Raw genomic sequence first — 444776 nt, forward strand, 5'->3', positions numbered from 1 at the left:
CGACGAGCGACCCTTCGGCGCCCTCCCGGAGGCCGTAGCCGTCGACCCCGAACACCTCGGCGTTCGCGTCCGTCAGCATCTCCCACAGCCGGGACACGTCGCCCCGCCCCGCCATGTGGGCGTAGTGGAGGAGGACGAACGCGGCGTCGAGGGGGTCGGCCTGGCCGTAGTGGTACCACGGGTCGAGCACCGAGTCGTGACCGAGGCCGACGGTGACCCCCGCCGCGTGCAGTTCGTCGATGCGGGTGTGGCCGCGCCGCCGCGGGTAGTCGTCGTAGCTCCCCTGGAGGACCGAGTTGTCGGGCGGGTTCGTTACGACGCTCACCCCGCTCTCGGCCAAGAGCGAGATCAGTTTGTCCGCGTAGGCGTTGTTGTAGGAGTGCATCGCGGTCGTGTGACTCGCCGTCGTGCGCTCGCCGATGTCCCGCTTGAGCGCCTCGCTCGCCAGCACCTCGGTGAACCGCGAGCCGGGGTCGTCCGTCTCGTCGATGTGGAGGTCGAGGGGTAGGTCGTGGGATTCGGCCAGATCACAGACCGTCCGGACGCTCTCGACGCCGTCCTCGCGGGTGTGTTCGTTGTGTGGGATGGCACCGATCACGTCGACGCCCATCTCGACGGCCTCCCGGAGCAGGTCCTCGTTGCCCTCGGCGGTGAAGACGCCGTCCTGCGGGAAGGCGACGACCTGGAGGTCGACGAGATCGGACACCCGGTCGCGCAGTTCGAGCAACGCTTCGACGGTCGTCAGCGACGGCTCGGTCGTGTCCGCGTGGGTGCGGATCCGCGTCACGCCGTTGGCGGCGTACCACTTCACGGTCCGGGTCGCCCGCTCGACGATGTCCGCGACGGTGATGTCCTCCTTGTAGGCCGCCCAGACGTCGATGCCCTCGGCGAGCGTCCCGCTCTCGTTCCACGACGGGTCGCCGGCGGTCCCCGTCGCGTCGAGGTGGACGTGCGGTTCGATCAGCGGCGGCGTCACCAGACGCCCGTCGGCGTCGTACCGGCGGTCGGCCGGAAACGACGACGGGTCCCCTTCGCCCGCCGAGACGATCCGGTCGATGCGCCCCTCGCGGATCTCGACGTCGACGACCGCGCCGTCCAGCCGTCGACCACCCGTGACGATGTACTCGGACATACCGGGGCGACGACCAGCCGACACATATTCCTTGGCACTCCGTTTTCGAACGAACGTGTGCCTGTTTGCCAAAATTTATCTACAATACCTGTGCGACAACGGGTAATGGCAACCGAAGACGAATCATCGGCGTGGCGTACGTTCGTGTTCGGGGACGAGGACCTCCCCGATCCGGACTACCCGATCGATCACGTTCCGCGGGACGAACGCAAAGGACTGGTGAGCATCTCGGCGGTGCTGCTCGGCTTCGTCTTCTTCGCCGGGACCCTCTGGTCGGGCGCCGAGGTGGGTGCGGCCATGGGCTTCGGCCCGATGCTCACCGCGACCGCCGTCGGCTACGCCATCCTCGGCGTCTACGTCGCGGCGCTGTGTGGCATCGCCGCCAAGGCGGGCCTGACGACCGTCCTCCTCGCCCGGTACAGCTTCGGCCGCTGGGGCGCGAAGTTCGCCGACCTCCTGCTCGGCGGGACGCAGGTCGGCTGGTTCGGCGTCACCATCCCCATGGTCGCCATCCCGACGGCGACCTTCTTCGGCCTCGACTCGCCGACGTTCACGCTCGCGCTCATCGTGATCTGGGGAGTCCTCCACCTCGCGACGGCGTACTTCGGCTACGAGGGGATGGAGAAACTCTCCCTGGTCGCCGTCCCCATCCTCGTGGTCGTCGGCCTGCTTTCGGTGTTCATCGCCGTCGGCGACGCCGGGGGGATCGGCGGCCTGTTCGGCGGCGGGAGCGGGGAGATGGGCTTTGCCGCCGCGGTCACAATCGTCGTCGGGACGTTCATCAGCGGCGGGACCCAGGCGCCCAACTGGGCGCGGTTCGCGTCCTCGACCCGCGTCGGCTTCTGGGCCGGCCTCGTCGCCTTCCTCCTCGGCAACGGCTTCCTCTTTCTCTCGGGCGCCGTCGGCGGTGCCGTCTACGACGTGACCCCCGCCGGCGACCTCTACGAGGTGCTCGCCGCCCAGGGGCTGGCCGCCATCGGCCTGATCGCGCTCGTGCTCAACATCTGGACCACGAACGACAACGCCGCCTACGCCTTCGGCGTCGCCGGGAGCGAGGCCTTCGAGTTCGACCGCAAGCGGCCGTTCGTGCTGGCGGGCGGGACGATCGGCATCCTGCTCGCGCTGGCCGGCGCCGACAGCCTGCTCATCCCCTGGCTGTCGACGCTCGGACAGTACGTTCCGCCCCTCGGGGGGGTCATCATCGCCGACTTCCTCCTCTGTTGGCGACTGCGCATCCCCCGCATGGACGACGTCGAGTTCGCCGGGGTGCGCTGGATCGCGGTCCTCGCCTACGTTGTCGGCATCCTCGTCGCGGCCCTCACTGCGGGCCAGGTCGTCCCCGGCGTGGCCGCCCCGCAGGTGCTCCCCGGCCCCGGCGGCGCGGCGCTCAACGGTCTGGTCGCCGCCTTCGTCGTACACACCGTGGCCTACTACCTGCTCGAAGGGACCGGCGTCCTCGACGGCCACGACGTCGACTCCGGAGCCGAGCGGCTCTAGTCGATTTCCTCGACGCGTTTGCCCGTCTCCTGGGGGATCACCCGACGGTCGGCGTCGACCCACTCGCGGTCGAGTTCCGCGCCGTCGAACAGGCGGTCGAGGAAGACCGCCAGCGCGGCCACCTCCGAGTGGGGCTGGTTCGTCACGCCGACGTTCCAGTCGGCGCGGTCGTACACCTCGAAGTCGACCTTTCCGGCGCCGACGACGATCAACAGCGGTTCGCTCCGGTGTCGTTCTCGGATCGTCGGCGTCACCGCCTCGACCGGTTCGCCGTACATCGTCAGGTGAACGACCGACCCCTCCCACTCCCGGAGGATCGGTCGGTAGGCGTCGGTCACCGTCACGTCGAAGGGACCGCCGAAGCGGTCGGTGATGTCGGCGACCGTCTCCCGGGCCTGTGACGTGTCGCCGACGAGGACCGCCCGGTCGGCGCCGAGCGCCCGCGCCGTCAGGGCGACGTGTGTCGTCATGCGGTCGTCGCGGCCGGGCCGGTGGCCCAGTCGCAACACGACCACCTCGGGGGTATCTTGCATATCCGACGGGTGGGTGTCGAGGGGGTAACGGCTTTCGAAACGGCCGGATCGGAACGCACTTGCCCGCCCCCCGGCCATGGGCCGGTATGGATCTCACCGACCGGCGAGTGGTGATCACCGGCGGGGCGGGGCTCATCGGCTCGCACCTCGCGGCGCGACTCGCGCCCGACAACGAGGTGGTCGTCGCCGACGACCTCTCGAAGGGCGAGGTCGACCGCGTCCCCGACGCCGCCGACCTGGTCGTCACGGACGTGACCGACCCGGACGACGTCGCCGACGTCGTCACCGCCGACGTGGACGTCGTCTTCCACCTGGCGGCTTACACGGACACGAACTACGGGGAGCCCCGGCGACTCTTCGAGGAGAACACGGAGATGACCTACACGCTACTGGAACGCGCCGCCGAGGTGGGCGTCGAGGGCTTCGTCTTCACCTCCTCTTCGACGGTCTACGGCGAGGCGCCGCGACCGACGCCCGAGGATTACGCCCCCCTCGAACCGATCAGCGTCTACGGCGCGAGCAAACTCGCCGACGAGGGGCTGGTCTCGACGTACGCCCACTCCCACGACCTCCAGTCGTGGACCTTCCGCTTTGCTAACATCGTCGGCCCGCACCAGCGCGGGACCGTCATCCCCGACTTCGTCGAGAAGCTCCGCGACGACCCCGACGCCCTCACCATCCTCGGCGACGGCCGACAGGAGAAGTCCTACCTCCACGTCGAGGACTGCGTCGACGCCATCGTCCACGTCGTCGAACACGCGGACGCCGACCTGAACACCTACAACCTCGGCTCCCGGACCACCACCTCGGTGAACCGCATCGCCGACGTCGTGAGCGATGAGATGGGCCTCGACCCGACCTACGAGTACACGGGCGGGGACCGCGGCTGGACCGGCGACGTCCCGAAGATGCGCCTCTCCATCGAGAAGTTGGCCGCGCTCGGGTGGGAGCCGCCGGCGTCGAGCGACGAGGCGGTCCGCCGTGCGGCCCGCCAACTGGTCGACGAGATGACCTGACGACGCCGGAGAGACACGCCTTTACTCGCCGGGATCGAAGGACGGGCGTGCAGCTCGTGGGCTACGACGCGGCCGACGCGGGCCTTCTGGTGAGCGACGGCGACGCCCCGTCCGCCGACGCGGCGACCACGACGACCGACGACGCCGCGACCGCGCCCGTCGAGTACGTCGCCCTCGACCCGGGGACCGAGCTCGACTACCGCCTCGGCGACCGCCACTGTGCCGGCGTCGTCGTCGACGACGGCCACCGGCCCTGTGACGACCCTGCCGTACCGTACTGTTCGGCCCACACGTCGACGTGGGTCTGTGCCCGGTGTACGGGCACCTGTCTCAAAGACGAGATGGACTGTTTCGACGATCACGCCGTCTACTTGGCGGCCTTCGCCCCGGACACGTTCAAGGTCGGCGTCACGAAGGAGTGGCGGTTGGAGACGCGCCTCCGCGAACAGGGGGCCGACCGGGGCGCCCACCTCCGGACGGTCGAGAACGGCCGGATCGCCCGGGAAATCGAGGCGGGGCTGGCCGACGAGATCCCGGATCGGGTGCGGGTCCCCGAGAAGCGGGCGGGCCTCGGCCGAACGGTCGACGAGGCGGCGTGGCAGACGTTGCTCGCCGACTTCGATCCCCTCGAGACCGTCGCGTTCGACTACGGTCTCGACCTCGACGAGCGCCCGGTCGCGGAGACGGTGGCGACGGGGCGGGTCCGCGGGACCAAGGGCCGGCTACTGGTGTTGGATCACGGGGGAAGCACCTACGCGGTGGATCTGCGGGATCTGGTCGGCTACGAGGTGACCGACGGCGGCACCGACCGCCGACTCCAGTCGAGTCTCGGCGCGTTCGGGTGAGCGGCCCGCTAGTCGTCGCGCATGTCCGGCGGCAGGAGGTTCGGGATGCCGTCCTCGATCGGGTACTCCTCGCCCGTGACGGTCCCGATCAGGCGGCCCTCGATGATCTCCTCGCCGTCGCGCTCGTCCACCTCGAGTTCCAGTTCGCTCTTGTCGAGCGGATCACAGAGGATCTCCATCAGGGATTCCTTCATCACCCGGGGGGAGGCGGTCGGCCGGTAAAAATCCACGGGTACGCGGCATCGCGTCCCGGTCGATAGGCGGGGACCCCCGCACGGAGGATTACCGGTCGAAGATCACCGGATCGTCGACGACAGCGAACGCCGCCCGGTCGCCGACTGAGAGTGGCGAGTCGACGTCGTGGGACGACGCCTGGAGTTCGAGCCCGACAGTCGAATCGGGATCCGGAGCGATAGGGGCGAGCCGGTACTCAACGGAGTCGCCCTGGAAGGTCCGCTCACGAACCTCCGCGGCGAACCCGCCGTCGACGTCCGCCGCGGTGTCGGGGTCGTCGTCTACCCATTCGATCGTCTCGGGACGGACCGATGCGGTCACGCCTCCGTCCGTATCGGTCGCGACCGGCACTGACATCCACTCGCCGACCGTCAGCGTCGGGGGCGAGTCGCCCGCCGCCTCCGACGGATCGATCCGTCCTTCGAGGAGGGTGGTGTCGCCTACGAACTCCGCGACGAACGGTGACACCGGGTTTCGATACACCTCCTCGGGCGTTCCTACCTGTACGATCTCTCCGGCCCGCATCACACCGATTCGGTCCGATATCGCCATCGCGAGTTCCTGGTCGTGTGTGACATACAGAAACGAGCCGTCGACAGCATCGTTGAGCCTGCGCAGTTCCGACTGCATCTGTTTTCGAAGCTTGCGGTCCAGGCTAGACAACGGTTCGTCGAGGAGCAACACCGACGGCTCGTTCACGAGCGCGCGTGCGAGGGCGATGCGTTGTCGCTGCCCGCCCGAGAGGTCCGCCGGTGGCCGGTCGCCGTAGCCGTCGAGATCGACGAGCGAGAGCATCTCCTCGACCCGCCGATCGGCCTCGGTCGGGGTCACGGCGTCGTCCTTTTCGAGACCATAACGGACGTTTTCCGCGACGGTCATATGCGGGAACAGGGCGTGGTGTTGGAAGACCAGATTGGTGTCTCGGCGCTCCGGTGGAACGTCCGTACTGTCGCTCCCGTCGATGCGGACGACTCCGTCCGTCGGTTCCTCGAAGCCACTCACGAGGCGGAGCGTCGTCGTCTTTCCACATCCGGACGGCCCGACCAAGGTAAAGAGTTCGCCACGTTCGACCTCCATGGTCACGTTCTCGACGGCGGTCGTGTCGCCGTAGAGCTTCCGAACGTCGTCGAGTTCGACGAGGACGTCGCTCGTTTCCTCCGTGACTTCCTCCGTGGCTACTCCCATCACCCCCGGTCGGACCGAGATTCGTATATGGCCGGCGTAAGCGACCAATATTGCCTGTTTCCGTAACGTCGAAACTGGACGGATTCCAGCTATTTCGGTCCGTTCGACCCCATTCCGGCGGGAATCGTCTCCAGCCTCCCCGTCGTATGTACCCCACCGTACTGCACGTTTCCGGCGACTTATGCGTCTCAGGAAGATGTATTCGAGACGAACATGAACGACGAATCCACGCTCGATCATGCTGGCCGTCGGTCGTTTCTGGCGACCGCGGGGGCGGCGGCGACGGCCGCCGCCGCGGGCTGCATCGGCGGCGGGAGCGGCTCGTCGACGCCCACGATCAACGTCATCACCTGGGAGCACTACGCGCGTGACGACGTCGTGGCGGCCGTAGAGAACTCGCTCGACGTGGAACTCGAAATCACGCGGTCGACGTCCTCGGCGGACATGTTCTCCGGGTGGCAGTCCGGTCAGGACGAACAGTACGACATCGCCGTCCCGAACAACAACTACGTTCCACGGTTCGCGGATGCCGGCCTCGTCGAGCCCGCACCGCTCGACGAACTGGAGCACTACGCCGACGTCTACGAGAAGTTCAAGCAGTTCACCACCGGACAACTCGCTGTCGATGGGACGCCGTACGGCGTCCCGATCAGATTCGGGTTCTACGGCTACGGCTACGACTCGCGGGACGTACCCGATCACGAGGAGTCGTGGAGCGTCCTCTTCGAGGGCATCGATGGAGTCGACCTGGGTGGAAAGATCGCACTCTACGACAACCACTTCAAGGCGATGACCGCCGCTGCCCTCCACCACGGGTTCGGCGACGCGTTCGAGGGCGACCGCATTACGCTCTCGGAGTCACAGGTCCGACGGGTGAAAGAGACGCTGATCGAACAAAAGCAAACGTTGCTCTCCGGTTATATCGCCGGCGACGCGTCGTTCGTGAAGGGGATTCGGAAGGGTGATTTTCACCTCGGCCACTCGGGCCGTATGAACATCACGAACATGTGGGTGGACGGCCACGACTGGGTGAACATGGCCACGCCGACGGAGGGATCCATGTCGTGGTTCGAGGCCGCAGTCGTCTCGAAACAGTCCGATCACCCCGAACTCGCCTGGCGGATCATCGACGAGTACATCGCCCCGGGGACCGGCGCGACGCTCGCGAGAGAGGGGCATGCACCGAGCGTCAACCCCAAGACCTCGGAGAACCTCTCCGAGCGCCGGAACGAGCTGTACGGCTCCATCGACCCGAGCCGGCTCGACGGGATGATCCCGTTCAAAGCCGTGGAAAACGAGGACGCCTGGCGCTCCGCCTGGGAAGAGATCAAGGCGGCCTGAGATGGCCGATACCGACACGGACGCGCCCGTCGTCGGGATCGACCGGATACGGACCCGACGGATCGGGCGGCTGTTGTCCTCGCGACGGGGGCGGTACGCGGCCATGCTCGTGCCGAGCGGCGGACTACTCGCGGCGTTGTTGCTCGCGCCGCTGTCGTTCATGGTCGCCGTCTCGTTCGCCCGGATCGACAGCGCCTACGAAATCGTCTGGGAACCGTCCGTCGCGAACTACACCGCGTTGTTCGATGCAACGCCGTTCTGGACGACCCCCTTCGCCCGGTCGCTGTTCCTTTCGATCGGTATCGCGGCGGCCACGACCCTCGTCTGTCTGATAACGGCGTATCCGGTGGCGTACGCACTGGCCCGCCGGGAACGCGGCCGGCACATCGTCGTGTTTCTGGTGCTGGTGCCGTTTTTCACCATGTATCTCGTCCGCGTCTACTCGTGGTACCTCCTGTTCGGCGAGGGCGGGATCCTCAACGACATCGCGGCGGCCCTCGGATTCGGATCGATCGGCCTGTTCGAGTTCGGCGTCCCTGCCATCGTCGTCGGACTTGCCCACGCACAGTTCCCGTACATGCTGTTGACGCTGTACGCCGGCATCGACGCGGTGGATTTCGACCTCGTGGACGCCGCCAGGGATCTGGGGGCGTCTCGCGTCGCGGCGTTCCGGGACGTTCTGTGGCCCCTGACCCTCCCCAACGTCGTCGCCGGTTCGCTGTTCGTGTTCGTCCCGGCCCTCGGGGCGTTCGTCGCCCCACAGTTTCTCAGCGGTTCGACCGTCCTGATGGTCGGCCAACTCATCGCGGGGCGTGTCGACTCCTACAATATCGCCAGCGCTAGCGCCGCCGCGGCGTTCGTCGTCACCGTCGTCGTCGTGGCGTTCGCGGCCGCGGTGCGGTACGCGGACACGGGCGCCACTGCCGGAGGTGAGCGGTAGATGGTGGCGACCACAGGGCGTGACCGGCTGCTGTCGCGGGCACTCTCCGGATGGACCGTGCTCGTGCTCGCCTTCCTCTGGATCCCGCTCGTGTTCATCGTCGCGCTATCGGTCGCGGAGAACGCCTCGACGCTGTTCCCGTTCGAGGGGGTCACACTGGCACACTACCGCGCGACGCTCGGCGACGAAGAACTGCTCCGAAGCGTCGCCAACAGTTTCACCGTCGCCACGCTGGCCGCCGTCGTCGCTACCCTCACCGGCGTCCCGGGGAGCGTCGCGCTCGTTCGGTACGACTTCCCGCTAGCCGACGTGTTTCGGGTCGGTGTCGTCCTCCCGATGGTCGTTCCGGGCGTCATCCTCGGTATCGGTCTACTCATGTACTTTCGGAGCGTCCTCGGCGTGACCCCCGGGTTCGTTCCGACGGTACTCACTCACGCGGTCTATGGGTTACCGTTCGTCGTCCTGCTCGTGTCGGCGCGTCTCGCCGCCTTCGACGAGAGCCTCGAGGAGGCCGCCCGTGACCTCGGCGCGTCACCCCTCGAAGCGTTCTGGGACGTAACGCTCCCACAGGTGGTATCGGCCGTCGCGGCGGGGTTTCTCTTCGCGTGGATCCGATCCTTCGAGGAGTTCGTCCGTGCGTACTTCGTCTCCGGAACGATGGATGTGCTCACCACCTCGATGTACGCGATGCTGGCCTACGGAACCGCGCCGAAACTCAACGTCATCGCGACGCTGGTCCTGTTCGTTCTCGCGCTCGTCCTCGCCGTCGCGATGAACGTCGGCGACGTGGTCGCCGCGGTTACCGCGGGGGAGTAGCCCGACGGGGACGCCGTCACTCCCGCCAGATGGCGGTCACGGCACGATCCTCCGCTTCGACGGTGTCGTAGACGAACCCCCGGTCGTCGAGGCGCGGGAACAGGTGCTGAGGCACCCGGTCGTTCACCTGCACCAGTACCCCCTCCTCGTCGAGGTCGGAGAGAGTCTCGAGCGTTCGCTTCAGGGGTTGTGGCGGCGGCAGGTCGCGCACGTCGAGCACCTCGTGGTCACCGGTCGGCGGGGCGTCCGTCTCGGCCAACAGCGATTCGACGCCTGACATACATCGAGGTTGGGAGAGTACCCGCCAGACGTTTGCCCCGAACACGTTCGACACACAGATCACCGTGCCCGGGGTTCTTGGGGAAGGCAAGAGGAACACCACCATGGAGACAGTCAGCGTTTCGCGGACGATATCGGGCCCCGAGTCGGCGGTCCGTGACGCGATCCTCGACGTCGAGCCCTTCATGCTCTCGGCCGGGTTCGACGAGGTGACCGTCGACGGCGACGAGATTCACCTCGTCAACCGGGTGGGCATCGCCCAGCTCGAGTTGGCGCTCCGACGGATCGAGGAACCGGACGCGGTCCTGGCCTACGAACAGGCCGAGGGCATCTTCGAGTCGATGCGGACCGTCTACCGGATCGAGGACGCCGGCGAGGCGGGCGTCCGGGTCGAGGCGGAGACCGACTTCTCGCTCGACGTGGCGCTCGTCGGCGACCTTCTCGACGCGACGGTCATCAAGCGACAGCGGCGCCGCGAACTCGACGCGCAGTTCGACCACCTCGAATCGCTGTTCGCCTGATACCGTCTATTGTAAGTCATGACCGGTGGTTCGCCGGACCGTCTTGGCGAACCACCGGTACACTGTGACGAGACGCCGTACGAGACGGCTCGGGCAGGGAGTTGAAATAGGACGACCGGGTACACGGGGTATGGCGAAGTACTCCACGGGGTCCGGCGGCGGCGGCGACGACGGCGACGCCTGCGAACTCTGCGGTCGCGAGACGTCGTCGCTCGAACGGGCGACGGTCGCAGGCGCGAAGTTGCTCGTCTGTTCCGAGTGTGCGCCACACGGTGACACCGGCGGGCGTGGCTCCGATTCCGGCTCCGGCTCCGACTCCGCGTCCGGGTCCTCGGGGTCGCGCACCGACGCCGACGAACCCAACCGCCGGAAGCGCGCCGCCCGGAACACCGCGCGCGTCTACGACGCCGCCCGCAGCAACACGAAGCGCTGGGAGGAGGAGGGGACCGACTACGAGTCCGACCGGCTCCCCTACCTCGTCACGAACTACGGCGACCGGATCGAGAGCGCACGACAGGACGCCGGCCTCACGGTCGAGGAACTCGCCGCCGAACTCGACGCCGACGAGGCGGACGTCCGCGCGCTGGAGGAAGGGCGGGCGACGCGCGCCGGCGTCGGCGGCTCCCTCGTCCGCGCCGTCGAGGAGCGGTTCGGGATCGACGTCGTCGACGAGTGAGGCGGATCGGTGGCTCCGTCGAACCCCGCTGTCCGGCACGACCGGGGTGCGGGATACAGCGGAGTCGTCTACCGGTGAGTTAGCTCACTTCGGTCAGTCGTCCTATCTCACTCCTCGGGATCGCCGAGTTCTCTCGCTTCCAGTTCCCGGTCGAGGAAGGCCCCGATGACCACGAACAGGAACAGGATCGTGATCGCCGTCCCGGCGATACCGACGATCACCACGGTGCCGACGGCCATTCCCTCGGCGCCACTGATCCTCTCGGTCCACGCCAGTCGCATCAGGCCGACGGTCCCAAGAGCGACGAGGACGACGCCGATGGCTCCGACGGACCCGAACTTGGCGGCACGATCCAGGTCCATACCGCGGCTTCATGTCGCCGGATGAAAACCTCTTCGTCGAGCAACCGGCCGACGTATGCGCCTTGGATTCAGCACGACCGCTGGAACCAATCACCGACCGAGGATTGACACGGAGACGGACCGGCCGCGAGCCGAACGGATTTATGCGTCGGGCGTCCGACCCCCGCCCATGCAGACGCGCGCTCCTGCCGACCCCGACGTACGGGAGTTCGAGGCGACCGTCACGGCCGCGGCGGGCGGCGAGGTGGTCCTCGACCGGACGTACTTCTACGCCGAGAGCGGCGGCCAGCCCGCCGACCGCGGCACGCTCGCGGGCGTCCCCGTGGTCGACGTCCAGACCGGCGACGACGGCGTAGTACATCACCTCGCCGAGGATCCGGACCTGTCGCCCGGGGACGAGGTGGTCGGCGTGATCGACGACGAGTTCCGGACGTACTGTATGCGTGCGCACACGGCGAGCCACCTCCTCTACGGCGCCGGCCGGCGACTCCTCGACGACCTCGGCTACGGCGGGTTCGACATCGACGCCGAGAAGGTCCGCGTCGACCTCGCGACGACGACCGACGTCGACGACGCGGTGCTGGTGGAACTCGAACGGCTCACCAACCGCGCGGTGTGGGACTCCCGCCCCGTCTCCTGGGAGGAGGTCCCGGTCGAGGAGGCCCGCGCCCGCGACGAGGTGGCGTTCAACACCAAGACCGAAGAGGGCGTGATGAGCGACGCCGACACGGTCCGTCTCGTCGAGGTCGAGGGCTGGGACGTGGCCGCCTGTGGCGGAACGCACGTGGCGAACACTCGCGAGATCGGGCCGATCGAAGTCCTCGACCGGTCGAACCCGGGGGAGGGGCTCACCCGCGTCGAGTTCGCGGTGGGGCCCGGGGCGATCGACCGCCGGGCGACCGTCCGCCGGGCGGCCCTCGACGCCGCCCGCGACCTCGATACGAACGTCACCGACCTCGACGAGGCGGTCGCGTCCCTGCGGGCGGAGCGCGACGACCTCGAAGCGGCGGTACGGACGTACAAATCGGCGGTGCTCGACGCGCGGCTGGCCGATCTGCCGACGGCCGAGCGCGACGGGGCGGTCTGGCGGATCGGCACCGTCGCCGACTTCGACCCCAACGAGGTCGGCGAGGCGGCGAAGGAACGCGTCGGGGACGACGTCGACGCCCTCGCGGTCGTGGGCGAGGGATCGGCCCCGTACGTGGTCGTCGCGACGACCGGCGAGGTGGACGCCGGCGACGTCGTCGACGGGGTGACCGAGCGGTTCGGCGGCGGCGGTGGCGGCGGGCCGACGTTCGCGCAGGGCGGCGGCCTCGACGCCGACCCCGCCGACGTCGTCGCGGCCCTGCGGGGCGGTTAACGGCGTCCGCAGGCGACGGCGAGGAGGGCGAGGATAGCGAACAGAGCGGGGAACGCGCCGAATCCGGGGCTGGTCCCCGTCGTCGTGGCCGGCGTCCCGGTCGCGGTGGGATCCGTCCCCGCCGTCTCCGTCACGCTGGGCGTCGCCGTCCCGCCGTCGCCGATCGCTTCGACCTGCACCTCGTTCGATCGGACGCCGTCCTTGCTGACGTACAGCGTGTGCGTGCCGGGGTCGGCGATCCGCACCGTGACCTCGCCGTTCCCGTCGGTGGTGCCGACCCGTTCCCCGTCGAGGAAGACCGCCGCCACCGCCGCGCCGTCGCCGTACGCGTTGGTCGCCCGGAGGACCGTCCGTTCCCCCGCCACCACCCGTTCGTTGACGGCTTCGAGCGTGATCGATCGCGTGCGCGTGAGGTCGACCGTGACGGTTTCGGCCGTCTCGTCGACCGTCACCTCGCGCTCGACGGTGCGGTAACCGTCGCGGGTCACCCGCAGGGTGTACTCGGTGTTGACCGGGGCGGTCACGGTGACGTTCCCGGTCCGGTTCGTCCGGTCGGTGGCGACGTCGCCGAGGCTGACGGTCGCCCCGGAGACGGAACGCGGTGGATCGAAGTAGGGATCGGCGACGCGGACGGTCACGGGCGCGGAGCCGCGTCGCAGCGCCACCCGGTTCGTGATCGACCCCTCGATATCGATGGACTTGCGCCGGACGTAGTAGCCGGGCTTCCTGACGACGATGGTGTACGTTCCCGCCTGGAGGTCGTCGGACTCGAAGACGCCGTCCGGGCCGGTCGTCCCCGTCTCGTAGGTCAACCCGCCCCGCTCGATGCGCACCGACGCGTCGGCGACCGAGCCGTCGTCGTCGTTCACTTCCAGACGGACCGAACTCCGGCGGTACACGACGATTTCGACCTCGCGCTCGCTCGCGGACTCGACGACGTACGGCGAGTTCCGGACGTATCGCGGGTGCGTGACGGCGATTTCGACCTCGGCGTCGGCGGGGACGTCCACGAACGCCTTGCCGTTGGCGGCGGTCGTTGCCGTCGTCGACCCGTCCGACCACGTCGCGTCGAGGTCGGCGTCGCCGACGGGGTCGCCGTCGGCGTCGCGGACGGTGACGGTGAGCGTTGCCGTATCGCTCGACTGGGCGGCGACCGGAGCCGCGGGGGCCACGAGCAGAAGCAGGGTGACACACAGCACCGTGGGGGGGCGGAACATGAATAGATGTAGACCGTCCGACAGTAAATAACTCGCGGCCGGCGCGCCGGCAGCGGTCAGCGCCCGTCGTCGCCGGTCTCGGCTCAGCAGCGACCCCCATCACAGACGATGCGATCGATCTCCGCGTTCCCGTCGCGGACCGGTTCCCCGTCGTCGACGAGGTGCGTGTCGCCCACGGGACGGGCGGGATTGCCCACGACCGTCGTGTCGGGGTCGACCGGTTCGACGACGACCGCGGCGCCGCCGACGGTCGCCCCCCGACCGATCTCCACGGGCCCGAGGACGGTCGCGTTGGCTCCGAGCATCACGTCGTCGCCGACGGTCGGGTGGCGCTTGCCGTCGACCGGCCGGCGGTTCCCGAGCGTGACCCCGTGGTACATGAGGACGTCGTCGCCGACCTCGGCGGTCGAACCGATCACCACGCCTATGCCGTGATCGATCACGACGCGACGACCGATCTCCGCGGCGGGGTGGATCTCGACTCCCGTAATCAGCCGGGCGAACTGCGAGAGCAGGCGCGCGAGGACGGGGTGGTCGCTCGTCCAACACAGGTGGGCGATCCGGTAGATCCACAGCGCGTGGAGGCCGGGATAGCAGGTGAGGAGGACGAGGCGGTTCCCGGCCGCCGGGTCGCGCTCGCGGATCGCCGCGAGGTCCTCGCTGACGCGGCGGCGGGCGGCGGCGAGGAGGTTACGCATACGTACGAGACCGCCCGCGGTCGCCCGTAGCGACCGGCGGACGCGTTGCCGCGTGGGCCGGGAAGCGGGCGGACGGTTCCGTCGGTCGGCGGGGCGTGAGACACGGACAGGGACAGCACCTCGCGAGCGGGAGAGTGCGCTCGAAGGCGATCCGCTGGCCGTGGTGACCGACGGTCGTCGGCATAAATATCGGTACTCGATACGCCCACAAAAGAGTTCTGACGAAGGTCATCGCCACCGGACGGTCCGACCGAAGCCCCCATTATCGGGGGCGACGTACGCGGAGGCGTGAGCATCCGCATCGACGACCACGACGCCATCGTCTACGACCTCGACGGGACGCTCGTCAGGTTGGCGGTCAACTGGAAGGCCGCCGCCGAGGAGGCGACGGCGGCGTTCGCCGAGGCGGGCGTCGACGCCGACGCGGACCTCTGGTCCCTGCTCGAAACCGCGCCCGAACACGGCCTGGCGGACGAACTGGAGTCGATCCTCGCGGCCCACGAGCGCCGTGGCGCCAAGCGGTCCATCCGCCTCCCGCTCGCCGACCGCCTCCCCCACCGGGACCGACCGGTCGGCGTCTGTTCGCTCAACGCCGAGTCGGCCTGTCGGCTGGCGCTGGACCGGCACGACCTGTCCGCCCACGTCGGCGTCGTCGTCGGGCGGGATTCGGTGGCGACACACAAGCCCGATCCGACGCCGTTGCTGGCGACGGTCGACCGGTTGGGGGCCGATCCCGAGCGGACGCTGTTCGTCGGCGACTCCGAGCGCGACGCCCTGACCGCCGAGCGTGCGGGCGTCGCCTTCGCGTGGGCCGACGCCGTGGCCGACAGCGTCCCCGCCGAGCGGTAGGCCGGACGGCGGCGTGGACCCACGTAGTTTTTATTACCCCGGTGTGTAGTGCCCGCTACCAGTGACCCGCGGGCAAGTGCGGCAGCGGCCGCACGCGGGGACCAGCGACCGACGTGCTGTAAGACGCCGGGGCCGGTGGCCCCCGAGGACGGGATTTGCGTGAGCGGTCCGCCACGTCCGTGGCATTTCAATGCTAACCATGGAAATCGAAATCGCAACGATCGGCGGTTACGAGGAAGTCGGGCGGCAGATGACTGCCGTCCGCGCCGGTGACGACGTCGTCGTCTTCGACATGGGTCTGAACCTCTCGCAGGTGCTGATCCACGACAACGTCGAAACCGAACAGATGCACAGTCTCGATCTGATCGACATGGGCGCCATCCCGGACGACCGGGTGATGAGCGACCTCGAGGGCGACGTCCAGGCCATCGTTCCGACCCACGGCCACCTGGATCACATCGGCGCCATCTCGAAACTCGCCCACCGCTACGACGCCCCCGTCGTCGCGACGCCCTTCACCATCGAACTGGTGAAACAACAGGTCGAGGGCGAGAACAAGTTCAACGTCGACAACGACCTGGTCAAGATGGACGCCGGCGAGACCATGTCCATCGGCGACTCCGGCTCCGTCGAGCTGGAGTTCGTGAACGTGACCCACTCGATCATCGACGCGATCAACCCCGTCCTCCACACGCCGGAGGGCGCGGTGGTCTACGGGCTGGACAAGCGGATGGATCACACGCCCGTCATCGGCGATCCGATCGACATGAAGCGGTTCCGCGAGATCGGTCGCGAGGGCGAGGGCGTCCTCTGTTACATCGAGGACTGCACCAACGCCGGGTCGAAGGGCCGCACGCCGAGCGAGTCCGTCGCCCGGAAACACCTCCGCGACGTGATGTACTCGGTCGAGGATTACGACGGGGGTATCGTCGCCACGACGTTCAGCTCCCACATCGCCCGCGTCACCAGCCTCGTCGAGTTCGCGAAGGACATCGGACGCCAGCCCGTCCTGCTCGGGCGCTCGATGGAGAAGTACTCGGGCACCGCCGAGCGCTTGGACTTCGTCGACTTCCCGGACGACCTGGGGATGTACGGCCACCGGAAGTCCGTCGACCGCACGTTCAAGCGGATCATGAAGGAAGGCAAGGAGAACTACCTGCCGATCGTGACGGGCCACCAGGGCGAGCCGCGGGCGATGCTCACCCGGATGGGTCGCGGCGAGACCCCCTACGAACTCGAAGACGGCGACAAGGTGTTGTTCTCGGCCCGCGTCATTCCGGAGCCGACCAACGAGGGCCAGCGCTACCAGTCCGAGCGTCTGCTCCGCATGCAGGGCGCCCGCATCTACGACGACATCCACGTCTCCGGCCACCTCCGTCAGGAGGGCCACTACGAGATGCTCGACGCCCTCCAGCCCCAGCACGTCATCCCCGCACACCAGGACCTCGAAGGGTTCGCCCCCTACGTCGACCTGTGTGAGAGTCAGGGCTACGACCTGGGCCGTGACCTGCACGTCACGCGAAACGGCAACATGATCCAACTGGTGGAATGACGGCCGACTCGACGGAAGAGCGGGTGCTCGCCGCGGTCCGCGAGCGCCGCGAGCAGGTCAACACGGCCATCGACGAGGACCTTCCCCTCGTGGAACCCGAACGGCTCTGGGAGGCCTCGCGGTACCTGCTGAAGGCCGGCGGGAAGCGACTCCGACCGACGGTGTCGCTGCTGGTCGCCGAGGCCATCGCGGACGTGCCCCCGCTCTCCGTCGACTACCGGCAGTTCCCCGCACTCGACGGCGACGACGTCGACGTGATGGCCGGCGCCCTGAGCCTGGAGGTCATCCAGTCCTTTACGCTCATTCACGACGACATCATGGACGACGACACGCTCCGCCGTGGCGTGCCGGCCGTCCACGAGGCCTACGACGTCGATACCGCCATCCTGGCGGGCGATACGCTCTACTCGACGGCCTTCGAGATCATGGCCGAGACGGGGGCCGCCCCCGAGAACGGTCTGGAGGCGATGCGGATGCTCGCGAACACCTGTACGCGCATCTGCGAGGGCCAGGCCCTCGACGTCGAGTTCGAACACCGGACCGAGGTGCTCCCGGAGGAGTATCTGGAGATGGTCGAGTCCAAGACCGCCGTACTGTACGGGGACGCGGCCGCGACGCCGGCGATCCTGCTCGACGCCGAGGACGACGTCGTCGACGCGCTCTACGACTACGGCATCCACTCGGGCACCGCGTTCCAGATCCAGGACGACGTCCTCGACCTGACGGTGCCCTCGGAGCGCCTCGGCAAGCAGCGCGGCTCGGACCTCGTCGAGAACAAGGAGACCCTGATCACGCTCCACGCCCGGCAACAGGGCGTCGACGTGGACGGACTGGTCGACGCCGAGGACGCCGACGCGCTCACCGACGAGGCCGTCGAGTCGGCGGTCGAGACGCTGAACGAGGTGGGCAGCATCGAGTACGCCCGTGAGAAGGCCCGCTCGCTCGTCGAGCAAAGCAAGGCCGACCTCGATGCCCTCCCAGACAACGAGGCTCGATCGCTCCTCGAGGATCTCGCCGAGTACCTCATCTCGCGGGGCTACTGAGACCCCCTTCTCTCTCACCCCACGACCACGTAGGCGACGGTGTAGGCCAGCCACGCGACCGTGATCGCCGACAGCCCGGTCAGGCCGGCGACGACCCAGTCGGGCGGTTCCACGGTCGGCCCGTCGGCGGTACCGACGAGACGTACCCGCGGTAGGGCGCCGACGAGGCCGACCCCGAGCACCGAGAACACGAACGGGTAGGAGAGGTCGAGCGTCGGCGCCGGAATGAGGAGGACCGTCGCCGCGTAGCCCGCACCGAGGCTCGCCCGCCGGGAGACGACCGTCCGGGGCCGGAGTCCCGTCGCGGCCCCGGCGACGGCGACGGCCGCCCAGACCGTCGCGAGTTCGACGCCGAAGGCGGCGAGGAGGTGGAGCGTCGGGTCGGCGGCGAGGACGAGACGCTCGGCCACGAGCGCCGTGTCGAGGGGGTAGAGCATCGCCGGCGGTTCGCCGGTGACGAGGTCACCGAACGGGTGGGTGACGAGGCCGACCAGCCCCACCGCGAACACCGTCGGCGGGGCGTGATCGGTGTATCGGCGGGCGAGCACCCCGAGGGCCATCGCACCGATGACGAACGGGACGGTGACGACGGCGCCGAGCGGGCCGCTCACGGACCAGGCGAGGACGACGACGCCGGCGGCGAGGGCGAACGCACCGAGGCGAGTGTCCCGACGGGCGGGGCCTGCGAGCGCCGCGACGAGGGCGACCGGCGGGGCAAGTATCAGCGAGTGGGTGACCGCACGGTGGACGAGGTTCCCCGTCGACCAGAACGCGGTCGCGAGGCTCAGGGCGTCGCCGCTCGCGGCGGCCGCGACGCCCACGAGGGCGTACGCGATGTCGACGTCGGGGAGCGCGGCGAAGGCCCCCGCCAGCAGACCGACGGCGAGGACCCGTTCCGCGGTCCAGCCCCGCCGGACCGCGCCGCCCGCGACGATGGCGAACGCGACGGCGGCGTGACCCACGAACATACCACGATTTCACACGGAACGGACATAAAGCACGCGGGCGGGATGACAACGGGGCGCACGGAATCGCCGGTCTCAGACCCGCTCGCGGTCGACTTTCGTCCAACGGGCCTCGATGTCGGCGTTCCCACGGACGACGGTGTCGCCGTCGACGTCGAAGCGGGTCTTCCGGAGTTCGATGGACCGGACGATTCCCTCCATGTCGCCGACGCGGACGGTGTCGCCGGCCTCGAAGTCGGGGTCGCGGAGGAGGTAGATGCCGGCGACGGCGTCGGCGATCATGTCGCTCGTGGCGTAGGAGACGCCGAGGGCGACGAAGCCAGCGGCGGTGCCGAGCGACGCGGCGATGCCCTCCAGTCCCACCACCGAGAGCGTCGAGAGGCCGACGCCGAACCAGAGGAAGACGGCGACGACCGTCGTCAGGAACTGTCGGTAGACGGGCGACTGCCCGCGCATCGTCCGCGCGAGGACGGCATTCAGGACCGTGAGGACGAGTTTGACGAGGAGGACCGCCAGGACGAGAAAGACCACGCCCGTGATGACGGTCGGAAGGGTGTCGACGAGTCGCTCGGCGAACTCGACGAGCGCCCGTCCGACGAGGTCGGACTGGAGTGCGAACTCGGCCATACCCTACCGCGTGGTCGCCGGGGACGTAAAAGTGCGGCGCGGCTACGCCGCCGTTCCGACGCGGTCGACGACTTCGTAGTCCTCGCCCGCGTCTTCGACGCCGATGACCGCCCACTCGTAGTCGGGATCGAGTCCGGCGAGTCGGTCGCGGAGGTCCCCTGCGGCCTCCATCCACGTGACGAAACAGCGGAGGCGATACTCGGATCGCCCGCCGTCCGCGCGCAAGCGTCGCGGCGAGGACGCCTCGTCGGCGTCGAGTGCAGTCACGTGGACGGTCCGCCATTTCCGCTCGGCCCGGAGATCGGTCCCGTCGCCGTCGACGGAGTAGCCGAGGCGACGGAAGATCCGCCGGGCCTCTTCGACGGGTGGCATGGTAACAGGGGCCATGTACGAGCCACTACGGCGGGTCGGATGATAAGTGTTGTCACGGCGAGGGATCACTCGTGAGCGGCGTCCCAGCGGTCCGGTTTCCGGAGGTTGCCACAGGCGTTGCACTCGATGCGCCCCATGGTGTCCATGGCGGTGTCGAAGGCGTCGCAGTTGCCACAGAGGTAGCCCCACCGGCGGTCGCAGTCGGGGGAACAGTAGGCGACGAAGAACGGACCGTGGGTGCCGCGGTCGGGGGCCGTCCGGTCGACGTAGACGGTTACGTCGTCGGGCGCCGAACGGGTCGCGAGCGACGACCCGGGCTCAGGTTCGGAAGGACTCCCCACAGCCACACTCCGAGACGACGTTCGGGTTCTCGACGTGGAATCCCTCGGCCTGGAGGCCGGCCTCGTAATCGAGGACGGACCCGCCGATGTAGTCGGCGCTCGCCGGATCGACGAACACGCGCAGGTCGTTGGACTCGACCACCATGTCGTCCTCTTCGGGTTCGTCGTCGAACCGCATTCCGTAGGAGAGGCCCGCACAGCCGCCCTGCTGGACGAACAGTCGCAGGCCACCGACGTCCAGATCCATCCCCTCGCGATCCATCAGTTCGAGGGCTTGCGTGGCGGCTTCGGGGGTGATCTTCACCACACCGTCGCTCGCCCCGCTCGCGTGCTCCGTGCTCATGAACGCCTATACACCGTCGAACGTGTTAACACTGACGGGAAGACGTAATCATTCCTCGTTACGTTCGCCGCGATCCGTCCGGACGATCCGGACGGCCCGTCGACACGCAGCCCCGAGCGGGTAGCCGACGGCGACGACGGCGACGCTCCCGACGGCGGCCACGCCGGCCGCGACGGCGACGGCATCGGGCAGGGAGACGACCCGCTCGCCGCCGTACGTGGACACGACGGTGCCGTAGCGCGTGACGGCGACGCCGAAGACGGGGCCGGCGACCAGGAGGCCCGTGGGGACCAGCCCCGCCCTCGCGGCGGCACCGGCGGCGGCCAGCCCGACGAGCAGGGCCGCGCCGACGAAGACGACGATTCGGGGATCCGTGCCGGTCCACGTGCCGACGAGCCACCGTTCGAGCGGGCGGTAACCGGTCGTCGACGCGACGGCGCCCGCGGTCAGGGCCGCGAGGACCGGCGTGATCCCGACGAGGATCACGGAGACGGCTGCTCGACGACCGAGGACGAGCGCCGCGAGCGGACCGCGGACGACCCGTGCGACGGGCGCACGGAGGGCAGCGAGGCGGTGGAGTCCCGAACGGGTCAGGCCGAGGGCCGCCACGAGTCCCGTGACGAGGGCGGCGAGGAGCCAGCGAAACCCGGCGGAGAGGCGTTCGAGCGACGAGCGGGTTCGACTCAGGGCGGTCGGAACGGCGTTGGAGGGACGCATCGTCGGCCCCTTCGCGGCCCCGGGTACTCAACGTTGTGGACTACTCGAACCGGCGGCGGACGCTGTCGGCGTGGCCGTGGAGGCCCTCGGCCTCGGCGAGAGTGGTGATCGTCCCCGAGAGGGCGTCGAGGGAGTCCCGGTCGAGTCGTTGGACGGTCGTCGAGCGCAGGAACGTCTCGACCGAGAGGCCGCCGAAGCGTTTCGCGCCGCCGCCGGTGGGGAGGACGTGGTTGGTGCCGGAGGCGTAGTCGCCGGCGGCGACGGGGGTGTACGGGCCGAGGAAGACGCTCCCGGCGCTGTCGATCCGGTCGAGCAGTTCCTCGTCGTCCTCGGCCTGGATCGAGAGGTGTTCGGCGGCGTACTCCTCGGCGAAGAGGACGGCCTCCGACATCGAACGGGCGAGGAAGACGCCGCTGGCGTCGTTCGCGAGCGCCGCCTCGACCGTCTCCGCCCGTGCCATCCCCGGTGCCCGGGCGTCGAGTTCGTCGGCGGTTGCCGCCGCGAGGTCGGGGTCGTCCGTCACGGCGACGACCGAGGCGTGGTCGTCGTGTTCGGCCTGGGCCAACAGGTCGGCGGCGACGTAGGCCGGATCGGCCGTCCCGTCGGCGAGGACGAGCACCTCGCTCGGGCCGGCGAGGAAGTCGATGTCGACGTCACCCCGGACCTCGGCTTTGGCGGCGGTCACCCAGCGGTTGCCCGGGCCGACCACCTTCTGGACGGGTGTCACCGTCTCGGTCCCGTAGGCCATGGCGGCGACGCCCTGCGCGCCGCCGACGCTGTAGACGGCATCCGCACCCGCCTCGTGGATGGCCGCGAGCGTCGCCGGGTTCAGCTCCTCGGCCGGCGGCGTCGCCACCACGACGTGATCCACCCCCGCCACCTTCGCGGGGACGACCCCCATCAGCGCGCTGGAGGGGTAGGCGGCCGCGCCGCCGGGGACGTAGACACCGACCCGTTCGAGCGGACGGAACCGCCGCCCGAGTTCGCGGCCGTCGAAGTCCTCGCGCCAGTCGTCGGGGCGCTGGCGCTCGTGGAACGCCCGGACGTTGTCCGCGGCCTCACGGATCGCCGCCAGGACGTCCGGATCGACGTCCTCGTGGGCGGCCGCCGCGGCGTCGGTCACGTCCAGGTTGCCGACCTCGACGCCGTCGAACTCGCGACAGAACTCCCGAACGGCCACGTCGCCCTCGTCGCGGACGCGGTCCACGATCCCACGGACGTCGTCGCGGACGCCCTCGACCCCCGCGTCGCGGTCGAACAGCGCCGCCCGCTCCGCGGGGCCGAGCCCCTCGATTTCGCGTACTTCCATACCGACACGTTGCGCGGGCGGGCGAAAAGGGATTCCGGTTCCCGGGGCGGAACCAGTCGGTCCCGGGCAGTCACTCGGGCGGGTTGTAGGAGTGGCCGACGACGAACGCGACGGCGTTCAGGGTGAGCAACCCCGCGAACGCGAGGCGGTGGCCGGTCACCGTCCCCGTCGCCAGCAACGGGAGGTACGTCAGGGGGAGCAGCGTCGCCAGCCAGAAGGCGACGAAACGGATGGGCAGGGCCGCGTACGTGAGGGCCGAACGGAGGGTATCCTGGAGGGCCGGGGTCGGTTCGGCGGCGGTGCCGTCGAGGGGCCTGGATTCGGGCGTGGACATGGTGACTGGCTCCACTCATCGCTTGTCCCCCCACCCCCATATAGGGGGCAAATCGTTGCGGTGTCTTCGTGTCGTTTCGCTCGATTAACGCGACCGAACGGTCGGTTCGGATCGTTTTACAACGGCCGCAAAAACGTTTAGAAAATTCACGAAGCTCCGAGAGCGGTTTAGACGCGTCGGGCCCCGATCGCCCCGCTCGACCGGCCACCGTCCCCCGGACGTAACCGAAACCGGTCACATCACCGCCGAATCGTACTATATATCAGTTTCTCGATGCTTCTTTCCCCGTCGAGCGGGAAGGCGGGGACGATGTCGTTGGCTAGTTGGCGCGGAACGCGGTTCGGTGTCGCCTGGGGCGAGGTGACGGGGGCCGTCGGGGACACCGTCACCGTCCTCCCCATCGTCGTCGCCGTCGCGGCGCTCACCGACCTCTCGCTTGGTCGGCTCCTCCTCGGGTTCGCGCTCTTTCAGGTCGTGTGGGGACTCTACTACGGCTATCCGATATCCGTCGAGCCGATGAAGGCGCTCGCGGCCCTGGTGATCGCCGGTGGCCTCTCGGGTGGGGAGTACGTCGCCGCGGGACTGCTCGCCGGCGTGACGCTCCTCCTGGTCGGGACGACGGGGACGCTGGACCGGCTGGCGCCCTACGTCGGGGAACCGGTCGTCCGGGGCATCCAGGTCGGGGTGGCGCTCGTCCTCCTCCGGACGGGCGTGACGACGGGGCTCGGGGCCCCGCGACTCGCCGCGCTCTCCGTGGTCGTCGCCCTGGCCGCCGTCGCGCTGGGCTACCGGAACGCCGCCGCCCTGGCGGTCCTCGCGATGGGGGGCGTCGTCGCCGCGGGCGCCGCCGGGACCGTCACGCCCCGGCTCCCGACCCCCGTGCTCCTCGATCCGTCGACGCTCGTCGTCTCCCGGAACGCCGTCGGCGCGACCCTCGGCCAGCTTGCCATGACCGTCGGCAACGCCGCCGTCGCCACCGCCCTGCTCGTCGACGAATACTTCGACGCCGACACCTCGCCCGACGACCTCTCGACGAGCATGGGCGTGATGAACCTGCTGGCGATGCCGCTGGGGGCGATGCCCATGTGTCACGGGAGCGGCGGCGTGGCCGGCAAGTACGCCTTCGGCGCCCGGACCGCCACCTCGAACCTCGTCCTCGGCGGGTGCTACCTCCTGCTCGCCGTCGTCGCCGTCGACCTCGTGGCCGCGTTCCCGATGGCCGTCCTCGGCGTCGTCCTCGTCCTCGTCGCGGTGGAGCTCGGCCGGGCCGGCGCCGACACCGAGGATCCGCTCCTGACCGGCGCCATCGGCGTCCTCGCGCTCCTGACGAACGTCGGCGTCGCCTTCCTCGCCGGCCTCGTCGGCTACCACGCCCTCGCCCGACTCCGCTAGAAGCCCGCGGCGCTCCCGTCCTTGCGGGGCTCGGTCGCCCCCGAGATGACGCCGTCGGCGACCCGCGTGATCTGGCCGCCGCCGAACTCCGAGGCCGGCTTCACCACCACGTCGTGGCCCCGACGGGCGAGTTTCGGGAGCAGTCCCGAGGGGAAGCGGTCCTCGACGGCCAGCGACCCGTCTTCGAGGTAGCGCCAGCGCGGGGCGTCGAGCGCCGCCTGGAGCGGCATGTCGTAATCGAGGAGGTTCGCGAGCACTTGGAGGTGGCCCTGTGGCTGCATGTACCCGCCCATGACGCCGAAGGCCGCCCAGTCGTCGCGGTCGAACCGGACGAGCCCGGGAATAAGCGTGTGGAAGGGTCGCTTGCCGGGTTCGATCCGGTTCGGATGGTCGGGGTCCAGCGAGAACGAACTCCCACGGTTCTGAAGCGTGATGCCCGTTCCGGGGACGACGACGCCGCTCCCGAAGTGGCCGAAGATGGAGTTGATGAAGGAGACGACGTTGCCCGCCTCGTCGGCGACCGTCAGGAGGACGGTGTCGCCGTCGCCCGGGGCGCCGGGTCCGCCGACCGTGACGGAGCCCGCCCGCTCGCCGACCGTCGCCGCCCGCTCGGCGGCGTAGGACTTCGATCCCAGCGGCGGCACGTCCTCGAACGCGGGGTCGGTGATGTAGTGGTGGCCGTCGTGGAACGCCCGCTTCAGCGACTCGGCGAAGTAATGGACCCGGTCGGCGGCGTCGTAGTCGTGGGCGCCGGCGTCCAGTTCCTCGGCGACGTTCAGCGCCTCGAGCGCGACCAACCCCTGGTTGTTCGGCGGGAGTTCGTACACCTCCGCGCCGCGGTAGGTCGTCGAGACGGGATCGACGTACTCCGGTTCGAAGCCCGCGAGGTCGTCGGCCGTCAGCAGGCCGCCCCGCTCGCGCACCGTCCCGGCGATACGCTCGGCGAGCGGTCCCTCGTAGAGGGCGCCGGCTCCCTCGGCCGCGAGGGTGCGGAGCGTCGACCCGAGGTCCGGAAGCCTCACCACTTCGCCCGCCTCGGGCGCCCGCCCCTCGATCAGGTACTCCTTGCGGGCGTCGTCCCGGGTGAACAGCGTCTCGGCGACCGTCCACATATCGGCGATCACCTCGCTGACCGGGAAGCCCTCGGTCGCGTAGTCGATGGCCGGCTGGAGCGCCCGCGACAGCGACAGGGTGCCGTGGTCGTCGAGCAGCGTCTCCCACCCGCGGACGGTGCCGGGGACGGTGACTGCGAGTGGACCGTCCGCCGGCATCGACGCCGCGTCGGGGTCGGTTCCCGTCCGCTCGGCCACGCGTTCGCGGACGGTCCCGACGGTCGCCGCGGCGGGCGCCCCGCCGCAGGCGCGGAAGGCACCCACCTCGCCGTCGGCGGTGCGGTAGAGCGCGAACGCGTCGCCCCCGATGCCCGTGCTCATGGGCTCCACGACGTTCAGCGCCGCGGCCGTCGTCACCGCCGCGTCGAAGGCGTTGCCCCCCCCACGGAGGGCCGCGACGCCCGCCTGCGTGGCGAGTGGCTGGCTCGTCGCCACCAGCCCGTCCTGTGCGTACACCGTCGACCGCCGCGAGTCGAAGCGATCGAGGTCCGGTTTTTCGTCCATGGCGACTATCCCCGGAGGGAACACAAAAGTCGTTGGGTATGGGGCCAGTATAACCGTAAGAACGGGACGGGAGTTGCGATATCGTCGGCCGTTCGTGTAGTCAAAACAGTCGGATCCGCGGAACCGTTCGATCCGTCCGCTCGGACCGGGGTTGGGACTCGACGGTCGACGCGTCGTGAAAAACTCGGTCGTCGGGGCCTCCGGTCGCCGTCGACCGGGACCGACCAACGGCGGCTTCGTACGGATTATTGTAACTGTTCACCGGTGGTTCGCCGGACTGTCCTGGCGAACCTCCGGTCATGACTTACAATAAACAGTCTCAGTCGATGTGGCCTTCGCGGCGCAGCTGGTCGGCGTCCTTCCCGGAGTAGCGCCACTCGATGTTCGCCTTCTCGTCCTGCCAGTCCCACGGCTCGACGAGGACCACGTCGCCCTCGTTGATCCAAGTGCGGTACTTCATGCGGCCGGGGATGCGCCCCATCCGGTTCTCGCCGTCCTCACAGCGGACGCGAACGTGATTCCCGCCGTTGTGCTCCGTTACCACGGCGAACAACTCGTCGTCGTCGGGCATTCGGAGGTTCCGACGCCCTGTCTCTTCGCTCATACGATCACTTCGCGGCCCGCACGGTTAAGTCATCGGAGACGCCCGGTAACGTTTCGCACGCGATACCCCTACGCTTACGTCGCCGGCGGCGCACCTCCGACCGATGCGTGCCGCTGCATTCACCGAACTGATCGGACCGGACGGCGTGAGCGTCATCGAACGGGAGTCCCCCGAACCGGATCGGGGCGAGGCGACCGTCGACGTCGACGCCTGCTCGATCAACCACCACGACCTCTGGATCCTGAACGGTGCGTCGGCGATGGTCGATCCGACGGACCTCCCCTTCGTCAGCGGACTCGACGTGGTGGGGACGGTTCGCGAGGTGGGCGATGACGTCACCGCCGTCGCCCCCGGCGACCGGGTCGTGCTCTGTCCGAACGAGACGTGTGGGCACTGTCGGTTCTGCCGGGAGGGCCCGGAGAACCTCTGTGCGTCCTACTCGCTGTACCACGGGGGGCTCGCGGAGACGGCCCGCGTCGAGGCGTCACGCCTGATCCCCCTCCCGGACGACGTGGACGCGACGACGGCGGCGGCGCTCCCCACGGCGTATCTGACCGCCTACCACATGCTCCGGCGGGCGGAGCTGGAGCCCGGCGACCTCCTTTTCGTCCCCGGCGCGACCGGCGGCGTCGGCGTCGCCGCCGTCCAGTTGGCCGACGTGCTCGGCGTCCGGAGCATCGGGACCTCCTCCTCGGCGTCGAAACTGGAGACCGTCGCGGAGCTGGGCGCCGATCACACGATCCAGGGCACCGATCCCGACGACCTCCGGTCGGCCGTCGAGTCCATCGGCGCGCCCGACGCCGTCCTCAACCACCTCGGCGGCGAGTACACCGACCTCGGCATGGGAGTGATGCGCCGCGGAGGACGGATGATCGTCTGTGGCCGGACCGCCGGCCCGACCTCCGAAATCGACATCGCGGACCTATTCCGGGGACACAAGCGGATCGTCGGGAGCACGATGGGGACGCAGGCGGACCTCGAACGGCTGGTCGACCTCGTCGCCGTGGGTGACCTGTCGCCGCGGATCGACCGCACCTTCCCGCTCGACGCTACCGACGAGGCCTTCCGGACCATGGCCGAGCGCGACACGGTCGGCAAACTCGTCGTGATGCCGGGCGAGTAACGCCCGGTCAGTCGCCGCGGGACCCCATCGTCTCGGTGAAGCGGTTGGTCCCCTCGTCGGTGCCGGCGATGACGAGTTCGTCGCCCTCCCGGATCCGGAACTCGGGACCGAGGTCGGTCACCACCTCGCCGTCCCGCTCGACGCCCACGACCGTACACCCGGTTCGCGCGCGGACGTCCGCCTCGCCGAGCGTCCGCCCGACGAGACCGGGGGCGTGGGTCCGGATCACCTCCACCTGCTTGTCGAGCGAGATCACTTCCTCGTCCTCCAGGATCGTGGAGGCGAGCATCCGGCCGCTGACCGTCGCCAGCGAGAGGACGTAGTCGGCGCCGGCGCGGTACATCTTCTGGACGTTCTCGGTCTCCTCGGCGCGGGCGATCAGCTCGATCGACGGGTTCAGGTCGCGCGCGACGAGGATAGCGAACTCGGTGAGCGTGTCGTCGGGGAGCGCGAGGATGACCGTGTGGGCGTCCTCGATACCCGCCCGCGCCAGGGCGTCGGGATCGGTCGCGTCGCCGACCACGTCGACCGACGGGTCCTCCACGTGGTCCATGACAACGTGTGAGACGTCCGCTCCGGTGAGCGCGTCGGAGATGGTCCGCCCGACCTCGCCGTGACCGACGACGACCGTCCGCCCCCGGCGGAACGAGCGCACGGCCGACAGGGTCATGTCCTTCAGTCGCTCGATCTGTCGCTCGCGACCGCTGACCAGCAACACGGTGCCGCCGTCGAGGACGGCGTCGGGATCCGGCGGGCTCTCGAACTCGCCGCGGAACCACGCCCCGATGACGTTCGCCCCCGCTCGCTCGCGGATGCCGCTCTCGGCGATGGTGCGGCCGACGAGTTCGCTCCCGCGGTGGATCGGAAGCTCCGCCACCTCGAAGTCCTCGCCGACCTCGATGGCCTCGCCGAGTTCCGTCGAGACTCCCGTCGTCACCTTGGCGGCGAGGCCCTCGCCCAGCAGCGCCCGGGGCGAGAGCACGTCGTCGGCGCCGGCGAGGCGGTGGTACCGCTCCCGCTCGGGGTCGTCGACGACGCTCACCGTCCGGACGTCCTCCGCCACCTCCTTCGCAGTCAGGACGATGCTGGTGTTCACTGGGTCGGTGTCGTCGGCGACGAGGGCTCGAGCCGCGGGGAGGCGGGCGGCCTCCAGGCTATCGACGGACTGGGGATCCGCGTGGATCACGTCGTACCCCTCCTCGTAGCGGTCCCGGGCGCGCTCGCGGTCGGGTTCGAGGATCAGGTAGTCGACGTTCCACGAGTCGAGTTCGTCGACTAGGGTCTCGCCCCGCGGCGTGAGCGTACAGACGACGACGTGGTCGGTGAGGTCCTCCTCGGCGGCCGCGGGCACCGTCGTCGACATGGCCTCCTCGAACAGCGGGAAGACGAGCACCGGGAGCGCGAGAAAGATGAGGACCACGCCGGTCAGATCCATCACGATGACCAAGAGGTTCATCGCGGCGCTCGACCACGGGGCGTCGGAGCCGTACCCCGTGGTCGTGAACGTCTCCACGACGACCTGGAGCGCGTGCAGAAAGCCGATCGGCGAGCCCTCGAAGAGACTCATCCCGGCGTCGTAGGCCGCCGCGTAGCCGAGCATCACCCCCACCAAGATGACCACGTAGATCAGCGTCCGGCGCTGCCAGGTGTCCATACCTCAGTCTGGACCGTCCGTGGAATAAACCGTCCGCTCCGTTCCGGCGGTCCGCCCCCGCCCGACGCGTCGCCGAAGGAGGAGAACGACCCCCGCGCCCGCCACGACGAGGCCGCCCGCGACGCCGAACGTCCACAGGTATCCCCTCGCGGCCAGCCACCCGCCGGCGACGCTCCCGACGCCGCCCGCGAACGTCGAGAGGGCGCTGTACACCCCGAGAGCCTCCCCGCGGACGATCGGTGGCGAGAGTCGCGTGACGAGCGTCCCGGCCGAGACGGCGACGACGGCCCACGCGAAGCCGACGGCGACGAACAGGGCGACGGTCGGCGCCAACGCCCCGCCGGTCACCACGAGGGCCGGGAACGCGACGCCCCTGACCGCCAGAGCGCTCACGTGGACCAGCGTCACGTCGTACCGCGCCGTGAGCGTCGCGGCGACGCCGAAGAAGGCGGCCGCGGCGACGTTCAAGGCGAGATAGAGGCCGAAGACGCCGGAGTCGCCGACGCCGACGCCCGCGAGGTAGGCGGGGAGGGGAGCGAAGAAGGCCCCGAACCCCGCGAACGCGAGCGCGACGGCCAGGAAGAAGACGGCGAGGTCGGGGGTGAACCGGCGCACGAACCGTCGGGGATGGAGGCCGCGGACGTCCATCCGACGGGGGGTGAAGGGGAAACTCGCGCCGCGGACCCCGAACGGCCGCGCGGCACGGAGCGCGCGGCGCAGGCGGCGGGGTGCCGGGGCGGCGCCGGGGCGGTCCGGGTCGGAGTCGGCGGGGAGCGACCCGACGGCGACGAGACCCCCGACGCCCGCGCTGGCCCCACAGACCAGACAGACGGCACGTTGGGCGGCGATCGCCGACCAGCCGAGCCGATCGCCGGCGAGGACGACCACGAACCCGACGAGCAGGCCGAGCGCCCACCCGACCCCCTGGACCTCGTTGAGGCGGGCGATCCGGTCGCTCCACGCCGACTCCGGCGTGTCGACGACGGCGAGGAGGGTGAGGACCGGCACCGCGGCGGCGAAGGCGAGCCAGACGGCCGCGTTCGCGACGACGACGGCGGCGATGGAGTCGAGCAGGGGAACGGCCGTCAGGGCCACGGCGACGGTGCCGACCGCCGCGAGGACGTACCGCCGCCGGCGACCGGTACGGTCGGCGAGCCACCCGACCCCGAGGGCTCCGGGCGTGCCGGCCGCCGCGGCCACCGCCGCCAGGACCCCGAGCGTCGCCGGCCCGCCGCCCAACTCCACGACGTACAGCGGGACGATGAGCGACGCGCCGCCGAGGCCCAGCGAGGCCAACCCCCAGGCGTAGAGCCACCGATCGGACACGTCCGGCCACTCTCCTCCTCGGCACTTATACTGGCGGGTGCCCGGAAACGGGATGGGTTTTTGCCCTTCCCGGCCGACCACCCGGGCGGTGCTCGGTCCCACGCTCGCAGTCGGCCTGGCGCTCGTCTCGACGGCCGTCATCTGGACGGGGAGCGAGCGGCTCGAATCGTCGGCGGGGCGGCTCAGCCGCCACTACGGGCTGCCGGTCGCCGTCCACGGCGCCGTCGTCGTCGCCGTCGGGTCGAGCTTTCCGGAGCTCAGCTCCGTCGTCATCAGCACGCTCGTCCACGGCGAGTTCTCGCTCGGCGTCGGCGCCATCGTCGGCAGCGCCATCTTCAACCTGCTCGTGATCCCCGCGGTGTCCGCCCTCGCGAGCGAGGAGTTGGAGACGACCCGCGACATCGTCCACAAGGACGCCCAGTTCTACATCATCAGCGTCCTCGTCCTCTTTCTCACGTTCGCCCTCGGCGCGACGTACGTGCCCGGCGGGACGAACGAGGCGGCCATCCTCACGCCCACGCTCGCGGTCCTCCCCCTGCTCACCTACGGCGTCTACGTCTTCCTCCAGTATCAGGACACGCGCGAGCATACGGCCGCCCCGCCGTCGGACGTCGCGGTGCGCCGCGAGTGGGGGTGGCTCGTCGTCGCCCTCGTGCTCATCGCCGTCGGCGTCGAGGGCATCGTCCGTGCCGTCCTCGCGCTCGGTGCCCTCTTCGACACCCCCTCCTTCCTCTGGGGGGTCACCGTCATCGCCGCCGCGACCAGCCTGCCCGACGCCTTCGTCAGCGTCCGCGCGGCCAAGGAAGACGACAGCATCACCAGCCTCACGAACGTCCTCGGGAGCAACACGTTCAACCTCCTCGTCGCCATCCCGGTGGGGGTCCTGCTGGCCGGATCCGCGACCATCGACTTCCTGGTCGCCGTCCCCATGCTCGGGTTCCTGGCGTTCGTGACGCTCGTGTTCGTCGTCCTCACCCGGACGCACCTCGAACTGACCGACCCCGAGGCGTACGCGCTGCTCGGGCTCTATCTCCTCTTCCTCGCGTGGATGATCCTAGAGACGCTCGGCGTCATCGAGGGCGTGCGGGGGATCTGACCGCGCCCCACCGGATCAGCGCTTTTGCGGTTCGCGGGGATCCGCCCGCCGGCCGAACAGCTTCTCGCGGAGGCTCCGACCCGTCGCGCGCTCGGCCAACAACACCGAACAGTCGAGTTCGTCGACGACGTCGAGCTTGAGCGAGTCGGTGACCAGCCGGGGGAGCAGTCCCCGTTCGACCGCGCCGAGTACGACCAGCGAGTGATCGGCCGCCCTCTTCGCGATGGCCCGCTCGACGTCGCCGGAGGTGTCGACGACCACGTCGGCGTCGTCGAGGCCGTGATCGGTGGCCCACCGTTGCAGGAACTCCTCGCCGGCCGTGCGGTCCTCGGGGCCGTCGACGACGTGGAGGAGCGTACTCGACGCGTCGGCGGTCGAACCGAGCGCCCGGGCCACTTCGGCCCCGAGCGCGCAGTCCGGGGAGTCGACGGTCGGCAGGAGGAGCCGTGAGGTGTCGAGGTCCCGGTCCCGCAGGGCCAGGAAGTCACAGGGCGGCGCACCGCGCAGGTCCGTCAGCGACCGTCCGCCGCGGCCGGTCGTCCACGGGCGGCTGTCGTCCCAGCCGATCATCAGGAGGTCGGCGTTCTCCCGTTCGGCCACGTCGAATATCTCGTCGAACGATCGATGCGAGACGATGGTCGACGTCTCCACGGCGACGTCGTGGTCCCGAATCGTCTCCCGAACCCCGTCGAGGAGTTCGTCGGACTCCTCGATGATCCGGCGGTGTTGTCCGGCGCCGTACCCGCCGGTCCGCTGGTCGGGCATCTGCACCACGTGGACCGGGTGAACCACCGCGGACTCCCTGGCGCTGGCGACGAGGCAGGCGAGTTCGATCAGCCGCCGCTCGGTCCGTGGGTTCGCTATCGGGACGATCACCCGATAGGGACCGTCGCTGTCCTCGACTTGCTCGCCGGTGTTGACGAGGGGGACGTACGCCCGCCCGGCGAGGCCGCCGAACAGCCACTCGCGTGGGGAGAGCTGGCGTTTCGCGCCCTCGAACCGGGCGGATTTCAGGCGGTGTTCGGTGGTCTGGAAGTAGTTGACGACGGTCACCAGCAGGACGCCGCCGAGGGTGTTGCCGAGCAACACCGGCAGCGCGAACTCGGTGATGCCGACGACGACCGGGAGGTCGTCGACGAGGATCAGATAGACCATCTCGGTGTAGGAGACGACGATGTGAAAGAGGTTGCCGAGCGGCACCGCGAGGAAGGCGAGATACACGACGACGATCCGCGAGACGGTGTCGCGGGCGGCGTACTCGACCCACACGACGCCGGCGACGATCAGGCCGGCGAAGGCGGCCTTGACGAACAGCGTCGCGGGTGCCGTCTCGACGCCCTTGCGCCCGAGTTCGACGGCCGTCGCCGCCGTCGACGGCGAGAAGACGCCTCCCCACGCCAGCGCGGCGGCACCGAGGGTCCCCCCGGCGAAGTTGCCCGCGAGGACGACGATCCAGTTGCGCAACAGCGCCGGGACGCTCACCAGCCGTTCGAGCGTCAGCGCCACCGGCGGGAGCGTGTTCTCCGTGTACAGCTGGTAGCCGCCGATGATGATGTAGATGAACCCAAGCGGGTACAGCATCGCGCTCAGCACCGGGTGGCCGTCGGTCGACGCCGTCAACGACGCGTACAGCAGGAAGGTGATCGTGATGGCGAAGCCGGCGGCCAGCCCCGAGAAGAACAGTTCGCGGCTCCCCGCGGTGATCTCCTCGTCGGCCGCCGCGACGATGCGCTGGAACACCTCGTCCGTCGAGAACCGATCGCGCACCACCTCCCCGACGGCCGGCGCGCCGCTCCGTGACCGCTCGACGGCCTCCCGCACCGACTCCTCAGGATCCGGCGGCTCGTCCGAACTCATACCGCAACCGACCGGTCGAGGGAACTAATGGTTTGATACACTCGGACGGCAGCCGGGTCCCGTGGATATAAGCCGCCGAGACGGTATACCGCCGGTATGTCCTCGGGCGACGGCACGACGACCCCGCTGGCACCTTACCCCTCGACGCTCGGGCATCCGCTGACACACACCGTCGGCGCGATGCGCGACGTCTTCGGCTTCCGGAACCGGGCGATGGCCGACCGTGACTTCGTCCGGGTCAAACTCCTCGGTCCCGGCGACGTCTACCACCTCGGTCACCCCGACCACTTCGAGTACGTCCTCCTGAGCGGCCGCGACGACTTCCGCAAGTCCGACGACTTCCGTATCGCCTTCGACGAGGGCCTCGTCGCCGCCGAGGGGGAGACCTGGCGCCGCCAGCGCGAGGTGTTACAGCCCCTGTTCGCCCGTGATCGGCTCCTCGACCACGCCGACGGGATGGTCGCGCAGGTCAGGCGTCGGTGTCGGCGCTGGGAACCCGGGAGTCGGATCGACCTCGCCGCGGAGACGAGCCAGTTGAGCCTCGACGTGCTCTTCTCGACGCTGTTCGGGCGCGAACTCTCCATCGACGGGGACGAGGCGATCCGGACGGCCGCCGACCGCCTGCAGGACTGGTTCGCCCCCACCTCCTACCCGCTTCCCCGATGGGTGCCGACGCCCGCACGGCGGCGGTTCCGGCGCGGGAAGGAACGCCTCCACGCCGTCGCCGACGACCTGCTCGCGGCAGCGGCCACGGATCCACCGGCCGATCCGTCGGCTGCCGACGACCTCCTCTCCTTGCTCGTCGCCCTCCGCGAATCGGGGGCGACACCCGAGGGCGTCCTAGACGACGACTCACTCGGGGACCAGGTGGTGACGATGATCTTCGCCGGTCACGACACCACCTCGACGGCCATCGCCTTCGCCTTCTACGCGCTGGCCACCAACCCCGAGGTCCGGGCGCGGTTCCACGACGAGGTCGACGCCCTCGACGGGCCGCCGACGGTCGACGACCTGGACGCCCTCGACGTGACCGAACGGGTCGTGACCGAGACGCTCCGCAAGTATCCGCCGGTGTACACCATCCCCCGCGAGGCGGCGACGGACGTGACCCTGGACGGCTACCGCATCCCCGAGGGCGCGGCGACGTGGCTCACCGTCGATCAGATCCACCGCGACTCCCGGTTCTACGACGACCCCGAGACCTTCCGCCCGGCGCGCTGGGCGACCGACCTCCGCGAGCGCCTGCCGGACTTCGCGTACGCCCCCTTCGGCGGCGGCCCGCGCCGCTGTATCGGCCGTCAGTTCGCCCTGCTGGAGGCGACGCTCGCCCTCGCGACGATCGGTCGCGAGTACGACCTCGTCTGGCCCGGCGATCCCGACGCGGAGCCGCCGCTCGTCGGCGCCATGACGGCGCGCATGGTACCCGGCACGGAGTTCGTCGTCGAGCGGCGGTAAGTGGAGGAAAAGTGCCCACGGCAGCGGGGACCGGGGTCGCTGAGGCGGTCAGGGAGCCCGCCGTCGGCTCACTCCTCGACGACGACAGTGCCCTCCATCCCCGCCGCCTCGTGCGGGATGCAGAAATAGCCGTGTTCGCCGGCCGTCTCGAAGGTGTGGACGTAGGACTGGCCGGAGGCGACGTAGCCCTGACCGTTCTCCCAGCCCTCGCGGGCAGCCTCCTCGGAGTCGAAATCGCCGGAGGCCCAGTAGCTCGCCCCCTCGGGGAGGCCGTCGCCGTACGCGGTGACGCTGTGGGGTTCGCCGCCGGCGTGGCTCCACGCCACCGTGTCGCCGACGGAGACGGTGAGTTCCGCGGGCTCGAAGGCGACGGCGGTCATGTCGACCACGTGGTCGGCATCGTCGGGGACGCCCTCGACGACGTTGGGGCCGCCCTCGAAGTCGCCGGAGTCGCCGCCGTGACCGCCCTCGCCGCCTCCGCCGCCGGCGGAGATCTCGGGCGCGTCGCCGACGGCGCCGGCGACCGCGAAGCCGGCGTTGCGGGTCGCCTGCGCGAACCGTTCGCCGGCCGCGTCGACGCCCTCGCCGCTCTCGAGCGCCGAGACGTAGTCCGAGAGCGCGGACTCGAAGGTCTCGTAGGTCTCGTGGTCCCCCTCTTCGAGGGCCTCGTGGACGCGGGCGTTCTCGAAGGTGGCGAACACGTCGCCCACGAGGGGGGCGGCGTTCACGTCGCCGCCGCCCTCACCGCGCTCGACGACGGCGTAGACGGCCGCGGTCGCCTCGTCGGCGAAGGTCGTCGCGGCGTCGGAGGCGTCGGCCTCTCCCGTCGTCGCCGAGCGGACGGCCCCGAGGGCCTCCTCGAAGGAGTGGTATCGCTCCTCGCTGGCCGCCTCGACGGCCTCGTGGAAGCCGTTGGCGCCGGCCTCGAAGTACTCGAAGGCCTCGCTCGCAACCGTCTCGGCGCGGTCGGTCGCGCCGAGCGTCGCGAGGACGCCCGCGTCGCCGGCGCGGCCGGTCATGTACGTCGCCGCGGCCGCGCTGGCGACGGGCGTCGACCCCGCGCTGGCCTCGAACTCGACGAGGGCGTCGGTCGCCCCCGCGAGGTGGGTGTCGACGGCCTCGTCGTCGCCGCCGCGGAAGGCCTCGGGGAGCGCCGTCAGGTGCTCCTCCTCGAAGGTGTGATAGAGCTCCTCGCTGGTCTCCTCCAGCGTCTCGTGGAAGTCGGCCTCGTTCTCCTCGAAGCGGGCGAAGAGGTCCTCCGCGACCGTCGCGGCTGCCTCGCCCTCGCCCCGGTGGTAGCGTTCGCGGGCGTCGCCGAGGCGGGCGCGGAAGTACCCGGATTCGAGCACCGGCGCGGCGTCGCCGGCGAGGGCCTCGATCCCCGTCGTGAGGCCGTCGTGGGTCGTCGCCGCCGCGTCCGCGACCCCGGCGTCGTCGCCGTTCTCGATGGCCTCGATCAGGGCTTCGAGCCCGTCGTGTTCGAACTGCTCGTAGGCGTCCTCGCTGGCCTCCTCCAAGGCCTCGTGGGCGCGGGCACCCTCGAAGTGCTGGAAGACGGACTGGGCGGCGGCCGCCGCCGCTTCGGGCTCGCCGGCCTCGTAGAGCCACACGGCGTCACGGACCCGAGCGCGGTAGCCGTTCAGGCCGGCGGCGTGGGCGAGGCCGAGACCCCGACCGCCGAGCCCGGCGGCCATCTCGGCGTCGAAGCCGACGGCGCCCATCAGCGAGAGGTGGCCGACCCCCGCGACCCCCTCGGGGACGAGTTCGTACGCGGCGTCGACGACGCCCTGTGACGCCGAGAGCGCCGCCTCGTGGACGGCGTCGGCGTCGCCCTCCTGGGCGGCCGAAACGGCGTCCTCCAGCCCGCCCTCGAAGGCCTCGTAATACTCCTCGCCGGCCGATTCGATGGTGTCGTGGACCGCCGCCTCCTCGAAGTCGGCGAGCGTTGCTTCCCCGACCGTCGCCGCCGCGTCGGTCAGACCGGCGGTCGCGAGGGCGTCGACGTTCCGGACGCGGGACGCGAACACGAACAGGGAGAACACCCCGACCGCGGCGTCGCCGGTCCGCTCGCGCTGGGCGGACAGCAGGTCCTCGCCCGCGCCGTCGAGGGCGCCGATGGCCTCGTCGGCGTTCCCCGCCTCGAACGCCGAGCGGCCGTCGCCGAGGCTCCCCTCGAAGGACTCGTAGGCCTCCTCGCTCGTCGATTCGAGGCCCTCGTGGGCGCCGTACTCGCCGCCGGCGTTCTCGAACCGGGCGAACACGTCGCCGACGAGTCGCGCGGCCGCGGCGTGGTTGTCGGTGCGACCGAGCGCCACCGCGTCGTGGAGTCGCGCCCGCATGACGTTCCACTCCGCCGCGAGCGCCGTGTCGGCCGAGACCGCAGCGGTCGGCGTCTCGGTCGCGGTGGGTTCGGCGGTGTCCGTCGCGGTGGGTTCGGCAGTGTCCGTCGCCGTCGGTTCGGCCGCGTCGGTTCCGCTCTCGCCGCCACAGCCGGCCAATCCGGCACCGAGGGCGACGCCGGTCGCCTGCAGTATCCGTCTTCTCGTGTGTCGCATAGATTTTAGGCTAGCCTAAAAACACAAAAGCCCGTCGGTTTTTCGGTCAACCTAAAAATTTCGTGGCGGACGCCTCCCCCTCGCGGGTGGGGAGTCGGTAGGAGCGATGGGGGACGCGGCCGACAGTATTTAGGCCAACCTAAAAACGTGTCGAAGCGTCAGTCGTCGCGGAGGAACCGGTCGAACGCGGAGCGGAAGGCGGCGTCCTCCTCGGTCGCCTGTTCCCACTCCACGAGCCCCCGTTCCTCGCGGGTGCCATCGATGGTGTTGTCGAGGAAGAAGGCCACGAGGCCGCCGACGGCCATGCCGGTGGATCCGATGACGTAGATCGTATCGGCGACGGCGCGGGCGCCGAGCACCGGGCCGAGGACGGCGACCCCACGCATCCCCTCGCGGAACGCCGCGGCGCTGCCGACGTTGCCCATGTACGCGGGGACGGCGAGGCCGGTGAAAAGCGCGATGCCGACGACGAAGACGTTTCGCGAGGAGTCCAGGTCGACGTACTCCAGGTTCGAGAGGCCGACCGCGACGATCTGTCCGAACATGGCGACGTAGAGACCGCCGACGATAGGGTCGGGGATGGTCGCGATCAACTGGCCGAAGTAGCCGACGAAGCCGACCACGAGCATCACCGCGGCGCCGATCTGGACGACGTAACGCGAGGCGACGCCGGTCAGGCCGATGGCGCCGATGTTCTCGGAGTAGGAAGTCGACCCCCCGGTTCCCATGAGGCCGGCGAAGACGTTCATGATCCCCTCCATCCCGATGCCGTGGTTGATCCGCTCCTTGCTCGGCGCACCGACCCCCGAGAGCCGCGCGACGGCGTGGTAGTCGCCGAACGACTCCAGCATCGACGCCGCGACGCCCGCGAGCATGCCGATGACGAACGCGGTTTCGATCTGGGGGGTTCCCCACTGGAGCGGGTAGATCGGCATCAGCGCTGGCGCCGACGCGACCGAGGCGAGGTCGACGTAGCCCGACGTCTCCGGGGCGTAGAACCCGACCACCGAGAGGACGGCGGCGATCACCCACGCGACCACGACGCCGAGCAGGACGGGGAACAGCTGGAACGCTCGTGAGGCGTCGCCGAGGTACTGCGAGAACAGGACGATCAGGCCGAGGGTCAGCCCCAGCAGCCACCAGTTGCCCGACGCGGCCGTCACCTGGGGTGCGTTGAACAGCGCCAGACCGATCAGGGCGATGGTCGGCGCGATGATGACCGGCGAGATGTACGACCGCAGGCGGCCGAGCAGGCCGAGGTAGCCGACGGCGATCTCGACGACCGCCGCGACGACGATGGCCCCCTGCAACTGGAGGAGGGCGGCCTCCCACGCCGGCCCCGCGGGATCGCTCGCCTGCACCACGCCGATGACCGCGAGCGCCGGCGCGAGCATCGAGAATGGCGCCCCCTGAACGATCGGATAGCGGTTGCCGAAGGTCGTCTGTGCCAGGGTCGCGATCCCCGAGACGACGAAGAAGGTGCCGACGAACCGCGGGACGACCGCGTCCGGCATCCCCAGCGCCCCCGCGAGGATCAGCGGCACCGCGACGTTCGCCCCGACCATCGTCAGGTAATGCTGGACCCCGAGCAGGAGCGACGTCGGAATCGGCGGCCTGTCCTCGATACCGTACTCCACGAACCCGGAGCGACCGTCGGAGTCGCTCATGGTACCGGCTCACCCGAACCCATACGGCGCACTCTCTCGTCGGGGCGTTAAAATCGACCGGAACCGGCCGAAAGGGTAAGGACGGGGGCGACCCACCACCCGAGCGATGGACGAGGGGGTCGCCACCGAGGACGCAGCCGGGGAACCGACCGCAGCACCGGACGCGGAGCGGTACTGTTACGCCGGCGAGGCGGTCGTCGCCGCGACGCCGCTCGGCGCCGGCTGGGCGGCCGTCACCAGCCACCGGCTGATCGCGTACAACCCCGCGGCCGACGGCCGGCGGTTCGAGACGGTCGACCGGCCAAACGTCGCGGGGATCGACGTCGACGCCGCGGGCGACCGGCGGCTCCTCGGGTGGGCGGTGCGGGCCCTCCTCTATGGGCTGGCCGCCGTCGCCGGCGGCGCCGCCCTCCGCGCGATGGACCTCGGCGAGACGCTGTCGATGGATCCCGGGACGACCGGCGCGGCCCCCGTCGGGAGCGTCCTCGCGGTGACCGACGCCCTGGCCTCGGCGCTCGTGACGCTCACGGCGCTGCTGTTGCTCGGCGGCCTGGCCCTGTTCGTCGGCGGTCTCGCCCTGCTGGCCCGGTACCTTCGGACGCGCCGGTCGGCGCTCGTGATCGAGCGGTTCGGCGACGAACCGGTTCGACTGGCCGTGCCCCGAACCGACGGCGAACGGGCGGTACGGGCGCTGTCCGGGGCGCTCGACGAGCGGTAGCCCGCCCGACGAAGATATATCCCTCGTGGCCGCGTACCGACCGTCGATGGAAGTCAGGCGGTTCCTCCGCGGCCGGATCGACGACGACCGCCTCGACCGTGTGATGACGGCGGTCGCCGAGCGGTACGGTCACGAGGACCCGTCGGTCCGGTATCTCGACGCCGACAACTGGCTCTCGACGCCCGTCGTCCTCGACGAGGAGCTCTTCGTGAAGGTGATCTCCCGACAGAACTCCATCGTCCACGCGCTCATCACCACCGGCCGGAACATCGGCGTCTTCTCCGCGGGGACCGAGGGCTTCTTCGAGCATTTCGGGACCCCGTACCAGATGGCCACCCACGAACTCGAGGCGACCGAACGGATGCGCGACATCGGACTGAACGCGCCGGAACCGCTCGAAGCGCTCGAGGTGGCCGACCTCGGGGTCGTCGTCCTCGAATATCTCCCCGAGTTCCGGCCGCTGGACGACCTCGAACCGGAACAGGCGCGTGACCTCGCTCCCGACCTGTTCGCCGCGCTGCGGACGCTGCACGACCACGGCCTCGCCCACGGCGACCTCCGGGCCGAGAACGTCCTCGTCCTCGACGACGAACTCTACTTCATCGACGCGACCAACGTCGGCGCCGAGGGGCGAACGGACGCCCGCGCGTACGACGTGGCCTGTGGACTCGCGGCCCTCGAACCGCTCGTCGGCGCGGGGGCGACAGTCGACGCCGCGGCGACGGCCTACGCCACCGACGAACTGGTCGCCGCCCTGGACTTCCTCGATTTCGTCAACATCCGCCCGGATCACGACTGCGACGCCGCGGCGCTCAAAGGCGAAGTCGAGAAGCGAGCCGCGTGATACGGTTCGTCGTAAGCCATTACCGGCGGTTCGCCGAGACAGTCCGGTGAACCGCCGGGAGACAGTTGCGACGATCCGTATGAAAGGGTGGACGAGAGGGGGCGGAAGACGGGACGTCGAGTCGCTCCTGCCGGGCGAGGGGAGCGACCCGACCGGGGCGAGCGACGACGTGGTGGATGTTGTTGCCGAGTCTCGACGAGAAAAGCGTCGATGCGTCGGCGCTCACCGATAGCGCCCTCTCGGTGATAAAGCCTCCGGCAACGGCAGCGGTCGCTGGGATCGGGACATGGGCCCCGCTGCCGTCGGTCTCAGTCCCAGTCCCGCCGGTCGCGCAGCGCCGGAAACTCCTCACGGACCGCGTCGATCCGGTCGGGATCGAGGTCGGCGACGACGAGGGTCGCCTCGTCGCCGGCGCTCGCGATCGTCGTCCCCCAGGGATCGTAGACGGTCGACCGGCCGAGGAGGGTCGCGTCCTCGAACGTCGCGGCGCCGTTGGCCGCCGCCACGTACGTGAGGTTCTCGACGGCGCGGGCCCGCGCCAGCGTCCGCCAGTGTTCCACTCGGGGATAAGGCCAGGCGCTCGGCACGCAGACGAGCGTCGCCCCGCGGTCCGCGAGCCGGCGGTACAGCTCCGGGAATCGCAGGTCGTAACACGTCGACATGCCGACGGTGAAGCCCTCGAAGTCGACCGTCGAGAGCGACTCGCCGGGCGTGAGCAGGCGCGTCTCGGCCGACTCGTACCCGAAGAGGTGGTGTTTGCGGTAGACCGCCCGACGGCGGCCCTCGCGGTCGTAGAAGACGCAGGTGTTGGCGAGCCCCTCGGACGCGGGCGTCTCGGCGCCGGCCGCCGCGCTCTCGGCGAGGTCCTCGACGTGGCTCCCCGCTAGGAGGCCGACGCCGTGGTCGGCGGCGGCGTCGGCGAGACGGGCGAAAGTGGGGCCGTCGAGCCCCTCCGCGGTGCGGGCGTAGGCGTCGAAGGCGAAGTAGCCGACGGTGAACAGTTCGGGGAGGACGACCAGGTCGGCGCCGCGGGCGGCGGCGTCGCCGACGGCTTCGACCGCCCGGTCGACGTTCCCGTCGACGTCGCCGGCGGTCTGGTCGAGTTGGGCCAGTGCCACCCGCATCTCAGGCCGGCAACCCCAGTTCGCGTCTGAGCGCCGCCTCGAGGTTGTCGAGTTCGGTGTCGAGGCGCTTCTTGAAGAAGCGTTCCACGCCGGGGAGTCGCCCGTCGACGACGAACTCGTTGTGGAGGCGGGAGCCCGTGTCGGTTTCCTCGATGCGGTGCTCGCCGGTGACTCGGAGGACCGAAGAGCGGCCGACGAACTTCACGTACCGGGGTTCGTCCCGTTCGACGTCCTCGGTCTCGACGGTCGCGGTACGGTCGACTAGGGGAAGATCGAGGTCGATCTCCCAGGTGGCGCGGTTCCCGTCGACCTCGTAGTCGTGGACGACGCTGATCGCACCGGCCCGCATACCGGGATCGGAGATGAACTCCCAGACCCGTTCCCCCGGTGCCTCGAACTCGAACGTCCGACGGACGCGTACGGTCACGGGCTGAACTCCCCCCGTACGCTAAAAAATCCGAGGGTCACCCCTGCGTGACGCGCCACGTCGTCGACCGGGCGCGCCCCCACTTCTCGATTTCGACGTCCTCGGACTTCTCGGCCAGTCTGGGGAGTCGAGAGCCCACCTGTTTGGCCGTCAGCCCGATGGCGTCGGCGATGTTCTTCGCGCGGAAGTAGCGCTCACCCCGAGAGACGCTGTCGTGGAGGTACGCGAGGATTCGCCGTTCCTCTTCGGTCAGAGAGGTCATCGTTCACTCGCGGTAGGGGATTCAGCGTCTTAACTCTTTCAAGCCCGACCGGTCAGGCGTACGCCTGGATCGACACGACCGCGAGGAGGGCCGCCACGATGCCCAAGGCGAACCCCCAGGCCTTGGTCAACTGCCCGGGTGCGGCCAGCATCGCCAGCGCACCGCCGACCGCGACGATCGAGAACAGCACGCCGAACCCGACTCCCCTGTCCGTCACCGCGGCGTCGTGTGCCATACCGGCACCTGCCGCGGGTTGCACTTAGCTCATTCGGCTCCGGCCGCGGAACCGCACGGATGATATAAGACGACGCGGGGCCGTACGGCCGGTATGGACTTCAGCCTCTCCGCCGAGCAGGCCCAGATGCGCGACATGGTAGCCGACTTCGTCGACGAGGAGGTCGTCCCCGTCGCGGGCGATATCGACGAGGCCGACGAGTTCCCGGCCGACCTCGTCTCGCAGATGGCCGAGCTCGGACTCATGGGGATGCCCTTCGACGAGGCTTACGGGGGCGCCGGGCTCGACTATCACGCCTACGCCGCGTGTCTCGCGGAGATCAGCCGCGGGAGCGGGGGCCTCGGAACCATCGTCGCGGCCCACACCAGCCTCGCGGGCGGGATGCTCGACGCCTTCGGCACCGACGACCAGAAGGAGCGGTTCCTGACGCCGCTGAACGAGGGTACCGACGTCGGGGCGTTCGCGCTCTCGGAGGCGGGCGCCGGGAGCGACGTGCCGGCGATGGAGACGACGGCCGTCCGCGAGGGGAACGAGTACGTCGTCGACGGCGAGAAACTCTGGATCTCGAACGGGTCGGTCGCCGACACGGTGATCCTGTTTGCGAAGACCGACCCCGAGGCGGGCCGGCATGGCATCTCGTCGTTCGTCGTCCGCCCCGAGGAGGACCCGGGCTTTCACGTCGAGGGAACCGAACACAAACTGGGCGACAAGGGCTGTCCGACGGCGGAACTGCGCTTCTCGGACCTGCGGTTCCCGGCCGACCGCCGCCTGGGCGCCGAGGGCGACGGGTTCGTCCAGGCGCTGGAGACGCTCAACGCGGGCCGGATCACCATCGCGGCCCGGGGCGTCGGCATCGCCCGAGCGGCTCTGAACGAGGCCGTCGCGTACGCGAACGAGCGCGAGCAGTTCGGTCAGCCCATCGGCGACTTCCAGTCGATCGGCCACAAACTCGCGGACATGGACACGAAAGTGGAGACCGCTCGACTCCTGATGCACCGGGCGGCCGACCGGAAGATGCGCGGCGAGCGGTTCGTCAAGGCGGCCGCGCAGGCCAAACTCCACGCCAGCGAGGTGAGTCGCGAGGTGGCCAACGAGGCGATCCAGATCCACGGGGGGTACGGCTACACGAAGGACTTCCCGGTCGAGCGGTTCTACCGCGACGCCAAACTCAACGAGATATACGAGGGGACCAGCGAGGTGTTGCGCAACACCATCGCCGACGAGGTTCGCTGACCGACCGCAAGGTTCGACAGGCCGGAGTCCAAGGGGAGACCATGACCGAAGACGACGGCGACGGTGTCACCGCCCGCTACTACGAGGCAGGCGGCGAGCGGGTTCTCACTTTCGAACGCGACGGGCGAACGGCCGCCCTCGCACAGAACAGCGAGGGGTACGCCATGGTGACGGTGCGTCCCGACCCGGACGGCGACGAACTGGAGCGGTACTACGGGTTCGACATGGCCCTCGATCACGCGGCGGAACGGCTCGGCGTCCACGTCGCGGACCTCCCGGTGCCCGACGAGGCGGCAGACATGGGGATGTAGGCGACCGGCTGGTCAGCCGGTCCAGTAGAACCGCGGCCCGAGCGTGAGGTAGGCGAGCGCCAGAAACAGGAGCGCGAAGGCGAACACCTCCCCGGGCCGGCCCCGGAGGAGGATGGCGAGTCCCTGGACGACGCCCATCACGATGGCGTCCTGCGGGTGGAGGTCGGGGTACGTGATCTGTGTCACCATGAGCCCCGCGAGGACGCCGGAGAGGGCGACGAGCAGGAGGGGGCCGACGAAGCCCGCGAGGACGCCCGCCGAGAGGATGGTCGCCGCGAGCGTCGAGGGTGTCCCCTTCGTCTTCGAGGCGTCGCTGTCGTAGGCGGTATAGAGGCCGAGTCGAGTGACGGCCATGGCGACGTAGACGGCCGGCAGGAGGAGCCCCAGCGCGTAGAGGAGGGGTCGGTCGGCGAGCGTCCACGCATCGGCCGCCCGCGACGCGATCAACATGGCCGGCGCGACGCCGAAGGAGGCCACGTCGGCCAGCGAGTCGAGGTAGGGTCCGGCGGGGGTCCCCCCGCGCTTCCGCGCGACGACGCCGTCGAGGCCGTCGGCGACGGCCGCCAGGAGGACGATGCGGGCCGCGAGCGGGGCGTTCGTCGTCGCGACGAACGCAGCCAGGAAGCCGAGCATCGCGTTGCCGACCGTCACGGCGTCGGCCAACCCCAGACGCCCGACGAACCGCGGTTGCATAGCTCCAACCTCTGTGACCGAGGATTTACGTCTTTATATCGTCGGATTCGACCGCCGAACCAGTCCGCATTTATTCGTCGCCCCCCGAGCGGGAGGTATGCACAGGCGTCGACTCCTCGCGACGCTCGGAACGGGACTCGCCGTCGGGAGCGCCGGCTGTGCCGGCGTCGTCGGCGGCGACGTCGAGGGCGACGTGGGCATGACCGCGGAGGCGTTCCGACCCACGACCATCACCGTCTCGGTCGGCGAGGAGGTGGTCTGGTACAACAACAGCGCCCGCGCCCACTCGGTCACCGCCTACGACGACGGCATCCCCGAGGGCGCGGAGTTCTTCGCCACGGGCGGGTACGACTCCACGAGCGCCGCCCGGGAGGGGTGGTACGAGATGAACGGCGTACTCGAAAGCGGGGAGACGTTCGCCCACACCTTCGAGACGCCCGGCCAGTTCAACTACTTCTGCATCCCCCACGAACGGGCGGGCATGGTCGGCCAGGTCGTCGTCGAGGAGTGATCACGCGGCCGGCAGTTCGAGGTCGACGGTGGTTCCGTCGTCGCCGGTGTCGACCGCGACCCGACCGTTCGACACCCGGACGATCCAGTTCGTGAGCCACAGCCCCAGCCCGGTGCTGTGGGTGAGCTGTGTCTCCGCCCCCGCCTCGAGGACGCGCCGCTCCACCGGCGGGAGCCCGGGACCGTCGTCGGCGATCCGGAGGACGGCCTGCCCGCCTGTGTCGGCCATCGAGAGGTCCACGCACACCCGCGGAACGGGGGCGTCGTTGTGTGCGACCGCGTTCTCGAGGACGTTGTCGACGGCGTGTGGGAGGAGTTGGTCGGCACGAACGGGAGCACCGTCCGGAAGCGTCGTCCGGACCTCACAGTCGGGGTAGGTCCGCCGCAGTTCCGCGAGTCGGTCCCGCACTACGTCGACCAGGTCCAGCCGGACCGCCTCCGTCCGATCCGCGTCGGCCACCCGCTCGATCAACCGGCCCGCGTCGCTCAACTCGGCGAGGTCGTCGAGGCGACGCCGGGCCACGTCGAGGCTCCGTCGCGCCGCCTCGTCGTCGAGACGTGCCGCCGCCCGGTCGACGTGCCCCCGGGCGACGTTCACGTCGTTCCGGACGTTGTGACGCAAGACGCGGTTGAGGACGGCGAGCCGCTGTCGGCGCCCCCGCCGCTCCGTCACGTCGAGGACGACGAACGCCGCGCCGTCGCCCCTCTCGTGGATCGGGGCGGCCCACACACGCGTATCGAGGAGCGCACCGTCCGGTCGCCGGTGACGGGTGTCCTGGCCGACGATCCGCTCGCCCCGCCGCAATCGGTCGAGGAGGGCGTCGAACCCCTCGTCCGACGCGTCGGCCCAGGTCACGCCGAACGAGCGACCGAGGACGGCCGAGCGATCCCGGCCGAAGGTGCGCTCGGCCGCCGGGTTCCAGAGCCGGACTCGCCCCTCGCCGTCGACGGCACAGATCGCCACGGGCGCCGCGTCGATCACCGTCGAGAACCGGTCCACCAGATCCTCGACGGCCGCGGTGAGCACGGCCACCTGCTCCTCGCCGTCGAGTTCCCGGTCCAAGGCGTCGAGCAACTCCGCGAAGACGGTCCGGGAGAGTCGCTCCCGGTCCGCCGCGACCTCGTCGCGGGCGGCGGCGTAGGCGTCGACCACGGCCCGCTCCACCGCCTCGTGCCCGCGGTCGGTCAGCGCCCGAAAGACGGCACCGGCGATCTGATCCGTCGACTCGTCCATTTTAGGTTTGCCTAAAAAATGCCCGGTGATAAGCGTTCGGCTCCGCGGCGACGGCGGGGGCCGACGACCGTCGTCGCTCGGATCGGTCGGCAGGTCCCCTCATCCCCCGGCCGATCCGTCGTCCCGTTCCCGCCGCACGACCACGACGGGCCCCACCGACTGGGCGGCCACCTGCGCGGACGCGTCGCCGAAGAGGAAGGAGCGCAGCGACGGTTCGCTCTCGCCCATGACGACGGCGTGGTGGTCGACGGCCGCCGTCGCGATGGTCCGGATCGGGGACTCGGAGACGGTGACCTCGCTCGTGATAGCGGCGGCCGGAACGCCGCTTTCCCGGAGGTGAGCGGCGGCGTCGCTCAACAGCGACCGGCCGGCCGCCGTCTCCGCCTCGCCGTCGGCGACGTGGAGGAGGGTCACCGCGATGTTTCGGTCGCCGATCAGGGTAGCGACGAACTCCGTGACCCGCGAGGCGTCCACCTCCCCGCTGAGGGGGACGAGCAGACGTTCGACGTCGGGGGCCGGATTCGGAACGAGGATCGCGTCACAGCCAGTCTCGTCGGCGACGCGGTCGAGGGTCTGCTCCTCGTCGTGTGTGAATACGAGTCGCGTCTCGGCGATACCCCCGGCCTCGTGGAACGCGGCCGCGAGTTCGCCGAGTTTGGTCTGGGCCTGCGTCTCGAACTGGAGGCGAGCCTGTCCCGGCGGCGTCTGTTCGGGCAGGACGTGATAGCCGAGGACGACGACCGGCAGGGTCGTCAGCACGTCGACGACGGATTCGGGGATCGTCTCGCCCGCGAGGACTTCGACCGGGACGAGCACCGTCCAGTTGGGTTCGGACATCACAGTACCCCCCGTAACGTCACGTCGCGAGCGTAATAGTAGTACCAGCCGGCCGACAGCAGCATGATCGCGAGGCCGATGAGCTGTGACGTCGGCTGCATGAACCCGATGAGGGCGAAACTCGCCAGCGCGCCGAGCACGGGAACGACGGGGTAGCCCGGAACGCGGAAGTCGGGGTCGTACCACGCCGGTTCGTCCCGGCGGAGCGCGATCAGCGCGATACACATCAGCCCGTACATGACGAGATGGAGAAAGGAGGCCACCTCGGCGAGCACCGCCACCTCCCCGAGCAGGACGAGCACGAGGATCGGTCCGCCCGCCATCCCGAGGGCGACGTGGGGCGTCCCGTATTCGAGGTTGATGCGGCTCGCAAAGCGTGGCACCAGCGCGTCCTTGCTGACCGCGTAGATGGCACGCGAGGTGCTCAGGATCGAGGCGTTCGCGCTCGACACCGTCGCGAGGAGCCCGCCGAAGAGGATGGCGAAGGCGCCGAGCGACCCGAGGAAGCTCTCCGCGACGGTGACCATCGCCGTCTCACCGAGCGTCGCGAGTCGTTCGCTCCCGAACGCGCTGACCGCGACGAAGATGGTCGCCACGTACAACACCCCGACGATCAGCACCGATCCGACCATGGCCAGCGGGAGGTTCCGCCCCGGGTCCTTGATTTCGCCCGCGACGGTCGCCACCTGGGCGAACCCGAGATACGACGTGAACACGAGCGCTGCGGTCGTCAGGACCGAGAAGGCACCCTTCGAGAGGAACGACTCGCCGATCGGTTCCGGCTCCCCGACCAGGCCGAAAATCGACAGCCCGCCGAACACGAGGAAGGCGACGATGATCGCCAGGAGGACGCCGACCACGCCGTTCTGTAGCTTCGCCGCGTTCTCCGTCCCGGTCACGTTCAAGACCGTCAGGAACACGCCGAACAGCAACGCCAGCGGGACGACGACGTCGAAGCCCCCGAGTACGACCCCCAGCCTGACGAGGACGGCCTCGGCGTAGAACCCGAAGCCGACGAGGTAGAAGGCGGACGCGAACACCAGCCCGAACCACAGCGAGAGGCCGACGACGGCGCCGAACAGCGACCCCATCCCGCGGGAGATGAAGTAGTACCCGCCCCCGCTTCGCGGCATCGCGGTCGCCAGCTCCGAGGTCGGCAGCGCGACGAGGAGCGCGATCACGGCACCGATGGCGAACGAGCCCGCGGCCGCCGGGCCCGCCCGTCCGGCGGCGATGCCGGGGAACACGAAGATGCCGGCGCCGATCATCGTTCCGACGCCGATGGAGATGCCCCCGGTCAAGCCGATGGTCCGTTCGAGTTCCGTCCGCTCGTCGACGACGGTCACCTCGTCGGCCGTCTCCGGCCGTTCCACGGCCGGCCGTTCGCCGTCTCGGTTCGTCGCCTCGGTTGGTGGGGGCGCCGACCTGTCCGGGGTATCGACCATGTCCGTGGGGTTCGACGGCCCGACGCTTATGTCTGTCGAGTGATACGTAACCGGGCCGCCGACGACCGACGTCGCGTGGCCCCCGGCCGACCGGCTCAGGCGTCGCCGTCCGCCTCCAGATTGAGCGCCGCGACGAGTCGGGCCGTGATGACCTGTTCGACGATGGCGATCAGTCCCTCGTCGTCGTCCGCGTAGTCGGCGAAGATCCCGAGCGGGACCTCGCCGCCGGCCATCTCCCGGTGGCCGCCGGCGCTGCCCACGTCGTCGAACGCCTCGGTGAGCACGTCGCCGATGTGGACGCGCGTGTCCGTCGAGCGGGCGCTCAAGTGGATGCTCCCGTCGACGACGCCGAAGACGACCGCCGTCTCGACTCCCTCTAGGGTGGCGAGATAGTCCGCCGCCTGCGGTAGCGCGTCCCGCTCGCTCGTCCGGCCGACGTGGGAGATGAGCACCGCCCCCCGGACCGATCGGTTGGCTATCGCCTGGGCGATTGCGTCGACGGTCGCGCTGGTGACCGAGGGCGTCGAGAGCTGGCGCAGCAGGTTCAGATCCGCCGCCTCGTGGAGGAACCCGGCCGCGGCGTACTCCGCGTCGGTCGCGCCGCGGAGGAAGCCGAGCGTCTCACGACGGATCGCGAACAGCAACGCGGTCGCCAGCGTGGCGTCGAGTTCGAGGTCGAACGCCCGTACGTACTCGGTGAGGATCGTCGCCGTCGCGCCGATCGACTCCCGGTGGTCGACGAAGCGGGCCTCGATCCCCTCCGCGGGGTGGTGATCGAAGACGACGTCGATCGGCGTCCCCTCGGGGACGCGGTTGTTCCCGCCGGGGACGGCGTGATCGACGAACGCGAGCAGGGACCCCTCCGGGCGGTCGTGGACGCTCGTCGGGTCGAACTCCCGGAGGTCGATGTCGAGGAGGTTGATGAACGCGCGGTTCTGCTGGTGTGAGATGTCGCCGCTGTAGAGGATGCGACGCTCGTCGATCCCGACGGCCGCGGCGATCCGACCGAGCGCCAGCGCGCTCGCGAGGCAGTCCGGATCCGGGTTGTTGTGACAGACGATCGTGAGCTCCTCGGCCGGCGTCAAGACCTCCCGCAGCGCCTGGACGTCAGTCATAGCCCTACTTGGTCCCCGACCGGCACAAGCGTACTGACCGGCTCAGACCTCGTCGACGACCTCCTCGGCGAAGCGCGTCATCTCGCGTCGCGGATCCGATCCCTGGAGGCTGACGACGGCGTGATCGAGGCCGAACCCGGCCAGTCGTCGGAAGTAGTCCCGGAACCAGTCGACGCCGGCGCGATAGCCCAGATGGAGGGGTTCCGGCTCCGCATCCGGATCGTCCGCGAGGGCGACCCGGACCGCGATCACGAACGGCTTCTCGCCGGCGAGCCCGCGCCACCGGTCCAGATACGTCCGGAGCGTGTCCTCGGGGAGGTGATAGAAGATCCAGCCGTCGCCGTGTTCGGCGATCCACTCGACCGACTGGCGGGCGTGGCCCGTCGGCAGGAGCGGGAGCGTTTCGGTGGTCGGCTTCGGCAACACGTCCAAGTCCCCGCCGAGTTCGCCCCACGGCCCGTCGAGGGTGGGATACTCCTCGCGCCAGAGCGTCCGGATCGCGTCGATCCGCTCGCGGACCGCCACCGCCCGCTCGTCGGGGTCGACGTCGAAGGCCGGATACTCCGGGTCGCGGTCGCCGGAGGCGACGCCGAGGACGAGCCGCCCGCCCGAGAGTCGGTCGACGGACGCCGCGGCCTTCGCGACGTGGATCGGGTGGCGCAAGGGGAGGACGACACTCGAGGTTCCGAGAGCGATGTCGTCGGTGTGGGCCGCCGCGTGCGAGAGCAGGGGCCACGTGTCGAACGCGCCGCCGGCGTCCCCGAACCGCGGCCAGTACGTCGGGACGTCCCGCGCCCAGAGGCCGTCGAAGCCGACCGACTCGGCGTGACTCGCGAGGCGTGTCTCCGCCGCGACGTCCGGCGTCGACTCGCGGACGCCGGTGAGCGGGAACCCGATCCCGAACGAGAGGCCCTCGGAGCCGAACAGTCGCCGGTAGCCGGCGTTCGCGTGTGCCAACTCGGTCATCGGGGGTCCTTGTCGCTGGACACACATCCGTACTCGGGTCGCGTCGCGGCCGCGAAAAGGGTCGTCGGGTGTCGATCAGTCCTCGTCGACGGCGACGTCTTCCTCGTCGACGTCGACGGCGGCCTCCTCCTCGGCGGCGACCTCTTCGGGTCGCGCTTCGAGGGTGAGCTTCTGGACCTCGACCCGCCGGAGCGGGTAGATGGTCTTGGCCTCGCCGTAGACGGCCGAGGAGAGACGCCCCTCGACACAGCTCTCGACGAAGGACTCGAAGTCACGTTCGTCGGCGGCCTCCTCGACGAGGTCGATCATGACCCGCCGGATGGCCTTCTCCTGACTGCGGTCGGCCTTCTTCGTCGTGAACGCGACGGGCTGGACGCGGACGCGGTAGTCGTCCGTCGTCAGCACCGTCACGGTCGCGTCGATCTTCGAGGCGCCGCGGCGCACCAGACTCCGCAGGTAGTCCCGCGTGAGTTCGTGCTGGACGAACTCCGCGTACGCGGAGTCCGACCCCACGTCCGTGATCTTGAACGTGAGTTTGGTGTTGTTCGCCCCCGAGTCGCCGGTGAGGTCGCCGAGGGTCGTCTCGATCGTTCGTCCGATGATCTTCTCCGGTTCGTCGGCGAGCGTCTGGCCGAGTTCCTCCCGGTCGTACTGCTCCGGGGCGAAAACCGTATACCAGCGCTTGCCACGTTGCTGCTTGGGTACTGAGCGTTCACTCATGGTTGTGTCTGTGTTCGCGTGCCGTTCGTGCGACGGTCTCCGCGACCGTCAGGTTCACCACGTAGTCGTCCAGGGTCGACCCCAGACCGCCAGCGGTCTCGCGTTCGACGACCGTGCGGACGACGTCGTCCGCCACGCGCGTCGTCATCGACGGCGTGTTGTCCGGCCGGAGTGCGGCCGCCACCGTCGACGCGTCGTCGTGTGTCGTCGCGACGTCGGCGCGTCTCATAGCGCCCCCCTGAACGCCGCGATGAACCTCGATACCTCCGCTTCGAACGCCTCCGCGTTCGCGTCGTCGAACCGCGCCGTCGCCCACCGGGAGCCACCGGCGCTCCGCCCGTCCGCGTCGACTTCCCGAACCGCCTCGGCCATCGCCGCCCCGAGGGCTTCGTCGGTCGTGCCCGCGGCCGCAGCCGAGTCGTCGGCCACGACCAGTACGACGGGTTCCGGCGACTCGAAGTCCCGACAGAGTCGGGCGACCGTCCCGAGCCGACCTGGACCGTCGTCCGCGACGCGCGCGACGAAGACGCCGTCGTACCGGCCCGTCGTCGCGTCCGACAGCGTCCCGTGGACCGCCCGGGCGTGCGTCCGCCAGGCGTCGAGGACGGCCGACCGCGCCGTCTCGGCGTCGCGGATGGCGAGGGCGACACCGGTCCCCGGCCGCTCGCGTGCGACCGCGTCGAGGGCGTCGCCGAACCCCGCGACGGTCGCGAACCGGCCCTCCGGGGTCGCGTACGGGTGCAGAACCCGTTCGACGGCCGCCGCGGCCCGCGACGACGACGCCGAGGCCTCGATGGCCAGCCACGACGCCAGTCGCCGCCGGTCCGGTTCGTCGGGCTCCGCCGGCACGCCGAGGTCCGCGAGCGCCGCCTGCGCCCCGTCGGGATCCCCCGAATGCGGGCTGCGGACGAGCGTCGAGTGGGCGAGGCCGTCGACCGGATCGGTCGTCGGCACCGCCAGCCCCGGACGCCGGTCGATCGCCGACCGCGCCGTGGCCGCGTCGAGCAGCGACGGCGCGTCGCCGACCGGGCGACCGGCCGCGGTCACGCCGGCGAGCGCGAGGATCGGATCTGGATCGACGCCGAGTTCCCGGACCGCCGCCGCGGCCGCGACGCTCGTCGGCCGGTCGTCGCCGACGAGGGCGACGTCGCCACCCGTCACACCGAGCGCGAGGGTGAGGTCGTCGCCGTCGGCCGGGAGCGGGTCGGGCACCGGATCGACGCGCACCTGGAAGGGCGTCGATCGCTCCCTGAACGCCCGCGCGAGGACGCCGCTGGCGGCCAGCGCGTCGCCGGTCGCGGCCGCGACGACCCGAACGAACGGGGCGTCGCGGATCGCGGCGGCCACGTCGCCAGCATCGGCGTCCTCGACGGTCGCGGGCGCGGTAGACATACTATTCCTCGAGCAGTTCGACGGCGACCTCGTAGCTGTACGTGAAGTCCTCGTCGAGCGCGTCGCCGCGGTAGTAGTTCACCAGACGGCGGATCTTCGACTCCGTGTTCTGGAGCGCGCGCTTGTTTTGGTGGTCCTGGGGGTTCGCTTCCATGTGCTCGCGCAGGCGGATGGCCCGCTCCATCAGGTTGTGGAGATCCTCCGGAAGCTCCGGCTCGGCGTCGTGCTCCTCGAGGATCTCGGTGAGCTTCTTCCCCGTCGCCAGCTTCACGTCGGGGATCGGCGTACCCTTCACGCCCTCGTCGCGCAGCTTCATCCCGATGACGCTCGGGTCGTGACCCTGCTCGGCGAGTTCGACCACGCGCTCTTCGATGTCCGCTTCGTCTACGTCGCTCCACTCCGGGGGTTCGTCTGCCACCGGCTTGTCCGAACCGGACGAGCCACGGCGGCGGGTGTGCATTCGTGCCATAGATGGATTGGAACCGCACAGACCGCAGAAGCGTATCCGTGACCGACAGCTGTCGGTCACAACACTCCCGCAATCCCAAGCCCGAAGGCGAGTCGGATTTGCGGTCGCGCCGTTCCCACCCGAATCAACGCGGTCCAGCACTAAACCGTTTCGAATCCGCGAGTTCGGCCCCGTGGGACGGCGACACGTCCGGAAACCGATCCGAAGGCCTTATTATGTGGACCGCGGTACGGTTCGATGCGACGCGGGCTCGTAGATCAGGGGTAGATCACTCCCTTGGCATGGGAGAGGCCCCGGGTTCAAATCCCGGCGAGTCCATTTCCTTTCGCTCACTTCGTTCGCTTCAGTCAATGGACTCGCCTGAGTCCCCCTCGCTCCCTGCGGTCGCTCGCGGGACTCCCGGCGAGTCCTTGTGTTTGGTGTTTCTATCGTTCCTGGGATAGAATCCTAGTCTCCGAAGTGTAGGTGAAGACAGCTTAGCGATTAGTCTGATCGCTTCGGCTCGTTAGCCCGCTCCAAGTCTTAGTGACGAACGAATCCTACGAGGTCGAGAAGGACGCACACGCCTACGTGGTGGCCGTCGAGGACGTGGGTGGAGTGATTGTACTCCGAGAGTGCGAATGCCCTGCTGACCGTTTCAGGGACGACTACGACTGCAAGCACAAGGTCGCGCTGGCAACGATTGGCGGGCAGGTAGTGATGGAAGCGGCGGCAGCCTTCTCTGAGAAACGACTGGCATCGAAGTTTCCGGAAAACGACCATGTGAGAGCAAAGATCAGACAAACGCTTCAGCGACTGCGTGATAGGGGGGAAGTCGACTTTCTGGACGAAAATGGGGCCTACCGAATCAACGACTTGGACCTCAACGCCGAACTCGACCGTGAGAGTTCGGAAGCCGACAAGTCACGTACACCGGACCCCGATTCGGAACCGCAACTGACCGAAGATGAGGAACGTTTCACGGAAACTCGCCGTCGGGCACGCGATTCCGATTTCATCGAGGCTGTTAGAGAAGCGTACAATCAGACCTGCGTAGTCTGTGGCAGTAGCCGAGAGACTCCCGACGGACAGCCCGAAGTCGAGGCCGCACACATCTATCCGAAATCAGCGGGTGGCGCGGACGACGTGCGAAACGGCGTCGCTCTGTGCCGCCTCCACCATTGGGCGTTCGATACCGGCTGGCTCGCGTTTACTGACGACCACGAGATTCTGGTGAAGGATGTCCCCGAACGCGAAGGGTACTACGAGTTCAAGCAGTTAGAGGGGAACTCGCTGGTTCTTCCCGAGGAGGGTGGCGTGGAACCTCACCCGACGTATCTACAAGAACACCGCGAACTGCACGGGTTTTGACCGCCGCTACGTGTCATCCGAGAACTCCCGCTCGGCGTCCTCCGTTTGCACGCTGTAGCGTCCGCAGAGTACCCCGCGCGTCGGACGGTCCCGCGTCACCGAACCCCGTCGGAGCGTATGGCGGGCGTGACGACGGACGCTTCGGGGCAGTATCGCCTTCCCCGACGGTCGGTCTCCGGGCCGGGGACCACGGGGACCGCCGTCGAAATCGAGCGCCAGGGGCGCCCCGAGTCCACGCGCCGACGCCGGCGGAACGGACGACCGAGGTGACGCGACCTCACCCGCTCCGTAGCGCGATGAGGATCTGGAACAGGCCCGAGACGGCGGCAAGTGAGAGACTGATGAACTGTCCGGCCCGTGGATACCCACCCTTCGCGAGGAAGAACCCGATCGCGGCCCCTCCGACGAGTACGAGCCCGCTGATAGCGAGGAGTTCGTCGGGATCAAGCGTCACACGTCACGCCGCAGCAGGTCATCGATCGAGAGCGTGGCACGACCGAGGAAGAACGACCCCGCACCGACGCCGATCAGGAGGGCGACGTTCGTCCACAGTCGGTCGCTCACCACCCCGACGATCGAGAGCGTGGTCGCGACGAGAAACACGAACGTCGCGAGCGCGAGCCCGTACTGTACCGTTTCGTCCATGTATGCACCTTATCGTAGAGAGGAATAAAACCAGGCCCCACACCGGACATCGTGCCGGCCACGAAGTCCCAGTCGCGGGACGCGGCTGCCGTCCGGTCGTGTTCGAACGTCGTCGCACAGCCGTTCGCACGCAGTCCGACGATCGGGAGGCGGACGGTGTCGGGGGCTCCGGTGATCGGGGCGAACGAGTGCATCGCAACCCACCACCGTGTCGTATGCGGCCGTTGCAGCGTGGGAAACGCTGCTGCGCCGTTCAACCTCCTCCGTGGGTAATGGGGCTGTATGAGCCACGCAGTGCAGGCCCTCTATCCGGCCTTACTCGCAACGATAGACGTCGTGATCGGCGCGGGATTCCTCTATGCGAGGGGACTCTCCCCGGTGGGGCTGTTTATGACGGCGCTTGGAGCCGTCGTCGTCTGTCACGTCGTATACGACGCGGTGAATCGGGTCGACACCACGGTGAGGGCGGCGGGTGGATCACGGGAACGGGTACACTGACGGTCCATTGGCCCTGCGAGGGGTCACGGCGTGCTCCCCGCCCATCGTCGCCCTGCGCGTGATGCGGTGGAACCAGGGTGCCAGGGGGCACGAGATCGAGGGTCGCGCTCGCGTGTCGACTCCGGGACGGGTCGCACGCCGGCCTATTGTGACGCGCGCACGCGCGCGCGACAGCCATAAGTATACTCGTCCCTTCGATGACGTATGAGCCAGCGTGACGGGATGGCGGGGTCGGACACGCCGGACTACGCAGAAATCGACGTCGCCGTGCTCGTGGTCGGCGCCGGTGCCGCCGGCGCCCGTACGGCGATCGAACTGGCGGAACGCGGGGTCGACGACGTGCTCGTCCTCGGGAAGCGGAGTCACGGTGACGCCCACACCACGTGGGCCCGTGGCGGCATCAACGGGGCCCTCGGAGCGCGGGACCCGGAGGACGACTGGACGATCCACGCCGCGGACACCCTCAAGGAGGGTCACTTCGTCAACGACCCCGGGAAGGTCGAGGCCGTCGCCAAGCAGATGCCCGAGCGGCTTCGGGAACTCGACGAGTGGGGGATGGACTACTCACGGACGGACGACGGTGAGATCGACCAGCGGTACTTCGGTGCGCAGTCGTTCCGTCGTACCGCGTTCGCCGGCGACCACACCGGCGAGTCGCTGCTGGACACGCTGATCGATCGGGCGCAGGCGCTCGGCATCCCGTATCGCGAGGACGTGATGATAACAAAACTCGTCGCCGACGGCGACCGGGTCCACGGTGCCGTCGGGTTCGACATGGACACCGGCGAGTTCCTCCTATTCAACGCGGGGCAGGTCGTCCTCGCGGCCGGGGGGTACGCGGCGATATACGGCCGCCACACCTCGCGGGACGACGAGAACAACGGCGACGGCCCGGCGCTGGCCTACGACGCCGGCGCCGAGCTGATGGACATGGAGTTCGTGCAGTTCCATCCGACCGGGATGGCGGTCGACGAATCCGACCCCGAGTGGGAGCCCTGGAGCGGCCGGCTCGTCACCGAGGCCGTTCGAGGCGAGGGTGGACGGCTCTACAACACCGACGGCGAACGGTTCATGGAGCGGTACTCGCCGGAGCAGATGGAGTTGGACGCCCGGGACGTGGTCGCTCGCGCCATCACCCAGGAGGTCGCCGAGGGGCGGGGCACGGCGAACGGTGGCGTCTATCTCGACATCTCCCACCGCGAAGCGGCGTTCATCCGGGAGCGACTCCCCCGGATGTACGAGCGGTTTCAGGACCTCGGGGTCGATCTGGCCACGGATCCCGTCGAAGTCGCCCCGACTGCCCACTACGGCATGGGTGGTGTCGCCGTCGACGCCCACGGCGAGACGGATATCCGGGGACTGTTCGCGATCGGGGAGACGATGGCCGGGGTGCACGGCGCGAACCGACTGGGGGGCAACTCGCTTGCGGAAACCGTCGCATACGGGGTCCTCGCCGGCAAGCGGATCGCCGATCGCGTCGACGGGCCAGGATCGGTGCCCGAAACCTGCATCGAGAGGGTCGTCGAACCACAGCTGGCCGACCTCGATCGACTGGCCGACAGCGAGGGGGAGCACGACGTCGACGTCGTGTTCGAGGAACTGCAGACCCTCACGTGGGAACACGCTGGGCTCCTCCGCGACGGGGAGTCGCTGGCGACCGGCCTGGACGCGTTAGAGGAGCTTCGGCGGAAGGCCGGCGACATGCGAATCGGCCCGATCACGAGCCGCTCCTTCGAGCGCGCCATCGACATCGGCTTCATGCTGACGGCCGCCGAGGCCGTGCTTCGGGGGGCCGACGAACGAACCGAGTCACGCGGCGCCCACTACCGGACGGACTACCCCGAGACCGACGACACGTGGCAGCGCAACGTCCACTACCGGCGGGCGGCGCTCGGCGGGATGACGACCCACGTGGAGCCTACCGGCACGCCGAGCGAGGCGGTGCGGGCAGCACTCGACGAAGGGCACGAACTCGAATACCACCAACTCGAGTGAGCGCCGCGACTCGGGAACCCCTCACGCCTCGGTCGCGTTCCCCTCGGGTGCCGCCTCGTAGACCACCTGGACCGACGTCCTGACCGTCACCGGCCCGGATTCGATATCGGTCGGGGGAGCGGCGGTGGGGGCGGGCGTCTCGGTGGCGTATGCCCCGTCCTCGACGGAGCGGGGGGCGCCGCCCCGGGTCGTCCGGATCACGTTCACGCCGGTGACGGTGAGGTTCGCGTCGGCGGCGAGCGCGCGGGCCTTCGCGCGGGCGTCGGTCATCGCGGCGCTCCGGGCCCGCCGTTCGAGTTCGCGTCGCCGATCGGTCGAGAGCGTGAAGCTGATATCGTCGACCGCGGTGGCGCCGTTGGCGACGGCGGTGTCGACGACGTCGCCGACGCGGTCCGGATCGGTGACGGTGACCTCGAAGTCGTGCATGGCCCGATACTGGATGCGGGGTTCGGCGTCCTCCTCGCGCGGGCGACGGCGGTCCTGCCGGATGTCGTACCGTTGTGTGGTGATCCGGTCCTCGGCGACGCCGGCGTCCGTGAGCGCGGTTCGCATCCGCGAGACGTTCCGGGCGAGGCGCTGGCGGGCGGTCGCCGCGTCGTCGCCCGTCGCGACGACGGATACGTCGACGACGGCCTGGTTCGGGGCGGCGTCGGCGCTGCCGCTCCCGACGACGTGAATAGTGCTGTCCGACTCCGACGTCGCGGGCGTATCGGGGGTCGTCGAGGACGACGACCCGGCCGAACAGCCGGCGATCAGGAGCAGGGCGGCGAGCCCCACGGCGACGAGTGTGCGTCGGTGCATCGTGGTCCGACCTCCGGCGGGCACCGACAAAGGTGTCCGGGAGACACAAAGGGCCGTTTGAGATACCACTGGGGATCGGTAGATCGGGACGGGCTCGGGGTCCGTACGGAGGTCCCCAGACGGGTCGGTCAGTGTCCCGGACGACGTGTGCGTCACGGCCGACGCCCTGCTCGGTCGGGTGTTCGCGAACCTACTCGACAACGCCGTCGAACACCACGACGGCCAACGGCCGCGGATAACTGTCGGGGCGGACCCCGACGGCGATACCGTCCGTGTGCGCGTACAGGACGACGGCCCTGGGATTCCGGAACGGCAGCGCGAGCGGCTGTTCGAGCAGGGGGGAACGCGAACCCACGGGCTCGGGCTCTACCTCGTTCGGACGCTCGTCGAGCGTTACGGTGGGTCGGTCGAACTCGCCGAGACCGGTCCCGAGGGGACGACGTTCGTCGTCGAACTCCCGGTGTATCGTGGCGACGATACGGCCGACGCGGACACGGACCGCGTGGTGAGTTCCGAGACTGCCGATGCCGAAGACCCTCTCCGGGATCGGTGGTCGCCGTGACGGGGTGGGGGATTTTTGCCCGTTCCCGCCGATGACCCAGCCATGACCCACGAACTCGTCGATTACCGCGACGTCGACCCGGTCGGTGGCGGCCTCCACTTCCTGCGTGACGCCCTCGACTGTGCGAACCTCGGGGTGTCGGTACTCGACGTCGAGGCCGGCTGGAGCGGGAAACCCCACGACCACGCCGACGACGGTCAGGAGGAGGTGTACGTCCTCGTCGAGGGGGTGGCGACGGTCACCGTCGGGGACGAGACGGTGTCGATGTCCGCCGGCGACGCCCTGCGCGTCGACCCGGCGGCGACCCGACGGATCGACGCCGAGGAGGCGTCGCTGTTCGTCGTCGCGGGCGCACCCTAGAGACGGGCGTCCAGGTCGACCAGCGCCGCCTCGTCCTCCACCTCGGCGTCGACGAGGTGTCGTCGGCTGATCGACCGCGGGCGCTTCGCGCGCCGACGGCCGAGCCAGCGCCACCCGAGGTTTCGCAGTTGCCGACGCTGTGCGCGGTCCAGTTTGGATCGGGGAGTGTCGCTCGTATCGCTCATGGCTCGGTCGTCCGGACCGTCGTCGTCTGTCGATCCGGACGGGATGTCGCTCACTGTGGTCCCGACCGACTTCAATCTGTGGGCCGCTGTCACGGTCGCCGACGGAGACGTCAGGTGCCCGCCGCTCGCTTCAGGATCTGTGGTGTGACGATCAGATCGAGCGCCGCGATCAGGTACGCGACGAGTTGCACCGTCCCGTCGAGGAAGGCGTACGCGACGAAGGCGACCACCAACGCACCGCTCGCACCGATACCGTATCTTACCGCAGGGCTCGAAAACGGGTTCCCCTGTGCCATGTTACGGTCGGCGGGCTGGATCGATCAAAGGTGTTGTGTCGTGTTTCCGGGACGGAGACGGTGCCCGTAACTCCGTTTCGAGCGGCCACGCGCCGCCGGTCGTCGCCGGCCGCTACTGAAGCGCCCGGAGGTTCGCAACGGCGAACGGCACCAGCATCTCCGCGGGGGAGAGGCCGCCGTGCATCCCCACCTCGTCGGGGTCGTCCCCCCCGAACCACACGCTCTCAGTCCGGGGGACACAGACCAGGTCGGGCGCGCTCCGCTCGAACGCGGGAGTGGGTTCGGCTGGCCCGAACAGGCCCCGTGTCCCGTACTCCGATCGGGTGAACGTCAGACAGTCGACGCGCCGTTCGAGGACGCGCCGTACGTCCTCGACCCTGCCGTCGCGGAGGTGAAACTGCAGCTGGCGGGGACTCCCCACCGGCGGGATCCGTGTGCCGTCCGCGGTTTCGGCGAGGGCGCTTCGCACGACGTCGTTTCCGGACAGGTCGACGTGGCCGTCGGTGTCGAGGTGGCCGTGATCGGCCGTCACGACTACGAGCGTCTCACCGGCACGCGCGGGGTCGACGCGACGAAGTTCCCGATGCAGGGACGTCAGGATCGACTCGAGTCGCGACGTCGTCGGGTCGGCCCGCGGGCCCACCTCGTGGGAGAGTGCGTCGATCTGTGGGAGGTACGCGAACAGGTACTGGCGCCCTTCGCGTTCGAGTTCGGTCCGTACGGCGCCCGCCAGGTCGTCGACCGATCGGTAGCCGACGTACGTGTCGGCGCCGGCGGCGTATCCGCCGGGCTCCGGGTCGTCGAACGCGGCGGGTCTGAACAGAACCGTTCGCAGGTCCGACGGCATCCGTCCGTAGAGCGACTCGACGCCGTAGAGGGCCTTCGGGGCCGGCGGGGCCTCGGGTGCGACCGCCCGCACTGGGTCTCCCGTCTCGGTCAGGTACGGGAGCGTCTGGACGCGTCCGACGCCGGCGACGTGCTGCCACCACCCGAGCAGCCCGTGTTCCACGGGGTATCGACCGCCGTGGAGGGACGGGAGCGCGGCCGCCGTCTCGGAAGGGAACGCGGCAGTTAGGGGCGTCACGGTTCCGTGACGCTCGAACCGTTCGAGCAGATCCGTCCGGCGACGGTCGTCGTCGACGACGCGACACCAACCGTCGTAGCCGAACCCGTCGATCAGCACGAACAGGACGGTGGTCACCTCCGCGTGGTCGACGTCGCGGTAAGTGTCCGCCGGTAGCGTCGGGATCCCGGCGGGGGCCGCATCGAGGACGGAGAGACACGTTCCGGGAGCGCCGACGACGCAGTAGTCGCCGTACGCGGGGGTGAGGTATCCGGCCCGCTCGGCATCGTCGCGGAGCGTACGGGCGACGTGGTCTCGCCTCATCGTCGATCGGTTCGGCCCCGTGAGGGATAAATCGTCGACGACCGTCCGGGCCGCGTGTGCCGGCGACCGAGACGCCGTGGTCTCGGGCGCTCCTCGACACGTTTGGCCGGTTCCACCCTCGTGGAGCGTGGAAGGCACCGTTCGAGCTGTCGACACGATCGGAGCACTTTGTACGCATTTTCGGTACGAATTCGAAATGCCGTCGATATATTCCGAGGTATGTTAATATATTATACGCAGGAACCGTGAAAGAGTAGCACTAGATTTAAGACATTACCACGGAACGGGTCGGTATGCTCGAAGTGGAGAACCTGACGAAATTTTACGGGGATCTACTGGCCGTCAATGATCTCTCGTTCAAAATCGAGGAGGGGGAGTTCGGCACGTTGCTCGGCCCCAGCGGCTGTGGGAAGAGTACGACCCTGCGCACCATCGCCGGACTCGTCGAACCGACCGAGGGGGGGATCTACCTCCGCGGTGACGACGTGACGGGGCAACCGCCCAACGAGCGAAACATCGGGCTGGTGTTCCAGGACTCCGCGACGTTCCCCCACATGACCGTCGAGGAGAACATCGAATACGGTCTCAAGATGAACGGGTTCGGCCCCGACGAGCGGGAGGAGCAGATCACGAAGTACCTCGACCTCGTTCAGATCTCCGAGTACCGGGATCACCGACCCACGGAACTCAGCGGCGGTCAGGAACGGCGCGTGTCGATCGCGCGGGCACTCGCGTACGAACCCGACATCCTCCTCCTCGACGAGCCGCTGACCGGACTCGACCGCGTGCTGCGCCAGGACCTCCGCAACGAGATCAAGCAGATTCAACGCGAGGTCGAAGTCACCACGCTGTACGTCACGCACGACCAGGAGGAAGCGCTCTCGATGTCCGACAAGATCCTCGTCCTCGACGACGGCGAGAAACAACAGGAAGGGTCGCCCACGGAGATATACGACGACCCCTCGAACCGGTTCGTCGCGAACTTCGTCGGGAAGTCGACGCGGCTTCCCGGAACGGTCACGTCCCGCGATCCGCCACGGATCGACACCGAGGTGGGGCGGGTTCCGACCGACGCGGCGTCGCTCGACTCCTTCGACGTCGGCGAGGACGTCGAGGTGTTCCTCCGGCCGGAGGACCTCAGCCTCGACCCCGACGCCGGCGACGAGGCGTTGCAGGGTGCCGTCACGAACGTCGAGTACCTGGGCACGTACAGCGAGGCACTGATCGACATCGGTGAGGGGATCCAGGCCGTGCTCCACACGAGCACGTCCGCGAACATCGCCATCGGCGACGAGGTCGCCCTCACGTTCGACCCGTCCAACGTGATCGTCCTCGAAGCATGATCGTCGAAGGCATTCCCCTCCCGAAGTTCGTCGAGCGTAACGTGTCGTCGCGCTCGCTGGCCGCGTTCGGGCTGGGGTTCCTCACCGTCTTCTACATCGTCCCCATCGTCTTCCTCTACTGGAACAGCCTGAACTTCGGGGACGGCGGGCTCTTCAGCAACTACGCACGGGCGTTCAGCGACATCTACCTCGTGACCCTCGCGCGGTCGTTCTACTACGGCGTTCTCACCACCGTCGTGACCCTCACGCTCGGGTACATCCTCGCGTACTACATCGCCTTTCGGTCCGCGCGCGAGAAGCTGTTGCTCGGACTGGTCGTCCTGCCGCTCTGGATCGCGTACGTGATCCGCTATCTCGGGATTCAGCTGCTCCTGTTCCCGTCGAGCCCGGTCGTCCAACTGATCGGAACCGACTTGGGCATCCTGTTTTCCACCAGAGGGGTGATCCTGGGTCTCACCACCGTCTTCCTGCCGTTCGCGATCCTGCCGATCTACCACGCGCTCAAATCCATCGACGAGGACCTCGTCGACGCGTCCCGCGTGCTCGGGGCGACCCAACTGCGGACCGTCCGCTCGGTGATCCTCCCGCTGAGCCTTTCGGGCGTGGTCGCCGGGGGGATCATCGTGTTCATCCTCGCGACCGGGTCGTTCCTGGCCCCGGCGATGCTCGGCGGCCCGAAAGACACGATGATCGCGAACGTCATCGAGCAGTCGTACTCCCAGACGTTCGACCTCGGTCTCGCGTCGAGTCTGGCCGTCATCTACACCACCATCCTGCTCGTCTTGCTCATGGTGTTCAACAGCTACGTCAACCTCGGGGAGGTGTTGGGTGAACTATGAACCGCACCAGTCGGTTCAGGTTCGGCTACCTCCCGGTCGCGGCGATCGTGTACGCGCTGTTGCTCGTGCCCGTGATCCTCATCATCATCACGTCGCTGACGACGTCGTCGGTGCCGACCATCCCGACGGACGGGCTGAGTCTGGAGTGGTACGTCGAACTGGCGGGAGACGATCAGATCATCAGCGCGCTCGTCGTCAGTACCGTCGTGGCGGTCTCTTCGGCGATCATCTCGGGGCTCATCGGAACGATCACCGCGTTCGGGTTCGTCCGCAGCGACTTCCCGTATAAGCAGACGGTCTCGACGGTGCTCCTGCTCCCGCTGATGATCTCGCCGGTCATCACCGGACTGGCCATCGTCCAGTACGCGGGGATGATCCGACTGCCGGGGGACTACCCCGCACTGATCCTCGGACACGTCGTGCTCACGCTCCCGTACGTGTTCCTCATCATCCGCGCACGACTCGTCACGTTCGACGAGACGCTCGAACAGGCGTCGCTGATCATGGGTGCCAACCGGTTGGAGACGACCCTCAACGTGACGCTCCCCATCATCGCGCCGAGCGTCTTCACCGGCGGGCTGATCGCTTTCGTCGTCTCCTTCGGCGAGTTCACCGCGACCCAGTTCCTCATCTCGCCCGGCACCACGACCGTGCCGGTCATCATCTACACGGAGCTGCGAACCGGGCTGACGCCGACGATCAGCGCCCTCGCGACGGTGCTCGCGGTGATCATGCTGGTCGCCGCGATCCTCGGCGAAGTCAGCGGCGGCGACGCCTGACTCCCCCCGGACATTTATATCTCGGAGCGTTCGAGTTCGCCGCGTCGACGATGCAAGAACGACGAATTCCCGAGAAGCGCGGCGCCGCGTTCGAAGTGGCGGCAGGAGAGACGTTCGACGTGACCGACGTCGAGGGCCAACAGGTGGCCGACCTGGTCGCGTTCGCCGCCGAGGACCCCACCGAGCGGTTCTCGACGAAGTACACGTACCGCCGGAGCGGACGGATCAGCGTGACCGAGGGGGACACCCTGTACACGACCGAGGGAGAACCGATCCTCTCCATCACGGCCGACGACTGCGGCGACCACGACCTCCTGTACGGCCCGTGCAACGAGTGGATCCTCGCGGACTACTACGGCCAGTCGGGGGGCAACGGCTGCCGCGAAAACCTCGCGGAGGCCGTCGAACCGCTGGGCGTCGATCCGGCTCTCGTCCTCGAGACGCTGAACGTCTTCATGCGAGCCGAGATCAGCGACGGACATATCGACATCCAAGAACCGCAGTCGACGCCGGGAGACACCGTCCGGTTCCGTGCGGAGCGGGACTGCTACGTCGCGGTGTCCGCGTGTGCGGGCGAGTCGACGGTCAACGCCGGCGAGACCGGCCCCATCGACGTCGCCGTTCCCGACGGGACGGACCTGCACACGAACTGGTAACGTCAGCGGCGCCGCCTCGGACCCCCCGCCCGCGGTCCGTCCAGTACCGACGGCGTAGGTTTATTAGGTGGACACGGAAACACGTTCACATGGACGATCATCTGGTTGAAACTTATCGGTCGTCGACTCCGAACTCCCGGAATCTGTACGAACGCGCGGCAGCGGTGATGCCAGGTGGCGACACGCGCTCGGTCACCTACCACGACCCGTATCCGTCGTTCGTCGAGTCGGGGTCCGGCTGTCGGCTCCGGACCGAGGACGGCGAGACGCTGCTCGATTTCCTCAACAACTACACGCAGTCCGTCCTCGGTCACGCGCCGCCGGCGGTCGTCGAGGCGGTCACGGAACGGTTCGAACGGGGCAACGGGTTCGGCGCGCCCACGGAGGAGGCCGTGACGCTGGCCGAACGCCTCGTGGATCGAGTCCCCTCGATCGAGCGGGTCCGGTTCGCGAACTCCGGGACCGAGGCGACGATGAACGCCATCCGCGGCGCGATGGCCCACACCGGCAGGGAGACCATCCTGAAGGTCGATGGGGGCTACCACGGCACCCACGACACGGTCGAAGTCGCCGTCGACGCCGCGGGCCGGGAACACCGCGGCATCCCGCGGGACGTCGAGAACCGCGTGCTGACGACGCCGTTCAACGATTCCGAGGCGCTCAAAGAGGTCTTCGCGACGGCCGGCGACGACCTTGCGTGTTTCATCCTCGAACCGCTCATGGGCGTGGCCGGCGGGCTTCCCGCCGACGAGTCGTTCCTCCGCACTGCGCGCGACCTCACCGAGGATCACGGGGTCCCCCTCGTCTTCGACGAGGTGATGACGTTCCGGCTCGCGTACGGCGGCGCCCAGGAGCGCTACGGCGTCACGCCGGATCTGACGGCACTGGGGAAGTTCATCGGCGGCGGTCTCCCCGTCGGAGCCTTCGGCGGACGGGCGGACATCATGTCCGCCTTCCACCCGGCGGAGGGAGTCGCAGACCACTCCGGGACGTTCAACGCGAACCCGGCGACGATGGCCGGGGGTATCGCGACCCTCGACGCGCTCGACGAGGCGGCCATCGCGGAGCTGAACCGGCTCGGCGAGCGGTTGCGTGCCGGGGTCGGGGAGGTCGCCGCCGACCACGACCGGCCGCTGCAGGTGACCGGTGACGGGTCGATGTTCCAGCTCCACCTCACGGACGGGACGGTGACCGACTGGGCGTCCTCGGCCGCCGGGACCGACGCCTTCGAGGACCTCTTTCTCGCCATGCGGAACCGCGGCGTCTTCATGGCGCCGCGCGGCATGGGGAACCTCTCGACGCCGATGGCGGAGGGAGAGATCGACACGTTCCTCGAAACGCTCGATACCGCCCTCGACGACCTCTCGGAGGCATCGTCGTGACCGTTCGCCGCTCGCATCCGCATCGTGACGCCGCTTTACGGACCGACCTCGGGTGACCTCGATGGGGGAAGAACTCCACCGTCGACGGGCCGCGGGTGTTCCGCCGGGGCCGCCGCCGGCGGAGCGTGCCCGCCGACTGCGAACCCTCCGCGAGGCGCTCCGGGACCGCGGGCTCGACGGGGCCGTCGTCTACGGGAGCGGCCCGACACATCCCGACGCAGTCCGGTATCTCTCGGGATACGTTCACCCGTTCCCGCGGGCCCGCTCGCTGCTCGTCGTCCCCGCCTCGGGGCCGACGGTCCTGGTGATCGACCGCGAGTGGCACCGCGAGGCCGCGCGGGCCATAACGTGGGTCGACGGCGTGCGGGCGGTGCCGGAACGCGATCACGATGCGCTGTCGGCGGCGGTCGAGGCCGCGCTCGCGGACTGTGGGCTGACCGACGGTCGGCTCGGGGTCGTCGACGGCGACCTCCCGGCGGCGGTGCTGGAGGCCGTCTCGACCGCCGGTTCGGGGGTGGACACCGCCTTCGTCCCGGAACTCTGGTGGGACCTCGTCGCCGCCCCGACGGACCACGACGTCCGCGGCATCCGAAGCGCGGCCGAGGCCGCCGACGCGGGTCTCGCGGCGCTCGCGTCGGCCTGTCGGCCCGGCCGGTCGGAGCGCGAGGTGTGTTTCGACGTCCTCGCCGAACTGGCGGCGGCGGGCGCGGAGTTCCGACACGGGGCCGCCGTCTCGACACACGTCGACGTGGGGGCGTACGCGCGCTCCGAGAGCAACCTCCAACCGTTCGTCCACACGGAGACGCCGCTCGACCGGGGGGAGATGTTCTGGGTCGACCTCATCGTCTGTCGCGACGGCTACTACGTCGACTGCGACCGAACCGTCGCCATCGGCGAACCGAGCGCGGCCCAGCGGACCATCTACGAGGCGTGCGAGGCCATGTACGAGGCGATGATCGAGGCGGTCGAACCGGGCGTGACCGGGCGGGCGGTTTGGCGCGCGGGCCACGACGTCGCGGCCGAGTACGGCTACGAGGACCGACTCAACGGCGTGTATCTGGGTCACACCACCGGATCGACGGTTTCGGTACCGCCGTTCGTGGCACCCGACGAGACGAGGACGCTCGCGGCGGGACAGTTCCTCAACGTCGAACCGGCGATCCACGTCCCGGGGACGGGGTCGGCGTGTATCGAGAACACGCTGTTCGTCGGGAGCGAGGGGACGACCGTCCTCAACGACGCGCCGACGGACCTGATCGTCGCGTGATCCTTCATGATCGACCGTTCATTCACATGTCACTGAATAGCTAATCACTCCAAAGGTTTTTCACAATATCTGATAACGGTTGGATCATGTTCGGTGATAGCTCACAGCGGTCAAGGACGCCGGTCGATCGACGATCAGTATTGAAAACCCTCGGAGGGGGTATCGCGGCCACGGGACTCGCAGGGTGTCTCGGCGGCGGCGGCGGTGGGAGCACGGACACGCTCCGCTATCTCGGGTGGGGTGGCAACACCCAGGACGCCGCGGCGACGGCCTTCGAATACTGGACCGAGGAGAGCGGCGTCGAGGTCGAGCACCAGTCGGCGGGCGGCGACTCGGAGTTCCTCTCGATCATCCGGGAGAACCCCGGCGAGATCGACCTCTTCATGCCCACCTCGTTCGGCGTGTACACCGCTCGACAGGAGGACCTGTTGGCCGACATCAACTACGACGACCTGCCGAACTACCAGGAGAACATCCAGCAGGACTGGGCCGACCGTCCGTACATCGACGGCGACGCCGTCTTCCGTGACGCCCTCACGCAGGGATACGCGTACAACACGGAGGAGACCGACCGCGAGATGTCGACGTGGGACGACATCAAGGCCGACGAGTTCGAGGATTCCCTCGGGCTACGGGACCAGGCTACCTCCCGCGTGACGAACGCCGCGGCCTCCCTCGGCATGAACATCAACGACGTTCCCGGCAACTCGGACGCGGTCGAGCAGGTCCGCCAGGAACTCGGCGAACAGCACGAGAACACCTTCGGCTACTGGGGAGCCGGCGCCGAGAGCATCCGGTGGCTCCGCGAGGGGACCGCGACCGTCGCGGAGACGTGGGGTGGCCGCACCCGTGCGCTCCAAGAGGAGGGCTACGAGGAGATCGAGTACGTCATCCCCGAGGGCGGGACGTCGACCATCACCGAGGACTGGGCCATCCCGGCCTCCAGCGAGAATCAGGACCTCGTCCACGACCTCCTCAACCACGTCTTCCAGCGCGACATCATCGTCGAACTGTCGGACAACGTCGGCTACCCGGTCCCCGTCCAGGACCCGCCGGAGGTCATCCGTAACCTCCCGGACTACACCGAGAGCCCCGACGACCTGATGTGGGTCGACTGGGGCACCGTCGATCCGGCCGTCTCGGACTGGCAGCAGCTGTTCCAGGAAGTCAAGCAGGGCTGATCGACGCCGGCCGTCGTCGGCCGGTGGTCGAACACTCTTCTTCCGACGGACGATCGGCACAGCCACCGCTCCGACGGGTGGAATCCGCTCCGGACCGAGAAACGCCGTCCGTGGACCGTCGGAGACGAACGCGGGAGTCGACGCCTACTCCTCCATCGCGGCGTCGGAGATCTCGAGTGCCTCGTCCAGCGCGGCGACGGCCTCGTCGACGTCGTCCTCGGTGATCGTCAACGGCGGCGTGACCACGATGGTGTTGACCGACGTGTAGAAGTAAACGTCGTTGTCGAGCGCGTGAGCACCCACCTCGTCGAGGACGGTCGTCCGCCCCGACACCTTGTCGCTTCGCTCCTCGAACGGCACGCGCTTCTCCTCGCTCCGCGTGAGTTCGAGCCCTTGGTGGAGGCCGATCCCCCGCCGCTCCCCGACGCTCGGATGTCGCTCGGCCAGCGATTCGAGCTCGGATTTCAGGTACGCGCCCATCTCGCGTGCGTTCTCGAGCAGCCCCTCCTCCTCGTAGGTCTCGATAGCCGCCGCGCCAGCCGCACAGGCGACCGGGTGGCCGGCGAACGTGTGGCCCTGGTTGAGGAGGTTGTCCTCGAAGTGTTCCGCGATCTCCTCGGAGACCGTCGTCGCGGCCAGCGGCTGATACGACCCGGTCAGACCCTTCGCCATCGTGATGATGTCCGGTTCCGCGTCGTACAGCCCCGAAGCGAACCACTCGCCGGTTCGGCCGAAGCCGGTCATCACCTCGTCACAGATCAACAGTGCCCCGTGGTCGTGGGCGATCTCCTGGAGCCGGGGCAGGTAGTCGTCCGGCGGAGTCAACACGCCGTTCGACCCGACGAGCGGCTCGACGAGCACCCCCGCGACCGTGTCGCCCTCCAGTTCCAGCATCTCGTCGATGTACTCCAGGCTCTGTTCGGGGTCGAGGCTCGACCCGTAGGCGTACGGATCCGGGCCCTTGACCATCCCGGGAACCTCCGGCTGGATCTCCGGTCCCTGCGCCACCCTCCGTGGGTCCCCGGAGGCCGACAGCGAGGCCGCGGTCGCACCGTGGTACGACCGGTACCGCGAGAGGATCTTGTGTTTGCCCGTGTACGCTCTGGCCATCTTCATCGCTACCTCGTTGGCCTCGGTGCCGCTGGTCGAGTAGAAGGTCTTTTTCAGCGACCCCGGCGTGATCTCGGCCAGTTTCTCCGAGAGGCGAGCCCGCGGCTCCGTCGACCAGCCGGGATTGACGTACGGTACCTCGCGGATCTGTTCGTCGACGGCGTCGGCGATGCGGTCGGCGTCGTACCCGAGACTCGTACAGACGTACTGGCTGCTGAAATCCAGAATCGAATCGCCGTCGGCCGTGACGATCCGCGGCCCCTCGGTGTCGACGATCTCCGTCGGGTCGAAGTCTCGCTGGCGTGTCCACGTCCCGAGCGTGTACTCGCGGTCGAGACGCTCGATTTCGTTCCGCTCAGTATCCTGACTTGCCATGGTCGGACATCGTAAGGACACAACATGAATGTTTTGGAGGATATTCTAAATCAATTATGTCCGGCACCATCTATCCCGGGTTTGTGCGGATATTTGAGAAAATATTTTACGTGCTTTCGTGGGACGGAGCCGGGGTACTCGAGCGCCCACGGACCCGCTACGCGTCGCTGACGTTCACGCGTCTCGGCGGTGTTACCGTCGATCCGGGTGGGACTACGGACGGATGGAACCGAAAGATGAGTGCTCCGACAGGGATTCGAACCACGGTCGCGGCGAAGCCGCTCCCTGATTCGAATCCATCATACGCTTCTCGCTCGAAAAACTCGCTGCGATGCTCCGACAGGGATTCGAACCACGGTCGCGGCGAAGCCGCTCCCTGATTCGAATCCTTCCTGCGCTTCTCGCTCGAAAAACTCGCTGCGATGCTCCGACAGGGATTCGAACCACGGTCACGGCGAAGCCGCTCCCTGATTCGAATCCATCATACGCTTCTCGCTCGAAAAACTCGCTGCGATGCTCCGACAGGGATTCGAACCCTGGTCATTGCCGTGAGAGGGCAATATGATTGGCCGGACTACACCATCGGAGCGGACGTCGCCTACCGGTCGTCGTCGCCGTCGCGTCGTCGACATCAGGAGCGAGGAACCGGCCAAATATAAACTCTGTTCTTTCGATCGGACAGCCCCATCCGGGGGGAGGCCGTCTTCGATCGGATCCGGACCGCCGACCGGTCCATACGGCTGAACGCTGTTTTGTATTTCGACCATAATTCGGATAAATAAATAAGTATCTCGAATTCCATTGGAATTTTGTAGACGACTCGTCGCGACGACCGGTAAATATAAGTCCCGGTGCGGTGCTTGTGTATCCTGATGTCACGGGACATGGGAGACGCTAGCAAGAACAGGAGTTCCGACACGACGACCAACCGCCGACGGTTTCTGAAATCGGTGACGGTGAGCGCCGGGGCAGTCTCGCTCGGTGGCTGTGCTGGACAGGTCGGAAGCGGCGGCGGCGGCGAAGGGCCGATCCGGATCGGGACGCTCTACGACAACAGCGGTCCGCTCGGCTTCGTCGGGAAGGGGAAAGACGCCGCGACCGAGATGTGGCTCGAACAGCAGGATTACGAACTGCTCGGGCGGGAGGTGGAGTGGATCGACTACAACCCGGGCGGCGACAACACGGAGTACAAGAACCTGACGCGGAAGCTGATCCAGCAGGACGACGTCGACATGATCCTCGGTGCGCTGCTCAGTTCGAACCGGGAGGCCCTTCGGCCCATCGTCGACGAGAACAAGCAGTTGTTCAGTTACAACGACTGGTACGAGGGCGGCGTCTGTGACGAGTTCATGGTCATCAACACGACGCTCACCTCCCAGCAGCGGCCGCTGATCGACTTCATGGTCGAGAACTTCGGCTCCGACTACTACGCGCTCGTCGCGGACTACAACTACGGGCGCGTCAGCAACCGGTACGCCCGGCACTACGCCGGGGAGAACGGCGCGGAGCCGGTCAACGAGGAGTTCATCCCGCTCGAAACCTCCGAGTTCGGGTCGACGATCAACCGAATCCGGGAGGAGGACCCCGACTGGATCCTCAGCCTGCTGGTCGGCTCGGCGCAGTACTCCTTCTTCAAGCAGGCGGAGTCCTCCGGGCTGGACCTGCCGTACGGGTCGCTCGCCAACATCGCGGGCACGTACGAACACGTCAGCTTCGATCCCCCGGTGATGGCCGACACCTACTCCTGTTTCAGCTACTTCCAGGAGATTCCCACGGAGACGAACCGCGAGTTCGTCGAGGCCTTCCAGGAGCGCAACCCGGCGTACACGAAAGAGGAGGGCGGCTACGTCTTCCTCTCGATCGCGGACGCGTGGAACGCGATCCGGTTCTACTGGAACGCCGTCGAGCAGGCGGGGACGGTGGATCAGGAGGCCGTCCTCGCGGAGTACGAGAACGGACTCGAGATGGACTCCCCGAAGGGTCCGGTGACCTTCAACGGCGAGACCCACCACGCGACACAGAACATGTGGCTCGCGAAGGTCAACGACGACCACAGCATCAGCTTCCTCGATATGGACGGCAACGAGACCGAGGAACCGATCGCCGAGAACGTCGAAACCAGCGAGTGGTTCCGAAACCAGTGTAACCTCGTCGAAAACAGCTCGTGGGACGAGCCACAGACGGACTACTTGACACCCGACGAAGGTGATCTTTCCTGATGGCCGCTGCCGAAGCGATCCTCCGGTTCCTGGTGTTGTTGCTGAGCTTCTTCGGCACGCTCGCACTCGCCGGCATCGGCTTAGCCGTCATCTTCGGCATCATGGGCATCATCAACTTCGCCCACGGCGAGTTCATCATGATCGGCGCGTACTCGACGTCGATCGCGTACGGCGCGGGACTGCCGCTGGCCGGCGCCATCCTCGTCGGCGGCCTCTCGACCGGCCTGTTCGGCCTCGTCGTCGAACGACTGTTGATCCGTCACATGTACGACCGCCTGATCGATACCCTGGTCGCGACGTGGGGGTTGAGCCTCATCCTGATCCAGGTGGTCCAGATCCAGTTCGGCGGCTCGTTCGGCAGCATCCCGATACCGTTCGGGACGTTCCAGTACGGGAGCTTCAGCGCCTCGATGTACAAGATCGCACTGGGACTGACCGCGCTGGGGCTGTTCGCCGCGACCTACGCCGTCTTCACGCGCACGTCCTACGGGCTGCAGGCGCGGGCGGCGATGCAGAACAAGGAGATGGCACGGAGCCTGGGTGTCGACACCGGTCGCATCTACATGCTCACGTTCGTCTTCGGGTCGGTGCTCTCGGGCATCGCCGGGGGGCTGTTCGCCCCCCTGACCGTGCTGACGCCGACCATGGGCAGCGGGTACATCGTCGAGGCGTTCGTGACCGTCATCGTCGGCGGGACGAACGTCCTGGTCGGCACCTTCGGCGCCGCGCTCTCGCTCGGCCTGATCCAGACGCCCGCCTCGCAGCTCTTCGGAACGCTCGGCGGCCGTGTCGCGCTCCTCGTTACGACTATCCTCATCATCCGCGTCCTGCCCGAGGGCATCTCGGGGGTGGTCGCGCGTGACTGATCCGGGGCGGATCGAACGACTCCGGGACCTCCTCGAGGGGCAGAACACCCTGGGCAACTCGACGCGCTTCTGGTACGGGTTCGTCCTGGTCGTGGCGTTCGTCTTCGCGTACCCGCTCCTCACCAACCCCTTCGTGCTGAAGGTGAACACGGATTACTTCGTCTGGATGATCCTCGCGCTCAGCCTCGCCGTCGTGTGGGGGTATACCGGGATCTTCAACTTCGGACAGACGGCCTTCTTCGGCATCGGTGCGTACACCTTCGGTATCGTCGGCATCACGTTGATCGAGGTGACCGGCGGGACGAACGTCGCCATCCTCGCGGCCGTCGTGGTGACCGTGGTCGCGAGCGCGCTCCTCGGATACTTCATGTTCTACGGGGAGATCAGGGGACTCTACGTGGCGATTCTCACCCTCGCGGTGGCGCTGACTCTGAACCTGTTGCTCGTGCGGACGACGAACACGACGATCGGTGCGGCGGAAATCGGCGGCAACAACGGGATCACCGGGATTCCAAGCCTCACGCTGGGCGCCGGTCCCTTTTCCACCACGCTCGGGATCACGGCGCAGTATTACCTCGTCGCGGTCCTCCTCGTCGCGACGTATCTCGGACTCCGGATCCTCCTCAACTCCTACTACGGCTACGTCCTCCTTGCGATCCGGGAGGACGAGGACCGGACGCGGATGCTGGGGTACGACGTCCGGAAGTTGAAGCTGATCGCGTTCTCCCTGACCGCGGGACTCGCCGGCTTCTCCGGTGCTTTACACGCCGCGTGGGGCAACTTCATCGATCCGACGGTCATGGGGCTGACCGCCGCGTCGGTGCCGATCATCTGGGTCACGGTCGGGGGGCGCAACACCCTCATCGGCCCGCTGGTGGCCGCGTACGCCCTCCAGTCCATCTCGACGCGGCTGTCGACCGTCGGGAGCGGCTACACGAACATCTTCCTCGGTGCAGTGTTCGTCCTGGCCGTCCTGTTCTTCCCCGACGGCTTGGTGCCCGCCGTGGTGAATCGGTGGCAGGAACGAACCGGCGGCGGTCGCGACATCGATCCCGCCGGCACGACGGAGGCCGAAACATGACTGCACGACAGGACGACGACGGAGCGATCCTCCGGACCGACGGATTGACGAAGCGCTTCGGCGGCCTCACGGCCGTCGACGACGTCTCCTTTAGCCTGCCCGCCGGCGAGATCCGGTGTCTCATCGGTCCGAACGGCGCGGGCAAGAGTACCTTCCTGAAACTGGTGACCGGAACCCACCACCCGACCGAAGGAACCGTCCACTTCGACGGCGAGGACGTCACCGATCTGAAACCGCACGTGCGCGTCCGGCGGGGGATGAGCCTCAAGTTCCAGCGGATCAGCACGTATCGGGAGCTGACGGTCGAGCAGAACCTCCGTGTGGCGACCCAGCGGATCCACGACGGCCCGGAGGCGACGCGGCGGATCGACGAGTTGCTCGACACCATCGGCCTCTCCGCCCACCGGCAGGCGATCGCTGGGAGCCTCTCGCACGGCGACCAGCAGTGGTTGGAGATCGCGATGGCGATGGCGACCGACCCCAAACTGCTCCTCCTCGACGAACCCACCGCGGGCATGACCATCGAGGAGACACGGGAGACGGGCGAACTGATCCAGGATCTCGTCGAGGAGGGGATGTCGATCCTGGTGGTCGAACACGACATCAACCTGGTCAGACAGATCGCCGACCGCGTCACCGTACTCAACCAGGGATCGGTCCTCATGGAGGGAGCGGTCGCGGAGGTAACCGGCAACGAGGACGTCAAACGCGTCTACCTCGGCAAGCAGGCGGAGGGAACGGCATGAGCCTGCTCGAACTCGATGAGGTGAACGCGGGGTACGGCCGGACGCCCGTGCTTCACGACATCTCGATGGAGATCCGCGAGGGCGAAGTCGTCTCCCTCATCGGACGCAACGGGGCCGGGAAGTCGACGCTGATGAAGACGATCATCGGGTTGTTGACGCCGACGAGCGGCGATCTGCTCTTCAAGGGTGAATCCATCGTCGACGACCCGGCGGAGCGTCGCGCCCGCCGGGGGATCGGATACGTGCCCCAGGACAAGGAGATATTCCCGCGCCTGACGGTACACGAGAACCTCAAGGTCGGCCGCTTCGTCAACGAGGCCAACGACCGGAGTCTCTTCGAGGAGATGTACGACTACTTCCCGATCCTGGACGAGCGCCGAAACCAGAAGGCGGGCACGATGAGCGGGGGCGAACAGCAGATGTTGGCCATCGCTCGGGCGCTCGTCGGCGCCCCCGACCTCCTCCTGCTCGACGAACCCTCCGAGGGCGTCCAGCCGACCATCATCGAGGAGATCAGCGACATCGTCGGGGAGATCAACCGGGACATGGGGACGACGGTCTTTTTCGTCGAGCAGAACCTCGATTTCACGATCAACACCACCGAGCGGTGTTACGTGATCGACACCGGCGAACTGGTCAACGAACTCCCCCCGGACGAACTCCGCGGCTCGGAGGTCGTCCAACAGCACATCACGGTGTGAGATGACCGGCGACACCTATCCGAACGTCCACCGGCCGTCGCCCGAACGGGTCGCGGCCATCGCCGACGACCTCGGCCTGGAACTGAACGACGAGGAACTGGCCGACTACCTCGCGGTCCTCGACGGCGCGCTCGACGACGTCCGGCGCGTGATGGAGCTTCCCTCGCCCGAGTTCCCGATCCACCGACGGACCCACACCGACCGACCGCCGGGGCACGCGCCGTCCGGCGAGGACGATCCCTTCAACGTCTGGATCACGCGGTGTACGGTCGAGGGCGACGACGACGGCCCGCTCGCGGGACGGACGGTCGGCCTGAAGGACAACATCGCCCTCGCGGCGTACCCGATGACTTGCGGCTCGCGGGTGCTCCGCGATTACGTCCCCCGGATCGACGCGACGGTCGTCACCCGTCTGTTGGACGCCGGCGCGACCGTCACCGGGAAGCTGAACATGGAGGCGTTCGCGTGGTCGGGCTCCAGCGACATCTCCGATTACGGGACCGTCCCCAACCCGCACGATCCGGCGCGACTGGCCGGCGGCTCCTCCAGCGGGAGCGGGGCGGCCGTCGCCCTCGGCGAGTGCGACGTCGCCCTCGGCGGCGACCAGGGCGGCTCGATCCGCATCCCCGCTTCGTGGTGTGGCGTGGTCGGACTCAAACCCACGACCGGACTCGTCCCCTACACCGGCATCTTCCCGCTCGATCCGACGATCGATCACGTCGGCCCGATGGCTCGGAGCGTCGAGGACGTCGCCCTCGCGACCGAGGTACTCGCCGGCGAGGACGTCCAGAACGGTGTGCGGATGGACGCCCGGCAGCCGCGCGGCGTCTCGGCGGCGCCGTACGCCGACGCCCTCGACGAGGGGGTCGAGGACCTGACCATCGGCGTCCTCGAAGAGGGGTTCGACTGGCCGGCGGGCGACCCCCGAATCGACGAGACAGTCCGTGGCGTGATCGACGACCTCGCCGCCCGCGGGACCACGGTCGAGTCGGTGAGCGTCGACTTCCACCGCGAGATCCTCACGCTGCTGACGCCGCTGGAGATCCAGGGCGGCACCCGGACGATGGAGGAGGGTGGCGTCGGCACCCACCACACCGGCTGGTACTGGACGGACCTCGTCGACGCCGTCGAGTCCCGGACGCGGTCGCGGACCGACGAACTGCCCCCGACGGCCAAGGGGTCGCTGCTCGTCGGGACCTATCTCGCCGAGACGTACGGTATCGAGTTCTACGCGAAGGCGAAGAACCTCGTCCTCGAACTCGAACGGCAGCTGACGGCACATCTCGATCGCTGTGACGCGCTCGTGATGCCGACGATTCCGATGCTCCCCTTCGAACGCGACGACTCGCTGAGCCGCACCGAGCGCCTCGGCCGGATCGTCGAGAACCACCGCAACACCGCGACGTTCGATCACACCCACCACCCCGCGCTGACGGTGCCGTGTGGCAGCGTCGACGGCCTCCCGGTCGGGCTACAGGTCGTCGGCAGCCACTTCGACGAGGCGACCCTCTTTACCGTCGGCGCGGCGGTCGAACGGCTGACCGAGTCGCCGACCCTGCCGGTGTCGCCGCCCGCGCCCGACGCGGCGGACGGGTAGTTCCCGGTCGGCGACGGCCGTCGGCCGCCCACGCTGCCGCCGGCCCGAGACTAAAGAGTCTCGGGGACGACGAGTCGGACGACCATGAGTCTCGAAGACAGCGCGACGGTCGTGACGGGAGCGAGCTCCGGCATCGGCGAGGCGACGGCCCACGAGTTGGCGGGCCGCGGGGCACGGGTTGCCCTCGCCGCGCGGAGCGAGGACCGACTGGCGGCCATCGCCGACGACCTCGAACGGGAGTACGGCGCGGAGACCCTCGTCGTCCCGACGGACGTCCGCGACGAGGCGGCCGTCGAGGAGCTGATCGAGACGGCCGTCGACGCCTTCGGCGGGCTGGACGTCCTCGTCAACAACGCGGGACTCGGCCGGGGCGGCGAGGTGGCTGACCTCTCGACCGAGGACTACCGGGCGATGATGGACACGAACGTCGACGGCGTCTTCTTCGCGACGCGGGCCGCTTTGCCGCATCTCGAAGCGACGGACGGCAACCTGATCTTCGTGGGCAGTTTCGCCGGCCAGTACCCCCGCCCGGGGAACCCGGTGTACGCCGCGACGAAGTGGTGGGTGCGCGGGTTCGCCCACGGGGTCGAGGGACAGGCCGGGCCGGACGGCGTCGGCGTCACCGTCGTCAACCCAACCGAGGTCCGGACGGAGTTCGGCGCCGATGAGGGCGACAGCTTCGCCGAACGGTTCGAGCCGGGCGAGGTGAGCGAACCCGAGGAGATCGCCGACGCCATCGGCTTCGCCGCCGCCCAGGACCACTCGACGGTCCACGAGATCGACGTCTACCGACGGGACAAGTTCGAGGGTTGGTAGGAGCGGTCACGGGGAATCCGGCGCCGCGATACCGGCCTCGGGGAGTACGCGCTTGAGCCGCTGGATCCGGCGGGCCGCGGCCTGCCGTGTCGGGTAGGCGTCCCCGCTCGTCGCGAGGACGGCACCGTCGTCGTGGAGACGCCAGCGGAACTCGCCGGCGTCGGTCTCGACGATCCGAAAGGTCGGTCCGGTCATGTGTCGGGGAGAGCCGCCACGGTCAAACGCCTCCCCTCATCCTACGAGAGCTGTCTGGACCACCAGCGGAGCCACTCCGACAGCGGGCCCCGCATCCCGTCGACGTGGACCCGGACGGTCCCGTCGAGGTGCCAGCGAGCGTACTCCGACTCCGAATCCATCCGGAGCGGGACGTCGACGGTCACGTCCTCGAAGGTGCACTCCAGGTCCTCCTCGCGGTCGATGGCGGTGTCGAGCACTTCGTCGACGACGTCGAGCCACGTCTGTTCGTCCGCCGTCTCGGCCGGGAGATCACCGGACGTATCCTTCGACATTACCTACGTGTGGTAGCGGCGACGGCTTGTATCTTCGCCTCGAGTCGCCCGCGACGGCGCTCGGCGTCGGGCCGTCACTCCGCGTCGGGGATGCCCCGTTCGGTCATCCGTGCGGGATCGAGGATGCGGTCGGCCGCGTCCGGCGATAGATACCCCTTCTCGACGACGACCGAGCGAACGGTCCGTCCCTCCTCGATGGCCGTCGTCGCCACCTCGGCAGTCCGCTCGTGGCCGATGTGTGGGCTCAGTGCCGTCGCGAGCGCGATACCGCGCTCGACCTGTCGGGCGCACCGCTCCCGGTCGACGTCGAGGCGTGCCACGAACGACTCCGCGAACGTCTCGGCCGCGCCGGCCAGGGATTCGATCGACTCCAGAAGCCGCGTCGCCAGGACTGGCTTGTAGAGGTTGATCTCGAGTTCGCCGGCGGCTGCGCCGACGGCGACGGTCGTGTCGTTGCCCAGGACGGCGACGTAGACCTGATTGACGGCCTCGGCGACGACCGGATTGATCTTTCCGGGCGTGATGGAGGAGCCGGGCTGGTTTTTGGGCTGTTCGATCTCTCCGAGGCCGGCCCTGGGCCCCGACGCGAGCAGGCGCAGGTCGTTGGCGATCTTGTGGAGCGACCCGGCGAGCGTCCGGAGCGCACCGTGGGCCTCGCTCACGGCGTCGTGGGCGGCCTGTGCGGCGAAGTGATCGTCGGCCTCGCGGAACGGGATGCCGGTCTCCTCGGCGATGTACGCGATGGCCCGCGCCGGGAACCCCTCGGGGCAGTTCATCCCCGTCCCGACCTGGTGGCCGCCGAGGGGCAGGGCAGCCATCCCCTCGAAGGCCGTCTCGACCCGCTCGATGCCGGCTTCGATCTGTGCGACGTAGCCCGAGAACTCCTGACCGAGCCGGATCGGAAGGGCGTCCTGGAGGTGCGTGCGACCGGTTTTGACCACGTCGTCGAACGCGTCGCGTTTCGCCGCCAGTTCCGCCCGCAACGTCCCGAGTGCGGGCCGCAACTCGCCGTCAGCGGCGACACGGGCGGCGACGTGCATCGCCGTCGGGATCACGTCGTTCGAGGACTGGCCGAAGTTGACGTGGTCGTTCGGGTGGACCGTCGCCTCGCCGTCGAGCAGTTCGGTCGCCCGCGTGGCGATCACCTCGTTCGCGTTCATGTTGGTCGAGGTGCCCGATCCGGTCTGGAAGACGCCCACCGGGAACTGGTCGTCGTGGCGGCCGTGGGCCACCTCGTCGGCGGCGACGACGATGGCCGCGGCCACCTCCGCGGACAGGTGCCCGAGGTCGCGGTTCGCCAGCGCAGCGGCCTTCTTGACCGTGCCGAGCGCCCCGACGAACCGGCGACCGAACGAGCGGCCCCCGATCCCGACGTTCTCGATCGCTCGCTGCGTGTGTGCGCCCCAGTACGCGTCCGCCGGCACGGTCAGTTCACCGAGTTCGTCGCTGACCGTCCGCCCGTTCCCGTCGGTCATGCGACGTGGTATCACGCCCGGACACAAAACGTCTACTTGGAACCGATACGTCGCCGCCCGACGACGGTCACTCCGCAGTCAGCAACGCCGTCACCTCCGCCATGGAGTCGGCGACGGCGTGGGGCTCCCCGTCGAACCGCGGCCATGGCGAACCGGTCCGGTCGAGCCAGATACCCTGCATGCCGGCGTTGGTACACCCCACGATGTCGCCCCATCCGGCACCGACGTGCACCACCCGCTCGATGGGGACGCCGAGTTCGTCGGCCGCGGCCTCGTAGATCCGCGGGGCCGGTTTGAACGTGCCGACCGTCGCGGCGCTGATCGTCGTTTCGACGAACGCCTCGGTGTCGGTCGTCTCCACGAGCGACTCCAGGAGCGACGGGTTCCCGTTCGAGAGTATCGCGATCCGGTAGCCCGCCGACGAGAGCGTCGCCATCCCCGACCGGACGTCGTCGAACGGGTCGAGGTCGTAGTAGACGTCCGTCATGTCCCGAAGTTCCGGCTCGGAGACGTCGATCCCGCGGGCGTCGAGCAGGTACGCCAGCGCGTCGCGGTGGAGGTCGTAGTAGGTCGGATCGACGTCCACGTGGGCGGCGACGGTCGCGAACTGCACCGCGAGGGAGTGCCACTCCGCGGCGACGGCCGCCGGGTCGTCGACGTACTCCTCGAGGACGCGCCCCGCCGACCGCGGATCGACGAGCGTGCTGTACGAGTCGAAGGTGACGACGTCGGCCCGCTCGTTATCGATGGCCATAGGCCGATAGTGCGGGACGGGCCGCTAAACGCTATCGGCGCTCCCGTGTCGATCGGTCCACACCGTCGGGCTCACTCGTCCTCGACGAGGTTCTCGCGCATCCCCTCGGAGAGGGTGGCGACCGTCCGGGGAGCGGTCTTGAGTTCGTCCATGACGAAGCGGGAGGACGTTTCGTCGACGCCCTCGACGGCGACCATCTTCTCGATGAGTCGGTTCATCTGCGAGCGGTTCTGGACCCGCGAGATGGCGACGAAATCGACGTCGCCCATCGTGTAGTACAGCTGTTCGACGCCGTCGATGTCGGCCAGATCCGTGCCGACGTGTTCGGAGTACCCGGGTTCGTGGACGACTGACACCTCGGTGATGGCGACCATGTTGAGTCCGAGCGACGTCGGATCGACGTCGGCCGTGACGCCGTCGATGACCCCCGCCTCCTTGAGTTTGTTCAGCCGGTAGTGGATCGCCGAGTTCGACAGCCCGAGTTCCGCCGACAGCTCCTTCAGACTCACGTCGAAGTCCTCGTCGACACACTCCAGCAATCGAAGGTCGGTCTCGTCCAAGTCGTCCGGCCCTTCCCACTCGTCCGGGTACGATTCCGACATGGCCGCAATTGTATTTCTACGTATACTAATATTTTCCGAATTTTTCGGTGGGTGTGCCGGAAAGATTCGAATATATTTCGAACCGTCTACGTGAGGGGGGCGGACGTCGTCGGGACGCTCAGGCGGGGTAGTCGTCGTGCCACGGTCGGTGTCGTTCGACGGCCGCACTGGCGGCGAGGACCGTCGCGTCGTCGAACCGCGGGCCGGCGACCTGCATCCCGACGGGGAGCCCGTCGACGAGGCCGGCGGGCACCGACGCCGCCGGGTGGCCGCTGAGGTTGTACGGTTGGGTCAGCACCCAGCCACGGAGCGGTTCCACCTCGACGCCGTCGATGGTCTCCGGTTCCTCCCCGTGACGGAACGGCGTCGTCGCGAGCGTGGCCGACACCAGGAGGTCGTAGTCGGCGAAACAGTCCTGCAACGCGTCGAAGACGTCCGTCCGGACGGCGTCGGCGCGTTTGTACTCCCGGGTGGTCGGCGCGTCGGCGTCCATGATCAAGTCGACGAGGTACGGCCGGAGGCGGTCCCGGTCGTCGCCGTAGGGGTCGAACCCCTCCGCTTCGAGCGAGTCGAACAGCGACTGCCAGCGGACGCGAGCCATCGTGTAGTACGCCTCGAGGACGTCCTCGTGGTCGTGATCGAACGCGGGGTCGACGGTATCGACCGTCGCGCCCGCGGCCTCGAACGCCGAGACGGCGTCCGCCACCGTCTCGCGGACCGCCGGCTCGACGGGGTAGATCCCCAGCCCCGGACTGAACGCGACCGAGAGGTCGTCGATCCGCCGGTCGACCGCGCTCCGGTAGTCGTCCGCCGCCGGCACCGAGAACGGATCGCGGGGGTGGACGCCCGCCATCACGTCCAGCGCGAGCGCCGCGTCCTCGACCGTCCGCGCGAGCGGGCCGTTGTGAGTGAACGGCGTGTGACTGGCGAAGCCGTTCGGGCGGTCGACGTTCGGGACCAGCCCGTAGGTCGGCTTGAGCCCGTAGACCCCACAGAAACTGGCGGGGATGCGGATCGAGCCGCCGGCGTCCGATCCCGGTGCCAGCGGGACGAGGTGATCGGCGAGCGCGGCCGCGGCGCCGCCCGAGGAGCCGCCGGAGACCCGCTCTGGGTCGAACGGGGTCGACGTCCGGCCGGCGACGCGGTTGTCGGTCGTCGTCCCCAGCCCGAACTCGGGCGTGTTCGTCTTGCCCACGACGACGGCGCCGGCCTCCCGGAGCCGTTCGACGAACGGCGAGTCGGCGTCGGCGACGTGGTCCTCGTAGAGCAGCGATCCCGACGTGGTCCGGACGCCGGCCACGTCGTCGAGGTCCTTGATCGCGACCGGGACGCCGTGGAGCGGCCCGAGCGGTTCGCCCGCCTCGATGGCCGCTGCCGCGTCGGCGGCCGACTCCCGCGCGAGTTCGTCCGTGACCGTGACGAAGGCGTTGGTCCGGTCGCCACGGTCGTGGATCCGTTCGAGGTACGCGTCGGCGACGTCGACGGGGGAGAGGGTTCCCTCCCGGACCCGCCTGGCGATACTGCTAGCCGACAGCCGAGTCGGATCGGTTCCCATGCCACCCCACACCGAGCGAACGGTGATAAAACAGGGTGTCGGGTGGGATCCCCGTCGGCGACCCCGACGATTAATGTCGCGGCGCTCGGTACGTGCTCGCATGCCAACACCGGAGCGGGCCATCGCGGAGTTCGTCTCGACGGTGACCTACGGGGACCTCCCGGCGTCGGTCGTCGATACCGTCACCCGGGCGTTCGTCGACACGGTCGGCGTGACGCTCGCTGGCTCCGTCGCGGACGCGGGGCGACGGGCGGCGGCGGCGACGGGCGTCGATCCGGACGAGGCCGCCCTCGGGGAGCGTCTCGGCGTCGACGCCGACGCGGCCACCGAGGGCGCGTTCAGGGTCGGCACCGCCGGGCACGCGCTCGACTACGACGACATGTCGCGAGCGATGGACGGCCACCCGAGCGTGACGCTCGTCCCGCCGCTGTTGACGCTCGCCCGCGAGGCCGACGCGAGCGGGCGCGACCTGATCACGGCCTACGTCGCAGGGTTCGAGGCGGCCTGTGCGCTCGCGGCGCCGATAACGCCGGGCCACTACGAGGCCGGCTGGCACGCGACGGCGACGCTCGGGACGTTCGGCGCGACGGCCGCGGCGGCGAACCTGCTGGACATGGACGCCGAGACCACGGAGCGGGCGCTCAACGCCGCGGCGTCGATGCCCGCCGGGCTGAAACGCAACTTCGGATCGGCCCTCAAACCGGCTCACGCCGGTCTCTGCTCGCGGTCCGGCGTCACTGCCGCCCGGATGGCCGAGAGCGGGTTCACCGCGGACGGGACGGCCATCAGCGGCGACGGGGGGTTCTGGGACCTCTACGGCGCGGGCGAGCGGGGCGCGTTCGACGTCGGCGACGGCCTCCGCCTCGAATCGAACGGGATCGACCGCAAGTCGTACCCCTGCTGTTATTTCACGCACACGGCCATCGCCGCGACCCGGTCGCTCGTGGAGGGGGGTGTCGATCCGTCGGCCGTCGAACGCGTCGACGTGACGGCCTCGGCGGCCGCGGCCGACGCGCTTCGGTATCCCGACCCCGAAACGGCCACGGAGAGCAAGTTCTCGATGGAACACGCCGTCGCGTGTGCGCTCGTCCGCGACCGGGTCGGTCTCGACGCGTTCGAGGCGGCGGCCCTCGAGGACCCCACGGTGAGTGCGCTCCGCGAGCGCGTCGACTTCGCCGCCGACCCCGACCGGCCGTACGACTCCTACGGCACGACGGTCGAGATCATCACCCGGACGGACACCGTCGTCGGCCGCCGGGACCATCCGCCGGGCGCCCACGAGGAGCCGCTGTCGGAGGCGACCCTGCGGACGAAGTTCGATGAGTGTGCGGGGCGGGTCCTGCCCTCAGGCCGGGTCGACGACCTCCACGACCTGCTCTCCGCGCTGCCGGAGCGGGACGACGTGGCCGGGGCGCTGACCGCCGTCTAGCGACCCACAGCAGTTTTACTTCCGGGTGGCCTGTGGTTGCGGACGATGGTATCAATCGACACGGTACCGCTCAGCGACGAGCAGCGGCTCGTTCGCGACTCGATCCGCGAGATCTGCGACGACTTCGACGACGAGTACTGGCGCGAGTGCGACCGGGCCGCCGAGTATCCACACGAGTTCGCCGAGACGCTCGCCGACAACGACTGGTTCGGCGCGCTCGTCCCGACCGAGTACGGCGGCGCGGGCATGTCGACGGCGGAGACGGTCGTGATGATGGAGGAAATCGCCGCCAGCGGCGGCGGGTTCGGCGCCGCACAGGCGGTCCACGGCGCCATCTACAACTCCGTGCCGCTCGTCGAGTACGGCAGCGAGCGCATGAAAGCGGAATTGCTGCCGAAGGTAGCCGACGGGAGCGTCTCGATCCAGGCGTTCGGGCTGACCGAACCGAACGCGGGGTCGGACTCGACGGCCATCGAGACCCGCGCGGAGCGCGACGGCGACGAGTACGTCATCACCGGGCAGAAGGTCTGGACCTCGCGTGTCGACGTCAGCGACTACCTGGTGTTGATGGCCCGGACGACGCCCCGGGCGGACGTCGAGAAGCGGACCCACGGGATCACGATGTTCCTCGTCGACGTGGCGGAGGCCCGGGCGCAGGGAGCCATCGAGCTCGACCGGATCGACAAGACCGCGAGCCGGTTCGTCCACTCCTACGAGGTCTGGTTAGAGGACCTGCGCGTGCCGGCGGAGGCGGTCATCGGGGAGGTCGGCGAGGGCTTCTACCAGATGCTCGACGGCCTCAACGAGGAGCGCCTGGTCATCGCCGCCGAATGCGTCGGTCTCGGCGAGGCGGCACTCGACAAGGGCGTCGCGTACGCGAACGAGCGCGAGGTGTTCGACCGGGCGGTCGGGAAGAACCAGGCGATCCAGCACCCCCTGGCCGAGGCGTACGCGCGCCTGCTGGCGGCCAAGCAGGTCGTGTACGCCGCCGCCGACGCCGCCGACGGTGGGAGCGACCGGAGCGACCTGGGCGCTCGCGCCAACGTCGCGAAGTACCTCGCCGCCGACGCCGCCTTCGAGGCCGCCGACGCCGCCGTCCAGACACACGGCGGGTTCGGCGTCGCCCGGGAGTACGACGTCGAGCGGTATCTGCGCGAGGCGCGCCTGGCTCGACTCGTCCCGGTGACACAGGAACTGGCGCTCAACTACATCGGGGAGAACGTCCTCGGGCTCCCCCGTTCCTACTGACAACCCATGACCGACACGAACGACGCGGACGAGCGGGACAGCAACGGGACGGACAGACGCCTCGTCGCCGGGTGGCAGGGGCGCTACTACGAGGATTTCACCGTCGGCGACGTGTACAAACACCCGTACGGGCGGACCGTGACCGAGACGGACAACGTCTGGTTCACGAACGTGACGATGAACGCCAACCCGATGCACTTCAACGAGGCGTACGCCGCCGAGACGGAGTTCGGCGAACGCCTCGTCGACGGCACCTTCGTCATCGCGCTCGCCGTCGGGATGAGCGTCGTCGACGTCTCCGCGAACGCGACGGCGAACCTCGGGTACGACGAGGTCCGTCACCACGCGCCCGTCTTCCACGGGGACACGCTGTTCGCCGAGTCCGAGGTCCTGGACAAACGCGAGAGCGACTCCCGCGACCACGTCGGCATCGTCACGACCGAACTCCGGGCGTACAACCAGCACGACGAGAAGGTGCTGTCGCTGGAGCGGACGCCCATGGTCCTGAAGCGGGAACACGCGGCACCCTCGGCCGCGCGCCCGACGGGGTGGCCCGAGGGCGTGGGAACTCAGCCCGAGGACCTGGAATGACGCCCGGGTCGGTGACGGATCGATTCGTCGGCGACCTGCCGGTCACCGACGCCGAGGGCGCGGCGGCGCTGGTCGCGGACGACGCGACCGTGTTGACGAGCGGGTTCGGCAGCGTCGGGTATCCGAAGGCCGTCCCGTTGGCCATGGCCGAGGCCGACCGCGACCGCTCGCTGACGGTGGTCTCGGGGGGGACCGTCGGCGACGAAATCGACACCGACCTCCTGGAGACCGGGGCCATCGACCGGCGGTTCCCGTACCAGGGGACGCGGGCGGCACGCGACGCGGTCAACGAGGGATCGGTCGCCTACGGGGACCGCCACGTCGGCGGCGTCGCCGACGAGGTGTCGTTCGGTCTGCTGGCCGATGCCGACGTGGCGGTCGTCGAGGCCGTCGCCGTCGGCGAGGACTGGCTCGTCCCGTCGACGTCGGTCGGCCAGACGCCCGCGTTCGTCGAGGCCGCACCGCGACTGATCGTCGAGGTCAACCGCGCACAGCCGCTCGAACTCGCCCGGTTCCACGACGTCTACCGGCCGTCCGCCCCGCCCGACCGCGACCCGATCCCGTTGTCGGCGCCCGACGGTCGGATCGGCGACCCGTTCGTCCCCTTCGATCCCGAGCGACTGGTCGCCGTCGTCGAGACCGACCGCCCCGACTCGCCGTACGAGTTCCGCGACCCGACCGACGACGACCTGGCCATCGCTCGCCACCTCGCCGACTTCCTCGCCGACGAGGTGACGCGGAACCCGGTGCTCGCGGAGTCGGTGAACCTCCAGTTCGGCGTCGGGAGCCTCGGCAACGCCCTGATGGGCGAACTGTCCGGGCTCGACGTCGGGGATCGGACGCTCGGCTACTTCGGGGAGGTGATCCAGGACGGCCTGCTTGACCTCGCGGACCGGGGGCATCTCGCGTACGCGAGCGCAACCTCGCTGGCGCTGTCGCGCGACGGGCAGCGCCGCCTGTTCGATGATCTCGACCGGTACGCGACGGAGTTCGTGCTCCGGCCGACCGACGTCTCGAACAGCCCGGCGCTCGTCGACCGGTTCGGCGTCGTCGCGGTCAACAGCGCCCTCGAGGTCGACGTCTACGGTCACGCCAACTCGACGCACGTCGACGGCTCGCGGGTCATCAACGGCGTGGGTGGCAGCGGCGACTTCACCCGCAACGCCCTCGTGTCCGTCCTCGCGCTCCCATCGACCGCGAGCGACGGGGCGGTCTCCCGCGTCGTTCCGATGGTCCCTCACGTCGACCACACGGAACACGACGTCGACGTGATCGTCACCGAACACGGCGTCGCCGACCTCCGGGGGCTGTCGCCCCGGGAGCGCGCCGCGGCCGTCGTCGAGCGCTGTGCCGACCCCTCGGTCCGGCCGGCGCTCGAGGCGTACCTCGACCGCGCCGACGAGGGTGGGGGCCACGAGCCACACGACCTCGATACCGCCTTCGACTGGCGCTGACCGCGCCGTCGATCCGCCATCCTGCCGAACAGTTACGTGTCCGGCCGCCGTCGCTGGGCGCATGCCGTATCTCGCGCTCGATACGACGGCGGAGCCGTCGGCCGACGACCGGCGGGCGTGCACCGAGGCACTGACCGACCGCTACGTCGAGGAGATGGCCACGACCCCGGGGCACATCGCCGTGGCGATCCGCGAACATCCGCCGAGCGCCATGTCGCTCGGCCGGGCCGAGGAGGGACCGATCGCGGTCCTGGACGCCGACGTCCGTCGGGGGCGGTCGTTCGAGCGCCGCCGGTCGTTCGGCCTCGCGGTCGTCGACTGGCTCGAGGAGGCGTGGGGAGTCCCGCGGCCGAACGTGAAAGTCGCGTTCACCCAGCACGACGGCGAGGAACTCATGGGCGCCGACCGCGTCGGCGGCGAGTGGTCGCCCGACGAGGCGTGAGACGGGCGCGAGTGACCCCGACCGTCCGGTGTGGGGGGTCGCCGCCGCGGTAGCACGCCCGAGGCGGCGACGGACATATCCGTGATCCGGGCAACGGGATGGGGTATGGTACTCGACATCGACCGGGACCGATTCGTGGAGACGATGAAACGACAGGCCGAGATCGGCGCGAACGAGAACGGGGGCCTGGATCGGTTGACGCTGACCGACGCCGACCGCGAGGTCCGCGACTGGTTCCGCGACCAACTCGACGCGCTCGACCTCGACGTGAGGGTCGACGAGATGGGAAACACCTTCGGACGCCGACCGGGGGCGAGCGACGACGGCGCTGTCCTGCTGGGCTCTCACCTCGATTCACAGCCGAACGGCGGCATCTACGACGGCCCGCTGGGGGTCGTCGCCGCCCTGGAGTTCCTCCGGACGCTCGAGGACGAGGGCATCGAGACGGAGCGCCCGGTCGAAATCGTCAACTGGACCAACGAGGAGGGCTCCCGGTTCCAGCCGGCGATGATGGCCAGCGAGGTGTGGGCGGGGAAGACGTCGGTCGAGGCGGCCTACGAGACCACCGACGGCGACGGCGTCCGGTTCGTGGACGCCCTCGAACGCATCGGCTACCGGGGCGACACGCCCGCCGAACCGCAAGGGCCGTACGACTCCTACCTCGAACTCCACGTCGAACAGGGGCCGTTCCTCGAACGCGGCGGCCACGACGTCGGCGTCGTCACCGGCATCGTGGGGCTCCAGTGGGGGGAGATCACCTTCCACGGCGAGGCCAACCACACGGGGACGACGCCGATGCAGTACCGCAACGACGCGCTCGTCGCCGCGAGCGACGTGATCACGGGGATCCGCCGTCTGCCGGGGACGCTCGGCGACCGAACCGTCGCGACGACGGGCGACATCGACGTCGAGCCCGGGTCGATCAACATCATCCCCGAGGAGGTCCGGTTCACGTTCGACGTCCGTGACCCCGACGACGACGTGATCGCCGAGGGGTTAGAGCGGATCAAAGCCGAGATGCGCGCCGCCGCCGAGCGCGAGGGCGTCGACTGGGAGTACGAGGAGCGCATGTCCGCCGCGAGCGTCGACTTCGCCGACCGGTGCGTGTCGGCCGTCCGCGAGGCGGCCGCCGACCTCTCGTACGACGCCCGCGAGATGGTCAGCGGCGCGGGACACGACGCCACCCACGCCGCCAGCGTCTGTGACACCGCGATGGTGTTCGCGGTCAGCGAGGGTGGGAAGAGCCACACGCCGGACGAGTACACCAGTTGGGACGACTGCCACGCCGCGGCCGAAACCTACGCGAACGCGGCGCTCCGTCTCGCCGGCGTCGCCGACGGGAGTGAGTCGGCGTGAGCGACGACTCGGAGCGGATGCGCGAGGTCGCGGACCGCCTCGGGTTCGAGCCGCCGGCCGAGGTGGTCGAGTGGTGTCTCGACACGGCGCGGTCGCTCCGCGAGACGGCCGACGAACTCGACGAAGCCGGGACCGTGGCGGTGACGACGGATCCCGACGTGGAGCCGAGCGACGAGCGGGGGGCGTTCCTCGCCACGTACGACGAGCCGCGACGCGAGTCGGAGACCGGGCCGCTGGCCGGGGCAACGGTCGCGGTCAAGGACAACATCGCCGCCGCGGGGCTGCCCATGACCTGTGGCTCGGACCGAGTTTCGGCGACCCCCGAATCGGACGCGGCCGTCGTCGAACGCCTCCTCGACGCCGGCGGGGCGCTGGTCGGCAAGACCAACATGGACGCGTTCGCCCTCGGGCCGAGCGGCGAGTTCAGCGACTACGGCCGGGTCGAGAACCCCGTCGCGGCCGACAGGGTTCCCGGCGGCACCTCCTCCGGGAGCGGCGTCGCCGTCGCGGACGGCCGGGTCGACGCGGCTCTGGGGACCGACACCGGCGGCTCGATCCGGATTCCGGCGGCGTGCTGTGGCGTCGTCGGCATCAAGCCCACGCATGGCTACGTCCCGCGCCACGGGTTCGTCTCGTTCGGCCCGTCGCTGGACACCATCGGTCCGCTAGCACGCGACGTCGACACCGCGGCCCGGGCGCTGGCGGCGGTGGGCGGCGCGGACCACCGTGATCCGACCTCGGCGGGCGACCCGCCGGCCGATCCGACCGACCCACTCGACCGGGACGGAAACGTGACCGTCGGGATGCCCGAACCCTTCTTCGAGGCGAGCGACGACGCGGTGGCCGAGGCCGTCCGCTCGGCCGTCGACACCGCGGACGTCCGGGCGACGCCGGTTTCCCTGTCCCTCGGCGCCGTCGAGGCGGCGTACTTCCTGATCGGCGCGACGGAGTTCATCTGGTACGTCGACCAGGACGGCACCGTGCGCGGCCAGGGGCCCGACTACTCGACGGCGGTGCGGGCGTTCGTCGCGGCGAGCAAGGAGACCGACCTCGGCGACCACATCACGAAGCGGGTGCTCCCCTCGGCGTATCTCGACGCCGAAACGGACGGCGACGTCTATCGACGGGCGCGGCGGGAGGCCATCGCGTTCGAACGGCGCGTCGACGCGGCGCTGGCCGACGTGGACGCGCTAGTCGTCCCCACGATACGGACCCTCCCGCCCGAATACGGGCGGATGGAGTCCATAGACGACATGCTGACGCTGCTCGGCAACACCGCACCGTTCAACCTCTCGCGACACCCGGCGACGTCCGTCCCGGTCGATGCGGTCGACGGTCTCCCCGTCAGCGCGCAGGTCGTCGGCCCGCGGTTCGAGGATTTCACCACGCTGTCGATAGCCGGGCGCCTCGCGAGGTAGGACCCGACGGACCGACCGCCGGTCACGAGGCGCCGATGGCGCCCGCCGGATGCCGAAGCCATACTAGGACATAATATTATTCGACGATTGGTTCGAACGTTGAAACAGCGTCAGATATATATGTGTGAAAACTGACTCACCTTCTATGTCAGAGGGTGACTCCCACGGCAACGAACGAGACGATCGATCGGTAACCGTCCCGCGTCGTCGGATGCTCGGAACGCTCGGCGCCGCGGGCCTCGGAATCGTCGCCGGTTGTAGCGGCGGCGGTGGCGGTGGCGGCGACGGCGGCGACGGCGGCGACGGCGGTGACGGCGGTGACGGCGGTGATGGCGGTGACGGCACCACCACGACCACGGCGTCCTCGTCGTCGTCGGAGCCGATCACGATCGGGGCCAGCGCGGCGCTGACCGGCAAGTACTCCCTCGAAGGGACCACGATGCGGGAGGGGTACCAGGCGTGGATCCAGGACGTGAACGAGAACGGCGGCCCCCTCGGGGACGAACCCGGGCTCCTCGGTCGCGACGTGGAACTCGTCACGTACGACGACCAGTCCGACCCGTCCCGGGCGGTCAACCTCTACCAGCGTCTGATCAACCAAGACGAGGTCGACGTGCTCATGGGGCCGTACTCCAGTGCGGTGTCGACGTCGGTCATCCCGATCATCGAGCAGAACCAGAAGGCCTGTGTGATGCCGATGATGTCCGACACGAGCGTCCTCTCCGAGCGTGACGTCAGTTACATCACGCAGGCGATCGCCCCATCGGGGACGTACGTGAAGGGTGCGATCGACATCGCGGCCTCGAACGGCGCCGAGAACCTCGCGGTGGTCTACGAGGACTCGGCGTTCCCGACGAGCGTCGCGGAGGGGCACATCCCGTACGCCGAAGAGCAGGGCCTGGAGGTCGTCCACAATGAGGCCTACCCCAAGGACATCAACGACTACACCCCGATCATGAACAAGGTCCAGTCGGCGGGGGCGGACATCGTCATCGGCGGCGGTTACACGCCCGACGCGGTCGGACTGACGAACGCCGCCCAGTCGATCGGCTTCAGCCCGGGCATCTTCGGGTGGGTCGTCGGCTCGCAGGTCCCCGGCTACTACGAGTCGGTCGGCGGGGCCGCACACGGGGTCACCGGCGACCTCTTCTGGGCGCCGTGGTTCGAGGTGCCGCACAACGAGGCGTTCACAGACTCGTTCATGAGTGTCCACAGCGGCAAGTACGAGTCGACGAGCGACATCGACTACCACTCGGCCGGTGGCTACGCGGGCATGATGGTCATGGCCGAGGCGATCCGCACGGTCGGCGAACTCGACCAGGCCGCCATCGCCGAGCAGCTCCACGAACTGGAGCTCGGCATCCCGTTCGCGAACGGGGTGTACGAGGTCGACGACCAGGGGATCCAGGTCGGACAGGCGCCGAGCCTCGGCCAGTGGCAGGAAGCCGAGGACGGACTGGAGCGTGAGGCCGTCTGGCCCGACGAGTACGCCACCGCGGAGCCGGTCTACCCGCACCCCGGCTGGTAACGAAGCATCGGCGGTCGTCGGCGTACCGCCCACGGTCGGTACGGCCGGTTCGTACCCCCTCCACAACCGCTCTCCACACACATACGACATCGACAACAATGGCATTACACGAACTACTCATCGAGTTGGTCGTCTTGGGGATCTTCCTCGGGGCGTTCTACGGGCTCGCGGCGCTGGGATTGAGTCTCGTATTCGGCGTGCAGAACGTCATCAACCTCGCACACGGCGAGTTCCTGATGATCGGGGCGTATCTCACCTTCTTCGGGTGGTCGCTGTTCGACCTCCATCCGTTGATCAGCATCATCCTGGTCGTCCCGGTGACGTTCGTCATCGGGGTGGCCATCCAGTGGGGACTGCTCGAGCGGATCGACCTGAGCAACGAACTCACGACGCTGATCTTCACCTTCGGCCTCGCGTTGACGATCAGGGGACTGGCGACGTACTCGATAAACACGTCGTACCAGGCGGTCTCGTTCCTGAGCGAATCGGTCACCGTCGGTCCGGCCTCGTTCTCGCTGAACCGACCGTTCGCGTTCGTGCTGTCGGTCGTCTCGGCGGCCCTGTTCTTCGCGTTCCTCAAGTACACCGACTGGGGGAAGGCGATCCGGGCCACCTCACAGAACGCGGACATCGCACGCGCCTGTGGCATCCGGACCAAGCGGGTCAGGATGGTGACGTTCGGCCTCGGCGCGTCGCTGGCGGGTATCGCCGGCGGCATCGCCGGCATCCTCTATACGATCTTCCCCGCGATGGGCCTCGAGTACCTGCTCCGTGCGTTCGTGGTCGTCGTGGTCGGCGGCCTCGGGAGTCTGATCGGGGCGCTCGTCGCGGGCATCGGGTTCGGGATCGTGGAGTCGTTCGGGACCTTCTACGCCACGCCGACCATCGCCTCGCTGTTGGCGTTCGTGGTGTTGATCCTGACGCTGCTCGTCCGCCCGCAGGGACTGTTCGGCCGCGTGGATACGGAGGACTGATACCATGGGAACCATCGAACTCCCCGACGGAGCCACGTCACTCGGCGGACGTATCGAAGACACCCTCGACTCGCTGTCGGTCGTCCACCGGGCGGTCGCCCTGGCGGTAGTGGTCGGCGCCCTGTTGACGCTCCCGCAGTTCCTGAACAACTACCTCGTCCAGGTGCTGTTCATCATCTTCCTGTTCATCACCCTCGGGTTCGGCTGGAACATCCTCTCGGGGTTCACCGGCTACATCAACTTCGGATACGCCGGGTTCGTCGGACTCGGTGCGTACGTGACCGTCATCACCATCGTCGACTTCGGACTGCCGTGGTTCGCCGCGCTCCTGCTCGCGGGGCTGGTGACCGCCGTCTTCGGGACGATCATCAGCGCGCCGATCCTCCGGCTGGACGGCGCGTACTTCGCCATCGCGATGCTGTCGCTGGCGACGGCGGGCCGGCTCGCGATGTCGACCGAGTACCTCTCGGGGATCACCCGCGGCGGGTCCGGGATCTCGTTTTTCCCGGCGCTGTCGTACACCGAACAGTACTACCTGGCGGTGGTGCTGGCGGTCGGGGCGGGCTATTTCACCTACCGGCTGGCCAACTCCCCGCTCGGGCTTCGGCTGCTCGCCATCCGGGAGGACGAACTCCTCGCGTCGGCGTTGGGCGTCAAGGCGACGCGTGAGAAACTGCTCGCGATGTTCGTCCACTCCATGATCGCCGGCATCGCGGGCGGACTCCTCGCCTTCAACCTCTCGTATATCGACCCACAGACCGTGTTCGACATCCGGTACACCGAGTTGCCGATCGTGATGGTGCTGTTCGGCTCGCCGGGGACCGTCCTCGGCCCGATCCTCGGCGGCGTCGCCTTCATCATCGTCTCGGAGCTGCTGTGGTCGTCGTTCCCGACGCTCCACCAGTTCTTCTTCGGGCTCGCCATCATGTTCGTGGTGATCTTCCTGCCGCGTGGGCTGGTCGAGCGACTCAAGGACAAGGGCCTGCTCCCCCGACGGAGGTCATTATGAGCGGCGATTCGATCCTCGAAATCGAGTCGATCCGCAAGGAGTACGGCAGCCTCGTCGCCGTCGACGACGTCTCGTTCGACGTCGAGCGGGGCCAGATCCTCGGCCTGATCGGTCCCAACGGGGCGGGGAAGTCGACGCTGTTCGACCTCATCACCGGCGTTCAGACCCCCGACGGCGGGACCGTCAACTACGACGGGCAGGACATCACCGGCAACTCGCTCGAACGGAACGTCGAACTCGGCCTCGTGCGGACGTTCCAGCAGACCCGCGTCCTCGGACAGATGACGGTCCGGGAGAACCTGCTCGTGGCGAGTCAGCTGTCGGACCAGCCCCGCGAGCGCGCCGACGAACTCCTCGACGTGATCGAACTCACCGAAAAGAGCGACATCCTGGCCGAGGGGCTCTCGTTCGGCCAGCAGAAGCTCATCAGCATCTCACAGGCGCTGATGCTCGATCCGGAGATCATCCTGCTCGACGAACCGCTCGCTGGCGTCAACCCGACCATGGAGAACAAGATCCTCGATCTGATCCACGAGATGCACGACGAGGGAACGACGTTCGTCTTCGTCGAACACGACATGGACGTCATCATGTCCGAGTGTGAGGACATCGTCGTCATGAACTCCGGACGACTGCTCACCCGAGGACCACCGAAGCAGATCCAGAACGACGACAGAGTCATCGAGGCGTACTTCGGAGGTGAGGGGGCGTGAGCGCCGACCCGATCCTCGACGCCGAGGACATCACCAGCGGCTACGGCAACAACGAGATCGTTCACGGGGTCGACCTCCACGTCGCGGACGGCGAATCGGTCTGTATCATCGGGCCGAACGGCGCCGGGAAATCGACCGTCCTGAAGACGCTGACCGGCTACATCCCCTGCTGGTCGGGGACCATCCGCTTCAACGGCGAGGACGTAACCGACGCCGAGACGGAGGACCTCATCGAACGGGGCATCAGCATCGTCCCACAGGGGGCGTCGACGTTCCCGGAGATGACCGTCAGCGAACACCTCGATATGGGCGCCTGGCTCCTCGACGACGACGCGAAACAGGAGAGCCTCGAGTTCGTCTACGACCTGTTCCCGCGGATCGAGGAGCGACTGGGCCAGAAGATCAAGACGATGAGCGGCGGCGAACAGCAGATGGTCTCCATCGCACGGGCGCTGATGATCGATCCGGACCTGCTGGTCCTCGACGAGCCGTCGCTGGGGCTGGCTCCCAACCTCGTCGACGAGGTGTTCGACCTCATCAACAGGGTCCAGGCCGCCGACGTGAGCATCCTGATGGTCGAACAGAACGCCGCGAAGGCCCTCGACAACACCGACCGCGGCTACGTCATCGAGATGGGTAACGTGGAGTACGTCGACGTGAGTGACAAGCTCGCGGACGATCCGGAAGTCAAACAGCTGTACCTCGGAGGCTGACCGATGAGCACACACAGCGATCGGCTCGAACGCATCGTCTCGGAACTCGTCGCCCGCGAGTCGGAGAACCCGCCGGGCAACGAGGCCGCCGTCGCGGAGTTCGTCCACGAGTGGTTCGCCGACCGGGGTATCGACGCCGACCTCGTAACGCGGCCGGACCCGGACCGCCCGCAGGTCGCCGCCCGGGTCGGCGACGGGGAGCCGACGGTCGTCCTCAACGGCCACATCGACGTCGTCCCCGCCGGCGACCGCTCGAAGTGGACACACGACCCCTACGGCGCCGCGGTGGTTGACGGAACCCTCTACGGACGCGGGAGCGCCGACATGAAGACGGGCGTGGCGCTCGGGATGTTGGCGACTGCGGACTTCGCGTCGGCCTTCGACGGCGGCAAGGTCGACGGGAGCGTCGTCTTCCACGCCGCGATGGGCGAGGAGACCGCCGAACCGGGGACGAAGACGCTCCTCGAATCCGGATACGACGGGGATTACGGCGTCGTCCTCGAACCGACGGGGATGCGCACCGCGACCAGCGAGAAGGGGCTGGCGTGGTACGAGATCACCGTCGCGGGCGACCCATCCCACGCGAGCCGTCCCGACCAGGGCGACAACGCCATCGCGAACGCGCGGCCCGTCCTGGACGCACTCGACGCGTACGACACACGGGTCCGCGAGCGCCGTCACGACCTGCTCGGCCCGGCGTACGCGACGACGACGTGTCTCGAAACGGGGGTGAAGGAGAACGTCGTCCCCGGGAGCGCGACGATCACCGTCGACAGACGCCTGCTGCCGTCCGAGGACGTGACCGACATCGACGCGGAGGTCGACGCCCTGCTCGACGATGTCGAGTCCGAGCACGGCGTCCGGACGGACTGGGAACGGACCCGGACCTACGAACCGGCAGAGATCCCGGTCGACAACCCGCTCGCGTCGGTCTTCCGCGAGCAGTCCGCCGAGATTGCGGGCGTCCCGGACGATCCGTGGGGGATCGAGGCCTCGACCGACGTGCGCAACTTCGTCAACGACGCCGGAACGCCGGCGATCACGTGGGGTCCCGGGGACCTCGATCAGGCACACACCGTCGACGAGTGTATCGACCTCGCGCACGCGACGACGGCGCTCGACGTGCTCGAAGCGTCGCTCACCGAACTCTTCGAGGCGGACGGGTAGGCGACGACCTCGCGCCGACCGTCACGACTAACCGAGGTGGGGCCGACCGCCCGGTATGCATCCGACGGTCGAATCCTTCATCGAGCGGGCACGGGACCGACACGGGATCGAGGTCGAGGTCCACGAGTTCCCGGACGGAACGCAGACCGCGGCGGCGGCCGCGACGGCCGTCGACTGTGCGGTCGGCCAGATCGTCAAGAGCATCGTCATGCAGGTGGGCGACCGGCCCGTCCTCGTCCTGACCAGCGGCGCCAACCGCGTCGACGAGGGGGCACTGGCCGCGGAGTTCGACGCCGATCCCGACCGGGTCCGGTCCGCCGACGCCGCGACGGTCAAGGCGGCGACCGGGTGGAGTATCGGCGGCGTCCCCCCGTTCTGTCACGACACCGACCTCCCGACGCTGGCCGACCCCGCATTCGAGGCGTACGACACCCTCTGGGCCGCGGCCGGAACGCCGGAGACGGTGTTCCCGCTCCCGCGGGCGACGCTCGTCGACGCCGCCGAGCCGCGGTTCGTCGACGTCTACGAGTGAGGGCCATCCGTCGGCGCGACGAGCCGCCGAGCCACGGCCGGTGACGGCACCGCTCATCCCAAGCGATTTGACCGGGCCCACCCGAACGTCTACCGATGTCGACTCCCGAACCCCGCCCCTCGCCGGGGCTCCTCGATCTGTTCGAACGCCGGGGCCTGAACGCCGCCCTCGGATGGGCGTTCGTCGGGATCCTTCTCGTCTCCGCGGGCGTCGCGGTCGGCGGCGGTCGCCCGCTCTGGGCGGGGTTCACCCTCGCCCTCGCCGCCCTCGCCGTCGCGCCGGCGGTCGCCCGCCGCCGCGTCGACGCGATGGTTCCGTGGGAGGTGCTGGCGCTCGCATCCGTCCCGGCACTGGGTCGCCTGCTCGTCGTCGGTCGGACCGTCGGCGGCGTGACGCTCACGGGGCGGATCACGACGTACGTCGCCGTCGCGGCCGCCGCGCTCATCATCGCGGTCGAACTCGACGTGTTCACGCCGGTGCGGATGACCCACTCCTTCGCGGTGCTTTTCGTGGTCGTCGCCACCGTCGCCACCGCAGGAGTCTGGGCCGAGGCGCGGTGGCTCTCCGATACGCTGCTCGGGACGAGCGTCCTGCTCGACGGGCGGGACGAACACGTCATCGAGACGGCGCTCATGTGGGACTTCGTGGCCGCGACGGTCGCCGGCGTCGTCGCCGGCGTGGTCTTCGAGTATTACTTCCGGCGCTTCGCCGACGCCACGCCCCGCTATCCGACCGATGCGGGTGGTGAGGACTGATGCGTCTGCGCGACTATCTGGGGCTGAGCGAACGTCGGCAACGACAGCTCTCGCGGGCCATGCAGTTGACCCTCGTCGGGTTCGTCGGCGTCGGACTCTACGACGGCAATCCGGGCATCGTCGTCAATGCGGTCATCGGCCTCGGCGTGACCCACTTACCCGCGATACTCGAACGCGATTATCAGATCCCGATGGATCCCGCCCTGACCCTCTGGATCACCGTGGCCGTCTTCCTCCACTCGCTCGGGACCGCCGGGCTGCCGGGAGCGAGCGTCAACCTCTATCGCAGCGTCTGGTGGTGGGACCACCTCACCCACACGCTGTCGTCCTCCATCGTCGCCGCGGCGGGCTACGCGACCGCCCGCGCCATCGAACTCCACTCGGACGACGTCTCGCTCCCCGAGCGGTTCATGTTCGTGTTCATCCTGCTTTTCGTCCTCGCCTTCGGCGTGTTCTGGGAGGTCATCGAGTTCGGCGTCGCGGGCGTCGCCTCGCTATCGGGCACCCAGAGCGTCCTCACGCAGTACGGTCTCGACGACACGATGCTCGACCTGCTGTTCGACACGCTCGGCGGAATCATCGTCGCGGTGTGGGGGACGGCCCACCTGACTGATCTGGTGGGCGTGCTCTCCGCACGCTTCGAGAACACGGACGCCTAGCGCTCGTCGAGGGCCTGGGCGACCGAGACGGCGGCGAAGAGCCCCGACGCGAGGACCGCGTAGCCCAGTCCGGGCACCGCAGCGAAGGGTGGGACCCCGGCGGCGGCCAGCGCCACCGGGACCGTGACGGCGGCGGCGACGACGAGATACCGTCGCCACCAGTCGCCCCGCTCCCGATCGGTGACGGCATCGAGGTACGCGAGACAGGCCTCGGCGCCGTCGGCGAGCGCAACCCGTCCCGCCCGCCGGTCGTAGTCGACGATGTCCCGGTCGGCGAGTTTCGGGAGGTGCATCTGGTAGAGCGCCGTCTGGACCCGCTTGCGCTGTTTGTACGTGACCTCGTCGGGCGCGCAATCGTTCTCGATGGCGGCGACGTGTTCGCTCAGCTCCCGCAGGTCGACCGGCCCCTCGCGGTCACGCAGGTAGTTGATGACCTCGCGACGCCGCTCGTTTCGCAACATCGAGAACAGCGCGTCCCGGGAGAGTCGGTCGGGTTCGGCGGGGCGGAGTTGTGGCGCCATGGCTCACCAGGCCCACACCGTCCTCTCGGCCGTCGGTCCACGCTCCCCTCGATCCATGGTCCGAAGCGTGCACTCCGACGGCATAGTGTTACCTCCTGCGCCCACGCCACGTTCCCGCACGCGGTCGCCCAGCCCCACCCGGCGTACGCACGCCGTGGAAACGGTGGGGTCGATGACGCACGCCGTGAGCGAACGAAGAGTTATGTCCGTGGGGCAGGGACCCCCAACGGACTCATGTCGGGTGACTCATCGGCGGCGCTCTGGGAGACCGTGGCTCGGCGCGCCGACCTGCTCGACGAACTCCGTGAGGGGCCACGGGAGAAGCGGGCGCTGGTGTCGGCCCTGTCGGTCTCGCGGTCGACGGTCGACCGCGCGGTGGCCGAACTCTCGGAACTCGGTCTCGTCACCGACGCCAACGGCGAGGTCGGGTCGACCGCCACCGGCGACCTCGTCGCAGTGCTCTACCGCGACGCCGCGTCGAGCGCCGACGAACTCCTGCGGCTGGCGCCGTATCTGGACGCCCTCGACGAACCGCTTCGCCCGCCGCCCGCTTTCTTCGGCGAGACGACCATCGTGACCGTCGAGGACGACACACACGCACCCGGGGAACGGCTGATCGACGCGTTCCTGACGGCCGATCGGTGTCGGCTCGTCCGCGGGACGATCAGGCCGGCCTTCGCCGCCGAGGTCCGCGAACGGATGTTCGACGGCTCGCTCGAACTCGAGGTGGCGTTCTGTCCGGACTCCGTCGAAGTCCTGCGCTCGTACCACGGCGTCGACCTCGAACGGGTGCTCGACCTGCCACACGTCACGGTCCGAGCGTACCCCGAGCCGCTCCACTCGGGACTGTACCTGTTCGAAACCGACGGCGAGCGGAGCGTTCGACTGTCGATCCACGACCGAACGACCGACCGCGTTCGCGTCCTGCTCGGCACCGACCGCCCCGCCGCGGTAGCCTGGGCCGAGCGCACCCTCCGCGAGGTGTACGAGCGGTCGTCGCCGGTCGCGACGGAGCCGCCGTGATCGACCACAACCGACTCCCGTCACCGTCGACTATCGCCGCCGATGGTCGACCGTTCCCTCCGAACCGTCCTGTGTGTCCTCGTCGGCGTCGTCGTCGGCGCCGTCCTCGGCCCCCTTTTACCGGACCCGACCGGCCTCCTCGCGGCGGCACTGGCCGTCGTCGTCGCCGTCGCCGTCGGCGGCGTGCTCCGTCGGTCCGACTGGCTTCGGGACGTGGATTTAAGGTGTCGCTGAGCGAACGTCTCCGTGGAGCGACCGACCAATGGTTTTCAAGAAGATCACGCTGATCGGCCGGAGTCCGGACAGTTTCGACGACGCCGTCGACGACGCCATCGACCGCGCGACGGATACGCTCGACCGCGTCAAGTGGCTGGAGGTGGAAGAACTCGGGGTGGAGATCGCGGGCGTCGAGAACCGCGAGTATCAGGCCGAAGTCGAGGTGGCGTTCGAACTCGAGGAGTGATACGGGTTGTTGTAAGTCAGTACCGGTGGTTCGCCGGACCGTGGCGGCGAACCGCGGGTGAACAGTCACAATCCGTATGAGTCGCCCACGGGGCCGTCGCTGCCCCCGACCCGACCGGCGCCCAGTTGGCCGGATAGAACAGGTTAAAACCGTCCGGTGAGCTTGTTGGGTTCATGACGCTGGTTGTCGTCCCGGTACGGTATCCGCTCAGCAATCACTCCCGGGCGACGCTCGCGGAGGCCATCCGGATCGCCGAGGACCGCGACGCCGACCTCACGGTGATGCACGTCGACCTCTACCAGGAGAGCGGCGAGGTGACGCGGACGGATCTGAAAGGCTCCGTGGAATCGGAGTTCGGGCGCGTCGCCCGGGCCCGCTACGTGGTGCGCCGGGGCTTTCTCGTCGAGGAGACGATCCTCGACGAGGTGGCGGCCGAGAGCGCGGACGTGGTGGTCATCGGCTCGAAGCAGGTCGGGCGGTTGCGACGCGCCGTCGCTCGGTTCCTCGACGAACCCGACATCGACGAGTTCCTGCGGGAGGAACTCGACTGCGAGGTTATCACGGTCGGCGGGTAGTCACTCCGGGGTCGAGCCCGATCCGTTCGGGTCGGCCACGCCCTCCGCCTCCGCGGTCCGGGTCGCCGGGGCGTCGTCGCGGTCGGGCGTCGGTCGGGAGCCGTCCTCGACGGCCACGCGTGCCCGACCACTGGTCTCGTCGAACAGCAGGTGTTGGTGGGGGTAGGCGATCTCGACGTCGACGTCGTCGAGGTTCTCACGGATGTGCTCGCGGACGGTCGATTCGATCCGCGGGATCTTGTAGGGGGTCCGCACCCAGAACCGGAGGACGAGCCTGACGCCGCTGTCGGCGTAGTCGCCGATCATGCAGGTCGGCTTCGCCGGGTAGCGCGCGCTGCCGATGCGGATGTCCGGGCCGCCTTCGATCACGCCCTCGCAGTTGCGGGCGGCCCGCTCCATGAGGCTGCGGGCGGTGTCGATGTCCCCCTCGTAGGTGACGAGGAGGGGGATCGAGAGCCGCGTCCGCTCGTCCTCGGCGGAGAAGTTGGTCACGTCCCGCTCGCGCATCTGGGCGTTCGGCACCACGAGGAAGGTGTTGTCGAGCGTGAGGATCTTCGTATACCGGATCGTGATGTCGTCGACGAACCCACGTCGGCCGTCCTCGAGTTCGATCATGTCGCCGATTTCGTAGGGGTTGTCCGCCAGCACGAACAGGCCGGTGATGACGCTCCCGACGATGGGCGCGAGGACGATACCGAGGACCGCCGAGAAGACGGTCACCGAGAGGACGATGTCGCCGATGCCGAGACCGACCATGCTCGCCGCGATCAGGGTCGCGGCCATCACCGTCGAGACGCGCAACAGCCCGAGGACCGTCTGGGCGACGCTCTGTCGCTGAAACCGGCGGGCGACCGGGCGGCCGAGCAGGCGGACGAGGAACTTCGAGAGGACGACCCCGGCGGCGACGACCAGGGCGGCGACGGCCGCCCGCACGACGCCGAACCCCCACAGCCACCGTAGCCACTCCACGGACCCGATCGGTGGTGCCGTCGCCAGCGTGCCCGCCCCGACGTCCATGTTCGTCACTCGCCGTCCCCGAAAAAAAAGCGTTTCCACGGCGGGGATCGCTCGATCACAAGCCTCTATACCGTGCCCGTTCCACCCCGTATCGGAATGGATCGACGTACGCGCGATTACCTCTCGGGGCGGTTCGGCGACTACTACCGGAGCGCCGAGCCGTCGCTCCCGCCCGCGCCTGAGCGCCGGGAGTGGGGACATATCCCCTGGACGAGCGGGTCGACCACGATGGTCCGCCACCGGTCGATCTACGACCTCGGCGACGTCGCCGACTTCCTCCAGCGCGAGGCGCCACGGCACGTCTACTTCTCGGCCGCGCGCTACGACGACCCCGGCGCGGGGTCGATGGACGGGAAGGGGTGGCAGGGCGCGGATCTCGTCTTCGACCTCGACGCCGATCACCTCCCGAGCGTCGACCCCGAGACGGCGACGTACGCCGAGATGCTCGCGGCCTGCAAGGACGCGCTCCGTCGGCTACTCGACCTGCTGGAGACGGACTTCGGGTTCGAGGACGTGACCGTCGTCTTCTCGGGCGGCCGCGGCTATCACGTCCACGTCCGCGACGAGGGGGTCGCCGACCTCGACTCGGCGGCGCGGCGCGAGGTGGTCGACTACATCCGCGCCGTCGACCTCGACGTCGAGGGGCTGGTGCGGACGCGGGCCGTCGGCGGGGCGACGCGACGGGAACTCCGCACCGAGGGTGGGTGGGGCCGGCGCACCCACCGCCGCCTGCAGTCCTTCGTCACGGAGCTCCGAGAGCTCCCCGACGACGAGGCGACCGATCGACTCACCGCGTTCGACGGCATCGGCGAGGGCCGGGCCGAGACGCTCCTCGACGCCTTCGTCGACAACGAGCGCGCGGTCGACCGGGGGAACGTCGAGGCCGGCGGCCCGGGGGCCAGACGGCTGGTCGAGGCACTCGCCGAGGAGACGGTCGCCGCCGAGACGGCGCCGATCGACGAACCGGTGACGACCGACACCCGCCGCCTGATTCGCCTGCCCGGGACGCTCCACGGCGGGAGCGGCCTGGTGGTCCGACGGCTCGACCGCGACGAGATCGACGGGTTCGACCCCCTGGTCGACGCCGTCCCCGAGCGGTTCACCCGGCGGTCCGTGCGGGTCGCGGTGACCGAACCGGGGACCCTCGAACTCGACGGCGACACGTTTACGGTGGACGCAGGAGAGCAATCGGTACCGGAGTGTGTCGGCGTGTTCCTGATGACACGCGGCCGGGCCCGGAAGGTGAAAGAATGAAGGTCGAGGAACTGCGCACGGTTCAGCGCACCGAACGGCAGAAAGACAGCCTCCAACACCTTCGGGACTCGTTCTATCGGGACGTCGCGGACTACGTCGCCGAGCGCAAGGCCGAACGCGAACGCGTCGCCGCGGCGGCCGACGACCCCTTCTCCTCGCCCGAGGTGAGCCGCCTCACGGACGAAATCGAGACGGCCGAGGAGGTCGTCGAGAGCATCTACGAGCGCCGGATCGGCAAGATCGTCAAGCGCGCGACCTTCGCCGCCGCCGGCATGGCCACCGAGGACGAGGGCCTCACGACCGAGGAGCGCGACCTCTTCGAGGATCTGGTCGCCCGCATCGAGGACAACCGGGAGACCGTCCTCGAGACGCTCGCCGGCGAGTCGCCGGCGGACGCCGAGGGTGCGGACGCGACGCCCGTGTCGGCGCCGGATCCGGAGACGACCGAGGCCACGACGTCGACCGACGACCGACCGCCGGCGGACGTCGACGCCGCCGCGTCCGACCCGTCGCCGCCGTCCCCCGACCCGTCCGACGATGCGGAGGCGCCCCCCGACCCGTCCGACGATGCGGAGGCGCCCCCCGCACCGGACGACATCCTCGCGGAGGCGATGGGCGGGGAGGGGACCGGGTCCGCCGAGGCCGAACCCGAACCGACACCGTCGCCCCCGACCGCGGATCCCGAGCCGGAGGCGCCCGCCCCCGACGACTCGCCGGCCCCGGACGGCGGCGAGACGGGGACCGAGCGCACGACCCTGCGGATCACCAGCGACGTGGGCGAGATATTCGGCGTCGACGAACGGGAGTACGACCTCGCGAGCGAGGACGTGGTGACGCTGCCGACGCCGAACGCCGAACCCCTCCTGAACCGCGACGCCGCCGAGCGACTCGACGACTAGGTGGCGTCGCGAGCATTCGCCGAGGCCGCTCAGCCGTCTCCGTCCCCCGGGAACAGTCGATAGCCCACGAGTCCGACGACTACCATCCCGCCGACGGCACCGAGGATCGGTAGGCCGGGGAACGGCGGGATGGTGTTGTTCTCGGCCGCGCCGTCGTCCGCGGCGACCGCCGCGGACTCCCCCGCACCGGCGTTCCCCGTCCCGGCGTCGGCGCCCGTGGCGCTCCCCCGAGTTCGCGCGCCGTCGAGGTCGAGTCGGATTCGTTCGCCGGCGTCGACGGGACCGTCACTGACGAGCATGGGAATCGGTGCGTCGCCGACGCGGAGGTTCTCGGAGTGATCGATGGCGTTCGGGTCGTACCCCTGGACGACGACGGTGAGCGACCCGGTGGCCCGCCTCGGCGCCGTCTCGACCACGGGACCCGTGAGGTCGTAGGCGACGCCGACTCGTGTGACGCCGTTCGCGGGGACGGAGACGTTGAGTTCGACGCCGGCATCCGTCCGTCGGTACTCGGCCTCCTCACCCGCGACCATCCCGGCGTAGGGCGTGGCGTTCGTCGGCATGTGGAGTTCGACGAGGCCGACGAACGGGCGGTCGGTCGGGTTCCGGAGGGTTACCGTCTCGATTACGCTCGGGGCGCTCGATTCGTTCCCCGGTGGCACCACCTGCAGGACGTGGGGGTTCCGGCTGTCGTTGGCGACGCTCAGGCGCGCCGCGTCGGTGATCGGCGGCCGCGCGACGATCGTCGTCCCGTTCTCGGCAGCGCTCGCCGTCCGGCGGTAGGGAACCCCGTCGACGGTTGCCCGAAGCCGGTACGTCTCGTTTTCTTCCACTGGGCCGACGGAGAACTCGCCGTCGTCGCCGGTCTCGACCCGTGTCACGACGAACCCGCTGTCGTCGGTTACCTGGACCGCGACGCCGGACAGCGGCGAGCCGTCGTCGTCGACCACGCGGCCGTCGACCGATCCCGAGAGGTGAATCGTCGCCCGCGTCGTGTTCCGGAGTACCTCGTAGTGGGTCGTCCCTTCGTACGAGACCCGGACGGCGTATTGGGGGGCGTCGGCAACGTCGACCGAGAACGACGACCCGCTGACCGTCGTTCGCGCGGGGTCACCGGCGCGTTGCAGCGACTCGGTCACGGGAACGACGGTCACCTGTGCTCCGTCCGCGGTGTCGCCGTCGACGGTGACGGTGCCGGACACCGACGTCGTGGCCGTGGCGGTCGGAACGGCGGCGAGACAGCCGAGAACGACGAGGAGCGTGAGGATGCGTTTCATATCAGTCTGCGACCTCCGGATTCGCGTCGCGATTCGTGTCGGGGGCGGCGGCGTCGGTCACCGCGCCGTAGCGGGGATCGAACAGGGCGACGAGACTCATACCGAGCATCAGCAGGACGATAGCGAGGCGCATCAGCGTGACGAAGGGGATGCGTTTGACCGTTATCGAGGCGGTGCCATCACTGACACCCGCGATGACGTAGGTGTCTGAGACGAGGCCGCGGTCGACGATGACGTCCCTGACCTGCATTCCGCCCTGCTCGGGGTAGCGTCGCTGGCCAGCGATTCCCGAGGCACGGAGCCGGTCGCCGTCGTACACCGCGAGCGACACGCCCTCCACGACGACGCGTGTCGGGACGACGCTCTCGGGGGGATCGGCCACCGGACCGACCGTCTCCGGGCCGACGAGGACGACGGCGTCCGCACTCGGCACGAAGTTCCACATCAGTTGGCCGCGTGCGACGACGCGCTGTCCGGGGGCCACCGAGGCGTTGATCTCGGTGTCGGGGAGGCCGAGCCAGACGCTCGACCCGTCGAGTTGGACGACCGTCGCTCGCGGTCCGTCGCGCACGTCCGTCACCGTCCCGTGCACCGTCTGGACGGAGCCGTTCAACGAGGCGCCCCGCCGGACCACCTGATCGGTCGAGAGGGCGTAGGTCTCCACCGAGGGGTCCTGCGGGAATTCGGTTCGGGAGTGTTCGAGGATACGGACCGAGTAGTCGGCACCCTGAATCGGCTGCCGGGAGGTGTCCATCGACCCGTCGCCGACGCCGGTCGCCATCACGGATGCCTGTCCCGCGAAGAGGTACATGAACGGAAGCGAGAGGACGAGCAGGGCGGCCCCGACGTGGATGAAGGTGATCCCCGTCTGCTTCAGCTTCGCGTTTCGGGACGTCGTTGCCAGGATTCGGCCACCGGTGCGTTTCACCGTGCCCAGAATGGCGTAGGCGACCGGGGGCAGCACCGACAGAGCACTCGACGAGCCGACGACCCGGTAGACGACGGCGTCGTCGGGACGGGTCGTCGCCAACTGCCACGTCTCGGACGGGGCTACGACTGCGCCGACGAACGTCGCGGCGGTGAACACGCCGAGGCCGACGAGCGCCCGTCGATCCCCCTCGTGATCGTAGTCCATGTAGAATCCGAGAAGCAGCAGAATGCCGAGGACGAGTGGGTAACTCCAGAGATTGTAGTAGCGTGCTTCGACCGAGACTTCGAGTCCGGTGATGGCCTTCCGGAGGAGCGGGAAGGAGAGCCCCCACAGCGAGACGAACGTGAGCAGGCCGAAGCCGAGGACGGCGAGGTGGAGGAGGTTCGAGCGACGCAGCCAGCGGCGGCCCGTCGCGTCGGAGTCGGTGTCGTCCGTCTCGCGCAGCCAGTACACCACCGGCGCGACGATGCCGAGCGCGACGGTCAGCGCCATGAGGACGAGGAAGGCCGCCCCGATACCGCCGTCGGCGAAGGAGTGGACGCTGCGGAAGACGCCGCTCCGGACGACGGACGTGGTGTACACCGCGAGCGCGAACACCGTCGCGGTCATCGCGGGGGCGAGGACGCGATACCGTCCCGTCGGCTCGTAAGCGGTGACGGCGTGCAGCGTCGCGGTGAGAAAGAGCCACGGGATCAGAATCGCCGTCTCGACGGGGTCCCACGCCCAGATTCCACCCCAGCCGAGGACGGTGTACGACCAGAGACCGCCGAGCGCGACGGCGCCGGTCAGGAACAGCCAACTCAGACGGAGCCAGCGGGTGACGCTCCCGTGCCACGTCGGAAAGACCCCGCCGTTGCCCCGGAACAGCGAGACGAAGTGGGCGGCACCGATGGCGAACGGCATCGCCAGCAGGGCGTACGCCGTGAACATCACCGGCGGATGGATAGCCATGTACGGATCGACGAGCAGGGGATTCAGCCCCTGCCCGGACGTCGGCACGAACCCAGGCGGGGCGCCGGGGAACTGTGACCGAATCGACGCGAACGGGCTCTGGGCCAACAACATCCCGGTAAAGTACGCGACGAGGCCGAGCGTGAGCGCGTGGATCAGTTTCGCGTGACGGTCGGGAATGCCCCGTACTGCGCCGGCCACCATGGCGACGATCGAGACGATGGCCGCCCACAGTAACACCGAGCCCTCGTTGGCGGCGTAGACGCCGGTCACTCGATAGAGGACGGGGAGGTAGGACGCCGTGTTCTCCCAGACGTAGGCGTTCGAGTAGTCGGTGACGACGAACTGATACGTGAGCTGCACCAGCGCCGCCACCAGCAACACGGCGGCCGCGGGGGTGAGTTTCGAGACGGCGTCGAGATACGCGTCGTCGTCGACGAGGTAGGCGCGGGCGAGGATGACGGCCGCCGACGCCGACGCGCCGAAGGCCAGCCAGAGGAGGACTGACCCGACGTTCATTGGGACTCACCCGTCGCGTATCGTTGCTTGCCAGCTTCGAGGTACGAGAGGAAATCCTCGGTACCGGCGTAGCCGTTGATCCGGACGAGCACCTCGCCCTCCGGAGTGATAATGACGTGCTGTGGGGGGTAGTTGACGTTGTACTCCCGCTGGAGGCGCGAGGCAGACTCCCCGTCGTCGTCCATGTTCACCGCCACCTTCACGAAGTCCTCTAGCTCCGACTGCACCGTCGGATCGGAGTACACCTTCTGGTTGTAATCCTCACAGTACGTACACCAAGTCGTCCAGAAGTAGACGATGACTGGCCTCCCTTCGGACGCGGCGGTTTGCTCCGCGGCCGTCATGTTCGTCTGCCAGCGTGTGTCCCCGTGATACGAGTAGTTCTCGTCGCTCAGTGTCGGTGCCGCGTGCATCGAAAAATACCCAATACTAAGCAAGACCACGAAGAAGGCGAGTGTCATCGCCTTTCGAGGCTTCATTGGTGACTCCCAGTAACTGCTTCCCCCAGTAAAACCTACTGTCTCGTCACTCCCGCCGCGTTCGTCGAAGACATGAGAGTGCTTTAGCAGCCAGAATACTCATTTTAGGCCGTCCAAAATTTTCGCTCCCGAGTCGCCGATCCCTCGACGCCGGTGTGTGATCGTGGGCACGAACCCACGCGGTCGAAAGGTATCTATTCGCGGGTCGACGTCGATGACCGCGGAGAAAGTTTTAACCATGTGTGCAGGGATACCGGAATACTGCGCAACAGCGGAGGATATGAATACAGAGATATGATAGGAACTTTGGAACAGCCGACGGAGTTCGCATGAGCCAGGGCGAATCGAACGTCTGGCTCAAGCCTGGGTTGCTCCTGGTCGGGACGGTAATCGGCGCCGTCGTCGTCGTCTTCGCGCTCAACGGTGTCCTCGCGTACCTCGGCATGGATGCCGTAGGTCCCGAGGGACCACAGGCGGAGGCGCCGGCGACGCCGCAAGCCAACGCCAGCGGTAACGGCGAGAGCGCCGTCTCGGCGGGCGAGGGAGGCGTCCGGAAGCTTCCGGGAACGTGGCCCGGAGAGAAGTGGTACAGCGAGGACCTGCGCGAGCAGGAGTTCGACTACAAGGATCCGACGGCTGGCGAGGAGGTGCAGTTCCAGCCCAAGCAGATGAACAACTCGACGCTTCCGGACAACGAGCATCGTGCCGAACTCATCCGGGAGGGGCGTCGGCTGTTCGCGAACACGTCGAACGAGATGCCCGAAAACGTCGGGAACGACCTGTCGTGTGCGAACTGCCACGGCGGCGGTGCCCTCCCGACGACGACCGGAATGGTCGGCCAGGACATCGACATGATTCCGCTGGTCGGCACTGCCGCGGGCTACCCCGAGTGGACGGGTCGCACCCAGCGGATGCGCGACATGCGCCAGCGCATCATGGGTTGTTTCCTCCGGAGTATGAACTCGCCCGGCTCCGAAGAGGGCGTGCCGGAGTACGACAGCCGCGAGATGCAGGCCATGGAGTCGTACATGGTCTGGCTGAACAAGGGGACCCCGAGTCAGCGGACGCCGTACTGGCGTCACATCGAGAAGCCGGAGGGTGACGAGAAGGTGCCGGTGTCCGAGGTCAACCCGGTCCGCGGGGCCGAACTCTACCTCGAGAACTGTGCGTCCTGTCACGGTGCGGACGGACAGGGTATCGAGGGGCAGTACCCGCCGCTGTGGGGCGAGGGGTCCTACAACGACGGGGCCGGCATGGGTCGGATGTACACCTCCGCCGGCTTCATCCGCGAGGCGATGCCCTACGGTGCCGGACACACGTTCTCCAACTGGGAGGACGTCCAGGACGTGGCCGGGTTCATGAACGCCCACAAGCGTCCGCACCTGCCGCGCCAGCCGAAGGACTGGGCGGCGGCCGGTGCGCCGGACGAGGGCATCTACTACAACCGCACGCAGCAGCGTCTCGGCTACGAGATGAACCCGATGACGAAGAAGCTGATGCTCGCGGGCATGCCCATCGACGACACGGAAGTCACCGAGGAGATGATCCCGGAGGACACGAGTCGGTACGACCAGCCGCTCCGCAACGAGTCGGTCGACGGCTCGTGGCAGACCACCTGGATCCGAACCTACGAGGACGTCGGTAACGAGACGGCGACGAACGAGACGGCGACGAACGAGACGGCGACGAACGAGACGGCGACGAATCAGTCGGCCATCACCGCGCAAGGTGCGGTCACGTCGGCGATGGAAGCCGACGGCGACGCACGGACGGCGGACTGACGCCTTCGGCACCCCCCACACGACCCTGACCGAATGATTGAGACACCCTCCACGGTTGCGGTTTTTCTTGCGGGAGTGCTGACCATCCTGACTCCGTGCTGTCTCCCGATGATTCCCGTCCTCGTCGTCGGTGCGAACGGCCATCGGCTCCGACCGGTTCTCATCGTCGCGGGGAGCACGCTGACGTTCACCGTACTCGGGGTGGTGACCGGCTCCGTCGGTTCGATCACGCCGGAGACGATCCGCGCGCCCTTTGCCGTCCTCATGCTCGCGTTCGGGATAGTGCTCGCCGACGACGACGTCAACGACATCTACTCCCGATACGCCTCTCGACTCGCTAGCCGGGCGACGGGCCTCACCGGTCGGGTCGACGAACGGCGCCACCCGCTCGCGAACGCCTTCGTGGTCGGCCTGTTGCTCGGCGTCATCTGGCTGCCCTGCGTCGGCCCGGTTCTCGGTGGCGTCCTCGCCTACGTGGGGACGACGGCAACCGTCGCCAGCGGTGCCGCGCTCCTGTTTACCTACGGTGTCGGCTTCTCCCTCCCCTTGCTCGGCGTCGCCTACCTCGGCCGGTCGGGCGGGAATCGACTCCTCGAATACGGACGCGGCGACGGCTTCCGCACCGCTACCGGGTACGCGTTCGTCCTGCTCGGTCTGGCGGTGCTGTTCGACATCGACAAGCTCGCGCTCGCCTCGGTAACCGACATGCTCTGAAACAATGACTCCTGACGAACACGAACGGAATCGGCCACGCTCGAATCGCTTCAGTGCCGCACACGTCGTGGGGCGAATCACGGGGGTGCTCCATCGGGTGACGCGGAGTCGAACCGTGAAGTGGGGGAGCCTGCTCTTCGGGGTGCTCTCTTTCACCCTCGTGTTCGGGACCGCTTCGAAGACGATGTACGGCATCGAACACGGTGGAAACCTCCTCGCGTACTGGCACATTGCGCTCGCGTGGGTCGCCGCGTCGGCGCTGGGAACGACGTTCATCGGGAGCGTCCTCTACCTCCGCTATCGGGGACGTTTCTGGAGTCGGCTGGCACACAGCGCCGGCGAACTCGGGTTTCTGTTCGCGACGGTGACGCTCGTCCTCGGGAGCGCGTGGGGCAAGGTCATCTGGAACTCCTGGTGGGAGTGGACCGACGTCCGCCTCGTGACCTTCCTCATCGTGTGGTTCATCTACGCGGGGTATCTCGTGGTGTCGTCGTCGACGGACCCGGAGACGGGCGACCGATACGCTGCGGTGTACGGCGTCATCGGGTTCGTCACCGTCCCCATCTCGTATGCCTCCACCCGACTGTGGACGCCGACGTTCCACGAGACCACCATCGGGAACCCGCAGGTCAGCGCGAACATCGATCCCACGACGCTGCTCGTGACCGTCGTCGCGGCGACGTTCCTGTACGTCTATCTCCTGGGACTCCGCATCCAGGTGCACGAAGTCGAAGACCGAATCCGTGGACTCGACCGCTCACGGAGGTGATACGCATGGAACCACTCCTCCTGTTCGGCTACACGACCCTGTTCGTCGCGCTGTTCGGCTACACGGCGTACCTCCAGCGCCGGCTGACGAGACTCGAACGCCGCCTGAACGACGCCCGGTAGGCCGACGCCGATCACTCTTCGACGACGAACTCGAACGTTGCGAGCCCGGCCAGCAACAGGACCCCGGAGTAGAGACAGAGGAGGCGGAGCCAGGTGCCCGTCCGGGCACCCGTCGTGAGCGCTGCGGTGAGTTCGACGCCCGCGAGCAACACGGGGACGACGAGCGGAACGAGCAACAGCGGCAGGGCGAGTTCGTCGAGTCCGGAGCGGAAGGTAAGCGTGGCGACGACGACGCCCACGGCGGCGAAGCCGACGGCGGCGACGGCGACGACGCCGACCAGCGCGACCACCGTCCGAGGCGTCGGGGCGTAGTCGAGCAGGACCGTCGTCGCCCCGAGTGTCACCACGTTCACCGCGAAGACGAACAGCGACGTACTCGCCACCTTCCCGAGGTAGACGGCCGAGCGATCCACCGGGGCGAGCAGCATCCCATCGAGCGCGCCGTTCCGATCCTCGAGGGCCGCCGTCTTCGTCACGCCGAGGGTCCCGCCGAAGACGAACGCGATCCAGAGGGCCCCGCGCCCGAGGACCGCCGGGTTCCGGAACGTCTTGACGAAACTGAACGCGAAGGCGAGGACGACGAGCAAGGCAAAGACCGCCATCGTCGTCGTGACGCTTTTCGTCCGGCTCTCGAGCAGGAGGTCCTTCCTGACGATCCGGTAGATCGTGGCGAGAAACCGCCGCATCAGCGTCCCTCCGCCCCGTCGTCGACGCCGATTGCGGCGTGATACGCCGATTCGAAGGCTGTCGCCGAGGAGCCGTCCAGATCGACGTCCGTCTCCAGGCGACCGCGGTCGACGACGAGCGCGCGGTCACACCGGTCGAAGCCGCGGTCGAGGTCGTGAGTCGTCAACACGACGGTTCGGTCGCCGAAGGTGTCGAGGACGGCCGCGAGGTCGGCCACCGACCGCTGATCGAGTCCGGTGTACGGTTCGTCCAACAGGAGGACGTCGGGACGGTGGAGGAGTGCCCGCGCGAGCGACAGTCGTTTGCGGAGACCGTGTGAGAACTCGGCCGGTCGCCGGCTCGCCCGCCCGGCCAGGTTCACCGTTTCGAGCACCGACTCGCAGCGTCGCGCCGCGTCGTCGATGTCGTGGAGAGCGGCGTGAAAGCGGAGGTTCTCGCGGGCCGTGAGGTCGTCGTACAGCATCGACTCGTGGGTCACGACGCCGATCGTACGGTAGACGGTGTGGTCGTCCGGCGTGAGCGCCGATCCGCCGAGACAGATCGTTCCGGCCGTGGGCCGAACCAGACCCGCGAGCATCCGCAACAGCGTGGTCTTGCCGGCGCCGTTCGGGCCGAACAGGCCGACGGTCTCCCCCGCGTCCACCGCGAAGGAGACGTCGTCGACGGCGGTCACCCGGCCGTAGGTCTTCGTCACGCCGTCGACGCGAATCGTGGCCGCCGTTGCCCGCCCCGTTCGGGGCGCTGAGGTCATCGAGTCTCTGACGGCCGTTCGGAGCCCTCGTGGGCACGGACCGAGAGCTGTTTGGCGACGACTCTGTCTCCCTCGACCCGACCTTTGGCCACGACGATGCGGTTCTCCGCCATCGTGTCCGGAAGCGTGCCCTCGTAGACGACTCGCATCGAGTGGTTGCCGTCGACTACCTCGAACGTCGCCGTCCGTCCCTCGGTCTCGAGGTCGTCGACGGATCCCTCGAGGTTCACCCACTCCCCGTTGTAGTTCTTCTCGGAGAGTTGTGTCGGGCTGACGAACGCAGCCGAGGCGTTCATGCTCGTCGCTCCGAGCACACCCAGGAGGACCAGAACCCCCACAGTCGTGACCAAGAGCTTGTTCTTCCGTCGCACTGGTCCAGCATCGTGGGCGCCCGTTATTCATTGTGTCGGATCTCCACCACCGCTGACTGGTGGAGTTGTGGGATCGACGGTCACGACCGTCCGTCGTTCGGCCCTCGCCCCGATCGGGTGGATCGGGGCCACAGATACTTGTCGACCGCCTCCCAACCCCGCCCATGTCGGCTCGTGGGGTCCGCGCTGTCGGGACGGTGGTCGTCGTCGCACTGCTCGTCGTCGCGGGCGTGACACCCGCGCTCGCGACGGCCGATCGGACCACCGCGACCGATGGGTGGCGACCGGCCGTCGACGCGTCGCCGTCGGACGGGACGCTCACACAGCAGGACGGCGCGACGCTCGGGGAGCGAATCGTCGCCTCGCGCAACGACGAGCCCGGGAGCGTGACGCTCACCTTCGAGTACCGGATTCCGGACTCGGTGTCGGGGCTCCGGGTCGGCGTGCCGGTGCTCTCGCTGCCGGGAATCACCGTCGGGGAGACCGACGGGTTCGAGCACGCGACGGGCACTCGGTTCGAGTGGGACACCGAGACCGAGCGGCCGAGCGTCTCGCTCCGGCTGGCCGTCGGCGACACGCTCGGCGACGGCGTCCGCGGGGTCGAACGCGACGACTGGGCGCTCGTCTCCCAGCCGAGCACCCGCGTGCAGGTCCGCGCCGCGGAGCGACCGACGCGAACGACGACCTTCGCGGTCGACGACGCGGAGCCGGGGTACGCGAGCAGTCACCTCGCCTACCTCGGCCCGCACGACCGCCGGAACGTGACCGTCGCCGACGAGAACGCGACGTTCGTCCTCGGTGCCGACGCCGACACCGAACGGGCCACGGCCTTCCTGCGCACCGCGAACGAGCGCTTCGATTTCGGCGTCCGCCACGACCGGATCACGGTGTTCGTCCTGCCCGTCAGCGACGAGAACACCACGAACGTCGACGCCGCAACCGTCGACACGGCGTTCTGGGTCGGCGAGTCGGGCCTCCGACTGGGGGACACGGGCGGGGTGTTCACCCACGAGTACGTCCACACGCGGCTGGGGACGGTGGGGACCGGCGACGCGACGTGGCTGACCGAGGCGAGCGCGGAGTATTACGGCCACCTGTTCGCCCTCAACGACGGCGTCGGGAACTACGAGTCCTTCCGGGCGGGGCTCCGGGCCGAGGAGTACGCTCCCGAACGACAGTCGGTGACCCTGACCGATCCGGAGACCTGGCGGGGGACCACCGCCCACTACGACAAGGGCGCGCACGTCCTCGCCGCACTGGACGCGGAGATCAGACGCCGCACCGACGGGGAGCGGACGCTCCGTGACGTGTTCGCGGGGCGCTCGGAGCCCTTCGCCGACTACCGAAGCTTCCGGGAGGCCGTGATCGAGGTGGCCGGCGACGAGTCGCTCGGGCCGTGGCTGGATCGGTACGTCACCACCGACGCGCTGCCGCCGCTGCCCGAGAACCCGCGGTACTACGTGGCCGACCCGGACCTCGATCCGGACGGTGACGGAACCCCGAGCGGCACGGAGGTTGACCGCGGGCGACACCCGTTCGTCGCGGGCGCGGGGCCGGACGGCGCCGTCGCCACCGAGGCGGAGCCGACGACGGCCGAGAACGAAACCGGGACCGAGAGCGAACGCGAAACGGGGACGGACCGAACCGGAACGGAGGGGTCGGCGCCCGGATTCGGTGCGGGTGCGGGCGCCGCTGCGCTGGCGCTCGTCGCGGCACTCGGCGCCCTGCGTCGACGGCGGGCGTGATCAGACGCGACGGAGTCCCTCGCCGAGCCCGGTCGCCTCGCCACACTCCGGACACTCGTAGGTCCAGCCGTCCTTCGTGGCGCGCCCCTCCGGGAACTCGGCGTCGCACGTTCGGCAGACGAGGAGATCACGGCGAGCGGAGACGTGCATCTGCGGCATACGCTGAGCATCGACAGCATCCACTATGAACGTGTCGCTTCGGTTCCATACACGGGCGGTTCCGGCCGAACGTGGCGTCTTTCCGCCGTCGTCACGGAGATTCGGTCACGTCGGCGTCCCGAGACGCGCCGGTCACTCGTCGTCGCCGCTCAGGATCCCCCGGTGGGTCATCCGCTCGGGGTCGAGCACCTCGTCGGCCTCCGCCTCCGTGAGATACCCCTTCCCGACGGCCACCTCGCGGACGGTCTTGCCCTCCTTCAGCGCCGCTTTCGCGACCTCCGAAGCCTTGTCGTAGCCGATGGCGGGGTTGAGCGCCGTCGCGAGCGCCATCGAGCGCTCGACGGCCTCGGCACACTGTTCCTCGTTGGCCTCCAGTTTCGCCACGAACTTCTCGGCGAACGTCTCGGCGGCGTTCGAGAGCAGGGACGCCGACTGCAGGAAGTTGTGAGCGATCACCGGCTTGTAGAGGTTGAGGTCGATCTGGCCGCCGGCGGCGCCCGCGGAGACGGCGGCGTCGTTGCCGACGACCTGCGTGTGGACCTGGTTGACCGCCTCGGCGACGACCGGGTTGATCTTTCCGGGCATGATGGAACTCCCGGGCTGGTTCTCCGGCTGTTCGATCTCGCCCAGACCGTTGCGGGGTCCGGAGGCGAGGAGTCGCAGGTCGTTGGCCACCTTGTTCATCGAGCCCGCGACCGTCCGGAGCGCGCCGTGGGCCTCGCCCATCGCGTCGTGGGCGGCCTGTGCCTCGAAGTGGTCGTCGGCCTCGCGGAAGTCGAGGCCCGTCTCCTCGGCGATGTACGCGGCCGCCCGTTCCGGGAACTCGGGGTGGGTGTTCAGCCCCGTGCCCGTCGCCGTCCCGCCGAGGGCGAGTTCGGCGAGGCGCGGGGCCACCGACTCACAGCGCTCGATCCCCTTCTCGATCTGCGTGCGGTAGCCGCCGAACTCCTGGCCCAGGCGGACCGGCGTGGCGTCCTGCAGGTGGGTGCGGCCGGTCTTGACGACGCCGTCGAACGCCGCGGCCTTCTCGTCGAGGGCGGCGGCGAGCGTCTCGAGGGCCGGGATCAGGTCCTTCTCGACCGCCTCCAGGGCGGCGACGTGCATCGCCGTCGGGATCACGTCGTTCGAGGACTGGCCGAAGTTGACGTGGTCGTTCGGGTGGACGATCCGGTCGCCCACCTCGCTGCCCATCAGCTCCGCCGCACGGTTGGCGATCACCTCGTTGGCGTTCATGTTCGAGGAGGTGCCGGATCCCGTCTGGAAGACGTCGACCGGGAACTGGTCGTCGTGGTCGCCGGCGATGACTTCGTCGGCCGCCGCGACGATGGCGTCGGCGACGTCCGCCTCGAGGAGGTCCAGGTCGCGGTTGGCCCGCGCCGCGGACTTCTTGACGATGCCGAGCGCCCGGACGAACCGCCGACCGAAGCGGGCGTCGCTGATCGGGAAGTTCTCGACCGCACGTTGGGTCTGGGCCCCCCAGTAGGCGTCCGCAGGCACGCGAATCTCGCCGAGGCTGTCCCGTTCGACGCGGAAGTCGGACTCGTCGCTCATGCGCGAGCGAACGGGAGCCGCCGCGTAAAAGTTACCGTTACGCCTCGTGTTCCTCGTACGCCTCCGGCGTGTACGTCTTCATCTCTAGGGCGTGGATGTCGGTCGTCATGTACCCCTCCAGCGCGTCGTAGACGAGTTCGTGTTGCTGGACGAGCGGGAGGCCCTCGAAGGCCGGTGAGACGATTACGGCGGCGAAGTGGGCGTCCTCGTGGTCCTCGTCGGGTACCCGCGGCTTCGTGACCGTCGCCTCCGCGTCCTCGATGCCCTCCTCGATGAGTCGTTCGACCTCGGCGGTGTCCATACGCCATTCCGGGGACCGTCGCACAAAACTGCTGGGTGTGAGGCGACGAGGCGAATACTCTCCACACACTCCGCGGTCGAATCCATCGTCTGACAAAAGTATAATATCCCCCGGCGAGTGGTCGTAGGGTATGGTAAAGAGTACGGTGCGGTTTCCCGAATCGGTGGTCGGGGAAATCGAAACGCTCGTCGAGGAGGACCGATTCGAGAGCAAATCGGAGTTCTACCGCTTCTCGACGGATTACGTGTTGAACCAGGTCCTCGACGATTACGAACCCGAGACCATCGACTACGCGGAGATCAAATCGGAGGTGATGCCGGAGGCGGAACGCGAACTCCGAAGCGACGCCGACACGGACCACCCGCCCTTCCTCGAATCCGTCTCGTTCGTCCGTCGGCTGGCGCTCCGCGGGAAGTTCAACGACGCGGAGGACTTCATCGACCACCAGTACGCCGCCGGCGACCGGCACGCCATCCTCCTCGAGGAACTGCTCCGCCTGTATCGGGGCGACGTGACGGCCGACGCGCCGGCCGAACCGCCGGCCGAACCGTCGGAACGCGACCGTCAGCCCGTCGAACGGGACCGGTGATCGCGACGCCACATGCGCCCCGTCGACGCCGTTCGAAGCCGAAGCTGTATCCGCTGTGATGCGCAGTTCGTGGAGCGATCGGGAACCGTCACCCGGATCCGCTGGACGTACCGAAACCGGGGGAGCGCGGTGGACGGGACGCTCGTCGACGGAACGGTCGTGAACCGGTCGCGGGACCGGACCTGCATCCGCTGTGCGTCGAGTTTCACCGAACGTCCGGGGGAAATTTCGCGACTCTGTCCCAGGTGCGAGTCGGACCACGTCGGTCCGGACCGAAGCGGATCGTCGGAACGGTACTGAGCGGCGCCGTTCGACCGAACCGCGTCGCCCGTGGGAGCGACCCGCCTCCCGCCTACATCGACGGCCCGACGCGGTTGATCGCGAACTTCGTGAGGCCGTGGCGCTCGGTCGCCGTCCGCCCGCCGTCGGCGACGCGCCGGAGTTCGTCGAGCAGTCCGTCGGGGGTCGTCGACCGCGCGTCGACGTCGACGTCGTCCGGGAGGATCCGCGCCGTCTCGCCGTCGCCCGTCACCTTGAGCACCGGAACGATGGGGTGCCCGCTCGGGATACCCTCGGCGGTGACGTGAACGACGACCGAGGCGCCGGCGGCCGCGAGCGCCGTCGTCGCCTCCTCGAAGCGGGAGGGTGTGTCGACGACCGCGAGCCCCTCGTCGACCGTCACCCGGTCGCCGTACTGGACGAACTCCTCGACCGGCGCCGATCCCCACGAGCCGACCACCTCGTCGAAGGGGAGTTCGGCCGCCCGGCGGACCAGTCCGCGGACGTTCCCCGGTTCGTCGGCGGTCCGCTCGGCCGCGGCGCGCAGTCGCTCCGCGACCGGGTCGCTGGCCGCGCGGTCGGCCGCCGCCTCGGCGTGGGGAGCGAGCCGTTCGGTGCCGGCGACGGCGACTGTCGCCCCGGCGTCGCGGAGCGCGTCGACCGTCTCGCCCACGACGGGGTCGGCAACGTCGCGGGTCGACGCCGCGAGGTCCGACCCGACGACGCCGACGGTGAGGTCGCCGAGCGACGCCTCGCTCCGGTCGGCGGCGGCCGCCGCGGCGAGGTCCCGCGTCGCCTCGGTGCCCGCCTCGATGCAGGCGTCGGAGCCGCCGACCTCCTGGATCGATAGTTCGCGGACCGGGACGCCGTGGTCCGCGACGGCCTCGGCGAACGGCCCGCTCTGGAGGTGTTCACACCCCAGCCCGACGACCGTCGCACCCGCGAGGTTGGGGTTCCGGGTGACGTTCAGCAGCGTCCGCTCGGTCTGATCGTGGTCGGCGCCGATCTGTGCACAGCCGTGGTCGTGGGGCGCACAGACGGCCCCGTCGACGGCGTCGGCAATGCGCTGGGCGACGATGTGCGAACAGATCACCGAGGGCACGACGAGAACCCGATTGCGAACGCCGACGCCCTCGTCCCGGACGTAGGCCGCAAGCGGCGCCGACGACGGGTCGGCCGCGTCGTCTGAGCGCGTGGGCGCCGACATCAGGCCACCTCCCCCTCGGCCTCGGCGACGTCGCCGCGCCCGCGCCGGCTCTCGGCGTTGTGCGTGTGGACCCACTCGCCCGGCGCGATGGCCTCGGTCGCCTGACCGATGACCTCGTCGTACTTGACGACGGCGTCGCCGGGCTCGAACGCGACCAGGGCCACCTTGTGCCCGAACGGGACGTCCTCGACGACTTCGATCCGTTCGCCGTCGTACGGAATCGTCGTACCGGCCGTCAGGTCGTCGATGGCCGTGACCACGTTGTCCTCGGCGGCCATGTGGAGGCCACACCCCCCGAGCACTTCGCCTTTCATACCCCACCCCGCAGTTCCGCGAGTTCGTTGGGCTGGAGTTCGTTGATCGCGAACTCCTCGAGGCGGCGACGCTCGGCGGCCGTCCGCTCGCCGCTCGCGACCGACTGGAGGGTCTCGTAGATGCGGTCGCCCACGTCGTCGAGCGACTCGCCGTCGAGGACCGTGCTCGCGTCGACGTCCATGTTGTTCGCGAGGCGCTCGGCCGTCTTCGGGTTCCCGGTCACCTTGATGACCGGCGCGATGGGGTTGCCGGTCGTCGAGCCGCGACCGGTCGTGAAGGCGACGACCTGGGCGCCCCCGGCCACCTTGCCGACGACGCTCTCGACGTCGTAGCCCGGCGTGTCCATCAGGACCAGTCCGCCGCCGACCGGAAGCTCCTCGGCGTAGTCGACGATGCCGCGGACCGGCGTCGTCCCGCCCTTGGTGATCGCTCCGAGGCTCTTCTCCTCGATGGTCGTCAGGCCGCCCTCCTGGTTGCCGGGGGTGGGCTGGGCCCCACGGAGGTCGACGCCCATCAGTTCCGCCGCCGACTCCCGTCGGTCGACGCGTTCGAGGAGCCGTTCCCGGACCGACTCGTCGACACAGCGCTCCGCGAGGATGTGCTCGGCGCCGATGAACTCGGGGGTCTCCGAGAACGTCGCGGTGCCGCCGTCCTCGACGAGGCGGTCGCAGGCGACGCCGACCGCCGGGTTCGCGGCGATGCCGCTGGTCGCGTCCGAGCCGCCACACTCGACGCCGAACCGGAGTTCGCTCACGTCACACTCGACGCGCCGGCAGTCGCCGATCTCGCTCCACAGGTCGCCGGCAGCCTCGGTCCCGGCCTCGACGGCGGCGGTGGTCCCGCCGGCCTCCCTGACCGAGAGCGTCTCGACCGGCCGCCCGGCGGCGGCGACGCCGTCCGCGATCTCGTCGGCGTCGATCCGCTCGGTGCCGAAGCCGACGACGAGCGCCGCGCCCACGTTGGGGTTTCGCCCCACGCCCGTGAGCGTGCGCTCGATCTGCTCCCTGGCGGCCGCGGGCGGATCCCGCCCCATCTGGTGTGGGGTAGACCGGACGTTCTCCCCCGCGCGGTCGGCGATCTCGTCGGCGATGGCCGACGCCGCGATCGATACCGGCAACACCGCGACGTAGTTCCTGACGCCTGCAGGGCCGTCTGACCGTCGGTAGCCCTCGAAAGTCGACATACCTTCGGCTCACCCGCTGTGGACTAAAGGGTTTCCACCGCCGAATCGACGGCCGAACGTCGAACGGACGCCGTCCGAACCTACTGCTGATAGCGCCGCTCGTCGTCGCGGTCGAGGCCCGCGTGCCCGCTCGCATCCTCGTACGTGTCCTCCAGTTCGCCGTACAGGTACTCGTCGTAGGTCACGTCGTAGGCCCGCCGGAGGTGGAAATCGAGGTTGCCGGTGTCGACCGTCGAGCGGTAGAGGGCGTGGATCGCCCGCCGGACGAGTTCGCCCTCGTTCGGCGAATCGAAGACCGCCGAGAGCATCGCGAGTTCGTTGCGGGTCTCCCGGTCCAGCTCGACGGTGACGTCGTCGCCGATGGCGCTGTATGCGTCCCGTACGTCCGCGTTGAGTCGGTCGAGGCTCATACGCCGGCAAGGTCGGGGCGCCGAATACGGCTTTCGGCTTTGCGGTCCGGGGCTCGGGCCGAGCCCCGAGGTGGTTCACGCGAAGGGGTTCTCGAGCTCCGAGACGCAGGGGAACTGATCGGCGTCGTCCGCGGGCTGTGATCCCTGTGGCCACTGGGGTTCGAGGTCGGCGTCCGGGGGGTAGTGGAGGTTACCGTCGCCGTCCCAGCCCCAGCCCTCGTCCTCGAGGAGCTGTCTGGCCGCCTCCACGTTCGCGCTCGGCGACTCCGCGATCCGTGTGAGGTTGTCGTCTCCCGGATACCAGGGATGGCTGCTCGTGAACGGGTCGGCGTACATCGTCGCCTCGGAGTCCCCGTACAGCGACGTCTGGTTGATGTTGTCGCGGTCGATCATCTGGGAGAACGCCATCCGGAATTCGCGGAACTTGCTGGGACCGAACTGACACTGCGGGGAGATGAAGTACGGCGTGAACCCCTGTGTCGTGATGACCCGTGCGGAGTCGCCCATGTCGCTTTTGATTCGGTCGGCCAGCGAGGGAGTCGTCGTCAGGAGGACGTTCAACTCGTTGTTGGTGAACGCGCGGTACGCCGATTGACTGCTGTCGAACACCTGGAACACCAGATCACCCTCGGGATCGAACTTGGGATGGTCCGAGAACGGCTCCATTCCCATCAGTTGACCCTGCTCGAACGACGTGATCTGGTACGGACCCGACCCGACCCAGGGGTCGTCGAAGTCCGTGGGGTTCTCCTCGGCCCCAGCCTCCTGCCACGCGTCCTTCGACAGGATGCCCCACGACGGGATCAGCACCGTCTCCATCGTCGGCGTCGGGCCCTCCATGTTGAACCGGACCGTCGAGTCGTCGACCACCTCGATGGATTCGTATCCGGGATCCGTCGCCCAGGGGTACGCGCCGCTTCGTGCCTGTTCGGCCAGGAACTCGAACGTCCACTTGACGTCCTCGGCGGTGATCTGGTCCCCGTTGTGGAAGGTGGCGTCACGAAGCGTGAACGTGAGCTGCTGGCCGTCGTCGGACACTTCGTAACTCTCGGCGAGGCAGGTCACCAACTCGAAGTTCTCGTTGTACATCAACAGCGGCGAGTACACCGTGTTGGAGAAGCCGTATATGGGGCTCGCACCGGTCGCCTGCTGGTAGATCGTGGTGTCCAGCCAGATGGCGGGGACGTTCGTCACGAGGCTGTCGTTGTCGCCGGTCGGCGACGACTTGATGAGCGGGATGATACCGGTCTCCATCAGCCCCATCTCACCGACCCCGGCCACGTCGATGGTGTCCGTTCGCATGGCCCCGTACTGCATTCGGACCACGGTCGGGATGATCCCGACGTCCTCCGAGAGGATACTGTGTGCCTGGTTGACGAGTTCCTGTCGCTCCTCGCGGGAGCCGGCGGTGAGATGTTGGTTCGCGTACTCGGAGTACTCGCAGTTGGCGTAGTTCGACGGGTTCCAGTTCGAGTTCTGCCCCGCCGCGTGGATGTGATATTTGAGGGTCAGCTCCCGCGGATCCAGACGCGCCGGTCGGAGCTCGTAGCCGCCGTACGAGAAGTGCCACTCCCGGGTGTCCTGGCTTTCGCCGTTGATCCCGGCCGAGAGCGACGTCGGGTTGAGCTCCAACTCCACGCCGAGGTCCTGAATGTCGTTCTGAATGATCGACGTCGCGTCCTCGAAGAAGTTGGTCAGCGGCCCTTCGTCGGACCAGTAGTTGAAGATTATCGACGGCACGCGTTCGCCCAGGTCGGCGCTACCGCCGCCGCCGTCGCCACTGCCGCCACCGCCGCCGTCGCCGCCGTCGCCGCCGTCGCCGCCGTCACCGCCGGATCCGCCACAGCCCGCGAGGGTCATACCCGAGGCGACGCCGAGCGCCTGTAGCATCTTTCTTCGACCGATGGTGTCGTCTGTCATACCATCCAAACCGACTGTCGAATGGTGGATAAGCGTTCACCCAAATATATGGAATTAGTAACAGATAGGATATATAATCACAGAAGTGCGGAATAACGTCGGCTTCAGTTGGACGTCCGACCACGGAGTGGAGCAACGACCTGTTGATTCGGTTGGCATCGGCGATGGGTCGGCCCCGTCCGAGTGCGTACCGTTCCGGCGGACGACGGGCCGATCTCCCCCGGATCTGGTGGGTGCAGATCGATATCGGACATCGAACGAATAAATCGCGTCTCCGAATACGATTGTTTTCTTTTGTCCACATTTGACTCGTGCTAAGGGTAATTGATCCGCAAAAAATCAACTGTTTGGTCACCGAATCGATATCGATAAATACCCCAGACACCAGGAACGGTTGATGTGGGAGATACTGATCGCCGTTAGACACACCGGATGTCCGATCTCCGATACGACCGCCCACAGCCCGGACGTGCATCTGCAAAACCTCGCACGAACACGGAGGTCGGACGAGGGGGACGGCAAACGCCTGTTGAGGGTTCGAAGCGACAGGGCCGACGCGATCGAGGAGTTCGTAAGCCGGTTCGGCGACCACGACCGGTCGATCATGATCGACACGTTCGGTCAGCAGAGTCAGACGCGGTACATCACGACTCACATCGAATACGACGAGGACAATCCGAGCATCTCGACGCTGGTTCAGCGAAACCAGTTCTATCATCGGGGCGTGGTTCCGGTGAGCAGGGGCATCGAACACTGGATCGTCTATACCGACGAGTTCGACGACGTGACACGGCTGATCGACGACGTCGAGGCCAACGACAACTCGATAGAGAAATACCGGATTCGCGAGATCGGGAACGGGGAGCCGATAGAGTCCTTCGAGTACTCGACGGTCCTGTCGAAGCTGACGACGAAACAACAGTCGGTCTTCGAGACGGCGCTCGAATCGGGATATTATTCGGACGACGAGAAGACCACCCTCGAGGACCTCGCCGAGGAGATCGGCCTCCACCAGACGACGGTGTGGGAGCATCTCAGCAAGGCGGAGAACACGATCCTGACCGAGGTCGGTACGCGACTGTTCGCCGACGACGACGACGGTCGGTCGCCCCAACTCATCAATACGTAGGCGTTCCGGGGAACGGGATCCCACGACACACGTCCCGTCCGTGGCGAACGGCCTATCGCTCGTCGGCTTCGGCGTCCGGTGCGGTCACTCCTCGCTTTTGATCGCGACACGCGGGTCGATGACGCTGTACAGGATGTCGATTACGTAGTTCCCGATGATGACCCAGACCGCGGCGACGATGAACACGAACTGGACGACCGGATAGTCCCGGGCGAGAACCGAATCCACGAGGAGTTTTCCGATCCCCGGCCAGTTGAAGACGACCTCCACGAGCACCATCCCGCCCAGCGCACGCGTCATGGAGACCGGATAGAGGGTGATGACGGGGAGCGAGGCGTGCTTGATCAGCTTCTTGAACTTGAGCGACCGGTTGAGACCGGTGATGCGGTGGTAGTACAGGAAGTCCTGTCCGAGGGTCTCGACCACGTTAGTTCGCATGATGAGCGAGGGTAGCGTGATGAAGAAGGTCATCACCGTCACGAACGGCAGGAAGTAATGCATCCAGAAGTCGGCCGTGCCGAACATCGCGTAGAAGGGTTGGCCGCTCAGCGCTCGGGTCGTCTCGGTGGAGAGCATCCCGGAAGACGGGAAGACGTCGAACTGCGAGGCGAATATCGTCAGCAGGATGATCCCGGAGAGAAAGACCGGCACCGTCTTGAACGTTGAGACGACGACGATGCCGTACTTCTCGAAGCGCGTTCCGCGGTTGTTCCCCATCGCGGCGCCGAGCACGCCGCCGACGAGATACGAGACCGTCACCGCCGGCGCGATCAGGATGAACGAGTTCAGCATACGCGGGCGGACGAGTTCCCACACGTTCGTCCCGTAGACGAACGACTGGCCGACGTCGGCCGACAGCATGTTGCGGATGTAGTTCAGATACTGTACGTGGAGGGGTTGGTTGAGCCCCCACTTCCGTTCGAGCACCGCGATCTGTTCGGGACCGAGTCCCTGCTGGAGCATGATGCTCGAGTAGCTCCCGGGCATGAACCGGAAGAACAGAAAGAGCGCCGAGGCGACGAGATAGATGAGTACGGCTGTGATGGCGGTTCGCTTGAGAATGTATTTTGCTTGACTCATTGGGTTGAACCTTCCGTTCGTGGATGGGCCGGTCGCTCGGCGTCGCGCCCGCGGGGACGTTCAGTCATCGACCTGTGCCGGGGTGGGATCCATCGAGCTATCATGGTCGTCGTGATCGTAGTAGAGGTGACACGCGACGCGGTGTTCGTCCGCGTCGGGGTCGACGAACCGCGGTTTCTGGTCACAGATCTCCATTCGCTCCGGACATCGATCCTTGAACCGACACCCCACGGGCATATCGACCGGATCGCCCGGCTCGCCGCGAAGCTCCGTGTGCTCCCGGTCGTGGAGCGGGTCCGGGACCGGAATCGCCTTGATGAGCGCCTGCGTGTACGGATGCTTCGGGTCCCCGACGATATCCTTCGTGTCCGCGCGCTCGACGACCCGTCCGAGGTACATCACGTTGACACGGTCACAGACGTAGGAGACCGTCGAGAGGTCGTGGGAGACGTACACCATCGACACGCCGAGGTTCGTCGACAGGTCGTCGAGTAGTTCGAGGACTGCGGCCTGGGTGGAGACGTCCAACATCGAGACCGGCTCGTCGGCCAGGATGACGTCGGGCTCGGTGATGAGCGCCCGTGCGATCGAGACGCGCTGTTTCTCCCCGCCGGAGAGCTGATGCTGGTAGCGATCCAGATACTGCTCCGGCGGGTCGAGTTCCACCCGTTCCAGGGTCCGTCGGATGCGTTCCTCCTTGTCGTCGAACCCGTGGATCGCGAGGGGTTCTCTCAGCACGTTCCTGACCGTGAATTTCGGATTGAGCGAGTTGAAGGGGTCCTGAAAGATGATCCGAACGCGTCGCCGGAACTCCTTCCAGTCATCCTTGTCGAACGAGGCCGTGGATCGCCCATCGAAGACAAGTTCCCCGCCCGTCGGTTCGTACAGACCGATCAGCGTCCGCAACAGCGTACTCTTTCCACAGCCGCTCTCGCCGATCACCCCCTGGACCTGGTTCTCCGAGAGGGACAGCGAGACGTCGTCGACGGCACGGATCTTCGGACTCTCCCGCCGCAGGAGCTGGTTCGTGACCTTCTCGCGGAGACCCGACGCCGCGTCGAAATGCTTGCTGAGGTTTCGGAGCTCGAGGACCGGGTCGTCGGCACTCATGGTTCGCCCTCGTTGGTTCCCTGTGGCGTCGTGGGGTGCTCGTCACGCCGTTCCGAGCGGTATCGTTCCCGCTTTTGGAGTTCGTCGGCCGCGAGCTCGGTCATCTCCGAACTGCGGATACACGCCACGCGGTGGGTCGGATCGTCCTCGACCGATTCTTGCGGCGGTGCGCCCGCACGACACTCCTCGACGCTCCAGGGGCACCGGTCGGCGAACGTGCAGTGATCGACCGCCGCTCGCAACTGGGGTGGTGTCCCCTCGATGACACTCAACTCGCTGTCTGGATCGCGGATGTCCGGGAACGCCTGCTGGAGGAGGATCGTGTAGGGGTGCCGGGGTTCGAGAAAGATATCCACCGTCTCGCCGGTCTCCGCGACCTGGCCCCCGTGCATCACTGCGATCGATTGGCAGTTCTCGAACACGACGGAGATGTCGTGGGTGATCAGCAGCATGCTGATGTCCCAATCGTCGCGCAACTCGTTGAGATGCTTGAGGATCTGGTCCTGCATGATCACGTCGAGCGCCGTCGTCGGCTCGTCCGCGATGATCAGCGACGGTTTCAACAGGAGCGACATCGCGATGAGGGCCCGCTGTTGCATCCCGCCGGAGAACTGGTGGGGGTAGTCGTGGATGCGACTCTCGGGCAACCCGACGACCTCGAAGAGTTCCTCGAAGTGATCGAGCACCTCCGTTTCGGTCATCGACGTGTGGGCCTGGGCGATCTGAACCGCCTGGTCGCTCACGCGGGTGAGCGGATCGAGGCTGTTCATCGACGCCTGTGGGATGAGCGCGACCTCCTCCCACCGAACGGATCCGTTGAACTCCGCCTCGGAGTAGTCCTGAACCTCCTCGCCGTGGATCTTGATCGTCCCCGAAGTGATCTCACCGTTCTCGTCCAGACCGCCGATGATCGACTTCGCGATCGTGCTCTTCCCACAGCCGCTCTCCCCGACCAACCCGAAGTACTCGTTTTCGTCGATGGAAAACGACGCGTCCGTGACGGCGTGGACGTCGCCTTCGCCCTCTTCGGTTCGGTACGTGATCGTCAGGTCTTCGATTTCGAGAACTGGTTCCGTCATGATGTTAGCCGAGTTCCGCGTCTTGCCCACCCGTCGCTTCGTAGCCTCGTCCGATGAGATACACCGAGAGCACCGTTATCGAGATCATGGCTCCCGGGGAGAGCGTCCACCACCACGCCTCCGAGGCCAACCCGGAGTCGTAGGCGTTCCGTATCATCGTCCCCCACGCCGGGAGGAACGGATCGGTCATCCCCAGAAACGCGAGTCCCGCCTGCTTGAGGATCGCGAGGCCGATACCCATCGCGAAAAACAGGGCGGCCATACTCGCGACGTTGGGGATGATGTGTTTCGCGATGATGCGTGGCGTACTCGCACCGCTCGTCTTGGCCGCCATGATGTACTGTCGCTCCTTGAGCTGGAGCACCTGTGATCGGAGGATGCGGGCGATGGCCCGCCACAGGATGAGTCCGATCACCAGAATGGCCGTATAGAACCCCGTCTCGAAGAAAGTCAACAGGACGATCGCGAACGGAATGAAGGGAATGCCGTAGACGAAGTCGGTGAATCGCATCAGCGCGCTCTCGACCACACCCCCGACGTACCCGGCGGTGATGCCGACCGTGGCACCGATGGTGAGCATGGTTCCGCCACCGAGGAGGCCGATGATCACCGTGGGACGTGCTCCGTAGAGGACCCGCGAGAGGACGTCCTTGCCGCGCTCCGTGGTCCCCAACGGATGTGACACCGAGGGAGATTCGAGTCGTTCCAGCTCCCCGCTTTCGTCGTACTGCTGGGCGTCGTAGTCGTACGGGGCCACCATCGGACCGAAGATACCCAGAAGCAGGACGAACACCGCGAGGAAAAACGCCACCTTCGTGATCCGTTCCGAGAGGAGTTCCCCGATCCCGGCACGAAAGTTCCGCACCAGGTAGTGATCGCGTACCTTCCGTAGGGAGCTCGATCGGCCCAATCGGCGCAGCGAGTCGACGTACTTCATATCGGAGATCCCTCGCCTCGTTCGGGGAGATATTGGGAGGCCATCTCGTGGTAACCGAGCCCAGAGAGTACATTAACGATTGGCCCCAGTATATTGGATCGCACGCCGGGACGCCATCGGGCCGGCACTCGCCGTCGAGGAGGCGGACGGCGCTCGGGGTTCGGTTCGCGCTCCGAGCCGCCGTCCCGGTGTCTCAAGGCCCGTCGGTCACGACCGGAGTCGGCGGACGACCCCGCGGTTTCCCGTGATCGTCGCCACCCCGAGTGGAACGCTCCGAGGCTCACCCGTCGGCGATGATCTCCAGCTCGGAGCGAAACGCCGCCCGGTTGTCGATCCCGACGATCCGCGAGTCCGGCCGCCCGTCGGCACAGAAGATCACCGTCGGCACGACGGCGACCTGATAGCGGTCCCCGACAGCCGCGTGGCAGTCCTCGCTACAGACGGCCGCCAGTGCGACGTCGTCGGGGATCGCGCCGTTCGCTCGCAACGTCTCGAACGTCGTCCGGACCGAATCACAGGGATCACAGTCGTATCCCCAGAAGTAGAGGACTGCGGTCGGATTGCTGGCGAGGAACGCACCGACCTCCTCACCGCGGAGGGCGGTGAACCCCTCCGGAGCCCCGTCCGTGGCGGGGGGACGTTCGACCCGCCTCACCGCGATGGCCGCGGCGGCCGTCGCATCCGTCGACAGGTCGGTCATCCGGCCGATCGCCGATGCGGTCGCGAGGAGGTGACGCTCCGCAGTCTCGGCGTCCGTGTCGGATTCCACGCCGGCACAGGCCGCCACGAGTTGCTCGTCGATCGGATCGTTCCCTGCCGCCAGCTCCGTCCGGACGGCGCTGCGCCGTTCGTGAAAGGGCTCCGTCAGTTCGATCGAACCGCCGTCGTCCTCGACGATTCCCGATCTTCGAAGCGCACCCAACAGTCTCTCTGGTTCCATGAACGTTATTCGAAATTTCGTTCGTATATGTAAATCTTTCCCGCATTCGTGTGGCTGATTCCGGTAGTCGAATGACCGGGCCGTTCGTCGACGGTGTCTCGGAGGGAGGAACCAGCACGCCTAAGCGACCGCACCGCCACCGTCCGACGATGAGCGAGGACGTCGTCCCCGCGGACAGTGAGCTGGAGGCCGTCCGCTCGGCGCTCGTCGAGTGGTACGAGACGGACCACCGCGAGTTCCCCTGGCGGCGGACGACCGATCCCTACGAGATCCTCGTCTCCGAGGTGATGAGCCAGCAGACCCAACTCGACCGCGTCGTCGACGCCTGGGCGGCCTTCCTCGATCGCTGGCCGACCGTCGACGACTTGGCGTCCGCCGACCGGAGCGAGGTGGTCGCGTTCTGGTCCGACCAGCGGCTGGGCTACAACAACCGCGCGCGGTACCTTCACGAGGCGGCCGGACAGATCGTCGACGAGTTCGACGGCGAGTGGCCCGAGCGCCCCGCGGATCTTGAGGCGCTGATGGGTGTCGGCCCCTACACGGCCAACGCCGTGGCGAGTTTCGCGTTCGACGCCGGCGACGCCGTCGTCGACACCAACGTCAAGCGGGTGCTCTACCGCGCGTTCGGTGTCGAGGACGACGACGAAGAGTTCGATCGGGTCGCGAGCGAACTGATGCCCGCCGGCGAGTCACGGGTCTGGAACAACGCCATCATGGAACTCGGCGGCGTCGCCTGCGGGAAGACGCCGAAGTGCGACGCGGCCGGCTGTCCCTGGCGGCGCTGGTGTCACGCCTACGAGACGGGGGATTTCACCGCGCCCGACGTGCCGACACAGCCGAGTTTCGAGGGGAGCCGACGGCAGAAACGCGGCCGGGTCGTCGCGGCCCTCTCGGATCGCGAGGCGATGCCGCTGGACGAACTCGGCCCGAAGGTGCGCGTCGACTACGCGCCCGACGGCGAACACGGCCGGGAGTGGCTCCGGGAGTTGCTCGCCGACCTCGACGACGACGGCCTCGTCGCGGTCGAGCGGCGGGACGGCGAGGAAGTCGCCCGACTCCGGGAGTGACACTGCCGTCCCCCGACCCCCGAACCGGCGGACGTCCCCGAGGCACCGACACGTAACCTCGACCGGATGCGCGGGCAGACGCCCAAGGGCGTGACGGTCGACCCCGCGACGGAACCGCGCTCGACCTGTGTCGACGCACCGACCGTGCCACGCCGAATCTCACCGCTCGGGCGAGGGGTAGTTCCCCCGACCGACCTCGGTGGTTCCGTTGGCGGCCGTCCAACCGTCCTGCGGTCCGCTGGCGTCGAACCCCACCCGGTCCGTGTAACTGTTCCCGGTCCATCCCCCGGCGAACCACTCGTTCGCCCCCACGACCACGACGCTTCCGGAGACGGTCGCGTTCCGGTCCGTGTCGTAAGAGAGGTACACCGGGGCGTCGTATGCGAAACAGGTCGCCTGGTCCCGGTCCGGCAACGAACACGTCGTCAACGCCCGTGTCACCGCACCGTCCTCGTAGAACGTCGGCGCTTGCCCGACGGGCGTCCGGGTCTCGATCGGGTAGGGAGCCGATCGGGTGACGCTCACGCTCACCGTTCGCCGGGTACGTCGCACGTGGTCGGGGTTCGAGGGATCGTACTCGGCCTCGCTGATCTCCTCGATCCGGCCCACGCCGTCGGTCTCGACGTGGCGGTAGTAGCGCGTCTCGACGGGGAACTCCGCCGCGGTGAGTTCCAGCATCGGTCCGTATTGCGTCTCGACGACCGTCGCGTCGAAAACGCCCTCGACCGTGCCGTTCGGCGCGACGACGTCCGCGTCGTACGTCGCCTCACCGTCCGTCTGCGGGACGGGAACACGGATCGTCACGTCTTCCAGCGTCGCCGTGGCATCGACACCCACACTGTAGTCGTAGCGACTGGTGTAGCTGTCGGGGGTCAGCCCGAGGAACGAGCAGCCGGCGGTGAGGGTGAGAGCGGCGAGCAGGAGCGCGAGGACGAACCGTCGGGACATGGCGAGTGAGTGGTGGTCGTCGGTGACGGGCGGGCAAAACGGTACCGGGGCGGGCACACCGGCGAGTAGCCGCGAGACAGCGACCCGAAGCCGGGCCGAGGGGAACGCACTTCACCCCGGCCGCCGACCACCGATCCGATGACGGTCTTCCTGGACGATATCGACCGCTGGGACGGCGAGTCGTACGGCACCTACGAGGTCACCGAGGCCGAGATCCTCGAGTTCGCCGAGCGATACGATCCGCAGTGGTTCCACACCGACCCCGACCGTGCGGCCGGCTCCATGTACGGGAACCTGATCGCCAGCGGGTGGCACACCGGCGCGATGTCGATGCGGCTGTTCGTCGACGGCTTCCTCGCCGAGACGGCGACCGTCGGCGCGAAGGGGTTGGATCGACTCCGCTGGCCCGCGCCGGTGGTCCCGGGGGACGAACTCACGGTCCACTCGTCGATCCACGGCGTCGACGAGGAGACCGACGAGTACGGGGTGGTCCGCTGGGGCGTCGAAACGACCGCCGGGACGAAGACGGTCCTCGCCATCGAGGCGCTCGTTCTCGTCTCGAAGGCGTAGTCTCGGGTTCCCCGCGACGACGACCGGAGCCCTCGAATCGGCGGCGGTACGGGCCCGCCACCCGGCCGGTCACCACCGATCGGGTTCGTCGTACTCCGCGAGGAGTTCCCGTCGGTGACGCAACTGACCGCTCGCGCGCCGCAACACCCCAAGCAGCGTGTGGATCTCCCGATCCGTGGGATGCGCACGGCCGACCAGTCGCCGAACCAGCCGCTGGGTCTTGTCGCGTTTGACCTCCTTGTAGCCGCTCTCGTCCAGGAACTCCGCGACGAAGTCGTGGAACCGCTCGACGTCGGACTCGTCGGCCCGCTCGCGCTCCACGTCCGGAAGCTGGGTCTCCTCGACGGTCAGCTCCCGGAGTTCGTAGAGGAGGATCGTCGCCGCCTGTCCGAGGTTCAGGACGGGGTACTCCGAACTCGCCGGGATCGAACACACCTCGTCGAGGCGTCCGAGTTCCTCGTTGTCCAGGCCGCGGCCCTCGCGGCCGAACACCAGCGCGGTCGGCGCGTCGACGGTCCGCAGGCTCTCGGCGAGTTCCCGCGGCGTCTTGAACGGGAACCGAACGTGTCGGCGGCTGTCCTCGCCGGTGATCGCCGTACAGCCGACGGTGTGGTACCGCTCGACCACCTCGTCGAGGGTCATCTCCTCGGCGTTCGGGAGCACGTCCTCGCGGGCGTGGCCGGCGAACCCGTACGCCTCCCCGTCCGGGTCGAGTTCCGGCGGGTTCACCAGTTTCAGCTCCGTCAGCCCGAAGTTCTTCATCGCGCGGGCGATGGTGCCGACGTTCCCCGGCGTCTCGGCGTCGACGACCACCACCACCGGTCGCCGTCGACTCATCGCGACGGGTAATCGGCGCCGAGGTCGACGTCGTCGAGGTCGAGGTCCGCGTCGTCCGCGTCGCCGTCGGCATCGTCCTCGCGCAGGTCGATCTTCCGGCCGTCGAACTCCTCGTTGAGCCGTCGGTTGATCTCCTCGGGATCGGGGGGCGAGGGGAGAGCCTCGCTGTCGGTCTCGACGTGTTCGAGGCCGCCGTAGCCATCGGGCGCCCGCCCGCCGCCGTGGAACCACTCGTGGAACTCGTCGCGGAAGGTCGGCTCGCCGCGGTGGGTCTTCCCGCCGGCCTCCCGGTACCAGTAGAGGAAGTCGGCCTCGTGGTCCGCACAGAGGAGGACCTCCTCGCCGGGTTCGCCGTAGACGATGGCCGCGGGGGTACACCGCGAGACGTTCTCCTCGCCGTGGACCAGATAGCAGGCGTCACAGGGCTCGTCGACGAGTCGGGTGAGTCGGACGAGCCGGTCGCGGGTGTCCGGCGGCATCTCGTCGAGGGGTTTGAACTCCCCCTCGTCGGTGAACACGTCGGACTCCTCGAAGCGCCAGCCGCGAAGCCCGATACTGACCTTTGCCATCGGTCGGGGGTAGCGCTCCGGGAAATAAAAAGAGCGCGTCTCGGTGGTCCGACCGGTCCGCATATGGTGATCGGGTCCCGAGGGGGCCCATGCGAAACGTGGACGCCGCGGGCCTCGGCATCGGCGACGACTACCCACCGCGACTCATGGGCGTGTTGAACGTCAGCCGGGAGTCGCCCTACGAGCCGAGCGTCTTCGACGACGCCAGCGAGGCGGCCGCGTACGTCGACGAGGAACTCATCGACGAGGGGGCGGACATCGTCGACGTCGGGCTCGAATCCGCGAACAAGCGCTTCGAGGTGCTCTCCGCCGAGGAGGAACTCGACCGCCTCGACACCGCCGTCGACGCCATGGAGAGCGTCTCCGGCGACGCCGTCTTCTCCATCGAGACGCGCTACCACGAGGTGGCGGAGGCGGCCCTCGACGCCGGCTTCGACATGGTGAACGACATCTGTGGCTTCGCCGACCCCGCGATGCCACGGGTCTGTGCCGAACGCGACGTGGCGGTCGTGAAGATGGCCAGCCCGCCGGATCTGGAACGCCCGGGGGCCGTCGAGTCGGTCGACGACATCTACGACGCCCTGCGACGGGAGGGGCTCACCGACAAGACGGTCGTCGACCCCGCGTTCGGCGGCTGGAGCGAGGAGAAGACGCTCGAAGACGACCGCCAGACGTTCCACCGACTCCGGGAGTTCCGCGCCCTCGACCGTCCGATCCTCGTCTCGATCAACCGCAAGAACTTTCTCCGTGACCTCGCCGGCCGTTCGACCGAGGAAGCGCTGCCCGTGAGCCTCGCCGCCACCGCGATGGCCGTCGAGCGCGGCGCCCACGTCATCCGCACCCACGACGTCGCCGAGACACGCGACGCCGCGGTCGTGGGCGACGCCTTCGCCCGGGACCGGGTCCGGGCGACCGACGGCGACGTGACCGTCGAAGAACTCGACGTGACGACCGATCGGGAGCTCCGGCGACACCTCGACCGTCTCGACGCCGACGGAACGGACGCCCGGCGGGGGACGGTCCGGGTCTTCGAACTCGGGGGGCTCTCCCCGGCCGAGCGCGACGCCCTGACGTCCGCCGCGACGGGGACCGGTGCCGCCGTCGCCGGGTCTCCGGACGACGACCATCGGCTCCTCGTCGGGACACGGGCGGACCTCGCGGCCGTCGTCGACGCCGCGACCGGCCGGACGGCGGCGCTGGACCGGGCGCTCGACGCCGTCGGCGCCGCTTCGGACTAAGAGAAAGCTTATGCCACACGATTCGAAAACGGGACCGTGGAAGCCGGGACGACACGCAGGTAGGGGTACTTGGTGTCGATCCGGCTACTGTGACCTTATTATCTAATGGACTACCGGACGTGGATCCCGGTCTACGAGCGTATCCTCGCGGACTTCGGCTACTCTCGCGTGGCCGACGAACGGGCGCGGGACACGCTCGCGACGCTCGTCGAGCCCTTCGACGAGTCACGGTTCGACCCCGTGGCGGGTGCGACCGTCGCCGTCGCCGGTGCGGGACCGTCGCTCGTCGAAGAGTCGGGCGTCGCGGCCGACGCCGACCTGGTGTTCGCCGCCTCCACCGCCGCGAAGACGCTCCGCGAGAACGGCATCGACGTGGACCTGATGGTGACCGACCTCGACAAGACGCCCGCCACCGCCCGTACCCTGACCCGCGGGGGCGTCCCCGTGGCGGTCCACGCCCACGGCGACAACGTCCCCGCGGTGGAGGAGTGGGTGCCACGTCTCGATGGCGACCACGTCGTCCCGACCACCCAGGCCGAACCCCGCGGGCCGGTTGCGAACTACGGCGGCTTCACCGACGGCGACCGGGCCGCCTTCCTCGCGGACGCCTTCGGCGCCGCGAGACTGCGGTTTCCGGGCTGGGACTTCGACGATCCGTCCCTCGACGCGACGAAACGCCGGAAACTGATCTGGGCCGAGCGATTGCTCGCCTGGCTGGAGCGCCGGCGCGACGAGCGGTTCGCCGTCCTCGACGGCCGCCGGGACGACGTCGAACTCCCGTGACCGCCCAGCGGGCCGAACCCAAACCCACTAACCCGCGCCCGTCGAAGAGCCGTCGATGACTCCGCTGGAGCGGTACGAATCGCTCGTCGACGACGCCACGGCCTTCCGGGCAGCCTGCGACCGGCCGCTGCCCGCCGTCGTCCGCGTCAACACGATCAAGACCACCGTCGACCGGGTGCTCGAAGCCCTCGACGCCGAGGGCATCGCCCACGAGCGGACCGACTGGCACCCGGGCGTGCTCCGCCTGCCCGAGGACTCCCCGGGGCGGAACTGGCCCCACGCTCACGGCTGGATCCACGGCCAGGAGGAGGTGTCGAACCTCCCGGCGCTGGTGCTGGATCCCGATCCCGGCGACCGGGTGTGGGACGCCTGTGCCGCCCCCGGGAGCAAGACCACGCAGTTGGCGGCGCTGATGGACGACCGTGGGCTCCTCGTCGGCAACGACAACAACCTCGGTCGGCTCTCCGCGCTCCGTCACAACGCCGAGCGCCTCGGGGTGACGAACCTCGTGGTCACGAACCGAGACGCGCGGAACTTCTCGCTGAAGCCGCTGGGGGAGGATTCCGGACACCCGAACGCCGTCGACGCCTTCGATCGCGCCCTCGTCGACGCCCCCTGTTCCTGCGAGGGGACGATCCGCAAGAACCCCGACGCCTTCGACACCTGGTCGCTGGATCACGTCCACAGCGTCGCCGGCGTCCAGAAGGGCATCCTCCGGCGGGCCGTACAGGCGACCCGTCCCGGCGGAACCGTCGTCTACTCCACCTGCACCTTCGCCCCCGAAGAGAACGAGGCGGTGCTGGATCACGTCCTCGCCGCCGAGGAGTGCCGACTCGTCGACCTCGACGCCCCGCTCGACGGCGTCCCCGGGGTCACCGAGTGGGAGGGCGAGTCGTACGATCCGAGCGTCGAGAAGGCGCTCCGGATCTACCCGCACCACAACGACACGGGCGGGTTCTTCTGTGCGAAGCTGGAGGTGGGCGGATGACGAACGACGGCCAGCGGTTCGACCGCCTGCCCGCGACGGCCGCCGAGCGGGAGGTGGCCGGGCGGGCGAGTCGCGCCGAGGTGATCGACTGGTGGGTGGACCGGTTCGGCATCGACCGCGAGGCGTTCGCGGACTACACCTTCTGGGAGAAGGGCGCGGGAAAGATCTGGATCTTCGCCGCCGACCTGCCCACCCCCGTCGACGCCGAGGGCGTCGGCATGACGTTCCTGCGGACGCGCCAGGAACACTGGAAGCCGACGACCAACGCAGTCCAGCGGTTCGGCGGCGCGGCGACGCGGAACGTGATCGAACTCGACGCCGACGGGGCGCGGACCTTCCTCGCCGGCGAGGACCTCGACCCCGAGTGGGACGGCGACTGGGGCTACCTGATCGTCGCCCACCGGATCGCCGGCGAGCGCGAACCCATCGGCGTCGGCCTCTACGTCCACGACGAGTTGCGGTCGGTGATCCCGAAAGGGCGGCGAGCGTCGGTCTCGCCGCCGGAATAGGGGCGGCGAGCGTCGGTCTCGCCGCCGGAATAGGGGCGGCGAGCGTCGCTGCCGGCGCGGGAGTGAACGGTCGCGCGACCGGGGTCGGTTACGTCTCGGGCGTGGCGGGCGCGGACCGGTCGCGCTCGGCCGCCCGCTCGACCCGGGGACTCTCGGGGGAGACACCGTCGAAGAGGTCGATCTTCCCGGGCGGGAGTCGAACGAGGAGGGAGTCGCCCTGTTCGACCGGGAGGTCGGGGTCGACCTCGGCCAGGAACTCGGCGCCGCCGAGGTCGATGTGGACGATCTGGACGTTCCCCATCAACTCGACCACGTCGACGACCGCCTCGAACGTGTAGTCGTCGGGCGAATCGACGATCTGGACGCTCTCGGGTCGGATGCCGAGGGTGAGCGGGTCGACCGTCGCGGCGTCGGCGAGTTCGTCGGGGATGCGGACCGACACGTCGCCGACGTCGGCGTCGAACGTCCCGGACGCGAGCGACCCCGTGAGCAGGTTCATGCTCGGACTCCCGATGAACTCGGCGACGAAGCGGTTGGCCGGCCGCTGGTACACCTCCTTCGGCGGCGCGAGCTGCTGGATCTTCCCCTCGTTCATCACCGCGACGCGGTCGCCCATCGTCATCGCCTCCTCCTGGTTGTGCGTGACGTGGACCATGGTGACGCCGAGTTCCTGCTGGAGGCGAACCACCTCCGTCCGCATCTCCTTTCGGAGCTTCGCGTCCAGGTTCGCCAGCGGCTCGTCCATGAGGAACGCCTGCGGGTCGCGGACGAGCGCCCGGCCGAGCGCGACTCGCTGTTGCTGGCCGCCCGAGAGGTTCGCGGGCTTCCGGTCGAGCAGTTCCGTGATGTCGAGCATGCCCGCGGCCTCCTCGACGCGTTCCGCCGCCTCCGCGTCGGGCACGTCGCGGGCCTCCAGTGGGAACGAGATGTTCCCCGGACGGTCCGGTGGGGGTAGAGCGCGAAGGACTGGAACACCATCGCGATGTCGCGGTTCTGTGGCTGGACGTCGTTGACGCGGATGCCGTCGATCAGGACGTCGCCGCTGGTCGGGGCTTCGAGTCCGGCGATCATCCGGAGCGTCGTCGACTTCCCGGATCCCGAGGGGCCGACGAGGACGACGAGTTCGCCGTCTTCGATGGTCAGCGACACGTCGTCGACGGCGACGATGTCGTCGCCGAACTCCTTGCGTACCGTATCGAGTTCGATCGTAGTCATGGGTTGTGAGGTGGATGGGAGGGGACGCGGTCGAGCGCGGTCCGTCGGTCGTTCGGGTGCTGGGGAGCCGTCGGCGCGGCGGTCATCCTTTCACCGCCCCGAGGGTGAGCCCGCGGACGAGTCGTTTCTGCATCAAAAGCGAGATGACGATGATCGGGATCATGGCGAGCACCGACAGCGCGGCGACCTGGTTCCAGAGGGTCGCGTGCCCGCCGACGAGCGACGGGATGATCACCGGGTAGGTCTGGGCGGCGTTGCGCGTGAACACGAGCGCGAACTGGAACTCGTTCCACGAGAAGATCCAGACCAGGAGCGTCGTCGTGACGATACCCGGCGAGACGAGGGGGAGCGACACCTTGAAGAACGCTTCGAGCCGCGAGTAGCCGTCCATGATCGCCGCCTCCTCGACGGCCTGGGGGATGTCCTGGAAGAAACTCCGCATCAACCAGACCACCAGCGGGACGTTGAACGTCAGGTACAGCAGCATCATCGTCGGATACGTGTCGATCATGCCGACCTGCCGAAACATGAAAAACAGCGGCAGGATCGGCGCGATGGGGGGGAACATCCGAAGCGAGAGGATCCAGAAGGCCAGATGTTTGCCCCCGACCTTACCCGGATTGCGGGCGTAGGCGTACCCCGCGGGCACGCCGATGAGCATCGCGAGAGCCGTCGCGCCGACGCTGACGATGACGCTGTTCACGAGTACCGACGATCCCGCACCGGTGAGGATATCGACGTACGGCGAGACGGTGAACGTCTCGGGGACGAACGTCGGCGGGAACGTCTGGGTCTCGGGGGCCGGCTTGAACGACGTGTTCACCGTCCAGTACAGCGGGAACAGCGTCGCCACGAGGATGACGCTGACGAAGGAGGTGACGCCGATGGTGCGGAAGGCACCCCGGAGCGAGACGGGTTCCTCGGTCGCGCCGGCCAGTCGGTGGCGGGTCCACTCGACGACGCTCATACGACGCGATCACCCCCTTCGCCCCGTTCGAGCACGGAGAGGAACACGTTCGCGAGGACGACAGCGAACAGCAGGAGGAGCCAACTCATCGCCGTCGCCTTCCCCATCGAGAACGAGTTGAACCCGAGCAGGTAGTTGTAGTACGTGGCCAGTTCCGAGGAGGTACCGGGGCCGCCGCCGGTCATGACGAACATCTTGTCGAAGAACTTGAACGCGTCCATCGCCCGTAGCAGGATGGCGATGGCGATGACGCCTTTCATCTGCGGGAGCGTGACGTGACGGAAGGTGAACCAGCGGTCGGCGCCGTCGATCCGCGCGGCCTCGTAGAGGTCCTCGCTGATCGACAGGCGGCCGGTATAGAGGATGAGGATCATAAAGGGCGTCCACTGCCAGATGTCGGCGATGAGGATGCTGTTCAGCGACATCGCCGTCGACGACAGCCACGCCGGTTGGCCGACGCCGGCCGCCGCCAGCAGGTAGTTGATGGGGCCGAAGGACTCCTGAAAGAGGAGCCGCCAGATGAGCCCCGCGACGATGGGCGCCATCATCATCGGGAGCAAGAGGAGCGTGAACAGTACGGTCGTCACGCGGCCACGGGTGTAGTTCGCCATGAACAGCGCGACGGCGAACCCGAGGGTGAACTCGATGGCGACGCCGAGGCCGACGTAGTAGGCCGTGTTGCCGATGGTGGTCCAGAACCGGTCGCTCGTCAGCAGGTCGGCGTAGTTCGCCAGGCCGACGAACGCGCCGTTGCGCGTCGCGATGGAGAGATTGAGGTCGGTGAAACTGGTCCACAGCGACCAGAGCATCGGGAAGATGACCAGCGCGAGCAGGATGAGCAGCGCCGGAATCGCGAACCAGTATTCGAGGTGTTCGTTTCGGACGTAGCTACTGATGCCGGTCGAACGGTGTGCCTGCGTATCGTCGGTGGATGATGCCATCGGTGAGTTACCTCCGTCGTCCGTGCGCCCACCCGGACCGGGAGGGCCGTCCGGGGGGGACCGGGGGCGCTCGGCGAACTACCATCGCCTCACTCCCAGATACCCGCGTTCTGCCACGCTTCGATGACGTTGCTGTAATACTCCTGTTGCTGTTCGCGGCCCAGGTCCTCGACGATGCTCTCCCACTCGCTCTCGACGTTCTCGAGGGTCTCCTCGACGCCGGTCTCGCCGCTGACGAACCGCGAAATCTCGATGTCGAGGGCGTTGATGTAGTCCTGCGAGCCCGGCCAGTACGGCACGGGGTACCCCTGTTCGAGCGTCGCCTGCACGGCCGACGTGTACTGCTCCGCGCTCTCCATGTCACCGAAGGCGACGGACTCCTGTGGGGCGTCCCGGTAGGGATTCTCCTGGGTGAACGGCTCGGGGTCGGAGAGCTGTGAGCTGCGGAACGGGTCCTCGCCACAGCCGGGGTCGGAGACCATGTGCGTGCTGTACTCCGGCAGCGTGAACGTCTGTGCGAAGCGGTAGGCGGCGAGTTTCTGCTCGTCGCTGACCCCCGACGGAACGCCGAGGACGCGGCCGACCGGCATCGCGCTGGCGGCACGACCGTCCTCCCATCCGGGGACGGCCGCGCCGCCCCACTTGCCGCGGGTGGCCTCCGAGGCGGCCGCCTTCTTCGGGACGTCGGTCCACTGGACGACCATCGCCACGTTGCCGCCGGTGAACGCGTCCCGAAGCTCGGGGTAGCCGTAACTGGCCGTGTCGTCGGGGGCGTACTGGATCGTCTCCCGCCAGGATTCCAGGGCGCGTCGCCCCGCCTCGGTGTTGATCTGTGGGTTCATGTCCTCGTCGAAGTACTTCCCGCCCAGGCCGCCGAAGCGGGTGAGGAACCAGCCGTAGGCGAACCCGCGCTTGCCGAAGGTCGCGACGCCGTGGTCGATGTCGTCGGTCTCCTCGGTGAAATAGCGCGCCACCTCGTTGAACTCGGCCCAGGTCTCGGGCACCTCGATGTCGTGTTGCTCGAAGAGGTCCCGGCGGTAGACGAGCATCAACACGTCGCCGTCGATGGGGAGCGCGTACGTGTTGCCACCCCACTGGGTGTACATCTGCCGGAACGGTTTGAGCATGTCGTCGAACTGCGGGTCCCAGCCCTCGATCTCCATCATGTCGTCCAGCGGCTGGAGGTGGCCGTTGGCCGCGAACGTCCCCAGATACTGGGGATAGAAGCTCACGAGGTCGAACGCCCCGGAGTTGCTCGTGAACTCCGTCATCAGGTTCGAGAACAGGTTGGTGAACCCGAAGCCGTTGATTTCGCCGAGCTCGACGCCAGTGTCCTCCTGAATTGAGTCGCTGAACCACTGGAAGGGGTTGGTGTTGTGCCCCTCGTCGATGGCGAGGGAGATTGACGCCCCGTCGACCGCCGCGTCGGGGTCGTCCGGGATTCCCATCTCGCCGTCGCCACCGCCACCGCCGCCGATACAGCCGGACAGGCCGGCCGCCGCGGCGGCGCTCGCCGCGCTCATCCCGTGGACGAACCGTCGTCGGCTGATTCCGTCGGTTTGGTTGTGAGAGTCACTCATGCCGTCCTTGACGATTACGACGATTAGTAATAAAAATTGCCGGTGGTTTCGGGGGCTGAGATCCCGTTTCCGTCCCCCGAGTTCCGTCTGCGCGTCAGTACATGACGATGCCCGCCGTGACGTTGAGGTCCTGGCCGGTCACCCGTCGGGTGCGCTCGGAACACAGGACGAGGACCGCGTCGGCGACGTCCCCGGCGGTGACGAACTCGTCCATCGGCGAAGCCGACCGGAACTCGGCTTCCACCTCCGCGACGGGGCGGTCCTGCGAGGCGGCCTGTGCCTCGATGACGGCGTCGAGCCGTGGCCCCGCGACGCTCCCCGGACAGACGGCGTTGACGTTGACGTCGTGGTCGGCGAGTTCGACCGCTAGCGTCCGGGTGAAGCCGATGACCCCCATCTTCGAGGTGGTGTACGGCGTCCGATCTTCGAGGGGCCGTTTCCCGCTCATCGACGAGACGTTGACGACGCGCCCGCCCCCGCGCTTGAGGTGGGGGATCGCCGCCGACGTGGTGTTGAACAGGCTCCCGAGGTTCACCGAGAGCGTCGACATGAACTCCTCGTGGGTGATCTCCTCGCAGGGTTTCGTGGGCCCCGCGATGCCCACGTTGTTGACGACGATATCGAGGCCACCGAAGGCGTCGGCCGCCGCCTCGACGAACGAGGCGGCGGCGTCCGGGTCGCTCGCGTCGGCCTCGTGGGTGAGTAGGTCGCCGTCGGTTCCGTCGAGCGCGTCCGCCGCCTCGGCGAGGGCGTCCGCATCGATGTCGTTGATGGCGACGTCGACCCCGGCGTCGAGGAGCGCCTCGGCGATCCGTCGCCCGATACCCCGCCCGGCACCAGTCACGACTGCCGACTCCCCGACGAGGGAGAGGTCAGTGGCTGACATGGCGAGAGGTGTGGGCGTTCGCCGTCTTAGCTGTACTGGTCGGGTGGACGACACGAGGTGTCGGTCGGGGCCGACCGATCGCCAGGGACGATAACCTGCCCCGAATTTCATTACAGACGGCGCCGTTGGGGAAGACGATGCAGTTCGATTGGATGGTTCAATGTTACCCGGGAGTGGGCGTCCACCGCGACGCGCCGCTGCTGGAGGACCTCGACAGGGAGACGACCATGGCCGGCGTCGACGCCGTCGAGGCCGCCGGCCTCGAAGGGCTGTGGGCACCCGATCACTTCATGCTCGGGCCGAAACACCAGGAGTACGAGGTTTGGACGCTGCTCTCCGCGCTCGCCGAGCGGACCGACGACATGGAACTCGGACCGCTGGTCGGCTCGGTCACCTACCGCAATCCCGCCCTGCTGGCGAAGATGGCTACGACGGTGGACATCCTCTCCGAGGGGAACCTCCGACTCGGGCTCGGCGCCGGGTGGCACGACGAGGAACACCGCGCCTACGACTTCGACTACCCGGACATCGAGCAGCGCATCGAGATGCTCGACGAGACCATCCGCGTGGCGAAGGCGATGTTCACCGAGGACGAACCGACCTTCCACGGGGACCACTACCACATCGAGGACGCCTACAACGAGCCGAAACCCGTTCAGGACCCGCATCCGCCCATCGTCGTCGGTGGCGCCGGGCCGAAACTGCTCCGCGTGGCCGCCCGCCACGCCGACGAGTGGAACGTCGAGATCAGCGGCCGTGCCCGGGGACCGCCCATCGAGTTCAAGGTCGAGAAGTTCGACGAGTACCTCGAGGAGGCGGGGCGTGATCCCGCCGACGTCGAACGGTCGTGGCTCGCACACGTCCTCGTCAGGGAGGACGAGGACGAACTCCAGCGACTCTGCGACGAGATCTTCCCGCTCCCGTGGGGCGAGGAGGACGACATCGACGAGAACCTCTCGAACGCCCAGGAAGCACGGGAGAAAGGCGACTTCCTCATCGGTACGCCCGCCGAGGTGATCGAGGGGATCGAATCCATCCGCGAACTCGGCTTCGAGCGGCTCCAGCTCATGTTCCTGGATTTCCCCGACACGCGCGGCATCGAGCTGTTCGGCGACGAGGTCCGTCCGGCGCTCCAGTGACCGGGGGTCCGTCCGAAGGTCTATGTGGTGACCGGTCGCTCACACGGGTATGAGCGAGTGGATCGACCTCACACAGACGCTCGCGGAGGACAGCCCGACGCTCCCGCCCCTGCACCCGAAACCGGAGTTCGAGGACTACGCGACCCTCGACGAGGACGACTACAACTCCACGCTCCTGCATCTGGAGACCCACTGTGGGACGCACATGGACGCACCGACGCATTTCCTCTCGAAAGAGGAGTATCGCACCATCGACGAGGTGACCGTCGACGAGATGGTCACCGAGGGCGTGATCTGTGATTTCAGCCACAAGGAACCCGGAAGCGGCGTCTCCCGCGAGGAGCTGGCCGAACAGGCCGAGCGGTACGACCTCTCGGCGGGCGACTACCTCATCTTCGACTGCGGGATGGCGCCGGCGGATACGGACCACTACCTCCGGAACTTCGTCTACCCCGAGGCGGAGGCCGCGGAGTACATGGTCGAACGGGACATCGCGTGTTTCGCCATCGACGCGCTGTCGGCGGACAAACCGGGCGCCGAACTCGCGGAACACCACGTCCACTACACGCTCCTCCCCGAGGACATCCTGATCATCGAGGGGGTCGCCAACCTCGAAGCGGTGAGCGCCGGTCGGTACGACGTCATCGCGACGCCGATTCCCTACGACAACCGCGACGGCTCACAGGTCCGGCTGCTGGTCCGGCCACAGGAGTGACCTGGGTCGGTACGACGGTCGGCCGCGTCGGCTCAGCGTTCGAACGCCCCGCTGATGAGGTCAGCGACCCGCCCGCGGTCGGAGAGCCGGTCGTTCCGGGCCACGGTGATCCCGGAGGTGATCGGATCGGCGACGTGTGGGATCGTCCGACCGTTCGATATCGCGGTATGTGATGTACGGCGGGGTCACGCGGCGGCAGGGCGGTCGAACAATGTAAAGTACCTTTGCTGCGGAGATACCGGTATGAGCGACGTAGACGACGTCGACCGAGCGATCCTGTACGCGCTCCAGGAGGACGCCCGAAACACCTCCTCGGGGGACATCGCGGAGCGGACCGGCACCTCCGACAGCACCGTCCGCAAGCGGCTCAAACGCCTCGAATCGGAGGATATCATCAAGGGGTACAGCGCCGAGGTGGACTACCAGCGGTCGGGCTACCCGCTCCGGATGTTGCTGTTCTGTACCGCGTCGATCCCCGAACGCGGCGAACGCATCCCCGAGATACTCGACATCGACGGAGTCGTGTCGGTCCAAGAACTCGTCACCGGCGACCGAAACCTCCTGGTGACCGTCGTCGGCGAGTCGGACGACGACATCACGCCAATCGCACAGGAACTCCTCGAGATGGGGCTGACGGTGGCCGACGAAGTGCTCGTCCGGAGCCACCAGACGACGCCATTCGGGGAGTTCGACACGGAGGACGGGGACGACTGATACGGATCGTTGGCGCGGTCGACCGCGCTATTTCCGTCCACCACGGCCGAGCGTCCGTCCCCCTCACTCGATCTCCAACTGCCCGCTCCCGGTACCGTTCCGGTCGCCGCTCTCGTCCCATTCGAGTTCGAACTCGATGCTCAACTCCCCGGGGCCGTCCGCCGGTCCTTCACGTTCGGCTTTGACCTCGAAGGTGGGTCGGGCTGGCGGCTCCATCGTCACGGATTCCGACCCGGCTCTGAGCGTGATCGCGTCCCCGCGTTCGAGCTTGTCGGCGACGCTGCGGAGGTACGATGCGATCCCGTCTCGGGTCTGGGTGCTCTCGGATTCGAACAGGACTTCTTCGGGCATATGGGAACGGTAGGCGCCCCGTGCCGATAAACGAACCTCCGACCGCGACGGATGTATCCTCCCGATAAACATAATGTTCTTTAATACGTTATTTTGGAACGTATTGGGAATATAGATAGATTTAATAGACGTTCTGTTCGTATTAGTGGGTAGAGACGACCGGCGAGTGAACAGGGCGGACCGGAACGGTCCGTGCGGTGGCCGGTCGGAGACGCAAACGATGACAGGACAAACCGAGACGACGGTGGGGGCGTTGCCGACGGCGACGAACGGGAACTCGCGCGTGCCGGTCGCGCTGACGCGACTCGTGTGGCTCCTGTGGCTGGCGAGTGTCGGCGTGCTGGCCGGCCAGCTCCGTGGCGGCGAGCCTTGGGGCCTCGCGGATCTGGTCATCGTCGACGGGTTGACCGCGGTGATGTGGGTGGCGGCCACTTTCTTCAGTGGCGTCGTCCACAGCTACTCGCGGCGCTACATGGCCGGAGGCCGGGCCGTCGATCGGTTCTTCGGGCGCGTGTTCGGCTTCACGCTGCTCGTGATGACCCTGGTCGCGGCCGACCACCTCGCCCTGTTCGGGGCCGCGTGGCTCGCGATGGGGCTGGTGATGGCCGACCTGATCGGCCACGTCGAGGGGTGGCCACAGGCACGTGCCGCGGGGTCGCTCGCCCGCCGGAACTTCCTCGCGAGCAGCGGGGCGCTCGCGGCCGCGCTCGGCACGCTGTGGTGGCACACCGGGGCGACGACGGTGTCGGGCCTCGCGTCGACGGTCGGGAACGCGTCGCCGGCGGTCCTGTCCCTCGCCGCGGGGGCGCTCCTGCTCGCGGCGGCGATCCAATCGGCGCTCGTTCCCTTCCACACGTGGCTGCTCTCGTCGATGACGGCTCCCACGCCGGCCTCGGCGCTGATGCACGCCGGCTTCGTCAACGCCGGCGGCGTCCTGCTGGTCCGGTTCGCCCCCGTCGTCACCGCGGAGGGCGCCGTCATGCTCGGACTCGTGGCCCTCGGCGCGGCGAGCGCGATCCTCGGAAAGCTCCTGAAGACCGTCCGGACGGACGTCAAGGGCAAGCTCGGGTGTTCGACCGTCGGACAGATGGGCTTCATGCTCATGCAGGCGGGGCTCGGCTTTTTCGGGGCCGCGATCACCCACCTCGTCCTGCACGGCTGTTACAAGGCCTACCGCTTTCTCGGCTCCGGCGAGGGGATCGAACGCGAGTCGCCGACGAAGCGGACGGCGCGTGGGTCGACCGGGGCCGCGGGCGTCGCGGTGATCGCCGGCACTGCGCTCGCTGGGGGCGTCCTCTTCGGGACGCTCACCGGCAAGGGGATGGGAGCGGACGGCGGTCTCCTGTTGACGCTGCTGGTCGTCCTGACGGTCATGCATGCGGCCCGCGACCTGGTCGCCGACGGGTCGCTTCCGTCGGCGGTCCGGTACGGTGCCGTCCCGGCGGTCGCCCTGCCGGCCATCGCCGTCTACGCCGCCGTCTACGGCCTGATAGAGGGGCTCTTGGCCGGCCTACCGGCGGTCGGCCAGCCGACGGCGCTGACGCCGGTCCACGGCCTCGTCGCCGCCGCGTTCGTCCTGGCGTATCTCGGCGTCGAGACCGGGGCCTACCGGCACAGCCGGCGCCTCTACGTGGCGCTGTTGAACGCGACGCAACCGCCGACCGCGACCCAACTGACGAGCACGGAGGAGTACGATGAGTACTGAACCCGCGATCCGCGACAGCATCGACACGGCGGCCGAGGCGGTCGGCTCGGTCTGGCCGCTGCACTCGTTCGTGACCGCCAACCCGCTCGCCGGGTTCGAGGACCGGCCGTTCCACGAGGCCGTCGCGGACGCCGAGCGGACCCTCGGCGGCGACGGCTACCCGAGCGCCGACGTGTTCCGCCGCGCGTGGGAGGACGGTCGGATCGACGACGACGTGTTGCGCGCGGAGCTCGCCGCCCACGGGTACGACGCCGACCCCGCCGCGACGCTCGAACGCATGGAGCGTGCGGACGCGGACGCCCCGAACGAGACCACCGCCGACGACCGCGTCGATGCGGTCCTGACGAAGTGGCTGTCTGTCTTCCTCGACGAGGGACGGGCGAAGTGGCCCATGCCGGACCGCGACCGTGGGTTCTACGCGGCGTTCCGGAGCGTCGCCCGGTACGACGGCGAAATTCCCGACGCCGAGGCCGTCGCCGCGCTTCCCGACGACCCGGTCGACGCCATCCGCGACCGCCTCGACGAGTACCCCGTCGGCCGGTGGCAGGACGTCTTCGAGTTCCACCTGACGGCGCTCCCGGGCTGGACGGGGCTCCTCAAGCGGCGGGCCGAGGCGGACGGCGCCTGGCAGTCGGCGTACCCGATCACGCTCCCGGGGTATCTGGCGGTCCGTCTGACGCTCGCGGACCTGTTCGACGCGCCCCTCGTACCCGACGAGGCCCCCGACGACGGCGACGGCGCCGCCGACACTACGGGCGACGACGTCCCGCTCGCCGAGGTCTGGCTGACGGCCTGGGAGGCGACCTACCGCTCGGAACTCGTCGACCCGCTCACGGACGCGAGCGAGGCGGCCGCGGACGCCGACGACGACGGCCGCCCGGACGCACAACTGGTCTTCTGTATCGACACGCGCTCGGAGGTCATCCGCCGGCACGTCGAGCGCGCGGGCGACTACGAGACCCACGGCTACGCCGGCTTCTTCGGGATCCCGATGCGCTACGAGGGCTACGACGCCGACGTATCCGTGGACGCCTGTCCGCCCATCGTCGACGCGCAACACCGCATCGCGGACCGCCCCCCCGCGGACCCCGACGGCGACCGGGGCACACACGACCGGTGGCACGCCGTCCGCGAGGCCGGCGCGTCGGTCGTCGAACGCCTCGGCGCCAACGCCGCGACCGCCTTCAGCTTCGTCGAGAGCGCGGGCGTGGGGTACGGCTCGGCGCTGGCCGCCCGGACGCTCGTCCCCGAGCGCGTCGGCGGCCTGCTCGACGCCGTCGGCCGCCGCGTGCCCGACGCCCACGAGTTCTGCGAGCCGACGGTCGAGTACAACCCCGACTCCGTCAACGACCTCCGTGAGGGCCTCACGCTCGACGAACGGGTCGAGTACGCGGCGACGGCCTTCGAACTCATGGGATGGGAGCGGTTCGGCCGCGTGGTCGCCTTCGTCGGTCACGCCAGTCACACGACGAACAACCCGTTCGATTCGAGCCTGGACTGCGGTGCCTGCGCCGGCAACCCCGGCGGGCCGAACGCCCGCGTCCTCGCACGGATCTGTAACGACGAGGCGGTCAGGGCGGCACTCCGGGAGCGCGGGGTGGACGTCCCCGACGACACCGTCTTCGTCGCGGGCGAGCACGACACGACCACCGACGGGATCGAGTTGTACGACGGCGACGTCCCCGAGAGTCACGCGGCGGACCTCGAACGGCTCCGTGCCGACCTCGAAACCGCCCGGGCCGGGGCGGCCGCCGAGCGTGTCGACGAGGACGACCCCGACGCGGCCGTCCGCGAGACCGAGCGGCGCGCCGCCGACTGGGCGGAGACGCGCCCGGAGTGGGGGCTGGCCGGCAACGCGGGCTTCGTCGTCGGCCCCCGGGCGCTTACCGACGGCCTCGACCTGGACGGCCGGGCGTTCCTCCACTCCTACGACTGGACGACCGATCCGGACGGCGACGCCCTCGAAGCCATCGTGACCGGACCGATGGTCGTCACCCAGTGGATCAACGCCCAGTACTACTTCGCGACGGTCGACAACCCCGTCTACGGGAGCGGGTCGAAGGTGACCCACAACCCCGTCGGGAACGTCGGCGTCTACCAGGGCAACGGCGGCGACCTGATGACCGGCCTTCCGCTCCAGTCCGTGATGAGCGCGGCCGACGAGCCGTACCACCAACCGGTCCGGCTCTCGACGGTGATCCACGCGCCGGTCGAGCGCGTGACCCAGGTGCTCGCGGACCACGACGCGGTGACCGGCCTGCTCGATGGCGGCTGGCTCTCCGTGACCGTCGTCGACCCCGAACAGGACCACCGGGCGTTCCACTACGCGGGCGACCTCGAGTGGACGCCGGCCTCCGAGCGGACGGCCGAGACGGCGCCACGCCGCGTGGCCCCGACGACTCGGTCGTAGCCCGTCTATCCCTTCTCGCGGATCGTCCCGCCGCTCAGTCCGTCCCAGGCCACCTCGTACCCCAGTCGCGAGAGGACGGCACTGGTCTCGGAGAGCCCGTACTCGGCCAGTCGCTCCTCGGCAGTATCGAGGGTCTCACCGGCGTCGAGCGCGTCGTCGAGGGCGGACAACACGTCCGGGCGGACCAGCGTCCGGCCGACCCGTTCGTGCTCGGGGAAGGCGACGGTGTCGAGGGCGTCCTCGCCGACGCCGTGGGTCGCCGCGAGGTCGGCGAGGGTGACGACGTCCGCGTCCGGGCGGAGTTCGTCCGGCAGGGCGGCCCGTGTCTCCGCGACGAGGTCGGCCTCGTAGCGCCGGAGGGCGTCGACCACATCCTTCACCCGGACGGTGCCAGCGTAGGTGATCGTGCGGTGGTCCCGGGCCTCGATCTCGTCGCTGACGCCGAGGCTCTCGTCGACCGCGACCAGCAACTCGACGTCCTCGACGTCCGCGAGTTGGCCGAGTTTCTTCTCGACGTACTCGGGGGTCCAGAAGCCCATGATCTCGAAGAAGACGCGGAAGTCGGCGAAGCGGTAGTCGAAGGCGAAATCCGGGATCATCACGCGCGTCCCGACCGCCAGGGGTTCGGGTTCGCGAACGAGGTCCCAGTCGAGATCGAGCGCGGTAAAGCGGGCGGCGAAGTCGGCCTCGACGCCGCTGTCGTAGGTCGGCTCGGCGATGGGGTCGACACCGGGAACGCCGACGTCGTCGTCGGTGAGGACGAGTTCGCGCTCGGTGCCGCGGTCGTCTATCGTCGCCGTCAGCCGCCAGTCGGCCGTCTTCGCCACCGACCGCAACAATCGGGCGAAGGCCGTGCCGTACCGTCGGGTCCGCCGGAAGAGGTGGTCGGGGCCGGTCACCACCACCTCCCGGCCCGCATCCGTCCGGTGGATCTCGTACATCAACCCCAGGCGCTTGACCGCCGAGACCAGCGCCTTGGGGTCCGAACTCCGGACGCGAACCTCGACGGCGTCGAACAGCGCGGTCTGGGCCAGCGACAGGTCGTACTGGTCGAGGAGCGCGTCGGGCGTCCACCGGGGGTCGAAGTCGGCGAGCACCTGCCGAACCTCGCGGTCGGCGTACAGCGAGTCGGCGACTGCCGCCGGGTCGACCCCGAGCCGGCCGGCGGCGCGGTCGAGCGCCCGGTCCCGGTCGGCCTCGGTGACGACGCCCACCGTCTCGGCGGCTTCGAAAGCGATCCGGCGAGCCCGTTCGGGGGGCACCGCCGCCCGCGTCTCGAAGGTCGCGTCCCGCTCGCACAGTGACGCGAACCCGCGGACCAGTTTGAAATCGTCGGCCTCGCCCTCCAGATCCGCGAGCGCCGCGTCGAGGGCCGACCCTGGCTCCCCCACGTGGTCGGCGAAGGTCCCGAGAACGCGCGCGGCCAGTGGCCGGTCGGCGCGGTCCGCGAACTGCGGGCGGTAGCCGCCGCCGGCCCGCGACACCCGGAGCAGGTCCTTCCGGAGCACGCGCCCACCTCGTCGTTCCGTGGATAAAATCCCGCCGACGGGCGGGCGCGAGGACAACGCTCTTGTCGCTCGCCGGGGTCGATCCGGTATGGACAGGCGTCGCGCCCTCGCGTTTCTCGGACTCGCCCTCTCCGCCGGGTGTGCCACGCCCGGCGCGACCGGTCCGCGAACCCCGCCGACGCCGGGCGGGGAGTCCCCCGGGACCGGCGGCGACGGGGAACTGAGCATCAGCGATCAGGACTTCGAGGAGGCCGACGACGGCCACCTGCGGGTGCTGGCGACGGTGCGGAACCCGGCGGGGACGGAGCGAACCCGGACGCTCGTCGTCGCCGTCACCGTCGGGGAGTCGACGACCGAGCGGCGCCGCGAGGTGACGGTCCCCGCCGACGGGGAGCGGGAGATCGCCGTCGAGTTCGAGGACGTCGCCTACGACGACTTCGTGGGCGACGGCTCGCTGCAGTCGCGGCTGGAGTGATCACCGCCGCCGCTCGGCCACCCGCTCCTCGGCCGTCTCGGCGCTCACCACCTCGTAGCAGACGGCCGTCCGGCCGTCGGCCTTCGGGCGGAGCACCCGCCCGAGGCGCTGGGTGAACTCGCGTTCGCTCCCGCTGCCCGAGAGGATCACCCCGACGCTCGCGTCGGGCACGTCGACGCCCTCGTCGAGGACGTTCGCGGCCACGACGCGGGTGTAGGTTCCCTCGCGGAACCGGTCGAGGATCGCCCGCCGCTCGCTCGCCCCCGTCTCGGCGGTGATCGCCGGACAGAGGAAGCGCTCGGAGAGCCGGTAGACGAGGTCGGTGTGGGCGGTGAAGACGATGGTGCGCGCGTCCGGGTGGCGCGCGAAGATCCGCTCCAGCGCGTCGACTTTCGCCGCCGAGTTCATCATGATCTCCCGGGCCTCCTGTTTGGCCAGCAGCGCCTCCCGGGCTCGCGGATCGCTCCCGGACCGCTTGACCAGTTCGCGGTAGTCGCTCCCGCTGGACAGCGAGAGGTTCGAGGTCTTGAGGTAGTCGACGAAGGTGCCCTGGGCGTCCTCGTAGGCCTCGCGTTCGGCGGGCGTCAGTTCGACCTCGACCCGCCGGAGTTCGTAGTCCGCGAGGTGGTCGCCGGCCAGGTCGTCGACCGAGCGGTCGTAGACGACGGGGCCGACGAGGTCCGCGACGACCTCGTGGGCCCCGTCCGGACGCTCGAAGGTGGCGGTCAGGCCCAGGCGGGCGGGCGCCGGAAGCAGGCGGGCGATGTCGCGGTAGCCCTCGCCGCCGAGGTGGTGGACCTCGTCGAAGACCACGAACCCGAACCGGTCGCCGACCTCGTCGGCACGGAGGTACGCGGAGTCGTAGGTGGCGACTGTCAGGGATTCGAGGCGTTGCTCGCCGCCGCCGAGTTGGCCGACCGGCACCGAGAACTCGGTTTCGAGTTCGCGGCGCCACTGGTGGAGAAGGTCGACCGTCGGCACGACCACGAGCGTCGGCGTCGACAGGTCGGCCATCGCCCTGATCGCGACGACGGTCTTGCCGCTCCCGGTCGGGAGTTCGAGGATCCCCCGCCGGTCGGCGTCCGCCCACGCCGCGAGCGCCGCGGACTGGTAGTCCCGGAGGTCGTACGTCGTCGACAGATCGAGCGTCGGGAGGTCGAACACCCGATCCTCGTAGTCGATTCCGGCCGCGTCGAGGGCGTCGCGGAGGGCGGCGTACCGGTGGGCCGGCGCCCGGAGGGTCCCGCTCCGGTCGTCGAACTCGACGGGGAGGGCGTCGGCGGCCACGGGGTCGAGGTCGCCGTCGAGCCGAATCGTTCCGTCGGCGAACCGGGCGACGAGGGTCACGGTCGACCTTCGAGGGGTGGAAATATATGCCCTCCGCACCCCCCATCACACATGGCATCAGACGACCTCGACGCGGAGGTGGCGGCCTTCCTCGACGCCGCCGAACGCGTCTACGACGAGTACGACGACGGCTACGTCGACGCCGACAGCGCGCTCTCACAGTTGGGCGATCACGTCTCGACCCTGCGCGACGCCTACGAGGACGACCCGGAGTGAGCGGTCGGGACGGCCCAATAGCCCTCATAGCAACCCCTTTTTCGCCCGACGACGGACCGTCACCTGCGCGACCACCTGCCTCACGGAGGACGACCGCCGCCGGATCGGGGAGTTCGCGGAGCGATCGGCGTGGAATCGCAGTCCAGAGCTGCTGTGTCCGGGCGAGAACTCGGACTCCGGCGTCGGGGACGCACACGAGTGAGTCGCCGGCCGGGTGTCCCCCGGTGACGCGGCAGGGCCCGGATCGGCCGAAAAACGGGAACACCTATGCCGGACGGGACCCGGAACGAGGGTATGACCGAGTTCTCCCCACGCGTCGAGTCGATATCCATCAGCGGCATCCGCGAGGTGTTCGAGGCGGCCGGCGAGGACGCGATCAACCTCGGCCTCGGCCAGCCGGACTTCCCGGCGCCGGACCACGCCCGCGCGGCGGCCGTCGAAGCCATCGAGGCCGGAAAGGCCGACGCCTACACGGGTAACAAGGGGATCCGCCCGCTCCGGGAGGCCATCGCCGCCAAGCACGAACGCGATCAGGGGGTGGCCGTCGACCCGGACGACGTCATCGCGACCGCGGGGGGAAGCGAGGCGCTCCACCTCGCGCTGGAGGCCCACGTCGACGCCGGCCAGGAAGTGCTCATCCCCGATCCGGGGTTCGTCTCCTACGACGCGCTGACGAAACTCGCGGGCGGCGAGCCGGTGCCGGTTCCCCTGCGCGACGACCTGACGTTGGATCCCGCCGCCGTCGAGGACGCCATCACCGACGACACCGCGATGTTCGTCGTCAACAGCCCCGGCAACCCGACCGGCGCGGTGTCGCCCGCGGAAGACGTCCGGGAGTTCGCCCGCATCGCCGACGAACACGACGTGGTCTGTCTCTCCGACGAGGTGTACGAACACTTCGTCTTCGACGGCGACCACCACTCGCCGCTCGCCTACGCCGACACCGACAACGTGGTCGTCGTCAACGGCTGTTCGAAGACCTACTCGATGACCGGGTGGCGACTCGGCTGGGTCACCGCCTCCACCCGCCGGATCGAGCGGATGCTCCGCGTCCACCAGTACATCCAGGCCTGCGCGTCGGCGCCGGCGCAGTACGCCGCCGAGGCGGCGCTCTCCGGCCCACAGGACGTCGTGAGCGAGATGCGCGACACCTTCCGGGAGCGGCGCGACCTCCTGCTCGACCGGTTCGAGGCGATGGGCGTCGAGGTGCCGACCCCGAAGGGCGCCTTCTACGCCATGCCGAAGGTGCCGGAGGGGTTCGTCGACGCCTGCATCGAACGGGACGTGATCGTCGTCCCCGGCGACGCCTTCGGCGCGAACGGCGCGGGCCACGCCCGCATCTCCTACGCCAACGACGCCGAGGTGCTCCGCGAGGCGCTCGACGTGATGGCCGACGTGGTGGCGAACCTACGCTGAACGGCCGCGAACCGACCGTTCGCCGTCCCGTCGAGTCCCCGCACCGACGAATGCCGGTAGATAAACTCGAATAAACTGGCGACCGTAGTGTCAACGGCAGATTAAACTAGCCACGCGACGTGAGTTTATTCACCCGCTGACGGCTCGATCCTCCCCATCCTGGTTGGATGACGCGAGCGCACCGTGCGCTCGCCCGTACGACGACTGCCCGTCTCAGTTCGCGGTGCTGACGATTTTGATCACGTCCCCCTCCGAGAGTTCGTGGTCCTCGCCGATCCGCCGGTCGGAGCGCGCGTCGACCGCGTGGAGGTAGCCCTCGCCGATATCGGTGTGGATGGCGTAGGCGAGGTCCGGCGGGGTCGCCCCCCGCGGGAGCAGGACGGCGTCCGGAAGGACGTTGCCGGCGCCGTCTGTCCACCGCGTCTCGTTTTGCACGGGGAAGACGGTGATCCGGTCGAGCAAGTCGTAGACGGCGGCGTCGATGGCGGCCTGTACCCCGGTGCCGCCGTGTTCCGCCATCACCTCACGGATGCGTTCGAGCCCCTCGCGCTGGGCGTCGCTCACGTCGCCGACCACCTCGAAGTCGGGGTCGCCGGGGTCGTAGTCGACGGCGTCCGCGTCGCTCGCGGTCCGGAGGGCGAGTTCGCCCTCGGCCGTCGCCGGGATCACCGGCTTGTCGGTGGCGCGCAGCCGCTCGAGATTCTCCGCAGGCGCGACGTCGGCCTTGTTGGCGACGACCACCAGCGGCTTGGTGCGGGCGCGGACCTCGCGTGCGAGCGCGGCCCGGTGCTCGTCGGTCCACTGGATCGGGTCCTCGGGGTAGTCGAGCGCCCGGAGGCTTCCGGCCACGTCCGCCACCGTCGCCCCGAAACCGGTGAGCATGTCGGTGAGGACCTCGTCGATGTCGAAGTCGGGCGAGCGGGACTTGCGCTCGACGCCCTCCCAGTTGCGGTCGACGATGCCCGCGAGCCACTGGTCCATCTCGCGTTCGACGAAGTCGACCTCCTCGACGGGGTCGTAGGTGCCGACCTCGACGGGTTCGCCCTCGGCGTTCGTCCCGCCCGAGGCGTCGACCACGTTGAGGATGGCGTCGGCGTCCGTGAGTTCGTCGAGGAACTGGTTGCCCAGCCCCTTCCCCTCGTGGGCGCCGGGGACGAGACCGGCCACGTCGAAGAGTTCGACGGGCACGTAGCGCTTGCCGTCGCGACAGCGCTCGCTGCCACAGCGCTCGTCGCGGTCGAGACAGGGGCAGTCGGTGCGGGCGTGGGTCACCCCGCGGTTGGCGTCGATGGTCGTGAAGGGGTAGTTCCCCACGTCCACCTCCGCGCGGGTGGCGGCCTGATAGAACGTGGACTTGCCCGCGTTGGGCTTGCCCGCGAGCGCGAGAGAGCGCATACCGGACGGTGGCGGGTCGAGGGGAATTTAGTTTCGGTCGGGTCGCACCACCGGCACGGGGCTGATCGTTCCGTTCGGCTCCGTGCTCGGCGCCCGGGATCCGAGATAGGGCTCGAGCGTGGTAGAAATCTTTACCCAGTAGCGGATTCTATCGAACGGTATGGCAACCTCGGTGAAGATGGACGACGATACCAAGGCCCGTCTCGAACGGTTACAGGCCGAGATCCGGCTGCAAACGGGGAGACGGGTCACCCAGCAGGAACTGCTGGCGCGACTCGTCGCGGAGGCAATCGAGTCCAAGGCCGACCTCGTCGACTCGTTCCGCGAGGAGCGCGTGCCCCTCGCCGACGCCGAGCGGGAGGCGTTTCACGAGGGGATGGTCTCCTCCGGCGTCACGACGAGCGAGGAGGACATCGACGACGTGCTGTACGGATGAGCGTCCTCGTCGACACGGGCGTGTTCTTCGCGCATCACGATACGGATGCGGAGCGTCACGGGGCAGCCGTCGATGCGTTCGACGACCTGCTCGACGGGGTCTACGGCCAACCGTACACGAACGACTACGTCTTCGACGAAACCGTGACACTCACACGGGCCCGAACGGGATCGTTCGAGGCGGCGGACACCGTCGCCAAGCGAATCCTCGGCGAGGGATCGTTTCCACAGGTCGTCGAGATGCGACACGTCGAACCGGACGACGTTCGGGCGTCGCTCGCGGTCTTTCGTCGGTACGACGATCACGACTTGAGTTTCACCGACGCGACCGTCGTCGCGCAGTGTGAGTCGCGGGGTATCGACGCCGTGCTGAGCTTCGACACGGGTTTCGACGGACTCGTCGATCGTATCGAACCGGGAGGTTGACCTCCTCCCACGGCTGAAGCCGTGGGATTCCCCGAAGGGGAGTTCAAGGTTGCGCGTTTCCTCGGCCCTCAAGTACGCTTTCGCGTGGGGCGTTCGACGGTGGCCGTTCGGTTACGACCCCGAACGTGCTTTCCAGCGCGTACAGCCCGGCCAAACGGGCCTTCCCACCCGGACGCGCCGGGCGCTTCGACGGCCCGAATACCGGTTCGGGCCTCCACGGTCGGGTATTCAGCCAACTGGGTACCACGGGTCGCGTCACCTCGCGTGTTACGCCGTGGACTGGGTTCGGCTTTCTTACCCGGCGGGCTGTGGACGCGAAGCGTCCGTTGGGGTCGAAGACCCCGTGCCACAACCGGGGAACGCCGTCACAACACAGTACGGGAGGGCCAAACTTAACGATTCGGGACACAACTCCCGGCTGGCTGGTGGGCCGTGGATTGTCCCCCCACCGTGTCGGCTTCATCCCACGGCTAAAGCCGTGGGCTTTCGCCTCGAACAACTGTAACGACGTGACGGGGCGGTCCACCGGCCCCGGTTCACTCGATTTCCCGTTCCGCCTCCGGCCGAACGATCCGCATCTCGCCGCGCGAGCGGATCGCCCCATCGACGACGGCGTCCTCGTGGAGTTCGAGGTCGGTACAGGAGACGTCGCCGAGGACGCGCACGTCGGGGTCGAGCCGGACCGTCCCGCCGCGGGTCGTCACGTCGCCGTGGATGCGGGTCCCCTCGGCGACGGTCACGTCGCCGCGGGCGCGCAGGCTGCCGAAGACGTTGTTGTCGGCGCCGACGTCGATGGACTCCGCGCGGAGGTTGCCGTGGAGGCGGCAGTCGTCGCCGACGCGGGCGGGCGTCGAGACCTGCCAAGCGTCGTCCGAGACTTCGCTCCCGCGGGGGATCACCAGCGGATCCTCGGGGGCATCCCCCGAGAGCGCCTCCGCGATCTCCTCGGCGGCGCCCTGTTCGCCCACCCGGAGCAACTGCGAGAGGACGATGAAGTAGAAGACGAGCGTCGGGACGGGGTTCCGGATGACGATCCAGCCGTTGGCCTCGAACCCCTCGTCGATCTCCACGTCGTCGCCGATGTCGAGGTCGCCCGAGACCATGAGCTGACCGCCGACGTGGACGCGCTCGCCGAGGTAGGCGTCGTCGCCGACGAGGACGTTACCGGCCACGTCACACCACATGTCGAGCCGACAGTTCCCCTCGGCTTCGATGTCGCCGCCGAAGCGGGCCCGCTCGCCGGCGACCACGTTCCGCCCGCGGACGCCGAACTCGACGGTGCTCTGACCGCCGACGATCACGTCGCCGTCGGTCACGAGGTCGTGCTCCTCGACGGTGGTCCCGTCGGGGATCTCGAGCGCGTCGAGCGGATCCCTCCCGAGTGACACGCGCGTGACTACAGGCTTCTCGTATTAAAACGGCCGTCAGACGGCCGTCCGACGCGGAGACAGGCAGGGTTTTGAGTCCCGACCGATTACCCCCGTCCATGACCACGCTCTCCTTCGACGACGGCGGCGTCGACGTCGTCTACGAGGGAACCGAGTTCCGACTGGAGAAGGCGCTGATCGAGGACGCCGTCGGGAAGACCTACCCCGACGTGACCGACCACGAGGTGCTGAAGATGGTGGAGAAAGAGCCGTCGCTGACGGGCGAACCGCGGCGGATCGGCGACATCGTGAACCAGTAGCGATCGAACGTCATTGCACAGCCCATCACACGCAGCCCTGCGATCGGCTGTGTGAACCGTTTCAATCGCTACTGGAGGTGTCGACGCGCTCGACCGTCTCGGAGGTGGGGTCGAGACGGCGGTCGAACCGCTCGGCGAACCCGACACGCAGGATGGACTTGGCGATGGCGGCGCCGCCCCGGAACGGGTCGAGTTTCGTCTCGCCCGCCCGCTCGTCGTAGTCGATGGGCACCTCGGTCACGCGGTAGCCCCGGGCGACGGGCCGCATCAGCAGTTCCGCCGACAGGCCCGTGTTCTCCGTCCACTCGATCCGGTGGAGGAGGTCGCGGCGGTAGGCGCGCATCCCCGTCGTCACGTCGTGGAGGCGCCGACCGAGGATGAGACTGGCGAGCCCCGCGAACGCGCGGTTGCCCAGGCGGTTCAGCGCCGGCATCGTCTCCGGACGGGGCGAGATGCGGTCGCCGCTGACCACGTCGTAGCCCTCGTTGATCCGGTCGAGGAAGTCCGGCAGTCGCTCCATCGGGTAGGTGTCGTCGCAGTCGGTGGTGACCACCACCGGTCGATCCGGCGTCAGCACCGCCTCGCGCACGGCGACGCCGTACCCCCGTGGCTCCTGTTCGATCACGCGAGCGCCCATGCCGCGGGCGATCTCGGGCGTCCGATCGCTCGATCCGTCGACACAGACGACCTCCGCCCGGCCGTCCGTGACGCGGTCGATGTCCGCCAGCACGCTCCCGATCGCCTCCTCCTCGTTGTAGGTCCCCATGACGACGGCCACGTCGTCGAAGGTGTAGTCGCTCATACGCCTACCTACGGACGTCCGCACTTGAACGTTTAGGTTTGCCTAAAACGTCGCGGCGTCGGGGCAGACGGTCTCGTGGAGGCGAGCGGTCACGTGGTCGGCGAGGCGTTCGAGGTTCTCGGTGTCCTCGCGGTTGTAGGAGACCAGTTCGTCGAGGGCGGCCTCGTCGCCGCGTTCGTACTCGCGCCAGAGGCGGACGGCGTCCTCCCCGGAGAGGTCCGGACGGTCGCGGTCGATGCCGACCTCGCTCTCGATGCGCTTGAGACCGCCAGTCAGGTCCAGACGACGACAGGGGTACATGAGATCGAAGTGGGGCGCCTCGATGGAGAGGTCGAAGGACTCCTCGAGGAAGGGGACGTCGAAGCGGGCGCCGTTGAACGAGACGAGAAGCGGCGCGTCGGCGAACCGCTCGCGGAGCGCCGAGGCGGTGAGGTCGTCGCCGCGGACGAGCGTCTCGACGTCGCCGCCGCGGTAACAGCTCACGGTCGTCACGTCGTTGCGGGCGGCGTCGAGGCCGGTGGTCTCGATGTCGAAAAAGAGGGCGTCGTCCCGGAAGTTCTCGTAGAGGCGCCAGCGCTCGCCGGAGGGGAACGACTCGTCGAAAAAGCGGGCGTCGCCGCGGCGGAGGTGGTCGGTCGCCACGTCGACGAAGGACTCGATGCGTTCGGCCGTCTTCGGGCCGACGACGGAGCCGTCGAACGCCTCCCAGTGGGTGATTCCCGCCTCCCAGAGGCGGCGCTCGGTCGTCTCACCCACGCCACGGATCGGGATGAAGCTGTTCTCGATGCGCACGCGTGGTACTGTCGCGTCGGGCGTCAAAAACCTCGCGCCACGCGGTCAGTAGGCGAAGGGCGACGCCGACCCGGGCGGCGTCCAGCCCTCGCCTTTCAGCTGGACGTACGCGCGCGAGCCGATGGCGACGGCGACGAGGCTCGTGACCGCGCTGACGACGAGGCTGACCGCGACGGTGACCAGTTCCGGCGCGCCGACGAACCCGAGGACGATTCCCGGAATCCCGCTGATCAGTCCGATGATGAAGAGGACGACCAGCAGGAGGAACACGCTGAGCCGTTCGCCGGCGGTCAGCGCCCAGCCGTCACGCAGCGCGTCGACCACGCCCTTGTCCTCGACGATCACCTCGAACTCGACGAAGTAGAGGGCGACCGCGAGGTAGATCCCGGGGAGGATCAGGAAGATCAGGCCGACGAAGGTCGCGATACCGACGACGACGCTGACGACGAGGGCGTTCAGCACGACCCATCCGAACCGCCGGCTCAGGTCCTCGGGGAACCGGTCCCGGGCGCCGCTCACGAACGTCCGGATGGTGACGACCCCGACGGCCTGCGCGAGGACGACCTGAGCCAGAAAGAGGACGAGGGCGACGGCCACCCCCACGTCGAGGGCGAGCGGCGAGGCGCCACCCGTCCCGGGACCCATGCCACCGGCCGGGACCCCGCCCGTTCCGGGGTTGGCGGCCGGGACCGCGTCGCGGACCCAGTCCTGAAACGCCGCGCCGAGCGTCTGGGACGTGATCGTCGAGAGTGCGCCGACGGCGAGGTAGGCCACGAAGAGGATCGCGGCCACGCGCGTCGGGAGTCGGGAGAGTCCGTCCTCGATGGCAGCGGGGATGTCCAATGTCATGGAGACGTGTGTACGAGTCGTGTCACCCGTTATAAAGGTGCGGTCCCGAAGCGACGCGAGGCGGTGCGGTCGACGGGGTCGTCACCGGCGGACGTGTACGGGCGCGTCGGCGACCATCACGACGACGTCCGACTCCGGATCCCGGAGCGAGAGTTCCCCCGACGCGCACTCGTCGGCGGGGAGGACGGGCGCCTCGGGGATGCCGTAGTCCGCGGGGTCGTGAAACCGGGCCGCGATCACCCACTCCCGCGCCAGCATACGCCCGTCGCTCATGGCCGCAGCCGACGTTCGAGCGACTCGCCGGCCCGGAGGTGCGTCGGCGTTCGCCCGTACCGGACCGCCAGCAGTTCGGCGACGATGCTGTGAGCGATCTGGTACGGCGTGCCGCCGCCGAGGTCGAGCCCGACGGGAGTGTAGAGGCGCTGGAGCGCCGCCTCGGACGGCTCGCGCCCCTCCTCGCGCCACTCGGCGGCGATCTCCTCGAAGCGCTCGGCCGGTCCCATCAGTCCCACGTACGGGACGTCACTCTCCAGGAGTTCGCCGACCGCGATGGCGTCGTCGACGAAGTTGTGCGTCATCACGACGGCGTACGTGTCCGAGTCGAGGTCGAGTTTCGAGCGGATCTGCGCGGGGGAGAGCGACCGGACGGTGTGGGCGGCGGGGAAGCGCTCGTCCGTCGCGTCGGCACCCCGGAAGCCCGCGACGGTGACCCGGAAGTCGGCCCGGCGGGCGAGTTCGGTGACCGGCCGGACGTCGTGGCCGGTCCCGAAGACGACGAGGTCGGCGGGGGGCGTGACGTGGTCGACGAACACCGCGATCCGTCCGTCCGGTCGCGGACACTCGACCGTCTTCGAGTCGCCGGCACGGCGGCACTCGCGGGCGGCCGCCGCGAGGTCGTCGCCGAACCACTCGGGGGGATCGGCGGGCGTCGGATCGTCGCCGACGGCGACCGTACGCGCCCCGACCGGGGCCGCGGAGTGATCGGCGTCGACGACGGTGTAGACGAGCGACTCCCGCCCCTCGTCGTACGCGTCGAGTGCAGGGCGGAGCGACCCGTCGAGCGGTTCGAGCAACACGTCGATGACGCCGTTGCAGCCGACGCCGAGTCCCCACACGTCGTCGTCGCCCGTCAGGTCGAACTGCTCGACGCGGGGACGTCCATCCGCACGGACCTCCGCCGCGAGGTCGAGCATCACGTCCTCCAGACAGCCGGCGGTGATGCTCCCCAGACCGGTGTCGCCGGCCACCAGCATCTTCGCGCCCGGTCCACGGTACGCGCTCCCCTCGACGCCGACGATGGTCGCGAGGATCGGGGTCCCCTCGGCGTCGATACCGCGGCGGATCGACGCCATCACGTCCGCCTCGGGTGCGCTCCACTCGTCGTCCGGCACGAGGTCGTCAGCGCTCACGGCGGCTCCCTCCTGATCCCCGGTTCGGCGCCGGAAGACGTGGTCGATCGTCGGTCGATGCGGTCGTCGGTGTGGTGTGTGGTGGTGTCATCGGTCGGTTCGTCGCCAGTCGTGTTCGTAGCCGACTGGCCGCTGTCGGTGTCGAAGCTGTCGTGCCAGATCGAACAGGTCGGCCGGTTCCGCGAACGCGAACACCCCGTCGACGTGTGGACGAGCCGTCACCATCCCCCGGCACGTCGGCTCGTAGGCCGTCGAGGCCGCGAGCGGGTTGAGCCAGAACACGCGCCGCGCCCGGCGGTCGAGCCACGTCATCCCGTCCTCCAGACTGGAGAGGTCCCCGGTTTCGAGGCCGTCGCTGACGACGAGGACGACCGTCTCGCGGTCGACGGCGTCCGGAGCGTGGTCACGGATCGTCGTCAGCGCGTGCCCGATGCGGGTGCCACCGCCCCACGCGGCTTCGAGCCGGTCGAACTCCCGGAGCGTCGCGTCGGGCGACTCGGCCCGCAACGCCGCCGTCACCTCGGTCACGTCGGTGTCGAAGAGGAAGGTGCGGACGGTGCGCCACTCGTCGGTCAGCGCGCGGAGCACGCACACCAGGAACTCGCGGTCGACCGTATCGAGGACCGACCGGCTCACGTCGACGAGGACCAGTCCACGGACGGCGTCGGATCGTCGTGCCAGCCGTGGCACCTCCATCACCACGCCCCCGGTGGCGTGTGTCCGTCGCATCGCCCGGCGCACGTCCGGTCGGCCGTCGGACGCCGACGCCCGTCGGCGGCCGGGCAGGCTGGCCAGCGCGTCGGTGAGCGCCCGCACCGCCGGCGTCGGATCGGCGATGGCGCTCGCGCCCAGCGACTCGGTGTCGACGCGAGCCGACGATCCGGTCGGGCTGTACCGGGCGCGCGTCGCCGCGTCGTCCTCCCGGACGGGTGCGTCCACGTCACCGAGCCGCCGGGACGCGACCGACTGCGGGCCGTCGCCCCCGGCCGCGTCGTCGGTCTCGCGGTCGACGGCGTCGTCGCCGGCCACGTCCGACGCGAACCCCCCGTCCAGCGACGCGGTGTCGACGCCGCCCGGCCGGTCGTCGGTCGCGTCCGTGACCCGGCGCCAGAACCGATCGAAGAGGCGGTCGAACGTCGCCACGTCCCCGGGGCGGGAGACGAGCGCCGCACGGAGCGCCGTCCGCGCCCTGCTCCGGTCGTCGAGACCGACGGCGGCGAGCGCCTCGGCGGCGACGAGCGACCCGTCGGCCGGCACCTCGACGCCCTCGGTCCGGAGGGCGCCGACGAAGCGGACCAGCGCGGACCGGACGCGCACGGTGGGATCGGAGGGGGGAAGATCGTCGCCGGCGTCGGGGTCGGGATCCGGGGGCACGTCGATCACTCGTGGGGCGTCTCGGCCGCGGCGAGGAGGGCCGACATGGTTTCGTCGTCGATCCGTTCGACGTCCTCGGCCTCCTTCAGGAGACAGCCGAGGGTGGTCCGGACGTCGGTCTCCGTGAGAGGGCGGTCGTCGTCAGCGGGGGCCTCACCGTCGTCGCCGTCGACCGCCACGCCGTCGAGCGCGGTGAGCGCCCGCGCCCAGTCGAGCGTCTCGGCGACGCCCGGGGGTTTCAGGAGCGACTCCTGCCGGAGGCGTTCGGTGACGCCACAGACCGCGGCGACGACGGCGTCGTCCAGTTCCGGCACCTTCCGCCGGACGATGGCCCGCTCTTTCTCGAACGACGGCGGTTCGACGTGGAGGTACAGACAGCGACGCTTGAGCGCGTCGCTCAGTCCACGCGTCCGGTTGGACGTGATGACGACGACGGGCGGCGTGTCGGCGGCGACCGTCCCCAGTTCGGGGATCGACACCTGGAAATCCGAGAGCACCTCCAGCAACAGCGCTTCGAACTCCTCGTCGGCCCGGTCGACCTCGTCGATCAACAGCACGGGCGGGCGCTCGCCGTCGTGGCGGAGGGCACGGAGGAGCGGCCGCTCCAGCAGGTACTCCTCGGTGAACACCGACCCCTCGTCGCCCTCCCGGCCGGACTGCACCGCGAGCAGTTGCTTGGTGTAGTTCCACTCGTACAGGGCGCTCTCGGCCGCCAGCCCCTCGTAACACTGGAGCCGAACGAGGTCGGTGTCGAAGCCCTCGGCCAGCACCTTGGCGAGTTCCGTCTTGCCGGCGCCGGGTTCCCCCTCGACGAGGAGCGGGCGACCGAGTTTCAGCGCGAGCAACACCGTCGTCGTGATCTCGTCCTCGGCGACGTAGTCGCTAGCGTCGAACAGCGACTGCAGTCGCTCGCTCGTCAGCGTCTCGAAGTCGTCGTGGATGGCGTCCGTCATGGGGGCGGCCCGGGGTTACGGCGGCCCGGCGACGAGGCCGGTCCCCGTCGCCGCGTCCTCGATCGCTCGTTCGACGTAGGTTTCGAGCAACTGCGCCCGGAACTCGGCCGACGCCTGGAGGTCGTCCATCATCATCATCTCCTCGAGGTCCTCGGTCGCGTTCGCGGCGGCCGCGGCGACCGTCTCCTCGTCCGGGTTCGTCCCCGCGAGGGCGTCCTCGACGGGATCGAGGCGGACGCCGTGGTCCATGATCCCGTTGGCGGCGACGCCGACGTCCTCGACGAGACCGGCGTCGACCGTCAGCGAGACGGCGACGCCGACCATGGCGTACCCCGAGGACGGACTCGGCTTCTTCGCGTACGCGCCGGCCGCTTCGGGACGGGCCGGGAACTCGACGCGCGTGAGGAGTTCGTCCTCGCCGACGTCGGTGGCGTACATCCCGAGGAAGAAGTCGTCGGCGTCGACCCGGCGTTCGCCGTCGGGACCCTGCACGACCATCGTCGCGTCGGCCGCCAACGCCGCCGCCGGCAGGTCCGAGGCGGGGTCGGCGTGGGCGAGGTTCCCGCCGACGGTGCCACGGTTGCGCACCTGTACGTCGCCGACCGCGTGGGCCGCCTCCGCGAACACTTCGACGTTCTCCCGCACCGCGTCGGACTCGTCGATCGTCGCGTAGTTCGTGAGGCCGCCGATCGAGACGGTTCCGCCCCCGTGGTCGATCCCGCGCATGGCGTCGATGCGACCGATGTCGACGAGGAGGTCGGGACTCGCCAGCCCCGACTTCATCGTCGGCAGGAGGCTGTGACCGCCGGCGAGGACCTCCGCCTCGGGGTTCTCGGTCAGCAGGTCGATCGCTTCCTCGACCGTCTCCGGCCGTTCGTAGTCGAACTCGTCGGGGAACATCAGTTCTCACCCCCGTCGGTCGCGGCGTTGGCGGCGCGCCACACTTTCTCCGCTTTCAGCGGCATGTCGATGTGCTCGACGTCGAGCGCGTCACAGACGGCGTTGACGACCGCCTGCGGCGCGGCGATGGTGCCGGCCTCGCCGACGCCCTTGACGCCCAGTGGATTCACCGGGCTCGGCGTACAGGTGGAGTCCGTCTCCATCTCGGGGACGTGTTCGGCCTTCGGGACGGTGTAATCCTGCATCGATCCCGTCACGAGTTGGCCGTTGTCGTCGTATTCGGCCCCCTCGTAGAGCGCCTGACCGATCCCCTGAGCGACGCCGCCGTGGATCTGTCCCTCGACGATCTTTGGGTTGATCTGGTTGCCCACGTCGTCGACGGCGACGTAGCGTTCGATCTCGATCTCCCCGGTGGCGGGATCCACCTCGACGACCGCGGCGTGGAGACCGAACGGGAACACGAAGTTGTCCGGATCGTAGAACGAGGTCGCCTCCAGACCGGGCTCCATGTCGTCGGGCATGTCGTGGGCGAGATACGCCTGCGTGGCGATTTCGGTGATGTGCATGGAGCGGTCCGGTGCGCCGGCGACCTGGAAGTCGCCGCCCTCGAACTCGACGTCCTCGGGGGCGGCCTCGAGCTGGTGGGCCGCGATCCGTTTCGCCTTCTCGACGAGCTTCCGGGAGCTCTTCACGAGCGCGCTGCCGCCGACGGCGGCGCTCCGGCTTCCGTAGGTCCCCATCCCCTGTGGGATCTCGTCGGTGTCGCCCTCGACGACCTCCACGTCGTCGTAGTCGACGCCGAGTTCGTTGGCGACGATCTGGGCGTAGGTGGTGTCGTGTCCCTGACCGTGGCCGGAGGTGCCACAGTAGGCGGTCACCTTCCCGGACGGGTGGAACCGCACGAGCCCGCTCTCCCACAGGCCGGCCTGGGCGCCGAGTTGGCCGGCCAGTTCCGAGGGGGCCAGCCCGCAGGCCTCGATGTACGCCGAGAGGCCGACGCCGACGTACTTGCCGTCCTCGCGCGCCTCCCGCTGTCGCTCGCGGAGGGCGTCGTAGTCGAGGATGTCGAGGGCCCGGTCGAGGGTCTTCTCGTAGTCGCCGCTGTCGTACTCGACGGCGACTTCGGTCTGGTAGGGGAACTCCCCGACGAAGTTGCGTCGTCGGAACTCGGCGGGATCCATCCCCACCTCCTTGGCGGCGAGGTGGACCATCCGCTCGACGACGAAGGAGGCCTCGGGGCGACCGGCGCCACGGTAGGCGTCGACCGGCGGGACGTTCGTAAAGGCCCCGGTGACCGAGCAGTGAATCGCCGGGATGTCGTACTGCCCGGACAGGAGCGTGCCGTACAGGTAGGTCGGCACCGCGGGCGCGAACGTCGAGAGGTAGGCGCCGAGGTTGGCGTCCGTGTCGACCCGGAACCCGAGGATGTCGCCGTCCGCGGAGAGCGCCATCTCGGCGTGGGTGTCGTGGCCGCGCCCCTGGGCGTCGGTGAGGTACGTCTCGGTGCGGGTAGCCGTCCACTTCACCGGACGCTCGTGGCGCTTGGCCGCCAGCGCGACCAGCGCCTCGTCGGCGTAGTGGTGGATCTTGCTCCCGAAGCCGCCACCCACGTCGGGTGCACGGACCTGCAGTTTGTGTTCGGGGTGGTCGATGACCCCGGACATGAGCAGGCGGTGCAGGTGGGGGTTCTGGGAGGTCATGTGGACCGCCAGTTCGTCGTTCGAGGGGTTGTACTCCGCCACGGCGGCCCGTGGCTCCATGGCGTTCGGGATCAGGAGCTGATTCTCCAGATCGAGGTCGACGACGTGATCGGCGTCCGCGAAGGCGGCGTCGGTCTTTTCGGCGTCACCGATCTCCCAGTCGAAGGCGACGTTGTCGCCGGCGTCGTCGTGCACGACGGGCGCGTCGTCGTCGAGCGCCTCGTCCGGGTCGACCACCGCGCCGAGGCGGTCGTAATCCACGTCGATCCGGTCGACGGCGTCGTGGGCGACGTAGCGCTCCTCGGCGACGACGACTGCGAGGGCGTCGCCCTGATAGCGGACACGCTCCTCGGCGAGGATCGGGTGGTCGACCTGTTCGAGCGAGTCGAGCAGCCAGCCGGTCGGGAGGCTGCCGGGCACGTCGAGGTCGGCGGCGGTGAACACCTCGATGACGCCGTCCATCGCCTCGGCCTCGCTCGTGTCGATACCCTCGATGCGGGCGTGGGCGTGCTGGCTCCGCTTGATGGTCATGTGGACCATCCCCGGCAGTTCGATGTCGTCGGTGTACTCGGCGTCGCCGGTCAGAAGCGCCGGATCCTCGCGGCGCTCGATGGCCGAGCCGAGGATGTCCGCGGCGTCGACGTCGTCGGGGTCGATGGACTGGACGCCCGAACCGGATTCGGATTCGGATTCGGCACCCATCCTCAGTCACCCCCTCCATCGGCCACCGCGGGCCGTTCCTGCATCTTCTCGGCCGCGTTCTCCACCGCGCGGACGATGTTCTGATACCCCGTACACCGACAGAGGTTGCCTTCGAGTGCCTCTCGGATCTCCTCCTCGCTCGGATCCGGATTCCGCTCCAACAGTTCGGTCGCGGTCATCATCATCCCGGGCGTACAGTAGCCACACTGCAGGCCGTGTTCCTCCTGGAACCCCTGCTGGATGGGGTGGAACTCGCCGTCGTCGGCGAGGCCCTCGACGGTAGTCACCTCGGCGCCGTCGGCCTGGACCGCGAGGAGGGTACAGGACTTGACGGCCTCGCCGTCGAGGTGGACCGTACACGCCCCGCACATGCTGCTCTCACAGCCCACGTTCGGGCCGGTGTAGTCGAGTTCGTCCCGAAGGACGTTGATCAGCAGGGTGCGTGGCTCGACGCTCAGTTCGTGTTCGGTGCCGTTTACCGTGAGTGAAATCTCGCGTGCCATCGTCAGATGTAGTTGCTGATGCGGTCGCGGAGACCGGACGATTCGTCGCCGACGTCGCTCAACTCCTTCTGTACCTGTTTGAAGAACCGACCGACGACGCGGTTGGCGACCGGGTTGATGACGCGTTGGCCCATCTGGGCGACGCGGCCGAACACGTCGGCCTCGGTCCACCACTCCACGTCGACGCCGTTCTCCGTCTCGACGAGTGTCATCCCCGAATCCATCTCGAACGAGGAGTCGCTCGCGCTCCCCTGTCCGGAGGCGTCCATCTCCGGGAACTCCCGCCGGTCGATGGTCACCACCGTCTCGAACCGCGGCTTGACGCTCCCGACGCCGACCTGCACGAGGGCGGCGTAATGCCCCCCCTCGACGAGGCCCCGTTCGGCCACGTCCTCGGGGTCGGCCTCGGGGAGCGTCGGCGGGTTCTCCTCGTCGGCGGCCGCCTCCTCGAGGGCCTCGAAGTCCACGTCGTCGGGGTCGTCGACCTCGACGAGGAACTGACACCCCGGGAGCGCGTTCTCGATCATCACCGGATCCGACAGGGCGAGCCACACCTCCTCGGTCGTCACGTCGTCCAGACCGAACGTCCCGTCGAACTCCATCTATCGGGTCACCCCGTTCGACGCATCGACGTTAAGTGATCGTGCCATCATTGGGAAACTACTGTGGAAGTAACCATAACAACCAACATAATAAAGATTATGAGTGAAATAGAAACCGTATTCAGTTATCCCACGCTAGCGATTCAGGCTAGAGACGGGAAGATCGAGCGAACGAGCGAGCGATCGGACCACAGCGAACCGAATTCGGTTTCTGTCGTTACCGAATTCGACAACAGGCGGGGTGGAGGGACGTGAGCGACGAACCCGGCCGGGCGGCCGTGGCGGCCATCGCCGCGGGCCTCCGGGAAACGGTCGTGTGCGACACGGGGACGGTCCCGCTCGACGCGATCGACGGACGCAGGCTCGCGGAGCCGGTCGTCGCGTCGGCACCGCTCCCGGCCCACGACTACGCGACGATGGACGGGTTCGCCGTCGCCACGGGGGACGGACTCCCGCTGTCGATCCGTGGACGGGATATCGGGCCGGACGACGATCAGAGCGGCCACGAACCCGGAACGGCGACCCCGATAGCCACCGGCGCGCCGTTGCCCCGCGGTGCCGACGCCGTCGTTCCCGAGGAAGACGCACGCGTCGTCGACGGGACGCTCCGCGGGCCGCGTGCCGGGGCGGGGAGCCACGTGATCGGCCGCGGGAGCCACGTCGGTGCCGGCGAGACGGTGCTCGCACGCGGAACCGTGCTGTCGGCGCGCAACGCGGCCCTCCTCCGTGATCTGGGACGGGAACGCGTCGTGGTCGAGCGGCCCCTTTCGGTCGGGGTCGTCGCGACCGGCGACGAGGTGGCGGCCGACGTCCAGCCGGACCGGGACTCGGAGGCGGTCGCCGGTCTCGTCCGTCGGTGGGGACACGAGGCGACGATCGAACGTCCGATCCCCGACGATCCGGCGGTGCTTCGCGAGCGACTGGCCGCCCTCGCGGCCGACCACGACGTCCTCGTCACCTCCGGCGGGACGAGCGTCGGATCCGGGGATCACACCGTCGACGCACTGGCTGACCTCGGGACGGTCGTCCAGCGGGGGATCGCCCTCCGACCCGGTCGACCAGTGGCGTGCGTCCGCCTCGACGAGTACGACGCCGTCGGGGTCGCGCTCCCCGGCAAACCGGTCGCGGCCTACGTCGCCACCGTCGCCGTCGTGGCCCCCCTCGTCGGCGGGGAGCGCTCCCACGTCTGGCGAACCGCCACGGCCGCCTGCGATCTGGCGCTCCCCGAGGCCCCGATCGAGTACGCGCTGCCGGTCGTGGTCGAAGACGGAACCGCGATCCCCGTCGGCTCGCCGGCGTCGGACGTCTCCCTGTACGACGACCGCTATCGCCCCGGTCGGGTCGCCGCCTGCCCGCGCGTCCTCGGCGCGGACGGGATCGTGTTCCGCACCGAACCGCTGGCCGCGGGCGAGCGACTCCGGTGGACGCCCTTCGCGGCGCTGGAGGCGCTGTGACCGGATCGTTGCCCGTCCGCTCGCCGCCCTTCCGGCCGACGCGGACGGCGAGTGTCGCCGGCGTCGTCCTCGCGGCGGGGACGAGCTCCCGGTACGGAACGGCGAACAAACTCCTCGCACGGATCGACGGCGATCCGGTCGTCGCTCGCGCGCTCCGTCCCTACCTCGATGCCGGTCTCGACCCGGTGGTCGTCGTCGTCGGTTACGATCACGAACGCGTGCGCGACGCCCTCCCCGGCGGGGTCACCGTCGTCCACAACCCGGAGTACGCGGACGGCCAGGCGTCGTCGGTGCGGACGGGGATCGACGCCGTCACGGGGACCGCCGACGCCGCCGTCGTCGGTCTCGGCGACATGCCGTTCCTCCGGACGGAGACGGTCCGACTCCTCGGTCGCGCGTTCCGTGCGGGCGCTGGCGATCCGCTCGCGGCGGCGGTCGACGGGGAGCGCGGCAACCCGGTCTGTTTCGGCGAGCGGTGGTTCGCCGATCTGCGTGCGGTGGATGGCGACGTCGGCGGTCGCGACCTGTTGCTCTCGGCACCCGACGCCGCGCTCGTCGAGACCGGCGATCCCGGGGTCCGACGCGACGTCGATCGGCCGGAGGACCTACGGTCGCCGTGAGGAACCGGGCGGACGTCGGGACGCGGGGGAACCGCGGTGGAAGGAGGGCCGAAGATCCCGACGCGGACGCGCGGAACGCCCGCGCCCGGCGCCGTGGTCAGTCCCCGGCGACGGAGCCGTCGGCGGCCGCGTCGTCGGTGGTGACGGTCACGCCGATGCCGTCGCCGTCGAGGCCGACGGTGACGGCGTCGAGGGTCGCTTCGAAGACGGTTCGGTGGTGGCCGTCCGCGTCGTACGACAGCCACGAGTCCACCAGTCCGGCGTCCTCGAGGCGGTCCAGTCGGCGGTAGATCGTGGCCCGGGACGCATCACACGCCTCGACCAGGCCACGTGCGGGCCGGGGGTCGGCGTGGAGCGCTTCGAGGATGGCGCGACTGTAATCGTCCTCGAGCAGCGCCAACACCTCGTCGGTTCGATCGGTGTCCTGTTGCTCGTCCGGAGTCGGGGGCGGCGTGTACGACGTCATCGGTCTCGGTTCAACCCTCTCGTGCCACCCACCCAATCCTGCTGTCTACGGACGTCGCCCCCGTCCACGACCGGGGCTATATGTATAGTGTCACGGCGCGTCGGCGTCGCCGAACAGCAGGGAGAACGTCTTCCGCTCGGCGAGACGCAGGTGTTTGTTGAACGTCGGCTGGGTGATGCCGAGCCGTTCGGCGACCGCGCTCCCGTCGCTCTCGCGGGGCCACTCGAAGTATCCCGCCGCGAGCGCCGTCGTCAGCGACTCCCGCTGGCGGTCGGTGAGTCGTTCGGTCACCCGGTCGCGGAGTTCCTCCGGCGTCCGGTCCTGGCGGCGGTGTTGCCGCTTCGCGGCCAGTTCGACCGCGGGGGCGAGTTCGCGGAGACGGTCGGCGAACGAGCGGAGGTCGGCCTGGGCCGACACCTCGACGGCGATGGTCGTGCCCTCGGGAGTCGCCACCGCCCGCCGGAGGACGGCGCCGTACTCCGCCAGCGGCGACCCGAACCAGGTGTCGGTGCGGGCCTCGACGAGCGTCGAGTCGGCGTCGTCGGTCACGACCGAGGTCGATCCCGGGAGGGTGCGGTCGGCCACCGGTCGGGCGGCGTCGGCGTCGGTCCCGAAGGTGTAAAAGACGCTCACACCGCCGTCGCGTGCGACGGTCCGTTCGTGTCGCACCCGGCAGTCGGCCGCACGGGCGGCCCGGGCGAACGGCAGGCTCACGGCGTCGCCGCCGTCGCCCCGGAAGACGAGTTCGACCGTCTCGTCGGACTCCAGTGCGCGCCGCCGCTGGATGGCGGCGAGGGCGTACCCGACGGAGGTCCCGAGTTGATCGAGGACGTTCCGCACCCGCTCGCCGAAGGCGTTCGGCGAGGACGCACCCACCACGAGGACGCCGTGCGTGATGCCGTCGTAGATCAACGGGACGGCACAGACCGACTGGACGCCGTCGGCGAGCGCCGCCCGGCGCCAGTCGGCGCTCGGCCCGTCGGTGACCACCGAATCGGTGACCTGCACCGCGTCGGATCGCCAGGCGCGAACGGCGGGATGGGGGTCGGGGCCGGCGTCCGCCGTCGAGGGGGCCGTCCCGCCGGCCACGGCCGCCGGTTCGGCGCCGGCGGCGACCCGGGGCGTGAGTCGGTCGGCGCCGACCTCGACCCCGCCGATCCAGGCGCGCTCGTAGGGCCCAGTGTCGGCGAGGCGGTCACACACCGCGCGTTCGACCTCCGAGGCGCCCGAGGCGTCGGTGATCGCCGCCTCGACCTGCTGGGTGAGGGTGGCGATGCGGTCCAGCCGTTCGGCGCGTTCGGTCTGGGTGCGGAGCCGCTCCTCCTGTGCGGCGAGGCGACGCTTGCCCCGCAGGTGGTTGAGCGCGGCGTCGAGGGTCGCCGCCAGGACGTGTGCGGCCTGAATCGTGTCCGAGTCGAGCGAGCGGTCCGGGTTCCCGACCAGGAGGACGCCGTGGTTGCCGAGGGCGAGCGCCCGCCAGTCGGCGAGGCCGGCGACGTCGGGGGCGTCCGACGGCGTGACCACCGTCCCGGTGGCGAACGCGTCCCAGAGCGGCCCCCCGTCGGCGTCGACGACCCGTTCGCGGAGCCCCTCGGGGACGCGCCCCGCACACACTTCGGGCCGGAGGACACCCTCGTCGTCGTCGTAGAGGAAGGCACAGACGGCGGACAGATCGAGCGTCTCGGTCGCCGCCTCGACGGCCATCCGGGCGGCCTCCACCGGCCGGTCGGCGGTCGCGAGGTCCTCGGTCGCGGCGTTGAACGACGCCATCCGTCGCTCGCGGGCCTTCCGCTCGGTCACGTCGCGGCTGACGATCACGATTCTGGGCGGTTCGGCCGTCCAGTCGGTGGGGTAGAAATCGGAGTGGACCCACCGGATTTCGCCATCCGGCCGCTCGATCCGGTACTCGCGAGCGTAGCTGTCCGCGGCCGACCCCGAGGCGACGTCACGCTGGATCCGGTCGATGAACGCGCGATAGCCCGTCTCGTCGTCCTCGTGGAGCGTCCCGAAGAAGCCGTCCGGATACCGCTCGTGGAGGGTCGAGAGCGGCTGCCCCCAGATCTCCTCGTAGCCGGAACTCAGGAAGTCGGGGTTCGGGGACGCGTGATCGAGTTCGTCGACCCGCCCGAGGTAGACCGCCTCGTCGATGCGGTCGAGGATGGCCCGCAGTCGTCGCTCCGTGCGTCGGCGCTCGGTCACGTCACGCGAGATGGTGAGCAGTCGTTCCTCGCCGTTGATGGCCGTCGGGGTGGCGGTGACGTCGAGCCAGCGGATCTCGTCGTCGGCCGTCTCGAGTGCCCACTCCAGTTCCCGCGTCTCGTCGGCGGCAGTGATCTCCCGGATCAGTTCGGCGGCCCGCTCGGCGGTGTACCCTTCGTCGTCCGCGGTGACCGTCTCCAAGCCGCTCCCGAGGATCGTCTCCCGGTCGTAGCCGGTCAGGTCGCACATCGCGTCGTTGGTCGCGACGATGGTCGCCGTCTCGGGGTCGTAGACGTTGATCACGTCGGTGACGCCGTTGAAGATCTGTTCGTACTCGCGTCGGCGTCGCTTGCGCTCGGTCACGTCGCGACCGATGGCCAGATATCGCGTCTCGCCACCGATCCGTGCAGTCGTCGCGTTGATCTCCAGCCACCGCCGCTCGCCGTCCCGGGTCTCGACTTGCCACTCGACTTGCCTCGACTCGCCGGACTCGACGACCGACTCGATGATCTCCTTGCCGCGTTCCTCGGTGAACCCCTCGCCTTCGACGCTGATCGCCGTCGCCCCCAGGTCGAGTAACTCCGTCTTCTCGTAGCCCAGGAGAGCACACAGGCTCTCGTTGGCGTCGATCATCTCGCCCGATTCGGGGTCGTGAACCGAGATGGTGTCGTTGACGCCGTCGAAGATCTGCTCGTACTCGCGTTCGCGGCGCCGGCGCTCGGTCACGTCCCGGAAGTTGACCATCGTCGCCGGCTCCCCGCCGTGCTGGATGCGGGAGACGACCAGTTCGAGCGTCCGCACGTCGCCGTCGGCGGTCTCCACCTGGACGTCGTACCGGTCGGGCGGCGATTCGCCGGCGACGCGGCGCCGGTACCGATCCCGGACCAGCTCCCGGCTCTCCGGGGTGAACACCTCGTGGAAGGGACCCTCGAGGAGCGTCTCCCGGTCGTAGCCGGTGATCTCCGCGAACCGCTCGTTGACGAACGTGAACTCCCCGTCCTGGACGACGACGACGCCGTCCGAACTCTGCTCGACCAGCGTCGAGTACTTCTCGCGTTCCTCGGCCGCGGCCCGCTCGTGTTCGCAGTCCACGAGCGCGGCGAGGCGAGTCGCCAGCAGGTCGGGGTCGTCGGTGACGAGTCGGCGGGGGAGCGCGGCGGCGGCCCCGGCCGACAGCGCTGCCGTCGTCCGGTCGTACTCGTCGTCCACCAGCACGACCGTGGGGACGGTGGCAGCGGCGGCGGCGGCGCCGTCGACACCGGGTGCCCCGTCGTCCACGAGGAGGCAGTCGGCATCCGTGGCCGCGTCCGCACCGACGACCGCAGGAGGGAGGGTCTCGACGCGTATCGGAGACTCGGCGGCGTCGACTCCCGATCGGAACGCCGCGGCCGTGTCGTCGGTGCCGACGACGGCGACGGTGATCGATCCGGAGCGGAGCGATGACATGACTCACACACCCGGCCCGACGCCCAAAAACGTTCGTCCGATGGCCGTTCACGCCGTTCTCTCACGGGCTGAGACAGGGGGAGACCCCGAACCGGTACGGTGGTTCGACGGCGACCCCGTCGCCCGGACGACCACCGCCGATATGTAGGAGCGGGTCGAAAGGGCTCCATGGCGCCATCGCACGTCCTCGTTCCGCTGGACGGATCACCGCTGGCGGACGAGGCACTCGAGCGGGCGCTCGAACTCTTCGACTGTCGGGTGACAGTCCTGAACGTGGTGACACCGATCGACGAGTCGATGAGCGAGAGTGGGATTCTCGAGCCCGACGAGGACCGGCGCGAGGGCGCGCATGAGCGCGCCGAGCGGGTCGTCGAACGAGCGAGACGTCGAGCCGCCGACGCCGATCGGACGGTGGAGACGGCCGTGGTGACCGGGGACCCGGCGGAGGCCATCCTCGAATACGTCGCGGACAACGACGTCGACCACGTCGTGATGGGCGGACACGGCGGTGAGCGAAGCGGTATCGCTCGCCGGTTGCTCGGAACCGTGTCGACGAGGGTCGTCGGCGAGGCCCCCGCGACCGTGACCGTCGTCCGCTGACCGCGCTCACCCGCCGAGCATCGCGGCCAGGACCCGATAGAGCCCGAACCCGATCGCGATGGAGGCCGCGAGCGTGACGAGCCAGAATACGAGGGTCACGCCGATCTTCCGGCGGGAGACGCCCGCCGAGCCGCCGGCGAGTCCGCCGCCGATGACCCCGGAGATGATGATGTTGTTGAACGAGATGGGGATCCCCAGTGCGATGGCCAGTTGGGCGATGATGAACCCGGGAACCAGCGCGGCGATGGAGCGTCTGCCCCCGAGCTGTGCGTACTCGCGGGACGTGGCTTGGAGCAGCTTCGGCGCACCCATCCACGCGCCGACGAGGATGCCGGTGGCGCCGAGCGACAGCAGGACGATGCCGGGCAACCCGAGCTCGGCGCCGTAGAGATTCTCGAGCGGACCGGTCGCCAGTCCGACCTGGCTGCCGCCGCTGGAGAAGGCGACGACGCTCCCGAGGAGGACGAGGAACGTCCGGATGCCGTCCTCGACGGACGCCCGGGTCCGCCGACGGACGAACCGGAACCCCGCCGCGGCGACCGCCAGCGTCACGAGGACCGCCAGGGTGTCGACCCCGAGGACCGTCGGCGTCTCGACCCGTCGCGCGAGGAACCCCGCGACGGAACTCTGGCCCGCGTCGGGCGGCGAGGGAACGACCCCGAGTTGGACGTTGGCGACGATGCCGCCGACGACTGCCGCGAGCAACGGGACGCTCACGGTCTCCGGGATGTCGTCACGCCTGAGGAGGGTAGCGGAGAGGTAGGCGAGCCCCCCCGAGACGGGAGGAACGAGCGCCCAGAAGAGCACGATGCGGCGGTAGGTGTCGACGGCGGGGTCGCCGCCGAGCGAGAGTCCGACGCCGACCATCGCCCCGGTCGTCGCGAACGCCGCGGGGACCGGATACCCGGAGTAGACGCCGAAGGCCATGAACCCGGTCGCGGTCAACAGACCGGCCGTCGCCGCCAGCGACGTGATCTGCACGCCGTCGATCAGCCCCGCCCCGACCGTCTCGGAGATCCCCCCACCCTGAGTGAGCGCGCCGAGGGCGGCGAGGATGCCGATGAGGAAGGCCGCCCGCATCGTCGAGATGGCGTTGGCACCGATCGCCGGGGCGAAGGGCGGCGAGTTGCTGTTGGCGCCGAGCGCCCACGCCGTGGCGAAGCTGGTGAGCGTCGCCAGCGCGACGAGCGCCCAGAAGAGGACTCCCGCCACGCTCAGCGGCCTCCACGGACGGGAGTACGAGCCATGGTCGGGCGTTCGGCGGACGGGTGCATTAAACTTCGTCCGGCGGCGGGACCGGCGCTCACAGGACGAGGGCGAAGAGGAGATACGAGCCGACGACCGACAGCGACGGCGTGAGGATCCAGAGCACGACGATCCGGGTCGTCGCCGCCGGGTCGAACAGGCTCTCCTCGGTCAGTTCCTCGATATCCTCCTCGCCGATCGGCGTGACCGACGGGGACGCGCCGTGGCGGCCCTCGGAGGGGGGTCCCTCGCCCGACGCGAGTTGTCCCACGGTCGGCCCCACCGGTTCCTCCCCCTGGGTCGACGGGGCGGCGAGGGCGTCGGTGGTGAGCTTCGACCCGGATCCGGTCTCGGAGGGGGGCGTAGCGAGTTCCGCGAGCGTGGCGGCACGACTCGCCCGTCCCCACCCCAGGCCGATGATACAGCAGGTGGTGCTCACCGCGAGACTGGCCGGGATCCCGTAATACGAGAGGACGGTGATGATCGTCGCACCGACGGTGGAGACGATGAGCGCCGCCAGGATGGGTAGGTCCGTGATGCCGTCGCCGATGGTCTCGAGGGTGCGCCTGGCGATGGTGAACCCGCCGAGGCTGATGGCGGCGACGGCGAGGAGTACGCCCTGGTCGACGGTGACGGCGCCGTTGCCGACGAGGGGTGCGACCGCGTTCGCCGCGTTCGAGGCGCCCGCGCTGAACCCCATGTAACAGGCGATTCCGAGCACGAGCGCCGAGCCGAAGAGATCACGCGGATCCGCGTTCGCGTTGAATCGGACGGACGGAAACCGGCCCGACCGGTCGACCTGTATCAACTGTCGTTCGAGACGCGTAAACGACAGTCTGGCTTCGAGTTGGGGGTAGACGTACCGACCGAGGAGGGTACCGATCCCGAGTCCGACGACCGGGGCGACGATCCACGCGGAGACGATGGTAAACATCAGCGCCTCGTTGAGCGATCCCGTCGCGAGCCCGAGGCCGACGATCGCCCCCACGGCGGTCATCGAGGTCGAGGCGGGGACGCCGTAGATGTTCGAAACCAGTAGCGACGCTCCAGTGAAAAACAGGACGCCGACACCGGCCACGGGCGTGAACTGTGCGGCGGGCACGATGCCCCCGCTCATCGTCGCGATGACGTTGCGGCCGACGGTCCAAGCCCCCAGGAGCGCGAACACGCTGAAGAGCGTTGCCGCGGTCGCCTTCCGGACCAGCTTGCTCCCGACGGCCGGCCCGAACGCGACACCCGTCGACGAGCCACCGATGTTGAACCCCACGAACGCGGCGACGACGATGCCAACGACGACGAGTACCGAGACCATCGTTCTGCACACACCGTTTCGGTTGGAGATATAATGGCTTGTTCATCGCCGTGAGAGTTCCGCTCCGACGTTCCACGACTCGCGGCAGCACCGCCATTCTGTATAGCGTGATATGGTTTATCATCTGGGGAAACGTCCGCGGTCGGACGGTTTATGCGAACCGCGACCCGATCGGGGGACATGTGTGGGCGGTACACCCTGTTCACGCCGGCGGAAGAACTGGCGGACAGGTTCGACGTGGACGTGGAGTGGGAGCCGCGGTACAACTGCGCCCCGGGGCAGGCCTTGCCGGTCGTGACGCCCGGGGCCGATCGGATGCGGACCCAACAGTGGGGGCTGATCCCCTCGTGGGCCGACGAGGCCTCGACGGATCTGATCAACGCGCGCGCGGAAACCATCACCGAGAAGCCGAGTTTCGCGGACGCGTTCGAACGGCGGCGGTGTCTGGTTCCGGCCGACGGGTTCTACGAGTGGGTGGATCGCTCGGCGGGCAAGCGCCCGTATCGCGTCGCCTTCGAGGACGACCGGCCGTTCGCGATGGCTGGAATCTGGTCGCGCTGGGAGCCGCCGTCCCGGCAGACCGGCCTCGGCGAGTTCGGCACGGGCGACGTCTCGGCCGATCCGGACCCGGTGGAGTCCTTCGCCGTCGTAACGACTGAGCCGAACGAACTCGTGAGCGACCTCCACCACCGCATGGCGGTGATCCTGGATCGGGAGGCCGAGTCGACGTGGCTCCACGGATCCGTCGAGGAGGCGGCGGCGCTCCTCGAGCCGTACCCGGCCGCGGAGATGGAGACCCACCCCGTCTCCCAGCGCGTGAACGATCCGCGGAACGACGCGCCGGACCTGATCGAACCGGCCGAGGCGTAGGGAGACCGAGAAATATTGTATTTGTGAATTTGGTACTATACTCGCGGGAATATTGGACCTAGTATCACAAATAACCTAGTTTCCCCGGCGTAAGATTGGTCCCACAGAACCAAATAAAGGCCCTTATCTCGGTGAGTGGGACTACTTTGAAGTCCCCGGCCATACAGGGGGTGGTATGGGCAACACTGACAGCGTCGCGGTGAAGACGTACGTGCCTCCCTACCAGAAGGATCGCTGGCGCGAACACGCGGACCGGCTGGGGATGAGTCAGAGCGAGTTCGTCCGGACGATGGTCCAAGCCGGACGCCGGGACTTCGAGGTGCCCGACCCGGCCGAACCCGAGGAAACCGGTGAAGACGTGAGTTCGGGGCTCGAACCCCGGGTGAAAGACGCCCTCGACGGGGAGGACGGCCGTTCGTGGGACGAGCTCCTGGGCGCGGTCACCGAGGACATCGAGGACCGCCTCGAGGAGACCCTCTCGGACCTGCAGGAGCGAAACGTCGTCCAGTACAGCGGACGGGCGGGTGGCTACCGTCTGGTGGAGGACCCGTGAGCGACGGCGAGGATCCCGTCGGGTACTTCCTACAGGACATGACCTACCACGGGAAGACCGACCGCACGCGTGCGGCCTACGAACGCGTCCTGCGGGACTTCGAGACGTTCCTCGCCGACGAGCGCGGCGTTGGGCCCGCCGCGGCCGAACATCGGGACTGTATGGCGTGGATTCACCGGTTGCGCGGCACCGTCGCGGGGAGTACCGTCGCGACCTACGCGGCCTACCTCCACCGCTTTTATGCTTACATGACGCAGGTAGGGACCTTCGACGACAACCCGATGACCCTCGTCGTCGAGGAGATGGACGAGCGGATCAACACCGACCCGACGCGCCGCGAGATCTCCGTCCCCGAGATGCGGACCTTCCTCGCCGACATCGCCCACCCGCTCGACCGCGCGCTCGTGGTGACGATGCTCAAAACCGGCGTCCGTGTCGGCGAACTCTGTAACCTGGACCTGCGGGATCTCTCGATCCCGGAGACCCGCGAGACACTCGACGTCTCCGTCCGTCCACAACTCGACGGGCGGGGCGACGCGCTGTTCGTCGCCGCCGACCGCTCCGTGGGCGACGTCACCGAGGGCGAACGCCGGACGGCGGCCAACAAACGCAAGCGTGCGACGGTGATCCCCGTCGACGACGAACTCCGCCGGACGCTCGTTCGCTGGCTGGCCGTCCGTCCCGATCCCGTCTCCCGGGCTGATCCCCTGTTCGTGGGCACCGGCGACAGCTGGGGGCGCCGGGTGACCCCACACGTCGTCCACCACGTCGTCGAGACCCACGCGAGCGAACACGGCTGGCACCGCGACGGCGGCGGCGCCGAGGAGAACGTCACCCCGCACTACTTCCGGCACTTCTTCACCACCCACCTCCGGGACCGCACCGGTGACCGGGGCATCGTCAAGTACCTCCGCGGGGACGTCGCCAGCGACGTCATCGACACCTACACCCACGACTGGGGGGACCGCGTCCGTCGGACGTACGAAGGGAACATCTACGAGTTGACGTGAGCTGCCCGGAGGGGAGAGTCCATAAATCCCATGTCGCGATACCAAATCCGTACCGCGGCTCACGGTCGACGGGGAGGCCCGCTCAGCCCAGATACGCGACGTCGACGCGATGGGGGCCCTCGTCGGTTGGCAAATCGACGGCGTCGACGAGGGCGTCCCGAACGTCGTCTCGCCACGCCGCGACGGCCGCGGTGTGTCGGTCGTGGTGGCGTTCGGTGGTGTACCGGCCCGCCTCGCGGAGGCGGTCCGCCGTCTCGTCCGGGTGGGGGTAGGCCGGCGGGTCGTCGACGAACGTCGACGGATCGAGGTGGAGAGCCCCGGTATCGTCGGCAGCGCCGGGCCGATGGATGCGGGCGCGCATGCGCCCGGAGAAAGGTGGGGTAACCCGGAGGACGGTGTGGCGGTCGCTTCGCCAGTTGGTTTCGAGGGCCGCCACTACGTCCTCGACGGTCACCGCGAGCACCGTGATGGCCGTCGGATCGGCGGCGGCCGCGTCGTCGTCCGCCATCGGCCGTCCGTAGGGACCGCCGGAGGAAAACGTCTCGGCTACTGTACCGGTGTGCGGCGCAACGTGCCGCCACAGTCGGGACACGTCGCTCGGTAGGAGATGGGGCTCACGCGTTCGTTACACGACTCACACTCGAACGGCGACCCTTCCGTCATCACGAGACCGTACGAGATTGCCCATGTTAAACCTTACCACGAACTGTGAGCGGAGCGACATCGACGGCTACCCGTCGAGTCCCATGCCGGTGATCTCGAAGCGGGCGCCGCCGTCGGCGCTCTCGGTCACGTCGACCGTCCACCCGTGGGCCTCGGCGATCTCGCGGACGATATCGAGGCCGAAGCCGGTCCCGTCCACACTCGTCGAGTAGCCCGCCTCGAAGACGTCGTCGTGGTCGTCCTCGTGGATCCCGGGACCGTCGTCGGCGACGTAGAGACCGTCCCCGACTCGCCCGACCGTGATCGTCACCCCGTCGGCCTCCGATCGGGTGTCCGTGGAACCGTGTTCCACGCTGTCGCCGGACTCCGTCCGGTTGCTCGTGGAACCGTGTTCGACGCTGTCGCCGGACTCCGTCCGGTTGCCCGTCGAACCGTGTTCGACGCTGTTCCGAAACAGGTTCTCGAACAGCTGCGCTAGTCGCGCGGGGTCGGCCTCGACGGTCCCCGAGACGTCCACGCGAAGTTGGCTCGCCGGCGCCGGGACGTTCTCCCAGGCCGATCGAACGGACGTGTCGAGGGCCACCGTCTCCAGTTCGTCGACCGACCGGCCGTCGCGGGCGAGCGCCAGCAGGTCGTCGACGAGTTCCTCCATCCGATCGAGCGCGTCGACCGCCTCCTCGACGTGTTCGGTCGAGACGTCGGTCCCCTCGCGCAGTCCCATCTCGTGGGAGAGCCGTCCCTTCGCGACGTTCAGCGGGTTCCGGAGGTCGTGGGAGACGATGCTGGCGAAGCGTTCGAGGCGCTCGTTCTGTCGTTTCAGCAGGCGCTCCTGTCGGTGGCGCTCCATCGCGTAGCGGATGGCCCGTTCGAGCAGGGCGCCGTCGAGGTTGTCCTTGAGGAGGTAATCCTGCGCCCCGGCCTCGATGGCCCGGAGCGCCGTCTCGTCGTCGGAGAGGCCGGTCAACACCACGACCGGCACCGACTGGAGTTCCTCGGCCTCGATACGGTCTTTGAGTCGTTCTAGCGTCTCGATGCCTTGGCTGTCGGCGAGGCCGAGATCCAGCAAGACGAGGTCGAACGCCGACTCGGCCAGCCGATCGACGGCCGCGGGGAGGCTGTCGACGTGTGTCAGGTTCGGCGGGTCGAAGACGCTGCTGGTGTCGACCCGGAGGTGGTGGCGGATCAGCCGTGCGTCGCCCTCGTTGTCCTCGACGAGGAGGACGTCCAACCCGTTCGCCGGCTCGCTCGACATCTCACTCGGGCGGAAGTTTGACCACCTGCAGCCAGAACTCCTCGAGGGTGCCGACGACGTCGATAAAGCCGTCGAAGTCGACGGGTTTGGTCAGGTAGGCGTTCGCGTGGTGTTCGTAGGATTTGATCACGTCCTCCTCGGCCTCCGAACTCGTCAGGACGACCACCGGAATGCGCCGGAGGTCCTCGCTCTTTTTCACCTCCGCGAGCACCTCTCTCCCGTCCTTCCGGGGCATGTTCAAATCGAGCAAGACGAGATCCGGCCGTGGCGTGTCGGTGTACGGCTCCTCGCCCCGGAGGAACTGCATCGTCTCGACGCCGTCGGTGACGACGTGGAGATTGTTCGCCAGTCGACCCTTCTCCAGGGCCTTCCGCGTCAGCTTGACGTCGCCGGGGTTGTCCTCCGCCAGGAGGATTTCCACGGGCTCGCGTTCCGACATGGTCACTCCATTCGACCGCTGTGTGTTGACTGTTGGGGCGGGCGCGTGGGGAACTCGACGTGGAACGTCGTTCCCTCACCTTCCTCGGATTCGATCCAGATATCCCCCCCGTGGCGGTCGACGATCCGTCGGCAGATGGCGAGGCCGATGCCCGTCCCCTCGTCGTCCCGGCTGGACTGCTCGAAGAGTTCGAACACGCGGTCCTGCTGGTCCGCCGGGATGCCCGGACCGTCGTCGGCGACGGAGAACACGACCGAATCCTCGCGTTCCTCGCCCGCGACGTGGACCGTCGGCGGGTCGTCGCCGTCGTCGCCGTGTTCGATGGCGTTGTCGATCAGGTTCTGGAAGAGCTGGCCGAGCTGGTTCGCGTCGGCGACGACCGACGGCAGGTCGCCGTACGTGACGGTCGCGTCCCGTTCCTCGATCAGGAGTTCGAGGTCCCGCAACACCCGTTCGAGGGCCGCCTCGGGATCGGTCTCCTCGAACTTCTTGCCTTTCGTGTGGACCCGGGAGTACTGCAGGAGGTCGTCGATCATGGCCTGCATCCGCTGGGCACCGTCGACCGCGAACTCGATGTACTCGTCGGCCTCCTCGTCGAGTTCGCTCCCGTACTCCGAGTCGAGCAGGTCGACGTAGCTGGAGACCATCCGCAGCGGCTCCTGGAGGTCGTGGGAGGCGACGTAGGCGAACTGCTGGAGCTGTTCGTTGGAGCGTTCGAGCTGCTGGACGGTCCGTTCGAGTTCCGCCTCCGTCTCCCTGATCTCGGTCACGTCCTGGAAGATGGCGTAACTCCGCGACTCCGCCACCTGTTCGACGCCGAACGGCACCAGCTCGACCACGAAGTGTTTCGTCCCGTCCTCGGTCCGGAGCGTCGTCTCCGCCGTGAACCGCTCGTGGTCGTCCGTATGCGTCCGGAACGCCCGGACGGTCCCGTCATCCAGTTGCGGGAGCGCCGTCCCCAGCCCCTGGCCCTCAACCGAGCCAAACAGGGACTCGAAGCTCGGGTTCGCCGACTCGGCGACGAGGCGGTCGCCGTGTCGACGGAGCGAGACGATCCCCGAAGGATCGTTCTCGAACAGGGCTTGGAAGCGCTCCTTCTCGCGTCGGGTCCGATCCCGCTCCCGCCGGACGCTGGCGGTCCGTTGCCCGACGATCAGCCCCGCCACGGTGCCGACCACCGCCGTCTGTAACACGATGATGACGGGTTTTACCTCGTTTTGCACGACCTGGATGCCGACGACCCAGGCCGTCAACCCCCCCATCATCAGGACGCCCGCCACCGTCCACTTCGTCACGGTCCCCACGAACGCGTCGTCGTACGACCCGCGGCGGAGCCGATGGATCGAGTAGTACAACCCCAGGACGAGCACGAACGGGAGGGCGTTCTCGACGGCCGTCGACGCGAGGCTGTTGCCCTGCACCTGCCAGTCCTCGTAGACGTCGAACAGCAACACGCCGGTCAGTATCGCTCCGATCCCGGACAGCAGTGCAAGGGAGATCCGTCGGTTCGGTGGCATCCGGTCGACACTGCCGAGGCGCGCACTTAGTCCTTTGTCGCTCCCGTTTTCACGGCTGGTAATCACGGGGATGCGTATTTGATTCCGGCGCCCATAGGATACCCGAACGATGGCGAACCGACTGCGATTCACCGCGACCGCATGAGCGCGACCGACACGTTTCGGCTGTTACACGTCGACGACGATCCGGCGGTGCTGGATCTCACGTCGTCGTTCCTCGATCGAGAGCTCGGCTGGGAGGTCACGACGCTGACCGAAACGTCGCCCGAGGCGGCGCTCTCGCGGGTCGCCGACGACGCCGACGCCGACGTCGACTGTATCATCAGCGATTACGACATGCCCGCGATGGACGGGCTGGCCTTCTTCGAGGCCGTCCGCGAGCACGGGATCACGACGCCCTTTATCCTCTATACGGGCAAGGGGAGCGAGGAGATCGCCAGCCGGGCGCTCAACGCCGGCGTCACCGGCTACTTCCAGAAGGGTGGACCCGACCAGCAGCGCCGCCTCGCCAACCGCGTCGAACAGGTCCTCGACGACCGCCGGACGCAGGCCGTCGCCGACCGCTACTCGACGGTGATCGAGGCCCTCGGCTACCCCGTCTACGTCGTCGACGCGGACGGACGGTTCGAGTTCGTCAACGAGTCCTTCGCGGAGCTGACTGGCTACGATCGGGAGACGATCATCGGCAGTCTACCCTCGCTCATCAAGGACGATGCGGCCGTCGAGCGGGCCGAATCGGAACTCGGGGGGATCCTCTCGGCGGACGGCCCCGACAGCAGTCAGTTCGAGGTCGACATCGTCCCGAAGGAGGGCGACCCGATCCGGTGTCGCGACCACATGGCCGCCCTGCCCTACGACGGCGAGTGTTTCGAGGGGAGCGTCGGCATCCTCCGCGACGTCTCGGCGGAGCGCCGGCGACGCCGCGAACTCGACTACAGGACCCGCGCCATGGACGAGGCGCCGACGGGCATCACGATGACCGACCCCTCGCGGGCGGACAACCCGATGATCTACGTCAACGACGCGTTCGTCGAGATGACGGGCTACGACCGCGAGGCGGCCCTCGACCGCAACTGCCGGTTCCTCCAGGGGCCGGACACCGACTCGGAGCCCGTCGAGACGCTGAACGAGGCCATCGAGGCCGGCGAACCCGCGACGGTCACCCTCCGGAACTACCGGAGGGATGGCGAACCGTTCTGGAACCGGGTGAGCATCGCCCCGCTCCGGGACGACGACGGCGAGGTGGCCCGCTGGGTCGGCTTCCAGGAGGACGTGACCGAGTACCGCCGGTACCGTCGCCGTCTCGAACGGCAGAACGAGCGCCTCGAACGCTTCGCTGGCGTGCTCTCCCACGACCTCCGGAACCCGCTGACGGTGGCGGCGGGGGAACTCGAACTCGCCAAGTGTGCGACCGAGGCCGGCCACGAACACCTCGACGCGGTCGCCGACGCCCACGCCCGGATCGAGGCGCTGATCGACGACCTCCTCACGCTGGCCCGGGACACCGACGGCGACATGGATCGGGAGGCCCTGTCGCTGCCGACGATGGTTACGCGGTGCTGGTCCGACATCGAGACGCGGGACGCGACGCTCCGGGTCGAGACCGAGCGGACCGTCAACGCCGAGTCGCGCCGGTTCCGGCGACTCCTGACGAACCTCCTCGGCAACGCGGTGGAACACGGCGGCGACGACGTCGTCGTCACCGTGGGCGAGACGGACGGCGGCTTCTACGTCGCCGACGACGGCCCCGGAATCCCCGAATCCGAACGGGATCGGATCTTCGAGGCGGGCTACTCCACGGACGAGGGTGGGACGGGTTTCGGCCTCGAAATCGTCCGCGAGTTCGTCGACGTCCACGGGTGGACGGTCGACGTGACCGAGAGCGCCGACGGCGGCGCCCGCTTCGACGTGCGGGGCGTGGACGCCACCTGATCAGTCCTCGACCGCCCGTGCCACGAACGCGTCGATAGCCCCGCTCTCGGCGTGGAGGTGACAGTAGGTGCCGAGCGTCCGGTGTTCGACCAGGCCGTCCCGCTCGTCGTCGATGCCGGATCCCCGGACGACGTCGAATGCGAAGCGGGCGTCGTCGTCGACGGTCGCGCTGGAGTAGTGGAACTCGTGGCCCCGCCGCCGGTCGCCGGCCGCGGCGGTCAGGGTGTCCCGCCGTGCCCGCAACTCGACGTGATCGAGCGCCTGATACCGGTCGTGCATCCGGACGTCGGCGGGCAGGACGCCGGCCATGGCGTGGCGCTCCCCCTCGGTCGTGGTCAGCGACTCGGCGAGGGCCATGAGCCCCCCGCACTCCCCGAGGACGGCGGTGCCCTCGGCCGCCGCCGCCGCGAGGGCGTCCGTCGTCGGACTCGCTTCGAGGTCGGCGGCGTGGAGCTCCGGGTACCCCCCCGGCAGGTAGACCCCGTCGCAGGCGGGCAGGTCGTCGCCCGCGAGCGGCGAAAAGGTGACGACCGTCGCCCGGTCGCGCAGGCGCTCGACCGTCGCCGGGTAGACGAAGCCGAAGGCGGCGTCGCGGGCGACAGCGATCCGTGCCCCGGTCGGACCGCCGACCGGGGCGGGAGCGGCCCGCGGCGGCGTCCGCGCCAGGTCCAGCAGCCGATCCGTCCGGATGCCCGCCGCGGCGGCGTCGAGGGCGTCACCGTCCAGGGGCGCCTCCGCGCCCATGTGGAGCCCGAGGTGTCGCTCCGGAATCTCCAGGTCCTCGCGGGGCGGGATCCGGCCGAGGTAGGCCAAGTCGTCGGGCAGGGCCTCCCGGATCCCCGACTCGTGGCGGCCGCCGTGGGCACGCTGGGCGATCACGCCGACGACGTCGACGTCCCGGCCCGCGTGGGTGGCGTACTCGCGGAAGCCGTGGGCCGTCGCGGCGACGCTCTCCATGCCCGCCTTCGCGTCGACGACGAGCACCACCGGCAAATCGAGAGCCTCGGCGACCATCGCCGTGCTCGACCGGTCGCCGTCGTAGAGGCCCATCACCCCCTCAACGACGCAGACGTCCCCGTCGCCGCGCGCGTAGTTGCGGCGCAGACCCTCGCGACCTTCGAGCCACAGGTCGAGGGTCCGGGAGGGGGTGTCCGTCACAGCCTCGTGGTGGCTCGGATCGATGAAGTCGGGTCCGGCCTTCGCCGGCTGGACGTCGTAGCCGTCGGCCGCCAGGGCACGGAGGACCGCGAGGGTCGCGACGGTCTTGCCGACGCCCGACTTCGTGCCGCCGAGGACGACTCCTTTCATGGGTCGGCCCGCACGACGAGCACGGAGAGGTCGGAGTACGGTGTCGACTCGCGGTCGCCCCCGCCCGCCGATCCGCGGAGGTCGCCGAGTGTCGTCCGTGTCACCCGCTCCTCCGGGTGTGTCAGGTGTTCGAACACGAGCGCGTCGAGCGCGGGATCGGTGCCCGACTCGACGAGCAGGTCGGCGACGTCGCCGGGCATCCAGTCGAACGGCCGCGGGAGCACGAGCAGGTGTCGGTCGCCGACGGCGTCGACGAGGCGGTCGAGATCCGGGTCGAGGTCGCCGCTCTTGTGGAGGGTGACGAACGCGGCGTCCTCCATCGGCGTCCGTGCCCGACTCGCGGCGACCTGGAGCGACGAGATTCCCGGCACCACGGTCACGGGCGCATCGACGGCCCGTTCGACCTTGCCGAGGAACTGGTAGCCCGAGTGGTTCGGATCGCCCATCAGGACGGCCGTCCCGTGGTCGCCGGCGGCCACGCGGTCCGCGAACACCGACAGCGTCGCCGCCTCGTCGGCGTAGCCACAGGTGAGCAGATCGGCCTCGGTCCCGTCGGCGACGAAGTCGACGACCGTCTCGAAGCCGACGACGACGTCCGCCTCGCGGATCGCCCGCGCGCCCCGGCGGGTGAGGTAGTCCGGGTTGCCGGGACCGATCCCGACGGCGTGAACCGGGTCGTCGAGGGCGTCGGGGTCCGGCTCCGGCGTCGCGGCGGCGACCGCCGCCGGGTCCGGGCCGGCGTCGAGGTCGTAGTCCTCACTCATCGCCGGGGAGTGTCACGTCGCCCTCGCGGACGTCGCGGGCGACGTGGATCAGTTCGTTCACGAGCGCCGCGCCGAGGCCGCTCCCGCCGCGGGTGCCGACGTTCGTGACGGCGGGGACCCCGTGCTCCGCGGCGACAGAGCGCACCCGCTTGCGGCTGTCGGCCGCCTTGACGAACCCCACGGGCGTCGCGACGACGACGGCCGGCCGGGTGCCGTCCTCGATGCAGTCACAGAGCGCCAGGGCGCCGGTGGGGGCGTTGCCGACGACGGCGATGGCGCCGTCGTAGACCCCCTCGCGGTCGAGTTCGAGGACCGAGGCCGCCGTCCGGGTCATCCCCGTCTCGGCGGCCAGTTCCGTCCCGTTGCCGATGGCCTTCCGCACCCGACAGTCGTGACCCCGCCCCGTGATCCCCGACTTGACCATCGTGATGTCCGTCACGATGGGCCGCTCGTCGAGGACGGCCCTGGCGCCCGCGACCACGGGGTCGTTCTGGAACCGCATGAGATGCTGGAAGTCCGGGGAGCCGGTCGAGTGGACCGCCTTCGCCCGCAGCCGGTCGTTCAGCGTCTCCGTGGGGACGAACGAACGGACGATGTCCATGCTCGTCTCCGCGATATCCATCGCTTGCTCCGTCGTCGCGCCGAGGTCGGCGTAGTCGTCGTCAGTCATGGGTGATGGCCTCGTTTCGGTCGGTCGTCTCGGCCTCCAGGTCGCCCTCGACCGAGAGGTTGATGTCGCGCAGTCGGTCCGCCACCTCGGGGGCGGCGTCCCACAGGTCGCGGCCGATCGCCTCGAGCAGCGTCGCGGTGATGCTCTCCAGCGCCCACGGGTTCACGTCCCGCATCCACTCCCGTCGATCCTCGTCGAACGCGTAGGCGTCCGCCAGGTCGGCCCAGAGCGCGTCGCTCACGACGCCGGTCGTCGCGTCCCAGCCGAGGGCCACGTCGACGGTCGTCGAGAGGTCGCCCGCGCCCTTGTAGCCGTGTTCCTCCATGCTGTCGAGCCAGTCGGGGTTGAGCACGCGGGCCCGCATCGTCTTGCGCACCTTCTCCTCGTTGGTGTAGACGTCGACGTTGTCGGGGTCGCTAGAGTCGCCGACGTAGGAGGCCGGCTCCTCGCCCGCGATCTCCGAGACGGCGGTGATGAACCCGCCGTGGAAGGCGTACCAGTCCGAACTGTCGAACTCGTCCTGTTCGGCCGTGTCCTCGATTTTCACCGTCGCCTCGACGGAGCCGAGTCGCCGCTCGAAGCTGTCCTGGGCCTCGGAGACCCGGCCGCGGGAGCCGAGGGCGTACCCGCCCCACTGGACGTAGACGTCCGCGAGATCCGAGCGGTCGTCCCACTCGCCCTCGTCGACGGCCTTGTTCGTCCCGGCGCCGTAGCCGCCGGGTTTCGTCGTGAAGACGCGCCGTCTCGCCAGGTCGTCGGCCTCGTCTTCGTCCACGCCCTCGGCTTCGAGGTCGCCCGCCTCCTCCTCGACGTGTTTCTTGACGTAGTTCCTGTCGTGGGGTTCGTCGAGTTCGACGACGGCGTCCACCGCGTCGTGGACGACGCTCGCGGCCTGCGGGAAGGCGTCCCGGAAGAGGCCGGAGACCCGCGTCGTCACGTCGACGCGAGGGCGCCCGAGCTCCTCCAGCGGGATCGGTTCGACGTCGTCGACGCGGCCGGCGTCGGTCCAGGTCGGCTCGACGCCCATCAGCGCGAGCACCTGTGCGACCGTCTCGCCGCGGGTCCGCACCGTCGGCGTCCCCCACGCGACGACGCCCACCTCCTCGGGGTACTCGTCGTGTTCGGCGTGGTGGCGTTCGAGGGTCCCCGTCGCCACCTCCTTGCCCACCTGCCAGGCGCTCCTGGCCGGCACCTTCCGTGGGTCGAGCGTGTAGAAGTTCCGCCCCGTCGGCAGCAGGTCGACGCCGCCGCGGGTCGGGGCGCCGCTGCCGCCCGGGGGGACGTACCCGCCGGCCAGGGCGTCCGCCGTCCGGGGGATCTCGGCTTCGGCGCCCCGGACCCGTGGCGCGGCCACGTCACGGATGAACGACAGCGCCTCGCGCAGGTCGTCGTGGGCGCCCCGCTTGGCACGGGCGTCGCCCAGCGGGTCGATATCCACGACCAAGAGGTTCATGTTCACCTCGTCGTCGGGGTCGGCCGTCGCCTCCGACTCCGGCACGTCGAAGTCGTTGGCTGCAAGCGTCCCGACGAGGTCGAGGCTGGTTTCGTACACCTCGTCGGCCGCCTCCGAAAGGGTCATGCCCAGCCGTTCGTCGTACGCGCCCGGTTCGTCGAGCATCCGCCCGTAGTCGACGCCGAGGACGCCCGCGACGCTCTCGCGGAGGCTGGGTCCGCCGGGGTTCTCCAGGCGCGTGAGCGCGACGAGGTACTCGACGAGCCGGTCGTCCTCCGGGGGTTCACCCATCGTGTGCAGCCCCATCCGGATCTGGGTCGTCTTCACGTCGGTGAGGTACTCGTGGACCCGCTCGACCAGTTCGTCGACCGAGAGGTCGTCGCCGGCGACCGCCCCCTCGGCCAGCGTGGAGCCGGCCGCGTCCGGACCGCGGACGTCGGCTCGGTCGTCGATCCCGCCGGCGATCCCGAGTTCTACCGCGAGGTCGAGGTCGTCCACCTTCTCGCGCAGGAGGGTTTCGAGGTGCTCGCCGTCGTCGCTGCGGGCGTCCTCCATCCCGGCCTCGCGGTACTGGTCGGCCAGCTCCTCGAGTTCCGCGAGTTCGTCGTAGGTCCCGGCGTTGCTCATCACCGGCGTCAGGTAGTCGACGACCGCCGCGTAGGAGCGGCGCTTGGCCTGTGTCCCCTCGCCCGGGTTGTTGACGATGTAGGGGTAGACGTTCGGCAGGTCGTCGATCAGCCTATCCGGCGCGCTCGCCCCGTTCAGGCCGACGGTCTTGCCGGGGAGCCACTCCAGGCTCCCGTGGGTGCCGAGGTGGACGACGGCGTCGGCGTCGTACGCCTCGCGCAGCCACGCGTAGAAGGCGAAGTAGTCGTGTGGCGGCTGGAGGTCCGAGTCGTGGTAGACCTTCGAGGGGTCCATCCCGAACCCGCGGGGCGGCTGGACGGTCACGAGGACGTTCCCGTACTCGACGCCGGGGATGGCGAAGGGCCGGTCGGGAGGGTCGCCCCACTCCTCGATGACGTTCTCCCGAAACCGTTCGTCGGCGGTCGCGAACCACTCGGCGTACCGCTCGGGCGAGACGGTGTCGACGCTCAGCTCCCGGACGTCTTCCGGGGCGACCCACCGCGAATCGAGGGTCAACTGGGCGGTGAGCCGGTCGATGAGTTCCGCGCCGTCGGTCGGCGGGTCCTCGACGGCGTAGCCCCGCGCGTCGAGTTCGTCGAGCAGGTTGACGGTGCTCTCGGGGCTGTCGAGGCCGAAGGCAGTCCCGATGCCGTCGTCGCTCGGCGGGTAGTTGTGGAGGACGACCGCCACCGATTTCTCGTCGTTGGGGACGTCTCGGAGCCGCGCCCAGTTGACCGCCAGCCGGGAGACGTGGTCGATCCGGTCGTCGATGGGGAAATGTTGTTTCGGGGCGCTCCCGATGCCCGCCTCGTCGTCCATGCGCTCCTTGCCGCTGATCGGGTGGGTGATGACGTTGCCGTCGAACTCGGGGAGTGCGACCGACAGCGCGAGTTCGAAGCCCATCACGCCCGTGTCGCTCGCCTCGTAGCGCGACCGGGAGCGCATGGTCGTGATGGCCTGCAACACGGGGACGCCCAGTTCCGTGAGGAAGACGTCCTCGGCGCCCTCGCCCTCGTCGCTCGCTGCCCGTCCACGTTCGCTCATCGACAGCGAGAACATGAACGAACTCACGACGGCGTCGACCACGGGGCCGTCGTCGTCGCTGAACCAGTTGCGCGCGACCCACTCCGCGTTCTCCTGGCCCGCCTCGTCGCTCGCCGGGTTGCAAAAGGCGGGGAGGACGTTCGCTCCCAGTTCCTCCAACTTTCGGACGAGCGCATCAACGTACCGCGTGTTCGCGTGCGTCCAGTGGGACTCGTAGAACCAGACGCCGACGGTGGGCTTGCCCTCGTCGTGTGTCGCCAGGAGCTCCTCGTACTCGATCCCGGGGTGATCGGGGTGGTAGACGCCCTCGGTCGGGAGGTCGACCGGGTCGTCGTACGCGACGTCGACGTCGTCGTAGGTGGCGGCGAGGAACCGACAGCAGTTGGCGAGGTTCACCACGCCGCCGCCGTCGAGATACTCGTACACACGGTCCCGGTCGTCCGCAGTAACGGTCGTGTCCTCGAACGCGAAGGCGTCGCCCGTCGCCTTGACGATCAGCGGGACGCCCGCGTCCCGAAGTCGCTCGACGGCGTGGTCGTAGCCCGGCATGCTCCCCTCCGAGCCGTGCAACCAGAGCACCACGGCGGTCGCGGACTCGACCTCGTCGACGAACGCGTCGGTATCGGTCCCGTCGTCGAGGTCGCTCTCGGAGCGGACCACGAGGTCGACGTCGTCGAGACGTCCAGCCGCCCGCTGGACCGCTCCCAATTCGTTCTCGGTCGCCGTGTACAGCCCGATCGTCGGCATGAGTTGATAAAGCGTTATTGCGGTACTACAAGTAAACTTTCGTATTCACATGGAGCGTCGCCACACACCGTTCCCGGCCATCGTCGGGCAGGAGGAGTTGAAGCGGGCGTTGCTGACCGTCACGGCGAACGACGCGCTCGACGGCCTGCTGGTCCGCGGGGAGAAGGGGACGGCCAAGTCCACGGCCGTCCGGGCGCTGGTCGACTTGTTGCCCGAGCAGCGCGCGGTCGCGGACTGTCCGTACAGCTGTCCGCCGGCCGACCCGGACAGGCAGTGTGCGTCGTGTCGGGAGCGGGCCGACCCGCCGGTCGAGACGCGGTCGGTCCCGTTGGTGACCCTCCCGCTCGGCGCGACCCGCGAGCGCGTGGTCGGGACGCTGTCGGTGGCCGACGCCTTGGACGGCGACGCCGCGTTCGACCCCGGCCTCCTCGCCCGCGCCAACCGGGGGATCCTCTACGTCGACGAGGTGAACCTCCTCGACGACCACCTGGTGGACGTCCTCCTCGACGCGGCCGCGAGCGGCGTCAACCGGGTCGAGCGCGACGGCGTGAGTCGGACCCACCCCGCGGAGTTCACGCTCGTCGGGACGATGAACCCCGAGGAGGGCGACCTCCGCCCACAGCTCCGCGACCGGTTCGCCCTCCAGGCGACGGTCACGGGCTGTGAGGCCGTCGACGACCGGGTCGAGGTCATCGACCGCGCCCTCGACCGGGACGCCGACCCCGAGACGTTCGCCGCCGCGTACGACGACGAGACCGACACCCTCCGCGAGCGACTGCGCGACGCGCGACGACGCGTCGGCGACGTGACCCTCCCCGAGGAGTTCAAAACCGACATCGCCGAACTGTGCCGCGACGCGGGCGTCGACGGCCACCGGGCCGACATCGCCACCGCCCGCACCGCGCGAACGCTCGCGGCGCTCGACGGCCGGGCGAAGGTGCTCCGCTCGGACGTCCGCGAGGCGGCGGCGTTCGCGCTCCCCCACCGTCTCCGGCGCCGTCCCTTCGACGACGAACCCGACCCCGACGACGTCCTCGACGACCACTTCGACGGCGATGGCGACGGCGATGGCGACGAAAACGGCGAGGGTGACGCAGACGGCGACGAAAACGGCGAGGGTGACGCAGACGGCGACGAAAACGGCGAGGGTGACGCCGACACCGGCGGGGCGGACGACGGGTCGAGCGGGGACGGGCCCGGCCGCGAGGGGGACGCCGAGGGCGACGGCCCGACCCGGGAGTCGGCGCCGTCGAGCGCCGAGGGGTCGGGACCGGCTGGCGGCGGTGGCGAGGGCGGCGGCGACGGATCCGACGGCGACGGCGGAAGCGACGGCGACGGCGGAAGCGACGGCGACGCGGAGGACGAGGCGACGCCGCTGGTCCCCGGTCAGCGGCGGGCCGAGGTGGGCGACGCCGAGCGCCCGCCCGCCGACGACGTGACGGCGTCGACGAGCGACGGGAGCGGGTCCCGCGCCCGGACCGACGCCGCCGCGGGGTCGCGTGGCTCGCGGGTGCGGACCGAGCGCGCGGGCCCGGGCGACGACGTGGACGCGGCGGCGTCGGTCCGGGCCGCCGCGGCCGCGGGACGGGCCGACGTGGGCGAGGACGACCTACGGCGGTCCGTCCGGCGCGGGAGTGCGGGGACGCTCGTCGTCTTCGTCGTCGACGCGAGCGCGTCGATGCGCCCGGCGATGCGCGAGGCCAAGGGGACGGTCATGGCGCTCCTGCGCGACGCCTACGAGCGGCGGGACGAGGTGGCGTTCGTCGCCGTCGCCGGTGACGAGGCGGAGGTGTTGCTCCCGCCGACGGACAGCGTCACGCTCGCGGCCCGCCACCTGAAGGAGTTGCCGACCGGCGACCGGACGCCCCTCCCGGACGGACTCGACACGGCGACCCGACTCGTGACGCGATCCGACGCGGACGCCGGACTCGTCGTCGTCGTGACCGACGGGCGCGCGAACGTCGCCGAGGGGAGCCCCACGGCGGCGACCCGCGCCGCGGCCCGCCGGCTGGCGGAAAGCGACGCGTCGGTCGTCCTCGTCGACGCCGCCGAACGTCGTCCGGGTGGGGGCGGAGAGTCTTCGGCCCCCGTCGACGCCGGCGGCGGAACGGGCGTGACGGGAATCATCGAGGAGGAGACCGGCGGGCGACGGATTCCCCTGTCGGACCTCACCGCCGACGTCGTCGCCGACGCCGCGGCGTCGGTCGAGCGGGACTAACGGACCCGCCACGCGTGCAGGCGGTGGGTCCCGTGCGTGACGCCCTCGTCGTGATACTCGACGGGTTCCTCGACGACGGCGAGGGCGTCGTCACCGAGCGCCACGGCCGCGGCGACGCCCGGCAGCGACCGTGAATCGAGGTGGCCCCGGGTCGCGTCGAGGAGGTGGACCGCGTGGGTGTCGGCCGACCGCTCCCGGAAGTGCTGTGCCGAGGGGACGGCGACGAACGACCCGTTGGCCGCGACGCCGCGGGCGAACCCGCCGACGTCGTGGGTCCAGGCGACGTCGCCGCCGTCGACGGCGACGGCCGTATGTTCCCGCGGGTGGCGGGCGTCCGGGTCGCGGGTCGACGCGGCGTAGGTGTTGCCCGTCACGAAGACGGCGGTTCCGTCGGCGACGGCGACGTGGTTCGGGTAGGCGTAGACCGTGTCGCCGTCGACCGACCGCTCGCTCGCCAGGTCGACCCGCCACCGCTCGCCGCCGTCGAAATCGAGCAGGTAGCCGTGTTTGTCGCCGTGGCTCGCGACGGCGATGCCGTCGTCGACGACGGCCACGTCGCCGACGCGGCGGTCACCCTCGGTTCCGGGGTCCCAGTTGGCGAGGAGGGCCCCCGAATCGGCGTCGAGGACGACCAGACCGTACACGTGGTCGGCCGTACAGCGGTTGTACGCGACGACGACGCGCCCGTCGCCGACGTCCACGGCGATGGGCGAGGCGTGGGCGGCGTAGCGCCACTGGACGCCGCCGTCGGGGTCGACCCCGAGGACGACGCTCGACCACGTCCGGTCGTCGCCGTCACGGTCGTACCGCCGGGCGGCGACGACGGCCGTGTCGTCGATCACGGCCGCGTCGACCACGTACGGTTGGAAGAGGAGCGACTCCCGAGTCGCCGTCCCGACGTCCGCCGCGGTGGCGTAGCGCCACCGGACCTCGCCCGTGGCCGGCGACAGCGCGGCGACGCGGCCGTCGGGGCCGCGTTCGCCGACGACGAGCGTATCCGCCGTCGCCGCCAGCGACACGGCGTACCGCTCGTCGGCCGTCGACTGGTCGCCCGGGCCCGCCCAGCCCTCCAAGGGCGTCGCGTCGGGGCGGTGCGCGGCCACGCGTCCGTCGGCCCCGCCCGCGAAGAGACGGTCGTCGGCGATAGCCGCCCCGGAGCGCGCCCGGTTGTGGCGGCTCCCCGCAGGGGACAGGTCGCCCAGCGACCGCCGCGCCGGGTCGACGAGTTCGGGCATCACTCCTCCGTCGGGAACGTCTCGTGGAGCGTGTGGTGGGCCTCGCCGAGGTCGTCGAGCACGGCGTCGGTCCGCTCACGGAGCCGGCGCACGGTGCGTTCGGCGTCGCGGACGGCGACGACCCGTCCCCGGAGGTAGGCCCCGTCTGGGTCGGTGGCGTCGGCCGCCATCGCCTCCTCTTCGAGGTCGATCAGGGCCGCTTCGAGGTGGCGCTGTATCTCGTCGAGCGTCTCGGCCGCGGCCAGCGCCGCGATGGGGCCGCCGGCCTCCAGTTCGTCGCCGATTTCGGCCTCGGCGTGCTGTTTGACGCTCTCGTCGACGGTACCGGTCATGTTCATCAGTGCGAGTCGAAGCGCTTCGAGTTCTGCGCAAGCCATTATAGCGTTTGGTGGACGAGTTCGGAGACGATGCGGTCCCGGTCGAGGTGGGACGAGACGATGCGGTCGGTGTCGTCGGCGGTGACGCCGCCGTACCAGACGCCGTCGGGGTAAACGGCGACCATCGGGCCGTCCCCGCACTGTCCGAGACAGGAGGTGCGGGTGATCCGGGCGTCGCAGTCTTCGGCGTCGCGGACGCCCTGCCGGAGTCCCTCGATGACCGCCGCCGATCCGCTCTCGGCACACGTCTGGTTGGTGCAGACCGCCACGTGCTTTTCGGGCGCGTCGTGGACGTGCGGGTCGTCGCCGACGTCCTCACGGTCGGCGTGTTCCGCCTGATGGACGAGCGAGCGCAGCATGGCGCGTGCCCCGCCCTGGTCCTCCTCGTAGCCCGAGAGTTCGACCTTGTACTTGCAGGTGTCACAGGACATCTCGACGCTGTCCGAGCGGGCCGCCCGCCAGCGGTCGACGAGGACGTCGACGACCCGGTCGTCGACCCCGAGCGGGGCGCCCGCGCCCGCGGCGACGTAGGGGTACTCGTCGTCGAAGGACTCGGCCGTGTCGACGATGCGCCCCGTCAGCGTCCCGTCGCCGAGCATGTACGGGACGACGACCACCGCGTCGGGGCGGCTCTTCGTGACGGTGTGGAGCGTCTCGTCGAGGAGCGGCGACGTCACGCCGATGAACGAGGCCTCGACGCGGTCGAACTCGCGGCCCTCGTAGAGGAGCCGCGCGAGTTTGTGCACGTCGGCGTTCGAGTCCGGATCGCTCGACCCGCGGGCACAGACGACGACGGCCACGTCGTCCTCGGTCCGATCGACACCGAGATCGGCCTCGACGGCGCGGACGCGGTCGTCGAGCAGGTCCACGAGCGACGGGTGGACGCCCAGATGCGAGCCGTAGTGGATCGTCAGGTCGTCGTGTCGGGCCCGCGCCGTCTGGACGGCAAGCGGCACGTCGTTTTTGACGTGGCTCGCGCCGAACAGCGACAGCGGGACGACGGTCAGCGTCCGGCAGGCGGGCGCGAGCGTCTCGATGGCCTCCCCGATGGGCGGGTCGGCGAGTTCGAGGTAGGCCGCGTCGACCGGCAGGTCGAGTTCGGCCTCCAGGTCCGCCGCCAGCGTGCGCACCTGCTCGTTCGACTTCTCGCGGCGGGAGCCGTGGCCGACGAGCAGGACCGCGTCGTCGTCGAGCGGCTGCTCGTCGATCATCCCTCCACCTGCTCCAGGCTCCGGAGCAACTTGCGCCGCCGCGTCGGCGCGAACAGCTCGCTCGCCTCGCTCCCCTCGTACACCCAGCGGCCGAACGGGCCGGCGGCCGCGTCGTCGATCCCGAACCAGTAGCCGCCGGAGGACGTCTCCCCGATGTCGTCGGCCGGGGCGTCGACCGGGCAGTCCGCGAGGTGCCCCTGGACCGCCTCCAGCAGCGTCCGGTCGTCGTGGACGAAGGAGATGCCCACGGTCCCCGAGGAGGACTTGAAACAGACCGTCCCGCAGCTCTCCAGGAGTCCCCGGAGGAGTTGCCGGTGGGCGTCCGCGAGGGCGTCGAAGCGGTAGCCGCCCCGCTCGTCGCCCGTCGGGAGGCCGAAGGCGGCGCTCCCGCGTGCGGCCACGTCGCCGGCGACGGTGACGCGGTACTCGTCCTCGGTCCGGGTGATCGACGTATCGTGGGCGTACTCGCGTTCCGTCCGGCGGTGGTCGACGTCGCCGCCGCCCGCGATTACGACGAGGCGGTCGGCACAGCCCTCGTCCGGCGCCCGGACGGTGAGGCCGTCCGCCCGGACGTCGCCGTCGCCGGCGACGTGGCCCCAGAAGTAGGCCGTCTCCGGGTGACACTCGAGCAGGTCGGCGGGTGCCTCGGCGGTCATGGTTCCTCCCGGACGGTGATGGCGTCGGGCGGGCAGGCCCGCGCGGCGAGGGTCGCGTCCTCGACGTCGCCGTCGAAGGTGGCGATCACGCGCTCGCCCGCCCGCTCGACGTCGACCACGCCCTCGGCCGTCGGATCGACCGTCGCGAGGCCGGCGTCGTCCTCGACGAAGCGGTCGTCGCGGACGAGACAGGCGAAGATGCCGTCGCAGGCCTCCCGATCGAGTTCGACGCGGAACATCTCAGTACTCGTATTTCCGCTCGTAGCCACGCGGCGTCACCATCCGACCGTCCCAGACGTAGGTCTCGTCGTTGCCGACCAGGAGCGTCGTCGTCATGTCGACGAGGTCGGACTCGCCGAGTTCCGGGAGGTCGCGCAGTTCCACGATTTCGGTCTCCTCGTCCTCGCGGCCCGCGGCGTGGACGATCCCCACCGGCGTCTCGGGGTCGCGGTGTTCGAGGAGGATCTCACAACACTTCTGGTAGTTCTCCCGGCGCTTGCGGCTCCAGGGGTTGTATATCGCGATCGTGAACCCCTCCTTGGCGGCCGCGTGCAGGCGGGACTCGATGGTCGGCATCGGCGTCAGGTGATCGGAGAGGCTGATGCTGACGGTGTCGTTGACGAGGGGGGCGCCCAGACGGGCCGCACACGACTGGGCGGCCGGCACCCCGGGCACCACCTCGAAGTCGACGGCGCTCGCCGATCCACCCTTGGATTCGAGGATCTCGAGCGCGAGGCCGCCGAGCGCGTAGACGTTCGGGTCGCCGCTCCCCACGATGGCCACCTCGTTGCCGGCGAGCGCCCGGTCGACCGCCTCCTCGGTTCGCGACACCTCGCCGCACATCGGCGTCGAGTAGACGTCCTCTGCACCCTCGACGACGTCGTCGGGGAGGAGGTCGACGTACGTCGTGTAGCCGACGATATGCTCGACGCCACGGAGCGCCTCCGTCGCCCGGGCGGTCATCCCGCTCGCCTCGCCGGGGCCCAGGCCGACGGCGACGAGTCGGCCGGGGTCGGCGTCGAAGTCGTCGGCCGTCGCCGTGACGTTCTCGTCGGTCGTCTCCGACTTCGACCCGCCGCACTTCGACTCCGACGTCTCCGATTTCGACCCGCCGCACTTCGACTCCGACGTCTCCGATTTCGACCCGCCGCACTTCGACTCCGACGTGTCGGTCGCCGCCGCGTCGGTATCGGTCGTCGCGCCACACCTCGATCCGTCGTTCGCGTTGGTCTCGCTCATGGTTAGAAGTCCTCGACGTCACGCCCGCCGCGCGGGGTGACGAGGTACGTTTCGTGGTCGTTGCGCCAGGTGTCGGTCTCGTGGGTGCCGACGAGGATGGACGTGCCCATGCCGCCGACGTCTTCCTCGTGGGCCGCCGCCTCGCCGAGCGTCGTGACGGTGAACGCCTCCCCGTCGACGTTCCGGCCGGCGTCGCCCCGGCCGGCGTCGTTGAAGATGCCGACCGGCACGTCGTCGGCCCGCTCCTCGCGGAGGATCCCGATCGCCCGCTCGTAGTTCCGCCAGCAGTTGTAGAGGACGACGACGAAATCGCTGATCGCGGCCGCGCGGAGTTTCTCCTCGATCTCGTCCCAGCCGCGCCACTTGTCGGACAGCGACACGGTACAGAAGTCGTTCGAGAGGGGCGCGCCCATCATCGCCGCGCCGCCGAGCGCCGCGGTCACGCCGGGGACGATCTCGATCGGGACGTCCGTGGCGTCGTCGGCGTCGGCCATCGTGAAGACGAGGTCGGACTTGCCGTAGACGTTCGGGTCGCCCCCGGAGACGTTGGCGACGTCCTCGCCGTCCCGGACGCGCTCGAAGGCTTCGCGGGTGAGTTCGACCTGCTGTCCCATCGACGAGCGGACGACCTCGGGCTCAGCCTCGCCGCCCTCGCCCTCGGGCGGGAGCGTCCCGTCCTGCCGGAGGAACTCCTGGTAGAGGTTCGAGGCGATGACACAGTCGGCGCCGGTGATGACCTCGCGCGCCCGCTGGGTCATGTGGGCGGGCAGCCCCGGCCCGATGCCGACGACGTAGAGGGTGCCGTGATCGGTCATCGGCCCACCGCCACGGTGACCGCATCGTCGTGTCGCCGCTTCTCGACGAGGAGTTCGTGGTCGCGGCCGGCCGCGATGGCGCTCGCCTCCGCGATGCCCGGCCAGCCGATCAGCTCCTTCGACTTGGAGGGGGTCGGCCCCTCGAAGGCCTCCAGGGTCTCCTTGTCGAGGGAGGCCACTCCGACGCCGAACTCCCGTGCGGCCTCGATCAGGCCGGGTTCGTCCTCCTTGCGGGTCGCCGTCGCGACGAACTCGACGTCGTCGGGCGTCAGGTCCGCCTCGTCGAGAGCCGCGCGCCAGGCGGTCAGGAACTGTTCGGCGTCGGCGCCGGAGACGCTGCCGGTGCCGAGGACGACGCCCGCCTCCGTGTTCCGCTTGAGGACGGTCACGTCGTCGCCGACGAGGACCGCCCGCGGCCCGTCGAGGCGGGCGACCGGTCCCAGGTTCTCGTCGAGGACGGCGAGGTTCGTCGCCACCGTCGAGTCGCCGTTGACGACGTGGGTGTCGAGGGCCTTCGCGCGGCTCTCGACGCCCTGCTTGCCCGCCGCCTCCGACGCCGTCGTCATCGCGGGCACGGCGCCGAGGCCCGCGAGGTCGTTCGCTACCTGGTTCGCGCCGTGGTGGCCGCCGGTGAGCGGGATGGCCCACGTCAGCTCCTCGTCGACGACGACCACCGCGGGGTCGTCCCACTTGTCGTCGAGCAGGGGTGCGGTCTTGCGCATGGCGATGCCGCTGGCCATCAGGCCGACGAAGCAGTCGTACTCGCCCCAGTGCTCCGCGAAGACGTCGCCGTGGTACTCGAGGATGTCGATGCGGTCGTAGTCGGCCGCGAGGCCGGCTTCGATCTCCTCGGCCGTGTCGAGTTTGCGCTCGAAGCTGACGATCGCGATCTCGTCGGCGACCTCCCCGTCGCTGTCCGGGGTGCTACAGCCGTCGTCCGTCGTGTCGGTAGTGCTCTCAGTCATGGTTCGTGTCGCTCTCGGTGTCGCTGTCGTCGTCGTTCGCCCAGTCGCCGTACAGGTACGACCGCTCGTACCCGGCGCCGGTTGCCGCCTCGCCGATTATCACTAGCGCCGAGGCGCGGTAGCCCGCCGCCTCGACCTGCTCGCCGATGGTTCCGATGGTGCCCCGGATCACGTCCTCGTCGGGCCAGGAGGCGTGGTAGACGACCGCGACGGGCGTCTCGGGATCGTGGCCGTCGTCGAGCAGGCGGTCCATCGTGTCGCTGACGGCGTGGGTCCCCAGGTAGATGCACGTCGTCACGTCGCCGAAGCCGACGAAGTCGCTGATGTGGTCCTCCTCGGCCGAGAGGGTCTTGCCCTGTGGCCGGGTGAAGGCGACGTGGTTGGCCACCTCGTTGAGCGTCAACTGCGTCCCGAGGGTCGCGCTGGCGGCGAAGGCGGAGGTGACGCCGGGCACGAAGTAGGACGGGACACCCTCGTCGTCGAGGGCGTCCATCTGCTCCAGGGCGGCGCCGTAGACGGCGGGGTCGCCGCTGTGCAGGCGCACGACCGTCCGCCCGGCCTCGTAGGCCTCGGCCATCAGCGGGACCAACTCTTCGAGGTCCTTGCCGACGCTGTTGACCTGCTCCGCGTCGTCGCAGTACGCCTCCAGCAGTTCGCTGTTGACCAGCGAGCCGGCGTGCACGACGAGGTCCGCGTCCTCGACGAGGCGCTTCCCGGTGACGGTGAGCAGCCCCGGGTCGCCGGGGCCGGCGCCGATAAAGGGGACGCCCTCGCGGACGTCGCCGGCGGTGTGATCGTTTCTCACGCCGACCCCTCCCGCTCGCCGTCCTCGAAGGCGGCGGTCGCCAGGTCGCGCTCCAGCCCCCGCCGTTCGGCGTACGCGAGCGTGTAGTAGTCGCGCTCGGCCACCTCCGTCGGGTCGCTCGTGACGGTGGTCTCCCCCTGTTCCATGAACAGGCGGCGACCGTAGCGGACGTCGTAGCCGGCGTCGACGAGTCCCTCGTGGGTGGCCACCGCGTCGGTGACCTTGAACAGGATCATCCGATCGGGGCCGGTCGGCGCCGCGCCGTCGGCGGCCTCCCGGAGCGAGAGGCCGGTCCCGGCCTCGATCTCGACGCCGAGCGCCGTCGCGAAGGCCGTCACGGCGCTGACGCCCGGCACCACCGCCACGTCCACGTCGGGGTGGAAGGCCGACAGCGTCCGCCGGAGGTGTCCGAACGTCGAGTAGACGTTCGGGTCGCCGAGGGTGACGAAGGCGACGTCCTCGTCGGCCGCCGTCTCGGCGACGGCGTCGGCGGCCGTCCGCCACGCCCGCCGGAGTTTCTCGGGGTCGCGGGTCATCGGGAAGTCGAGGTCGCCGAGCTTGGAGTCGGGAACGTACTCGCGGGCGACCGACCGCGAGAGGCGGCCGGGCGAGTGAACGGTCGACGCGGATTCGAGGACCCGCTTGCCGCGGACGGTGATCAGGTCGGCCTCGCCGGGGCCGAGGCCGACGCCGTAGACGGTCACGCGAGACCGCCCCCGTCGCGGCGCCCGACGACGACGTAGACGGGGTTGTCCGCCCGGAAGCTCGTCGCGCCGGCGAGTTCGTAGCCGTGGTTCACCTGGATCTGGAGGACCTCCGAGAGGAGGTCCCGGTCGCGGAAGGCGTCGACGGCACGGCCCGCCACCTCGACGCGGGAGACGTTCATCACCACCCGGTCGACGCCCGTCTCCACGGCGTGATCGAGGACGGCCTCGAAGTTCCGACTCCCACCGAGGAACATGGCGTCCGCGTCGTCCGGAAGCCCCGCCGGCGCCTCCGCCTCGCGAAGCGACACCTCGGCGTCGTACTCGTTGGCGGCGAGGTTCTTCCGGGTCACCTCCAGCCGGTCGGGCTTTCGCTCGACGGCCGTCACCCGGCCGGCGCGACGGGCCGCCTCCACGGTGACCGCGCCGGTACAGGAGCCGACGTCGACGAAGTGATCCGTGGGCTGCAAGTCCAACTTCCGGAGCGTCACTCCACGTATCTCCGCTTTCGTCGGCCCGGCCTTCGCGTCGTGCGGAAGCGCTACCTGAGGCATCACCACCACAATTTCGGGCCCGGATGAAAACAATTTTGCTTGTCCTACAAAAAGCGGGGTTTCACTCCACGCGGCGACTCAGGCCGGTTCGAACTCGTCGAGGACGGCGGCGACGTCGTCGCGGATCGAGACCACGTCGCCGACGACGGTGGTCGCGGGGGGCGTGATCGCGGAGTCCTCGGCGTCGTCGACGATGGTCTCGAGGGAGCCCCGGACGACGCGCTGGTCGTCCCAGGCGGCCTTCTGGACGAGGGCGACGGGGACGTCGCCGTCGACGCCGTGCGACCGGAGGGCGGTGACGTTGCGCTCCAGCGTCCGGACGCCCATGAGGATGACGAGCGTCGACCCGTTCCGGATCTCGTCGGCGAGCGCGGCCCAGTCGAGCGTACTCGCGCCCTTGTCCGGCGTCTCGTGGCCCGTGATGACCGTGAAGCGGGAGGAGACGTCGCGGTGGGTGAGCGGGATGCCGGCCAGTCCGGGGGCGGCGATCACGCTGGAGACGCCCGGCACGATCTCGAACCCGACGTCGCGGTCGGCGAGGTACTGGGCCTCCTCGCCGCCGCGGCCGAAGACGAACGGGTCGCCGCCCTTCAGGCGGACGACGGCGTCGCCGGCGGCCGCGCGGTCGGCCAGTCGCTCGTTGATCTCCGCCTGTGGCGTCTTCCGGTCGGCCCGCTTGCCGACGTCGACGACCTCGACCGCGCCGGGGATGCGGTGAACCAGCGTATCACGGGTGAGGGCGTCGTGAAACACCACGTCAGCGGTCTCGATGAGCCGCCGCGCCCGGACGGTGAGCAGGTCCGGATCGCCCGGCCCCGCGCCGACCAGATACACCTGGCCCGCCGTCGCCCGCGACCGCTCCGGGATCGACGTCTCGCGGTCGAAGGGCTGGCGGATCGTCTCGTCGTCGGCGTCCCGGGGGCGTCCCGGCGGTCCGTTCCCCGTTCCCGGTCCCCGAGCGGTGTCCTCTTCCATCGGTGGATAAGCGCTGATTGCAGTAACTTCAATCTACTTGTGTTTCTGGCGGAAGGGAGGTTTTTCCAAAGTGCAGTTTCGTTATCGCAAGCGGTATTGTTTTTACACGGGAGGTAGTCGGCACCGACGGGAAGTGATCTCGACTTGCACATCATGGAGGGATTCCTGCCACCGGTTTGGGCGGTCGTCTGGACGGTCCTCGCACTCCCGTTCGTGGTGTACGGCGCGCGGCGGACGCTGTCGGCCGTTCGGACCGATCCCCGCACCAAGGCGCTGGTCGCGGTGTGTGCGGCGTTCGTGTTCGTCCTCTCGGCGCTCAAACTCCCCTCGGTGGCGGGGAGTTCCTCGCATCCGACCGGGACGGGCCTCATCGTCGTGCTGTTCGGCCCCGCCGTCACCGCCTTCGTCTCGGTCGTGGTCCTCCTCTACCAGGCGCTCCTCCTCGCCCACGGGGGCGTGACGACCCTCGGTGCCAACGTCCTCTCGATGGGGGTCGTCGGCCCCTTCGTCGGGTGGACGGCGTACCGGCTCGTCCGGCCGCGACTGTCGCTCGAACGGTCCACCTTCGTCGCCGCGGCGGTCACCGACTGGACGACGTATCTCGTCACCTCGTTCCAACTCGGGCTGGCCTTTCCCGCGGGGGCGGACCCCGGCGGCGTCCTCGCGTCGGCGCTCGACTTCGCGGCGGTGTTCACCGTCACACAGCTCCCCATCGGCGTGCTCGAGGGCCTCCTCGCGGCGGCGATGGTGGGCTACCTGTGCCGTCTCGACACGCTCGACGGGAGCCGGGTGGGGGTGGCGTCGTGAGACGCAGCCTGCTGCTCGGCGTCGCCGTCGCCGCCGTGGTCTTCCTCCTCGCGACGGCCGGCGGCGACCTCGCGGGAACCGACGGGCAGGCCGTTGCCGAAATCGAGGAGCGGTCCCCGACGTACGACCGGTGGGCGACGCCCGCCTGGGCGCCCGACGCGACGGGCGAGGCCCTCCTCTTCGCTCTCCAGGGGGGCGTTGGCGCGGTCCTGCTCGGACGGTACCTCGACCGGTTGCGAGCGAGTGATGGGGATGCACCGGACGCTTGAGGACGTCCAGGTGACCGCCACGCCCGTCGTCGAGGGGCCGCTACGGGTGTACTTCGTCCTCGTCGCGCTCCTGCTCACCGCGACGACGACGCGACCGGCCGTCTACGCCGTCGCCACCGTCGCCTTCGCCTGTCTGTCGATCCACGCCGCGGGGCGGGCCTACGTCGCGCTCCTCCGGTATCCCCTCGCCTTCCTGGTGCCGAGCCTGCTGGTCGTCGCCGTCGTCACCCCCGGCGCGCCGGTTCTGGACCTGCCGGCCGTGACCATCACCGACCGCGGCCTCGCCGTCGCGGCGCGGACGGGCCTGCGCGCGGTGGCGTCGCTCTCCGTGCTCTCCTTTCTGGCGCTGACGACGACGGTCCCCGAACTGGTCGCTGCCCTCGACGACCTCCGCTTGCCGTCGGCGGTGATCGAACTTCTCCTGCTCGTCTACCGCGGCATCCAGGTCCTCGTCGAGCGGTCGGCACGGCTCCACACGGCCGCCCGCCTCCGCGGTGGGTTCGACTCGCGGCGCGCCCTGTTTCGCACGACGAAACTCGTCGGCGCCTCGCTGCTGGTGGGATCGATCGACCGGGCGGAGGCGTTCGAACGCGCCATGGCGTCGCGCAACTACGCCGGCCGGATGCCGGTCCCCGAGTACGAGAGCGGAGGGTACGCCGTCGTCGGTGTCGTACTCGTCGCCCTCGTCGCGGCGAGGTGGGTCGCGTGATCGAAACGGTCGACCTCCACTTCGGCTACGGCGACCGGACGGTCCTCCGCGGGGTGGAGTTCACCGCCCCGACGGCGGCGGTGACCGTCCTCCTCGGGCGCAACGGGGCCGGCAAGTCGAGCCTGCTGAAGCAGTTCAACGGCCTGCTCGAACCCGACCGCGGCCACGTCGTCGTCGGCGGCGAGCGCGTCGCCTACGACGCCGCTTCGCTCCGCTCGCTCCGTCGCCGGGTCGGGTTCGTCTTCCAGCGACCCGACGACCAACTCGTCGCCCCGACGGTCGGCGAGGACGTCGCCTTCGGCCCGGCCAACCGCGACGGCGACGCGGGGACCGAGGCCCGCGTCGAGCGGGCGCTCTCCCGGGTCGGCCTCGACGGCTACGAGGACCGGCTCTGTAGCCGGCTGAGCAACGGCGAGCGAAAGCGGGTCGCGCTCGCGGGCGTGTTGGCGATGGATCCCGACTACCTCGTCCTCGACGAACCGACCGCGGGACTCGACGGGCCGGGCACGCGCGCCCTCGTCGACCTGATCCGTGGCCTGGCCGACGAGGGCCTCACGTTCGTCGTCTCCACGCATTACCCGGGCTTCGCCGCGGCCGTCGGCGACCGCTTCGGCGTCCTCGACGAGGGGCGGATCGCGTACCACGGTCGATCGCTCGACGGCGTCGACCCCGAGCGGTTCGGCCTCCGGCGGTTCGAGGTGGGTGACGTGACCGATCGCGGTCGGAAATGAGTAATCACCCGAGCCAACGTTACTGGGAATCGACCCGGTTATTTAACCGTCCGAAGTTACACCTCCCGAACGAGAGGCGGCCGGTGTCGGCGGGCCCGGGTTGGATGACTGCCACCGACATGCCATGCCGATCAGGAACGCTCTCCCGCCCACGAAAGCGTCGTCGTCGTCTCTCGGATCCTCCGTACACCCCCGACAGCGGTCGCTCCGCCGGGTGCGCTGGTACCGGCCGTCCACGGCGGGTTTTCCACGGCGCCCGGTTTCGGGACGCGGCCCCGGCGACGGCGCGTGGACGTGTCGCGGGACCACCCCGTCCGTCGGCAGGGTTTTCAACACGACGGGACGAACCCTCGTAGACGTCACACTTCCATGATCGACGTGTCCATCGAGAGCGTAGAGACGGTGGGTCTATCGGCACCGCTGGAAGACCGGTTCGGATACGCACAGGAGTGGGTGGACCGCCGTTCGGCGGTCCTCGTCAAGGTCGAAGCGGACGACGGGACGGTCGGATGGGGGGAGTGCTGGGGCCCGGTGGCTGGAACGCGGGAGACAGTCGAGGACGTCCTGGCACCGACCGTTCTCGGCGAGGATCCGCTGCACGTGGAACGCCTCTACGATCACCTCTACGATGCCGGTCGGGCGACGTACCAGACGGTCGTCCCACTGCCCGCGATCAGCGGGCTGGACATCGCACTCTGGGACCTCAAGGGAAAGCTGCTGGACGAACCCGTCTCCGTGCTCTTGGGCGGCCGCGAACGCGGGGACGTCCGCGCGTACGCCACCGGTCACTACTTCAGGGATACCGACGACCTCTCGGTTCAATACGACGAGATAGCCGACGAAGCGGCGGCGAACGCGGAGGAGTTGGGCGCGTTGAAACTGAAGACCGGTCTCTCGCTTCTCGGATACGGGCCCGACGAGGATATCGAACTCGTGCGAACCGTCCGGGAGCGGGTCGGTGACGACGTGACGATGATGGTGGACGCCAACTACGCCTACACACGGCGCGAAGCACGGAGGGTGGGACGGGCGCTGGACCAACTGGGAGTCCAGTGGTTCGAAGAGCCCGTTGCACCGGAAGATATCGAAGGCTACGCCGCCCTTCGGGCCGACCTGGACGTACCGATCGCGGGAGGCGAATGTCACACGCCGACCGACTTCACTCGGCTGTTCGACGTCCACGGCGTGGACGTCGCACAACCCGACGTCTGCATCGTCGGGGGACTCACCCCCGGACGGCGCATCGTAACCCGAGCCCAAGAACACGGGATCGACGTCGTGCCACACGCGTGGGGGACGCCGGTCGGACTGGCAGCCAGCCTCCACCTCATCGCGACGGTCGATGGCCGACCGTGGTTGGAGTACGATCGCTCGCCGAACCCGATCCGCGACGCCCTCGCCGGTCCCGGTATGGCGCCGGACGACGGAACGGTACCGATTCCGTCCACTCCCGGTCTCGGCGTGGAGGTCGACCTCGATGCGGTGGCCGACTACCGGATAGACGGCTGAAACCGACGACGCGACTTCCGAGGCGCCGTATCGGAAGCGCATTTACAACCCGGGTGTCTAAGACCCGTATATGAGTGACGAATCCGGAGGTGTCGCCTGGTTCCGAGACGTCGACCCGGGCGACGTGGACGCGGCCCGCGAGACCATCGAAGGCGGGAGTGCGGACGAACCGAACGACTGGCCCGCCCGCGCCGTCGAAGAGGGTTTCGCCGCCGACCGAGACGAGTATTACGAGCGCCTGCACGAAGCGACGGTACACGCGACTCGGGAGGCCGTCCGCGAGCGCGAGCGGGCCGACGACCGACAGTTGATCCACTGTGTCCGGGCGATGGACGACGCCGAGCGGACGGCGAACGAACTCGCGGAGCGGGTCGCCGAGTGGGCGGGCGCGCTGTTCGACGACGCCCAGCCGGGCGTCGACGGCGCCCGATCGATCGCCGGACACGACGCCGAGACGGCGGCGGAGCGTCGCGCCGTCTCCCTCGCCGAGCGGGTGGTCGACCTGGCTGACGAGGCCGACGACTTACGCGCGTACATCGAGCGGGCGGCGCCGGCGGTGGCGCCCAACCTGACCCGGATGGCCGGGCCGGTGCTCGCCGCGCGGTTGATCGCCCTCGCGGGCGGCCTCGGTTCCCTCGCGAAGAAGCCCTCGGGAACGGTCCAGGTGCTCGGCGCCGAGGACGCGCTGTTCGCCCACCTCTCCGGACGGGCACCGTCCCCGAAACACGGCGTCATCTTCACCCACGACTACGTCCGGAACACCCGGCCCGAGGACCGCGGATCGGCCGCCCGTGCGCTGGCGGGGAAACTCACCATCGCGGCGCGGATCGACCACTACGCAGGCGACCTCCGGCCGTCGCTCCACGAGGAACTCGACGAGCGCATCGCGACCATCCGCGCGAGGGCCGACCGATGAGCCTCCCCGACGGCGTCGAGCGGCGCCGGGTCGACGGCCGGGAGCGCCTCGCCACCCGCGGGGAGCCGGTGTACGGCGAGCCGACGGACGGCCCGTGGCGCCTGTGGGACGCCGGTCGGTCGAAACTCGGCGCGACCCTGGAACTGGGCCTCGACACCGGCCTGACCGGCGGGGAGAGCGTCCTCTATCTCGGCGCCGCGAGCGGGACGACGGTCAGCCACGTCGCCGACTTCGCGGGACCGACCTACGCCGTCGAGTTCGCGCCCCGACCCGCCCGCGACCTGGTCGATGTGGCGGCCTCCCGCCCCAACCTGTTTCCGCTGTTGAAGGACGCCCGCCGGCCCGAGACGTACGCCCACGTGGTCGAGTCGGATCTCGACGCCCTCGTCCAGGACGTGGCGACCCGCGGCCAGGCCCGCGTCGCGGCCCGCAACCGGCGCTTTCTGGCCCCGGACGGGCGACTCCTCGCGGCGATCAAGGCCCGAAGCGAGGACGTGACCCGCGACCCCGCATCCGTCTTCGAGGACGTCCTCGCCGACCTGCGGGCGCACTACGAGATCCTGGAGACGGCTCGGCTCGACCGGCACCACGACGACCACCTCGTCGTCGTCGCCAGTCCACGGGAGGAGTAGACGCCGACGGCGGCGTCGGGACCACGACCGATCGACCCCGATCGGAGTCCGATTCGGCGGGACGCGACGACGGTCGGCGACGTCGGCCGTGCACACTGTGATAATACGGTTATACCACCAATATATATCACGGTGGCTTCGGTAGGTGAGTCCGTACGATGGCGTTCAGCGACCGACTGCTCGAGGCGGGTGACCACCTCTGGGAGGCACAGAAGGAGCATCCGTTCGTCGTGGAACTCGCGGAGGGAACCTTGGACGAATCGGCGTTCCAGTACTGGATCGAACAGGACTATCGCTATCTCCTCGACTACGCTCGACTGTTCGCCATCGCCGGGGCGAAGGCGCGCGACGAGGGGACGATGACGGACCTCCTGAGCGTCGCCCACAGCACGCTCAGTCACGAGATGGAGCTACACCGGGAGTTCGCCGCCGACTACGGGGTGTCACGGGAGGACCTTGAGGGCGTTCGGAAGGCTCCGACCTGCGAAGCGTACACGAACTTCCTGATTCGGACGGCATACGAGGGGTCGCTCGCGGAGATCAGTGCAGCACTGTTCCCGTGTGGACAGGGCTTCCTCGATATCGGGGAACACACGGCGGAACTCGCGACGGAGGAACACCGATACACGCCGTGGATCGAGACGTACACCAGCGACGAGTTCCGCGACGTCGTCGGCCTGATGCGGGGTTTCGTCGACCGGTGTGGTGAACGGTATCCGGGCGAGCACGACGCCATGCGCGAGGCGTTCCTGACCAGTGCCCGCCTCGAATACCGATTCTGGGAGATGGCCTACACACGGGAGGACTGGGGAGTCTAACCGCGTTCGCGACCGGACCCAGCGAGCACCGGACCCGCAGACTACGGCGGGACGAGGATCCGTCGATGGCGAGTGCGAACCCTCGCCGATCGGGTCGAGTAACGGCGATGCACACGTCCGCGAAGTTGAAGCGTCCGGAGCATCTAGATGGTGTGCCGCGTCACGGGCACGGTGCCCCGGGAGTTTCCCCCCCTCCCGGACGCGGCTGTTTTTCCGTTAGGCCGGCGTCGCCTCTTCGATCAGGTCGGCGACGTACTGGTCCTCCCACTCGCGGCGTGCCTCGAGTTCCCGGCGCCCCCGGCGCGTCAGCGTATAGTAGTTGGTGCGGCGGTCCCGCTGGCCCTTGTCGATGAGTCCCTTCTCGACGAGCGTGTCGAGATTCGGATACAGTCGGCCGTGGTGAATCTCGCTCTCGTAGTAATCCTCGAGTTCCTCCTTGATCGCGAGTCCGTGTGGTTCGTCGAGTCCGGCGATCACGTACAGGAGATCTCGCTGGAAACCGGTCAAGTCGTGCATCGTCGCCCTATATTTATCTCTCGATACTTATATGTCTTCCGCGGTGGGACACGAAAAGTTCCGTTCGGGCGAATGACCGTCGAAATCGCCCGTGAGCCCGATTCGTGGACGGTGGCCGAGGATTCCGAGGGCTCGGAACGACGGTGGAATCCGACGACGTCACCGTCCGCTGATACTGGTATCGGGCCCTCTCGTCGGCACCCACCGGCCGTCGTTGAGCGGTCGGGGACCGAAGACGATTCCGTTGCCTGCGCGACGGTGACGAGCGGCCACGTCGGCTGGCACCGGGTCCGGCCGTCCTCCGGCGACGTCTCGGGAGACTTACAGTAGTTCGGAACACGGCCGTCGCCGCGTTCGATCGGCGTCCACGACTTATTTAATCGACCGCCTCGAACGACGCGTCGATGGATCTCGGCTCGCGGGACGCGTTCGAGCGGATGGGCACGCTCGGCATCGAAGAGGAGTTCTACATCGTCGACGAGGCGGGGCGACCGACCGCCGGCATCGACGACCTGGTCTACGGGAGCGACCCGCCCGAACCCCTCGTCGACCGCCTCGATCACGAGTTGTTCCAGTTCACCATCGAGACCCAGACGCCGCTGATCGAGCGACCGGACGACGCGGCCGACGCGCTGGGGACGGTCCGGACGGCGCTGGTCGACCACGCCGCCGACCACGGCTACCGGATCGCCGCGGCCGGCCTCCACCCGACGGCGAAGTGGCGCGAACTCGATCACGCCACCAAGGAGCGGTACCGCGCCCAACTCGACCGCATCCAGTACCCACAGCACCGCAACACGACCGCGGGCCTCCACGTCCACGTCGGCGTCGACGACGCGGACAAGGCGACCTGGATCGCCAACCGCCTCCGGTGGTACCTGCCACCCATCCTCGCGCTGTCGGCGAACTCGCCGTTCTGGAACGGCTTCGACACCGGACTGGCCTCGGCCCGGGCGAAGGTGTTCGAGAACCTCCCGAACACGGGCATCCCCACCGCGTTCGAGGATTTCGAGGCCTACCGACGGTTCGAGCGGCGGATGGTCGAGACGGGGTCGATCAACGACCGCGGCGAGCTCTGGTACGACGTGCGTCCGCACACGGGCCACGGCACCGTGGAGGTGCGGACACCCGACGCCCAGGCCGACCCGGATCGGGTCCTCGCCATCGCCGAGTACGTCCACGCGCTGGTCCTCGACCTAGCCGACCGGTACGACGACGGGGAGACGCTCCCCTCGCTCCGCCGCGAGTTCCTCGACGAGAACAAGTGGCGCGCCATGCGCTACGGCCACGACGCCGACTTCGTCGAACGCTCGGGCGAGGACACCGTCTCGCTCGACGCGTTCGTCGACCGGGAGTGCGACCGCCTCGGCGTCGACGGCCTCCACGACCTGCTCGACGCGCCCAGCGGCGCGGCCAGCCAGCGCCGCCTCAACCGCGAGGAGGGGCCCGAGGCGCTCCGTGAGTCCCTGTTGCTCGCCTGAGCGCAGCAAGCCTTTTGGTCGCCGGGTTCTGACCTTCGTTAGAGAACACATGTCAGAAGAGAACGGCTCCGAACGGCTCGACGCGGACGCGGAGGCGACCGACGACGACGTGTCGCCTCGGGAGCGCCTGGAGGCCGAGGCGGACCGCGCGGTCACGGAGTTCGACGAGGGCGTCGTCGACCTGCTGGCGTGGATCCTCGACACGGAGACGCGCGCGCGGATCTACGTCTACCTCAGGCAGCATCCCGGATCGACGAGCGACGAAGTCGCGGATGGGACCGGTCTCTACCCGAGTACGGTCCGGGAGGCCCTGGCACAGCTCCACGAGGAGGGGACCGTCGAGCGCCACAAGCGCGAGAGCGCGGGCGCCGGCAACAACCCCTACGAGTACGAGGCCATCGCGCCGAGCACGCTCGTCCAGGGGGCCGTCGGCCAGGTGCAAGAGCAGTTGAACGCCGTGTTCAACCTGGAGCGAGGATCGGACGGGGAGTCGAACGACGCCGGCGACGCCGACCCCGTCCGAATCACCGTCGAGGACGCCGACGAGTAACACCGCCGGACTGCGGTCGGGGACGGCCGGATCCCACGAGTCGACCCGTTTAAGTCTCGCCGAGTCGTGGGCCCGGACATGCAGGTCGCGCTTGGCGGGACGTTCGACCCGGTGCACGACGGACACCGTGCCCTGTTCGACCGTGCGTTCGAACTCGGCGACGTCACTGTCGGCCTCACGAGCGACGCCCTCGCCGCCGAGACGCGGAAGGTCCCCCGGCGCGTGCGCCCCTTCGAGGACCGGCGTGCGGACGTCGACGCCGAACTCGACGCCCTCGCCGCGGCGTACGACCACACCTACCGGATCCGACGCCTCGAGGAACCCACCGGCATCGCCACCGAACCGGGATTCGACGCCATCGTCGTCTCGCCGGAGACCCGGAGCGGCGCCGAGCGCATCAACGAGATCAGGGAGGCCCGCGGGCTCGCCCCACTCCGGATCGAAGTGGTCGATCACGTCCCCGCCGAGGACGGCGAGCGCATCTCCTCGACGCGAATCGTCCGCGGCGAGATCGACCGCCACGGCAACCTCACGCCCGAGCGCACCCCCGAGACCGACTGACCCTCGACGTCCTTCCGCCCGCTACGTGTCACCACTCCGGAGGACGAAACCCCGAGTCGGCAAGCAACTCCTTCCACCGCGTCTGAACGCTCAGTCGCGTCACGTCCATCGCCGCCGCGACCGATCCCTGCGAGCGCTCCTCGCCGGCGATCAATGCGCCGGCGTAGAGGCTGGCGGCCGCGACGGCGGGCTTCGAGCGCTCCTCGTCGGGGACGTTCGAGAGGAAGAGATCGACCGCGTTGGACCGCGCCTCGGTGTCGAGGTCCAGCCCGTCGGCCGCCCGCGTCAGTCGGGCCACCCACTCCTCGTTGTCCACGCGGTCCCGCGCGCGATACATGAGTTACCCTTCGCCGTCCGGCTACTTAATCTTCGAGGCGACAGCTTCTTACCCCGCTCGGCGGCAAGTCGGTGATGCGCGCGGGTAGCCAAGCCAGGAAAAGGCGCAGCGCTTAGGACGCTGTCCCGTAGGGGTCCGCCGGTTCGAATCCGGTCCCGCGCAGTGAGGAGCGAAGCGACGAACGAGCAGGAGCGGTTTGAACCCTAGAAACCGAGCGAAGCGAGGTTTCGTCCGGTTCGAATCCGGTCCCGCGCATGAGCGGACGAAGTGAGCGAAGAGCAGGAACGGATTCGAAGCAGGGAACGGAGCAATGCGGAGTGACCGTGGTTCGAATCCGGTCTCGCGCACTTCTGGGCTTGAACGAACGAGCAGCACGAATCACGCCGACGGAGAGTCACCGTCGTCCACCAGAGACGAGATGACGAGTCGCTTGATTCCACGCCGAAGGAGACCACTGGCTGCAGGTTGTGAGATATCCAGATCAGCGGCGACCTCGCCGAGGGTTACGTCCCGTGGTTCTTCGAAATATCCCGTTTCGAGTGCCACGAGGAGTGCTTCGCGTTGGCTATCGGTCAATCCGGCGTCGGTCGTTCCCAAACTAGCGTATTCGTTCACACGCAGTAGATCGATATCGACGTCATGCTGTTGTGCATACTCCCAGAGGGGAACCAGATCGGATCGGTCGGGCATCCACACCGTTAGGACCCAAGCGCGTCCGTCGTTTTCCATGTCGAGGATGACACCGTTCGCAGCCGAGATGACCGGTGAGAGAACCTTCGCGTCGTCGGTATACTCGAAGCTATAGATCGCCTCGTCGTCCCTGGTTTCGATGACTCGTTCGAATTCGCCAATAGTACTGTCGTGCCGTAATCCGTCTTCGAACCGGCAGAAATCGGATGATTCTATGTGATAGAAGAATCTCCCCGACGTCGGGTCGGTTCCCGCCTCCGACACCGACGTGACCTTCGAACTTCGATCGTGAGTGACTGTCTCCGTGAGGACGATATCGGGATGCTCGACTCGGACGACCGCTTTGATATCGGTCATTGTTCCATCGCGTGGTATTTGTGGTTCCGCGGTTACGGTCTTTCAGACGGCCGATCGGTACCGACGTTGTCGTGCGTGCTACTGGAACTGTAACGGTGGCCGTGTGGTGGCTTAACTGAGTCGGTCGCGAGCTCCGAAGAGGGGGTGCCGTTCGTTTTTTCACGTCACGACCGGCTCGGAGGATCGATACAGGCAGTGCGGGACTCCCCGAGACCGCTCCGCTCACCGGAATCGGTCCCGGCTATCCCGCCGTGTTAGGGACGATCACTGAACAGCATCGCCCGGAGGGACTCGACCCGACTGGCCTCGGACGACGGGCTGATCCCGGCGGGGAGGTAGAATTTCGAGTCGGTCGCGCTGTCTCGGTCGTCGGCATGGTTTCGCTGTCCCATACGAACGAACGGAAGGGACGTAACCGCATCGTTCTGTAGCTTAAGCCTATAACCCACTTATATGCACAGGGGAAAGCCCACGGCTGCAGCCGTCCTCGGAACGCTCCGTGTGCCGGTGGGCTGTACGAGGACGTCGCTCCCGCGAACGTGGGAGGAAGCCGACAACAGGGGATGGATCCACGCTCGAACGCTCGGCGGGACACTCCACAGTCGTAACCGGAATCGATCGTCGGGTTACGAAACCAGCGCGCCGATGGCGCCGCCGATGGCGCTGTCGAGCGCGACGACGAACGCGATGACGATCCCGACGGTCAGGACGCCGAGCCCGCCGACGAGGCCACCGAGTGGTCCGGCCCCGATGCCGCCGACGAGGGTGGCGAGGGGAACGATCAGGAGGACGATGACGATGCCGTCGAGGGCGCCGGCGAGCAGGCCGTGCCACGCACCGGAGCCGAGGCCGCCGCCGGCGAGATAGCCGGCGACGCCGCCGGCGACGAGCCCCGCGCCGATGTGCCCGATGATCGGGACGAAGAAGGCCAGGAGGCCGGCGACGATTCCGGCAACGAACCCCCAGAGGACCGCGGTCCAATCCGTCATACCCACACGCACGGCGGTCGGGGGGAAAACCCGCTCGGTGGTGGATCGCCGTCGATGGACCCGGGACCCTACTCGACGATCTCGACGCCGGTGATCTCGAAGCGCGCGCCGCCGTCGGGACCGTCGACCACGCGGATATCCCACCCGTGGGCGTCGGCGACCCCCTCGACGATGCTGAGGCCGAACCCGGTGCCGTCCTCGACGGTGGAGTAGCCGGCGTCGAAAACGTCCTCGCGCTCGGCGTCGGGGATGCCGAGGCCGTCGTCGGCGACGTAGAAGCCGTCGTCGAGCGCCCCGATAGTGACCGTCACGCCGGTCTCCGCGTCGGTCCCGGCGTCCGGGTCGGTCGTGGAGCCATGCTCCACTGCGTTCCGAACGAGGTTCTCCAGCAGCTGTCGGAGGCGACTCCGGTCGGCGCGGATCGTCAGGTCGGTGGCGACGACGAGTTCGGCCGCACTCGTCTCGACGGTGGTCCAGCACTCCCGGACCAGGTCGTCGAGGGCGACCGGTTCCACTTCGTCGATCCCCATCCCGCTCCGGGCGAGCGCGAGCAGGTCGTCGATCAGCGACTCCATGCGCTCGTGGGCACGGATCACCGAATCGAGGTTGTCGCGGCCCGCTTCGCAGACCTCCCGTGCCAGTTCGGCCTGCCCGCGGGCGACGTTGAGCGGGGTGCGGAGGTCGTGTGAGACGATGCTCGCGAACTCGTCCAGTCGCTCCTTCTCGCGTTCCAGTTCCCGTCGCTCGCTGACGTCGATGTAGAAGGTGAGCGTGCCGGTCACGTCCGCGTCCCGACGAGGGACCGACCGGAGGAGCGTCTCGACGACGTCGCCGTCGGCCGTGCGGAGCTTTCGGTCGGTGCGGACGAGTTCGCCGACGGTCGCGGGTTCGTAGCCGTCATCCGTCCGGTGTCGACGGCGTGAGTCGGGGGTGTAAAAGGACCCGAGTTCGCGGCCGACGACGTCCGTCCGGTCGTAACCGACCGTCTCGGCGAACAGGCGGTTGCAGTCCTCGACGATCAGCGTGCCCTCCTCGAGGCGGGTGACGACGGCCATGACCGGCGCCTCCTCGAAGAGGCGGCGGTACTGCGCCCGGAGTCGGCTCGTCGTCGCCTCCAGTTCCGCGGTCCGGTGGCGGAGGGCCTGCTCCCCCTCGCGTCGGTCGGTGACGTCCATCATCGCGGCGACGACGGCCTCGACCTCGCCGTCGGCCGTGGTCAGGGGTGCGGCGTTGACCGAGATCCACCGACGTTCCCCGTCCGGGCGGTCGACTCCCTGTTCGTGGTTCATCACGGGCTCGCCGGTTTCGAAGACGCGCCTGACCGGGAGCTCCGACGCGGGCATGGGCTCGCCGTCGGCGTCGACGACGCTCCACGCCGCGTCGTCGTAGGTGCGGTCGGTGATCGTCGACCGCGAGAGGCCGAGGATCTCCTCGGCGCGTTCGTTCGCCCGTCGGAACGAGCCGTCGGGGTCGACGATCATGATGCCGACGGGGCTGGTCTCTAACAGTCGCCGGATCTTCTCGCGCTCGGCACGGAGCGTCGCCTCGTGCTCCTTGCGCTCGGTGACGTCGGTGATGAACCCCTCCAGGACGGCCGGCTCGCCGTCGGCGTCGGGGACGGCTCGGCCGCGCTCCCAGAGCCACTTGACCGTGCCGTCCGCCGCGTGGATGCGGTAGGTGACCTCGAAGGAGTCGCCGTCGTCGAGGGCGTCCTGCACGACCTCCCAGGCCTCCGCTCGGTCTCCGGAGTGGAGGACGTCGTCGCCCCAACTCACGGCGTCGGACTCCAGTTCTGCGGCGGTGTAGCCGGTGAGCGCCTCGACCTCCCCTCGGAGATCCTCCATCGGCCACCCCGGTTCGTTCCGACAGCGATACGTTATCCCCGGGAGGTTGCTGATCAGCGTCTCCAAGCGCCGGACGTACTCCTTGCGTTCGGTCACGTTCCGCACGACGACCATGCCCTCGATCGTATCGAGGTGGTCGACGGGGACGATGTGTGTTTGGTACCACTCCCCGTGATAGGACTGCTCGAACATCCGCTCCTCGCCGTCGAGGGCCGCACGGTAGTGGGAAGCCTGCACGTCGGCGACGTCGGTGCCGAAGACGCCCTCGACGGTCCGGCCGACGAACGTCTCGGGGCCCAGCCCGAGGGCGTCGAGTTCGGCGCCGCCGGCGAGGACGACCTCCAGATCCTCGTCGAAGAGGAAGACGGCGCCGTCGGGGAAGTCCTCGACGAGCGTCCGGTAGCGGCGACGGCTCTCGCGGAGCGTCCGCTCGCGTTCGATCCGGGAGAGGGCCTCCTGCGTGTTGGCGGCGAGCGTCCGCGCGAGCGTGACGTCGGACTCGTCGAAGGCCCCGGACTCGGTCGCCGCGACGTACATCACGCCGTGGTCGCCCAGGGGCAGGATGATCTCCGAGCCGAACGCCGTGTCGGGGTTGTAGCGACCGGGTTCGGTGCTGACGTCCTCGAACACGCGGACCTCGCCGGTCCGAAACGCCTCCCACGAGAGGCTCTCGCCGGGGTCGTAGACCGGTGGCTCGCCGATCAACTCGACGGCCTCGTCGGTGACCGCGGCAGGCACGAGGGCGTCGGCGTCCCCGTCGTAGAGGTAGACGCTGTTTATCTGCAGGCCGAGGACGTCGCGGGCCGTCTCGACCGCCCGCTCGGCGACCGTCTGACGCGAATCGGCGGCCATCAACTCGCGGGTCGCCTCGTGGAGCGCCTCGATCCGCCGCCGGCGCTCCCGGCGCTCGGTGACGTCCTGAAACTGCGAGAAGACGGCGACGACCTCGCCCTCCTCGTCCGTGATGACTCGGTTGTGCCACTCACAGACGATCCGCTCGCCATCCTTGCGGACGTTCGCGTCGATACTGTGATAGCCCCCTTCGCCGTTCGCCAGCTTGGACGTGACCGCATCGACGCTCTCGTAACTGTCGCTGGCGACGATCTTCTCCCACGTCTCCCCGCGGAGTTCCGACTCGGAGTACCCGAGAATCTCCTCGGCGGCGTCGTTCAGGCGGACGATCTCGAAGTCGCTGTCGTACTCCAGGACGCCGAGCGGCGACTGCTCGATGAACAGGGAGAGTCGCTGTTGACTGGCTTCGAGTTCCCGCTGCGAGCGGTACTGTTCGACCGCGTTGGTGATGCGGTTCGCGAGGACGGCGTACCGTCCCGTGCCGCCGCCCTTCTGGAGGTAGTCGGTGACGCCCGCAGAGATGGCCCGGCTCGCGATCTCCTCGCTCCCCTTCCCGGTGAAGAGGACGAAGGGGAGATCCGGGTGGTCCTCGCGGACGGCGTCGAGGAACTCGAGGCCGTTCCGCCCCGGCATGTCGTAGTCGCTGACGATACAGTCGACGTTCATCGACCCGAGCAGCGACAGTCCATCCTCCGCGCCGGTGGCCGTCTCGACGTCGAACCGGTCGTCCTCGCGTTCGAGGAAGGTCGTAGCCATGTCGGCGAAAGCCGGGTCGTCGTCGACGTGGAGGACGGTGATTCGCTCCGTACTCGGGGTCATCGTCGGTGAGTGCCACCCCTTACCGGGGGCGGGATATAAGCGTGTGGCCGCCCCCCACGGACGTTACTCGCCCGGAATCGCGCCCTCGTCCCGGAGTCGCGTCAACGCGGCGTCGTCGTAGCCGAGTCCCCGGAGGATGGCCTCGGTGTCCTCGCCGAGGAGCGGCGGCGCGCCGTCGAAGCCGGCGTCGGCGTGCTCGTAGTTGAGCGGGTGTTCGATCACGGGAACCGTCCCGAGCGCGGGATGGTCGACCTCGCGAATCACGTCGCGGGCCTCGGTCTGCTCGTTGTCGAGGGCGGTCGGCACGTCGTAGACCGGGCCGACGGGGAGGCCGTGTTCGTCGGCCAGCAGGTCGACCCACTCGTCGGTCGGCCGTTCGCGGAACACCGCCGACAGCTCGGTTTCGAGTTCGTCCATGTTGGCGACGCGGTCGGGGTTGCTGGCGAAGCGGTCGTCCTCGGCCAGATCCGGTCGGTCGATAGCCGCACAGAGCTCCTCCCAGAGCTTCTGGTTGCCACAGCCGACGTTGAGGTAGCCGTCGGCGGTGGGGTACGCCTGGTAGGGGGCGAGCACGGGGTCTTTCGTCCCCATGCGCTCCGGTTGCTCGCCGACGAACGCCTTGCCGGCCTGCTTGGTGAGCCACGGGAGCGCGGCGTCGTGCATCCCGATTTCGATCCGGTCGCCCTCGCCCGTGAGCTCCCGCCGGAACAGCGAGCCGACGATGCCGAACGCCGCCCACATGCCGGTGATGAGGTCGGTCTGGGGCAGGCCGACCTTCACCGGGTCGCCGTCCTCCGGTCCCGTGACGCTCATGATGCCGCTGGTTCCCTGCACCAGGAGATCGTACCCCGGGCGACTGCTCCACGGCCCCGTCTCGCCGAACGCGGAGATGGAACAGTAGACGATATCCTCGTTCACCTCGCGGAGGTCGTCGTAGCCGACGTCGAGGCGCTCTGCGGTTCCCGGCCGGAAGTTCTCGACGACCACGTCCGCCTCCTCGACCAGGTCGTACAGCGCTTCGAGCCCCGAGTCGGTCTTGAGGTTGAACTCGACGCTCAGCTTGTCGTAGTTGATCGTCCAGAAGTAAGGCGACTCGCCGTTGTCGTCGGCGGTCCGCCCCGGGCCGTCGTAGTCCGGGTCCGGCTCGACGAAGGGCGGTCCGGAGTGGCGGTTGTCGTCGCCGACCTCGGGCCGTTCGACCTTGATGACCTCCGCGCCCTGGTTCGCCAGCATCAGCGTCGCGAACCCGCCGGTCACGAACGTGGTGAGATCCACGACGGTGATGCCGTCGAGGATGCGATCCGCGTCCGCGTCGTCGTTCGATGTCATACACGAACCTGCGAGCGACCCGACTAAAATCCTTCCGAGGGCGCGCCGGGGACGCGCTCACACTCCGTCGTCGAGGAAACGGTCGCGCACGTCGTCGTCCGGCACCATACACCGCTCCCGGCGGCCGAACCAGTCGTACCGGTTGGCGGCCACGACGTCGTAGCCGGCGTCCCGGAGCCGTCGGGGGAGGAGGCGGGCGACCCGGAGGAGGCGGTAGGGCCACCCGAGCAACTCCGCGACCCGGACGACGGCGGCGGACTTCGTGTAGGCCCGGTCGCCCTCGACGAGCACCACCGTGTCCGGATCCTCCGGGAGCCCCGCCCGCGCCAGCAACGCCTGCCCCGCCTCGGACTGGAGCGACGCGTAGCGGATGCGCCCCGCCGTGTCGCGGGGAGCCAGGAACCGAACGAACCCGTTACAGAGGTTGCAGACGCCGTCGAACAGGAGGACCGGGTCCTCGGGGAGCGCGTCGTCGCTCATCGCTCCCAGACCTTGCTCGGCGAGGCGGTCACGTCGAGCCCCGGACTGTAGTAGCGCGTCGGCGTGGCGTCCGGTCGCTCGAAGCCGTTGGCCGCAAAGAGCGTGTTCGTCCGCACGTCGGCGGTGGCGGGATACAGCGTCCAGGGGTCGTGGTCGATGTCGGCATAGCGGAGGGTGCCGTCCGGCGCCTCGGTGTAGAAGCGGTAGCGCTCGACGAGGAAGCGAGCGAGGGGATCCTCGCGCGCCTCGAACCCCGGCCCGACGGGGCGGTAGGTCGCCGCGTACACCGCGGGGCGGGCGCCGGGATGGCGCCGCCGGCTGACGAACCGAACCCCGTCGTCGCCGTCGCCCGTCAACGAGACCCGGGCGTAGTAGTACGGGAGGTGCTGGAAGAGGCGCGCGCCGAGGACGCCGAGCAGTCCCTCGGCGTCGAGGCTGAAGAAGTAGACGCCGGGTTCGCCGTCGCGGGTGACGTAAGTCCGCAAGTTGAGTTCCGGGAGTCGGAAGCCACCCCACTCCGGCAGCCCCGCAGGGCGGACCGCGACGTTGGTGAAGGGGACGACCGAGAGCCACGCGCGGCCGTCGTGTTCGTCGACGGTCAGCGCGTCCGGAACGTGCGCGTCGACGACGGCGGGGTCGACCGGCCAGTTCTCGAACAGCAGGTGTCGCCAGCCCATCTCCAGCGGGACCATACCGGACCGTGGGGCGCCGGCCCCAAAACGTCGCCGTCCGGTGGCCGGGGGGTCACCGGTCGCCGGGTCACTGAAAGAGGACGACGAGGGCGACGAGTACCGCGCCGACGACGACGCCCGCACCGACGAGCACCAGCTGGCTGTCGACGGCGTTCGCGACGGCCGCCGCGACGCCCACGGCGACGAGGCCGAGCAGCAGGACCGGCAGCGCCCGTCGTCCGGGGAGCGCCCCGGCGAGCCGCCGGCTCAGTGGCGTCGTGTCGGTGCTCTCGGCCGCGTTCGCGGGGCTGGAGAGCGTCTCGTCGACGTCGACCGCCCCCCCGTCGTCGGCTGGTTCGACCGTCACCTCGACGGTGCGTGTCTCGGCGCCGTAGCCGGTGGAGATTTCGAGGGTGCCCGTGACCGACTCGTCCACGTCGCTCACGCCGACGGGAACCGAGCGGGTGGTCTCGCGCTCGACGAAGAGATTGCCGTCGGCGTCGATGCGGGCGACCGGCGACAGGGCGTCGTCGGCGCGAACGTGGACGTGGACGGCCTCACCGTGGTTGCGGAGCTCGACCGAGAACGGCTCGGCGGTCGCGAACTCCGCGGGGGCCTCGACGTCGTGAAGCTCCCCACGGTTCAACTCGACGAGCAACACCGGAGTCACAGGCCGAGGGTCACACCCGGGGACGAAAAAACTTCAGGCCGTTCGGCTCGTCGTGCGGCCGTCGCGGTCGTTCGCTCCGACGGCACCGGTTCGCGGCCACGGTCACACCAGCTGGATCACGTTGCCGTTCGCGGTGACGTGCAGGTCGCGACCCAGTTCGTAGCCCTGTCCCGACGCGAGGTCGACGTAGCCGGAGAAACCGCCCATGTCCTGGTGTGCGGGGATGACGTGCTGGGGCTGGAGGGCGTCGAGCATCTCGTAGTGGCCCTCCTGACGGAGGTGGCCGGAGACGTGGATGTCGTCGTAGATGCGGGCGCCCTGCATGCGGAGCAGACGCTCGGACTGGTAGCGCTGGCCCTCGTTGGTCGGCTCCGGAATGACGCGGGCCGAGAACAGCACCTTGTCACCGTCTTCGAGGTCGTAAGGGGTCTCGCCGCGACCCATCCGGGTGAGCATCGCCCGCGGCTCGCCCTGGTGGCCCGTCACGACCGGTAGGAAGTTCTCCTTGCCTTCCTCCATGATGCGGTTGAACGCGCGGTCGACGGACTTCCGGTGGCCGTACATCCCCAGGTCGTCCGGGAACGTCGCGGCGCCGATGCGCTCGGCGGTGCCCGAGTACTTCTCCATCGAGCGCCCGAGCAGGATCGGTTCACGCCCGATGTCCTTCGCGAACTCGACGAGGCTGGTGACGCGGGCGATGTGGGAGCTGAACGTCGTGGCGACGATACCCCCGTCGTAATCCTCGACCGAGTACATCACGTCGCGGAGGTGTTTCCGGGCGACGGACTCGCTCGGCGTGCGGCCCTTCTTGTTCGCGTTGGTGCAGTCCTCGATGTAACAGAGGACGCCCTCGCCCTCGCGACCGATCTCGCGGAACCGCTTCATGTCGATCGGATCGCCGATCACCGGCGAGTGGTCCATCCGCTTGTCCAGCCCGTAGACCACCGCGCCCTCCGGCGTGTGGAGGACGGGGTTGATCGCATCGATGATCGAGTGGGTCACGTTCACGAACTCGAGTTCGCACCGCTCGCCGATGGACATGGTCTCGCCGGCCTCCATCTCGACCAGGTCGTTGTCGACGACGAACTTGCCCTCGTCGTGGACCTCCTCCTCGACGAGTTCGAGCGTGAAGGGCGTGGCGACGATGGGGGCGTCGTAGCGGTGGGCGAGTTTCGAGATGGCGCCGATGTGATCCAGGTGGCCGTGGGTCGGAACGATGGCCTTGACGTCGCCCTCGAGGTCGCTCATCACCCGGTCGTCCGGGATGGCGCCCATGTCGATCAGATCGAGACTGTGCATCTCCTCCGTCTGGAGGTTGTCGTGAACCAGTACCTGCGAGAGGTTGAGCCCCATGTCGAAGACGACGATGTCGTCCCCGGCACGGACCGCAGTCATCTGTCGCCCGACCTCCTCGTAGCCGCCGATGGTTGCGATTTCGATTTCCATGGTGGGAGCCGATCAGAGCGGTCCCAGAACTCGTCGGAGTTCGCCGTGCGAAGGAGGTTCGGACGTGATCGGCGCGCGCCGGCCGGAACGACCGCCGACGGCGACGCCCACGACCGTCCCGGGGACAACGCGTCTTTCGGTTATCGTGAACTTGGTCGCCCCCACGTAAATACCCCGTGGAACGGCTCGGGGGTCGGAGAACGGATCGTCGCGGCCGCCTACTCGTCGTCCTTGATCTCGGCCAGCTGGTCGACGAGGTCGTCGGTCGAGGCGTCCGTCTCGAAGCTGACCTCCCCCTCGTGGTCGTTCTCGTGGACGGCGACGCCCTCGGACCCGTCGTCGTCGTCGATCTCTTGGTTCTGCTGCTCTGACTCGTCGTAGCTCCCGAAGCCCATACCCGAGGGTGGGACTGACGGGGGTTAAAGTGGCTCGGTTCCCCCGCGTCGCCGGTCGTTCAACAAAAACAATTATAGAATCGGGCGGACACGTTCGGGTCGTCATGCAGAAGCCGCTCCTAGTGACGGACTTCCTCGACAGGGCCCGGGAGTATTACGGCGACAGCGAGGCGGTCGTCGCGACGACGGGCGATCGGTACACGTACGACGAACTGGGCGAGCGGGCGGATCGGTTCTCGGCCGCGCTCCAGGCCCGGGGGATCGAGAAGGGCGACCGGGTGGCGGTGCTGGATCCGAACACCCACTACCACCTGGAGGCGGCCTACGGGAGCATGCAACTCGGGGCGGTCCACACGCCGCTCAACTATCGGCTGACGCCCGAGGACTTCGAGTACATCCTCGCGGACGCGGGCGTCGACGCCATCTACGCCGACCACGAGTACGCGGCCAAAGTGGAGGCGGTCCGGGACGGCGTGCCGACGGAGACGTTCGTCACGAACGACCCGGCGGCCGTCGACGGCGACTGGGAGGGGTTCGACGCGCTGCTCGACGACGCGGGGACCGACTACGACCGCCCCGGGATGAGCGAGGACGAGGTGATCACGATCAACTACACTTCGGGGACCACCGGCGACCCGAAAGGCGTGATGCGCAGTCACCGCTGTGAGACGCTCCACGCCTACCTCGTGACGATCCACCAGAAAATCTCGGACGACGACGTCTACCTCTGGACGCTCCCGATGTTCCACGTCAACGGCTGGGGTCACATCTTCGCGGTCACGGGCATGGGTGCGAAACACGTCTGCACCCGCGGGGTCGACGCCGAGTGGATCCTCGAGACGGTCGTCGCCGAGGACGTCTCCTACCTCTGTGGCGCGCCGACGGTGTTGAACCTACTGATCGACCACTACCGCGAGCACGACGTCCCCACGAGCGGGGCGAACGACGTGCGCATCGCCACCGCGGGGTCGGCGCCGCCGGAGGCCACCATCCGCACCGTCGAGGACGAATTCGGCTGGTATCTCACACACGTCTACGGCGCCACCGAGACGGGGCCGCTGGTCACCACCTCCGACGCCCGCCGCCGATTCGCGGACGACAGCGCCGACCGCTTCGCCGTCAAGAAGCGACAGGGGCTCGGCTTTCTCGGCACCGAGGTCCGCGTCGTCGACGAGGACGGCGAGGACGTGCCCCAAGACGACGAGACGATCGGTGAGGTGGTCGTCCGCGGCAACCAGGTGATGGAGGGGTACTGGGAGAAACCCGAGGCCACCGAGGCGGCCTTCACCGAACGGGCCGAGGGCTACTACCACATGGGCGACCTGGCGACGGTCGACGAGAACGGCATGATCGCCATCCAGGACCGCAAGAAGGACATCATCGTCACCGGCGGGGAGAACGTCTCCAGCATCGAACTGGAGGACACGCTGTTCGAGCATCCGGCGGTGTCGAGCGTGGCGGTCGTTCCGGCGCCGAGCGATCGGTGGGGCGAGGAGCCCAAGGCCTTCGTGGTCCCGGAGAGCGGCGACCCCGCGGCTCCGGGCGTCACCGCCGAGGAACTGATCGAGTTCACCCGCGACCGTCTCGCGGGGTTCAAGACCGTCAAGCGCGTCGAGTTCGTCGACACCCTCCCGACGACGGCGACCGGTAAGGTCCAGAAGTACGAGCTCCGCTCCCGGGAGTGGGAGGACGAGGAGCGGATGATCGGGGAGGGGTGATCGGGATCGTCGGGGGTTCTCGCCGGGACGATCCGGCGAGAATCGGTGGACAGTTACGGGACTCCCTATTCCTCCTCGACGACCGTCGACGTCTCGGCGTACAGGTCGGCCTTCTCGACGTACCGGTCGGCGGCGGCTCGCCACGAGGAGTCCGGCACCTCCTTGACGACCTCGGCGGGCGTCCCGGCGACCAGCGTCTCGGGGGGGACGTCCGTCCCCTCGGTGACGACGCTGCCGGCGGCGACGATGGCGCCCGTGCCGATCGTCGCGTCGTCGAGGACGACCGCCCCCATCCCCACCAGCGCCCGTTCCTCCACCGTCGCCGCGTGGACGATGGCGGTGTGGCCGACGGTGGCGTACGGGCCGACGACCGCGTCCTCGTGGCAGACGGCGTTGTCCTGGACGTTCGCCCCCTCGCGGATCCGGATCGGTTGGTCGCCGCGGAGCGTCGCGTTCGGCCAGACCGAGGCGTCGCGCTCGACGGTCACGTCGCCGACGACGACCGCCGCGTCGTCGACGTAGGCGTCCTCGTGGACCGTCGGTTCGACGCCGTCGACCGCTCTGAGTACCATGCGTACGCGTCCGTAGGGCTCGGATAAAGTTCCCCCGTCCGTCGACCGGCCGCGACCGAACCCCCTTTCGCCCTCGCCCGCGAAGCGTCGGCATGAGCGACGACATCGCGGTCGTGTGGGGGCACGGTGAGGCCGGAACGCCCCTGAGTGCGTTCGACGCCGCGCTGGCAGGGGCCGGCATCCACAACTACAACCTCGTCACCTACTCGTCGGTCGTCCCGCCCGAGCGGTCGGTCTCGAAGGTGGGTCGCGTCGAGGCCGAGTACGGTGTCGGCACGTCGGTCGGGGTAGTCCTCGCGGAGGCGGAGGCCACGCGGCCGGACGAGACGGTCGCCGCCGGTCTGGGCTGGATCCGCGCCCGTGAGGGTGGCGTGTTGATGGAGAGTTCCGCGGCGTCGGCGGCGGCCGTGCGGGCGGATCTCCGGGAGAAACTCGCGGACGCCCGACGACTCCGCGACTGGGAGTGGGACGGCGACGCGGAACTCGCGGTCCACGAACACACCGTCGACCGGACCGGTGCGGTGGTCGTCGCGGCCGTCTACGGCCCGGTCGCCCACGGGGCGGTAGGCGGGCGGTGACTCTCGAGGGACACCCGTCGACGACGCCACGCCACGTCGTCGGGTCGCGTCCCCGGCGGGACAGGGTCGGTCGCGAACACGTTTTCCACGGGTCCCGAACCACTTCGACGAAGTGACCATACGTCCGCCCCGGTATCCACAGGTATGGAGCCGACAGCGGAGGTCGATCTGCGGGAGCGGCCGAGCGGGGAGCACCGTGCCCGACTCTTCGAGGTGCTGGCGGCGGCCGACGCCGGCGACGAGGTCGCCGTCGTGGCCGAGCGGGACGTCGATCCACACCTGGTTCGCTACGTGATCGAGCGCGGGCGGGCACTGGACTGGACGTACGCGGACCCCGACGCGGAGCCGCGGGAACTGCGGGTGACCGTCGGCGACCCCCTCGATGACGCCCGCGGGACGGTCGACGTCCGCGATCTGAAACCCCGGCGGCGACACCGGGTCCTCCTCGAAACCTTCGACGAGCTGGGAGCGGGCGAGGGGTTCGTCCTAGTGAACGACCACGATCCAAAGCCGCTGTATCACGAACTCGAATCGATGCACGGCGACGTCGTCGAGTGGGAGTACGCGAGCCGTGGCGGGGGCGAGTGGCGCGTCGAGGTGGTCAAGACCGAGGCGTCCGATGCCGACGACGAGGGCGTCGTCACGCGGTACGACGTCCGCGAGATTCCCAAAGCGGAGCGACATCCCACGATCCACCACCGGTACGGGATGATCCCCGCGGGCGGGACGATGGAACTCGTCGCTTCCCACGAACCGCGGCCGCTCCGCCGGGAGTTCCGGCAACAGTACGGCGACTCGTTCACCTGGGAGGTCGTCGAGTCGGAGCCGGGCCGCTGTCGCGTCCGGATCACCAAAGACGCGTCCGTCGACGCGTCGTCGACCGCCGACGAGTCGGCCGACGCGGACGGCGTCTCGGCCGCGCCCGCGGACGACGAGTCCATCGACGTGATCGAGGAACTCGACGTCCGGGACCTGCCGCCGGCCCAGCGCCACGAGCGGATCTTCGACGCCTACGACGCGCTCGACCCGGGGACGGGGGTCGTCGTGGTGAACGACCACGACCCCAAGCCGCTCTATCACCAGTTCGACGCCGAGGCCGGACCGGCGTTCCGCTGGGAGTACCGGGCACGCGACCCCGGGGAGTTCAGGGTGCTGATCGGCCGGGCCGAGACGGCGGCCGACGGGGCGACCGACGAGGGACCGAGTACCCCGTTCTGAGGGGCTCCAGCCGGCGGCCGGCCGTCGAACGCCCACCCGCCTCTCCGCGAACACCGGGTATACCCGTCCGAGTCCCCAACCCCGGTTCGAAATGTCTTCCGAGATGAACGCCTACACGATCGAGGAGTTCGGCGGCCCGGACGTGTTCGAGCGGACGACGACCGCGGTACCCGAACCGGGGCCCGACGAGGTCCGCGTCGAGGTCGTCGCCTCCAGCGTCAACCCGGTCGACTACAAGGTCCGACAGGGGTATATCCCCGATTTCACGCCGGATTTCCCGGCGACGCTCCACTGCGACGTGGCCGGCGTCGTCGACGCGGCCGGCGAGAACGTCGAGGCGTTCGAGGCGGGCGACGAGGTGTACGGCATGCCCGGCGGCGTGGGCCGGCAGGGCGCGCTCGCGGACTACGTCGTCGGGCACGCGGGCACGTTCGCGCACGCTCCCGAGTCGATCCCGCTCGCGGACAGCGCCGCGCTCCCGGTCGTCGCCCTGACCGCGTGGGAGATGCTCGCCGACAAGGCCACCGTCGACGTCGGCGACGACGTCCTGGTCTACGGCGCGACGGGGGGCGTCGGCCACGTCGGCGTCCAGTTGGCCGACTGGTTCGGGGCGACCGTCACCGCGACGGGGTCGAGCGAGGAGAAACGCGCCCTCGCCCGAGACCTGGGAGCCGACGCCACGGTCGACTACACCCAGGCCGACGTCGGGACGTACGTCGACGAGCACACGGCCGGCGCCGGCTTCGACGTCGTCTTCGACCCCGTCGGCGACGACCACCTCGACACGGCGTTCGAGGCGGTCCGTCCCTACGGCTCCGTCGTCACGACCGAATCCAGCGAGGCGACGGACGTAGACCTCGCGCCGATGCACGCCACCTCGCTCGAACTCGGGGTCGTACTCGTCATCTACCCGGTACTGGCAGGGCGGGGACAGGAACGGATCGGCGCGGAACTGGAGACCATCGCGACGCTCGTCGACAAGGGCGTCCTCGCCCCGCACGTCGACGAGCGGTACGCGTTCGACGACGTCGCGGAGGCCCACCGCCGCGCCGAGCGTGGCGACTTCGTCGGCAAACTGTTGCTCGTCGCCGAGTGAGGGTCGGAACCCCGAGTCGGCGAAACGCTCGAAATAAGTAATTGCATATTTTGTCGGCCCGTACAGCGCCCGGATCATCGCTCCTCGGACGTGGCCTCGTTTAATATCGTCCGGGCCGACCGCAGCGTGTAGGAGACGTCGAACGCATCCGAGAGATGTCGTCGGACCAGCTCGGGCGTCCACTCGGAGTGGTCGTACTCGAACGCAGCGGGATCCATCCGGAGATGTGCCTCCAGTCGGCGACGCTCCGCGTCGTCGAGCCGCGACGGACGTCCGGGCTTCGGGTCGTCCTCGAGGGCCGCCGAGAGGGACTCCCGTTCGAGGCGAGTGAGCCAGTTGTAGACCGTCTTCCGGGAGTAGCCGTACCGTCGGGCGAGCGTCGTCTGTGACACGCCGTCCTTGTGCGCGATGGCGATCATCAGCCGCTGTGCGGCCTTCGGCGAGTCGACGCGCCGCAACTCGTCGCGCAGCGTCTCGACGGAGACGGAATCGAGGGTCGGCATGGTTCTCGCCCGTACTCGTTTGTCTGTGTAATTAATTATTTCGACGCGGGCCGCGCGGACGGACGAACGTTCGTCCGGTCCAGGTTCCTCGGGCGTCGCTCGCTACCGCGAGCCTCCATCGCGGAACCGGTAACGCGATCGAATTCCGCACGCGACGCCTGAGCAAGACCTATCCGTGTGAGTTCGAAAGGGGGGTCATGGGCGACGACAGCCGGGGGCGGCCGAGCAAGGTGGTGCGCCTCGTCGAGGAGTACGGCCTCGAAGGGGTGGGCGAGGAACTGGAGGATCTCTGGACGGCCGACGACCCGGACGAACGCCGCAGCCTCCGTGACCTCGCGCACTACTTCAACCGGCGGCTCGTCGAGGCGGCGCTTGCCGAACGGAACGTCCAGACGGTCGACGGGGAGGGCGAGAACATCTACCGGTTGCTGACCGACGACGACGTGAGTGCCGACGACCGTATCCGGATGGAGCGGCGACTCGAACGGGACGGGGTCGACGTCGACGGGATCCGGTCGGCGTTCGCCTCGTATCAGGCGATCCGGACGTATCTCACGGAACACCGGGAGGTGGAGTACGAGTCCCAGCGGACGGATCGGGTCGAGAGCGTCGACCGCAGCGTCCAGCGGCTCAGAAGTCGGACCGCGACCGTCACCGGGGACAAGCTCACACAGCTCGACGCCGGGGACGAGATCACGCTCGGCGACGCACAGGTGACCGTCGACGTCCGCGTCTACTGTCCCGACTGTGATCGGCAGTTCGAGGTCGGAGCCCTGCTCGAACGCGGCGGCTGCGACTGCGCCGACTGAGGGACGGATGCCGACCCGTCCGTCCGCTCGACCGGTGTCCGCGGGCACAGAATTAAATAGGCAACCGCACGTGTGACCCGTATGAGCACGGAACAGGCGACCGGGGAGACACACGTAACCGTACGGAATATCGGGGGGATCGACGAGACGGCGGTGACGCTCGAACCGGGCGTGACCGTGTTGACCGGTCGAAACGCGACCAACAGGACCTCGTTCCTGCAGGCGATCATGGCCGCCCTGGGGAGCGAGGACGTCTCGATGAAGGCCGACGCCGACGAGGCCCGCGTCGAGCTGGCACTCGACGGCGAGACGTTCACGCGCACGCTTGAGCGACGAAACGGGCACGTTCGGCCGAGCGGCACCCCGTACCTCGACGATCCGACGCTGGCCGACCTCTTCGCGTTCCTCCTCGAATCGAACGAGGCACGGCGCGCCGTCACGACGGATGCGGACCTCCGCGATATCATCATGCGGCCGATCGACACCGACGAGATCCAGTCGGAAATCGACCGACTGGTCGACCAACGGCGGGAGATTACACGGGAACTCGACGAGTTGGACGACCTCAAGGCACGGCTCCCCGCGTTAGAGGAGAAGCGCACGGGGTTGAAAGCCGACATCGAGGAGACCGAAGGCGAACTTCGGGACGTCGAAGCGCGGATCGAGTCCACCGACGCCGACGTCGAACAGAGCCGCGAGGAGCGGGCGGAACTCGAGGAGAAACTCGAGAAACTCCGCGACAAACGGTCGTCCCTCGAGACGGTTCGCTACGACCTCGAAACCGAGCGGAACAGCCTCGAATCGCTCCGGTCCGAACGGGCGGAGCGAGCCGACGAGTACGACGACCTCTCGGAAACGCCCGCTGGGGAACTCGAGGACCTCGAATCCCGGATCGACCGGCTCCGTGATCGAAAACAGCGCCTCGAAACCGAGGTGACCGACGTCCGAAGCATCATCCAGTTCAACGAGGAGATGTTGGAGGAGGGGACCGGCGACGTCGTCGACGTCCTGAGCGACGACCGCGAGGGCGGCGAGATAACGGACGGGCTGGTGCCGGGGAAGACGGTCACGTGCTGGACGTGTGGAAGCGACGTCGACGCCGAACAGATCGAGGAGACCGTCGACACGCTGCGCGACCTGAACCAGCGGGCGGTCGGGGAGATCGGCGACATCGACGACGAACTCGCCGAACTGAAGGAGCGACGCGACGAACTCGAAGCGGAGCAACGTCGCCGCGAGCAGCTCGAGCGCGAGCGTCGGGAACTCGACGCGAAGATCGAACGGACCGAGGAGCGGGCCGCCGAGCTCGCGGAGCGGCGCGACGAGCTCCGGGACGAGATGGAGGGGATCGAACGACAGATCGCGACGCTCGAGGACGACACCTACGAGGATGTCCTCGACCTCCACAAGGAGGCCAACCAGCTCGAATACGACCTGGGATCCCTCGAGAACGACCTCGAACGGGTCGAGGAGAACATCGCGACGATCGAGGAGCGACTGGACGAGGAGTCCGAACTCCGTGCGCGACGGGAGGAACTCGGGGACGAGATCGAGTCGCTGCGGACCCGGATCGCCCGCATCGAGCGGGAGGCGATCACCGAGTTCAACGACCACATGGACACGGTGCTCGACCTGCTCGACTACGAGAACCTGGAACGGATCTGGATCGAGCGCACCGAAACCCGGGTCCGTGACGGGCGGGAGAAGGTGTCCAAGACGGCCTTCGAACTGCACGTCGTCCGGCGGACGGACGGCGGGACGTCCTACGAGGACCGGATCGGACACCTGTCGGAGAGCGAACGGGAAGTGACCGGCTTCGTCTTCGCGCTGGCGGGCTTTCTCGCCCACGAGGTGTACGAAACGGTCCCGTTCATGCTCCTCGACTCGATGGAGGCGATCGACGCCAACCGGATCGCGACGCTGCTCGAATATCTCGAGGGGTACACGCAGTACCTCGTCGTGGCCCTGCTCCCGGAGGACGCGAACCCGGTACCGGACGACCACCACTACGTCGAGTCGATCTGATCGGCGGACCGACGACGCGATAACCGTCACAGAAGTACTTTTGTTATCAAAACCGCCGGAGACGGTATCGCGGTCCGGGCGCACCATCGAAGGGAGGACCGGAGACCCGTCGGAACGAACCCGGAGACGGCGCCCGACGGTCACCGGGGGTCCGCGTTCAGTCCCTCGTCCAGGAACTCGGCGCGCCGTTCGGCTCGGCGGCGTTCGTCACGGAGGGCGTCGACCAGGCGGTCGGCCATCGTGCGGAACCCGTGGTCCGGATCGCCGTGTAGTTCGCGGAAGAACTCCTTGTTCGCCGTCTCGCAGTCTTCGATCCACTCGTCGTCGAGACTGCTCGCGCCGTGGAGGGTGCCGACGACGTTGCCCACGAGGCTGCCGTGGTGTCCGCGTCCCGCCCGAAGCTGGCCGCCTCGAAGATGGCGCGGTTGGGGTCGTCCCCGTTCCCGGCGTGCAGGACGCCGACGGCCGCAGGGAGCAGTTCGACGCCGCTCGGGCTGAAGATCCCTCGACGTACGCGTCGAAGGTCGGGGTGAACGGGGTCGTCACGAACGGGGCGGTCCGGGACCTCGACGGCATCCGGGACCTCGGGTCCCCCGTCTTCGCCCGGGCCCTCACACCCCGTGGGCCGAGTGGGACCGAGGAGATCGATCGGAACGTCCCGGTGACAGTCGGCGGCGCGCCGATCGAGCCGGGCGACGTCGTCGTCGCCGACGAATCCGGCGTCGTCGTGATCGAACGCGACGCGGTCGAGGACGTCACCGCGACCGCCGAGACGGAGCGGAACGTCGAGAGCCTGATTCACGAGGGACTGTCGCTCGAACGGGCGCTCGAAGAGGCCGGAATGGCGTAGCCCGCCCGGTTCGTACACGGGGAAGACGCCCGGGGCACGGGATCCGTTACCGACGAGATCCGATGGCCGGACACGCTTCTTATAATATTTCGATATATTCTATAAATATTGTATGTTTGCGAGAAACGTCGCGATCGAACCCAGGCCGGGCGTGAAGACGTCGATCCGAACCGTATCGCACCTGGTTGGAAGCCTATACGGTCTTTCAGCGTCTCAAAGACGATATATCGACGTCTAATTGCCACTCGAACGGATCGGATTCCCGCGTACGATTCCGGTCACGGTCTCGACGCCAAGGAGAAACTCTCAGCAGTTCAAAGGACATTTCAGGGTCGTTAATCGATCTATATTCCACCGGCAACGACGATTTCGATTCCGTGGCTCGTGAGCGAAGCTCCGCACGGCCGAGTTATGTAATATTTTTGGTTAAAAATATAATTTCTGCGATTTCAAGTAATATTGAGGCGATCGAGCGTCGCCGAAGGCCGATTGACCTTCCGCTAGGCGCCGGAGGGGAGCCGGCGGCGGCGCCGAACCCCGGCTCGACTCACTCCAGCCGTTCGGCGTACGAGAAGTCGACGTCCGTCGCTTCGGGGGTCGATCCGTCGAGGGCGATCCGCCACCCGTGGAGAGTGGTCGGGTCGTCGCACGCGTCCGTGAGCGTCGTCCGCACGTCGACGAGGTCGACGCCGTAGTAGTCGTCGGGGATGCCGCCGAGGTACTGGAGCGCCGTCTGGAAGAGACTACACATTCCGTCGTCGTTCTCGAAGTCGAAGTGCTTGTACGCGCCCGCCGCGACCTGTACCATCCCGTGGAGGAAGGCGCTCTCGGTGGTCCCGCTCCCGTAGTTGTACCACTCGTCCTCGAAGCAGTCGTGTGACTCGTGGAACGCGCCGGCGTTGTAGAGGCGGACGCCGTGGATCACCGCGCGGCGGAGGGTTCCGTGTTCCCACCCGTTCGACGGGGCGCGGTCCGCACTCCACCCGGTCGGATCGCCCGACACCGGCGGTCCCACCTCGTAGTCCCGGGTGTGGTCGTCCATACCGAACCCAGTCGGTCCACCGGCCTAACACCTGCGGTGGGGACGACGGGACGGAAACGCACTTCAACGCCCGGGACCAGGTGTGTACAATGAGGATACGAGAGTTCGGCGACGACCCCCAGGTGGCGGTCGTCGCGGCGGTCCACGGCGACGAACCCTGCGGCCCCCGCGCGGTCGACGAACTGCTTTCCGACCCGCCGTCGTTCCGGCGGCCGGTGAAGTTCGTCGTCGCCAACGAGGGTGCCCTGGACCGCGACGTGCGATATCTGGACGACGACCTGAACCGGGCGTTCCCCGGCGACGAGAACGCGGAGAGCCACGAGCGGCGACTGGCACCGCGGCTGCTGGCCGAAGTGGAGGACTGTACGACGCTCGCGCTTCACTCCACGCAGTCGTACGCCGACCCCTTCGCCCTGGTCGACACGGTCGATCCGGAGACGGCGTCGCTCTGTGCGCACCTCCCCATCGACGCGGTCGTCGAGACGGACGCGTACGCCGGGGGTCGGCTGATCGACTACCCCGGCACCGTCGAGGTGGAGTGTGGACTGCAGTGGTCCGACGGGGCTGCCGAGAACGCCCGACTGGTGATCGACGCGTTCCTCGCCGCGGCGGGCGTGCTGCCGTCGGAGGCCGGTCTGGAGACGGCCGATGGCGACGTGCCGATCTTCCGTCTCACCGGACGCGTGCCGAAGGCGCCGGCGACCGAACACGAAGTGTTCGTCGAGAACTTCGAGCGAGTGCCCGCCGGCGTCCCGTTCGCGGCGGCCGACGGCGACGACCGGGTGGCCGACGAGCCCTTCTATCCAATCCTGATGTCGGCCGAGGGGTACGAGAGCGTGTTCGGGTACGCGGGCGAGCGAGTCGGCCGACTGGCCGACATCGCGGACCCGGCGGACGGTCACTCCTCGCGGGGCGCGAGTTCGACCAGCGTGAGGTCACGGTCCAGCATACAGTAGTCGTGGGGTGGGTCGCCCACCACCTCGTCGATGCGGTACTCCGCGCCGAGTTCCGCGCCGTCGGGGACACAGTAGGTGTGACTCGGACAGTCGGTGTACGGACACGACCCGGCCAACTCCGTCTTGCTGCCGGCGTAGGCTCCCTTCGATGGCACGTTCGCGGGGATGGATGCCGGTTCGACCTCGACGGCGCGAACGCCGCCGTCGTGGACGGCACAGTCGAGCGTTTGAGCGCCCTCGCGAACGCCCGTGATCCGGTACCGGGTCCCTGGAGAGAGGTCGAGACACTGACCGCGGTAGGGACAGCCCTCGCAGGCGCTGGATTCGCCGCGGAAGACGAACTCGCGGCCCACCTCTGCGAGGCGCGTTCCGATGAGCGTGACCTCCGACATACCCGAACGTTCACGACCCGGTCGGTTAAGCCTCGCGACCGAGCAGTTCGTCGAGGCGCTCGAAGTACGCCTCCCGTGGGACCTGGTAGACCTCGCGGTAGTCGACATCGCCGGCGGCGAACGCGCGGGCGAACTCGACCGCCGTCTCGACGGCAGCCGGCCGGTCGTCCGCCGACTCGACCCGCGCCTCGACTTCGGGTTCGAGATACAGCGTGACGGTCCATCCGTCGCTTTCCCCGCTCCCGGGCCGACGCCGGGGCGACCCCGGGGAGAGGTAGACAGTCGGGAGACAGGGCGCAGGGAAGGCCTCGGTGTCGAACACGTCGGGACGGTAGGCCAGGATCGCCCGCCCCTCGGACTCCTCGTGCCAGACCGTCCAGCCGTCGGGAAGCGCGTCGAATGTCACGCCCCCTACTTCGTGCCGACGACCCTATACTTCGCGGTCCGCGGCGACGCGTGCCGGCGACGGATCGGCCACTCGTCGCCCCCTCCGTCCGAGACGTCCACACGGCTAGTCGTGGGTTCGAGTTCTCCCGTTCGTGACACGCGGACCAGTGCGGCCCCGGGTACCCGGCCGCCGGAGTCCGATACGGGCGAGCCGTTCATACTGTTTATTGTAAGTCAGCACCGGTGGTTCGCCAGGACAGTCCGGCGAACCACCGGTGAACAGTTACACTAATCCGTATCAGTCCAGGTTCGAAATCGCCTCGTCGATGTCGAAGTCCTCGGTGGTCTCGGACCCCTCCTCGCTGCGGTCGACTTTCTCTCCGTCCTCTTCGATCTCCACGTCCTGTGGCTCGTCCTCGGTGAACTCCGTGTTGACGCCCCAGGGCACGCTACCGGCCCCCGGTTCGGACGGAATCGGTCGCGGGCCCCCAGTGTGTCTCCGGCACGCTTCGGTGGTTCATCTCGGTGGAATCTACCGGACGCGCGGATATATCCCTTGGGTTCGGGGCATCCCACCGGGACTCGACGGTCATCGACGGGTCGTCGGCGCTACTCCCGACGGCCGTTCGGTTTCTCGGAAGTGGTGGCAAATTTATAAATAGGACTGGAATGCCCTCTTTGACTGAATCGTATGACGGAGATCATCGACTACGAACTCTATCGGGTACCACCCCGCTGGTTGTTTCTCAAGCTAGAGACGAGTGACGGCACAGTCGGATGGGGGGAACCCGTGATCGAGGGGAAAGCAGGACCTGTTGCCGCCGCCGTCCGCCAGCTCGTAGACCGGCATTTGTTGGGCGAAGATCCAGCACCGATCGAGGAACATTGGCAGGTGCTGTACAGGGGGGACTTCTACCGGGGTGGTCCGATCTTGATGAGTGCGATCGCAGGTATCGACCAGGCTCTCTGGGACATAAAAGGAAAACGGATGGGTAAACCCGTCTACGAGCTTCTGGGCGGACCCGTCCGTGACCGGATGCGTGTGTATCAATGGGTGACCGGCGAGACGGTCGACGAGGTGACACAGGCGGCCGTCGAGAAGGTCGAGGAGGGCTTTACCGCGGTGAAGATGTTGGCTACCGAGGGCCTCGAACGGGTAGAATCGCCCGCACAGATTCGAAAGGCCCGTGATCGAGTGGCCGCGGTCAGGGAAGCCGTCGGACCCGAGGTGGATATCGGTGTTGACCTGCACGGTCGGACCACGAAAACGGTCGCTAAACAGCTCGTCACGGAGCTCGAGCCGCTTAACCCGATGTTCATCGAGGAACCAGTGGTCCCCGAGCATTCGGATGCGATCGGAGAGATAGCCAGACACACGACGATTCCCATCGCGACTGGCGAGCGTCTCTTTTCGCGGTGGGATTACAAGCCCTTGTTTGAAGCGGGGCATGTCGACATCATCCAACCCGATCTCTCGCACGCCGGTGGCATCACCGAAGTGCGAAAAATCGCGACGATGGCCGAAGCCTACGATATCAGCGTCGCCCCCCACTGTCCACTTGGGCCGATCGCCCTCGCGTCCTCCGTACAGGTCGACGCGACAGTGTCCAACGCGTTCATTCAGGAACAAAGTCTGAATATGCAGTATAACGACCGAGGGGGGCTCCGGGAGTACCTGTCCAATCCCCACGTTCTCGATTACGAGGGCGGAACGATGGAACTCCCGAGCGGTCCCGGGTTAGGAGTCGAAATCGACGAAGAGAGAGTGAGATCACGTAGCGAAGACAGCTCGGAGTGGTCTCCACCACTATGGCGAACCGACGACGGTGTACTCGCAGAGTGGTGATCCGGAGTCCGAGATCGGCGCAGTACGCGGATTCGCCGTGTCGACGAGTGTCGGGTCCCGGGCGTGACGGATCGGGGTCGCGGGATGGCATCCGAAAAATTCCCCCTCGAAGGCGACCGGTTGCCCGGGGGAGACCGCCGGGACCGAAGCTGAACTCCAGGAGCGCGATCCGGATCGGATGGCGTCGACGACGGTCGGATCGACGGCCGTGATCGAGTCGTCGGCACCCATCGTCACAGCGGCGGCAATCGATTCCGAGGTTGGATCTCGACGGCACTCAGCCCGGCTCCGGTCCGACCGACGCGAGCGTCCGTCGTCGGCTGGGGGATCCTTGGAGAGCGTGGTTACCGGGGTGGATCCGAAATGCGTGCCCGGAACGCTACCGGGCGAGAAGCTACTAGCAGGCTCGCCGGGAGTGTAACTCACGTTTCTGCGAATCGAGAACAGATGGACGTGAAACCGCTACTCGTTTTCGAGGGCGTCGTAGATCTCGCGATGTTCGTCCCGATCAGCCTTGGCAACGCGCAACACAAGCTCTCGGCGAATGTCTTCCATCACATCGTCGAGTGGCGTTCGGTCGCCTGGCTGCTCTTCCGTCGCCATGTCCACATCTTGACCACGAGTTCGGTTAATCGTTCGGGTCCAACGATTCATCGGACAGCTGAGCAAGTCCGTACTCGACGAGGTCGCCTCGCCATCGTTCGACCACTTCGTGCAAATCGACTTCGGTCGTGTGTGTTCGGAGATATTCGAGTACGTCGTCCTCATCGACAGCCTTCTCGTCGGTACCGAACTTCGCCAGTATCCCTCTGGTTTCGTTGTCGTATTCGAACCGGCGACCGTTGAGCAGATAGAATACCGTCGTCGTGTTGAGTGCGGTGCGCTTGTTACCGTCCACGAACGGGTGGTTGGCGACGAGGAGCCGAAGCAGATGAAATGACTTCTCGTGAATCGTCTTCGGAACCGACCCGAAGCTCCCTTCGCTGACGTACTCCAGTGCGAATTCGATATCTCCGCGACTCCGGACGCCCGAGCTGGTGTCTGGGTACTCCGAGACGATGTCCTCGTGGATGTCGAGTACATCTTCGACCGACGGATACCAAAACGAGTCGGTCATTGTCGGAGATTCACATCCGACTAACCTATCGTTTTCTCTCCGAACGACCGACTCTTGCCGTTGGGGTCACTCCTCCCGAGCGTAACGGCGGCGAGCGTCGTAGAGAGCGGGCAAACCTTATTCCAGGCTCGTCATCATCGACTGTTTCCGTGATCCGGCGAGAAAGAGAGGCTACTACGGGTGAATCTCATTCAATGATAGATTCCGACTGAGGCTATCTGTATTATTTGCATATACTTTCGATATTATACTCGAAATGCGTGCCCGGAACACTACCGGACGAATTTCTACTAGTAAGGTAGGTGGAAGTGTCTTGGCTGATTTGAAGGCCTCAAGATCGTAAAATCAGCATCCCCGATCAAACCCACGGATCGAGTTCCTCGCGGCCACCGAACGAATCTCGATTCGGATACGCGTCGGTCATCGTAATTGGACCAGACGCGACCTGATACGCCGGCATCGTATCCTCCTAGAGCAGGACGACACCAGCATGAGCGTCGGATGGTAACCCACCGAAATCTTTCACGTCGCTCGTCACGACGATCAGTTCGTGTTCTCGGGCGTACGGTAAGACATCCGCTTCGTCATCGGCTCCTTGCCGGAGCGCGTCACGGACGTGCTCGGCGTGAATTTCTTCTTTCGATAAGTACGTGGCTGTCTTTGGATCGATGTTCTCATCGAGGAGAAAGCGCCACCCGCTCATCTCAGGCGGCATCGGGATCGACGCCTTCGGGACGGTTGATCGACTCGCGGAAGGCCGCTATCGCATCGTCGCGCTCCTCTTCTACGTCACGCATCTCTCGCGGATGATCGTGATAGTAAGCCAGCGCGTGATACACGTCAGCGACGTCGAGGTCGTACCGATCGGCAACAGCCTCGGGGTCTTCACCACGTTCTTCGACAAGGGCATACACCTGACGGACGCTGACCCGGCGGCCACGAATGTGCGGCTCGCTCTTCAGCTCGTGTGCGATCCGCCGGGATTCTCCCTCGGATATACCTACACGTTGCTGCTACTCCCGCAAAATCATACTGCTGACTGGGCTGGCGAGAGCTCCCGCTCAGAGAGTGTCTGTGAAATGTACGCCCGGAACACTACCGGGCGAGAAACTACTAGTAGGCTCGGTGAATGTGTTATCCCATTCTAAGGAACCTCAGTTCCAAAATATTCCTACTTCCGCATTCCGTATCGGGTTTCACCGGAATCCGTTGATATTCATCGACCAGGCGGCGCGGTAGCAGACTCGGGTCGAACGATGAGGAGAGTCAAATAGACGGGGGCTGTGATCAGTTCCACGAGACGCGCGAACGCTACCAACAGAATCATACGTGTCTGTTCAAGAGTGTGGCGTATCGGGCTCCTACTCCGAGTCACAGCACCGTCTGAACCTGGACACCTATGTCCTCAGTAATCGGAATAGTCTCTGTCGCGCTCGTGGCATCGCTTTTTATGTCATTTACCGTCGGGGCAAACAGCAACTCCGCCCCGATTGCGCCAGCCGTCGGAGCGAACGCGTTGTCCACCCTTCGGGGGGCACTACTGGTCGGCCTCGTCGCCGGTCTCGGTGCCATTGCGCAGGGTGGCAGTATCTCCGAGACGATTGGTCACGGGCTGGTGACCGGCGTGACGATCACGCCACTAGCAGCCACTGCGACGCTGCTCACGGCAGCCACACTCATCACGATCGGGAACTCCCGCGGTTACCCTATTCCCTCAGCGTTCACGGTCACCGGTGCAGCGATCGGTGCGGGTGTCGCTCTTGGCGGTGGCTTTGCGGTCATGACGTACGCTAAGATTCTGGGATTTTGGTTTGCGATTCCGGTCGTCGAGGGCGTCCTCGCGTACGGTCTCGCGTGGCTGTTACTGGATGAGACGGTCTCGGATACGCTAAGCATTCCGCTGCTCGCCGCCGGCGTCGGCTACACACTCGCCAACGTCCAGCTATCGTTTCTCCCGGCCCCCCAGAGCGAGCAAGGATCGATTGCGGGCGTTATCACCCGTCAATTTAACGTCGCATCGATAGGGCTCGGCGAGGCCGGAATCGTACTCGTTGGGGTTGTACTCGGACTTCTCACGCTCACAGTGGTCTACTGGCAACTCCGGCGTGACGTGACGACCGGAATCAACAGACTGCTGGTCGCGCTCGCCCTCGTCGTCGTGTTCACCAGCGGCGGGTCGCAGGTCGGACTGGCCACCGGGCCACTGGAAGCCGTCTTTGAATCGTCGCTCGGCCTTCCCTCGCTGTACCTGCTCGCACTCGGGGGCCTTGGAATTCTCCTCGGGGGATGGTTCCGTTCGCCACGCCTCATCCAGGCTGTGGCCCGCGAGTATGCCTCACTCGGGCCGAAGCGGTCGATTGCAGCGTTCATTCCTGCGTTTCTCGTCGCGCAGGCAGCAATCGCGCTCGGCTATCCCATCTCGTTCAACAAAGTGATGATTTCTAGCATCGTCGGGGCCGGACTTGTCGGCGGGTCGTCGGACTCCGCCGGGGTATCGACCACAAAGACGGTCTACACTGTCGGGGCGTGGGTCGGCTCGATGGTCGGCGGGACCGTAATTAGCTTCGCGCTCTATCACACGCTCGCTGCGCTTCCGGGACTCGGGTAATTAGATATTCTGAAGCGTGACGAGATCTTCGACAGCTGCGCTTTCCTTCATTTCTGCCCATGTCTCGAAATCAGTTGTCCGCGCTACGAATGCGTCGCGTTCATCGGCCGAGAGCTGTTGGACGCCGCCAATAGTGTCATCGTCACACGGGCTGGCCACACAGAACTCGTCCACCGAACCAAACTGCGTGTGGCGACTGATGAACGATTTCGAGGCAATCCGCTCGCGGGAACTGGAGACCCACGTCTCCAGTGTGAGTGCCCGTTCGATTGCGTTTTTGAGGTTTGTCTGCAGTGAATCGTGGGTCCTGACATCCGAGTCAAGAACCATACATCGTGTTCATATTTCAAGCCACCTAAGTGCGGTGGCGGGACGAGTTTGATAGCGTCTTGCTGTACGGTTACTCGATCATTACAGTTTCCCCGCAAGCAGGGCAGGCGGGCCCATTATTTGTCTGTTCGAGTTCAGTCTCGTCACCAGTCCACCCACAAAATGGACACTGTATTGGGTCGGCTCCAGGCACAGGATACTCAAGATCGCCCTCGCCAAATCAAAAAGTGTGGTGTCTGTATTAATTGGATCAAGTCGGATGAACAAAAAACGTGTGCAAGATATGCGCCTTCCATCTTGCACGCCTCACCCCGACCTATACGCGATGTGTCAGTAACAGCTGTGCAAGACTCAGAGGATGAGTTCAGCAGGACGACTCCGATTATTTCAGATGTTCCCAAACAAGGTAATACGTGAAATTCATCAAAACTCGCACTAGACACGACGAAACGACGGTATCTACCTGTGTGCTGGTGGGCATATGAATGCAAGATCTGCGGTTTCACGTCCGCCGCTCCCGGACCAACCAAGCGAAGTTTGAAGCTTTCGAGAGGGTAATAACAGATATGACTCGCGTTTCCACGGAAGAGTTGATAACGGGACTCAAAGAGGAAGATGCACAGGTCGCAGAGGTGTTAAGCAAAGAGTCCGTAACAATCGAGGTAGGAAAATATCCAACCGCGTCGCCAAAGAACCCTCACACAGAGAATGAAGTCTACTACATTATCTCTGGGTCGGGGATGATTCGTATTGGAGATAAAACACATTCTGTCGAGAGCGGCGATGTGGTTTTCGTCGAACAGGGACTTGAACACGACTTTTTCAATATTGACGAGGAGATTACTGCGCTGACTATCTTCGTCGGGTCTGATAACCCGAGTTCGTATAGTCTTCGTGAATAAAAGGCAGGAAACGTGCCATCGAACCGTGCTAGATTCGCGCTCTGTATGCAGCACAAACATCACCACCTGACAGGAAACATCAGTATCTCACAAAGCCGGTTAGTTGAGATGTCTGCTTGCTACGAATGTGCCTAGCAAACAGCAGCAAGCAGACAGTGGAATACACGAAGACAAGCTCCTTAAGTTCCTCGTCAACCGGCTTGACGAAGAAATTTCTCTCGGTCTTGCGAACAATGCTGAACTCAACGCTGAGGACATCTACGAGGTCCTCGTCGCGCGACCGCCGACGGGACCTCGATCTCGACACTGTGCAACTCCAGCGAAGACTCGCCATCGGCGAACACGATTCTCTACCACCTCCGGACGAAGTTCGAGCCGGAACGGCTCGAACGAGTCGCTAACAGGCTTCTTCGCCGAGACATTGTCGAACTACTCCCCGAGCAGGTGGAGGTCTGCGCAGACCTCCACCTGCGGCCCTACTACGGTGACGAAGAAGACACAGACCACCTCTATCACTCGGAAGCGAAGCGGGGAACCACTGCGTTCCACGCTTACGCTGACACTCTACGCACGCGTGCGGAGCAAACGCTACACGCTGGCGGTGCGCCGTCTCGAAGACAGCGACACCGCCAGCAGCGTTCTCGCTGAGTTCCTTGGCGTTTTCGACGACCTTGACACCGAAGTCAAGGCCGTCACCTCAATCGCGGATTCTACGATAGCAAGTGTCTCACGTTGCTTCAAGCGCACACCTACGCGTACGTTGTCCCGATCATTCGGTGGGATGAGGCGATTCAGCAGGAACTCTCGGAAGGGTGGAGTCGCGTCATCCGACACGACCTGACAGGGAAACTCGCCGGTCACAGCTGGACCGTCGAGTTTCCCGTCTACATCGACTGTACGTATCTGAATGGACGATACGACGAGAACGGCGTGGCGCGTCACGGCTACGCCACTGACGCGCCGTTCATCGAGACACCACGCGACGCTCGATACCACTACTCGAAACGCTTCGGTATCGAGTCGAGCTATCGCTTGTCCGAGCAAGCGATAGCGACGACAACGACACGAGACGCGACGGTCAGACTGCTGTACGTCGTAGTGAATCTACTGCTACAGAACGTTTGGCGGTATCTGCACTACGAGTTTGTGGCGACGCCCCGCCGGGGCGAGCGTCGCCTCTGGTGGTGGCCGTACAAGGAGTTCGTCAATATGGTTCGGGGGGCTGCGTGGACGGCCCTCTCGGTGCGTCGGGCCGTCCCCGCGAACCGACCTCCTGACGACCGGTTCTACCGGTAGTCACTGACCGAGCAAGCGTCATCGCAAGTAGCAACGCTGTCGCGTCGGCGGCTGACCGCCGCCGACAGCGACAGCTCCGCCTTCGATCAGCGGTGCTCAACCGCAATCGATGACTCACCACAACAGAACAGGTGGCTCCGGTCACGCTAACTGGCGATGCTTTGTGAGGTACTGAACATAGCACTCCCGACAGACATCATTCTAGGGCCGCTATCATCGGGTAGTGTCTAGATAAGCTGGTTCCATGCGAAGGCAAACGCTTGTAACCAGTTTTCAGCGGTACTCGGTTCGACGTGACTAAACGTATTTGAAAATTGGTTAGTTCGTTGTTTGATTTCTCGGAAGACACGTTCGACGGCATTCCGATTCCCATGTGTAACATGCTGGAATCGTAGCCCGTGTCGGTGACAGGCTGCCTGCAACCACGGTGCACCGTTGACGAGAAAAACTGCGTCGTCTACCTGATGTTTCTCACGTGATTCTGAGAGAAACATCGAGGTGATCGCAGTGGTTCTCGTCGGATAGAGCCGAACATGAAGCAGGCGGTTGGTATCGGGATCGACAGCAGCGTACAGCCAATATCGCTCATCATTGAGTTGAATCACAGTCTCATCGACCGCAACGTGATTCGGCTCAGCACCACCTGTCGGCTGTAAATCGGCCTTCTGCACCCATCGATGCACGGTGCTTCGATGACGATCGACACCCAACATCTCAAGAATCGAGACTGTATCCGAAAGTGATAGTCCAGCCAAATGGAGTCGGATACCGAGCTTCATCGCCGGCTCGGGTGTCGCCTCTCGCTCCGGAAATTCTAACTCGATGCAACCGCTATCGCCACTGAGGCGGTCGAACGAGAGCATAATCCACTCAAATCTTTGACCGCCTCGTTCCTTATCGCAACGCTACCTCATCGACTGTTTCCATGAAAATACAGCGACGAAGGGACTCTCCGCGAGAAATCCGGTTTCGATAATAGACTGTAGTTAATGTTATTCATATTATTCACAAATAATGCTAATAGTATACTCAAAATGTACGACCGGAACACGACCGACCGAGTTTCTACTAGTAGGCTCGGTGGAAGTGAAGGTGTGAGTCCATACTGAACGATGTCGTCCCGCCATTTTGAAATCCCATCGTTTAGATCAGTCTCTCCCCCCACTGTCTAAATCGGGCGTAAACGAACTCCGCTCGATATAGAGGAACTCAATGAGGAAGACTACCGCGAATATCCCCACGATCCAGAGCAGAATCTCCACGTCAGACTGATAGAGGTGATAGAGAACAACCGGAAGCGCAACTCCCGTGCCGACCAGACCGAGTACTGGAATGAGGCGGTTCGACCCCGTCTCGTCGGCGAGCACGATGTTCGTGTAATTCGTGACTGCAAACGAGATCAAAAACGCCACTGATCCGAACTCAGTGATCTGTTTGAGAGTTCCCAAGGCTGCGAGTGCTGCCGTCAGACTACCGATAATCAGCAACGAGTAGACGGGGATTCCCTCTCGGTTCCGGAACGAAAACACGCGCGGGAGGGCACCTTCTGTCGCAATCTCATGGACAAGCCGCGAGGTACCGAACAAGGTCGCGTTGATACCCGACGAGGTGCTTTTCATTGCCGAAAGGATGACGAGAACAAATCCAGTACCCCCGAGAACGGGGATGTTGGAGACGGCCTCGGCGAGTGCAACTTCCTGATGGGCGAGAAGTTGCTCTGGCGTAAGGTGAAGTGTCGCCATGAACGACACTGAGACGTAGATCAGTATCGAAATAGCGATGGCGACGTACATCCCGATCGGCAACACTCGTTCTACGTTCTCGATGTCTTCGTAGTCATAGACCAGAAGTTGAAAGCCCTCGTAGGAGACGAATATGATGGCAAATCCTGCGATTGGGCTGACGACGCCTTTGCTGAAGAAGTCGAGTGCTGCCACATTCCCATCATAAAAAATCACTCCGAGGGTTGCGAGCGACAGCAAAATGATGATTTTGATGTACACTGCGATATCTTCAAAGAGGCCAGTCTCGTGGACGCCCCGGAGGTTGAGACCGACGAACGCAGCGACGACCAGGGTCGAGATAATCGGCCGCAGGAGTTGCGGGAGTTCGATCCCTGCGATAGCTCTCGCGGCAGTGAGCGTGTAGGCACCGAAGGCGAACGCGTACATCGCCATTACACCCACGTATCCGATGACGAGAACCCACCCGACGTACGCGGCGATAGTCGGGTTGTCGACGATGTGCTCGGCGAATGAAAAGACGCCACCGTGTTCCCCGAAGTGCAGCGTGAGTTGAAGATAGGAATAGGCAGTGAGGAGAGTGATGACGCCCGCAATGAGATACGACAACGGGACTGCATTACCGGCTTGCTGCATTGCAACGCCGAGGACGGCGTAGATCCCGCCCGAGACCATTCCGCCGACACCCATCGCTATGACCTCGATGAGTCCGAGTTTCCCAGAACGACTGCGAGTCAGGAGAGAGCGGAGTGTTTTCATAGAGATCATGACCTCGATTAAAACGTACCGTTAGACTGTAACAAGCGGGGTAGCGAAAAGATTGTGGACTAGTTAGTGATACTGCACGCAAGTTCTTGTTCATCGACATACAGCGATATACGGGGACTTCTGAACTCCGCACTGTATCCAGGATGAACATTCCGACTTGATAGTCCTGAGAACTCCCGCCAGACCTCATTCCTGCCCGGTCACCATCGATAATTTCCGAAATTCGGCGAGAACGGGGCCGTCAATAAAGAAGAACCTGCCTCAGCGAGTAAAATGGACTGGAGCACCAGCATCTGGCGACCGAGTGGCTCGTAGAGTCCGGTAGGTCGCCGGGAGACTTCCCTTCGGTCGTCTCCCGAGCCTTTGCTCGCTACGCTCGCAAAGACGCCAGTTCACTCGCGCGAGCGAATGCGAGCGCGAGGCCAAGGAAGGGGCGAAGCCACTGACGCAGGCTTTTGATCGAGCTTTTGCAAGCGAGCGGAGCGAGCGCTGCAAAAGGTCGATGTACGCCCGGAACACTAACGTCCGGCCTCATCCCTGGCGGCGTGCCGAGTCGGCCGGCTAACCCTCGTGCCGGGCGGTCGCGGGGTTGGGTCGGCTGTGCGACGGCAGCCCGTGTCGCGTGCCCGGGTTCGCCGCGCGGTCATCGCGCCCTGGTGGGTATGCTCGGGCGGGGACTGAAGGCACGCACGTGGAAGGAGGGCGCCCAGCGGGTAACCTCTTGCGGCACGGCGTCAGTAGACGTAGTCGGCCGCGGGGACGTTGACGTAGCCGCCCCGCCGGAGGCGCCGCTTCCGCCACCGATAGCCCACGAGTAGTTTGATGGCGTTCCACCCGGCACCGAACTTCCGTTCGAACATCCGGTAGCCGCTCTCGCTGGCGAGCATCTTGCGGCCGGTGCGGAAGATGCGGTCCCAGTCGTCCGGGTCGTAGTCGGCGACCATGTCCGCCATCGTCACGTTCCGCAGAATCTCGTCCTCGATGGCGTCCTTCCAGGCGTCGTTGTACCGCGAGAGGTCGCCCCGCGCCGCCAGATCGCCCGCGATGGAACCGGTTCGGACGGCGACGTGGTCGCCCCCCTCGTGGAACGCCGAGGTGGTGCCCATCGCCCCGCCGACGACGGCGATGCCCGCCTCGACCGGGGAGTCGATCGGTCGGGTCGAGGAGATGGGGTAGGTTTCGGTGCCGCCGGACTTGCCCCGGTCCTCGACCAGCGGGAAGTCCCCGGGGACGTCGTACTCGTCGCCGTACTCGTGTTCGAGGAGGCGCCGGAGGTACTCGCTCCCGCCGGGGACCGTCTCGTCGTCGGGGCGGAGCAGGGCGTACGACTCGGGGTCGGTCACCGCGTCCAGGTCGAGACCGATCGGCATCGTGAGCCCGATCCGGGCGACGTCGTCGTCGTTGGGGAAGATCCACGGGTAGGCGGTGTGTCCGGGGATATACCCCCACCAGAACGCGATGGCGCCGCGGAGGTCCTCGGCGACGGCCGGGGGCAGGCGTCGGTGTTCCTGGTACGCGATGTGGTTTGCCGTCGTCGTCCCGAGGCGGTCGGTCACCGGGTACGGCAGGTACCGATCCAGCACGCGGTTGGTGACGGTGCGCTGTGGGCCGTCGGCGAGGATCACGGAGTCGGCGGTCACCTCGTCGCCGTCGGCCAGCCTGACGGTGTGTCTGGGGTCGTCGTCCAGGGTCGTCTCCACGTCGCGGACGGAGACGCCGACGCGGTAGTCGGCGCCCGCGGACTCGGCGCGCTCCCGGAGCCAGTCGTCGAAGCGAGCGCGGTGGAAGGTGTAGCCGAAGGTGTCGTACGAGGAGTCGATGCCCGTGCTGTGCAGGACACAGGACTCCGTGGGGCCGACGAACTCCGCGCGGTCGAGTTCCGACAGCAAGACGTCGTCGGGAAACTCGTCGGGATGGATGCCCATGATGTCGACCCAGTAATCGAGGATGCCGGCGGCGTCCGTCGAGTCCGGCCCGAGTCCGGATCGGTCGTCGCGGGGAACGCCCTTCTCGAAGACGCGTGCGGACGCGCCGGCTTCGGCCGCCGCGTGCGCCGCGGCCGATCCGGCGGGCCCGCCGCCGACGACGGCTACGTCGACGTGTTCCATACCCACCATCCGACGGGCGACTGTATTAAACGCCCGGAACGCGACGGCCGTGCCGTCCCCCGAGGGTCTATAACGGAGGCGCGAGCAACGCCGTCCATGACAGATCCTGACGTCGTCGTCCTCCGACAGAAGGTCCACGGCATGGCACCCGAATCCTACGGCGAGCGGCTCCGCGAGTGCCTCCCCGACCACGAGGTGGCCGTCGCCACCACGCCCGACGAGGAGCGCGAGTTGCTCGCCCGTGCGCGGGTGGTGACCGGCATCGACTTCGAAGCGGAGTGGCTGTCGGTCGCGGAGAACCTCGACCTCTTCGCCTGCACCTACGCCGGCACCGGTCACCTCGATACGGACGCGCTGGCCGACGCGGGCGTCGCCGTCACCAACGCGGCCGGCGTCCACGGCCCCAACATCTCGGAGTACGTGATCGGATCGCTGATCGCTCACGAACGCCGGTTCCGCCTCGCCCGGGAGCGCCAGGAGCGCGCCCACTGGGAGGCCTACCCAGTCCGCGAACTCCAGGGGAGCACGGCGGCCGTCGTCGGGCTGGGCGCCATCGGGGAGGCACTCGTCGAGCGCCTCCACCCCTTCGGCGTGGAGACTATCGGGGTCCGGTACACGCCGGAGAAGGGCGGCCCGGCCGACGAGGTGGTCGGGTTCGACCGGATTCACGACGCCCTCGCCCGGGCGGACTACGTGATCCTCGCGTGCCCGCTGACCGACACCACACGTGGACTGATCGACGCCGACGCGCTGGCCTCGATGCGCGCGGACGCGTTACTGGTCAACGTCGCGCGCGGCCCCGTGGTCGACACGGACGACCTGGTGACGGTGCTGCGGAACGAGGACATCCGGGGGGCGACACTCGACGTGACCGATCCCGAACCCCTGCCCGCGGACCACCCGCTGTGGGCGTTCGACAACGTGCGGATCACGCCGCACAACGCCGGCAACACGCCGAAGTACTACGACCGCCTCGCCGACATCCTCGCCGGGAACCTGCGCCGGATGGAGGAGACGGGGTCGGTCGAGGGCCTGGAGAACCGAGTCGTCTGAGCGACGGCCGGGCCGGCGTCAGCGCTCGGGCGGCGCGATCTCGTTGCGGAGCGTGCCGACGCCCTCGTAGGTGATCTCGACGACGTCGCCGGGGTCGACGGTGCCGGGGTTGGCCGGACTGCCGAAGGCGATCACGTCGCCCGGACGGAAGGTGAACCGCTCGGAGAGGAAAGAGACGACCTCGTAGGGATCGAACAGCATGAGTTCCGTGTTCGCCTCCTGTCGGCGCTCGCCGCTCACGTCGGTGTGCATGTCGATCCCGTGCGGGTCGAGGTCGGTCTCGATCCACGGGCCGAGGGGACCGGAAGCGTCGAAGGCCTTCCGCGCGGTGCGGCCGGGCTGATCGAGCGCGTCCAGATCGTTCATGATCGTGTAACCCCGCAGCACCTCGGGGACGTCCTCGGGGTCGACGCGGTGACACCGCTCGCCGATCACGGCCGCGAGTTCGCCGGCGTAGGTCACCTCCTCGGAGAAGGTGGGATAGGGGACCGGTCGCTCGTGGGCGACGACCGAGGCCGGCGGCTTGATGAAGAAGGCCGGTTGGTCGGGCACGTCGTACTCCATCTGGTCGAGCGTCTCGGCGAAGTTGCGTCCGACGCAGTAGAGCGCCGAGGGATCGCACGGCGGGGCCAGGGGGCCGTCCTCGCCGACGACGAACTCCCCGTCGTCGGTCGCGACGACGCCGTCCCGGTACTCGCCCTCGTGTACCTCACCGTCCACCGCGATGCGCGCGAGTTTCATACGCTCCCGTCCCGGCCGACCGACAAACCGCTTGTGGAACGCCGGCGGTGGGCGTCGAAAGCGTTTACTGTGACAATCGGTAACATCCAACGTACCCCTACCTGCGGCCCTCGATCCGCGTCAGTTTTTACGCGTCGGCCGGAACCGTGAGGTAATGGACTCCGAACTGCGCGACCGCGTCGAACGAGCGGCGCGGACGCACGCACTCCTCAACGCGGTGAAATACGAGAGCGACGCGGACGTCGGCGCGGTCATGGGCCCGCTCATGGGCGAGAACCCCGAGTTTCGCGAACACGCCGACGAGATTCCCGGCGTCGTCGGGGGCGTCGTCAGCGAGGTCAACGGGCTCTCGGACGCTGAGCGACGCGACGAACTCGCCGACCTGGCGCCCGAGAAGCTGGCCGAACTGGAGCGCGAGGACGAGGGCGACGACCACCCGCTTCCGGACCTGTCGAACGTCGAGGACGGCGTCGTGATGCGCGCCGCCCCGAACCCGAACGGTCCATGGCACCTCGGACACGCCCGGATGCCCGCCGTCATCGGGACGTACAAGGAGCGCTACGACGGCCGCTTCATCTGCCGGTTCGACGACACCGACCCCGAGACGAAGCGCCCGGACTTGGAGGCCTACGACGCCATCCTCGACGCCATCGACTACCTCGGCTTCGAACCCGACGCGGTGTTGCGCGCTAGCGACCGCCTGGAGACCTACTACGACCACGCCCGCGAGTTGATCGACCGGGGCGGCGCCTACACCTGCTCCTGTCCGGGGGCGGAGTTCTCCGAGTTGAAGAACGCGGGCGAGCCCTGTCCCCACCGCGGGAAAGAGCCCGAGCGGACCCGCGAGGAGTTCGAGGCGATGGTCGACGGCGAGTACTCGGCGGGCGAGATGACCCTCCGGGTGCGGACCGACATCACCCACAAGAACCCGGCGCTGCGTGACTGGGTCGCCTTCCGGATGATCGACCGCCCACACCCCCGGCCGGAGGCGGCCGACTACCGCTGCTGGCCCATGCTCGATTTCCAGTCCGGCGTCGACGACCACCTCACGGGCGTCACGCACATCATCCGCGGCATCGACCTGCAGGACTCCGCGAAGCGCCAGCGGTTCGTCTACGACTACTTCGACTGGGAGTACCCCGAAGTCGTCCACTGGGGGCACGTCCAAGTCGACGAGTACGACGTGAGCCTCTCGACGTCGACGATCAAGGAACTGATCGACGACGGGGAGCTCGACGGCTGGGACGACCCGCGGGCGCCGACGCTCGCGAGCCTGCGACGCCGGGGGATCCGGGGGCAGGCCATCGTCGACGCGATGATCGAACTCGGCACCTCCACGAGCAACGTCGAGCTGTCGATGAGCGCGGTGTACGCGAACAACCGCGACCTGATCGACGACGACGCAGACCGCCACTTCTTCGTCCGCGACGGCGTCGAGGTGGCGGTCGACGGCGGGCCGGACGCGGGCCGGCCGCCCGTCCACCCCGAACACGAGGAGCGCGGCCGCCGCGACGTACCCGTTCCCGGCGCGGTCCTGATCGAACCCGCCGACGTTCCCGCGGCCGGCGAGCGGGTCTGGCTCAAGGGCTTCGGCTGTGTCCGCCGCGTCGACGAGGGCTTCGAGTACGTCGGCGACGACATCGCCGCCGTCCGGGAGGAGGACGTGCCGGTGATCCACTGGGTGCCCGCCGAGGGCGGCGTCCCGCTCCGACTGCGGACGCCGGACGGCGACGTGATCGGCGTCGCGGAACCCGCGCTCGCCGACGCCGCCGTCGACGACGTGGTGCAGTTCGAGCGGGTGGGCTTCGCCCGGATCGACGCCCTCGACGACGACGCGGTGGCGTACTTCGCCCACGAGTAACGACCGAACGTTTATTTTCCCCCTAACGAACGTGAGGTATGGCTCAGCCAACGGCCGAGGCTCGTCCCGACGCAATCCCACACTGGTACGGGGACGACGACGTTATGACGCTCGTCGACGGCGACGGCGTCACCGTCCACGACGACCGAGACAACGCGTATCTTGATTTCGTCTCGCAACTCTACTGTGTCAACGCCGGGCACGGTGAGGAACGGATCGTCGAGGCGATCACCGAACAGGCATCGACCATCCCCTACGTCTCGTCCGCGAAGGGGAGCGACGTACGGTCGATCCTCGCCACCCGGATCGCCGAGGTCGCGCCGGGCGAGCTGAGCGACGTCTTTTTCTCCGTCTCCGGGAGCGAGGCCAACGAGTCGGCCGTCCAGTTCGCCCGGGAGTACACGGGCGGTCGGAAGGTGCTCACACGCTATCAGTCCTACCACGGCGCCACCTACGGGGCGGCGTCGCTGACGGGCGATCCCGAGACGCGAAACGCGATGGGGCGGCAGGTCGAGACGGGCGGCTCGGCGAAGTTCCTCCCGCCTGTCGTCCACCGCTCGCCGTTCGACGGCGACACCCCCGAGGCCATCGCGCGCCAGGCCGCCGACCACCTGGAGTACGTCATCCAAAACGAGGGCCCCGACTCCGTCGCGGCGGTCCTGATGGAGCCGGTGGGCGGGACGAGCGGCGCCTACCCCGCCCCGGCGGACTACTGGGAGCGGGTGCGGGAGATCTGTGATCGCTACGACGTCCTGCTGATCGCCGACGAGGTGATCACGGGCTTCGGTCGGTGTGGCGAGTGGTTCGGCATCGAGACCGAGGACGTCGTCCCGGACTTGCTGACCTTCGCGAAGGGAGTTACGAGCGCGTACGTCCCCCTCGCGGGCGTCGTGGCGAGCCCCGAGATCGCGGGTCACCTTCACGACGAGGGCATCGACGTCGGGCAGACCTTCGCCGGTCACCCGGTGGCGTGTGCGGCGGGCGTGGCGGCCATGGACGCCTACGACGACGGCCTGATCGAGAACGCGCGGGCGCGGGGCGACCACCTCGAATCCCGACTCCGCGAACTGGAGACCTACGACGCCGTCGGCGACGTACGGGGACGGGGCCTGCTGTGGGCCGTCGAGTTCACCGACCCCGAGACGGACGAGCCCTTCCATCACCCCTGGGTCGAGTCGGGCGACAACCCCGTCGACGACGTGATCGACGAGGCCGAACGCCAGGGCGTCCTCGTCGGCGGCGGTCGCCCGCGAACGCAGATCATCGTCTCGCCGCCGCTGCCGGTGACCGACGACCAGATCGACACCGCCGTCGACGCCCTCGACGCCGCCGTCGCCGCGGTCTTCGAGTAGGTCGCGCGTTCGGTCGTAGGTTTATCCGTCCCGGGCGCCGAGACGGGGTATGGCCATCGATCCGAACTTCGAGCGGACCCGCGAGCGGGTTGACGAGCGGGACGGCGTCGCCGTCTGGGGTCCCGTCGAACCGCCGGAGAAACGCGGCATCCACGGCACGCACGTCGCCGTCGACTTCGACATCTGTCTCGCCGACGGCGCCTGTCTGGAGGACTGTCCAGTCGACGTCTTCGAGTGGGTCGACACGCCGGACCACCCCGAGAGCGAAATCAAGGCCCACCCGACCTACGAGGACCAGTGTATCGACTGTATGCTCTGTGTCGACGTCTGCCCGGTCGACGCCATCGACGTGGATCCGAGCCGCGAGAACCGCGTCTGAACGACGGGGCGGTCCTGGCTAGGGAGATACTCGGCGCACCGTCCGTTGCCCCCGCGAAGACGCGGGGACGCGTTCCCGTTCGTCTCACTACCGACCAGCGGGGAGCCGAGCCGCTACTCCGCCTCGGTTTCGTCGACCCAATTCGGTCGATCGGGGTCGGCGTCACTCGGGTCGAATTCGTACGTGATCCGGCGAGCCGCCGGGTCATCGCTGGTCGACATAGCCAGGATGTACGCCGCGTATGACCCCGCAGGGGTGGTCTCCTCCCATGATACGTTCGCTGATCTCACCACGTGCGTATCGGCTGTCGCTCGGACGGTGCCTGACGCGTCCGTGATTCGATACGTTCGCCGTCAGTCGTACCAGCCGGATCGTGGCTCGTAGCGAACCGTCCCGGACGGCGGACGGCCGTCGTCCGCGTATCCGACGACGAACGTCACGCGGTCACCCTCCCGACGCTCTCGAACGAGCACCCCGTCCTCGTCGTCGGTGATCCGCCCTCGAAGCTGTCCGGCACGCCCCTCTTCCGTTATCGTGTACCGCCGATAGAGCGTTCCGTCCCTCGGAGCGTCACACTCCTCCGAGACGACGGCGTCCTCTCTGACTTTCCGATACCACGCACCGTCCGAGGCAACGACCCCCTGGAACGCCAGTTTTACCTCCCCCTCTACGGCGATGCTCCCCGTCGCGCTGTACGCGTCCGCGTGTCCGACGGTGAACCGTTCACCGTGAGGGTTCGTGGCGTGGTGGCCGTGGTGAACGGGTAGACGACGGGAAAGAGGAGACCGAGACACACCACCAAGATCCCGGCGGTACGGCGCTTCATACTCGTTCCCTGGCGTCGACCGGACGTGACAATCAACCCAGCGGATACGACGGAGCTATCGATCGCTGGTGGTGTTCGTCACCGCCGGTACGACGAGCGGCCGGACGGCCGATGTCGTTCCTGAGCGTTCGGCCCGTCCGTTGATCGCCGCTCTCGTCCGTGAACCGTTCAGCTCGTATCGATCCGGTCGGAAGTCGATGCAAGAGGGCGAGCACCGTGGATCACCCGGGCGACGATATTTACGTCGTCGCGAGAGTTGGTGGTTCCGTGCCCTCCAAAGTCGGAACCGTCGTCTTCAGCGAACCCTCCGGTAGACTCCATGCGCTCGTGATGTTCGCTGGCGCGTTCGCCATGTCGAGCATCTACCTCTACTACGACGTTCTACTCGGTGGGTCCTCCCTCAGTTCGCTCGTCATGGCGGTGGGGTTCGTGCTGTCCGGATTGGCCGAGTCCCTTCCAACCGACCGCCGCCGGATCGCAGGCGGACTGCGTGTCACCGCGATTCTCTGGCTGATCGGTCTGCTCGGCCTCACCGTCTTCGCCCCCGACGTCGTTCTCGGTTCTGGGTAGGGAGCGCGCTCGGTTCGTGGGACTAGTGAGCCGACATCCCGGAGACGACGTTGAGACAGTACACGCCGACGACGATGAGACCGAGACCGACGATCCCTGCGACGTCGACCGATTCGTCGAAGGCGACGACGCCGATGGCCGCGATGGCGACGATGCCGATGGCGGCCCACGTTCCGTAGACGACACCGACCGGCAGATCCTCCAGCGCAAGCGAGAGACAGTAAAACGCGACGCCGTACCCGAGGATGACGCCAAGGCTCGGCAGCGGGCGTGAGAAGCCCTGTGAGAGTTTGAGCGCCGTCGTCCCGATCACCTCGGCGAGAATGGCCGTTCCGAGCACCACGTACGGGTTCATACGACGGGGTCGGTTCCCGGTCCGGTAGTCGTTTCGACTATCGTCGATCCCGTGCGGGCACGTCGCCGATGGCCCCGAGACCGTCGATGTGGGTGGCCGTGAAGAACACGGCCCCGTCGACCAGGACCGGCGGTGACGTCACCTGGTGGTGGAATCCGGGATCGAACGCGTAGTGCCAAGCCAGCTCTCCCGAGTCGCGATCGAACGCGCCGATCGTCTCCTTCCCGGGGGCGAATTCGGGGTCGCCGACCGGGAACGCGACCGTTTCCTGCCCGACGCAGATCCCCGGCTTGGACACCGACGTGTCGCGGCGCCACCGTTTTGCTCCGGTTTCGCCGTCGATCGCGGCGGCGCCGAACGAACCGGTGAGGAAGACGGTCCCGTCGTCGACGGCGACCGTCCGGGGGGCCACGGGGTCGGGATCACCGAACGAACGGAGTTCGCGCACCCGGTCGCCGGTCTCCCCGTCGTGGACGACGAGCGTTCGGTCGTCGGAGACGAACACCCCATTCCCGGTCGCGACCGGCGCGGCGGACTCGGGTGCGGACGCGAGTTCGCGCCGCCAGTGGTCCGAGCCGTCCGCCAGCGAGACGGCGACGAGCGACGGCGCTCCGTCGACGTACCCGACGGCGAACACACGCCCGTCGTAGACTGCGGGCGCGTGGGTGAGACGGCCTACCGTGTGGGTTTCCCACCGTTTCTCCCCGTTCGCGGCCCCGAACGCTTCGATACCGATATCGGACGTGACCAGGACGGTCCCGGTGGCTTCGTCGGCGGCGAGCCGTTCGAACCCGTTCGTCGATTCCGTCCAGACCCGCTCGCCCGTCCGGGTATCGAGCGCGACGAGGTCCGTGTCGTACGCCACGATACAGCGATCGCCGACGACGACGGTCCCGTTGTCCCCGCTGGCGTCGAGGGTGGTTCGCCACCGTTCGGTGCCGTCCCGTGCGTCGAGTGCGATGGCGCTCCCGTCGTGGCTGGGATCGAAGTTCGTCGTGTACACCGTCCCGTCGGCGACCGCGGGCTGCCAGCGCGTGAAAGCCTCCGACGTCCACGCCAGGTTCCCCCTCGGTGGTCCGGATGCGTTCGTCGCGTGCGTGTTCGCCCCGTCGGCGCCGTACTGTGTCCACGCTCCGGTGGGCGCGTCCGGCAGGGGCGTATCCGGGTCCGAGGACGGGAGCATCGAGAGACAGCCCGAGAGCACGCTCGCACCGACGACCGTCGTCGACAGGAACGCCCGTCGGTTCATATCACGTCGAACTGCTGGAGACCGGCGACAGTCAGGATGGAAACGACCAGTACGAGCTTCAGTACCCAGGATTGCACGTCTTTCCGGATCCGGAGGGCCCAGTCCATACGGGGGAATGGCCTCTCCGGCTATTATATCCCAAATCGGATTGCAGGTCACGAAACGGAGCCCCGGACGGGCGTCAGCGCACCGGTGCACCTGGCGGACCACGGGATCCGAGCCGTCACGAACGATTAAGTACGGTAGTGTGTAACACGTCATCATGGAACTGACCGAGCAACTGAACTTCGACCACGAGGACCGCCGGGACATCTACGACTACGTCGAGGCACACGGGGAGGTCCGGGCGGACCGGGCACGCCGGGCGCTGAACCTCGATCCGGAGGCCTTCGGTCACCACGTCACCATCCTGCGCCGCGACGGGTACATCCGCCGCGAGGGCGAGACGCTGCGGGTGGCCTACCGGGAGGAGGACGTGGAGGAACACGACGCGGCGGACCTCACCTACACCATCCGGGCGGCCCAGCAGCGGGACCTCTCGGGGTTGATCGGCGTGATCCGGTCGGTGGCCGAGGAGGGGACCTACATCGAAGCGGAGACGGTTGCGGATCTGCTCGACCACGAGGAGGTGATCCTCCGGCACAACGAGGTGCGGTCGCGGATGGTGTTCGTCGCCTGCGTCGACGAGGACGTCGTCGGGTGGGTCCACCTCGACCTGCCCGAGACGGCGAAGTTGGCCCACACCGCGGTGTTGACGGTCGGGCTCCTGCCGACCTACCGCGACCACGGCATCGGGAGCGCGCTGCTCGACCGGGGGATCCGGTGGGCGTGCGAACACGACTTCGAGAAACTGTACAACAGCGTCCCCGCGACCAACGAGGCCGCCATCGAGTTCCTCGAGGCCCACGGCTGGGAGACAGAGGCGGTCCGGGAGGACCACTACCGGATCGGCGACGAGTACGTCGACGAGGTGATGCTGGCGTCGTTCCTCGACTGCGCGTGACCTGCGTTCACTCGTAACGCCGCCGCTCCGCCCGCGCGACGTCCGTCCCGTACCGTTCGACCAGCGGCCGGTACGCCGCCCCGAGCGCCCGCATGCACTCCCGGGTGGAGACGTAGTCGAGGTCGGCCGCGACCCGCTCCCACGACCACCCCTGCAGGGGTTTGCGCACCAGCAACCGCTCGGCCCGGGGGGACAGGTCGACGTCCGGATCCGTCAGGTGCGCGAGCGCCAGGTCCGCGAAGGCACCGGGCGCGGCGTCGTACAGCCCCGGCCCGAAGGCCGCGGCGGCGACGACCCGCCACTCGTGGGGCGAGAGGTCGGGCGCCGGGGCGGCGTCGGTGGCCCGCAGGACTGCACGCGCCACGTCGGGGTCGAGGGAACGGAGCGCGTCCCCCAGCCCGTCGCGCATCCGCCGGGAGAACCGCCGCGCGTGGCGGTCGTGGAGCACCTCCCCGTCCGGACCGGTCGGTCGCAGCATGACCGCCGAGTGTTCGCCGCTGGCGGCGTTGCGCGTCGTCGAGCAGTGGATCGTCCGGTAGCCGTTCCGCTCCCAGAAGCGGACCAGCCGCGGCGTCGCCCCGTAGCCGACGCCGAACCAGTCCACCTCGTCGTCGAACTCGTCGTGACAGGCAGACAGGAGCCGCGTGCCGAACCCCGCCGAGCGGAGCGCGTGGTGGGTGGCGATCCGCAACACGCGGTAGCCGACCGGCTGCCCCGCCTCCAGGTCGCGGAGCTGGCTCGTCAACACGTCCGGGATCATGTTCCCTCGCACCCGCGCGCCCTCGTACATCGCCTCGCGGCGCGACGCGGGGAGGCCGCCCTCCCGGGCCAGCAGGGCGACGGCGGCGACGTGACCGTCGACCAGCAGCGCCCGGCAGGTGAGGTTGGGGGCGTCGAGCAGGCGGGCCAGGTCGTCGGGCTCCGTCCGGTAGTGGGCGAGCACGAGGAGCCCGAAGGCCTCCCGGAGACGGTGCTCGTCCGCGAGCAGCGTCTCGGGGTCGAGCGCTCGGTAGGTGGCGTCGGCGGGCGTCGCCCCCGCGACGACCTGGTCCACGGCCGGCCGGGCGTCGAGGAGGAGCGCACGGAAGGCCCACACCTCGACGGGGTCGCCGGCAGCGTACCGGATCGGGTCGTCGAGGCGGACGTCGGTCACGGCGCGGTCGCTCGCCGCGAGCCGGTCGCGAAACCGCACGTCGAAGCCGCGGCCGGCCCCCTCGTAGCCGTGGACGGTGGTGACGAAGGCGACGGCGGGGCCGTCGAGGAAGGCTTCGAGGCGTCGAACCGGCAGGGCGGCGGCCTCGTCGACGATCAGAGCGTCGGGGGCGTCGCCCTCGGCACCGACGCCGAGGGAGTCGACGACCGCCGCAGGGTCGCGAAACCGGACCCGCCCGGATGCGGTCGAGAGGCGGCGGCCGTCGTCGTCGCGTTCGACCGCGACGTCGAGGGCGTCGAAAAGCGCCGCCGCGCGGTCGAACACCTCGGCTGCGTTGCGGTAGGCGGGCGCGGTGACGAGGACGTCCCGGCCCTCGGCGGCCAGACAGCCGGCGGCGAGGCCGGCCGTCGCGGACTTCCCCCGCCCCCGGTCGGCCTCGACGACGACGGCGGCGTCGGGGTCCCGGAGGCGTTCGAGCGCCGCCAGGGCCTCGGCCTGGTCGGCCGTGAGACACGCCCGGTAGGCGGCGTCGGGGAAGGCGGCGTCGGTGGGGGTAGTCGGCGTCGACCGGGGCCGCGCCGGCGGCGGATCGGTCAGTCCGTCGCGCTCGACCCGGCCGGCGTCCACGTCGACGACGGCGACGCCGGGGTGGGCGTAGAGTAGGTCGACCAGTCGGCGCCGGAAGCGGCCCGTCACGTCCGAGACGGTGAACGGCGGCACGGCGAGGCGCTCGTCGGCGTCGTCGCGGCGACCCGGCCAGTCGTCGAGCGGCGGCGTGACGAGGACGAGGAGGCCGCCGCCGTCGACGGCCCCGACGACCCGCCCGAGGACGTTCGCCGAGACGCCCGCGTGGGCGTCGAGGACGACGGCATCGCGCGTGGTGCCGAGGAGCCGCGACGCGTGTGCCGGGTCGAGTCGCTCCGCCCAGCTCACGCCCTCGCGGGCGGTGACGACGGTCAGGTCGGCGTCGTCGCCGAGCGTGGCGACGGCCGCGGCCGCGGCGTCGAGCCCGGCCGTCCGGTCGCCGGACAGGGTGAGCAGTCGGCGCTCGTTCGCCCGCTCGGCCTCGGCCCGGAGGGGAGCGACGACGCTCGCGAGATCCATGCCCGGCCGTACCCCGGCGGCGACCAAGGGCCTTGCCCTCCCGGCCGGTCGAGGGCGGCCGGTGACGGTCGTGTCACGTGGTGACGTCGCGGTTACGGAGTCGTTAACTCCAGCCGACACGTACGACGGCGTATGCCAGGCGACATCCCGGGAATCCACCACGTCACCGCCGTCGGGAGCGACCCCGCTCGGAACGCACGGTTCTACACCGAGACCCTCGGTCTCCGCCTCGTCAAGCGGAGCGTGAACCAGGACGACACGTCGGTGTACCACCTGTTCTACGGCGACCACGGCGGCTCCCCGGGGACCAGCATGACCGTCTTCCCGTACCCGAACGCGCGGCCCGGGCGGGTGGGCAACGGACAGGCGAGCGCCGTCGCGTTCCTGATCCCGGGCGACGCCGTCGACTACTGGGTCGACCGATTCGGCGCCGAAGGTGTCGACGCCGACGAACCGCGGGAACGGTTCGGCGACGTCGTGATCCCGTTTCGCGACCCCGACGGTCTGCCGCTGGAACTGGTGGCGCGGGCCGACGCCCCGGCGGGGGACCCTCCCGAGGGACCGGTACCCGCCGACCACGCGATCCGGGGTTTTTTCGGCGTCACCCTCTCGCTTTCCGACGCCGATCGGACGGCGACGCTGCTGGAGACGATGGGCTTCGAGGCGGCCGGCGACGAGGGCGACCGGCGGCGCTACGTGGCCGACGGCGACCTCGGCTACGTCGTCGACGTCGTCGAGGATCCGGACGCGCGGAGCGGCCGGCCCGGCGCGGGGACGGTCCACCACGTCGCCTTCCAGGTGACCCAGGCGACCCAGCCGGAGTGGCGGCAGGTCCTCATGGACCACGGGCTGCGGCCGACGGAGATCATCGACCGCAAGTGGTTCGAGTCGGTCTACACGCGGACGACCGGCGGCGTCCTCTTCGAGTACGCGACGGAGGAACCGGGATACACGGTCGACGAGGACCTCGAACACCTGGGGGAGCGTCTCGTGTTGCCCGAGTGGCTGGAGGGGCGCCGCGACGAAATCGAAGCGTCGCTGCCGCCGCTGGAACTGGACGAACTCGCGTAAGCCACCTACCGTGTGCCGCCCTCACACTGCCTCTCGGCTTTGAAAGCGCTTTTATGGGGTCCCCTGCTAATCGCTCGTACAGCCTGCCCGCGGTTGATGATGCGCCTCCCCATCAGGGAACTCCGGCGGCCGGCGGCCGGCCGCCACGGCTGGTGAGGTGCGCGAGCCGACGGGTGGGAGGTACAAATCATGTCAGTTTACGTCAATTTCGATGTTCCGGCGGACCTCGCCGAAAGCGCCATCGAGGCGCTCGAAGTAGCGCGAGACACCGGTAGTGTCAAGAAAGGAACCAACGAGACGACGAAGGCGGTCGAACGCGGCAACGCCGACCTCGTCATTATCGCGGAGGACGTCCAACCCGAAGAGATCGTGATGCACCTGCCCGAACTCGCCGACGAGAAGGGCATCCCCTACGTCTTCGTCGAGACACAGGACGACGTCGGTCACGCGGCGGGGCTCGAGGTCGGGAGCGCCGCGGCCGCCATCGTCGACGCGGGCGACGCCGAGGAACAGGTCGAAGACATCAGCACCAAGGTCGAGGACCTCCGGTAAGCGACCATGAGCGCCGAAGAGAGTGCCAGCGACTCGATGCCCGCCGAGGTAATCGAGATCGTCGGCAAGACCGGCATGCACGGCGAAGCCATGCAGGTCAAATGTCGCATCCAGGAGGGATCGAACCAGGGTCGAATCATCACGCGCAACGTGCTGGGCCCCGTCCGCGAGGGCGACGTGCTCCAGTTGCGCGAGACACAGCGCGACGCCGACTCCATCGGAGGGCAGTAATGGTCGATACACGCACCTGTGACTACACGGGCGAAGAGATCGAACCCGGTACGGGGACCATGTACGTCAGGACGGACGGCACGATCCTGCATTTCGTGGACTCCAAAGCCGAGAAGAACTACTTCCTCGGGCGCGAGGCCCGCGACCTCGAGTGGACCGAGGACGGGCAGGCGGCCGGCGGCCAGGGTGAGGAATGAGCGACGCCGAGCGCACCTTCGTGATGGTCAAACCCGACGGGGTCCAGCGCGGCCTCATCGGCGAGATCATCTCGCGGTTCGAGGACCGCGGCCTCAAGCTCGTCGGCGCGAAGTTCATGCGGATCTCCGACGAACTGGCCCACGAACACTACGGCGAACACGAGGGCAAGCCCTTCTTCGACGGCCTCGTCGACTTCATCACCTCCGGCCCGGTGATGGCGATGGTCTGGGAGGGACAGGACGCCACTCGGCAGGTCCGTAACATGATGGGCGAGACCGATCCCGCGGAGTCCGCACCGGGCACCATCCGCGGCGACTTCGGCCTCGACCTCGGTCGGAACGTCATCCACGGCTCCGACCACGAGGACGAGGGCGCGAACGAGCGCGAGATCGACCTCTTCTTCGACGAGGACGAACTCGCCGACTACGAGAAGGTCGACGAGACCTGGCTGTACGAGTAGCTACGTCTCGCCGAGATAGCCCGTGACGAGTCGTTCTTCCGCCCGACGCAGCCGGTAGGAGAGCGTCGACCGCGGTACGTCCAGATTCCCCGCCAGCTCGTCGAGCGTGATTTCGCGTGGCGTCCGGTAGTAGCCGTGATCGAGAGCGGCCCGCATCGCCCGTCGCTGATCCGGAGGGAGCGAGACCGATCCCAACGAATCGTGTCCCCACTCTTCGGCCTCGCCGAGATGACTCATGTGAAAGGAGAGCCCGGATCGCAGATTCGCGCTCAGGGCGTCGTAGAGCAGACCCACCTTCTCGTCCGACTGCAGGAAGATGCGCCAGCGATGTCGTGCCTCCCGTCGTGTGGTACAGAAGAGCGACCCGCTGGGTAGATATCGAGCCGAGAGCGTCTGGACGGAGTCGCCGTCCTCGATTCCGTCGAGGTGCGTGTAGATCACCCGCTCGTCCTCCGAGCGGTCCAGCACGTCGTGGGTCCGCGTGGCCGTACAGTTCGTCTCGGTCACCGACGCCGTCCGGACCGTCTCGTCGAGGCGGAGTCGTTCGACCGAATCGAGCGCCGCCGTCGGACCGGTCAGTCGCTCGACGCGCCAGAAACTGTCCTCGGTCACGCAGCCGTGCAACGCCTCGCCGACGAGTGTCGGATATTCGATGAACACGTCCATCACCGGATCGGCACCCGTCTCGTAGACGATATCGAACGCGAACTCGCGCATCATCTACCCTCCCGGCCGTCGTGGGACACCGCTAACACACCCCGTGGTACGCCGGCCAGCCCATAAGACTTCTCGAAGGCTGACCGACACGTGTTGTCGCTCGACAACTCAATCATTATTTATGTTCGTACAGTGTATGATAGTGTCTGGCATGAGCACTGACGAACCCAGCGGCACGGCAGAGGAGCACGGACACGAACACCACGAGGTCGAAGGACCGGGGTATCCGACGCCTGGGGCGATGCGGACCGAGTCGGAGCGCGAGAAGACCGCCTTCGTCATCGCACTCCGTGTCGGGATGGACGTCGACGGCTCCGACTTCATCGGCGTCGTCGACCTCGACCCCGAATCGGACACGTACAGCGAACTGGTCGACACCGTCGAGATGCCGAACAAGGGCGACGAACTCCACCACTTCGGCTGGAACACCTGTTCGTCGTCGTGTCACACCGAGGGGCTGATGCGTGATCACCTCATCGTCCCCGGACAGCGGTCCTCCCGTATCCACATCCTCGACGCCGAGGATCCGCGGAACATGGAGATCGAGAGAGTCATCGAGCCCGAGGAGATCTTCGAATACGACCTCTCGGCACCCCACACCGTCCACTGCGTGCCGGGAGGGAAGGTCGTCATCAGTATGCTCGGGGACGCCGACGGCGAACTCCCCGGTGGCTTCCTCCAGTTGGACCAGAGCGACTTCTCCATCGACGGCCACTGGGAAGCCGACCGCGGCGACATGGAGATGAACTACGACTACTGGTACCAGCCCCGCCACAACGTGATGATCTCGACGGAGTGGGCGGCGCCGAAGACCTACTACCCCGGCTTCGACCTCGACGACGTCGAGGAGGGCAAGTACGGCGACAGCATCCACATCTGGGACTGGGAGAACAAGGAACACCAGCAGACCCTGAACTTCGGCGAGGAGGGGCAGATTCCGCTGGAGATCCGGATGCCCCACGATCCCGAGGAGACGCAGGGCTACGTCGGCGCGGCGCTCTCCTCGAACATCCTTCGTTTCTGGGAGGAGAGCGACGGCCACTGGGAGTGGGAGAAGGTCATCGACGTCGAGTCCCGCGAGCACCCCGACTGGGACATGCCCGTCCCCGGTCTCGTGACGGACATCGTCCTCTCGCTCGACGATCAGTACCTGTTCTTCTCGAACTGGCTGCACGGCGACATGCGGATGTACGACGTGAGCGACTTCGGCAACCCTCGACTGGTCGACCGGATCTGGGCCGGCGGCAACTTCAGCGACCGACAGGAGGTGCAGGGGACGGAGATCCGGGGAGCACCCCAGATGCTCCAGCTCTCGCGCGACGGCAAGCGCGTCTACTGGACCACGTCCCTGTTCTCCTCGTGGGACAACCAGTTCTACCCCGACATCGCCGAGGAGGGGTCGGTGATGCTGAAGGCGGACGTCTACCCCGACGAGGGACGGATGGAACTCGACGAGGACTTCCTCGTCGACTTCGGCGACGCCCCGGGCGGCCCGGCCCGCGCCCACGAGATTCGCTGGCCCGGCGGGGACTGCACCAGCGACGTCTGGCAGTAGATGTCCCACGAGGTCACCCTGGAGTGGCGTGACGGACAGGACGCGACGGTCGACGTCGCCGAGGGCGAGACGGTGATCGACGCGACCGAGCGTGCGGGACTCGGCGTCCCCTACGGCTGTCTGTACGGTGCCTGTGGCACCTGCACCGGCCGGCTGCTGGACGGCGACCTCGTTCACGTCGAACGCCCCCGGGGATTGAAACCCAAACACCGGCGCGACGGCTACGTCCTGCTCTGTGTGGCCGAACCGCGCTCGGACTGTCGAATCGAAGTCGGTGCCGAGATTCAGGCGGACCTCGTTCCGAACCCGTGGAAATGAACCGCACCCCCCGTCGCGTGGTGGCCGTCAGCCTCGCGAGCGTTGCCCTCTCGACGCCCGTCGCCGCACACGGCGTCGGGACCGCCGCGGCGGGCCTCGACTTCCCGCTCGTCGTCGCTGCCTCCGTCGGCGCCAGCCTGTTCGGTGGCGTCCTCGTCCTCGCCGTCGCCGGTCGGTGGAACGTTCCGGTTCGGCGTCTCGTCCACCCGTTGCTCGTCGTCCTCGGCGGCCTCTCGGTCGCGCTGGCCCTCGACAGGGTCCCGGCGAGTGCGGTCCTCGGCGTCACCGCCGGCGTGGGACTCGCGGCCATCGCCCGGCGGCGTACCCTCACGGACTGTGGCAGCTGTGCGGACGCCGCGCTGGGGGCCGTGACGCTCCACCGCGGCCTCGAAGGTGTCGCCCTCGCCACCCTCTACGTCGCCGACGCGGCCCTCGGTGTCGCGGGTGCGGCCGTCCTCGCGGTCCACGCCATGGCGGAGACAGCCGCAATCGGCTCGCTCTACGCTCCCACCCGCCGGTACGCACTCGGGGCCATCTGTCTCCTCCAGGTCGGATTCGTCGGCGGCGTAGCCGCGGGATGGGGCGTCGTCGACGCCGTCCCCGTAGCGCTGGAGGCGGGACTGCTAGCACTCGTCGGTGGCGTTCTCCTCGCCGTCGGCGCTCGGGAGGGGTATCTCCGCTACGCCGGGCGGCGGTCGGCCGTCACGGGCTGAGTCGATGCCGAGGGCGCCCGACTCCGAGACGTTCCCGCTGCTCGTCGCTGGGGCGGGCGCCCGCCGGCTCACTCGTCGGCCGACTCGGCGTCCCGTTCGTGGATCCGAACCGTCGAGATCCGGGTGCCGTCGACGCCGGTCACCTCGACGACGCGTCCCGCAATCTCGACGCAGTCGCCGGTTTCGGGCGCACGGTCGATTCGGCTGAGTACCACGCCGCCGATCGTTTCGACCGCCCCGTGCTCGATGTCGACGTCGAGGACGTCGTTGACCGTCGCGATGGCGACGCCGCCGTCGGCGTCGTACCCGCCGTCACCTCGACGGCGGATCGCCGGTTCGCGCCCGTCGACGTCGAACTCGTCGCGCAGGTCGCCGACGACGGCCTCCACGACGTCCTCGATCGTCGCGATCCCCTCGAACGATCCCCACTCGTCGATCACGGCGGCCATCTGGCGGTGCTCCCCCCGGAACTGCAACAGGAGGTCGTTGATCGCCGTCGTCTCGGGCACGACGATGACCTCCCGTGCGATGTCGCCGGCCGTCGCCGCCTGGTCCTCGGCGTCTTCGCCCGCGTACAGTACGTCCTTGACGTCGACGAACCCGACCACCTGGTTCGGGTCGTCGGCCTCGACGACGGGGTAGCGCGTGTGACCCGACTCGAAGACGGTCTCGCGGAGGTCGGACAGCGTGGCGTCGGCCGGCACGCTCACCACGTCCGGCCGCGGGACCATGACCTCCCGCACGGTGGTGTCGTCGAGTTCGAACACGCGCTCGATCATCGCCACCTCCTCGACGTCGATGTCGCCCTCCTCGCCGGAGCGGGCGAGGACCCGTCGGATCTCGCGCTCGCCGAGCGTCTCGTCGGACTCGGAAGCCGGCGGCACGCCGAGCAACTGCGTGAACGCGTTGGCCGCCCCGTTGAAGACGACGATGCCCGGATAAAAGAGGAGATAGAAGAACTTCATGGGCGGTGCGAGCAACAGCGAGAGCCGCTCGGTCCGGGCGATGGCGAACGTCTTCGGGGCGAGTTCGCCGAAGACGACGTGGAGGAACGTGATGATCGCGAAGCCGATACCGACGGCGACGAGGTGGACGAGCGTCGCGGGGAGGACCGACCCGAGGGCGGGCTCGATGAGCGACGCGATGGCCGGTTCGCCGGCCCACCCGAGTCCCAGCGAGGCGAGGGTGATCCCGAGTTGCGTCACCGCGAGGTAGTTGTCGAGGTCGGTCATCACGTCCTGGAGGGCCTTCGCGCCGGGGGTTCCGTCGGCGACGAGCTGTTCGACGGACGTGGCCCGAACCCGAACGAAGGCGAACTCCGCGGCGACGAAGAGCCCGTTCAACACCACGAGGACCAACGCGACGAGGAGCCGTCCGACGGAGAGAGCGAACTCTACCATCGACGGTCCCGGTAGCCGGCGGCGTTCGTGTTCGGCGTATCCATACCGGCATGTCCCCGGGGAGTCACTAAAAACGTCGCTGCCACGTGATCGGTGACGGCCGGGACACGGTGAGGGCAGTCCGTCTCAGGACATCGGTTCGCCGTCGTCCCACAGGAGGTCGAAGAGTTGCGAGAGTGTCGCGTAGAGGTGGGGGCTCGTCGTCGAGATACCGACGTATCCGTCGTCGTTCGGCGCCTTGAACGCCAGGAGGACGTTCTCGCCGTCGTACGTGTAGAGCCGTCCGCGGATGTCTTGGACGAACCGGAGTTCCATCATCCCCGCCACCCGGTCGCCGACCGCGGGGTCGAGGTCGCGCTCGTCCGAGACGAGTGCGCGGATCCCGACACCCGCCTCGGCTTTCTCGCCGAGGAGTTCGGCGTGGTGGTTGGCGATTCGCTCGAAACTCTCCGGTGTCGTGATCATGAGTATCTCGTCGGTGGCGGAGTCGGCCAGCCGTTCGAGCTTCTCGAGGATGTGGTGGCGGTTCGGATACGACCAACTGATGTCCACCTCGTCGTCGCGCTCCTGTCCGTAGTCCGCTTCCTCGACGGCGTCAAGGAAGTCGTTGCCGAGCCCCTGAATCTCGTCGAGTTTGCGGACGTGCTCCCGGCGCTTGAAATCGCGGAACTGCGACACTGCCTGGTTCGGATCGACCGGACCGAACTTCTTCGGGCGGCCCTCCTGGACGACGACGAACCCCTTGGCGTTGAGCGAGTCGAGCACGTCGTACACGCGCGACTGCGGGACGCCGGTGAGCGAGGTAATCTCCTTGGCCGTCGACGTGCCGCCGCGCAACAGGCCCACGTACGTCGCCGCCTCGTACTCCGACAATCCCATCTCCCGCAGGTAGATCTCCGGCTCGGAGCTCACACGGGTCACTCGACTCCCGACCCACTTGCCTGTTGTCCCCAGCGACGCCGACGATCGAGAATATAATTGTGTTAATATAACTTGTATTCACCACTGGGGAGTGGTGAAGTAGATATAATACCTTCAGACCGGGTGCTTTTCACCGTGGAGAAAACCATGTTCGACTACCAAGACCAAGAAAAGAAAAAAGTACGAACACCAAAAACCGGGCTCAGTTTGAGGTTCGAGTAATGGCGGTGGATCTCAACGAGACGAGCGTCTCGCATCCGCTCGATCCCCTGACGACGGACGAAATCGCCGCAGCCACCGACATCCTCGAAGCCGAGTGGGACGTCGACGACGACGCGGTGTATCACAACGTCGTCCTCGACGAACCCGAAAAGGAGTTCGTCCGAGCCTTCGAGGAGGGCGACCACTTCGACCGCGAGGCGTTCCTCATCGTCCGGCAGGACGGTGAAACCTACGAGGCGAGCGTCTCGATAACCGGCGAGGAACTGCTCGAGGTGACACACATCGAGGACGTTCAGCCCGCGATCACGCCCCCGGAGGTCGACCAGGCCGAACAGGTCGTGATCAACGATCCGGACTGGCAGGAGGCGGCGGCCAAACGGGGCGTCGAGGACTTCGACCTCGCCATCGTGGATCCGTGGCCGGCGAGTGGGTTCGAGCCGGAGGAGTACGACGACCGGCGTCTCGTCCGCGCCATCTCCTGGATCCGGACCGAGGAGGAGGACAACGGCTACGCCCGTCCCATCGAGGGCCTGTTCGCCTTCGTCGACCTCGACGAGATGGAGGTCGTGAAGATCGAGGACAACGGCGTCGTCGACGAGGACAGCCCGCTGCCGTCCGAGGACGCCGACTTCCGGGCGGATCGGGTCGACACGCGGAACGACTTCAAACACCTCGACGTCGTGCAGCCCGAGGGGCCGAGCTTCGAGGTGGAGGGTCAGACCGTCGAGTGGCTCGACTGGGAGTTCCAGGTCGGCTGGACGCCCCGCGAGGGACTCGTCTTCCACGACGTTACCTTCGAGGACGAGGGCGAGAAGCGGAAGGTGCTCCACCGCGCCTCCGCCTCGGAGATGGCGGTCCCCTACGGCGACAGCGACCCCAACCACTCCTGGAAGGAGGCGTTCGACATCGGCGAGTTCCACGTCGGGCGGATGGCGAACGTGCTGACCGAGGGCTGTGACTGCCTCGGCGAGATGCACTACTTCGACGTGGCCATGAACGACACCAACGGCGATCCGAAGACGATGCCGAACGCCATCTGTATGCACGAGGAGGACGACGGCGTCCTCTGGAAGCACACGGAGTGGCGCAAAGAGCACACCGAGGTCCGGCGGCGCCGGCGCCTCGTCATCTCCTTCATCGCCACCGTCTACAACTACGACTACGGGTTCTACTGGTACTTCTACCCCGACGGCTCCATCGAAGGGGAGGTCCGTCTCACGGGCATCGACTCCAACGGGATGGTGCCCGCCGACGAGGACGCCACGGACACCAACGGCGAGTACGAACTCGTCGCGCCGCAGGTCAAGACGTCCATCCACCAGCACCATTTCAACTTCCGGCTGGATTTCGACATCGACGACACGCCGAACCGGGTGAAGGAAGTCCACAACGAACCCGTCGGCAGCGACCGCAAGAAGGGGTTCAAGGCCAAGGAGACGATCATGGGGTCCGAGATGGAGGCCCGTGACGACATCGACCCGCTGAACGGCAAGTACTGGCGGGTCGAGAGCACGGAGACGACGAACTCCTACGGCCGACCCTGTGGCTACAAGCTGGAGCCACACACCAACGTCAACTCGCCCGCGAGGTCCACCTCCAGCACCAAAAAGCGGGCCGGGTTCATCCAGAACAACTTCTGGGCCACCCAGTACGACGAGGACGAACGGTTCGCGGCCGGCGATTACCCCAATCAGAACGACGAGACGACGGGGCTGTCCGAGTGGACCGAGAAGGATCGCGACCTCGACGGCGAGGACGTGGTCTGCTGGTACACTCTCGGCGTCAACCACGTCACGCGTGCGGAGGACTGGCCGGTCCTGCCCGTCGAGATCGCGAGCTTCCACCTCAAACCGGAGGGCTTCCTCGACAGCAACCCCTCCATCTCGCTGCCGCCGGAGCCGTGTCACACCGAACACGACCTGACGTCGGTAGGTGACGACTGAGATGTCGGTCATACTACAGGCCGATCCGGAGGTCATCGCCGAGGGGGTCAACCTTCTCTGGGTGATGGTCGCGACCTTCCTCGTGTTCTTCATGCACGCCGGCTTCGGCATGCTCGAATCGGGGCAGGTGCGCTCGAAGAACGTCGCCAACCAGTTGACGAAGAACGTCCTCACGTGGGGGATCGGCGTCCTCGCGTACTTCATCGTCGGCGTCGGCGTGTCCGCCATCGTCGCCGGGGTCACCTCCGGCGGCGGCTTCTCCGCGCCGTTCGCCCACTACGGTGCCGGCTCGACGGCGTGGGCGAGTATCCTCTTCGGTGCCGCGTTCTCGATGGTCGCGGCGTCCATCGTCTCGGGCGCCGTTGCCGAGCGCGCGCAACTCCGCGGCTACCTCGTGTTCACCGTCTTCGTCGGCGCGCTCATCTACCCGGTCGCGACGGGACTGACCTGGGGCGGTGGCTTCCTCGCCACCCTCGGCTTCCAGGACTTCGCCGGCGCGGCGGTCGTCCACATGACCGGCGGGGTCTGTGGCCTGGTCGCCGCGTACATGGTCGGCCCGCGGGTGGACAAGTTCAACGACGACGGCTCCGCGAACGTCATCCCCGGCCACTCGCTGCCCTACGCGATCCTCGGGACGCTCATCCTGGCTTTCGGCTGGTACGGGTTCAACGTCGGGACCGCCGTCAACGTCTTCCAAGTCACCGACGCCGGCGAACTCGCCCTCGCCGACTACGCGTACGCCGGCCGCGTCGCGATCAACACCGCGCTGGTCATGGGGACCGGCAGTATCGGTGCCGCGGCGGTCAGCGTCCTCCGGAGCGGCAAGGTCGACAGCCTCATGACGGCCAACGGGCTGCTGGCGGGGCTCGTCAGCGTCTGTTCCATCGCGGCCGTGGCGAGCTGGCAGGCGACGCTCGTCGTGGGCTTCCTCGCCGGCGTGCAGGTCGTCCTCGTCTTCGACCTGCTGGAGAAGTTCGGCATCGACGACGTCTGTGCCGTCTTCCCGGTCCACGGCTCCGCCGGCGCGCTGAGTGCGCTCGCGTATCCCTTCGTCGACACCACGTCGGCGTTCTCGGTTTCCCAGCTCGGCGTGCAGGTCGCCGGCATCGTCGTCCTCGCGCTCTGGGCGGGAGTGATCACCTTCGTCATCTACGGCCTGCTGAAGGCCCTGGGCTGGGCGCGGGTGAGCGACGAACACGAACGCGAGGGGCTCGACTCCTCGGAGCACGGCATCGTGACCTACCCCGAGTTCGGCGACAACTCGGTCGGCACCGCGCCGGGACGGACGCCCGAAACGGCGACCGACGGCAGTGGGGTCTCCGACGATGACTGAGGTCGAGATGGTGATCGCCTACATCCGTCCCGACAAACTCGGGGCGGTGAAACAGGCGGTCGCCGAGGCCGGTGCGCCCTCGATCACCGTCTCGAACGTCTCCGGCCGCGGCTCCCAGCCCGCGAAGAAAGGCCAGTGGCGTGGCGAGGAGTACTCCGTCGACCTCCTCCAGAAGACCAAAGTCGAGTGTGTGGTCGCCGACGTGGACGGCTCGGACGTCGCCCACGCGATCCGCGACGCGGCACACACCGGCGAACCCGGCGACGGCAAGATCTTCATCCTGCCTGTCGAGGACGCCATTCAGGTCCGCACCGGCAAGGAGGGCAACGAGGCGGTCTGACACCGTCCGCGACGCCCGCATCGCCCCACGACCACACTCCTCACCGTACCCGTGCCCACCGACGAGCCACCATCGACCCCACCCGCACGACGCCCCGTCCGAGCCGCCGGCATCGTCCTCGGAATCGCCCTCCTGGCTGCGCCGGCGGCCGCTCACGGGACCCCCTCGTCTACCGGCGTCGGACTGGCTTTTCCCGTCGCCGTCGGCGCCTCCGTCGGGGCGAGTCTGCTCGGCGGCGGTCTAGTCCTCGTCGTCGCCGGCCGCCGCCCCGTCCGTGCGGTCGTCCCCCTCCTCCTGCTCGTCCTCGGTGGCCTCTCCGCGACCCTCGCCCTCGACGGCGGCCCGTTCGCCGTCCTCGCGGTCGGTGTCGGCGCCACGCTCGTCGCCACGACACGGGGGAACGCCCTCACGGACTGTGGCGCCTGCGCGGACGCGACGCTGGGCGCGGTGACGCTCCACCGCGGCCTCGAAGGCGTCGTCCTCGCTACCGTCTACGCCGCCGACGCGACGCTCGGACTGATCGGGGCGGCCGTGTTCGCGATCCACGCCGCGGCCGAGACGGCCGCCGTCGGCACGCTGTACGCCGACGTGAACCGCCCGTGGACGCTCGCCGCGATCCTGCTCGTCCAGGTGGGGTTCCTGGTCGGCGTCGCCGCCGGCTGGCGCGTGGTGGGGAGCGTCCCGCCGGTCGCCGAGGTGGGCGTCCTGGGGTTCGTGGGCGGCGTTCTCATCGCCGTCGGTGCTAGGGAGGCGTACCGCCGTCACACGGTGTCGGTGCCGACGCCCGCGTGATCCGCGGGGAGATTCCGGTGCGGCGGTCGTCCCGACGGGCCGACGGTGGAGAGTCGAGAACGCGACTAGTCCGCGCTGACTTCCGGGCCGAGATCGATTTCGCCGGCGTCGAGTTCGGCTTCGATCTCCCGCGTGGCCGTGACCATGTTCTCGATCTTTTGGTACGCGACCTCGCGGGGGAGGAGCTTCACGCCGCAGTCGGGGCTGACGGTGAGGCGCTCGGGGGGAACGATCTTGAACCCCTGCTTGATGTTCTCCTTGATCTCCTCGACGGTCTCGACCTCCGTGGTGTGAACGTCGACGACACCGAGCGCGAGGTCGGTCGTGAACTCGGGGTCGGTGAACACGTCGATCTGTTCGTAGTCGCCGTTACAGAGTTCGAGGTCGAACTCGTCGATGGGATACTCCAGCAGTTCGGGGTAGATCCGCGAGTAGTCGCCATAACAGACGTGGAGGCCGATACGCACCTCGTCGGGGACGCCGGCGACGATGCGTTCCAGACACTCGCCGACGATGGCGTGGTCGTCGGGCGTCGTCGCCAGTGCCGGTTCGTCGATCTGGATGTAGCGCGCGCCGGCGTCGACCAGCGCCTCGATCTCCTCGTTGACGAGGTCCGCCAGCGCGTAGGAGAGTTCGGCGTCGTCGTCGTAGGCCTCGTTGAACGACCAGGACGCGAGCGTGTAGGGGCCGGTGATCGGCACCTTCACCGGCTTGGAGGCGGCCGATCGGGTGAACTCGAACTCGTCGACCAGCCACGACTCCGCGTACTCGACGTCGTCGACGACGGAGGGCTTGTCGAAGTAGTTGTGGCCCCACACCTTCACGGGACCGTTGAACTCGTAGCCCTCGATGCGGTCCGCGAAGAACTCGACCATCTCGTTGCGGCGCATCTCGCCGTCGGAGACGGTGTCGAGGCCCGCCCGTTCGTGTTCGTCGACGATGACGCGACAGGCGTCGTCGTGGGCCTCGTGGAGGTGGTCCTCGTCGAACTTCGAGTCGGGGTCGTCCGCGAGGTCGGCCACCCGGTTGAGCCACTTCGGCTTGGGGTAGCTGCCGACGATGGAGGTGAGCAGGAAGTGGTCGGTGGGGTGGTCGTCGGGACGGAACTGCTCGCGGTTGTTCATGCGTCCACCTCCGCGAGCGCGGCGGCGTCACCGAGCGCTTCGAGTTTGGCCTCGAACTTGTTCACCGGCAGGTAGAACAGCTCCGTGTTCGAGGTGAGGTAGGCCCGCTCGAAGTCGGTGTGGGTTCGCTCGTCGACCCACTCGACCCGGTCGCGGACCGTCTCGGGCGATTCGACCAGCGTGTTCTGCCCGTCGACCAGCCCCATCGCGATCCGATCTTTCGTGCCGTACTCGTTGATGTTGTAGAGCGACGCGTCGGCGTCGGCGACGAAGTCGAAGCCGATGGCGTCCACGTCGGCGTCCATGAGGTGTGCGTAGGTCTTCTCCGGCACGGCGCCCCAGTAGGTGTGGACGACCACGTCGGCGTCCGTCGCCGCGGCCACGCGGTCGATGGCCTCGCTCGCGTGGGCCTGCCGGTCGTCGTCCGGCGGCGCCTCGACCAGCGACGGCTCCAGCAGGAACAGCGTCTCGTGGGCGGGGAAGGCGTCCACCTCGCCCGCGAGGAGATCGGCGACGGCATCGAGGAAGTCGGCCGCGTCGCCGTAGTGGTCGTCGGTGGCGAGGTCGGCGAGGGAGTACGGGCCCGGGAGAACCGCCTGCAGGTCGCCCTCCGCCTCGACCGCGCCGAGTTCGGCCGCCACGTCGCCCGAGGGGACGAGTTCGTCACGCACCTGCGGGTCGCGGTAGAAGTTGTTGTTGTCGTAGTAGCGGACGATCCCGCCGGTCTCGACGGCGTCGTTGATCGTCAGCGGGTGGGCGAGCATGTCGTCCCAGCGAAGCTGTCCCTCGACGACGCGGTCGAGACCCGCGTCGACCTGCGTCTCGACGACCTCAGCCCGCGCGCGGTCGTAGGCGTCGACGATTTCCGGCCCCTCGTCGCCGCCGATGAGGTCGCCCTTCTGGTGACCCTTCAGCTCGGCAAGTTCGTCTTTCGCCCAGTCGGGCAACGGATACAGTCCGGGTGTCGTGGCGACCAGTTCGGTCATCACGACCGACTAGGTCATGCTGTCGCTTAATATTTGCTAAACCAAAATATGTCCTATGGTTATTCGAAGTCCAGACGGAGGATCGACAGCGTCTCGAACGGGTAGGACTCCTGGCGGACCGTCGTCGTGGCGAAGCCGTTTCGTTCGGCGCGGTCGACGACGGCCTCGAACCCGGTGAGGCTGCTGACCAGGAGGAGTACGATCCCGTCGGGCCGGAGGACGCGGCCGACGGTGTCGAGGAACGGATCGATGACGGCCCGCCCCGACTCGCCGCCGGAGAGGGCACGCTCCATCCAGTCGTCCCACTCGTTGTCGGGGTCGGTGGGCAGGTACGGCGGGTTGAAAGCGACGGTGTCGAGGCTGTCGGTCCGGAACGGAGCGACGAGGTCGGCGCGGACGGCGGGGACCCCTCGGTCGCGTACCTCCCGGCACGCGGCGGGGTTGGGGTCGCTGGCGATCACCGTCGCCGTCGTCTCGGTCGCGATCCGTTCGGCGACCCAACCCGATCCCGTCCCCACTTCGAGCGTCCGACCGCGAGCGTGCTCGACGGCCGCCTCGGCGAGCAGGCGGGAGTCCTCCGCCGGCTGGTACACCGCCCGCTCCGCCCCTCGGCGGTCCGCCAGGTCCGCGAGGGTGTCCGAGCCGTCGTCGGTCATTCCGCCGTCCCGTCGCCCGGACCGCCGTCGGGGGTCGGCGCCGGCGTCTCTCGCCCCTCGGCGACGGCGAATCCGCCCTCCTCGGTGCGACCCATGAGCTCCCGCTGCGGGAACGGGATCTTGATCCCCTCGGCCGCGTAGGCGTCGGTGACCGCCTCGATGACGGCCGTGCGCGCGCGCCACATCCGCCGGGCGCTGGGGTTGTCGATCCACACCCGGACCCCGAGGACGACGGCGGAGTCGCCGAACCGCTTGCCGACCACCTGCGGCGTCGGCACGTTGAGGACCTGATCGAGTTCCGTGACCGCCTCGCGGGCCACCTCGGCAGCGTGCTCCGGATCGGCGTCGTAGTCGACGCCGACCTCCACCTCGATGCGGAGCCGCCCCTTGCGCGTCCGATTGATGATCGGCTGGCCGCTCACCTCGTCGTTCGGGAGCATCACGTACTCCCCGTCGAAGGTCTGGATGCGCGTGGTGACGATGGTGATCTCGGTGACGATGCCCTCGCGGTCGCCGATCTGGACCCAGTCGCCGATCTCGAACGGCCGGGAGAACATGAGGACGAACCCGGCGAGCATCGCCCCGAGGGTCTGTCGGGCGGCCATCCCGACGACGATACCGAGGAAGCCGGCCCCGACCAGCAGGCTCCCGAGGTCACGAGTGAACAACCCGACGACGACGAGTATCGCCAGCGTGTAGAGCGTGACCTGTGTCAGCCGGTAGATGATCTCGCGTTGGTGTTCGCTGATGCTCGACCGGGTGCCCGTGAACTCGCCGATGATCCGCCCCACGAGATCCGTCAGCGCGTAGGTCGTCGCCAGGATCACCACGGCCAGCAGCATCCGACCGGCGAGGTCCTGGAGCCCCAGGTTCCGGTAGGACCGCGCGAGCGGACCGACCAGTTCCCAGAGGTCGACCAGAACGAGGATCCCGCCGCCGGTCACGGCCGCCAGCACCACCGACAGCAGGAGTTCGGTTCGTCGCCCGGAACTCCAGCCGTCGCGGCGCCGCCAGCGGTTGATGCCGTACCGCGCGCCGAGGACGACGACGACCACCAGCGCCGTCACGAGCAGGCGGGTGAAAAGCGACGACTCGACGGACGCCAGCGCGTCAATCATCGTCGTCACCCCGCCCCACGTCGGCGGCGAGCGTCGCGAGCGCCGCGAACTCGTCGGGGGTCACGTCCCCCGCCCGGCGCGACATGAGCGATTCGTCGGCGGCCGCGACCACCGCGTCCGGGTCCGCGAGCCCGGAGATGTGGGCGGTGTTGCGGACGGCGTTTCGAAGCGTCTTCCGACGCTGCGTGAAAAGCGCCTTCACGAACCGCAGGAAGAACGCCTCGTCGTCGACCGCGTAGTCCGGGTCCCGCGGCGTCGTCCGAACGATCGCACTCTCGACCGCCGGCGGCGGCGAGAACGCCGTCGGCGGTACTGGCTCGACCACCTCGATGTCGGCGTAGTGGCCCGCGCTCACCGACAGGCGGCCGTACTCGTCGGAGCCGGATGCGGCGGCCATGCGCTCGGCGAACTCCCGCTGGAACATGAGCACGGTGGGGATCCCGAGCGGCAGGAGGCGGAACGCGATCTCGCTGGAGACGCCGTACGGCAGGTTCGAGACGCTCGCGGTGGCGTCCGGGAGCGTCACGTCGAGGGCGTCGCCGTGGACGACCGTCAGCCGACCCGCGTCGATCTCGGCGTCGAACTCCCGGCGGAGGAACTCGGCGAGCGCCGGATCGCGCTCGATCGTCGTCACGCGGTCACAGGTCGCCAGCAGGCGGTCGGTGAGCGCGCCCGTGCCGCCGCCGATCTCGAGGACGTGACTTCGGTCGACGTCCGCCGGAAGGTGCGTCGGCAACCGGTCCAGCACGCGCTCGTCCACGAGGAAGTGCTGATCACGGTCGGGGTTGCCGGACACCCCGGCGCGTTCGAGCAGCCGGTCCGGATCGCGCGACGCTGTCATCGTCCCCGATAGCACACCGACTCGGGTAAGTTTCCCGTTTCCGGCGGCGGCCGACGGGACCGACCCCTCACTCGGCCGCGTCGCCAACGAACGTCCGGTACTTGAGGTCCTCGTCCCGGAGTTCCTCCAAGATGCGGTCGACGAGGACGCCCTTCGGGTCGTGGAGGCCGGCGATCCGCTCCTCTAGGTCCTCGAAGCTCTCGAAGGGCGCGCGCTTGCGCTCGTCGAGCACGTCGTTGCGGAGCTTCTTCCCGATGCCGGGCAGGAGGTTGAGCTGGTGCAGTCGGAGCGTGATCGGCTGAGCGTCGTTGTAGAAGTCGACGAACCGCCGCTCGTGGCGCTCGACGACCTCCTCGACGACGTACTCCAGTTCCGAGTGCGCAGCGTTCGAGAGGTCGTCGTAGTCCACCTCCCGGAGGCGCTGGACGGCCGTCCGCTCCTCGGCGGGGTCGATCACGATCCGGTCGCCGATTCCCACGTCCGTGTCGTCTTCGAGCGTGAGTTCGAGCAGTCGGAACGTCGACTCCTCGAGGGCATACGCCAGCGGCGATTTCTTGTACTGGGGGCGGTCGTCACCCGGCCGTCCGTGGGGCAGGTAATCGAGGACCACCGCGTAGGTCCGCTCCGCCTCCTCCGCGGTATCGGCACCGTCGTCGGCGCCGGCCTCTCCGCTCTCGGAGGTAGTCATACTCCCACTGTACGGCGACCGGATATTTAAACCGTGGGCCGGGCCGCCCCGTCGGCTACCCGAAGTCGTCGCCGAAGTCGGTCGCCCGGAGTTCGCCGGCGATCCGCGTCTCGAAGCGGCGTTCGACTCGCTCCCACGACGGCGACGCCCGGCTGGCGGCGTACTGCAACACGCCGATTGGGAACCGGTAGGCCTCGTAGTCGACGGAGATTCCGGCCGCGTAGTCGCCCGGTACCGACCGCTCGACCACCGTGTAGTTGCCCCGTTCGTCGGCCGCCCGCGCGGCCGCCTCGCGGTCCACGTCCTCGAGTCGGTCGACGAGCGGGTCGGCCGTCGCCGACGACGCGAGCGTCCCGACGACGTCGGCGTCGGCGACGCTCGTGACGATCCAAAACCGCTCCCCGACAGCGGCCGCGTAGCCGCCGTAGGTGAGGTAGGTGTCGCTGCCGTCGGCGTCCGCTTCGGTCCAGCCGTCGGCCGTCATCCCCTCGACGGTCGTCTCGACGTCGTAGACGCCCCGGCCGAGGGTCACGTTCGGCAGCGTCGCCGGCTGGACGTGGACGAGTTCGAACGCGTCCGAGTCGGCGTACGCCGGCGGCCCCGAGCCGAGCCACCCCTGTCTGAGTCGCCGTCCGACCGTGTCGTCGTCCACGTTCGCGAGGAGAGGCGCCGCGTCGAGATACCGCGCCCAGACGTAGGCTGCGTCGTCCATCTCGGGGTGGGTGGGCGTCCGCGCCAGCATCGCCTCGAACCCGAGGGCCTCGTCGGCCGGCGCCCGTGGCGTCGGCGTGGGTGTCGGTGTCGGTGTCGGCGTCCCGGTCGCGGTCGGGCGCGGCGTTCCCGTCGTTTCGCCGTCGTCATCGTCGCCGTCGCTGGAACAGCCCGCGAGCGCGAACGCGCCGGCGACCCCCGCGGTCCGGAGGAGTCGCCGTCGAGAGAGGCGCGGCATACCCCTCACTCGGCCCGGCGGCTCTTATACTTGCCCCGGACGGGGGTCGGAGCCGGCCGTTTCGGGACGTTTATCCGCCAGTCCGACGCCCCTTCGAACATGAAGGCGACCGCCACGGCCCACCCCATCCAGGGGCTCGTGAAGTACCACGGGATGCGCGACCCCGAACTCCGACTCCCGTATCACGACAGCATCAGCGTCTGTACGGCGCCCAGTCGGACCACCACCACCGTCGAGTTCGGCGCGACCGACGAGGACGTGTACGTCGTCGACGGCGACCCCGTCGAGGGGCGGGGCGCCGAGCGAATCGACGCCGTCGTCGATCACGTCCGCGAGCGCGCGGGTATCGACGCACCCGTCCGCCTGGAGAGCGAGAACTCCTTCCAGTCGAACGTCGGCTTCGGCTCCTCCTCCTCGGGCTTTGCCGCGGCCGCGATGGCGCTCGCCGAGGCGGCCGACCTCGACCTCACGCGGCCGGAGATATCGACCATCGCCCGCCGCGGGTCCTCGTCGGCCGCCCGCGCCGTCACCGGCGCCTTCTCCCACCTCCGGACGGGTCTCAACGACGCCGACTGCCGCTCCGAGCGCATCGAGACCGACCTCGAAGACGAGTTGCGGATCGTCGCCGCGCTCGTTCCCTCCTACAAGGAGACCGAACAGGCCCACGAGGAGGCCGCCGACAGCCACATGTTCCAGGCGCGGCTGGCTCACATCCACGAACAGCTGGCCGAGATGCGCGACGCACTCCGGAGCGGCGACTTCGACCGCGCGTTCGAACTCGCCGAACACGACTCCCTGTCGCTGGCGGCGACGACGATGACCGGACCCGCGGGGTGGGTGTACTGGCAGCCCCGGACGGTCGCGGTGTTCAACACGGTCCGTGCGCTCCGTGACGAGGGCGTCCCCGTCTACTTCTCGACGGACACGGGCGCGAGCGTCTACGTCAACACCACCGCCGATCACGTCGACCGCGTGGTCTCGGCCGTCGCCGACTGCGGCGTCGAAACCGAAGTGTGGGAGGTGGGTGGTCCAGCGGAGATCCGCCCGGCGTCCGACGCCCTCTTCTAACCTTCGACCCACTCGCGCCGGTGGTCGTACTCGTGGTCCACGTCACCGCGGAGCCACAGGATCGCCGTCGACCGGTTGGGTTTGGCCTCGCCCGGCTGACTCGGGTCGCGCGAGCGGTAGTTCAACTCCACTTCCGCGCCCCCGGGGTACTCCTTGGCGACGTTGACCGTGTGATACGCCCGGTCGAACCGATCGACCGTGGGGTCGACCCGGTCGAACCCGTCGGGGACGGCCTCGACGGTGAGCGGGCGGCCCGCGTCGGCGGCGGCCCGAATCCCATCGAGGAGCGCGCTGAAGTCCGCGACGGCGTCGCTCGGGCCGGCCATCGGCAGGTCGCTCCGCGCCGCGAACTCGTGGGCGGCGGCGAGTCCCCGCGGACGCAGACTCGTGCCGTCGAGCAGTCCCGCCTCGCGAGCCTCCCGGAGCGCACGCGTCCCCGCGGGCAGTTGTGCGTTCAGGACGCGCCGCAGCTCGGTCCGGTCGTTGATCGAGTGTGCCGTCCAACAGACGAACCCTTCGACGCCCATCCGTTCGGGCGTCGGCGCGCTCGCACTTATATGGGACGGCCGAAAGCCGCCACCCCCCCCGGGCGACCCTTCTTTGCCGTGTGGGTCAACGGGGAGGTATGCGCGTCGTCGTCCTCGGTGCCGGTTACGCCGGCCTGACACTCGCCCGTCGCCTCGAATCCCGACTCCCCGAGGCGGTCGACCTCGTCGTCGTCGACGAGTCCGACACCCACCTCGTCCAGCACGAACTCCACCGGGTCGTCCGCCGTCCGTCGGTGGCCGACGCCATCACCGTCCCCCTCGACGACGCCCTCTCGCGGGCGACGGTTCGCACCGCGAGCGTCGAGCGCGTCGACCGGGAGGCGCGCCGCGTCCACCTGGACGACGGCGCCCTCGACTACGACTACGCGGCGGTCTGTCTCGGCGCCGAGACGGCCTTCTACGACCTCCCCGGCGTCCACGAGCACGGGCTCCCGCTGAAGCGGCTGGCACACGCCCGTCGCCTCCGCGAGGACTTCCTCGACACCTGCGACGCCGGGGGGCGGGCGGTCGTCGGCGGCGCCGGCCTCTCGGGCGTCCAGGTGGCGGGCGAACTCGCGGCGCTCGCCGACGAACGCGACGCCGCCGTCGAGGTGACCGTCCTCGAACGGCTGGACTCGGTGGCGCCGGCCTTCCCGGAGGCGTTTCGGTCGGCCGTCCGCGACGCCCTCGACGACGCGGGCGTGGCCGTCGAGACCGGCGCCCGGGTGACCGAAGCGAGCGCCGACGCGGTGGAAGTGGACGGTCGGAGCGTCCCCTACGACACGTTCGTCTGGACCGGGGGCATCCGCGGCCCGGCGGCGCTCGGCGGCGACCGCCCGGTCGTGCGCGGCGACCTCAGACTCGATTCCCACGCCTTCGCCGTCGGCGACGCCGCGAAGGTCGTCGACGCCGACGGCGAGGCCGTCCCCGCGAGCGCCGCGGCGGCCATCCGCGAGGCGGAGACGGTCGCCACCAACCTCGACCGCCTGGTCCGTGCCGACCTCGGCCTCGGCGACCCCCGCGACGACGGCTTCGACCCTCGACTGGAGCCGTTCCGGTTCGACGCCCCCGGCTGGATCGCCTCCGTCGGCGACGACGCCGTCGCCACGGTCGGGCCGAAGGTGTTCCGCGGCGCCGCCGCGCGGGCGATGAAGGCCACCGTCGGCGCCGGCCACCTCTCTTCGATCGGCGCGGTCACCCGGGCCGCGGAACTCGCCCGGGAAGAGCTCGCCTATAGTAGCGATTGAAACTGTTTGCACAGCCGACCGTACGCAGTACTGCGATCGGCTGTGTAATGACTTTCAATCGCTACTATAGTCGGCCGCCTCGACGAGGGCCCGGACCCGCGACGGATCGACCGGGGCGGTCGTCTCGCCGTCCCGTTTCAGCGCCGTCCCGACGATCACCCCGTCGGCGACGTCGAGGAGGTCGCCGACCGTCCCCGCGGTGACGCCGCTCCCGACGTACAGCGGGACGTCGTGGGCGCCACACCGCTCGGCGACCGCTTCGAGGCGGGCGCGGTCGACGCCCTCGCCCGTCCGGGGACCGCTCGCGATCACGCCGTCCGCACGCCCGCGCTCGACCAGGTCGTCGACGTCGTCACCCGTGGTGGTCCGCCCGTCGGCGGCCGTCGTCCCGCCCAGTGGCGCCGAGTGTTTCACCGCCGTGTCCGCGAGGATCGACACGTCGGTATCGAGGCGGTCGCGCAGGCGGAGCGTCTCGTGGGCCCGCCCCTCGATCACGCCCTGGTCGGCGACGCGCGCACCGGTGTGGACGTTGACGCGGACGAAGTCGGCGCCGGCGGCGGCCGCGGCCGACAGCGCCGCCGTCGCGTCGTTGCGGAGGACGTTCACCCCGACCGGGCGGTCGACCGTCCGGACGACGAGTCGGGTCAGATCGGTCATCGACGCGACGACGTGCCGGGGGACGGTCTCCGGATAGAATGGGGCGTCCCCGAAGTTCTCGACGAGGAGGGCGTCGACGCCGCCCTCGGCGAGCGCTCGCGCGTCGGCGCGCACGCGGTCGCGGGTCGCCGCGCGGTCGCCGTCGAACCCGGGCGACCCCGGGAGGGGTGGTAGGTGGACCATGCCGACGATGCGTGGGAGGTCGGTCATCACTGACGAGTGCGTGCCCGGAGGGCCAAAACCCTCCGCCCCGCCCCATCGACAGGGGGGTTTAATTGTCGCCATCACGGACTAGCGATAGACCGCGAGAATGACCACGACCGAGGGGGGAACGGTGCTCATCGTCGACGACGACAGGGAAGTCGTCCGCACGTACCGCCGGTATCTGGAGACGTCGTACGACGTCCGCGAGGCGTACGACGGCGAGGACGCGCTGGCGAAACTCGACGAGTCGGTGGACGTGGTGCTCCTGGACCGCCTGATGCCCGGCGTCTCCGGTGGGGAGGTGCTCGACCGCATCCGCGAGCGTGACCTAGGGGTTCGGGTTGCGATGGTGACGGCCGTCGACCCCGACTTCGACATCCTCGAGATGGGGTTCGATGCCTACATCACCAAGCCGACGAGTCACGACGAGCTCCGATCGACCATCGACGAACTGCTCTCCCTGAACCGACACGCCGAGGACGTCAGGGAGTATCACTCGCTGCTCGCGAAACGCGCGGCGCTGCGCGAGGGGAAGTCGACGTACGAACTCGAGCGGAGCGAGGCGTTCGCGGACCTGGAGGAGCGGATCGAATCGCTGCGGTGCACGCTCGAAGCCGAGGCCGAGAGCTACACCGACGACGTGCGCTTCGTCGCCACGCTCCGGGCCATCGACGACGAGGCGGTCGGGGGTGATGCCGATGGCTGAAGGCGACGCCCAGTCCGAGGGCTACCCGCTGTGTGACGTCCTGCCGCTCGACGTCGACGCCCTCGACCCCGGAATGAACGTACTGGTCTCCGGGCCGGCGATGTCGGGCAAGCGCGACCTGGTGTTCGACCTGCTCGCGCCCTCGGAACCGACCGACCCCATCGTCGTGATGACGACCGACGACCCGGCGCCGCGCATCCACGCGGAGTTCGAGGACCGGGGCGTTCGGATCGCCCCCGAGACGTTCCGCGTCGTCGACGCCTCGGGTGCCCCCGGCGACGACGACCCCACGGTCCACCGGGTCAACTCCCCGGCCGACCTCACCGGCATGGGCGTCGCGTTTACCGAGGCCGTCGAGGAGGTCGACTCGCCGCCCCGTCTCCGCCTGGGCTTCGTCTCCATCTCGACGCTCCTCCAGTACGTCGACGCCGAGCGCGCGTTCTCCTTTCTCCACGTCCTCTCCCGACGGACGAGCGCCGCCGGCTACCTCGGCGTCTACAGCCTCGATCCCACGACCCACGAGGACCGCTTCGTCAACGTCGTCACCTCCATCTTCGACGCCGCGATCGAACTCCGTGAGGAGGACGGCACCCGCGAGATCCGGGTGCGCGGCCTGCCCGGCGTGGCCGCCGAGTGGACCGAGTTCCCCTACTGACCGTCGGGGTCGATCCCGTACATTTCGCGGGCCCGCGACGCCGACAGCTTCCCCAGACGCAGGTCGCGGTACACGGCGTCCGGGTCGCGGTCCGCCGGGTCGCCGTACCCGCCGCCGCCCGGCGTCCGGATCCGGACCACGTCGCCGGCATCGAGGTCGTGAGTCGACTTGCCCGGGATGGGGCCGGATTCGCCGTCCCGGTCGAGTCGGTCCTCGCCGGCGGCGCCGGCGTCGCCGCCGGCGATCCCGTACGGCCGGTGGCGCCGCCGGTCGGCGAGCAGGCTGAAGGCCACGTCGTCGGTCAGCACCTCGATGTCGCGCCGGAGGCCGAGGCCGCCGCGGAACTCGCCGGCCCCTCCCGAATCCGGGCGGTACGCGTAGCGGCACACCCGGAGCGGGTAGACGGTCTCCAGCACCTCCGCGGGCGTGTTGAGCGTGTTGCTCATGTGGGCGTGAACGCCGTCCATGCCGTCGGCGCCCGCCCGGCCGCCGTAGCCGCCGCCGATGGTCTCGTAGAACGCGAAGGGTTCGCCCGCCCGGTCCGTACCGCCGAAGGTGACGCTGTTCATCGTCCCCTGGGCGGCGGCGACGGAGCGCTCCGGCGCCTCGGTCCCGAACGCCCCGAGCAGGGTGTCGGTCACGCGCTGTGAGACCTCCAGGTTCCCGCCGACGACGGCCGCGGGCGGCCGCGCGTCGACGATCGACCCCTCGGGCGTCCGGATGTCGATGGGGCGGTACGTCCCCGCGTTCGGCGGCACGTCGGGGTCGGTGACACAGCGTACGGCGTAGTACGTCGCCGACGCCGTCACCGCGAGGGGGGCGTTGATCGCGCCCGCGACCTGGTCGCTCGTCCCCGCGAAGTCGACGACGAGTTCGTCGCCGTCGACGGTCACCGCCACGGCAATCCGGAGGTCCTCGTGGCCCTGTCCGTCGTCGTCGAGGTGGTCCTCGAACGCGACGGTGCCGTCCGGGAGGGCGTCGATCTCCGCGCGCATCCGGCGCTCGGCGTAGGCCTTGATCTCCGTCGTCGCCGCGCGGACGGTGTCGAGGCCGTGACGCTCGACCACCTCGCGGACCCGCTCGACGGCCGTCCGGTTGGCCGCCCGCTGGGCGCGGAAGTCGCCCCGCCGCTCGTCGGGCGTCCGGACGTTCGTCAGGAGGAGGTCGAAGACGTCCTCGACGGGGTCGCCGCCCTCGTAGAGCTTCACGGGCGGGACGCGGAGTCCCTCCTGGTAGATCTCGGTCGAGTCGGCAGCGACGCTGCCGGCCCGTCCCCCGCCCACGTCGGCGTGGTGGGCGCGGTTGGCCGCGACGGCCACCAGTTCGTCGTCGACGAAGACCGGCGTCACGAGCGTCATGTCGGGGAGGTGGGCGCCGCCGTGGAAGGGGTCGTTCAGGAGGACGGCGTCGCCATCTTCCAGTTCCGCGGGCGGGAACGCCTCGATGGCCGCCGCCACCGAGTACGGCATCGCACCCAGGTGGACCGGGATGTTCTCGGCCTGACTGATCATCTCGGCACCCTCCTCGGTCAGGTCGAACAGCGCACACGAGCAGTCGCGGCGGTCCTTGATGTTCGGCGAGTAGCTCGTCCGGACGAGCGTCGCGTTCATCTCCTCGGCGACGGCGACACAGGCGTTGCGGAGGACCTCCAGCGTGACCGGATCGACCTCCCCGCTCATGGCTCGATCACCACGTTCCCCATGTCGTCGACGCTCGCCGCCGCCCCCGGCGGGACGACGACGGTACTCTCCGTGCCCTCGATCACCGCCGGGCCGTCGAGTTCGGCGCCCGGCCCGAGCGCCCCGCGGTCGTAGACCGGCGTGTCGTGGCGCTCGCCGTCGAACGAGGCGGTCCGCGTCGTCCGCGGAGCGGGCGTGCCGGCCACCTCGTCGGCCATCGCGAGTGCGGGTGGGTCGACGACGCCCCGCGAGCGCAGGCGCAGGGTGACGAGTTCGACCGGTTCCCCGGGAGAGGCGTGGCCGTACCGGCGCTCGTGGCGCTCGTGGAAGCGGTCCGCGACGGCCGCGAGCGCGTCGTCGTCGAGAGGGCCGTCCGGGAGCGGCACCCGGAGGTCGAAGGACTGTCCGCGGTACCGCAGGTCGACGGCGCGCTCGAACCGCCGGCGCTCCGGCGGGTAGCCCTCGTCGGCGAGGTGGTCCCGGCGCTCCGCGATCAGCGACTCGAAGCGCTCGGTCAGGTTCGCGGGGTCGACCTCGCTCCACGGCCGGACCGCCGAGACGCCGTCCTCGTAGACCACGTCGCTGATGAGGAGGCCGAGCGCGGAGAGGACGCCGGCCGACCGGGGGACCACGACCCGCGGGACGTCGAGTTCCGCGGCGAGTTCCGCGGCGTGGAGCGGACCGGCGCCGCCGTAGGCGACGAGGGAGAAGTCGCGAGGGTCGTGGCCGCGTTCGACGGAGACGACCCGCAGCGCCCGCTCCATGTTCGCGTTGGCGACGTCGAGGATCCCCTGTGCGGCCGCGGTGACGCTCAGATCGAGCGGATCGGCGACCCGTTCCCGGACCGCCTCGCGGACGGTCGCCTCGTCGGCGCTCTCCTCGAAGAAGGCGCCGGGGTCGATCCGGCCGAGCAACAGGTGGGCGTCGGTGACCGTCGGTTCGGTTCCGCCACGGCCGTAACAGATCGGCCCGGGGTCGGCGCCGGCCGACCGGGGGCCGACGCGCAGGCTCCCACCCTCGTCGACCCACGCGACCGACCCCCCGCCCGCGCCGATAGTGTGGACGTCGACCATCGGGACGTTGACCGGATACTCGCCGACGGTGCCCTCCGTCGAGACGACGGGGTCGCCGTCCCGGACCAGCGACACGTCACACGAGGTCCCTCCCATGTCCATCGTGAGGACGTCCTCGAACCCGGCGACGCCCGCGACGTGGGCGGCGCCGCGGACGCCGGCGGCCGGGCCGGAGAGGAGCGTGTTCACCGGACGCTCCCGCGCGGCGGCCGCCGAGGCGACGCCGCCGTTCGACTGCATCACCTGCATCGCCGCGGGGACGCCGGCCGAGGCGATGCCGTCCTCCAAGCGCCCCAGATAGCGGTTCATCACCGGCTTGAGCGCGGCGTTGATCGTCGTCGCCAGCGTGCGCTCGTACTCCCGAATCTCGGGCAACACGTCGCTCGACAGCGAGAGTTCGGCGTCGACGCCCGCCTCGCGCAGGAGCGTCGCCATCCGCCGCTCGTGGGCGTCGTCCTCGAAGGCAAACAGGAAGGCGACGGCGACGCTCTCGACGTCGGCGTCGGCGACGGCGCGGGCCACCTCGCGGGCGGCGTCCGTATCGAGGGGTTCGACCACCTCGCCCCGGTGGTCGAGGCGTTCGGGCACCTCGAACCGCCGGTCGCGGTCCACGACCGGCGACGGCTTCTCGGCGCCCAGGTCGTAGAGGTCGGGGCGGGTCTGGCGCCCGATCTCGACCGCGTCGCGGAACCCCTCGGTCGTCACCAGCGCCGTCTCGGCCCACTCGCGTTCGAGGAGGGCGTTCGTGGCGACGGTCGTCCCGTGGGCGAAAAAGTCGACCGCGGCGGGATCGAGGTCGGCCGCCTCGCCGGCGGCGTCCACCCCGTCGAGGACGCCCCGGTCCGGGGCGTCGGGCGTCGACGGCACCTTCAGCGTCGCGAGTCCGTCGGCGTCGGCGACGACCACGTCGGTGAAGGTGCCGCCGACGTCGACCCCGACACGTGTGTCGGTTTCCATACCGGTGGCAGGGAAGGGGGGCTCATAAACCTCCGCCCGGGCCCCGGCCGCGGCGGCGGATCGGGCGGGCGGACCGAGGGCGGCAAATTGAAACGCGGTGAGGGGTAAGGGAAAGTATGAGCACGACGACGAGCCGGCTGGAGGATCTGGGGACGGAACTCGGCGAAGCCATCGCGGACTCGCCCGCCTACGAACGGTTCGAGGAGGCGAAGGCCGCCGTCGAGGACGACCCGGACGCCCAGGAGCGGATCGCCGAGGTCGAACGCCTCCGCGACGAGTTCGTCGCGGCCCGCGAGGCCGGCGAGGCGAGCCAGGACCACGTCGCGAAGCTCCAGCAGGCACAGAACGACCTCCACTCGATGCCGGTGATGGAGGAGTACCTGAACGCTCAGGAGGCGCTCCAGAGCCAGCTCGAGGCGATCAACGTGGCGATTTCGGAGCCGCTCTCCGTCGACTTCGGTGGGGAAGCGGGCGGGTGCTGTCAGGACTGACCGAACCGATCGAGTGAGTCGGGCGGCGACCGGTCCCCCGACGTTCAAATCCGGTGCCGCGCCCACTCCCCCCATGCTCGCCATCGCCGGAGGCAAGGGTGGAGTGGGGAAGACGACGACGGCGCTCGGCCTAGCCGCGGCGCTCGCCCCACCGGTCGTCGCGGCCGACGCCGACGCCGACATGCCGAACCTGCACGCGCTCGCCGGCGTGGACCGCGACCCGACGCTCGCCGCCGTCGACGACCGGGGGGTGGCCGGGGTCGCACAGTCCAAGTCCGGCGATTCAGGGGTTGACGTCCTGCCCGCGCCACACGTCGGCGACGCCGACCCGGCCGCGCTCGCCCGGGCGCTCGACAGGGTGGCCGCGGCCGACCGGCCGGCGCTCGTGGACTGCCCCGGTGGGGCCGGCCCGGACGCCGCTGCCCCGCTCCGGAGCGCGGATGCGACGCTGCTCGTCACCACGCTCTGTGCGCCGGCACTCCGGGACGCCGTCAAGACGGCCGCGATGGCTCGGACCCTCGACGCGCCGGTGTGTGGCGTGGTGTTGACCCGCACGCGGTCGGCACCCGACGCGGTGACCGACCTCCTCGGCTGTCCGGTGGCCGCGTCGGTTCCGCCCGCCGACCCGCCGGTGCTCGACGACGAACGGGTACGGCGCGCCTACCGGCGCCTCGCGACGAATCTGGGAGAAGACATATTAGCGTCCCAGTCGTGAGGAGGAACGATGGCCAGGCGTCTGCCGACGGGTATCTCGGTCCTCGACAGACAGCTCGACGGGGGGATTCCGCCGGGGAGCATCCTCCTGTTGAGCGCCGATCCGGCCAGCCAGTCGGAGTCGCTACTGTACGAGATCGCGGCCGCGAGGGGGACGCTGTACGTGACGACGATCCGCTCTGAACAGGCGGTTCGCGACGCAATCGACCGGTACGGCGGCAGCGTCGACCGTCTGTCGGTCCGCGACGCCGGCGACTACCCGCCCATCGACAACGCCACCCGACTGGTGAAGGACGTCCCCGAGAACGCCAACCTCCTCATCGACGTCGTCGATCCGCTGGAGGACGCCGAGCCGACCCGGTACCGCCGCTTCCTCAACGAACTCCAGACCCACATGGTCAACACGGGGTCGATCGCGGTGTTACACGCCATGCACGGCGAGAGCAGCCCGAACCGGGCGCTCACGGAACACATGGCCGACGTGGTGTTCGATCTCCGGACCGACACCAGCGGTTCACAGATCGTCAACCGACTCGCCGTTCCCAAGTTCCGCGGCGGGAGCGCCCTCGAGGAGACGATCAAGCTGAAGCTCACCGACGGCGTCACGATCGACACCAGCCGCGACATCGCGTAGACGGCGTCGACGCTCCCACGGGTCGGGAACGACGCGGCTGGGGGAACGTGCGCCCCCGGTCCGAGAACCGGATTACTCCTCGAGGTCGACGTCCTCGTCGAGTTCCTCGACGATTTCGTCGGCGTCGACGTCGACGTCTTCGAGGGCTTCCTCGACGTCCGCACCGCCGGCGCCGCCCATGCCGCCCATCATACCGCCCATGCCGCCCATCATGCCGCCCGTCCCGTCGATGGTCTCCTGAACGATGACCCGATCGAGGTCGAGTCGGTCCATGATCTGCTGGGCGATCTGCTGTTTCTGGAAGAGCCACTGCTGGTTCATCGTCATCGTCGGCGTGGCCTCGATGTACAGCGTCTCCTTCTCGACCGTCTGGGTCTCGGTCTCGTACTCGGGGTCCTCGTCGTCGTCACCCTCGACTTCGACCTGGACCTCCTCCTCGACCTCGTCGGTCTCGATCCAAACCTCGGGCGCGTGGTCGAGGTACATGCCGAGCAGCCCCTGGGCCTGTTCCGCGGGATCGTCGACGACGTCGAGGACCTCGTAGTCGTATTCGAGGTCCTCGCCGGCCAGCGGGTGGTTGAAGTCGACGCGCGCGCGGCCGCCGATGATCGTCTCGACGTGGCCCTGCTGGCCGTCGACGGTGACGTGGGCGCCGGGGTAGCGGTCGTCCTCGTCGATCTTCTCGGCGCTGACGGTGCGCACGTCGTCGGGATCGAACTCGCCGAACGCCTCGACGGAATCGATCTCGACGGTGTTCTCGTCGCCGACCGACTTGCCGATCAGGTCGTCGTCGACGGCCTGGAAGACGTGGCCGGCGCCGATGACGACGGTCCGGGGCTCGAACTCGTGGTCCTCCTCGTCGATCCCGGCCTCCTCGGCCACCTCCTGGCTGGTCGTGTCGACGACCTGGCCGTCGTCCGCGGTGCGGACGGTGTAGGAGAGGCGGACGAAGTCACCGTCCTGCAGGCCGGACGCCTCCTCGGTCTCGGACTCGGTTGCAGTCTCCGCGTCGGGGTCATCGGCCGTGTCGGCGTCTACCGGCTCGTCGGCCGATTCGGCCTGTTCGTCACTCATACCACCCACAACTCCCGTGCGACCCTTAAGAATCACGTTTCCCGTCCGACGGGATCGGGACCCCCCTCATCGCCGACAGCGGGCTTTTTCGGCCCCGCTCCCGACGGGTGCGATATGTACGAAGTCGAGTTGAAGGTGCGGGCGTCCCACGAGGCGGTCCGGGAGCGACTGTCGGCGCTCGGCGCCGAGCGCGTCGGGCGCGTCCGACAGGTCGACACCTACTACGACGCTCCCCACCGGGATTTCGCCGAGACCGACGAGGCGCTCCGGATCCGACGCGAGGAGGCCGACGACGGCTCCACGACCCGGATCACGTACAAGGGTCCGCTGGTCGAGGCGGCCTCGAAGACCCGCCGCGAGGTGGAGACGGGGGTCGACGACGCCGATCGGCTGGACGAGATCCTCGGCGCGCTCGGCTTCTCGCCGGCGGCTGTCGTCGAGAAGGACCGCGAGCGGTACGCCCTCGACGGCTATACCGTGACGCTGGACACCGTCGGCGACCTCGGGGAGTTCGTCGAGATCGATCGCGAGGCGTCGGAGACGGATCTGGAGACGGTCCGGGAGGCCGCCGCCGCCCACCTCCGGGACCTCGGCCTCGATCCCGACGAACAGCTCCGGACGTCGTATCTCGGCCTCCTGCTGGACGCCGACGATTCCTCGTAGTAATACTGCGGTGGCCAAAGGTTTCCGCAAGTTATAGCACCCGGCGGCGACAACCTCCGTCGATGAGCGACCGGAACATCCGAATCGAGTCCGTCGACCGGCGCGCGGTCGAGGACCAGGAGGTGGAGATCGTGGAGCGGAAGGGGATCGGTCATCCCGACTCCCTCTGTGACGGGATCGCCGAGAACGTCTCGCGTGCGCTGTCGAACCTCTATCTCGAACGCGTGGGCGAAGTGCTTCACTACAACACCGACGAGACGCAGTTGGCCGCGGGCAACGCCGCGCCCGCGTTCGGCGGCGGCGAGGTGGTCGAACCGATCTACGTCCTGATCGTGGGGCGCGCGACCCGCGAGTACGAGGCGGCGGACGGCACCGAGTACACCCTCCCCGTCGACTCGACCGCGCTCGCGGCGGCCCGCGACTACCTGAACGAAGTGGTCCCCGAGCTCGACTTCGGAACCGACGTCGTCGTGGACGTTCGGCTGGGCGAGGGAAGCGGCGACCTCCAGACCGTCTTCGGCGAGGACGGGGCGTCCGTCCCGATGGCGAACGACACGAGCTTCGGTGTCGGCCACGCGCCGCTGACCGAGACCGAGCGGATCGTCCGCGACGCCGAGGAGTACCTCAACGGTCCCTACGCGGACGAGAACCCGGAACTCGGCCCGGACGTGAAGATCATGGGCAAACGCGAGGGCGACCACATCGACCTGACGGTGGCGGCGGCAATGATCGACCGTCACCTCGCCGATATGGCGGCGTACCGCGACGGCGTCGACCGGGTCCGTGAGGCCGTCACCGACCTCGCCGAGTCCCGTACCGATCGCAGCGTCGCCGTCGAGGTGAACACCGCCGACGACTACCAGGAAGGCTCCATCTACCTCACCACGACCGGCACCAGCGCCGAACAGGGCGACGACGGCTCCGTCGGCCGCGGCAACCGCGCCAACGGCCTCATCACGCCCAACCGGCCGATGAGTATGGAGGCCACGAGCGGCAAGAATCCCGTCAACCACATCGGCAAGATCTACAACCTCCTCAGCACGCGCATCGCGGAGTCGGTCGTCGAGGAGGTCCCCGGAATCCGGGAGTTCCGGGTTCGCCTGCTCTCCCAGATCGGCCGCCCGATCGACCGACCCCACGTCGCCGACGCCTTCGTCGTGTGCGAGGACGACGTCTCCCTCTCCGACATCGACGCCGACATCGAGGCAATCGTCGACCGGGAACTCGCCGACGTGACCGACGTGACCCGCTCGGTCATCGAGGGCGAACTCCGCACGTTCTGATACCGATTAGTGTAACTGTTTACCGGTGGTTCGCCGCCACGGTCCGGCGAACCACCGGTGATGACTTACACTAAACCGTATGACGGCCGGATCGAACCACCCTAGTACCCCGACCGCCTACGGCAGCCGTGACCGTGGACGAGCGCGACGCCGGCACCGACGCCGAAGCCGACGCGGACGCCGACTCCCCCACCGACGCCGTCCTCGTGAGCTTCGGCGAACTCTCGACGAAGAGCAGCGAGGTGCGGGGGAGGATGACCCGTCGCCTCCGGGACAACGTCGCCGCACTCCTCGCGGACCGCGGTGTCGAGGCGACGGTCGAGCGGACCTGGGCTCGGCTCGTCGTCCACACCCCCGATCCCGAACGCGCGGCCCGGACCGCCGCCGACGCGCCGGGCGTCGTCTGGGCACGGCCGTCGACGACCCGCCCCGCCGACCCCGACGCCGTCGGCGACGCGCTCGCCGCCCTCGCGCGGGCCGCGCCACCCGTCGACACCTACGCCGTCCGCGCCCGACGGGTCGGCGACGACGACGACCACGACTTCTCCAGTCGCGACCTGGAACGGGAGGGCGGGCGGGTCGTCGGCGCCGTCACCGACGCCTCGGTCGACCTCGAGGACCCCGACCGTACGTACCACGTCGAGGTACGGGACGACCGCGCCCACGTCGCCGCCCGGAGCGTCGCGGGACCCGGCGGGCTGCCCGTGGGGACGCAGGCACCCCTCGTCGCGCTCGTCAGCGGCGGCCACGACTCCCCGGTCGCGGCCTACGAGGCGATGCGCCGCGGGTCGCCGATCCGCCCCCTGTACGTCAGTCTGGGCGTCTACGGCGGCCCCGACCACGAGGCCCGCGCCGCCGCGACCGTCGACCGTCTCGCGGGCTACGCCCCCAACTTCGACTGTCGGCTCCGGATCGTCCCCGGGGGCGGGATCGCCGAACGGCTGGTGGCCGACGTCGGGGACACGCGGATGCTCTCGTGGCGGCGCGCGCTCCTCCGGATGGCCGAGGTCGTCGTGCAGCGCACCGACGCGGTCGGGATCGTCACCGGCGAGGCCATCGGCCAGAAGTCGAGTCAGACCGCGGCGAACCTCGCGGTCACCGACGCGGCGGTCGACGCCCCGGTCCACCGGCCGCTGCTCACCCGGGACAAGGACGTGATCGTCGAGCAAGCACGCGCCATCGACACTTACGAGGACTCCTCGATCACGGTTGGCTGTGAACGGCTCGATCCCGACACCCCCGCGACGGGGGCGACCCTCGACGCGGTCGAGGCGGCCGAGCCGGACGGCCTGCTCGCCGACGCCGCGGCCGCCGTCGACGACCTGTGGATCGTCGATGAGTGAGCGGGCCGGCGCAATCGATTTAGGGTCGCCCGCCGACCACACGACCGTGACGCAGGTCTGTCTCGTCGGGGACGCAGCCGTCGATCTCCGGTACGAACTGCTCTCGCGGGAGACGTCGCGGGCGGCGCTGGCCACCTACGACCTCCACGAGCCGTTCGCCAACACGGTGGCCGTCGACACCGTCAGCCTCGGGGCCGCCGTCTCGCTTCTGAACGACCTGAACTGGTATCTCGTCCGCTTCGCCGACTGCGCGCTGGTCCGGGAGCCCTCCGTCTCGACCGACGAGTGGCTCTCCCGTGACCTCGCGACGGCCGTCCGCGACGGCGACGTCGACCCCGACGACACCGGAGGGTTCCTCCGCGTCTACGGCCTCGACGGCGACGAACTCGTCGAACCCATGTACGCGACCCGCGTCGACGGGAGCGTCCCGGAGTACGACCTCCGTCCGGTCGACGAGACGGTCGTCGTCCGCGTGACCGAAGCCGAGTTCGGCGGTTAGTCGAACAGCCCGGTCGACATGTAGCGCTCGCCGCTGTCCCAGAACACCGTGACCACGAGCGGGTCCTCGGCGTCGAGGCGCTCGGCGACGCGTTTCGCGCCGACGCTCGACGCGCCGCTCGACTGACCGACGAGGATCCCCTCCTCGCGGGCGAGGCGCCGACACTCCGCCTCGGCGGCCGAGAGCGATACGTCCTCCACGCCGTCGAGCAGGTCCACGTCGACGTTCTCGGCGACGAATCCCGGCCCCATGCCCTGGAAGTCGTCGTCGCCCGGGTCGCCGCTCAGGAACCGGTTGGTATCGGGCTGGACGCCCACGACCGTCATCTCGGGGAACGCCTCCTGCAGGCGACGGCCGGTTCCCGAGATGGTACCGCCGGTGCCGACCCCACAGACCAGCGCGTCCACGGTCCGGTCGCCCACCTGTTCGACGATTTCGGGACCCGTCGTCCGGTAGTGGGCCTCGGGGTTCGCGGGGTTCTCGAACTGGCGCATCTGGACCATCCCCTCGGCCTCCAGCCGGTCCGCGCGCTCCCTCGCCGTGTCCATCTCGCCGTCGACGAGTTCCACCTCGGCGCCGTAGGCCTCCATGAGTGCCCGCCGCTCGGGCGACTTCGAGGACGGCATCACGACCCGGACGTCGTACCCCTTGGCGGCGCCGACGACGGCGAGGCCGATACCCGTGTTCCCGCTGGTCGGTTCGACGATGGTGTCGCCGGGTTCGAGTTCGCCCCGCTCCTCCGCGGCCTCGACCATCGCCTTCGCCGGGCGGTCCTTCGCGGAGCCGCCCGGGTTCTTCGACTCGATTTTCGCCGCCACGGTCGTCCCCGGCGGGGAGTCGATCCGCACCAAGGGCGAGCCGATGGCGTCGAGGACGCTGTCGTGCATGGGAACTCGGTTCGGGATCGGTGCCTAAATCGGTGGTGGAACCGGGGATACCCTACAGCCGCGACAGGATCCGCTCCTCGAAGTCCGTGGGGTCGAGGGTCTCGACACCCTCCTCGTCGGCGCGCTCGCGCTTTCGCCGCCCGGGGTTCTCGCCGACGACGAGGAAGTCCGTCTCGCCGCTGACCGAGGACGTGACGTTCGCGCCGTGGGTTTCGAGCAGTTCCGAGAGCTCCGACCGGGTGTACCCCGGGACGCTGCCCGTGAACACGACGGTCAGGCCGTCGAGTTCGTCCCCCCTGTCCCGGCGCTCGGGGTCGACGCCGGCGTCGAGCAGGCGCTCGACCGTCTCGACGTTCGCCTCGGCGTCGAAGTAGGAGACGACGGCCTCGGCCACCTCCGGACCGACGTCCTCGACGGCCAGCAGGTCGTCGACGCTCGCGTCCAGCAACTCGTCGAGCGAGAAGGCGGCCGCGAGCGCGCGCGCCCGCTCGGTCCCGACGTGGCGGATGCCGAGCGCGTAGACGAACGTCCCGAGGTCGACGGTCTTGCTCCGCTCCAGTTCGGCCAGCAGGTTCTCGGCCGACCGCTCGCCCCAGCCGTCGAGCGCGGCGAGGTCCGCGACGTCGAGGGCGTAGAGATCCGCGAGCGACTCGACCAGCCCCGCCTCGACCAGCCGATCGGCCGCCGCCTCACCGATCCCCTCGACGTCCATCGCGTCCCGCGAACAGAAATGTTGGAGGCTGCGCCGGAGCTGTGCCGGACACGAGGCGTTCGTACAGTAGTGGTGCTCGCCCTCCTCGACGACCGGCCCGTCGCAGACGGGACAGGTCCCGGGCATCTCGAAGGCCTCGCCGGCGTCGTCGTCGACCACCTCGACCACCTCCGGGATGACGTCGCCGGCGCGTTCGATCCGGACGGCCGCGCCCTCGTGGACCCCGAGGTCGCGGACCTGCGCGGCGTTGTGAAGCGTTGCACGGCTGATCGTGACACCCTGCAGGTCGACGGGGTCGAGGAGGGCGACCGGCGTCAGCTTGCCCGTCCGCCCCACCTGGACGACGATCCGTTCGACGGTCGTCTCGCCGGTCCGGGCGGGGAACTTGTAGGCGAAGGCCCACCGGGGGTGACGCGCGGTCGACCCCAGGCGCTCGCGGGCCTCGAAATCGTCGACCTTGGCGACGACGCCGTCGATCTCGTACTCCAAGTCGTCGCGGGCGGCCATGAGCCGGTCGCGGTAGTCGAGCACCGCTTCGACGTCCTCGACCAGCGTCGTCTCGTCGTTCACCCGGAACCCCAACTCGCGGAGCAGATCGAACGCCTCGCGCTGGGAGGAAAGCGTCGCCGACGTCTCGATCACGTCGTAGAAGAAGACGTCGAGCGGACGGTCGGCGACAGTCGAGGGGTCGAGCAGGCGGACCGTCCCCGCCGCCGCGTTCCGCGGGTTGGCGAAGGGGTCCTCGCCGCGCTCGATCCGCCGCTCGTTCAGCGCCTGAAACCCCGAGCGGGGCATATACACCTCGCCGCGCACGGCCAGAAATTCCGGGGCATCCCGCAGGTGCAGGGGGACGCTGCCGACCGTGCGGACGTTCGCGGAGACGTCCTCGCCTTCCTCGCCGTCGCCGCGGGTGACCGCACGCTCGAAGACGCCGTCCTCGTAGACCACCTCGATCGAGAACCCGTCGAACTTCGGCTCCGCGGAGTAGGTCACGTCGCCGACGGCCTCCCGGATGCGGCGGTCGAACTCGCGGATCTCCGCGGCGTCGCCCGAGGACTGCAGGCTCAGGAGGGGCACGACGTGTTCGACCGTCTCCAGTCCGTCGAGGGGTTCGCCCCCGACCCGGCGGGTGGGCGAGCGCTCGTCGTCGAGGTCGAACGCCGCCTCCAGTTCGGCCAGCCGGTCGAACAGCGCGTCGTAGGTTCGGTCGGCGATAACGGGGTCGTTCGCCACGTAGTACCGGTAGTCGTGGTACTCGATCGCCTCCCTGAGTCGCCGGACCTGCTCGCGGGCGGTCGCCGCGTCGAGGTCGTCGACCGGCGCGAACGACGTGTCCGGGTCGCGTACGTACGGGTTGTCCGCTGGTTCCTCGACCATCTCGCTGTCCACACAGGGGACCGCCGGATACGAATAGCCGGCGACTCGCCGGCGCGCCGGTCGGCCTGGGGCGGGAACGTCGGGGTTAAGCCCGTGGACGTGGTAGCCGCTCTCATGACCGAGACACTGGAAACGATGGATCCGACCGGGACGTGGGACGGCGACGACGAGGTACTGGCGGCGCTCGGCCGCGAGGGACTGACCTACATGGTGTGGGGCGCGGACTGGTGTGGCGACTGCCGGGGACAGTTGCCGGCCTTCGCGGCCGCGCTCGAGGCCGCCGGCGTCCCCGACGAGCGGATCGAGCGGTACCCCGTCGACGACGACAAGCACGGTGAGGGCGTCGACGCGTACGGCGTCGAGTACATCCCGACGGTCGTCGTCGAACGGGCGGGCGAGGAGGTCGCCCGGTTCGTCGAGGAGGAGCCGGAACCGATCGCCGAGTACCTCGCGGCACGGATCGCCGAGCGCGACGAGCGGGCACAGGCGTAGCCGCTTTTCTTCAGCGATCGGCCAGCCACGACAGCGCCGCGTCCAGATCCGTCTGTGGCGGCGAACAGGTGAAATCGCGGCAGGCGTACGCCGTCGGCTCCCCGTCGACGGCGTCCCGGTTCGCCCAGATCGGCGGCACCGCGTCGACGCCGAGGGTCGCGAGCCAGTCGTCGAGGGCGTCGTCGTCGGCCGGCCGAGGGGCGATCACGCCCGTCGGGAGCGGCGTCTCGGCGAGCGTCTCCCGCCACGCGGTCGGCAGGTCGTCGGCGGCGAGCGTCAACTCGACCGGGCCGCGGGTGTGGGCGTCGGCCGCGAGGACGAGCGAGGCGTGTTCGAGCGGACTTCCCCGGATCCGGTCGGCGTGGGTCGACAGGACCTGCTCGGTGATCGCCGCGAAGTCCTCGTCGGGGACGAAGAGGTCGAGGTCCTCGAAGAGGGCGGCGGCGACGCCGAGGCTCGACGGCGTCGACTGATCGTTCAGTTCCTGGGGTCGAGTCACCAGCGCCTCGCCGTCCGCGGGCGTGTAGTAGAGCGTCCCCGCCTCCGCGTCCCAGAACTCGGACCGGACGACGCGAGCGAGGTCGAGCGCGAACGCGAGGTGGTCGACCTCGCCGGTCACCTGATAGCAGTCGAACGCCCCCTTCGCGAGGAAGGCGTAGTCGTCGAGGTAGCCCTCGACCGCGACGTCGCCACGTCGAGACGCGGTCTCGCCTGCCCCCGACCCTGGCTCGGAGACGTCCTTGTAGCGGCGGGAGAGGCGCTTCGTGTCGGCGTCCCAGAGGTGTTCGCGGACGAACGCGAGGGCGTCCGTCGCGGTGCCCGCGAGGGCCGGATCGAGAACGCGTGCCCCGGCCGCGACGGCGGAGATAGCGAGGCCGTTCCACCCCGCTAGCACCTTCTCGTCGCGGGCCGGTCGAGGGCGCTCGGCGCGGGCCTCGAAGGCCCGACCCCGCGCGGCCATCAGAGCGCGTTCGACCGCCTCGACCGGCAGGTCGTACGACTCGGCGAGGGTGGCGTACCCCGTCGTCGCCGTGAGGACGGTCGTCCCGCGCTCGAAGTTGCCACCGGACTCGACGCCGTAGCGGTCACAGAACAGGTCCGCAGCCGTCCCGGCGTCGACGCCGTCGACGTCCAGGTCCGCGAGCGCGTCGTGGACCTCCTCGGGGGTCCAGACGTAGAACGCACCCTCGGCGTCCCCGGCGTCGTCGCCGCCGCGCGACGCGGGCGGACGACTCTGGGCGTCGAGCGTGCTGTAGAACCCGCCCTCGGGGTGCCGTAACTCGCGTTCGAGGAAGGCGACCGTCTCGGCGGCGACGCGGGCGTAGCGGTCCGCCCCCGTCACCTGGGCGGCCAGCAGGTACACCCGCGGGAGTTCCGCGTTGTCGTAGAGCATCTTCTCGAAGTGGGGGACGGTCCACTCGCGGTCGGTCGCGTAGCGGTGGAAGCCGCCGCCGACGTGGTCGTAGAGGCCGCCGGTCGCCATGGCGTCGAGCGCCTCGACGGCTACCTCGCGGGACGCTTCGTCGCCGTCGAGGGTCGCCGCTCTGAGCAGGAGGTCGAGCCGGCGGGGCTGGGGGAACTTCGGTCCGCCGGAGCCGAAGCCGCCGTGTTCGCGGTCGGCGCTCCGGATCGCCGCCGCCGTCGCCGACCCCAGGAGGTCCGATTCCGGCGGGTCGCCCGGGGACTCCGGCGTCGACTCCAGTTCGTCGGTGATGGCCGCGGTCCACTGGTCGGCGCGGTTCTCGATCTCCTCGCGGTCCTCCCGCCAGGACCGCGAGATGTCCTCGAGCAACTGCAGGAAGCCGGGGCGGCCACGTTTCGGCTCCCGCGGGAAGTACGTCCCGACGTAGAAGGGCTTGCCCTCCGGCGTGAGAAAGACCGAGAGGGGCCATCCGCCGCCGCCCGAGACCAGTTGGCAGATGGTCTGGTAGACGCTGTCGACGTCCGGGCGCTCCTCGCGGTCGACCTTGATCGGGACGAAGTCCTCGTTGAGCGCCGACGCGACAGCCTCGTCCTGGAAGCTCTCCGCCTCCATGACGTGACACCAGTGACAGGCGGCGTAGCCGACCGAGAGGAAGATGGGCACGTCGTGCTCCCGGGCCGCCGACAACGCCGCCTCGTCCCACGGTTGCCAGTTCACCGGGTTGTCGGCGTGCTGTTCGAGATACGGGCTGGCCTCCTCGTCGAGACGGTTCCGACGCGTCGGCGTCGTCATGGTCGTCGATTGGGTGCCCAGACAGGTAAAGCCAACAGAACCCGACCGATCGGTCGGGTCACCGCCACCGGGCGAACACAGGTAACCGTTTTGTAGGAGGTACACGATTCGGGCGTATGGACGTACCGGCGTGGGAACGGCGACTCGTCGTCCATGCGCCGTCGCTGATCGTCGTCCTCGCGCTCGCCGTCGCCGTCGTCTCGGTCGCCAACTTCGTCGCCGACATCGAGCGTCTCGGCGTCGGTATCGGCCCCGTCCTCGCGCTCGCGCTCTGTCTCTCGCTTTCGGCCGGCCTGCTCTGGCTGGGTCGCTGGCTGTCGACGTCCGATCTCCCCCTCGCCGACACCTGGTCGGTCGTTCGGTGGTGTCTCGGGGGGATGGCCGCGTTCGTCACCCTGTCCTCGCTGACGGTCGCCGTGCGCCTCCTGGAGGGACGGGCCGTCGGCGGGGCGGCGTTCGGCGTCATCGTCGTCGGCACGGGCGGCGGCATCGGCGGCGGGATGGTCGGCATCTACTACGCCCGGGCGAAGCGTGCGGCCCGCGAGGCCGACCGCCGCCGCGACGCGCTCGTCTTTCTGAACAGCCACCTCCGGCACAACGTGTTGAACGCGACCCAGGTCATCCAGGGGTACACCGGACTGCTCGGCGAGCGGACCGAGGGCACCGAGGAGTATCTCGGCCCGATCGAGCGCCGGAGCGACGCCATCGCGGCGCTCATCGAGGACGTGAAGCGACTGTCGGACGTGTTCGCCGGGGAGCAGGATCCGGAGCCGATGGACGTCTCGACGCGGGTCCTGCGGGCCGTCGAGGAGGTCCGGTCGACGTATCCGGAGGCGACCGTCGAGACGGACGTGGAACCGGAGCTGTACGTGTTGGCGACCGACGCCGTCTCGGCGGTCTTTTCGAACCTCCTCCGCAACGCGGTCCAGCACCACGACCGCCCGGACCCGACGGTGTGGGTGACCGCCGAACGCGGGGATCGGAGCGTCCGCGTGTCCGTCGCCGACGACGGGCCGGGCATCCGCGACGACGTGAAGGACCACCTCTTCGAGTCGGCCATCGAGTCCGGCGAGGGACGCGGGATCGCCCTCGTGAAGACGCTCCTGAACCACTACGGGGGCGACATCGAGGTGCGCGACAACGACCCCCGCGGGACCGAGGTCGTCGTCGAGTTGCGGCGCCCGCCGGCGCGCTGACTATATCCCGCCGGCGGACCTACGGGCCCCATGCGATCGCTCGACGACACCTGTGAGACGTTCGCCGTCGGCGGCGACCACGCCGTCAACCGCCTCGGATTCGGTGCGATGCGCATCACCGGCGAGGGCGTCCTCGGCCCGCCCGACGACGCCGCCGAGGCCCGGCGCGTCCTCGACCGTGCGGTCGAACTCGGCGTCGACTTCGTCGACACGGCGGACGCCTACGGGCCGGGAACCAGCGAACGCCTGCTCCGCGAGGCCGGGACGCCCGGGGAGGCCCTCGTCGCAACCAAGGGCGGCCTCCTCCGCTCGCCGGAGGGCGACTGGCTCCGCCACGGCGACCCCGACTACCTCCGGAACGCCGCGCTCTGTAGCCGCGACCGACTCGGCGTCGAGACGATCGACCTGTACCAGTATCACGCGCCCGACCCCGACATCCCCATCGAGGCGTCGATGCGGGCGCTCGCCGACCTCAAAGACCGCGGCCTGATCCGTCACGTCGGCGTCAGCAACGTCTCCGTCGACCAACTGGAGCGTGCACGGGACGTCGTCGAGGTAGCGACGGTACAAAACGAGTACAGCGTCGCCGACCGCACCCACGACGACGTCCTCGAAGTCTGCGAGGCGAACGACATCGGCTTCGTCCCCTACTTCCCGCTCGGGGGCGGCGACCTCGGGGCGAAAGCCGACACCCTCGGAGCGGTGGCCGACGCCCACGACGCGACGCCGCGACAGGTCGCGCTCGCGTGGCTGTTGGCGCGCTCGCCGGTGATCCTCCCCATTCCCGGCACGTCGAGCGTCGATCACTTGGAGGAGAACGTCGCCGCGGCCGGACTCGACCTCACCGACGACGAGATGGCGCGACTGTCCGCCTAGGGGAGCCGGGAGAGCTCACGCCTCCTCGTAGGCGGTCGGCACGTCGACGACGTCACTGCCGTCGTCCTCGTTGCCGACGTAGAGAAACCCCGGTCGCACTCGGCTTCGACGTCGTATTTCACGTCGTGGCTCCCCCGTGAATCTGCCACGCGAGGTCGGTGAGCAGGGCGGCGTCGGCCGACACGAAGAGAATGCGGTGGGCGTCCACACCGCCCGGAAGCGGCGGGACGGCAGAGGTATCACGCTCGGCGACAGGGCGACCGGTCAGGACGGGCCGTCCGGAAGGCGTGTCAGGGTCGACTGGTGGTCGCCGACGAGCGTGTCGACGATGGCGTCGACGGTGTCGGAGTCGAACGTCCAGAAGCCGGTGTACCGGCCGTCGTCGTCCTCGCGGGCGAGCAGGGCGCCGTCGTCACGCTCCTCGGGGCCGCGGTACGCGACGAACCAGTAGTCGCCGAGGCAGGCGCCCGACTCGTCGGCGTAGGCGGTCACGCCGTGCCAGTCCGCGGGCGTCCAGTCGGATTGCCCGTACACCGACGTCTCGACCCCGCACGCCGCGAGCTTCCGGTATCGCGACCACAGCGCAGGGTCGTCGCGGAGGAGGGAGAACCGCTGGATCCCCGCGTGGAGTTCGCCGAGCCCGCGACGCCACGCGCGGGTCTCCAGGAGGTGCGAGACGCAGGCCAGCGCGAGTTTCCCCTCGGCGGACAACGAGTAGACGTTGCCGTCGAGTCGGGAGAGGAAGCCCTCGACTGCGGGACTCCGGCCCATCTCGACGTCCGGATCGGGATCGACGTCGCCGGCGAAGGAGTCGTAGAGGTACTCGTGGAGTTCGGCGACGCCGATCGAGCCGAGATAGTCGTCGCCGTCGGTGAGGACGAGGAACGCGTCGGGAAGCGCCGACGCGGAGACGTGTTCCGTCTCGAGGTCGAACCGATCGAAGTAATCGACGATGTCCCCGATCTGCTCGTCGACTGCCGTCCCGTTCACGACGACGATCCGGCGCCGGTGGGACTCCAGTTCGTCGATGAACTGCTGGAGGGAAGGTGACACGGTCGATCCTCGGTGGCCGTTGGTGGGCGATCCACTAATACACTCGGGCGGCGGCGCCGACTAGCCGAGGAACGTCGCCAGAAAGAGCAGGGCGAACCCGAGTGAGAGACAGAAGCCCCCGATCCGGCCGATCCAGGTGTGTTCCCGGACCTCCGTGCGATTCCCCTCGATCCGGTAATCCTGGAACTCCTCGTTGTACTCGACGTAGCTCGGCATCTGGAAGAACTCCACGAACACCAGCGCGCCGCCGAGCGCGCCGAGCGCCGATCCGAGCAGTCTGAGTGCGTTCGCGACCGCGACCATGCCCGGAGGGGCGACTGACGGGGACAAAAATCCTCCGAAGCTTCATCCGTGAGAGCGGGGCCAGGGCCGGCCGTGCCCAGTACCCGTTTCCTCGGTCCGACGCTCGTGGTCGCGGCCACCCTCGTCCTCGCGGCGCCGACACTGGTCGCGGCGCCCGCGGCCGCGACGGCCACCGATCCGCCGGCCTTCGTCGCTGCCGTCCCCAACCCGGTCGCGGACGGCGACGCCGGCGAGTTCGTCGTCGTGGACGTCCCGCGGGTCGCCGCGAACTGGACGCTGAGCGACGGCGAGACGACCGTGGCGCTTCCGGACGATCCGGCCGAGCGCCCGGGAACGCGGTTCGCCGTGGGCGACGACCCGAACGCGACACGACGGCTGGCCGAGGCGCCGGTCGTCGGCGTCGACCGACTGTCGCTCTCGAACGCCGGCGAACGGCTCGTGCTCCGCCGCGACGGTGTCGCCGTCGCGACCCTCGACTACCGGGACGCCCCGGAGGGCGAACGACTCGTCCTCGGCGACGACGGCCGCCGGTGGCGTCCCGTCGGGTTCGAGCCACGCGAGGTCCGGCGCCACGGCACCGCGGCGGTCCGTGGCTTCCTCCTCCCGGACTCGCCCGGGGTGCCCGTCGGGACGCTCCGTGGCGCCGAGGACCGACTGCTGCTCGCGGGCTATACGTTCACCAGCGACCGAGTCGCCGACGCGCTCGTCGCCGCCGCCGAGCGCGGGGTCAAGGTCCGCGTCCTCGTCGACGCCGATCCGGTGGGCGGCCGCTCCGCGCAGGGGGCCGCGGTCCTCGACGAACTCGCCGACGCGGGGATCGACGTGTCGGTCCTCGGCGGCCCGCACGCCCGCTTCGAGTACCACCACCCGAAGTACGCCGTCGTCGACGACCGGGCGCTCGTGCTGTCGGAGAACTGGAAACCGGCGGGCGTCGGCGGTCGGAGCAGTCGGGGATGGGGCGTCGTCGTCGACGCCCGGTCGGTCGCGAACGACCTCGCCGGGCTCTTTCGGAGCGACGCCGGCGGGCGGGACGCCGTTCCTTGGCGCCGATACCGGCGGGGGCAGACGTTCGAACCGGGGACGCCGGCGAACGGGAGCTACCCGTCGCGGATCGATCCGGCGGCGACGACCGGGAGCGTTCGCGTCCTCACCGCGCCGGGGAACGCCGAGGCGGCCGTCGTGGGGGTGATCGACGGCGCCGACGACCGGGTGGACGTGATCCAGCCGAGTGTCGGCCGTCGCGACGGGCCGCTCCTCCGGGCGACGGTTCGGGCCGCCGAGCGCGGCGTCCGGGTTCGCGTCCTGCTCTCCGGGGCGTGGTACGTCGCGGAGGAGAACGCCGCCCTCGTCGACTGGCTGAACGGGGTGGCCGAGCGGCGCGACCTGCCGCTCTCGGCGCGCCTCGCCGAGCCACGGGGTCGATACGAGAAGGTTCACGCCAAAGGCGTCGTCGCGGACGACGTCGTGGTCGTCGGGAGCCTGAACTGGAACGCGAACGCCGTATCCGACAACCGCGAGGTGGCAGTCGCCGTCCGGAGCGACGAGCTGGCGACGTACTTCCGGGAGGCCTTCGCCGCCGACTGGGGGCAGGGCACGGGGCGGACGGCGTGGATCCTCGCGGCCGGCGCGCTCGCGGCGCTGATCGTCGCCGTCGTCGTCGCGAGGAAGACGATCCGATTCGAGGAGAGGCGGTAGGTGGTCGGGGCCGCTCAGGTGTCGAGCGTCGTCGCGCTCGATAGCGCCTCGTCGAGTTCCGCGTCGGCCATCTTGTCGACGAGCGCGTCGATCACCTCGCTTCGCATTCCCTCCACGAACTTGATCGAGCCGACGACGAGGTGGCCGCCGCCGGAGACGCCGCCGCCGACGACTTCCTCGTCGAGTTCGGCCACCATCTCGGGGATGTCGAGGCGGACGCCGTCCGAGCGAAGCACCGCGAAGTCGGGGCCGTAGCCGATGGTGATGACGGGGTCGCCCGTCTCCTCGACCTTCCGGTCGTGGAGGTTGCCGGTGGTCTTCCCCGGAGCGGGGTAGGTGAACCGGTAGGCGAAGTCGTCGAGGTCGACCCGGTACAGGTGGGCGTCGTTGTCCATCCGTTCGTGTTCGACGTGCGGGTCGAGCGCGGCCAACTGGCGGTCGATGTCGCGCTCGGCCCGGTCGGCGAGGAAGTCGACGAGTTCCTCGTGGCGGCGCTCGTCGTCACAGTCGACGTTCAAGACGTCGCTGACGAGGATCTTGCCCTCGCTGTACCGGAGCCAGTGGGCGGCGTAGTCGAGGGCCTCGCCGATGCGGACGAGGTCCGTCCGGTCGTAGCCCGCCTCGCCGGCCAGGTCGACGAAGGCGTCCATCGTCTCGGCCTTCGAGCGGTCGGCCAGCCCCGCCACCGCGGGAACGTGCCGGAGTTCGTCGGTCATCTCCGGGTCGATCATCCGCGCGAGTTCGACACACATCATCCCCGTGGTGATGCGGTAATCCTCGCCGTGGAGGTACGGGTTAACGTGGGCGTCGAGCAGGTCCTCGACCGCCTCGGGGTCGGGGTGGTGGTGGTCGACGACGGCGATGGGCACGTCGTAATGTGCGAGGTTCTCGTAGGCGGGGACGTCCTCCTCGGTGCTGCCGTTGTCGAGCATGAGCAGGAGGGGGAGCTTCTGCCCGTGGCGCTCGCGGCCTTCGAGCGCGAAGTTGAGGTCGCGGGTCACGTCCTCCATCTCGTAGAACGGCGCCTTGCTCGGGAGGCGCTTGATGAGGTGGCGCGGGGCGTCCTCGTCGTCGTGGACGGCCGTGATGAAGCGTTCGAGCGCCACCTGCACCGGGAGCGAGGCGCACATGCCGTCGCCGTCGGCGTGGTGTCGGACCCGGATCGGCCGCCCTTCGAGGACGGTCCGCCGGAGTCGTCTGGCGAGCGATTCGAGACCGGGGCGGAGCTTCTCGAACTCCTCCCACTCGACCAGCGGCTCGACGTCGTGGGGGGCGGCGCGTTCGGACAGGCCGGCGTCGACGGCCTCGTGAACCCGCTCGGCGGCCGACCCGCTCAGTCGAGCGAGCGATTCGACCTCGATCTGTGGGCTCCCCTCGTGTTCCTCGACGGCGCCGGAGATACGGACGGCGTCGTCGAGTTCCACGTCGGGGTGAGCGCGGACGCCCGCCTCCTCGAAGGCCGTGCAGGCGACGATGCCGGTGGCGTCACAGCAACGGAAGACGGTCGGCCCCGCGGTCTGTTTGACCTGGATGATCCGTCCCTCGACGGTGACCGTCTCGCCGACCGAGAGGTCCTCGACGGGCGTGATCGTCGGCTGGTGATCGACCGCGACGGTGCGATAGTCGTCCAGGTCGGCCTCCGCGAAGGCGACGTCGCCGTCGTCGCGGACCTCGTCGAGTTCGACGAGCAGGCGGTCGCCGACGTCGAAGTCGCCGTCGAGGTTCGACTCGTGGACGAGCCCGGACACCTCGTCCGAGACGTCGACGAAGATACCGTAGGCGACGACGCCGTTGACGACGGCGTGGTAGTACTCGCCCACCTCCACGTCCTCGGCCGTGCAGTCGGGTGCGAGATCGTAGACGACGGGGCGGGAGTCACCCCGGGTGTCAGTGCCGGAATCCCCGGCATTCCCAGCTGTCATACCACTGTGTGATCGGTGCCCGAAGTTAAGCCTTGCAGAATACGCCCGCCCCGCGTCCGGAGCGCCGCCCACCATCCGGAACCCTTAGAAGGCGACGCCACCGACGCGTAGCCATGCGGTGTCTCCGGACGGACCCCGTCGACCGGACCGCCGAGCGACCCACCGTCGCGGGCACGGCCGGACGCCCGCGGCGGGGAGGCGTCGACCGCGACCCATGACCGTCGTCGTCGCCCAGGGAACGTTCGACATCCTCCACCCGGGCCACGTCCACTACCTCTCCGACGCCGCGGCGATGGGTGATCGACTCCACGTCATCGTCGCCCGCGGGGAGAACGTGACCCACAAGCCGAAACCGATCCTGTCGGACGGACAGCGCCGACGGATGGTCGACGCACTCGACGTCGTCGACGAGGCCCACCTCGGCCATCCGGAGGACATCTTCGTCCCCATCGAACGGATCGACCCCGACGTCATCGTCCTCGGCTACGACCAGCACCACGACGAGGAGCGACTCCAGTCCGCCCTCCGGGACCGTGGCATCGACTGTCGGGTCGAGCGGGCGTCGGCGCGCGACGCGCCCGCGGAGGAACTGTCCTCGACGGGACGGATCGTCGACCGGATCGTCGAGCGTCGGTGTTAGAAGAGTCGGTCGTTACGCGACGGCGGGTGCCTGGGCGGCCGCCTCGTCGTGTGCGCGGACGACGTCGTCGGTCCCCTCGGGTTCGAGGTCGCTAGCGGAGTCGCCCTGCTGTTCCTCGAGGAACTGCTGGTACTCGTCCTGGGAGACGACCTTGATCTCGAAGTACATCTGTGAGTGGGCGACACCACAGAACTCGGCGCAGTAGCCCTGGTAGGTGCCCGTCTCCAGCGTCCTGGTCTTGATGACGTTGGACTGCCCGGGCATGGCGTCCTGTTTCAGCCCCATCTCGGGAACGTGGAAGGCGTGTAACACGTCACTCGAGGTGACGTTGAAGTAGATGTCCTGCCCGACTGGGACCACGATGGTGGGCGCCGTACTGGCAAGCGAGACGTCCTCCTGGGGATAGCTCGCACGCCAGCCCCACTGGAAGCCCTCCATGTTGACGAGGACGTCGCCCTCGTCGGGGGCGACCTCGTCCTCGCCGCCCTCGAAGGTGACGTTCTCGTTGGCGAGGACGCCGTAGGAGGCGACGCCGACGAAAAGCAGGATGATGGCCGTGGCGACGGTCCAGGTGATCTCCAGTCGACGGTTCTCCTCGGTCGGCGACGCCTCGTCGGCGTTCTTGAACCGGTAGACGGTGTAGATCAGGATGCCCTCCACCAGGAGCGTGATGGGGACGGCGATCAGCAACAGCTTGTTGTTCAGGTTGTTGATGAGTTCTGCGGACACCGAACTCTGGGCCGCGACTGGATCGGCGGCGAGGGAGAGAGCGACCGCCGACAGCAGCGACACCAGCAGGAGGCGCGACCGTTTCATGCTCTATGGGCCGTTAGAATCTCCCCCGTAAATAGCTACTGATAGGGCGGATCGGCCGGCGTCGGGGTTCCGACCGTGGGGTGAGAAAAAGCGGGGCTCCTAAATAGGCGGATTGCCAAGTCCCGATAGTGATCGACACGTGGTTCGCGTGACCGACCGCGTCCCCGGTCTGCTCGCGGCGAGCGCGATGGGAGTGTACCTGCTCGTACTCGTCGGGACGACAGTCGCCGTCACGGACGCCGCCTCGACCTGTGGCGCGTGGCCGGCGTGTGGCGACGGGACGGCGCTCCCGACGACCGTCGCCGGAACCCTGGTGATCGGCCACCGCCTCGCCGCCGTCGCCGTCGGCTTACTGGTCCTCGTGGCTGGCGTCGCCGCGTGGCGCGGGAACCGGAGCCGTCGCGTCCGAGCCGCCCTCGCCGTCTCGATGTGCTGTTACCCCGTCCAAGCCGCCCTCGGAGCCGTCGTCGCGACGACCGGAGCGACCGCCGTGCTCTCGGCAGCACACCTGTTCGTGGGCATCGTCATCTTCGGGGGACTGGTCGCCGCCCTCGCCTGGACGCTCGAAGCGGAGACCGGCGATCCGTCGGAAGGATCCGTCACGGACCCCGAGGACCTCTCGCCGCCCACGGTCCCGGCAGACCCCGAGCCGTCGGCGCTCCCCGAGGAGCCGGTGGCCCGCGTGCGGGCGGTGGCCGGGGCGTACCTCCGGCTCACGAAGCCACGCCTGATGTGGCTGCTCTGTCTCGTCGCCTCGGCGGGGATGGCACTCGCCGCCGGCCCGGCGCTCGAACCGCGCACGGTGGTCCTGACACTGCTCGGCGGCGTCCTCTCCATCGGCGCCAGCGGGACGTTCAACCACGTCCTCGAACGGGACGTCGACCGGCGAATGAACCGAACCAACGATCGGCCAATCGCGACCGACGTGGTGTCGGTTCGCAACGCGCTGGCCTTCGGCGGTCTGCTGACGCTCGGGTCGCTCGTCGCCTTCGCCGCCGTCAACCCCTTGGTCGCCGTCCTCGGCTTCATCGCCATCGTCTTCTACAGCGTGATCTACACGCTGATCCTGAAACCGAACACCGTCCAGAACACGGTCATCGGCGGGGCGGCCGGCGCCCTCCCGGCGTTGATCGGGTGGGCGGCGGTCACGGGGTCGGTCGGCCTCGGCGGCCTCGTGCTCGCGACGGTCATCTTCCTGTGGACGCCCGCGCACTTCTACAACCTCGCGCTGGCGTACAAGGACGACTACGCCCGCGGCGGGTTCCCGATGATGCCCGTCGTCCGCGGCGAGACGGAGACCCGGAAACACATCCTCTGGTGGCTGGCGGCGACGCTGGTCGGTGCCGGCGTGCTGGCGACCTGGGAGTCGCTCGGCTGGCTCTACGTCCTCACTACCGTCGCGCTGGGGGCGGCGTTCCTGTGGGCGGTCGTTCGGCTCCACGTCGACCGGACCGAATCAGCGGCGTTCCGGGCCTTCCACGCCTCGAACGCCTACCTCGGGGCGCTGTTGCTCGCCGTCGTCGTCGACACGCTGGCGTTCTGATAGGGATCATCGGAAGTCATCATAGATTCTCGCCGGACCCTCCCGGCGAGAATCTATGGACAGTTACGATACCCCTATGAGCGGACAAGGGTAAACGGTAAGCCGGTGGCCGTCGCGAACGGGTGTATGGAGAACGTCGCGATCATCGGCGCGTCGATGACGCAGTTCGGCCAGCGGGACGGCTGGGTCCTCGACTTGCTCTCGGAGGCCGGCACGGCCTGTCTGGAGGACGCGGGAGTCTCACCGGATGCGATCGATCACCTCTACGTCTCGAACATGGCGAGCGGCGAGTTCGAGGGACAGACGGGCATCATGAACGCCGTGGCCCACGACCTGGCGGCGATGCCGGCGTACACCGCCCGTATCGACCAGACGAGTTCGAGCGGCGGGGCCGGCGTCAAACACGCCTGGCAGTCGGTCGCGAGCGGCGCCAGCGACATGACGCTGCTCGTGGGCGCCGAGAAGATGACCCACCGAACCACGCCGGAAGCGACGGACGTCATCGCCTCCATCACTCACCCGGCGGAGTACAAACACGGCGTGACGCTCCCGAGTTTCGCCGGGTTGACCGCGCGGCTCTACCTCGAGACGTACGACGCCCCGCGTGAGAGCCTCGGCAAGGTCGCGGTGAAGAACCACCGTCACGGCGTCCACAACGAACACGCCCAGTTCCAGAAGGAAGTCGACCTGGAGACGGTCCTCGAGTCGCCCATCGTCGCCGACCCGCTCCGGCTCTACGACTTCTGTCCCATCACCGACGGGAGCGCGGCGCTCATGTTCTGTCCGGAGTCCGTCGCCCGGGAGTACACCGACGACTACGTGCTCGTCTCGGGCGTGGGCGGTGCGACCGACACGCACGTCGTCCACGAGCGCGCGGACCCGACCACGATGCGCGGGGTCGTCGAGTCCAGCCGGATCGCCTACGACACGGCCGATCTGGGTCCCGAGGACGTCGACGTGGCCGAACTCCACGACATGTTCACCATCCTCGAATTCCTCCAGAGCGAGGACCTCGGCTTCTTCGAGAAGGGCGAGGGCTGGAAGGCGGTCGAGGAGGGTCGCACGGAGATGGGCGGCGACCTCCCCATCAACCCCTCGGGCGGCCTGAAATCGAAGGGCCACCCGCTCGGCGCGAGCGGCGTCGCACAGGTGTACGAGATCTACGAACAGTTGCTCGGCGAGGCGGGCAAGCGGCAGGTCGACAGCGCCGACACCGGACTGGCGTGTAACGTCGGCGGCTTCGGCAACTGCGTCATCACCACCCTCATGGAGGCAGTCTAATGATGGAAGCGTACCAGTACCCCGACGGCAGCATCACCTACCCGGGCCACCCGATCGGTCCCGGAGGCGAGGAACCGGTCGACACGGTCGACCTCAGCGAGTACACCGCCGAGGTGATCACGTGGACGACGAGCACTGCGGCCCCACCGGGCGTCCGCGAACCGAACACCCTCGCCATCGTCGAGTTCGACGTCGACGGCGAGCCGGTCCGTGCGATCGGCGGCGTGACCACCGACGACGTCGAGATCGGCGACGAGGTACGGCCGGTGTACGTCGAGGAGCTTCGGGAACCCGGTGCCGGTATCCGCGAACCCGAGAGCCAGGAGTGGGACGGCTACCGGTTCGAGCCGGTCTGAGTCGGATCGCCGGCGACCGTTCCGGACGGGACACGGTCGCTCCCGCGGGCGCGGTTCGTCCCCGACGCGGGCCGACGAACCGTGGATGCGTGACGACGTCCTCGGCCTCGAAGAGCGACGGCAACGAGGTGACCGGGGATCCGGGAACGGTCAGTCTTCGAGGGCGTCCTCGGGCGCGTCGTCGATGAGGACGATGGCCTCGCCGTCGATGACCGTCTCGCCGTCCTCGTCCTCGACGACGGTAGTGAGCCGGTAGCGGCCGTCGCCGAGGTCCTCGACGACTTCGCAGATGGCGGTGACCGTCTCGCCGATGTCGACGGGACCGAGGAACTGGAGGTCCTGGGAGAGATAGATCGTCAGCCCGGGCAGGCGCGCGAGCGCGGCGCTGATGAGCCCGGAGACGAGCGTCCCGTGGACGATCCGTCGGCCGAAGCGGGTCCGTTCCGCGAAGTCGTCGTCGAGGTGGAGCCGGTTCGTGTCGCCGCTGGCGTCCGCGAACTCCCGGATCTCCCGTTCGGTGAGCGTCTTCGAGAAGCGAATGGTGTCGCCGACGCTGACGACGCCGTCGGCGTCGTCGGTCTCGTCGGCGTGTTCGAACGTCCAGTCCGCCTTCGAGTAGCTCACCTCCGGCGAGACGGGGGGTTGGCGGTCGTCGCCGTTCGACAGCCCCGGGAACATCGCCCGGTTGGCGGCCATCATGCTGCTGTAGAAGTGCTCGACGCTGTTCGAGAAGTGTTTGCCCGACTCTACCCACGCGTCCGTGAGGCTGCCCATCGGGGTCCGTGATCGTTCCTGCATCGTGTGTCTGTCCATAATTGGTGTCGGTCGGTTAAAGACTGGTCGCTTTCGTCGCCGGGTACATCCGGACGAAACCATCCGATGTCTTTGAATGGTATTGAGTGGTAACTAAAGTAAAGCTTATGCCTGTGGGCCGCCTGTGATGTTACAAGGATGACGCAAGACGAGGACGATGGATCGCCGTCGTGGCCCCCCATGCCGTTCGCCCAGGGGTTTCAGGACGCCAGCGAAGAGGCGGTCGAGCAGCAGATGAAGCTGTTCAAACAGTTCATGTCGGGCGGTTCCGGAAGCGGGTTCGACGGGTTCTCGCAACTGGGCGCGATGAGCATGGGCACGGCGATGTTCAAGACCCGCGTGCAGAGCGGGGGTCGCATCAGCATTCCCGACGCCGAGCGCGAGACGCTCGGTATCGACGACGGCGACATCGTCCAGACGATCGTCATCCCCGTCAAACGAAACTCCGAGTGAGACCCAATGAGTACTACCAACCCCTTCAGTTCGGCTTTCGAGCTGCAACGTACGATGATCGAACAGACCCGCCGTGCCGCCGAAACCGGCGTCGACGCCCAGCGCTCCGCCATGGAGACCTGGTTCGGCTCCTTCGAGTCGGTCAAGTCGGCCCAGAAGAGCGGCGTCACGCTCTCGAAGTCGGCCATCGAGGCCTACCTCGACGGTCTCAAGTCCGTCTTCCCCGAGGAGTCCGTCGCGGAACTCGAAGCGGCCGTCGACGAGCAGTTCGAGGCCGTCGACGAGATTCACGAGGACGCCTGGCAGTCCTTCCTGGACGGCCTCGACGAGGCCGAGGCGACCTACGACGAGCTGACCGAGATGCAGCTCGAGCTGCTCGCTGATGGCTTCGACGCCGTCGAGCAGGTCCAGGCCGAGGCCGAGGAGACGACCGAAGAGGCCGTCGCCTCCGCCGAGGAACTGACCGAGTCCGCGTAACCGGAGCCTATTCCACCCCGAACCCCCTATTTCCATACGATGACCAACGATGCCAGCGGTACGTTCGACGGAGGGATGGACGCCTTCCTCGAACACATGACCGAGACGTATATGAACGCCCTCGACCGGAACCTCGACGCCCAGTCGGCGTTTCTCGAATCCTGGATGGATTCGATGGAGGACAACCTCTCCGAGGAGCGGATTCAGGAGGGCTACGAGGGGTCGATGCGCGCCTACGAGGCGTGGATGGACGCCGCCGAAACCTCCTTCGAACGCATGGGCGCCGCCTTCGACGGCGAGGACGTCGAACCGGAGGAGTTCCGCGACATCTGGCTCTCCTCGGCCAACGAGGCCTTCAAGGAGATGATGACGACGACCGCCTTCGCGGCAGCGACGGGCCAGACCGTCGAGGAGGCGATGAACATGCGACAGAACATCGACGAGGCGTCCGAGGAGACGCTCCACGCACTCAACTTCGCGACGGTCGGCGACGTGCGCGAGGTGGGCGAACGGCTCGTCGAACTCGAACGCCGGCAGCACTCCATCGAACAGAAGCTCGATCGGTTGCTCGACGACCAATGAACCCCTTCACCTTCCCGTTGGACGCCCAGCGCGACCTCTGGGAGCGTGCGGCCGAGGACACGTCGTCGGTCGGCGCCATCCCCGACGGGCTGGAGACGATGGCCGAGGTGGAGGTCGGCGAGACGCCGAGCGAGGTGGTCTACCGCGAGAACAAGCTCGAACTCCACCACTACGAGCCGCTGGTGCCCGAGGAGGAGCGCCACGACGTGCCCCTCCTGTTCGTCTACGCGCTCATCAACCGGCCGTACATCCTCGACCTCCAGCCGGACCGGAGCGTGATCCGCCGGATGCTCGAAGCCGGCTTCGACGTCTACATGATCGACTGGGGCGAACCCTCCGAACTCGACACGTCCCTCTCGCTGCACGACTACGTCAACCGCTACATCGACAACTGCGTCGACGAGGTGTGCGAGCGCTCCGGCCAGGACTCGATCAACGTCCTCGGCTACTGCATGGGCGGCACGATGAGCGTGATGTACGCGGCGCTCCACCCCGAGAAGGTCCGCAACCTCGGCCTGATGGCCGCCGGCCTCTGTTTCGACGGTACCGGCGGCATCCTCGAGATGTGGGGCGACGAGGACTTCTTCAGCCCCGGCGCGATCGTCGACACCTTCGGCAACGTGCCCGCGGAGTTCCTCGACGTCGGCTTCGCGCTGATGGATCCCGTCCACAACTACGTCACGAAGTACGGCAACCTCTACGACAACATCGACGACGAGGACTTCGTGAAGAACTTCGCCCGGATGGAGCGGTGGCTCAACGACCCCATCGACGTCGCCGGAACCGCCTACCGGGAGTTCCTGGAGGACATCTACCAGGGCAACGAGCTCTACCGCAACGAACTCGAGCTGAACGGCGAACGGGTCGATCTCGGGGACATCACCATGCCCGTGCTGCAGGTGGTCGGCGAGTACGACCACCTCATCCCGCCGGAGGCGAGCAAGCCCTTCAACGAGAAGGTCGCCAGCGACGACACCGAGATCATGGAGTTCTCGACCGGCCACATCGGGCTCTCCGTGTCGAGTTCGACCCACGAACACCTCTGGCCGAACGTGGCCGACTGGTTCGCCGAGCGCTCGATCGACCCAGTCGACGACGAACCGTCCGAGCCCGCCGCCGAACCGCCGGAAGCCGACACCCCCGACGCCGCCGTCGCCGAGGACGTCGAGACGACGGAGGCGGACGTCGCGGACACCGATCTACAGGAACTCGACGGCATCGGCCCGGCGTACGCCGAACGCCTGACCGGTGCGGGGGTCACCTCCGTGGAGGCGCTCGCCGACGCCGAACCCGCCACGCTCTCCGCCGAGGCCGACATCGACGAGGGGCGGATCCGCGGGTGGATCGAGGCGGCGAACGAACGCACGCCGTAGACCGCTTCCCGCCGGGTCCGCCGACGGTGCCCACCCCCCTCGACCGTTCCCCGACGACCAGTAACGATCGTTTGAGTACGAGCGTTATATTAACACATATTACCAGTTCTGAGAATATGAGGAATATGTTGGAAGCACTTATTACTTGGAAAGAGAACATTTCGGGTAGATCATGAGTACGACACAGAACGCGGCCCGGACGGCCGTTCCGACCCCCGACGGCTTCGACGTTCCCGACGAACTCACCGCGACCGACTCCAAACTCGTCTACCTCTTCGTCGCCGTCTCGGACGGCGTCACCGTCGACGACCTCCAGTCCACGCTCGACATGCGGAAGATCGGCCTCTTTCCGGTCCTCGACACCCTCACCGAACGGGGACTCATCGACCGCGTCGACGGCGAGTACGTCAGTTCGGCGGCGTAGGCCCGCACCCGCACGGAGCCTACTCCTCGTCGTCGGCCCCGTCGTCCTCCAGGGACTCCTTGATCGAGGCCAGTTCCGCGTCGACATCCACGTCGGTCGATCCGTCCGCCGTGTCGTCCCCGTTCCCCTCCCGGACGTCGATGGCGACACCCCGTTCGTCGGTCGCCGACTCCGAACGGTCCTGCCGTTCGCGTTCCGCATCCGGCTCCTCCTCGATGGACGCCAGCCGGTCGTCGATTTCGGTCGTCAGCGACCGGGCGTCGGCGATCACTGACCCCGCCGCCGACTCCTCGGGGAGGTCCGCGCCGGTGAGGGCCGCCCGCAGGTCCGCGAGGGTCTCCCGGAGCGTCGCTGCGTCGGGCGACTCCGGCGAGCGCAGCCGGGTCCGGAGGCGTTCCTCGGTCGGTCGCGGCCCGGCGAGTCGAAGCACCGCCCGGAGCAGTTCTAGGGACTGGACCGTGGCTTCGAGCAGGGCAACGAGCGTCGGGATGGTGTACTGCTCGGTGAACCGGAGGATCTCGCCGGGCGTCGGCGGCCGACGCGGCGGCGTCACGCCCTCGTTGCGTCCCTCCCGTCCCCCGTCGCGGACGTCGTCCTCGACGGCCGACCGGAGGTCGGCGAGGGTCCGTTCCAGGTCCGCGAGCAGGACCGCAAGCTCCTCCGTCTCGCCCGCGACCTCGTCGTCGTTTCGGCTCATACCGTCACTTGCGCCCGGAGGCATTTACCTATTCGCGCCGCCGAGCGACGCCCGCGACCGTCAGGAGGGCGACGACGGCGCCGACGGGAGCGAAGCCGTCACCGGACGACTCGGTGGCGGTCGGCGTGCGGGTCGCGGTCGGCGCGTCGGTGGCCGTGGGCGTCGGCGTCGGTTCGGGCGTCGACGTGGCAGTCGCCGTGGGCGTCGGCGTCGGTTCGGGCGTCGACGTGGCAGTCGCCGTGGGCGTCGGCGTCGGTTCGGGCGTCGACGTGGCGGTCGCCGTGGGCGTCGCGGTGGCCGTGCGACCCCCGCCGACGGTCACCTCGACCGTCCGGGAGCCGTCGTCGACGTCGCTTCCCTCGACGGTGATGCGGTACGTGCCCCGCACGGCCCCGCTCGTGTCGACGGTGACCGTCCCGCCGCTCTCGGTGATCCGCCGATTCCCGGCGAGGTCCACGTCGTCCGGGCTCTCTACCGTCACGTCGAGGCGGTCGGCCTCGGCGAAGTTGTACTCGGCCGTGATCCGCACCTCCTCGAAGTCGTCGGCGTCGACGGTGTCGCCGGCGACGTCGACCCCGCGCTCGTTGCGCACCTCGAGGTCGGTGATCCGGGGGCGCACGACGAGCAGGTCGGCCCGGTCGTCGCCGTCGGCGTCCGCGTCGTACGAGCCGGGGTCGACGCCGTCGAAACTCGCGTCCTCGGCGAAGACGGAGAACGCGCCGTTCCCGCTGGTGGCGACGAACGTCTTCTCGCCGGTGCCGAGCGTTCCGCCGCCGGTGAGCTGGACCGACGAGATATCGAGCGACTCGCTGACGTAGACGGTCACGGGCGGCGACGTGTCGGCCGGCGCGTCCCGCGGCTCGTCGACCGCGACGGCGAGACCGACGCTCCCGACGAGGAGGAGGCCGGCGACGGTACAGACGAGGACCGTTCGGCTGCCGGAGGGCGACGCGGGGCGCATACGGGGGGCTACGTGATCGGGCGTAATGGGTCTTGGCGACGGCGGTGGGGCCCCTGCCGGGAATGGAAACGCTCTTTTGAGAGTCACACGGAGTGTGTCCGTATGACCGACGGGGACGACGAGACCGACCTACCGGCCGAGACCCTGGACTCCCGCCTCGACGCTGCCGCCGAGGACCTCGACGCCGCCGAGACCGAGGGCGACCTCGACGCGGTCGAGGAGACGCTCGACGGGATCGCCGAGGACCTCGACGCCGCCGACCTCCCGGAACCCGAGGACGAGGACGAAGCGGATCCCCGCGAGGAACTCGAAACGCACCTCGAGGACCTCCGCGACGACCTCGAGGCGGCTCGCGGTCCCTACGCGAGCGACGTCGTCGACGGCGTCGAGAGTGCGACGGCGACGCTCACGGACACGGAGTGGACCGAGGACGGCGAGGGCGAGGCCGCCGCGGCCGTCGCGGACTTCGTCGCCGAGGTGAGCGAGATCCTGGAGACGGAGCTCGACGGCGACGACGCCGACGCCCTCGATGCGGCCGCTGCGGCCGTCGCCGACGCCGGCCTCGACGCCGACGACGACGCCGAGACCATCGCGACGCTGCTCGATGCGACCGACGACCTCGCCGCCGGCCTCGACGACGCCGAGGAGTGGGACGACCTCGAAACCCACGAACAGCTCCGTGCACAGGGCTTCTACGACGTCCTCGGTCACTACAAGGACTACCCGCCCGAGTGGGCGGCGCTCAAGGAGTGGGAACAGCAGGGCAACGTGGAGATGGTGTTGCTGGCACTCGACAGCTTCCAGTCGGAGTTCATGGAGCGTCACTGCCTCGAAGCGATCACGCGGATGAACGACGAGGGAGCCTTCGACGCCATGCACCAGCGCGCGGGCAAGCGCGACAAGCCCGGCATCAAGGCGCTCGGCAAGATGGGCGCCGAGGACGCCGTCGAGACGCTGCTGGAGTACGTCGACGCCGACTCCGACCCCGGCCTCCAGAAGGTGACGTTCAAGGCGCTCGGCGAGATCGGGAACGAGGAGGCCACCGGCCCCATCGCGAACAAACTCGTCGCGGACAACGACCGGATCCGACCCTACGCCGCCCGCGCTCTCGGACTCATCGGCGACACGCGGGCCATCGACCCGCTCGCGGACGTGCTCGACGACGACGAGAGCGACGAGGTCCGCGCCGCGGCCGCGTGGGCCCTGCGACAGATCGGCACCGAACGCGCGCTCACCGCCGCCGCCGAGTACGACGACGACCGCGCCTACCTCGTCCAGCACGAGGCCTCGCAGGCCGCCGACGCCCTGTCGGTCGAGCAGCCGGCCTGACCCAAACCCTCTCCTCCCCGACGACCGTACTGCGGCCATGTCCACGCCCCCGTCCGCGGAGTCGAACGTCCTCGGCACCGACCTCGAACCGTGTAGCACCGATCCCGAGACCGGTTACCTCCGTGACGGTTGCTGTCGTCACCTCGACGCCGACCGGGGTCGACACGAGATCTGTGTGGTGATGACCGAGACGTTCCTGACGTTCTCGCGGGCGCAGGGCAACGATCTGGTCACGCCGCGTCCGGAACTGGACTTCCCGGGCCTCGAACCCGGCGATCGGTGGTGTGTCTGTCTCGGTCGCTGGATCGAGGCCGAACGCGAGGGGGTCGCACCGCCGGTCGTCCTCGAAGCGACCACCGAGGCCGTCCTCGAGGAGATCCCGTTCTCGACGCTCCTCGATCACGAGTACGAAGGATAGGTCACTCCCGCGGATACGACTGACTCCCGCCCGCGGAGTTCCGTCCGACGAGCGTGGCGACCGCCTGCGTCCGCCCCTCGTCGTCGAGTCGCGTCCGCTCGCGGTACTCCAGGATCGTCAGATCGAGACACGCACGGAGCAGGTCGTTCGCCCGGTAGCGGTAGCGGTCGCTCGACGGGCCGATGTCGATCGAATCGCTCGACCGAAGGTGGTGCTCGTAGACCAGCACCCCGCCCGGCGACAGCGCCTCCTTGATCTCCGGAAGGTGTTCCAGTGCGGCGAAGAAACTCACCGTGATCACGTCGTAGGTCGAGGGTTCGAACGTGTAGTCGGCGATGTCACTGCGGATCCAGGTCACGCCGTCGACGCCCTCGGCGTCGGCCGCGCTGGCGGCCCGGTCGAGCGCCTCGTCGGAGACATCCACGGCGTCGACGTCGTACCCCCGTCGGGCGAGAAACCGGGCGTTTCGCCCCGTCCCCGTCGCCACGTCGAGTGCACGCCCCGTCGGGAACGCGTCGATCAGGCGTTCGAGGGCGGGAATGGGGTGATCCGGCAGGTCGAACGCCTCGTCCGTGCTGTACTTCTCGTTCCAGCGCTCTCGGTCGTCGGTCACGACTCCACGAAGTCGTCGCAGGGTGAAGTCCCCGTCGCCGCCACGTCGACGGATCGACACACCCATGCCCGCCGACGAACGACCGGCAAGCGTGCCCGTCGGCCGCTACCGGAACGCCGGTCTGTTCGTCCTCCTCGGGGGACTGTTCGGCTGTTCGTTCGTCGCGATCAAGGCCGGGCTGGCGGAGGTCCCACCACTCCTCTTTGCCGCCCTCCGATTCGACGTCGCCGCGCCGCTCCTCCTCGCCTACGCGGCGTGGCGCTTCGCGGCGTGGTATCCGCGGAGCCGCGCCGACGTCGTGGCCATCGCCGTCGGTGCGGTGACCATCGTCGCTGCGAACAACGGCCTGCTCTTTCTCGGCCAGCGAGCTATCACGCCCGCCGCCGCGTCGGTGATGTACGGTCTCAATCCGATCCTCTCACCTGCCGTCGCGTTCGTCCTGCTCGGCCAACGGCTCGACCTCCGCGGGGCCGTCGGCATCCTCCTCGGCCTGCTCGGCGTCGTCGTCATCGTCCAGCCCTCGCCCGAGACCCTCACGTCGGGGTCGACGATCGGTCAACTGTACGTCCTCGCCGCCGCGGCGATCATCGCCCTCGGGAGCGTGCTCATGCGCCGCATCGACGCGACGATGGCCAGCATCCCGCTGACCGCCTGGGCGATGGGTCTCGGCGCCGCTCTCCTGCACGTCTGGAGCGTCGCCGCCGGCGAAACCGCGGCCGCGCTTCGGACCGAGCCGACGACGACCCTCGTGCTCGCTGTGTTGGTGGTCGCCATCCCGTCGACGGCGGTAGCCTACCCCATCTACTTCGTCCTCATCAGGCGAATCGGTCCCGTGCGGACGAACCTGGTGGCGTACGTGGTCCCCATCGTCGCCGCGCTCACCGGGTGGCTCCTGCTCGGCGAACCGGTCACGCTCGCGACGGCCGTCGGCTTCTGTATCGTCGTCGCCGGCGTCTGCCTCCTCGAACGCCACGTCGTCGCCGCGGAACTCGGGCGGGCAGCCGGGCTGGTCGAGCGCGCGGGATCACGGTCGGGTGACTGACTCCCCTCCGACTCCACAACGTAGTTGTACCACACCCGCGTCGGTACGCCCATGCGACGGGTCGCCACCGGTCTGGGGCTCTGTCTGCTCCTCCTCGCGCTCGCCGTCGGGTTCGGCGCCCAGTTCAACGGCACCCCCGTCTACCCCGATGCCGGCGCTATCGACGCGAACTACGACGCGCACGTCGGCGAGCGGGTCCACCTCTGGCCCGTCGTCGCGGACGAGCGCGACGGCTCCGTCGTCGTCGCCGTCGACGGCCTCCGCCTGGAACTCTCCGCACCGCCGCCCTCGGCGGTCGACGTCGGGGATCGGATCCAGGTCTACGGCGAACTCCGTCCGGGCCACCGCATGGAGACCCGGACGTATCACGTCCAGACGCCGGGCGACCGACGCTACATGTACGGCGTCTCCGTTTTGGGCATCGCCCTCGCGGCCGGCGCCTTCCTCCGGCGCTGGCGCGTCGACCGCGACCGACTCCGGTTCGTCCCTCGGGGGGACGACTGATGCCCGACCTGCTCACGCACGCGCTCGTCGCCTACGTGCTCGCGGCCGTCGTCGCCGACGCCGGACGGCTCGACGACCGCTACGTCCCGGTCGTGACGGTCGGGAGCGTCGCCCCCGACGCGATGAAACTCGCCGTCGTGCTGGACCGCAGCACCGGCGTGGTCGCCGGCGTTCCGTACTCCGCCTGGGGCCTCCACACGCTCGGGGGCGCCCTCGTCCTCGCCGGGGTGGGCGCGCTGACGATCCGCTCCCGTGACCGCCGGACCGCCTTCGCCGCCCTCGCGGCCGGCGGCGTCAGTCATCTGTTTCTGGACGCCTTCGTGATCCGCGTCGACGGCGTCGCGCCGCCCTACCTCTTCCCGCTGTCGACGTGGCTCCCCCCGGCCGGTAACCTCTATGCGAGCACCGACGTCTGGCCGGCCGTCGTCGCCCTCGCCGTGGCCGTGCCCGTGTGGCTGTGGCGGCGGGAGGGGTGAGGGGTCCAGGCAGTTCCGTCACAGCTTTCGCTGCTCACGTCGTTCGCAGCAGAAAGCCGGTGGAGGGATTTGAACCCTCGGCCTATTCCTTACGAAGGAATCGCTCTGCCAGTCTGAGCTACACCGGCGCGCACTCCACCGTACTGCCATGACTCAAATAAGGGTTCCGAAACGGCCTGCCCTCACCGGGACAGTCGCACGTCCAGACAGACGTTGAGTTCGTGTGGCGCGTACGACCGGACCACGTGTCGGGTCAGCACCTCGACGTCGTAGCCCGCGGGTTCGGCGGCGTCGCGGATGGCCGCCTCGCCCGGGCCGAAGGGGTCGTCCTCGTGTTGGATGTCGTAGTAGTGGATGACGCAGTCGTCGCCGGCGAGGGTGACGGCGGCGTCGAGGAAGTCGTCGGCGCTGTGGGGGAGGTTCATCACGATCCGGTCGGCCCAGCCGGCGTAGTCGGCGGCGACGTCCCGCACGTCGCCCTCGACGGCGGTTACGCGGTCCGCGACGCCGTTCCGGCGCGCGTTCTGGCGGAGGTACTCGACGGCGGCGGGGTTGAGGTCGACGCCCACGACGGTCGCTCCACGGGCGGCCATCGGAACGACGAAGGGGCCGACGCCGGCGAACATGTCGACGGCGCGTTCGTCGGCCGCGACGGATTCGGTGACGCGGTGGCGCTCGGTGGCCAGGCGTGGCGAGAAGTAGACCGCCGCGAGGTCGAGCAGGTACTCGAAGCCGTACTCGCGGTGGACGGTTTCCGTCGCCGGGCGGTCGTCCCCGTCGTCGGGGTCGGTCGCGAGGACGGTCCAGTCGCGCACCCGGAGGTCGCCTTTCACTTTCGAGGCGCGGTCGATCACGGCCCGGACCGGCAGATCCGACTCGAGGATGGCCTGGGCGATCCGGTCGGCGCGTTCGGAGTCGTCCGTATCGAGGATGGCCACGTCCCCGAGACGCTCGTAGGAGGGATCGAACCCCAGCAGGTCGGCTGGCGTCCGCTGGCGGTCGTGTGCGGGGACGTCGCGGTACACCACTTCGTAGTCGCCCGACAGCGACTCGGGGTCGGTCACGGGGAGATAGATGACGTCGTCGTCGACGACGATTTCGTGATCCTCGTCGACGAGGTCGGCGTCGGCAAGGGCTCGACGGGTTCGCTCGCCAGCCTCGCGTGGGACGCGAACGCACGGCCGTTCCATGCCGAGGGATCGTCCCCGGCGGGAGTAAGGGTGGCGTTTCGGCCCGATCAGGGGCGGGGGCCGTCGGAGTCGACGCTCCCGTACTGGGAGCGGACGCCGTCGCCGTCGGCGGCGACCGCAGTCCGAACGGCGTCGACGAGGTCGGCGGCGGCGACCACGTGGCCACGCTCCCGGAGCGTCGCGTCCACCCGTCGGCCGGCGGCACCGGCGTGGTTGCGCGCCTCGAAGGGGCCGCCGTCGACGACGACGAGCGACGTGGTTTCGCCGGCGACCCGGAGTGCGGGGAGGTTGCCGTCGGCGACGGCGACGGGAGCGACCACGGTGGCGTCGGCACGGCGGACGCGCTCGGCGACGGTGGCGCGGGTCGCGTCGTCAACGGACGCGTACGGCGGGACGGTCACGGGGTCGGCGTCGAGGGCCCGCGCCGTCTCGGCGTCGCGGTCGGCCGCGCCGACGGGGCCGACCGAGAGGTCGAAGCCGGCGGCGTCGAGGCGGTGGAGGAGGGGCGTGGCCGCGCCGCCGCCGCCGACGACGTGGACGCGACCGGCGGCGTCGCCCGCGTCCACGCCGGCGAACGCGGTCACCGACGCCGTGCCGGTGACGGGGTGGTCGACGACCGTCGCCCGGGTGTCGAACGCGGCCTCGACGGTCGCGTCGGTGAGGACCGACTCGGGCGGGCCGGCGGCCCGGATCCGGCCGTCCGCGAGCAGGCGGAGTTCGTCGCAGTACCGCGCCGCCAGGTCGAGGTCGTGGATGGCGGCGACGACGGTCCGCCCCTCCTCGACGAGGGCCGCGACGAGTTCCAGCGTCCGCACCTGGTGGTTCACGTCGAGGTCCGATGTCGGCTCGTCGAGGAGGAGGACGGGCGTGTCCTGGGCGAGCGCGCGGGCGAGGAACACCCGCTGGCGCTCGCCGCCGCTGACCTCGGTCACCGGGCGGTCGGCGAAGTCGGTGACGTCGGTCCGTTCCATCGCCGTCGCGACCGCCCGCCGGTCGGCGGGGGTGGGCGAGCCGAGTCGGTCCACGTGGGGCGTCCGGCCCATCGCCACGATCCGGCGCACGTCGAACGCGAACGTCGAGGCGGTGGACTGGGGGACGGTCGCCACGAGACGACTCGCCGCGCGGGAGGAGCGGTCTGCGAGTCGCTCACCGGTCACCGCGACGCTCCCCGCGGTGGGGTCGAGCGCGCCGGTGATCGTCCGGAGCAGCGTCGTCTTCCCCGCGCCGTTGGGGCCGACGAGACCGACGAAGGTTCCCGAGGGGACGGTCGTCGACACCCCGTCGAGGACGGTCACGCCCCCGAACTCGACGACGACGTCGTCGACGGCGATTGCGGGGTCGGTCACGGCGCGTTCACCTCGCGGTTTCGGAGCAGGTAGAGGAAGAAAGGGGCGCCGACGGCGGCGGTGACGATGCCGACCGGAACCTCGGCGGTGCCGGAGCGGGCAATCGTGTCCGTGGCGACGAGGAAGGCGGCGCCGGCCAGCGCGCTCGTGGGGAGGAGGATGCGGTGATCGGGACCGACGAGCAGCCGCATGACGTGCGGGACGACGAGGCCGACGAAGCCGATGACGCCGGCGACGGCGACGGCGGCCGCGGTCAGGAGACTCGAGACGGCGAGGAGGAGTCGCTTCGTGCGCTCGACCTCGATGCCCAGCGAGTGGGCGTCCTCCTCGCCGAGGAGGAGGACGTTCAGGTCGCGCGCGTAGGCGAGCAGGGCGAAGAAGCCGGGGACGACGACGGCCGCGGCGACGGTCGCCTCGGTCCACGTGCTGTCGTGGAGGTGGCCCATCAGCCAGTAGATGGCCTCCCGGAGGTCACGACCCGCGTTGACGAGGAGAAAGGAGACGACCGCCCCGAGGAACGTCTGGACCGCGATACCGGCGAGCAACAGCGTCTCGACGGGCGTCCGGCCGCCCTCGCTCGCGATGAGGTAGACGCCGAAGGCGGCGAGCAGGGCGCCGGCGAAGGCGGCCGCGGGCAGGCCGAAAGGCACCGAGACGGGCGCGACGATGGCGGCGACGGCGCCGGTGGCCGCCCCCGCGGAGACGCCGACGATGGAGGGGTCGGCCATGGGGTTCCGGAAGAAGCCCTGCATGACCGTCCCCGCGGCCGCGAGCGCGAAACCGACGACGGCACCCAGGGCGATCCGGGGCATCCGGATCGAGAGGACGATGGTCCGGTGGGTCGTCGGGGCGTCGCTGGTCCCACCGAGGAGGGCCGCGAGCGCGATGTCGGCGACGCTCCCGACGCCGATGGTGACCGGGCCGACGGCGGAACTGACGAGCGCCACGGCCACGAGCGTGGCGGACAACCCGCCGACCCACGCGCCCGTCCGAACGCCGACGTGCATACACTAAACCCTGCTTACAGTGGGTAAAGGCTTGTTGTACGACGGGGAGCGAGCCGGCCTCCGGGACCCGGCCGATCCGCCCGGGCCGGGGGACGCTCCGGGTGAAGATCACCGCCCCCATCCAAAACCGTATTAGGGTCGGCCCGCGGCGTGTCCGTATGGTGGAGAACGTCATCTGGCCGGCCTACCTGGACGCGACGAAGAGTCGCGCCGAAGGGCGGCGCGTCCCCCTCGACGAGGCGATCGACGACCCGACGGTCGACGAGATCGCCGAGTCCGTCCAGCAGGTCGGCTACGACGCGGTCATCGAACGCGACAAGACCTACCCTCGGGAGTACGAACCCCGCGGCCGGGTGCTCGTCAAGGGGGCGGACGACGCCTCGAAGACCGACCTCGTCCAGGCCGTCGCGGCCTACGTGGCGATCCTACGGGACTGACCGTGCGCCGTCTCGGCACCGTCACCCGGACCGCACAGGGTCTCGCCATCGTCCGCCCCGACGACGGCGACGACGGCGACGACGCACCCGACATCGGCACGATGGCCGTCGACGAGTCGCTCTCGGGCGTGGGTCGCGTCGTCGACGTCTTCGGGCCCGTCGACCGCCCCTACCTCGCCGTCTCGCCCGACGACCGCATCCGGTTGCCCGACCTCCTCGGCGAGAAACTGTACACGCGCTAGCCCCGGGTCGTCACGGCCACACCCCGCGGCGGCCCGGCACCGAGCGTCAGGCCGCCGCGGTCGCCGTCCCGTTCGTCGCCGTCCCGTTCGTCGCCGTCCCGTTCGTCGCCGTCGCAGTACCTTGCACGACCCGGACGGATTCGTTGCCGTAGACCGCAAGCGTCCCGACGACGGTGCCGTTCGGCGCGACGCGCTGGACGATCAGCGAGGGACGGCGCCCCTCCGTCGAGCCGTCGTCGGCGGCGCCGACGTCGCCGTCGAGGAACGCGACGACCTCGCGGGTCGTCGAGACCTCCTGCACGTCGCTCGACCGGGCGTGGACGAACGCGATGTACGCGATACCACTGCTATCGCCAGGAACGACACGAACCTGCCAGTAGAGTTGCCCGTCCACGACGACGGGGACTGGCTCCGAGGGGGTGAACCGGTTCCAGTCGGTCGTCCGTGCCGCCTGCCGAACGTAGTCGGTCGCCTTCCTGGCGCCGAACAGCGACTGGTCGGGGGTGTACACCTCGTAGTCGCCGGTCCGGCTGTCGACGGTCCAGATCTCCTTGAGCCCCTGGGCCTCGCCGTACGGTTCGACCGCGACGACGTACTCCGGCCCGTCTTCGGTGAACACCAAGAACGGTTGGTCGTTGTCCGCGCCCGGAACGGGTGCCACCTCGATTTCGTCCTCGTGGCTCGTGAACGTGTTGACGATCCCGCGCCGGTATTTCGTCGTCGCGACCTTTTTGCGGGCGAGGGCGAACGGGTAGAGCTTCTGCTCTTCGAGCGCCGGGTGGCGACGCGCCTCCTCGGGGCTGAGGTCCTCGACGTTGCCGTCGCCGTCGATCAGCGCGACCCCACCCCACTCCGGCGTCGTGTACGGGAGCGGCGCCCAGTGGAAGGTCGGCGTCGTGTACGGGACCGCGATGTACTGCTCGCCATCGTTGACGACCATGAACGGGTCGCCGTAGTCGACGAGATACTGGCCGCGCTTGAGCAGTTCGAACCGGTAGTTGTTGTAAAACGCCGGCCCGATGCCGCGCTCCAAGTCGCCGGTGATCGTCCGCACCTCGGCGTTCTGCTCGGTCATGTCGATGAGGACGGTCCCGTGCTGTCGCTTGGTGAAGTGGTTGTACGTCCCGTCCGGCGCGAGTGCGTACGACCAGTAGGGCGTTCCGTCGTCGACGGTCACGTCGCTTCCGGTGATTCGGTACTGGGGGAAGTTGAGCGTGTTCGAGGCGTACCGCGCGGCGACGCTTTTCGGGACGACACGCGGCATCCCCGAGTCGGTCTCGGCGAGCGAGTCGGCCGTCGTCGCCGACTCGAGGGTCGATTTGCCGAGCCGTTCGCCGGCCAGCAACCCCGCGACTCCGCTCCCGACGACGAGGACGAGCAGGAACACGGCGAGCGCGACCTGTGGGCCGACCAGGGTCGTTCGCTGGTGGAGGCCGTACACCACGAGGCCGGCGACGAGCAGGGCGACGGGGAGGATCGGCGTCGTGTATATCGCGTAGACGATGCCGTGCAGCCACGGACGGAAATACCAGCCGACGGCGGCGATCACCGCCAGGGCGATGAGTGCGCCGCCGCCGAGCGACCGTGGCGACCGGCCACGCAGTCGAGCGATCCGACGAGTGACGAACCGGAGGGCTTCCGCGAGGGAGGACATCGGCGGGAAGAGGGGGCCCACGGTGTTGACCGTATCGACTGGGCGGATCGGCCGTCGACCCGCGGACCCGCCCACGACACGGGATCGGACGGAGAGTCGCAACCACCAAACCACCCCCCGACCAACGGACGAGCATGAACGCACGCGAGGCCCGTGGCGTCGCCGTCGCCGCGGCGCTGTTCTTGCTCGTCCAGGTCGGCGCGCTGGCGATGGTCGGCCCGTTCGAGACGGCCGGCTATCAGGCCGTCGAGGACCCCTCCGACCCGACCAACAGCCTCGTCTACTTCGCCGCCATCCTCGTCGCCACAGGGGCGATGCTCGCGGCCTTCAAGTACGCCTTCGAGCGGGCTGTCCGGGCGGTCGTCGTCCTCTCCAGTGCCCTCGTCTCGTGGTACGTCTTCGGCGTCGTCACCCCGCCGCTGGTCGTCGTCGGCGCCGTCAACGTCCTCGCGGTCGCCCTCTCGGTCGGCGTCGCCGTCGCGTTGCTGGTCTACCCCGAGTGGTACGTCATCGACGGCGCCGGCGTGGTGATGGGCATCGGCGCCGGCGCCCTGTTCGGCATCAGTTTCGGCCTCCTGCCCGCCATCGTTCTCCTGTCCGTGCTCGCGGTGTACGACGCCATCAGCGTCTACGGGACCCGCCACATGCTCAGCCTCGCCGAGGGCGTGATGGACCTCCGCGTGCCCGTCATCCTCGTCGTCCCGCTCACGCTCTCGTACTCGCTGCTCGACGACGACTTCGGCGGCGCGAACGAGGTCCACGAGGACGACGATCCGGTGGCGGCGGACGGCGAGGGGAGCGACGATGCGGACGGCGCCGAGGGCGAACGGGACGCCTTCTTCATCGGCCTCGGCGACGCCGTGATGCCGACGGTGATGGTCGCGAGCGGCGCCTTCTTCTCGCCGGCGCCGTCGCTCGGCGTGGCCGCCCTCCCCGCGCTCAACCTCCCCGCGCTCCTGGCGATGGTTGGGACCTTCCTCGGGCTCGGCGTCCTGCTGTGGGCGGTGATGAAGGGACGCGCTCACGCCGGTCTGCCGCTCCTGAACGGCGGCGCCATCGGCGGCTACCTCCTCGGATCGACTCTCGCGGGCGTGTCGCTCGTGCGGGCGCTCGGCCTGGCGCCGTACCTCTAATCGGCGCCGGCGCGCACCTTCACCGCCATCCCCGTCTCGAAGTCGCGCATGGCGTCGGCAGCGAGTTCCGCCCGGCCCACGGCCAGCAGGTCGCCGTCGTCGTGGACCACCGCCACCTCGTCGCGCGGGCGTACGTCGTCGTCGACGGCCCGGACGAACTTCGCGAAGACGTTCTTGCCGTCGCGGACGAACGGCTCGCTCTCGGAGCCGACGACGACGCGTGCCTCCGGATCGGGGAGCGCGTCGACCAGCCGTCGGCCACCCTCGAGGCCGAGCGTGAACCGGCCGTCGGTGCCGTAGGAGACGAGTCGACCGGCGTCGACGCGGACCTGCCGGGGGCGACCGCTCGTCGAGCGCGTCACCGTCGGCGCCTCGTCGGGCGGGAAGAGCGCCCGGCCGGCGCCGGCCCCGAACTGGTAGTCCGCGACCGTCCGGAGCCGCGGGAGTTCGTCGCGAGTCATGGCGGCTCTCGCGCGCCCACGGACAAAACGGCTCCGCTCAGTCGGCGGGCCGGACGCGTCGGCCCAGGAACCCACCGACGGCGACCATGGGGTACAGATACGCGACGACGATGCCGACGATGGTGAGGGCGAGACCCGTCGCGACGAAGTAGGCGATCACTCCCACGAGGAGGGTGCCCGCGAACGTCCCGACGTAGTGCCGCGTCGCGTACCCCCGCCAGTGGGCCTGGGTTGCGAGCGCCGAGAGTCCCCCCGTGGCGTACGTCGAGAGCAGACCCGGGAGGAGCACCCAGGAGACGAGCGTCAGGGTGGCCGCGAGCCCTTCGGCGGTCGTGGCGCTGGCGGCGGCGCCGCCCGGCTCGGCGACGGCCGCGAACAACAGGAAGGGCCCGAGAGGGAGTGCGTACCCCACCAGTCCGCGTCGGTAGTGGTCCGCCCAGGCCCCGTCGCCCAGCCGAAACTCCAGTGCGCGGCCGTCGGCCGCCCCGCGGATCGCCTCCAGGACGAACCCCATCACGAGCGGTGCCGGAACCACCAGTGTCGACGCGAGCACGACCGCCCACCAGTTGCGCAGGGTTCGCCGGTCGATCGACCGGGGGTAGTGAACGGCGAACGCGACGCTGGCAGCGACGCCGCGACCGGTCGCCAGCGACTCGACCGGTCGGTGGAGCCGGGCGATCAGTCCACCGGACTCCGCGTCGTCGCTCGCCGCGTCGAGTGTCACGGTACCGGTTTCGGTCGGATCGGACGGCCCCCGACCCTCGTCGGAGGTGGCCGACTCGGTCACCGTCCGCCCGTCGGTCGTCGAGGTGGCGTCGGCCGTCGTTCCTACGTCCGGTTCGGTCGCCGGTCCGCCGCCGACGCTGCGTCCGGCGTCGTCCTCGGTGTCGTCGGGGTCGTCCGCCGGTCCGGATCGGTCGTCGGTCGCCGTCCCGTCCGGCGTCGTCCGGCCCGCCGACATCGCCTCTTCGACGGCGTCGCGGAGGTACAGGACCGTCTCGTAGCGGTCCTCCCGGTCCCGTTCGAGCCCCGTGAGGATCGCGTCGTCGAGGGGCGCGGGAACGTCGGCCCGCTCGGACGGCGGTGTCGGCCGGTCGTGCAGGATCCGGTGGACGAGTTCCCCGGTGCCCGCCGCGTCGAACGGCGTCGATCCCGTGAACAGTTCGTACGCGACGGCGCTGAGCTGGTAGATGTCCGTACGGTCGTCGGTTCGGCCGTGTGTGTCGGGATCGATCTGTTCCGGTGCGGAGTACGCCATCGTCAACCCGTCCCGCGACCGCGAGTGTTCGAGCAGGACCGTCGCCAACCCCCAGTCCCCGACCTTCGGGACCAGTTCCCCGTCCGACCGCGTGAGCAGGACGTTCTCGGGCTTGAGGTCGCCGTGTGTGATCCCGTGTCTGTGGGCGTGAAACACGGCGTCACAGACGTCGGCGAAGAGGTCGACCCGCCGTTCGAGGGGGAGGTCGGGCGCACGGTCGCCCAGGTGACCGGCGTCCATGTACTCCATCGCGATCCAGGGGTACGGCTCCGTCCCCCAGTCCAGTACGTCGACGATGCCCTCGTGGTCGTCGAGCCGGTTCCAGATGCTCGCCTCCTCGACGAAGTCGTCGAAGAAGGAAGCCTCGACGGTCTCGTAATCGGAGAGGCGCGGCGTCTTGAGTGCGATCCGGCGGTCCCCCTCGACGCCGTCGATCCGCGCCCGGTAGACGTCGGCGGTCCCGCCCGCGCCGATACGATCGAGTACTTCGATATCCTCGAAGGCGTAGCCCCGCGGCCCCGTGTTCGAGGGGTCCGACGATCCCATCGTCACCACGGTTTCGAGGGCGACACATAACCGTTTCCCGAGAACGCCGAACGATCGACAGCCGGGGGCGAGACGCGGCCGACCACAACGCTTAGCCCGCGACCGACCCGAGGGCGGATATGGCACACGAACTGGGCGAGAGCGACTGGGGAGACTGGCTGCCGGCCGCCGTGGCCGAGGCCGATCCGGACACGGTCGCGGTCTGGTATCTGGGCTGTAACGGGTTCGTCCTGAAGGGCGCGGACGGGACGACCCTCTTCATCGATCCGTACCTCGGCATCGGCGACCCGCCACGAACGGTGCGGATGATCCCCGTCCCCTTCGATCCGACGGACGTCGTCGAGGCCGACGCGGTGCTCGCCACGCACGAGCACTCCGATCACGTCCACGGGCCGACGCAAGCGCCGATCCTGTCCGCGACCGGTGCCGACTACTACGCGCCGGACGCGAGCATGGCCGTCGTCGAGGGCGAGACCTGGACCGAGGAGTGGGGCGTCGTCGCGGACCAGTTCGTCACCGTCGCCGAGGGCGACCGGTTCGAGGTCGGGGAGTTCACCGTCCACGTCGTCCCGGTGAACGACCCCGACGCCGAGCACCCCGTCGGCTACGTGATCGAGAGCGACGCGGGGACGGTCTTCCACGGCGGCGACACCCGTCCCGCCGACTCTTTCCCCGAACTCGCGGACCGGTTCGACCTCGACCTCGGCGTCCTCGCGTTCGGTTCGGTGGGGATGCTCCCCGACAAGGAGACACGGGAGCCGAAACGGACGCAGTGGTACGCCGACGAGAACGACGTGATCCGCGCGGCGAACGACCTCGAACTCGACCGACTGGTGCCGAGCCACTGGGACATGTGGAAGCGTCTCACCGCCGATCCGACGGTCCTCCACCACCACGCGCGGGGGTTCGACCACCCGGACCGGCTGGACGTCGTCGAGATCGGCGACCGGATCGACCTCTATAGTAGCGATTGAAACTGTTTGCACAGCCGACCGTACACAGTACTGCGATCGGCTGTGTAATGACTTTCAATCGCTACTATAGATCATCGCACCGTGAGCACCGGCACCGAACTCGTTCGGATCACGCGGTCGGTCACGCTCCCGAGCAACAGGCGGTCGAGTCCCGTCCGCCCGTGGGTGCCCATCGTCACGAGATCGATGCCCCTCTCGTCGACGTACCGGTCGATGGCTCGGTGGGGTGTGCCCTGTTCGACCCGTATCTCCACCTCGATCCCCCGGCGCTCACACCGGTCCGCGATCGTTTCGGCGGCCGCTTCGTGCTCCGCCTCCAAGTCCTGAGCGATGTCGGGGACGCTCATGCCGACACTCGAGGCGCCGGCCAGCGCCTCCATGTCGACCACCGAGAGCACGTGAACGGTCGCGTCGTACCGTTCCGCGACGGCGAGGGCGTGTTCGACCGCCGCCGTCGCCGCCTCGCTTCCGTCGGTCGGCACCAACACCGACTCGTACGTCGAGTCGACGCCGGCGACGGCGCCGTCGGCATCACCGTCGTCGGCACGGGCCGTGAGCACCGGCACCGGACTCGTCCGGACGACGCGCTCGGCGACGCTCCCGAGCAACAGGCGGTCGAGCCCCGTTCGACCGTGCGTCCCCATCGTGACGAGGTCGATCCCCGCGTGGTCGATGTACTCGCGGATCGTCTCGTACGGACGGCCCCGCTTGACCGCCGTGCGGACCGGCAGCTCGTCGTCGGCGTTCCGCGCGACCGCCTCGACGGACTCCTGGGCTGCCTGCTCCAGTGCCTCCCGCCGGTCGGCGACCGCGTCCCCGACCGGTCCCGCGTCGACGACGCTGAGGACGGTCACCTCGGCGTCGAAGGCGGCGGCGAGCGAGAAAGCGTGCTCGGCCGCCGTCTCGGCACCGGCACTGCCGTCGGTCGGAACCAGGATGGAGTCGTACATCGGCTACTTGCCCCCGGTCGATCGTCGTGCCGTCGTGCACCCGTTCGTTCGTCCGTTCATGTATCGACGTTGACCCGTCGAGGATATAAACGGCGGTGACTGCCCCCGGTGGCTGGGAACGCCTCGGGACGTTCGCCGAGTCGCCGGCGAGGATGTCACGTCGATGAAATTCGCCGCCGGTTGTTTTATGCTACTACTGGGAAAGGTATGGCGCATGGCGAACGACTCAGACCCCGAGACCCCGGTGTCCGTGTCGACGGGGGAAGTCCGCGTGGGGAAGGACTTCGAGGCCGATCGGTTTCCAGTTCCGGCCATTGCCTTCGAGATCGAATCGCTCGCCGACGACCCGACCAGAATCCGACTCGTCGACCGAATCCCCGAGTCGTTCGCGATGGAGGGCGTCGGCTTCCACCCGGACTACGACAGCGACAACTGGACGGCCTACCGCGACCACCGGGTCGCCTACGAGCGAACGCTCGAACCCGGTGAATCCGTGCTCACGGTGTACGGTATCCGCATCGACGACCCCGACGAGGCGGAGGCCTTCCTCGAGGAACCGACGGTCGAACTGATGGACGTCGACACGGGCGACGCCGAAGAGGACGCGGACGGCGACGCGGGAAGCGACGACGTCCTCGGTCGCGAGACGACACAGGTCGTCCGCGACGCCCTCTCCGGGGAGGGAACGACCGACCTCTCGGCCCCGGAGGACACCGAGGAGGCGGACGATTCGACGCCGGAGCCGCTCCTCGACGACGAGGTCACGCCCCGCTCGACCGACGAGGAGGTCACACCCCGCTCGACCGACGACGAGGTCACGCCCCGCTCGACCGACGACGACCTCTCCGCCGCCATGCGCGACCGGGACGAGTCGGTGGACGCCGTCGACGCGGGAAGCGCGGACGGGAGCGAGGCGGAGGATGCCGAGGCGCCGGACGAGGCGGACGACGACGAACCGGAAGCGGTGGGATCCGCCGACGCCGCGGCGGCGCTCGATCCGCGGGCAGGGGACGAGACGCCAGACGACGACACGCCCGAGGAGCAGCCGACACCGGCAACGGCCGACGACGGGACGGACGCGACGGCCGACGACGGGGCGGACGCGACGGCCGACGACGGGACGGACGCGACGGCCGACACTGGGCCCGCGGCAGCGCCCGGATCGGTCGCGTCGGCCCTCGCCGCGGAGATTCGCGAGGGATCGGTCGACGACGACGACATGGCGGTCCTCCGCGAGGCCTTCGAGGGCGAGGTGCCGACGAGCGTCGACGTCCGGGTGAGTCGGCTCCAGTCCCAGGTGGAGGACGTGCTGGCCTACCGCGACGCGCTCGCCGACTTCCTCGACGAGAACGGGACCGCCGAGGAGGTACTCGGCGACGTGAGCGAGGACCTGGCCGACCTGCACGACCGGGTCGACGACCTCGACGCGTCGCTGTCGGCGGCCGCCGACGACCGCGCCGCCCTCCGTGAGGACGTGACGGAGACGGCCGACGCCGTTGCGGAGACGGACGAGCGACTGGAGGCGGTCGGGGACGACCTCGACCGGATCGAGTCGCGCCTGGAGCGTCTGGACGAGGGGCTGTCCGCCGTCGAGGACGTCGAGGACGACATCGAGGAGATCCGGTCGGAACTGGCGGACCTGCGGTCGTTCCGGGACCGCCTCAGCAACGCGTTCGGCACCGGCGAGGAGTGACGCGAAAAGCGCAATCGGTAAAGCCCGCGGCCGCATCGATCCGGTAATGACCGAGACGGTTCGGGTCGCCGTTCCACGCAAGGGGCGCCCGCTGGAGGCGGTTCTCGAACGGTTCGCCGCCGTCGCCGACGCCGACGACCTGGCCGACGACGTGTCGTCGACGCTCCGTTACGAGAAGGCGGTCACCAAGGGCGAGGCGACGGCCGAGCGCGACGTGTACGAGCGGCTGGCGGCCTACTCCGACCTCTCGGAACCGACACACCCGGAGTACACCCTGCTCCGAGACGACCGCGAGGGGAAACCGCGGCGGATCGTCTTCGACAGCGCGACCGTGCCGGTCGACGGCGTCACCGTGGAGTTGATCGGCCGCGAAGAGCCGTTCCGGGCGCTCCGGACCCACGAGTTCGGCCTCGGGTTCGACAGCGCCGACCTGGTGTTGGAGGAGGTGGTCACGCTCGACGAGACGGGCGTGGCGACCATCGCCGACGTGAACGCGCGGATCGACCCCCGCGACACCGACGTACGGATCGTGAGCGGCCTCGGCGATACGGTGTATCACACCCTGCTGGCGACCCCGGAAACCCTCCCGCCGGGGACCGACCTCGATCGGGACTTCGTCACGGACTACGCCGGCCCGCTCTGTATCTCGCCGCGCTACGAACGCCTCGTGCGGGCGGTCCTCGGGACGAGGGCGCTGGAGGACGTGACGTTCCAGTACCCCGACGCGACCGCGGAGGAGGAGGCCGCCATCGCGGACGTGGGTCTGGGCGTCTACCTCACGATGACGGGATCGACCGCCCGCGATAACGGCCTCGTCGTCGGCGAGGATCTGTTCCCGAGCGAGACGGTGCTGATGGAGAACGTGGCGGAGGCCGACGGGGCCGCCGGACGCCTGAAGTCGGCGCTGGCGGTCACGGGTCAAAAGACGGCGATCCGCCCCTAGGCGGCGCGGGCCGCATCGGGGTCGGTGCCGGCTTCCAGCAGTTCGGTGTACCGGTTGCGGACCGTCACCTCCGAGACGTCGCTCACCGAACACACCTCCTTCTGGGTCACTTTCTCCCCTTCGAGGATGGAGGCGGCGTAGAGCGCGGCCGCCGCGAGGCCGACCGGGCTCTTGCCGCTGTGGACGCCGCTCTCCATGCCTTCCTCGAGGAGCGAACGTGCACGCGTCTTCGTCTCGCCGTCGAGGTCGAGATCGGAGGCAAAGCGCGGGAGGTATTCGAGGGGGTTGGCGGGTTCGATGGCGAGGCCGAGTTCGCGGACGATGTAGCGGTAGGCTCGAGAGAACTCCTTGCGCTCGACCCGGCTGACGGGTTCGAACTCGTCGAGACTCCGCGGAACCGAGGCCTGGCGGGCGGCGGCGTACAGCGACGCCGTCGCCATCGCCTCGATGGAGCGACCGCGGAGCAGGTCGTCCTCGAGCGCGCGGCGGTAGACGACGCTCGCGGTCTCGCGGACGTTCTCGGGCAACCCCAGCGCCGACGACATCCGGTCGATCTCGCCGAGCGCCTGCTTCAGGTTGCGCTCCTGGGCGCTCTTCGAACGGAACCGCTCGTCCCAAGTCCGGAGTCGCTGTAGCTTGCGACGCTTACTCCCGTCGATGGTCCGCCCCTTCGCGTCCCGGTCCTGCCAGTCGATGACCGAGGAGAGACCGTCGTCGTGGAGGAGTTTCGTCGTCGGTGCGCCGACACGGCTCTTCTCCGCTCGCTCGTTGGAGTCGAAGGCACGCCACTCCGGCCCGTGGTCGATCTCGTCTTCCTCGACCACGAGACCGCAGGACTCACACACCGTCTCGCCGTGTGCCTCGTCGGCGACGAGCGCCGCGTCACACTCCGGACAGGCGAACTCGTCGACGCGTTCTTCGGTCTCGACGTCGGTCGTCTCGTGCTGTTCCCCGCCGGCCTCTCGGAGGGAGTGGGGCTGGTGGCTCATGATTGTCGATGGCGGCACGTGGCCGCGGTCCGCTCCTCTCACCTACCCCTACGTTTGGTAGTATCTTAATAGTTTCTCCTGTGTTTTGATTCCAATAGAAACAGAGTGTGGCGACGGTACACAAGCGGCGCCCGTCGGACCCGACTCTTTTTGGTGGTGTCATCCTAACGCGGGAGCGACACAGGAGACGCCCGTCGTGACCAAAACCACATCTTCGGACGCCGGCATCGACTCACTCGTCGAGGAGGCAGTGGAGACGCTCCGGACGTTCGAACTCACCGAGTACGAGGCGAAATGTTTCGTGGCGCTTGCGCGCCTGCGCGAGGGCACGGCGAAGGAGGTGAGCGAAGTCGCTGACGTGCCGCGCGCGCGGATCTACGACAGCATGGACACCCTCCAGGACCGGGGTCTCGTCAGCGTCCAGGAGTCGAAGCCGCGACGGTTCCGCGCGGTTTCGCCGCGCGAGTCGGTCGAACTGCTGGAACAGGAGTGTCGGAGCCGCCTCGACACCCTCGGGGCGGTCCTGCCCCGCCTCGGATCGCCGGATCGCTCGTCGAGCGCCGGCGAAGTCTGGACGATGGAAGGCGAGACGGCCGTCTCGGAGCGGCTCGCGACGCTCGTCGGCGACGCCGACGACGAGGTGTTGCTGGCTGTCGCCGTCGACGCCCTCCTCGGGGACGACCTGATCGACGCGCTCGACGACGCCGTCGACCGGGACGTCGAGGTGGTGATCGGGTCACCCGACGGGGCGATCCGGGAGCGACTGACCGACGCCGTCGACGGCGCCGAGGTGGTCGAGACCTGGACGTGGTGGGACGCCGTCCCGATCGACGCCGGCGCCGTCACGAGCGTCTGTATGGTCGACGGCAACGCGCTCCTCGTCAGCGCCGACGCCACGACGGACCTGCCCGGCGTCCGCAAACACCGGGCCATCTGGACCGACAGCGCCGAAGCGCCCGTGGTCGGCATGATGCGCCCGCTCCTGGCCTCGGCGATCCGGGGCGACTAGTCCGGAAAGTCGCCGTCCTCCACGGCCTCGCGGTACGACGCCACCGCGTCCGCTATCTCGCCACGCACGTCGCCGAAGGACTCGGCGAACGGCGGGGGCGACGCCGAGAGGCCGATGACGTCGGTCAACACGAGCACCTGGCCGTCCGTCTCCGGCCCGGCCCCGATGCCGATCACCGGGACGTCGAGGTCGGCGGTCACCTCGGCAGCCAGCTCCGAGGGGACGTGTTCGAGCACCAGCGAGAAGGCGCCCGCCTCCTCGTGGCGCCGCGCGAGGTCCCTGATCTCCCGGGCGTCGGCCTCGGTGGTCCCCTGTCTGGTGTAGCCGCCGACCTGGTTGAGACGTTGGGGCGTCAACCCGAGGTGGGCCATCACCGGGATCCCCAGTTGGACGAGGCGTTCGGTCAACTCGACGGTGTGCGGGCCCGACTCGATCTTGACGGCGTTCGCACCCGCCTCCTTGACGAGTCGTCCGGCGTTCTCGATCCCCGCGTCGTCGGTCGCGCCGTAGCTCAGAAACGGCATGTCCGCGACGACGAGCGCGTCCTCGGTCGCCCGTACCACGGCGCCGGTGTGGCCCGCCACGTCGTCCATCGTCACGGGGAGCGTCGAGTCGTACCCGAGCACGGCGTTGCCCATGCTGTCGCCGACCAGGATCATGTCGATCCCGGCCGCGTCGACGAGTTCGGCCGTCGGCGCGTCGTAGGCCGTCAGCATCGTCAGCGGTTCCTCGTCCGCCGACGCCTGCCTGATCTCCTGTACCGTTGGCATCGTCGTCCGACTCGGCCGCCGGGGAATTAACGATACCCCTTAGCGGAGCCCCGCGCCGGCCTCCCAGCCCCGGATCAGCGCCGCGAGCGTCCGGTTGACCGGCACGGACTCCCCGGCCGCCGCGGCCCGGTCGACCACGTAGCCGTTGATCGCTTCGACCTCCGTCCGGCGACCCCCGGCCACGTCCTGGTGCATCGACGAGCGGTTCCGCGCCGTCCCGCGGACGACGTCCTCGACGGCCTCGTGTACCGTCGCCGTCGACAGGTCGACCCCGTCGGCGCGCGCGACCCGGGCCGTCTCCGTCCCGGCGGCCGTCGCCACCTCGGCCAGCGCCCCCGGCGGGGTCAACGCCCCGTTCTCGACGCGGGCCAGCGCCGTGACGGGGTTGATCGCCGCGTTGACCGCCAGTTTCTCCCAGAGTCGGCGACGCACGTCGGTCGTCGCCGCGGCGTCGATGTCGGCCGCGCGGAAGGCCGCAGCCACGCGCTCGCTGCGAGCGACGGCGTCGACCGGCCGCCAGGGGCCGACCGTCACCCGCCCACGGCCGAGCCACTCCACGTGACCGGGATCGGCGAGCCGTGCCCCGTAGGTGGTCGTCCCCGCGAGCACCGGGACGTCGAGGCCCGCGGCGAGGCGCTCCTCGTTGCCCATCCCGTTCTGGAGCGAGCAGACCGCGTCCACGTCACAGGTCGCCAGCGCGTCGGCCGCGCCGGGCGTGTCGTAGGCCTTGACCGTCACGAGCGCGAGGTCCGCGCTCGCGCCCGACGCGTCGGTCGTCGCCGCGGGATGGGTCGTGAGCGTCTCGACGCCCGTGATCCGGAGGCCTGCGTCCCGGACCGCCGCGACGTGCGGGTCCCGGCCGACGAGCGTCACGTCGTGGGCGCGGGCCAACAGCCCGCCGATGAGACTCCCGAGGCTGCCGGCCCCGAGGATCAGGATTTCCATGTGTGCGAGCGTGTCGGGACGGTCGACGCGGCGAACGCCTCGGGTATCATGGCGAGTCGACCCGACGTTCGGTGCCCCGCCGGATGAGTGTTGGTGCCCCACAGCGGAGGTTCGAGTATCACGGTTGATAATCTCGCCAGTAGGGTTAAATACTACTACCCGAAGACAAAGGTATGTCAGCGACGAGCGACGAAAGTGCACGGATGCGGTCGGATTCGGCCCTTCACCGGTCGGAGGTCGACTGGGATCGACGCGAACCGGTGAGCCACACCGTGCAGGCCGCTCTTAGCGACGTCGAGGATTGCTCGGCAACCGAACTCGACCCTCTCGCGGAGTACGTCGACCCCGACGCCCTAGAGGCCTTTTTCGCCGGGACACCGGCGGAGCGAGCCAACCGGAGTCTCACATTCGAGTACGACGATCACACGGTCCACGTCGACGGCACCGGGCGAGTCATCGTCGACTGAGTCCGCTCTCCTCCGCCCGCAGTAGCCGCGCTTCGAGATACGCGTCCAGTTCCCGACGGACGGCCGCGACGTCGGCGACGTCCTCCGTCGTCGCCCGGCGGACCGTCGCACCGCTCATCGTCGTCAGGACGAACTCGGCGACGGGTTCCGGATCGACCGAGCGATAGACCCCCTCCTCGATACCGCGTTCCACGATGTCCGCGAGGCCGCGTCGGAAGGTGCGGTCGTTGGCCGAGAAGTACTCCCGGAACACCCGGTTGTGCGGCGACTGTCCCCGGAGTTCCACCATCACGTTCGTGAGCTCGGCTCGCTCCGCGTCGAGGTCGGGTGCGAGCACGAAATCGAGCACGTTCCGGAGACAGTCGTGTGCGTCCGCCGTCGTCGGCTGTGGCATCTGTGATTTGAGGTGATCGAGCAGGAACTCCAGCAACGCGACCAGGACGTCGTCCTTGCCGTCGTAATGCCGGTAGATGAGCGACTTGCTCTTCGGGAACTCGTCCCCGATCCGCTGGATGGTCAGGTTCTCGTACCCGTGTTCGATCAACGCGTCGTAGGTGGCGCGCATGATCGAAGTACGCGTGTCCGCGGGGGAGCCGAAGGGGGAGTCGAACGCCACGGTGACTGAACGTTCATTCACAAGTTATATAACTCGTTCCCTCCACCTCTCAGGTGACGTTTCGACACGTCGGCGGGCGATCAGCCCCGTCGGCAGCCGGCCCTCCGAGCTATCAACCGACCACCCATCCATGCACGCCCCACACCGCAACGTCCTCCTCGCCGCCCTCGTCGTCGTCGCCGCCGTCGCTGCGACGGGCGTCGTGGCCGGTCAGTCCTCGTCAGGGACCGTGATCGGTCGCCCGACCATCGACGTCTACAGCTCGACGGCGGAAGTCGAACCGGGAACGCAGACGGAGCTCGATCTGGTCCTCTCGAACGACGGCCGTCTGAGTCGCGGCGGACCGGCGGAGTACGAAGAGCGAGTCACCACCGCCCGCGGCGTCGCCGTCGACGTCGAGGACGGCGACACCCCGTTCGAAATCAACACCGGCCGGGTCGCCGTCGGGGAGGTTCCCCGCGGCACCACCACGGCCGGCCCGATATCGATCACCGTCCCCGAGGACGCCGACCCCGGGCGATACCGGATCCCCGTCACCGTCTCCTACGCCTACACCGTGAGCGTCGAGTACAGCTCCGTGGGCTCCCCCGAGTACAACGACCTCACCCGCGAGGAGACCCAATACGTCACGCTCCGGGTGCGCGACCAGGCGCAGTTCGAGGTGGTCGACACCGAGACGACGACACAGATCGGCGACACCGGAACCCTCGCCGTCGAACTCCGCAACCACGGGACACGGACCGCCCGCGACGCGAGCGTCGTCCTCTCCTCGTCGACGGACGAACTCACCTTCAGCGGCTCCACCTCCTCGACGGGGTACGTCGGGGAGTGGGATCCCGGCACGAACGAGACGGTCGAGTACACCGTCGACGTCGGCGACGACGCGGCGCTCAGGAACTACAGCCTGAGCGCGACCGTCGAGTACGAGGATACGGACGGCATCGCGCGCTCCTCGAACCCGGTGGCGGTGGGGCTCCGTCCCGACCGCGAGCAGTCCTTCGCACTCCTGGAGACGAACGCATCCCTGCGGGTCGGCGAGGACGGGCAGTTCGCCGGCACCGTCGTCAACCGCGGCCCGGACACCGCCCGCCAACCCGTCGTCGTTCTCTCGTCGTCGAACCCGAACGTCGTGATCGAATCGAACGAGTACGCGCTCGAAACCCTCGAACCCGACGAGACCGGCACCTTCGACTTCGACGTGTCCGTGAGCGACGGCGCGAGCGCGAGCACCCAGCAGTTCAACGTGAGCGTCCGCTACCGTAACCAGCGTGGCGACGTCCGCCGGAGCGACACGCTCGAAAACCGCCTCCGGATCGAGCCCCAGCGCGACCGGTTCCGCGTCGAGGCGACCAACCGGACCGTCGTCGCGGGCGGGACCACGACCCTCGACATCCGCGTGACCAACCACGGCGACGAACCGTTACGTGACATCGAGGCGAAGGCGTTCGTCCAGTCGCCGCTGGCGAGCGACGACGACGAGGGCATCGTCTCCGCGCTCGATCCCGGCGAGACGGCGACGATCACCATCGGCCTGAGCACGAGCGGGAACGCCCTCGAGAAGCAGTACCCCGTCTCGCTCGACTTCCAGTACGAACTTCCGGACGGCGACACGGAGGTGTCGCGGACCTATCAGGTGCCGGTGACGGTCGAACGGCGACAGAGCGGGGGCCTGCCATTCCTTCCCATCACCGTCAGCGCCCTCGCGGTCGTGGGCGTAGGGCTGTTCGTCTACCGGCGGCGGCGCACCGACGCCGAGAGCGAGGACGGGAGCGCCTGACCGACACGTGGCACCGAGTATCGACGACATCCGGGTCGACTCCCAGCGGTTCGTCGACACCCTCGATTCGTGGATCGTCGACCGTCCCGGTCGCGTCATCCTCCTGTTCCTGCTCGTCTCCGGGCTGTTCGTCCTCGGCTTGGGCGGCGGCGGCACCGACTCCGGCACCGACCAGTTTACCGAGGACGTCCCCGCCGAGCAGGCGCTGCAGGCGGTCAACGACAACTTCGAGCGCGTCACCTTCGGCGACGACTCCGGGACGACGCAGTTGATCCAGTCGGGGGCGAACGTCCTCTCGAAGCCCGAACTGTTGCGGATGCTGGAGGCCCAACGACGCCTCGCCGACAAGCCGGACCTCAACGTCGAGCGGACGACGAGCGTCGCCCGCGCCGTCGCGCGGACCCTCGACCCGTCGGCGGATTCCATCGAGGACGAGATCAGGGCCGTCGAACGATCGACGCCCGGCGAGATCGATCGCGCGGTGCGGACGACCGTCGCCGACGATCCCGGGCTGCGGGCCCTCCTCAGCGACGATTACAACGCCCGATCGGCGTCGGCGTCGGCGACCATCGGTACCGTCTCCCACCGCCTCCCCGGCGGGGCGAGCGAGGGGCCAGGGACGAGCGGGTCGAGCCCCCTCACGTCGATCCAACTCCGCGCGGAGTATATCGTCTCGTCGGTGGGCGGTGACATCACCGTCTTCGGGAGCGGCATCACGAGCGAGGAACTGGGCAACGTCATCAACGACTCGCTCGGGCTGGTGATTCCGGCGGCGCTCGCGCTCATCCTCCTCTTCCTGATCGTCGCCTACCGCGATCCGGTCGACCTCCTGCTCGGACTCGTCTCGCTCGGCATGGCGATGCTCTGGACGTTCGGCTTCATGGGCCTCGCGGGCATCGCCTTCTCTCAGTTGCTGGTCGCCATCCCCCCCCTACTGTTGGCAGTGGGCATCGACTTCGGCATTCACGCGATCAACCGCTACCGCGAGGAGCACGTGGGCGACGTGAGCGTCCGCGAGGCGATGCGGATCGCCACCGACCAGCTCGTCGTCGCCTTCTTCATCGTCACGGGGACGACCGTCCTCGGCTTCGCGGCCAACCTGAGCAGCGGTCTGAGCTCGATCCGCGAACTCGGCATCGTCGCCGCCGTCGGCATCGTCTTCACCTTCTTCGTGTTCGGCGTCTTCCTGCCGGCGACGAAGGTGTTCGCCGACCGCTGGCGCGAGCGCCTCGGCGTTCCCGAGTTCGGCTCGGCCGCGCTCGGCTCCGAGCAATCGCTGCTCGGGCGCGTCCTGCCCGTCGGCGTCTACATCGCCCGCGGAGCCCCCCGGCTATTCCTCGTCGTCATTCTCGTCTCGACGGCGGTGATGGGCCAGTACGGCGCCGGCGTCGACAGCCGGTTCACGCAGGACGACTTCCTCCCACCCGAGGAGCCGCCGGCGTATCTCGACCACGTTCCGGAGCCGTTCCGCCCCGGGGACTACACCGTCACCGAGACGACGAACTTCCTGGAGCGGAAATTCCAGACCGGCGAGGAGGACACCACGACTGTCTACGTCGAGGGGCCCTTACACCAGGACTACGCCCTCGAAGCGCTCTGGAGGGCGGGCGAGGACCCGCCGTCGAGTTTCGTCGCCGACGGCGGTCACGCCCGGGAGACGAGCATCGTGACCGTCATTCGGAGTCGGGCGGAGCGGGACCCCGAGTTCGCGGCGCTGGTCGCGCGGAACGACCGGAACGACAACGGCATCCCCGACGACAACCTCCGGACGATCTACGCCGCGCTGCTCGACTCGCCGGCGCGCGACCGGGCGCTGAACTACATCACCGACGACTACACGAGCGCCCGGATCGTCTACTCCGTCGAGGCCGACGCCTCACAGGAGGCGGTCACCGAGGACACCCGACAGGTGGCCGACCGGGTCCGCTTCGAAGCGACGGCCACCGGCGGCGTCATCGTTCTGAAGGCGGTGTCCGACGTGATCGGCGAGTCGGCGTTCCGCAGTCTCGTCATCGCGCTGGTCGCCGCGGCCGCCTTCCTGATCCTGGTGTACGCGGTCCTGGAGGGGCGCCCCTCGCTGGGGCTGGTGAACGTCCTCCCAATCGCCGTCACCGTCGCCGCCCTCGCCTCGACGATGCGCTATCTCGACATCCCCTTCAACGTCCTCACCGGGACGAGCCTCTCCATCGCCATCGGCCTCGGTATCGACTACTCGGCGCACCTCCTCCACCGGTTCGTCGAGGAGTACGACGGGGCGACGGACGTCGACGACGCCCTTATCGAAACCGTCCGCGGGACCGGCGGCGCCCTCACCGGGAGCATGCTGACGACCGTCTCCGGCCTCGGCGTGCTGTGGCTCGCCATCTCGCCGATCCTCGGCCAGTTCGGCCTGCTGATCGCACTGAGCGTCCTCTACTCGTACCTGTCGTCGATCCTCGTCCTCCCGACGACGCTCGTCCTCTGGGACCGGTACGTCGCGACCGGCCCCGGAAGCGACCTGGCGCTCGGCGACGCCGACCCGGCGACGGACTGATACGGATCATTGTGACTGGTTGCCGGTGGTTCGCCGGACCGCCTCGGCGAACCACCGGTAATGACTCACAATAAACAGTATGAGACGGCCGGAGGTGCGTGGAGTATCAGTCCTGAGAACCCGACGACGGAACTTATTACGGGGTGGCGTGAACGACGGTGCAACGAACACATGACGCGGGAATCGACAACGACGCGCTCGGAGCGCGCACGCGAGAACGGCCGGCGAGACGGGGGATGGGAATGAGCGAAGAGAACGGCCCCTCGGCGGCCGAAGTCGCCGAGGCGGCGGACGGGGCCGACGAGGCGGAACTCGACGACCGGATCGAAACCTCCCTGAGCGAACTCGACGTGGCCGGGCCCTCGGACGACGACGGGGGCACCGGCGTCGAGTCGGTACCATCGTTCGGCGACGGTCCCGACGTCGAAACCGACGACGGCCGGGACGAGGGCGGGACGGCCGACGAGGAGACCATCTCGGTCCTGGAGTTCGTCCTCGGCGACGAGCGGTACTGCCTGGACATCTCATTCATCGAACAGATCGTCGAGCGGGGGACGGTCACACGGATCCCGAACGCACCGCCGTTCGTGGAGGGGGTGATCGACCTGCGTGGCGACATCACGACGGTCATCGATCCCAAGGAGACGCTGGCCGCGGAGGAAGAGGACGACGGCGACCTGATCGTCGTCTTCGACTCGGCGCAGATGGACGACGAGTGGAGCGTCGGGTGGGCGGTCGACGGCGTCCGGCGCGTCTCGACCGTCTCGCTGGCGGAGGTCAAGGAATCGCCGGTCGACGAACCGTGGATCAACGGCGTGGTCAAACGCGACGAGGACGGTGAGTTCGTCATCTGGACGGAGCCGGGCGAACTCATGCGCTCCGACGCCTGATACTGTTTATTGTACGTCGTTACCGGTGGTTCGCCAGCGTGGTCCGGCGAACCACCGGTACACAGTTACAGTAATTCGTATGAGTCGTCAGGCGGTCGAGGACGGCGATGGACCGGCGAACGGGACGACGGACGGACCGCGTTCAGCGCCGTCGGAGGAACTCCGGCAGTCGAACCCGGTCGAGTCCGTCCTCCGGCACGGCGGTCGGATCCGGCCGCGAGAACATCCCCGGCGGCCCGTCCGGCGAGCCGCGCGGATCCTCGTTGCCGGGCGACACGTCGACGTCGTCGGTGTCGACGACGAGTTCCTCCCACACTGTCGTCGACTCCGCGGCGGTCCGGCCGGACGCCTTGCGTCGCCCCTCCTCGTAGGACAGTTCGATCAGGCTCCGCTCGTAGGTCGTATCGGCGGCGTCACACACGCGCCGGTACTCCTCGCGGTTCGGTTCGCCGAGACTTCGAGCGACACCAAGGGCGAACGCGCGTTCGAGCGCGTCCGCCTTGTCGAGGTCGTCCCACTCGGTGTCGAACTCGGATTCGTACATATCAGGCCTGAATCTGCTGTTCCGGACGGACGTGGAGTCCGTCGTCCTCGAACTCGATGGCGTGGATGTTGCTGTCGATGCTGGTCCCCCGCATCTTGACGATCTGGACCCCGCGGTGCATTCCCCCGCCCTCCAGGTAGTTGTGCATGAAGATGACGCCGTGGGCGAGGTAATGCTCGTCGGCGTAGGACGTGGGATCGGTCATCTCGGAGATGAGCAGGGTGGTCGCGTCGACGCGCTTCAGCGACGTGAGAAACTGGACGAATGCCTCGTGGTTGTCGGGGTAGAAATACTGCAGGATCATCGTCGAGTCGATGACCAGCCGGTCGATCTCCCGGGAGTTGATGAAGCTGACGAGCCGGTTCGTCATGTTCTTCACGCCCGAGGAGAAGTCGTTGCCGCCCGGTCCCTTCAACAGTCGCTTGGCGTTGGAGTCGAAGACGTTCCGGAACTGGAGTTTGCCCGAGTGAGCCGCCTTCTCGAAGCCGAACTGGTAGGCGCTCATGTCGTGGACCAACTCCTCCTCGGTCTCGTGCATGCTCAGATAGAGACATTTCTCGCCGGCACGCACCCCCTCGGTGACGAACTGCGAGGAAAACGTCGTCTTCCCGCTTCCCGGCGGTCCGCTGAGGATGTACAACCGATTCCGGAGGAGTCCCCCGTCGACGAGTTCGTCGAAACCGTCCACGCCGGTGGAAAGCCTCATCGACGGAGAGTGTCCCGGCGGCGTCAAATAGGTTGCGTCCGGGTTCTCAGAGGTGAAAATCGGCGGGAGCGGGCCGACGATTCGGTGGGCCGCCAGCGTTGCGAATTTATTTCAGTCAGTCCGCGTAACTGTACCGCAATGACTGACCTGACGCGAACGGGAATCGAGGGGTTGGACTCGATACTGAGCGGCGGCATCGTCGACAACGCGACGGTACTGATCAGCGGGAACCCGGGGACCGGGAAGAGCATCCTCGGGTTGCAGTACATCTACAACGGCGTGACCAAGTTCGACGAGAAGGGGATCTACCTCTCGTTCGAGGAGAACGCCGAGGACATCGCCCAGGCGGCCGAATCCATCGGCTTCGCGGACTGGCGGGAGCTCGTGGAGGACGATCAGATCCTCATCTACGACAAACAGGAGCTGTTGCGACACAACGACTTCAACTCGACGCTCGACCGGTTGTTGGCGGCGTTCGAGGAGACGGAGTACGAACGGCTCGTCCTCGACTCGCTGACGATGTTCGAACTGTTCTTCGAGGACGAACAGGAGAAGCGGACGTACCTGCTGAAGTTCTCGGATATCCTCAAGGCCAACGGGTTGACCTCGCTGCTCATCGCCGAGCAGTCCGCCGTGTTCCCGGAACAGGACATCGGGCTGGAGAACTTCCTAACCGACGGGAACATCTACCTGATCCAGACCCCGACTGAGTCGGGGGTCAACCGGTATATCTGGGTCGCCAAGATGCGAAAACAGGACATCGAGACGGATATCTTCCCGATGGACATCGACGAGGGTGGCATCACCGTCCACGAACGGGCGGCGGGGTTCTCGATGATGGGCGGGGGCAACGATTCGTTCCCGGGCGAGTGATCACTCCGAGAGCGTCCGCCAGGCCTCGTCGAGTCGGTTCGTGACCTGTCGTCGCTCCTCGACGTCGACCGAGACCTCCCCCTCCGAGAAGTTCACGACGACCTCCTCGATGTTCCGCCGGTAGACGTTGACTCGTCGTCGCTCGTCCGACAGCACCCGGTCGTGGTGTTCGAGGAGGTTCGCGTCGGTGAGTTCCTCGATACGGCGGTAGCAGGTGGCGATCGGTACGTCGAGTTCGTCGCTGAGCTCTTGGGCCGAGCGTGGTTCGTGTGCGAAACTCAGTATTTGGGGGTTGTACTCGTTGCCCAGAACCCGCAACATCTCGGTTCCGTCCATTCGTTATCAGTTTAGATACGGCCCTGAACAATAAATCGTACTGTCATACGCGTGGCGGACGGTCGCTCTCGGGAGTGTCTATCATACCTGAGAATATCACGGCCAGATTTATAACCGGATACACCAAGACTCGGTCGAGACAATGTTAGTCGTCGAATCCCTCTACTTCGCCGCCACGGCGGTGTTGGTGGTCTCCGGGCTGACGATGGTCGGGATGGCCATCAAGGCCTACCTCCAGACGACCCGCCGGGCCATGATCCACGTGTCACTCGGCTTCAGCCTGATCGCCGCCGCGGCGATCGCGACGGCGATCAGCGCGTTCATCAACGACTTCAACGGCGTCCGCTCCCTACTCTTGGTCAACAACGGCCTCGCCTCCCTCGGGTTCATCTTCGTCGTGTACAGTCTCATCATCTACGACTGAGCCGTGGCGACCGTGGGGGCGTTTCTGGGGATTCAACCGGTTCAGGCGTTCATTTTCACCGATGATATCTGGGGACGTACCTTTATCACTTCCTTCGAGTACGTTCAGGCAGAGCCCGCGGGACCCACGACCCCGGGTTACACATCAACATGTTCGAAGAACGAGAGCGGGGGCAGGTCGGTATCGGGACGCTCATCGTGTTCATCGCGATGGTCCTGGTCGCGGCGATCGCGGCCGGCGTCCTCATCAACACGGCCGGCTTCCTCCAGACCCAGTCAGAACAGACCGGACAACAGAGCAGCGCACAGGTCACCGACCGCCTCGAACCGGTGTCGAAGACCGGCAACGTCTCGGTGTACAACAGCACGTACGCCAGTAATTCGAGTGAGGATACCGAGATAGTGTCCGACTCGGCGTCGAACCTCTCGAAGGAGAATCAGTCGCTCGTGGTGAACGAGGTGTCGCTGGTGGTCCAGAAGTCCCCGGGCGCGAGCGACATCAACATGAGCGCCACCACCTTCGAGTTCGTCGGACCCGACGGCACCGACCGCTTCGCGTTCACCAACGAGAGCGTCGTCAACCGGAGCGGGGCGACCGGTCCCGACGATCGGACCCGGGCGCTTCAGGACGACGACGACTCCCTCAACGAGTCTCAAGGGAGCGGGTTGATCCTGAACAGTCGGACCGACCGGCTGGTCGTGACGCTCGACCTCAACGAGACGGCCAACACCGATCCGTTCGTCAACAGCCCGCTCGAAGCCGGTGAGACGGCGACGATCCGCGTCAACACCGAGAGCGGCGCCACCAGCATCATCCGCATCCAGGTGCCACAGTCCCTCTCCGGCGAAGAGTCGGTCGAACTCTAAGCCCGCGTCGCCTTCTTCGTTTTCCACCCACCGACCAGCCGTCGGCTTGCAGTCGCCGGATTTCAGCCGTGATATTTTGGTCTATAGGTTTAACACGGCCGTTCGACAACCGGCGTGTAGAACCCAGGACAGCATAGTCCCGGGGGTCACAACACATGTTCGAAGAACGAGAGCGGGGGCAGGTCGGTATCGGGACGCTCATCGTGTTCATCGCGATGGTCCTGGTCGCGGCGATCGCGGCCGGCGTCCTCATCAACACGGCCGGCTTCCTCCAGACCCAGTCAGAACAGACCGGACAACAGAGCAGCGCACAGGTCACCGACCGCCTCGAACCGGTGTCGAAGACCGGCAACGTCTCGGTGTACAACCAGAGCGACGACGTGATCGTGAACGAGTCCAGGCAGAACCTGTCGCGGAGCGACACGTACCTGGCCGTGAACGAGGTGTCGCTGGTGGTCCAGAAGGCCCCGGGCGCGAGCGACATCAACATGAGCGCCACCACCTTCGAACTGGTCGGTCCGAACGGCACCGACCGCTTCGCGTTCACCAACGAGACCGTCGTCAATCGGAGCGGGGCGACCGGTCCCGACGACCGGACCCGGGCGCTCCAGGACGACGACGACTCCCTCAACGAGTCGCAGGGTGACGGCCTCATCCTGAACAGCCGCACCGACCGACTCGTCGTCTCGCTCAACATGACCGAACTCGCGCAAAACGAGATGTTCGCCGGCGGTCCGCTGAAGGTCGGTGAGACGGCGACGATCCGCATCAACACCGAGAGCGGCGCCACCAGCATCATCCGCATCCAGGTGCCACAGTCCCTCTCCGGCGAAGAGTCGGTCGAACTGTAATCCGCGACGCTTTTCGTTTTTCCCAACTCCGACAGCCACCGGCTCGCCGCCCCCGGATTTCAGCCGTGATATTTTGGTCTATAGGTTTAACACGGCGGTTCGACAACTGGCGTGTAGAACCCGGGACACCGTCGCCTCGGGGACCACAACACATGTTCGAAGAACGAGAGCGGGGGCAGGTCGGTATCGGGACGCTCATCGTGTTCATCGCGATGGTCTTGGTCGCGGCGATCGCGGCCGGCGTCCTCATCAACACGGCCGGCTTCCTCCAGACCCAGTCAGAACAGACCGGACAACAGAGCAGCGCACAGGTCACCGACCGCCTCGAACCGGTGTCGAAGACCGGCAACGTCTCGTACTACAACACGAGCGACAACGTCACCCTGACCGAGTCGCAGGCGAACACGTCGCTCGACAACACGTCTCGGGCGGTGAACGAGGTGTCGCTGGTGGTCCAGAAGGCCCCGGGCGCGAGCGACATCAATATGAGCGCGACCACCTTCGAACTGGTCGGCCCGAACGGCACCGATCGCTTCGCGTTCACCAACGATACGGCGATCAACCGGAGCGGGGCGACCGGTCCCGACGACCGGACCCGGGCGCTCCAGGACGACGACGACTCTCTCAACGAGAGCCGCGGATCCGGGTTGATCCTCAACAGTCGGACCGACCGGCTGGTCGTCACCATCAACATGACCGCACTCGACTACAACGACCAGTTCAGCAACGGTCCGCTGGGGCCGGGTGAGACGGCCACCCTCCGGATCAACACCGAGAGCGGTGCCACGAGCATCATCCGCATCCAGGTGCCCCAGTCGCTCTCCGGCGAAGAGTCGGTCGAACTGTAACCCCGTTCGACCCTCGCGGCGCGGCACCGAATCTTTATATTTTCACGCACCGCAAGTGGAAACACTGCACAGGGTATGCCATCGGATCCAGACGATTCCGTCTCGGAACGCGGGAAGGTGATCACCGAGGAGGAACTCGACCTCACGCGACACGACAACGTCTCCGAACTCGACGACGGGCGCTTTCTCGTCTCCACGGGAGAGTCGATGAGTGACGAGGCCGCACAGCGCCGGGCGGACGCCATCGACGCCCGAAAGACCGGAGCGGAGAGCGAGGACGGGACGGAGAGCGAGGACCCCGAACTCACCGAGATGGACGTCAACCGATGGCTCGAAGACCACTTCCGAGGCATCGACGCCCAGTACGGCTTTCACGCGACGGCGAAGTTCGACGACGGGGTCAGCCGCCACCAGGTCGTCTCGAACGACGTCGTCACCAGCTTCGAGTCGCTGCTGATCTGGTACGCCCAGCACGTCGGCGGCGGCACCCCAGTCGAGGAGGTGCTCGGCATCCTGCTGGCCGAGTCGAACGTCTCCGTCCGCTACCCGGTCGGGACCCTCACCGGCCTCCTGAAGCGGTACGAGCTGGACCGCGAGGACTCCATCGGCGACCTGATCGAGGCCGTCTCCGACGAGGAAGCCGTCACGCTGTCCGAGGACTGAGCCCGATCCCGTATCAGCGCTGAGAATCGCGTCCGAGTATTTATTTAGCGACTCCCGAATTCACGGGACAGATGCCACCGAAAGTACTCATCGTCGACGACTCGGATTTCATGCGTAATCTCCTGCGTGAGATCCTCGAGGAGAACTTCGAGATCGTCGATGAGGCGGAAAACGGGGTCGAGGCGGTCGAACTCTACCGTGAACACGATCCGGACTTAGTCATGATGGACATCGTGATGCCGATCCGTGACGGAATCGAGGCGACGAGCGAGATCACCGGCAGCGATCCGGACGCGAACGTGATCATGTGTACCAGCGTCGGCCAGGAGGAGAAGATGAAAAACGCCGTCAAGGCCGGTGCGGACGGCTACATCACGAAACCGTTCCAGAAACCGAACGTGCTCGAAGCCATCGACGACGTCGTGGCCTGATCATGCGTGTCGATATCCAGTCGCTCGGCACGTACAACCGCCTCGCACAGGAGGGGGCGGAACACGCCGCGGCGTCGCTGACCCAGATGACGGGGATCGAGACGTACGTCGACGTGACCAACGTCACGCTGATGTCGAAACAGGACGTGGAGGACGTCTTCGGGGGAACGGAGTTCGTGGGCGTCCAGATCGGTCTCGGCGGCGGCCTGTCGGGGGAGACGGCGCTCGCCTTCGACCGCGAGAGCGCCGCGAGCATCGTCGACGTCCTGGTTCCGGGGGCGTCGGCCGGCGATGACGACGAGTTCGACGAGATGGCTCGGAGCGGGATCAACGAAATCGGCAACATCATGATGGGCGGGTTCGTCGACGGGTGGGCCGACTACCTCGGGACGAGCGTGGACATGAGCCCGCCGAACTACGTCGAGCGTGCGGGGACCGACGTGCTTCCGGACGGCGCCCTGGACCGGGCCGACGAGGAACACGTCTTCGTCTTCGAGAGCCAGATGACGGCCGTCGATCAGGAGATCGACGCCTACATCTACATGCTCCCGGAGTACGGCGCCTTCGCCGATATGCTCGCCGCCAGCGACGACCACGAGGACGCGATCCCGATGGACAAGCTGACCGTCTTCGACGAGATGACCCGACAGGGTGCCGAGCGGGCGGCCGAGAACGTCTCCTCGATGACCGGCATCGAGACGGACGTGGACGTGAGCCGGCTCAGCTTCGTCCCCATCGAGGACGTCCCCAACACGGCCAGAGACGAGGTGTACGTCGGGACGGTTATGGAGTTCAAGGGGACGCCGGGCGGATACCTCGCGATCCTCTTCGACGAGCCGTCGGCCCGCACCATCGTCGACGCGACGGTGCCGATGGAGCTCGACGAACCGCTCGGCGAGATGGGGGAAAGCGCCATCGAGGAACTCGGTAACATCATGACCAGCGGGTTCATCGACGGGTGGGCGAACGTCCTCCAGACGAGCATCGACCACACGCCCCCCGAACTGGTCCACGACATGGGGAGGGCCATCCTCAGCCCCATCGCCGGCCGCCTCGGCCGGTCCCAGGAGTACGCCTTCCTCATGGACTCGACGGTGGTCACCCCCGAAGGCGAGTTCAACTGCGAACTTTACGCCATCCCCGACGAGCGGAAACTCAAGGAGGCACTCGACTCGCTGCTGGTCGAGCGAAGCGACCAACTCGAAGCCGATCAAGAGTCGTTGTTCTGATATGAACCGGGGACGGGAACTCTGAGATGAAGACGTACGGCCGGGAAGCGGACTCGGGGAAGACCCGCCGACGCGTCGGCATCGCCGACTTCGCGGTCACCGGCGACGGCGCCGTGTTGACGACGAGCGGGCTCGGTTCCTGTCTCGGTGTCGGCCTCTTCGACGAGTCGGCAGGGGTCGCCGGCCTGGCACACACGATGTTACCGACCGCCCCCAGCGACGCGGACGAGGTCGCGAAGTTCGCCGACACGGGCATCGCCGCGGTGGTGGACGAGATGCGCCGAGAGGGAAGCTCCGTCGACGACATCACGGCCAAGCTGGCCGGCGGGAGCGCCATGTTCGAGTTCGACAGCCAGGAGCAATCCATCGGCGAGCGCAACGTCGCGGTGGGTCGAGCGACCCTCGAACGGCTCGGTATTCCCGTCGTCGCCGCGGACGTCGGCGGCGACTCGGGGCGGTCGCTGCGCTTCCGCGGCGATACCGGTGTCCTCGTGGTCAAAAGCGCCGGCGACGAGCGTCAGCTCTGACAGACGCGCGTCACACACGTATCAATATTGATAACTGAAGGGGAACGGTTAAAGTACGCGAGATCAATATATTACGCGTTAGAATGGGTTCGACGGCCCGGACCGCGGGAGGTGTCGGATGGAGCTCCTAGAGCGCTTCTTGGGCGGGGACGACGAGGCGCCCGAGAGCGACGGCGACGGCGACGACGACATGCTCTTCGAGGAGGAGGACGACGACCTCGGCGGGTTCGGCGACGACGAGTTCGGGGACGACAGCTTCGACGACGAACTCGGGTTCGAGGAGGGGGACGACGGCGGTGCCGCGACCGCCGAACTCGAGGGGCGGATCGACGAAATGGAAAACGAGGTCGCCAGCCTCTCCTCGACGGTGAGCACCATCCGGAGCGAGAACGAGGAGATCAGCAACACCGTCGAGGACGTCGAGGAGAACGTTCGCAAACTGCTCGACATCTACGAGATGGTCACCCGTGGCGTCAATCCGTTCGTCGACGACGCCCAGGGTGGCGGCGGCTTCGACGGCGGGGGCGGCGGGTCCCTCGGACTGTTCGACGATGGCGACGACGAGGAAGAGGAGGATCTAGACGACGACATCGCCGGTGCCGACGCGGAGGAGTTCTTCGACGACGACTTCCTCGACGAGGACGAAGGCGACTTCGACGACGACTTCGAGCAACCGACCGACGACGCGCCGACCACCGAGACAACCATGGCCGAGGATTCCGACGACTCCGACGACGACTCCGGCAAATCGTTCGAGGAACTGAAAGACGAATACGAGAGCGGCGACGCCGAGTGGGCGGACGACGAGCCGACGAACGGGGACGCGGACGACGCCTTCGACGAGGAGCCGACGAACGGGGACGCGGACGACGCCTTCGACGAGGAGTTCGCCGAGGAGCCGACGAACGGGGACGCGGACGACGGTTTCGACGTGGACGACGACTTCGGCGACGTCGGCGAGGACTTCGGTGACGACGCCGACTTCGGCGGCGTGGACGAGGACTTCGGCAGGGAGGGTGACGGGGAACCGATGGCGGAGCCCGAACCGGAGCCGGATCCGGAGCCGACTGAGACGTCGCCGGACGCTCCGGACGACGAACCGACCGGCGAGGTCGACGCCCAAGCCGCCGAGCGGGCGGCCGAGGCGGCGGCGAACGCCGACGGCGCCGGTGACCTCCAGTTCGCCGCCAACACGCTGATGAACGGCTCGGAAGCGGCGGTCACGAAGCCCTACCTCGATGGGTTGCCACCGGGCTACGTGAGCGACCTGCTCGTGATGGAGTGGCTCGAATACCTCGTCGAGGAGGGCGGCGTGGCGGACGCCGCACGGGCCGTGGAGTATTACCGGCGGATTCAGTGGGTCGGCGAGGACGCGGCCGACGACCTGCACGATTTCCTCGACGGGTTCGGAGACGTCGACGACGAGGTGACGGGGGCGCCGTCGGAGCTTTCCATCGACCACCACGTGGCCAGCCTCCGATACATCAGCCGGCTCACCGGCTCCACGGCGGATTCGATCGTGTTCGAGTGCTGGAGCGGCGGCGGGGGTGTTCCGTTTGGGCTTTAGCGTCAGTGGGTCGGCGGCCATCGTGTTCGTCGGCATCTTCCTCGCCTTCTCGACGGCTTACACGGCGTCGGCCAACGGCTTCGAGCGCGTGAGCGACGCCCGAACGGACGTCGCCGACGAGGCGCTCGAACGCCAGAACACGGCCCTCGACATCGCGAACGTCACGTACGACGCCGGCAACGGGACGTTGATCGTCGACGTCGACAACGAGGGCTCGACGGAACTTTCGGTCGGGGCCGTCGACCTCTTGGTGGACAACGACTACCGGGACAACTTCACGGCCCGGAGCGTCGACGGCGACGCGTCGACGGACCTGTGGCTGCCGGGCGAACGACTCCACCTCGAAGTGTCGCTTTCCGACCGACCGACCCGGATCAAGGTCGTCACCGGTCCGGGTGTGGCCGACGTGGAGGTGCTCTGATGGCGAGCGTTTCGGCCTCGCATCTGATCCTGTTCATCGCGAGTATGGTCATCGCCGCCGGCGTGGCCGGAACGTTCACCCAAGGCATCTCCCGACTCAGCCAGGGCATCGACGATCAGAGCCTCGAGGTCTCCGAGGAGGTGCGGACGGACATCGAGATCATCAGCGACGCCGGCAGCCCCGTCTACAACAACTCCACGAACACCGTGACGCTGCTGGTGAAAAACACCGGGACGGCGGACATCCCCGCCGACAGCCAGTTCATCGAGATACTGGTCGACGGCCAATACCGCACGAACGTCACGGTGACGGTCGTCGACGGCGAGGAGTGGCGACCGAACAACGTCGTTCGCCTCGAGATCGGCGGGGCGGACCTGTCGAGCGGCGACCATCGCGCGAAGATCATCGTCAACGGCGACGAGGAGGTGTTTGCCTTCCGCGTATGAGTCAGACAGGATCGAACTTACTCTCGCTCGGACTGGAGGATCACGACCGCCTCAACAAGGAACTCGGCGGCGGCATCCCACGGGGGAGCATCGTCCTCGCCGAGGGCGACTACGGGGCGGGCAAGAGCGCCCTCTCCCAGCGGTTCACGTACGGGTTCTGCGAGGAGGGACACTCGGTGACCTTCCTCTCGACGGAGCTGACGGTCCGGGGGTTCATCGACCAGATGCACTCGCTGTCCTACGACATGGTCGATCACCTGCTGGACGAGAACGTCCTCTTTCTCCACGCCGACTTCGACACCGGCGGTCGCCTCTCGGACGAGGGGGAGGGCGAGCGGAAGGAACTGCTCAAGCGCCTGATGAACGCCGAGACGATGTGGGACTCGGACGTGATCGTGATCGACACGTTCGACGCCATCCTCCGCAACGACCCGAAGTTCGAGGCGCTGGTCAGGCAAAACGAGGAGCGACAGGCGGCCCTGGAGATCATCGGGTTCTTCCGCGACGTGATCTCCCAGGGAAAGGTCATCGTCCTGACCGTCGACCCGTCGACGGTCGACGAGGAGGCGATCGGTCCGTTCCGCTCCATCGCCGACGTCTTCCTCGAACTGGAGATGGTGGAGGTCGGCAACGACGTCCGCCGTCAGATCGCGGTCAAACGGTTCGCCGGCATGGGACAGCAGGTCGGAGACAGCATCGGGTACTCCGTCCGCTCCGGGACGGGAATCGTCATCGAGAGCCGGAGCGTCGCCTGAACCATGACTGAACTCGGAACCGCCACCCCATCGGACGAACTCAAACAGATCGCGGCCCAGCGGCCCCACCTCCGCGATCACCTGAAGAAGTTCAAGCAGATCACCGGCGAGTTCCCGCTACTCATCGACGAGCCGTCGGGGGAGTACGAGACCAGCCGTCCGAACGTCCTCTATCCCATCGGGGGGCCGATCTACTGTCACATCTACGGCGACCTGGGTCAGGATATGAAGTATTACGCCATCGAGCCCTCCCTCTCGGGCGAGGAGCGGAGCCTGTTCGGGAAGATCCGGGACGAGTTGCTGGACCGCAGCGTCAGCAAGGCCGTCCCGGAGGAGGAGTCGGAGTACGACGACCGGATCGAGGAGTTGCTCCAGGAGACGACGACCATCGACCGGGACCGGAGCGGCCTCCGCTACTGGATCGACCGCCTCAAACGGTTCCTCGGCCTCGGCGACTACCGCGTCAGCGAGCAGACCTACGAGAACATCCGCTACCGGCTCAACCGCGACATCGTCGGGCTGGGACCGCTCGAACCGGTGATGCGCGACCCGGCCAACGAGGACATCCACGTCATCGGCCCCCACCAGTGTTACGTCGACCACGGCACGTACGGCCTGATCGAGACCACCGTCGACTTCGGCACGCCGGAGCAGTTCGACTCCTGGATCCGGAGTATGGGCGAGCGCATCGGCGACCCCGTCTCGGACTCGAACCCCATCGTCGACTCGACGCTCCCCGACGGCTCCCGCCTGAACGTCATCTACTCCGACGACGTGAGCGTCCAGGGGCCGAGCCTCACCATCCGCCAGGGCGACGAGACGCCGCTCTCGATCAACCAGATCACCAAGTGGGGGACGCTCTCGCCGAAGCTCGTCGCCTACCTCTGGCTCTGTCTGGAGAACGAACAGACGGTGTTCGTCGTCGGCGAGACGGCGTCGGGGAAGACGACGACGCTCAACACGATCATGTCGTTCATCCCCCGCGACTCGAAGATCTACACCGCGGAGGACACCGCCGAGGTGCTCCCGCCACACGACACGTGGCAACAGCTCCTCACCCGCGAGGGCGGCGGCGAGGAGGACTCGGACGTGGACATGTTCGACCTCGTCGCCGCGGCGTTGCGATCCCGTCCCGACTACATCATCGTGGGCGAGGTCCGTGGGGAGGAGGGGCGGATGGCGTTCCAGGCCGCCCAGACCGGGCACCCGGTCATGCTGACCTTCCACGCCTCCGACATCGTCTCGATGATCCAGCGGTTCACCGGCGATCCGATCAACGTCCCCGAGCCGTTCATGGACAACGCCGACGTGGCGCTGTTCCAGAACCGCGTCAAGCAGGGTGACGACGTGTTGCGCCGGGTGACGAGCGTCCAGGAGATCGAGGGCTACTCCAAGGAGATGGACGGGGTCGTCACCCGCCAGGTGTTCAGCTGGGACCCCGTCGAGGACGAAATCGTCTTCCAAGGGATGAACAACTCCTACGTGCTCGAAGAGCAGATCGCGACCCTGCTCGGCTACGCCGACACCCGGGAGATCTACGACGACCTCGACTTCCGGGCGCGACTGATCGAGCGCATGATCGAGGAGAACATCCTCGGCTACCACGAGGTCAACGAGGCCATCGAGTCGTTCCAGCGTGACGGCGTCGAGGGACTCCCCTTCGATATCCACCGATAATGGCATCCGAACCAGCCGCGACGAACGACACGGAGATCACCGCCTCCGAGACGCTCGCGTCCATCGTCGACGCCTACCACCGGATGGACATGGAGCTGTCGCGGTACCTCCTGTTCATCGTGCTCCCGTCGGCGCTGTTTTTTCTCGGCACCGTCGCCGTCGCCGTCTTCGTCGAGTTGCCGCTGTCGGTGCGGCTCCCCGTGCCCCTCCTCGGCGGCCTCGTCCTCGTGGCGGCCGTCGCCTACCCGAAACTGCTCGTCAGTCAGGAGCGCGTCGAGATGGAGAACCAGTACCACCTCATGATGACACACATGACGGTGCTGTCGACGACGAACATCGACCGCATGGAGGTGTTCCGCAAACTGGCCGAGGAGGAGGAGTACGGCGCGCTGGCGACCGAGGTCGGCCGGGTGGTCGAACTCGTCGACACGTGGAACCAGAGCCTCGACGACGCCTGCCGGCGACGGGCGCGGCAGATCCCCAGCGATCCGCTCGCGGACTTCTTCGAACGGCTCGCCTACACCGTCAACGCCGGCCAGGAACTCAGCGAGTTCCTCCTCAGCGAACAGCAGGTGATGATCCAGAACTACGTGACGATGTACGAGAGCACCCTCGACAACTTGGAGGTCATGAAGGACCTCTACATGTCGATGGTGCTCTCGATGACCTTCGCGCTCGTGTTCGCCATCGTCCTGCCCATCCTCACGGGGACGAACCCGACGATGACCGTCGGTGCCGTCATCGTGCTCTACGCGTTCATCCAGATCGGCTTCTTCCTCGTCATCCGGACGATGTCGCCGTACGACCCGATCTGGTACTACCCCGACGAGATCCGCCCGGACGGCGAGTGGTCGATGATCGCCAGCCTCGCCGCCGGCGGACTGCTCTCGGTGGTGCTGATCGCCCTCGTCGCGGGTGACCTGTTCCGGATCGGGCCGGGAATAACCGACCTGCTCCCCGTGGCGTCCCTGCCGCGACCCATCTACATGGCCATCCCGGTCACGCCACTCGCCATTCCGGGGGTCGTGTTCCGGATCCAGGAGGAGCGGATCAAGGCCCGCGACGACGAGTTCCCGAGTTTCATCCGGGCGCTCGGGGCGAGCGAGACGGCGAAACAGTCCACCACCACGGCCGTGCTCAAGACCCTCCGGAAGAAGGACTTCGGGCCGCTCACCGGCGACGTCGACGACCTGTTCAAGCGGCTGAACATGCGGCTGGAACCCGACCGAGCCTGGGAGTATTTCACCGCCAACACGCGCTCGTACCTCATCCAGAAGTTCAGCGAGATGTATCTCGTCGGCAGACAGATGGGGGGCGAACCCAAACAGCTCGGCGAACTCATCAGCGAGAACATGAACCACGTCAACCAGCTCCGACAACAGCGCCAACAGGCCACGGTCACGATGATCGGCCTGTTGTACGGGATCACCGCGGCCTCCTCCTTCGCCTTCTTCATCGGGTTCAAAATCGTCGACATCCTCGCCGGCATGTCGCTCGATCTCTCCACCTCCTCGCAGTTCAGCGCCGCCCAGCTCATCCACACCGAGGTGTACGACCTCCCGGTCATCCAGTTCCTGCTACTCGGGGTCGTGATGATCAACGCCGTGCTCTCCGCGCTCATCATCCGCACCGTCGACGGTGGGCACAAGGCCAACGCGCTCCTACATTTCGTCATGCTCACCTGGATCGGCTGTCTCGTCGCCGTCTTGACCATGTCCGTCGTGGGGGGACTCCTGGATGTGTGACCGACCGTCGGAGGTGGCGGCGTGAGCGAACGCGTCATCGCCGACTTCGTCGGCCGGTTCTACCTGACGGACATGGACCGGAGCGAACCGGTCCGGGGCCGGATCATGCTGAGCCCCAAACGGCTCGTCCTGGCCGGCGAGGACGACAAGGTGACCATCCCCATGGGAGCGATGTTCGACGTGTCAGTGGGGCACGTCCCGCCCGAGATGCGGGGGTTCTTCAGCGACACCGTCACCATCGCCTACAACACGGACAGCGGCCGTCGGATGGCCGTCGTCGAGGGCGACGGGGACACCATCGAGAAGTTCGCCACCGTCCTCTTCAAGGCCCACCTGAACGGCCGGGAAGTGACGGTCGAACATCCCGCCCGGCGCGGCGGACGGGTCGTCGATTCGCCGGCCAAACAGGCGCGACTCACCGTCAACGACGGGACGCTCAGCTTCGACAGCGGCGACGGCTCGTTCACCATCGACCTGGCGACGGTGACGAACTTCGAGAAGGAGCGCCGGACGCTCGGCGGCGAGTCGCGGCCGGCGCTGTCGGTCAGCCACGTGCCGCGCACCACCTCGCTCGTCTCCGTGGTCGCGCTCTCCTCCGATCGGGTGATGAACCTCCTCGGCCGCTACCTCCGGCTGGAGTACAGCGACATCGTCGAGTCGCTCTCGGACGTGTCGCTCTCCGACGAGGAGGTGCAGGTGTTGCTCGCCATCTACTCGGCGGGCGAGGGCGTCGACCCGCTGGAGGTGGTCGCCGCCGACGCGAGCCAGACGACGATGGTCCTCAACGGCCTCCGGGAGAAAGAACTCGTCGTCGACGGCGACGAGGGGACCGAACTGACGCCCAAGGGGCGGGTCGTCGTGAACAGCCGGCTGGAAGAGGTCAACAACTGATAGGAATTATCGGAAGTCATCATAGGTTCTCGCCGGGTCGTCCCGGCGAGAACCTATGGACAGTTACGATAACCCCTATGACTACTGGTCGTTCATCGCCTCGCTGGCGATGTTGCGGCCGCGGGCGTTGAGCGCGACCTCCCGTCGGGTGCGGATCTCCTCGATCACCTCGAGTTCGATCAGGCGGTCGAACACCTCCTCGACCTCGTCGACGTCCATACCGAGGAAGTCGGGGATCTCGAACGGTGAGACGCCTGAGTAAAGCGCCATCAACACCTCGTTCTGTCGCTCGGTGAGGTCGACGCCGATCTCGCTCCGGCTCTCCCCTTTCCGCAGGAGCGTCTCGAGGATCGAACACCGGCGGGTGGTGCCGGAGATGTACGTCTGGACGCTCGTGCCCTCCTGACTGTGTTCGACCTCCAGCACCCGACGGTCCTCGCCCTTGACCGACCGCTCGTTGGCCTCCATCGAGCCGATGTCGTCGAGGTCGATTTCGACGAACGAGCCGTCGGCGATGGCGATGTCGACCGAACCCTCGCCGATCTTCAGGCGCGCTTTCTCCCACTCGACGTCCGTGACCACGCCGCCCTCGACCGCGGGGTGGCGCGCGAGGACGACCGTCCGGTCGAGCAGCGCACGATAGAGCATGCGCTCGAACGACTCGGGATCCTCGGCGGAGACGAGCAACACGTCGCCGGTCGAAAGCTGGAGGCTGACGTAGCCGGAGACCTTCGCGACGAGCTGATTCACGTCGTTACGGCCTTCGAGGCTCCGAATCTGCTTCAGCGGGATCGTCCGCTTACCGTCCGATCGGGCCAGGATCAGCCGCTTGTTCGAGAGGAGGATGCGACCGCCGGTCCACTCCGCGTCGTTCAGTTCCCGGCCGTCCTTGACGACCATCGTGAACTTCCCGCGCGTGTCGACGATCTTTCGCTCCCCTTCGCTCATTCAGCGTCGCCCTCCGAGTTTGGACAGCGCCGAGAAGACCTGTTTGCGGACCTCCTCGTCGTCGCTCCGGTCGAGCAGCGCCTCGAGTTCGTCGCGGGCGCGTTCGCCGCCGACCTTCCCGAGGACGAACACCGCCTTCGATCGGGCGGCGTCGGCCACCTCGCCGTCTTCGAGCAGGTCGAGGAGCGCGTCCTCGACGCTCCGGCCGCCCAGTTCGACGAGGCTGGTCGCGGCGAACTGGGCGGTCGTCCCGTCGTCGGCGTCGAGGGCGTCGACCAGGGCCTCGACTGCGTCGGCGCGGCCCGTCTCGTCGGCCACGCGCCCGAGGAGCCACGCTGCGTTCCGCCGCTCGCGTGGCTGGTCGCTCTCCGTGAGGAGTTCGACGAGCGGGTTGACGACGCTCCGATCGGCCGATTCGAGGCGGTCGACGACCGTCTCACGGATGCGGTGGCTCTGCTCGGTCGGGGCCGCCGCGAGCAGTTCGATGATCGAGAAGACCGCCGCCCGCCGAACCACGCCGACGTCGTCGTCCAGCGCCGAGATCAGCGGGTCGATGGCCTCCGGCCCCTGGTAGCCACCGAGGGCCATGACCGCCGCGTACCGCACCTCCTCGTTCTCGTCCGTGGTGGCGTCGAGCAGGGGCGAGAGGGCCCGTTCGGTGCCGATGGCCGCCAGGGCGTCGGCCGCCTCGCGGCGCACGCGGCTCGCGGGGTCGTCGAGCCGTGCGGCCAACGCGTCGGCCGCCCGCTCGTCGCCGACGCTCCCGCAGGCCCGCGCCACGCGGGCCCGCACCCCAGGGTTCGGGTCGTCGAGCGTGTCGACCAGCGCCGGGAGCGTCCCGGGGTCGGCGAGGCGCCGGAGCGCGTTCGCCGCCGCCATCCGGAGCTCCGGGCGGTCGGCCGACAGCGTCTCGACGAACGCCTCGGCGCGCACCCAGTCGGCGCCACCGTCGGTGTCGACGCCGGCCATCTCGGCGATCAGTCGCTCGATGGCGTCGGGCCCGATGGCGTCGAGGGCGTCGATGGCGGCCCCCCGGACGTCCTCGTCGTCGTCCGTCCGGGCGGCGTTCACCAGCGCGTCGACGGCCTGCGGTTCGTCGCCGACGACGTCGCCCAGTATCTCCGCGGCCCGCGTCCGGATCGTCGGGGAGTCGCTGAGCTTGAGGTGATCGAGCAGGGAGTCGACGTCCTCGTCCTTTTCGAGCTGGTAGAGAGACATTGTCAGGTCCGTCGATACACCCGTCTTCGTTTGTCCACCGTTTCGACCTGCGGTCGGCTCTCGCGCGGCAGCGTCTCGGTCATCCCGATGACGAGGTAGCCGCCGTCGCGAAGCGACGAGAGCACGGTGTCCACGACCGCACGTTTGGATTCCGCGTTGATATAGATGAGGAGGTTCCGACAGAGTACGAGGTCGACGTTCCGTTTCGGTTCGTCGGCGATCAGGTCGTGTTGCTCGAAGGTGACGAGGTCTTTCACCTCGTCGCGGACGGCGAACTGGTCGCCGTCGCGGTCGACGTAGGACGCGGCGTCGTCGAGCGGTTCGAGCTCCTCGGCCACGTCGCGGGTCTTGGTGGTCTGATAGATCCCCTCACGGGCCCGCTCCAGCACGTCGGCGTTGATGTCGCTCCCGACGATGTCCAGGCGCCGGGTCGACACCTCGTCGTCGTCGAGCGCGAGCATCGCGACCGAGTAGGGCTCGCGGCCGTCCGAGCAGGGCGCGCTCCAGACGGTCGCCCGGCCGCGGCCGCTCGTCACCTCGCGGAGCACCTCCCGGATCGGTTCCCAGGCCTCCGGGTTGCGGTAGAAGCTGGTCACGTTGATGCTCAGCGAGTCGAGCAGCGCCGTCGGTTCCTCCGGGTCGGACCGCACGAGGTCCAGGTAGGCGTCGTAGGAGTCGACGTCCCGGCGCCGCATGCGCGCCGAGATCCGCCGGTCCAGGTACGACTCGTTGTAGTAGGAAGACTCGAAGTCCAGCTGTCGCTCCAGATGCGCGAGGAGACGCTCGAAGGCCTCGCTGTCCGCGGAGTTCGAACTCATCGGCTTACAGCGTCACCACGTCGAGGATGGGGACGATGTTGCCGTCGCCGAGGACCGCCGTCCCGCTGAGCCCCGGAATCCCGCTGAGGACCCCTTCGAGCGGTTTGACGACTACCTCCTCCTGTTTGTTCACGGCGTCACAACGAAGCGCGGCGCGGCGCTCCGACTTCCGGATGCGGAGCAACATGCCGTCGCCGTTTTTCGTCTCGCCGGGGACGGCGAGTTCGTCCGCCAGGTCGACCACCGGGTAGATGTCGTCGTCGTGTTCGATCATCGGCTCCTCGTTGATCGTCTTGACCGTGGGCACCCGGCTCACCTCGTCGATGTTCTTGATGGGGATGCCGTACTCCTCGTCGCCGACCTCGACGAACAGCACCTTGACGATGGCGACGGTTACCGGGAGCCGGAGGGTGACGGTCGTCCCCTCGCCGTACTCGCTCTCGACGTTCACCGAGCCGTCGAGCTGCTTGACCGTGCTGTGGACCACGTCCATGCCGACGCCACGGCCGCTCACGTCCGTCACCTCGTCGGCGGTGGAGAACCCGGGGTGGAAGACCAAGTCGTACACCTCCGAATCCTCCATCGAATCGAGCTCCGCCTCCGAGCGGACGCCCTTCTCCAGGGCCTTCTCCCGGAGTTCGTCCACGTCCAGCCCGCGGCCGTCGTCCTCGACGGTGATGGTGACGTGGTCGCGCTCGCGACTCGCCCGGAGTTCGATGGCGCCCTCGCGGTCCTTGCCCGCCCGCTCGCGCTCCGCGGGCGGTTCGATGCCGTGGTCGACGGCGTTCCGGAGGATGTGCATCAGCGGATCGCTGATCTCCGTGAGGATCGTCCGGTCGAGTTCGATGTCCTGTCCCTCCATCCGGAAGTCGATCTCCTTCTCCTGTTCGCGGGCCAGGTCACGGACCAGGCGCGGGAACTTGCTGATCACCTTCCGCATCGGGATCAGCCGCATATCCATCACCGTGTTCTGGAGGTTGCCGGTGATCTTGTCGAGTTCGCCGAGCGTGTCCGTCGCGCTCCCCACGTCGCCGTCGTCGACGGCACGCCGGAGCTTGATCCGGCTGGTGACGAGCTGTTCGACCAGCCCGTGCAGGTCGTCCAGCTGGTCCACATCGACGCGAACGGAACTGATCTCGCGGGAGGAGCCGTTGGCGCTTCCCGCGTCGCCGTCGGCCGCCTCGTCGCCCGCGTCGTCGTCCGTACCGTCGTCGTCGGCCGCGTCGTCGTCCGTACCGTCGTCGTCGGCCGCGTCGTCGTCCGTACCGTCGTCGTCGGCCGCGTCGTCGTCCGTACCGTCGTCGTCGGCCGTCTCGGTCCCCGCCTGTACGATCTCGGCGTCCTCGATGGCCGAGACCCGGTCGAGCGTCGAGCGCAGTTCGTCGGCGGTCGTCGAGGCGACGACGAGGTCGAACCCTCCCTCGTACTCGCCGTCCTCGATGGCCTCGGTCCCGGGCGTCGTCGACACCAGATCGAACTCCTCACGGACGGCTTCGAGGACGAGCATCCCGTCGACGCCTTCCATCTCCGACTCGCCGACCTCGATGCGGACGTCGAACGTGTCGACCTGGTCGGCGTCCCCGTCCGCGGCGTCCCCGCCGTCGGCATCGTCTTCCCCGCCGGCGTCGTCCCCGGCGTCGCCACTCCCGGCGGCCCCCTCCTCGAGGACGGTCCGGATGTCGTCCTCTAGGTCCGCCGTCTCGACGTCGACGGTGCCGTCCTCGTCGATGGATTCGACGGCGAGTTCGAGTCGGTCGACGCCGGCGAACACCAGGTCCATCACCTCGGGAGTCACCTCCATCGCGCCCTCGCGGAGCTCGTCGAGGAGGTCCTCGATGGCGTGGGCCAGGTCGCTGGCGTCGTCGTAGCCCATCGCCCCGAAGTTCCCCTTCAGGGTGTGGGCGGTCCGGAAGATGTCGTCCATCGCTTCCTGGTCGTCCGGATCGGACTCCAGTGCCAGCAGCGAGTTGTTCAGGTCGGTCAACTGCTCTTCGCTCTCGTGGACGAACGCCTGGACGTACTCTTCTGTCATGGGTTAACCTCCAGCTTGACGGCATCGAGGATTCCGCCGGGAATCTCTCCGGCGGCCAACACGTCGTCGACACAGCCACGCTCGATTGCCCGCTTGGGCATCCCGAACACCGCCGAGGATGCCTCGTCCTGGGCGATGACGCGGCCGCCGGCGTCGTGGATGGCCTGCACGCCGGCGGCACCGTCGGCGCCCATGCCCGTGAGGACGACGCCGACTAGCGATTCGTCGACGGCGTCGGCCGCGGAGCGCATCGTCACGTCGGCGGCCGGCCGGACGCCGTGTTCCGGCGGGTCCTCGGTCAGGCGGGTGCGCAGTCGGCCGCCGCCGGCCCCCGCGACGACGAGGTGTTTGCCGCCGGGTGCCACGAGCACTTCGCCGCCTCCGATCCGATCCCCGCCGGTGGCTTCGGAGACGTCGTACTCGCTCGCGGCGTCGAGTCGGTCGGCGAACCGCGAGGTGAACGCGTCGGGCATGTGCTGGACGACGAGCACCCGCAGGTCGGCGTCCCGGGGCAGCGATCCGACCACGCCCTCGACGACTGTCGGGCCGCCAGTCGAGGAGGCGATGACCACGGTGCCGCCCTCCCCGAACTCCCGGTCCGCGGTGGCGACGCCGCCGTCGTCGCTCGCTCCGGTGGTCGTCCCCGACACCGTCGTCGGCCCGGATCGCCCGCCGCCGACGTCGGCCTCGGCCACGGCTTTCACCTTGCGGACCAACTGCTCTTCCTTGCCCGACATCCGGGTGCTCACCTCGCCGCCCGGCTTGGTGAAGAAGTCGACCGCGCCCTTCTCCAGCGCCTCGAAGGTCACGTCGGCGCCGTCGGCCGTGTGTGCGCTCAGCATGAGGATCGGCGTCGGGCGCTCGGCCATGATGCGCTCGACGGCCTCCAGTCCGTCGACTTCGGGCATCTGGAGGTCCATCGTCACCACGTCGGGACCGTGGTCGCGGACGGCGGCCACGGCCTCGGCACCGTTGGCGGCGGTGTCGACGACGGTCAGCCCGCCGTCCTCGAGCATGTCGGACAGCAGGGTGCGCATGAAGTGGGAATCGTCGACGACGACGGCCCGTGGGTTCGCGCCGCTCATCGTCGTCCGACCCCTCCGTCGAGCCGTCCGCACGCCGGAGCCGACGACCGCAACCCGGTGTCTTCCGGGGGGAGTTGTCCGATCATTCGTTGCCCGACCTTTCCACAGCGACGAGATAAATACACCGGCACGGTTATCACGCAGGATAATTCGACCAGTACGTTTAACCGGAGATTTCCCGACCGTACGAGTATGGAGAGACGCGACGGAACCGGGGCCGTCGACCAGGACGGGCCGGAGGCGAACCCATGAGCGAGACGGCGACCCGGTCGCGAACGGTACAGCTTCTGGAGTTCGAACTCGGGAGCGAGACCTACTGCGTCGACATCGGCCACGTCGCCGAGATCGTGGACGTGAACGATCTCACGGTTATCCCGAATTCGGCGAGCCACGTGGAGGGCGTGATGGACCTCCGGGGAAACACGACGACCATCGTCGACCCGAAGGTCGTGTTCGGCATCGACGACGACGGGGCCCGCAAGCGGATCATCGTCTTCGACCCCGAACGGACGGCCGACGGGAAGTCGGTCGGCTGGATCGTCGACGAAGTCGACCAAGTGGTCGAAGTCGCCCGAAACGACATCGAATCCGCACCCGGTGATCAGGACGAGGCGGTCAGGGGCGTGATCAAGCGCGACGGGGACTTCGTCATCTGGGTCCGCCCGACCGTCGTCGATGCGTAGCGCCGTCCCGGGCCGGCCGGCGGCCCCGAAATCGGAATCAGCGGAGATAATTCGGCCAATAGGTACTTGTACGCCCAGTCGGACCGGTATGACGAAGACCCGCGGACCGAACGTCCGGCACCCGACCGCCGGCGTCGTGCCCACGGCCTGCGGCAACGATGGACGGTCCGAACCGGCGGGGTGGACGGCGTCTCGCGACACCGTCTCCGGTCGACCGTGTGACCCCCGACATCAAGGAGTACGAACATGACAGCCGAACTCTCGGACGCGACGGTGCTCATCGTAGACGACGAGCAGTCTCTGGCGGACCTATACGCCTACTGGGTCGACGAGTTCGCCGAGGCGCGGACGGCCTACGACGGCGACGAGGCATTGGAGCAACTCGACGACGACGTCGACGTGATGTTGCTCGACCGCCGGATGCCCGGGCGCTCGGGCGACGCGGTCGTCGAGGCGGTGACCGAACGAGGGTACGACGTCCGGATCGTCATGGTGACGGCGGTCGATCCGGGATTCGAGATCGTCGACATGGAGATCGACGACTACCTCGTGAAACCCGTCGACCAGCCACAAATCATGGAGACCGTCGAACGGATGGTCGTCCGGAACTCCTACGACGATCAGCTCCAGCGCAAGTTCCAGCTCGTCGAGAAGAAAGTGACACTCGAAGCGGCGAAGACGCCCCACGAACTCGACGAGAGCGAGGAGTACCAGAAGCTGGTTCGGCAACTCGACACCATCGAGCGCGAACTCGACTCGGCCGTCGAGGAGTTCGACGACACCGACTTCACGGTCGCGTTCAGGGACCTCCCGGGCGGCGGCGCGGTGGACTCGACCGAAGGTTAGCGGACGACCGTCACCGGGACGGGCGACCGGCGGACGACCGACTCCGCGACGCTCCCGAGCAGGACCCGTGTGACGCCCTCGCGGCCGTGACTGCCGATGACGATGCCGTCGATCTCGTTGTTCTCCGCCCACTCGACGATCGCCCGCGAGGGCATCCCGATCACCGTCTCCGTCGCCAACTCGATCCCCCGTTCGGACGCCGTCTCGCGCGCCGCCTCGAGGACCGCCTCGGTCCGCTCCTCGGCGGTCCGTTGCAGATGTTCGAAGGTGCTCGGCGCCGCCTCGACCGACCCGTACCCCACGTCCGTGGGGTCGGTGACCGAGAGGGCGGTGATGTCGGCGTCGGGATACTCCTCCAGCGCGAACTCGAGTGCGGTGTCGGCGGGGTCCGAGCCGTCGACCGGAACGAGCAGTCGTTTCGTCATGGGAAGGAGTCCGCACGAGGACACCGTAAGCGTGGGGGTCCGCTCCCGGCCGTCGAGAACCCGACGGGTCCGACCGGGATAGTCAGGTTTTCGTAGGATGGGTCGCTACCCTCCGGTATGGGTAGCCAACGTTCCGCCTCGCGGCGCGGGTTTCTGACCGCCGTCGTGGGCGCCGCGGCGACGGCGACCGCCGCCGGAACCGCGACGGCACAGCCGTCGTTCGACGGGTGGATGAGCGACGTGGGCAACTACAGCGAGGTGGCCGACGCGACCGGCCAGGACGAGGTGACGATCACGGTCGGCGCCGAGGGCAACGGCGGGGCCTTCGCCTTCGGACCGCCCGCCGTGCAGATCGACCCCGGGACGACCGTCGTCTGGGAGTGGAACGGCGAAGGCGGCCAGCACAACGTCGTCGCCGAGGAAGGCGGCGACTTCGAGAGCGAACTCACCGCCGAAGCCGGCACCACCTTCGAACAGACGTTCGAAGAGGAGGGCGTCGTGAAGTACTTCTGTCAGCCCCACCGGGCGCTCGGCATGAAAGGCGTCGTCGTCGTCGGGTCGATGCCCGACTCCGGCGGTGGCGGAGGCGGCGGTGGCGGCGGCGGAGGCGGCGGTGGCGGCGCCACCGGTCCCGCCGTCCCCGACAGCGCCAAGGCCCTGGTCGTGGCGCTGACGAGCGGACTGGTCTCCGTGCTCGCACTCGCGTACTTCTTCATCAGGTACGGGGGCGACTACGGCGAGGAGTTCGAGACGGCCTGATCGACCACCCCTACTCGACGCCTTCGACGCCGGTGATCTCGAAGCGCGCACCGCCCTCCGAACCGGACGTGACCCGTATCTCCCAGTCGTGCGCTTCGATCACGTCCTGGACGATGGAGAGCCCGAGCCCCGTCCCTCCCTGGTCCGTGGAGTACCCGGACTCGAAGATCCGTTCCCGGTCCGCCGTCGGGATGCCCGACCCGTCGTCGGCGACGTAGAACCCGTCGGGTAACTCGCCGACGGTGACCGTCAGGTCCGGGTCGGCGGTCGCGCCGTCGCCCCGCTCGGAGGAGCCGTGCTCGACGGAGTTACGAAACAGGTTCTCGAAGACCTGTTCTAGGCGACTCCCGTCGGCCCGGATCGTTCCGTCGACCTCGCGCCGCAGGGTCGCGCCGTCGGTCGCCACGTTCCGCCAGGCGCGGTCGACCGTCGACGACAGCGACACCGGCGACGGGTCGACGTCGTGCCGGCCGGTGAGCGTCAGCAGGTCGTCGATCAGGCGGTTCATGCGGTCGAGCGCGTCCAACGCGCCGTCGAGGTCGTCGTGGTCGCAGTCACACGCCCTGCGTACCGCCTCGATCCGACCGGCGGCGACGTTGAGCGGGTTCCGAAGGTCGTGTGAGACGACGCTCGCTATCCCCTCCATGCGGTCGCGCTGCCGTCGCAGTTCCTCCTCGCGGGCCACCCGCTCGCTGATATCACGGGCGGTCGACAGGATCGCCTCGTCGCCCCGGTAGGGGATCAGCGTGGAGTTGACCGCGACGGGGATCCGGTCGCCGGCCTTCGTCTCGTGGACGGTGTCGAACCGGAGCGATCCGTCGTCCGAGAGGGCGTCGAAGCGGTCGTCCTCGTCGTCCGGATCCAGGTTCGGGTCGATGTCGATCGGCTTCATCGACAGGAGTTCCTCGCGGTCGTAGCCCAGTCGGTCGACGGCGATGTCGCTGACGATCCGGAAGGTGTCGCCGGGTTCGCGGACGAAGACGGCGTCGGGGAACCCCTCGAACAGTTCGCGGTATTCGGTTCGCGACCGTTCGAGTTCGCGCTGGTGGCGGCGCTGTTCGGTCACATCGAGGAGGGTCCCCATGATCGCCGGCTCGCCTCGGTAGTCGATGCGCCCGCCGTGGACCTCGAACTCGATTTCGGAGCCGTCCTTCCGCTCGCCCCGGAGCGTGTACCGCAGGTCGTCGACGTCGCCGGACTCCCGGCGTTCGAGGTTCCGACGGAGTTTCTCCCGGTCCGCCTCGATCACCACGTCGGACGGCGTCAGCTCCGTCAGCAACTCCTCCTGAGTGTAGCCGAACATCGCGGCGAGACGCGGGTTGACGTACTCGAACTCGCCGTCCTGGATGAGGTAGACGCCGACGAGGTTCTGTTCGACCAGTCGCCGGTACTTCGCCTCGGACTCCGACAGCTCCGCGCGGATGCGCAGGCGTTCGAGCGCGCTCGCCACGTCCTCGCCCAGCTCCGCGAGGAAGTCGAGTTCGAACCCGTCGATGGCGTCCGGGGCCGCCGCACCGGCCACGAGGAGGCCGTACCGGTCCTCGTCGACGTCGAGGGGGACGGCGGCGACCGTCTCCGGGTCGGAACGGTCGGGATCGGTCGCGACCGCCGGCTCGCGGGTCGTCGCCGCCCGATGGACCGGCTCGCGGCGGTGGTCGACGGCGTCGACCGGCTCGCCGACCGCCGTCCGGACCGTCGTCGACCCCTCGGCGACGTCGACCGAGCCGATCCACGCCACGGTGTAGGGATCGGTCGCGACGAGCCGGTCACAGACCGCCCGCTCCGCGGCCGCCTGGTCGTCGGCTCGGACCAGCGCCCCGTTCACGTCGCGCGCGAGGTCGCGGAGGGCTTCGAGCCGCGCGGCCCGCCGACTGCTCCGGCGTTTCGCCACCGCCTGTGCCACCCGGTTGGCGAGTAGGGCGTAGTTGTCGGCGGCCGTCCCTTTCCGCACGTAGTCGGTCGCTCCCGCGGAGATGGCCTCGCTCGCTATCTCCTCGCTTCCCTTGCCGGTAAAGAGGACGAAGGGGAGGTCGGGCCACCGCTCCCGGACCGCCCGGAGGACGTCGAGGCCGTCCATCCCCGGCATGCCGTAATCACAGACGAGACAGTCGACGGGTTCCGCCTCGACCCGGTCGACGACCGCCGAGGGGTCCGTCTCGGTCGAGACGTCGAACCGGTCGTCCTCGCGCGCCAGCAACTCCGCGGCGACCGACGCGAGGTCCGACGAGTCGTCGACGAGTAGAACCCGGATCGTCTCCGTCATTGGCCTTTCCGTCGGGATATCAGTAATCGGTGCTATTGACCCTTTGGGCCATGGTACCACTGAACGATACGGTAGGCCTCAGAGGGTGTATCCGCGGTACCGGTTCCGCGCGTACCGGTAGGAGAGGACCGACGGCACGCCCGTCAGGAGGGCGAGCACCCCGCCCCCGCCCAGGAGGAGCGGCGAGGGTACTCCGGCCGCGAGGCCGGCCCCGACCAGCACCAGCCACGTCGACGTCCCGCCGAGGACGACGAGGGAGTAGCCGAGCAACACGAGCGTCGACGGGGCGACCGTTTCGGCACCCCACAGCTCCCGCGCCTCGTAGATGGGGTACGCACAGCCGAGGCCGACGGCGAGCCCCGCGGCGGCGGGCGCGAGGATCAGGCCGAGGGCCGCGTATCCGAGGGCGACGGTCGGTGGCGTCCCGAGGGCGACGGTACCGAGGGGGAGACCGACGGCGACGGGCAGGCCGACGGCGAGCCCGGCCGCGGTTCGACCACGGAGGAGGGTTCGTGGCGGCGTCTCGACGAGCAGCAGTAGCGGGAGTTGCGGGCGGTCGTCACCCAGGGGGTTCAGGCCGAACGTCGCGCCCGCGAGGTAGACGCCGACGGCCGTCCCCGTGCCCGCGAGCAGCGACGCGAGGGCGCCGCCGTCGTGGCCGCTGACCAGCGACCCCAGCGCCGGCCCGGCGAGGAAGACGAGCATGAGCAGGTGCGAGAACTCCTGTGGATGTCGGACTGCACGCAGGAGGTGACCCCAGGCGATCCGCCCTGCCGGCCGCCAGGCGAACGGCCGCGGCGGGGCGAACCCCCCGCGGGTGCCGGCGGCCGTCGCCGACGCCGCGGAGCCGCGGTCGTCGTCCCCGAACCAGAGCGCGCGGGCGCTTCGCTCGGCGGCCGCGAGGCCGACGGGCGTCGCCGCGAGCAACCCGACGAGGACGGCGACGGCCGCCGGCGACACCCCGCCGGCAAGCGGCGTGCCGACGAACGCGAGCGTGAGGTAGTCGGTCAGGACGGGAACCGAGAGGCGGTCCAGGAGGGTGGCGACCGAGACGTCGCCCTCGACGACGGAGTGAGCGGCGACCTGCGAGAGGACGAAGAGGCCGACGACCCCGACGACTGCGCCCGCTTTCAGCAGGCGCCTGAGCGTCGGCATCCGCCGGAGGACGCGGAGCCCCGTGATCCCCAGCGCGTATCCACAGACCGCGGTACAGGCGAGCAAGGGGAGAAAGACGGCGCCGACGGTCAAGGGGAGCGTCGGCGCGCCCAGTCCGGCGGCGAACGCCACCACCAGCGCCGCGATGGGAAGGCCGAACCAGAGCGTCAGACGGCCGATTTCGGCGACGACGAGGCCGATCACCACCGCTCGCGGCTGGACCGTCGTCAGGAGGAGGTCCTCGGCCTCGGCGCCGCCGAGACGCTCCATCGTTCGCAGCGTCGAAAGCGCCAGGAATCCGACGGGAAGGAGGGTCGCCACGGGGTCGAGATACGGCACCGCGGCCGCGGTTCGCACGCTCCGGCCGAGCGCGTAGGCGGCCGGCAGGGCGAAGACGAGTTGGCCGCCGAAAAACAGGACGGCCACGGCGAGACCGAGGAGCCGCCGGGCATCCCGCGTGTATCCGCGCACGGAGCGGACGAACTCCGCGCGCCCGATGCGACGGCCGTGACGGAGGTCACGGCGGTGGCTCATCCGTCGCCCTCGCCGTCGTCACCGGTGACGGCGAGGAAAGCGTCCTCCAGGGTCCCCGACCCGACGGCCCCGGCGGCCGCGCGGTCGGTCAGGTCGGCCGGCGGGCCCTCGGCGACGAGTCGCCCCTCGTAGAGGACGCCCACCGTGTCGGCCACTGCCTCGACCACGGGGAGGATATGCGTCGAGAGGAAGACGGTCGTCCCGTCGTCGGCGAAGTCGGTGATCGACTCGCGGATCCGGCGCGCCGCCCGTGGATCGAGGCCGCTGGTCGGTTCGTCCAGGAAGAGCACGTCCGGGTCGTGGAGGACGCTCTGGACGAACGCCGTCTTCCGTTTCATCCCCTTGGAGTAGGAGCCGATCCGTTTCGCGGCGTCGTCACGCAACTCGAAGCGGTCGAGGTAGGCGTCGATCCGCTCGTCGGCCGTCGACGGCGGGATGTCCCGGAGGTCGGCGACGTAGTCGAGTTGCTCGCGCCCGCTGAACTCCTCGTGGAGCGGCGGCGTCTCAGGGAGGTAGCCGATGTGAGAGACCAGCCCGCGGCGGTCGGTGACGGACGTCCCTCGGACGCGGGCCTCGCCGTCGGTGGGCCTCGCGAGACCGGTCAACAGCCGCATCGTCGTCGTCTTCCCGGCCCCGTTTGGGCCGAGAAAGCCGTAGACGGTGCCGGCGGGGATGGACAGCGACACGCCGTCGACGGCGAGTTCGTCGCCGTAGCGTTTCCGGAGGTCGGTCGCCTCGACGGCCGCCGGATCGTCGGCAGCGGGGGTGGAGGGCATCGTCCGTACCACCGGTCGAAGCGCCCCTATACGTTACGCCGCGGACACCGTACACTCAAGCCCCCTGCGGTCGGAGTGACGGCCGTGTACGAACGAGTGCTCGTCCCCACGGACGGAAGCGACGCCGCGGCGGCCGCCGCCGACCACGCGGTCGGGATCGCACGGACCTACGGGGCGACCGTGCACGCCCTCTACGTCGTCGACGTGCGGATGAGTCCGATCGACGCCGACGTGGACCGCGAAGCGGCGCGCGACCTGGTCGAGGCGTCGGACCGACGACCGCTCGACTCGGTCCGTGCCCGGGCGTCGGCCGCGGACGTGCCCGTTGTCGAGGCGATTCGGGTCGGCGTCCCCCACGAAGCGATCGGTACCTACGTCGACGAACACGACGTCGACCTCGTCGTGATGGGGACCCACGGTCGGACCGGACTGAAACGCGGCCTCCTCGGGAGCGTCACCGAGCGGGTCCTCCGGCGTTCCGACGTGCCGGTCATGACCGTCCGGGAGCGCGGGGACGACGGCGACGGGGGCGAGGAGTAGGGAGCGTCGTGAGACGGCGACTGGACGGTGACACGGTCGTCGTCCGGCCGACGGAAGCCGGCGACCGATCGCGGCGGCATCGTTCCGAAGACGGCAACCCTTTTCGGCATGGCTCGTGAACTCGGTCGCATGGCAGACGACACTGGCGACGAGTCCGAGACTGCGGACGGCGAAACCGGCGACGTGGAGGGCGGCGAGGGCGACGGCGAGGAGAAGTCCTTCCGCGAGCGCGTCGAGGAGATCCGCGAACGCCGCGCCGAGGAACGCGAGGAGGGCGAGCGTCCCGACCCCGAGGAGATGATGGGCGGCGGCGAGGGCGGCAACCCCTTCGCACAGATGATGAGCGGCATGATGGGCGGCGGCGGTGGTGGCCCGCCCGGCATGGGCGGCGGTCCGCCGGGGATGGGCGGCGGCGGCGGTGGCCCGCCCGGCATGGGTGGCGGCCGCGGCGAGGAGGAGTCGGTGGGGAACGAAGAGCTCGTCCGCGAGGTCCGACAGCTCAGGGACGAGGTGCGCGACGCCACCCGACAGCTCCAGCGGATCGCACAGGCGCTCGAAGACGACTGACCGCGGCCCGTTCTCATACGGATCATTGTAACTGTTTACCGGTGGTTCGCCAGGACAGTGCGGCGAATCACCGGTACTGACTTACAATAAACAGTATCAGCTCACGCGGTCGTAGACCTCGGCGAGGCGGTCGACCGCTCGGTCGACCGCGTGTCGGTCCCGCACCACGAGACACGTCTCCCCGAGTCGGTCTCGCTCGTCGAGGGTCCGCCGAACCGCCCGGCGGAGCGCCGCGACGTCGCCCGTCTCGAAGTGATAGCCGGTCTCGCCGTCCACGACGGTGTTGGCGAGGGCGCCGTCGTCCGCCCCCACGACCGGCGTGCCACAGGCGTTTGCCTCCAGCGCGACGAGCCCCTGTGTCTCGACCGGACTCGGGAAGACGAAGGCGTCGAGGGCGCTGTAGAACGCGGGGAGTTCCTCGCGGTCCAGGAAGCCGAGGAATCGGGCGTCGACGCCCCGCTCGGCCGCGCGGGCTTCGAGGTCGGCACGGGCCGGGCCGTCGCCGCCGAAGACGACGGTCGCCTCCAGGTCCGCCGCGGCGTCGACGAGGTCCCCGAGGCGCTTCTCGTAGCCGTGTCGCCCGGTGTAGCCGATCAGCGTGCCGGCGTCGTCGAGGTCGTGGCGGGACAGGAAGGACGCCGGATCGACCGGGCGGAACCGCTCCGTGTCGATGCCGTTCGGCACGACCGTCACCGGCGTGGCGACGCCGACCTCGTCGACGAGGTGGGCGGCGGTCGCCTCGCTCGGCGCGACGACGGCGTCGGCCCGGTCGAGGAACCACCGTTCGTACCGCTCGCTCACCCGTTCGACGAGCGCCTCGACCGTCTCGCTCGGCGCGACGTAGTCGGCGTACTCCGCGGTCGGCGTGTGATACGAGGCGACCAGCGGTCGGTCGTGTCGGGCGGCGAGGCGGAGGCCCGCCAAGCCCACCGCGAAGGGCGTGTGCGCGTGGACGACGTCGACGTCGCGAACCCGGCGTGGGATCCAGGGGACGCCGAGGCGGAATCCGGGGTAGAAGGGAAAGGGGAGGCTCCGGACCGGATACTCGCCGGCTCGGGCGGCGTAGCCGTCGGTCCGCGGGTACACCACGTCCATGCGGCCGCCGCGGTCGCCCCAGCAGTCGCGCCAGGTCTGGACCGTGTAGGTGACGCCGTTGACCGTGGGCAGATAGGTATCGGTGAAGGCGGCGACCGAACGCATTGCCGGCGGTTCGGCAAGCAGGGGTTAATCGCTTGTGACTTCGTCGTAGGCGTCGACGAGTTTCTCGCCAACCCGCTCCAGGGAGTGTTCGGCCGCCGTCTCCGCCGCGTTCTCGCCGAGGCGCGCCCGCAGGTCCGGGTCGTCGGCCAGTCGGTCCAGCGCCGCGCGGAACTCCGCCCGGGTCGAACATTTCAGACAGTCGTGTTCGTGGGTGTAGAACTCATCGAAGACGGGGATGTCGCGGAGGACGACCGGCTTCCCGCAGGCCATCGCCTCCAGGACGGCGATACCCTGGTTCTCCGCCTTCGTCGGGAAGCAGTAGACGTCGCCGGCGGCGAAGGCGCCGCGCTTGTCGTCGACCCAGCCCGTGAACGTGACGTTCTCCGGGGGGTTCCGCACCCAGCGCCGGACCGTCTCGGAGGCCTGTGGCCCCGTGTCGTAGGGGCCGAACCACGCGAACTCGTAGTCGGTCGCCTCGGCGAGGCGGCAGAAGGTAGTGAGCCCCTTGCGCTCGAAGACGTTGCCGACGGAGAAGACGACCAGGCCCTCCAGGTCGAAGCGGTCGCGGTACTCCCCGCGGAGGGACTCGAAGCCGGAGAGGGAGTCGACGTCGACACCGTTGGTGATCGGCCGGATCGGCGCCCGTACGGGGTACGACTCCAGGATTCGCTTCGTGTAGGCGCTGGGACAGAGCACGAGGTCGGCCTGCGAGTAGAACCACCGGAGGTAGCGCCCGAGCGGGCGGGCGAGGTGGGTCGACCCCCGGAAGCTCTCGGCGAAGTCCTCGCGCGTGACGTGGGCGTGGAGCACCAGCGGCGTCCCGGTCCGCTTCGCGTGGCGGGCCACCGCGATCGATCCCGGCCCGATCATGTTGCAGTGCGCGACGTCGTACGACCGGAAGACGTCGCCGCCGCGGAGCGCCGCACCGAGGGCTCGCGGCGGCGATCCGCCGGTCCACGGCGACGTGAGCACCGACACGTCGGTCGTCGCCAGGGCCGCGCGCTGCTGGTCGGCCGCGGTCCCGATCCCGCTCCGATCGAGTCGGTCCGCCAGTTCGAGGTAGTTCAACACCCGCACGGGGGTCGATTGCGCGGTGACGGTTTTCACGCTACCGGTCTGTCGGAAGGCCTTTGCCACCGCCCGGCCGGATTCGAGTATGGGCATCGCCGAGGAACGGATCGACCGGCTGGCCGCGCTCGCTCGGGAGGCGGTCGCGGCGGACGACCCCGACCGCGCCCGGCGGTACGTCCGCCTCGCCCGGCGGATCGCCGAGCGCAACCGCCTCACGCTCCCCCGATCGTTCCGGCGGTTCACCTGTGACGCGTGTGACGCCTACCTCCGACCGGGGCGGAACGCCCGCGTCCGGCTGGCGGACGGGCACGTGGTCGTCCGGTGTGACTGTGGCGCGACGGCCCGCTACCCATACGAGTGAGCGCCGTGGCGGCGCCGATTCCGTCGGTTCCCGCGCCGTCGACGCGGTTTCCGGGTCGTTAATATAAAGTTTCAAACCGATTCGGAGTCAGTTGCGGGTATGGATACGCAAGCGTTGCGCAAGCGGGCCCACGACCTCGACGTGACCCTGTGGGTCGGCAAGGGGGGCGTCGACACCGTCGTCGACGAGTGTGACGACCAACTGAAGGGGGAGGAGCTGGTGAAAGTGAAGTTCCTGCGCTCGGCCCAGGGCGGAACCGACGTCGAGTCGCTGGCGACCGACCTCGCGGAGCGGACGAACGCGGCCGTCGTCGAGACGCGGGGCAACACGGCCGTGCTGCACCGATGACCGGGGCCGCGGTTCCGCTCCAGAACGGCGCGCTCGCGGAGTTCCTCGGTCGGAACGGCGTGCCGTACGCCGACGCCATCGGTTCGGCGGTCATCTTCGTCGTCGTCCTCGTCGCCGTCTACGTGATCGGACGCGCGGTGGTCCTCCCGCTGGTGGACCGTCTCATGGAGAATCGAGGGCTGGAGCGACACGCCCGCCGGCCGCTACGGAAGCTCACGCTCCTGGTGGTGGTGTTCGCGGGGATCGCCGTCGCGTTCGGCATGGCCGGCTACGGCGACTTCCTGCAGTCGCTGGCGACGGTCGCGGCGGCCGCGACCCTGGCCATCGGCTTCGCCATGCAGGACGTCATCGCCAACTTCGTCGCCGGCGTCTTCATCTTCACCGACAAGCCGTTCAAGATCGGCGACTGGATCGAGTGGGACGGCAACTCGGGCATCGTCGAGGACATCAGCTTCCGTGTATCGCGGGTGCGGACCTTCGACAACGAACTCCTGACGGTCCCCAACTCCCACCTCACCGACGGCGTCATCAAGAACCCCGTCGCCAAGGGGCAGCTCCGCCTGCAGGTCCCCTTCGGCATCGGCTACGACGACGACATCGAGCGGGCGAACGAGATCATCCTCGAGGAGGCCCACGCCCACCCCGACATCCTCGAAGACCCCGCGCCGTCGGTGCGGCTGACCGAACTCGGCGACTCGTCGGTCGTGCTCAAATCGCGGGTCTGGATCGACGACCCCAGCCGCTCCGACTTCGTCAAGACCCGCGGCGAGTACGTCACGGGCGTCAAAGAGCGGTTCGACGAGGAGGATATCAACATCCCCTACCCGAACCGGACCCTCGGTGGCTCGCTCGAACTCGCCGGCGTCGACGAGACGGTCGTCTCGGACTAGAGTTCGATCCGTTCGACCAGCCCGCTCTCCTCTTTGGTGTTGATGGCGACGATGCGGACGTGATCCTCCAGCGTCGAGTCCTCCAGTTTCGCCTTGAGCAGGTTGTCGACCTGGTAGACGCCCGCGGCGTTCACCATCTCGATTTCGACCAGGACCGCCCTGTCGTCGCCCTCCCGTAGCGAGACGTCGCGGATCGCCCGACTCGAGAGGGTGTTGATCCCGCGGCCGCCCTTCTCGTAGGGGATGCGGGAGCGGCCACGCTCCATGTCGAGGGCGTCGGCGACGCGGATGACTCCCGCCTCGCGGGTGAGCGGGTCCTCCTCGGTGTGGTGACAGAGGATGGCGTGGAGCGTCTCGGCTTTCACGCGGACCGCCGCCTCGGTGTCGTAGAACTCGGGCAGGAACCGGTCGAGGAGGTCCGCGGCGAGCGGGATGGAGTAGTAAGGGTGCCGGTCGCGGTGGACGACGTGTCCCACATCGTGGAGCGTGGCCGCGAGCGCGACGATCACCGGTTCGTCCGCCTCGGACAGCCCCTGATCCGTCGCCCCGTTGAACGCCACGCCGGCCCGTTTCAGGAGTTCGTACAGCCGGAGGGCGCGGTTGCGGACGATCTGGATGTGTTTCGGACCGTGGTCGTTGTACCCCTTGCGCGTGACGGCGTTGACGTTCTGAGCGTCGAGATACGTCCGCACCTCGGGGTCCTCGACGAGGGCCGGGAGGACCCGGTTCAGTTTCCCGTCCGGGAAGGCGTGTGACGCGTCCGGATCGTACTTCCGGCCGTCGGCGTCGTCGGTGTCGGCGTCGTCGGTGCCCATAGTCACCGTGCACTCCCGAGTCACAAAAGCGCGCGGTCGGTCTCGTACGGACTATTGTAACTGTTTACCGGTGGTTCGCCAGGACAGTCCGGCGAACCACCGGTACTGACTTACAATAAACAGTATCAGGCCGTCTCGGCCGCCGCCTCGCGGACCGCCTCGTAATCCGGCTCCTGTTTGGGGTTGTCCCCGACCCACCGATACGTGACGGTACCGTCGCCGTCGACGACGAACACCGCCCGCCGGGCGACGCGCATCTCGAGCGGGGAGAACGACGACGCCACGCCGTAGGCGTCGATCAGCTCCCGGCGCTCGTCGCTGATGAGCCCGAAGTTCAGGTCGTTCCGCTCGCGGAACTCGTTGAGGGTGTAGGGGAGGTCGACGCTGATGCCGTACACCGTCGCGTCGATGGCCTCGAACTCGGCCATGTGATCGCGGAACGAACACATCTCGCTGGTGCAAGTGGGGGTGAACGCCGCGGGGAAGAACGCGAGGACGATGGGTGACTCGTCGAGGTGCTCCGAGAGAGTGAACGTCTCGACGTCACCGTTCGCGAGCGGCGCAGTGAAATCGGGAGCCTCGTCGCCGATGTCGACCATGGTCCCCGTTCGTCGGTGGCGGCTATTATACTGTCGGCTGCGGCGATCCGGCCGGACGGCCGGACGGCTGGACGGCCGGGGTCGTCGGGGTGTCGAGTCGGACTGACCGGTCCAAAAAGCCTATAATTGCCAATCGGCTACCCCGAGGTAGTGATGCACGACCCAATCGTCCCACTGTTCCCCGGGTTGCCCGGCGGGCCGGAGTTGCTCATCGTCCTCTTCGTCCTCGTCTTGCTGTTCGGGGCGAACAAGATCCCCAAGCTGGCTCGCTCGACCGGCCAGGCGATGGGCGAGTTCAAACGCGGGCGCGAGGAGATCGAGGAGGAACTCCAGGAGGGCGCCGATCCCTCGAGCGGCGACTCCTCGACGACCACGACCGAGGAGACGGCCACGGCGGACGACGAGACCGAACCCAGCACGAACAACTGATTCCATCGATTTCGGTACGCCACCGTTCCGTACCAGCCGGGGCAATACATTAGACGCTTCCTCGCGACGGACGGAACATGGACGATCACGACGACGCCGTCGCGCGGCAGGCGACGCGACTCCACGACGAGACACCACACGCGGTGCGTGTCTCGGTGACGCTGTCGAACGACACCCGCGAGCTGTTGAGCCGGATCCGGGACGATCTGAACGACCGTGCCGGCGAGTCGATCCTGAACACGAACGACGTGGTACAGTTGGCACTTCGTGCGGGAGCGCGGTATCACGAAACCGATCGGTCGGAGGACGACGCGTCGCGTCCGGACATCAGGGCACTCACCGCGGCCGTCCACGAGGCGATGGAGGATCGGGACCCGGACGGGTGAGCGTCGATCCTCCGCACTCGATCAGCCGAGCGGGTCGTCGGTGACGACGAGGTCGCCGCGGTCCTCGGCGTTGCCGAGGCTGCCCGGCGAGAGGTCGAACTCGAAGGCGCCGGTCGGGAGCGCGAGCGTCGAGCAGGCGTTGGGCACGTCGACGACGCCGCTCTGCCGGCCTTCGATGGGCACCGTCCCGAGGATGTGGAGGGCCTGCTGACCGGTGTACCCGAACTTCTTCAGGTAGTCGATGGCCTGGAGGCAGGCCCGCCGGTAGGCCGTATGGGAGTCGATGTAATGCTGTTCGCCGTCCTCGGTGACCGAGTAGCCACAGAAGGTGACGTAGTCCTCGAAGTTGGGGCCGCGGTGCCCCGGTTCGAAGATGGGGTGGGTGACGCCGTGGTCCTCCATCCCGTTCTTGACGACTTCGAACTTGAGATCGATGTAGGCGGCCATCTCGATGGCGCCACAGAAGGTGATCTCGCCATCGCCCTGCGAGGCGTGGAAGTCGCCGATGCCGAACTTCCCGCCCTCGACGTAGACGGGGAAGTACACCGTCGATCCGATGGAGAGATCCTTGATGTCGTGGTTGCCGCCGTGTTCGCGGGGCGGCACGGTCCGGGCGGCCTCCTCGGCGGCCGCATCGGCCTCCTCGGAATCCATCTCGCCCATCAGGGCGCCGTCTTTGGTCGGCGGGTTGGCGACCCCGGGCACTTCCTCGCCGGTCGGATGGTTCTGGATGGACTCGGGATCCGCCTCGTGTTTGTCGATGAGTTCCTGTTCGCGTTCGTTCCACCGTTCGAGGAGTTCCTGACTCGGGGCACAGCCGGCGAGTCCGGGGTGGATCTTCCCCTCGTATCGGACGTCGGGAATGTGTCGGGAGGAGACGGTGTAGCCGTCGAGGTCCCAGATCGACTTGGCGGCGTCGGAGAAGTGGTCGGTGAGGAAGCCGCCGCCGTTCTGCTGGGAGAAGGTGCCGGTGAAGCCGAACTCCGAGCGGCCGTTGAGCGGCCCCATATCGAGGAACTCGACTTTCAGGAGGTCGCCGGGTTCGGCGCCGTTGACGTGGACGGGGCCGGCGAGATAGTGGACCTGATTGAGGTCGACGTCCCGTACCTCGTTGGGGTCGTCGTTGTCGGTGATCTGCCCTCCCGTCCAGTCGAGGGCCTCGAGGCGCGCCGTCTCGCCGTCGTCGACTTCCACCGCCGCGGGGATGTCCGGATGCCACCGGTTGAACGGGTTGGCTCCGGGTTGCTCGTCCGGCGGACTGTCCGTGTCGACTTCGAATTTTACTTCGGGCATTGGTACCAGGGGTCGTTAAACCCGGGAAGAAATGTCTCGGAAAATGACTTAACGTTATTGTAACAAATCAGACCAACTGACGTTTGTATTCATATTACATATCAGAAATAAAATGCGGTCAGGCCCAGGGCCAGAATCCGGCGGCCATCAGGTAGCCGCCGACGGCGGTGGCGACGCCCGTCGCGGCGGTGAACCAGCCGACCGGTTCGGTGAGTTCGTCGCGCTCGAGGCCCAGTAGGAGGAAGAACGCGGCCCAGAGCACCGCCCAGAGTAGCCAGAGACCGGTGAGACCGAGGTCGCCGCCCAGGAAGACGAGATACGCCGTCGGCAGCGCCGTGAGCGCGACGAAAAAGCAGTACCAGCCAAAGGAGCGCTGGTCCTCCACGCCGCGGTACGCGTTCGCCGCGATCCAGAGATACGTCATCGAGAACAACAGGGTTCCCGCCGCGTTGAACGGCGTCCCCTCCGAGGCGTCGCCGCCGAATCCCCACCAGAGGACGATCAGGAACGTAATCAACCCGGTCAGGAGGTTGAACGTCGCCACGTCCCTGTCCGATCCGTGTCCCAGCAACCACAGCCCGTTGACGAACAGGACGCCCCCCACGAACAGGAGGCCCATCCCGAGGACGCTATAGAGCGCCATCGTCTCCGATCCCCGCAGTTCGGCCGTGTTGACTGATTGGACGCATGACAGTTATACGTCACCGAACCGGGACTTATAATTTTTCCATAATTTACTGCATAGATACTACATTGAAACAACATTTACTCCGGGCGATTACAAACGCGCGTCGGGGCGTCGCACTTATCCCGAGGGGCCGCGAACTCCGGATCGGTAGCTCGAACTGGGACGGAACGATGGCACGGGATACGGCGGCGCGCCTCCGGACGGTCGAACTCGTCTTTCTCATCGCAGTCGGCGGGTTCGCCGGCGCGAACCTCCGTCACCTCCTCTCGCTGGTCGTGCCCGGACTCGGCGGCACGTTCGCGGCGAACGTCCTCGGCTGTCTCGCGCTCGGCTTCCTGACCTACGAGGCCGAACTCGTCGGCGTCCTCAGCGAGGAGACGAGCATCGTCGCCGGAACCGGCTTTCTCTCCTCGTTTACCACCTACAGCACGTTCGCCCTCGAGGCCGTCCAGTCGCCGACGTTCGTCGGCGCCGGTTACGTGGCGGCGAGTTACGCGTCCGGCTTCGCCGCCGTTCTCGTCGGCCGACGACTCGCGCGGTCGCTGGAGGCGGTCGGCGAATGGTGACCCCCGCCTACCTGATCGGCGCGGGTGCGGCCGTCGGGGCGGTCCTGCGGTACGCCACGAACCAGTACGTCGGCGGCGTCACCGGCGACCGGCGGTTCCCCTACGGAACCTTCACCGTCAACGTCGTCGGCTCCTTCGTCCTCGCGCTGGTCACGTCCCTCGGTGCCGGCACCGACGTCCTCCTCCTCGTCGGTACCGGCGCCTGCGGCTCCTACACGACGTTTTCCTCCTTCTCGGTCGACACCGTCCGGCTCTGGGAGGACGGCGACCGACGCCTCGCCGCGTGGTACGCCGCCGCGAACCTGCTGGGGGCGCTCGCGGGCATCGGGCTGGCGTTCGCGGCCGCGTCCCTGTGACGGGTGTCGACGACCGTCAGACGCCCCCCGGAGCGTCCAGATACAGCCGGAAGACGAGTTCGTCGGCGGCGTCGTCACCCTCCACGACGGTCGATCCGGCCTTCGCCCACGAGCGCGTCTCGATCAGCCGGTCGGCGAGCCGCTGGGCGCTGTCGGCGTTCGTCCCCGGCGTCGCGACGACGACGCCCCGGTGGTCCGCGTCGACGGCGGCGACCGCCCGGTCGGCCGCCGCCTCGACCGACTCCTCGACCCCGAGTTCGACGACTGCGTACCGTTCCCCCTCCCGGACGAGCGTCCCCGACTCGTCCGACGCCGACGCCGTCAGCGACGACAGGACGCGTCGACGAGCCGCCTCCGTCGACAGCGGCTCGTCCGCCGCCAGCGCGTCCGCGGCCGCGTTCGGCTCGACGACCACGCGGTAGCCCTCCGGCGTCGACTCCAGCACGCCCGCCTCGACCAACCGCGCCAGCGACGCCGCCGGCTCGTCGCTCCCGGCGACCACTTTGTGGTCCCCCCGCTCGACGAGCCGCCGTCCGAGCGTCTCGGCGTCGAAGGGTCGGTCGCGAAACAGCGTCCAGACCGCCCCGTAGAGGTCGATCCGCGCCTCGGCGTCGGTTCGCTCTTCCTCCGTCATCCCCCGAAAAACGTGTCGGCAGTGCTTAAATTTCGCCCTCGGACAGCCGCCCGTAAATGATTATCAGTTGAAACGATGCCAAAGTATATATTGATTAATTATAATTTTTTGAACGGACCATGCCCGAAACAGTGTTCGAGGTCGACACCGACGCACCCCCCGACGAACAGCCCGACCCCATCGTCAACCGGTGGCACCCGGACACGCCGCCCGCGGCGAGCGTCGAACCCGGCGAGAAGTTCCGCGTGGAGTGTCTCGATTGGACGGGTGGCCAGGTCGTCAACGACGACAGCGCGAACGACATCCGGGACATGGAACTCGCGCCGAACCACCACCTGAGCGGTCCGATCGAGGTGAACGGCGCCGAACCCGGCGACGTCCTCGTCGTCGACATCCTCGATATCGGCGCCTTCCCGGACCACGAGTGGGGGTTCACCGGCATCTTCGACCTGGAGAACGGCGGCGGCTTCCTCACCGATCACTTCCCCGAGGCGCGCAAGGCCATCTGGGAACTCGACGGCGTCTACACCCGGTCGCGGCACGTCCCCGGCGTCGACTTCGCCGGGCTGACCCACCCCGGCATCCTCGGGACGGCGCCATCGCACGAACTGCTGGAGGAGTGGAACCGCCGGGAGCGGAAACTCATCGACGACGGCCCGGACGTCGAGACGGCCGTCAACCACGAGACCCGCGAGGAGCAACCCCCGCTGGCGCTCCCGCCGGAGCCCAAAGACGCCATGCTCGGGTCGATGGAGGGCGAGGAACTGGAGCAGGCGAGTCAGGAGGCCGCCCGAACCATCCCGCCCCGGGAGAACGCGGGCAACTGCGACATCAAGAACCTCAGCCGCGGCTCCCGCGTCTACCTCCCCGTCTTCGTCGAGGGGGCGAACTTCATCACCGGCGACATCCACTTCTCGCAGGGTGACGGCGAAATCACGTTCTGTGGCGCCATCGAGATGGCGGGCTGGATCGACTTCCGGGTCGACCTCATCAAAGGGGGGCAGGAACAGTTCGGCCTCGACCACGCCATCTTCAAGCCGGGCAACGTCGAACCGCAGTTCAGCGAGTACGTCACCTTCGAGGGCTACTCCGTCGACGAGGACGGCACCCAGCACTACAAGAACGCCAACGTCGGCATGCGTCGGGCGTGCCTCGACGCCATCCACTACTTGGAGAACTTCGGCTACACCGGCGAGCAGGCATACTTCGCGCTCAGCACCATCCCTGTCGAGAGCCGCATCGCCGGCATCGTCGACCTGCCGAACACCTGCGTCACCGTCTCCATCCCGCAGGCGGCGTTCGACTTCTCCATCGATCCGGACGACCTCGGCGACGTCGAGAGCCAGTCCCGCGGCACGTCCGCCCGGCCGTCCTGATCGCGGCCGCGTTTTTCAGTGGCCGATCGCCCAAGGGTAGCCGTGCGGATCGGTCTCGAACTCGCCGCCGGCGTGGGGTCCGTCGTGGTCGTGGTCGTGATCGTGGCCGCCGCTCCCGTCCTCCGACGGCCCCGTCTCGATGATCCCGTCGATCCGGAGGAGGAGTGCGGCGGCGTCGGTCGCGTTGGCGACCACGCGCCGCTTGAGGCGAGCGGGTTCGACGACGCCCCGGTCGGACACGTCGGCGATCCCGCCCGCCTCGCCGTCGACGCCGATCCGCGTCTCGTCGTCCGCGTGCCGTCGCCGGAGTTCCAGCAGGCTGTCGATCGGGTCCAGGCCGGCGTTCCGCGCCAGCGAGACGGGGATCGTCTCCAGCGCGTCCGCGAACGCTTCGACCGCGACGGCTTCGCGGTCCCCGATGCGCCGGCCGTATCTCCGAACGTCCGTCGCGAGCGCCACCTCCACGGCGCCGCCGCCGGCGACGAGTCGCGGCCGCGCGTCGAACTCGTCGAGCAGGCCGACGGCATCGACCACGATGCGCTCCGTCTCGTCGACGACGTGGTCCGTCCCGCCGCGGAGCAGCACCGACACCTGCGACGACGTCGACTCGCGGACGATCACGAACGCGCCGTCGCCGAGAGTGACCCGTTCGACCGCGTCCGCCCGGCCGACCGACGCCGTGTCGAGCGCGTCGAGACGCATCACCGGGCGGGCGCCGGTCGCCCGCTCCAGTTTGTGGACCTCGTCCTGTCGGGTCCGCTCGAAGACCAGCACACCCTCGCGCGCGAGCATGGTTCGCAGCCGGTCGTCGACGGACTTCTGGCAGAACAGCACGTCCACGTCGTGTGCGGACAGCGCCTCGACGTACCGGCGGTACTCCCCCGTCTCGAACGCCTGTGCCCGTTCGAGATCACCCACGTCCTCGAACGAGTACCGGGAGACGGCGTCCGGCGACTGGATCGTGAGTTCGTCGTCGACGACGGCGACGCGGGCGTCGTCGACGCGCTGTGGCACCGGCGCGGCGACCTCCGAGAGGCTCGTCGAGGAGGCGTCGGTGTCGACGACCAGGCCGTCGAGCAGTTCGGAGTCGGTCGTCCCCCCGCCCGCGACGCCGTGGATCGTCACGTTCGACAGCCGCCGCCCCGACGACCCGCGGACGGCGTCGAACGCCCGCACCGCGAGGTCGGAGAGAAACGCCGTCCGCGCCTCGTCCCAGCGGCCGGTGATCGACGTCGCCACGACGTTCCGGCGCGTCGATCCGTCGTCAGGATCGGGCGTCCACGCCACGTCGTCGAGAACCGTGCCCGCTCGGGCCGCCGCCGTCCGGTAGCCGTCGACGACCGTCGTCGGGTGGAACCCGTCGTCGAGCAGCGAACTCGCCTCGTCCAGCAGCGCCCCCGCGAGGACGATCGCCGACGTCGCCCCGTCGCCGACTTCGCCGCTCTGGGCGCGCGCCACGTCGGCCACGATCCGTGCCGCCGGCGACTCGATCTCCATCCGGTCGACGATGCTCGCTCCGTCGTTCGTCAGGACGACCGTCCCGTCGCCGACGAGCATCTTGTCGCGGCCGGTCGGCCCGAGCGTCGTCCGGAGCATCTCGGATAGGACGACCCCGGCCCGAACGGTCGCCGCCGCCGCGTCGCGTTCCCCCACCTCACCGGTCACGTTCGCGATACGATCGAGCCCACTCATACGGATGACACTTGGGGGAACGGTCGAATGAGTGATAAAAGTGCGTGCGGACCGGCACCGGTGACCGGTCCCCTGCGCCCTAGATTACTGCGGTTCGCAGGGCAGCATCTCCTGGTCGTACTCCTGATCGCCGACGACGACGGCCGCACAGCCGCCGATGTGGCCGAAGTCGTAGTCGCACTTGTACTCGTAGACTCCCGGTTCGGGGAAGTAGTGGGTGACCGGCTCGGAGCCGAGGTCCTCGTCCAGCTCCCAGTCCGAGGCCACCTCGGGGTTCCACGCCCGCCGACCGCTCTCCGAACTCGACGGCGACATGGAGGTGACGCTGTGCGAGCTGAGGCTCTCGGTGGTCCACTTGACGACGGTTCCCGGCTCCACCTCGGCGACCATCGGGATGAACGTCTTGTTCTCGTTGTTGATCGTGAACTCCGGCGCGTCTTCGGGTGGACCGGAGGGCGTCGACGTCGCGGTGGCGGTCGGCGTCTCGGTGGCCGTCGCCGTGGCCGTCGCCGTGTCCGTCTCCTCCGCACCGTCGCCGCCGTCCGAACCCCCCGAACAGCCGGCGAGTGAACCAACGAGCCCGGCAGCGGCCGCGACGATCTTCCTGCGACTGAATGTCATGATGTCGTGGCGTTCGCTAAGCGAGGCCCCTTCAAAAAACATTCGAGGTTGCCCCGACGCCGACGCCGTGGGGTACTCCGATTATCAGCCGACTAGATCGGCCAACAGAGTTTATATTCGTGAAGTCCCTGAAGTGGTCAATGGCTATCGACGACGCCGAGAGCTCCGAGTCGGGGGAGCTCGACGGCGCGGCGACCGTCGACCCGGACCGCGAGACGGTCGACATCGAGCGGTTATCCGCGCTGCTCGCCGCGGGCGAGGAGGCCGCGACACGGCTCGACGCCGCCGTCTCGCGGGTGCAGGGGGACGGGCCGCCGGTCGTCAAGGATCTCTGGTCGTGGGAGGATTACAAGGAGGAGTTCTACTACGACGCGAACGGCAATCCGCCGACCGACGGGTCCGGGGAGCCGGCCCCGTTCGATCCGACCGACACGCTCGGGTTCGACCCCGCGGAGACGGAACGGGTGCTGTCGGGGGCCGCGGACGTCGCGGCGGAGTTGGACGCGGTCGTCGACGAGCGGACGGTGTCGGTCGACGAGGAGATCGACGAGGACGCCTTCTTCAGCGACGAGTTCGGAACGACGACCATCGCGAACCGGTACGACATGGAGAAGACGGTCCCCCTCGAGAAGAAGACACACTTCGTCGAGGTGGACCGATACTGGGTGAACAAGCCGTACGCTTACGTCGTCATCTTCCGCTCGCTGAAGGAAAACGAGCAGAAGTACTACGTGATCCAACCCCACACCACGCCCATCGAGGAGGATCTGGTCGAGTTTCTGACGGCCAAGCTCCAGAACGCGATCAAGTACGCCGACGTGGGCGTCGCCGGCGGCTTGGACGAGCGCGAACGGGTCATCCGCGACGAGACGTTCGCCCTGCTCGAACGGTACGACCTCTACGCGCGCACGTCGGGGACGGGCCTGCTCGACACCATCGCCAGCCAACTCGGCGTCGAGAGCGGCGACGGCACCGCCGGCCGGCTCCTGTCACGGCTGGGCTGGCAGCCCGGAAGCGACACCGACGAGGAGCTTCGCGGCATCAGGGCCCGCCCCGAACCAGCCGTCATGGCCGAGGACGCGAACGACCTCTCGGAGTATCAGGTCGAGAAGCTCCTGTACTATCTCAAGCGGGACTTCATCGGCTACGAACGGATCGACGCCATCAAACACGACATCAACGTCGAGGACATCTCGTGTGACGGCTACAACTCGCCCGTCTTCGTCTACCACAGCGACTACGAGCAGATCATCTCCAACGTCTACCACGGCGAGAACGAACTCGACGACTTCGTCGTCAAGCTCGCCCAGCGGTCCGGCAAGGGGATCAGCAAGCGCCGTCCGCAGGTGGACGCGACCCTCCCCGACGGGTCCCGCGCCCAGTTGACCCTCGGGAAGGAGGTGTCCGACCACGGCACCAACTACACCATCCGCCAGTTCAAGGACGTCCCGTTCACGCCCGTCGACCTCATCAACTGGAAGACGTTCTCGCTGGAGGAGATGGCGTACCTGTGGCTCGCCATCGAGAACAACAAGTCGCTGATCTTCGCCGGCGGGACGGCATCGGGGAAGACGACCAGCCTGAACGCCGTCTCGCTTTTCATCCCCTCGAACTCCAAGATCGTCTCCATCGAGGACACCCGCGAGGTGGAGTTGCCCCAGCGCAACTGGGTCGCCTCCGTCACTCGGCCCTCGTTCTCCGACGACGAACAGGGCGAAGTCGACGAGTTCGACCTGCTGGAGGCCGCGCTCCGCCAGCGCCCGGAGTACATCGTCATGGGCGAGATCCGTGGCGAGGAGGGCCGGACCCTCTTCCAGGTCATGTCGACCGGGCACACCACGCTGACGACGTTCCACGCCGACAGCGTGGGTGAGGTGCTCAAGCGGTTCACGACCGAGCCGATCAACGTCTCGAAGACGATGTTCACGGCGCTCGATCTGGTGTCGATCCAGACCCAGACCAGGGTCGAGGGGCGGAAGGTCCGCCGGAACAAGAACCTCACCGAGATCAACTTCTACGACGCCGAGAACGACGAGATCAACGTGCAGGACGTCTACCAGTGGCAGGCCGAGACCGACGAGTTCCTCCGCATGAGCGACTCCAACACCTTGGAGGAGATCCGCTTCGACCGCGGGTGGACTCGGGAGACCCTCGAGGAGGAAATCTTCAAACGGCAGGTCGTCCTGGCGTACCTCATCGAGAACGGACTCAACACGTACACGCAGGTGGCCGCCACGGTCCAGGCGTTCATCAACGACGAGGAGACGATCCTCGGCTTGATGGCCGAGGATCGACTCGAACGCAGCCTGGAGGACCTCCGCGAGATGGAGTCCGTCCTGATCGACATCGACCCCGAGAAGGAGGCGATGGTGCCCCGACCGGACCCGAGCGAGGAGGCACTGGCGCTGTGTGCCGACATCCTCGACCGCGCGGAGACGGAACTGCTCGACGAGTACCGCGGCGAGGACGTCGACGGGGTCGACACGGCGCTGGTGGGGATGGACCGAGCCGCGGACGTGACGGCCGAACCGACCGACGCGGCGACCGAGACGGGGAGCGAAGCCGACTCCGAAGACGGTGTCGGGGACGAGGTGGACGCCCAGTTCGACGTGGACGACGCCGGCGACGAGGGAGCGAGCCCGTTCGCGGACGACCCCGACGAGGAGTTCGGCATCTCGTTCGAATCGTCGGACGACGAGGGGTGGGAGTCGCCCGCCGGGTCCGACACGGACCCGGTGACGGACGTTGGGACCGACGACGAGGTGTCGATCGACCCGGACCCAGACGTCGACCTCGATCCGGATGAGGACTCGAATCCCGACCCGGATCCCGACCTCGATCCGGATGAGGACTCGAATCCCGACCCGGATCCCGGCGTCGACCTCGATCCGGAATCGTCGCCGGACGAGGCCGACGAAAGCGAGGCCGACGAGAGCGAGGCCGACATCGACGACTGGGGGTTCGGCGACGTGACCGACGCGGACGGGGAGGGCTGACGTGAGCCTCGACACCGGAACCGGGCTGGATCGGAGCATCGACAGCCTCGGCGACCTGTTTTACCCCCTCTTCCAGCGGCTGTTCGACGAGGACGGCGACTTCGTCGACGACGTGGAGACGAAACTGGCCCAGGCGCGGATGTCCACGACGGTCGAACTCTACCTCTCGCGGGCCCTCGCGGTCGGCGTCCTTCTCGGCCTCGTGCTGTGGCTCCTGGGAACCTTCGTCGGCTACAGCCTCTTTGCCCTCGGAATCGTCTCCCCGGACCTGTTCTCGACGGGGGCGCGGATCCCCAACGAGACGGTCGTCAGGCTCATCGAGCAGGTGAAGGTCCCGCTCGCCATCGGCATCGTCGGGCTCGTGATGGGCTCCATCGGGTTCGTCACCGGGTTCGGCACCCTCGTCGGCATCCCCTACTCGCGGGCCTCGGGACGGAAGCGGGAGATCAACATGCTGCTCTCGGACTCCATCTCGTTCATGTACGCGCTGTCGGTCGGGGGGCTGAACCAGTTGGAGATCCTGCAGGCGATGGCCCGCGCCGACGACACCTACGGCGAAGTGGCCCGGGAGTTCCAGAGTATCGTCCAGGAGACGGAGTACTTCGGCACCGACTACCGGAACGCCATCCAGGAGCAGGCCGCGGAGACGCCCAGCGACGACCTCTCGCAGTTCCTGACGGACATGCTCTCCATCGTCAACTCCGGGGGGAACATGCAGGCCTTCCTCTCCGATAAGAAGGACAAACACATGCGGACGGCCAAACAGCAACAGGAGGTCACCCTCGACACCCTCGAACTGTTCGGCGAGATGTACATGACCCTCTCGCTGTTCCCGCTCCTGTTGATCATCATCCTCGTCATCATGAGCATGCTCGGGGAGGCTCAGTCGTTCATGCTGTACGCGACGGTGTACGGCCTGATCCCGATCACCGGCGTCATGTTCCTGGTGTTGGTCTCGACGGTGAAACAGGACGAACCGGGCGACGGATACCTCGACCCGTCGGACGGGAGCGACCGGGTCCAGGAGACCGGCGACGACGGCCTCTTTCACCTCGGGCTGATCGAGCGATACGTCGGCGAGTTCGGGATCTTCGACCGCATCAAGTCCCGCGAGGGCACCTTCCGGACGAAACAGCTGCTGCGGCAGCCACACCACTTCTTCCGTGACCACCCGCAGTTCACGCTCCTGTTGACCGCCCCCGCGGCGCTGGTGTTGCTCGCCTTCGCCGGGGTGAGCGGTGCGGCCCCGACGACGTGGGGTGGCATGGTACAGGCACCGGTGTGGGGGACCTTCGTCTGGATCTACGTGCCGCTCTACCTGACCTTGATCCCGCTCGGCGTCTTCCACGAGTGGAACGTCCGCACGCGGGCGGCGATCACCGGCAAACTCTCGGACAACCTGCGGAAGCTGTCGAGCGCGAACGACACCGGACAGACGCTGCTGGAGTCGGTCGACACCGTCGCGGAGACGTCGTCGGGCAAACTCGCCGACGAGTTCGACGTCGTCTACGCCAAGGTGAACTACGGGATGAGCCTCCGCAACGCGCTCGTGGAGTTCAACAACAAATATCACGTCCCGCGGCTGGCCCGGACGGTGAAGCTCATCAGCAAGGCCCAGGAGGCCTCCAGTCAGATCACGCAGGTCCTGACCACCGCGGCACAGGCCAGCGAGAACCAGGACGACATCGAACGCGAACGTCGGTCCCGGACCCGCATGCAGGTGGCGATCATCCTGATGACGTATCTCACCCTGCTGGGCGTGATGGCCATCCTGAAGACCCAGTTCCTCGACGTGATGGCGGGGCTGACCGAGCAGGCCTCGGGTGGCAGCGGTGGCGGCTCTCAGCAGTTCGGCGGCGGCATCGACGTGCAGCTCCTCTCGCTGCTGTTCTTCCACGCCGTGACCCTGCAGGCCATCCTCTCGGGGATCATCAGCGGGTACATCCGGACGGCGAAGCTGATGGCCGGAATCAAGTTCGTGGTGATCCTGCAGACGATCGCGCTGGCGGTCTGGCTGGTGGTCGGATGAACGGGCGCGGACAGACGACCATCGATTTCGCCATCGGGACGAGCGTCTTCCTCGTCACCGTCGCCTTCGTGGTGGCCTTCGTCCCCGGCATCTTCCAGCCGTTCGCCGAGGGCCCCCAGGAGGAACTCGCGAGCGTCGACCGGATCGCCGACACGGTCGTCCACGACCTGCTCGACGGCGGCGACGACACCACCACGCTGGACCGGGAGTGCACTATCTACCTGTTCAACGACACGGACACCGACCCTACCGGCACCTGTCCGTTCGACGATTCGGACCCGCTCTCCGAGCAGGTCGGCCTCAGCGAGGGCCACCACGTGAACGTCACCGTCGTCGGCGGAGACCCGAACGGCGGCTCGCAGAACCCGGTCTGTACCGACGGTCAACACGTCACGGTGAGCGACACCGACGACTGCACCGGGGGCGTCGCACTGAACGCGGGCGAACCCGTCCCGTCGAGCGGCGCGTCGGTGATCGGTCGGCGGGTCGTCCACGTCGACGGAACCACCGCGACGGTCGTCGTCAGGATGTGGTGACAGTGCGCGCACAGGCACACACGCTCGAAGCCGTCACGGCGGGGATGATCCTGCTCGCGAGCGTCGTCTTCGCGCTGCAGGTGACCGCGGTCACCCCGCTGTCCGCGAGCACGTCGAGCCAACACATCGAGAACCAACAGCAGTCGTCGGCGGTGGGGGTGCTCGATACGGCCCGCGAGACGGGTGCGCTCAAGGCCGCCGTCGTCCACTGGGACGACACGAACGGGACGTTACACGGCGTCTCCGCCGGGGCCTACACGACGGACGCCGAGGTCAACGAGACGCGTCTCGGGCGCATGCTCCTCGATACGTTCCAGTCCCGCGGCGTCGCGTTCAACGTCTACGTCACCTACACCGGCGATACGGGAACCGTCGCCCGGGAGCGGTTCATCTACCGGGGCGAACCCAGCGACAACGCCGCCACGGCCACGACGTCGCTGGCGCTCTACGACGACGACCCGCTGTACGACGCGAACGGGACGGCGACGGACACCACCGTCAACGGGTCGAGCACCTACGGCAACTTCGTCCCGTCGGGGTCGGACACCGGCCTGTACAACGTCGTCAGGGTGGAGGTGGTCGTATGGCGGATGTGAGCCTCCCGATGGACGGATCGAGCGACCGCGCCCAACTACTGCTGGTCGGCGCGCTCACCCTCGCGGTCGTGTTCCTCTCGCTCAGCCTGCTGCTCAACTCGGTCATCTACACGGAGAACCTGGCGACCCGACAGACGAACACGGACGTCGAGAAGGCGACGACGTTCCGCTTCGTGGCCGTCGACGTGCTCGGCGACGCCATCGAACACGTCAACCGCGGGGACGCGTCCGACTTCGGGACCCGCCGCGACGACTACCGAAACGTCACCGGCGTCGCCATACGGACCCTCGGAAACCAGTCGGCGACCGATAGCCTGGCGACCGACGTCGAGCGGCGGACCGTCAGCCGGGGGACGCGCATCGCCGACGACAACGCCACCTCGACGCTGACACCCGAGAACGACTCGACGGGCAACTGGACGGTCGTGACGGACGCGCGGGTGCGCAACGCCCGCCTGCACGTCGAAACCGACGACGTTGTCCGGATCGTCGTCGACGACGGCACGGCGCGGGACGTCGTCCTCGACGGGACCGCGAACGAACTCCGCGTGGAGGGCGAGAGCGAGGCGTGCTCGCTTGGCGGCGGACGCAACTGGGTCGACCTGACGGCCGCACGGGTCGACGGCGAGCGGTGCCGTCCGCTGACGACGCTCCCGTTCGACGACGAGGTGAACGTCTCGATAGCGAACGGAACCGACGCGACGGGGACGTACTCGCTCGTGGTCGACCGGTACGAGGCCGGAACCCGGTCGGCGGTCGACACGCGGAACTACCCCGGTCAGTGTGCGCCCCCGTCGCCGCCGACGTACAACGACAGCGACGCCGGCGGGCCGTACACGTCACCGGCGGTGTACGCCGCGACGGCGAACGTCTCGGTCGCGAGCCCGGACATCGACTACCGGCGGACGGTGCGGACGGCCCCCGGCGAGGTCGGCGGGCCGCCGACCGATCCCACCTTCGAGCGATACGACGTGACCAACACCTCGACGTCGCTCCGGGTGAACTGGAACGTGACGGATCCGAACGGCGACTTCGACTACGTCGCGGTCGGTCTCTACAACGTCTCCGACGGGTCGACGGAAGTTTCGCCCTCGAACTACACCACCTCCGACGGCGACGTCACCTTCACGGGGCTGTCCAACAGTACGGCGTACGCGATCAACGCGACGGCGGTCGACGGCGCGACGCCCGAGAACCGTCGGACCGTCTCGGAGATCCACAGCCCCGACGGCGGCGGGGGGTGTCCGCCGTGATCCTCCGGTCGGACCGCCGGGGGAGTTCGACGGCGCTCGGCTACGTCCTGTCGCTCGGCATCGCCGCCGTCCTCATCTCGGGGTTGATCGTCGCCGGGGGCGGGCTGATGGAGAGCCAGCGCGACCAGTCGGCGCGGACCGAACTCGAGGTGATCGGACAGACGCTCGCCGAGGAGGTGACGAGCGCGGGGCGACTCGCGGACTGTCCGTCGTGTGAACTCCGGCTCCGGGTCGACCTGCCCAGCCGCGTCGCCGGCGGATCCTATCTGATCGAGGTGACCGACACCGCCGACGCGGGGATCCATCGGCTCGTGTTGAACACGAGCGTGACGGGCGTGACGATCCGGGTTCGGTTCCGGTCGCGCCTCCCCGTCGCCGAGACCAGCCTCGCTGGCGGCCCGGTCGTGATCGTCTACGATTCGGGGACGCTGGAGGTGCGGGACGCGGAATGACCGACCGAGCCGTCAGCGACGTGTTGAGTTTCGTCCTCGTGTTCTCGCTCATCACGGCCTCCGTGGGGCTGGTGAGCGTAGTCGGCCTCGGGAGCCTCCAGGACGCCCGCAACGCCGAGCGGATCGACAACGGGGAGCGGGCCTTCGAGGTGCTCGCCGACAACCACGGCGATATCGTCCACGGCGGGGCGCCCTCGCGGGCGACCGAGATCAAACTCGCGGAGACGACGCTGACACTCGGGGACACCTCGGACTCCGAGGTCACACTGGAGAACGGCTCGGTTCCGGGCACCGTCGAGAGCCGGTCGATCACGTTCGGCCGTTCGGGCGAGAGCCTCGACAGCGGCGTCGTCTACGAGATGGGTGCGGTGATCCGAGTCGATCGGGGCGGAGCCGCGATGCGTCGCGAACCGCCCTTTTATTTCGACGAGGACCGGACCGTGATCCACTACGTCGCGCTCGAATCCCGGACCGGCGACATCCAGCGCCGGTCCGGCTCGACGACCGTCCTCGTGCGCGGGGTCAGGGGTACCACGGCAGTGTTGGCCCACGAGCAACCGACCGGGAACGTCACGCTCACCGTCGACACCGAACCCCGACGGGCGGCGGCCTGGAAGCGATATCTCGACGACGAACTCGACGGGATGTCACCTGCGGCCACGCCCTGTGACCCCCTCGCCGGCAACGGGACGGTCAGCTGTACGTTCCGGACCGACGACCTCCGGATCAGCCGGACCACGATCCGTACCTCGATCGACTGATCAGCCGACCGTGGCCGTCACGTTGTGTTCCGTGATGTGGAGGTAGGTAACGACCTTGCCGCTGCCCCCGTAGTAGATGTAGCCCGAGGAGCCGGATTCGCCGATCCCCGCGTTGTTCCCGTCGGCGACGACGAGGTCGAAGTCGGGACCCATCTGGGCGAAGTAATGTCTGGTGACGAGCGTCAAGTTCTCGGTGTTGCCCGACGAGTAGGTGACGTTCGGGTCGGGGGAGTGCGAGTCGAACCGGGCGTCGCTCGCGAGCGTCTTCGAGCCGGATTTGAAGTGGACGTTGTCGTTTTTCACCTTCTGGAAGGTCACGTCCGTCGAGTTTTCGGGCGTGAGATCGACGTCGACCCAGATCTCGTCGCCGTCGGCGGGTTTGCCGTTCACCTCGCCACACTCCGTCTCGAGGTAGTCGTCGCTGTACCAGCCGTGGTGGGTGTCGCCGCCGTCGTCGCTGTAGTAGATCGACAGCGCCACGTCCTCGTTACAGCTGTTCACGCCGTTACCGCCGACGTGAATCTCGAACTCCCGCTGGCCCTGCTTGGCGTAGAACGACCAATCGAGGTTCGAGAACGAGGACTCCTCGGTGTCCTGCGGGCGGATGGTAAAGGAGAAGTCGTCGAGGGAGTGGCCGGCGTCCATCCCGCGGACCGTGATCCCCTGTGTCTCCGGTGGCATCTGGAAGTCCCCGAGGGTGCCGATGCTGATCAGTTCGACCGTCACCTGGTTGGGTGCCGGATAGGAGACGTTGCCGTCGGTCCGAGTCTCGAAGTACGACCCCCACGCCTCGGCGTACTCGCTCCAGATGGTGACCGCCACGGTCCCGTTCTCGACCGGGTTCCGGTACTCGGTCCCGTCCGGGTACGTCTCGTTGCGGGGATAGAGCGAGGTGCTGGTCTCCGTGGTACTGGCGCCGACGGTGGTCCGGCCCGCGGCGCTTCCGTTCCCCCGGATGCGGACGAGCGGGAAGGTGAGCGACCCCTCGCGGTAGTGAAACTCCGGCGGCGAGACCATGCGGGTCGAGCCGTCGTCGTACCGCCGCCACACGCCGCCGCCCTGGTAGGCGATGGCGTCGTCGCCGTTCTCGTTTCGGTAGACGATGGCCCCGAGGGACGTGTTCGACACCAGCTCGACGTCGTTGCTCCCGTCGTAGTTCCGGTGGACGATCTTGATGGTTCCCGCGTCCTCGTCGACGGTGTACCCCCCGTTCGACGTGGGGAGGTCGACGGACTGACGCTCCGAATCGCCGAGCGCGACGGTCGACAGTCGGGAGTCCAAAAGCGTCATGCCGTTCTCGGCGCGGTCGATCTCCGACCGCGACTGGACGTCCTCGATGGCGGTGAAGCCGAACGTGACGACCACCGTCGTCGAGACGAGGACGAGACCGATCACGAGGATCACCCCGAGCGGCTCGGCCTGTGACTGCCGGTCCCGCACGAACCGGTACAGCCAGGGGGTGCGTGGCCGCGACATTGGGGAGAGAAGACACGCGGCGCATAAAAGCCGAGTGGCCGATTCTCCGCGCTGATAGCCGCCGGTTCCCGTCGTCGAGCAACAGGTCTAATACTCGGGCTCCCGCTGACTGGGAGTATGCAACACGATACCACGTTCGTCGACGACCTGGGTCTGGCGGCGGATCAGATCTCGGTCGGCGACGCGGACCGGGAGGAACGCTCCCACGACTGGGGGACCGCACGCGAGGACGGCGTCCGCCCCGACGTCGTCGTCTGGCCCGAGTCGACCGACGACGTCGCCGCTGTCCTGCGTGCGGCGACCGAACACGGCGTCCCCGTCACCCCCTACGCCGCCGGGACGAGCCTGGAGGGCAACGCCGTCCCCGTCGAGGGCGGCATCACCCTCGATATGAACCGGATGGACGCCGTCCTCGACGTCCGCCCGGACGACCTGCAGATCGACGTCCAGCCGGGAATCCTCGGCGACGACGTGAACGAGGCGGTGGCGAAACACGGCCTGTTCCTCCCGGCGCTCCCCTCCTCGGGCGCCATCTCGACCATCGGCGGGATGCTCGCCAACGACGCCAGCGGTATGAAGACCGTCAAGTACGGCGAGGTGAGCGACTGGGTGCTCGGCATGGAAGTCGTCCTGCCGACCGGCGAGGTCATCACGACCGGGAGCAAGGCGGCCAAGACCTCCTCGGGCTACGACCTAGGTGACCTGATCGTCGGCAGCGAGGGGACGCTGGGCGTCATCACGCGCGTGACGATCCAGTTGGCCGGACGCCCCCAGCAGGTCAGGGGCGGCCGAGCCCACTTCGAGACGCTCGACGACGCCGCGGAGGCCGTCTTCGACGCCGTCCGGTCCGGGGTCGACGTGGCGAAGATCGAACTGATCGACCGCCTGAGCGCCGCCATGTCGAACGCCCACCTCGACACCGACCTCCCGGACGTGCCGATGGTGTTCGTGGAGTTCCACGCCGATCACGGCATCGAGGAGGAGATCGAGTTCTGTCGGACCATCTTCGAGGCCCACGGGGTGACCGAGTTCGAGGTGGCCGAAAACGAACACGGGATGGACGAGCTGTGGGCGGCGCGCCGGGAACTCGCGGAGGCCTTGGAGCCCTACGACGACGACCTCTCGCCGCTCACCCCCGGCGACGTGACCGTCCCCATCAGCGAGTATCCCGACCTCGTTCGGTACGTGAAAGAGCTCGGCGAGCGGGAGGACTTTCTCATCTCCTGTTTCGGCCACGCCGGCGACGGCAACCTCCACTACACGGTCATGATCGATCCGGACGACCCCGAGGACGTGGCCCACGGCAAGGACGTCTCGCGGCGGATCGTCGAACACGCCATCGAAGTCGGCGGCACGTCGACCGGCGAGCACGGCATCGGCCTCGGCAAACAGGACTACCTCGTCGCCGAACACGGCGAGGCGGCCGTCGACGCGATGCGCTCGATCAAGGAGGCGCTAGATCCCGCAGGGATCATGAACCCCGGAAAGGTGTTCGACGGGCCGGAACCCTGACGGCCGGGGTCACCCCGTGCTCGTATAGAGGTAGCCGGTGACGATGGCCAACACCGCTTCGGCACCCTTGGCGATGACCGCCATCGGGTTCAAACTACCTCCCTGGTAGAACGCGTCGACGCCGAACCCTTGGAAGACGAACAGGGCGACGACCGTCGCGAGGGCATAGAGTGCGGCGACGAGGTACAGTTCCCGACGCCAGTAGCGGGTTAGGTAGATCGCGATCCCACCCAGAAAGCCCAAGCCGTTGAGGGCAAAGAGGATGGCCAGCGTCCGGCTGAATCCGATCACCTGCGGCGCCAGGAAGAGGTGGATCACGCCCGTCACGACGGCCAACACGATGGCGACGTAGCCGAGCGGGCTCTTCGAGAGGTCGACCAACGACTCGCCAGCCGTGGTGTTGCTCACGCTCATCGCACACCCTCCGTGTCGTTCGAGTCGAGAGTTCGTCCATGCACTGTACGCGCCGACTCGACCGGCCGCGGGTCGGTCGGCGGCGTCGACGGGGACGTGCGGACACCGAATTCGGCTCGTATCATACACTCGGCTGTCAACGTCGCGAAACAAAGTTCGATTGGTACGATCATCGAAAAGAGGACGGCGTGGTCGTCCCAGGCGGGCGATTTGCGAGACCGCGGATCGGCGACGACGGGCAGGGCGTCCGTCTCGTGGGTGCGGCGTGGGGAGACGGGCGGGATCGGACTACAGATCCACCCGGTCGAAGTCGTAAAACACCGCCTCGAAGTCGTTCTCGGTCATCTCGGATTCCAGCTCCGCGATCCGGTCCCGTGTTTGCTCGAAGTCGTCCTTGAGCCGGGCGTACTCCTCGCTCTCGGCCAGTTCGTCCTCGGTCTTGTGGGATTCGAGGGCCGACAGTTTCGACGCGAGGGCAAAGAGCGTCGAGAGGGTACGGTCGTACTCGTTGCGTTCGAGGAGCCCACGGACGAGTCGGCGCACGTCCTCCCGAAAGAGGGGTTTGACCACGTAGTCGTCGAACCCCATCTCGAGGACGTCGAAGTCGGGCTCGACGGCAGTCACCATCGCGACCCTGACCGAGAGGTCCTGGTCGCGAATCCGTTCGAGCACTTCGTCGCCCGAGAGCCCGGGCATCAGTCGATCCAGCAACACCACGTCGACGTCCTCGTCGGCCCGTTCGAGGGCCTCCTCCCCACTTGTCGCCACGCGCACCTCGTAGTCCTCCGAGAGCCACTCGGCGAACAGTTCGGCCAACTCGATTTCGTCTTCGACGACGAGGACGCAGGGTGGTGAGCTCATGTGATGGCCGAATCGAACCGGCTACCCACCCATAACGACGGCTCCCTCAAAGTTATTTCTCCCGCCCAGCGTGCTCACGCGTCGCCGACGGGGTCGGGGTACTGTAACTGTGTCCCCTTGGTTCGCCAGGACAGTCCGTCGAGCCACCGGTAATGACTCACCGCGAACAGTATCAGGAGTCCGCGGACCGCGAGCGCCGCTCGACGGTGAGCGTTCCACAGACCGGGCAGAGACAGAGGTCTTCCTCGAACGTCGTTTCGCACCTGGAGCAGACGTACGTCGACCCCGACTCCGGCCCCAGATCGAGCATCCCGTCGTAGTTGTACGGTGCTGTCACAGCCACCCCACCTCGCCGCCGTGTTGACCGAGTGTTACCCCGTGCATATCGGTGGTGTACGTATCCATCCATACCACTCCATAGTACCAAAAGCTACCGGTCGTCGACGCGGGGGGTCGCCGCCGGGTCGGCGGCGACTGTCCCCGCCCGCCGACTGCCGGTACACAGGGCTTACCCGTCTCCACGCCCACCGTCGACGTATGTCAAACCGCGTAGTCCAGGGCCGCATGGTGACCCCCGAGCGACTGGCCGAACTGATCGAGGGCGAACGACCGATGGAAGCCGACGGCATCGAGGACGCCGACAGGGCGTGTCCGGAGTGCGGGGGCGACGTCCTCGCCGTCTCGTATATGCCCACGGTTACCGAACTCATCACGGGCTACAAGTGTCAGGACTGCGACTGGTCCGACGCCGACCGATAACCGAAATCCCTTTACGGTCCTTCGGGTAACGAAGTAGCGAGGGGTTGTGGCCAAGCCCGGCATGGCGACTGACTCCAGAGGCCACGCCCGGTGACGACACTCCAGCTGATATACCGAGCGCGCGACTGATCATCGCCGCGCGACGACGACCCTCTGGAGTACCGAGGCGCAACCGGAGATATCAGTCGATCGGGGGTTCAAATCCCTCCAACCCCATTCCTATCTTGAAGGTCTTGTACTTCGAGACCGCGAGGATCGGCAGGTACATCGGGGTCTCGCTCTGTTCGGGCGTGAACTCGGCCGTGAGCTTCTGCCCCGGCGCGAGTGTGGCGCTCACCGTCTCGTTGAACGGGGCGTCGTCGGGATCGGGACAGGGGACCAGCATCACTCGCCCCCCGTCCGATCGTCGACCTGCTCGTCGGTCCCCGCGGGCGAGATCTCGAACTGAAGCTTCGTCGAGACGGCGAGCAGGTCGCCGTTGCTGTCTCGGAGCTTGGCGTAGATCGGGACGCCCTGCTCGGAGCCCTTGGCCACGCGGTTGAGCAGGCGCAAGAAGGTGCCCCGGTACGGTGTGATCTTGGCGATGGGCGTCATCACCCCGGGGGGGTGTTGGTCTCGGTCTCGACGACGTCGCTGGTTTCTCCCTCCACGACGAAGATCTCGACCATCAGTTACCGCCCCCGTCACCGACGGAGGTGACGCGCTGTTTCAGGTCGAGCCGTTCGGCGAGCTTGTCGACGGTGTAGAGACCACCGCCCATTCGGGCTATGTTCGTCCCCTCGGGGAGGTAGCCGGCGCCGAGTACGATAGCCACACCGTACACCTCGTCGGGGAGATCCCACGGCGAGTGCGGTTCGATCAGGTTCCGTACGACCGTGCCCGCGAGGAACGACCCGAACAGGATGCCGATGTCGGTCCACATGTCCGAGTCCGCGAGCGTGTCGAAGCTGTCTGCAAGTTCTCCCATGCGACGCTCCGACCAAATGGACGTTCGCTTGTAATCGACCGCGAAAGACGCTCTTAGAACGGAATAGGGTCTATGAGGATCTTCGTGTTTAGTTTGGAGCATTGTGCCAGCGAGCGAAACTCTGCAACCAGTTTTCAGCTGTTGCTGGGTCGACGTGGCTGAAACAGTTTGAAAACGAAGAGGTTCGTCGTTTTACTTCTCTAAATATACGTTCGATGGCATTCCGATTTCCGTGGCGTTCTGTCTGAAATCGGAGCCCTGATCGGTCAAGTGCAGTTTGGAGATGTTTGGCGCCATCGACGAGAAACAGGGCGGACTCAACATCGTGTTTCTCCCGCAGTTCGTTGAGAAAGATTTCAGTAAGAGCGGTTGTAGTGGTCGAAAACAACCGTAGATGGAGTAATTCGTTCGTCTGTGGATCCGCGGCGGCGTACAGCCAGAACTGCTGATCATTGATTCGAATCACGGTTTCGTCAACCGCAACCTGATTCGGAGCCTTCCCGCTGACTGGCTGTAGATCGGCCTTCTGCACCCAATCGTGGACCGCTTTCCGAGAGCGTTCGACACCCAAACTACCAAGAGCAGAGACGGTATTCGAAAGTGATAGTCCAGCCAAGTGCATCTGAATACCGAGCTTCATCGCCGGCTCGGGTGTCCGCTCTCGTTCCACAAAATCCAAATTGATCCAGTCGCTATGTCCGCTGAGGCGGGCGATTTCTGGCATAGATCACCGAGAAATTCTCCCGCCTCACTCTTCATCGTTAACTAAACACGAAGATGAGGATTCACCTAACAGCTAAGGTATTACGACGAGTATTACCGAGTATGAGCAAGTCGACGCGCGTCACCGAGAAGGGACAGGCGACGATCCCGAAAGAACTGCGCGAGAAGTACGACCTCGAACCGGGCGACGAGGTCGTCTGGATGGATACGGAGGAGGGTATCGTCGTCAAGAAGCGCACGCGCACGTCGGGACGCGGGATGCTCCTGCCTGACGACACCTCCGAAGAAGAACGCGAAGCCGTTGCGGAGGAACTCGAACAGCGCGTCCGCGAGCGCCGTGACCGCAACTACGAGGAAGCCTAATCGTGGCGACGTACACGGCCGACGCGGTCGCGTTGTTGGTGTATCTCGTCGATTCGCTTCCGCCCAGAGCGGATCGGATATTCGCCGAAGCGGAAGCCGGAGAGACGGTGATTCAAGCGCCGAGCACGGCCCTCGCAGAAGTTCTCTACGCCGTCTCTCGGGACGGGGATGTCCGCGGGGTCACACTCACCGGAACGCCGGAGGAAACGCGGCAGGCGTTAGTCGGTGAAGGGCCGATTTCTATCGCGCCCGTCAACGACGCCGAACTCCTCGAGTACGCCGCAATGGTCGACGAGTTCAGTATTCACGACGGCATGATCGTCGCCAGCGACCGAGCCCAGGAAACGGACGCGATCATCACCTCGGACGGGGTCATACAGGAATCCGAAGTCGAGACGGTCTGGGACTGACTCAGGTCGGCCCGTCCCACTTCTTGATGAGTTCGAACACCCCCTCCGGGTTCGTCGGCCGAACGCCGTACTCGTCTTCGAGTTGATCCCGTATCTCCCTGAATCGGGCGGCCTTCGATCCGTACAGCGTGATCGGTTCTTTGGGTTCGGTCATGAGTCGAAGGGATGGCGGAGTTTCTGGTCACTCCCGCCGTAGTGTTTAGCCGTCATCTCGAGGCTCGCCGAGTCCAGCCGTTCCATCTCGCCCTCGTCGGTCGATAGGTCCACTCGCTCGACCGGACCACGCCGTCAACCTCGGTCTTCTGCAGGGGACGGGACCGTCCTCGGGGTGATGGAGTTCGGCGGGGAGGTTCGGCACTTGGTCGGCCTCGGGGTTGTGCACCTCTACAGGGTACTCGGCGTCGAGCTTCCCACGATCACGGTCGCTCCCGAAACCGCCGAGCAGGTTCGCGTTGTTTCGGGAGATGACTGCCTCGTCGATCTCTTGGAGTCGTTGGGGGATCCGGATGGACGGGACCTTGCCGCGGCCGTTCGTCGCGAGGAGTTTGATGGCTTCGGGAAGCTTGACGTCTTGAGGAGCGACCAGGTAGGCCCCGTCGACGTCGGCGGCCTCGGCGAGCCGGGAGACCGCGGCCATCTGCCGGGCCTCGATGTTCGCGATGACGTCGGCGAAGGCCTGGGCGACGGGGGGTCTCCGAGGGCGTCACCTGTCCCATCGCCTCGCGCATCATCCGCTCTTTTGCCCGGTCAAGCATCCCCGCCCACCTCCGAGAGGGCCTGCGCCGGCAGGTCGGTCTTCGAGAGCACGACCGTCCCGGCGAGGATGAGCGTCCATATCAGAAGCTCCTTCTCGGGGGGCATGTCGGCCCGCCCGCGTTTCTCCATGACTTCCTCGAACGCCTCGTCGAGGTGGAGGTCGCGGGCCATCCGCTCGCCGAGCGGTTCGGCGCCGTCCAAACGTACGCACGGCTCTCTTCCTGACGTGTCCACTGCTAACTATAGTAGCGATTGAAAGTCATCACACAGCCGATCCCAGTACTGCGTACGGTCGGCTGTGCAAACAGTTTCAATCGCTACTATAGTGGATCCCAGAGTTGCTAAGCGGGAGTGAGTGATTTTTACCGGTCCTGATCGTCTGTGGAGTACGTATAGGTCCCATCGAAGGACATGCCAGAGCAATTAGGGAAATCGTCGGCTTCTGGGCAGCCCTCACAGTCGTCAGTCGCTGTCCAGGCCTTGTACCCGACGTAGGGGATGAGGAAGCCGAAAAACAAACACAGGGTGAGGACCCGCTCACTCGGCCTGAAAACGAAGGGAAGAGTGACAAACGCCAAACCGACGGCTAATGTAGCCTTTGTCAATATTCTCTGCCAGCTCGTTCGCCGCCCGGGGATGATTTTGAGTAAAACCTTTGGTGAAATGAGCAGAAATCCGATCATATACAACGAGAGTGTCGTTGTATTCGCTATTTGTTCGCTGAATACAGTCAAACGCAATACGATTAGAGCCAATAAGGAGACAAAGCCAACGGGATACACAATGAAGCAGCCCATACAGAGCTTCTGTCCGTATAATTCGACCACATGATGGGAATAATACTCGCAGGTAGGATGATGCGCTAGCAGCAGCGGGTCCTCTTTTCCGACCTTTCTAACCAGTTTCTTTAGCGGGTTTTGCATTATCCATTATTTGTACTGATCTAGATCTTCCTGACAATTAGGGCATGTCGATGCCTGCATGTCGGCCGTCTCCCTGCACTCCGGGCAGATCACTCTCTCTTCCCTGTTTGAATAGTAATTATAAATTCCGTACGGTAGACAACAAAAGGCCGCGACAAAGAACGTAAATCCCATTTCTCCTGTGAACTCTTTTGTGGTTTCAAGTTCACTCATGGCTACATGTTAATTAGATCATATTTATAAATGTTACTATTTTTGCACTTTGCGCCCCCTGATCGTCTACGTTATCACCGGACTACCGAGAGGAGTGGAACAGATATCTCTTCCAGAGGAGGAGTTCACAACCCCCCCAACCTCGGATCAGTCTCGAATGGAATAGCGACGACGAACCGCCGGTCGATCACTCCTCCATCAGGATCCGAATCCGCTCGCCGATTTCGACGATCAGGTTCGCCCCCGTCCGGCGGTCGTACTCCTCGACGTCGAAGGGGCGAACGGACTCGCTCCCGTCGGGGAGCGCCACGGTCAGTTCGTACGCACCCGTCCGATCGATGCCGGGGTCGACGGTCCGTCGCGCGCCCGCGCCGACGGCGACGGTCCCGCGGTACACGCGGTCGCCGTCGCTCGTGACAGTCAGCGTGACGTCGAGGGTGGCGTCACGGCCGTTGGTGACGACGATGGCGATCCGGTCGGAATCGGGGGTGGACGAGGTACGGTCGCCCTCGGGCGTCGCCGTCGATCCGTCGGGGGTAGTCGAGGCGTCGCCGCCACCGTCGGGCGCGGTCAGACAGCCGGCAGGGAGCAGAGCGACGTGGAGAGCAGCGAGGAACGCGCGGCGGTCCATAGGGAGGCGCTGGCGCGGCGTCGCCAAAGTTCCTGTGGGAGGTCGCGTCGGGCGCGTGGCCCCGCCGCTTTTCACGCGGGCCGTCGACGCGGACGTATGTCCGCACCACCGGACGGGGAGTCGTTTCCGGACCCGACGGACGGCGGCGAGTCGGCCTGGCCGTTCGACTGGTACCATCACGCGCTCGCTCTCGCCTACAGCGTCAGCGCCGCCGTCTCCGCGGAGGCCATGCCGCCCGTGCGACTGGCGCTTTACTTCCTCGCCTCGCTGATCGGCGCCTACGTCGTCGTGGCGGTTCTGACGCTCGGCTGGCGGTTCGCGTGGGCGCGGTGGGGATGACACCTGCCACCACGTGAAACGTCTGCATGTAGCAATCGTCGAATCGAACTTCGACGATGTATTGCCACGAACACCCAGGTTTTTATTCCGCTCGCCCTTCGGGTCCGGTATGAAGAGCCCACCTGACACGAGCGAATTCGACACGCCGTCACGGATCTTGATGGGTCCCGGCCCGAGCATGATCGCCCCCCGTGTCCTGCGCGCGATGTCGACGCAGGCGCTCGGGTATATGGACCCGGCCTTCCTGGAGATCATGGACGACATCCAGGAGCTGCTGCGGTACACGTTCCAGACGGACAACGAGTGGACGCTGGCCACGAGCGGGACGGGCACGGCCGCGATGGAGACGGCCATCGGCAACCTCGTCGAGCCGGGCGATACGATGCTGGTCCCCACGAACGGGTACTTCGGCGACCGCATGGGGAAACTCGCTCGCCGTGCGGGCGGCGACGTGGTGACCGTCGACGCCCCCTGGGGCGAGCCGCTCCAGCCGGCGGACGTGGCCGACGCTTTCGACGAACACCAGCCCGACGTCTTCGGGTTCATCCACGCCGAGACCAGCACGGGTGTTCGCCAGCCCAACGTCCCGGAGCTGACCGACATCGCCCACGACCACGACGCGCTCGTGCTCGCGGACTGTGTCACGTCCCTCTCGGGCGTCGAACTCCACCTCGACGAGTGGGGCATCGACGCCGCCTACGGCAGCCCCCAGAAATGTCTCTCCTGTACCCCCGGGGCGACGCCGCTGACGATGAACGACCGCGCCCGCGAGAAGGTGTTGAACCGGGAGACCGACACCGGCTCCTGGTATCTCGACCTCGACCTCGTCATGGAGTACTGGGGCGACGAGCGTAACTACCACCACACCGCCCCGACCACGAACTTCTACGGGCTCCGCGAGGCGCTTCGCCTCGTGGCCGAGGAGGGCCTGGAGAACCGCTGGGAGCGCCACCGCGAGGTCGCGGGCGAACTCCGGGAGGGGCTCCAGCAACTCGGCCTCGAACCCGCGGCCGAGAAGGAGTACTGGCTGCCCAGCCTGAACACCATCGAGGTGCCGGACGGCGTCGACGACACCGCCGTCATCGAGTTCCTGATGCAGGAGTACGACATCGAGATCGCGAGCGGTCTCGGTGCCCTCGAAGGCGACGTCTGGCGGATCGGCTGCATGGGCTACTCCGCGCGTCGACAGAACGTCGCCTGCCTGCTGACGGCGATGGAAGAGGCGCTCGAAGCCCAGAACTTCGACGTGGGCGAAGCCGTCATCGAGGCGTAACCTACTCGCCGTCGCCGTCCGCCGTCACGTCGCCGCGCTCGACCGCGGTCCCACGGTGGCGACACTCCTCCAGGGCGTGTTTCGCCGCCATCCCCGCCTCGTGAGCGGAGGCGCCACGGCCGACACCGACCTTGAGGTCGACGCCGACGGCCTCCTCGACGTGGTCGATGGCGTTCCGGTAGTCGTCGGACGTCATCTCGGGCGTGACGGCGATGATGTTGTCGCCGCCGACGAAAAAGGAGAGTCCACCGTGTTCCTCGCGGAGGTAGCGCATCAGCGTCGCGTACCCCTGTTCGATCTGGATGAAGGAGTCGAACTCGTTGAGTCGGTCGGTGTACTTCTCGGTCGCGTCGTTCACGTCGAAGTGGGCGATGGATACGTCGTCGCTCCCGTCGTCGATCGGTTCGCCGACGAGGACCTCGCGCCGGTCGCCGTCCTGTGCGCTTCCGGCACCCTGGAGGCCCTCGGTCGCCCGCTCCAGCGCGACTGCCGGGTTCGGATCGACGCCGACGCCGAGGCTGAGAGTGACCGGATAGCGGTTCCCCATCGACTCCTGAAGGAGTTCGTGGTCGGCCGCGTCCAAGCCGTTCGTCACCGCGACCATGTTGTCGAATCGGGTGAAGAAGGCGTATCCGCCCCGGTAGCCGACGAACTGCGCGATGTCGGCGAAGAGGCGCGACTGGAGCGTCTGGAGGTCCATCTCGCGGCGCGGTTCCGGCGTCACCGTCCACGGCCCGTAGTTGTCGATCTGAACGAGTGTCAGCTGCGTGTTCGTCACGGTACCGGAAGGTAGGGCGGCGTCCAAATGGCTCTTTGGTTCCGTGAGGGGGGGTCAGGCCGAATCGTAGATGGACTGCACCTCGCTCGCCGAGAGGGCCCGGGAGTAGATGCGGACGTCGTCGACATCGCCCACGAACTGCCCGAACCCATCGCCGCGAGATCCGATCCCGAGATCACCCGTCGTCGAGTTGACCGCCCCAGTCCCATCGTCGGTGACGATTAGTGACCCGTCGACGTAGACTCGAACCTCGTCGTCATCGGTATCCTGTACGAGTACAGCGTGATGCCACTCGCCGAGCGTGAGGGGGCCCGCACCGGTGTCGTTGACGGCCCAGTCGCCGGTACCGTTATCGATGGCCCACCATAGCGAATTGTCGGACGAAGTTCGTCCTCCGGCCGAATCGAAGACGATTTCGTATCCCTGCCGGATTCCGAACACGACCTGATCCCTCCGACCGTCTTCTGTCGATCGGAACCACGCCGACGCGGTAAAGTCCGCGAGGTCGGTGAGCGATCCGTCATGGGTGACTGTAACGGCGTCTCCGTCATCGAACGACGCCGCCCGTCCGACCTGCCCGCTCGTGTACGACACGTCGCCGCTGTTCGACCCGTCGTACCCGTTCCCGCTCAGGTCGTCGGCGCTGTTCTCGAACGGGTAGTACGCGACGAGGTCGGTTTCTCCCGCGTTGTGGCGGCACTGCTCGGTGTAGAAGCCCAGTTCGAAGGTCGCGGAGTCGGACTGCACCTGATTGCCGTGGTCGATCGGCAGCCACCAGACGACGCTCACTTGGTGAACCGCCGATCCGTCGTCGAGGCTGCCGGCGAAACAGCCTTGCTCGCCGGTCCCGCCGCCGACCTCGGCGTCGATATCCCCGTCCAGCGCGATGCCGTCGCCGTCGAGGGTCGCCAAGAACTCGCGGAGAGTGTACTGTTCGACGGGCTGGAAGCCCGCGTCGGTGTCCTCGAAGCCCGACGGGTCGCCGTTGATCGGGCCGACGCTGTATGTCACCTGAATCGCGTCGAGGAGTTCGACGACGCCGCTCTCCTCGTCGGGGTCGTCGGCCTCCGGTTCGGTGACGCCGTTCTCGTTCGCCGAGTCCAGCCCACCGGTGAGCCAGACGTATCCGGGGTTGTCACACAGCTCGAACGCGAACTGCGCGCCCCCGAAGTCACCGGGCTTCACGTCCGAGATGTCGATGATCACCGGGCCGTCGGCGTCGCTCTCGGTGCCACAGAGGCCGTCGGTCGCCGCCGACACGCCGCCGTTGACACGGTTGTACGGGTCGCCGTCCCCGTCGGTCGAGATGGCGTCGAAGAAGTTCGCGTAGTTGTCGCCGTCGACGTCGATCGCGATGTCCCGGGCGTCGGCTTGGTCCCCACCCGGTGGGAGGCGAATGTCCGTCGCTGCCTCGTCGGACGCCATCCCGGCGTACTCCGCCTCGTCGGGGGACCAGTCCGAGTAGTGCTCGGTCGCCGCCACCTTCATGTCCAGCGTTCCCGCGGTGAGCTGGTTGTTCTCGAACGTCTCCTGATCGCTGAAGTACGCGCTCGTTCCCAAACCGGCGCCCGCCGACGCGACGCCGATGGTGCCGAGGGCGGCGAAGGCCTGCCGTCTCGTGAGTTCGAAGTTACCGTCCATGATTGCTCTCCCGGATCGGGACGATCGGTCGTCCCTTCTGGTTACGCCAGTCCACTAGGGGTATCCCATTAGCTAATGACGCCTTGTGACACCTAACGGATCGTTAACGGCGTTCAGGCCGAGCGCGAAGTTCAACTGCCTCGGGTTCCAACCCCGCGTGATGACCTATCGTGGCGTCGTCCTCGACGTGGACGGGACCGTGGTGCGCGGCGACGAGCCGATCCCCGGCGCGGCGGAGGGCCTCGACCGACTGGCCGCCGCGGGCTGTCGGCGGCTGTTCGTCTCGAACAATCCGACGAAGCGGCCGCCGGCGTACGCCGAACGCCTGGGTCGGGCGGGGTTCGACGTCGACGCCGACGAGATCGTCACTGCCGGGACGGTCACGACCACCTACCTCACCGACCGCCACGCCGACGACGCGCTCTTCGTCGTCGGCGAACCGGCGCTCGTCGAGCAGTTGACCGACGCAGGACTGACCGTCGTCGACGAGGCCTCCCGCGCCGAGACCGTCGTCCTCTCGATCGATCGGTCGTTCGACTACGACCGCCTCTGTGCCGCGCTCCGGGCCTGCGAGGACGAGGACGTGCCACTCGTCGGCACCGATCCGGACATGCTGATCCCCGCGGCCGGCGGCGACCTCCCCGGGTCGGGTGCCATCATCAACGCCGTCGCCGGCGTCGTCGGCCGCGAACCGGACGTGGTCCTCGGCAAGCCCTCCGAGCCGGCGCTTCGCATCGTCCGCGACAGCCTCGGAGTGTCGCCCTCGTCGTGTCTGGTCGTCGGCGACCGCCTCGACACCGACATCGCCCTCGGCGAGCGTGCGGGCATGACCACGGCGCTCGTCCGCACCGGCGTCAGCGACGACGACGACATCGCCGAGAGCGACGTCTCGCCGGATTACGTCCTCGACTCGCTGGCCGACGTCGACCGGATCCTCGGCTGATGCGGACCCGGAAGCGACGATCCGACGCCCGCCGGGCGACGGAGCCGTCGTCGACCCGCGGTCTCGGCGGGCGCCGAAACGGGGGATTCGCGCCGTGTCTGACGCAGCTTTATTTGCGTGTGGCACGTTACCACGACATATGCCACCGAACGACAGCCCGTACGTCTTCCGGGAGCGGCCGGACGACGATGACGACGATACCGAACGCCCGCCGGCGACGAACGATCGGGAGGTCGTGATCGTCGACGGGCGCGCGATGAGCTACCGCTGGTACCGCCGCTGACGGAACTCCTCCGCGTCACCACACCGTACGGCCAGCGGCGGCGCCGTTCAGAAGGCGTCGCCGTACACTTCGATATCGGCTTGGAGGCCCTCTCGGAGCGCCGCGTGGACGTGACAGATGTCCTCCGCGCGGGCGACGATCTCGTCGAACTCCTCGTCGGAGAGGTCGGCGGCGACGTGGACCGCAAATTCGATGGACGCGAGGTCGTCCTCGTCGTCCAGTTCGGCGTCCGCGTCGATCTGGATCTTGCCTAGGTCGTCGTGATCCCGCTGCTGGCCGCCCACGCGGAACGCGGGCAGGAAACAGGAGGCGTACGTCGCCACGAGCGCCGCGTTCGGGTTCGGCCCTTCCTCGTCGGTCGCGTCGACGGTGAACTCGAAGTCGCCGACTTGGTTGACGCAGGCGAAGCCCTCCTCGCTGACGGTGATGGTCTCGATATCGCTCATGCCACCGTCCGAAAGGCGCCGCCGCGTCTAAATACTATCCCTCCCCGGATCCGGGCGGCGCTCACCCGTCGCCGTACGGCCGTTCGAACGTGTGACTCTCGTCGCCGTCGAGGACGTGGACGTCGGCGTCGGAGCCGGTCGCCGCGACCTCGCGCTCGAACCGGCTCACGTCGATCTCGATCGGCGGGAAGGTGTCGTAATGCATCGGGAAGACGTGGTCCACGTCGAGCCAGTCGGCGGCGATGGCGCCCTGTGCCGGGCCCATCGTGAAGTGATCGCCCACCGGCAGGGCCGCGGCGTCGGGTTCGAGGAACGGCCCGATCACGTCGCGCATCTCGGTCATCAGGCCGGTGTCGCCCGCGTGGTAGAACGCGAAGGCGTCCTCGTCGGTCTCCTGGGTCGGCTCGGTGTCGCCGACGACGTACCCGGCTGGGGTGCCGGCGCTGTACTCGTAGTCGGTCATCATCCCGTTGGTGTGATCCGCGCGGTGCATCGTCACGTAGGCGTCGCCACACTCGACGGTGCCGCCGAGGTTCATCCCGATCGTGTCCCCGGCGCCGTGTTCGTCGGCGACCCAGCCGGTCAGCTCCGGCGTTCCGACGACCGTCGCGTCCGGGAACGCGCCCACGTCGGCGACGTGGTCGGCGTGGCCGTGGGTCAACAGGACGTAGTCGGGTGCCGGGACGTCGGCCGGATCGAGCGACGTGTGCGGGTTGTCGAAGAAGGGGTCGATCAACAGCGACGTGTCGTCGACCGTGACGTACCACGTGGAGTGGCCGTGCCAAGTGAGTTCCATTGCGTCGGGGAGTTGTCGGGAAGCGACCGTCAATCTTACCCACCGATCGAACGGGGAAGGCTTATTCCGTCGGCCGGCGAGCGCCCTCCATGCGACAGGTCAGATTCCGCGACCCCGCAGGGATGGTCCGCACCGGCGAGTGGCACGGCGACGCGGTCAGCTTCGCCGACGAAACCTACGCCCTCGACGAGGTCGACGTCCTCCCGCCCTGCGAACCGTCGAAGATCGTCTGTATCGGACTCAACTACGCCGATCACGCCGAGGAGACGGGGATGGAGATCCCGGACCGACCGATGCTCTTCCTGAAGCCCCCGAACACCGTGGCCGCCCACGGCGATACGATCACCCTGCCCGCGGGCAAAGAGCAGGTGGACTGGGAGGCCGAACTCGGCGTCGTCATCGGCGAGCAGTGCCGGAACGTCGACGCCGCCGACGCCGAGTCGGTGATCGCGGGGTACACCGTCGTCTGTGATATCTCCAACCGCGACGACCAGCGCCAGGAGCAAAACTGGGTGCGCGGCAAGGCCTTCGACGGCGGCGCCCCGCTCGGCCCCGTGGTGGCCGACCCCGAACACCTGCCAGAGGAAGCCGAGGTGAAACTCCGTGTCAACGGCGAGACGAAACAGGACTCCGACATCTCACAGCTCATCTTCACGGTGCCGGAGCTGATCGAGGAGATCTCGACGTACATGACCCTCGAACCGGGCGACGTTATCTCGACGGGGACCCCCTCGGGCGTCGGCGGCCTCGCCGACGGCGACGAGGTGGAAGTCGAGGTCGAGGGCGTCGAAACCCTCTCGTTTACCGTTCGACGGGACTGAGCCACAGTCCGCGAGAGTGGAAGGCAAGCCATAAATTTAGGCCTGCCTAATTCCCGTCCCGATGGACCTGACCAGGCGGGACGCGGTCGCGGCGCTGGCGGCGACCGGCGGAGCGGTCGCCGTCGGACGCACGCTCCTCGACGACGATCAGTCCGCGGATGCGACGGCCGCCGACGCCGACGTCCCCGAGGACGCCCTCGCGACGCTCGTCGCCGTCGCGGAGGTGGTGTATCCCGACGCCGCGACGGGCGTCGACGACTTCGTCGAGACGTACGTATCCGGCCGGGTGGCCGACGACGACGAACGACGGGCCGGCGTGGTGGACGCGGCCGCGGAACTGGACGCCACGGCCCGCGACTGGTTCGACACGCCCCTGACGGAACTCGACCCCGGGACCCTCGACGGCATGCTCAGGGACCTCCGGGTCGACGCGAGCGATCCGGACCCGAACGGCGGGATCCCCGGCCGGGTTCGCTTCTACGTCGTCAACGAACTGCTCTATGCCTTCTACGCGTCGCCCACCGGCGGTCGACTGGTCGGCATCGAGAACCCGATCGGTCACCCCGGCGGAACCGAGAGCTACCGCCGGGCCGGGATGGAGGACCATGGCTGACGCGGCGGCCGATCGAACGCCAGCGCCGCGCGCGGACGCCTGCGTCGTCGGCGCCGGCCCCGCGGGCGCCATCGTCGCCGCCCGCCTCGCGGAGGCGGGCCACGACGTCGTCGTCCTCGACGCCGGACCGCGGTTCGACCTCGCGGACCGCGAGGAGCAACTCGACGCCCACCTGCGACCCGGCGTCGAGGGGCTCTGGGGCATGGGCGGGGAGCGCGACGCCTACGCCACCGAGGGGCCGCGGGACTACCCGCTGAACGCTGCGCGGGTGAAAGGCGTCGGCGGGTCGACGCTCCACTGGCAGGGGATGGTGATGCGCCTGCACGAACGCGACTTCGCGATGCGGTCCCGACACGGCGTCGGGGCCGACTGGCCCCTCGACTACGCCGACCTGCGCCCGCACTACGCCGAGGCCGAACGCGAACTCGGCGTGGCCGGCGCCGACGACAACCCCTTCGCCCCGCCCCGCGAGGAGCCGTTCCCCCTCCCCGCGTTCCCGCCCTCCCACAGCGACGCCATCTTCGCCGAGGCCTGTGAGTCGCTCGGCCTCCCCACCCACTCGGTGCCGAACGCCCGCAACTCCGAACCCTACGACGGCGCGTCGGCGTGTGTCGGCTACGGCACCTGCAAGCCGGTCTGTCCCTCGGGCGCGAAATACACCGCCGAGCGCCACGTCGCCCGCGCGGAGGCGGCCGGCGCCCGGGTGATCGACCGCGCGCCGGTTCAGCGACTCGTCCACGACGACGCCGGGGAGCGTGTCGAGGCCGCCGTCTACGCCACCCCGGACGGGACCGAACACCGACAGGACGCCCGGGCGGTCGTCCTCGCCTGCGGCGGCGTCGAGAACGTCCGCCTCCTCCTGCTCTCGGCCTCCGAGTCCTACCCCGACGGCCTCGCCAACTCCTCGGGTCTCGTCGGGCGGTACTTCATGGACCACTGCTTCGCCGGCGCCGGCGGCCGGATCGACCGCGAAACTCGGCAGAACCACGTGGGGTTCAACACCACCGAGTGTCACGCCCTCTACGACGGTACGGACCCCCTCCCGGGCGTCAAACTGGAGTTCCTCAACTACGCCGGCCCCTCGCCCGTGACCCAGGCGCTCGACGCCGACGACTGGGGCGACGCCCTCCTCGAATCGCTGCGGGAATCCTACGGCACCCACCTCGCGGTCGGCGGCCTCGTCGAGCAGTTCCCCGACGCCGAGAACCGGATCACGCTCGACCGCTCGACGACCGACGACCACGGCAACCCGGTCCCCGAGGTCCGGTGGTCGATCGGCCAGCGGACCCGCGCGGCCATCGAGCGGGCGAACGAGGTGCAGGTGGCCATCCTGGAGGAACTCGACGCCGAAATCGACTGGGTGGTCGGTCCCGACGCGACCGGCCCCGCCTTCCACCACATGGGGACGACGCGGATGGGCACCGACCCCGCCGAGAGCGTCGTCGCGCCCGACTGCCGGACCCACGACCTCGACAACCTCTGGATCGCCGGCAGCAGCGTCTTCCCCACCGGCGGCGCGATGAACCCGACGCTCACCATCGCGGCGCTCTCCTGTCGGCTCGCCGACCGCCTCGACGGGTGGCTCTGAGGCCGTGCCGTTCGGATTGGTCGATACTAGTCGCAAGCGGTCCGTCCCAGAAGTCGGGGACACCGGCAACCGTGCTAACTATCCGAGGCGTTTCGACCGGTAGGTATGATCTAATATAGTATTTCATACATATTCCGTAGTTGACCTCGCCGTCGGTTATTATGGGCGATGTAGGCTACTGGCGGGATGAGATGGCAGTGGGGCAGTCGCGTTGACCACCGGGGATTTGTCGTCGGAGGGTTCGTCTCTCGCATAATTATAATAAAGTGGAAATGTGTGTCCATGGTATGGGAATTCGTCCCCCATCGATAGACGAAATCATGGAACTGGGTCGGGGCCTCTCGCTCGATCTCTCCAAGTCGGAGGCCGAGCAGTTTCAGCGCTTGATCGCTGACTCGCTTGAGACATACGAGACACTCCGGACCCACGGTCCCCAAGTTCCAGAAACGAATCGGGTCGAGACGGGGCGACGCTCCGGGTCCCGTCCTTCACCCGGAGAGAACCCGAACAATGCATGGATAACGAGATGTGAAATCTCGGAGAAAACTGGGGGAACGCTGTCGGGGTGGCGCATCGCTATCAAGGATAACGCCGCGGTTGCCGGAGTCGAGATGACGTGCGCTTCGAGGGTCGTCGAGGGCTATACGCCCGATATCGATGCCACCGTGGTCTCCCGACTACTCGATGAGGGGGCGACGATCATCGGCAAGACGAACATGGACGATATGGCCTTCACCATTCGAGGGTATCCCAGCGCCTTCGGTCCGGTGTACAATCCGCACGACGACGATCATTTGGCTGGTGGATCGAGTGGGGGAAGTGCAGTCGTCGTTGCGACCGGTGAGGCCGATGCCGCGATCGGTAGTGATCAAGGTGGTAGTATCCGAATACCGGCCGCTCACTGTGGCGTAGTCGGCTTCAAGCCAACTTTCGGTCTCGTTCCATACACCGGTGGGGTCGGATTGGAGACGGGCATCGATCATTTCGGGCCGATGACCGAGACAGTCGCCGATGCTGCCCAAGTATTGACAGCTATTGCCGGGAAAGACCCGAACGATGCTCGGCAGCCACCCACGGTCCCGAGCAAGGAGTACGGAAGACATCTCGACGGCGAACTGACGGATCTCTCGATCGGTGTCCTCTCGGAAGGGTTCGCCCACGAGGAGCTGGACGGGAGAGTTGAGGAGAGTGTCCGCGGTGCTCTAGATGAGTTGTCCGATGCTGGCGCTACCTTGCGGGAGATATCCGTACCGTTACACGCCGATGCGGCAGCGATTCATTTCGCCTGTATCGCCGAGGGAGTCTACGCCAGTGTTCAAGGGGAGGGCCTGGGTCATCACCACCGAAGCTGGTACGATGAGGGCTGGGCCGATGCATTCGGCAAATCCCGCAGACTCCATGCGGACGAGTTCCCGCCGGAGGTGAAGAACATTCTCCTGCTCGGCAAGTTCATGAGTGAATCCCACCACTCCACGTATTACACCAGAGCGATGAATCTACGGAGCCGACTGGAGCGCAAGTACAACGAAGCGCTATCAGATTGTGACGTTCTCGCTATGCCCACGACGCTTCAAACGGCTCCGCAGGACGTCTCCGAGTGGGACAGGGAGCGACGTCTGCATGAGCCGCTCGTCAACCTTGCAAACACCTGTGCATTCAACCGGACTGGCCACCCTGCTCTCAGTGTTCCTGTCGTCCCTGTGGATGATCTTCCGGTTGGGTTGATGCTCGTCGGAAATCACTTCGACGACGAAACCGTTCTTGAGGCAGGGACTCACGTCGAAGGGTTGGTCTGAACGCTCGGAGCTCCCCGCTCGTCATTCTCTCCCCTTCACGCCGATATACTTCGAGATGAGATCATCGCGGCTGCGAACCTCTTTTGAGCTCCCTTGGAACACGATTTCACCATGATCCATGATGTAGGCCTGCGATGTTACATCGAGTGCTAGTTCGACGTTCTGTTCCACCAGAAGGACGGCGACGTCCTCCGAGTGAAGTTTGCGTATCGTATCGGCGACGTCCTCGATGATTTGCGGTGCGAGTCCCTCGCTCGGTTCATCAAGTAGAAGCAGGCGGGGGTTCGATCGTATCGCACGAGCGATTGCGAGCATTTGCTGTTCTCCCCCGCTCAGGTGTTTTCCTTTCGAGGATTCCAGCGTCTCGAGCTTAGGGAATAGATCATACAGTTCCGGGAGTGATCTGAGCCCGTCCGCGTTGTCGACTGGGACGAGGAGGTTCTCCCTGACTGTTAGCTCCGGGAAGATGGACCTGTCCTCGGTGACCAGCGAGATACCCCTGTTGTACACCTGATGTGGTTCCTCACCGGTGATATCCTCGCCGGAAAAGTGGATGCAACCGGAGGTCGGGTTAAGTAACCCGACTACCGTTCGGAGCGTCGTTGTCTTGCCGACACCGTTGCGGCCGAGCAACGACACCACGCCTTCCTCCTCAACCGAAAGGGAAATTCCGTTCAACACGTTGCTTCCCTCGTACCCGACGTGAATGTCGTCACACTGTAACAGTTCAGTCATTTTTGTACCCTCCGAGATAGGCCCTTTGGACCTCCTCGTCCGCCATGATTGTCTCGGCGTCTCCCTGTGAAATGACTCTCCCTTGATGAAGGACGGTGATTCTGTCTGAGAGCTTCAACACCATGTCGACGTCGTGCTCTATGAGGAGGATGGTGAAGTCATCACGAAGCTCGTCGATGAGGTCGATGATATCCTCCGACTCCCCAGCACTCACGCCACTCGTAGGTTCGTCCAGAAGCAAAAGATCCGGATCAGAGGTGATAGAGATCCCCATTTCCAGTTTCTTTTTATCACCGTGAGCGAGGTTTTCCGCGGTGATCTCCGGTGGGAGGTTCAGGCGATCAAGCATCCGTTCGATCGCTTCGTCGGTGCCATCGCCCACCGTGACGAACGGGTTCATGGATTGATCCCGTGCCTGCAACCCCAGTCGGATGTTTTCACGGACCGTGAGGTTGGGGAACAGCTGGGCAATCTGGAAAACCCGAGAGATCCCTCGCTGTGCCCGCTGATACTCGTCACGATCAGTGATATTCTGTCCCCGATAACGGATCTCACCCGACGTCGGAGAGAGTGAGCCAGCGATGAGGCTGAACAAGGTCGTCTTGCCGGCCCCATTCGGGCCAATAATCGAGTGTAGTTCTCCCTCGGGGACAGAGAGACTGACCGAGTCGACGGCGGCAAGCGACCCGAACTCTTTGGTTAGATCCGCTAACGTGAGGAATTCGTCGTCGAGTGTGGACGCCGAAACTTTGCCGTCTGTCCGCGTTGCCTGCTGGTCAGTCATCTCCGATCACGCCTCCGGTTTTCTCCTTTGCAATGGACGAAATTTTGACCAGACCTTCCGGGAAGAGCAGGACGATGAGCACCAACAGCAGACCAACGAACAGCGTCCACGTGAAAGCGAATATTCCACTCAACACGTTCTCGAATATCGTCAGGAATATCGTTCCGACGACGGGCCCAATAAGCGTTCCGCGCCCACCGACGAGAACCCAGACGAGAACCTCCGTCGAGAGGACGAATCCCGCGACTTGGGGCGAGATGAACGACGAATAGGAGGTGTAGAGTCCGCCGGCAAATCCAGCGACTCCACATGCGACCACGAAGAGTCCCGTCTTGTATTTCGCGGTGTTATAGCCGAGCGCCTTCGCCTTGTCTTCGTTTAGATTTACAGCGATGGTGGCCCGCCCGAATGGAGAGTTGATGAACCGTCTCCCGAAAAGGAACACCGCGACAAGGCCGATGACCGCCACGTAATAGAGCAGGAGGGGGGTGAGCGAAATCATGGCCACGAAGGGGATGCCAACCTTGAGGAGCGGAATGGCCGTGAGCCCGTTGTATCCTCCAGTAACGGACCCCCACGAGACGGCGACTTGTTCGAAGATGATCGCGATAGCGAGCGTGATGATGGTAAAGTAGGCACCCCTGATGTCGCGATAGAAGAGGACACCCGCGATGAGTAGGCCAATCAGAGCGGGAACAAGGACACCCATCAGGAGTGCGATGTAGCTGATACCGCTAACCGGAACGAGTTGGAGGAGCTTTGCTGTCGTGTACGCACCGAGACCGAAGAATGCAGCGTGCCCAAAGGTGAGGATGCCACCGTATCCCCACAACAGATCGACACTGATCGCGAAGATCGCAAAAATCAGTGCTTGTGTGAGGAGGTTCGTCCCAAACGAGCCCAGGCCGACGGGCAAGATGAGGAAGACGACCAGCCCCGCGAGCTTTAGCGAGTCGTCCCAGTCGGTGATGCGGTTGACGAGTGATCCCATCTGTGTGTTGCTCGTTGTCGTTGTATCTTTGCTCATCAGCTCTGGCTCCGATTGAGTATCCCTTCCGGGCGAAGGGCGATTATGACGATCGCGACCACGAACGCGAGTGTCTGTGCCGCCACCGGTTGGATGACAAACGTCAACACGTTCGTACTCCCGGCGACTACGACACTCCCCGGCAGGACTCCGAGCAAGCTCCCCGTTCCGCCCAGAATCACCGCAAGGAACGACTGGACAAGGAAGGACAGACCGGTACTCGGGTCCACGGAGACCAGTGGAGTCATGCAGGCACCTGCGAGACCGGCCAACGCGGCACCGGACGAGAACGCAAGCTGGTACATCCGTTCCTGATTGATGCCCATCAAACTCGCGGCCCGGCTATCCTGAATGACCGCTCGCATCCGTATACCGAACTGGGTCCGATCGAATAACGCGAAGATAGCCACCAGCAGTGCTAACGTAAACCCCATCAAGAAGATTCGATAGCTCGGATACGACACGATTCCCAGATCCAGCGTTTCCGGAATCGGGTTGTCGACTGTCTTACTCGTGGCCCCAAAGAGGAGTTTGATTGTCTCCCTGATGACGATGGCGACGCCCCAAGTGGCAAGGATGGTGTCCAACAGCCGGTGATAGAGCCGACTGATGATCAGCACCTCCACAAGGTAGCCGATGAATCCCGTCACGAGTGGAGCAAGGACGAGTCCGAGCCAGAATCCAAGTCCGAGCTCCGTGGAGACGAACCAAATCACGTAGGTTCCCACGGTAAAGAACGCCCCGTGAGCGAGGTTTATGACGCCCATAAACCCAAATATCACGACCAATCCGAGCGCGATCAATACCAAGATGAGAGTCGCACTGATGGCATTGAGCCCGACTGAAACGAAGGTTTCGGCTCCGACCATTGTAACCCTCAGTTACAGTGTTCCGGAGGCATCACTGCATCGAACGTCTTGATCGGGTCGTACTTGACGTTCGAGTTCATTCGTGCGACCGTCGCGGATACCTTGATCTGGGTGTCGTAGGGAACGGAAACTTCTCCCATCGGTGTCTGAGCACTGGCACCGGCGACTCCCGAGACGATATCGTCCGGCGAGGTTCCCCCCGCGGAATTCACCCCCGCCTCGAGCAGATTGATCGCCGCGATAGACAGTCCCGTGTAGGGACCGATCATCGGGTCGTCGAAGTTCTCGCTGATAGCGCTAACGAACTGTTCGTTCTGTTCATTGTCCAGGTTCTCGAAGTACGGTTGACAGTTGAGACATCCTTCGATGGCACCATCCGGCACCCCCTCCATCAGAATCGACTGGTTGGCGAGACCGACCTGTTGCCAGTTCTCGCGGAGGCCCCGGTTGAACATCTGCTTTTGCAACGCCTGACTCGTCGTACTGGTCACTTCGGTGAACAGAATGTCCGGGTCAGCACTCTCGACACGGGAGAGGATGGAACTGACGTCGGTAGAACCAAGCGAGATGTATTCTTCACCGATGGTCTCCCCGCCATGCTTGTTCAGCTCCCGTTTGATGACCCGGTTCATCGAATGTGGCCAGACGTAGTCCGACCCAAGCAGATAGAAGCTATTCCCATGGTTCTCGAGTAGCCAGGGGATGAGCGGGACGATTTTTTGTGCCGGGACGTCACCGATCTTGAACAGCCAATCGTTACAGTAATCGTTGGCCTCTCGCCCCTCGTACTCCACGGGATAGAATCCGGGGACCTCCTCTTGGGAGAGCACCGGTGCCATCGCTTGTCGGGACGAGGACAGCACCGGACCGAATATCGCGTCTGCGTCGTCCTGCTGGATGAGTTTCTTCGTCTTCTGTACCGTAGTTTGTGGATCGATCTCCGTGTCTTCCACGACCGTCTCGATCTGTTTGCCGTTCAGCCCGCCGTTTTCGTTTATCCGGTCGATTGCCACCTCCGCCCCCTGTATCATCGAGTTCGAAGTCGGCGAAAGACCGCCACTCAGCGGAAGGGCCATACCCAGTGTGAACTGATCGCTTCCACCACCGCCGCCCTGACCCGCACATCCCGATAACGCGGAGACGGTCGCACCCGTTCCCGCAGCGACGAGGAACTTTCGACGCGTGACTGGTCCCCGATCCGCCCGGTCGTCTCGACTGGTATCCGTTACCATAGTGGATTCTCTTCATAAGCCCTTCAGATATATGTTTGGGTATCAGAAATATCGTTTAACGTATTCAAGATTGATTAAAAAATATTCACCAATATATCCATGTATAGGATCACGTTCTATATTTATCTGACGTGCTCTGCTGGATTCGTATATCCGAGGTGGCCATATATCATCATTAAATAAAATTTGTGATGGGATATCGTCTCTTGTAGGTGTTAGCAGCCGTGGCGATAGTGGGAGCGGAGAGCGCCGTGACGGTCGCGGAGTAGAATCCGTGCGCGACGGCTGGGTCGGAGCCGTCGAGCCAGAGGGTCGTTCCCGGGGTGGGACGCAAACCGGCTGTGCTTACGTCTCTTGATCGCCGAACTGGATTGGCCAGTGTTCGGCGAGGACGGTCCCTGTTTCGTGTGCCGCCTTCACGACGTCGTCGAGATTTTCCTCAGGATAGAGGGCGAAGGGATCTTGCTTGACACCCGTCTCTACGCCAAGGGCGCCTTCGAGAACGCCCAACGTCGCGAACGCTAAGTGGCTCGGTTGATAACCACCTTCCTGTACGATAGCCAACTGGCCGTTGGCGTATCGCCGTGCATACGATTGCGCTTTCGCGCCCAAGTTTTCGAAACCCGGCTTGGTAAGGACCATCCTGGCGAGGGGATCCATCACTCCTGCATCCTGACCGGCACTCACGATGATCATCCCGGGGTCGAAGTCACGGATTACAGGTTCAACGAGCCGGTTCATGACGTAGTCGTAGCCATCGTTGCCGGCACCGTGCGGAAGCGGGATATTGATGTTATATCCTTCACCGTCGTCGACGCCTTTCTCCTGAGGGAGGCCAGTTTGTGGATGCCATTCTCCCCACGAGCGATGGTCCGCGTGAAGGCTGATAAACAACAGGTCGTCTCGGTCGTAGAATATCTCCTGTGTTCCGTTTCCGTGATGGACGTCCCAGTCGATGATCGCGATATCGTCGACAGCGCCGGTCGAAAGGAGATGCTCCGCGGCGACAGCCACGTTGTTGAAAAAACAATAGCCGTCCATCTGGTCCGGTTGTGCGTGGTGCCCACTCGGACGAACGAGCGCGTACGGAACTGTCTCGGCCCCAGTATCTACTGCCTCTGCAGCGGCCTGTATTGCGGCACCGCTGGCGGCGGTTGCCGCCTCGCAGGAGTGCTCGTTCGCACCGGTGAACGTGGCCGTTTGGAGCCGTCCACCGCCGTTTTCGGTGAATTCTTTGAATTCGTGAAGTAGCTCCGCGTCGTGAACCCGTTGAAGCTGTTCCGGGGTCGCCTTCGTGACCGATTTCCAGGATGTTAGTTCTCCAAGCTGTTTTTCGATTATGTGTTTGATGTTTTTGACTCGCTCCGGGCAGTCGGGATGTGCCTCGTCTTCCAGGACCAACTCGTGAGAGGGGATGTTGAAGCTCCCCTCCGGCGGATTATGTTCTACGAACGTCTCGTCCCAATAAACTGACAACGTGGTACTCCCTGTCATATGTAGTGACTGTGAACTGCTTCTGATAAAGTTACGCAAAACGGATATGCTAGGGGTGAGCGTATGACATCCGAAAATCGGTGGCTGAGCGGTATCCATCCGGTGGCCCCGCCGATGTCACCGATCGTAATATCGATGCCAGGGACATGCTCGTTCACTGACCCTGTGGTTCACGGGAGATGGGGCGGACGTGGAGCGACTGCTCGGTGTTCGGGTCGATAGCGGCGTACAGCCGACATCGCCCGTCACCGAGTACGATCACCGGGTCGCCGGCCGGAGGGTGATCCGGACCGGCATCTGTTCCATCGTCGACGAGTGCTGATCGAACACCCTTAAGCCCCGGCGCCCGCATCCTCCGACCATGCAACCACGGGATCTCTCCGATCTCTCGCCGTACGTCCCCGGTCGCGGCGCCGAGGAGGTCGCCCGCGAGTTGGGGATGGACCCCGACGACCTCACGAAGCTCTCCTCGAACGAGAACCCCCACGGCCCGAGTCCGGCGGCCGTCGAGGCGATCCGCGAGACGGCGCCGAACGTCGGCGTCTACCCCAAGGCGTCCCACACCGACCTCGCGGAGAAACTGGCGGCTCGCTGGGACGTCACGCCCGAACAGGTCTGGGTGACGCCGGGCGCCGACGGCGCGCTCGATTACCTCTCCCGGGCCTTCCTCGACCCCGGCGACCGGGTGCTCGCGCCCGAACCCGGCTTCTCGTACTACCGGATGAGCGCCCGCTATCACCACGGCGAGGTGGCGACCTACGACCTCGCGAAGGCCGACGACTTCGCCCAGACCCCCGACACCGTCCTCGACGCCTACGACGGCGAACGGATCGTCTACCTCACCACGCCCCACAACCCGACGGGCGCCGAGTTCTCGCGGGCGGCCATCGTCGACCTCGCGGAGGCGGTCGAGGACCACACGCTGTTGGTCGTCGACGAGGCTTACGCCGAGTACACCGACGCCCCCTCGGCCATCGACCTCCTCGACACCCACGACAACCTCGCGGTCACGCGGACGTTCTCGAAGGCCTACGGCCTCGCGGGCCTGCGGGTCGGCTACGGCGTCGTCCCCGAGGCGTGGGGCGAGGCCTACGCTCGGGTCAACACCCCCTTCGCCGCCAGCGAGGTCGGGTGCCGGGCCGCGCTGGCCGCCCTCGACGACGACGAGCACCTCGAACGGACCGTCGAGACGGCCCGCTGGGCGCGGGACTACCTCCGCGACCACCTCGACGCGCCGACCTGGGAGAGCGGCGGGAACTTCGTCCTCGCGGAGGTGGGTGATGCCGGCGCCGTCGCCGACGCCACCCAGCGGCGGGGCGTCATCGTCCGCGACTGTTCGAGTTTCGGCCTGCCCGAATGTGTCCGCGTCTCGTGTGGCACCCGCGAGGGGACCCGACGGGCCGTCGAGATCATCAACGACGTGCTGACCGAGGTGCGGGCATGAGCGAGGGACGCGTCGCCGTCACCGGGACCCCCGGCACCGGCAAGACGTCGGCGACGACGCTACTCGACGTCACGGTGATCCACCTCAACGACCTGATCCGGGAGGCTGGGCTGTGGACCGAGCGCGACGCGGACCGCGACTCGCTGGTGGCCGACTTAGAGGCGGTCCGCGAGGCGGTCGGCGACTGGACCGGCGTCGCCGAGTCACACCTGGCCCACCACCTCGACGCCGACCGGGTGGTCGTGCTCAGGTGTCACCCCGACACGCTGGAAGAGCGCCTACGCGAACGGGGCGCGAGCGAGGAGGAGGCCACGGAGAACGCGGAGAGCGAGGCCCTCGACGTGATCCTCTCCGAGGCCGTCGAGCGTCACGGGGTCGAAAACGTCTACGAGGTCGATACGACCGACCGGACGCCAGCCGAGGTGGCGGCCGAAATCGAGGCGGTGATCGCCGGCAACCGGGAACCCAGCGCGGGTGACGTGGACTTCATCGACTACCTATGACCCTCGACCGCCTGCGTCCCGTCGCCGAACTCCTTCTCGATCCGATGGTCGCCGCCGCCGACCGGATCGGCCTCACGCCCGACGGCGTCAGCGTCGTCGCCTTCGGGTTCGCGCTCGCGGCCGCCGGCGGCTTCTATCTCGCCACGCCGCTCGGCTACCTCCTCGGGGCCCTCTGTGTCCTGGCGAACGGCTGGCTCGACCTGCTCGACGGCGCGCTCGCCCGCACGCAGAACGTCGACTCCCGGGCTGGCGACCTGCTGGATCACGTCCTCGACCGCTACGCCGACATCGTCCTCGTGGTGGGGCTGGCCGCGGGCATCGACCGGTACGGCCTGGGACTGCTCGCCGTCACCGGCGTCCTGATGACGTCGTATCTCGGCACGCAGATCCAGGCGGTCGGACTGGGGCGGGAGTACGGCGGCCTCGTCGGGCGGGCCGACCGCCTCGCGCTCGTGGGCGTCACGGGCGTCGTCGCCGCCGTCGTGACCGACCCACTCGGCCCCCTCTCCGTGGTCGGCTGGCTGCTCGTCCTCTTCGCCGTCGTGGGGCATCTGACGGCGCTCCAACGGTTCTGGGGCGCGTGGCGCGACCTCGGGACCTGATCGACCGCTCCGGCGGGGCGCACCTTTTATCCCGGGGCGTCCGCAACGTTCGAGTATGCCCCAGTGTGAAATGTGCGGTGCCGAAAGCTCATCCCTCACGACGACGAAAGTCGAAGGGGCGGAACTGGACCTCTGTGACGAGTGTACGGACTTCGGAACCGAGGTGCGGACCGACTCGGGGAGTTCCGCCTCGACGAAGTACTCCACCTCGTCATCGTCGTCCTCGTCGTCCTCGTCGTCCGACGGTTCGAGTTCGACCGGCGGCGGCGGTGGCGGCTCCTCCCGCCGTCGCGACATGTTCGACGACATGGACCAGGTCGCCACCGACTACGACGAGCGCATCCGCTCGGCTCGGGAGGACCGCGGCCTGAGTCAGGAGGAGTTGGCGAACGAACTCAACGAGAAGGCGAGCCTCATCCGCAAACTCGAACGGGGCGACGTGCTCCCGAGCGACGAGGTGCAGACGGAACTCGAACGCGAACTCGATATCTCGCTGTCGGAGGGGAACGACGACGGGGACGCCGAGTGGTCCGGTGGCTCCTCGACGACGACCACCCTCGGCGACGTGGTCAAGCGAAAGGACTAGACGACTATGGTGGTCGGGGCCGACACCCCGGCCATGCCCCGTGACGTGGCCGAGACGTTCACGCTCGGTGCCGCACAGATCGAACCGGAGTACCACGACGCCGAGGGAACCCTCGATAAGACCTGCCGGTGGATCGAACGCGCCGGCGACCGCGGCGTCGACGTCCTCGTCTTCCCGGAGACGTACTTCCCTGGCTACCCCTACTGGCGACGTAGTACCTCCATCGCCCGGTGGACCGACCTGATGGTCGACCTGGGCGCCAACAGCCTCCACGTCGACGACGACGCCGTCGAGACCATCGGCGAAGCCGTCGCCGACGCGAACTGCCACCTCGTGCTCGGCACCAACGAGGTCGACGACCGCCGCGGGAGCGAGACGCTCTACAACTCGCTCTTTTTCTTCGATCGGTCGGGCGAACTCGTCCGCCGGCACCGGAAGCTCATGCCCACCCACGACGAGCGGACCATCTGGGGCCGGGGCGACCCCGAACATCTCACCACCCACGACACCGACGTGGGCCGGCTCGGCGGCCTCGTCTGCTACGAGAACCACATGACGCTGTCGAAGGCGGCGCTGTGTGCCGACGGCGAGGAGATCCACGCGGCCGTCTGGCCCGGCTTCTGGGAACAGCACGGCCACCCCGGCGACAAGACGCGGGCCGACTCCGCCGCGGCGCGGGACACCTGCGACATCTACCCCGCCGTCCGGGAGTACGCCTTCGAGACGCAGTCCTTCGTCGCCTCCTGTTCGGCCTACATGAGCGACGACGTCCCCGAGGGGTTCGAGGAGGGCGAGATCGGATTCGGCGTCGGCAACGGCGGGAGCATGCTCGTCAACCCCGCCGGCATCGTGAAGGCCGGGCCGGCGGTCGGCGAGGAGACGCTCCTGACCGCGGAGTTCGACCGCGACGAGCGCCGCGCGACGAAGGCCTACTTCGACGCCATGGGCCACTACGCCCGCTGGGACGCCGTGAACCTGGAGGTGCGGGACGGCCGTCCCGAACCGGTCCACGACCACCACCCGGACGACCGACCGGCGCTCTCGGCCGCCCGCGCCCAGACGCTCGCCGAGGAGTACGACGTGTCCGTCGAGACGGTCGAGGCCGTCGCCGAGGCGGTCGCCGACGACGGATAGCCACGTTTTTTCCCCACCCGCACCCCCATCCCGGATATGTTCGTCCTCGTCAACCTGAAGGCGTACCCCTGTGACCCGGTCGCCGTCGCCGAGGCGGCCCGGACGGTGGCCGACGCACACGGCGTCCGCATCGCCGTCGCCCCCCAGGCCGCCCATATCGACCGCGTCGCGGCGACGGGCGTCGAGACGTGGGCCCAACACGTCGCGCCCGTCGACCACGGGAGCCACACCGGCCACGCGCTCGCCGAGGCGGTCGCCGACGCCGGCGCGACCGGCACCCTCCTCAACCACTCCGAACGCCGCCTCCGGCTCGCGGACGTCGACGGCGCCCTCGACGCCGCCGAGCGCGCCGGCCTGTCGACCGTCGTCTGTGCCAACAACCCCGAACAGGTGGCCGCGGCGGCGGCGCTCGGCCCCGACGCCGTCGCGGTCGAACCCCCGGCGCTCATCGGCGGCGACGTCTCCGTGGCCACCGCCGACCCCGGCATCGTCGAGGGGGCCGTCGCCGCCGCCGACGCCGTCGACCCCGACGTCGCGGTGTACTGCGGTGCCGGCGTCTCGACCGGCGACGACTTGGCCGCGGCCGCCGACCTCGGCGCCGAGGGGGTCCTCCTCGCCAGCGGTGTCGCCAAGGCCGACGATCCGACGGCCGCGCTCGAAAACCTGGTTTCCGGAGTTTAGAGGATCTCAACGCCGCCGGTGTCCTCCTCGGCGGCGCTCGTGGCACCCGTGTCGCCGCCGTCGTCCGCGTCGCCGCTCGGCCCGTTCCCGTCGTCGTCCGCGTCGTCGCTCGGCCCGTTCCCGCCGTCGTCCGCGTCGTCGCTCGGCCCGTTCCCGCCGTCGTCCGCGTCGTCGATGATTGCCACGTCTTCGGTGACGAACCCGTCGTCCGGTTCGACCGTCTCGTCGTCCGGGAGCATCTCCACGTCCGTCCGTTCTTCGTCCGGGACGTCGTGCTCCGGGCGGCCGTCGCCGTCCGCGTCGGCCTCCCGCGGCTCGACCGTCTTGCCGCCGAGCCCCGCCTCGTCGACGAAGGACTCTTCGACCGCCCGCTGGACGGACGCCAGCGCAGCCCCGTCGAGGTGGCCGTCGAACCGCTCGGCCACCCGGTCGGGGAGGGCGTAGCGGTACGTGTCCTGTTCGACGTGTTCGATCAGCCCGGCCCGGCGGAGCGGGCGGTTCCGCCCGTACGCGAGGGTCTGCTTCGGCGTTCCCCCCGCGGCGACGTGGGCGTCGACCGGATCGGCCTGCCCCGCCTCGCGGTAGTGGGCCAGCATCTCGCGGGAGAGCGACGGCAGGTCCTCGATCCGCCGACGGAGCGTGGCGACGACCGCCTCGCGGGTGCCGGGTTCCGGACCGCTCGCCGCCGCGTCCGCCCCGGCGTCGGCCCTCACCGCTCCCTCGGCGGCGTCCGTCGCGTCGACGGTCCCCGACCCCTCGCCCGTGTCCGTCGTCGCGTCGGCGTCGCCCGCCGCCCCGATGGTCACGTCCGCCTGCGCCGCCGCGGAGGCGCCGGCGGTTGCGTCCCCGCGGTCGGCGTCACCCTCGCTCCCGTCGTCGGCCGTTGCTCCCTCGTCCACGCCCTCGACCTCCGGAACGAGGCCGGGCGTCGGCCAGTCGGTCGGTTCGATGGTGGGGTACGCCCCGCCCTCGGCGTCGGCCGTGTCGCTCGCCTCGCGGTCCCCGTCGGTCGCCTCCTCGGTCCCGTCGTCCGACGAGTCGTCGGGTTCGTACGCCGGGAGTTCGGCCTGATCCGGCGGGAGGTCGCGAGACCGAGCGAGGTTCCGCCCGTCGCCGCCGCGGTAGGGCGCCTCGGCCTTCTGGAGCATCGCCTGCGCGAACTGGTCGGCCATCCGGGAGAGGTCGCGGGCCTCCTCTAGGTCCGCTTCGAGTTCCTCGATGCGCCGCTCTTTCCGCTCCAGTTCCTGTCGCAGGTCGGCGAGTTCGCTCTCCCGGCGCTCCTGTTCGTCGCTGATCTCGCGGAGGTCGGCGACCAGGTCGTCGCTGATCGACTTGAGCTCCGGGCGCTCGAAGTCGTCGAGGCCGGGCGTCGCCCCCGCGTCGAAGGTCCGCTTGCGGTGGAACTGCACCCGCCGCACCGACTCGCTCCAGTCGGTCATCAGGAACGCCTCGCCGTCCCCGAGGTCCTCGACGGCGTTCGCGTGTTCGGCGTCGATGATCCGACTCACGACGTTGGTGTCGTTGTTCCACGTGAGCCGGTGCCACACCAGCCAGTCACACTGCGTGATGAAGTCCTTCTTCACGTCGGCCGGCCGCTGGCTGATGCCGACGATGCCGAGGCCGTGTTTCCGCCCCCGCTTGCCGATCTTGATCAGCATCTTCCCCGTCTCGTCGAGCCCGCCGCCCTCGGGGATGTACTCGTGGACCTCCTCGATCAGCATCAGGAAGGGCTTTTTCAGCTTCTTCTCCTTGGCGAACAGGTGACGGGCGACCGAGAGCAGGAGCTCCTTGGCCTCGCCCTCGTCGAGGTAGCCCGAGACGTCGAGGATGATGGGGACGTTCCCCTCCAGCGCCAGCGACGCGATCTTCTCGGCGTGTTCCGGGCTGACCTGGATGTCACACTCGTCGTCGGCGCCGGCGTGCAGGAGTTCGAACTCCTCTTTCAGGCCGTAGTACTCCCCGTCAGTGTCGACCACGAGGACCGGGAAGTTGTTTTCGAGCAGGTTCTCGACCAGCACCGACGCGGTGTTGGACTTCCCCGACCCCGACTTCCCGGTGACGAACCCACGACCGGTGAGCAGTTCCACCACCGGGAGCGAGACCGGCGTCCCGGGGTCGGCGTCGGCGTCGCCGCCGGGACCCTCGCTCACGTCCGCGACCGTGATGGTTTCCGTCTCCGTCATCGACGTGTGAGAGGGTCCCGCCCCCCATAGTTCCGCGTCAGACGGGCGTCCGATGCCGGCCGCTACGCGTCGAAGTCGGCGAGCGACGACTGGCCGTTCGCGTCGGTGTCGGCGTCGTCCTCGGTCCCGGTGTCGGTCCCCGCCTCGTCCCCGTCCGTCCCCGGCGGGCCGTCCCACCCGTCGAGACGCGCCTGTTCCGCGGCCGCGAACTGCAGGTTCGACACCCGCACGCCGAGTTTGCGGATCGGCTCGCCCACGAACTCCCCGAGGAGGTCGAGCGCCACCTCCCGAACCAGGTCGGCGTCCGCGACCGGTCCGGGGAGCGACCGCTCGCGCGTGTTCACGTCGTAGGGGGGTGTCACCACCTTGATCCCGATGGTCCGATAGAGCGCGTCCTTCCCCGCGGCCCGGTCGGCCACGTCGGCCGCCAGCCCGACGACCGTCTCCCGCTGTCGCTCGGGGTCGTCGGTCGCCTCCGTGAACGCCGACTCCCGCGAGAGGCTCTTGGGCCGCCCCTTCGGCGTCACCTCGCGGTCGTCGCGTCCGCGCGCCCGGTCGTGGAGCGTCGCTCCCCGCTCGCCGAACGCCGCCCGGAGCCGTCCGGGATCGGCCGCCGCGAGGTCGCCGGCCGTCTCGACGCCCAGGTCGCGCAACTCCCGGGCCGTCACCGGCCCGACGCCGTGGACCGCCGAGACCGGAAGCGGGGCGAAGAAGTCACGCACCTCGCCGGGTTCGACCACCACGAGTCCGTCGGGCTTGTCGTGATCGCTCGCCACCTTCGCGGCGCTCATGTTGGGAGCGACGCCGACGCTGGCGGGTACGCCCACCTCCCGGGCGATCCGGTCTTTGATATGCCGGGCGTACCCCTCCGCCAGCGGGCGGCCGTCCGCGACGGTCCAGGCCGTCCGCTCGGTCACGTCGAGGTACGCTTCGTCGACGCTCACCTCGCGGATCCGGTCCGCACACTCCCGGAGGATTTCCTTGATCTCCGCGGCCACCTCGCGGTAGTACTCCAGATCGACCGGGCGGTAGTGGCCGGCGTCGGCCGGGTCGAGGTCGGGGTCCTGGCGGGCGCGCGCCATGCGTGGCAGCCGTTCGAGCGCCTGCGAGATGGGTTGGGCGCTCTCGACGCCGTACTCGCGGGCCTCGTAGCTCGCCGTCGCGACGGCGCCGTGGGGCTCGCCCGCCTCGTACCCCATCCCGACGACGACGGGTTCGCCCCGCAGGTCGGGGTCGCGCAGCCGCTCACAGGAGGCGTAGAAGCAGTCGACGTCGACGTGGCAGACGATGCGGTCGTCGCCGTCGTCGGTCACGCTCGGGAGCGTCCCGCCGCCGGCCATGGTCACGCTCGGTCGCCGAGGCCCCTCAAGATTCCGCCCGATTCGGCCGGATCCGGCCCGTCGCCCTCACTTCAACCGTTCCTGCAGGAAAGACGGGTGTGTGGCCGTGATGCCGTCGAGGTCGAGGATATCGTCGTTGATGACCTCGCCGAGGGCGTCGCCGTCGGGCGCGCGCACCTCCGCCATCAGCATGTGATCCCCGGAAGAGGTGTAGAGGGCTTCGACGGCGTCCAACGACTTCAGCGCCCGCGTCACCTCGACGTAGCGCTCGCTCTCGACCTCGATACCGACGATGGCGATGGACTGCCCCGAGAGTTTCTTGGGATCGACCTCGGCGGAGTAGCCGACGATGACCCCTTCGTCTTCCATCTGTTGGATGTACTTCCGGACCGTCGGTTTCGAGACGCCGGCGCGGTCCGCGATCTCCCCGTAGGAGGCTTGGGCGTCCTCCTCGAGTACGGAGAGGATGCGACGTTCCGTAGCTGTCGTTCCCATGAACGTGTCTTTCGGTCCACGGAAAAAATATGTTGCGAAGGAGAAAACGGGTTGCTCACCCCGAAGGGAACGTTACTTGTGTCGGTCGAGCAGCAGGTCGTGGGTCCGCTCCCACTCGTAGTCGTCGTCGAAGTACCGCTCGGCGAGGGGCTCCTCGGGCATCTCGCCGATGGCCTGCTTCTCCTCGGAGTAGGAGGGACGGTCGGCGTCGACGTAGAACCGACCCGTGAGCACCTCGCCCTCGTAGAGCGACTGCTCGGCCTCGGTGGCCATCGCGGCGGCCTCCTCCTTGTTCGTCGGATCGAAGTCGTAGTCGTCGTTGTCGTTGACGTCGATGTAGGGGACGTACTGCCGGGCGTCCTTGTTCCAGGTCGGACACTGGGTGAGGAAGTCGACGTGGGCGAACCCGTCGTGTTGCATCGCCTCGACGAGGATCTCCTTGGCCTGGTTCGGGTTGACCGCCGCCGTCCGCGCGACGTAGGAGGCCCCGGAGGTCAGCGCCAGCGACAGCGGGCGGATCGGATCCTTGGCGCTCCCGTGGGGCTGGGTCTTCGACTTGTGGCCCTTCGGCGACGTGGGCGAGGTCTGCCCCTTCGTGAGGCCGAAGATCTCGTTGTTGAAGACGATGTAGGTCATGTCGTGGTTCTCGCGGGCGGTGTGCATGAAGTGGTTCCCGCCGATCCCGTAGCCGTCGCCGTCGCCGCCGGCGGCGATCACTTCGAGTTCGGGGTTGGCGAGTTTCGCCGCCCGCGCGATGGGGAGCGAGCGCCCGTGAATCGAGTGATAGCCGTAGCTCTCGAAGTAGCTGTTGAGCTTGCCCGAACAGCCGATCCCGGTGACGAGCAGTACCTCGTCGGGGTTGCGGCCGACCTCGGGCATGGCCTGTTTCAGCGCCTTCAGGACGCCGAAGTCGCCACAACCCGGACACCACGTCGCCTGTGGTTCGAGGGTGGGCGTGAACTCTTCGCGGTCGATCTCGCGGTCCTCACCGATGGCTGAGAATGCACTCATGGGTTAGTCACCTGCCGCCGGGACGTAGGTCGTCTGCTGGTCGGGGACGTCCTGCCCCTCGATGCTCGCTTCGAAGCCCGCGACGATCTCGGCGGGTTCGAACGGTTCGCCGTTGTACTTCAGGAGGCTGGAGAGCTTGTCGCCGAACCGGCCGAGCTCCTTCTGGGTCAGCCCCCGGAACTGTCCGGAGGCGTTCATCTCGACGACCAGCGCCTCGTCGACGCTCTCCAGGAACTCGGTCATCTCCTCGACGGGGTAAGGCATCATGTCGCTGACGCCGATCCCCTTCACCGAGTGGCCGGCCTCGTTGAGGCGGTCGACCGCCTCCCGGACGGTGCCCTGCTGGCTCCCGAAGGTGATGAGACCGTAGTCGGCCCCCTCCGGGCCCATGTACGTCTGCGTGTTCTTGTCGTCGAGGAACTCACGGATTCCGTCGAGTTTCGACATCCGGCGCTCGACCTGCGTGACCCGGTTGGTGGGGTCCTCGTCGATGTGGCCGGCCGGGTTGTGTTCGTTGCCAGTGACGAGGAAGTGACCGCCCTTCTGCCCGGGGATCGACCGCGGACTGACGCCGTCCTCGGCGTCGTAGCGGTAGCGGTGGAACTTCCCGCCGGGACCGTGGGGAGCCTCCTCCAGTTCCTCCTCGGTGGTCACCGCACCAAGGTCGGGGTTCGGCTCGCGGTCGAAGTGGCTCGCGGGCACGTTCATCAGTTCGCCCCCGAGCTTCTGGTCGTACAGCAGGATCACCGGGATGTTGTAGCCGTAGGCGAGCTGGAAGGCAAGCCGCGACTGCTCGTAAGCCTCGGCGACCGTCCCCGGCGCCAGCACGACGCGGTTCGAGTCACCCTGGCTGGTGTAGAGCACGTGTTCGAGGTCGGCCTGTTCGGGCTTGGTCGGCAGGCCCGTCGAGGGGCCGGCACGCATCGCCTCGACCAGCACCACGGGCGTCTCGGACATCTCCGCCAGTCCCAGTGGCTCCGACATCAGCGCGAAGCCGCCGCCGGAGGATCCGGACATCGCCTTGACGCCGGCGTGGGAGGCCCCGAGCGCGAGCGCGGCGGCCGCGATTTCGTCTTCGACCTGTTCGGAGATGCCGCCGACCTCCGGCAGGGCCTGGGACATGATGGTGAACACCTCGGTCCACGGCGTCATCGGGTAGCCCGCGATGAACCGACAGCCCTCGTCGAGGGCACCGTAGGCGATGGTGTCGCTCCCGGAGAGCAACACCTGTTCCTCGTCGTGGTTGCCCTCGGGGACCCGGAGGTCGTGGGTGAACTCGAACTCCTCTTTCACCATGTCGTGGGTGTAATGGAGGATCTCCGTGTTGGGTTCGAGGATGTCCTCGGGCATCGACTCGGCCATCAGCTCCTCGAAGTACTGGAGGTCGATGCCGAGGAGGGCGGCCGTCGCCCCGACGCCGGCGGTGTTCCGCATGACCTCCCGTCCGTGGTCCCGTGCGATCTCGCGGAGGTTGAGCGGGTAGACGTGCCAGTCGTTCTCCTCGACCCGCTGGTCGAAGTTGGGGATGTCGTCGCTGTCCAACAGGCCGGTGTCGTAGACGATGACCCCGCCCTCGTTGAGTTCGTCGAGGTTCTCCGAGAGCGGCTTCACCTCCTCGTCGCCGTAGTAGGCGCCCTCCTGGGGGTTGCGTGCGAACGAGTCACCCAGCGCGAGCAGGCAATTGAACCCGTCACCCCGGGAGCGTACCGGCTCGGGCTTGGCTCGTACCTCGGTGTACGTGTGACCGCCGCGAATCCGCGACGGATAGTGTCGATGCGTAAAGACGTGGAGCCCCGCTCGCATCAGGGCCTTGGCGAAGTTCTGGCTGGTCGATGCGATACCGTCGCCCGACCCACCAGCGATCCGCCACATGAGTTCGTGATCAGTCATATTCACATCACGGCCCGCAGGGGGCCACTACCGAAAGAATTGACCACGGCTCGACTAAAGCCTTTGCTATACGTTACCAAGCAAAAATGATGTAAGACCGGGCGATTCGGAACGTCGACCGGATCCTCGGTCGGGAATCGTCCGCCCGGGGCCCGGGCGATGCGCTCGTCCCCGTGACGATATCCGATCGCGATCGTATCAGATCGTGGACACTATGCCGATACGACGTCCGCCCGCAGGGACTCGACCGCATCGAGCAGTTCCGTCCGGTCGTTGGTTGATCGTCATCCCGTGACCGACCTGCGAACCGGAACCGATGAAACTACCCGTGCGGGCCGATCTCGCGGCGATCAGAAGGCGCGTTCGAGGTAGTCGTCGATCCGCGCGACGCGCTCCGGATCGTACGTCCAGAACCCCCGCCAGCGGTTCGGTTCGTACTGGTTGGCGACCAGCGCCGCCGACCGCGGACCGTCGGCGGTCGCCCCGTTCGCCGGGCGGTACACCACACACCACGAGTTGCGGTACTCGTCGCTGGTGCCGCGGTGGATCGTCGCGTCGAGCCACGTCGGCGACTCGTCGGGCACGCCGTAGACGTGGACGTCGAGCGTCCGTCCTGAGAGGCGCTCGTACACCTGCCGGGTGCCGAACTCGTCCACGAGGCGGGAGAGCCGCTGGAAGGTCGACCGGATGGTCCCCTCGCCGGCCTCGTAGGCCATCCGTTCGATATGCCGCGAGATCAACACCAGGAGGAGTTTCTCCTTGTTGGAGGCCGGATACCCCCGGAGGTCGAACAACGTCTCGTCCAGGTTCGTCAACACCGCGGGGACGTCGTCGTCGAACGCCCGCGTACTCGTCCTGAACTGGTCGGCGTTCACGAGCAGGTACGACTGCATCACCCGATCGAGCGACGAGATCGCGGCGATTTCACCGTCCTTGCGCAGCGCCAGTAGGTCGTCGCCATCCGTGGGGAGCGTCCGCTCCGACAGCTCCACCGACTGCGTGGCGAAGGCGTCCGCCAGAAGGTCCCGAACGGGCTCCGGGCGGGTTCGGTTGACCGTGACGAGCGACGCCGACGCGTCCGCCAGATCGGCGAAGAAGTCGCGGATGCTCGACTGTGGGACGTCGGCGACCATCTCTATCCGTGGATCGGACAGGCGGGTGATATAGACCACGGAGTATTATCAACCGTGAAATCGAGCGCGCCTCGAATCCCACGAACGTAGGAATCCCACCGCCGCCAGTCCCGGCTTCGAGCGCGCAGCCGCCGTCTCAGTCGTCGACGTTTTCGGGGCTCCGTGGGTGGTAGTCGGTGTCGTACTCGCCCGGCCGGTCGTCGATCCGGTCGGGATTGATCCGACCGCCGAGGAGCATGAAATCCAGTACCGTACAGTAGAGCATCGCCTCGACGACGGGGACGGCCCGCGGCGGCAGGACCGGGTCGTGCCGGCCCACGACCTGTATCTCCTTTTCCTCGCGCGTCTCCCAGTCGACGGTCCGCTGGGATTTCGGGATGGACACAGGGGGATGCCAGGTCACCTCGCCGTAGATCGGCTGACCGGTGGTGATGCCGCCCTGGACCCCGCCGTGGTCGTTGCCGACGGGCGTCGGGTCGCCGTTCCCGTCGAACTCCCAGTCCTCGTTGTACTCGCCCCCCGTCGTCGTCCGCGCCTCGCGACCGATACCGTACTCGAAGTCGTTGACGGCCGGGATGGAGTACATCGCCTGCGCGAGTCGGGCGGGGACCCCGTCGAACCGTGGCGCACCGAGTCCCCGGGGGACGCCCCGACACTCGAAGTAGATGGCGCCGCCGATGGAGTCGCCGGCCGTCTGGTGCTGGTCGGCCACCTCGCGCATCTCCTCGGCCGTCTCGGGGTGGGCACACCGCACCTCGTTTTCCTCGCTGTGTTCCAGCATCTCCTCGAAGGTCACCTCGGGGGCCTCGACGTCGCCGATCTGACTGACGTGGGCCTTGATCCGCACGTCGTGGTCCGAGGCCTCGAGCACCCGCTTGGCGACGGCGCCGGCGGCGACCCAGTTCACCGTCTCCCGGGCCGAGGACCGCCCGCCGCCGCCCCAGTTGCGCGTGCCGAACTTCGCGGAGTAAGTGAAATCGCCGTGGCTCGGGCGCGGCGCGGTGACGAACGGCTCGTATTTGCCCGAGCGGGCGTCCTTGTTCTCGATGAGCATCCCCAGCGGCGTCCCCGTCGTGTAGCCGTCCTGCAGGCCGCTCTGGATGCGCACCTCGTCCGGTTCGCCGCGGCTGGTCGTGATCATCGACTGCCCGGGCTTGCGTCGGTCCAGGTCGCGCTGGATGTCCTCGGTGGAGAGTTCGACCCCGGCGGGACAGCCGGAGACGACGACCCCCATCGCGTCGCCGTGGCTCTCGCCGTAGGTCGTCAGCTGGAACAGACGACCGAATCGGTTACCGTTCATGCTCCTCCAGTTCGGCCCCGAGATCATAAAGCACGTCGAAGAACCCCGGGAAGGAGATGTCGACGTGGTCGGCACCCTCGACGGTCGTCGTGCCCCCGGCGACCAGTCCCGCCACCGACAGCGCCATCACGATCCGGTGGTCGTCGTGGCCCGCGACGGTCGCCCCGCGGAGTCGCGAGTCGCCGCCGTGGACCGTCAGCACGTCGTGTTCCTCGGTCACGGCGGCACCCAGCTTCTCCAGTTCCGTCGCCATCGCGCTCACGCGGTCGGTCTCCTTGTACCGGACGTGCTCGCAGTCGACGATTCGCGTCTCGCCGTCCGCGACGGCCCCGAGGACGGCGATCGTCGGTAGCAAGTCGGGGGTGTCGCCCACCGCCACCTCGACCCCCGAGAGGTCGCTCTCCCGGACCGTGATCTCGCCGGCCTCCCGGTCCCAGGTCACGTCCGCACCCATCCGCTCCAGCACGTCGACGATGGCGCTGTCGCCCTGGGCGCTCGGCCGGGCACCCTCGACGACGACCCCGTCGTCGCCGCCGGCGACCGCCCCCGCGGCCAGCAGGTACGACATCGACGAGAAGTCGCCGGGTACCGCGTAGGCTGCGTCCCGGCCGTACGCCTGCCCGCCGGGCACCCGGTAGCCGTCGGCCGTCTCCGTGGCCTCGATCCCGAAGGCCGCCAGCACTTCGAGCGTGATGTCGACGTAGGGCGCCGACTTCAGCTCCGTCTCCAGGTCGATGGTGATCCCCGCCTCGGTCACGGCACCAGCCATCAACAGCGCCGTGACGTACTGCGAGGAGACGTCGCCCGGAATCGACACCGTGCCGCCGTCGACGCCGCCGCCGACGACGAGCGGCGCCTGCCCGTTGTCGCGGGTGCTCTCCGCGCGGCCGTCCAGTTGCTCGACGGCGTCGAGCAGCGGTCCCTGGGGCCGCGAGCGGAGCGAGCCGTCGCCGGTCAGCACCGTCAATCCGTCGGCGAGGGCCGCACACGCCGTCGCGAGCCGCATCGTCGTCCCGCTGTTGGCGCAGTCGATCACGTCCTCGGGGACGCCGGGGCGGCCGTCGAACCCCTCGACGTCGAGGCGGCGGTCGCCGGTCGCACGGTCGACGCGGCCGCCGAACGCCTCGACGGTCCGCATCGTCGCGCGCGTGTCCGCGCTCACCAGCGGATCGGCGACGGCGGCACCGTCGCTGTACCCCGCCGCGAGGATCGCCCGGTGTGTGTAGCTCTTCGACGGAGGGGCGCGCGCCCGGCCG

Annotated in this window: 465 protein-coding genes, 5 tRNA genes and 4 pseudogenes (2 of these 474 only partly in view); 232 read left to right on the top strand and 242 right to left on the bottom strand. The window is 68.1% G+C overall.

Annotated features, from left to right (window positions below; all coding sequences use genetic code 11):
* Window positions 1-1132, bottom strand: partial view of a cytosine deaminase gene (locus EI982_RS04690; RefSeq protein WP_157688381.1) — the 5' portion only. The gene continues 155 nt to the left of window position 1, outside the view; 1132 of the gene's 1287 nt are visible here — the first part of the coding sequence; its start codon is at window positions 1130-1132; its stop codon lies beyond the left edge, outside the window.
* A gap of 105 nt (window positions 1133-1237) precedes the next feature.
* On the opposite strand from EI982_RS04690, the gene codB reads away from it, so the two are divergent.
* Window positions 1238-2629: a cytosine permease gene (codB, locus tag EI982_RS04695; RefSeq protein ID WP_157688382.1), complete on the top strand. Its 1392-nt coding sequence runs from the start codon at window positions 1238-1240 to the stop codon at window positions 2627-2629.
* Here the strand turns inward: codB and EI982_RS04700 are convergent.
* Window positions 2626-3162 (bottom strand): tRNA (cytidine(56)-2'-O)-methyltransferase, encoded by a 537-nt coding sequence (locus EI982_RS04700; protein WP_157688383.1) that lies wholly within the window; start codon window positions 3160-3162, stop codon window positions 2626-2628. The two genes, codB and EI982_RS04700, sit on opposite strands and share 4 nt — an antisense overlap.
* Window positions 3163-3248: 86 nt before the next feature.
* Here EI982_RS04700 and EI982_RS04705 point away from each other — a divergent pair, with 86 nt between their 5' ends.
* Complete coding sequence (locus EI982_RS04705; protein WP_157688384.1) at window positions 3249-4178, top strand: NAD-dependent epimerase/dehydratase family protein; 930 nt, start codon at window positions 3249-3251, stop codon at window positions 4176-4178.
* A 47-nt stretch (window positions 4179-4225) separates the two neighbouring features.
* Window positions 4226-5023 carry a DUF2797 domain-containing protein gene (locus EI982_RS04710; RefSeq protein WP_157688385.1) on the top strand — a complete coding sequence of 266 codons (798 nt, stop codon included), beginning with the start codon at window positions 4226-4228 and terminating at the stop codon, window positions 5021-5023.
* A gap of 8 nt (window positions 5024-5031) precedes the next feature.
* Here the strand turns inward: EI982_RS04710 and EI982_RS04715 are convergent, their stop codons facing one another.
* Together EI982_RS04715 and EI982_RS04720 are read right to left on the bottom strand one after the other, a co-directional pair.
* Window positions 5032-5217 carry a methytransferase partner Trm112 gene (locus tag EI982_RS04715; protein WP_199243730.1) on the bottom strand — a complete coding sequence of 62 codons (186 nt, stop codon included), beginning with the start codon at window positions 5215-5217 and terminating at the stop codon, window positions 5032-5034.
* An 88-nt stretch (window positions 5218-5305) separates the two neighbouring features.
* Complete coding sequence (locus EI982_RS04720; RefSeq protein ID WP_157688386.1) at window positions 5306-6442, bottom strand: ABC transporter ATP-binding protein; 1137 nt, start codon at window positions 6440-6442, stop codon at window positions 5306-5308.
* Between the two features lie 213 nt (window positions 6443-6655).
* Between EI982_RS04720 and EI982_RS04725 the strand changes: the two genes are divergently transcribed.
* The 3 genes from EI982_RS04725 to EI982_RS04735 are packed head-to-tail and all read left to right on the top strand — an operon-like array spanning window position 6656 to window position 9539.
* The gene (locus EI982_RS04725; protein ID WP_157688387.1) at window positions 6656-7783 is read left to right on the top strand and encodes an ABC transporter substrate-binding protein; all 1128 of its coding nucleotides are present in this window, start codon (window positions 6656-6658) and stop codon (window positions 7781-7783) included.
* 1 nt (window position 7784) lies between these two features.
* Window positions 7785-8723 carry an ABC transporter permease gene (locus EI982_RS04730; RefSeq protein ID WP_157688388.1) on the top strand — a complete coding sequence of 313 codons (939 nt, stop codon included), beginning with the start codon at window positions 7785-7787 and terminating at the stop codon, window positions 8721-8723.
* Window positions 8724-9539: an ABC transporter permease gene (locus EI982_RS04735; protein WP_157688389.1), complete on the top strand. Its 816-nt coding sequence runs from the start codon at window positions 8724-8726 to the stop codon at window positions 9537-9539.
* A gap of 16 nt (window positions 9540-9555) precedes the next feature.
* On the opposite strand, the gene EI982_RS04740 is transcribed toward EI982_RS04735, so the two are convergent.
* A complete protein-coding gene (locus EI982_RS04740) occupies window positions 9556-9819 on the bottom strand; it encodes a DUF2249 domain-containing protein (protein ID WP_157688390.1) in 264 nt (87 codons plus the stop codon).
* A gap of 103 nt (window positions 9820-9922) precedes the next feature.
* Here EI982_RS04740 and EI982_RS04745 point away from each other — a divergent pair, with 103 nt between their 5' ends.
* Together EI982_RS04745 and EI982_RS04750 are read left to right on the top strand one after the other, a co-directional pair.
* Window positions 9923-10339, top strand: coding sequence for an SRPBCC family protein (locus EI982_RS04745; RefSeq protein ID WP_157688391.1), 417 nt, complete (start codon window positions 9923-9925; stop codon window positions 10337-10339).
* A gap of 130 nt (window positions 10340-10469) precedes the next feature.
* Window positions 10470-11015 carry a helix-turn-helix domain-containing protein gene (locus EI982_RS04750; RefSeq protein ID WP_157688392.1) on the top strand — a complete coding sequence of 182 codons (546 nt, stop codon included), beginning with the start codon at window positions 10470-10472 and terminating at the stop codon, window positions 11013-11015.
* Window positions 11016-11122: 107 nt separating this feature from the next.
* Here the strand turns inward: EI982_RS04750 and EI982_RS04755 are convergent, their stop codons facing one another.
* A complete protein-coding gene (locus tag EI982_RS04755) occupies window positions 11123-11377 on the bottom strand; it encodes a hypothetical protein (RefSeq protein WP_157688393.1) in 255 nt (84 codons plus the stop codon).
* A 169-nt stretch (window positions 11378-11546) separates the two neighbouring features.
* Between EI982_RS04755 and EI982_RS04760 the strand changes: the two genes are divergently transcribed.
* Window positions 11547-12737 (top strand): alanyl-tRNA editing protein, encoded by a 1191-nt coding sequence (locus EI982_RS04760; RefSeq protein ID WP_157688394.1) that lies wholly within the window; start codon window positions 11547-11549, stop codon window positions 12735-12737.
* On the opposite strand, the gene EI982_RS04765 is transcribed toward EI982_RS04760, so the two are convergent.
* Together EI982_RS04765 and cysE are read right to left on the bottom strand one after the other, a co-directional pair.
* Complete coding sequence (locus EI982_RS04765; protein ID WP_157688395.1) at window positions 12734-13954, bottom strand: carboxypeptidase regulatory-like domain-containing protein; 1221 nt, start codon at window positions 13952-13954, stop codon at window positions 12734-12736. The genes EI982_RS04760 and EI982_RS04765 overlap by 4 nt on opposite strands.
* Window positions 13955-14037: 83 nt before the next feature.
* Window positions 14038-14652, bottom strand: a complete 615-nt coding sequence (cysE, locus tag EI982_RS04770) for a serine O-acetyltransferase (RefSeq protein ID WP_157688396.1) — start codon at window positions 14650-14652, stop codon at window positions 14038-14040.
* Between the two features lie 288 nt (window positions 14653-14940).
* Here cysE and EI982_RS04775 point away from each other — a divergent pair, with 288 nt between their 5' ends.
* From EI982_RS04775 to idsA3, 3 genes are all read left to right on the top strand, one after another.
* Window positions 14941-15501 carry an HAD family hydrolase gene (locus EI982_RS04775; RefSeq protein ID WP_157688397.1) on the top strand — a complete coding sequence of 187 codons (561 nt, stop codon included), beginning with the start codon at window positions 14941-14943 and terminating at the stop codon, window positions 15499-15501.
* 199 nt (window positions 15502-15700) lie between these two features.
* The gene (locus EI982_RS04780) at window positions 15701-17053 is read left to right on the top strand and encodes a ribonuclease J (protein WP_157688398.1); all 1353 of its coding nucleotides are present in this window, start codon (window positions 15701-15703) and stop codon (window positions 17051-17053) included.
* Complete coding sequence (idsA3, locus tag EI982_RS04785) at window positions 17050-18096, top strand: geranylfarnesyl diphosphate synthase (protein ID WP_157688399.1); 1047 nt, start codon at window positions 17050-17052, stop codon at window positions 18094-18096. Before EI982_RS04780 ends, idsA3 begins: the two co-directional genes overlap by 4 nt.
* Window positions 18097-18110: 14 nt before the next feature.
* Here the strand turns inward: idsA3 and EI982_RS04790 are convergent, their stop codons facing one another.
* The 8 genes from EI982_RS04790 to EI982_RS04825 all read right to left on the bottom strand — a co-directional run bounded on the left by EI982_RS04790 (window position 18111) and on the right by EI982_RS04825 (window position 23104).
* Window positions 18111-19064: a metal-dependent hydrolase gene (locus tag EI982_RS04790; RefSeq protein ID WP_157688400.1), complete on the bottom strand. Its 954-nt coding sequence runs from the start codon at window positions 19062-19064 to the stop codon at window positions 18111-18113.
* Window positions 19065-19136: 72 nt separating this feature from the next.
* Window positions 19137-19688 (bottom strand): mechanosensitive ion channel domain-containing protein, encoded by a 552-nt coding sequence (locus tag EI982_RS04795; RefSeq protein ID WP_157688401.1) that lies wholly within the window; start codon window positions 19686-19688, stop codon window positions 19137-19139.
* A 42-nt stretch (window positions 19689-19730) separates the two neighbouring features.
* Window positions 19731-20075, bottom strand: coding sequence for a DUF7116 family protein (locus EI982_RS04800; protein WP_157688402.1), 345 nt, complete (start codon window positions 20073-20075; stop codon window positions 19731-19733).
* A 50-nt stretch (window positions 20076-20125) separates the two neighbouring features.
* Complete coding sequence (locus EI982_RS04805; protein WP_157688403.1) at window positions 20126-20401, bottom strand: DUF5816 domain-containing protein; 276 nt, start codon at window positions 20399-20401, stop codon at window positions 20126-20128.
* On the bottom strand, window positions 20379-20744 hold the full coding sequence (locus EI982_RS04810) for a HesB/IscA family protein (protein WP_157688404.1): 366 nt from the start codon (window positions 20742-20744) through the stop codon (window positions 20379-20381). Before EI982_RS04810 ends, EI982_RS04805 begins: the two co-directional genes overlap by 23 nt.
* A gap of 48 nt (window positions 20745-20792) precedes the next feature.
* Window positions 20793-21461 carry a DUF8071 domain-containing protein gene (locus EI982_RS04815; protein WP_157688405.1) on the bottom strand — a complete coding sequence of 223 codons (669 nt, stop codon included), beginning with the start codon at window positions 21459-21461 and terminating at the stop codon, window positions 20793-20795.
* A gap of 40 nt (window positions 21462-21501) precedes the next feature.
* Window positions 21502-22770: a histidinol dehydrogenase gene (gene hisD / locus EI982_RS04820; RefSeq protein ID WP_157688406.1), complete on the bottom strand. Its 1269-nt coding sequence runs from the start codon at window positions 22768-22770 to the stop codon at window positions 21502-21504.
* A gap of 70 nt (window positions 22771-22840) precedes the next feature.
* Complete coding sequence (locus tag EI982_RS04825) at window positions 22841-23104, bottom strand: DUF8028 family protein (protein WP_157688407.1); 264 nt, start codon at window positions 23102-23104, stop codon at window positions 22841-22843.
* Between the two features lie 309 nt (window positions 23105-23413).
* Between EI982_RS04825 and EI982_RS04830 the strand changes: the two genes are divergently transcribed.
* A complete protein-coding gene (locus EI982_RS04830) occupies window positions 23414-24496 on the top strand; it encodes a putative sulfate/molybdate transporter (RefSeq protein WP_157688408.1) in 1083 nt (360 codons plus the stop codon).
* Here the strand turns inward: EI982_RS04830 and ggt are convergent.
* Window positions 24493-26112: a gamma-glutamyltransferase gene (gene ggt, locus EI982_RS04835; RefSeq protein ID WP_157688409.1), complete on the bottom strand. Its 1620-nt coding sequence runs from the start codon at window positions 26110-26112 to the stop codon at window positions 24493-24495. The two genes, EI982_RS04830 and ggt, sit on opposite strands and share 4 nt — an antisense overlap.
* 319 nt (window positions 26113-26431) lie before the next feature.
* On the bottom strand, window positions 26432-26716 hold the full coding sequence (eif1A, locus tag EI982_RS04840; RefSeq protein WP_157688410.1) for a translation initiation factor eIF-1A: 285 nt from the start codon (window positions 26714-26716) through the stop codon (window positions 26432-26434).
* A 103-nt stretch (window positions 26717-26819) separates the two neighbouring features.
* On the opposite strand from eif1A, the gene EI982_RS04845 reads away from it, so the two are divergent.
* Window positions 26820-27839: an alcohol dehydrogenase catalytic domain-containing protein gene (locus EI982_RS04845; RefSeq protein WP_157688411.1), complete on the top strand. Its 1020-nt coding sequence runs from the start codon at window positions 26820-26822 to the stop codon at window positions 27837-27839.
* Window positions 27840-27846: 7 nt separating this feature from the next.
* Here EI982_RS04845 and EI982_RS04850 read toward each other — a convergent pair whose 3' ends face one another.
* Together EI982_RS04850 and EI982_RS04855 are read right to left on the bottom strand one after the other, a co-directional pair.
* Window positions 27847-29493 carry a potassium channel family protein gene (locus tag EI982_RS04850; protein WP_157688412.1) on the bottom strand — a complete coding sequence of 549 codons (1647 nt, stop codon included), beginning with the start codon at window positions 29491-29493 and terminating at the stop codon, window positions 27847-27849.
* 3 nt (window positions 29494-29496) lie between these two features.
* Window positions 29497-30819 (bottom strand): MFS transporter, encoded by a 1323-nt coding sequence (locus tag EI982_RS04855; protein WP_157688413.1) that lies wholly within the window; start codon window positions 30817-30819, stop codon window positions 29497-29499.
* Between the two features lie 52 nt (window positions 30820-30871).
* Between EI982_RS04855 and EI982_RS04860 the strand changes: the two genes are divergently transcribed.
* Window positions 30872-31915, top strand: a complete 1044-nt coding sequence (locus EI982_RS04860) for a sodium:calcium antiporter (RefSeq protein ID WP_157688414.1) — start codon at window positions 30872-30874, stop codon at window positions 31913-31915.
* Between the two features lie 15 nt (window positions 31916-31930).
* Here the strand turns inward: EI982_RS04860 and EI982_RS04865 are convergent, their stop codons facing one another.
* Window positions 31931-33772, bottom strand: coding sequence for a formate/nitrite transporter family protein (locus EI982_RS04865; protein ID WP_157688415.1), 1842 nt, complete (start codon window positions 33770-33772; stop codon window positions 31931-31933).
* A 96-nt stretch (window positions 33773-33868) separates the two neighbouring features.
* Between EI982_RS04865 and EI982_RS04870 the strand changes: the two genes are divergently transcribed.
* Window positions 33869-35227 (top strand): cytochrome P450, encoded by a 1359-nt coding sequence (locus EI982_RS04870; RefSeq protein ID WP_157688416.1) that lies wholly within the window; start codon window positions 33869-33871, stop codon window positions 35225-35227.
* 68 nt (window positions 35228-35295) lie between these two features.
* Here the strand turns inward: EI982_RS04870 and EI982_RS04875 are convergent, their stop codons facing one another.
* Window positions 35296-37782 (bottom strand): DUF5059 domain-containing protein, encoded by a 2487-nt coding sequence (locus EI982_RS04875; protein ID WP_157688417.1) that lies wholly within the window; start codon window positions 37780-37782, stop codon window positions 35296-35298.
* Window positions 37783-37940: 158 nt separating this feature from the next.
* Complete coding sequence (locus EI982_RS04880) at window positions 37941-39449, bottom strand: uracil-xanthine permease family protein (RefSeq protein ID WP_157688418.1); 1509 nt, start codon at window positions 39447-39449, stop codon at window positions 37941-37943.
* Window positions 39450-39555: 106 nt separating this feature from the next.
* Between EI982_RS04880 and EI982_RS04885 the strand changes: the two genes are divergently transcribed.
* Together EI982_RS04885 and EI982_RS04890 are read left to right on the top strand one after the other, a co-directional pair.
* Window positions 39556-40167, top strand: a complete 612-nt coding sequence (locus EI982_RS04885; protein ID WP_157688419.1) for a hypothetical protein — start codon at window positions 39556-39558, stop codon at window positions 40165-40167.
* A gap of 46 nt (window positions 40168-40213) precedes the next feature.
* The gene (locus EI982_RS04890; RefSeq protein WP_157688420.1) at window positions 40214-41011 is read left to right on the top strand and encodes an RIO1 family regulatory kinase/ATPase domain-containing protein; all 798 of its coding nucleotides are present in this window, start codon (window positions 40214-40216) and stop codon (window positions 41009-41011) included.
* A 308-nt stretch (window positions 41012-41319) separates the two neighbouring features.
* On the opposite strand, the gene EI982_RS04895 is transcribed toward EI982_RS04890, so the two are convergent.
* Genes EI982_RS04895 through EI982_RS04910 form a run of 4 tightly spaced genes read right to left on the bottom strand, consistent with a single transcriptional unit; the run spans window position 41320 to window position 43059 of the window.
* Complete coding sequence (locus tag EI982_RS04895) at window positions 41320-42135, bottom strand: carbon-nitrogen family hydrolase (protein ID WP_157688421.1); 816 nt, start codon at window positions 42133-42135, stop codon at window positions 41320-41322.
* A gap of 1 nt (window position 42136) precedes the next feature.
* Complete coding sequence (locus EI982_RS04900; protein WP_157688422.1) at window positions 42137-42562, bottom strand: SRPBCC family protein; 426 nt, start codon at window positions 42560-42562, stop codon at window positions 42137-42139.
* 37 nt (window positions 42563-42599) lie between these two features.
* On the bottom strand, window positions 42600-42824 hold the full coding sequence (locus EI982_RS04905) for a DUF7123 family protein (protein WP_114586681.1): 225 nt from the start codon (window positions 42822-42824) through the stop codon (window positions 42600-42602).
* A gap of 52 nt (window positions 42825-42876) precedes the next feature.
* A complete protein-coding gene (locus EI982_RS04910; protein WP_157688423.1) occupies window positions 42877-43059 on the bottom strand; it encodes a DUF7525 family protein in 183 nt (60 codons plus the stop codon).
* Between the two features lie 93 nt (window positions 43060-43152).
* Between EI982_RS04910 and EI982_RS04915 the strand changes: the two genes are divergently transcribed.
* Window positions 43153-44292, top strand: coding sequence for an acyl-CoA dehydrogenase family protein (locus EI982_RS04915; protein ID WP_157688424.1), 1140 nt, complete (start codon window positions 43153-43155; stop codon window positions 44290-44292).
* Between the two features lie 41 nt (window positions 44293-44333).
* Window positions 44334-44603 (top strand): DUF7111 family protein, encoded by a 270-nt coding sequence (locus EI982_RS04920; protein ID WP_157688425.1) that lies wholly within the window; start codon window positions 44334-44336, stop codon window positions 44601-44603.
* Between the two features lie 12 nt (window positions 44604-44615).
* Here EI982_RS04920 and EI982_RS04925 read toward each other — a convergent pair whose 3' ends face one another.
* Window positions 44616-45296, bottom strand: coding sequence for a protein sorting system archaetidylserine synthase (locus EI982_RS04925; protein ID WP_157688426.1), 681 nt, complete (start codon window positions 45294-45296; stop codon window positions 44616-44618).
* Window positions 45297-45393: 97 nt separating this feature from the next.
* On the opposite strand from EI982_RS04925, the gene EI982_RS04930 reads away from it, so the two are divergent.
* Window positions 45394-45807, top strand: a complete 414-nt coding sequence (locus EI982_RS04930; protein WP_157688427.1) for a cupredoxin domain-containing protein — start codon at window positions 45394-45396, stop codon at window positions 45805-45807.
* On the opposite strand, the gene EI982_RS04935 is transcribed toward EI982_RS04930, so the two are convergent.
* From EI982_RS04935 to EI982_RS04975, 9 genes are all read right to left on the bottom strand, one after another.
* Entirely contained in the window at window positions 45808-47040 is a 1233-nt protein-coding gene (locus EI982_RS04935; protein ID WP_157688428.1) for a PAS domain-containing protein, read from the bottom strand.
* A 99-nt stretch (window positions 47041-47139) separates the two neighbouring features.
* Entirely contained in the window at window positions 47140-47877 is a 738-nt protein-coding gene (locus EI982_RS04940; RefSeq protein ID WP_157688429.1) for a universal stress protein, read from the bottom strand.
* Window positions 47877-49322, bottom strand: a complete 1446-nt coding sequence (locus EI982_RS04945; protein ID WP_157688430.1) for an APC family permease — start codon at window positions 49320-49322, stop codon at window positions 47877-47879. Before EI982_RS04945 ends, EI982_RS04940 begins: the two co-directional genes overlap by 1 nt.
* A gap of 95 nt (window positions 49323-49417) precedes the next feature.
* Window positions 49418-50437: a DHH family phosphoesterase gene (locus tag EI982_RS04950; protein ID WP_157688431.1), complete on the bottom strand. Its 1020-nt coding sequence runs from the start codon at window positions 50435-50437 to the stop codon at window positions 49418-49420.
* A 42-nt stretch (window positions 50438-50479) separates the two neighbouring features.
* Window positions 50480-51403, bottom strand: a complete 924-nt coding sequence (locus EI982_RS04955) for a TIGR03571 family LLM class oxidoreductase (RefSeq protein ID WP_157688432.1) — start codon at window positions 51401-51403, stop codon at window positions 50480-50482.
* Window positions 51404-51478: 75 nt separating this feature from the next.
* The gene (locus tag EI982_RS04960) at window positions 51479-52123 is read right to left on the bottom strand and encodes a 30S ribosomal protein S3ae (protein ID WP_157688433.1); all 645 of its coding nucleotides are present in this window, start codon (window positions 52121-52123) and stop codon (window positions 51479-51481) included.
* Window positions 52116-52352, bottom strand: coding sequence for a KEOPS complex subunit Pcc1 (locus EI982_RS04965; protein WP_157688434.1), 237 nt, complete (start codon window positions 52350-52352; stop codon window positions 52116-52118). Before EI982_RS04965 ends, EI982_RS04960 begins: the two co-directional genes overlap by 8 nt.
* Complete coding sequence (locus EI982_RS04970; protein ID WP_157688435.1) at window positions 52349-53515, bottom strand: exonuclease RecJ; 1167 nt, start codon at window positions 53513-53515, stop codon at window positions 52349-52351. The genes EI982_RS04965 and EI982_RS04970 overlap by 4 nt, the downstream gene beginning before the upstream one ends.
* Before the next feature lies 1 nt (window position 53516).
* On the bottom strand, window positions 53517-53984 hold the full coding sequence (locus EI982_RS04975; RefSeq protein WP_157688436.1) for a 30S ribosomal protein S15: 468 nt from the start codon (window positions 53982-53984) through the stop codon (window positions 53517-53519).
* A 246-nt stretch (window positions 53985-54230) separates the two neighbouring features.
* Between EI982_RS04975 and EI982_RS04980 the strand changes: the two genes are divergently transcribed.
* Window positions 54231-54302 (top strand) — tRNA-Ala (locus EI982_RS04980).
* Window positions 54303-54509: 207 nt separating this feature from the next.
* Window positions 54510-55334, top strand: coding sequence for an HNH endonuclease (locus EI982_RS04985; RefSeq protein WP_233255291.1), 825 nt, complete (start codon window positions 54510-54512; stop codon window positions 55332-55334).
* A 277-nt stretch (window positions 55335-55611) separates the two neighbouring features.
* Here the strand turns inward: EI982_RS04985 and EI982_RS04990 are convergent, their stop codons facing one another.
* Together EI982_RS04990 and EI982_RS04995 are read right to left on the bottom strand one after the other, a co-directional pair.
* Window positions 55612-55788 carry a hypothetical protein gene (locus tag EI982_RS04990; RefSeq protein WP_157688437.1) on the bottom strand — a complete coding sequence of 59 codons (177 nt, stop codon included), beginning with the start codon at window positions 55786-55788 and terminating at the stop codon, window positions 55612-55614.
* The gene (locus EI982_RS04995) at window positions 55785-55979 is read right to left on the bottom strand and encodes a hypothetical protein (RefSeq protein ID WP_157688438.1); all 195 of its coding nucleotides are present in this window, start codon (window positions 55977-55979) and stop codon (window positions 55785-55787) included. Before EI982_RS04995 ends, EI982_RS04990 begins: the two co-directional genes overlap by 4 nt.
* A 282-nt stretch (window positions 55980-56261) precedes the next feature.
* Between EI982_RS04995 and EI982_RS05000 the strand changes: the two genes are divergently transcribed.
* A complete protein-coding gene (locus tag EI982_RS05000; RefSeq protein WP_157688439.1) occupies window positions 56262-56477 on the top strand; it encodes a hypothetical protein in 216 nt (71 codons plus the stop codon).
* A gap of 204 nt (window positions 56478-56681) precedes the next feature.
* Window positions 56682-58472: an L-aspartate oxidase gene (locus EI982_RS05005; protein ID WP_157688440.1), complete on the top strand. Its 1791-nt coding sequence runs from the start codon at window positions 56682-56684 to the stop codon at window positions 58470-58472.
* A 21-nt stretch (window positions 58473-58493) separates the two neighbouring features.
* Here EI982_RS05005 and EI982_RS05010 read toward each other — a convergent pair whose 3' ends face one another.
* A complete protein-coding gene (locus EI982_RS05010) occupies window positions 58494-59273 on the bottom strand; it encodes an SIMPL domain-containing protein (RefSeq protein ID WP_157688441.1) in 780 nt (259 codons plus the stop codon).
* A 145-nt stretch (window positions 59274-59418) separates the two neighbouring features.
* Here EI982_RS05010 and EI982_RS05015 point away from each other — a divergent pair, with 145 nt between their 5' ends.
* Window positions 59419-59835 (top strand): sensor histidine kinase, encoded by a 417-nt coding sequence (locus EI982_RS05015; RefSeq protein ID WP_233255292.1) that lies wholly within the window; start codon window positions 59419-59421, stop codon window positions 59833-59835.
* Window positions 59836-59877: 42 nt separating this feature from the next.
* Window positions 59878-60195 (top strand): cupin domain-containing protein, encoded by a 318-nt coding sequence (locus tag EI982_RS05020; RefSeq protein WP_157688442.1) that lies wholly within the window; start codon window positions 59878-59880, stop codon window positions 60193-60195.
* Here the strand turns inward: EI982_RS05020 and EI982_RS05025 are convergent.
* The 3 genes from EI982_RS05025 to EI982_RS05035 form a co-directional block, all read right to left on the bottom strand.
* Window positions 60192-60380: a hypothetical protein gene (locus tag EI982_RS05025; protein WP_157688443.1), complete on the bottom strand. Its 189-nt coding sequence runs from the start codon at window positions 60378-60380 to the stop codon at window positions 60192-60194. The two genes, EI982_RS05020 and EI982_RS05025, sit on opposite strands and share 4 nt — an antisense overlap.
* A gap of 110 nt (window positions 60381-60490) precedes the next feature.
* Window positions 60491-60676, bottom strand: a complete 186-nt coding sequence (locus EI982_RS05030) for a hypothetical protein (protein WP_157688444.1) — start codon at window positions 60674-60676, stop codon at window positions 60491-60493.
* A 112-nt stretch (window positions 60677-60788) separates the two neighbouring features.
* Window positions 60789-62063, bottom strand: coding sequence for an alkaline phosphatase family protein (locus EI982_RS05035; protein ID WP_157688445.1), 1275 nt, complete (start codon window positions 62061-62063; stop codon window positions 60789-60791).
* A gap of 293 nt (window positions 62064-62356) precedes the next feature.
* Here EI982_RS05035 and EI982_RS05040 point away from each other — a divergent pair, with 293 nt between their 5' ends.
* The 7 genes from EI982_RS05040 to EI982_RS05070 all read left to right on the top strand — a co-directional run bounded on the left by EI982_RS05040 (window position 62357) and on the right by EI982_RS05070 (window position 69510).
* Entirely contained in the window at window positions 62357-63406 is a 1050-nt protein-coding gene (locus EI982_RS05040; RefSeq protein ID WP_157688446.1) for an ABC transporter ATP-binding protein, read from the top strand.
* Complete coding sequence (locus EI982_RS05045; RefSeq protein ID WP_157688447.1) at window positions 63403-64245, top strand: ABC transporter permease; 843 nt, start codon at window positions 63403-63405, stop codon at window positions 64243-64245. Before EI982_RS05040 ends, EI982_RS05045 begins: the two co-directional genes overlap by 4 nt.
* The gene (locus EI982_RS05050; protein WP_157688448.1) at window positions 64242-65024 is read left to right on the top strand and encodes an ABC transporter permease; all 783 of its coding nucleotides are present in this window, start codon (window positions 64242-64244) and stop codon (window positions 65022-65024) included. The genes EI982_RS05045 and EI982_RS05050 overlap by 4 nt, the downstream gene beginning before the upstream one ends.
* Before the next feature lie 50 nt (window positions 65025-65074).
* On the top strand, window positions 65075-65680 hold the full coding sequence (locus EI982_RS05055) for a DUF1989 domain-containing protein (RefSeq protein ID WP_157688449.1): 606 nt from the start codon (window positions 65075-65077) through the stop codon (window positions 65678-65680).
* An 89-nt stretch (window positions 65681-65769) separates the two neighbouring features.
* Window positions 65770-67062 carry an aspartate aminotransferase family protein gene (locus tag EI982_RS05060; protein WP_157688450.1) on the top strand — a complete coding sequence of 431 codons (1293 nt, stop codon included), beginning with the start codon at window positions 65770-65772 and terminating at the stop codon, window positions 67060-67062.
* 61 nt (window positions 67063-67123) lie between these two features.
* Window positions 67124-68329, top strand: coding sequence for a M24 family metallopeptidase (locus tag EI982_RS05065; RefSeq protein WP_157688451.1), 1206 nt, complete (start codon window positions 67124-67126; stop codon window positions 68327-68329).
* A 140-nt stretch (window positions 68330-68469) separates the two neighbouring features.
* Complete coding sequence (locus EI982_RS05070; protein ID WP_157688452.1) at window positions 68470-69510, top strand: ABC transporter substrate-binding protein; 1041 nt, start codon at window positions 68470-68472, stop codon at window positions 69508-69510.
* A gap of 144 nt (window positions 69511-69654) precedes the next feature.
* On the opposite strand, the gene EI982_RS05075 is transcribed toward EI982_RS05070, so the two are convergent.
* Both EI982_RS05075 and EI982_RS05080 read right to left on the bottom strand, forming a co-directional pair.
* Window positions 69655-70995: an aminotransferase family protein gene (locus tag EI982_RS05075; protein ID WP_157688453.1), complete on the bottom strand. Its 1341-nt coding sequence runs from the start codon at window positions 70993-70995 to the stop codon at window positions 69655-69657.
* Window positions 70996-71509: 514 nt separating this feature from the next.
* A tRNA-Glu gene (locus EI982_RS05080) sits at window positions 71510-71584 on the bottom strand.
* A 283-nt stretch (window positions 71585-71867) separates the two neighbouring features.
* Between EI982_RS05080 and EI982_RS05085 the strand changes: the two genes are divergently transcribed.
* The 7 genes from EI982_RS05085 to EI982_RS05115 all read left to right on the top strand — a co-directional run bounded on the left by EI982_RS05085 (window position 71868) and on the right by EI982_RS05115 (window position 79021).
* Window positions 71868-73214, top strand: coding sequence for an ABC transporter substrate-binding protein (locus EI982_RS05085; protein ID WP_157688454.1), 1347 nt, complete (start codon window positions 71868-71870; stop codon window positions 73212-73214).
* A complete protein-coding gene (locus EI982_RS05090; RefSeq protein WP_157688455.1) occupies window positions 73214-74080 on the top strand; it encodes an ABC transporter permease subunit in 867 nt (288 codons plus the stop codon). The genes EI982_RS05085 and EI982_RS05090 overlap by 1 nt, the downstream gene beginning before the upstream one ends.
* Window positions 74073-75161: an ABC transporter permease subunit gene (locus EI982_RS05095; RefSeq protein ID WP_157688456.1), complete on the top strand. Its 1089-nt coding sequence runs from the start codon at window positions 74073-74075 to the stop codon at window positions 75159-75161. The genes EI982_RS05090 and EI982_RS05095 overlap by 8 nt, the downstream gene beginning before the upstream one ends.
* The gene (locus EI982_RS05100) at window positions 75158-75907 is read left to right on the top strand and encodes an ABC transporter ATP-binding protein (RefSeq protein WP_199243731.1); all 750 of its coding nucleotides are present in this window, start codon (window positions 75158-75160) and stop codon (window positions 75905-75907) included. The genes EI982_RS05095 and EI982_RS05100 overlap by 4 nt, the downstream gene beginning before the upstream one ends.
* Window positions 75904-76608, top strand: a complete 705-nt coding sequence (locus tag EI982_RS05105) for an ABC transporter ATP-binding protein (protein ID WP_199243732.1) — start codon at window positions 75904-75906, stop codon at window positions 76606-76608. Before EI982_RS05100 ends, EI982_RS05105 begins: the two co-directional genes overlap by 4 nt.
* Before the next feature lies 1 nt (window position 76609).
* Entirely contained in the window at window positions 76610-78205 is a 1596-nt protein-coding gene (locus EI982_RS05110; RefSeq protein ID WP_157688458.1) for an amidase, read from the top strand.
* 84 nt (window positions 78206-78289) lie between these two features.
* Window positions 78290-79021, top strand: a complete 732-nt coding sequence (locus EI982_RS05115) for an SDR family oxidoreductase (protein ID WP_157688459.1) — start codon at window positions 78290-78292, stop codon at window positions 79019-79021.
* Window positions 79022-79027: 6 nt separating this feature from the next.
* On the opposite strand, the gene EI982_RS05120 is transcribed toward EI982_RS05115, so the two are convergent.
* The 6 genes from EI982_RS05120 to EI982_RS05145 all read right to left on the bottom strand — a co-directional run bounded on the left by EI982_RS05120 (window position 79028) and on the right by EI982_RS05145 (window position 83916).
* On the bottom strand, window positions 79028-79216 hold the full coding sequence (locus EI982_RS05120) for a YegP family protein (protein WP_157688460.1): 189 nt from the start codon (window positions 79214-79216) through the stop codon (window positions 79028-79030).
* 41 nt (window positions 79217-79257) lie between these two features.
* Window positions 79258-79530, bottom strand: a complete 273-nt coding sequence (locus EI982_RS05125; RefSeq protein WP_157688461.1) for a hypothetical protein — start codon at window positions 79528-79530, stop codon at window positions 79258-79260.
* Window positions 79531-79604: 74 nt separating this feature from the next.
* Window positions 79605-81005, bottom strand: a complete 1401-nt coding sequence (locus tag EI982_RS05130; protein ID WP_157688462.1) for a class II fumarate hydratase — start codon at window positions 81003-81005, stop codon at window positions 79605-79607.
* A gap of 67 nt (window positions 81006-81072) precedes the next feature.
* Window positions 81073-81759 carry a haloacid dehalogenase type II gene (locus EI982_RS05135; protein ID WP_157688463.1) on the bottom strand — a complete coding sequence of 229 codons (687 nt, stop codon included), beginning with the start codon at window positions 81757-81759 and terminating at the stop codon, window positions 81073-81075.
* A 71-nt stretch (window positions 81760-81830) separates the two neighbouring features.
* Entirely contained in the window at window positions 81831-82361 is a 531-nt protein-coding gene (locus tag EI982_RS05140; RefSeq protein WP_157688464.1) for an Lrp/AsnC family transcriptional regulator, read from the bottom strand.
* Window positions 82362-82479: 118 nt separating this feature from the next.
* The gene (locus tag EI982_RS05145; RefSeq protein WP_157688465.1) at window positions 82480-83916 is read right to left on the bottom strand and encodes an amidase; all 1437 of its coding nucleotides are present in this window, start codon (window positions 83914-83916) and stop codon (window positions 82480-82482) included.
* Window positions 83917-84016: 100 nt separating this feature from the next.
* Here EI982_RS05145 and EI982_RS05150 point away from each other — a divergent pair, with 100 nt between their 5' ends.
* The 16 genes from EI982_RS05150 to EI982_RS05225 all read left to right on the top strand — a co-directional run bounded on the left by EI982_RS05150 (window position 84017) and on the right by EI982_RS05225 (window position 99904).
* Window positions 84017-85345 carry an MmgE/PrpD family protein gene (locus EI982_RS05150; protein WP_157688466.1) on the top strand — a complete coding sequence of 443 codons (1329 nt, stop codon included), beginning with the start codon at window positions 84017-84019 and terminating at the stop codon, window positions 85343-85345.
* Window positions 85346-85390: 45 nt separating this feature from the next.
* Window positions 85391-86593, top strand: coding sequence for an acyl-CoA dehydrogenase family protein (locus EI982_RS05155; RefSeq protein WP_157688467.1), 1203 nt, complete (start codon window positions 85391-85393; stop codon window positions 86591-86593).
* Between the two features lie 6 nt (window positions 86594-86599).
* Window positions 86600-87184 (top strand): MaoC family dehydratase, encoded by a 585-nt coding sequence (locus tag EI982_RS05160; RefSeq protein ID WP_157688468.1) that lies wholly within the window; start codon window positions 86600-86602, stop codon window positions 87182-87184.
* The gene (locus tag EI982_RS05165; RefSeq protein ID WP_157688469.1) at window positions 87181-88638 is read left to right on the top strand and encodes a succinyl-CoA:acetate CoA-transferase ScpC; all 1458 of its coding nucleotides are present in this window, start codon (window positions 87181-87183) and stop codon (window positions 88636-88638) included. The genes EI982_RS05160 and EI982_RS05165 overlap by 4 nt, the downstream gene beginning before the upstream one ends.
* A gap of 61 nt (window positions 88639-88699) precedes the next feature.
* Window positions 88700-89080, top strand: a complete 381-nt coding sequence (locus EI982_RS05170) for a tautomerase family protein (RefSeq protein ID WP_157688470.1) — start codon at window positions 88700-88702, stop codon at window positions 89078-89080.
* A 105-nt stretch (window positions 89081-89185) separates the two neighbouring features.
* The gene (locus EI982_RS05175; protein WP_157688471.1) at window positions 89186-90436 is read left to right on the top strand and encodes a Zn-dependent hydrolase; all 1251 of its coding nucleotides are present in this window, start codon (window positions 89186-89188) and stop codon (window positions 90434-90436) included.
* A complete protein-coding gene (locus tag EI982_RS05180) occupies window positions 90433-91854 on the top strand; it encodes an amidase (protein WP_157688472.1) in 1422 nt (473 codons plus the stop codon). Before EI982_RS05175 ends, EI982_RS05180 begins: the two co-directional genes overlap by 4 nt.
* Before the next feature lie 145 nt (window positions 91855-91999).
* Window positions 92000-93382, top strand: coding sequence for an amino acid ABC transporter substrate-binding protein (locus EI982_RS05185; protein ID WP_157688473.1), 1383 nt, complete (start codon window positions 92000-92002; stop codon window positions 93380-93382).
* 98 nt (window positions 93383-93480) lie between these two features.
* Window positions 93481-94356, top strand: a complete 876-nt coding sequence (locus EI982_RS05190; RefSeq protein ID WP_157688474.1) for a branched-chain amino acid ABC transporter permease — start codon at window positions 93481-93483, stop codon at window positions 94354-94356.
* Between the two features lie 4 nt (window positions 94357-94360).
* Window positions 94361-95365, top strand: coding sequence for a branched-chain amino acid ABC transporter permease (locus EI982_RS05195; RefSeq protein ID WP_157688475.1), 1005 nt, complete (start codon window positions 94361-94363; stop codon window positions 95363-95365).
* A complete protein-coding gene (locus EI982_RS05200; protein ID WP_157688476.1) occupies window positions 95362-96078 on the top strand; it encodes an ABC transporter ATP-binding protein in 717 nt (238 codons plus the stop codon). The genes EI982_RS05195 and EI982_RS05200 overlap by 4 nt, the downstream gene beginning before the upstream one ends.
* Complete coding sequence (locus EI982_RS05205; protein ID WP_157688477.1) at window positions 96075-96791, top strand: ABC transporter ATP-binding protein; 717 nt, start codon at window positions 96075-96077, stop codon at window positions 96789-96791. The genes EI982_RS05200 and EI982_RS05205 overlap by 4 nt, the downstream gene beginning before the upstream one ends.
* Before the next feature lie 3 nt (window positions 96792-96794).
* On the top strand, window positions 96795-97958 hold the full coding sequence (locus EI982_RS05210) for a M20 family metallopeptidase (protein WP_157688478.1): 1164 nt from the start codon (window positions 96795-96797) through the stop codon (window positions 97956-97958).
* Window positions 97959-98013: 55 nt separating this feature from the next.
* Entirely contained in the window at window positions 98014-98490 is a 477-nt protein-coding gene (locus EI982_RS05215) for a YbaK/EbsC family protein (protein WP_157688479.1), read from the top strand.
* Between the two features lie 95 nt (window positions 98491-98585).
* Entirely contained in the window at window positions 98586-99245 is a 660-nt protein-coding gene (locus tag EI982_RS05220) for a hypothetical protein (RefSeq protein WP_157688480.1), read from the top strand.
* Window positions 99245-99904 carry a DUF2238 domain-containing protein gene (locus EI982_RS05225; RefSeq protein WP_157688481.1) on the top strand — a complete coding sequence of 220 codons (660 nt, stop codon included), beginning with the start codon at window positions 99245-99247 and terminating at the stop codon, window positions 99902-99904. Before EI982_RS05220 ends, EI982_RS05225 begins: the two co-directional genes overlap by 1 nt.
* Here EI982_RS05225 and EI982_RS05230 read toward each other — a convergent pair.
* Window positions 99901-100425, bottom strand: a complete 525-nt coding sequence (locus EI982_RS05230; RefSeq protein WP_157688482.1) for a DUF7344 domain-containing protein — start codon at window positions 100423-100425, stop codon at window positions 99901-99903. The genes EI982_RS05225 and EI982_RS05230 overlap by 4 nt on opposite strands.
* A gap of 234 nt (window positions 100426-100659) precedes the next feature.
* On the opposite strand from EI982_RS05230, the gene EI982_RS05235 reads away from it, so the two are divergent.
* From EI982_RS05235 to EI982_RS05250, 4 genes are all read left to right on the top strand, one after another.
* Window positions 100660-101448, top strand: coding sequence for a helix-turn-helix transcriptional regulator (locus EI982_RS05235; protein WP_157688483.1), 789 nt, complete (start codon window positions 100660-100662; stop codon window positions 101446-101448).
* 42 nt (window positions 101449-101490) lie between these two features.
* Window positions 101491-101682, top strand: coding sequence for a hypothetical protein (locus EI982_RS05240; protein WP_157688484.1), 192 nt, complete (start codon window positions 101491-101493; stop codon window positions 101680-101682).
* Window positions 101683-101710: 28 nt separating this feature from the next.
* On the top strand, window positions 101711-101911 hold the full coding sequence (locus EI982_RS05245) for a dodecin (RefSeq protein WP_157688485.1): 201 nt from the start codon (window positions 101711-101713) through the stop codon (window positions 101909-101911).
* Between the two features lie 173 nt (window positions 101912-102084).
* Entirely contained in the window at window positions 102085-102486 is a 402-nt protein-coding gene (locus tag EI982_RS05250) for a universal stress protein (RefSeq protein WP_157688486.1), read from the top strand.
* Here the strand turns inward: EI982_RS05250 and EI982_RS05255 are convergent, their stop codons facing one another.
* Window positions 102487-103503: a mechanosensitive ion channel family protein gene (locus EI982_RS05255; RefSeq protein WP_157688487.1), complete on the bottom strand. Its 1017-nt coding sequence runs from the start codon at window positions 103501-103503 to the stop codon at window positions 102487-102489. It abuts the gene before it with no gap.
* 96 nt (window positions 103504-103599) lie between these two features.
* On the opposite strand from EI982_RS05255, the gene priS reads away from it, so the two are divergent.
* Both priS and EI982_RS05265 read left to right on the top strand, forming a co-directional pair.
* Window positions 103600-104757: a DNA primase small subunit PriS gene (priS, locus tag EI982_RS05260; RefSeq protein ID WP_157688488.1), complete on the top strand. Its 1158-nt coding sequence runs from the start codon at window positions 103600-103602 to the stop codon at window positions 104755-104757.
* Window positions 104754-105656: a hypothetical protein gene (locus tag EI982_RS05265; protein WP_157688489.1), complete on the top strand. Its 903-nt coding sequence runs from the start codon at window positions 104754-104756 to the stop codon at window positions 105654-105656. The genes priS and EI982_RS05265 overlap by 4 nt, the downstream gene beginning before the upstream one ends.
* Before the next feature lie 29 nt (window positions 105657-105685).
* On the opposite strand, the gene EI982_RS05270 is transcribed toward EI982_RS05265, so the two are convergent.
* From EI982_RS05270 to EI982_RS05280, 3 genes are read right to left on the bottom strand one after another with little or no spacing between them, the layout of a single operon-like run.
* Complete coding sequence (locus EI982_RS05270; RefSeq protein WP_157688490.1) at window positions 105686-106933, bottom strand: carboxypeptidase-like regulatory domain-containing protein; 1248 nt, start codon at window positions 106931-106933, stop codon at window positions 105686-105688.
* 1 nt (window position 106934) lies between these two features.
* On the bottom strand, window positions 106935-109334 hold the full coding sequence (gene ccsA / locus EI982_RS05275) for a cytochrome c biogenesis protein CcsA (protein WP_157688491.1): 2400 nt from the start codon (window positions 109332-109334) through the stop codon (window positions 106935-106937).
* Window positions 109331-109813, bottom strand: coding sequence for a thioredoxin family protein (locus EI982_RS05280; protein ID WP_199243733.1), 483 nt, complete (start codon window positions 109811-109813; stop codon window positions 109331-109333). The genes ccsA and EI982_RS05280 overlap by 4 nt, the downstream gene beginning before the upstream one ends.
* A 329-nt stretch (window positions 109814-110142) precedes the next feature.
* On the opposite strand from EI982_RS05280, the gene EI982_RS05285 reads away from it, so the two are divergent.
* The 4 genes from EI982_RS05285 to EI982_RS05300 all read left to right on the top strand — a co-directional run bounded on the left by EI982_RS05285 (window position 110143) and on the right by EI982_RS05300 (window position 113199).
* Window positions 110143-111594, top strand: a complete 1452-nt coding sequence (locus EI982_RS05285) for a c-type cytochrome (RefSeq protein ID WP_199243734.1) — start codon at window positions 110143-110145, stop codon at window positions 111592-111594.
* A 108-nt stretch (window positions 111595-111702) separates the two neighbouring features.
* Entirely contained in the window at window positions 111703-112308 is a 606-nt protein-coding gene (locus EI982_RS05290) for a cytochrome c biogenesis CcdA family protein (RefSeq protein WP_233255293.1), read from the top strand.
* 115 nt (window positions 112309-112423) lie between these two features.
* Entirely contained in the window at window positions 112424-113077 is a 654-nt protein-coding gene (locus tag EI982_RS05295; RefSeq protein WP_199243736.1) for a cytochrome c biogenesis protein, read from the top strand.
* A 5-nt stretch (window positions 113078-113082) separates the two neighbouring features.
* On the top strand, window positions 113083-113199 hold the full coding sequence (locus EI982_RS05300) for a CcmD family protein (protein ID WP_157688493.1): 117 nt from the start codon (window positions 113083-113085) through the stop codon (window positions 113197-113199).
* An 11-nt stretch (window positions 113200-113210) separates the two neighbouring features.
* On the opposite strand, the gene EI982_RS05305 is transcribed toward EI982_RS05300, so the two are convergent.
* The 3 genes from EI982_RS05305 to EI982_RS05315 are packed head-to-tail and all read right to left on the bottom strand — an operon-like array spanning window position 113211 to window position 115008.
* On the bottom strand, window positions 113211-113885 hold the full coding sequence (locus EI982_RS05305; protein WP_157688494.1) for a heme exporter protein CcmB: 675 nt from the start codon (window positions 113883-113885) through the stop codon (window positions 113211-113213).
* Window positions 113885-114637, bottom strand: coding sequence for a heme ABC exporter ATP-binding protein CcmA (gene ccmA, locus EI982_RS05310; RefSeq protein WP_157688495.1), 753 nt, complete (start codon window positions 114635-114637; stop codon window positions 113885-113887). Before ccmA ends, EI982_RS05305 begins: the two co-directional genes overlap by 1 nt.
* On the bottom strand, window positions 114634-115008 hold the full coding sequence (locus EI982_RS05315) for a cytochrome c maturation protein CcmE domain-containing protein (protein WP_157688496.1): 375 nt from the start codon (window positions 115006-115008) through the stop codon (window positions 114634-114636). The genes ccmA and EI982_RS05315 overlap by 4 nt, the downstream gene beginning before the upstream one ends.
* 164 nt (window positions 115009-115172) lie before the next feature.
* Between EI982_RS05315 and EI982_RS05320 the strand changes: the two genes are divergently transcribed.
* Entirely contained in the window at window positions 115173-116753 is a 1581-nt protein-coding gene (locus EI982_RS05320; RefSeq protein WP_157688497.1) for a M61 metallopeptidase family protein, read from the top strand.
* On the opposite strand, the gene EI982_RS18280 is transcribed toward EI982_RS05320, so the two are convergent.
* The 3 genes from EI982_RS18280 to EI982_RS05330 form a co-directional block, all read right to left on the bottom strand.
* A complete protein-coding gene (locus EI982_RS18280) occupies window positions 116754-116912 on the bottom strand; it encodes an HVO_2901 family zinc finger protein (protein ID WP_199243738.1) in 159 nt (52 codons plus the stop codon).
* Between the two features lie 132 nt (window positions 116913-117044).
* Complete coding sequence (locus EI982_RS05325; protein ID WP_157688498.1) at window positions 117045-118463, bottom strand: class II fumarate hydratase; 1419 nt, start codon at window positions 118461-118463, stop codon at window positions 117045-117047.
* Window positions 118464-118500: 37 nt separating this feature from the next.
* Window positions 118501-118764: a BolA family protein gene (locus tag EI982_RS05330; protein WP_157688499.1), complete on the bottom strand. Its 264-nt coding sequence runs from the start codon at window positions 118762-118764 to the stop codon at window positions 118501-118503.
* Window positions 118765-118894: 130 nt separating this feature from the next.
* On the opposite strand from EI982_RS05330, the gene EI982_RS05335 reads away from it, so the two are divergent.
* Entirely contained in the window at window positions 118895-119353 is a 459-nt protein-coding gene (locus EI982_RS05335) for a hypothetical protein (RefSeq protein WP_157688500.1), read from the top strand.
* 352 nt (window positions 119354-119705) lie between these two features.
* Here EI982_RS05335 and EI982_RS05340 read toward each other — a convergent pair whose 3' ends face one another.
* The 5 genes from EI982_RS05340 to EI982_RS05360 form a co-directional block, all read right to left on the bottom strand.
* Window positions 119706-120839, bottom strand: a complete 1134-nt coding sequence (locus EI982_RS05340) for a UxaA family hydrolase (RefSeq protein ID WP_157688501.1) — start codon at window positions 120837-120839, stop codon at window positions 119706-119708.
* The gene (locus EI982_RS05345; protein ID WP_157688502.1) at window positions 120839-121153 is read right to left on the bottom strand and encodes a UxaA family hydrolase; all 315 of its coding nucleotides are present in this window, start codon (window positions 121151-121153) and stop codon (window positions 120839-120841) included. The genes EI982_RS05340 and EI982_RS05345 overlap by 1 nt, the downstream gene beginning before the upstream one ends.
* On the bottom strand, window positions 121150-122337 hold the full coding sequence (locus EI982_RS05350; protein WP_157688503.1) for a UxaA family hydrolase: 1188 nt from the start codon (window positions 122335-122337) through the stop codon (window positions 121150-121152). Before EI982_RS05350 ends, EI982_RS05345 begins: the two co-directional genes overlap by 4 nt.
* An 80-nt stretch (window positions 122338-122417) precedes the next feature.
* On the bottom strand, window positions 122418-122747 hold the full coding sequence (locus EI982_RS05355) for a ribbon-helix-helix protein (protein ID WP_157688504.1): 330 nt from the start codon (window positions 122745-122747) through the stop codon (window positions 122418-122420).
* Between the two features lie 75 nt (window positions 122748-122822).
* Entirely contained in the window at window positions 122823-124667 is a 1845-nt protein-coding gene (locus EI982_RS05360) for an ABC transporter substrate-binding protein (protein WP_157688505.1), read from the bottom strand.
* 604 nt (window positions 124668-125271) lie between these two features.
* Here EI982_RS05360 and EI982_RS05365 point away from each other — a divergent pair.
* Window positions 125272-125796 (top strand): helix-turn-helix domain-containing protein, encoded by a 525-nt coding sequence (locus EI982_RS05365; RefSeq protein WP_233255294.1) that lies wholly within the window; start codon window positions 125272-125274, stop codon window positions 125794-125796.
* Window positions 125797-125880: 84 nt separating this feature from the next.
* Here EI982_RS05365 and EI982_RS05370 read toward each other — a convergent pair whose 3' ends face one another.
* The 5 genes from EI982_RS05370 to EI982_RS05390 all read right to left on the bottom strand — a co-directional run bounded on the left by EI982_RS05370 (window position 125881) and on the right by EI982_RS05390 (window position 130942).
* Window positions 125881-126876, bottom strand: a complete 996-nt coding sequence (locus EI982_RS05370; protein ID WP_157688507.1) for an ABC transporter permease — start codon at window positions 126874-126876, stop codon at window positions 125881-125883.
* A 60-nt stretch (window positions 126877-126936) separates the two neighbouring features.
* On the bottom strand, window positions 126937-127986 hold the full coding sequence (locus EI982_RS05375; RefSeq protein WP_157688508.1) for an oligopeptide/dipeptide ABC transporter ATP-binding protein: 1050 nt from the start codon (window positions 127984-127986) through the stop codon (window positions 126937-126939).
* Window positions 127983-129065, bottom strand: coding sequence for an ABC transporter ATP-binding protein (locus EI982_RS05380; protein ID WP_157688509.1), 1083 nt, complete (start codon window positions 129063-129065; stop codon window positions 127983-127985). The genes EI982_RS05375 and EI982_RS05380 overlap by 4 nt, the downstream gene beginning before the upstream one ends.
* Before the next feature lie 4 nt (window positions 129066-129069).
* The gene (locus EI982_RS05385; protein ID WP_157688510.1) at window positions 129070-130002 is read right to left on the bottom strand and encodes an ABC transporter permease; all 933 of its coding nucleotides are present in this window, start codon (window positions 130000-130002) and stop codon (window positions 129070-129072) included.
* Between the two features lie 280 nt (window positions 130003-130282).
* On the bottom strand, window positions 130283-130942 hold the full coding sequence (locus EI982_RS05390) for a thioredoxin family protein (protein WP_157688511.1): 660 nt from the start codon (window positions 130940-130942) through the stop codon (window positions 130283-130285).
* Between the two features lie 149 nt (window positions 130943-131091).
* Between EI982_RS05390 and EI982_RS05395 the strand changes: the two genes are divergently transcribed.
* On the top strand, window positions 131092-132009 hold the full coding sequence (locus tag EI982_RS05395) for an HhH-GPD family protein (protein WP_157688512.1): 918 nt from the start codon (window positions 131092-131094) through the stop codon (window positions 132007-132009).
* A 159-nt stretch (window positions 132010-132168) separates the two neighbouring features.
* On the opposite strand, the gene EI982_RS05400 is transcribed toward EI982_RS05395, so the two are convergent.
* Entirely contained in the window at window positions 132169-132957 is a 789-nt protein-coding gene (locus tag EI982_RS05400) for a hypothetical protein (RefSeq protein WP_157688513.1), read from the bottom strand.
* Between the two features lie 138 nt (window positions 132958-133095).
* Between EI982_RS05400 and EI982_RS05405 the strand changes: the two genes are divergently transcribed.
* Window positions 133096-133527 (top strand): MaoC/PaaZ C-terminal domain-containing protein, encoded by a 432-nt coding sequence (locus EI982_RS05405; RefSeq protein WP_157688514.1) that lies wholly within the window; start codon window positions 133096-133098, stop codon window positions 133525-133527.
* A 69-nt stretch (window positions 133528-133596) separates the two neighbouring features.
* Here the strand turns inward: EI982_RS05405 and EI982_RS05410 are convergent, their stop codons facing one another.
* Window positions 133597-134364 carry an RNA methyltransferase gene (locus tag EI982_RS05410; protein ID WP_157688515.1) on the bottom strand — a complete coding sequence of 256 codons (768 nt, stop codon included), beginning with the start codon at window positions 134362-134364 and terminating at the stop codon, window positions 133597-133599.
* Complete coding sequence (locus EI982_RS05415; protein ID WP_157688516.1) at window positions 134361-134933, bottom strand: DUF8114 family protein; 573 nt, start codon at window positions 134931-134933, stop codon at window positions 134361-134363. The genes EI982_RS05410 and EI982_RS05415 overlap by 4 nt, the downstream gene beginning before the upstream one ends.
* A gap of 89 nt (window positions 134934-135022) precedes the next feature.
* Here EI982_RS05415 and folP point away from each other — a divergent pair, with 89 nt between their 5' ends.
* The 4 genes from folP to EI982_RS05435 all read left to right on the top strand — a co-directional run bounded on the left by folP (window position 135023) and on the right by EI982_RS05435 (window position 138451).
* Window positions 135023-136171 (top strand): dihydropteroate synthase, encoded by a 1149-nt coding sequence (gene folP, locus EI982_RS05420; RefSeq protein WP_157688517.1) that lies wholly within the window; start codon window positions 135023-135025, stop codon window positions 136169-136171.
* A gap of 105 nt (window positions 136172-136276) precedes the next feature.
* Window positions 136277-136954, top strand: a complete 678-nt coding sequence (locus tag EI982_RS05425; protein ID WP_157688518.1) for a 6-hydroxymethylpterin diphosphokinase MptE-like protein — start codon at window positions 136277-136279, stop codon at window positions 136952-136954.
* Window positions 136955-137009: 55 nt separating this feature from the next.
* On the top strand, window positions 137010-137942 hold the full coding sequence (locus EI982_RS05430; RefSeq protein ID WP_157688519.1) for an RsmB/NOP family class I SAM-dependent RNA methyltransferase: 933 nt from the start codon (window positions 137010-137012) through the stop codon (window positions 137940-137942).
* Window positions 137939-138451: a DUF7122 family protein gene (locus EI982_RS05435; RefSeq protein ID WP_157688520.1), complete on the top strand. Its 513-nt coding sequence runs from the start codon at window positions 137939-137941 to the stop codon at window positions 138449-138451. The genes EI982_RS05430 and EI982_RS05435 overlap by 4 nt, the downstream gene beginning before the upstream one ends.
* 88 nt (window positions 138452-138539) lie before the next feature.
* Here EI982_RS05435 and EI982_RS19125 read toward each other — a convergent pair whose 3' ends face one another.
* The 6 genes and pseudogenes from EI982_RS19125 to EI982_RS05460 form a co-directional block, all read right to left on the bottom strand.
* Window positions 138540-139196, bottom strand: a complete 657-nt coding sequence (locus EI982_RS19125) for an ABC transporter ATP-binding protein (protein ID WP_394352070.1) — start codon at window positions 139194-139196, stop codon at window positions 138540-138542.
* Between the two features lie 42 nt (window positions 139197-139238).
* Window positions 139239-139666: pseudogene (locus EI982_RS19130) on the bottom strand (ATP-binding cassette domain-containing protein); the annotation flags it as partial.
* Window positions 139667-139748: 82 nt separating this feature from the next.
* The gene (locus EI982_RS05445) at window positions 139749-140633 is read right to left on the bottom strand and encodes a carbohydrate ABC transporter permease (protein WP_157688521.1); all 885 of its coding nucleotides are present in this window, start codon (window positions 140631-140633) and stop codon (window positions 139749-139751) included.
* Window positions 140630-141574 carry a carbohydrate ABC transporter permease gene (locus EI982_RS05450; RefSeq protein WP_157688522.1) on the bottom strand — a complete coding sequence of 315 codons (945 nt, stop codon included), beginning with the start codon at window positions 141572-141574 and terminating at the stop codon, window positions 140630-140632. Before EI982_RS05450 ends, EI982_RS05445 begins: the two co-directional genes overlap by 4 nt.
* An 89-nt stretch (window positions 141575-141663) precedes the next feature.
* Entirely contained in the window at window positions 141664-143154 is a 1491-nt protein-coding gene (locus EI982_RS05455; RefSeq protein WP_157688523.1) for an ABC transporter substrate-binding protein, read from the bottom strand.
* A gap of 94 nt (window positions 143155-143248) precedes the next feature.
* The gene (locus tag EI982_RS05460; RefSeq protein ID WP_157688524.1) at window positions 143249-144040 is read right to left on the bottom strand and encodes an SDR family NAD(P)-dependent oxidoreductase; all 792 of its coding nucleotides are present in this window, start codon (window positions 144038-144040) and stop codon (window positions 143249-143251) included.
* A gap of 137 nt (window positions 144041-144177) precedes the next feature.
* Between EI982_RS05460 and EI982_RS05465 the strand changes: the two genes are divergently transcribed.
* The 3 genes from EI982_RS05465 (at window position 144178) to EI982_RS05475 (ending at window position 146608) form a co-directional block, all read left to right on the top strand.
* Window positions 144178-145179, top strand: a complete 1002-nt coding sequence (locus EI982_RS05465) for an LLM class flavin-dependent oxidoreductase (RefSeq protein WP_157688525.1) — start codon at window positions 144178-144180, stop codon at window positions 145177-145179.
* Window positions 145180-145228: 49 nt separating this feature from the next.
* On the top strand, window positions 145229-145894 hold the full coding sequence (locus EI982_RS05470) for a cyclase family protein (protein ID WP_157688526.1): 666 nt from the start codon (window positions 145229-145231) through the stop codon (window positions 145892-145894).
* A gap of 243 nt (window positions 145895-146137) precedes the next feature.
* A complete protein-coding gene (locus tag EI982_RS05475) occupies window positions 146138-146608 on the top strand; it encodes an Lrp/AsnC family transcriptional regulator (RefSeq protein WP_157688527.1) in 471 nt (156 codons plus the stop codon).
* 63 nt (window positions 146609-146671) lie between these two features.
* Here EI982_RS05475 and EI982_RS05480 read toward each other — a convergent pair whose 3' ends face one another.
* Window positions 146672-146959, bottom strand: coding sequence for an amphi-Trp domain-containing protein (locus EI982_RS05480; protein ID WP_157688528.1), 288 nt, complete (start codon window positions 146957-146959; stop codon window positions 146672-146674).
* 220 nt (window positions 146960-147179) lie between these two features.
* Here EI982_RS05480 and EI982_RS05485 point away from each other — a divergent pair, with 220 nt between their 5' ends.
* Together EI982_RS05485 and EI982_RS05490 are read left to right on the top strand one after the other, a co-directional pair.
* Window positions 147180-148664 carry a proton-conducting transporter transmembrane domain-containing protein gene (locus EI982_RS05485; protein ID WP_157688529.1) on the top strand — a complete coding sequence of 495 codons (1485 nt, stop codon included), beginning with the start codon at window positions 147180-147182 and terminating at the stop codon, window positions 148662-148664.
* Entirely contained in the window at window positions 148654-151074 is a 2421-nt protein-coding gene (locus EI982_RS05490; protein WP_157688530.1) for a DUF2309 domain-containing protein, read from the top strand. The genes EI982_RS05485 and EI982_RS05490 overlap by 11 nt, the downstream gene beginning before the upstream one ends.
* A gap of 5 nt (window positions 151075-151079) precedes the next feature.
* Here EI982_RS05490 and EI982_RS05495 read toward each other — a convergent pair whose 3' ends face one another.
* A complete protein-coding gene (locus EI982_RS05495) occupies window positions 151080-152582 on the bottom strand; it encodes a DUF790 family protein (RefSeq protein WP_157688531.1) in 1503 nt (500 codons plus the stop codon).
* Window positions 152583-152670: 88 nt separating this feature from the next.
* On the opposite strand from EI982_RS05495, the gene EI982_RS05500 reads away from it, so the two are divergent.
* Entirely contained in the window at window positions 152671-153057 is a 387-nt protein-coding gene (locus EI982_RS05500) for a transcriptional initiation protein Tat (protein ID WP_157688532.1), read from the top strand.
* Here EI982_RS05500 and EI982_RS05505 read toward each other — a convergent pair whose 3' ends face one another.
* Window positions 153058-154404, bottom strand: a complete 1347-nt coding sequence (locus EI982_RS05505) for a DEAD/DEAH box helicase (protein ID WP_157688533.1) — start codon at window positions 154402-154404, stop codon at window positions 153058-153060. It abuts the gene before it with no gap.
* Window positions 154405-154455: 51 nt separating this feature from the next.
* Here EI982_RS05505 and EI982_RS18285 point away from each other — a divergent pair, with 51 nt between their 5' ends.
* On the top strand, window positions 154456-154620 hold the full coding sequence (locus tag EI982_RS18285) for a hypothetical protein (RefSeq protein WP_199243739.1): 165 nt from the start codon (window positions 154456-154458) through the stop codon (window positions 154618-154620).
* Window positions 154621-154914: 294 nt separating this feature from the next.
* On the top strand, window positions 154915-156036 hold the full coding sequence (locus tag EI982_RS05510; protein ID WP_157688534.1) for a pyridoxal phosphate-dependent aminotransferase: 1122 nt from the start codon (window positions 154915-154917) through the stop codon (window positions 156034-156036).
* A 213-nt stretch (window positions 156037-156249) separates the two neighbouring features.
* On the opposite strand, the gene EI982_RS05515 is transcribed toward EI982_RS05510, so the two are convergent.
* Window positions 156250-157431 (bottom strand): redox-regulated ATPase YchF, encoded by a 1182-nt coding sequence (locus tag EI982_RS05515; protein WP_157688535.1) that lies wholly within the window; start codon window positions 157429-157431, stop codon window positions 156250-156252.
* 160 nt (window positions 157432-157591) lie between these two features.
* Here EI982_RS05515 and EI982_RS05520 point away from each other — a divergent pair, with 160 nt between their 5' ends.
* Both EI982_RS05520 and EI982_RS05525 read left to right on the top strand, forming a co-directional pair.
* On the top strand, window positions 157592-157867 hold the full coding sequence (locus tag EI982_RS05520; RefSeq protein WP_199243740.1) for a hypothetical protein: 276 nt from the start codon (window positions 157592-157594) through the stop codon (window positions 157865-157867).
* Window positions 157864-158292, top strand: a complete 429-nt coding sequence (locus tag EI982_RS05525; protein WP_157688536.1) for a type II toxin-antitoxin system VapC family toxin — start codon at window positions 157864-157866, stop codon at window positions 158290-158292. Before EI982_RS05520 ends, EI982_RS05525 begins: the two co-directional genes overlap by 4 nt.
* A gap of 536 nt (window positions 158293-158828) precedes the next feature.
* Here the strand turns inward: EI982_RS05525 and EI982_RS05530 are convergent.
* Entirely contained in the window at window positions 158829-159680 is an 852-nt protein-coding gene (locus EI982_RS05530; RefSeq protein ID WP_157688537.1) for a polymer-forming cytoskeletal protein, read from the bottom strand.
* Window positions 159681-159778: 98 nt separating this feature from the next.
* On the opposite strand from EI982_RS05530, the gene EI982_RS05535 reads away from it, so the two are divergent.
* Window positions 159779-159979 (top strand): DUF5800 family protein, encoded by a 201-nt coding sequence (locus tag EI982_RS05535; protein WP_157688538.1) that lies wholly within the window; start codon window positions 159779-159781, stop codon window positions 159977-159979.
* A 61-nt stretch (window positions 159980-160040) separates the two neighbouring features.
* Here EI982_RS05535 and EI982_RS05540 read toward each other — a convergent pair whose 3' ends face one another.
* From EI982_RS05540 to EI982_RS05590, 11 genes are all read right to left on the bottom strand, one after another.
* The gene (locus EI982_RS05540) at window positions 160041-160781 is read right to left on the bottom strand and encodes a dolichyl-phosphate hexose transferase (RefSeq protein ID WP_157688539.1); all 741 of its coding nucleotides are present in this window, start codon (window positions 160779-160781) and stop codon (window positions 160041-160043) included.
* Window positions 160782-160823: 42 nt separating this feature from the next.
* Window positions 160824-161573 (bottom strand): ribonuclease H-like domain-containing protein, encoded by a 750-nt coding sequence (locus EI982_RS05545; RefSeq protein ID WP_157688540.1) that lies wholly within the window; start codon window positions 161571-161573, stop codon window positions 160824-160826.
* 45 nt (window positions 161574-161618) lie between these two features.
* Window positions 161619-162422 (bottom strand): DUF7847 domain-containing protein, encoded by an 804-nt coding sequence (locus EI982_RS05550; protein WP_157688541.1) that lies wholly within the window; start codon window positions 162420-162422, stop codon window positions 161619-161621.
* Between the two features lie 81 nt (window positions 162423-162503).
* On the bottom strand, window positions 162504-162695 hold the full coding sequence (locus EI982_RS05555) for a hypothetical protein (RefSeq protein WP_157688542.1): 192 nt from the start codon (window positions 162693-162695) through the stop codon (window positions 162504-162506).
* On the bottom strand, window positions 162692-163831 hold the full coding sequence (locus tag EI982_RS05560; RefSeq protein ID WP_199243741.1) for an XdhC family protein: 1140 nt from the start codon (window positions 163829-163831) through the stop codon (window positions 162692-162694). Before EI982_RS05560 ends, EI982_RS05555 begins: the two co-directional genes overlap by 4 nt.
* Window positions 163832-163918: 87 nt before the next feature.
* Entirely contained in the window at window positions 163919-165214 is a 1296-nt protein-coding gene (locus EI982_RS05565; protein ID WP_233255295.1) for a VWA domain-containing protein, read from the bottom strand.
* Window positions 165211-166158, bottom strand: a complete 948-nt coding sequence (locus EI982_RS05570; protein ID WP_157688543.1) for an AAA family ATPase — start codon at window positions 166156-166158, stop codon at window positions 165211-165213. Before EI982_RS05570 ends, EI982_RS05565 begins: the two co-directional genes overlap by 4 nt.
* A 15-nt stretch (window positions 166159-166173) precedes the next feature.
* Window positions 166174-167058 carry an FAD binding domain-containing protein gene (locus tag EI982_RS05575; protein ID WP_157688544.1) on the bottom strand — a complete coding sequence of 295 codons (885 nt, stop codon included), beginning with the start codon at window positions 167056-167058 and terminating at the stop codon, window positions 166174-166176.
* On the bottom strand, window positions 167058-169460 hold the full coding sequence (locus tag EI982_RS05580; protein WP_157688545.1) for a xanthine dehydrogenase family protein molybdopterin-binding subunit: 2403 nt from the start codon (window positions 169458-169460) through the stop codon (window positions 167058-167060). Before EI982_RS05580 ends, EI982_RS05575 begins: the two co-directional genes overlap by 1 nt.
* Before the next feature lie 2 nt (window positions 169461-169462).
* The gene (locus EI982_RS05585; RefSeq protein ID WP_157688546.1) at window positions 169463-169963 is read right to left on the bottom strand and encodes a (2Fe-2S)-binding protein; all 501 of its coding nucleotides are present in this window, start codon (window positions 169961-169963) and stop codon (window positions 169463-169465) included.
* Window positions 169964-169965: 2 nt separating this feature from the next.
* Window positions 169966-170565, bottom strand: coding sequence for an SRPBCC family protein (locus EI982_RS05590; RefSeq protein ID WP_157688547.1), 600 nt, complete (start codon window positions 170563-170565; stop codon window positions 169966-169968).
* A 251-nt stretch (window positions 170566-170816) separates the two neighbouring features.
* Between EI982_RS05590 and EI982_RS05595 the strand changes: the two genes are divergently transcribed.
* The gene (locus EI982_RS05595) at window positions 170817-172019 is read left to right on the top strand and encodes a molybdopterin molybdotransferase MoeA (protein WP_157688548.1); all 1203 of its coding nucleotides are present in this window, start codon (window positions 170817-170819) and stop codon (window positions 172017-172019) included.
* Entirely contained in the window at window positions 172016-172639 is a 624-nt protein-coding gene (locus EI982_RS05600) for a nucleotidyltransferase family protein (RefSeq protein WP_157688549.1), read from the top strand. The genes EI982_RS05595 and EI982_RS05600 overlap by 4 nt, the downstream gene beginning before the upstream one ends.
* Window positions 172640-172736: 97 nt before the next feature.
* On the opposite strand, the gene EI982_RS05605 is transcribed toward EI982_RS05600, so the two are convergent.
* Both EI982_RS05605 and EI982_RS05610 read right to left on the bottom strand, forming a co-directional pair.
* The gene (locus EI982_RS05605) at window positions 172737-173105 is read right to left on the bottom strand and encodes an ArsR/SmtB family transcription factor (RefSeq protein WP_157688550.1); all 369 of its coding nucleotides are present in this window, start codon (window positions 173103-173105) and stop codon (window positions 172737-172739) included.
* 90 nt (window positions 173106-173195) lie between these two features.
* Window positions 173196-176750, bottom strand: a complete 3555-nt coding sequence (locus EI982_RS05610) for a PAS domain S-box protein (RefSeq protein WP_157688551.1) — start codon at window positions 176748-176750, stop codon at window positions 173196-173198.
* A gap of 168 nt (window positions 176751-176918) precedes the next feature.
* Between EI982_RS05610 and EI982_RS05615 the strand changes: the two genes are divergently transcribed.
* A complete protein-coding gene (locus tag EI982_RS05615) occupies window positions 176919-177350 on the top strand; it encodes a universal stress protein (protein ID WP_157688552.1) in 432 nt (143 codons plus the stop codon).
* A gap of 6 nt (window positions 177351-177356) precedes the next feature.
* Here the strand turns inward: EI982_RS05615 and EI982_RS05620 are convergent, their stop codons facing one another.
* Complete coding sequence (locus EI982_RS05620; RefSeq protein WP_157688553.1) at window positions 177357-178562, bottom strand: inorganic phosphate transporter; 1206 nt, start codon at window positions 178560-178562, stop codon at window positions 177357-177359.
* Between the two features lie 91 nt (window positions 178563-178653).
* Entirely contained in the window at window positions 178654-179907 is a 1254-nt protein-coding gene (locus tag EI982_RS05625; RefSeq protein WP_157688554.1) for an inorganic phosphate transporter, read from the bottom strand.
* 180 nt (window positions 179908-180087) lie between these two features.
* Here EI982_RS05625 and EI982_RS05630 point away from each other — a divergent pair, with 180 nt between their 5' ends.
* From EI982_RS05630 to EI982_RS05640, 3 genes are all read left to right on the top strand, one after another.
* Window positions 180088-180777, top strand: coding sequence for an SOS response-associated peptidase (locus tag EI982_RS05630; RefSeq protein WP_157688555.1), 690 nt, complete (start codon window positions 180088-180090; stop codon window positions 180775-180777).
* A 175-nt stretch (window positions 180778-180952) separates the two neighbouring features.
* Window positions 180953-181330 carry a DUF5805 domain-containing protein gene (locus EI982_RS05635; protein WP_157688556.1) on the top strand — a complete coding sequence of 126 codons (378 nt, stop codon included), beginning with the start codon at window positions 180953-180955 and terminating at the stop codon, window positions 181328-181330.
* A 38-nt stretch (window positions 181331-181368) separates the two neighbouring features.
* Window positions 181369-182340 (top strand): tyrosine-type recombinase/integrase, encoded by a 972-nt coding sequence (locus EI982_RS05640; RefSeq protein ID WP_157691071.1) that lies wholly within the window; start codon window positions 181369-181371, stop codon window positions 182338-182340.
* An 82-nt stretch (window positions 182341-182422) separates the two neighbouring features.
* Here the strand turns inward: EI982_RS05640 and EI982_RS05645 are convergent, their stop codons facing one another.
* The 5 genes from EI982_RS05645 to EI982_RS05665 form a co-directional block, all read right to left on the bottom strand.
* The gene (locus EI982_RS05645) at window positions 182423-182848 is read right to left on the bottom strand and encodes a DUF8009 family protein (protein ID WP_157688557.1); all 426 of its coding nucleotides are present in this window, start codon (window positions 182846-182848) and stop codon (window positions 182423-182425) included.
* A 38-nt stretch (window positions 182849-182886) separates the two neighbouring features.
* A complete protein-coding gene (locus tag EI982_RS05650; RefSeq protein WP_157688558.1) occupies window positions 182887-183003 on the bottom strand; it encodes a rubrerythrin-like domain-containing protein in 117 nt (38 codons plus the stop codon).
* 67 nt (window positions 183004-183070) lie between these two features.
* Window positions 183071-184255 carry an ATP-binding response regulator gene (locus EI982_RS05655; protein WP_157688559.1) on the bottom strand — a complete coding sequence of 395 codons (1185 nt, stop codon included), beginning with the start codon at window positions 184253-184255 and terminating at the stop codon, window positions 183071-183073.
* A gap of 1 nt (window position 184256) precedes the next feature.
* Window positions 184257-184694, bottom strand: coding sequence for a response regulator (locus EI982_RS05660; protein WP_157688560.1), 438 nt, complete (start codon window positions 184692-184694; stop codon window positions 184257-184259).
* A gap of 2 nt (window positions 184695-184696) precedes the next feature.
* The gene (locus EI982_RS05665; protein WP_157688561.1) at window positions 184697-186211 is read right to left on the bottom strand and encodes a sensor histidine kinase; all 1515 of its coding nucleotides are present in this window, start codon (window positions 186209-186211) and stop codon (window positions 184697-184699) included.
* 141 nt (window positions 186212-186352) lie between these two features.
* On the opposite strand from EI982_RS05665, the gene EI982_RS05670 reads away from it, so the two are divergent.
* Entirely contained in the window at window positions 186353-188143 is a 1791-nt protein-coding gene (locus tag EI982_RS05670) for a PAS domain-containing protein (RefSeq protein ID WP_157688562.1), read from the top strand.
* Here EI982_RS05670 and EI982_RS05675 read toward each other — a convergent pair whose 3' ends face one another.
* From EI982_RS05675 to cobN, 4 genes are read right to left on the bottom strand one after another with little or no spacing between them, the layout of a single operon-like run.
* Window positions 188144-189451, bottom strand: coding sequence for a cobyrinic acid a,c-diamide synthase (locus tag EI982_RS05675; protein ID WP_157688563.1), 1308 nt, complete (start codon window positions 189449-189451; stop codon window positions 188144-188146).
* Window positions 189448-190215, bottom strand: a complete 768-nt coding sequence (locus EI982_RS05680) for a cobalt-precorrin-7 (C(5))-methyltransferase (protein ID WP_157688564.1) — start codon at window positions 190213-190215, stop codon at window positions 189448-189450. The genes EI982_RS05675 and EI982_RS05680 overlap by 4 nt, the downstream gene beginning before the upstream one ends.
* On the bottom strand, window positions 190208-190885 hold the full coding sequence (locus EI982_RS05685; protein WP_157688565.1) for a precorrin-8X methylmutase: 678 nt from the start codon (window positions 190883-190885) through the stop codon (window positions 190208-190210). Before EI982_RS05685 ends, EI982_RS05680 begins: the two co-directional genes overlap by 8 nt.
* Window positions 190878-194756, bottom strand: coding sequence for a cobaltochelatase subunit CobN (gene cobN / locus EI982_RS05690; protein WP_157688566.1), 3879 nt, complete (start codon window positions 194754-194756; stop codon window positions 190878-190880). The genes EI982_RS05685 and cobN overlap by 8 nt, the downstream gene beginning before the upstream one ends.
* A 49-nt stretch (window positions 194757-194805) precedes the next feature.
* Here cobN and EI982_RS05695 point away from each other — a divergent pair, with 49 nt between their 5' ends.
* Window positions 194806-196974: a VWA domain-containing protein gene (locus tag EI982_RS05695; RefSeq protein ID WP_157688567.1), complete on the top strand. Its 2169-nt coding sequence runs from the start codon at window positions 194806-194808 to the stop codon at window positions 196972-196974.
* Here the strand turns inward: EI982_RS05695 and EI982_RS05700 are convergent.
* The 12 genes from EI982_RS05700 to cobA all read right to left on the bottom strand — a co-directional run bounded on the left by EI982_RS05700 (window position 196971) and on the right by cobA (window position 206510).
* Window positions 196971-198209 (bottom strand): BamB-related PQQ repeat family beta-propellar protein, encoded by a 1239-nt coding sequence (locus tag EI982_RS05700; protein ID WP_157688568.1) that lies wholly within the window; start codon window positions 198207-198209, stop codon window positions 196971-196973. The two genes, EI982_RS05695 and EI982_RS05700, sit on opposite strands and share 4 nt — an antisense overlap.
* A complete protein-coding gene (locus EI982_RS05705; RefSeq protein ID WP_157688569.1) occupies window positions 198209-198586 on the bottom strand; it encodes a DUF3209 family protein in 378 nt (125 codons plus the stop codon). The genes EI982_RS05700 and EI982_RS05705 overlap by 1 nt, the downstream gene beginning before the upstream one ends.
* Window positions 198586-199797: a CbiX/SirB N-terminal domain-containing protein gene (locus EI982_RS05710; RefSeq protein WP_157688570.1), complete on the bottom strand. Its 1212-nt coding sequence runs from the start codon at window positions 199795-199797 to the stop codon at window positions 198586-198588. The genes EI982_RS05705 and EI982_RS05710 overlap by 1 nt, the downstream gene beginning before the upstream one ends.
* Window positions 199794-200453 (bottom strand): cobalamin biosynthesis protein, encoded by a 660-nt coding sequence (locus tag EI982_RS05715; protein ID WP_157688571.1) that lies wholly within the window; start codon window positions 200451-200453, stop codon window positions 199794-199796. The genes EI982_RS05710 and EI982_RS05715 overlap by 4 nt, the downstream gene beginning before the upstream one ends.
* The gene (locus EI982_RS05720; protein WP_157688572.1) at window positions 200450-200692 is read right to left on the bottom strand and encodes a ferredoxin; all 243 of its coding nucleotides are present in this window, start codon (window positions 200690-200692) and stop codon (window positions 200450-200452) included. The genes EI982_RS05715 and EI982_RS05720 overlap by 4 nt, the downstream gene beginning before the upstream one ends.
* 1 nt (window position 200693) lies before the next feature.
* Window positions 200694-201692, bottom strand: coding sequence for a precorrin-3B C(17)-methyltransferase (cobJ, locus tag EI982_RS05725; protein ID WP_157688573.1), 999 nt, complete (start codon window positions 201690-201692; stop codon window positions 200694-200696).
* A gap of 2 nt (window positions 201693-201694) precedes the next feature.
* Window positions 201695-202507, bottom strand: coding sequence for a precorrin-3B C(17)-methyltransferase (locus EI982_RS05730; RefSeq protein ID WP_157688574.1), 813 nt, complete (start codon window positions 202505-202507; stop codon window positions 201695-201697).
* On the bottom strand, window positions 202504-203472 hold the full coding sequence (gene cbiG / locus EI982_RS05735; protein ID WP_157688575.1) for a cobalt-precorrin 5A hydrolase: 969 nt from the start codon (window positions 203470-203472) through the stop codon (window positions 202504-202506). Before cbiG ends, EI982_RS05730 begins: the two co-directional genes overlap by 4 nt.
* Window positions 203465-204277, bottom strand: a complete 813-nt coding sequence (locus EI982_RS05740) for a cobalt-precorrin-4/precorrin-4 C(11)-methyltransferase (protein ID WP_157688576.1) — start codon at window positions 204275-204277, stop codon at window positions 203465-203467. Before EI982_RS05740 ends, cbiG begins: the two co-directional genes overlap by 8 nt.
* Window positions 204274-204981 carry a cobalt-factor II C(20)-methyltransferase gene (locus tag EI982_RS05745; RefSeq protein ID WP_157688577.1) on the bottom strand — a complete coding sequence of 236 codons (708 nt, stop codon included), beginning with the start codon at window positions 204979-204981 and terminating at the stop codon, window positions 204274-204276. The genes EI982_RS05740 and EI982_RS05745 overlap by 4 nt, the downstream gene beginning before the upstream one ends.
* Window positions 204978-205535, bottom strand: a complete 558-nt coding sequence (cbiT, locus tag EI982_RS05750) for a precorrin-6Y C5,15-methyltransferase (decarboxylating) subunit CbiT (protein ID WP_157688578.1) — start codon at window positions 205533-205535, stop codon at window positions 204978-204980. The genes EI982_RS05745 and cbiT overlap by 4 nt, the downstream gene beginning before the upstream one ends.
* 78 nt (window positions 205536-205613) lie before the next feature.
* A complete protein-coding gene (gene cobA, locus EI982_RS05755; protein WP_157688579.1) occupies window positions 205614-206510 on the bottom strand; it encodes a uroporphyrinogen-III C-methyltransferase in 897 nt (298 codons plus the stop codon).
* Window positions 206511-206654: 144 nt separating this feature from the next.
* On the opposite strand from cobA, the gene EI982_RS05760 reads away from it, so the two are divergent.
* From EI982_RS05760 to tenA, 8 genes are all read left to right on the top strand, one after another.
* Window positions 206655-207317, top strand: a complete 663-nt coding sequence (locus tag EI982_RS05760) for an energy-coupling factor ABC transporter permease (protein WP_157688580.1) — start codon at window positions 206655-206657, stop codon at window positions 207315-207317.
* Entirely contained in the window at window positions 207314-207586 is a 273-nt protein-coding gene (locus tag EI982_RS05765; RefSeq protein ID WP_157688581.1) for a cobalt ECF transporter S component CbiN, read from the top strand. Before EI982_RS05760 ends, EI982_RS05765 begins: the two co-directional genes overlap by 4 nt.
* Entirely contained in the window at window positions 207570-208295 is a 726-nt protein-coding gene (gene cbiQ / locus EI982_RS05770; RefSeq protein ID WP_157688582.1) for a cobalt ECF transporter T component CbiQ, read from the top strand. The genes EI982_RS05765 and cbiQ overlap by 17 nt, the downstream gene beginning before the upstream one ends.
* Window positions 208292-209026: an energy-coupling factor ABC transporter ATP-binding protein gene (locus EI982_RS05775; RefSeq protein ID WP_157688583.1), complete on the top strand. Its 735-nt coding sequence runs from the start codon at window positions 208292-208294 to the stop codon at window positions 209024-209026. The genes cbiQ and EI982_RS05775 overlap by 4 nt, the downstream gene beginning before the upstream one ends.
* A 369-nt stretch (window positions 209027-209395) precedes the next feature.
* A complete protein-coding gene (locus EI982_RS05780; protein WP_157688584.1) occupies window positions 209396-210535 on the top strand; it encodes a mandelate racemase/muconate lactonizing enzyme family protein in 1140 nt (379 codons plus the stop codon).
* Between the two features lie 70 nt (window positions 210536-210605).
* The gene (locus EI982_RS05785) at window positions 210606-211451 is read left to right on the top strand and encodes an NOP5/NOP56 family protein (protein ID WP_157688585.1); all 846 of its coding nucleotides are present in this window, start codon (window positions 210606-210608) and stop codon (window positions 211449-211451) included.
* The gene (locus EI982_RS05790; protein ID WP_157688586.1) at window positions 211448-212083 is read left to right on the top strand and encodes a fibrillarin-like rRNA/tRNA 2'-O-methyltransferase; all 636 of its coding nucleotides are present in this window, start codon (window positions 211448-211450) and stop codon (window positions 212081-212083) included. Before EI982_RS05785 ends, EI982_RS05790 begins: the two co-directional genes overlap by 4 nt.
* Window positions 212084-212241: 158 nt before the next feature.
* Window positions 212242-212901, top strand: a complete 660-nt coding sequence (gene tenA, locus EI982_RS05795) for a thiaminase II (RefSeq protein WP_157688587.1) — start codon at window positions 212242-212244, stop codon at window positions 212899-212901.
* 216 nt (window positions 212902-213117) lie between these two features.
* On the opposite strand, the gene EI982_RS05800 is transcribed toward tenA, so the two are convergent.
* Window positions 213118-213417, bottom strand: coding sequence for a PadR family transcriptional regulator (locus EI982_RS05800; RefSeq protein ID WP_049936312.1), 300 nt, complete (start codon window positions 213415-213417; stop codon window positions 213118-213120).
* A gap of 404 nt (window positions 213418-213821) precedes the next feature.
* On the opposite strand from EI982_RS05800, the gene EI982_RS05805 reads away from it, so the two are divergent.
* The 3 genes from EI982_RS05805 (at window position 213822) to EI982_RS05815 (ending at window position 216009) form a co-directional block, all read left to right on the top strand.
* Window positions 213822-214898, top strand: coding sequence for a glutamate--cysteine ligase (locus EI982_RS05805; RefSeq protein WP_157688588.1), 1077 nt, complete (start codon window positions 213822-213824; stop codon window positions 214896-214898).
* Between the two features lie 49 nt (window positions 214899-214947).
* Entirely contained in the window at window positions 214948-215448 is a 501-nt protein-coding gene (locus EI982_RS05810) for a winged helix-turn-helix domain-containing protein (protein WP_157688589.1), read from the top strand.
* Window positions 215449-215526: 78 nt separating this feature from the next.
* Window positions 215527-216009, top strand: coding sequence for a phosphopantetheine adenylyltransferase (locus EI982_RS05815; protein ID WP_157688590.1), 483 nt, complete (start codon window positions 215527-215529; stop codon window positions 216007-216009).
* Between the two features lie 28 nt (window positions 216010-216037).
* Here EI982_RS05815 and EI982_RS05820 read toward each other — a convergent pair whose 3' ends face one another.
* Window positions 216038-216346: a transcription initiation factor IIB family protein gene (locus EI982_RS05820; RefSeq protein ID WP_157688591.1), complete on the bottom strand. Its 309-nt coding sequence runs from the start codon at window positions 216344-216346 to the stop codon at window positions 216038-216040.
* Window positions 216347-216424: 78 nt separating this feature from the next.
* Here EI982_RS05820 and EI982_RS05825 point away from each other — a divergent pair.
* A tRNA-Leu gene (locus EI982_RS05825) sits at window positions 216425-216508 on the top strand.
* Between the two features lie 216 nt (window positions 216509-216724).
* On the opposite strand, the gene EI982_RS05830 is transcribed toward EI982_RS05825, so the two are convergent.
* From EI982_RS05830 to EI982_RS05870, 9 genes are all read right to left on the bottom strand, one after another.
* Window positions 216725-217393, bottom strand: coding sequence for a helix-turn-helix domain-containing protein (locus tag EI982_RS05830; RefSeq protein WP_157688592.1), 669 nt, complete (start codon window positions 217391-217393; stop codon window positions 216725-216727).
* Between the two features lie 626 nt (window positions 217394-218019).
* Window positions 218020-218382, bottom strand: a complete 363-nt coding sequence (locus EI982_RS05835) for a DUF5518 domain-containing protein (protein WP_157688593.1) — start codon at window positions 218380-218382, stop codon at window positions 218020-218022.
* Between the two features lie 68 nt (window positions 218383-218450).
* Window positions 218451-221897: a PAS domain S-box protein gene (locus tag EI982_RS05840; RefSeq protein ID WP_157688594.1), complete on the bottom strand. Its 3447-nt coding sequence runs from the start codon at window positions 221895-221897 to the stop codon at window positions 218451-218453.
* A 63-nt stretch (window positions 221898-221960) separates the two neighbouring features.
* On the bottom strand, window positions 221961-223226 hold the full coding sequence (locus EI982_RS05845; RefSeq protein ID WP_157688595.1) for a CaiB/BaiF CoA transferase family protein: 1266 nt from the start codon (window positions 223224-223226) through the stop codon (window positions 221961-221963).
* 57 nt (window positions 223227-223283) lie between these two features.
* The gene (locus EI982_RS05850) at window positions 223284-223706 is read right to left on the bottom strand and encodes a thiol-disulfide oxidoreductase DCC family protein (protein WP_157688596.1); all 423 of its coding nucleotides are present in this window, start codon (window positions 223704-223706) and stop codon (window positions 223284-223286) included.
* On the bottom strand, window positions 223703-224398 hold the full coding sequence (locus EI982_RS05855) for a YqjF family protein (protein ID WP_233255297.1): 696 nt from the start codon (window positions 224396-224398) through the stop codon (window positions 223703-223705). The genes EI982_RS05850 and EI982_RS05855 overlap by 4 nt, the downstream gene beginning before the upstream one ends.
* 67 nt (window positions 224399-224465) lie before the next feature.
* Entirely contained in the window at window positions 224466-225047 is a 582-nt protein-coding gene (locus tag EI982_RS05860) for a DUF7524 family protein (RefSeq protein WP_157688597.1), read from the bottom strand.
* 102 nt (window positions 225048-225149) lie between these two features.
* A complete protein-coding gene (locus tag EI982_RS05865; RefSeq protein WP_157688598.1) occupies window positions 225150-226493 on the bottom strand; it encodes a ribonuclease J in 1344 nt (447 codons plus the stop codon).
* A 218-nt stretch (window positions 226494-226711) separates the two neighbouring features.
* Window positions 226712-226888, bottom strand: coding sequence for a DUF5786 family protein (locus tag EI982_RS05870; protein ID WP_157688599.1), 177 nt, complete (start codon window positions 226886-226888; stop codon window positions 226712-226714).
* 104 nt (window positions 226889-226992) lie between these two features.
* On the opposite strand from EI982_RS05870, the gene EI982_RS05875 reads away from it, so the two are divergent.
* Entirely contained in the window at window positions 226993-228606 is a 1614-nt protein-coding gene (locus EI982_RS05875) for a long-chain-fatty-acid--CoA ligase (protein ID WP_157688600.1), read from the top strand.
* A gap of 65 nt (window positions 228607-228671) precedes the next feature.
* Here EI982_RS05875 and EI982_RS05880 read toward each other — a convergent pair whose 3' ends face one another.
* A complete protein-coding gene (locus EI982_RS05880) occupies window positions 228672-229178 on the bottom strand; it encodes a gamma carbonic anhydrase family protein (protein ID WP_157688601.1) in 507 nt (168 codons plus the stop codon).
* A 92-nt stretch (window positions 229179-229270) separates the two neighbouring features.
* Between EI982_RS05880 and EI982_RS05885 the strand changes: the two genes are divergently transcribed.
* The 3 genes from EI982_RS05885 to EI982_RS05895 all read left to right on the top strand — a co-directional run bounded on the left by EI982_RS05885 (window position 229271) and on the right by EI982_RS05895 (window position 232070).
* Window positions 229271-229756, top strand: coding sequence for a pyruvoyl-dependent arginine decarboxylase (locus EI982_RS05885; RefSeq protein WP_157688602.1), 486 nt, complete (start codon window positions 229271-229273; stop codon window positions 229754-229756).
* Between the two features lie 144 nt (window positions 229757-229900).
* Window positions 229901-230974 carry a DUF2249 domain-containing protein gene (locus EI982_RS05890; protein ID WP_157688603.1) on the top strand — a complete coding sequence of 358 codons (1074 nt, stop codon included), beginning with the start codon at window positions 229901-229903 and terminating at the stop codon, window positions 230972-230974.
* A 91-nt stretch (window positions 230975-231065) separates the two neighbouring features.
* Entirely contained in the window at window positions 231066-232070 is a 1005-nt protein-coding gene (locus EI982_RS05895; RefSeq protein WP_157688604.1) for a zinc-binding dehydrogenase, read from the top strand.
* 74 nt (window positions 232071-232144) lie between these two features.
* Here the strand turns inward: EI982_RS05895 and EI982_RS05900 are convergent, their stop codons facing one another.
* On the bottom strand, window positions 232145-232573 hold the full coding sequence (locus tag EI982_RS05900) for a helix-turn-helix domain-containing protein (protein WP_157688605.1): 429 nt from the start codon (window positions 232571-232573) through the stop codon (window positions 232145-232147).
* A gap of 197 nt (window positions 232574-232770) precedes the next feature.
* Here EI982_RS05900 and rdfA point away from each other — a divergent pair, with 197 nt between their 5' ends.
* Window positions 232771-233382, top strand: a complete 612-nt coding sequence (rdfA, locus tag EI982_RS05905; RefSeq protein ID WP_157688606.1) for a rod-determining factor RdfA — start codon at window positions 232771-232773, stop codon at window positions 233380-233382.
* Between the two features lie 81 nt (window positions 233383-233463).
* Window positions 233464-235407: an archaea-specific SMC-related protein gene (locus EI982_RS05910; protein WP_157688607.1), complete on the top strand. Its 1944-nt coding sequence runs from the start codon at window positions 233464-233466 to the stop codon at window positions 235405-235407.
* Window positions 235408-235547: 140 nt separating this feature from the next.
* Here EI982_RS05910 and EI982_RS18290 read toward each other — a convergent pair whose 3' ends face one another.
* On the bottom strand, window positions 235548-235775 hold the full coding sequence (locus tag EI982_RS18290; protein WP_199243744.1) for a hypothetical protein: 228 nt from the start codon (window positions 235773-235775) through the stop codon (window positions 235548-235550).
* 80 nt (window positions 235776-235855) lie between these two features.
* Between EI982_RS18290 and EI982_RS18295 the strand changes: the two genes are divergently transcribed.
* A complete protein-coding gene (locus EI982_RS18295) occupies window positions 235856-236257 on the top strand; it encodes an RraA family protein (protein ID WP_199243745.1) in 402 nt (133 codons plus the stop codon).
* Between the two features lie 547 nt (window positions 236258-236804).
* On the opposite strand, the gene EI982_RS05920 is transcribed toward EI982_RS18295, so the two are convergent.
* On the bottom strand, window positions 236805-237299 hold the full coding sequence (locus EI982_RS05920) for a DUF309 domain-containing protein (protein WP_157688608.1): 495 nt from the start codon (window positions 237297-237299) through the stop codon (window positions 236805-236807).
* An 89-nt stretch (window positions 237300-237388) separates the two neighbouring features.
* On the opposite strand from EI982_RS05920, the gene EI982_RS05925 reads away from it, so the two are divergent.
* The gene (locus EI982_RS05925) at window positions 237389-238255 is read left to right on the top strand and encodes a M14 family metallopeptidase (RefSeq protein ID WP_157688609.1); all 867 of its coding nucleotides are present in this window, start codon (window positions 237389-237391) and stop codon (window positions 238253-238255) included.
* Here EI982_RS05925 and EI982_RS05930 read toward each other — a convergent pair.
* The 3 genes from EI982_RS05930 to EI982_RS05940 form a co-directional block, all read right to left on the bottom strand.
* Window positions 238198-238647, bottom strand: a complete 450-nt coding sequence (locus EI982_RS05930; protein ID WP_157688610.1) for a UPF0179 family protein — start codon at window positions 238645-238647, stop codon at window positions 238198-238200. The two genes, EI982_RS05925 and EI982_RS05930, sit on opposite strands and share 58 nt — an antisense overlap.
* 25 nt (window positions 238648-238672) lie before the next feature.
* Window positions 238673-239053, bottom strand: a complete 381-nt coding sequence (locus EI982_RS05935) for a DUF5820 family protein (protein ID WP_157688611.1) — start codon at window positions 239051-239053, stop codon at window positions 238673-238675.
* Window positions 239054-239332: 279 nt separating this feature from the next.
* Window positions 239333-239482, bottom strand: coding sequence for a hypothetical protein (locus EI982_RS05940; RefSeq protein WP_157688612.1), 150 nt, complete (start codon window positions 239480-239482; stop codon window positions 239333-239335).
* Between the two features lie 243 nt (window positions 239483-239725).
* On the opposite strand from EI982_RS05940, the gene dgoD reads away from it, so the two are divergent.
* Both dgoD and EI982_RS05950 read left to right on the top strand, forming a co-directional pair.
* Window positions 239726-240880: a galactonate dehydratase gene (gene dgoD / locus EI982_RS05945; protein WP_157688613.1), complete on the top strand. Its 1155-nt coding sequence runs from the start codon at window positions 239726-239728 to the stop codon at window positions 240878-240880.
* A 178-nt stretch (window positions 240881-241058) separates the two neighbouring features.
* Window positions 241059-241301 (top strand): hypothetical protein, encoded by a 243-nt coding sequence (locus EI982_RS05950; protein WP_157688614.1) that lies wholly within the window; start codon window positions 241059-241061, stop codon window positions 241299-241301.
* 41 nt (window positions 241302-241342) lie between these two features.
* Here the strand turns inward: EI982_RS05950 and EI982_RS18300 are convergent, their stop codons facing one another.
* The 3 genes from EI982_RS18300 to EI982_RS18305 all read right to left on the bottom strand — a co-directional run bounded on the left by EI982_RS18300 (window position 241343) and on the right by EI982_RS18305 (window position 242712).
* Complete coding sequence (locus EI982_RS18300) at window positions 241343-241483, bottom strand: hypothetical protein (RefSeq protein ID WP_199243746.1); 141 nt, start codon at window positions 241481-241483, stop codon at window positions 241343-241345.
* 25 nt (window positions 241484-241508) lie between these two features.
* Entirely contained in the window at window positions 241509-241997 is a 489-nt protein-coding gene (locus EI982_RS05955; RefSeq protein ID WP_157688615.1) for a type II toxin-antitoxin system death-on-curing family toxin, read from the bottom strand.
* A gap of 469 nt (window positions 241998-242466) precedes the next feature.
* Window positions 242467-242712, bottom strand: coding sequence for a DUF5615 family PIN-like protein (locus EI982_RS18305; RefSeq protein ID WP_233255298.1), 246 nt, complete (start codon window positions 242710-242712; stop codon window positions 242467-242469).
* Window positions 242713-243396: 684 nt separating this feature from the next.
* On the opposite strand from EI982_RS18305, the gene EI982_RS05965 reads away from it, so the two are divergent.
* Window positions 243397-244605 carry an inorganic phosphate transporter gene (locus tag EI982_RS05965; RefSeq protein ID WP_157688616.1) on the top strand — a complete coding sequence of 403 codons (1209 nt, stop codon included), beginning with the start codon at window positions 243397-243399 and terminating at the stop codon, window positions 244603-244605.
* Here the strand turns inward: EI982_RS05965 and EI982_RS05970 are convergent, their stop codons facing one another.
* A complete protein-coding gene (locus tag EI982_RS05970) occupies window positions 244606-244935 on the bottom strand; it encodes a hypothetical protein (protein WP_157688617.1) in 330 nt (109 codons plus the stop codon).
* A gap of 485 nt (window positions 244936-245420) precedes the next feature.
* Here EI982_RS05970 and EI982_RS05975 point away from each other — a divergent pair, with 485 nt between their 5' ends.
* Both EI982_RS05975 and EI982_RS05980 read left to right on the top strand, forming a co-directional pair.
* Window positions 245421-245837 (top strand): cupin domain-containing protein, encoded by a 417-nt coding sequence (locus tag EI982_RS05975; protein WP_199243748.1) that lies wholly within the window; start codon window positions 245421-245423, stop codon window positions 245835-245837.
* A 127-nt stretch (window positions 245838-245964) separates the two neighbouring features.
* Window positions 245965-247133 (top strand): annotated as a pseudogene (locus EI982_RS05980) (ISH3 family transposase).
* A gap of 227 nt (window positions 247134-247360) precedes the next feature.
* Here the strand turns inward: EI982_RS05980 and EI982_RS05985 are convergent.
* The 3 genes from EI982_RS05985 to EI982_RS05995 all read right to left on the bottom strand — a co-directional run bounded on the left by EI982_RS05985 (window position 247361) and on the right by EI982_RS05995 (window position 251751).
* Window positions 247361-247996 (bottom strand): IS6 family transposase, encoded by a 636-nt coding sequence (locus tag EI982_RS05985; protein ID WP_157688618.1) that lies wholly within the window; start codon window positions 247994-247996, stop codon window positions 247361-247363.
* 285 nt (window positions 247997-248281) lie between these two features.
* Window positions 248282-249634, bottom strand: coding sequence for an APC family permease (locus tag EI982_RS05990; RefSeq protein ID WP_157688619.1), 1353 nt, complete (start codon window positions 249632-249634; stop codon window positions 248282-248284).
* A 743-nt stretch (window positions 249635-250377) separates the two neighbouring features.
* Window positions 250378-251751: an NAD(P)/FAD-dependent oxidoreductase gene (locus EI982_RS05995; protein ID WP_157688620.1), complete on the bottom strand. Its 1374-nt coding sequence runs from the start codon at window positions 251749-251751 to the stop codon at window positions 250378-250380.
* A 96-nt stretch (window positions 251752-251847) separates the two neighbouring features.
* On the opposite strand from EI982_RS05995, the gene EI982_RS06000 reads away from it, so the two are divergent.
* The gene (locus tag EI982_RS06000; RefSeq protein ID WP_157688621.1) at window positions 251848-252804 is read left to right on the top strand and encodes a D-2-hydroxyacid dehydrogenase; all 957 of its coding nucleotides are present in this window, start codon (window positions 251848-251850) and stop codon (window positions 252802-252804) included.
* Window positions 252805-252822: 18 nt separating this feature from the next.
* Here the strand turns inward: EI982_RS06000 and EI982_RS06005 are convergent, their stop codons facing one another.
* Window positions 252823-253545, bottom strand: a complete 723-nt coding sequence (locus EI982_RS06005) for a fumarylacetoacetate hydrolase family protein (protein WP_157688622.1) — start codon at window positions 253543-253545, stop codon at window positions 252823-252825.
* A gap of 154 nt (window positions 253546-253699) precedes the next feature.
* On the opposite strand from EI982_RS06005, the gene EI982_RS06010 reads away from it, so the two are divergent.
* Genes EI982_RS06010 through EI982_RS06020 form a run of 3 tightly spaced genes read left to right on the top strand, consistent with a single transcriptional unit; the run spans window position 253700 to window position 257137 of the window.
* Window positions 253700-255406, top strand: a complete 1707-nt coding sequence (locus EI982_RS06010; RefSeq protein ID WP_157688623.1) for a glutamate--tRNA ligase — start codon at window positions 253700-253702, stop codon at window positions 255404-255406.
* 38 nt (window positions 255407-255444) lie between these two features.
* Window positions 255445-256758, top strand: coding sequence for an aminotransferase family protein (locus tag EI982_RS06015; protein ID WP_157688624.1), 1314 nt, complete (start codon window positions 255445-255447; stop codon window positions 256756-256758).
* 49 nt (window positions 256759-256807) lie between these two features.
* Window positions 256808-257137 (top strand): 4Fe-4S dicluster domain-containing protein, encoded by a 330-nt coding sequence (locus EI982_RS06020; RefSeq protein ID WP_157688625.1) that lies wholly within the window; start codon window positions 256808-256810, stop codon window positions 257135-257137.
* A gap of 353 nt (window positions 257138-257490) precedes the next feature.
* On the opposite strand, the gene EI982_RS06025 is transcribed toward EI982_RS06020, so the two are convergent.
* On the bottom strand, window positions 257491-257931 hold the full coding sequence (locus tag EI982_RS06025; protein ID WP_157688626.1) for a hypothetical protein: 441 nt from the start codon (window positions 257929-257931) through the stop codon (window positions 257491-257493).
* Between the two features lie 299 nt (window positions 257932-258230).
* Here EI982_RS06025 and EI982_RS06030 point away from each other — a divergent pair, with 299 nt between their 5' ends.
* Entirely contained in the window at window positions 258231-258533 is a 303-nt protein-coding gene (locus EI982_RS06030; RefSeq protein WP_157688627.1) for a DUF8011 family protein, read from the top strand.
* Window positions 258534-258555: 22 nt separating this feature from the next.
* Here EI982_RS06030 and EI982_RS06035 read toward each other — a convergent pair whose 3' ends face one another.
* Together EI982_RS06035 and EI982_RS06040 are read right to left on the bottom strand one after the other, a co-directional pair.
* Window positions 258556-258888, bottom strand: a complete 333-nt coding sequence (locus EI982_RS06035; RefSeq protein ID WP_157688628.1) for a DMT family transporter — start codon at window positions 258886-258888, stop codon at window positions 258556-258558.
* A 37-nt stretch (window positions 258889-258925) separates the two neighbouring features.
* Window positions 258926-260137, bottom strand: a complete 1212-nt coding sequence (locus EI982_RS06040; RefSeq protein WP_157688629.1) for a BamB-related PQQ repeat family beta-propellar protein — start codon at window positions 260135-260137, stop codon at window positions 258926-258928.
* 262 nt (window positions 260138-260399) lie between these two features.
* Between EI982_RS06040 and EI982_RS06045 the strand changes: the two genes are divergently transcribed.
* Window positions 260400-261140 carry a GNAT family N-acetyltransferase gene (locus EI982_RS06045; RefSeq protein ID WP_157688630.1) on the top strand — a complete coding sequence of 247 codons (741 nt, stop codon included), beginning with the start codon at window positions 260400-260402 and terminating at the stop codon, window positions 261138-261140.
* A 7-nt stretch (window positions 261141-261147) separates the two neighbouring features.
* Here EI982_RS06045 and tmcA read toward each other — a convergent pair whose 3' ends face one another.
* Complete coding sequence (gene tmcA, locus EI982_RS06050; protein WP_157688631.1) at window positions 261148-263397, bottom strand: tRNA(Met) cytidine acetyltransferase TmcA; 2250 nt, start codon at window positions 263395-263397, stop codon at window positions 261148-261150.
* Window positions 263398-263529: 132 nt separating this feature from the next.
* Here tmcA and EI982_RS06055 point away from each other — a divergent pair, with 132 nt between their 5' ends.
* From EI982_RS06055 to ndk, 5 genes are all read left to right on the top strand, one after another.
* Window positions 263530-264468, top strand: a complete 939-nt coding sequence (locus EI982_RS06055; RefSeq protein WP_157688632.1) for a ring-cleaving dioxygenase — start codon at window positions 263530-263532, stop codon at window positions 264466-264468.
* Window positions 264469-264657: 189 nt separating this feature from the next.
* Window positions 264658-265020 (top strand): 50S ribosomal protein L7Ae, encoded by a 363-nt coding sequence (rpl7ae, locus tag EI982_RS06060; protein WP_157688633.1) that lies wholly within the window; start codon window positions 264658-264660, stop codon window positions 265018-265020.
* Between the two features lie 6 nt (window positions 265021-265026).
* Window positions 265027-265251, top strand: a complete 225-nt coding sequence (locus tag EI982_RS06065; RefSeq protein ID WP_049936843.1) for a 30S ribosomal protein S28e — start codon at window positions 265027-265029, stop codon at window positions 265249-265251.
* Window positions 265251-265448, top strand: coding sequence for a 50S ribosomal protein L24e (locus EI982_RS06070; protein ID WP_157688634.1), 198 nt, complete (start codon window positions 265251-265253; stop codon window positions 265446-265448). Before EI982_RS06065 ends, EI982_RS06070 begins: the two co-directional genes overlap by 1 nt.
* The gene (gene ndk, locus EI982_RS06075; protein WP_157688635.1) at window positions 265445-265909 is read left to right on the top strand and encodes a nucleoside-diphosphate kinase; all 465 of its coding nucleotides are present in this window, start codon (window positions 265445-265447) and stop codon (window positions 265907-265909) included. The genes EI982_RS06070 and ndk overlap by 4 nt, the downstream gene beginning before the upstream one ends.
* Here ndk and EI982_RS06080 read toward each other — a convergent pair whose 3' ends face one another.
* Window positions 265910-266626: a helix-turn-helix domain-containing protein gene (locus tag EI982_RS06080; RefSeq protein WP_157688636.1), complete on the bottom strand. Its 717-nt coding sequence runs from the start codon at window positions 266624-266626 to the stop codon at window positions 265910-265912.
* Between the two features lie 151 nt (window positions 266627-266777).
* Here EI982_RS06080 and EI982_RS06085 point away from each other — a divergent pair, with 151 nt between their 5' ends.
* From EI982_RS06085 to EI982_RS06095, 3 genes are read left to right on the top strand one after another with little or no spacing between them, the layout of a single operon-like run.
* The gene (locus EI982_RS06085) at window positions 266778-268181 is read left to right on the top strand and encodes a selenium-binding protein SBP56-related protein (RefSeq protein WP_157688637.1); all 1404 of its coding nucleotides are present in this window, start codon (window positions 266778-266780) and stop codon (window positions 268179-268181) included.
* Window positions 268182-268499, top strand: coding sequence for a 2Fe-2S iron-sulfur cluster-binding protein (locus EI982_RS06090; protein ID WP_157688638.1), 318 nt, complete (start codon window positions 268182-268184; stop codon window positions 268497-268499).
* The gene (locus EI982_RS06095) at window positions 268496-269212 is read left to right on the top strand and encodes a hypothetical protein (RefSeq protein WP_157688639.1); all 717 of its coding nucleotides are present in this window, start codon (window positions 268496-268498) and stop codon (window positions 269210-269212) included. The genes EI982_RS06090 and EI982_RS06095 overlap by 4 nt, the downstream gene beginning before the upstream one ends.
* 68 nt (window positions 269213-269280) lie before the next feature.
* Here EI982_RS06095 and EI982_RS06100 read toward each other — a convergent pair whose 3' ends face one another.
* Together EI982_RS06100 and EI982_RS06105 are read right to left on the bottom strand one after the other, a co-directional pair.
* Window positions 269281-270612, bottom strand: a complete 1332-nt coding sequence (locus EI982_RS06100; protein WP_157688640.1) for a hemolysin family protein — start codon at window positions 270610-270612, stop codon at window positions 269281-269283.
* A gap of 126 nt (window positions 270613-270738) precedes the next feature.
* Complete coding sequence (locus EI982_RS06105; RefSeq protein ID WP_157688641.1) at window positions 270739-271524, bottom strand: TrmB family transcriptional regulator; 786 nt, start codon at window positions 271522-271524, stop codon at window positions 270739-270741.
* A gap of 230 nt (window positions 271525-271754) precedes the next feature.
* On the opposite strand from EI982_RS06105, the gene EI982_RS06110 reads away from it, so the two are divergent.
* From EI982_RS06110 to EI982_RS06120, 3 genes and pseudogenes are all read left to right on the top strand, one after another.
* Window positions 271755-273698, top strand: a complete 1944-nt coding sequence (locus EI982_RS06110; RefSeq protein ID WP_157688642.1) for a primary-amine oxidase — start codon at window positions 271755-271757, stop codon at window positions 273696-273698.
* Between the two features lies 1 nt (window position 273699).
* Window positions 273700-275371, top strand: a pseudogene (locus EI982_RS06115) (ammonium transporter).
* 51 nt (window positions 275372-275422) lie between these two features.
* A complete protein-coding gene (locus EI982_RS06120; protein WP_157688643.1) occupies window positions 275423-276163 on the top strand; it encodes a hypothetical protein in 741 nt (246 codons plus the stop codon).
* 65 nt (window positions 276164-276228) lie between these two features.
* On the opposite strand, the gene EI982_RS06125 is transcribed toward EI982_RS06120, so the two are convergent.
* The 7 genes from EI982_RS06125 to EI982_RS06155 all read right to left on the bottom strand — a co-directional run bounded on the left by EI982_RS06125 (window position 276229) and on the right by EI982_RS06155 (window position 282525).
* Window positions 276229-277287 (bottom strand): methionine synthase, encoded by a 1059-nt coding sequence (locus tag EI982_RS06125; protein ID WP_157688644.1) that lies wholly within the window; start codon window positions 277285-277287, stop codon window positions 276229-276231.
* Complete coding sequence (locus EI982_RS06130) at window positions 277284-278273, bottom strand: 5-methyltetrahydropteroyltriglutamate--homocysteine methyltransferase (protein WP_157688645.1); 990 nt, start codon at window positions 278271-278273, stop codon at window positions 277284-277286. Before EI982_RS06130 ends, EI982_RS06125 begins: the two co-directional genes overlap by 4 nt.
* A gap of 59 nt (window positions 278274-278332) precedes the next feature.
* Window positions 278333-278929 carry a HemK2/MTQ2 family protein methyltransferase gene (locus EI982_RS06135; protein WP_157688646.1) on the bottom strand — a complete coding sequence of 199 codons (597 nt, stop codon included), beginning with the start codon at window positions 278927-278929 and terminating at the stop codon, window positions 278333-278335.
* Window positions 278926-280047 carry a mechanosensitive ion channel family protein gene (locus EI982_RS06140; RefSeq protein WP_157688647.1) on the bottom strand — a complete coding sequence of 374 codons (1122 nt, stop codon included), beginning with the start codon at window positions 280045-280047 and terminating at the stop codon, window positions 278926-278928. The genes EI982_RS06135 and EI982_RS06140 overlap by 4 nt, the downstream gene beginning before the upstream one ends.
* Window positions 280040-280888, bottom strand: a complete 849-nt coding sequence (locus EI982_RS06145) for a 16S ribosomal RNA methyltransferase A (RefSeq protein WP_157688648.1) — start codon at window positions 280886-280888, stop codon at window positions 280040-280042. Before EI982_RS06145 ends, EI982_RS06140 begins: the two co-directional genes overlap by 8 nt.
* A 67-nt stretch (window positions 280889-280955) precedes the next feature.
* Window positions 280956-281576, bottom strand: coding sequence for a DUF655 domain-containing protein (locus EI982_RS06150; protein WP_157688649.1), 621 nt, complete (start codon window positions 281574-281576; stop codon window positions 280956-280958).
* Window positions 281577-281631: 55 nt separating this feature from the next.
* The gene (locus EI982_RS06155) at window positions 281632-282525 is read right to left on the bottom strand and encodes a hypothetical protein (RefSeq protein WP_157688650.1); all 894 of its coding nucleotides are present in this window, start codon (window positions 282523-282525) and stop codon (window positions 281632-281634) included.
* A gap of 99 nt (window positions 282526-282624) precedes the next feature.
* On the opposite strand from EI982_RS06155, the gene mvaD reads away from it, so the two are divergent.
* On the top strand, window positions 282625-283593 hold the full coding sequence (gene mvaD / locus EI982_RS06160) for a phosphomevalonate decarboxylase MvaD (protein WP_157688651.1): 969 nt from the start codon (window positions 282625-282627) through the stop codon (window positions 283591-283593).
* On the opposite strand, the gene EI982_RS06165 is transcribed toward mvaD, so the two are convergent.
* Window positions 283590-284120, bottom strand: a complete 531-nt coding sequence (locus EI982_RS06165) for a hypothetical protein (RefSeq protein ID WP_157688652.1) — start codon at window positions 284118-284120, stop codon at window positions 283590-283592. The genes mvaD and EI982_RS06165 overlap by 4 nt on opposite strands.
* A gap of 98 nt (window positions 284121-284218) precedes the next feature.
* Here EI982_RS06165 and EI982_RS06170 point away from each other — a divergent pair, with 98 nt between their 5' ends.
* Window positions 284219-285367 carry an NAD(P)/FAD-dependent oxidoreductase gene (locus tag EI982_RS06170; RefSeq protein ID WP_157688653.1) on the top strand — a complete coding sequence of 383 codons (1149 nt, stop codon included), beginning with the start codon at window positions 284219-284221 and terminating at the stop codon, window positions 285365-285367.
* 54 nt (window positions 285368-285421) lie between these two features.
* Here EI982_RS06170 and EI982_RS06175 read toward each other — a convergent pair whose 3' ends face one another.
* Window positions 285422-286234, bottom strand: coding sequence for a BtpA/SgcQ family protein (locus tag EI982_RS06175; RefSeq protein ID WP_157688654.1), 813 nt, complete (start codon window positions 286232-286234; stop codon window positions 285422-285424).
* Between the two features lie 100 nt (window positions 286235-286334).
* Here EI982_RS06175 and EI982_RS06180 point away from each other — a divergent pair, with 100 nt between their 5' ends.
* Entirely contained in the window at window positions 286335-286934 is a 600-nt protein-coding gene (locus EI982_RS06180; protein WP_157688655.1) for a response regulator, read from the top strand.
* Window positions 286927-287589, top strand: coding sequence for an RAD55 family ATPase (locus EI982_RS06185; protein ID WP_157688656.1), 663 nt, complete (start codon window positions 286927-286929; stop codon window positions 287587-287589). The genes EI982_RS06180 and EI982_RS06185 overlap by 8 nt, the downstream gene beginning before the upstream one ends.
* Here the strand turns inward: EI982_RS06185 and EI982_RS06190 are convergent.
* Both EI982_RS06190 and EI982_RS06195 read right to left on the bottom strand, forming a co-directional pair.
* Complete coding sequence (locus tag EI982_RS06190; protein ID WP_157688657.1) at window positions 287583-289268, bottom strand: hydantoinase B/oxoprolinase family protein; 1686 nt, start codon at window positions 289266-289268, stop codon at window positions 287583-287585. The two genes, EI982_RS06185 and EI982_RS06190, sit on opposite strands and share 7 nt — an antisense overlap.
* Window positions 289265-291298, bottom strand: coding sequence for a hydantoinase/oxoprolinase family protein (locus tag EI982_RS06195; protein ID WP_157688658.1), 2034 nt, complete (start codon window positions 291296-291298; stop codon window positions 289265-289267). Before EI982_RS06195 ends, EI982_RS06190 begins: the two co-directional genes overlap by 4 nt.
* A 116-nt stretch (window positions 291299-291414) precedes the next feature.
* On the opposite strand from EI982_RS06195, the gene EI982_RS06200 reads away from it, so the two are divergent.
* From EI982_RS06200 to EI982_RS06210, 3 genes are all read left to right on the top strand, one after another.
* Window positions 291415-291789, top strand: a complete 375-nt coding sequence (locus EI982_RS06200; RefSeq protein ID WP_157688659.1) for a YlbF/YmcA family competence regulator — start codon at window positions 291415-291417, stop codon at window positions 291787-291789.
* A gap of 73 nt (window positions 291790-291862) precedes the next feature.
* A complete protein-coding gene (locus EI982_RS06205) occupies window positions 291863-292504 on the top strand; it encodes a MinD/ParA family ATP-binding protein (RefSeq protein WP_157688660.1) in 642 nt (213 codons plus the stop codon).
* A gap of 9 nt (window positions 292505-292513) precedes the next feature.
* Entirely contained in the window at window positions 292514-293137 is a 624-nt protein-coding gene (locus EI982_RS06210) for an RAD55 family ATPase (RefSeq protein WP_157688661.1), read from the top strand.
* Window positions 293138-293209: 72 nt separating this feature from the next.
* Here the strand turns inward: EI982_RS06210 and EI982_RS06215 are convergent, their stop codons facing one another.
* On the bottom strand, window positions 293210-294211 hold the full coding sequence (locus EI982_RS06215; RefSeq protein ID WP_157688662.1) for an FKBP-type peptidyl-prolyl cis-trans isomerase: 1002 nt from the start codon (window positions 294209-294211) through the stop codon (window positions 293210-293212).
* Between the two features lie 114 nt (window positions 294212-294325).
* Between EI982_RS06215 and cyaB the strand changes: the two genes are divergently transcribed.
* From cyaB to EI982_RS06235, 4 genes are all read left to right on the top strand, one after another.
* Window positions 294326-294874, top strand: coding sequence for a class IV adenylate cyclase (gene cyaB, locus EI982_RS06220; protein WP_157688664.1), 549 nt, complete (start codon window positions 294326-294328; stop codon window positions 294872-294874).
* Between the two features lie 62 nt (window positions 294875-294936).
* Window positions 294937-296157: a methionine adenosyltransferase gene (locus EI982_RS06225; protein ID WP_157688666.1), complete on the top strand. Its 1221-nt coding sequence runs from the start codon at window positions 294937-294939 to the stop codon at window positions 296155-296157.
* 206 nt (window positions 296158-296363) lie between these two features.
* Window positions 296364-297500 carry a tRNA sulfurtransferase gene (locus EI982_RS06230; RefSeq protein ID WP_233255343.1) on the top strand — a complete coding sequence of 379 codons (1137 nt, stop codon included), beginning with the start codon at window positions 296364-296366 and terminating at the stop codon, window positions 297498-297500.
* A gap of 46 nt (window positions 297501-297546) precedes the next feature.
* Entirely contained in the window at window positions 297547-297999 is a 453-nt protein-coding gene (locus EI982_RS06235) for a DUF5804 family protein (protein WP_157691077.1), read from the top strand.
* Here the strand turns inward: EI982_RS06235 and EI982_RS06240 are convergent.
* Window positions 297996-298886 (bottom strand): PLP-dependent cysteine synthase family protein, encoded by an 891-nt coding sequence (locus tag EI982_RS06240; RefSeq protein ID WP_157688667.1) that lies wholly within the window; start codon window positions 298884-298886, stop codon window positions 297996-297998. The two genes, EI982_RS06235 and EI982_RS06240, sit on opposite strands and share 4 nt — an antisense overlap.
* Before the next feature lie 52 nt (window positions 298887-298938).
* Entirely contained in the window at window positions 298939-300975 is a 2037-nt protein-coding gene (gene ligA / locus EI982_RS06245; RefSeq protein WP_157688669.1) for an NAD-dependent DNA ligase LigA, read from the bottom strand.
* 114 nt (window positions 300976-301089) lie between these two features.
* Here ligA and EI982_RS06250 point away from each other — a divergent pair, with 114 nt between their 5' ends.
* Window positions 301090-301467, top strand: a complete 378-nt coding sequence (locus EI982_RS06250) for a thioredoxin family protein (RefSeq protein WP_157688671.1) — start codon at window positions 301090-301092, stop codon at window positions 301465-301467.
* Between the two features lie 10 nt (window positions 301468-301477).
* Here the strand turns inward: EI982_RS06250 and EI982_RS06255 are convergent, their stop codons facing one another.
* Entirely contained in the window at window positions 301478-303682 is a 2205-nt protein-coding gene (locus tag EI982_RS06255) for a thioredoxin domain-containing protein (protein ID WP_157688672.1), read from the bottom strand.
* A 116-nt stretch (window positions 303683-303798) separates the two neighbouring features.
* On the opposite strand from EI982_RS06255, the gene EI982_RS06260 reads away from it, so the two are divergent.
* Together EI982_RS06260 and EI982_RS06265 are read left to right on the top strand one after the other, a co-directional pair.
* Window positions 303799-304878 carry an ATP-binding protein gene (locus tag EI982_RS06260; RefSeq protein ID WP_157688674.1) on the top strand — a complete coding sequence of 360 codons (1080 nt, stop codon included), beginning with the start codon at window positions 303799-303801 and terminating at the stop codon, window positions 304876-304878.
* A gap of 30 nt (window positions 304879-304908) precedes the next feature.
* Entirely contained in the window at window positions 304909-305754 is an 846-nt protein-coding gene (locus tag EI982_RS06265; protein ID WP_157688676.1) for an aldo/keto reductase, read from the top strand.
* Window positions 305755-305843: 89 nt separating this feature from the next.
* Here EI982_RS06265 and EI982_RS18670 read toward each other — a convergent pair.
* The 3 genes and pseudogenes from EI982_RS18670 to EI982_RS06280 all read right to left on the bottom strand — a co-directional run.
* A pseudogene (locus EI982_RS18670) lies at window positions 305844-305962 on the bottom strand (phosphoribosylamine-glycine ligase); the annotation flags it as partial.
* A gap of 56 nt (window positions 305963-306018) precedes the next feature.
* Window positions 306019-306807: a hypothetical protein gene (locus tag EI982_RS06275; protein WP_157688677.1), complete on the bottom strand. Its 789-nt coding sequence runs from the start codon at window positions 306805-306807 to the stop codon at window positions 306019-306021.
* A 60-nt stretch (window positions 306808-306867) separates the two neighbouring features.
* Window positions 306868-307110, bottom strand: a complete 243-nt coding sequence (locus EI982_RS06280; protein WP_157688678.1) for a hypothetical protein — start codon at window positions 307108-307110, stop codon at window positions 306868-306870.
* Between the two features lie 72 nt (window positions 307111-307182).
* On the opposite strand from EI982_RS06280, the gene EI982_RS06285 reads away from it, so the two are divergent.
* Window positions 307183-308805: a phospholipase D-like domain-containing protein gene (locus tag EI982_RS06285; RefSeq protein WP_199243751.1), complete on the top strand. Its 1623-nt coding sequence runs from the start codon at window positions 307183-307185 to the stop codon at window positions 308803-308805.
* 14 nt (window positions 308806-308819) lie between these two features.
* Here EI982_RS06285 and EI982_RS06290 read toward each other — a convergent pair whose 3' ends face one another.
* Window positions 308820-310727: a Hef-associated nuclease gene (locus EI982_RS06290; protein ID WP_157688680.1), complete on the bottom strand. Its 1908-nt coding sequence runs from the start codon at window positions 310725-310727 to the stop codon at window positions 308820-308822.
* Window positions 310728-310941: 214 nt separating this feature from the next.
* Between EI982_RS06290 and EI982_RS06295 the strand changes: the two genes are divergently transcribed.
* Entirely contained in the window at window positions 310942-311367 is a 426-nt protein-coding gene (locus tag EI982_RS06295; protein ID WP_157688682.1) for an FAD synthase family protein, read from the top strand.
* Window positions 311368-311379: 12 nt separating this feature from the next.
* Here the strand turns inward: EI982_RS06295 and coxB are convergent, their stop codons facing one another.
* Window positions 311380-312183 carry a cytochrome c oxidase subunit II gene (gene coxB, locus EI982_RS06300; protein ID WP_157688684.1) on the bottom strand — a complete coding sequence of 268 codons (804 nt, stop codon included), beginning with the start codon at window positions 312181-312183 and terminating at the stop codon, window positions 311380-311382.
* Window positions 312184-312370: 187 nt separating this feature from the next.
* On the opposite strand from coxB, the gene cyoE reads away from it, so the two are divergent.
* The 3 genes from cyoE (at window position 312371) to EI982_RS06315 (ending at window position 315363) form a co-directional block, all read left to right on the top strand.
* Complete coding sequence (gene cyoE, locus EI982_RS06305; protein ID WP_157691079.1) at window positions 312371-313726, top strand: heme o synthase; 1356 nt, start codon at window positions 312371-312373, stop codon at window positions 313724-313726.
* 126 nt (window positions 313727-313852) lie between these two features.
* Window positions 313853-315007, top strand: coding sequence for a thiolase domain-containing protein (locus EI982_RS06310; protein ID WP_157688686.1), 1155 nt, complete (start codon window positions 313853-313855; stop codon window positions 315005-315007).
* A 2-nt stretch (window positions 315008-315009) separates the two neighbouring features.
* Window positions 315010-315363, top strand: a complete 354-nt coding sequence (locus EI982_RS06315; RefSeq protein WP_157688687.1) for an OB-fold domain-containing protein — start codon at window positions 315010-315012, stop codon at window positions 315361-315363.
* 150 nt (window positions 315364-315513) lie between these two features.
* Here the strand turns inward: EI982_RS06315 and EI982_RS06320 are convergent, their stop codons facing one another.
* A complete protein-coding gene (locus EI982_RS06320) occupies window positions 315514-316161 on the bottom strand; it encodes a MaoC family dehydratase (RefSeq protein ID WP_157688688.1) in 648 nt (215 codons plus the stop codon).
* 153 nt (window positions 316162-316314) lie between these two features.
* Between EI982_RS06320 and EI982_RS06325 the strand changes: the two genes are divergently transcribed.
* The 5 genes from EI982_RS06325 to EI982_RS06345 all read left to right on the top strand — a co-directional run bounded on the left by EI982_RS06325 (window position 316315) and on the right by EI982_RS06345 (window position 319485).
* Window positions 316315-316629: an AbrB/MazE/SpoVT family DNA-binding domain-containing protein gene (locus EI982_RS06325; RefSeq protein WP_157688690.1), complete on the top strand. Its 315-nt coding sequence runs from the start codon at window positions 316315-316317 to the stop codon at window positions 316627-316629.
* A gap of 54 nt (window positions 316630-316683) precedes the next feature.
* The gene (locus EI982_RS06330) at window positions 316684-317106 is read left to right on the top strand and encodes a hypothetical protein (protein WP_157688691.1); all 423 of its coding nucleotides are present in this window, start codon (window positions 316684-316686) and stop codon (window positions 317104-317106) included.
* Between the two features lie 39 nt (window positions 317107-317145).
* Complete coding sequence (locus EI982_RS06335) at window positions 317146-317688, top strand: poly(R)-hydroxyalkanoic acid synthase subunit PhaE (RefSeq protein ID WP_157688692.1); 543 nt, start codon at window positions 317146-317148, stop codon at window positions 317686-317688.
* Window positions 317685-319061: a class III poly(R)-hydroxyalkanoic acid synthase subunit PhaC gene (gene phaC / locus EI982_RS06340; RefSeq protein WP_157688693.1), complete on the top strand. Its 1377-nt coding sequence runs from the start codon at window positions 317685-317687 to the stop codon at window positions 319059-319061. Before EI982_RS06335 ends, phaC begins: the two co-directional genes overlap by 4 nt.
* Window positions 319062-319233: 172 nt before the next feature.
* Window positions 319234-319485: a MarR family transcriptional regulator gene (locus tag EI982_RS06345; RefSeq protein WP_157688695.1), complete on the top strand. Its 252-nt coding sequence runs from the start codon at window positions 319234-319236 to the stop codon at window positions 319483-319485.
* A gap of 19 nt (window positions 319486-319504) precedes the next feature.
* On the opposite strand, the gene EI982_RS06350 is transcribed toward EI982_RS06345, so the two are convergent.
* Window positions 319505-320182, bottom strand: a complete 678-nt coding sequence (locus tag EI982_RS06350) for a DUF7547 family protein (RefSeq protein WP_157688696.1) — start codon at window positions 320180-320182, stop codon at window positions 319505-319507.
* 28 nt (window positions 320183-320210) lie between these two features.
* A complete protein-coding gene (locus tag EI982_RS06355) occupies window positions 320211-321143 on the bottom strand; it encodes a PGF-CTERM sorting domain-containing protein (RefSeq protein ID WP_157688698.1) in 933 nt (310 codons plus the stop codon).
* Between the two features lie 102 nt (window positions 321144-321245).
* On the opposite strand from EI982_RS06355, the gene EI982_RS06360 reads away from it, so the two are divergent.
* Together EI982_RS06360 and EI982_RS06365 are read left to right on the top strand one after the other, a co-directional pair.
* Window positions 321246-322472 (top strand): HEAT repeat domain-containing protein, encoded by a 1227-nt coding sequence (locus tag EI982_RS06360; RefSeq protein ID WP_157688699.1) that lies wholly within the window; start codon window positions 321246-321248, stop codon window positions 322470-322472.
* Between the two features lie 37 nt (window positions 322473-322509).
* The gene (locus EI982_RS06365; protein ID WP_157688700.1) at window positions 322510-322890 is read left to right on the top strand and encodes a DUF2237 family protein; all 381 of its coding nucleotides are present in this window, start codon (window positions 322510-322512) and stop codon (window positions 322888-322890) included.
* 1 nt (window position 322891) lies between these two features.
* Here the strand turns inward: EI982_RS06365 and EI982_RS06370 are convergent, their stop codons facing one another.
* On the bottom strand, window positions 322892-323503 hold the full coding sequence (locus tag EI982_RS06370; RefSeq protein ID WP_157688701.1) for a class I SAM-dependent methyltransferase: 612 nt from the start codon (window positions 323501-323503) through the stop codon (window positions 322892-322894).
* A gap of 64 nt (window positions 323504-323567) precedes the next feature.
* Between EI982_RS06370 and EI982_RS06375 the strand changes: the two genes are divergently transcribed.
* From EI982_RS06375 to EI982_RS06385, 3 genes are read left to right on the top strand one after another with little or no spacing between them, the layout of a single operon-like run.
* The gene (locus EI982_RS06375) at window positions 323568-324545 is read left to right on the top strand and encodes a DMT family transporter (protein WP_157688702.1); all 978 of its coding nucleotides are present in this window, start codon (window positions 323568-323570) and stop codon (window positions 324543-324545) included.
* A gap of 51 nt (window positions 324546-324596) precedes the next feature.
* A complete protein-coding gene (locus EI982_RS06380; protein WP_157688703.1) occupies window positions 324597-325049 on the top strand; it encodes an OB-like fold-containing membrane protein in 453 nt (150 codons plus the stop codon).
* Window positions 325049-325525: a metal-dependent hydrolase gene (locus tag EI982_RS06385; protein WP_157688704.1), complete on the top strand. Its 477-nt coding sequence runs from the start codon at window positions 325049-325051 to the stop codon at window positions 325523-325525. The genes EI982_RS06380 and EI982_RS06385 overlap by 1 nt, the downstream gene beginning before the upstream one ends.
* A 54-nt stretch (window positions 325526-325579) precedes the next feature.
* Here EI982_RS06385 and EI982_RS06390 read toward each other — a convergent pair.
* The 4 genes from EI982_RS06390 to btuC form a co-directional block, all read right to left on the bottom strand.
* Window positions 325580-325653, bottom strand: a tRNA-Thr gene (locus EI982_RS06390).
* Window positions 325654-325707: 54 nt separating this feature from the next.
* Entirely contained in the window at window positions 325708-326715 is a 1008-nt protein-coding gene (locus EI982_RS06395) for a class I SAM-dependent methyltransferase (protein WP_157688706.1), read from the bottom strand.
* A 47-nt stretch (window positions 326716-326762) separates the two neighbouring features.
* Entirely contained in the window at window positions 326763-328061 is a 1299-nt protein-coding gene (locus EI982_RS06400; protein ID WP_157688708.1) for an ABC transporter ATP-binding protein, read from the bottom strand.
* Window positions 328058-329068, bottom strand: coding sequence for a vitamin B12 ABC transporter permease BtuC (gene btuC / locus EI982_RS06405; protein ID WP_157688710.1), 1011 nt, complete (start codon window positions 329066-329068; stop codon window positions 328058-328060). The genes EI982_RS06400 and btuC overlap by 4 nt, the downstream gene beginning before the upstream one ends.
* Window positions 329069-329226: 158 nt before the next feature.
* Here btuC and srp19 point away from each other — a divergent pair, with 158 nt between their 5' ends.
* The gene (gene srp19 / locus EI982_RS06410) at window positions 329227-329505 is read left to right on the top strand and encodes a signal recognition particle subunit SRP19 (protein ID WP_157688712.1); all 279 of its coding nucleotides are present in this window, start codon (window positions 329227-329229) and stop codon (window positions 329503-329505) included.
* 2 nt (window positions 329506-329507) lie between these two features.
* Window positions 329508-329747: an H/ACA ribonucleoprotein complex subunit GAR1 gene (locus EI982_RS06415; protein ID WP_157688713.1), complete on the top strand. Its 240-nt coding sequence runs from the start codon at window positions 329508-329510 to the stop codon at window positions 329745-329747.
* A gap of 46 nt (window positions 329748-329793) precedes the next feature.
* Here EI982_RS06415 and EI982_RS06420 read toward each other — a convergent pair whose 3' ends face one another.
* Window positions 329794-331401, bottom strand: a complete 1608-nt coding sequence (locus tag EI982_RS06420) for a hypothetical protein (RefSeq protein WP_199243753.1) — start codon at window positions 331399-331401, stop codon at window positions 329794-329796.
* A gap of 134 nt (window positions 331402-331535) precedes the next feature.
* Here EI982_RS06420 and EI982_RS06425 point away from each other — a divergent pair, with 134 nt between their 5' ends.
* The gene (locus EI982_RS06425) at window positions 331536-332534 is read left to right on the top strand and encodes a presenilin family intramembrane aspartyl protease PSH (RefSeq protein ID WP_157688714.1); all 999 of its coding nucleotides are present in this window, start codon (window positions 331536-331538) and stop codon (window positions 332532-332534) included.
* Here EI982_RS06425 and EI982_RS06430 read toward each other — a convergent pair.
* Both EI982_RS06430 and EI982_RS06435 read right to left on the bottom strand, forming a co-directional pair.
* Window positions 332531-332995, bottom strand: a complete 465-nt coding sequence (locus tag EI982_RS06430; protein ID WP_157688715.1) for a PUA domain-containing protein — start codon at window positions 332993-332995, stop codon at window positions 332531-332533. The two genes, EI982_RS06425 and EI982_RS06430, sit on opposite strands and share 4 nt — an antisense overlap.
* A gap of 37 nt (window positions 332996-333032) precedes the next feature.
* The gene (locus EI982_RS06435) at window positions 333033-334799 is read right to left on the bottom strand and encodes a serine/threonine-protein kinase (protein ID WP_157688717.1); all 1767 of its coding nucleotides are present in this window, start codon (window positions 334797-334799) and stop codon (window positions 333033-333035) included.
* A 131-nt stretch (window positions 334800-334930) separates the two neighbouring features.
* On the opposite strand from EI982_RS06435, the gene EI982_RS06440 reads away from it, so the two are divergent.
* Entirely contained in the window at window positions 334931-335773 is an 843-nt protein-coding gene (locus EI982_RS06440) for an MBL fold metallo-hydrolase (protein ID WP_157691080.1), read from the top strand.
* Between the two features lie 71 nt (window positions 335774-335844).
* Here the strand turns inward: EI982_RS06440 and EI982_RS06445 are convergent, their stop codons facing one another.
* Complete coding sequence (locus tag EI982_RS06445; protein ID WP_157688718.1) at window positions 335845-336723, bottom strand: universal stress protein; 879 nt, start codon at window positions 336721-336723, stop codon at window positions 335845-335847.
* A 214-nt stretch (window positions 336724-336937) separates the two neighbouring features.
* Between EI982_RS06445 and EI982_RS06450 the strand changes: the two genes are divergently transcribed.
* Window positions 336938-338416 (top strand): hypothetical protein, encoded by a 1479-nt coding sequence (locus EI982_RS06450; RefSeq protein WP_157688720.1) that lies wholly within the window; start codon window positions 336938-336940, stop codon window positions 338414-338416.
* A 46-nt stretch (window positions 338417-338462) separates the two neighbouring features.
* Window positions 338463-339359, top strand: coding sequence for a phosphoribosyltransferase HisG-related protein (locus tag EI982_RS06455; protein ID WP_157688722.1), 897 nt, complete (start codon window positions 338463-338465; stop codon window positions 339357-339359).
* On the opposite strand, the gene EI982_RS06460 is transcribed toward EI982_RS06455, so the two are convergent.
* Complete coding sequence (locus EI982_RS06460; protein WP_157688724.1) at window positions 339356-340348, bottom strand: transcription initiation factor IIB; 993 nt, start codon at window positions 340346-340348, stop codon at window positions 339356-339358. The two genes, EI982_RS06455 and EI982_RS06460, sit on opposite strands and share 4 nt — an antisense overlap.
* Window positions 340349-340544: 196 nt before the next feature.
* Between EI982_RS06460 and EI982_RS06465 the strand changes: the two genes are divergently transcribed.
* Window positions 340545-341357, top strand: coding sequence for a TrmB family transcriptional regulator (locus tag EI982_RS06465; RefSeq protein ID WP_157688726.1), 813 nt, complete (start codon window positions 340545-340547; stop codon window positions 341355-341357).
* Here EI982_RS06465 and panB read toward each other — a convergent pair.
* On the bottom strand, window positions 341354-342127 hold the full coding sequence (gene panB / locus EI982_RS06470) for a 3-methyl-2-oxobutanoate hydroxymethyltransferase (RefSeq protein WP_157688729.1): 774 nt from the start codon (window positions 342125-342127) through the stop codon (window positions 341354-341356). The two genes, EI982_RS06465 and panB, sit on opposite strands and share 4 nt — an antisense overlap.
* A 39-nt stretch (window positions 342128-342166) precedes the next feature.
* A complete protein-coding gene (locus EI982_RS06475; protein WP_157688730.1) occupies window positions 342167-343072 on the bottom strand; it encodes a ketopantoate reductase family protein in 906 nt (301 codons plus the stop codon).
* Window positions 343073-343245: 173 nt separating this feature from the next.
* Here EI982_RS06475 and EI982_RS06480 point away from each other — a divergent pair, with 173 nt between their 5' ends.
* Window positions 343246-343539, top strand: a complete 294-nt coding sequence (locus EI982_RS06480; protein WP_157688731.1) for a HalOD1 output domain-containing protein — start codon at window positions 343246-343248, stop codon at window positions 343537-343539.
* Here EI982_RS06480 and EI982_RS06485 read toward each other — a convergent pair.
* Window positions 343526-344155: a TetR/AcrR family transcriptional regulator gene (locus EI982_RS06485; RefSeq protein WP_199243754.1), complete on the bottom strand. Its 630-nt coding sequence runs from the start codon at window positions 344153-344155 to the stop codon at window positions 343526-343528. The two genes, EI982_RS06480 and EI982_RS06485, sit on opposite strands and share 14 nt — an antisense overlap.
* Window positions 344156-344285: 130 nt before the next feature.
* On the opposite strand from EI982_RS06485, the gene EI982_RS06490 reads away from it, so the two are divergent.
* From EI982_RS06490 to EI982_RS06500, 3 genes are all read left to right on the top strand, one after another.
* The gene (locus tag EI982_RS06490; RefSeq protein ID WP_233255299.1) at window positions 344286-345932 is read left to right on the top strand and encodes a COG1361 S-layer family protein; all 1647 of its coding nucleotides are present in this window, start codon (window positions 344286-344288) and stop codon (window positions 345930-345932) included.
* Between the two features lie 7 nt (window positions 345933-345939).
* A complete protein-coding gene (locus EI982_RS06495; RefSeq protein WP_233255300.1) occupies window positions 345940-348465 on the top strand; it encodes an efflux RND transporter permease subunit in 2526 nt (841 codons plus the stop codon).
* 242 nt (window positions 348466-348707) lie between these two features.
* Window positions 348708-349355: a chemotaxis protein CheW gene (locus tag EI982_RS06500; RefSeq protein WP_157688732.1), complete on the top strand. Its 648-nt coding sequence runs from the start codon at window positions 348708-348710 to the stop codon at window positions 349353-349355.
* Window positions 349356-349497: 142 nt separating this feature from the next.
* On the opposite strand, the gene EI982_RS06505 is transcribed toward EI982_RS06500, so the two are convergent.
* The gene (locus EI982_RS06505) at window positions 349498-349899 is read right to left on the bottom strand and encodes a DUF8057 family protein (protein ID WP_157688734.1); all 402 of its coding nucleotides are present in this window, start codon (window positions 349897-349899) and stop codon (window positions 349498-349500) included.
* 1 nt (window position 349900) lies between these two features.
* Window positions 349901-350605, bottom strand: a complete 705-nt coding sequence (locus EI982_RS06510) for an RAD55 family ATPase (protein ID WP_157688736.1) — start codon at window positions 350603-350605, stop codon at window positions 349901-349903.
* Between the two features lie 138 nt (window positions 350606-350743).
* On the opposite strand from EI982_RS06510, the gene EI982_RS06515 reads away from it, so the two are divergent.
* On the top strand, window positions 350744-351478 hold the full coding sequence (locus EI982_RS06515) for an RAD55 family ATPase (RefSeq protein ID WP_157688738.1): 735 nt from the start codon (window positions 350744-350746) through the stop codon (window positions 351476-351478).
* Here EI982_RS06515 and EI982_RS06520 read toward each other — a convergent pair whose 3' ends face one another.
* Window positions 351479-351814 (bottom strand): winged helix-turn-helix domain-containing protein, encoded by a 336-nt coding sequence (locus EI982_RS06520; RefSeq protein ID WP_157688740.1) that lies wholly within the window; start codon window positions 351812-351814, stop codon window positions 351479-351481.
* Window positions 351815-351956: 142 nt separating this feature from the next.
* Between EI982_RS06520 and EI982_RS06525 the strand changes: the two genes are divergently transcribed.
* The 15 genes from EI982_RS06525 (at window position 351957) to EI982_RS06595 (ending at window position 365155) form a co-directional block, all read left to right on the top strand.
* Complete coding sequence (locus EI982_RS06525) at window positions 351957-352238, top strand: DUF7521 family protein (protein ID WP_157688742.1); 282 nt, start codon at window positions 351957-351959, stop codon at window positions 352236-352238.
* A gap of 149 nt (window positions 352239-352387) precedes the next feature.
* Entirely contained in the window at window positions 352388-353104 is a 717-nt protein-coding gene (locus EI982_RS06530) for a flagellin (protein WP_157688744.1), read from the top strand.
* Between the two features lie 155 nt (window positions 353105-353259).
* A complete protein-coding gene (locus EI982_RS06535) occupies window positions 353260-353955 on the top strand; it encodes a flagellin (RefSeq protein ID WP_157688746.1) in 696 nt (231 codons plus the stop codon).
* A 152-nt stretch (window positions 353956-354107) separates the two neighbouring features.
* A complete protein-coding gene (locus EI982_RS06540) occupies window positions 354108-354803 on the top strand; it encodes a flagellin (protein ID WP_157688748.1) in 696 nt (231 codons plus the stop codon).
* Window positions 354804-354878: 75 nt separating this feature from the next.
* Window positions 354879-355466, top strand: coding sequence for a DUF7500 family protein (locus tag EI982_RS06545; protein WP_157688750.1), 588 nt, complete (start codon window positions 354879-354881; stop codon window positions 355464-355466).
* 71 nt (window positions 355467-355537) lie between these two features.
* Window positions 355538-355897 carry a chemotaxis protein CheY gene (gene cheY, locus EI982_RS06550; protein ID WP_157688752.1) on the top strand — a complete coding sequence of 120 codons (360 nt, stop codon included), beginning with the start codon at window positions 355538-355540 and terminating at the stop codon, window positions 355895-355897.
* Between the two features lie 2 nt (window positions 355898-355899).
* Window positions 355900-357126 carry a chemotaxis protein CheC gene (locus tag EI982_RS06555; protein ID WP_157688754.1) on the top strand — a complete coding sequence of 409 codons (1227 nt, stop codon included), beginning with the start codon at window positions 355900-355902 and terminating at the stop codon, window positions 357124-357126.
* A gap of 26 nt (window positions 357127-357152) precedes the next feature.
* Complete coding sequence (locus tag EI982_RS06560) at window positions 357153-357653, top strand: chemotaxis protein CheD (protein ID WP_157688755.1); 501 nt, start codon at window positions 357153-357155, stop codon at window positions 357651-357653.
* Between the two features lie 118 nt (window positions 357654-357771).
* Window positions 357772-359220 (top strand): FlaD/FlaE family flagellar protein, encoded by a 1449-nt coding sequence (locus EI982_RS06565; protein ID WP_157688757.1) that lies wholly within the window; start codon window positions 357772-357774, stop codon window positions 359218-359220.
* On the top strand, window positions 359210-359641 hold the full coding sequence (locus EI982_RS06570) for an archaellum stator protein ArlF (RefSeq protein ID WP_157688759.1): 432 nt from the start codon (window positions 359210-359212) through the stop codon (window positions 359639-359641). Before EI982_RS06565 ends, EI982_RS06570 begins: the two co-directional genes overlap by 11 nt.
* Entirely contained in the window at window positions 359641-360087 is a 447-nt protein-coding gene (locus EI982_RS06575) for an archaellum stator protein ArlG (protein ID WP_157688762.1), read from the top strand. Before EI982_RS06570 ends, EI982_RS06575 begins: the two co-directional genes overlap by 1 nt.
* Complete coding sequence (locus EI982_RS06580; protein WP_157688763.1) at window positions 360084-360842, top strand: archaellum protein ArlH; 759 nt, start codon at window positions 360084-360086, stop codon at window positions 360840-360842. Before EI982_RS06575 ends, EI982_RS06580 begins: the two co-directional genes overlap by 4 nt.
* 3 nt (window positions 360843-360845) lie before the next feature.
* Window positions 360846-362519 (top strand): archaellum flagellar ATPase motor FlaI, encoded by a 1674-nt coding sequence (locus EI982_RS06585; RefSeq protein ID WP_157688764.1) that lies wholly within the window; start codon window positions 360846-360848, stop codon window positions 362517-362519.
* Window positions 362519-364264, top strand: coding sequence for an archaellar assembly protein ArlJ/FlaJ (gene flaJ / locus EI982_RS06590; protein ID WP_157688765.1), 1746 nt, complete (start codon window positions 362519-362521; stop codon window positions 364262-364264). Before EI982_RS06585 ends, flaJ begins: the two co-directional genes overlap by 1 nt.
* 21 nt (window positions 364265-364285) lie before the next feature.
* Window positions 364286-365155 (top strand): CheF family chemotaxis protein, encoded by an 870-nt coding sequence (locus EI982_RS06595; protein ID WP_157688766.1) that lies wholly within the window; start codon window positions 364286-364288, stop codon window positions 365153-365155.
* 81 nt (window positions 365156-365236) lie between these two features.
* Here EI982_RS06595 and EI982_RS06600 read toward each other — a convergent pair whose 3' ends face one another.
* Genes EI982_RS06600 through cheB form a run of 5 tightly spaced genes read right to left on the bottom strand, consistent with a single transcriptional unit; the run spans window position 365237 to window position 371256 of the window.
* Window positions 365237-366103 (bottom strand): CheF family chemotaxis protein, encoded by an 867-nt coding sequence (locus EI982_RS06600; RefSeq protein WP_157688767.1) that lies wholly within the window; start codon window positions 366101-366103, stop codon window positions 365237-365239.
* Window positions 366104-367321, bottom strand: coding sequence for a HEAT repeat domain-containing protein (locus tag EI982_RS06605; protein WP_157688768.1), 1218 nt, complete (start codon window positions 367319-367321; stop codon window positions 366104-366106).
* 2 nt (window positions 367322-367323) lie between these two features.
* Entirely contained in the window at window positions 367324-368139 is an 816-nt protein-coding gene (locus tag EI982_RS06610; protein ID WP_157688769.1) for a CheR family methyltransferase, read from the bottom strand.
* Window positions 368140-368143: 4 nt separating this feature from the next.
* Window positions 368144-370171, bottom strand: coding sequence for a chemotaxis protein CheA (gene cheA / locus EI982_RS06615; protein ID WP_157688770.1), 2028 nt, complete (start codon window positions 370169-370171; stop codon window positions 368144-368146).
* Entirely contained in the window at window positions 370168-371256 is a 1089-nt protein-coding gene (gene cheB / locus EI982_RS06620) for a chemotaxis-specific protein-glutamate methyltransferase CheB (RefSeq protein ID WP_157688771.1), read from the bottom strand. Before cheB ends, cheA begins: the two co-directional genes overlap by 4 nt.
* Window positions 371257-371504: 248 nt before the next feature.
* Between cheB and EI982_RS06625 the strand changes: the two genes are divergently transcribed.
* Together EI982_RS06625 and EI982_RS06630 are read left to right on the top strand one after the other, a co-directional pair.
* A complete protein-coding gene (locus EI982_RS06625) occupies window positions 371505-371939 on the top strand; it encodes a chemotaxis protein CheW (RefSeq protein WP_157688772.1) in 435 nt (144 codons plus the stop codon).
* Window positions 371940-372185: 246 nt separating this feature from the next.
* Window positions 372186-372785, top strand: coding sequence for a response regulator transcription factor (locus tag EI982_RS06630; RefSeq protein ID WP_157688773.1), 600 nt, complete (start codon window positions 372186-372188; stop codon window positions 372783-372785).
* Here EI982_RS06630 and EI982_RS06635 read toward each other — a convergent pair.
* Window positions 372782-373210, bottom strand: coding sequence for a universal stress protein (locus EI982_RS06635; protein ID WP_157688774.1), 429 nt, complete (start codon window positions 373208-373210; stop codon window positions 372782-372784). The two genes, EI982_RS06630 and EI982_RS06635, sit on opposite strands and share 4 nt — an antisense overlap.
* A 117-nt stretch (window positions 373211-373327) precedes the next feature.
* On the opposite strand from EI982_RS06635, the gene EI982_RS06640 reads away from it, so the two are divergent.
* On the top strand, window positions 373328-373969 hold the full coding sequence (locus EI982_RS06640; protein WP_157688775.1) for a halocyanin domain-containing protein: 642 nt from the start codon (window positions 373328-373330) through the stop codon (window positions 373967-373969).
* 10 nt (window positions 373970-373979) lie between these two features.
* Here the strand turns inward: EI982_RS06640 and EI982_RS06645 are convergent, their stop codons facing one another.
* The 3 genes from EI982_RS06645 to EI982_RS06655 all read right to left on the bottom strand — a co-directional run bounded on the left by EI982_RS06645 (window position 373980) and on the right by EI982_RS06655 (window position 378697).
* Window positions 373980-376232: a PAS domain S-box protein gene (locus EI982_RS06645; protein WP_157688776.1), complete on the bottom strand. Its 2253-nt coding sequence runs from the start codon at window positions 376230-376232 to the stop codon at window positions 373980-373982.
* 78 nt (window positions 376233-376310) lie between these two features.
* Complete coding sequence (locus EI982_RS06650; RefSeq protein ID WP_157688777.1) at window positions 376311-377921, bottom strand: hypothetical protein; 1611 nt, start codon at window positions 377919-377921, stop codon at window positions 376311-376313.
* On the bottom strand, window positions 377918-378697 hold the full coding sequence (locus EI982_RS06655; RefSeq protein ID WP_157688778.1) for an ABC transporter ATP-binding protein: 780 nt from the start codon (window positions 378695-378697) through the stop codon (window positions 377918-377920). The genes EI982_RS06650 and EI982_RS06655 overlap by 4 nt, the downstream gene beginning before the upstream one ends.
* 84 nt (window positions 378698-378781) lie before the next feature.
* Here EI982_RS06655 and EI982_RS06660 point away from each other — a divergent pair, with 84 nt between their 5' ends.
* Window positions 378782-379237: a universal stress protein gene (locus EI982_RS06660; RefSeq protein ID WP_157688779.1), complete on the top strand. Its 456-nt coding sequence runs from the start codon at window positions 378782-378784 to the stop codon at window positions 379235-379237.
* A gap of 129 nt (window positions 379238-379366) precedes the next feature.
* Entirely contained in the window at window positions 379367-379804 is a 438-nt protein-coding gene (locus EI982_RS06665; protein ID WP_157688780.1) for a hypothetical protein, read from the top strand.
* A 96-nt stretch (window positions 379805-379900) separates the two neighbouring features.
* On the opposite strand, the gene EI982_RS06670 is transcribed toward EI982_RS06665, so the two are convergent.
* Entirely contained in the window at window positions 379901-381004 is a 1104-nt protein-coding gene (locus EI982_RS06670) for a glycosyltransferase (protein WP_157688781.1), read from the bottom strand.
* Window positions 381005-381028: 24 nt separating this feature from the next.
* Complete coding sequence (locus EI982_RS06675) at window positions 381029-382081, bottom strand: glycosyltransferase family 4 protein (RefSeq protein ID WP_157691084.1); 1053 nt, start codon at window positions 382079-382081, stop codon at window positions 381029-381031.
* 79 nt (window positions 382082-382160) lie between these two features.
* On the opposite strand from EI982_RS06675, the gene EI982_RS06680 reads away from it, so the two are divergent.
* From EI982_RS06680 to EI982_RS06690, 3 genes are all read left to right on the top strand, one after another.
* Window positions 382161-382436: a ribonuclease P protein component 4 gene (locus EI982_RS06680; protein WP_157688782.1), complete on the top strand. Its 276-nt coding sequence runs from the start codon at window positions 382161-382163 to the stop codon at window positions 382434-382436.
* Between the two features lie 99 nt (window positions 382437-382535).
* A complete protein-coding gene (locus EI982_RS06685; RefSeq protein WP_157688783.1) occupies window positions 382536-382784 on the top strand; it encodes a YhbY family RNA-binding protein in 249 nt (82 codons plus the stop codon).
* Window positions 382781-383674, top strand: a complete 894-nt coding sequence (locus EI982_RS06690) for a mechanosensitive ion channel family protein (protein WP_157688784.1) — start codon at window positions 382781-382783, stop codon at window positions 383672-383674. Before EI982_RS06685 ends, EI982_RS06690 begins: the two co-directional genes overlap by 4 nt.
* On the opposite strand, the gene EI982_RS06695 is transcribed toward EI982_RS06690, so the two are convergent.
* Together EI982_RS06695 and EI982_RS06700 are read right to left on the bottom strand one after the other, a co-directional pair.
* Window positions 383671-384489: an HD domain-containing protein gene (locus tag EI982_RS06695; RefSeq protein WP_157688785.1), complete on the bottom strand. Its 819-nt coding sequence runs from the start codon at window positions 384487-384489 to the stop codon at window positions 383671-383673. The two genes, EI982_RS06690 and EI982_RS06695, sit on opposite strands and share 4 nt — an antisense overlap.
* A gap of 125 nt (window positions 384490-384614) precedes the next feature.
* On the bottom strand, window positions 384615-385088 hold the full coding sequence (locus tag EI982_RS06700; RefSeq protein WP_157688786.1) for a redoxin domain-containing protein: 474 nt from the start codon (window positions 385086-385088) through the stop codon (window positions 384615-384617).
* Between the two features lie 153 nt (window positions 385089-385241).
* Here EI982_RS06700 and EI982_RS06705 point away from each other — a divergent pair, with 153 nt between their 5' ends.
* Window positions 385242-385517: a Sec-independent protein translocase subunit TatA/TatB gene (locus tag EI982_RS06705; protein WP_157688787.1), complete on the top strand. Its 276-nt coding sequence runs from the start codon at window positions 385242-385244 to the stop codon at window positions 385515-385517.
* A gap of 77 nt (window positions 385518-385594) precedes the next feature.
* The gene (locus EI982_RS06710) at window positions 385595-385903 is read left to right on the top strand and encodes a hypothetical protein (RefSeq protein WP_157688788.1); all 309 of its coding nucleotides are present in this window, start codon (window positions 385595-385597) and stop codon (window positions 385901-385903) included.
* Window positions 385904-385924: 21 nt separating this feature from the next.
* On the opposite strand, the gene fmdA (EI982_RS06715) is transcribed toward EI982_RS06710, so the two are convergent.
* Window positions 385925-387196: a formamidase gene (fmdA, locus tag EI982_RS06715; RefSeq protein ID WP_157688789.1), complete on the bottom strand. Its 1272-nt coding sequence runs from the start codon at window positions 387194-387196 to the stop codon at window positions 385925-385927.
* Window positions 387197-387314: 118 nt separating this feature from the next.
* Window positions 387315-387839: an AmiS/UreI family transporter gene (locus EI982_RS06720; protein ID WP_199243755.1), complete on the bottom strand. Its 525-nt coding sequence runs from the start codon at window positions 387837-387839 to the stop codon at window positions 387315-387317.
* A gap of 215 nt (window positions 387840-388054) precedes the next feature.
* Here EI982_RS06720 and EI982_RS06725 point away from each other — a divergent pair, with 215 nt between their 5' ends.
* The gene (locus tag EI982_RS06725) at window positions 388055-388450 is read left to right on the top strand and encodes a fluoride efflux transporter FluC (RefSeq protein ID WP_157688790.1); all 396 of its coding nucleotides are present in this window, start codon (window positions 388055-388057) and stop codon (window positions 388448-388450) included.
* Window positions 388444-388806 (top strand): fluoride efflux transporter CrcB, encoded by a 363-nt coding sequence (gene crcB / locus EI982_RS06730; RefSeq protein WP_157688791.1) that lies wholly within the window; start codon window positions 388444-388446, stop codon window positions 388804-388806. The genes EI982_RS06725 and crcB overlap by 7 nt, the downstream gene beginning before the upstream one ends.
* A 16-nt stretch (window positions 388807-388822) precedes the next feature.
* Here crcB and EI982_RS06735 read toward each other — a convergent pair whose 3' ends face one another.
* The gene (locus EI982_RS06735; protein ID WP_157688792.1) at window positions 388823-389440 is read right to left on the bottom strand and encodes a hypothetical protein; all 618 of its coding nucleotides are present in this window, start codon (window positions 389438-389440) and stop codon (window positions 388823-388825) included.
* Window positions 389441-389559: 119 nt separating this feature from the next.
* On the opposite strand from EI982_RS06735, the gene fmdA (EI982_RS06740) reads away from it, so the two are divergent.
* The gene (gene fmdA / locus EI982_RS06740; RefSeq protein ID WP_157688793.1) at window positions 389560-390816 is read left to right on the top strand and encodes a formamidase; all 1257 of its coding nucleotides are present in this window, start codon (window positions 389560-389562) and stop codon (window positions 390814-390816) included.
* Window positions 390817-390831: 15 nt separating this feature from the next.
* Here fmdA (EI982_RS06740) and thsA read toward each other — a convergent pair whose 3' ends face one another.
* The gene (thsA, locus tag EI982_RS06745; RefSeq protein ID WP_157688794.1) at window positions 390832-392508 is read right to left on the bottom strand and encodes a thermosome subunit alpha; all 1677 of its coding nucleotides are present in this window, start codon (window positions 392506-392508) and stop codon (window positions 390832-390834) included.
* Between the two features lie 84 nt (window positions 392509-392592).
* A complete protein-coding gene (locus EI982_RS06750; protein ID WP_157688795.1) occupies window positions 392593-393129 on the bottom strand; it encodes a cupredoxin domain-containing protein in 537 nt (178 codons plus the stop codon).
* Between the two features lie 140 nt (window positions 393130-393269).
* Between EI982_RS06750 and EI982_RS06755 the strand changes: the two genes are divergently transcribed.
* Genes EI982_RS06755 through EI982_RS06785 form a run of 7 tightly spaced genes read left to right on the top strand, consistent with a single transcriptional unit; the run spans window position 393270 to window position 401752 of the window.
* A complete protein-coding gene (locus EI982_RS06755) occupies window positions 393270-396125 on the top strand; it encodes a type II/IV secretion system ATPase subunit (RefSeq protein WP_157688796.1) in 2856 nt (951 codons plus the stop codon).
* A 1-nt stretch (window position 396126) separates the two neighbouring features.
* Window positions 396127-398154 carry a type II secretion system F family protein gene (locus EI982_RS06760; RefSeq protein WP_157688797.1) on the top strand — a complete coding sequence of 676 codons (2028 nt, stop codon included), beginning with the start codon at window positions 396127-396129 and terminating at the stop codon, window positions 398152-398154.
* A complete protein-coding gene (locus tag EI982_RS06765; protein WP_157688798.1) occupies window positions 398151-398690 on the top strand; it encodes a DUF7287 family protein in 540 nt (179 codons plus the stop codon). Before EI982_RS06760 ends, EI982_RS06765 begins: the two co-directional genes overlap by 4 nt.
* Window positions 398684-399286, top strand: a complete 603-nt coding sequence (locus EI982_RS06770) for a DUF7288 family protein (protein WP_157688799.1) — start codon at window positions 398684-398686, stop codon at window positions 399284-399286. The genes EI982_RS06765 and EI982_RS06770 overlap by 7 nt, the downstream gene beginning before the upstream one ends.
* Window positions 399274-400539, top strand: coding sequence for a DUF7261 family protein (locus EI982_RS06775; protein WP_157688800.1), 1266 nt, complete (start codon window positions 399274-399276; stop codon window positions 400537-400539). Before EI982_RS06770 ends, EI982_RS06775 begins: the two co-directional genes overlap by 13 nt.
* Complete coding sequence (locus EI982_RS06780) at window positions 400536-400991, top strand: DUF7266 family protein (RefSeq protein WP_157688801.1); 456 nt, start codon at window positions 400536-400538, stop codon at window positions 400989-400991. The genes EI982_RS06775 and EI982_RS06780 overlap by 4 nt, the downstream gene beginning before the upstream one ends.
* On the top strand, window positions 400988-401752 hold the full coding sequence (locus tag EI982_RS06785) for a DUF7289 family protein (protein WP_157688802.1): 765 nt from the start codon (window positions 400988-400990) through the stop codon (window positions 401750-401752). The genes EI982_RS06780 and EI982_RS06785 overlap by 4 nt, the downstream gene beginning before the upstream one ends.
* On the opposite strand, the gene EI982_RS06790 is transcribed toward EI982_RS06785, so the two are convergent.
* Window positions 401753-403228 (bottom strand): DUF7289 family protein, encoded by a 1476-nt coding sequence (locus EI982_RS06790; RefSeq protein ID WP_157688803.1) that lies wholly within the window; start codon window positions 403226-403228, stop codon window positions 401753-401755.
* Window positions 403229-403345: 117 nt separating this feature from the next.
* Between EI982_RS06790 and EI982_RS06795 the strand changes: the two genes are divergently transcribed.
* A complete protein-coding gene (locus EI982_RS06795; protein WP_157688804.1) occupies window positions 403346-404740 on the top strand; it encodes an FAD-binding oxidoreductase in 1395 nt (464 codons plus the stop codon).
* A 9-nt stretch (window positions 404741-404749) separates the two neighbouring features.
* Here the strand turns inward: EI982_RS06795 and EI982_RS06800 are convergent, their stop codons facing one another.
* The 3 genes from EI982_RS06800 to EI982_RS06810 all read right to left on the bottom strand — a co-directional run bounded on the left by EI982_RS06800 (window position 404750) and on the right by EI982_RS06810 (window position 406352).
* On the bottom strand, window positions 404750-405154 hold the full coding sequence (locus tag EI982_RS06800; protein ID WP_157688805.1) for a DUF7475 family protein: 405 nt from the start codon (window positions 405152-405154) through the stop codon (window positions 404750-404752).
* Window positions 405155-405442: 288 nt separating this feature from the next.
* Window positions 405443-406015 (bottom strand): response regulator, encoded by a 573-nt coding sequence (locus EI982_RS06805; RefSeq protein ID WP_157688806.1) that lies wholly within the window; start codon window positions 406013-406015, stop codon window positions 405443-405445.
* 172 nt (window positions 406016-406187) lie between these two features.
* Entirely contained in the window at window positions 406188-406352 is a 165-nt protein-coding gene (locus EI982_RS06810) for a hypothetical protein (protein ID WP_157688807.1), read from the bottom strand.
* Between the two features lie 200 nt (window positions 406353-406552).
* Here EI982_RS06810 and EI982_RS06815 point away from each other — a divergent pair, with 200 nt between their 5' ends.
* Together EI982_RS06815 and EI982_RS06820 are read left to right on the top strand one after the other, a co-directional pair.
* On the top strand, window positions 406553-406774 hold the full coding sequence (locus EI982_RS06815; protein ID WP_157688808.1) for a DUF5795 family protein: 222 nt from the start codon (window positions 406553-406555) through the stop codon (window positions 406772-406774).
* 40 nt (window positions 406775-406814) lie between these two features.
* A tRNA-Trp gene (locus EI982_RS06820) sits at window positions 406815-406990 on the top strand.
* A 168-nt stretch (window positions 406991-407158) separates the two neighbouring features.
* Here the strand turns inward: EI982_RS06820 and EI982_RS06825 are convergent.
* The 3 genes from EI982_RS06825 to EI982_RS06835 form a co-directional block, all read right to left on the bottom strand.
* Window positions 407159-407368: a hypothetical protein gene (locus EI982_RS06825; protein WP_157688809.1), complete on the bottom strand. Its 210-nt coding sequence runs from the start codon at window positions 407366-407368 to the stop codon at window positions 407159-407161.
* 73 nt (window positions 407369-407441) lie between these two features.
* The gene (locus EI982_RS06830) at window positions 407442-407741 is read right to left on the bottom strand and encodes a hypothetical protein (protein WP_157688810.1); all 300 of its coding nucleotides are present in this window, start codon (window positions 407739-407741) and stop codon (window positions 407442-407444) included.
* Window positions 407742-407829: 88 nt separating this feature from the next.
* Entirely contained in the window at window positions 407830-408465 is a 636-nt protein-coding gene (locus EI982_RS06835; protein WP_157688811.1) for an IS6 family transposase, read from the bottom strand.
* A 101-nt stretch (window positions 408466-408566) separates the two neighbouring features.
* Between EI982_RS06835 and EI982_RS06840 the strand changes: the two genes are divergently transcribed.
* The gene (locus EI982_RS06840; protein ID WP_157688812.1) at window positions 408567-408827 is read left to right on the top strand and encodes an AbrB/MazE/SpoVT family DNA-binding domain-containing protein; all 261 of its coding nucleotides are present in this window, start codon (window positions 408567-408569) and stop codon (window positions 408825-408827) included.
* A gap of 2 nt (window positions 408828-408829) precedes the next feature.
* The gene (locus EI982_RS06845; RefSeq protein WP_157688813.1) at window positions 408830-409237 is read left to right on the top strand and encodes a hypothetical protein; all 408 of its coding nucleotides are present in this window, start codon (window positions 408830-408832) and stop codon (window positions 409235-409237) included.
* 1 nt (window position 409238) lies between these two features.
* On the opposite strand, the gene EI982_RS06850 is transcribed toward EI982_RS06845, so the two are convergent.
* The 5 genes from EI982_RS06850 to EI982_RS06870 form a co-directional block, all read right to left on the bottom strand.
* A complete protein-coding gene (locus EI982_RS06850; RefSeq protein ID WP_157688814.1) occupies window positions 409239-409391 on the bottom strand; it encodes a hypothetical protein in 153 nt (50 codons plus the stop codon).
* A 45-nt stretch (window positions 409392-409436) separates the two neighbouring features.
* Window positions 409437-409874, bottom strand: a complete 438-nt coding sequence (locus EI982_RS06855) for a hypothetical protein (protein WP_157688815.1) — start codon at window positions 409872-409874, stop codon at window positions 409437-409439.
* Between the two features lie 110 nt (window positions 409875-409984).
* Entirely contained in the window at window positions 409985-410194 is a 210-nt protein-coding gene (locus EI982_RS06860; RefSeq protein ID WP_157688816.1) for a hypothetical protein, read from the bottom strand.
* A 728-nt stretch (window positions 410195-410922) separates the two neighbouring features.
* Window positions 410923-411129, bottom strand: coding sequence for a hypothetical protein (locus EI982_RS06865; protein WP_157688817.1), 207 nt, complete (start codon window positions 411127-411129; stop codon window positions 410923-410925).
* A 187-nt stretch (window positions 411130-411316) separates the two neighbouring features.
* Complete coding sequence (locus tag EI982_RS06870; RefSeq protein ID WP_157688818.1) at window positions 411317-411760, bottom strand: Ig-like domain-containing protein; 444 nt, start codon at window positions 411758-411760, stop codon at window positions 411317-411319.
* A 96-nt stretch (window positions 411761-411856) separates the two neighbouring features.
* Here EI982_RS06870 and EI982_RS06875 point away from each other — a divergent pair, with 96 nt between their 5' ends.
* Window positions 411857-412099 carry a hypothetical protein gene (locus EI982_RS06875; RefSeq protein ID WP_157688819.1) on the top strand — a complete coding sequence of 81 codons (243 nt, stop codon included), beginning with the start codon at window positions 411857-411859 and terminating at the stop codon, window positions 412097-412099.
* 109 nt (window positions 412100-412208) lie between these two features.
* Window positions 412209-413372, top strand: a complete 1164-nt coding sequence (locus EI982_RS06880; protein WP_157688820.1) for a pyridoxal-phosphate-dependent aminotransferase family protein — start codon at window positions 412209-412211, stop codon at window positions 413370-413372.
* A 1-nt stretch (window position 413373) separates the two neighbouring features.
* Here the strand turns inward: EI982_RS06880 and EI982_RS06885 are convergent, their stop codons facing one another.
* Together EI982_RS06885 and EI982_RS06890 are read right to left on the bottom strand one after the other, a co-directional pair.
* Window positions 413374-414150: a GTP cyclohydrolase IIa gene (locus tag EI982_RS06885; protein WP_157688821.1), complete on the bottom strand. Its 777-nt coding sequence runs from the start codon at window positions 414148-414150 to the stop codon at window positions 413374-413376.
* A gap of 54 nt (window positions 414151-414204) precedes the next feature.
* The gene (locus tag EI982_RS06890) at window positions 414205-415791 is read right to left on the bottom strand and encodes a LamG domain-containing protein (protein ID WP_157688822.1); all 1587 of its coding nucleotides are present in this window, start codon (window positions 415789-415791) and stop codon (window positions 414205-414207) included.
* Between the two features lie 160 nt (window positions 415792-415951).
* Between EI982_RS06890 and EI982_RS06895 the strand changes: the two genes are divergently transcribed.
* On the top strand, window positions 415952-416734 hold the full coding sequence (locus EI982_RS06895) for an HAD-IIA family hydrolase (protein WP_157688823.1): 783 nt from the start codon (window positions 415952-415954) through the stop codon (window positions 416732-416734).
* A 139-nt stretch (window positions 416735-416873) separates the two neighbouring features.
* The gene (locus tag EI982_RS06900; protein WP_157688824.1) at window positions 416874-417017 is read left to right on the top strand and encodes a hypothetical protein; all 144 of its coding nucleotides are present in this window, start codon (window positions 416874-416876) and stop codon (window positions 417015-417017) included.
* Between the two features lie 47 nt (window positions 417018-417064).
* On the opposite strand, the gene EI982_RS06905 is transcribed toward EI982_RS06900, so the two are convergent.
* Window positions 417065-417463 (bottom strand): OsmC family protein, encoded by a 399-nt coding sequence (locus EI982_RS06905; RefSeq protein ID WP_157688825.1) that lies wholly within the window; start codon window positions 417461-417463, stop codon window positions 417065-417067.
* A 61-nt stretch (window positions 417464-417524) separates the two neighbouring features.
* Complete coding sequence (locus EI982_RS06910; protein WP_157688826.1) at window positions 417525-418259, bottom strand: metal-dependent hydrolase; 735 nt, start codon at window positions 418257-418259, stop codon at window positions 417525-417527.
* Window positions 418260-418348: 89 nt separating this feature from the next.
* Here EI982_RS06910 and EI982_RS06915 point away from each other — a divergent pair, with 89 nt between their 5' ends.
* The 4 genes from EI982_RS06915 to EI982_RS06930 all read left to right on the top strand — a co-directional run bounded on the left by EI982_RS06915 (window position 418349) and on the right by EI982_RS06930 (window position 423077).
* Entirely contained in the window at window positions 418349-419080 is a 732-nt protein-coding gene (locus EI982_RS06915; protein WP_157688827.1) for a fumarylacetoacetate hydrolase family protein, read from the top strand.
* Window positions 419081-419141: 61 nt separating this feature from the next.
* The gene (locus tag EI982_RS06920) at window positions 419142-419693 is read left to right on the top strand and encodes a gluconate 2-dehydrogenase subunit 3 family protein (protein ID WP_157688828.1); all 552 of its coding nucleotides are present in this window, start codon (window positions 419142-419144) and stop codon (window positions 419691-419693) included.
* Window positions 419686-421281: a GMC family oxidoreductase gene (locus EI982_RS06925; RefSeq protein ID WP_157688829.1), complete on the top strand. Its 1596-nt coding sequence runs from the start codon at window positions 419686-419688 to the stop codon at window positions 421279-421281. Before EI982_RS06920 ends, EI982_RS06925 begins: the two co-directional genes overlap by 8 nt.
* Before the next feature lie 320 nt (window positions 421282-421601).
* Window positions 421602-423077 carry an amidase gene (locus EI982_RS06930; RefSeq protein ID WP_233255302.1) on the top strand — a complete coding sequence of 492 codons (1476 nt, stop codon included), beginning with the start codon at window positions 421602-421604 and terminating at the stop codon, window positions 423075-423077.
* A gap of 21 nt (window positions 423078-423098) precedes the next feature.
* Here the strand turns inward: EI982_RS06930 and EI982_RS06935 are convergent, their stop codons facing one another.
* The 6 genes from EI982_RS06935 to EI982_RS06960 form a co-directional block, all read right to left on the bottom strand.
* Complete coding sequence (locus EI982_RS06935) at window positions 423099-423812, bottom strand: ABC transporter ATP-binding protein (RefSeq protein ID WP_157688831.1); 714 nt, start codon at window positions 423810-423812, stop codon at window positions 423099-423101.
* Window positions 423805-424596, bottom strand: coding sequence for an ABC transporter ATP-binding protein (locus EI982_RS06940; protein WP_157688832.1), 792 nt, complete (start codon window positions 424594-424596; stop codon window positions 423805-423807). Before EI982_RS06940 ends, EI982_RS06935 begins: the two co-directional genes overlap by 8 nt.
* On the bottom strand, window positions 424589-425623 hold the full coding sequence (locus tag EI982_RS06945) for a branched-chain amino acid ABC transporter permease (RefSeq protein WP_199243756.1): 1035 nt from the start codon (window positions 425621-425623) through the stop codon (window positions 424589-424591). The genes EI982_RS06940 and EI982_RS06945 overlap by 8 nt, the downstream gene beginning before the upstream one ends.
* Window positions 425623-426492 (bottom strand): branched-chain amino acid ABC transporter permease, encoded by an 870-nt coding sequence (locus EI982_RS06950; protein ID WP_157688834.1) that lies wholly within the window; start codon window positions 426490-426492, stop codon window positions 425623-425625. The genes EI982_RS06945 and EI982_RS06950 overlap by 1 nt, the downstream gene beginning before the upstream one ends.
* A gap of 8 nt (window positions 426493-426500) precedes the next feature.
* Window positions 426501-427724: a substrate-binding protein gene (locus EI982_RS06955; RefSeq protein ID WP_157688835.1), complete on the bottom strand. Its 1224-nt coding sequence runs from the start codon at window positions 427722-427724 to the stop codon at window positions 426501-426503.
* Between the two features lie 345 nt (window positions 427725-428069).
* On the bottom strand, window positions 428070-429218 hold the full coding sequence (locus EI982_RS06960; protein ID WP_157688836.1) for an arginase family protein: 1149 nt from the start codon (window positions 429216-429218) through the stop codon (window positions 428070-428072).
* Between the two features lie 361 nt (window positions 429219-429579).
* Here EI982_RS06960 and hisC point away from each other — a divergent pair, with 361 nt between their 5' ends.
* From hisC to tpiA, 6 genes are read left to right on the top strand one after another with little or no spacing between them, the layout of a single operon-like run.
* The gene (gene hisC, locus EI982_RS06965) at window positions 429580-430662 is read left to right on the top strand and encodes a histidinol-phosphate transaminase (RefSeq protein ID WP_157688837.1); all 1083 of its coding nucleotides are present in this window, start codon (window positions 429580-429582) and stop codon (window positions 430660-430662) included.
* On the top strand, window positions 430659-431165 hold the full coding sequence (locus EI982_RS06970; protein ID WP_157688838.1) for an adenylate kinase family protein: 507 nt from the start codon (window positions 430659-430661) through the stop codon (window positions 431163-431165). The genes hisC and EI982_RS06970 overlap by 4 nt, the downstream gene beginning before the upstream one ends.
* Window positions 431162-431767, top strand: coding sequence for a CDP-alcohol phosphatidyltransferase family protein (locus tag EI982_RS06975; RefSeq protein WP_157688839.1), 606 nt, complete (start codon window positions 431162-431164; stop codon window positions 431765-431767). The genes EI982_RS06970 and EI982_RS06975 overlap by 4 nt, the downstream gene beginning before the upstream one ends.
* 55 nt (window positions 431768-431822) lie before the next feature.
* Window positions 431823-432353, top strand: coding sequence for a multiprotein bridging factor aMBF1 (locus EI982_RS06980; RefSeq protein WP_157688840.1), 531 nt, complete (start codon window positions 431823-431825; stop codon window positions 432351-432353).
* Between the two features lie 33 nt (window positions 432354-432386).
* Entirely contained in the window at window positions 432387-433487 is a 1101-nt protein-coding gene (locus EI982_RS06985; protein ID WP_157688841.1) for a carbon-nitrogen hydrolase family protein, read from the top strand.
* Between the two features lie 36 nt (window positions 433488-433523).
* On the top strand, window positions 433524-434168 hold the full coding sequence (gene tpiA, locus EI982_RS06990; RefSeq protein ID WP_157688842.1) for a triose-phosphate isomerase: 645 nt from the start codon (window positions 433524-433526) through the stop codon (window positions 434166-434168).
* On the opposite strand, the gene EI982_RS06995 is transcribed toward tpiA, so the two are convergent.
* The 8 genes from EI982_RS06995 to aroA all read right to left on the bottom strand — a co-directional run.
* Entirely contained in the window at window positions 434165-436351 is a 2187-nt protein-coding gene (locus EI982_RS06995) for an ATP-binding protein (RefSeq protein ID WP_157688843.1), read from the bottom strand. The two genes, tpiA and EI982_RS06995, sit on opposite strands and share 4 nt — an antisense overlap.
* A 62-nt stretch (window positions 436352-436413) precedes the next feature.
* On the bottom strand, window positions 436414-437691 hold the full coding sequence (dinB, locus tag EI982_RS07000; protein ID WP_157691086.1) for a DNA polymerase IV: 1278 nt from the start codon (window positions 437689-437691) through the stop codon (window positions 436414-436416).
* Between the two features lie 66 nt (window positions 437692-437757).
* Entirely contained in the window at window positions 437758-438186 is a 429-nt protein-coding gene (lrpA1, locus tag EI982_RS07005; RefSeq protein ID WP_157688844.1) for an HTH-type transcriptional regulator LrpA1, read from the bottom strand.
* A gap of 72 nt (window positions 438187-438258) precedes the next feature.
* Window positions 438259-439197, bottom strand: coding sequence for a thiamine pyrophosphate-dependent enzyme (locus EI982_RS07010; RefSeq protein ID WP_157688845.1), 939 nt, complete (start codon window positions 439195-439197; stop codon window positions 438259-438261).
* 3 nt (window positions 439198-439200) lie between these two features.
* Complete coding sequence (locus EI982_RS07015) at window positions 439201-441087, bottom strand: 2-oxoacid:acceptor oxidoreductase subunit alpha (protein WP_157688846.1); 1887 nt, start codon at window positions 441085-441087, stop codon at window positions 439201-439203.
* Window positions 441088-441437: 350 nt separating this feature from the next.
* Complete coding sequence (locus EI982_RS07020; protein WP_233255303.1) at window positions 441438-442259, bottom strand: DICT sensory domain-containing protein; 822 nt, start codon at window positions 442257-442259, stop codon at window positions 441438-441440.
* 97 nt (window positions 442260-442356) lie between these two features.
* Entirely contained in the window at window positions 442357-443520 is a 1164-nt protein-coding gene (aroC, locus tag EI982_RS07025) for a chorismate synthase (RefSeq protein WP_157688847.1), read from the bottom strand.
* Window positions 443510-444776, bottom strand: partial view of a 3-phosphoshikimate 1-carboxyvinyltransferase gene (aroA, locus tag EI982_RS07030; RefSeq protein ID WP_157688848.1) — the 3' portion only. The gene runs 32 nt beyond the window's last position; 1267 of the gene's 1299 nt are visible here — the last part of the coding sequence; the start codon falls outside the window, past its right edge; its stop codon occupies window positions 443510-443512. The genes aroC and aroA overlap by 11 nt, the downstream gene beginning before the upstream one ends.

This window comes from Haloplanus salinarum (assembly GCF_009762275.1).
In the GTDB taxonomy this organism is placed as follows: domain Archaea; phylum Halobacteriota; class Halobacteria; order Halobacteriales; family Haloferacaceae; genus Haloplanus; species Haloplanus salinarum.

Bases quoted from the DNA above. Each gene is read 5' to 3' on its own strand.
- codB (WP_157688382.1), top strand. From the start codon at position 1,238: ATGGCAACCGAAGACGAATCATCGGCGTGGCGTACGTTCGTGTTCGGG.
- EI982_RS04700 (WP_157688383.1), bottom strand. From the start codon at position 3,162: ATGCAAGATACCCCCGAGGTGGTCGTGTTGCGACTGGGCCACCGGCCC.
- EI982_RS04705 (WP_157688384.1), top strand. From the start codon at position 3,249: ATGGATCTCACCGACCGGCGAGTGGTGATCACCGGCGGGGCGGGGCTC.
- EI982_RS04715 (WP_199243730.1), bottom strand. From the start codon at position 5,217: ATGAAGGAATCCCTGATGGAGATCCTCTGTGATCCGCTCGACAAGAGC.
- EI982_RS04720 (WP_157688386.1), bottom strand. From the start codon at position 6,442: ATGGGAGTAGCCACGGAGGAAGTCACGGAGGAAACGAGCGACGTCCTC.
- EI982_RS04725 (WP_157688387.1), top strand. From the start codon at position 6,656: ATGAACGACGAATCCACGCTCGATCATGCTGGCCGTCGGTCGTTTCTG.
- EI982_RS04730 (WP_157688388.1), top strand. From the start codon at position 7,785: ATGGCCGATACCGACACGGACGCGCCCGTCGTCGGGATCGACCGGATA.
- EI982_RS04735 (WP_157688389.1), top strand. From the start codon at position 8,724: ATGGTGGCGACCACAGGGCGTGACCGGCTGCTGTCGCGGGCACTCTCC.
- EI982_RS04740 (WP_157688390.1), bottom strand. From the start codon at position 9,819: ATGTCAGGCGTCGAATCGCTGTTGGCCGAGACGGACGCCCCGCCGACC.
- EI982_RS04745 (WP_157688391.1), top strand. From the start codon at position 9,923: ATGGAGACAGTCAGCGTTTCGCGGACGATATCGGGCCCCGAGTCGGCG.
- EI982_RS04750 (WP_157688392.1), top strand. From the start codon at position 10,470: ATGGCGAAGTACTCCACGGGGTCCGGCGGCGGCGGCGACGACGGCGAC.
- EI982_RS04755 (WP_157688393.1), bottom strand. From the start codon at position 11,377: ATGGACCTGGATCGTGCCGCCAAGTTCGGGTCCGTCGGAGCCATCGGC.
- EI982_RS04760 (WP_157688394.1), top strand. From the start codon at position 11,547: ATGCAGACGCGCGCTCCTGCCGACCCCGACGTACGGGAGTTCGAGGCG.
- EI982_RS04765 (WP_157688395.1), bottom strand. From the start codon at position 13,954: ATGTTCCGCCCCCCCACGGTGCTGTGTGTCACCCTGCTTCTGCTCGTG.
- cysE (WP_157688396.1), bottom strand. From the start codon at position 14,652: ATGCGTAACCTCCTCGCCGCCGCCCGCCGCCGCGTCAGCGAGGACCTC.
- EI982_RS04780 (WP_157688398.1), top strand. From the start codon at position 15,701: ATGGAAATCGAAATCGCAACGATCGGCGGTTACGAGGAAGTCGGGCGG.
- idsA3 (WP_157688399.1), top strand. From the start codon at position 17,050: ATGACGGCCGACTCGACGGAAGAGCGGGTGCTCGCCGCGGTCCGCGAG.
- EI982_RS04790 (WP_157688400.1), bottom strand. From the start codon at position 19,064: ATGTTCGTGGGTCACGCCGCCGTCGCGTTCGCCATCGTCGCGGGCGGC.
- EI982_RS04795 (WP_157688401.1), bottom strand. From the start codon at position 19,688: ATGGCCGAGTTCGCACTCCAGTCCGACCTCGTCGGACGGGCGCTCGTC.
- EI982_RS04800 (WP_157688402.1), bottom strand. From the start codon at position 20,075: ATGGCCCCTGTTACCATGCCACCCGTCGAAGAGGCCCGGCGGATCTTC.
- EI982_RS04810 (WP_157688404.1), bottom strand. From the start codon at position 20,744: ATGAGCACGGAGCACGCGAGCGGGGCGAGCGACGGTGTGGTGAAGATC.
- EI982_RS04815 (WP_157688405.1), bottom strand. From the start codon at position 21,461: ATGCGTCCCTCCAACGCCGTTCCGACCGCCCTGAGTCGAACCCGCTCG.
- hisD (WP_157688406.1), bottom strand. From the start codon at position 22,770: ATGGAAGTACGCGAAATCGAGGGGCTCGGCCCCGCGGAGCGGGCGGCG.
- EI982_RS04825 (WP_157688407.1), bottom strand. From the start codon at position 23,104: ATGTCCACGCCCGAATCCAGGCCCCTCGACGGCACCGCCGCCGAACCG.
- EI982_RS04830 (WP_157688408.1), top strand. From the start codon at position 23,414: ATGTCGTTGGCTAGTTGGCGCGGAACGCGGTTCGGTGTCGCCTGGGGC.
- ggt (WP_157688409.1), bottom strand. From the start codon at position 26,112: ATGGACGAAAAACCGGACCTCGATCGCTTCGACTCGCGGCGGTCGACG.
- eif1A (WP_157688410.1), bottom strand. From the start codon at position 26,716: ATGAGCGAAGAGACAGGGCGTCGGAACCTCCGAATGCCCGACGACGAC.
- EI982_RS04845 (WP_157688411.1), top strand. From the start codon at position 26,820: ATGCGTGCCGCTGCATTCACCGAACTGATCGGACCGGACGGCGTGAGC.
- EI982_RS04850 (WP_157688412.1), bottom strand. From the start codon at position 29,493: ATGGACACCTGGCAGCGCCGGACGCTGATCTACGTGGTCATCTTGGTG.
- EI982_RS04860 (WP_157688414.1), top strand. From the start codon at position 30,872: ATGGGTTTTTGCCCTTCCCGGCCGACCACCCGGGCGGTGCTCGGTCCC.
- EI982_RS04865 (WP_157688415.1), bottom strand. From the start codon at position 33,772: ATGAGTTCGGACGAGCCGCCGGATCCTGAGGAGTCGGTGCGGGAGGCC.
- EI982_RS04870 (WP_157688416.1), top strand. From the start codon at position 33,869: ATGTCCTCGGGCGACGGCACGACGACCCCGCTGGCACCTTACCCCTCG.
- EI982_RS04875 (WP_157688417.1), bottom strand. From the start codon at position 37,782: ATGCGACACACGAGAAGACGGATACTGCAGGCGACCGGCGTCGCCCTC.
- EI982_RS04880 (WP_157688418.1), bottom strand. From the start codon at position 39,449: ATGAGCGACTCCGACGGTCGCTCCGGGTTCGTGGAGTACGGTATCGAG.
- EI982_RS04885 (WP_157688419.1), top strand. From the start codon at position 39,556: ATGGACGAGGGGGTCGCCACCGAGGACGCAGCCGGGGAACCGACCGCA.
- EI982_RS04890 (WP_157688420.1), top strand. From the start codon at position 40,214: ATGGAAGTCAGGCGGTTCCTCCGCGGCCGGATCGACGACGACCGCCTC.
- EI982_RS04895 (WP_157688421.1), bottom strand. From the start codon at position 42,135: ATGCGGGTGGCACTGGCCCAACTCGACCAGACCGCCGGCGACGTCGAC.
- EI982_RS04905 (WP_114586681.1), bottom strand. From the start codon at position 42,824: ATGACCTCTCTGACCGAAGAGGAACGGCGAATCCTCGCGTACCTCCAC.
- EI982_RS04910 (WP_157688423.1), bottom strand. From the start codon at position 43,059: ATGGCACACGACGCCGCGGTGACGGACAGGGGAGTCGGGTTCGGCGTG.
- EI982_RS04915 (WP_157688424.1), top strand. From the start codon at position 43,153: ATGGACTTCAGCCTCTCCGCCGAGCAGGCCCAGATGCGCGACATGGTA.
- EI982_RS04920 (WP_157688425.1), top strand. From the start codon at position 44,334: ATGACCGAAGACGACGGCGACGGTGTCACCGCCCGCTACTACGAGGCA.
- EI982_RS04925 (WP_157688426.1), bottom strand. From the start codon at position 45,296: ATGCAACCGCGGTTCGTCGGGCGTCTGGGGTTGGCCGACGCCGTGACG.
- EI982_RS04930 (WP_157688427.1), top strand. From the start codon at position 45,394: ATGCACAGGCGTCGACTCCTCGCGACGCTCGGAACGGGACTCGCCGTC.
- EI982_RS04935 (WP_157688428.1), bottom strand. From the start codon at position 47,040: ATGGACGAGTCGACGGATCAGATCGCCGGTGCCGTCTTTCGGGCGCTG.
- EI982_RS04940 (WP_157688429.1), bottom strand. From the start codon at position 47,877: ATGTCCGAACCCAACTGGACGGTGCTCGTCCCGGTCGAAGTCCTCGCG.
- EI982_RS04945 (WP_157688430.1), bottom strand. From the start codon at position 49,322: ATGGTCGATACCCCGGACAGGTCGGCGCCCCCACCAACCGAGGCGACG.
- EI982_RS04950 (WP_157688431.1), bottom strand. From the start codon at position 50,437: ATGACTGACGTCCAGGCGCTGCGGGAGGTCTTGACGCCGGCCGAGGAG.
- EI982_RS04955 (WP_157688432.1), bottom strand. From the start codon at position 51,403: ATGACCGAGTTGGCACACGCGAACGCCGGCTACCGGCGACTGTTCGGC.
- EI982_RS04960 (WP_157688433.1), bottom strand. From the start codon at position 52,123: ATGAGTGAACGCTCAGTACCCAAGCAGCAACGTGGCAAGCGCTGGTAT.
- EI982_RS04965 (WP_157688434.1), bottom strand. From the start codon at position 52,352: ATGAGACGCGCCGACGTCGCGACGACACACGACGACGCGTCGACGGTG.
- EI982_RS04970 (WP_157688435.1), bottom strand. From the start codon at position 53,515: ATGTCTACCGCGCCCGCGACCGTCGAGGACGCCGATGCTGGCGACGTG.
- EI982_RS04975 (WP_157688436.1), bottom strand. From the start codon at position 53,984: ATGGCACGAATGCACACCCGCCGCCGTGGCTCGTCCGGTTCGGACAAG.
- EI982_RS04995 (WP_157688438.1), bottom strand. From the start codon at position 55,979: ATGGACGAAACGGTACAGTACGGGCTCGCGCTCGCGACGTTCGTGTTT.
- EI982_RS05000 (WP_157688439.1), top strand. From the start codon at position 56,262: ATGAGCCACGCAGTGCAGGCCCTCTATCCGGCCTTACTCGCAACGATA.
- EI982_RS05005 (WP_157688440.1), top strand. From the start codon at position 56,682: ATGAGCCAGCGTGACGGGATGGCGGGGTCGGACACGCCGGACTACGCA.
- EI982_RS05010 (WP_157688441.1), bottom strand. From the start codon at position 59,273: ATGCACCGACGCACACTCGTCGCCGTGGGGCTCGCCGCCCTGCTCCTG.
- EI982_RS05020 (WP_157688442.1), top strand. From the start codon at position 59,878: ATGACCCACGAACTCGTCGATTACCGCGACGTCGACCCGGTCGGTGGC.
- EI982_RS05025 (WP_157688443.1), bottom strand. From the start codon at position 60,380: ATGAGCGATACGAGCGACACTCCCCGATCCAAACTGGACCGCGCACAG.
- EI982_RS05030 (WP_157688444.1), bottom strand. From the start codon at position 60,676: ATGGCACAGGGGAACCCGTTTTCGAGCCCTGCGGTAAGATACGGTATC.
- EI982_RS05035 (WP_157688445.1), bottom strand. From the start codon at position 62,063: ATGAGGCGAGACCACGTCGCCCGTACGCTCCGCGACGATGCCGAGCGG.
- EI982_RS05040 (WP_157688446.1), top strand. From the start codon at position 62,357: ATGCTCGAAGTGGAGAACCTGACGAAATTTTACGGGGATCTACTGGCC.
- EI982_RS05045 (WP_157688447.1), top strand. From the start codon at position 63,403: ATGATCGTCGAAGGCATTCCCCTCCCGAAGTTCGTCGAGCGTAACGTG.
- EI982_RS05050 (WP_157688448.1), top strand. From the start codon at position 64,242: ATGAACCGCACCAGTCGGTTCAGGTTCGGCTACCTCCCGGTCGCGGCG.
- EI982_RS05055 (WP_157688449.1), top strand. From the start codon at position 65,075: ATGCAAGAACGACGAATTCCCGAGAAGCGCGGCGCCGCGTTCGAAGTG.
- EI982_RS05060 (WP_157688450.1), top strand. From the start codon at position 65,770: ATGGACGATCATCTGGTTGAAACTTATCGGTCGTCGACTCCGAACTCC.
- EI982_RS05065 (WP_157688451.1), top strand. From the start codon at position 67,124: ATGGGGGAAGAACTCCACCGTCGACGGGCCGCGGGTGTTCCGCCGGGG.
- EI982_RS05075 (WP_157688453.1), bottom strand. From the start codon at position 70,995: ATGGCAAGTCAGGATACTGAGCGGAACGAAATCGAGCGTCTCGACCGC.
- EI982_RS05085 (WP_157688454.1), top strand. From the start codon at position 71,868: ATGTCACGGGACATGGGAGACGCTAGCAAGAACAGGAGTTCCGACACG.
- EI982_RS05090 (WP_157688455.1), top strand. From the start codon at position 73,214: ATGGCCGCTGCCGAAGCGATCCTCCGGTTCCTGGTGTTGTTGCTGAGC.
- EI982_RS05100 (WP_199243731.1), top strand. From the start codon at position 75,158: ATGACTGCACGACAGGACGACGACGGAGCGATCCTCCGGACCGACGGA.
- EI982_RS05105 (WP_199243732.1), top strand. From the start codon at position 75,904: ATGAGCCTGCTCGAACTCGATGAGGTGAACGCGGGGTACGGCCGGACG.
- EI982_RS05110 (WP_157688458.1), top strand. From the start codon at position 76,610: ATGACCGGCGACACCTATCCGAACGTCCACCGGCCGTCGCCCGAACGG.
- EI982_RS05115 (WP_157688459.1), top strand. From the start codon at position 78,290: ATGAGTCTCGAAGACAGCGCGACGGTCGTGACGGGAGCGAGCTCCGGC.
- EI982_RS05120 (WP_157688460.1), bottom strand. From the start codon at position 79,216: ATGACCGGACCGACCTTTCGGATCGTCGAGACCGACGCCGGCGAGTTC.
- EI982_RS05125 (WP_157688461.1), bottom strand. From the start codon at position 79,530: ATGTCGAAGGATACGTCCGGTGATCTCCCGGCCGAGACGGCGGACGAA.
- EI982_RS05130 (WP_157688462.1), bottom strand. From the start codon at position 81,005: ATGACCGACGGGAACGGGCGGACGGTCAGCGACGAACTCGGTGAACTG.
- EI982_RS05135 (WP_157688463.1), bottom strand. From the start codon at position 81,759: ATGGCCATCGATAACGAGCGGGCCGACGTCGTCACCTTCGACTCGTAC.
- EI982_RS05140 (WP_157688464.1), bottom strand. From the start codon at position 82,361: ATGTCGGAATCGTACCCGGACGAGTGGGAAGGGCCGGACGACTTGGAC.
- EI982_RS05145 (WP_157688465.1), bottom strand. From the start codon at position 83,916: ATGGGAACCGATCCGACTCGGCTGTCGGCTAGCAGTATCGCCAGGCGG.
- EI982_RS05150 (WP_157688466.1), top strand. From the start codon at position 84,017: ATGCCAACACCGGAGCGGGCCATCGCGGAGTTCGTCTCGACGGTGACC.
- EI982_RS05155 (WP_157688467.1), top strand. From the start codon at position 85,391: ATGGTATCAATCGACACGGTACCGCTCAGCGACGAGCAGCGGCTCGTT.
- EI982_RS05160 (WP_157688468.1), top strand. From the start codon at position 86,600: ATGACCGACACGAACGACGCGGACGAGCGGGACAGCAACGGGACGGAC.
- EI982_RS05165 (WP_157688469.1), top strand. From the start codon at position 87,181: ATGACGCCCGGGTCGGTGACGGATCGATTCGTCGGCGACCTGCCGGTC.
- EI982_RS05170 (WP_157688470.1), top strand. From the start codon at position 88,700: ATGCCGTATCTCGCGCTCGATACGACGGCGGAGCCGTCGGCCGACGAC.
- EI982_RS05175 (WP_157688471.1), top strand. From the start codon at position 89,186: ATGGTACTCGACATCGACCGGGACCGATTCGTGGAGACGATGAAACGA.
- EI982_RS05185 (WP_157688473.1), top strand. From the start codon at position 92,000: ATGTCAGAGGGTGACTCCCACGGCAACGAACGAGACGATCGATCGGTA.
- EI982_RS05190 (WP_157688474.1), top strand. From the start codon at position 93,481: ATGGCATTACACGAACTACTCATCGAGTTGGTCGTCTTGGGGATCTTC.
- EI982_RS05195 (WP_157688475.1), top strand. From the start codon at position 94,361: ATGGGAACCATCGAACTCCCCGACGGAGCCACGTCACTCGGCGGACGT.
- EI982_RS05200 (WP_157688476.1), top strand. From the start codon at position 95,362: ATGAGCGGCGATTCGATCCTCGAAATCGAGTCGATCCGCAAGGAGTAC.
- EI982_RS05210 (WP_157688478.1), top strand. From the start codon at position 96,795: ATGAGCACACACAGCGATCGGCTCGAACGCATCGTCTCGGAACTCGTC.
- EI982_RS05215 (WP_157688479.1), top strand. From the start codon at position 98,014: ATGCATCCGACGGTCGAATCCTTCATCGAGCGGGCACGGGACCGACAC.
- EI982_RS05220 (WP_157688480.1), top strand. From the start codon at position 98,586: ATGTCGACTCCCGAACCCCGCCCCTCGCCGGGGCTCCTCGATCTGTTC.
- EI982_RS05225 (WP_157688481.1), top strand. From the start codon at position 99,245: ATGCGTCTGCGCGACTATCTGGGGCTGAGCGAACGTCGGCAACGACAG.
- EI982_RS05230 (WP_157688482.1), bottom strand. From the start codon at position 100,425: ATGGCGCCACAACTCCGCCCCGCCGAACCCGACCGACTCTCCCGGGAC.
- EI982_RS05235 (WP_157688483.1), top strand. From the start codon at position 100,660: ATGTCGGGTGACTCATCGGCGGCGCTCTGGGAGACCGTGGCTCGGCGC.
- EI982_RS05240 (WP_157688484.1), top strand. From the start codon at position 101,491: ATGGTCGACCGTTCCCTCCGAACCGTCCTGTGTGTCCTCGTCGGCGTC.
- EI982_RS05245 (WP_157688485.1), top strand. From the start codon at position 101,711: ATGGTTTTCAAGAAGATCACGCTGATCGGCCGGAGTCCGGACAGTTTC.
- EI982_RS05250 (WP_157688486.1), top strand. From the start codon at position 102,085: ATGACGCTGGTTGTCGTCCCGGTACGGTATCCGCTCAGCAATCACTCC.
- EI982_RS05255 (WP_157688487.1), bottom strand. From the start codon at position 103,503: ATGGACGTCGGGGCGGGCACGCTGGCGACGGCACCACCGATCGGGTCC.
- priS (WP_157688488.1), top strand. From the start codon at position 103,600: ATGGATCGACGTACGCGCGATTACCTCTCGGGGCGGTTCGGCGACTAC.
- EI982_RS05265 (WP_157688489.1), top strand. From the start codon at position 104,754: ATGAAGGTCGAGGAACTGCGCACGGTTCAGCGCACCGAACGGCAGAAA.
- EI982_RS05270 (WP_157688490.1), bottom strand. From the start codon at position 106,933: ATGAAACGCATCCTCACGCTCCTCGTCGTTCTCGGCTGTCTCGCCGCC.
- ccsA (WP_157688491.1), bottom strand. From the start codon at position 109,334: ATGAACGTCGGGTCAGTCCTCCTCTGGCTGGCCTTCGGCGCGTCGGCG.
- EI982_RS05280 (WP_199243733.1), bottom strand. From the start codon at position 109,813: ATGAAGCCTCGAAAGGCGATGACACTCGCCTTCTTCGTGGTCTTGCTT.
- EI982_RS05285 (WP_199243734.1), top strand. From the start codon at position 110,143: ATGAGCCAGGGCGAATCGAACGTCTGGCTCAAGCCTGGGTTGCTCCTG.
- EI982_RS05290 (WP_233255293.1), top strand. From the start codon at position 111,703: ATGATTCCCGTCCTCGTCGTCGGTGCGAACGGCCATCGGCTCCGACCG.
- EI982_RS05300 (WP_157688493.1), top strand. From the start codon at position 113,083: ATGGAACCACTCCTCCTGTTCGGCTACACGACCCTGTTCGTCGCGCTG.
- EI982_RS05305 (WP_157688494.1), bottom strand. From the start codon at position 113,885: ATGCGGCGGTTTCTCGCCACGATCTACCGGATCGTCAGGAAGGACCTC.
- ccmA (WP_157688495.1), bottom strand. From the start codon at position 114,637: ATGACCTCAGCGCCCCGAACGGGGCGGGCAACGGCGGCCACGATTCGC.
- EI982_RS05320 (WP_157688497.1), top strand. From the start codon at position 115,173: ATGTCGGCTCGTGGGGTCCGCGCTGTCGGGACGGTGGTCGTCGTCGCA.
- EI982_RS18280 (WP_199243738.1), bottom strand. From the start codon at position 116,912: ATGCCGCAGATGCACGTCTCCGCTCGCCGTGATCTCCTCGTCTGCCGA.
- EI982_RS05325 (WP_157688498.1), bottom strand. From the start codon at position 118,463: ATGAGCGACGAGTCCGACTTCCGCGTCGAACGGGACAGCCTCGGCGAG.
- EI982_RS05330 (WP_157688499.1), bottom strand. From the start codon at position 118,764: ATGGACACCGCCGAGGTCGAACGACTCATCGAGGAGGGCATCGAGGAC.
- EI982_RS05335 (WP_157688500.1), top strand. From the start codon at position 118,895: ATGGTAAAGAGTACGGTGCGGTTTCCCGAATCGGTGGTCGGGGAAATC.
- EI982_RS05340 (WP_157688501.1), bottom strand. From the start codon at position 120,839: ATGTCGGCGCCCACGCGCTCAGACGACGCGGCCGACCCGTCGTCGGCG.
- EI982_RS05345 (WP_157688502.1), bottom strand. From the start codon at position 121,153: ATGAAAGGCGAAGTGCTCGGGGGGTGTGGCCTCCACATGGCCGCCGAG.
- EI982_RS05350 (WP_157688503.1), bottom strand. From the start codon at position 122,337: ATGTCGACTTTCGAGGGCTACCGACGGTCAGACGGCCCTGCAGGCGTC.
- EI982_RS05355 (WP_157688504.1), bottom strand. From the start codon at position 122,747: ATGAGCCTCGACCGACTCAACGCGGACGTACGGGACGCATACAGCGCC.
- EI982_RS05360 (WP_157688505.1), bottom strand. From the start codon at position 124,667: ATGACAGACGACACCATCGGTCGAAGAAAGATGCTACAGGCGCTCGGC.
- EI982_RS05365 (WP_233255294.1), top strand. From the start codon at position 125,272: ATGATCGACACGTTCGGTCAGCAGAGTCAGACGCGGTACATCACGACT.
- EI982_RS05370 (WP_157688507.1), bottom strand. From the start codon at position 126,876: ATGAGTCAAGCAAAATACATTCTCAAGCGAACCGCCATCACAGCCGTA.
- EI982_RS05375 (WP_157688508.1), bottom strand. From the start codon at position 127,986: ATGAGTGCCGACGACCCGGTCCTCGAGCTCCGAAACCTCAGCAAGCAT.
- EI982_RS05380 (WP_157688509.1), bottom strand. From the start codon at position 129,065: ATGACGGAACCAGTTCTCGAAATCGAAGACCTGACGATCACGTACCGA.
- EI982_RS05385 (WP_157688510.1), bottom strand. From the start codon at position 130,002: ATGAAGTACGTCGACTCGCTGCGCCGATTGGGCCGATCGAGCTCCCTA.
- EI982_RS05390 (WP_157688511.1), bottom strand. From the start codon at position 130,942: ATGGAACCAGAGAGACTGTTGGGTGCGCTTCGAAGATCGGGAATCGTC.
- EI982_RS05395 (WP_157688512.1), top strand. From the start codon at position 131,092: ATGAGCGAGGACGTCGTCCCCGCGGACAGTGAGCTGGAGGCCGTCCGC.
- EI982_RS05400 (WP_157688513.1), bottom strand. From the start codon at position 132,957: ATGTCCCGACGGTTCGTCCTCGCGCTCCTGCTCGCCGCTCTCACCCTC.
- EI982_RS05405 (WP_157688514.1), top strand. From the start codon at position 133,096: ATGACGGTCTTCCTGGACGATATCGACCGCTGGGACGGCGAGTCGTAC.
- EI982_RS05410 (WP_157688515.1), bottom strand. From the start codon at position 134,364: ATGAGTCGACGGCGACCGGTGGTGGTGGTCGTCGACGCCGAGACGCCG.
- EI982_RS05415 (WP_157688516.1), bottom strand. From the start codon at position 134,933: ATGGCAAAGGTCAGTATCGGGCTTCGCGGCTGGCGCTTCGAGGAGTCC.
- folP (WP_157688517.1), top strand. From the start codon at position 135,023: ATGCGAAACGTGGACGCCGCGGGCCTCGGCATCGGCGACGACTACCCA.
- EI982_RS05425 (WP_157688518.1), top strand. From the start codon at position 136,277: ATGGACTACCGGACGTGGATCCCGGTCTACGAGCGTATCCTCGCGGAC.
- EI982_RS05430 (WP_157688519.1), top strand. From the start codon at position 137,010: ATGACTCCGCTGGAGCGGTACGAATCGCTCGTCGACGACGCCACGGCC.
- EI982_RS05435 (WP_157688520.1), top strand. From the start codon at position 137,939: ATGACGAACGACGGCCAGCGGTTCGACCGCCTGCCCGCGACGGCCGCC.
- EI982_RS19125 (WP_394352070.1), bottom strand. From the start codon at position 139,196: ATGGACGAGCCGCTGGCGAACCTGGACGCGAAGCTCCGAAAGGAGATG.
- EI982_RS05445 (WP_157688521.1), bottom strand. From the start codon at position 140,633: ATGAGCGTCGTCGAGTGGACCCGCCACCGACTGGCCGGCGCGACCGAG.
- EI982_RS05450 (WP_157688522.1), bottom strand. From the start codon at position 141,574: ATGGCATCATCCACCGACGATACGCAGGCACACCGTTCGACCGGCATC.
- EI982_RS05455 (WP_157688523.1), bottom strand. From the start codon at position 143,154: ATGAGTGACTCTCACAACCAAACCGACGGAATCAGCCGACGACGGTTC.
- EI982_RS05460 (WP_157688524.1), bottom strand. From the start codon at position 144,040: ATGTCAGCCACTGACCTCTCCCTCGTCGGGGAGTCGGCAGTCGTGACT.
- EI982_RS05465 (WP_157688525.1), top strand. From the start codon at position 144,178: ATGCAGTTCGATTGGATGGTTCAATGTTACCCGGGAGTGGGCGTCCAC.
- EI982_RS05470 (WP_157688526.1), top strand. From the start codon at position 145,229: ATGAGCGAGTGGATCGACCTCACACAGACGCTCGCGGAGGACAGCCCG.
- EI982_RS05475 (WP_157688527.1), top strand. From the start codon at position 146,138: ATGAGCGACGTAGACGACGTCGACCGAGCGATCCTGTACGCGCTCCAG.
- EI982_RS05480 (WP_157688528.1), bottom strand. From the start codon at position 146,959: ATGCCCGAAGAAGTCCTGTTCGAATCCGAGAGCACCCAGACCCGAGAC.
- EI982_RS05485 (WP_157688529.1), top strand. From the start codon at position 147,180: ATGACAGGACAAACCGAGACGACGGTGGGGGCGTTGCCGACGGCGACG.
- EI982_RS05490 (WP_157688530.1), top strand. From the start codon at position 148,654: ATGAGTACTGAACCCGCGATCCGCGACAGCATCGACACGGCGGCCGAG.
- EI982_RS05500 (WP_157688532.1), top strand. From the start codon at position 152,671: ATGGACAGGCGTCGCGCCCTCGCGTTTCTCGGACTCGCCCTCTCCGCC.
- EI982_RS18285 (WP_199243739.1), top strand. From the start codon at position 154,456: ATGGCATCAGACGACCTCGACGCGGAGGTGGCGGCCTTCCTCGACGCC.
- EI982_RS05510 (WP_157688534.1), top strand. From the start codon at position 154,915: ATGACCGAGTTCTCCCCACGCGTCGAGTCGATATCCATCAGCGGCATC.
- EI982_RS05515 (WP_157688535.1), bottom strand. From the start codon at position 157,431: ATGCGCTCTCTCGCGCTCGCGGGCAAGCCCAACGCGGGCAAGTCCACG.
- EI982_RS05520 (WP_199243740.1), top strand. From the start codon at position 157,592: ATGGCAACCTCGGTGAAGATGGACGACGATACCAAGGCCCGTCTCGAA.
- EI982_RS05525 (WP_157688536.1), top strand. From the start codon at position 157,864: ATGAGCGTCCTCGTCGACACGGGCGTGTTCTTCGCGCATCACGATACG.
- EI982_RS05535 (WP_157688538.1), top strand. From the start codon at position 159,779: ATGACCACGCTCTCCTTCGACGACGGCGGCGTCGACGTCGTCTACGAG.
- EI982_RS05540 (WP_157688539.1), bottom strand. From the start codon at position 160,781: ATGAGCGACTACACCTTCGACGACGTGGCCGTCGTCATGGGGACCTAC.
- EI982_RS05550 (WP_157688541.1), bottom strand. From the start codon at position 162,422: ATGACATTGGACATCCCCGCTGCCATCGAGGACGGACTCTCCCGACTC.
- EI982_RS05555 (WP_157688542.1), bottom strand. From the start codon at position 162,695: ATGAGCGACGGGCGTATGCTGGCGCGGGAGTGGGTGATCGCGGCCCGG.
- EI982_RS05570 (WP_157688543.1), bottom strand. From the start codon at position 166,158: ATGACGGACGCCATCCACGACGACTTCGAGACGCTGACGAGCGAGCGA.
- EI982_RS05575 (WP_157688544.1), bottom strand. From the start codon at position 167,058: ATGTTCCCCGACGAGTTCGACTACGAACGGCCGGAGACGGTCGAGGAA.
- EI982_RS05580 (WP_157688545.1), bottom strand. From the start codon at position 169,460: ATGGGTGCCGAATCCGAATCCGAATCCGGTTCGGGCGTCCAGTCCATC.
- EI982_RS05585 (WP_157688546.1), bottom strand. From the start codon at position 169,963: ATGGCACGCGAGATTTCACTCACGGTAAACGGCACCGAACACGAACTG.
- EI982_RS05590 (WP_157688547.1), bottom strand. From the start codon at position 170,565: ATGGAGTTCGACGGGACGTTCGGTCTGGACGACGTGACGACCGAGGAG.
- EI982_RS05605 (WP_157688550.1), bottom strand. From the start codon at position 173,105: ATGACGTCGTACACGCCGCCCCCGACTCCGGACGAGCAACAGGACACC.
- EI982_RS05610 (WP_157688551.1), bottom strand. From the start codon at position 176,750: ATGTCATCGCTCCGCTCCGGATCGATCACCGTCGCCGTCGTCGGCACC.
- EI982_RS05615 (WP_157688552.1), top strand. From the start codon at position 176,919: ATGGCGCCATCGCACGTCCTCGTTCCGCTGGACGGATCACCGCTGGCG.
- EI982_RS05625 (WP_157688554.1), bottom strand. From the start codon at position 179,907: ATGGTCTCGGTACTCGTCGTCGTTGGCATCGTCGTCGCCGCGTTCGTG.
- EI982_RS05630 (WP_157688555.1), top strand. From the start codon at position 180,088: ATGTGTGGGCGGTACACCCTGTTCACGCCGGCGGAAGAACTGGCGGAC.
- EI982_RS05635 (WP_157688556.1), top strand. From the start codon at position 180,953: ATGGGCAACACTGACAGCGTCGCGGTGAAGACGTACGTGCCTCCCTAC.
- EI982_RS05640 (WP_157691071.1), top strand. From the start codon at position 181,369: ATGACCTACCACGGGAAGACCGACCGCACGCGTGCGGCCTACGAACGC.
- EI982_RS05645 (WP_157688557.1), bottom strand. From the start codon at position 182,848: ATGGCGGACGACGACGCGGCCGCCGCCGATCCGACGGCCATCACGGTG.
- EI982_RS05650 (WP_157688558.1), bottom strand. From the start codon at position 183,003: ATGACGGAAGGGTCGCCGTTCGAGTGTGAGTCGTGTAACGAACGCGTG.
- EI982_RS05655 (WP_157688559.1), bottom strand. From the start codon at position 184,255: ATGTCGAGCGAGCCGGCGAACGGGTTGGACGTCCTCCTCGTCGAGGAC.
- EI982_RS05660 (WP_157688560.1), bottom strand. From the start codon at position 184,694: ATGTCGGAACGCGAGCCCGTGGAAATCCTCCTGGCGGAGGACAACCCC.
- EI982_RS05665 (WP_157688561.1), bottom strand. From the start codon at position 186,211: ATGCCACCGAACCGACGGATCTCCCTTGCACTGCTGTCCGGGATCGGA.
- EI982_RS05670 (WP_157688562.1), top strand. From the start codon at position 186,353: ATGAGCGCGACCGACACGTTTCGGCTGTTACACGTCGACGACGATCCG.
- EI982_RS05675 (WP_157688563.1), bottom strand. From the start codon at position 189,451: ATGAAAGGAGTCGTCCTCGGCGGCACGAAGTCGGGCGTCGGCAAGACC.
- EI982_RS05680 (WP_157688564.1), bottom strand. From the start codon at position 190,215: ATGAGTGAGGACTACGACCTCGACGCCGGCCCGGACCCGGCGGCGGTC.
- EI982_RS05685 (WP_157688565.1), bottom strand. From the start codon at position 190,885: ATGACTGACGACGACTACGCCGACCTCGGCGCGACGACGGAGCAAGCG.
- cobN (WP_157688566.1), bottom strand. From the start codon at position 194,756: ATGCCGACGATCGGGCTGTACACGGCGACCGAGAACGAATTGGGAGCG.
- EI982_RS05695 (WP_157688567.1), top strand. From the start codon at position 194,806: ATGGAGCGTCGCCACACACCGTTCCCGGCCATCGTCGGGCAGGAGGAG.
- EI982_RS05700 (WP_157688568.1), bottom strand. From the start codon at position 198,209: ATGCCCGAACTCGTCGACCCGGCGCGGCGGTCGCTGGGCGACCTGTCC.
- EI982_RS05705 (WP_157688569.1), bottom strand. From the start codon at position 198,586: ATGGCTTGCGCAGAACTCGAAGCGCTTCGACTCGCACTGATGAACATG.
- EI982_RS05710 (WP_157688570.1), bottom strand. From the start codon at position 199,797: ATGATCGACGAGCAGCCGCTCGACGACGACGCGGTCCTGCTCGTCGGC.
- EI982_RS05715 (WP_157688571.1), bottom strand. From the start codon at position 200,453: ATGACCGCCGAGGCACCCGCCGACCTGCTCGAGTGTCACCCGGAGACG.
- EI982_RS05720 (WP_157688572.1), bottom strand. From the start codon at position 200,692: ATGTTCCGCGTCGAACTCGATCGGGAGGCCTGCGACGGCATCTTCGCC.
- cobJ (WP_157688573.1), bottom strand. From the start codon at position 201,692: ATGAGCGAGACCAACGCGAACGACGGATCGAGGTGTGGCGCGACGACC.
- EI982_RS05730 (WP_157688574.1), bottom strand. From the start codon at position 202,507: ATGACCGATCACGGCACCCTCTACGTCGTCGGCATCGGGCCGGGGCTG.
- cbiG (WP_157688575.1), bottom strand. From the start codon at position 203,472: ATGACTGAGAGCACTACCGACACGACGGACGACGGCTGTAGCACCCCG.
- cbiT (WP_157688578.1), bottom strand. From the start codon at position 205,535: ATGCCTCAGGTAGCGCTTCCGCACGACGCGAAGGCCGGGCCGACGAAA.
- cobA (WP_157688579.1), bottom strand. From the start codon at position 206,510: ATGGAAGAGGACACCGCTCGGGGACCGGGAACGGGGAACGGACCGCCG.
- cbiQ (WP_157688582.1), top strand. From the start codon at position 207,570: ATGCACCGGACGCTTGAGGACGTCCAGGTGACCGCCACGCCCGTCGTC.
- EI982_RS05780 (WP_157688584.1), top strand. From the start codon at position 209,396: ATGATCGACGTGTCCATCGAGAGCGTAGAGACGGTGGGTCTATCGGCA.
- EI982_RS05785 (WP_157688585.1), top strand. From the start codon at position 210,606: ATGAGTGACGAATCCGGAGGTGTCGCCTGGTTCCGAGACGTCGACCCG.
- EI982_RS05790 (WP_157688586.1), top strand. From the start codon at position 211,448: ATGAGCCTCCCCGACGGCGTCGAGCGGCGCCGGGTCGACGGCCGGGAG.
- tenA (WP_157688587.1), top strand. From the start codon at position 212,242: ATGGCGTTCAGCGACCGACTGCTCGAGGCGGGTGACCACCTCTGGGAG.
- EI982_RS05800 (WP_049936312.1), bottom strand. From the start codon at position 213,417: ATGCACGACTTGACCGGTTTCCAGCGAGATCTCCTGTACGTGATCGCC.
- EI982_RS05805 (WP_157688588.1), top strand. From the start codon at position 213,822: ATGGATCTCGGCTCGCGGGACGCGTTCGAGCGGATGGGCACGCTCGGC.
- EI982_RS05810 (WP_157688589.1), top strand. From the start codon at position 214,948: ATGTCAGAAGAGAACGGCTCCGAACGGCTCGACGCGGACGCGGAGGCG.
- EI982_RS05815 (WP_157688590.1), top strand. From the start codon at position 215,527: ATGCAGGTCGCGCTTGGCGGGACGTTCGACCCGGTGCACGACGGACAC.
- EI982_RS05820 (WP_157688591.1), bottom strand. From the start codon at position 216,346: ATGTATCGCGCGCGGGACCGCGTGGACAACGAGGAGTGGGTGGCCCGA.
- EI982_RS05830 (WP_157688592.1), bottom strand. From the start codon at position 217,393: ATGACCGATATCAAAGCGGTCGTCCGAGTCGAGCATCCCGATATCGTC.
- EI982_RS05835 (WP_157688593.1), bottom strand. From the start codon at position 218,382: ATGACGGATTGGACCGCGGTCCTCTGGGGGTTCGTTGCCGGAATCGTC.
- EI982_RS05840 (WP_157688594.1), bottom strand. From the start codon at position 221,897: ATGACCCCGAGTACGGAGCGAATCACCGTCCTCCACGTCGACGACGAC.
- EI982_RS05845 (WP_157688595.1), bottom strand. From the start codon at position 223,226: ATGACATCGAACGACGACGCGGACGCGGATCGCATCCTCGACGGCATC.
- EI982_RS05850 (WP_157688596.1), bottom strand. From the start codon at position 223,706: ATGAGCGACGACGCGCTCCCCGAGGACCCGGTCCTCCTGTTCGACGGC.
- EI982_RS05855 (WP_233255297.1), bottom strand. From the start codon at position 224,398: ATGGTCCCGCTGGAGATGGGCTGGCGACACCTGCTGTTCGAGAACTGG.
- EI982_RS05865 (WP_157688598.1), bottom strand. From the start codon at position 226,493: ATGGAAATCGAAATCGCAACCATCGGCGGCTACGAGGAGGTCGGGCGA.
- EI982_RS05870 (WP_157688599.1), bottom strand. From the start codon at position 226,888: ATGGGCTTCGGGAGCTACGACGAGTCAGAGCAGCAGAACCAAGAGATC.
- EI982_RS05875 (WP_157688600.1), top strand. From the start codon at position 226,993: ATGCAGAAGCCGCTCCTAGTGACGGACTTCCTCGACAGGGCCCGGGAG.
- EI982_RS05880 (WP_157688601.1), bottom strand. From the start codon at position 229,178: ATGGTACTCAGAGCGGTCGACGGCGTCGAACCGACGGTCCACGAGGAC.
- EI982_RS05885 (WP_157688602.1), top strand. From the start codon at position 229,271: ATGAGCGACGACATCGCGGTCGTGTGGGGGCACGGTGAGGCCGGAACG.
- EI982_RS05890 (WP_157688603.1), top strand. From the start codon at position 229,901: ATGGAGCCGACAGCGGAGGTCGATCTGCGGGAGCGGCCGAGCGGGGAG.
- EI982_RS05895 (WP_157688604.1), top strand. From the start codon at position 231,066: ATGTCTTCCGAGATGAACGCCTACACGATCGAGGAGTTCGGCGGCCCG.
- EI982_RS05900 (WP_157688605.1), bottom strand. From the start codon at position 232,573: ATGCCGACCCTCGATTCCGTCTCCGTCGAGACGCTGCGCGACGAGTTG.
- rdfA (WP_157688606.1), top strand. From the start codon at position 232,771: ATGGGCGACGACAGCCGGGGGCGGCCGAGCAAGGTGGTGCGCCTCGTC.
- EI982_RS05910 (WP_157688607.1), top strand. From the start codon at position 233,464: ATGAGCACGGAACAGGCGACCGGGGAGACACACGTAACCGTACGGAAT.
- EI982_RS05920 (WP_157688608.1), bottom strand. From the start codon at position 237,299: ATGGACGACCACACCCGGGACTACGAGGTGGGACCGCCGGTGTCGGGC.
- EI982_RS05925 (WP_157688609.1), top strand. From the start codon at position 237,389: ATGAGGATACGAGAGTTCGGCGACGACCCCCAGGTGGCGGTCGTCGCG.
- EI982_RS05930 (WP_157688610.1), bottom strand. From the start codon at position 238,647: ATGTCGGAGGTCACGCTCATCGGAACGCGCCTCGCAGAGGTGGGCCGC.
- dgoD (WP_157688613.1), top strand. From the start codon at position 239,726: ATGACGGAGATCATCGACTACGAACTCTATCGGGTACCACCCCGCTGG.
- EI982_RS05950 (WP_157688614.1), top strand. From the start codon at position 241,059: ATGGCGTCGACGACGGTCGGATCGACGGCCGTGATCGAGTCGTCGGCA.
- EI982_RS18300 (WP_199243746.1), bottom strand. From the start codon at position 241,483: ATGGCGACGGAAGAGCAGCCAGGCGACCGAACGCCACTCGACGATGTG.
- EI982_RS05955 (WP_157688615.1), bottom strand. From the start codon at position 241,997: ATGACCGACTCGTTTTGGTATCCGTCGGTCGAAGATGTACTCGACATC.
- EI982_RS18305 (WP_233255298.1), bottom strand. From the start codon at position 242,712: ATGCCGCCTGAGATGAGCGGGTGGCGCTTTCTCCTCGATGAGAACATC.
- EI982_RS05965 (WP_157688616.1), top strand. From the start codon at position 243,397: ATGTCCTCAGTAATCGGAATAGTCTCTGTCGCGCTCGTGGCATCGCTT.
- EI982_RS05970 (WP_157688617.1), bottom strand. From the start codon at position 244,935: ATGGTTCTTGACTCGGATGTCAGGACCCACGATTCACTGCAGACAAAC.
- EI982_RS05975 (WP_199243748.1), top strand. From the start codon at position 245,421: ATGCAAGATCTGCGGTTTCACGTCCGCCGCTCCCGGACCAACCAAGCG.
- EI982_RS05985 (WP_157688618.1), bottom strand. From the start codon at position 247,996: ATGCTCTCGTTCGACCGCCTCAGTGGCGATAGCGGTTGCATCGAGTTA.
- EI982_RS05990 (WP_157688619.1), bottom strand. From the start codon at position 249,634: ATGAAAACACTCCGCTCTCTCCTGACTCGCAGTCGTTCTGGGAAACTC.
- EI982_RS05995 (WP_157688620.1), bottom strand. From the start codon at position 251,751: ATGGAACACGTCGACGTAGCCGTCGTCGGCGGCGGGCCCGCCGGATCG.
- EI982_RS06000 (WP_157688621.1), top strand. From the start codon at position 251,848: ATGACAGATCCTGACGTCGTCGTCCTCCGACAGAAGGTCCACGGCATG.
- EI982_RS06005 (WP_157688622.1), bottom strand. From the start codon at position 253,545: ATGAAACTCGCGCGCATCGCGGTGGACGGTGAGGTACACGAGGGCGAG.
- EI982_RS06010 (WP_157688623.1), top strand. From the start codon at position 253,700: ATGGACTCCGAACTGCGCGACCGCGTCGAACGAGCGGCGCGGACGCAC.
- EI982_RS06015 (WP_157688624.1), top strand. From the start codon at position 255,445: ATGGCTCAGCCAACGGCCGAGGCTCGTCCCGACGCAATCCCACACTGG.
- EI982_RS06020 (WP_157688625.1), top strand. From the start codon at position 256,808: ATGGCCATCGATCCGAACTTCGAGCGGACCCGCGAGCGGGTTGACGAG.
- EI982_RS06035 (WP_157688628.1), bottom strand. From the start codon at position 258,888: ATGAACCCGTACGTGGTGCTCGGAACGGCCATTCTCGCCGAGGTGATC.
- EI982_RS06040 (WP_157688629.1), bottom strand. From the start codon at position 260,137: ATGAACCGACGGGCGTTCCTGTCGACGACGGTCGTCGGTGCGAGCGTG.
- EI982_RS06045 (WP_157688630.1), top strand. From the start codon at position 260,400: ATGGAACTGACCGAGCAACTGAACTTCGACCACGAGGACCGCCGGGAC.
- tmcA (WP_157688631.1), bottom strand. From the start codon at position 263,397: ATGGATCTCGCGAGCGTCGTCGCTCCCCTCCGGGCCGAGGCCGAGCGG.
- EI982_RS06055 (WP_157688632.1), top strand. From the start codon at position 263,530: ATGCCAGGCGACATCCCGGGAATCCACCACGTCACCGCCGTCGGGAGC.
- rpl7ae (WP_157688633.1), top strand. From the start codon at position 264,658: ATGTCAGTTTACGTCAATTTCGATGTTCCGGCGGACCTCGCCGAAAGC.
- EI982_RS06065 (WP_049936843.1), top strand. From the start codon at position 265,027: ATGAGCGCCGAAGAGAGTGCCAGCGACTCGATGCCCGCCGAGGTAATC.
- EI982_RS06070 (WP_157688634.1), top strand. From the start codon at position 265,251: ATGGTCGATACACGCACCTGTGACTACACGGGCGAAGAGATCGAACCC.
- ndk (WP_157688635.1), top strand. From the start codon at position 265,445: ATGAGCGACGCCGAGCGCACCTTCGTGATGGTCAAACCCGACGGGGTC.
- EI982_RS06080 (WP_157688636.1), bottom strand. From the start codon at position 266,626: ATGCGCGAGTTCGCGTTCGATATCGTCTACGAGACGGGTGCCGATCCG.
- EI982_RS06085 (WP_157688637.1), top strand. From the start codon at position 266,778: ATGAGCACTGACGAACCCAGCGGCACGGCAGAGGAGCACGGACACGAA.
- EI982_RS06090 (WP_157688638.1), top strand. From the start codon at position 268,182: ATGTCCCACGAGGTCACCCTGGAGTGGCGTGACGGACAGGACGCGACG.
- EI982_RS06095 (WP_157688639.1), top strand. From the start codon at position 268,496: ATGAACCGCACCCCCCGTCGCGTGGTGGCCGTCAGCCTCGCGAGCGTT.
- EI982_RS06100 (WP_157688640.1), bottom strand. From the start codon at position 270,612: ATGGTAGAGTTCGCTCTCTCCGTCGGACGGCTCCTCGTCGCGTTGGTC.
- EI982_RS06110 (WP_157688642.1), top strand. From the start codon at position 271,755: ATGGCGGTGGATCTCAACGAGACGAGCGTCTCGCATCCGCTCGATCCC.
- EI982_RS06125 (WP_157688644.1), bottom strand. From the start codon at position 277,287: ATGAACAACCGCGAGCAGTTCCGTCCCGACGACCACCCCACCGACCAC.
- EI982_RS06130 (WP_157688645.1), bottom strand. From the start codon at position 278,273: ATGACCGAACTGGTCGCCACGACACCCGGACTGTATCCGTTGCCCGAC.
- EI982_RS06135 (WP_157688646.1), bottom strand. From the start codon at position 278,929: ATGACCGACGACGGCTCGGACACCCTCGCGGACCTGGCGGACCGCCGA.
- EI982_RS06140 (WP_157688647.1), bottom strand. From the start codon at position 280,047: ATGATTGACGCGCTGGCGTCCGTCGAGTCGTCGCTTTTCACCCGCCTG.
- EI982_RS06145 (WP_157688648.1), bottom strand. From the start codon at position 280,888: ATGACAGCGTCGCGCGATCCGGACCGGCTGCTCGAACGCGCCGGGGTG.
- EI982_RS06150 (WP_157688649.1), bottom strand. From the start codon at position 281,576: ATGACTACCTCCGAGAGCGGAGAGGCCGGCGCCGACGACGGTGCCGAT.
- EI982_RS06155 (WP_157688650.1), bottom strand. From the start codon at position 282,525: ATGCCGCGCCTCTCTCGACGGCGACTCCTCCGGACCGCGGGGGTCGCC.
- mvaD (WP_157688651.1), top strand. From the start codon at position 282,625: ATGAAGGCGACCGCCACGGCCCACCCCATCCAGGGGCTCGTGAAGTAC.
- EI982_RS06165 (WP_157688652.1), bottom strand. From the start codon at position 284,120: ATGGGCGTCGAAGGGTTCGTCTGTTGGACGGCACACTCGATCAACGAC.
- EI982_RS06170 (WP_157688653.1), top strand. From the start codon at position 284,219: ATGCGCGTCGTCGTCCTCGGTGCCGGTTACGCCGGCCTGACACTCGCC.
- EI982_RS06175 (WP_157688654.1), bottom strand. From the start codon at position 286,234: ATGACCGACCTCCCACGCATCGTCGGCATGGTCCACCTACCACCCCTC.
- EI982_RS06180 (WP_157688655.1), top strand. From the start codon at position 286,335: ATGACCACGACCGAGGGGGGAACGGTGCTCATCGTCGACGACGACAGG.
- EI982_RS06185 (WP_157688656.1), top strand. From the start codon at position 286,927: ATGGCTGAAGGCGACGCCCAGTCCGAGGGCTACCCGCTGTGTGACGTC.
- EI982_RS06190 (WP_157688657.1), bottom strand. From the start codon at position 289,268: ATGAGCGGGGAGGTCGATCCGGTCACGCTGGAGGTCCTCCGCAACGCC.
- EI982_RS06195 (WP_157688658.1), bottom strand. From the start codon at position 291,298: ATGGAAACCGACACACGTGTCGGGGTCGACGTCGGCGGCACCTTCACC.
- EI982_RS06200 (WP_157688659.1), top strand. From the start codon at position 291,415: ATGAGCACGACGACGAGCCGGCTGGAGGATCTGGGGACGGAACTCGGC.
- EI982_RS06205 (WP_157688660.1), top strand. From the start codon at position 291,863: ATGCTCGCCATCGCCGGAGGCAAGGGTGGAGTGGGGAAGACGACGACG.
- EI982_RS06210 (WP_157688661.1), top strand. From the start codon at position 292,514: ATGGCCAGGCGTCTGCCGACGGGTATCTCGGTCCTCGACAGACAGCTC.
- EI982_RS06215 (WP_157688662.1), bottom strand. From the start codon at position 294,211: ATGAGTGACGAACAGGCCGAATCGGCCGACGAGCCGGTAGACGCCGAC.
- cyaB (WP_157688664.1), top strand. From the start codon at position 294,326: ATGTACGAAGTCGAGTTGAAGGTGCGGGCGTCCCACGAGGCGGTCCGG.
- EI982_RS06225 (WP_157688666.1), top strand. From the start codon at position 294,937: ATGAGCGACCGGAACATCCGAATCGAGTCCGTCGACCGGCGCGCGGTC.
- EI982_RS06240 (WP_157688667.1), bottom strand. From the start codon at position 298,886: ATGCACGACAGCGTCCTCGACGCCATCGGCTCGCCCTTGGTGCGGATC.
- ligA (WP_157688669.1), bottom strand. From the start codon at position 300,975: ATGGTCGAGGAACCAGCGGACAACCCGTACGTACGCGACCCGGACACG.
- EI982_RS06250 (WP_157688671.1), top strand. From the start codon at position 301,090: ATGACCGAGACACTGGAAACGATGGATCCGACCGGGACGTGGGACGGC.
- EI982_RS06255 (WP_157688672.1), bottom strand. From the start codon at position 303,682: ATGACGACGCCGACGCGTCGGAACCGTCTCGACGAGGAGGCCAGCCCG.
- EI982_RS06260 (WP_157688674.1), top strand. From the start codon at position 303,799: ATGGACGTACCGGCGTGGGAACGGCGACTCGTCGTCCATGCGCCGTCG.
- EI982_RS06265 (WP_157688676.1), top strand. From the start codon at position 304,909: ATGCGATCGCTCGACGACACCTGTGAGACGTTCGCCGTCGGCGGCGAC.
- EI982_RS06280 (WP_157688678.1), bottom strand. From the start codon at position 307,110: ATGGTCGCGGTCGCGAACGCACTCAGACTGCTCGGATCGGCGCTCGGC.
- EI982_RS06290 (WP_157688680.1), bottom strand. From the start codon at position 310,727: ATGACAGCTGGGAATGCCGGGGATTCCGGCACTGACACCCGGGGTGAC.
- EI982_RS06295 (WP_157688682.1), top strand. From the start codon at position 310,942: ATGACCGTCGTCGTCGCCCAGGGAACGTTCGACATCCTCCACCCGGGC.
- coxB (WP_157688684.1), bottom strand. From the start codon at position 312,183: ATGAAACGGTCGCGCCTCCTGCTGGTGTCGCTGCTGTCGGCGGTCGCT.
- cyoE (WP_157691079.1), top strand. From the start codon at position 312,371: ATGGGAGTGTACCTGCTCGTACTCGTCGGGACGACAGTCGCCGTCACG.
- EI982_RS06310 (WP_157688686.1), top strand. From the start codon at position 313,853: ATGGAGAACGTCGCGATCATCGGCGCGTCGATGACGCAGTTCGGCCAG.
- EI982_RS06315 (WP_157688687.1), top strand. From the start codon at position 315,010: ATGGAAGCGTACCAGTACCCCGACGGCAGCATCACCTACCCGGGCCAC.
- EI982_RS06320 (WP_157688688.1), bottom strand. From the start codon at position 316,161: ATGCAGGAACGATCACGGACCCCGATGGGCAGCCTCACGGACGCGTGG.
- EI982_RS06325 (WP_157688690.1), top strand. From the start codon at position 316,315: ATGACGCAAGACGAGGACGATGGATCGCCGTCGTGGCCCCCCATGCCG.
- EI982_RS06330 (WP_157688691.1), top strand. From the start codon at position 316,684: ATGATCGAACAGACCCGCCGTGCCGCCGAAACCGGCGTCGACGCCCAG.
- EI982_RS06335 (WP_157688692.1), top strand. From the start codon at position 317,146: ATGACCAACGATGCCAGCGGTACGTTCGACGGAGGGATGGACGCCTTC.
- phaC (WP_157688693.1), top strand. From the start codon at position 317,685: ATGAACCCCTTCACCTTCCCGTTGGACGCCCAGCGCGACCTCTGGGAG.
- EI982_RS06345 (WP_157688695.1), top strand. From the start codon at position 319,234: ATGAGTACGACACAGAACGCGGCCCGGACGGCCGTTCCGACCCCCGAC.
- EI982_RS06350 (WP_157688696.1), bottom strand. From the start codon at position 320,182: ATGAGCCGAAACGACGACGAGGTCGCGGGCGAGACGGAGGAGCTTGCG.
- EI982_RS06355 (WP_157688698.1), bottom strand. From the start codon at position 321,143: ATGCGCCCCGCGTCGCCCTCCGGCAGCCGAACGGTCCTCGTCTGTACC.
- EI982_RS06360 (WP_157688699.1), top strand. From the start codon at position 321,246: ATGACCGACGGGGACGACGAGACCGACCTACCGGCCGAGACCCTGGAC.
- EI982_RS06365 (WP_157688700.1), top strand. From the start codon at position 322,510: ATGTCCACGCCCCCGTCCGCGGAGTCGAACGTCCTCGGCACCGACCTC.
- EI982_RS06375 (WP_157688702.1), top strand. From the start codon at position 323,568: ATGCCCGCCGACGAACGACCGGCAAGCGTGCCCGTCGGCCGCTACCGG.
- EI982_RS06380 (WP_157688703.1), top strand. From the start codon at position 324,597: ATGCGACGGGTCGCCACCGGTCTGGGGCTCTGTCTGCTCCTCCTCGCG.
- EI982_RS06385 (WP_157688704.1), top strand. From the start codon at position 325,049: ATGCCCGACCTGCTCACGCACGCGCTCGTCGCCTACGTGCTCGCGGCC.
- EI982_RS06395 (WP_157688706.1), bottom strand. From the start codon at position 326,715: ATGGAACGGCCGTGCGTTCGCGTCCCACGCGAGGCTGGCGAGCGAACC.
- btuC (WP_157688710.1), bottom strand. From the start codon at position 329,068: ATGCACGTCGGCGTTCGGACGGGCGCGTGGGTCGGCGGGTTGTCCGCC.
- srp19 (WP_157688712.1), top strand. From the start codon at position 329,227: ATGGTGGAGAACGTCATCTGGCCGGCCTACCTGGACGCGACGAAGAGT.
- EI982_RS06420 (WP_199243753.1), bottom strand. From the start codon at position 331,401: ATGTCCTCCCTCGCGGAAGCCCTCCGGTTCGTCACTCGTCGGATCGCT.
- EI982_RS06425 (WP_157688714.1), top strand. From the start codon at position 331,536: ATGAACGCACGCGAGGCCCGTGGCGTCGCCGTCGCCGCGGCGCTGTTC.
- EI982_RS06430 (WP_157688715.1), bottom strand. From the start codon at position 332,995: ATGACTCGCGACGAACTCCCGCGGCTCCGGACGGTCGCGGACTACCAG.
- EI982_RS06435 (WP_157688717.1), bottom strand. From the start codon at position 334,799: ATGGGATCGTCGGACCCCTCGAACACGGGGCCGCGGGGCTACGCCTTC.
- EI982_RS06445 (WP_157688718.1), bottom strand. From the start codon at position 336,723: ATGTACGACTCCATCCTGGTTCCGACCGACGGCAGTGCCGGTGCCGAG.
- EI982_RS06450 (WP_157688720.1), top strand. From the start codon at position 336,938: ATGGCGAACGACTCAGACCCCGAGACCCCGGTGTCCGTGTCGACGGGG.
- EI982_RS06455 (WP_157688722.1), top strand. From the start codon at position 338,463: ATGACCGAGACGGTTCGGGTCGCCGTTCCACGCAAGGGGCGCCCGCTG.
- EI982_RS06460 (WP_157688724.1), bottom strand. From the start codon at position 340,348: ATGAGCCACCAGCCCCACTCCCTCCGAGAGGCCGGCGGGGAACAGCAC.
- panB (WP_157688729.1), bottom strand. From the start codon at position 342,127: ATGCCAACGGTACAGGAGATCAGGCAGGCGTCGGCGGACGAGGAACCG.
- EI982_RS06475 (WP_157688730.1), bottom strand. From the start codon at position 343,072: ATGGAAATCCTGATCCTCGGGGCCGGCAGCCTCGGGAGTCTCATCGGC.
- EI982_RS06480 (WP_157688731.1), top strand. From the start codon at position 343,246: ATGTCAGCGACGAGCGACGAAAGTGCACGGATGCGGTCGGATTCGGCC.
- EI982_RS06490 (WP_233255299.1), top strand. From the start codon at position 344,286: ATGCACGCCCCACACCGCAACGTCCTCCTCGCCGCCCTCGTCGTCGTC.
- EI982_RS06500 (WP_157688732.1), top strand. From the start codon at position 348,708: ATGAGCGAAGAGAACGGCCCCTCGGCGGCCGAAGTCGCCGAGGCGGCG.
- EI982_RS06505 (WP_157688734.1), bottom strand. From the start codon at position 349,899: ATGTACGAATCCGAGTTCGACACCGAGTGGGACGACCTCGACAAGGCG.
- EI982_RS06510 (WP_157688736.1), bottom strand. From the start codon at position 350,605: ATGAGGCTTTCCACCGGCGTGGACGGTTTCGACGAACTCGTCGACGGG.
- EI982_RS06515 (WP_157688738.1), top strand. From the start codon at position 350,744: ATGACTGACCTGACGCGAACGGGAATCGAGGGGTTGGACTCGATACTG.
- EI982_RS06520 (WP_157688740.1), bottom strand. From the start codon at position 351,814: ATGGACGGAACCGAGATGTTGCGGGTTCTGGGCAACGAGTACAACCCC.
- EI982_RS06525 (WP_157688742.1), top strand. From the start codon at position 351,957: ATGTTAGTCGTCGAATCCCTCTACTTCGCCGCCACGGCGGTGTTGGTG.
- EI982_RS06530 (WP_157688744.1), top strand. From the start codon at position 352,388: ATGTTCGAAGAACGAGAGCGGGGGCAGGTCGGTATCGGGACGCTCATC.
- EI982_RS06535 (WP_157688746.1), top strand. From the start codon at position 353,260: ATGTTCGAAGAACGAGAGCGGGGGCAGGTCGGTATCGGGACGCTCATC.
- EI982_RS06540 (WP_157688748.1), top strand. From the start codon at position 354,108: ATGTTCGAAGAACGAGAGCGGGGGCAGGTCGGTATCGGGACGCTCATC.
- EI982_RS06545 (WP_157688750.1), top strand. From the start codon at position 354,879: ATGCCATCGGATCCAGACGATTCCGTCTCGGAACGCGGGAAGGTGATC.
- cheY (WP_157688752.1), top strand. From the start codon at position 355,538: ATGCCACCGAAAGTACTCATCGTCGACGACTCGGATTTCATGCGTAAT.
- EI982_RS06555 (WP_157688754.1), top strand. From the start codon at position 355,900: ATGCGTGTCGATATCCAGTCGCTCGGCACGTACAACCGCCTCGCACAG.
- EI982_RS06560 (WP_157688755.1), top strand. From the start codon at position 357,153: ATGAAGACGTACGGCCGGGAAGCGGACTCGGGGAAGACCCGCCGACGC.
- EI982_RS06565 (WP_157688757.1), top strand. From the start codon at position 357,772: ATGGAGCTCCTAGAGCGCTTCTTGGGCGGGGACGACGAGGCGCCCGAG.
- EI982_RS06575 (WP_157688762.1), top strand. From the start codon at position 359,641: ATGGCGAGCGTTTCGGCCTCGCATCTGATCCTGTTCATCGCGAGTATG.
- EI982_RS06580 (WP_157688763.1), top strand. From the start codon at position 360,084: ATGAGTCAGACAGGATCGAACTTACTCTCGCTCGGACTGGAGGATCAC.
- EI982_RS06585 (WP_157688764.1), top strand. From the start codon at position 360,846: ATGACTGAACTCGGAACCGCCACCCCATCGGACGAACTCAAACAGATC.
- flaJ (WP_157688765.1), top strand. From the start codon at position 362,519: ATGGCATCCGAACCAGCCGCGACGAACGACACGGAGATCACCGCCTCC.
- EI982_RS06600 (WP_157688767.1), bottom strand. From the start codon at position 366,103: ATGAGCGAAGGGGAGCGAAAGATCGTCGACACGCGCGGGAAGTTCACG.
- EI982_RS06605 (WP_157688768.1), bottom strand. From the start codon at position 367,321: ATGTCTCTCTACCAGCTCGAAAAGGACGAGGACGTCGACTCCCTGCTC.
- EI982_RS06610 (WP_157688769.1), bottom strand. From the start codon at position 368,139: ATGAGTTCGAACTCCGCGGACAGCGAGGCCTTCGAGCGTCTCCTCGCG.
- cheA (WP_157688770.1), bottom strand. From the start codon at position 370,171: ATGACAGAAGAGTACGTCCAGGCGTTCGTCCACGAGAGCGAAGAGCAG.
- cheB (WP_157688771.1), bottom strand. From the start codon at position 371,256: ATGAGCGGCGCGAACCCACGGGCCGTCGTCGTCGACGATTCCCACTTC.
- EI982_RS06625 (WP_157688772.1), top strand. From the start codon at position 371,505: ATGAGCGAGACGGCGACCCGGTCGCGAACGGTACAGCTTCTGGAGTTC.
- EI982_RS06630 (WP_157688773.1), top strand. From the start codon at position 372,186: ATGACAGCCGAACTCTCGGACGCGACGGTGCTCATCGTAGACGACGAG.
- EI982_RS06635 (WP_157688774.1), bottom strand. From the start codon at position 373,210: ATGACGAAACGACTGCTCGTTCCGGTCGACGGCTCGGACCCCGCCGAC.
- EI982_RS06640 (WP_157688775.1), top strand. From the start codon at position 373,328: ATGGGTAGCCAACGTTCCGCCTCGCGGCGCGGGTTTCTGACCGCCGTC.
- EI982_RS06645 (WP_157688776.1), bottom strand. From the start codon at position 376,232: ATGACGGAGACGATCCGGGTTCTACTCGTCGACGACTCGTCGGACCTC.
- EI982_RS06650 (WP_157688777.1), bottom strand. From the start codon at position 377,921: ATGAGCCACCGCCGTGACCTCCGTCACGGCCGTCGCATCGGGCGCGCG.
- EI982_RS06655 (WP_157688778.1), bottom strand. From the start codon at position 378,697: ATGCCCTCCACCCCCGCTGCCGACGATCCGGCGGCCGTCGAGGCGACC.
- EI982_RS06665 (WP_157688780.1), top strand. From the start codon at position 379,367: ATGGCAGACGACACTGGCGACGAGTCCGAGACTGCGGACGGCGAAACC.
- EI982_RS06670 (WP_157688781.1), bottom strand. From the start codon at position 381,004: ATGCGTTCGGTCGCCGCCTTCACCGATACCTATCTGCCCACGGTCAAC.
- EI982_RS06680 (WP_157688782.1), top strand. From the start codon at position 382,161: ATGGGCATCGCCGAGGAACGGATCGACCGGCTGGCCGCGCTCGCTCGG.
- EI982_RS06685 (WP_157688783.1), top strand. From the start codon at position 382,536: ATGGATACGCAAGCGTTGCGCAAGCGGGCCCACGACCTCGACGTGACC.
- EI982_RS06690 (WP_157688784.1), top strand. From the start codon at position 382,781: ATGACCGGGGCCGCGGTTCCGCTCCAGAACGGCGCGCTCGCGGAGTTC.
- EI982_RS06695 (WP_157688785.1), bottom strand. From the start codon at position 384,489: ATGGGCACCGACGACGCCGACACCGACGACGCCGACGGCCGGAAGTAC.
- EI982_RS06700 (WP_157688786.1), bottom strand. From the start codon at position 385,088: ATGGTCGACATCGGCGACGAGGCTCCCGATTTCACTGCGCCGCTCGCG.
- EI982_RS06705 (WP_157688787.1), top strand. From the start codon at position 385,242: ATGCACGACCCAATCGTCCCACTGTTCCCCGGGTTGCCCGGCGGGCCG.
- EI982_RS06710 (WP_157688788.1), top strand. From the start codon at position 385,595: ATGGACGATCACGACGACGCCGTCGCGCGGCAGGCGACGCGACTCCAC.
- fmdA (WP_157688789.1), bottom strand. From the start codon at position 387,196: ATGCCCGAAGTAAAATTCGAAGTCGACACGGACAGTCCGCCGGACGAG.
- EI982_RS06720 (WP_199243755.1), bottom strand. From the start codon at position 387,839: ATGGCGCTCTATAGCGTCCTCGGGATGGGCCTCCTGTTCGTGGGGGGC.
- EI982_RS06725 (WP_157688790.1), top strand. From the start codon at position 388,055: ATGGCACGGGATACGGCGGCGCGCCTCCGGACGGTCGAACTCGTCTTT.
- crcB (WP_157688791.1), top strand. From the start codon at position 388,444: ATGGTGACCCCCGCCTACCTGATCGGCGCGGGTGCGGCCGTCGGGGCG.
- EI982_RS06735 (WP_157688792.1), bottom strand. From the start codon at position 389,440: ATGACGGAGGAAGAGCGAACCGACGCCGAGGCGCGGATCGACCTCTAC.
- fmdA (WP_157688793.1), top strand. From the start codon at position 389,560: ATGCCCGAAACAGTGTTCGAGGTCGACACCGACGCACCCCCCGACGAA.
- thsA (WP_157688794.1), bottom strand. From the start codon at position 392,508: ATGAGTGGGCTCGATCGTATCGCGAACGTGACCGGTGAGGTGGGGGAA.
- EI982_RS06750 (WP_157688795.1), bottom strand. From the start codon at position 393,129: ATGACATTCAGTCGCAGGAAGATCGTCGCGGCCGCTGCCGGGCTCGTT.
- EI982_RS06755 (WP_157688796.1), top strand. From the start codon at position 393,270: ATGGCTATCGACGACGCCGAGAGCTCCGAGTCGGGGGAGCTCGACGGC.
- EI982_RS06765 (WP_157688798.1), top strand. From the start codon at position 398,151: ATGAACGGGCGCGGACAGACGACCATCGATTTCGCCATCGGGACGAGC.
- EI982_RS06775 (WP_157688800.1), top strand. From the start codon at position 399,274: ATGGCGGATGTGAGCCTCCCGATGGACGGATCGAGCGACCGCGCCCAA.
- EI982_RS06785 (WP_157688802.1), top strand. From the start codon at position 400,988: ATGACCGACCGAGCCGTCAGCGACGTGTTGAGTTTCGTCCTCGTGTTC.
- EI982_RS06790 (WP_157688803.1), bottom strand. From the start codon at position 403,228: ATGTCGCGGCCACGCACCCCCTGGCTGTACCGGTTCGTGCGGGACCGG.
- EI982_RS06795 (WP_157688804.1), top strand. From the start codon at position 403,346: ATGCAACACGATACCACGTTCGTCGACGACCTGGGTCTGGCGGCGGAT.
- EI982_RS06800 (WP_157688805.1), bottom strand. From the start codon at position 405,154: ATGAGCGTGAGCAACACCACGGCTGGCGAGTCGTTGGTCGACCTCTCG.
- EI982_RS06805 (WP_157688806.1), bottom strand. From the start codon at position 406,015: ATGAGCTCACCACCCTGCGTCCTCGTCGTCGAAGACGAAATCGAGTTG.
- EI982_RS06815 (WP_157688808.1), top strand. From the start codon at position 406,553: ATGTCAAACCGCGTAGTCCAGGGCCGCATGGTGACCCCCGAGCGACTG.
- EI982_RS06825 (WP_157688809.1), bottom strand. From the start codon at position 407,368: ATGACGCCCATCGCCAAGATCACACCGTACCGGGGCACCTTCTTGCGC.
- EI982_RS06830 (WP_157688810.1), bottom strand. From the start codon at position 407,741: ATGGGAGAACTTGCAGACAGCTTCGACACGCTCGCGGACTCGGACATG.
- EI982_RS06835 (WP_157688811.1), bottom strand. From the start codon at position 408,465: ATGCCAGAAATCGCCCGCCTCAGCGGACATAGCGACTGGATCAATTTG.
- EI982_RS06840 (WP_157688812.1), top strand. From the start codon at position 408,567: ATGAGCAAGTCGACGCGCGTCACCGAGAAGGGACAGGCGACGATCCCG.
- EI982_RS06850 (WP_157688814.1), bottom strand. From the start codon at position 409,391: ATGACCGAACCCAAAGAACCGATCACGCTGTACGGATCGAAGGCCGCC.
- EI982_RS06855 (WP_157688815.1), bottom strand. From the start codon at position 409,874: ATGGCCGCGGTCTCCCGGCTCGCCGAGGCCGCCGACGTCGACGGGGCC.
- EI982_RS06865 (WP_157688817.1), bottom strand. From the start codon at position 411,129: ATGAGTGAACTTGAAACCACAAAAGAGTTCACAGGAGAAATGGGATTT.
- EI982_RS06870 (WP_157688818.1), bottom strand. From the start codon at position 411,760: ATGGACCGCCGCGCGTTCCTCGCTGCTCTCCACGTCGCTCTGCTCCCT.
- EI982_RS06875 (WP_157688819.1), top strand. From the start codon at position 411,857: ATGTCCGCACCACCGGACGGGGAGTCGTTTCCGGACCCGACGGACGGC.
- EI982_RS06880 (WP_157688820.1), top strand. From the start codon at position 412,209: ATGAAGAGCCCACCTGACACGAGCGAATTCGACACGCCGTCACGGATC.
- EI982_RS06890 (WP_157688822.1), bottom strand. From the start codon at position 415,791: ATGGACGGTAACTTCGAACTCACGAGACGGCAGGCCTTCGCCGCCCTC.
- EI982_RS06895 (WP_157688823.1), top strand. From the start codon at position 415,952: ATGACCTATCGTGGCGTCGTCCTCGACGTGGACGGGACCGTGGTGCGC.
- EI982_RS06900 (WP_157688824.1), top strand. From the start codon at position 416,874: ATGCCACCGAACGACAGCCCGTACGTCTTCCGGGAGCGGCCGGACGAC.
- EI982_RS06905 (WP_157688825.1), bottom strand. From the start codon at position 417,463: ATGAGCGATATCGAGACCATCACCGTCAGCGAGGAGGGCTTCGCCTGC.
- EI982_RS06910 (WP_157688826.1), bottom strand. From the start codon at position 418,259: ATGGAACTCACTTGGCACGGCCACTCCACGTGGTACGTCACGGTCGAC.
- EI982_RS06915 (WP_157688827.1), top strand. From the start codon at position 418,349: ATGCGACAGGTCAGATTCCGCGACCCCGCAGGGATGGTCCGCACCGGC.
- EI982_RS06920 (WP_157688828.1), top strand. From the start codon at position 419,142: ATGGACCTGACCAGGCGGGACGCGGTCGCGGCGCTGGCGGCGACCGGC.
- EI982_RS06925 (WP_157688829.1), top strand. From the start codon at position 419,686: ATGGCTGACGCGGCGGCCGATCGAACGCCAGCGCCGCGCGCGGACGCC.
- EI982_RS06930 (WP_233255302.1), top strand. From the start codon at position 421,602: ATGGAACTGGGTCGGGGCCTCTCGCTCGATCTCTCCAAGTCGGAGGCC.
- EI982_RS06935 (WP_157688831.1), bottom strand. From the start codon at position 423,812: ATGACTGAACTGTTACAGTGTGACGACATTCACGTCGGGTACGAGGGA.
- EI982_RS06940 (WP_157688832.1), bottom strand. From the start codon at position 424,596: ATGACTGACCAGCAGGCAACGCGGACAGACGGCAAAGTTTCGGCGTCC.
- EI982_RS06945 (WP_199243756.1), bottom strand. From the start codon at position 425,623: ATGAGCAAAGATACAACGACAACGAGCAACACACAGATGGGATCACTC.
- EI982_RS06950 (WP_157688834.1), bottom strand. From the start codon at position 426,492: ATGGTCGGAGCCGAAACCTTCGTTTCAGTCGGGCTCAATGCCATCAGT.
- EI982_RS06955 (WP_157688835.1), bottom strand. From the start codon at position 427,724: ATGGTAACGGATACCAGTCGAGACGACCGGGCGGATCGGGGACCAGTC.
- EI982_RS06960 (WP_157688836.1), bottom strand. From the start codon at position 429,218: ATGACAGGGAGTACCACGTTGTCAGTTTATTGGGACGAGACGTTCGTA.
- hisC (WP_157688837.1), top strand. From the start codon at position 429,580: ATGCAACCACGGGATCTCTCCGATCTCTCGCCGTACGTCCCCGGTCGC.
- EI982_RS06970 (WP_157688838.1), top strand. From the start codon at position 430,659: ATGAGCGAGGGACGCGTCGCCGTCACCGGGACCCCCGGCACCGGCAAG.
- EI982_RS06975 (WP_157688839.1), top strand. From the start codon at position 431,162: ATGACCCTCGACCGCCTGCGTCCCGTCGCCGAACTCCTTCTCGATCCG.
- EI982_RS06980 (WP_157688840.1), top strand. From the start codon at position 431,823: ATGCCCCAGTGTGAAATGTGCGGTGCCGAAAGCTCATCCCTCACGACG.
- EI982_RS06985 (WP_157688841.1), top strand. From the start codon at position 432,387: ATGCCCCGTGACGTGGCCGAGACGTTCACGCTCGGTGCCGCACAGATC.
- tpiA (WP_157688842.1), top strand. From the start codon at position 433,524: ATGTTCGTCCTCGTCAACCTGAAGGCGTACCCCTGTGACCCGGTCGCC.
- EI982_RS06995 (WP_157688843.1), bottom strand. From the start codon at position 436,351: ATGACGGAGACGGAAACCATCACGGTCGCGGACGTGAGCGAGGGTCCC.
- dinB (WP_157691086.1), bottom strand. From the start codon at position 437,691: ATGGCCGGCGGCGGGACGCTCCCGAGCGTGACCGACGACGGCGACGAC.
- lrpA1 (WP_157688844.1), bottom strand. From the start codon at position 438,186: ATGGGAACGACAGCTACGGAACGTCGCATCCTCTCCGTACTCGAGGAG.
- EI982_RS07010 (WP_157688845.1), bottom strand. From the start codon at position 439,197: ATGAGTGCATTCTCAGCCATCGGTGAGGACCGCGAGATCGACCGCGAA.
- EI982_RS07015 (WP_157688846.1), bottom strand. From the start codon at position 441,087: ATGACTGATCACGAACTCATGTGGCGGATCGCTGGTGGGTCGGGCGAC.
- aroC (WP_157688847.1), bottom strand. From the start codon at position 443,520: ATGAACGGTAACCGATTCGGTCGTCTGTTCCAGCTGACGACCTACGGC.